Genomic DNA, 461,373 nt, shown 5'->3' with positions numbered 1-461,373 from the left:
TGGTGGTCGACCGGCTGGTGCGCGGGGTTTCCAGCGGCGGGCTCCGCATGCGCGAGGGCTGCACGCTGGACGAGGTGGCGGGGCTGGCACGCGGTATGACCATGAAGGAGGCGCTGCACTACAACCCGGACGGGAGGTATCTGCCGCTCGGCGGCGCCAAGGGCGGTATCGACTGCGACCCCCGGGATCCGCGGGCGTACGGCATCCTCGTCCGCTATCTGCGCGCGATGCGGCCGTACATCGAGTCGATGTGGACCACGGGTGAGGACCTGGGGCTGAGCCAGGACACCGTGGACCGGGCCATGGCGGAGGCGGGACTGGTCTCCTCGGTGCAGGCCGTGTACCCGCTGCTCGACGACGAGCGGGCGGCCCGGCGGCGGCTGGCCGACGCCTTCGCGGTGGAGGTCGACGGCATCGGGCTCGATGAACTCGCGGGCGGCTGCGGAGTGGCGGAATCGGTGCTGACCGCGCTGGACCGCGCGGGTGTCGCGCACGACGGAACCCGGGTCTCCGTGCAGGGGCTGGGCACGATGGGCGGGGCCACCGCGCGGTTCCTCGCCCGCGCCGGACTGCTGATCGTCGCCGTCGCCGACATCAAGGGCACCATCGCCAACCCGGCCGGCCTGGACATCGAGGCGCTGCTGCGGGCGCGCGACGCCCACGGCACCGTCGACCGCGGTGCGCTGCGGCCGGCGGATCTGGAGCTTCCGGACGACGCCTGGCTGTCGGCCGACGCGGAGGTGCTGATACCCGCGGCGGTGTCCTACGCCATCGACACCGGCAACGAGAGCCTGACACCGGCCCGCTGGATAGTCGAGGCGGCCAACATGCCGGTACTGCCCGAGGCCGAGGAACTTCTCGCCAGGCGCGGGGTGACGGTGCTGCCGGACGTGGTGGTGAACTCCGGCACCAACGCCTGGTGGTGGTGGACCCTCTTCGGTGACATCGGGGCCGACCCGGACGAGGCGTTCGCCCATATCCGGCGGTCCATGCGCGATCTGGTGGGCCGGATGCTCACGCGCGCGGAGACGGACGGCACCACCCCCAGGGCGGCGGCCCACGCGATCGTGGCCGACCGGCTGCCCGTGATGGCGGAACGCTTCGGCTGGTACGGCTGATCCCCGGGGCGATCCACCGCCGGCCCGCCGGCCCTTCCGGACGCACGCCGTGCCCGGACAGGTGCCCCGACGGCGCGCGGAGCGGTCCGGCGGTCCGGCCGGGGCCTCCGGTTCCATGGCGGGCCCCGGACAATCCCCCGCTCCGGCGCTCCCGTCACCGCCTTCAACGGCCCTGCCCCGGGCTGCGGACGGAGCCGGGCAGCGGCCCGGAGCGCGGCGCCGGACCGCCCCGGACGGGCGCCCGGCACGGCGGAAGAGGGCATCGCCGAACTTTGGTGCACTCGCCGGCCAGCGATCGGCGCACAGTACACACATCCCGGCCCGCCCCCAAGATCGGCTGTGTAGGGTGAGGCCGTGACCAGAGTCCGGTTGAGCGTGGCAGAGCGCCGTGAGGAACTCCTCGGGGCCGCAGTCGAGCAGATCGAGCTGCATGGTGTGGCGGCGTTCCGCATCGCCGATGTCGCCGCGGCGCTCGGAGTGAGCAACGCTCTGGTCCTCTACCACTTCTCGTCCAAGGAGCAGTTGGTCGGCGCGGCCTTCGCCCATGCCGCCGATGGCGATCTCACCCATCTCCGCAAGCTGCTGAGCCGGCGGACCTCCGCGCTGCGCCGGCTGCGGACCGCGGTGCGCTGGTACGCGCCGACCGGTGCGGCCAAGGGCTGGCGGCTGTGGATCGAGGGCTGGGCGGTCTCGCTGCGGGAGCCGGCGCTGCGCGAGGTGGCGCGCGACCTGGACCAGCAGTGGAAGGCAGCGCTGACGGAGGTCATAGCCGAGGGCGCGGCCCAGGGGGAGTTCCCGTGCGAGGATCCCGCGGGTGCCGCCTGGCGGCTCACCGCCTTCCTCGACGGGCTCGCGGTGCAGATGACGTCGTACGCGGGGTCCCTCTCCCGCGCCGCGATGCTGGAGTGGACCGATGACGCGCTCGCCCGGGAACTCGGCCTGGACCGGGAGAGCCTGCGGGCGGGACTGCGCTGAGGACCCGGCGGCCGGGCGGGGCGCCCCGGAGGCCATCGGCCCGGCGGCGGCCGGGCGGCGGTCGCACCGCGCCGTCCGTCCACGGCGACCGCGGCGGAACGGAGCGAACGGCGAATGACTTCCTCTCCCCTCGATGTGCTGGTCGTCGGCGGCAGTGGGGTGGACACGGTGGTGCGCGTCCCGGCGCTGCCGGTGCCGTCCGCCGACGCGCACCAGGTCGGTCCGATCCGTGAACAGCCCGGGCAGACCGGTGGAAATGTGGCCCTCGGCTGCCGGGCGCTCGGCCTCGATGTCGCCCTGCTCGACCACATCGGCGACGACTGGCCCGGGCGTCTGGTCCGCGAGCGGCTGGCGGCCGGTGGGGTGGCCCTCGAAGCGCTGGTCTCCCCCGCCGGAACCCGGCGGGCCGTCAATCTGGTCGACCCCTCGGGGCGCCGGATGTCCTTCTACGACGGCCGGGACCCGGCGGATCTCCGGATACCGCGCTCCTTCCATCTGCCCCGGCTGCGGCGGGCCCGGCACATCCACCTGTCGATCGTGAACTTCGCCCGCTTTCTCCTCGATGACATCGAGGAGCTGGGCATTCCCGTCTCGACCGATCTCCACGACTGGGACGGAGTGGCCGATCACCACCGGGAGTTCGCGCTCCGCTGCGATGTGGTCTTCCTCAGCGCGGCGGGCGCCGGCGACCGGGTCGCCGAGGTGATGCGGGACATCCTGCGCGAGGGCCGCGCCCGGATCGTGGTGGCGACCGCCGGGGAGGCCGGGTCGCTGCTTCTGACCCGGGACGGCGGCGGCCCGCTTCCCGTCCCCGCTGTCGTGCCGCCCGCCCCGGTGGTGGACTCCAACGGCGCGGGGGACGCGTATGTCTCGGCCTTTCTCCTCGGGCTGCTCACCGGCCACGGCCCCGAGCGGTGCGCACGGCTGGGCTCGGTGGCCGGCGCCCATGCCTGTACGGGTGAGGGGAACACGGCACTGATCGGCCGGGCGGAGCTGCTGGCGGCGGCCCCGTACTGACCCGGGTGGCGTCGCCGGTGCGGCCCGGTCGCACCGGACGGCACGGGCCGGCACCGCCCGCGCCGGGCCGTCAGGTCTGGCGCAGCGGTTCATACGCCTCCGGCCGGAGCCCGAAGGTCCAGGCCACTCCCTCCCTCGCGGTCGAGGTGGTGGGAGGCACCCGCAGCCAGTAGGTGCGGTGGGTGCCGTCCGGCTCCGGGGTGGAATTGACCACCTCGACCATCACCACGTCCTCGTCGTCGGCGAGTGCGATCCGCCAGAGGACACCGGTCTCGTCCTTGTGCACCGGATGCGCGCCGGATTCGGCGAGATAGCGGTCGTAGCCGTAGTACTCCAGCATGACGCGGCGGAGTTCGGCATTCTCCTCGGTGCGTATCCGGGTGGGGGTGAGCGTGGCGAGCCCGTCCAGGAACTCGGGGGGTACCGGCATGCCGCGCCAGGCGTGCAGGGTGAATCCGTCGGCGAAGGCGAGCGCCGGGCCCGATCCGCTGTCCAGTCGGCCGGCTTCGTCACGGTGGAGCTCGACCGGGCGCTCGCAGATCACCACCGCCTTCTCGAACGGCCACCACCAGCCCGCGTGGGCGGCGACCCGGGCGAGCCCCTCGAGCCGCTCGCTCCGTCCGTCGAAGGCGGCGAGCCAGGCCGCGTCGTGCTGGCCGAGCACGGCGTCGAGCAGGACGAGCCGGATCTCGGACCGCTCACCGCTGGGCGCGGGTCCCGGGGAGAGCCGGGGATTGCGCCGCCCCCCGCCGGCCCCCACCGCCGGGGCGGGTTCGGCGAACTCGGCGGTGATGCCGCTTCTGATCCGCTCGGCGAGCGCCCGGGTGTTGTCCCAGAGACGGGCACCGGTGAGACTCCAGAGCTCGGTCCACCCGGCCGGCCCCAATTCGTCGTGGAGGCGCCGCCGCTCCAGGGCCCATGGCCGGGTGCGCACCTCCTCGCGGACCGAGCGCCCCGCGTCCCTCAGGGCCCGGACCTCCGCGGCGCCCGCCCGGGGGGATTCCGCCCAGATGATCCGCTCCGGCTCCGCCAGCCCCGCGCTGCGGTAGGCGAGGCGTACGCCCTCCTCGGCCGCGGTCCGGTCCGCGGGCCCGGTCGCCGCGGCCACGGAACGCCACTTGTCCACCGTGTTCATTTGATTCCCCGTCCTTGGTCACCCGGCTGCGGGCCGGTGCCGCTCTGTTGTCTGTGAGATGTGTCCGAGCGCGGTGCGGGCCGCGCGGGTCAGTCCGCGACGACGCGCACCGCTCCCGGCAGGTACTCGCGCTGGCGCACCACGCGGTACCAGCCCTTGGGCAGGGCTATCGGGGCGTGTTCCTCGTGGACCACCCGGCCGCCCTCGGGCAGATGCAGGATCATCGGGCCGAACGGGCCGGGCTCGCGGACCAGCCGCCCCGGGCCGGTCACCGCGTGGGCGTGTCCGGTGACCTCGCCGAGCGCGAGCACCAACCGCCCCCGTCCGTCCCTCGGTTCGTCCGGCGCGCCGGCGATGTGCGACGGCACGGCCTCCTCCGCCACAGGCGCGATCAGCACGTCTCCCTGCCGGTACATGGCTCTCCCCTCGACCGCCCGGCGCCCACTGCGCCGAACTGGCAACGACGCTAACGGGAGGGTCTGACAACGCCGCCGGACCGCGTTCCGGGCGGACCCGTCACGGGTGTTGTCAGTGGCGCTTGGTACAACTTCTCCTCAACAGCCGATCAACCCTCGCCGGTGTCTGGAGCCCTCGTCATGACCTCGACCCATCTGCAGGAGCTGCACGGCCTGCCCGTGTTCGACTTCCTCGCCGCCGCGCCCGGGGCCGGGCTCCCGGCCGCCTCGTCCGTGGCCTGGCGCGTCGGGCTGGAGGATTCCGAGGGCGAGGAGCGGTGGTCGGATCTGTTCAGCCGCTTCCTCGCGACCGTGGACACCACCGAGGTGCGGGCCCTGGTCATCGGTCTGTGGAATGAGCCGTACGACGAGAGCTCCGAGGCGGTGATCGCCGCCCTGAGCACGGCCCGGGAGCTGTTCCCCCGGCTGCGGGCCGTCTTCCTCGGGGACATCACCTATGAGGAGTGCGAGATCTCCTGGATCATCCAGACGTCGGTCGCTCCGCTGCTGGGGGCCTTCCCCGGGCTGCTGGAATTCGGCGTGCGCGGCGGCACCGGCCTCGCTCTCCCCGCCCTGCGCCATGAGCGGCTGCGCTCCCTGACCATCGAGACGGGCGGCCTGGACAGGCAGGTGGTCCAGGGTGTCGCGGCGAGTGAGCTGCCCGAGCTGGAGCGTCTCGACATCTGGCTCGGCAGCTCGGGGTACGGCGGGGACACCGAGCTCGCCGACCTGGAGCCGATTCTGTCGGGCGGCAGGCTGCCGCGCCTGCTCCATCTGGCGCTGCACAACAGCGAGATCCAGGACGAGATCGCCGTCGCGCTGGCGGGCGCACCCGTGGTCGCGGGGCTGGAAACCCTCGATCTGTCGATGGGCACCCTCGGCGACGAGGGGGCCGAGGCGCTGCTCTCGGGGCAGCCCCTGGACCATCTCAAGCGGCTCGATCTCCACCACCACTTCATCAGCGGCACACTGGCGCACCGGCTGGCGAGCACCCTCGGGGCGGCCGGGGTGGAGGTCGATCTGTCACGGAGCCTGGCCGGCGGCGAGGAGTTCGGCGAGCCCGGCCACCGATACGTCGCCGTGGCGGAGTGATCCGGTGAAGGTGACACTCGCGCCCGGTCCGCGGATCGCCGTCGTCGGCAATCCGGCCAACCGCAGGGTGAGTCTGTTCCGGGAGGCCGCACGGGCCGCCGGGCAGCCGCCCGTGCGGGTGGTGGCATGGACGGATGTGCTGGGCGGACGGGCCCGGTTCCGTCCCGGGGAGTATGTCCGGATCGACTCGCCCGGCGAGGACGCCGAGGTGGAGCGGCTGCTGCGCGGGGTGGACGATCCCGCGCGGGTGGAGGGCACCGCGCGCTGGTACGGCAGGTTCACCGAGGCGGCGCGGGAGGTGGCCGCGGTGGCCGGCGCGGCCGGGGCCGTCATGGTGGACGATCCGGAGGATCTGGCGGTGCTCTTCGACAAGCGGCGCTGCCACGGTGTGCTGCGGGGCGCGGGGGTGGCGGTGGCGGATTCACCGACTTCGGGAGCGGGCGGCCCGGTGGTGGGCGGCTGGGCGGATGTCCGGGAGCTCCAGCGGGCGGGCCGGCTGGGCAGCCGGTTCTTCGTCAAGCTCGCGCACGGGTCCTCGGCCTCGGGTGTGCTGGCCGTGGAGACCGCGGGCGGCGGGAGGGTGCAGGCGACCACCTCGGTGGAGCGGGACACCGGGGGGCGGCTCTTCAATTCGCTGCGGGTGCGCTGTTACCGCACCGAGCGGGAGGTGGCCGAGGTGGTGGACGCGCTCGCTCCGGACGGGCTGCACATCGAGCGGTGGCTGCCGAAGGCCACCCAGGGCGGGCGGACCGCCGATCTGCGGGTGGTGGTGGTCGCCGGCCGGGCCACCCATGCGGTGGTCAGGACCGGCACCTCCCCGATGACCAATCTTCATCTCGGCGGCGCCCGGGGCGATCTGGCGGCGGCACGGTGCGCGGTGGAGGCCGCGGGCGGCAGCTGGGCGGGGATGCTGGGGCTCGCCGAGCGGGCCGCGGCCCGCTTCCCCGGATCGCTGCGGGTGGGGGTGGATCTGCTGCCCGCCACCGGCTGGCGGCGGTTCGCCGTCGGGGAGGTGAACGCCTTCGGGGATCTGCTGCCCGGGCTCACCGGTCTGCCGGGCGGCGGCGCCGAGGGTCGGGACACCTATGCGGCCCAGATCGCCGCGGTGCGGCGGCGCGCCGCCGGGGTCGGGGCCGAAGCCGCCGCGGCCGGCGCGGACCAGGGCGTCACCACCGCGCCCGCCGGCCCGCGCGCGGCGGGCCGGCCCGGTCCCGTCACGACGGCTGTCCCGGGCGCGTCCGCCGCCACCGGCGTCACGGCGGAGCCGGCCGGGGCGCCGGCCATGACGGGAGTGCCGGCATGAGCGCGGTCACGGGAGCGGGCACGGGCCCCGTCGCTCCGGCGGGGGCCGGCGCACCGGACATGAACGAGGTGGTGGGCCGGGACGATCTGCTGCTGGTCACCCTGGACACCCTCCGCCACGACGTCGCCGCCGAGCTGGCGGCGGCGGGCCGGATTCCCCGGCTGGCCGGCCGGCTGCCCGGGGGCGGCTGGGAGGAGCGGCATGCGCCGGGAAGCTTCACCTACGCCTCGCACCAGGCGATGTTCGCCGGCTTCCTGCCGACACCGGTCACCCCGGGGCCGCATCCCCGGCTCTTCGCCGCCCGGTTCGCCGGGAGTGAGACGACCGCGGGCGGTACCCATGTCTTCGACACCCCCGACCTGGTGTCGGGGCTGGCCGCGGCCGGATACCGCACGGTCTGCATCGGCGGGGTCGGATTCTTCAACAAACGGGGGCCGCTCGGCTCCGTGCTGCCGGGGATGTTCCAGGAGAGCCACTGGGAGCCGGAGTTCGGTGTCACCTCCCCCGTCTCCTTCGAGGCACAGGTGGACCGGGCCGAGCGGGTGATCGCCGCGCTGCCGCGGGAGCGGCGGCTCTTCCTCTTCGTCAATGTGGCGTCGCTGCACCAGCCCAATTGGTTCCATCTGCCCGGTGCGACCGGCGATGCCGGGGACACCCGGGAGACTCACGCCGCCGCGCTGGAGTACGTCGACCGGCACATCGAGCGGCTCTTCACCGCGATGCGCAGCCGGCGGCGGTGCTTCGCGATCGTCTGCTCGGACCACGGCACGGCGTACGGGGACGACGGTTACACCGGTCACCGCATCGGCCACCCGGCCGTGTGGACCGTGCCGTACGCGCAGTTCTTCCTCGATCCCGGCGAGCCCCGCACCCCGGAGACCGCACCGGACCCGGCGGGGGCCCCGGGCGGTCCCGATGCCCTTCCGCACCCCGAGCGCCATGAGACGGACAGATGAGCACGACAACAGACCAGCGGATCCGCCCGTATCAGAGCTATGTCTACGCCTATCCGCACAAGACGGCCTACCGCGCGCTGCCCGACCGGCCCGCGCTGAGCGGGCTCTGGGCCGCGGAGGGCCGCAAGGACGCGCTCTCGCTCTATGTCCACATTCCCTTCTGCGACATCCGCTGCGGCTTCTGCAATCTCTTCACCCGGATCGGCGCCCCGGACGAGCTGGCCACCCGCTATCTCGACGCGCTCGACCGGCAGGCCGCCCAGGTGCGCGAGGCGCTCGGGGACAGCGCACCGGTGCGCTTCACCACGGCGGCGTTCGGCGGGGGCACTCCGACCTTCCTCAGCCCCGGGGAGCTGGAACGGCTCGGTGACATCGCGGAGAAGCGGATGGGGGTGGATCTCACCGCGGTCCCGCTCTCGGTGGAGACCTCGCCGGCCACCGCCACCGAGGACCGGCTCGCCGTGCTGGCCGGCCGGGGGGCCACCCGGATCAGCATCGGGGTGCAGAGCTTCCTGGACGCGGAGGCACGGGCCGCCGCGCGCCCGCAGCGCCGGGCCGATGTGGAGGCGGCGCTCGCCCGGATCCGGGCCGCGCGGATTCCCGTCCTCAATATCGATCTGATCTACGGCATAGCCGGCCAGACCTCCGTGACCTGGCGTCACTCCCTGGATGCCGCGCTGGCCTGGGAGCCGGAGGAGCTCTATCTCTATCCGCTGTATGTCCGGCCCGGGACCGGTCTCGGCCGGCGCGAGCCGGTCGGGGAGCGGGAGTGGGACGCCCAGCGGCTGCGGCTCTACCGGGAGGGCAGGGACCATCTCCGCGCCCAGGGGTACGAGCAGGTCTCCATGCGGATGTTCCGGCGGGCCGGCGCCCCTCCCCGGGGGCCGGACGACTACGCCTGCCAGACCGACGGAATGATCGGTCTCGGCTGCGGTGCCCGCTCCTACACCGCCGATCTGCACTACTCCTTCGACTACGCCGTGGAGACGACCGCGGTCCGGGGCATCATCGACGAGTACATCGCCACCCGGGATTTCAGCCGCGCCGAGGTGGGCCATGCGATGGACGAGGATGAGCGGCGCCGCCGCCATCTGCTCCAGTCGCTGCTCCAGGCAGGGGGGATGGAGACCGCCGCGTACCGCGCCCGGTTCGGCGGCGATCCCGGGGAGGATTTCGGTGCCGAGCTGGAGCTGTTCGCCGCCCGGGGCTGGCTCGACCCGGCGGCGGGGCCGGGGCTGCTGAGGCTGAGCGAGGAGGGTCTGGCCCACTCGGACGCACTGGGCCCCGAGCTCTTCTCCGCCCGCGTCCGGGCGAAAATGGCCGAATACGAGTCGAAGTGAGCGGCCCGGCGGCCGGGCCCGGCGAGGGCGCACCGGAAGGCCCGCTGGAGCTGACGCTGCTCTACCGGGGTCCGCTGGCCTCCTGTGACCACGACTGCCCCTACTGTCCCTTCGCCAAGCGGCGGGATCCTCCGGCGGTGCTCCGTGCCGACCGGGCCGCGCTGGAGCGCTTCACCGGCTGGGTGGCCGAGCGGCCGGGCGACCGGCTCTCCGTGCTCTTCACCCCCTGGGGCGAGGGGCTGGTCCGCTCCTGGTATCGCCGGGCGATGGTGGAGCTGTCCCGGCTGCCGCAGGTGCGCCGGGTGGCGATCCAGACCAATCTCAGCTGCCGTACGGAGTGGCTGGCGGAGGCCGATCCGGAGACTCTGGCGCTCTGGTGCACCTACCACCCGGGCGAGACGCCGTACGAGCGCTTCCTCGGCAGCTGCCGCGAGCTGGCGGCCCGGGGCATCCGCTTCAGTGTCGGCGTGGTCGGACTGCCCGGCCATCTGGAACCGGCCCGCAGGCTCCGCGCCGATCTCCCCGAGGAGGTCTATCTCTGGGTGAACGCCGCGGAGGGGACGGGCTACACGGACGCCGAGGCCGCCGAGTGGACGGCGCTGGATCCGCTCTTCCCGTACAGCCGTGATCCGCACCGGTCGGCCGGGCTGCCCTGCCGGACCGGGCAGTCGGTGCTCTCGGTGGACGGGGACGGCACGGTCCGCCGCTGCCACTTCGTCCGGGAGGAGCTGGGGAATCTGTACGACGGCTCCTATCGGCGGGCACTGCGGCCCCGGGCCTGTCCGCTCGCGGTCTGCGACTGCCATATCGGCTATGTCCATCTGGAGTCGCTGCCGCTGTACGACGTCTTCGCGGGCGGGGTGCTGGAGCGCATACCGGCAGGGGGGCGGCCGGTTGGGCCGGTGGAGCTCACCCTGCTCCCGCCGGGCGGCGGAGGCGGCCGGCCCGGGCGGATGACACCGCCGGTGTGACTCCGCCGGCGGGCCGGAGCCGGGCGCCCGGCCCGGCGCGAGGCCGGCAGACACGAGGCCGGCCGGCGCGAGGCCCCGCACCCGGCCGGGCCCCGAGGGCCGGCCGTCGGCCGCTCCGCCGTGCCGCCGGTGGCGGTCCGGGCTCAGAGAGGCAGCAGGTCCGGGCGCTTGGCCGCGATGTGGTCGCCGGAGCTCTCACCGCGCAGCCGCCGGCCGATCCAGGGGACCAGATGTTCCCGCGCCCAGTGGATGTCGTCGCGCCGGCCCTCCAGCGTGCCGCGCGGCGGAAGCGGCGGCCACGGCTGGTCGGGGTCGGCCGGCACCTCCAGCCCCAGCACCTGTGCCGCGCGCAGCGCGACCCGGGTGTGACCCTCGGCCGAGAGATGGAGCCGGTCGCCGTCCCAGGCGCGGCGGTCCTGCACCGACTTGAGCGACCACAGGTCCAGTACGGGGCAGTCGTAGCGGTCCGCGATGGACCGCACATGTGCCGTGTACATCGCGATCTTGCCGCGCAGATGGCGCAGCACCGGCACGCCCCGGGTGTCGAAGCCGGTGGTCACCATCACCGTGCCGACGGCATTGGTGAGGTCCGCCACCGCGCGCTCGAAGCGCTCGGCCACATCGTCGGGGTCGCTGCCCGGCCGGATGATGTCATTGCCGCCGGCGCAGAACGACACCAGATCCGGGGCGAGTTCCCTCGCGCGCGGAACCTGCTCCGCGACGATCTGGTCGAGGAGCCGTCCGCGCACCGCGAGATTGGCGTACCGGAACGTGTGTTCCGGCCGGCGGTCGGCCAGCAGAACCGCGAAACGGTCCGCCCAGCCGACATGGGTTCCACCGGGTCCCGGGTCTCCCACGCCCTCGGTGAAGCTGTCACCGATAGCCGCGTACGACCCGATTCCGCCCTCTGTCTCTGTTCTCGAATCGTCTGCCACAAGAACTCATCTTGTCCTTACAGATGTGACCTACGCGACCGTAAGGAGGGGTTGACGGCGGGTGATCTATCCCACCGGTGATTTTCGGCCCACCCGGGAATACTCGTGGGTGAAGACCGATCCCCCCGTACCGGCGGGGGTACGGGGGGATCGGCGGAAGGCGCGGTGGACGCCCGTGGCGTCAGAGGGAGACGCCGTGCCCGCGGAGGTAGGCCAGCGGGTCGATGTCCGTGCCGTAGCCGGAGCCGGTGCGGATCTCGAAGTGCAGGTGCGGACCGCTGGAGTTGCCGGTGGAGCCGGCGAGACCGATCTCCTGGCCGCCGCTCACGCTCTGGCCGGCCGAGACGGCGAGGGAGGAGAGGTGGGCGTACTGCGAGTACTTGCCGTCGGTGTGCTGGATGACGACCTCGTTGCCGTACGCGCCGGACCAGCCGGCCGAGACCACGGTGCCGGGGCCGACGGACTTCACGCTGGTGCCGGTGGGCACGGCGAAGTCGATGCCGGTGTGGTAGCCGCTGGACCACATGGCGCCGGAGACGCGGTAGGAGGTGGTGACGCCGGCACCGGCGATCGGGGCGGTGTAACCGGAGGCGGGGGCGGCGGGCTCCGGCTCGGCCGGGGCCTCGGCGGCGGGCTCCGGAGCGGGAGCCTCCGTGACGGGGTCGGCGGCCGGGGCGGAGGTCTCCCGGGCGGCGGCGGGGGCGGCCGGGGCGGCGGGCTTCTCGTTGGCACCGGCGTTGCGAGAGGCGTCCCGCGAGCCGTCGCGCGAGGAGCGCTCCGCGTCCGGGGTGCCGGCCGCGGCGGCGGAGCCGATGCTCAGCTCGAGGCCGGGGTGGATCAGGGAGGGGTTCCCGCCGACGGCGGCACGGTTGTCCTGGTAGAGCTGCTTCCAGCCACCGGTGACGCCGTGGTCCTCGGCTATGCCCGAGAGATGGTCGCCGGCGACGACCCGGTAGGTGCCCGCCTCGGACTTCCCCGCCGGGGCGGCGGCCGGGGAGCGCTGCTCCGCGACGGCCGCGGCGGGGGCGGTGACAGCGGCCGGGGCGGCGGCCGGCTCGGCGGCCTGTGCGCCGGTCGCGCCGAGAAGCGGAAGCGCGATGGCGGCGCCGCCGGTGCTCGCGACGACGAGGCCGCGGGTGATGGTGCCGGCCTTGGGACGGCGGTGCTTACCCTTTGCGGGCATGGGGTTTTCCTCTCCGGCGCCTGCGAGGTGAGCTGTCGGGTTCGGGCTGGAGATGCCCGGCCGTGCGGCTGCACGACTTCACCCCGAGCCGTCCGGTTGCCCGGCCGACGTACTACCTGGGTCCCCCGCTCCTGCCACGCGTGGATGTCGGTTGGGAATCCGGGGCGGCGGCAGGATGAGGCGGTCCGCCCGGAATTTCCGTGACCGTAGACGAGCGGAGAGGACCGGAACAAGCCGCTCCGCTTCCACTTCCGCCTTCCCCATGATCACCGTGGGGCATCCGCGGTCACTCTCCGTCGAGACCGCGGCGCCAACTCCCCGACCGGCATCGCGATTGCCCCGCCCCGCGACACCCCGTCGCCGCCACACACCGTCACCACTATGATCCTGCTCACGAGCACCGCCCCAAACCCCTTGCAGATGGGGCGCGTTATGCGCAATCCACCAAAGCGCCCATAAATCACAAATGCCTCATTCAGGTGGTGCCGGATCCAGTGACGGGCGGCCCGGCCCGGCACGATCCGGAGGAGTGCGGGCAGAGCGCCGAGGAAGTACGGACTCCTGATCCCGCACCCACGCGCACGGCAGCGCGGCGCGCGCGTGAACGGCGGGGAGTGTGCCGCGAGTGCCGTCGCATGCGCCCCGGGTGTGCCATATCGCCGCAATGCTCCCGTGACACCACGGCAACGCTTCCTCACGCGAAAAGAAAATGATTGCCCGAGGAATCAATGTCGTATCGTCGAGAAAACGCCATGTCGGCGAGGAGCGCCGACGGCAGCGACCCTCAGGAGACTCCGTGACGCAGCAGCTGCCGCAGGTTCCGTCGACCGAGCCCGAGCTGGCCGGGGTCCGCAACTTCCGCGATGTGGGCGGGCTGCCGGCGGTGGACGGCCGGCAGGTGCGGTACGGACGGCTCTTCCGCAGCGGTCATCTGGCCCATGCGACGGAGAGTGACGCGTCGTTCCTGGGCACGCTGGGTCTCCACACCATCTTCGACTTCCGCAACTCCGCCGATCTGGTGCTGGAGGGGCCCGATGTCGAGCTGCCCGGCGTGCGCAATGTGAACATACCGCTGAGCGACCCGGCCGACGGCGCGGAGTTCTGGGAGCTGGTCCGGGCGGGGAATCTGGCGCAGCTGCGGGCGGTCCTGGCGGATGGCCAGGGCGCGGCGCGGATGACCGAGTCGTACCGGTCGATCATCGCCGAGCGGACCGCCGAGCACAGCCGGGTCCTGCACGCGCTCGCCGAGGACAGCGTCCCGGCGCTGATGCACTGCGCGGCGGGCAAGGACCGCGCGGGGCTCTCCATAGCCGTGTCCCTGCTCGCCGTCGGGGTGGAGCGGGACGCCATCGAGGCGGACTATCTGAAGTCGAACGACCCGCACCGCCGCTATCTGGTGCGCCGCACGGACAGCAGCCGTACGGGGATGTCGCCGGAGGTCATGGAGCTGCTCGGCCCGCTCTTCGACGCGCGGGCGGAGTATCTGCGGGCGGCGTTCGACATGATCGGGCAGACCTGGGGAACCACCGAGCGCTATCTGGCGCAGGGGCTCGGGATCAGCCCCGAGACGCGCGAGCGGCTGCGGGAGCGGCTGCTGGACGCCTCCGCCTGATCCCCGGCGCGCGGCGGGCCGGGGCGGCCGGGATCACTTGGCGCCGACCTCGAAGAGCAGATAGAGGAATCCCGCGAAGACATGGCCCGCGATCAGATAGGCGAAGAGCCGGATGATCGCGCCGCGGGGGAACTTCGACTCGTGGGTGTCGGGCTGCTGCCCGGCCGCGCCGGGGATGTTCTCGGGGACGGGGGCGGCGGCGGTGTTCTCGGTCATGACGGTCCTCGCTTCATTCCGGTCGTTCCGGGGTCCGGTTCAGGCGTGCGGATGGAGGTCGGGGCTCTGGAGCAGGGTGTGGACGAAGAGGAGCTCGGCGCCGTCCCGCCCGGCGGCGGCCATCCGGTGCGGGGTGAGGGAGTCGAAATGGGCGCTGTCGCCGGGGCCGAGTTCGTGCACGGACTCCCCCAGGGTGAGCCGCAGCCGGCCGTCGAGGACGTACATCCACTCCTCGCCGGGGTGCACCCGGACCAGATCTCCCTGGGCGCCGTACGGGACCGACAGCCGCAGGGCCTGCATGGCCCGGCCGGGGGCGCCGGCCTGCTGGTAGGTCCAGCCGTCGGCCGCCGCGGGTTCCCGGCCGGAGGCGCGGATGACGGGGTCGGGGGTGGGCGACGCCTCGCCCAGGACCTCGGCGATCGTCGTACCGTAGATTCTGGCGAGGGAGAGCAGCATCGGGAGCGACGGCTGCCGCCTGCCGGTCTCCAGCCGGGACAGATGCGCCGGTGAGAGCCCGGCGCGGCGGGCCGCCGCCTCCAGGGTGAGGGCGCGGCGGCGGCGCAGTTCGCGCAGCCGGGGCGCCACATCGGGCAGCTCGTCGGGGATCTCCCCGCCGAGCGGCCGAAGGTCCGGGGGATGGCCCCCGGGAGGACTCTGCATGTGTTCCATTGGGCCAGGAATCTGCCTCTGGGGCAAATTTCTTGCCCCAGAGGCAAAATTCCGTTGCCAATGGCGCCCCGGGCCGGGTCAGCGGTTGGCCATGGCCTGTCTGACCAGGGTTTTCCCGAAGTCCCACATCAGTCCGCCGCCCGCGTGGGCGTCGTCCATCACCGCGGTGAAGGCCGTGACGAACCGGTCCACCTCGGGTTCGCCGATGATCAGCGGCGGAATCAGTTTGATCACTTCGAGATGGTCGCCCGACACCTGGGTGAGAATGCGGTGCCTCGACAGCAGCGGCACCACGACCATCTGCGCGAAGAGCCCCTTGCGGGCCGCCTGGAGCATCGCCCAGCGGCTGCGGAGCTTGAGGGAGTCGGGGCGGCCGAACTCAATGCCGATCATGAGTCCGCGCCCGCGCACCTCGTGCAGGAACTCATAGCGGCCGGTGAGCGCGGCCAGCCGGGTGCGCAGCAGATCGCCGGTGGCGCGGGCCCGGGCGACCAGCCCCTCGTCCTCGATCACGGAGAGCACCGCGAGCCCGGCGGCCATCGCCTGGGCATTGGAGCCGAAGCTGGCGGAGTGGACCAGGACGCGGTCCATGGAGGAGAAGACCTTCTTGAAGATCCAGTCCTTGCCGAGGGTGGCCCCGACCGGGACATAGCCGCCGGAGAGCGCCTTGGCGGCGCAGACCAGGTCCGGCTCCACACCGTCCTCGTGCTGATACGCCCAGAAGTCGCCGGTGCGGCCGAGGCCGGTCTGCACCTCGTCGGCGATCAGCAGAGCGCGGTGGCGGTGCAGCAGTTCCCGGGCGGCGCGGAGGAAGCCGGGCGGGGGCTCGTGGACTCCCTTGCCCTGGATGGGCTCGACGATCAGGGCGGCCACATCGCCGCGCCGGAGTTCGCGCTCCAGTGCGGCGAGGTCGCCGAGCGGGATGGCGGTGTCGGGGAGCAGGGGCTCGAAGCCGTCGCGGAATCCGGCCTCGCCGTTGACGGAGAGGGAGCCGGTGGTGAGTCCGTGGAAGGCGTGGTCGCAGTGGAGGACCCGCGGTCTGCCGGTGGCGTACCGGGCGAATTTCAGCGCGGTCTCGACCGCCTCGGTGCCGCTGTTGCCGAAGAAGACCCGGTCCAGATGGGGGGTGTGGGCGAGCAGCCGTTCGGCGAGCAGTCCGGGCAGGGGCTGGCAGTCGAAGCGGGTCAGATCGGCGAGTGAGGCGTCGATGACGTCATGGAGGGCCCGGCGGACCACGGGGTGGTGGCGGCCGACGCCCATCACCCCGAAACCGGCCAGCATGTCGAGATGGTCGCGGCCGTCGCTGTCCCAGAAGTGGGCGCCCTCGGCCCGCTCGTAGACCTTGTCGAAGCCGATGGTGTGGAGCATGCGCGGCAGCTGGTGGTTGAGGTGGCGGGTGTGGAGCTCGTACCGCTCGGCGCCGCGTTCGGCGAGCAGGGCCGCGAGATCGAAGCCGCCGGGCGCGGGGGGCGGGGTGCCCGGCTTCCCGGGGTCCGGTGCGCCGGGGTACGGGTCCGGGTCCGGGTCCGGTGTCCCGGGGTACGGGGTGGGCGCGGCCGGAGCCGCCGGGGCGCCGGGCCGGCTCCCCGGGTCCGGTCCGGAATCCGGGAGTCCGCCGGCGGGCGCGGGGCCCGGCCCCGAGGACACCGGGTCGGTGAGGGCCCCGGAGGCGGTGCCGGGCACGATTCCGGGCGCGGGGCCCGTGCGCACCGGTGCCCCGGGGTGCGGCTCCGGTGTCCCGGACGGCCCGGCGGCGGGCGCCTCCCCGGTCCACGAGGCGTCCGGCAGGGGCTCGGTCATTCCTCGGCTCTCCCTCGACTGGTCCTTCGGCTGTGTCCGGCACGGGCCCAGCTCCCCGGCTCTTTCCGGCTGTGCCCGGCGCGGGCCCGGCTCCCCGGCGCGGATCCCGCGCCGGGCGGAGCTCCCTCCGGCGGATCCGGCGCGGCCCCGGCGAGATCCCCGCGAGGGGCCTCACCGGGGCGGCACGGCACTCTCCCCGGCCCGGGCCGGGGACGGCGGAGCCCGCCCCGGCGGGACCGGCCCGTCAGCCGCGGCCGACGGTTTCGCGGGCCGCCCGCAGGGACTCCTTGAGGGAGCCCATGGTGGCGAGCACGGCGGTCGGTTCATAGCCGCAGTGCGCCATGCAGTTGGCGCAGCGCGGATCCTTGCCGCGGCCGTACTTGTCCCAGTCCGTCTCCTCGATGAGCTGACGGTAGGTGGGCACATAGCCGTCGCTCATCAGATAGCAGGGCCGCTGCCAGCCGAAGAGCGAGTAATTGGGGATGGCCCACGCGGTGCACGGGAAATCGGCCTTGCCCTCCAGGAAATCGAGGAAGAGCGGCGAGTGGTTGAGCCGCCAGCGCCGCCGGTTGCCGCCGGCGAAAGACTTCCGGAAGAGCTCGCGTGTCTGCTCCACTCCCAGGAAATGCTCCTGGTCGGGTGCTTTCTCGTACGCGTACGCGGGCGAGATCATCATCTCGTCCACCTGGAGGTCGTCATTGAGGAAATTCATGACCTCGATGATCGTCTGCGGGGTGTCCGTGTTGAAGAAGGTCGAGTTGGTGGTGACCCGGAACCCGCGCTGCTTGGCGTCCTTGATGGCCGCCACGGCCTCGTCGAAGACACCTTCCTTGGCGACCGATTCGTCGTGCCGTTCCCGCAGGCCGTCGATGTGGACGGCGAAGGCGAAGTACGGCGAGGGGGTGAACTTCTCGATCTTCTTCCGCAGCAGCACGGCATTGGTGCAGAGGAAGACGTACTTCTTCTTCGCCACCAGCTGGCGGACGATTTCGTCGATCTGCGGATGCATGAGCGGTTCGCCGCCCGCGATGGAGACCATGGGGGCGCCGGACTCCAGTACGGCGCCGACCGCCTGGGCGACCGGCATCCGCTGCTTCAGCACGCCGGCCGGATGCTGGATCTTCCCGCACCCCTCGCACTTCAGATTGCAGGCAAAGAGGGGTTCCAGTTCCACAATCAGCGGGAATTTATCCCTCTTGCGGAGTTTCTGTTCAATGAGATAGGTCCCGACCCGGATGGTCTGGCGGAGCGGCATGGCCATCTAGCTCACCTCCTGGGGAGCAGCAAAGAACGGTGCCATTCATGAAATGCGGGAAGGACGGCACGGAGCACACGGAAGGCTGATATTCCTCCCCGTACCGTGCCAATACGGACCAGCTCATGCTCCGGAGCGTCCACGACCACCCGGACGGCCGCAACCGGGCGCGGACCGGCCCGGACCGCGGTGCGCAGGGTGGCCGCCGACTCCATGTCCACCGCGATGGCTCCGGTGGTGCGCAGCCGGGATCGCTCGGGGCCGCGTACGACATGGTCCGACCCGGTCAGCGGGCCGGTGTGGACCCGGCGGCCGGGCACCGCCCGGGAGACAGCGGCGGCCAGCAGCTCCGTCTCCGTGCAGACCGTGGAGCCGTCGTCGTGCCGGGTCTCGCCGGCGACCACCAGATCGCCGGGGCTCATCCCGGGGAGCAGCCCGGCGCAGAATCCCGAGGCGATCACCGCCGCGCTCCGCAGGTCGCTCCCGCCCAGTGCGGCGCCCACGGCGCGCTCCGCGTTCCGCGGGCCCATGCCGGTACGGAGAACGGTCACCCGCCCGCCGTCCGCGCCGCCGCTCCGGCCGCCCCGGCGCAGGGCCAGTGACTCGATGCCGAGCGCGCAGGCGATCAGGAGCGGGGGGACGGGGCCGGACGGGCCCGGGGAGTGGTCCATCAGCGCTCCCGGCGGTTGACGATGACGGGCTCCCCGTACACATAGCGGCCGAGAGCGGTCAGGGGGAAGACCTGGCGGTAGAGGTGATAGTTGATGGAGAAGTCCCAGGGGAATCCGGTGCCGGTGAAGTGGGGCTCGTCCCAGGAGCCGTCCGCCCGCTGGGTACGGGCCAGCCAGCCGACGCCCCGGCGGACCGCGGGGCTCTCCCGCTCGCCGGCCGCGAGCAGGGCCAGCAGGGCCCAGGCGGTCTGCGAGGCGGTGGAGGCGCCGTGCCCCACCCAGCTCTCCTCACGGTAGGAGCGCAGATCCTCGCCCCAGCCGCCGTCGTCGTTCTGGACGGATTCGAGCCACCGCACCGCACGGCGGATCGCGGGATGCGCCGGGGGGATGCCGGCCGCGGTCAGGGCCGGGACCACCGCCCCCGTGCCGTAGAGATGGTTCACGCCCCAGCGGCCGAACCAGGCGCCGTTGGACTCCTGTTCGGCGAGGAGCCAGGCGATGCCCCGGCGCGCGCTGGGGTGATCGGCCCCGCCCTCGTGGGCGAGCATCTCCACCACATGCGCGGTGACATCGGCGGAGGGCGGGTCCACCACCTCGCCGAAGTCGCAGAAGGGCAGCCGGTTGGGGAGCGGGCTGGTGTTGTCGGCGTCGAAGGCTCCCCAGGCGCCGTTGCGGGACTGCATCCCGACGGTCCAGCGGCCCGCGCGGGCCACCGCGGCGTCGATCCGGGCCGGGTCGGGGTGGCGCACCCGCCGGAGGGCGAGGATCACCTCGGCGGTGTCGTCGATGTCGGGGTAGTTGTCGTTGTGGAATTCGAACGCCCAGCCGCCGGGGGCGAGGCCGGGCTTGCGCACGGACCAGTCGCCGGGGCGGACGATCTCCTCGGCGAGCATCCAGTCGGCGGCCCTCACCAGTGCCGGGTGGTCGGCGGGGAGGCCCGCGTCGGCGAGGGCGACGGTGGCGAGACAGGTGTCCCAGACCGGCGACTGACAGGCTTCGACCATCCGGACCGGTTCGCCGTCCGGATCCTCCCGCCAGACGGCGAACCGGTCCAGTGACTCCAGCCCGGCGCGCATCACCGGGTGGCCGAGGTCGTAGCCGAGGAGGTGGAGCGCGATCAGGGAGTACACCGCGGGTGGCTGGATCCCGCCCCAGCAGCCGTCGTTCTCCTGGCGCTCGATGATCCACCGCTCGGCGGTGTGCAGCGCGGTGCGGCGCACCGCCCGGGGCGCGATCCGGCGGTACAGATGCAGCGCCCGGTCGGCGCGCTGGAAGAAGCCGTCCCAGCTCAGGGCGGGGGCGAGTTTCCTCGGCGGGCGGGCGGCGGGATCGCCGCGGAGCTCGTCGAGGGGGAAGGGGGCGGCCCGGACCGGGCGCAGTGCGGAGACCACGGTCAGCGGCACGATGGTCTGCCGCGCCCAGCAGCCGAAGTCGTAGATGTTCAGCGGGAACCAGGAGGGGAGGAAGATCACCTCCGGCGGCACCTCGGGCAGCTCGTCCCAGGGCCACCAGCCGAAGAGGGCCAGCCAGATTCTGGTGAAGACCCGGCTTCCGGCGATCCCGCCGTGATGACGGGTCCAGGCGGAGGCCCGGGCCATGTGCGGATCGTCGGGCGAGTCACCGGCGAGCCGGAGCGCGACATACGCCTCGACGGTGGCGGACAGATCGCCGGGACCGCCGTAGAAGGTGGCCCACGCCCCGTCCGCGCGCTGCTCGGCCCGGATGTGCCGGGCCGCCGCCGCGGTGATGCGGGCGTCCTGGATCCCGAGGAACTGACGGAGCAGCAGATCCTCGGCGTCCATCGTCACATTGGTTTCCAGATCGCCCTTCCACCAGCCCTGCGGGTCCTGTCTGCTCAGCAGATAGGCGGTGGAGAGCCCGGCGGCGCGGCGGGCCGCCGAGCGGACGCCGTCCGCGTCGTCGCCGGCGGCGGGATCCGTGCCCTCATCGGTGCCGGTGGCGGGGTATGCGCTCGCATCGGCGGGGTCCGTGCCGGGGCCGGGGGCGCGCTCGGTGCCGGGGCCCGGCGGGGCGGTGACGCCCGCACTCCCCGCGATCAGGACGGTGTCGCTCACGGCGGTCCGGGGAGCCGGCGGGACCGTGTCCGCGCCGGCGGCGTCCGTGCCCGGGACCGTCTCGGTGCCCGGGGCGGAGCCGACGGCGGTGTCCAGCGCCGCCAGGGGCCCGGCCGCGGGGGCGAGGCTCATGGGATTCACGGCGGTCCTGCGGGCGGGGGCGCCGGTGTGCGGCGCGGAGCCATGGCCCGGCACCGGGCCGGGGGGCGGGGAGGGCTCGGTCATCGGGGCCGCCGGACGGCCGGGCGCCGGGCCGGTGACGGCACCGGTGCCGGTACCGGTCGCCGTGCTGGCGGCCGGGCCGGTCAAGGCGGCGCCGTTCACGGCCGCCCGGCCCGCGCCGGGGCGCGGGTCCGCGGCCCCTCCGGCAGCGGCCCGGCGGGCCACCGGGGACCCGCCGTTTCCGTCGGTCGTCGCTGTCATGGCTTCCCCTCACGGTGCAGTGGTGCGTGATGCTCTGCCGGGGTATCCGTCGGCCGGCTCCCGGTTGCCCGGTCACCGGCCGTCGACTGCGATTCATATAGAAGATGTGGCGGACGGGAAAGACCGCGTGCTGGACCCTCCCTGGAGCGAAGTCACCTCTTCCGTGGTCATCGTGGCCATCATGCCCCGAACCGTGGTCATTTCTTGCGTACGACGACGAAATCCGCGAGTGCCACGAGCTGTTCCCTCAGCGCGGCGGGCATCTCGATGCCGTCCAGGGCGGCGATCGCCACGGCGTGCTGGCGCCGCGCCTCGGCCGCGGTCCACTCGCGCCCGCCCGCCTCCTCGATCAGCGCGGCCCGCGCGGCGAACTCCGCCTCGGAGAAGGTGTCGAACTCGGTGCTCTTGGCGTCCGCCGCGAGCAGCTCGCCCAGCCGCTCCGAGGCCGGCCCGCCCGCGGCGAGCGCGGCGACGACCGGCAGGGACTTCTTGCGCTGGCGCAGATCGCTCCAGGTCTGCTTGCCGGTGGAGACCGGGTCGCCCCAGATGCCGAGGAGGTCGTCGATGGCCTGGAAGGCCAGGCCGAGGTGGTAGCCGTACGCCTCCAGGGTGTCCGCGGTGCGGTCGTCCGCGCCGCCGAGCACCGCGCCGATGGAGACGGCGCAGGCGAGCAGGGCACCTGTCTTGTTGCCCTCCATCTCCAGGCACTCCTCGACGGTGACCCGCTCGCGGTGCTCGTACGAGATGTCCTGCGCCTGGCCGTCGATGAGCCGCCGGGTCGCGGCGGTCAGCCTGCGGGTGGCCCGGCCGGCCTCCACCGTGCCGAGCTCCAGGAGGATCTCATTGGCGAGCGCGAAGAGCGCGTCGCCGACGAGGATGGCCTGGGCGGGGCCGTGTACCTTCCACACGGTGTCGCGGTGGCGGCGCTGCTCGTCGCCGTCCATCAGATCGTCGTGCAGCAGCGAGAAATTGTGCACCAGCTCCACGGCGACGGCACCGGGGACACCCGCCTCCGGGCGGGCCCCCGCGACCTCGGCCGAGAGCAGCGCGAGCGCCGGGCGGACGGCCTTGCCGCCGTCGCCGTCGGCGGGCCTGCCCTGGGCGTCGATCCAGCCGAAGTGGTAGGCGGCCACGGTGTTCATCGGGGACGCCAGCCGGTCGACGGCGGCGCGCAGCACCGGTGTCGACAGGGTCCGTCCGCGCTCCAGCAGCGCTTCGATGTCCACTCCCGTCGGGGTGTGGTCAGCCGGGTTCGCCGAAGGCACAGTCGGCACGGTCTCTCCTCTTGTTCCGGTCATCTGACTCACGCTGCCTCCTTGAGCGGATGTTCATGGGGGCGGCCGAGAGCGGACAGCGCGGCGCCCGCGGCGGTGAAACCACTGCGTACGGCGCCCTCCATCGTCGCGGGCCAGCCGGTGGCGGTCCACGCGCCCGCGAGATACAGCCCCGGGGCACGAGTGCTCGCGCCGGGACGCAGCGCACCGACTCCGGGCGCGGGCGCGAAGGTCGCCGTGCGTTCCCTGGTGACGAAGAAATCGGTCACCCGGGCGTGCCGGGCCGGGGGCAGCAGCCGCTCCAGCTCGGGCAGATATGTCTCGCGCAGTTCGGCGACGGGCGCGTCGATCTCCGCCTCGGCGGCGGACTGCGACAGCGCCAGATACTGGCCGTCCTTCAGCCCGGACGCCTCCGTGCGGTCGAACACCCACTGGACGGGGGAGCCGAGCGCGGCGAAGAAGGGGCGGCGCAGCACGGGGCGGTCGTACAGCACATGCACATTGAGAATCGGTGCGGTGCCGATGTCGAGCAGCCGGCCGGGGTTGTCGAGAGCCCCCTGGGGCAGCAGGGCGTGGGCGTCGCGCTGGGCGACGGCGAGTACGACGATGTCGGCGTCGAGCCGCTCCCCGTCGGTCACCACCTGCCAGCGTCCGGGTCCCGTGCCGGTGACGGTGCGGACCCGGGCGGCGGTCTCGGTGCGCACCCCGGCGGCGGTGAGCGCCTTGCGGGCCAGGGTGTCGTGGATCTCGCCGAGCGGCACGCGGGCCCAGCCGATGTCGGCGGCGCCCGGCTCGGAGAGCAGTCCGGTCTTGAAGACCATCGCGGCGAGCTGGAGTGAGGCGTTGGGCGCGGTGGCGTTCAGGGTGGCCACCCCGACGAGGTCCCACAGGGCCTCGATGGTGCGCCGCGACTGGCCGTGGCGGCGCAGCCAGGTCGCGAAGTCGATGCCGTCGAGCGCCGGGTCGGCCGGGTCGAGCCGCCCCAGCGCCAGCGCCGCGCGCCCGACGCTCGCGCGTTCGGCGAGCGAGAGATGCGGATACGCGGCCAGTCCGGCGGCGAGGTGCAGCGGTACGGGCAGGGCGTTGCGGCGGATGCGTCCGAGCCGGCGGCCCTCGGGCCGGTCCAGGTCGACCACGGGCACGTCGAGCCGGTCCTGGACCGGGGCGAGCCGTTCGCCGCCGACGCGCTCCAGGAACCAGCGGTAGGCGGTGCAGCAGCGCAGATAAACGTGCTGGCCGTTGTCGACCGTGAGCCCGCCGCGCCGGAAGGAGAAGGCGAGGCCGCCGAGGCGGGGCCGGCTCTCCAGCAGGGTGACGCCGATTCCGGCGTCGGCGAGGCGGAGCGCGGCGGTCACTCCGGCGAGGCCGCCGCCGATCACCACCGCGCGCCGGGGCTCCGGTGTGCCGGTCGCCGTCATGCCGCCTCCCCTCGGATGGCTGTGGTGAGTGGTGTGCGGGCGCCGCCGGTCCGGCGCGCCGGGCTCCGGAAGGTCTCCCCGGGGAGCGTCATCAGGCGCGCCCCCCGAGCCGGCGGCGGGTGACGCCGCGGGTGTCCAGGCCGGAGAGGCCGCGGACCGCGACATACGCCTTCTCCCGGCCGGGGAGGGAGACCCGTCCGCGCAGCACCGCCTCCGGGTCCCGCTCGATGCGGTCCAGCAGGCGCCGATAGATTCCGGCCATCGCGGCGACACAGGCGCCGCTGCGGCGGTCGAGCATCGGCAGCAGCCGGTATCCCTCGGCGAAGAGGGCGCGGGCGCGGCGTACTTGGAAGTGGACGAGTCCGGCGAAGTCGGCGCCGGGCGGCGGGGTCACCGTGTGAAAGCCCGCGGAGCAGCCGAACTTGGCGAGGTCGTCCGCGGGCAGATAGGTGCGGCCGTTGGCGGCGTCCTCGCGCACGTCGCGCAGGATGTTGGTGAGTTGGAGGGCGAGTCCGAGGGTGTCGGCGTACTCGGCGGCGCGCTCGGTGCCGGGTACGCCCTCCTGGGTGCCGAAGACACCGAGCGAGAGCCGGCCGATGGCGCCGGCGACGCACCGGCAGTAGACCTTGAGGTCGTCCCAGGTCTCGTAGGTCTCGCCGCGCACGTCCATCAGGACGCCGTCGATCAGCTCGTCGAGCCCGCCGAGCGGGATCGGGAACCGCCGGGCGGTGTCCGCGAGGGCGACCGCGACCGGGTCGGTGTCGTCCTCGGCGACGGCGTCCCGGCGGATGCGGTCGAGCAGTTCGCGGGTGGCCTCCAGCCGCTCCCGCTTGGCCTCGGGCGGCAGGTCGCCGTCGCCGATGTCGTCCACCCGGCGGGAGAAGGCGTACAGGGCCGACATGGCCTGCCGCTTCTCGGCCGGGAGGAGCCGGATGCCGTACGCGAAGTTGCGCGCCTGCTGTCCGGTGACGGTCTCGCAGTAGCCGTGGGCGGCCTGTACCGGCGCCGACACGGGGATGTGATCCTCCATGGTCCGGGTCACCCCTCTCCTCGCGCGCTTCGCAGGACGGATCCCACTTCGCGCAGCAGTCGCGCCGCGGTGGGCTTGGGCGGTCCGGGCAGTACGTCGAATCCGGCGGCGGTGATCGCGCCCAGCGCGGCCCGGCCGCCGCCGGTGAAGCCGGCGAGCAGCAGCCGGAGCCTGCCGTGGACGCCGGCCACCAGGGGGGTGCCCTCGTCCAGCAGCCGGCGGGCGCGGTCGGTCTGCCAGGCGATCAGGGCGCGGACCGACGCGTTCGCGGTGGGGGCCGCGAGATCGGCCTCGGTGACGTGGAAGCGGCGCATGTCCTCGGCGGGGAGATAGATCCGGTCGCGGGCGAGATCCTCGGCCACGTCCTGGAGGTGTTCGGCGATCTGGAGCGCGGTGCAGACGGCGTCGGATCGGCGCAGCCGCTCGGGGGTCATGGTTCCGGTGACGCGGAGGACCAGATCGCCCACGGGGTTGGCGGAGAGCTCGCAGTACGCGAGGAGTTCGCCGTAGGTCTCGTACCGCCGGACGAGCTGGTCCTGGCGGTTGGCCCGGATCAGGCCGAGGAAGGGCTCGGGCGGCAGGGAGTGCCGGCGCACCACGGGCCGCAGGGCGCGCAGCAGGGGGTGCCGCGGCCCGCCGTCGTCCCCGGGGGCGTCCGTGTCACCGGGAGCGGCGGCGGGAGCGAACACGCGGCGGAGGTCGGCCTCGAAGGCGTCCAGGAGGGCGAGCCGGTCGTCGGGGCGGCCGGGATCGGCACCGAGGAGCCGGGCGTCGGCCCCGCCCGGGGCGAGGTCGCCGTCGCCGATGTCGTCGACGAGCCGGGCGTAGCCGTAGAGCGCCATGAGGTCGTCCCGCCAGGCGCGCGGCAGGAAGAAGGGGGCCACGGGGAAGTTCTCGCCGGCGGCCTTGGAGAGGGTCGCGTGCTCGATGGTGCCGGCCGTGCTCGGCTGCCGGATCGCGGTCATCGCGGACCGCCGGATGCGGGGACGGCGAAAGCCTCGCGGGGCTGGAGATTTTCGATCATTGCCGTCACATCTCCCGTTCTACACTGCCGATCCAATCCATCCTATTTCGGACACGCCGCTGGTCATCCCGACCGTGCGGGGTCCGTCCGCCGGACCGGGTGCCGATGGCGTATCGCCCCACTTGCCGTGATTCAGCACCGGTACAGCTTACGTTGTGGAACACCCGGTGATTCGTCCGGGCACCGCACTCGTCGCAGGAACGACGCACTCTCGGCCAACCTTCTCTCAGGGCCCCGGGCTTGCCCTCCGCTCGGCGATCCGGGGCCGACGCCAGGGGCGCGGCTGCTCCGCCGCCGTGGTTCGGCAATACGCGCCAAAGCCCCCGCCCGGATGTCACAGCGGGGGCCTCGGCCGGGCCCGGCCGCACACGGCCGGTCCCGTTTCGGTGACGCGGGTACAGCGATAACTCCGGTGCCGGGCATGCCGGGCGGGACCGCGCCCCCGGCGGGGCGCCGGTGCCCGGGATGACCGCGACGGCGTCGATGGCTCCGGTCCCTTCGGTGTGATCGTGCCCCGGCGGGCCGGGGCCGCCGGTGGTCCGGCGCGCACCGGCGACGGCCGGCGGCCGGCACGGGGCGTGTACGGGAATCGACGCCGTGGGCGCCGCCGCGGTTGCCCGGGCCGGGCTACTTGCCGGTTTCCTTCTCGTACGCCTTCAGCACTTCCTCGGTGGGGCCGTCCATCAGCAGCTCCCCCTTCTCCAGCCAGAGCACCCGGTCGCAGGTGTCCCTGATCGACTTGTTGCTGTGGCTGACGAGGAAGACCGTGCCGGCCTCCTTGCGGAGCTCGCGGATGCGCTGCTCGGAGCGGATCTGGAACTTCCGGTCACCGGTGGCGAGCGCCTCGTCGATCATCAGGACGTCGTGGTCCTTGGCCGCCGCGATGGAGAACCGCAGCCGGGCCCCCATGCCTGAGGAGTAGGTCCGCATCGGCAGGGTGATGAAGTCGCCCTTCTCGTTGATGCCGGAGAAGTCGACGATGGACTGGTAGCGTTCCCGGATCTGCTCCCGGGACATGCCCATGGCCAGTCCGCCGAGGATCACATTGCGCTCCCCGGTCAGATCGCCCATCAGCGCCGCGTTCACACCCAGCAGCGAGGGCTGCCCATTGGTGTAGACCCGGCCGCGCTCGGTGGGCAGCAGTCCGGCTATGGCCCGCAGCAGGGTCGATTTCCCGGAGCCGTTGGTGCCGATCAGGCCGATCGCCTCACCGCGGTAGGCGGTGAAGGAGACACCCCGTACGGCGTGGACCGTGCGGACTCCGCGCTGCTGCTCGCCGTTCTTCCGCCGCCGCAGGATACGGCTGAGGGCCGCGGTGGCGCTGCCCTTGCCGCCGCCCGTGCCGTGCACCCGGTAGACGATGTGGACATCGTCGGCGATGACGGTGGGGACTCTCTCGGTCATGTCGTGAGTGCTGTTGTCAGCGTTGTTGTCAGCCACGGCCGTACCGTTCTTCAGCCTTCCAGAAGTACACGAAACCGAGGACGCCGAAGAGCAGCGCCCAGCCGACCGCGAGCAGCCACACATGGGCGGGCAGGTTGTTCGCACCGTACCCGTCGATCAGCGCGAAGCGGATCAGATCCATGTAGACGGCGGCGGGGTTGGCCTGGAGCACATCGGCGATCCAGGACGGCTTGCCCTCCAGCATGATCGGGATGGAGAACATCACACCGGACGCGTACATCCAGGTCCGCATGATGAAGGGCATCAGCTGGGCCAGGTCGGGCGTCTTGCTGCCCATGCGGGCCATGATCAGCGCGAGGCCCATGTTGAAGAAGAACTGGAGCACCAGCGCCGGGATGACCAGCAGCCAGGAGAGGGAGGGGAAGCTCCCGAAGGCCATCACGATCACCAGCAGCACGATCATCGAGAACAGCAGCTGCTGGAGCTGCTGGAGCGCGAAGGAGATCGGCAGCGAGGCGCGCGGGAAGTGCAGCGCCCGGACCAGTCCGAGGTTGCCGGAGATCGCCCGGACCCCGGACATCACCGAGCTCTGGGTGAAGGTGAAGACGAAGACACCCGTCACCAGGAAGGGCACGAAGACATCGTTCGGGATGCCCTCCTTGGTGCCGAGGATGAGGCCGAAGACCAGGTAGTAGACGAGCGCGTTGAGCAGGGGGGTGACCACCTGCCACAGCTGGCCGAGCTTGGCCTTGCTGTACTGCGCCGTCAGCTTGGCCTGGGAGAAGGCGACGATGAAGTGGCGCCTCCCCCACAGCTGCCGGATGTACTCGGGAAGTCCCGGCCGGGCACCGCTGACCGAGAGACCGTACTTGGCGGCGAGCTGCGCCGGTGACAGACCGTTGTCGGCCGGTGGCCGCATGGTCACCGTGATCTCACCGTCATGGGTTGTATCACTCACAAGTGGAAACTTTCGTCTTCGAGATGCGCGGCAGTGGGGGCGCGGCCCGGGCGTCGCCGGTTGTCCGGAGCGCGCCCGCGGCTCTCAGGGCCCAAGCTTGTCAGATCACGGGAGGCCGACCCAGTCGGGTGAGCCGCCTCACAGTAAGCCGGAGAGTACGCCGGTTCCTGGGCCCGCGGCGGACCGGGCCCTCCGCACCGGGTCCGGCCGCGGTGGCCGCGGCCGGACCCGGTGCGGGGGCCGGGGTCACTTCAGCCTGCTGGAGGCCAGGATCGAGACCAGGTGGAGCAGGGTCTGGACCACGGCGATACCGGCGAGGATCGCGATGCCGAGGCGGGTGAAGAAGAGATCGCCCTGGATCATGTCGATCACGGCCGCGGCCAGGATGAAGAGGCTGGCCTCGATCCCGCCGACGAGCCGGTGGAACTTGAGGGCGGCGGCGGCGCGGCGGGCGAGCGCCAGTCCGGAGGAGCGGGGCACGGACGCCTCGTCCTTGACGGCGGGGAGCCCGCTGCGCTGGCGGGCGACGTCGACCAGATCGGTCTCGGCCTTGATAAGGATCGCGCCGAGCGCGGCCACGGTGCCGAGGAAGGCCCACAGCCACTCGGGGCGGCCGTCGCCGAAGGCGTCGGCGCCCCGGATGCCGAAGCCGACCAGCAGGGCGGCCTCGCAGATGTAGTGGCCGATCCGGTCGAGGTAGACACCGGTGATGGAGGTCTGGCCGCGCCAGCGGGCGACCTCGCCGTCCACGCAGTCGAGGAGGAGATAGATCTGGAAGAGCACCGCGGCGAGGATCGCGCCGGTCAGTCCGGGGATGAGCAGCGCGGCGCCGCCTATCACCCCGGTCACGATCATCAGATGCGTGAGCTGGTTCGGGGTGATGCGGGTGTTCACCAGGTACGGGTCGACATGGAGCGAGATCTCGCGCATGTACAGGCGTCCGGCCCAGTGCTCGCCGCTGCGCCGGTCCTTCACTCCCTCCGGGTGAACGACCGGGCGGAGTTCAGCTACTGATGGTCTTGGCATAGTCGGCGTACGCGTCCCTGATCTGATCGGTGGTGAGGTCAAGGTGCTCGAGGATGGTGAAGCGGCCCGGCCGGGTCTGCGGGGCGTACTCCACGGCCGAGACGAATTCATCGACGGAGAAGCCGATGTCGGCGGGGAGCACCGGCAGCGAGTGCCGGCGCAGCACCTGGGCGAGGAGTCCGGCCTGTTCGACCGCTCCGCGCAAGTGCATCGCGAAGGCGGCGCCGAGGCCGACCTGCTCGCCGTGGCTCGCCGCCCGCTGCGGGTACAGCAGGTCGAAGGCGTGGCTGATCTCGTGGCAGGCGCCGGACGACGGGCGGGTGTCCCCGCTGATCGACATGGCGATACCGGTGATGACCAGGGCCTCGGCCAGCACGGTGAGGAATTCGTCGTCGCCGATGGAGCCGGGGTGGCGCAGTACGGACTCCCCGGCCGTCCGGGCCATGGCGGCGGCGAGTCCGTCGACCGGCTCGCCCGTGACGCGGTGGGAGAGCTCCCAGTCCGCGATGGCGGAGAGGTTGGAGACGGTGTCGCCGATGCCGGAGCGGATGAAGCGGGCGGGGGCGTCCCTGATCACATCGAGGTCGATGACCATGGCGATGGGGGTGGGGACGCCGTAGGAGCCGCGGCCGTTGTCGTTGTCCAGGGTGGCGACCGGGGAGCAGATGCCGTCGTGGGCGAGGTTGGTGGCGACGGAGACCATCGGCAGGCCGACGCGGGCCGCCGCGTACTTCGTCACATCGATGATCTTGCCGCCGCCGAGGCCGACCAGGGCGTCGTACCGCCGGCCCTTGACGGCGTCGGCGAGCTTGACGGCGGAGTCGATGGTGCCGTCGGCGACCTCGTACCAGTCGGCGCCGGGCAGCGCCGGGGCCAGCTTCTCCCGCAGGGCCCGCCCGGAGCCGCCGCTGAGGGCGACCGCGAGCTTGCCCGAGGACGAGATCCGCTGGTCGGCGAGGAGACCGGCCAGGTCGTCCAGGGCGCCCGGCCGGATGTCGACGACGACCGGCGACGGAATCAGCCGGGTCAGTACTGGCACGCGATCTCACGGCCCTTCGCGAGGTCGTCGTGGTTGTCGATCTCCACCCAGGTGACCTCGCCGATGGGGGCCACGTCGATGGTGAAGCCGCGGTTGACGAGCTCCTGGTAGCCGTCCTCGTAGTAGAGGTCGGGGTCGCGCTCGAAGGTGGCCTTGAGCGCGTCGGCCAGCTCATCGGCGGCCTCGGGCTCGATGAGGGTGACACCGATGTACTCGCCGGTGGCGGTGGCCGGGTCCATCAGCTTGGTGATCCGGCGCACCCCGAGGCCGTCCTCGGTGATGACCTTCATCTCCTCGTCGGCGAGGCTCTTCGCGGTGTCGAGGGCGAGGATGATCTTCCTGCCCTCGCCGCGGGCGGCCAGCAGGGTCCGCTCGACGGAGACGGGGTGGACGGTGTCGCCGTTGGCGAGGATGACGCCCCGCTTCAGCACGTCACGGGCGCACCACAGGGAGTACGCGTTGTTCCACTCCTCGGCCTTGTCGTTCTCGACGAGGGTGATGGTGAGGCCGTAGGCGGCTTCCAGCTCGGCCTTGCGGGCCTCGACGGCCTCCTTGCGGTAGCCGACCACGATGGCCACCTCGGTGAGGCCGATCTCGGCGAAGTTGGCGAGGGTGAGGTCGAGGACGGTTCTGTCGCCGTCCACGGGCACGAGGGCCTTCGGGAGCGTGTCGGTGTAGGGGCGAAGTCGCCGTCCGGCACCGGCGGCCAGTACGAGGCCAATCATGCGGGTTCTCCTTCGTCATGTACGGCGGGGGCGCCGGAGGACACCCAGAAGCGGATGCTCTCCACCAGCACCACCAGGGCGATGACGGCGGCGATGGCCGTCAGCGCGATCGGGAAGTCCGAGGCGGTGACCAGGGCGGCGAGCAGGGCGATGACCAGAATGCGGCCCTCGTGCCCGCCGATCGCCCGCGTGAGCCACCGCGGAGGAGCACCCGTGCCCCCCCGGATGCGGTAGACCGTGTCGTAGTGATGGTAGGCGACCGCCGCGACCAGCCCGAATGCCGCGGGCAGCGCGCCCTCGGTGTCGGCGCGGGCGGCGAGCGCCAGGATCGCGCAGTACTCGGCGGCGCGGAAGACGGGCGGCAGCAGCCAGTCGAGCGCGCCGGTGAGCGGGCGGGCGACGGCGAGACCCGAGGTGAGGACGTAGACACCGGCGGCGATCAGCGGGACGAAGGAGCCGTGGCCGGACGTCAGCGAGGCGGCGACCAGTCCGGCGCCGCCGAGCAGGGCGATCACGGGCGGGGCCAGGGCCGGGAGCCGGCGGGCGAGGCCGCGCGTGCCGCGGGCGACAACCTCGGCGAGCGGTCCCGAGTCGGCGAGGTCGGCCAGGGCGCGGGCCGCCCGGTCGGTCCGGGTGGCCTTGCGGGTCAGCGAGCGCAGCAGCCGGCCGGCGGTGGTGTAGCAGGCGGCGAAGGCGCAGCCGATGATCAGCGCCCAGAAGACGATCCGGGGCGTGGTCACGGCCGTCAGCACGGCGATCATGGCCCAGCGCTCGCCGATCGGCAGCACGATCATGCGGCGCACCCAGACCGTCCAGCCGACGCTGTCGAGCCTGTCGGAGAGGGCGGCGGTGGGGCTGGTGTTGGAGACCGCGTCGTGGTTGGCCTCGTTGAAGGAGAAGTCCACGACATGGCGGCAGGTCTGGAGCACCATGGCGCCGAGCGCGAGCGCCCAGACGTCGTCACCGTCGGCGGCGGCCGCGCCGAGCGCCAGGCCGGCGTAGTAGGCGTACTCCTTGGCCCGGTCGAAGGTGGCGTCGAGCCAGGCGCCCATCGTGGAGTACTGGAGCGAGTAGCGGGCGAGCTGCCCGTCGGTGCAGTCCAGGACGAAGGAGAAGAGCAGCAGCGCGCCGGCGGCGGCGAAGCCGCCCCGGGTGCCGGTGGCGGCGCAGGCCGCGGCGATCAGCGCGGTGATCAGCGAGGCGGTGGTGACCTGGTTGGGGGTGTAGCCCCGGCGGGCGCACCAGCGGGCGATGTACCGCGAGTACGGGCTGATGCAGTACGTGGTGAAGAAGCCGTCGCGGGCCTTCACGGCGGAGCGCAGGCGCACCGCCTCCTCGTCCACGGCGGCGACGGCCTCCCTGGCCTCCTCGCGCGCGCGGGTGCCGGCGGGCACGGCGGCGACGAGCGAGCCCAGCTCGGGGCGGTGCACGGCGGTGCCGCCGGCCTCGATCTCCCCGGCGAGCCCGTCGGGGAGCACCTCCGTGAGGACGTCCCCGGCGGGCGGGGCCGCCGCGGCGGTCTCCAGGACACGTGTCAGCGCGCCCCGGGCCTCCGGCTGGGCGGTCAGCGCGCCGGAGACGGCGGCCACCGGGAAGCGGGGATCGGTCAGGGCGAGCCGGAGCGCGTGGACATGTCCGACGAACCGGGCGTCGACCACGGCGACGCGCTCGCCGGCGGGGACGGCGGCGAGGAGTGCGGCGGCCTCAGCGGTTCCCGCGGAGACGCGTACGTCGAAGCCCAGCGCCCGCAGATCGCCATCGAGGGAGGATCCGGGTACGGGCGGACCGGTGAGGATGGCGGTCGACAGACGGACTCACTCCTTGCGGCAGAGGGTGTGGACGCGCGGCGGCGCGGCCCGGTTGCGCGGGCGGCGGCACGTCGGCAGGGGCTTCGGCAGAGGCTATCCGATGCGATCGGGCAGGAGTTCACTGGCCGTTTGCGCTCCGACGGGCCCCGATCGGACCGGCGGAACCCGGTGACGGGCCCCGCCGTGGATCATCATTGTCGATCAACACCTCGCGCCACAAACCGCCCCCTCTCGGACCTGTGGCCTCCGCCCGCGGGCCGGACCAGGGGAAATGGCCCCGGGCCGCCCCGGGGAGGGGTGCACCGCGGCCCGCGCCCGGGGCCGGGCGCACCGGCGGCGGGGGAGAGTCAGCTTCGGGGGCGACGGGCGGACGGGGCCGGGACGGCACGACCTAAGGTGAGTGCCATGACTTGGCTGATCACAGGTGGAGCGGGGTATATCGGCGCGCATGTGGCGCGTGCGATGAATGATGCGGGCGAGAAAGTCGTCGTACTCGACGACATGTCGTCGGGGATCGTCAAGCGGCTCCCCGAGTCGGTTCCGCTTGTACGCGGGTCGGTACTGGACCGGGAGCTGCTGGATCACACCCTGGCCGGCCACGGGGTCACAGGGGTCATCCATCTCGCCGCGAAGAAGCAGGTCGGGGAGTCCGTTGAGCAGCCTCTGCGGTATTACGAGGAGAATGTGCACGGTCTGACCGTGCTGCTGGACGCGGTCGTCAAGGCCGGGATCCGGAAGTTCCTCTTCTCCTCTTCGGCGGCGGTGTACGGGGTTCCGGAGGCGGAGGTCATCCCGGAGTCGGCTCCCTGTCTGCCGATCAACCCCTACGGCGAGACCAAGCTGGCCGGGGAGTGGCTGGTCCGGGCGGCGGGCCGGGCGCACGGACTCTCCACGGCCTGTCTGCGCTACTTCAATGTGGCGGGCACGGCACGGCCCGAGCTGGCGGACACCGGGGTGTTCAACATCATTCCGATGTTCTTCGACCGGCTGACCCGCGGCGAGGCCCCGCGGATCTTCGGCGACGACTACCCCACGCCGGACGGGACCTGCATCCGGGACTACATCCATGTCGCCGATCTCGCCGACGCGCATCTGACGGTGGCCCGCAGGCTGGCCGTCCAGGACACCGCCGGGGATCTGACGGTGAACATCGGGCGCGGCGAGGGGGTCTCGGTGCGCGAGCTGGCGGATCTGGTGAACGAGGTCACCGGGCGCGGAGTGACGCCGGTGGTGGAGGCACGCCGCCCGGGGGACGCGGCGAAGGCGGTGGCGTCGGTGGAGCGGATCGGCCGGGAGCTGGGCTGGTCGGCCTCACGGGATGTGCGCGAGATGGTGGAGTCCGCCTGGGAGGGCTGGTGCCTGCGCCACCCGGAGGCCCGGGGGGCCTGACGGCGCGGGCGGGCCCCGGCGGACAGGGGGTCCGCCGGGGCCTCCGTCATTCGCCGGGCCCGCCGGCGGCGGCCGGGCCCCTGAAGGGCGGGGGCGGCGGCCGGGTCGCTCCGGAAGAACACTCTCCGTGACCGCTCCCCCGGACACCGGCACCTCCCCCGCGTCTCCCGCCCCGCCGCCCGGCGCCCTCCGGCCGCACCGGGCCCGGGCGGGCCGGGCACGCCGCGCGCCGGCCGCGCGCGCACCGTCCCGGCGGGCGGACCGACCGGTCGGAAGGTGATCGCCGACCAAGGGGCGGACAGGGGCCGGACGATCTCCCACCACTTCTGACCTGCGGATCATTTCCGCAGGTCAGGTGATATGACAACGGTGTTCAGTGCCGTGTTGCCCATACCCCCCACCCGTAGTTCACTGAGGTCTCGGACAGATCGATTCCGACGACTCTGGAGGCGCTCCCATGGGGGCTGGGCACGATCACGGGCATGTGCACGGAGGACCACCGCCGACCGGCACCGCCGCCGCGGCGTACAAGGGACGGCTGCGTATCGCACTGACCATCACACTGAGCGTGATGGTGCTGGAGATCGTCGGCGGCTTCGTCACCGGCTCGCTCGCCCTGGTCGCCGACGCGGCGCACATGGCGACCGACGGCATCGGTCTCGCCATGGCGCTGCTCGCCATCCACTTCGCCAACCGGCCGCCGAGCACCAACCGCACCTTCGGTTTCGCCCGCGCCGAGATACTCGCGGCCCTCGCCAACTGTCTGCTGCTGCTCGGCGTCGGCGGCTATGTGCTCTACGAGGCCGTACAGCGGTTCATCACCCCGACCGAGACCGAGGGCGGGCTGACGATCGTCTTCGCCCTGGTCGGCCTGGTCGCCAACATGGTCTCCCTCTCGCTGCTGATGCGCGGCCAGAAGGAGAGTCTCAATGTCCGCGGCGCCTATCTGGAGGTGCTGGCCGACGCGCTGGGCTCGGTCGCGGTGCTGATCTCGGCGATCGTCATCCTCACCACCGGCTGGCAGGCCGCCGACCCGATCGCCTCGCTGGTGATCGGCTTCATGATCGTGCCGCGCACCCTGAAGCTGCTCCGGGAGACCCTGAACGTCCTGCTGGAGGCCGCGCCCAAGGATGTCGACATGGCCGAGGTCCGGGCACATATCGTGGCCCTGCCCGGGGTCGAGGACGTCCACGATCTGCATGCCTGGACGATCACCTCGGGGATGCCGGTGCTCTCCGCCCATGTGGTGGTGAGCCAGGATGTGCTGAACTCGGTCGGGCACGAGAAGATGCTCCACGACCTCCAGGGATGCCTGGGCGATCATTTCGACGTCGAACACTGCACCTTCCAATTGGAGCCCGTCGGCCATGCCGAACACGAAGCCAGCCTCTGCCACTGACCACTCCGGGGACGCCCGGTGGCGCACCAGACCGGAGACCCCCGCGGATACCGGCGCGGTGCGCGCGGTGAATCTCGCGGCCTTCCCGACCCCCGGCGAGGCCGACCTGGTGGACGCCCTCCGCGAGGACACCGAGGCGTGGCTGCCCGGCCTGTCGTATGTGGCGGAGGCCGCCGACGGCTCGGTGGCGGCCCATGCGCTGATCACCCGCTGCTGGGTGGACAACGCCCCGGCCGCCGCGCTCGCGCCGGTCGCGGTGGTCCCCGGGCATCAGCGCACCGGGGCGGGCCAGGCGGTCGTACGGGCCGTTCTCGCGGCGGCCCGGGAGCGCGGTGAGGAGCTGATCCTGGTCCTCGGCCACCCGGAGTACTACCCGCGCTTCGGTTTCGTCCCGGCGTCGCGTTACGGCATCCGGACGGGTTTCGAGGTCCCGGACGAGGCGATCATGGCACTGGTGCCGGAGGGTTCCACCGGCGTTCCAGCGGGGACGATCCGCTATCCGGCCGCCTTCGGCGTGTGATCCGTCCCGTCCTCCCGGCACCCCGCCGGGAGGACGGAAACGGACATGCCCGGACTGCTGAAGTGACGACAAGACGCTTTTGTACGGCAGACTGGGCAGGCCCCCCAGGGCGAGGACTCACGCGAAGGATGGTTATGCCGACCTCACCAGCCACTGCCCCGAACAGTGCGCCGAACGGCGCCTCGAACGGCGCCTCACCAGCGATTCTGCTCGAACTGGTCGATGAGCACGGCACCACCATCGGCACCGCGGAGAAGCTCGCCGCGCATATCGCGCCGGGGCAGCTGCACCGGGCGTTCTCCGTCTTCCTCTTCGACGAGCGGGGCCGGCTGCTGCTCCAGCGCCGCGCGGCGGGGAAGTACCACTCCCCCGGCGTGTGGTCGAACACCTGCTGCGGGCACCCCTACCCCGGCGAGTCCCCCTTCACCGCCGCCGCCCGGCGCACCCATGAGGAGCTGGGCGTCTCGCCCACCCTGCTGGCCGAGGCGGGCACCGTCCGCTACAACCACCCGGATCCGGCCTCGGGCCTGGTGGAGCAGGAGTACAACCACCTCTTCGTCGGTCTGGTCCAGGCGGACCCGCGGCCGGACCCGGAGGAGGTCGGCGAGACGGTCTTCGTCTCCGCCGGCGAGCTGGCCGGGCGTCATGCGTCCGACCCCTTCTCGGCGTGGTTCATGACCGTGCTGGACGCGGCCCGCCCCGCGATCCGCGAGCTGACCGGGCCCGCCGGCGGCTGGTGACCCGGGAGTGAGGGGTGCCGCGCCCCGTGACGGGGCGCGGCACCCCTGTCCGTACCCATCCCCGCGGGTCACACGGGGGGCGGGTGCTCTCCCGGGCCGCTTCCCGGGCCGCTTCCCGTGCCGGGAGCCCGCCGGCCGGGACCGCTGAGTCCGCCCGGACCGCCCGGGTCGTCGACCATGCGGACGACGCCGCGCCCGCCGACGCCGATGGCGATCAGGCCGAGGCCGTCGAAGAGCAGCGCCAGGGAGAAGAACAGCCCCAGGACGTAACGGCTGCTCTCCGGCCAGTTGCCCAGTACCAGGATGCCCAGCAGCAGCCCCACGGTGCCCTGCACCAGGGTCCAGCCGAACTGCGGCCCGCGCACCACCAGACTGCCCACCAGGCGGAAGAGCCCGCCGGTGAGGAAGAGCAGCGCGGCGAAGAGGGTGAGGGCCTCGGCCGACCCCTCGGGGTGGCGGATGACCACCACACCGGCCGCGATGTTCAGCGCGGCCACCACGACCGCCAGCCAGAAGTAGTCGCCGCCGCGCGACTGGACGGCATGGACGAGGCCCACCACTCCGCCGAGCAGCAGCAGCCAGCCGAAGAGCAGCATCGAGGTGAGGGTGGCGAGCCCGGTGTAGACGAGTCCGATGATCCCGGCGATCACCAGGATCACCCCGAGCACGGCCAGCAGGCCGAAACTCCGCTTCAGTTTTCTGGACTCCCGTGTGGGACCGGACATCGTGTCCTCCTCGCCGCACCCCCGGTGGCCCCTCCTTGATCGTAGGTCCGCGCCGGGTGGATAGCATCCGGCGCATGGAGCAGCCGGAGCAGCAGCCGCCGCGGGTGACACACACCGTCGCGGACGGTGTCGCGACCGTGGTGATCAGCAACCCCGCCAAGCGCAACGCCATGACCCGGGCGATGTGGCGGGCCCTTCCCGTACTCCTGGAGCGGCTGGCGGCGGATCCGGGGGTACGGGCGCTGGTGCTCACCGGTGACGGCCCGGCGTTCTGCGCCGGGGCCGACATCTCGTCGCTGCGGGAGCCGGGCGAGGCGCCGCAGCGGCTGGCGGTGCGGGCCGAGGAGGCGCTCGCGGCCTTTCCGCGGCCGACGCTCGCGGCCGTGCGCGGCCACTGTGTGGGCGGCGGCTGCCAGCTCGCCGCCGCCTGCGATCTGCGGTTCGCCGAGGAGGGCGCGCTCTTCGGGGTGACCCCGGCGAAGCTCGGGGTCGTCTATCCGGCCTCCTCCACCCGCCGGCTGGTGGCGCTGACCGGCCCCTCGGCGGCGAAGTATCTGCTCTTCTCCGGCGAGTTGATCGACACGGCGCGGGCGCTGCGCACCGGTCTGGTCGACGAGGTGACGGCGCCGGGCGGGCTGGCGGGGCGGGTGGCGGATTTCACCCGGATCCTGACCTCCCGCTCCCCGCTGACCCAGGCGGCGGCGAAGGAGTTCGCGGCCGGCCGCACCGGCCGGGAGGAGTACTGGACGGAGGCGGCCCGTACCGGCGGCGAGACCGCGGAGGGGTCGCCGCCTTTCTGGAACGACGCCCTCCGCGGTTCGGCCCGCCGGTCTGAGACCGCCGCCCGGTGCGGGCGGCCGGTCCGGGGTCTCCGCCCGGGTGCGGGCGGCGGCGGTCACTCGACCTTGACGTCCCGGAGCCCGGCGACGACCCCGGCCGGGGCCTTCTCGGGCGATCCGGCGTCGTAGGGCGGCTGCGGGTCGTACTCGGTGAGCAGCTGGACGGTCTGGGCGAGCTCGTCCCCGCCGATCCGGCCCAGCAGATGAAGCGCCATGTCGATACCGGCGGAGACCCCGGCGGCGGTGACGTACTTGCCGTCGAAGACGACGCGCTCCCCGGTGGGCTCGGCGCCGAGGGCCGGCAGCTCCTTCAGGGTGAGCCAGTGCGAGGTGGCCCGGCGGCCGGTGAGCAGACCGGCGGCGGCGAGGACGAGGGAGCCGGTGCAGACGGAGGTGGTCCAGGTGCTGCCGGCGTCCGCCGCCCGCAGCCACTCCAGGATCGCCGGGTTCTCCATCGCCCGGCGGCTGCCGGGTCCGCCGGGCACCAGGATGATGTCGGGGCGGGGCACCTCGGCGATGGTCCGGTCGGCGACGATCGCGATGGAGCCCTGGTCGCCGCGGACCGGTCCGGTCTCCTCCGCGACGAAGACGGTCTCCGCCCCGGGGAGGCGGCCGAGGAGCTCATAGGGCCCCACCGCGTCCAGGCTGGTGAAGCGGTCGAAGAGCAGGATGGCTGTCTGCATGGATGGGTTCCTTCACTGGGTGGTGGCGGACGACGCCGCGTGCTCGCGCACGGGCGTACGGAAGCGGCGCCGGTACTCCGACGGCGGGGAACCGAGGCGTTTCACGAAGGCGCGGCGCATCGCCTCGGCGGTGCCGTATCCGGCGGCTCGGGCGATCTCCTCGATCCCCCGGGTGGTCTCCTCCAGCAGCCGCCGCGCGTGTTCGATCCGGATCCGGTCGACATAGCGGCCGGGGGTCGTCCCGGTCTCCTCCAGGAAGGCGCGGGCGAAATGACGCGGCGAGAGCCGGGCGCGGGCGGCCAGCGCGGTGACGGAGAGATCGCCCCCGGGGTGTTCGGTGATCCAGCTCTGCACCTCGCGGAGGGGTTCGCGGTGTGCGGTCTGGGCGGCGAGCTGGGCGCTGAACTGCGCCTGGTTGCCGGGCCGGCGGAGGAAGACCACCAGATGGCGGGCGATGCTCAGCGCGGCGTCGCGGCCGTGGTCCTCCTCGACCAGGGCGAGGGCCAGATCGATGCCCGCCGTGACCCCGGCGGAGGTGGCGATCCGGCCGTCCCGGACGAAGATGGGGTCGGGGTCGACCTCCACCGAGGGATGGTTCTCGGCCAGTTCGCGGCAGGACGCCCAGTGGGTGGTGGCGCGGCGGCCGTCGAGCAGCCCGGCCGCGGCCAGCAGCAGGGCGCCGGTGCAGACGGAGACGAGCCGCTCGGCGCGCGGGCCGTGCTCGCGGAGCCAGTCGGTCAGCGCGGGGTCGGGGTGCCGGGTGCCGGGTCCGCCGGGGACCAGCAGGGTGTGCGCCGGCGGCGCCCCGGCGAGCGTGGTGTCCGGTACGAGCACCAGTCCGCTGCTGGTGCGGACGGGCTTTCCGTCGAGGGAGGCGGTGGTCAGCCGGTAGGCGGCCGGGTCGCGGGTGAGGATGGCGGCGCCGGCGAAGACCTCGACGGGGCCGGTCACATCGAGGCTCTGGACGCCGTCGAAGAGTACGGCGAGTACGGGTCGCTCGGTCATGCGGCCATCCTTCGCCCGGGGCCGCGATGGCCGCAAGGACGAGGTTCCCACCTTCTCTGCCACGGGCGCGGCCGGCCTCGCCCTTCCGAACGTACCGACCGGTAAGTAACGTTCGGTGCGTGACCACCGCTTCGAGCACCTCACCGTCCTCCGTCCCGCCGGCCGACCGGACCCCGGAGTCCCCGGCACGGGCGGGCCGCCGCTGCCACCACGTCCTCAACCCGTACGCCTCGCTGGTGTACTTCTCGCCCGATCTGGGCACGGAGATGGCCGCGATCGGGATCACCGACCCGGGCGCCGCGTACTTCGCCTCCCGCGCCGCGGCGCTGGGACGGGTCGGCGCGGGTACGGTCTCCGCGACCTTCTACAGCTTCGGCCACGGGCTGATCGCCCGGTATCTCCCGGCGGTCTGGGAGACCGCGTCACCGGAGCGGGTGCTGGCGGCCCGGCTGCGGGCCGTGGACCGCACCCTGCGCCGGGAGCTGGGCGAGGAGACCATCGGCTCCCCCGAACTGGCCGAGGCGGCGCGGCTGGCCCTGCGGGCCGCCGAGGGCTGCGGCCGGCCCGGCCGGGCGCTGTACTCCGCACACGCGGATCTGCCGGTGCCGGCCGAACCGCATCTGGCGTACTGGCATGCGGCGACCCTGCTGCGTGAGCACCGCGGCGACAGCCATCTCGCGGCGCTGCTGACGATGGGGCTGGACCCGGTGGAGGCTCTGGTCAGCCATACCGCGACGGGCCGCGGCATGACCCCGCGCTGGGTCATCGCGAACCGGGGCCGGACGCGGGAGGAGTGGGACGCCGCCGCCGAGCGGCTGCGCGGGCGCGGGGTACTGGACGCGGACGGCGAGCTGACCGGGGCCGGGGTGCGCCTCCGGTCGGAACTGGAGGCACTGACCGACGAGATCGACCGCGGACCCTATGAACACCTGGGCGCGGAGGGTGTGGCGCGGCTGACCGAGCTGGGGCGGGGGCCGGTGGCGGAGCTGCTGGGGGCGTTCCCGGCGGAGGCGTTCGGCAAGGGCTGAGCGGCGGGGTCGCCGGTCCGTCCCGGGACCGGCCCTTCCAAAGCGGGCCGCCCGCTCCGGAAGGGCCGGACAGGCCCCCCGTACAGCTGTGCACCTGCCGGACCCCGCCCACATGCGACATCGCCGGCGGCGGCGCGGCACAATGCACTGTCAGGCACAGCCAGGTACGGGAAGGCGAGTCGGGGAACCGTGACGACGTCCATCGAAGGCAGGATCGCCGAGGAGCTCGGCGTACGGGAGCGGCAGGTCCGGGCGGCCGTCGAGCTGCTCGACGGCGGCTCCACCGTGCCGTTCATCGCGCGTTACCGCAAGGAAGCGACCGAGATGCTCGACGACGCGCAGCTGCGCACGCTCGAGGAACGGCTGCGCTATCTGCGGGAGCTGGAGGATCGGCGGGCCGCGATCCTGGACTCCGTGCGCGAGCAGGGGAAGCTGGACGACGCGCTGGAGGCGAGTATCCGGGGCGCCGACACCAAGGCGCGGCTGGAGGACATCTATCTGCCGTTCAAGCCCAAGCGCCGCACCAAGGCGCAGATCGCGCGGGAGGCCGGTCTCGAACCGCTCGCCGACGGGCTGCTGACGGATCCCTCGGTGGACCCGCTCGCCGCGGCGGCGGCCTTCGTGGACCCGGAGAAGGGGGTCGCGGACCCGGCCGCCGCGCTGGAGGGCGCGCGGGCCGTGCTCACCGAGCGGTTCTCGGAGGACGCCGATCTCATCGGCGAGCTGCGGGAGCGGATGTGGACCCGGGGCCGGCTCGCCGCCAGGGTGCGGGACGGCAGGGAGGAGGCGGGGGCGAAGTTCGCCGACTACTTCGACTTCGCCGAGCCCTTCACCGCGCTTCCCTCGCACCGGGTGCTGGCGATGCTCCGGGGCGAGAAGGAGGACGTCCTCGATCTGGTGCTGGATCCCCACGAGTCCGCCGAGGCGGCGGAGGCGCCCTCGCCGTACGAGGCCGCCGTGGCGCACCGGTTCGGGGTGGTCAACCGGGGCCGTCCCGGGGACAAGTGGCTCGGGGACACCGTCCGCTGGGCCTGGCGGACCCGGATCCTGGTCCATCTCGGGATCGATCTGCGGGTGCGGCTGCGCACCGCGGCGGAGGACGAGGCGGTCCGGGTCTTCGCGGCGAATCTGCGGGATCTGCTGCTCGCGGCGCCCGCCGGTACGCGGGCGACGCTCGGCCTCGACCCGGGGTTCCGCACGGGTGTGAAGGTCGCGGTCGTGGACGCCACCGGCAAGGTCGTGGCCACCGACACCATTTACCCCCATGTCCCGGCGAACAAGTGGGACGAGGCGCTGGCGAAGCTCGCCCGGCTGGCCGGGGAGCACTCCGTCGAGCTGGTCGCGATCGGCAACGGCACCGCCTCCCGGGAGACCGACCGGCTCGCCGCCGAGCTGATCTCCCGCAACCCCGCGCTCAATCTGACCAAGGTGATGGTCTCCGAGGCGGGTGCCTCGGTGTACTCGGCCTCCGCTTTCGCCTCCGCGGAGCTCCCCGGGCTCGATGTCTCGCTGCGCGGCGCCGTCTCCATCGCGCGCCGGCTCCAGGACCCGCTCGCCGAGCTGGTGAAGATCGACCCCAAGTCGATCGGAGTCGGCCAGTACCAGCACGATCTCTCCGAGGTGAAGCTGTCGCGCTCGCTCGACACGGTGGTCGAGGACTGTGTGAACGGCGTCGGGGTCGACGTCAACACCGCCTCGGCGCCGCTGCTCTCCCGGGTCTCCGGGATCGGGGCGGGTCTCGCCGAGAACATCGTGGCGCACCGCGACGCCCATGGGCCGTTCCGGTCCCGCAAGGCGCTGAAGGCCGTGGCCAGGCTCGGCCCGAAGGCGTACGAGCAGTGCGCGGGCTTCCTCCGGATCCGGGGCGGGGACGACCCGTTGGACGCCTCCAGTGTCCATCCGGAGGCGTACCCGGTGGTGCGGCGGATGGTGAAGGCGACGGGCGGCGAGGTCGCCTCGCTGATCGGGAACACCGGGGTGCTGCGGTCGCTGCGGCCGGCGGAGTTCGTGGACGACACCTTCGGGCTGCCGACCGTGTCGGACATCCTGCGGGAGCTGGAGAAGCCGGGCCGCGACCCGAGGCCGGCCTTCCGTACCGCGGCCTTCAAGGAGGGCGTCGAGAAGATCGGCGATCTGGCCGCCGGGATGGTGCTCGAAGGGGTGGTCACCAATGTGGCGGCCTTCGGGGCGTTCGTGGACATCGGTGTCCACCAGGACGGTCTGGTCCATGTCTCGGCGATGTCGAAGAACTTCGTCAAGGACCCGCGTGAGGTGGCCAAGCCCGGTGATGTGGTCCGGGTCAAGGTGCTCGATGTCGACATTCCGCGGAAGCGGATCGCGCTGACGCTCCGGCTGGACGACGAGGCGGCACCGGGCGGCGGCGGCCGGCCGCAGCGCGAGCGCGGGGAACGGCCCCGGCGCGAGGGCGGCGGGCGTCCGCAGCAGGGCGGCAACCGCACGGGCGGCGGCGGTCGCGGCGGCGAACGGCAGCAGTCGGGTGGTGCCGGCGGTCGCGGCGGCGCGGCCCAGGCGTCCGCCCCGGCGAACAGCGCGATGGCGGACGCACTGCGCCGCGCGGGCCTGACCGGCCCCGACCGGCGCCGCTGACCCGGGTACGCACCCCGCGACCGCGCCGGCCGCGGGGCCGTACGGATCGTGGGGGGGGCGTACAGGTCGCGGGGGGCGTACGGGCGTCCGCGAGCCGGGCACGGCCCCGGTGACCGTGCCGGTCGCGGCACGGGGCTCCGCCGCGGGGCCGTACCGGTCGCACGGGCGCGTACGGGTCCCGGAGCCGAGCCGGTCGCCGGGGCCGCCCCCGCCGCAGGACCGAGCCGGCCGGCCGCGGCAGTGCGTACAGGCCACCGGGCCGTACCAGCGGTACGGCCCGGTGAACGTGCCGGTTGCGGGGCGGAGCCACGTCGCGGGGGCGCGTACGGGTCCCCGAGCCGAGCCGGTCGCCGGGCCCTGCGGTTGCGGGGTCGGCGCAGCGGCGGGGCCGACCGGTCTCCCAAGCCGCACCCGTCGCCGGGACGGACCGCTCCCGCCCGCGGGACCGTGCGGGTCCCGGAGCCCGTAACGGCATGCGCGGGCCGGTGGTGGTTCCCGGGGTGCCCGGCCGGATGGTCCGGGAGGGCGCCGCCGGCGCACCGCACGGCGGCCGGAGCGGCGGGCCCGCCCCTCCGGCCCGCTCTCAGCTCTCGGTGATCTTTCCGTCCGCCACCGTGACGCGGCGGGTGGTGCGCACCGCGTCCAGCATGCGCCGGTCGTGCGTCACCAGGAGCAGCGTGCCCGTGTACGACTCCAGCGCCTGCTCGAGCTGCTCGATCGCGACCAGATCCAGATGGTTGGTCGGCTCGTCCAGCACCAGCAGATTGACGCCCCGGCCCTGGAGCAGGGCGAGCGCCGCGCGGGTCCGCTCGCCCGGGGAGAGGGTGTTAGCCGGGCGGAGCACATGGGCCGCCTTGAGGCCGAACTTGGCCAGCAGGGTGCGCACCTCGGCGGGCTCGGTGTCGGGAACCGCCGCGCAGAAGGCGTCGAGCAGCGCCTCCGTGCCATGGAACAGGGCGCGCGCCTGATCGACCTCGCCGACCACCACTCCGGAGCCCAGCGCGGCATGGCCCGCGTCCAGCGGAAGCCTGCCGAGCAGCGCCGCGAGCAGCGTGGACTTGCCGGAGCCATTGGCTCCGGTGATCACGACCCGGTCGGCCCAGTCGATCTGGAGCGAGGCGGGCCCGAAGTGGAAGCCGCCGCGCCGGACCTCGGCCCCGCGCAGCGTGGCCACCACGGATCCGGAGCGCGGCGCGGTGGCGATCTCCATCCGCAGCTCCCACTCCTTGCGGGGCTCTTCGACGGTGTCGAGCCGTTCGATCATGCGCTGGGTCTGCCGGGCCTTGGACGCCTGCTTCTCGCTCGCCTCGCTGCGGAACTTCCGGCCCGACTTGTCGTTGTCGGTGGCCTTGCGGCGGGCGTTCTTCACTCCCTTGTCCATCCAGGACCGCTGCATCCGGCCCCGCTCCTCCAGGGCGCCGCGCTTGTCCGCGTACTCGTCGTACTCCTCGCGGGCATGGCGCCGGGCGGTCTCCCGCTCCTCCAGATAGGCCGTGTAGCCGCCGCCGTAGAGGGTGATCTGCTGCTGGGCGAGATCGAGTTCGAGCACCTTGGTCACGGTGCGGGTGAGGAATTCCCGGTCGTGGCTGACGACGACGGTGCCCGGCCGCAGTCCGCGGACAAAGCTCTCCAGGCGTTCCAGACCCTCCAGGTCGAGATCGTTGGTGGGCTCGTCGAGGAGGAAGACGTCATAGCGGGAGAGCAGCAGGGAGGCGAGCCCGGCGCGGGCGGCCTGGCCGCCGGAGAGCGCGGTCATCGGCAGATCGAGACCGACGGTGAGACCGAGGTCGGCGGCGACCTCCTCGGCGCGTTCGTCCAGATCCGCGCCGCCGAGCGCGAGCCAGCGCTCCAGGGTGGTGGAGTACGCGTCGTCCGCGCCGGGCACCCCGTCGACCAGGCCCTGCGTCGCCTCGTCCATCGCGCTCTGCGCGGCGGCGACTCCGGTGCGGCGGGCGAGGAACTCGCGCACGGTCTCGCCGGGGCGGCGCTCCGGCTCCTGCGGGAGGTGGCCGATGGTGGCGGTGGGCGGCGAGAGCCGCAGCTCACCCTGTTCGGGCCGGTCGAGACCGGCGAGCAACCGCAGCAGTGTCGATTTTCCGGCACCGTTGACACCGACGAGCCCAATCACGTCGCCGGGGGCGACGACCAGATCGAGATCGGCGAAGAGCGAGCGGTCACCGTGTCCGGCGGCGAGATTCTTGGCGACGAGAGTGGCAGTCATCAGATGACCGATCCTATCGGCGCGCCGATCGGGCGGAGCCGGGGCCGCGCAGAGCGGCCGGGCCGCGGGCTCACCCGCCCCGGCGGGCCACCGCCGCCGTGAGCACGCCGCCCAGGGTCCGGGCCACCAGGAAGGACGCGCCGCGCACCGCGCGCCCGTCCAGCGCGATCCGGTGCTCACCCGGCTCCAGCGTCCCGGCGAAGACCGGCGTCTCCCGGGTGCGGTGGAACAGCGCCGCCCGGTACGCGGTGAGCCGCACCCGGCAGGCCGTGGCCACCGTCAGCAGGGCCGCTCCGTCCCCCGCCGTCAGCGCGGTGAGCGGACGGCGCGGGTCCGCCCGCCGGTCGTCCAGCGCCTGCTCGATCTGGGCGGCCAGCAGCGGAACCACCGGGGCGAGACCGCTGACGTACACCGGCTCGGCGCCCGCGTCCGCGAAGGCCGCGCGCACCGCGGCGCGCTCCGCCTCGCCGGCCGCGCGGCCGAAGGCCACCACGGCGTAGTCGCGCAGCTCCCCGGCCGGCGGCCGGGTGGGGTCCGGGGCGATGTCCGCACCGATGCCGCCGGCGTGCAGGGCGGCGCGCAGCGGTACGAGGACGGCGTCCCGGGCACCGGTCAGCACGACCCGGCGGCGGTCCCGTGACGCGGCCACGACGGCGCTCCCGGCGCCTTCAACGCTCTCCGTGCTGTCCGTGCTCTCCGTGCTCTCGGCGAGCAGGCGCTCCAGGGCGGCCCGGTAGCCGGCGGCGCGGAAACGGAACGGGCCGACGCCCGGGTAGCGGTCCCGCGCCGGATCGACGAGGGCGCTGGTCTGCCAGGCGAAGTCCCGCCAGCGGACGGCGTCCCCGTCGCGCTCGACGACCGCGGTGACCGCGCCGCACTCCAGGGACCGGCATTCGGGGCAGGCGTAGATGACACACCGCCCGCCGGCCAGCGGCGGCGGCGCGTCGAGGAGCAGGGCGCGCACCTCCCCGACCGGAACCACCGGGGGCACATCGGCGGCCAGCGGTGACACCGCGTCGAGCTCACTGAGCCGCAGGAGCAGCGGGCGGCCGTCGACGACGAAATCCGGGGAAGCCCGGTGCGTCCGATGGGCGCCGCCCGGCACCACTCCTCCGCCCCGTGTCACGGGTGCCAGCCCGAAGGTCGCGTACTCGGCAGACATGTCGCGAGTATCCCCTTCTGTCACCCCGTTCCGGCCGCACCGGGCGGGGTGGCGCCGATTCGCTACCGTCACCGCATGAGTACCGATGTGATCGTGGTGGGGAGCGGGGTCAGCGGGCTGACGACCGCCGTGGTGCTGGCGGAGCGCGGTCTGCGGGTGCGGGTCCGGACCAGGGAGGCGGCCGAACTGACCACCTCGTCGGTCGCGGGCGCGCTGTGGTGGCCGTACCGGATCGAGCCGAAGGAGCTGGTCGGGGAGTGGACGGTGCGGAGCCTGCGGGTGTACGAGGAGCTCGCCCGGCGCCCGGAGGCGACGGGGGTGCGGCTGGTCGCGGGGGTGCTGGCGGACACCCGGTTCGCGGAGCTGGGGCCGTGGGCGGCCGAGGTGGCGGGGCTGCGGGCGGCCCGGCCCGGGGAGCTCCCGGCCGGTCACACGGAGGGGGTGCGGGCCCGGGTGCCGCTGGTTGACATGCCGGTCCATCTGGCCTGGCTGCGGCAGCGGCTGGAGGCGGCCGGCGGGGTGGTGGAGACACGGCCGGTGGCCTCGCTCGACGCGGCGGCGGCCGAGGCGCGGGTGGTGGTGAACTGCTCCGGGATCGGTGCCCGGGAGCTGGTTCCGGATCCGTCGGTGGGGCCGGTGCGGGGGCAGCTGGTGCTGGTGGAGAATCCGGGCATCGAGGAGTGGCTCGTCCTCGCGGACGGTGCGTCGGCGCGGACGACCTATCTGCTGCCGCAGCCGGGACGGCTGGTGCTGGGCGGTACGGCCGAGGAGGGCGACGGGCGGCGGGAGCCGGATCCGGTCACGGCGGCGGGGATCGTGGAGCGGTGCGCGCGGATATATCCGGCCATCGCGGACGCCCGGGTACTGGGTCACCGGGTGGGCCTGCGCCCGGCCCGGGCGGGCGGGGTGCGGATCGAGGCGGAACGGCTGCCGGGCGGCGGGCTGGTGGTGCACAACTACGGGCACGGGGGTGCGGGGGTGACGGTGGCCTGGGGCTGCGCGCGGGCCGCGGCGGCACTGGTGCCCGGCGGGTGAGCCCGGCGCGGGCTCCGGGGAGCCGGCCGGGGCGCGGACCGGCCCGTACCGCACGGTCCCGGTCCTCGGCCGGTTCAGTGCGGGGTGGGCCCCCGGCGGGAGACGCCGTCCCGGGGATCGCGCCGCCGCGGCGCCCCGGGTTCGGCCTCGCGGAGCCCGTCGGAGAGATTCCAGATCCAGTAGCCGACCAGCGGGATCAGGATGAGGAGGACGAGCGCCAGGACCGGATGGATCAGGGCCGCGACGACGATCACGGCAACACAGGACGCGACGGCGATGAGCGCCTTGCGGAACAGGGACATGGGCGGTGTCCTTCCGGAAACGGCGTGACGGGTGTGCCCACTTCGACGCGTGAACGACGGCCCCGGTTGCACGGGCCCGGCGGGCGGACGGACGCCCCCGGCCGCACGGAGCCGCATCCGGATGCGCGGCAGCCGGAGGCGGCCCGGCCGGCGCCGCGTGGTGCGGCGCCGGCCGGATGGAGTGCGTACGGATGGAGTGCGTACGGGCGGACGCGGCCCCGGACGGCGGCCCGGCGGGCCCTATGACTCCTGCGAGGGCGGCGGCTCGGCCGGCTGCGGTCCCACCGGGTCGCGGCCGTCGCCGGGCCCGGTCCCCGGACCCGTGCCCGGGCCGATGCGGATCTCGAAGTCGCCGTCGTACTGCTCGTGTCCCGCGATCACCGCGGACTCGATGACCTCCGTGCCCATCTCCCCGCGCACGATCAGCGGATCGTGGCGCAGATCGCGCATCAGGGCGACACACATGCCGACCATCACGATCACAAAGGGCGCGGCCACCAGGATGGTCAGATTCTGGAGTCCGGCGAGCGCGTCGCCCTGTCCGTTCCCGATCAGCAGCATGATCGCGGCGACCGCGCCGGTGACCACACCCCAGAAGACGACGACGAACCGGGAGGGCTCGAAGGTGCCCTTCTGGGAGAGGGTGCCCATGACCACCGACGCGGCGTCCGCGCCGGAGACGAAGAAGATGCCGACCAGGATCATCACCAGCAGGCTCATCACGGTGGGGATCGGGAACTGCTGGAGGACGGCGAAGAGCTGCCCCTCGGGGGTGGCCTCGTCGCTGAGCTTCCCGCTCTCCTGGAGGTTCATCGCCGTGCCGCCGAAGACGGCGAACCAGACCAGGCTGACCGTGCTCGGCACCAGGATGACGCCGCCGACGAACTGACGGATCGTGCGCCCGCGGCTGATCCTGGCGATGAACATGCCGACGAAGGGCGTCCAGGAGATCCACCAGGCCCAGTAGAAGACGGTCCAGTTGCCCAGCCAGTCGGCGACGCCCTCGCCGCCGGAGACCTCGGTACGGCCCGCGAGCTGGGGCAGTTCACCGAAGTAGGAGGCGATCGAGGTGGGCAGCAGATCGAGGATCATGATGGTGGGACCCGCGACGAAGACGAAGAGGGCGAGCACCAGCGCCAGCACCATATTGGTGTTGGAGAGCCACTGAATGCCCTTCTCCACGCCGGAGACGGCGGAGACGACGAAGGCGACCGTCAGTACCGCGATGATGGCGACCAGCAGCCCCGTACCGGTCTTCTCCAGCCAGCCCAGCTCGCCGAAGCCGCTGCCGATCTGGAGCGCGCCGAGGCCGAGGGAGGCGGCCGAGCCGAAGAGGGTGGCGAAGATCGCCAGAATGTCGATGAACCGGCCCGGTCCGCCGTGGGCATGCCGTTCGCCGATCAGCGGTACGAAGACGGCGCTGATGGTCTGGCGCCTGCGGCGGCGGAAGGTGCTGTACGCGATGGCGAGGCCGACCACCGCGTAGATCGCCCAGGGGTGCAGGGTCCAGTGGAAGAGGGTGGTGGCCATGGCGATCTGCATGGCGTCGGCCGCGTCGCTGGGGTCGGTGCCGGGCGGCGGCGTGATGAAGTGGGCGAGCGGCTCGCTCACCCCGTAGAACATCAGCCCGATGCCCATGCCGGCGCTGAACATCATCGCGACCCAGGAGACCGTGCGGAATTCGGGGCCCTCGCCCTCGTCGCCGAGCGGGATCCTGCCGTATCTGCTGATGGCGAGCCAGAGGGCGAACACCACGAACCCGGACGCGCAGAGGACGAAGGCCCAGCCGCCGTTGTGGATGAGCCCGTTCAGCATGGAGCCGGAGATGTCCTCCAGGGCGTCGGTGGCGATCGAGCCCCAGACCACGAAGGCGAGGGTGAGAACGGCGGTGACCCCGAAGACCACCCGGTCGGTCGAGGGCCGCTTGGCCTCCTGGGGATGGTCCGGGAGGCCGGCGGTCAGCGGCCGGCCTCCCGGGTCGTCCTCTTGTTCTCGGTGGTCTCCGTGTTCTCCGTGCGACACAAGTGGAACCTTTCAGGGATTGTGCGGAAGGCACTGATTTGTGCTTCCGCTACCCCCTACCACAGGTTTCGCACCTGGCAGCGGTCAACAGGCGGTCATCGGTTGTCCTTTTGTGAGGTGATATGTCGCACGGGAATCCAGCAGCAGCGGAATCAGCTTCCGCTGGGACTGCCGCAGCGGGACGAGCGCGCCGTCCCCGTCGCGCCGGTGCGTCACTCCGTGCAGGGCGAGCTCGTCCCCCACCTCGGCGAGCTGGGCGGCGTCGAGCCGGTAGGCGCAGGGCGGGTCGGCGATGATCTCCTCCGGGCCCGCCGGGTCGTTGTCGGCCCCGCCGATGTACACCGGGCCCCGGTCGCGCAGGCCCGCCAGCCGGGCGGCGGTGGTGGCCGACTCGACCTTGCCCCGGCGGTCCGCGGTGAAGGTGAACAGTCCGTCGAGGGCGGCGAGCTGGCTGCCCACCCGGCGCCGGTTGTTGAGCGCCGGATCGGTCCGCTCCTCCACGGTCAGGGCGTCCACCCGGCTCTCGATGAGCAGGCCGAGGGAGTTCTTGACCCCGGAGGCGTTGCGCAGGATCCGCTCCTGGCCGTCGCCCGCGACCTGGCGGATCGGTTCGCCGGTCTCGGGATCGGTCCACAGGCCGTAGGTGCCGGTGGTGTATCCCTCCTTCCGCGCGGCGGGGCGGACATAGCGGCCGGAGAGGATGGTCGACTCCCGGTGGACCGCCGTGTCGGTGTTGAGGTTGCGCGGCCAGAGGTCGAAGAGCTCCCTGTCGTAGTAGGGCGGGGTCGCCCCGTACTCGTGCAGGTCGTAGACGACGTCCGGGCGGTGGTCGCGGATGACGGCGGCCAGCGCGCGGCCCTCGGCGGTCCGCAGCGCGAGATGGTCGCGGTTGATGTCGATGCCGTCGGAGTTGCCCCGGGTGTCGGCCGCCCGCCCGTCCGGGTTGGCGGTGGGCACGACCAGCACCCTGGTGCGGGAGAGCAGCTCGCGGGTTCTTCGGTCCCGGTCGTGGGCGAGGTCGCGGATGGTGGTGAGGCAGGCCTCCCGGCCGGAGGGCTCGTCGCCGTGCTGGGAACAGATCAGCAGCACCGTGTTGGGCGCCTCGCGGTTCCCGATCCGGGCCAGCCGGATCGGGCGCCCCTGCTTCGAGGTGCCGATCCGGCCGACCCGGACACGGTCGCTGCCCCGGTCGACATCGGCGAGGAAGGCCCGCTCCTCGGTCTGGGTGGTCCAGCGCACGCCCTTGCTGAGCTCGAAACCGGTTCGCGGCGGCGGGCTGTGGTGTTCCGCCTCGGCGGTGACGGTCAGCAGCGGCACGGCGAGCGCCACCGCGGTGACGGTGATGAAGAGGGTGCGGACGCGGGGTGTCATCGGCTGTCGCCTCCCGGGAGGGGGTGGATGGGACGCGGTCCGGCGACTCCGCGGAGCGGGCCGGTGACCGGTGCGGGCGGGTTCGCCCGGCCGGCGGACGGGGCCGGGGGCGCGGTGGCGCGGACGAAGGCGGCGGTGCCGCCGACGATGGGGAGCCGCGCCGAGGTGCGTGCCAGGTCGACCGTCAGTTCCGGGGTGGCCGCCGGGGGCTCGATCAGATTCCGCTCGGTGCCGGCGACGATCAGCGCCAGCCGGTGCCCGGCCGGGACGACATGGTCGGTGGCGTGCAGATCGAGGGTGATGGTGTGCGGCCGGCCGGGGGTCAGCGGGCGGCCCCGCGCGTCGGACGCGTGATTGCCGAGATCGGCCCAGCCCCGGCTGAGGACGGTGTGGTCGACGGTGGCGGCGTCCGCCTCCGTCTCCCGGTAGCAGGCGCTGTCGCCCGGGGTGCTCGCACCCCAGCAGGTGCGCTCGGGGCGGGTGACGATGCCCTCGCCCGGCCCGGTGAAGTCGCGGATGACAGCGGGCCCGAGATCGACCAGCACGGCGGTCAGATGGGCCGCGGTGGTGTTCGGGGTGACGGTGAGCTTCACCTCGGACGATCCGGAGAGCCGCAGCTCGCGGCCGAGCGGACGGGTGATGAAGCCGGCCTTGGCCGGGGTGGACTGGTCGATCCGGGCGGCCCAGTCGGACTCGTCCAGCGCCGGATCGTCGGTGAAGGTCTCGGCCGCGCCCGGGCGGGCGGGTACGAGGGAGAGGGTGCCGACACCGGGTACGGCTCCCGGGCCGGGCCGTACGGTGGTGACGGCGGTGCCCCGCGGCGGCCAGGCCCGGTCCGTGGACCACTGGTCGGGGGCGCGCTCCACATCGGCCACCGGTTCGCGTTCGATGCCGTTCTCGTAACCCAGCAGATAGTGGTCGAACCAGCGGTGGAGGGTCTTCACCCACTCGGCGCGCCGGAAGTCGAAGGGGTCGACATGGCCGGCCCGGGTCAGCCAGACCTTGCGCTCCACGCCTTCCTCGGCGAGGGCGTCCCACCACTGCCCGAAGTGCTTGGCGCGGACATTGAGGTCCTGTATGCCGTGGACGGCGAAGACGCTGGCCTTCACGGAGCCGGCGTCGGGCAGATAGTCGCGCTCCGCCCACAGCCGGGTGAGATCCCCGGTGCGCGGGGCCCCGTCGATCAGCCGCTGTTTGACCGCGCCGCAGCGCGCGCGGGCCCCGGGGCTCTCGATGCGCTCGGCGAGCCAGTCGGGTCCGGAATCGAAGAGCGGGGCGCCCTTGGCGAAGTAGTAGTCGTACCAGGAGGAGATGGCGCCGATGGGGACGATGGTCCGCAGCCCCTCCACCCCGGTGGCGGCCACGCCGTTGGCGATGGTTCCGTCGTAGCTCTTGCCGATCATCGCGGTGTCGCCGGTGGACCATCCCGCGCGGGCGCGCTCGGTGCCGGTACGGGTGGTGTAGCCGCGGGCCCGGCCGTTCAGCCAGTCGACGACGGCCTTGGCGGAGTGGATGTCGGAGCGTCCGCCGACATCCACACAGCCATCGGAGCGGCTGGTTCCGGCGAGATCGACGGCGGCGAAGGCATAGCCGCGCGGGACGAAGTAATTGTCATAATAAAGGGGGAACTGTACGGGTTTCCCCTGGGCGTCATAGGTCTTGCGCTGGGCTTCGTTGCCGCGTCCGCAACAGGCGTAGTAAGGGCTGGCGTCCATGATGACCGGTATCTTCCGGCCCTGCCGGGCCGGCTCCCGGGGCCGCACGATGTCGACGGCGACCCGGTCGGACCGTCCGTCGCCGTCCCCGTCGACCCGGATGTCGACCCAGACGGATTCCCGGATGGCGTTCTCATAGGAGTGGACGGGCATGCTCTCCCGGGGCGCCGGGGCGCCCTGCGCGCCGGCCGGGGAGAGGACCGCGGCCATCAGGGCGGCCGAGGCCGCCACCACAAGCGATCTGTACCTCAAGCGGGGGCCCCGCGCACCTATCGGCATGGGAGCGGACGGTACTCCTGACAACTGCCCCGCGACAGAGGGCAATCAGCGTATTACCGGGTCGGGAGTGGCGCGAGCCGGAACCTCGCCGCGAGCGCTCCCCGCCCGCGAGGTCCGCCCGCCGCGCGGAATGCACTTCCCGGCGGCCCGGCGCCGGCCGGGAGTTCGGGCGATGGCCGCAGTATGGCAAGAAACCGGGCACCTGGCCATTACCTGCAAGTAACTCAGCCTGATGTGATGGGTGTTGCCGTACTCCGCCCTCACCCATCCGGGAGTTCCCGTGCCGCCCTCGACGTCCCGCCGCCGCCATGCGGCTGTCATGACCCTGTCCACCGCCCTGGTCGCGGCGGCGCTCGCCCAGACCGCCTCCCCCGCCGCGGCCGCCCCCGAACCGGCGGCCACACCCCCGCTGCGGGTGCTGTCGTACAACGCGTTTCTCTTTTCCACATCGCTTTATCCCAACTGGGGCCAGAATCACCGGGCCTCGGCGATACCCGAGGCCGCGTTCTTCCGGGGCCACGATGTGGTGGTGCTCCAGGAGGCGTTCGACAACGCCTCCTCGGACGCGCTGCTGCGCCGGGCCGCCGCGCGGTACCCCCACCAGACGCCGGTGGCCGGCCGGAGCCGGAGCGGCTGGGACGCGACCGGCGGCTCCTACTCGGCGGCGACACCCGAGGACGGCGGGGTCACCGTGCTCAGCAAGTGGCCGGTCGTCCGGAAGGAGCAGTATGTCCACAAGGACGCCTGTGGCGCGGACTGGTGGTCGAACAAGGGCTTCGCCTATGTCGTGCTGAATGTCGGCGGCGCCCGGGTACATGTCGTGGGCACCCACGCCCAGTCGACCGACCCCGGCTGTGCCGCGGGCGAGGCGGCCCGGGTGCGCAGCCGTCAGTTCAAGGCGATGGACGCCTTCCTCGACGCCAAGCGGATACCCGCCGCGGAACAGGTCGTGGTAGCGGGCGATCTCAATGTCGACCGCCATTCGGCGGAGTACGCCGCGATGCTCGGCGACGCGGGCCTCGCCGGGGCGGACGCGCACACCGGGCACCCGTACTCCTTCGACACCGCCGAGAACTCGATCGCGGCGGAGCGCTATCCGGCCGACCCGCGCGAGGATCTGGACCATGTCCTCCACCGGTCCGGACACGCCCGGCCGGCCGGCTGGACCAGTGAGACCGTCAAGGAGACCACCGCGCCGTGGACGGTCTCCAGCTGGGGGAAGACCCATACCTACACCAATCTCTCCGACCACTACCCGGTGATCGCCTCGGCGCGCCGGGCCGGGTCCGGCGGGTAGCGGCGTCCGGTGCCGGGGGCCTGCCGCGCCGGAGGCCGCCGGGGAGATCGTCCTCGTACGGGAGACACCCGGCCGACTCGGACGGCGCCGGGGTCCCTGCCGGGGCGGGGTCCCTCCCGGGCCGGGGCGGAGTCCCGCCCGGGCCGGGGCGGGGGAAGAGTGCGCCCCGCCGGGTGTCGCGCGCGGCCCGGCCGCCGGGTGTCACCTCTCCGGCCGTACCCGCGGGAGCGGTACCGGCGCACTCGGATGGCGGCGGCTGATCGGCCGATCGGTCCGCCCGCGCCCTCCGGCCGGGCCGCGGCGGGCGGCCGGCACGGGCGGGGCGCGGGAGCGGTGTGCGGGCGGTCCCCGGCCCGGTACGGCGCCCGGCGCGGGCGGCCGGGGCCCGCCGGACCGCCCGCGCGTCCGGCGGGATGTGAGCGGTGGTCACCCGCAGGGGTGACCACCGCCCGTCCGGGCGGCACGGGAGCCCGGGGGCGGGGCGGGTCCGCGCGCACAAGACTGCTGCTGACGCAGTCCCCCCACGGAACACCGGCAATGAGGAGTACCCCCATGAGACGCACGCTCCGCGCGCGCACCTGTCTTGCCGCCCTGCTGACGGTGCCCGCCGTCGCGTTCGGCGCCCCCGCCGCATCGGCCGAGCCGGAACCCACACCCACCGCCGGCCTCCAGGCCGCCCCCGGCCAGTACGCGCTCAGCGGCAGGCTGGAGCGCTCCCTCGGCGACGAGAGGTCGGCCGGCTCCTATCTCGACCCGGCGACCGGCGAACTGATCGTCACGGTCACCGACGAGTCGACCGCCGAGCAGGTCCGCCGGGAGGGCGCCCGCGCCGAGGTGGTCGAGCGCAGCGGGGCGGAACTCCGGGCGGTGATGGCCGCCCTGGACGAGGGCGCCCGGATCACCGGCACCTCGTGGGGCGTCGACCCCTCGGCGAACCGGATCGCCGTGGAGGCCGACTCCTCGGTCTCCGAGGCCGCGCTGCGGCAGCTCTCGGCGGTGGCCGCGCCCTTCGGCGACGCCGTGAGCATCGAGCGGGTGCCCGGTGTCTTCACCCAGGAGCTGGCGGGCGGTGACGCGATCTACGCGGCGGGCAGCCGCTGCTCGGCCGCGTTCAACGTGGTGCGGGACGACGGGGTCCGCTTCTTCCTCACCGCCGGGCACTGCACCAATATCGCGCCGAGCTGGTCCACCTCGCCCGGCGGTCCCGAAGTGGGTCTGCGCGAGGGCACCAGCTTCCCCGAGAACGACTACGGCATCCTGCGGTACATGGACGGCTCGCAGCCCGAGGGCTCGGTCAACCTCTACAACGGAGGCTTCCAGGACATCGAGTCCGCCGCGAACGCGATCGTCGGACAGGCGATCCAGAAGAGCGGTTCGACGACCAGGCTCACCAGCGGCAGGGTCACCGCGGTCAATGTGACGGTGAACTACGGCAGCGGCCCGGTACGCCAGCTGGTCCGCACCACCGCCTGTTCGGCCGGCGGCGACAGCGGCGGCGCGCACTTCTCCGGCACGACCGCGCTCGGCATCCACTCGGGCAGCTCCGGCTGCAACGGCACCGCCGGCTCGGCACTGCACCAGCCGGTGACCGAGGCGCTCGATGTGTACGAGGTGGCCGTCTACTGACCTGCGGCCCGGGGGTGCCCGGGCGGACCGGGCACCCCGTCCCGCCGGGTGCGATGAACGCCTTTCACAGCGGCGGTGCGACAGCAATACTGTTGTACCGCGCGGCGACCGGCCGACGGGCGGAGAGGGCGGGGATGGCGGCGGAGACCGAAGGGGCGGCTCTCACCGTCGACGAACTGGCCGCGCGCGCCGGGGTGACGGTGCGCACCATCCGCTTCTACGCCACCCGGGGGCTGCTGCCGCCGCCGGAGATCGGCCCCCGCCGGGTCGGGCGGTACGGCCCCGGCCATCTCTCCCGGCTCGCGCTGATCGAGGAGCTCCAGCACCAGGGCATGACGCTCTCCGCCATCGAGCGCTATCTGGAACGGCTGCCGGCCGATCTCACCGCACAGGAACTCGCCATCCACCGGGCGCTCGTCGCCTCCTGGGCGCCGGACTCCGCCGAGGAGACGACCCGGGCCGAACTGGAGCGCCGGGCGGGCCGGGAGCTGGAGGAGGAGGACATCGACCGGCTGGCGGCGATGGGCGCGCTGCGGCGCGCGGGGGAGCCGGGGACGTACCGGATCGATCCGGGGCTGCTGCCCCTCGGGATACAGCTGCTGGACGTCCCCGTCAGCTGCGAGACGATCCTCGCCGCCCGCACCGTACTGGTGGAGCACACCCGCTCGGCGGCGTACGAGCTCACCCGGCTCTTCCGGGACGAGGTGTGGAATCCCTACCGGGAGCGGGAGCCGGACCCGGCGCGGGTGGCGGCGATGCGGGACCGGTCGGCGCCCATCCGGCCGATGGTGGTGCAGGCGCTGGTCACGGCCTTTCAGCGCTCGCTCAAGGAGGAGCTGCGGGCGGCGTTCGGCGAGCGGCGGGCGGAGGAGCCCGGCGGCACGGGGACCGGCTGACCCTTCCCCCGGAACCGGGGAGCCGGAACCCCGGAGCCGGGCTCCGGGAAGCCGGGGTCCGGGGCTCCGGGAAGCCGGGCCCGGCCCGCCGCCGTGCGGAGAGCCGGGCGGGCCCGGCCCGCCGCCGTGCGGAGAGCCGGGCGGGCCCGGATCGCCGCCGTGTGCCGCGCCGTCAGCCGTCGTCTCCGAACCGCTCCCCCCGCTCCGCCTTCTCCACCAGCAGGGCCGACGGCTCGAACCGCTCCCCGTAGGCGGCGGCCAGCTCCCGGGCGCGCGCGGTGAAGCCGGGCAGACCGCCCTCGTATCCATTGATGTACTGGAGCGCGCCGCCGGTCCAGGCCGGGAAGCCGATGCCGAGGATGGAGCCGACATTGGCGTCGGCGACCGAGGTGAGGACGCCCTCCTCCAGACAGCGCACGGTGTCCAGCGCCTCCGAGAAGAGCATCCGCTCCTTCAGGTCGGCGAAGGGGACATCGGCGTCCGCGCGGGTGAAGTGCTCCCGCAGCCCCGGCCAGAGCAGGCCCCGGGAGCCGTCGGCGTCATAGTCGTAGAAGCCCGCGCCGCCGCTGCGGCCGGTGCGGCCGAAGTCGTCCACCATCCGGTCGATGACCTCCTCGGCGGGGTGTCCCGTCCAGGTCCCGCCCGCGCTCTCGACCGCGCGCCGGGCCTCGTCGCGGATCCTGCGCGGCAGGGTGAGGGTGAGCTCGTCCATCAGCGCCAGCACCTTGGCGGGGTATCCGGCCTGGGCGGCGGCCTGTTCGACCGAGGCCGGCTCCACTCCCTCGCCGACCATCGCCACCCCCTCGTTGATGAACTGGCCGATGACCCGGGAGGTGAAGAAGCCGCGCGAGTCATTGACCACGATCGGCGTCTTGCCGATCTGCCGGACCAGGTCGAAGGCGCGCGCCAGCGCCTCCTCCCCGGTGGCCACCCCCTTGACGATCTCCACCAGGGGCATCTTGTCGACCGGCGAGAAGAAGTGGAGTCCGATGAAGTCGGCCGGGCGGTCCACTCCCTCGGCGAGCTGGGTGATGGGGAGGGTGGAGGTGTTGGAGCAGAGCAGGGCGTCCGGGTCCACGATGTCCCCGATCTCCCGGAACACCCGGTGCTTGAGGCCGGCGTCCTCGAAGACGGCCTCGATCACGGCGTCGCACCCGGCCAGCTCGGCCGGGTCCGCGGTCGGGGTGATCCGGGCGAGGAGGGCGTCCCGCTCCGCCCCGGTCGTGCGCCCCCGGGCCACCGCCTTGTCGAGCAGCAGCCGCGAGTACTCCTTGCCGCGCAGCGCCGCCTCGGCCGAGACGTCCTTGAGGACGACCTCGATTCCGGCGCGGGCACAGGAGTGGGCGATCCCGGCGCCCATCATCCCGGCGCCCAGCACGGCGACCCGGCGCACCGTGCGCGGTTCGAAGCCGCGGGGCCGGCCGGCGCCGGAGTTGACCGCCTGGAGGTCGAAGAAGAACGCCTGTGTCATGTTCTTGGAGATCCGGCCGGTCACCAGCTCGGTGAAGTACCGGGCCTCGATGATCTGCGCGGTCTCGAAGTCGACCTGGGAGCCCTCGACGGCGGCGGCCAGGATGTTGCGCGGGGCCGGATGGGGCGCGCCGGCCGTCTGCTTCTTCAGATTGGCCGGGAAGGCGGGCAGATCGGCGGCGAACCTCCGGTCCGCCGGGGTCCCGCCGGGGATCCGGTACCCCTTGACGTCCCAGGGCTGCCGGGATTCGGGGTGGGCGTCGATGAAGGCCCGGGCCCTGGCCGTCATCTCCTCGGCGGTCTCGGCCACCTCGTGGACCAGGCCGTTCTCCAGGGCCCGGCGCGGGGTGTGGCGGGTGCCCCGGAGCAGCACGTTGAGGAGCGCGTCCGTGATGCCGAGCAGCCGTACGGTGCGGGTGATCCCGCCGCCGCCGGGCAGCAGTCCGAGGGTGACCTCCGGGAGTCCGATACGGGAGCCGGGGGTGTCGAGGGCGATCCGGTGATGGCAGGCGAGGGCGATCTCGTAGCCGCCGCCGAGTGCCGTGCCGTTGATGGCGGCGACCACGGGTTTGCCGAGGGTCTCGATGCGGCGCAGGGCGTGTTTGACGGCCATTCCCGCGTCGAAGGCCCGCTGGGCGTCCCCGGGGCCGAGCCGGATCATGTCCTTGAGGTCGCCGCCGGCGAAGAAGGTCTTCTTGGCGGAGGTGACGACGATGCCGCGGATGGAATCCCGCTCGGCCTCGGCGCGGTCGGCGACGGCGGCGAGGGAGTCGCGGAACGCCTGGTTCATGGTGTTGGCGGACTGTGCGGGATCGTCGAGTACGAGGGTGACGACTCCGGTGTCGTCCTGTACCCAGCGGATGGCGCCGGCCAACTCGCCGGGGCTGTGGGTGTGCTCGGTCATCGTGTGCTCTCCAGGCAGTCGTGGGCGGCGGCGGGGTGTTCGGCGGGGCGGCGGATCACACCCGCTCGATCACGGTCGCGATCCCCATCCCGCCCCCGACGCAGAGGGTGACGAGCCCGTACCGCCGCTGCCGCCGCTCCAGTTCGTCGATGAGCGTGCCGAGGATCATCGCACCGGTCGCGCCGAGCGGATGTCCCATCGCGATGGCGCCGCCGTTCACATTGATCCGGTCCAGGGGGACGTCCAGATCGCGGGCGAACCGGAGCACCACCCCCGCGAACGCCTCGTTGATCTCGATCAGATCGATGTCGCCGATGGTCAGTCCCGCCCGGGCGAGCGCCTTGCGGGTGGCGGGCGCGGGGCCGGTGAGCATGATGGTGGGCTCGGAGCCGGAGACCGCGGCGGAGACGATCCGGGCGCGCGGGGTGAGCCCGTACCGCTCTCCGACGGCCCGCGATCCGACGGCGACCAGGGCCGCGCCGTCCACGATGCCGGAGGAGTTGCCCGCGTGGTGGACATGGTCGATCCGCTCGACCCAGTGGTACTTCTGGAGCGCCACGGCGTCGAAGCCGCCGAGGTCGCCGATGGCCGCGAAGGCGGGCGGGAGGGCGGCCAGGCTGTCGGCGGTGGTGCCGGGGCGCATGTGTTCGTCGTGGTCGAGGACGACCAGGCCGTTGCGGTCGCGGACGGGGACGACGGAGCGGTCGAACCGGCCGTCCTTCCAGGCCGCCGCCGCGCGTTCCTGGGAGAGGGCGGCGTAGGTGTCGACCTCGCGGCGGCCGAAGCCCTCGATGGTGGCGATGAGGTCGGCGCCGATGCCCTGGGGGACGAAGCCGACGGTGTGGTTGGTCATCGGGTCGGCGAACCAGGCGCCGCCGTCGGAGGCCATCGGCACCCGGGACATCGACTCCACTCCCCCGGCCAGCACCAGATCCTCCCAGCCGGACCGGATCTTCATCGCGGCCATGTTGACGGCTTCCAGGCCGGAGGCGCAGAAGCGGTTCTCCTGTACTCCGGCGACCGTGTCGGGAAGTCCGGCCGCGATGGCGGCGATCCGGGCGATGTCGGAGCCCTGGTCACCCACCGGGCCCACCACACCGAGGACGATGTCGTCGACGGCCGCGGGGTCGAGCCCGGGGAAGCGGGCCCGCAGTTCCCGGATGAGGCCGACGACGAGATCGATCGGCTTGGTGCCGTGCAGGGCGCCGTTCGCCTTGCCGCGCCCGCGCGGGGTGCGGATGGCGTCGTACACATACGCTTCGGTGCTCAAGACAACAGCCCTTCGGGGTGGGAGAGGCGGGAGCGGGGGTGCCGTGCGGGTGCCGCGGGACGGTGGGGTCCGGCGGGGATCGCGCGGGGCGGTGCCCGGGAGCCCGTACCGCCGTCATCGCGGTCATCCCTCTCCGGTGGTGCCCTCCGCGGGCAGGCCCCAGTCCCGCGCCACCGCCGCCGTGTCGGCCCCCGGCAGCGCGGGGCCGGTGCGCACCGAGGCGGGTGTGGCCGAGAAGCGCGGTGCGGGGGCGGGTTGGACGACTCCGGCGTGTTCGGTGAAGGTGCCGCGCGCGGCGAGATGCGGATGCCCGGGGGCCTCGCGCAGCGAGAGCACCGGTGCCACACAGGCGTCCGATCCCTCGAAGGCGGCGGTCCACTCGGCGCGCGTACGGGTCAGGAACCGCTCGGCGACCAGGGTGCGCAGCTCGCCCCAGCGGTCGAAGTCCCGGCGGGCCGGGGCCCGGTCGCCGATGCCCAGCACCCGGATGAACTCGTCGTAGAACCGCTTCTCCAGCGCGCCGACGGCCATGTACTCGCCGTCCGCGGTCTCGTAGCAGCCGTAGAAGGGGCAGCCGCCGTCGAGCAGATTCGATCCGCGCCGGTCCTGCCACCCCCCGGCCGCCGTCATGCCGTGGATCATCGTGGCGAGATGGGCCGCGCCGTCGACGACGGCCGCGTCCACGACCTGGCCGGTGCCGCCCTCGGTACGGGCGTGCCGGAGCGCCGCGAGCACGCCGATGACGAGATAGAGGGAGCCGCCGGCGTAGTCGCCGACGAGGTTGGCGGGGACGGCGGGCGGCTCGTCCGGCTTCCCGATCATGCCGAGGGTGCCGGTCACGGCGATGTACGCGATGTCGTGCCCGGCCCGGTCGGCGAGCGGGCCCCGCTGTCCCCAGCCGGTCATCCGTCCGTACACCAGCCGCGGGTTGCGGGCGAGGCACTCGTCGGGTCCGACGCCGAGGCGTTCGGCGACACCGGGCCGGTACCCCTCGATCAGGATGTCCGCGCGCTCGGCCAGTTCGAGGACCCGGGCGGATCCGCCGGGGGCCTTGAGGTCGATCAGTACGGAGCGCTTGTTCCGGTTGGTGAGGTCATGGGCCGGGTCGATGGCGAGCCCGGGGCCGCCGGGCCGGTCGACGCGGACGACATCGGCGCCGAGGTCGGCCAGGAGCATGGCGGCGAACGGTCCGGGGCCGATTCCGGCGAGCTCCACCACCCGTACGCCGGCGAGAGGTCCGGCGCCGGCCGGTGCCGCCGGTCCCGGATCCGCCGCCGCGGTCGTGGTCGGGTCCGGTGTGGAGGTCGCTGTCATGGGTCCCCAGCCTTGATGTGACACAAGTGATGTAACACCGGTGATGGTATGAACGCCCTTCGGCGCAGACAAGGCCCTCGCCCGAGCAAGCGCTTGGAATCACCCGGGCGATTCGGCGCGGCAACGGCGGGCCGGGATACGGCCACCGGTGTTACCGGCGGGAAACGCGTCTTTTCCCGGGTGCGCCGGCACGCTAGCCTCAGCCACCTGCCGGGCCCGCCGGAGCGGCACGGGCCGGGGGCGTTCCCCGGCTCTGTTCGTCGGCCGGCCGGGGGCTTCCCCGGCGGGTGGCTTGCCCCGGCGGGTGACATGTCCGGCGGGAGCACTCCCGGCCGGAGCACTCCCCGGCAGGGGGCTTTCCCCGGCAGGGGGCTTTCCCCGGCAGGGGGCTTTCCCCGGCAGGGGGCTTTCCCCGGCCGGCGGCAGACGGCGGACGCGGCACGAGCGGCGGAGGATCAGTGGACAGGCAGGACGGGACCGGTCGCGCTGAGCGCCCGTACGACATCGTGCTCTTCGGGGCCACCGGGTTCGTCGGCGAACTGACGGCCGCGTATCTGGCCGCGCACGCGCCGGACGGCTGCCGCTGGGCCCTCGCGGGCCGGAGCGGGCCGAGGCTGGAGCTGCTGCGGGAACGTCTCGCCGCCGCGCATCCGGCCTGTGCGGACCTCCCGCTGATCGAGGCGGCGGCGGACGACCCGGCCGCGATGCGCGAACTCGCCCGCTCCGCAGGGGTCGTGGCGACGACCGTCGGCCCCTATCTCTGGTACGGCGAACCACTGGTGGCCGCCTGCGCGGACGCCGGGACCGACTACATCGATCTGACCGGTGAGGCGGAGTTCGTCGATCTGGCGTACGTCCGCCATGAGGCCCGCGCCCGGGAGACCGGGGCCCGGCTGATCCACGCCTGCGGCTTCGACTCCGTACCGACCGATCTGGGCGTGTACTTCACCGTCCGCCGGCTGCCGCCGGACGTGCCGCTGCGGGTGGACGGGTTCGTCGGGTCCAACGGGACCTTCTCCGGCGGCACCTTCGCCTCGGCGCTGAACGCGATGGGCAGGGGACGGCACCTGCTCCGCGCCGGACGGCAACGGCGGCTGCACGAGCCCCGGCTGGTCGGCAGGCGGGCGCGGGCGCCGCTCGGCGGACCCCGGTTCAGCGCCGAGACCGATGCCTGGGCGCTGCCGCTGCCGACGATCGACAACCAGATCGTGACCCGTTCGGCGCGGGCGCTGCCGGAGTACGGCCCCGACTTCCGCTACCGGCACTACGCGTCGGTGAAGTCGCTGCCGATGGCGGTCGGCGGGATGGCGGCGGTGGGGGCGATGATCGGCCTCGCGCAGCTGCCGCCCGTCCGGCAGTGGTTCTCGGACCGCCGGAAGCCGGGGGACGGCCCCGACGCGGAGCGCAGGGCGAAGAGCTGGTTCTCGGTCCGCTTCGTGGGCGAGGGCGGCGGCCGGACCGTCTTCACGGAGGTGTCGGGCGGTGATCCGGGCTATGACGAGACGGCGAAGATCTTCGCGGAGTCGGCGCTCTGTCTGGCCTTCGACGAACTGCCCCGCACCGGCGGGCAGCTGACCCCCGCGGTGGCGATGGGGGACGCGCTGCTGGACCGGCTCCAAGAGGCGGGAATCCGCTTCCGGGTCGCGGCCCGGCGGTAGGCCGCGTCCGTACCGTCCGCCGGTGGGGTTCCCCGGGCGGCGGGCGGGTCAGGCCGGATCCGGAGCGTGCGCGGCGGCGGCCGTGAGGGCCTGCCGGCAGAGCCGGTCGGCGTGGCGGGTGGTCTCGGGGAGACGGTAGTCGGGGGCGAGGCTCAGCGTCTGCGCGACGGCGTTGTCGAGGGTGACCCGGTGACCGGCCGAGACATAGACCGGTTTCACCCCGTCCCGGGTGCGCAGGGCCCGCCCGACCACCTCGGCGGGGCCGGTCCGGTCGCCGCCGGCGAGCAGATCGGCCGTGTCGCCGCGGCGCGGGCCCAGTTCACCGTGGTGGAAGACGAAGGGATTCTTGGCGACCCCGATGGACGGCAGCCCGGTGAGCACCCCCAGATGGCTGGCCAGTCCGAAGCGCCGGGGGTGCGCGCGGCCGTATCCGTCGCAGACGACCAGACCGGGGTCCGATGCGAGGGATTCCAGTACCGCCAGCACGGCCGGGAGCTCGCGGAAGGCCAGCAGCCCGGGAATGTAGGGGAAGGCGATACGGCCGATCGCGGTGGCCTCCTCCACGACGGCGAGCGTGGCGGCGTCGAGCACCACGGCCGCCGCGGCGACGAGATCGCGGTCGTCGTCGTACGCCACGTCCACCCCGGTCACCAGCCCGGTGCCGGGCAGCGGGCCCGGCTCGTCCAGGTCCACCCGGGCGCGGAGTTCGTCCTGGACGGCGCGGGCGGCCTCTTCGCCGGCGGGCCAGCCGGCGGGCACTTCGATGATCGTCATGGTGGGCCCAGCGTAGGAGAGGTGTCCCCGCGGTGACACTCCGGCCCGGAAAACCGGGTGGAGGCGCGCGGTGCCGGCGGCCCATGATGACGGCATGATCGATTCCGTGATTCCCGTGACCGCCCTGATCGTTGTGGATGTGCAGTCCGCCTCCGTCTCCGGCGGGCGGGCGGTGCCCGAGGCGGCCCGGCTGCTGGACCGCACGGCCGCGCTGATCGACCGGGCCCGCGGGAGCGGGTCGCTGGTGGTGCATGTGCAGAACGACGGCCGCCCCGGAGCGGGCGACGAGCCCCACACCCCCGGCTGGGCGCTCCACCACCGCGTCGAGCCGGGCCCCGCGGAGACCGTGATCCGCAAGACCGAGGCCGACAGCTTCGCCGGGACACCGCTCGGGGGCCTGCTGACCGCCGCACGGGTGGAGTCGCTCGCCGTCTGCGGTGTGATGTCCGAGATCTGCGTCCAGGCGACGGCGCGCACCGCACTGGCGCTGGGCTACCGGGTCGTTCTGCCGTACGACGCCCACGCCACCCATGACATACCGGCGGCGCCCGGGGTCAGCGCGGTGGTCCCGGCGGCGGTGGCCTCCCGGGTCGCCGCGTGGGCCCTCGGCGGCGGGGCCGAGATCACCACCCGGGCCGGGGATGTCGTCTTCGCGGCCGTGCCCGCCCCGGGTCGCTGAGGCTCCCGGACGGGTCGGTTCACGGCACCGGGGGGACGCACCGCGCGGGCCTCCCCCTTGCCGTAGCCTGGCGATCATGTTCGTACTGGAGCTGACCTACACCGCCCCCGTGGAGCGCGCGGACGCGCTGATGGAGGCGCATCTGGAGTGGCTGAACGCGCATTACGAGTCGGGCGTGTTCATCGCCTCGGGCCGGAAGAACCCCCGGGACGGCGGGGTGATCCTCGCCGCCGGCCCCGACCGCGCGCGCATCGAGGAGATCGCGGCGTCCGACCCCTTCACGGTCAACGCCGTCTGCGCGTACCGGATCACCGAATTCCACGCGACGAGAACAGCCCCCGGCCTGGCCGAGTACCGCGAACAGCCCCCGCGCCCGTAACGCGCGGGCGACATCAGCCCCGCCGGCGGATGAGGCGCGGGGCCGGGACCTGCCCCGCAGAACCCCACACCTCACACACGCGGACGGGCACGAGCCAAATCCAGCCCCGCCGGCGATTGAGGCGCGGGGCCCGGGGCGGAGCCCCGCAAGCACCCGCGCCCCGCAAGCACCCGCGCCCCGCAAGCACCCGCGCCCCTCACGCCCGCCCCCCGCCAAAGGCCCCCGCTCAGCCGCGCCGCCACTCCAGCCTCGCCACGCCCCCCTTCTCACCCGACGCCCAGCACCCGCCATCCGCCGCGCAGTCCACCGTGTCGTACGACCCGGTGCCCACCGTCCGCCACGTACGCCCCGCGTCCAGCGTGAGATCCGTACCCGTCGGCCCGACCGCGAGCGCCGCGCGCGAGCTGTGCGGCAGCCAGGCGACCCCGGAGCGGTACGCGGGCGGCGGAGTCGCCGACGGACGCCAGCCGCGCCCCCCGTCCCGGCTGACGGCGGCCGCCCGCTCGGAGGGCTGCCCGGTCCGGTAGTCACCGCCGACGGCGATCCCGTGCAGCCGGTCGCGGAAGGCGAGGGCGAAGACACCGCGTGCCGGATCCCCGGCCGGGATCGGCGATTCGGCGACCGTCCAGTTCCGGCCGCGGTCGGCGGAGTGCAGCACCCGGGCCGTGGCCGCGCCCCCGGTCGCCAGCCAGACGTCCCTGCTGCCGGCGCTCACCAGGCACTGCCCGCTCGCGGCGAAGCCCGCCTCACCGGTCTGCGCCGCGGGCATCCCGGCGTCCGGCAGCACCCGCCAGGAGTGCCCGCCGTCCCGGGTGGAGAGGATGCGGAACTTCCCGTCCACCGGATCGCTCAGCGCCAGCCCGTTCCGGTTGTCGAAGAAGGTGAGGCAGTCGTAGAAGGCCCGGGGGTCGGGGTTGCGGAAGGACTCCGTCCAGGTGGCCCCGCCGTCACCGGTGCGGAAGATCCGGGACGCCTCGCCCTCGCCGATGGCGAGCACGACCGCACGTCTGCCGTCGAACGCCTCGATGTCGCGGAACTCCAGGCCGCTCGCGCCGGGCGGGGAGACGTCGTGCCAGGTGCGGCCGGAGTCCGCGGTGCGCAGTACCGTCCCCCGGGAGCCCGCCACCCAGGCGGTCGCGCGGCTGACGGCGGCCAGTCCCCGCAGCCGGACATCCGTGCCGGCCGGTTTCACACTCCACTCCGGTCCCCCGCCCCCGGCCTGGCCCGGGACGGCTGCTCGGGCCGGCGCCGCCAGCACGGCGCCCACCGCCAGCACGGAAAGGCACAGTGACACCACTCGTCTCGTCTTCCCCATGGAGGTCATGGCGGTGGAAGCTAGTCCAAGCGCCGGACCCCGTCCAGGGTGCGGTTCGCGCCGGCCCTTCCGGGCCACCGGGGGTACCGGAAGCCGTCCGCGCCCCGCCCCGGTGGTCGCTCTCCGCTGTCGGCCGGGTGCGCGGAGACCGCCGCTCCCCCGGTCGCCGGAGCCCGGCGCCGGGCGGGCCCGTCGGCTCGCACACACCCCCCGCCGGCGCCGGTGACACAACTCACGCCCGTTCCGGATGCACTCAACGACCGGTTTTGCCGTCTTTACCGGAGTCAGGGAGGCGCCAGCCGCCGCGCACGAAGGAGCAGGGTTTGTCCACCGTCATCGAGCAGCCCGTGCAGGCCAGACTGGTCGCTTCGGCACCCCGGATGGAGACCGTGCCGGCCACGCTCCGTTACGACTGTGCCGATCCCTTCGCCGTGCGGATGGAATTCCCCGGCCAGGCCACGCTGGAGGGCAGCGATGTGTCGTGGGCCTTCGGCCGGGAGCTGCTGGCCGCGGGCATCGACAAGCCCGCCGGTGCGGGCGATGTCCGCGTACGGCCGTACGGATATGGCCACACCGTGATGGAGTTCCATGCGATCGAAGGTGTGGCGGTCGTCCATGTCCCCACCCATGACCTGCGGTTGTTCCTTCAGCGGGCGCACAGCGCGGTGCCGTCGGGCCGGGAGCATCTGCACCTCGATCTCGACCGCGACCTGACCGAGCTGCTGCGCGACGCCCGCTGAGAGCGGCCCGCACCCGGGCCGGATCCGCACCGGCCCGAGCCGATCCGCGCCGGATTTAATGCGTTGACACCACCCGACGGGTGTTTCTACGGTGGTGCCCGTCCTGTTGTCGCCGATTGGAGAAGGACGTTGCTCGTCTGAGGTCTTGAGACACCATGCGTCACCGCCGTGTCAGGCGTGTGCGCAGAGCGTGCGACCTCGGCATTCGAGCCGTCCGTCCCGGCCGGGACCGATTCCCTCGGCATTCCTCCGCCACCGGCGGCCGTCGTCCGCATCCCGGTGTCTCCCGCTGTTGCCCTCCCTCCTCATCACGCAACCGGAGACCCTTTTGTCCACTCCCTCATCTCATGTTGTCTGCACCTCTCTGACCTTCACCTGGCCCGACGGCACCACGCCGTTCAAGGACTTCCGGATCGCGGTCGGCCCCGGCCGGACCGGGCTCATCGGCCTCAACGGCTCCGGGAAATCAACCCTGATGAAGCTGATCGCGGGAGAGCTGACCCCCGCCGAGGGCACCATCCGCACCACCGGCGGCATCGGCTACCTGCCGCAGAATCTGGTCCTCGACACCGCGCTGCGGGTGGACCAGGTCCTGGGCATCGCCGAGACCCGCGCCGCGCTCCACGCGATCGAGGGCGGTGATCCGAGCGAGAAGCACTTCACCGCCGTCGGCGACGACTGGGACGTGGAGGAGCGGGCGCGGGCCGCGCTCGATCAGCTCGGCCTCGGTCACATCGGGCTCGACCGCACCATCGGCGAGGTCTCCGGCGGCGAGGGCGTCCTGCTGCGGCTGGCCGCCCTGCTGCTCGAACGGCCGGAGATCCTGCTGCTCGACGAACCCACCAACAATCTCGACCTCTTCGCCCGCCGCCGGCTGTACGCCGCGGTGGCCTCCTGGCCAGGGGTGATGATCATCGTCAGCCACGATCGCAAGCTGCTGGACCTGGTCGACCAGATCGCCGATCTGCGGTCCGGCGAGGTCACCTGGTACGGCGGGAACTTCCACGCCTACGAGAAGGCGCTCGCCGTCGAACAGGAGGCCGCCGAGCGCATGGTGCGGGTGGCGGAGGCCGACGTACAGCGGCAGCGGCGCGAGCTGGCCGACACCCACGTCAAGCTGGCCCGCCGCAAGCGGTACGGCAAGAAGATGGAGGAGAACAAGCGGGTGCCGAAGGTCACCGCGAACGCTCTGAAACGCAGTGCCCAGGAGTCCGCCGGACGGCTCCGGATCCAGCACTCCGAGAAGCTCACCGAGGCCAGGGAACGCCTGACCGAGGCGGAGGACGCCGTCCGGGACGACGACGAGATCCGGATCGAGCTGCCGTTCACCCGGGTCCATCCCGGGCGCGGGGTGCTGCGGCTCACCGATCTGACCGTGCGGTACGGGGCCGAGCCGGTCGGCAGCCTCGAAGTGCGCGGCCCGGAGCGGATCGCCCTGGTGGGGCGGAACGGCGCGGGGAAGACCTCGCTGCTGAGGACGGTCACCGGTGAACTGCCACCGGTCTCGGGCGAAGCGGTGGCCGAGGTTCCGCTGCGCTTTCTGCCGCAGCGGCTCGATGTGCTGGACGACGGGCTGACCGTGGCGGAGAACGTCGCGCGGTTCGCGCCCGGCGCGACCGACAACCGGATCCGGGCACAGCTCGCGCGTCTGCTCTTCCGGGGTGCCCGGGCCGACCAGCCGGCCGGAACGCTCTCGGGCGGGGAGCGCTTCCGGGCGGCCCTCGCCGCCCAGCTGCTGTCCGAACCGGCTCCGCAGCTCGTGCTGCTCGACGAGCCGACCAACAATCTGGACATGGCGAGCGTGCGCGGACTGACCGCGGCGCTCGACGCCTACGAGGGCGCGCTCATCGTGGCCGGCCACGATGTGCCCTTCCTGGAGTCGATCGGCGTCACCCGCTGGCTGCTGCTGGACGGCGGGCTGCACGACATCACCGCCGAGGACGTACGGGAGGGGAGGCTGCGGCGCCCGGAGCCGCCGCGGGGGTAGCGACGGCGGCGCGGCGGACGCGGCGGGGCACAGACCCCGCCGCGTCCGCCGGGCCGTGAATCCCGACAGAAGGTGTCCGGATTCACGGTTAGCGTCGCCGGCATGGATCAGCACATCGTCGTGACAGGTGCCCGCGAGAACAACCTCCGGAATGTCTCCCTCACCATCCCCGGGAACCGGATCACGGTCTTCACCGGGGTCTCCGGCTCCGGGAAGTCCTCACTGGTCTTCGACACCATCGCCGTCGAGTCACAGCGCCAGCTGAACGAGACCTTCAGCTCGTTCGTCAGAAACCGGCTGCCCAAGTACGAGCGCCCGCTCGCCGACGAGATCGACCGGCTCTCGGTGGCGATCGTGGTCGACCAGAAGCCCATCGGCGGCAATGTCCGGTCGACGGTCGGCACGATGACCGACATCCACTCGGTGCTCCGGGTGCTCTTCTCCCGCCACGGCACACCGAGCGCGGGCACGGCGACGGCGTACTCCTTCAACGACCCGTCCGGCATGTGCCCGGCCTGCGACGGGGTGGGCAGGACGGTCCATCTGGACATCGACCGGGCGGTGGACTGGTCGAAGTCGCTCAACGAGGGGGCGCTGCTGCTGCCCGGCCTCTCGGTGGGCAGCTGGGAGTGGAAGCTCTGCGCCGAGTCCGGCCGGTTCGACCCCGATCAGCCGCTCGGTTCCCTCACCCCCGCCGAGCGGGAGCTGCTGCTGCACGGTTCGGACGAGACGGTCCGGGTGGAGGTCGCCTCGGGCTCGTTCGACATGCGGTTCGAGGGGATCGTCGGCAGGTTCACCCGGCTCTTCCTCAAGCGGGACACGGGTCAGCTGTCGGAGCGGCGCAGGGAGGCGTCGAACCGCTTTGTGACACAGCGCCCGTGCGAGGCGTGCGGCGGCGCCCGGCTGAACGAGGCCGCGCTGGCGACCCGGGTGGAGGGGATGAGCATCGCCGATTTCAGCCGGATGGAGGTCGGCGACCTGGTGGAGGTGCTCCGCCGGATCGACGATCCGGTGGCCGGCCCGATCGCCGCGGCGGCGCGGGAACGGCTGGAGCGGCTGGCGGGCATCGGGCTCGGCTATCTCTCCCTCGACCGGGAGACGACCACTCTCTCCGGCGGCGAGGGACAGCGGCTGAAGATGGTGCGCCATCTGGGCAGTTCGCTGACCGGGCTGACCTTTGTCCTCGACGAGCCGAGCGTGGGGCTGCATCCGCGCGATGTGAGCAGGCTCAATGATCTGCTGATCCGGCTCCGGGACCGGGGGAACACCGTCCTGGTGGTGGAGCACGACCCCGATGTGATCGCGATAGCGGACCATGTCGTGGACATGGGCCCGGGGGCGGGCGGCCACGGCGGCCGGATCGTCTACGAGGGCCCGGCGCGGCTGCTGCGGGACGCCGACACCGTCACCGGCCGCTGTCTGCGCCGGCGCACCGCCGTGAAGGAGTCCTTCCGCTCGCCGGCCGGCTGGCTTCCGGTGACCGGGGCCGCGCTGCACAACCTCAAGGGAATCGATGTGCGGTTCCCCACCGGTGTGCTGACGGTGGTCACCGGAGTGGCGGGTTCCGGCAAATCCACCCTGGTCTCGAAGGTGTTCACCGCCGCCCATCCGGAGGCGATCGTGATCGACCAGGGCGCCATCACCGCCTCCGGACGGTCCACCCCGGCCTCCTTCCTCGGGGTGATGGACACCATTCGCACGGTCTTCGCCCGGGAGAACGGGGTCTCCCCCTCGCTCTTCAGCTTCAACTCCGCCGGCGCCTGCGCCGCCTGCGGCGGCCGGGGGGTGATCCACACCGATCTCGCCTTCATGGATCCGGTGACGACCGTCTGCCGGGTGTGCGAGGGGCGGCGCTTCGACGACGGCGTACTGCGGCACCGGGTCCGGGGCAGGTCGATCGCGGACGTACTGGAGATGACGGCGACCCGGGCACTGGACTTCCTCGACACACCCGGCACGGCGCGGAAACTGCGCACGCTCCAGGAGGTCGGGCTCTCCTATCTGACCCTGGGGCAGCCGCTGACCACGCTGTCGGGCGGGGAGCGGCAGCGGCTGAAGCTGGCGACCCAGCTGCACCGGACGGGGAGTGTGTACGTACTCGACGAGCCGACCACCGGGCTGCACATGGCCGATGTGGAGACCCTGACCGGGCTGCTGGACCGGCTGGTGGACGCGGGCAATTCGGTGATCTGCGTCGAGCACAACATGGATGTCGTGAAGCGGGCGGACTGGATCATCGATCTCGGCCCGGACGGCGGCAAGCACGGTGGCGAGCTGGTCTTCGAGGGCACTCCGGCTCAGCTGGCGGCCGACCCGGTGTCGATCACGGCGGAGTATCTGCGGCGCGGGTGACACTCGCGAGTTCTCCGCCCGGCAGACCGGCTGTGTGACCTGTCTCTCCGCACCATCGGGCAAAAGCATAGATATCACCTCTGACCTCCCCATACACCCCCTCAATCCGCTCGATGATCTCCCCGCACAACTCAACGTAACGGGACATCTCACATGGGGGGCTTGGCCCGGTGCTTACGGCGCCCTTAACCTACGGTCTCGTAACCTACGAGTCCGTAGGTATGCAGCCTCTCCGTCCCCAGGAGCACCAGTGACGATCACCTCTCCCCACCTCGGCACGTCGGACGCGTGGACCGACGCCCGGCTGCTGTTCGCGCTGGAGGAGGTCGTGGAGAAGGAACTGAACCGGCACTTCAAGGTCGCCAAGGACTGGATGCCGCACGAGTACGTGCCCTTCGGCGACGGACGGAACTTCCCCGGTTTCTTCGAGGACGGCGAGGCGTGGGACCCGCAGCAGTCCAAGGTCACCGACATAGGGCGGATCGCGCTCGTGGTGAATCTGCTGACCGAGGACAATCTCCCCAGCTACCACCACGAGATCGCCAGCCTCTTCGGCCGTGACGGCGCCTGGGGCACCTGGGTGCACCGCTGGACCGCCGAGGAGGGCAGGCACGGCATCGTGATGCGCGATTACCTGCTCACCTCGCGCGCCGTGGACCCGGACAAGCTGGAGGAGTTCCGGATGTCCCACATGGCGGAGGGCTTCGAGTCCGACAACCGGCACTCCATGCTGCACTCGGTGGCCTATGTGGCCTTCCAGGAGCTCGCCACCCGGGTCTCGCACCGCAACACCGGCCACCAGTCCGGCGACCCCGTCTGCGACCGGATGCTCGCCCGGATCGCCACCGACGAGAACCTGCACATGGTCTTCTACCGGAATCTGCTGGGCGCGGCCTTCGAGCTCGCCCCGGATCTGACGATGGAGGCCGTGCGGGATGTCGTCGTCAACTTCCGGATGCCCGGCCACGGCATCCCCGGCTTCGAGCGGGCCGCGGCGCAGATGGCGATCGGCGAGATCTACAACATGCGCATCCACCACGACGACGTCCTCGCCCCGGTGCTGCGGTTCCTCAAGGTGATGGAGATCGGCGACCTCGGTCCCGAGGGCCTGCGCGCCCAGGAGGAACTGGGTCTCTACATGAACGGCCTGGACGCCGAGGCCGCGAAGTTCGACGAGCGGCTGGCCGCCCGCAAGGCCCGGATGGCGGCGCGCGCGGCCGGCTGACCGGCGTCCCGGCTCACCAGTCGGCCTCGCGGTAGTCCTTGAGGAAGACCCCGGCCACGGGAGACCCGGCCTCGCCGCGCACGATCGGGTCGTAGATCCGGGCGGCACCGTCCACCACGTCCAGTGGCGTACGGGTGCCGTGCGCCGCGATGCGGGCCTTGCGCGGCGCCGGGTTCTCATCGGTGATCCACCCGGTGTCGACGCTGCACATGTGCACACCCTGGCGGGCGAGAGCGCCCGCGCTCGTCCGCGTGAGCATATTGAGCGCCGCCTTCGCCATATTGGTGTGCGGATGGCGCTCCGTCTTGTTGCGCACCGCGAAGCGGCCCTCGACCGCGGACACATTGACGATGTACCGGCGCGGCCGGGGCGAGGCCAGCAGCAGCGGCAGCAGCCGGTCCGCGAGAAGCGCCGGCGCGAGGGCGTTGACCAGCTGGGCCTCCAGCAGCTCCGCGGGGTCGAGCCGCCCCAGCACCGCGGACCAGGAGTTCTCGGCGGCGAGGTCGGGCAGCAGGCCCGCCTCGTCGGTCCGGGCGGCGTACGCGTCCGCGTCCGGCATCGCGACCGCGCCGGCGTCCGGGGGCGCCGTGTCCGCGCGTACGGGGGAGAAGTCCAGACCGCCGCTCGCGATGGCGGCCATCGGGGCATAGCCGGGCGCGGCGATCACGCCCGGGCCCGGGGTCTCCCGCTCACCGGCCGCGAGCAGGGCGTACGCCCCGGGCGGCCGGCGGATGGTCTGCGCGGCGTTGTTCACCAGGATGTCCAGCGGCTCGGCCGCGGCGCGCAGCCGCTCGCAGAGACCGAGCACCTGGCGGGGGTCGCGCAGATCGATGGCGACGACCGTGAGCCGGCCGAACCACCGCTCACTCCCCTCGGCCGCCCGGAAGCGTTTCCTGGCGTCCTCCGGGAACCGGGTGGTGACCAGCACCTCGGCACCGTCGCGGAGCATCATCAGCGCGAGCTGGAAGCCGATCTTCACCCGGCCGCCGGTGAGCAGTACCCGGCGCCCCGTCAGATCGGTGCTCAGCGAGCGGCGCGCGGTGCCGTCGGCCGCGCAGCCGGGGCAGAGCCGGTGGTAGAAGCCGTCGGTGTGCCGGTAGTGCCTCTTGCAGACATAGCAGTGCCGGGGCCGGCTGAACACCCCGGCCCGCCCCGCGCCCTCGGCCAGCGGAGCGTCCTCGCGCCGGTCGAGCGCGCCGGTGGCGGTCCCGGCCGTGATCACCGCGTCGGCTTCGGCCAGCGCGCGCCGCGCGGCCTTGCGCCGCTTGTTCCGGCTCTCCCGGGCGAAGGAGGCCGCGGCCTCCTCACCGCGCCGGCGCGCGGGGTCGTCCAGCGGCAGCGCACGCAACCGCTGGACCATGCGCTCGAATGCGGCCAGCTCATCGCCGCCGACCTGATGGTCCATCATGCTCCACCCCCGAATACTTTCCGATGATCCTAACGATGGCCGGATACGTCAGCATTCGTTTATCGGGCCACCCGTTGGGGTTGCGCGAGCTGTCCGCCCGGGCCGCTCTTCTGCCAGGGTGACGCCCCATGGATCTTCGGGTGGACACCGACGAACTGGCCCGCTTCTCCGCCGCGCTGGAGCGCTCGCTGAGTTCCCTGGCCGAGGCGAGACAGGCCCTGGAGCACGTACGGGCCGACCAGCTCGGCACCGCGGAACTCGACGAGGCGTGCGACGGCTTCCAGGAACGCTGGCGGTACGGGGCGGATCTGCTGCGGGAACGCATCGGCTCCATCCACGACGGGGTGAAGCTGAGCCACCGCGAGTACGCCCGGGTGAACGCGGCGGTCGCGGCGGCGTTCCGGGCGGTGAACCCGGATGGCTGACCACCCCTACCCCCACCTCGGCCTCGACCCGGCCCCGGGCAGCCCTCCGGCGATCGCCGCGCTGCGGACCCGCCTCACCTCGTCCGCCGCGGCCCTCGCCACCGCGCACCGCCTCGTCTCCCGGCTGCTGGGCGAGAGCGCCCACTGGCACGGCGAGGCGGCGGAGGCGTTCCGTACCGCCCTCGACGGCGAGCTGCCGCGCGCCCTCCACGACGCGCACCGGTCGCTCACCAGGGCCGCGGCCGAACTGGGCACCTGGCACGACGACCTCCTGAGCCACCAGGAAACCGCCCGCCGCTACGAATCCCGCGCCGCCCTGGACACCGCGTCCCTCACCCGCGCCCGCACCCACGAGGCCACCCTCCGCACCGCCCCGGACACCCCGGAGCCGGCCCTGCGCGCGGCGGCCGAAGCGGTGGAGTCGGCCCGGGACTCCCTGGCATCGGTCCGCCGCCTGGCCCGCGAACTGGAGGAAACCCACCGCGCGGAGGCGTCCCGCATCGCCAAACGCCTCAACGAGGCGACGGATCGGCTGGCGCCGCGGGAGCCGGGGGTTCTGGACAAGGTTCTGGAGTGGGTGGAGGAGGATCTGGGCGACGTTCTGTCGGATGTATCGGCGATGGCAGGCTTCGCGGCCTTGGTCATCGGGCCGTTCTTCGGCCCGGTCGGTCTGGCTCTGCTCTTCGTCGCGGCAGGCGCGAGCGTCGGCGCACTGTCCTTGCATCTGACGGATTCACAGGTGCGGAAGTCGCTCCGGGACGGATTCACCAAGGGCGAGTTCGACTCCGACTTCTGGGACAGCACGGTCACCGTCACGGGTGATGCCCTCGGATCGGTACCCGGGCTGGCAGCCGTCGCCCAGGGCGCGAAGTCGGCAACGGTGGCGGTTCGGACCGCACAAGGCATGGCGGATTCGGGAGGTCTCGCCATGGCACACGCCGGCGCGCAGGGTTTCAGAAGCGGCGCGGTCAGCGCGATGGACGAGATGCGCCAGGTGGAGAATCCACTCACCACCTGGGCACTGCAGCGAACCTCCGACACGGTGCAGAAGTCGGTGAAGATCGCGTTCCCGGCAGCGGGCGCCGCGACGGCCGGCAGCAACTACGGCCCCTGGAGTGACAACGAGACGGTGAACGACGCGGGGACTGCCACCGATGGCGTGCGCGCGGTTCTCGACGATGCACCCGGTTCAGCCGCGAAGGCGGCGCATGTGTGGACAGCGATCGGCCGCTGAAACGAACTGCGAGGAACAGTGAAACCAACCTCCGTCCCACCGATCTGGTTCCGCCTTCCGCCCGGATACCACCCTCTCGATGCCCTTGAGTTCGACTCCATGGAGCTGTCGTCCTCGGAGGTCCTGAGGCACTTATCCGACGACACCAGTACCGTCGAATCAAATATTCGCACACTTCGTACGGCGATCAGCCTTCTCAGAGAACTCCGCAGTGCCGGCACAGTGCACAATGCCATCGGATTCCATTCCGATGACTCTCTCGGCGTGTCTGTTTCACTCTTCTCGCTGACCGTTGCCGCCACGCCGGCGCGGGCACCGGGGTTCGCAGCCGCTCAATGCGTGCTGGCGCAGACCGGCTCCCCGCTCTGGAGCAGCAACTCGGGCCGTCTGCTCACACATCCGAGCGGGGCTTCCATGACTCTCGTGTCAGGGACACTGGCGCCCCGGCCGCGCGCATCGCTCGCAACCGCGGGCATCACCTCAGCTCCCTGCGCCGTCTTCCAGGCCAGGCTCACCATGCCCAGCCCCACCCGGGAACACATCGCCGTGGCCGATCTCACCAGCGCGGCCACCGGGCACGCGGAGGCATACACATCCATCCTCGAAGGCATCGCACGGACCATGAGTTTCTCCGATCCGGAGAATTCACCGGAGCCTGTGCGGAGAACCTCTCGAATCCGGGAACTCTTCTCATGAATCCAGATCAGGAACCGCCTTCCACCGCGGCCCTCGCCCACCCTCCCACGTCGCTTGGCCACCGGAAACTGGTTCTGCGGCGGCGGGTGTTGTTCGCCGCGAATCTTGCCGCAGGTGTGGCCTTCGGGTATTGGGTAATGGGCCAGCCCTCGTCACGATGGGCCGGAGCTCTTCTCATTACTCTCACCTGCTACACACCTTGCCTCTTCGTCGCAGGTCTTGCCCTTTCCAGGACGAGACGGGTCGCGAGGATCCTCTCCGTCTATGAGTGGCGCGCCTACCCGGTTTCTCATCAGCAGCGCTCACCGGACAGCCCCCGAGTCATCACCGTGCGATTCGCCGAGGAGAGCACGCTCAATTTCCGTGTCACGCTGCACTCCGGAAATCTCGCACGGAAACAGAACACCACCCCCCACATGATCTGGTTCGCCGGAGACCCCCGGTACGGCGGTGTCGTATCCCCCGTGGGAGGACACTTCCCCGTCCGCGTCGTCCCGGAGTCACCCAGATCGGCCGTCCCCCGCGGAACACCCGAACAGGACGCTCTCGCCGAGCGGGCGGAACTCGTCCGGCGCGGGAAGGTCCGGACGACATGAACCCGCTCAGGCCCGCCCCCGCTTCATCCGGTCCCGCTCCTTCTCCGACGTACCGCCCCACACCCCGAACCGCTCGTCGTTCGTCAGCGCGTACTCCAGGCACTGCACCCGCCCCTCGCAGGCCCCGCACAGCTGCTTCGCCTCCCTGGTCGAGGAGCCGGGGGCCGGGAAGAAGAAGTCGGGGCCCGTCTGGGCGCAGAGGGCTGTCTCCCGCCAGGAGAGGTCGTCGTCGGTGGCCTTGGTGAGCGTGGTGTTCATCGGCATGGGGAAACTGTCTCTCCTGCCGATAAACACCACATCAATGAAGGATCAACAGCTTCTCCGCGCGCCCCGCGCTCAGCCGCTCCGCTGCGCGCCCTGCATCACCGCGAACCTCGCTCCGGCGGGGTCCGCCAGTTTCGCGAAGCGGCCCACGCCCTCCAGGTCGACCGGGTCCATGCGGACGGTGCCGCCGAGGTCGCGGGTCTTCGCGACGGTCGCGTCGCAGTCGGTGACCTCGAAGTAGGGCAGCCAGTACGCGGTGGTCTCCGACGGGTCCGTGCCCAGGGGGGCGATGCCGCCGAACATCGCGTCCACGCCCAGCTCCGCGGGGTGCGTCATCGTGTACTCGCCCGAGCCGTCCGGGAAGGGCATGGACGACGTGCCCCAGCCGAAGACCTTGGTGTAGAAGGCGAGGCTCGTGTCCTGGTCCGGGGTGCAGAGCTCCAGCCAGCAGAGCGAGCCGGGGTCGTTCACGATGTCCAGGCCCTTGGTGCGGCCCGGCTGCCAGGTGGAGAAGGCGATGCCCGAGGGGTCGGTGAAGACCGCCATGCGGCCGAGGTCGAAAACGTCCATCGGGTCGAAGAGGACCGTGCCGCCGCCCTGCCGCACCGCCTCGGCCGTGGCATCCGCGTCCGGGGACTGGAAGTAGATGTTCCAGGCGGGCGGGCCCTGGTCGGGGGGTACGGTCATGCCGCCGGCCGCTGTTCCGCCGTCCAGCTTGAACATTCCGTAGCCGCCGGCCTCGGGGCCCGCGGACTGGAAGGACCAGCCGAACAGACCGCCGTAGAACCGGTCCGCCGCTTCGATGTCGGGTGAGCCGAGGTCGAGCCAGTTCGGGGAACCTTTGACGAAACGGGTGGTGAGCATGGAACACCCCTCTGTGACATGTCATGACATTCCGCCACATTCTCGTTCCCGAGTCTGCTACCGAACCCCTGGGCCCGCATCCGATGCGGGCCCTGCCTGTTCGTGCAGGCGAAGCCGTACACCGAGTGGGGCGTACTGGATCTGCGGGCGCTGTAGCTCCCGGCGGGCGGTCAGCCGGTCCGGGCCCCCCGGCGCCGGTTCCTTCGCCGCGACCCGCACCGTCCGGCCGCGGCGAAGGGGCCGGACGGTGCGGGTCGCGGCCGGGGCCGCTTCCGAGGGGTGTTCAGTCCTTCCCGCCGGCGGTCCGGTCCGCCGGCGGGGAGGGCTCTCCGCCCCGGGGCTCCTCACGGGCCCGGCTCGGCTGGACGCGCTTGGGTTCGCCCGGCATCTTCGGGTGGTCCGGGGGATACGGCAGATCGCCGAGGCCGTGGTCCGCCTCGTCGCGGCGGGCCACCTCCAACAGGGTCTCCAGGCTGAAGCGCCGGTCGTCCATGTCCGCGTGGACATCGCCCAGCCGGGCGTAGCGGGCGGGCATGGTCCGGATGTCGAAGTCCTCCGGGACCGCGTCGTCGATCTCCTCCCACCGCAGGGGCGCGGAGACCGGGGCATGCGGCCGGGGGCGGACGGAGTAGGCGGAGGCGATGGTGCGGTCCCGGGCGGTCTGGTTGTAGTCGACGAAGATCCGCTCACCGCGCTCCTCCTTCCACCACTTGATGGTCACCCGGTCGGGCATCCGGCGCTCCAGCTGCCGCCCGCAGGCGATGGCCGCCCGGCGCACCTGGGTGAAGGTCCAGCGCGGTTCGATCGGGACGAAGACATGGATGCCCCGGCCGCCGGAGGTCTTGGGCCAGCCCCGGAGGCCGGCCTCCTCCAGGACGGCGCGCAGTTCGTGCGCGGCGCGGACCGCGTCCGCGTAGTCGGTGCCGGGCTGGGGGTCCAGGTCGATGCGGAGCTCGTCCGGATGGTCGGTGTCGTCCCGGCGCACCGGCCAGGGGTGGAAGGTGACGGCGCCGAGGTTGGCCGCCCAGACCACGGCGGCGGGTTCGGTCGGGCACATCTCGTCGGCGGACCGGCCGCTGGGGAAGGTGATGTGGGCGGTGGGGATCCAGTCGGGAAGGTACTTGGGCGCCCGCTTCTGGAAGAAGGACTCGCCGGTCACCCCGTCGGGGTAGCGCTCCAGGGTGGTGGGGCGGTCGCGCAGGGCGCGGGTGATGCCCTCGCCGACGGCGAGGTAGTAGCCGACCATGTCGAGCTTGGTGTAGCCGGGCCCCGGGAAGTAGATCTTGTCGGGATTGGAGACGCGCACGGTCCGCCCGCCCACTTCCAGTTCCACCGCTCCGGCCATGTGCGTCAGCGTATGCCGTGCCGACATTCACCGCATACCGGACAATCGCTCTATGGATCTGCCGGTGATGCCACCCGTGAAACCGATGCTCGCCAAATCCGTGAAGAAGATCCCGCCCGGCATGCAGTACGAGGCCAAGTGGGACGGCTTCCGGGCGATCGTGCACCGGGACGGCGCGGAGGTGGTGCTCGGATCCAGGACCGGCAAGCCGCTCACCAGGTACTTTCCGGAGCTGGTCACCGAACTGCGCGACGCGCTGCCCGAGCGGTGCGTGGTGGACGGGGAGATCGTCATCGCCCATGAGGGCCGGCTGGACTTCGACCGGCTGAGCGAGCGCATCCACCCGGCCGATTCCCGGGTACGGATGCTGGCGGAGCGGACCCCGGCCAGTTTCATCGCCTTCGATCTGCTGGCACTCGGGAACCGGTCACTGCTGGACGCCCCGCTGGCCGAACGGCGGTCGCTGCTGACCGGGGCCCTGAGGGAGGTCCGGCCGCCCGTGCATCTCGCCCCCGCCACCACCGATCCGGAGCTGGCCCGGGAGTGGTTCGAGCGGTACGAGGGCGCGGGGCTGGACGGGATCGTCGCCAAGCCGCTGGATCTGCCGTACCGGCCGGACGCCCGGCTGATGTTCAAGATCAAGCACGAGCGGACGGCGGATGTGGTGGTGGCCGGATACCGCTTCCACAAGAGCGGGCCGGTGCTCGGCTCGCTCCTGCTGGGGCTGTACGACGGTTCGGGCGCGCTCCAGCATGTCGGTGTCTGCGCGGCCTTTCCCATGAAGCGGCGCGAGGAGCTGATCGCGGAGCTGGAACCGCTGCGGATGGAGTCGGCCGAGGGCCACCCCTGGGCCTCTTGGGCGCGGGAGAGCGCGCACGAGGGGGCCCGGCTGCCCGGGGCGCCGAGCCGCTGGACGGGGAAGAAGGATCTTTCCTGGGTGGCGCTGCGCCCCGAGCGGGTGGCCGAGGTGGCGTACGACCACATGGAGGGCGACAGATTCCGGCACACCGCGCAGTTCCGCCGCTGGCGCCCCGACCGGGAACCGGCCGGGTGCACCTATGAACAGCTGGAGCGGCCGGTGCGGTTCGATCTGGCCGATGTGCTGCGCGCGCCCGGGCAGGGGTGAGCGGGGCCGCGGGCGGGTGGCGGTTCCGGGCCGGGTGGCGATTCCGGGGCGGCCGTCAGGAGACGGTCCGGACGTCGAAGGGGAACTGCGCCTCGCGCTCGCCGCCGAAGCAGTGGACGGCATGGCGGCGCATCCGGCGGCCGTAGACCGGATCGTCCGTCAGCGCCGAGTACACCTCGAAGTCGAGATCGAGGACGCCGGCGGTGTCCGCCGCGTAGACGTCGAAGCCCGGGTACATCAGGCCCACATAGGGGAGATCGTCGAAGTCGAGCGCCAGTACCGGGTATTCGCCCAGCTCGTCCGGCTCGGTGACGGCGAGGAGGCGGCGGGAGTCCGAGCCGCCCGGGAGCAGGAAGCACTCGGGGAACCGGTCCGCGAAGAGCGCGAACTCCCCGGCCCACATGTCGCCGTACTCGTCGCCCACCAGGTCGGGAAGGGAGCGCGGGGCGAAGTCGCCGTCCGGGGTGAACCAGTCGTGGCGGGCGAACAGGCTGGTGTCGAAGGCCAGCCAGGCCCGCAGGCTCGGTGACACCGGCCGGCCCGACGGGAACCGCGCCGCGGCCAGCCGCTCCCCGGGCATCGGCGCCGGTGTCCCGCCGGCGACCCAGGGCACCTGCCGGTACTCCAGCGCCGATGCGCCCGGGTCCCGCCGCACCCGCTCGATGACCCGCTCCGTCAGCGCCGTGCCGTGCGCGGCGGCGCCCTCCGCTCCGTCTGTCTGCATACGGCGCAATGTAGTGGCCGCCACTGACAGCGCGGCATGGGCCTCCGGTCTGCCCGGGGCCGCGAAGCGCCCGGCATCGGGGGCGACTTGGCCGGTTCGTCCCGTTGCCGACGGGGTGTGATCGCCGCCTCTGTATTCCCTCTTGCGCAGTTGAGTGATCGATTCGGGTGAGTGCGTGGCGTTCGCGTAAGGTATGTCGCCAGTGCTGCCGGAGGCCGGGGTGGAGCGAGCCGGGAAACCGGTGGAGCCGTCCGCGTCCGGCCGCCCCGCCGGGAAGCCCCGCAGCCGTACGCGGAGACATCTCCGCCGCGCGGGATGGCGCGGGCCCTGCCGGGTTCCGGCAGCCCGATAGAGCAGAAGAGAAGGACAGACGCCGTGACCACCTCCCCTCTCGTACCCGTACCGATCCCCGACCGAGTGGCCGTGCTGATCGGATCCTGCATGCCGGCACATGTGCTGCGCGCCGAGATCGAGGCGGAGTGCGCCGTGCGCGAGGTGTGGCGGTTCCGGGGGCCGCTCTGCCATGAGGACCGGGCGGACCGGGAGCATGCCCTCGCGGCGCTGGCGCGGGCGAACAAGGTGCTCGCGGCGTACCACCCGCGCCTGGTGATCGGGCCCGGCCGCACCTGCTGACGCCCGCCCGGGTCCCGGCCGCACCTGCTGACGCACCGCCCCGGGCCACCGGGTCCAGCCCCCGCCCCCGCCCGGACCGGCTCACTCGATGAAGGTGCCGTCCACATACACCCACGCGCCGGCGTCCCGGGCGAATCTGCTGTGCTCGTACAGCTCGCCCCGGTTGCCGTGATGGCGGTAGCGGGCCCGGAAGGTGACCGTCCCCGTGGTGTGGAAGGCCGTGCCGTCCACCGCGTCCACGATCTCCAGACCGCTCCAGCGGAGTCCCGGATCGAGCTCCAGCGACGGCGGCCTGGTCGAGGGGTGCCAGGTGCGCAGCAGATAGGGGGTGTCGTGGGTGACGAAGGCGCTGTAGCGGGAGCGCATCAGCAGTTCCGCGCTGGGTGCGGCCGCCTCACCCGTGTGGAAGCGCCCGCAGCAGGCGCCAAAGGCGGCGGGAAGCCCGCAGGGGCAGGGTGAGAGGGGGGTGAGGGCATCGGCGGAGGCGCGCCGGAGACGGGGAGTGCGTCGGGACATGACTCCATTTTCATTCATTTCCGGCCAGTGATCGCACGGGCTTCCCCGGCCGGGTCCGCAGCAGGATCGCGGCACAGGCCGGCAGGGCCCGTACGGCGACCCCGGCCGGCAGCAGCATCGCACCCCGGACGGCCGCCGCGTCGCCCGCCGTACCGCCCAGGGCGGCGCCGAGCAGGGCGCCGGTCACCGCCGCGCCGGTGCAGTGTGCGGGTGCCGCACTCCGGGGTGCCGGCCGCCGTCACAAAGGGTCTCGACCGACTCGTGGTTCCCCCGGAACCCGGCCTCGGCGTCGGCACCTGCTCCACATCGACGAAGTCAGCGCCCGGAACGGGGCAGTTCGCGTATCCGGCCGAAGAGGGCGCGTTTCCCGTCGTGCGGCGGATGGGTGGATGGCCGGGCCCGAGACCACCGCGCCGCAGGGCCCGCCGGTCGGCGGACCGGTCAGATCGCCGATCAGGACGGTGACCCGGCTGCCGGCCGTGAAGCGCGGAACCGCCTTGGCCGGCATGGCCGGCGAGTGGTCCACCAGGGTGAGCTCGGCGGACGGCACCGCCCGCGGCACGGCCGCGCCCAGCAGCCCGGCGCCCGCGCCGGGATCCAGCACCCGGCTGCCGGCCGTGTCGTTCTCCATGGCGGTGGCGGCCACGGTGTCGGGGGCGCTGCGGTACAGCAGATCGCGGGAAGGGATCAGCCGGCACGCGTGTCACCAGGAGAAACAGGCCCAGTCGGACAAATTTCGAGGGGTGTGCGGAGTGGACGGCGCCACCGCCGGAAACGCGCCAAGGGAGCTGAGCGCGGTTCAGCCGGTCCCCCCATTCCGGCGCGGGCCCGGCGGGCGTGTGAAGGAGACCCCCTCCGCGCTCCGCACCAGCTCCGGGTCGGAGCCCAGCGCGTGTTCGGCGACCCGGGAGACCACGGCGGCGGGGATGTCGTCCAGGCCGTAGGTGCCGTGGGCGTCGTGGGGCAGTACGACCTCCAGTCCGTACTCCAGCGCACCGAACACCGTGGCGCTCACACACATCTCGGAGAGGACGCCGGCGATCACCACCCGCCCGACGCCCCGGCCCGCGAGCAGTCCGCCCAGCGGTGTTCCGCTGAAGCCGTCGTCGTCGTTCTTGGGCACGATGAACTCCTCGGCGGATTCGGCCACCGGGAGATACAGCTCCCAGCCGGGGGTGCCGGGCTCGTCCGGGGCTCCCGGCTCGCCGTCGTTGCGCAGATGCGCCACCAGGGCGCCGGCCTCCCGCGCGGCGCCGAGCAGCAGGGCGATCCGGCCGGCGACGCGCTCCGCGTCCGGCACGGCGTCCGCGCCGGAGAGAAAAGCCGTCTGGGCGTCGACCACGATCAGCGCCTGCGCCGGGGCGCCGGCCGTCTCCCGCCGGGGTGCGGAGTGCCAGATCCCGTGCCGCACAAAGCCGGCCGTGCCGCCCTCTTCGGCGTCCTCCGCCGGGGGCGCCCCGGCCCCGTGCCCAGCGGCCACTTTCACACCTTTCCGCCCTGTCGCACCACGGCTACGCTCCGGGGCCATGACGTCTTCCGGTACAAGACCCAGAAGATTATCGCTGCTCACCACCGTGAGCGCACTGCTGGCCGGATCCCTGCTGGGCACCGCTCCCCTCGCCACCGCGGGGGAGGAGACCGGCCGGGCGGACGGGCCCGCCGGCGTCGTCGTCCCCGTGCAGACCACGGGACCCGCCGCCGCGCGCTTCAATCTGATCGTGCTGGGCGACGGCTACACCGCCGCCGAAATGCCGGATTTCCGGGCCGACATGGAACGTCATCTCCGGGTGCTCTGGTCCATCGAGCCGTTCGCCTCCTACCGTTCGTACATCAATGTGTGGGCGGTGGAGACCCCGTCACCCGAATCCGGTGTCGACTGCGATCCGGCGCTCGACTCGCCGCGCCGCGACACCCCTCTCGACATGGGCTTCTGGGGCCGCTGCACCCCCGGCTCCGTACAGCGGGCACTCCAGGCGGACACCGCGGCGGCGCGGTCGCTCGCCGCGCTGGTCCCCGGCGCGACCGGCGCCAATCAGCAGATCCTGGCGCTCGCCAACAGCGACACCTACGGCGGCACGGGCGGCGGCGTGGCGACCGCCTCCGGCAGCAACCCCGTCTCGCCGCTCATCACCCCGCACGAGCTGGGCCACACCCTCGGCGGTCTCCAGGACGAGTACGACTACTACGGGCGCGGCGTCCCCGGCGCCCCCTACACCGGGGCGGAGCCCGCCTCGGCCCATCACACCCTTCTCACCGGGGAGGAGATGGCGCACCGGCGCGTCAAGTGGTGGCGCTGGCTGGGCGAGCGCAGCGAGTCCGGCGGGGTGATCGGGCGGTACGAGGGCGGCCTCTACAGCGCGCGCGGGGTCTGGCGGCCCAGCAAGCACTCGATCATGAAGACGCTGGGGTATGCCTTCGACCAGGTCGGGCGCGAGGTGATGGTGCGGAGGATCGCCGAGCGGGTGAATCTCGTGCAGGGCCACACCCCCGACACCGTTCCGATCGGTGACGACCGCGATGTGTGGGTGGACACCCTCCATCCCGGCGGCGGCGAACTCTCCGTCGTCTGGCGGATCAACGGCCGCCCGGTGCGGCACCCGGCGGGCGCCCGCTTTCTGGATCCGCGCCGGCTGAAGCTGCCGCCCGGCCGGCACACCCTCACCGCGACCGTCAGCGACCCCACCCCCTTCGTCCGCGATCCGGCGATCCGCGGCAGCGCGGCCCTCACCCGCACGATCACCTGGACCGTCGATCCGTCCCTGCCCGGCGCGCCGCCCTCGCGGGAGGAGGCACCGGCCGTCTTCACCACCCATACGGACACCGCCGCCCCGGTGGGCCGGACTGCGGTGGTGTACGCGGACACCACCCATCCCGGTGCTCGCACCCCGGCCGTGCGCTGGGCCGTCGGCGGACGCCCGGTGGCCAACCCGGGCAATGACCGCGATCTCGATCTGCGCCGGCTGCGGCTCGGTCCCGGCACCCACCGGCTCACCGCCCGGATCGCGGGTACGGACACATCGCTGGCCTGGACCGTGGACGCGACCGCGCCGGTGGCCCGGCACGAGGTGTCGCCGCCGCTGCGGACGGTGCGGCGGCCCGGCCGCCCGGTGGAGTACGTCCACGACGGCCCGTTCACCATGCGGCTGACCGCCCGGGACGACCGGCCGGGCGGGGTGGTGACGGAATTCCGGGTCGACGGCGACGGCTGGCAGACGTACTACGGCTGGCCGACCGACGCGAACGCGCCCTACCTCTTCACTCCGGGCGGTACCGTCATCGACGGTCTGGTGTACGGAAAGCTCGGCACCCATCGCGCGGTGCCCTGGGACGACGCGACTCCCGATTTCGGCACCCACACCATCGAGTACCGGAGCGTGGACGCGGCGGGCAATGTCTCGCGGCCGCGTTCCTTCCTGGCCACTCTGGTGCCGCCCCGCCCCTTCGCGCGCTGATCGCGGCGCGGCGGGAGCGGGTCCGGCGCACGGCGCGGGCGTGCGGGGCCGGGGCACCGGCCGGGCCTCGCACGAGCCCTGGGCGGCCCCCTCGGGGAGCCCTCAGGTGAGGAGGAAGTCCGCCTGCCCGGACTTCGCTCCCTGGATGAACGCGGCGATCTCACTCGGTGTGTAGATGAGCGCGGGACCCCCCGGATCGGCCGACTGACGCACCGCCACCCGCCCGTCGGCGAGCTTCATGGTCTCGAAGCAGTTGCCGCCGTTCCCGCCGCTCCACGGCTTGTGCCAGCCGACATCACCGAGGTCGGTGGCGGGCATGCCGTTGTATATGTGGTCCATTCACAGCTCCTTGCGGAGACCCCGGAGGATCTCCTTCGTGCGTTGTGCAGTCGCGGCCTGGGCCGCCATGCGGTCCAGAACCTCCAGATGCGAGGCGACCTCGGGGCGCGCGTCGAGATAGACCGCGCCGGTCAGATACTCGCTGTAGACCATGTCCGGGAGCTCGGGGACAGCGAAACGGAACAGCACGAACGGCCCGTAGGTGCCGGGGTGGTGTCCGGACGCGAACTCCGCGATCTGGAGAGTGACATGAGGCAGCTCGGCGCCCTGGAGCAGCCGGTCGATCTGCCCCTTCATCACCGCGGGGCTGCCGACGGGTCTGCGGAACACCGTCTCGTCCATGATCACCCACAGCCGGGGCGAATCGGGCTGGGTGAGCAGCGCCTGGCGCTCCATCCGCAGCGCCACATGGCGCTCGATGTCCTCCGGGTCGGTCTGCCCGACGGCACCGCTGAGCATGATCGCTCGCGCGTACTCCTCCGTCTGGAGCAGACCGGGCACGAAGTGGGGCTCATAGGCGCGGATCAGGCTCGCCGCGCCCTCCAGGCTGACGTACATGCTGAACCAGCCCGGCAGGACATCGTGGAACCGCTGCCACCAGCCCGGTTTGTTCGCCTCCTCGGCCAGCTCGATGAAGCCGCGCGCCTCGTCGTCACTGATCCCGTACGCACCCAGGAGCAACTGGACATACGGGATCTTCAACGCGACCTCGGCGGTCTCCATTCGGCGAATGGTTCCCGCGGCCACGCGAAGTACCTTGGCGGCTTCCTCACGCTTGAGTCCGGCCCGCTCCCGCAGATCCTGCAGGCGCTTGCCGAGGACGACCTGCCCCACGGTGGGGGCGGACCGCGGTTCACTCACTTCGAGACCTCCCCACGTGCTGTTGCGAGCAGTCTGCCACGCGCCCGCAACGATGAATATGCCCACTCTGGAAATTTCAGAGTGGCCCTTGCCAAGTTGTCCATTTCAGGGCGACAGTGTTCGGGTGAACCGTGACGCGCTCCACGCCCCACTCCTGGACCCGTGCTCGGGTGTCGACCACCATCGGTACGGCTTCGAGCTACCGGCGCGCGTCGAATGTGTGTCAAGAGCACGGAAGCTTGCCCAAGACCGGCTCCTGTGCTGGGGCATCGGCGAGGACGTCACGGACACGGCACTGCTGATCGTCTCCGAACTGGTGACCAACGCCGTGGTGCACAGCGGCAGCCATCTGATCTTCTGTGAGCTGTGGAACGGCGTGGGGCAGTTGCGGATCAGCGTCCGGGACCAGGGCTGCGCGCCGACCGGACCGCATGTCTGCCAGACCAAGGCGGCGGCGGAGCGCGGCCGGGGGCTGCTGCTGGTGGAGGCGGTCTCCAGCGCCTGGGGGGCCCATGCCGTCCAGCGGGGTTCGGGGCGGATCGTCTGGGCGGAAGTGGCTCATACGGACGGTCCCTACGGGGCGCACTTCCCCGGAGTGGACTTCGTCCGGGACGGGTCGGCCGGCTTCACCGACCGGTCCGAGCACACGGACCCGGACCGGAGCGGGGAGTCCGCGGGCCGGTCCCGCCCGGACCGCCCGGCCGGGCCGGATCCCTCCCTGGCGCATGCGGGCCGGGGCGAACGGCCGCGTACCGAGGTCGTGCGCGTCGACCACTCGCGCCGGGTGGAGCGGCGATGGTGAGCCGGGTGGCACCACTGCTGCACTGGAGCGGCCGGCGCAACGACCGGGGCCGGCTGATCCGGTTGGAGCCGCCGCCCTCGATCGTCCCGGCGCTGGGCTGTGACGCGGTGGGCATGCCCGCACGCCACGGATTCCGGTTGCTGGCCGGGCTGCCGCGGAACGGCTGTGTCTTCGCGGACGCCGACTGGTGGTGGTGGATGGTACCGGCCGGTTCCGACCAGGAACTGACCTGGCCTCTGCCGAGTCACTACGCGGAAGGAGCGGATGTACCGGGGACCGAACCCCAGTTGATCCACTGGCCGGATGACCGTTGTCCTTACACACCACCAATTCCGCTTTATCTGCTGGCCTGCCAGCTGACCGGCACGGCTCCGCTGTGGACGGCCGGTGTCGGCCGGCATGCGGGGGCCTGATCCGCCATGACGGCGACGGCTGAGCGGACCATCCCGGCGACCGGCACCGGCGGTCCGGCGGAGCCCCGCACGGATAGTCTGCCGGGCATGTCGGAAGCCGATCAGGGCCCGGAGCGACCCGGGCTCACACCACGTCAGGCACGTCACATCCGTATCGCGCTCTCCGCGGTCATCATGATCGCGGTGGGACTGGCACTCGTCCTGAGACTCGACACCACCCACTCGGTACTGACGCTCGGCTTCTACGGCATCGCGCTGACCCTCTCCGGCAGCGCGCTGATCCTGAGCAAGCACGGGCGCACCAGGGTGGCGACGGCGGTCCTGGGGTCGTGTGTCGGGCTCGCGGTCGCCGCGGAGTGGGCAGTCGCGTCGCTTCGCTGACACGACTGCCGCGGTGGACACGAGCGGGGGGAACGGCGGGAGTCGGGGGACTCCGGCCCACGGGGGAATGGGGAGGGGGGAGAGATCGGAACCCGCGCGGGGGAAGCCGGGTAACGGTCTCGGACAGCCGGCCGGCGGCCGGTCACCGACGGGGGTGACCGCCGCCGGCCGCGCTGCGTCCGGGGGCGCGGACGGGGCTCGTCTCCCGCTGCGGGGCGGGTGGATCGCCCCTGGACCGGCGGGCCGGCCCCGCTCAGGTGTCCCGCCCTCCGGTCACGGAGCGGCGGGCCGAACCGGGAGGACAGGCTCCCCGGAGCCGCAGCGGGCGGCGGGTTCCCCGCACCCGGCCCGGCAGCGCCCGGCGGCGCGGGGGCACGCCCGGGACATGGCCGGGCAGCGGCGATGACGGGGGCTCCGCCCGAAACCCGCGCACACGCCCGCACTCCCCCGGCGGGGCATGCCCGCGGCCCGGCGCAGGGCGGGGTTTCCCCGGGCCGCGGCCGGACAGTGGCGGCTCCCCCGGGCCGGGCGGCGGCGCACCCGCGCGCCCGCGCGGAGGGAATTCCGGCGGTGGCGGGTGATGGTGTGCGAGGGCGTACGGACGGAGTGCGGGGGCGGCGGGTCGTCCGGGCCCGGGTCCGTCCCCGTCCCGGCCCCCCACGGGTCGGGACGGGGAACGAACCCGGGGCCCGCGGGCAACGGCCCCCCACGGCCGTGCCCGCGCCGCTCCGCGGCGTCAGCCGCTGGAGACGGCCCGCAGATGGGTCTTGCCGCGCCGGACGGTCGGCGGGTTCATGCCCAGGCCCTCCCGGAGGACCAGGGTCATCCGGGTGTACCCGTGGTCCTGAAGGGTCGCCGGTGTCTCGTCCACGATCCGGCACGACTTGCCCCACCGGGGGTCCGGATGGTGCAGCGGGCGGACCGCTCCGTCGTGGTGGACCGCCGCCGCGCCGGTGGCCCGCATCCAGTGCGGGAGCCCGCACCGGTAGGCGGCGTCCATGATCGGGTCGTCCGCGATGTCGCTGCGAATGGCCTGAAGCACACCGTCGTTCTCATAGCGCTCCAGCGCCGACTCCAGCTGGGCGAGGAGCGGCAGACACCAGCTGGTCTCACGGTCGCCGAGGACCGCCCCGGCATCCGGATGGAAGAGCACGAAGCGGAGGAAATTCTGGTCCGGCATCGCCGTCGGGTGGTCTCCCATGCCCCGGAAGAGCGTCTGGAAGGCCGGATTGACATGCGCCACGTCCCACCGGCGGTCGAAGAGGACCGACGGCAGCGGTACCGCGTCCATCATCGTGGCGTAGTCGCGGAGGTAGTCCCGGGTGCCGGGGTCCGGCGGACCCGGGGCGTCCGCGGCCACCGGCGCGGGCCGGGTGACCACGGGTGTGGTCACCGGCGCGTACGGACGGATCGGCCCGGACGGAAAGGCGGGCCCGGACGGCCGGGCCGGCCCCATGGGCGACACGGCACGCGCCGCCTGGCCGTTGAGCGGGCGCGACGGCTCCCGGTCGACGGCCAGCCGGAAGAGCCAGCCGCCCTGCTGGTCGGTCATCTCCAGCGCCTTGACCAGCGCGTGGAGTCGCTCCTCGGTCCACTCCTGGACCGGGGTGCGTTCCCAGGTGCCGTAGTCACCCGTACTGATGTCGAGCCGCGCGGCCACCTCGGCCACGCTCAGGCCCAGTTCTTCCCTGCGCCCGCGCAATATGTCGGTCAGCCTCCGCGACCGGTGTGTGCCCCGGTTGGTCCCCGCGCACTCCTGACGCCCGTGGACACCACGACGGCCGATACCCGCCTCATGTGTCATCGAGAACGCCACCCTTCTCGAAGTCCCGCTGCGGCAGCGCCCTTTGGATCTTCACCCCGCCCGGCGATCCTGCTACCGGAAGAGCCATCATGTCAACTATCGTGGCATTCCGCGCCGCCGAACGCGCAGATCGCGCCACAGCTGTGGCAAGAGCTGGTTGTACGTCCGCGAAACCGTTAATCTCCGGGCAGCCAACTGTGTGCGGAGCCATCTCGCGTGATCTAGGAGACCTACTGGTGACAGACGGCTTCTCGGTTCCGGGCCCGGCGGCCGCAGGCCCGCTGGCGGCTTCGGTTGCCCGCGTCTGTGAACTCGCCGGCAGACTGGGGCTCGGTCAGGGCGAGGTGTTCGACCTGCACGAGCTCTCCAACGCCTCCGGCGTGCCGGCCGATGTGGTCGGCGCCCTGCTGGAGGGCAGGCCCGCGGGTGAACCCGATCTCCAGGCACGCTTCCTCCAGCGCTTCGACCTGCTGCGCAGAACCCGGCTCAAGGCCAACGGCCGCCGCTGGACCCAGCAGGAGATCGCCGACGGGGCGGGCATGTCCCGCCAGCAGGCGGGCGCCCTCATCAACGGCGACCGGCGCCCCACCATGGAGCACTGCGACGCGATCCAGCGGTTCTTCAAGGTGCACGCGGGCTTTCTCACCGCCGAGGACACGGACGCGCTCAACGGCGCGCTCCAGCGCACCGAGCAGCGCCTGCTCCAGGATCTCCAGGAGTACGCGGGCGAGAGCGATCCGCTGGAACGCCTCCTCCAGGACCACGGTGTCCGCGGGATCGCCTGGCGGGCGGCGCAGCTGCCCACCGACAAACACCGGGACAAGGTCACCGAATGGCTGGACATGCTGCTGGAGAGCGTCAAGCCCGCCGAGGACACCGATGCGTCAAAGGCGACGGAAACTTGACTTCAGAAAAGACGTGATGTCAGGGCAGGGTTGAGGCCGCACGTGTGCACGCGGCCGCTGCGGGGGAGAGGAGAACGGTGAGCATTGGCAAGGAGATGCGTCGGCTCTGCGGCGAGCTGGTAGCCGGAATCGACCTGCCGGCCCCGGCGGAGCCCGCTGATCTCTATGCCGCCCTGTGCGGTCAGATGAGCAGACGCCGCGGCCGTCCGGTCCGGTACCGCATGGCCACCTTCCCCCCGGGGACCGCCAGCGGCCTCTGGCTGGACATGAAGGACCAGGATCTGATCGTCATCGAGGAGCGCACCGCCCCCGATCACCAGCTGGTCATCCTCGGGCACGAGCTCTGGCACATGAAGGCCGGCCACTGCTCGCACCATGTCGAGGGCGCGGCCGTCGCGGCCCGGCTCCTCTCGGACGAGGCGGACCTCCAGGCCACCGTGCTCAAGGTCGCCGCCAGGACCCGGTTCGACCAGAGCGAGGAGAGCGAGGCGGAGAGCTTCGGGCTCCTCCTGGGCAGCAAGTGCCGCTCCTGGCTGGCCGGCTCCACCGGGCGCGGGCCCCGGCGCCGGGACGGCCTCGCCGGGCGCATCGAGGCATCCCTGGGATACCGCGGGCCACAGGGCTGACACGTGGAGAGATCCCTGCGGGCACGGCCGGCCGTGCGGGATGCGCTGGAGCCCAAAGCCGGCCGGGACACGGTGCGCCGCCACAATCTGAGCCTGGTGCTGCGCGCCGTGCGGGAGTCCGGTGAGATCACCCGGGCCGGTGTCTCCGCGCGGGTCGGCCTGACCCGGGCCGCGATCTCCTCCCTGGTCGAACAGCTGCTGGACGGCGGATTCCTCTCCGAGTCGGGCAAGAGCTTCAGCGGCCAGGCGGGCCGCCCCGGCACCGTGCTGAAGGTGGCGCGCACCGGACTCGCCGGGCTGGGCGTCGAGATCAATGTCGACTATGTCGCGGTCTGTGTGGTGGATCTGGCCGGTACCGACCGGGTGCGGCTGGTGGAGTACCTCGACAACCGGGGCGCGCCGCCGGGCCGGGTGCTGCGCCGGGCGGCGCACATCGCCGCGCGGGCCATGTCCTCCGCGGCGGAGCAGGAGCTCTCCCCGGCGGGTGCGGCACTGGCCCTCCCCGGGCTGGTCTCCGCCGGGACCGTCCGGCAGGCCCCCAATCTGGGCTGGACCCGGACAGCCGCCGAGGAGCCGTTCGCCGCGGCGCTCGCCGCGCTCCGCCCCGGGCTGCCGGTGCTGCCGGTCCGATCGGAGAACGAGGCCAATCTGGCGGCGCTGGCCGAGCTGTGGTTCGGCGGGCTCGGCGGGATCCGCACCTTTCTCCAGCTGACCGGTGAGATCGGGATAGGCGGGGCGCTGGTGCTGAACGGCGAACTGCTCCGCGGGGCGCACGGTTTCGCGGGCGAGATCGGGCATGTGTCGGCGGTCCCGGACGGCCCCGGGTGCCGCTGCGGCGGGCGCGGCTGTCTGGAGCTGTACGCGGGCCAGTCGGCGCTGCTGCGGGCGGCGCGGATCGACGACCCGAACGGCGCGACGGCCGTCGCCGAGCTGGAGCGCCGGGCCAGGGCGGGCGACCGGCCGGCGCTGGCGGGGCTGGAGACCGCGGGAGTGATGCTGGGCCGGGTGCTGTCGGGCGCGGTCAATCTCTTCGACCCGGCGGCGGTGGTTCTCGGCGGGATCTACCGCCCGCTCGCGCCCTGGCTGATCCCGCCGGCCGCCGCCGTGCTGGGCACCGGTGTGGTCTCCGGGCTCTGGCCCGCCTCGGGCTCCCGGCTGCGGGCCTCCTCCCCGGCGGCGGACGCGGCGCGCGGCGCGGCGGCGCTGGTGGTCCAGGATGTGCTGGGCGACCCACTGGCGTACACGGCGCGCGCGGCGGCGGGCTGAGCGGCGCGGCCGCGCCATGAGGGCGCGGCCGTCACGGTGTCGCGCGCGCTGATGCCCGACGGCTCCGGCCCCGGCCCCGGCGGTCGCGGAGCGCCCGGAGCCGGTTCGGTTCCGGGTGGAGACCGTGCGCCGGCTCCCCGGCCGGCCGGTCACCGGTGCGGAGCGCGCGGTGAACTCCCGGCGGTCCGGCGGGATCCGCAGGCCCGGTAGCGGGTGCCGGAGGTCCGGTAGCGGGTGCCGGAGGCCCTGAAGGGTGTGATCCGGGACGGACGGGCCCGAGGGCCCGCTCCCGAAAGGGACGCCCCCGCACGGCGATAGCGACGTTTCCTGGCCACATGGCCGGGACCCGCCCCCGGACCGTTCTGATCCACTTCCGTAGACTGTCTGGTACACCTCAACCCACCGCACCGCTCACCCTCCCCCGGTGAGAGGACGACCCACGCCTCGGGAGGCGAGCATGGGAACCCGTCGCACCTCACTGCCCGGAGTCGGCATCCAATACGACTTCACCACCGAAGAGGGGCGCCACATTTCGGTGGTCGTCCACCACGACGGCCGGCGGTTCCTGGGCTTCTACGCCTCCGACGACCCCGACGCCTGTCAGCTCTCCGTGCCGCTCTCCTCGGCGGAGGCCACCGCGCTGGCGCATCTCATCGACCCCCTGCCGATCGACGCCGTGCGGACCGACGGCATCGACCTGGTCACCGAGCACATCCCGGTGGGCACCCGCTCCCCCTACGGCGGACGGCTGCTCGCCGAGACCCGGGCGCGCAGCCGTACCGGCGCGTCGATCGTCGCCGTGCTGCGGCGCACCAGCGCCCACCCGTCGCCGGGCCCGGACTTCCGGTTCGCCATCGGCGACACCCTGGTCGCGGTCGGCACCCGTGAGGGCGTCGACGCCCTCGCCGAGATCATCGCCGGAGGCTGATCGTGCACGAGACGACCGCACTGCTCATCGAACTGGGCGCGATCATCCTCGGACTGGGGCTGATAGGCCGTTTCGCCGGGCGTATCGGCCTCTCCCCCATCCCGCTCTATCTGCTGGTGGGCCTCGCCTTCGGCACCGGCGGGCTGCTGCCGATGAGCGCGAGTGAGGACTTCGTCGCCGTGGGCGCGGAGATCGGCGTCATTCTGCTGCTGCTCCTGCTCGGGCTGGAGTACAGCGCCTCCGAGCTGGTCGGCAGCCTGAAGACCCAGTATCCGTCGGGCGCCGTCGACTTCGTCCTGAACGCGCTGCCCGGCGCGGCGGCGGCCCTGCTGCTCGGCTGGGGCCCGGTGGCGGCGGTCGCGCTGGCCGGTGTCACCTGGATCTCGTCCTCCGGTGTGATCGCGAAGGTGCTCACCGACATGGGACGGCTCGGCAACCGCGAGACCCCGGTGATCCTCGGCATCCTCGTGATGGAGGATCTGGCGATGGCGGTCTATCTGCCGCTGCTCACCGCGCTGCTGGCGGGTGTGGGCCTGGCGGGCGGCAGCATCACCCTGCTGATCGCGCTCGGCACCGTCGGCATCGTCCTCTATGCGGCCCTGCGCCACGGCAGGCTGATCAGCCGTGCGGTCTCCTCGGACAACCCGGAGATGCTGCTGCTGGTGGTGCTCGGGCTGACCCTGCTGGTCGCCGGAGTCGCACAGGAGCTCCAGGTCTCGGCGGCGGTCGGCGCGTTCCTGGTCGGCATCGCCCTGTCGGGCGAGGTGGCCGAGGGCGCCCGGAGGCTGCTGACGCCGCTGCGGGATCTCTTCGCCGCCGTGTTCTTCGTCTTCTTCGGTCTGTCGACGGACCCGACCGAGATCCCGCCGGTGCTGCTGCCCGCGCTGCTGCTCGCCGTGGTCACCGCCTTCACCAAGATCCTCACCGGCTGGTACGCGGCACGGCGGGCCGGCATCGGCCCGCGCGGGAGTCTGCGGGCGGGCGGCGCGCTGGTGGCCCGGGGCGAGTTCTCCATCGTGATCGCGGGTCTGGCGGTCGCCACCGAACCGAGGATCGGCCCGATCGCCACCGCGTATGTGCTGATCCTGGTGATTCTGGGGCCGCTGGCCGCGCGCTGGACGGAACCGCTGGTCGCGAGGGTGGGCGAGTCGCGCAAGGTCGCCAAGCCGCTGGCGGAGTGCACCGACGGGGCCGCCGGCCCGGCGGCGGTCGCCGCGCCGGCGCCCGCGGCGGGCCACGGCGACACCCCCGCACCCGCACCCGCACCGGTCACGCCGAACGACCCGGAACCGGTACAGGGCGGCTGAGCCCCCGCGCTCGTACGGCGACGGCCACCGGGAGGTTCCCGGTGGCCGTCGCCGTATGCGGTGGGGGACACGGAACCCGCCCGCCGGACCGTCAGCGTCCGCCCGCGCCGGTCAGTTCCCGCAGGGCGACATTGAGTTCCAGCACATTGACCCGGGGCTCCCCGATGAAGCCGAGGATCCGGCCGTCGGTGTGCTGCCCGACCAGCTTCGCCACCTTCCCCGCGTCCAGGCCGTTCTTCTCGGCGACCCGGTTGACCTGGAGTTCTGCGTACTCGGGCGAGATGTGCGGGTCCAGACCGGAGCCGGAGGAGGTGACGGCGTCGGCCGGTACGTCCGAGCGGTCGACCGGCCGGCCGGCGGTGGAGTTGTCCTCGGCCACGGCCGTTTTCGCGTCCTTCACCCACTGGATCAGTTCGTCGTTGTCCCCCGAGCGGTTGGTGGCGCCGGAGAGGATCAGGGAGTACTGGGTGTTGACACTGTTGGTGCCCAGGCCGTTGGAGGGACGCGGCTGGAACCAGCGAAGGTCCGGCCGCACCGCCTCGCCGGCGTCGTCCGGGTCCTTCTTCGGCAGGTGGTAGCTCTGGCCGATGAGCGAGGAGCCGACGACCTTCCCGCCGGAGGTGATCTCCGAACCGTTGGCCTTGGCCGGGAAGAGACCCTGGGCGACCCCGGTCACGGCGAGCGGATAGAGGACACCGCAGACGACGGTGAGGACGAGCAGGGCGCGCAGGGCGGCGCCCAGCAGCCGGCCCGTGTTGCGTACGGAGGTGTTCATGGTCGTCACCCGATGCCAGGAATGAGGGAGATGAGCAGATCGATGAGTTTGATGCCGATGAACGGGGCGACGAGGCCGCCGAGTCCGTACACCGTGAGGTTGCGCCGGAGCATCCGGTCCGCGCTGCTGGGCCGGTAGCGGACGCCCTTCAGGGCGAGCGGCACCAGGGCGATGATGATCAGCGCGTTGAAGATGACGGCGGAGAGGATCGCGGAGTCCGGTGAGGAGAGCCGCATGATGTTCAGCTTGTCCAGGCCCGGATAGGCGGCGGCGAACATCGCGGGGATGATCGCGAAGTACTTCGCCACGTCATTGGCGATGGAGAAGGTGGTGAGCGCGCCCCGGGTGATGAGGAGCTGTTTGCCGATCTCGACTATCTCGATGAGTTTGGTCGGGTTGGAGTCGAGGTCGACCATGTTCCCGGCCTCCTTGGCGGCCGAGGTGCCGGTGTTCATCGCCACGCCGACGTCCGCCTGGGCGAGGGCGGGCGCGTCGTTGGTGCCGTCACCGGTCATGGCGACGAGCTTGCCGCCGGCCTGTTCCCGCTTGATGAGGGCCATCTTGTCCTCGGGGGTGGCCTCGGCGAGGAAGTCGTCGACGCCGGCCTCCTCGGCTATCGCCCGCGCGGTCAGCGGGTTGTCACCGGTGATCATCACGGTCTTGATGCCCATCCGGCGCAGTTCGTCGAAGCGTTCGCGCATCCCCTCCTTGACGACGTCCTTGAGGTGGATGACACCGAGCACCCGGGGACCGTCGGCGTCATCGACCGCGACCAGCAGCGGAGTGCCGCCGGCCTGGGATATCCGGTCGGTGACCCGGTCGGTGTCGTCCGAGAGGGTGCCGCCCTGCTCGCGCACCCAGGCGCTGATGGAGCCCGCCGCGCCCTTGCGGATCCGGCGGCCGTCGATGTCGACCCCGGACATCCGGGTCTGGGCGGTGAAGGCGATCCACTCGGCGCCCGGGAGTTCGCCCGGGGGCCGCTCGCGCATGCCGTACTCGTCCTTGGCGAGGACGACGATGGAGCGGCCCTCGGGGGTCTCGTCGGCGAGCGAGGAGAGATGGGCGGCGTCGGCGAGTTCCTCCCGGCTCGCGCCGGTGACGGGGACGAACTCGGCGGCCTGGCGGTTGCCGAGGGTGATGGTGCCGGTCTTGTCGAGGAGCAGGGTGGAGACATCGCCCGCCGCTTCCACGGCGCGGCCGGACATGGCGAGCACATTGCGCTGGACCAGCCGGTCCATTCCGGCGATGCCGATGGCGGAGAGCAGGGCGCCGATGGTGGTGGGGATGAGGCAGACCAGCAGTGCGGTCAGCACGATCAGCGAGGTCTCGTCGTCGGCGCCCGCGTAGACGGCGAACGGCTTGAGGGTGACCACGGCGAGCAGGAAGACGATCGTGAGCGAGGCCAGCAGGATGTTGAGGGCGATCTCATTGGGGGTCTTCTGCCGGGCCGCCCCCTCCACCAGGCTGATCATCCGGTCGATGAAGGTCTCGCCCGGCTTGGTGGTGATGGTGACGACGATCCGGTCGGAGAGGACCTTGGTGCCGCCGGTGACGGCGCTGCGGTCGCCGCCGGACTCCCGGATGACGGGAGCGGACTCGCCGGTGATGGCGGATTCGTCGACGGAGGCGACTCCCTCGGCCACATCGCCGTCACCGGGGATGATGTCGCCGGCCTCGCAGACCACCCGGTCGCCGATGCGCAGTTCGGTGCCGGGGACCCGCTCCTCGCCGTTCGGGCCGAGGCGGCGGGCCACGGTATCGGTCTTGGCCTTGCGCAGGGTGTCGGCCTGCGCCTTGCCGCGGCCCTCGGCGACGGCTTCGGCGAGGTTGGCGAAGACGGTGGTGAGCCAGAGCCAGGCGGTGATCGCCCAGCCGAAGCCGTTGCCCGGGTCGCTGATGGCCAGCGCGGTGGTGACGACGGAGCCGATGAGGACGACGAACATCACGGGGGACTTGACCATCACCCGGGGGTCGAGCTTGCGCAGCGCGTCGGGGAAGGACTTGACGAGCTGTCCGGCGTCGAAGAGTCCGCCGCCGACGCGCCCGCTCTCGGGCTTGTGCCCGGTGGGCACATCCGGGTGCGGTGCCCGGGTGGGAGTGATCGTGCTCATGACGCGAGCCCTTCGGCGAGCGGTCCCAGCGCGAGGGCGGGGAAGTAGGTCAGTCCGGTGATGATGAGGATGGTGCCGACCAGCAGGCCCGTGAAGAGCGGCTTCTCGGTCCGCAGGGTTCCGGAGGTGGCGGGAACCGGCTGCTGTTCGGCGAGCGATCCGGCGAGCGCGAGAACGAAGACCATCGGCAGGAAGCGGCCGAGGAGCATCGCCAGTCCGATGGTGGTGTTGAACCACTGGGTGTCGGCGTTCAGCCCGGCGAAGGCGGAGCCGTTGTTGTTGGCGCCCGAGGTGTAGGCGTACAGGATCTCGGAGAAGCCGTGGGCGCCCGAGTTGGTCATCGAGTTCCCGGGGGTGTCCAGGGCCATCGCCGCCGCCGTGAAGCCGAGTACCAGGGTCGGGGTGATCAGGATGTAGCAGGCGGCGAATTTGATCTCGCGGGTGCCGATCTTCTTGCCCAGGTACTCGGGGGTCCGGCCGACCATCAGACCGGCGATGAAGACCGCGATCACCGCCATGATCAGCATTCCGTAGAGGCCGGAGCCGACGCCGCCGGGCGCGATCTCGCCCAGCTGCATGCCGAGCATGGTGATTCCGCCGCCGAAGCCGGTGTAGGAGGAGTGGAAGCTGTTGACCGCTCCGGTGGAGGTGAGGGTGGTGGCCACGGCGAAGAGCGACGAGCCGGCGACCCCGAACCGGGTCTCCTTGCCCTCCATCGCGGCGCCGGCCTGCTGGAACGCCTCGCCGGGGTGGGCGAATTCGGTCCACATCATCAGCGCGGTGAACCCGATCCAGATCAGGGACATCGTGCCGAGGATCGCGTACCCCTGCTTCACGCTGCCGACCATGCGGCCGAAGGTGCGGGTGAGGGAGAAGGGGATCAGCAGGATGAGGAAGATCTCCAGCAGATTGGAGAGCGCGTTGGGGTTCTCGAAGGGGTGGGCGGAGTTGGCGTTGAAGTAGCCGCCGCCATTGGTGCCGAGTTCCTTGATGGCCTCCTGGGAGGCGACCGCGCCGCCGTTCCACTGCTGGGTGCCGCCGCCGAACTGCCCGACCTCGTGAATGCCGGAGAAGTTCTGGATGGCGCCGAGGGCGACCAGCAGGACCGCCGCGATCACGGAGATCGGGAGCAGGATCCGGACGGTGCCGCGGACCAGGTCGGCCCAGAAGTTGCCCAGCTCACCGGTGCGCGAGCGGGCGAAGCCGCGGACCAGGGCGACGGCGACGGCGATCCCGACGGCGGCGGAGACGAAGTTCTGCACCGCCAGTCCGGCGGTCTGCACGACATGGCCCATGGCCTGTTCGCCGTAGTAGGACTGCCAGTTGGTGTTGGCGACGAAGGAGGCGGCGGTGTTGAACGCCTGGTCCGGGTCTATCGACTGGAATCCGAGCGAGCCGGGCAGGGAGCCCTGGACCCGCTGGAGGAGATAGAGGAAGAGGACCCCGACCGCGGAGAAGGCGAGCACGCCGCGGAGGTAGGAGGGCCAGCGCATCTCGGTGTTCGGGTCGGCCCCGATGGCCTTGTAGATCCACTTCTCGGCACGGAGGTGGCGGTCCGAGGAGTAGACCCGGGCCATGTAATCGCCCAGCGGGCGGTATGCGAGGGCGAGTGCGGCGATCAGCGCCGTCAACTGGAGCACACCGGCAAGTACGGGACTCATATCCGGGCTAGAACCTCTCCGGGTACAGAAGGGCGAGGACGAGATAGCCCAGCAGGGCGACGGCCACGAGCAGGCCGACAATGGATTCGGCGGTCACAGCTTTGCCACCCCCTTGGCGATGAGAACCACCAGCGCGAAAACGGCGACGGTGGTGAGGACGAAGGCCGCGTCGGCCATCGTGAGCTCCTGTGGTGATTCGGATGCGGACCGCCGGGCACACACCGCCGGGTGCCGCGTGCGGCGGGCCGGGGGCCCGCCGGGCGGCACCGCCGGATGGGAACCGTCGGTGGGATGTCGTTCCGGCGCCGCGGCCGCGGCGCCGTCGTCCCCGCGCCCGCCGGACACGGGCCCGGGGGCTCGTGTCCGTGCCGGGCCCGGACGGACTGGTCTCCGTACCGGTGCCGGCCGGAGGAGGGGACTGATGTCCGTGTCCGGTCGGCCTGGTGTCCGGTGGATGTGTGTCCGCCGGTTGGGGACGGTTCGAGGAAACCCCTTTTCGGCCACTGCGCGGCTTTCGTTGACACGTCCCATACGGCGCCGGTGACGCTCTTGACGGATCCTGTACGGCTCCGGACCGGTACCGCTCACGGCGTGAGCACGGCCCGGGATCCCGTACCGCCGCCCGCCCGCCTCGGCCGCCCGCGGCCGTACCGCCGCCCGCCCTCCTCAGCCGCTCACGGCCGTACCGCCGCCCGCCCGCTTCGGCTGCCGGTCCCGGCCAGGCGGGTGACCATGGGCCGAGGAGGGCCGGCGGGTCCGGCCGAGGACCAGGAGCACGGACAGGGAGTGCCGCCCATGACCGGCAGGCGCGCATGACGGGCGCCCGGGCGCGATGAGCGCCGGGCGGGCCGGATGACGGGCACCCGCGCGGGCGCCTCTCCGCGCGCTCCCCGCGGGGAGCGGAAGGTGCGTGCCTGGCTGCTGGACGGCCTCAGCGAGACCGCGGCCCGCCACCCCGGGCCGCACGGCACCCCGCCCCCCGAACACCGGGGCAACCGCTGGTGGCGGGTGATGTGCCTGACCGGCGTGGACTACTTCTCCACCCTCGGCTACCAGCCCGGTATCGCGGCCCTGGCCGCCGGGCTGCTCTCGCCGCTGGCGACCCTGGTCCTGCTGGCGCTGACCCTCTTCGGGGCGCTGCCGGTCTACCGCCGGGTGGCCCGGGAGTCACCGCACGGCGAGGGGTCGATCGCGATGCTGGAACGGCTGCTCCCCTGGTGGCCGGGGAAGCTGCTCGTCCTGGTGCTGCTGGGCTTCGCGGCCACCGACTTCATCATCACCATCACCCTTTCGGCGGCCGACGCGGCGGCGCATGTGGTGGAGAACCCCTATGCGCCCTCCTGGCTGGACGGTGCCGCGCTCTGGATCACCCTGGGTCTGATCGGGCTGCTCGGCGCGGTCTTCCTCAAGGGCTTCCGGGAGGCCATCGGGGTCGCCGTGGTGCTGGTCGCGCTCTATCTGGCGCTCAATGTGGTGGTGCTCGCCTCGGCGGCGTGGCGGATCGCCGGCGCTCCGGTCGTGATCCCCGACTGGTGGGACGCGATGACCGCCGAGCACTCCTCCCCCTGGGTGATGGTCGGGGTGGCTCTGCTGGTCTTTCCCAAGCTGGCGCTCGGCATGTCCGGCTTCGAGACGGGTGTGGCGGTGATGCCGCAGATCAGAGGCGATGCCACGGACACCGAGGAGCGTCCGGCCGGGCGGATCCGGGACACCCGGAAGCTGCTCACCTCGGCCGCGCTCATCATGAGCGTCTTTCTGCTGCTGTCGAGCCTGGCGACCACGCTGCTGATCCCGCAGGACGACTTCAAGGCGGGCGGCCCGGCGAACGGCCGGGCGCTCGCCTATCTGGCCCACCGGTATCTGGGCGAGCAGTTCGGCACCGTGTACGACCTCTCCACCATCTGCATCCTGTGGTTCGCGGGCGCCTCGGCACTGGCCGGGCTGCTCAATCTGGTGCCGAGGTTTCTGCCCCGGTACGGCATGGCACCCGAATGGACCCGGGCGGTACGGCCGCTGGTACTGGTCTTCGTGGGGATCGCGGTGGCGATCACCGTGTACTTCGACGCGAATGTGGACCGGCAGAGCGGGGCGTACGCGACCGGTGTACTGGTCCTGATGCTGTCGGCGGCCTTCGCCTCCGCCGTCGCCGTGCACCGCGGGGGTCACCGGCGGGCCGCCGCGGGCTTCGGGATGATCACCGCGGTCTTCGCCTACACCCTGGTCGCGAATGTGATCGAGCGCCCCGACGGGCTGAAAATCGCCCTGCTCTTCATCGCCGCGATCGTGCTGACCTCCTTCGCCTCCCGGGTGCACCGCGCCTTCGAGCTGCGGGCGGGGAACATCGTCATCGACGCGACCGCGCTGCGGTTCATCGACGACGCGGCGCGGAAGGGCCCGGTGCGGATCATCGCCCACGAGCCCTCGGAGCACAGCACGGCCGAGTACCGGATGAAGGAGTACAGCCGGCGCCAGGAGGCACACATCCCCGGCGGCCGGCCGGTGCTCTTCCTGGAGGCGTTCGTGCGGGACTCGTCGGACTTCACCGCGGATCTGTCGGTGCGCGGCGACGAGAAGTACGGGGTGCGCAGACTGCGGGTGGAGGGTGCCACGGTGCCGAACGCGATCGCCGCGGTGCTGCTGTCGATCAGGGACCGTACGGGGCGGGTCCCGCATGCCTACTTCACCTGGACGGAGGGGGCTCCGTTCGGGCATCTGCTGCGCTTTCTGGTCTTCGGGGACGGGGAGACGGCCCCGGTGACCCGTGAGGTGCTGCGCCGGGCGGAACCGGATCCGGCGCGGCGGCCCCGGGTGCATGTGGGGTGAGAGCGCGTCGCACGCAATGGGCGGGCGGGCACACCCGAGGCGGGCTCCTCCGCTCCGGAGCCCGCCTCATGCCCCGGCTCCGGTGGGCCGTTCGCCCCGCCGCCCCGTCCCTGTGCCCCGTCCGGGCCTACCAGGCGATCACCACGAGCCCGGGATGTCCCTGCCCGCCCGGGCCGCCGCCCGCCGGGGTGCCTCCGGCGGCGGGGCCGGGGGCGCCGACACCGGCGGCCGAACCGCCGCCCCCGGATCCGCCGTGCGCCGCCGCGCCGCCGCTGCCGCCCCGCCCGGTGGCCTCAGCGGCGGTGTAGCGCGTACCGCCCGGCAGAACGACCGACGTCCACGCGGCCCTCCCTCCCGTGCCGCCCGCTCCGCCGGAGCCGCCCCCGCCCGCGGTGCGCACCGCGTCGGCCACCTGTCCGCCGGACCCTCCGGCGCCGCCCGGACCGCCGTCCAGGCCGGGCGCCTCGTCGTAGACGCCCCGGCAGATCCCGCCGTTCGCGCCCTCGCCGCCGCCGGCCGCCGCGGCCGGGCTGCCGCCGGTCGCGCCCCCGCCCGGGGTGGCACCTCCCCCGCCGCCGGCGCCGCCCGCTCCGCCGGCGCTTCCGCCGCCACCGCCGTCGGCCCGTACCAGGGTCACTGTCTCCTCTCCGGGGGCGCCGGCGGAGACGGTGGCGGGGAGGCCGTCCCCGCCGTCGGATCCGCCGCCGCCGTCGCCGCCCGGACCGCCGTCCTCACCGGGGAGGTCCCGCGCCGGTGCGCCACCCGTGCCGCCGTTCCCGCCCGGGCCCCCGGCTCGGGGCGTGCCGGGAAAGACACTGATCTCCCGGTCCGCGGGCAGTTCCGCCACCCGCAGGACACACCGCAGGAACATGCCCCCGCCCCCGGCGCCACCGCCTCCTCCCCCGGCACCGCCACCGCCGCCGGCCCCGTCGCGGTAACCGGCGAACTCACCACCGCCGCCCCCTCCCCCGCCGCCGGCGCCGCCACCGCCGCCCCCGGCACCCCAGGCGAACACGGTGAACTCCACCACTCCGGCCGGGGGCCGCCAGACACCGGGGGCCGTGTGGACCCGGTGTCCGTGCGCCTCCTCCGCCTCGTCGTCATCCGCCTCCGCCGCGAGGGGGGCGGCGCCCATCGCGCCGCACAGCACCCCCGTCACCACGGCACGGACCACCGCGCCCCGCACCAGTGAACGACCTGACGCCTTCATTGACCGACTCCTCCGACTCCTCCGGAAGGGCCGATGGGGACCACCGGCCCGGGTGCCGCCGGACGCGTACGCGGTGAACCGCCGCGCACCGGCCGGCGGCACCGCGGGGCCTCGTCCGGTGAGCACCCCGCGCGGGTCACCCCCGTCCCACCGGTCCGGGACGTGCCCACCGCCAGAGCACACCGCGCTCTCCCGCCGCCGGCCCGCGGCCACGCCGACAGCGCCGCGAGACCACCCTCGCGGGTGACCCTCCGGGCCCGGGGCAGGGCGGGGAGATGGCGCGAAAAAACCGGATGCGCCTTTTCGGCGGCGGGAGTTACGTTCCGGGAATGCATGATGACGACGGCCATTTCGGAGAAAAGATCGCCGCCGACTACGACTCGTCACTCGCGGAGATGTTCCGGCCGGAGGCGGTGGACCCGGCGGTCGCCCTGCTGGCGGAGCTCGCGGGTGACGGCCCGGCACTGGAATTCGGCACCGGCACCGGAAGAATCGCCCTCCCGCTGGCGGCTCGCGGGATTCCGGTGCACGGCATCGAGATGTCCCGGGCGATGACGGCCCGGCTGCGGGCCAAGCCGGGCGGTGACGCCATCGGGGTGACCATCGGCGACTTCGCGACCACCCGGGTGGCGGGTACCTTCACCGCCGTCTGCCTTGTCTTCAACACCATCAACAATCTGACCGCGCAGGACACCCAGGTGGCCTGCTTCCGCAACGCCGCGGCCCATCTCCGCCCGGGCGGCTGCTTCGTCGTCGAGGTGGGGGTGCCCGAGCTGCGTCTGCTGCCCCCGGGACAGCGAGCGGTGCCCTTCCACATCAGCGACTCGCGGTGGGCGTTCGACACCTACGACGTCGCCACCCAGGCGATGAGTTCGCACTACGTCACCGTCACCGACCGCGGGACCGAGCACTGGTCGATCCCCTTCCGCTATGTGTGGCCGTCCGAACTCGACCTGATGGCACGGCTGGCCGGGCTGCGGCTGCGCGACCGCTGGGAGGGGTGGACCAAGGAGCCCTTCACCGGCGAGAGCCGCGCCCATGTCTCGGTCTGGGAGAAGCCGGCCGGCTGAGGGGACCGCGCGGTGTGTTCCGGCGCGCTCAGGATGTCCGGGCGCGGAGGCGGCGCAGCATCCGGGGATCCTCGAATCCGACCGAGCGGGCGGCGGCGCCGATCGTCGCGCCGTGGCTGATGAAGTGCTGGGCGCGTTCGAGGCGGAGCGTCTGCTGGTAGCGCAGCGGGGTGAGGCCGGTGGCCCGGGTGAAGAGCCGGGTGAGGGTGCGTTCGCTCACCCCGACGGCCGAGGCCAGCGCGGGCAGCGGAAGCGGCTGGTCGAAGCGGTTGTCGATGATGTCCTGCGCGCGGTGCACGGTGTCGTCGAGATGTGACCGGTGCCGGAGCATGGCGCTGGCCTGCGGTTCATGGCCGTTGCGGCGGGTGTGGACGACCATGTCCCGGGCGACCCGGGCGGCGGTGGCCGGTCCGTGCCGGGCCGCGACGAGATGCAGGGCCAGATCGATGCCGCTGGCGACACCGGCCGAGGTGATCACGCGGTCGTCGGCGGTGAAGAGTACGTCGCGCACGACCACCGCTCTCGGATGGCGCCGGGCGAGCTCGTCCTGCACATCGTGGTGGGTGGTGCAGCGGCGGCCGTCGAGCAGACCGGCCCGGCCGAGCGCCTCGGCGCCGCCGCAGACCCCGGCCACCGTGCCGCCGCCGGTGTGATGGTCGCGCAGGGCCCGCAGGGCGGCGGAGCCGATGGCGGGCTCGCCGGCCGGCGAGCCGGTCCGCCAGCCGGGCACCACGATGAGGTCGCCGGGCCCGAGCCGGGGCCAGTCCTGCCCGGCGACCAGCGGCAGCCCCTGCGCGGTGGTGACCTGCGGCCGGTCGGCGACATAGGAGAGCGTGTACGGGTGCCCGAAGTCGGCCGCCGTGGAGAAGACCTGCGCGGGACCGGCGAGGTCGAGCAGATGGACCCCGGGCACCAGGAAGAAGACGATGTGGCTCACGATTCGGTCATCATGCGCGATGGTCCGCCGCGGCTTCCAGTTCGGCGACGGTCGCGATGGTGGCGAAGCGTCCGGCCAGTGCGTATTCGGTGCGCCGGATGATCTCGCCGGCGGGGAGCGTACGGGGGTCGGCGAGGAGTTCGGCGACGCTCGCGCCGGCCGGGGCGTCGCGGTGGGGAATGGGGTTGGTGGCGGTCGCGTCGATGACGAAGGTGACGTCATGGCCGAGGTCGCCGGCGACCCGGGCGGTGGTCTCCACGCACTGCTCGGTGCGCAGACCGCAGACGGCGAGTTCGCGGATGCCGCGTTCGGTGAGGAGTTGCTGGAGGTTGGTGGTGGTGAAGGCGTTGTGCGAGGTCTTGTGGATCAGGGGTTCGCCGTCCGCCCGCTCCAGTTCCTCCATCAGCCGGACATGGCCGAGTGCCGGATCGAAGACGTCTCCGGTGCCGGGCTCCGCGTGCAGTACCCACACGACCAGGTCACCGGTCCGGCGGAAGAGCCGGACCAGACGGTTCACCCGGTCGGCGATCCTCGGGTCGGAAATGGTCTCCCACAGCGGACGGGCACGGAAGGACTCCTGGACATCGATGACGATCAGCGCTCGGGTCATGTCCACCAGACTGGCCCGCGCGGGAGGGGCGGCGACAGGCAGCATCGGGTCCGGCAGCGGACGGATCCGGTCACCCGGGGCCGGCCGCTCCCCTCGTGTTCCGCCGGCGCGCATCCGGGCGGGCGGATCGCCGGTGTCCGGCGCCGGGCCGGGGTTCACGGTTCGAGCGCGGGCGCTCCGGGGCCCGGCAGCACTCCGTTCAGCAGGGTGCGGACGAGCGCGGTCGCGAACTCCTCCGCCGACTGCGGCGGAGGCATGCCCTCCGAGGTGTCGTGGACGAACGCCCGCTGGGAGCAGGCGCCCAGGAGCAGTGCCGCGGCCGCGTCCGGGTCGGCGTCGGGCCTCAGGGCTCCGCGGTCGCGCTCGGCGCGCAGATAGCGGGCCAGGGCCTCCAGGGGGATGTGCGGTCCCTGGCCGAGTTCCCTGACGCCCTGGAAGTGGCGCTTCCTGAGCGCGGGTTCGGCGAAGAGCGAGGCGACCAGCGGGACACTCTGCTCGTAGAAGCGGACGGCGTGTTCGGCGACGCGGACGAGGTTGTGCTCCACGCCGAGGTCTCCCGGGTCCTGCCCCAGCTCGTCCAGGAGGGGGTTGAGGCGGGGCAGCCGGTCCCGGAGGACGCGGACGAAGATCTCCTCCTTGCTGCGGTAGTGCTTGTAGAGCGCCGCCTCGGAGCACCCGGCCTCGCGGGCGATCTCCTTGGTCGTGGTGTGGGCGAGCCCGGCGGAGCGCAGCAGATGCTCGGCGGCGTCGATGATCCGCTCGCGGGTGGGGCGTGTTGACTTCGAGGTGGGCATTGACTCACCCTAGAGGTGAGTGAACACTCACCCACCCCCCCAGGAGAGGCGACCTATGCACTACACGGTCTTCGGGGCGACCGGCGGCACCGGCCGGCAGCTCGTCCAGCAGGCGCTCGGCGCCGGACACCGGGTCACGGCGGTCGTGCGCGACCCGGGCAGGCTGGCCGTCGGCGCGCACGAACGGCTGGAGATCGCCGTCGCCGACGTGACCGACGCGGAGGCGCTGCGCCCGGTGGTCGCGGGACGCGACGCGGTGCTCTCCGCGCTCGGCGCGCCGGCCAACAAGTCCGCGGGGATCGCCTCCGCCGGGACCCGGGCGATTCTGCGCGCCCTCGACGCCGAGGGGGTGCGGCGGCTCGTCTCGGTGAGCGCCTCCCCGCTCGGGCCGCCGGAGGGCGAGGGTTTGCTCTACCGGGTCGTGCTGTTGCCCCTGATACGGCGCGCCTTCCGGGACATCTACGCCGATCTGGCCGTGATGGAGAGCGAGATCCGGGCCGGCGGTGCGGACTGGACGGTGATCCGCCCGCCCCGGCTGACCGACGGCCCGCTGACGGGCACGTACCGGACCCGGTTCGGCGGGGCGGTGCCCCGCGGTCACACGGTGAGCCGCGCGGATGTGGCCCACGCGATGCTCGCGGCGGTCGGCGACCCGGCTTCCGTGGGGCGGGTGATGGGGGTCGCGGCCTGACCTCCCCGCCGGGGTCGGCGCCACCGCCCCGCGGCGGGCGTCGCGCCGGAGCCCGAAGTCGCCGACGGGACCCCGAAGTCACGGACCGTTCCTTCCGGGCCGCCGGCGCGGAGGCGGCGGAGAGCGCCCGTGAGCCGCTGCGCGGAGGGGCCGGGCCCCGGTGCCGAGTGGAGGCGGACCGCGCGTGCCGCCCGGCCGGGGTGTGTCCTCCCCCGCCGGGCGGCGCGATGACGCGACGACTCAGACGGTGCCCGCCCCGGCGGGCCGCTCCCCGCCCTGCGCGGATGCCGGTGCGGGGGTGGTGCGCAGGGTGAGCAGTGAGGCGAGCGCGCCGACGGCGGCGAGGGCCGCGGCGCCGAGGAAGGCGGCGGAGAAGCCGTTGGTGAGGGCTTCGGGGTCGCCGAGTTCACGGGCGCCGTACGCGGCGGAGACCGCCGTCATCGCGGCCAGTCCGAGGGCGGAGCCGACCTGGTAGCCGGTGTTGACGATGCCGGAGGCCAGGCCGCCCTCCTCGGGGCGGGCGCTGGAGAGCGCGGTGCCGAGGGAGGGGATGAACGCCAGTGACATGCCGGCCGCGGCCAGCAGGGAGGCGGGCAGGACGTCGACCCAGAAGGTGCCGTCCGCCCGGGCGAAAGAGAGCCACAGCATGCCGGCGGCGAGGGCCAGCAGGCCGGTGACGATCAGCGGCTTGGTCCCGAAGCGGGCCATCAGCCGGGGTGCCAGCACAATCATCATGATCATGATGGCGACCGTCATGGGCAGCAGGGCCGCGCCGGAGGCGAAGGCGCCCAGTCCGAGCACCTGCTGGAGATAGAGGTTGAGGAAGAACCACATCGGGATCCACGCGGCGGCCATCAGCAGCTGCGCGATGTTGGCTCCGGCCAGGTTGGGTGCCCGCCAGATGCCCAGCCGCATCAGCGGCTCACGGCGCCTGGACTGGATGGCGACGAAGGCGGCGAGCAGGGCCGCGCCGGCGGCCAGTACGAGCCAGGTCTCCGCCGAACCCCAGCCGGTCTCGGGGGCGCGGACGATGGCGTAGACGGCGGTGGCGAGCCCGAGGGTGACGGTGGCCGCTCCCGCGAGGTCGACGGAGCCGCGGCGGACCGGGACCGAGGGCATGACACCCGGGGTGAGCGCCAGCACGACCAGGGCGATCGGGATGTTGATGTAGAACACCCAGGGCCAGCTGGCCCACTCGGTGATGACGCCGCCGAGGAAGACACCGGCGGTGCCGCCCGCCGGTGCCGCGGCGCCGTACAGGGCCAGCGCCTTGGTCAGCTCCTTGGGCCGGGCGCCGAAGAGCATCATCAGCAGCGTCAGCGCGGACGGGGCGATCAGCGCGGCACCGACGCCTTGCAGGGCGCGGCCGGTCAGTTCGACCCAGACCGTGGAGGCGAGGCCGGCGACCAGGGAGCCCGCGGCCATCACGGACCAGCCGGCGACGAAGATCCGCTTGGCGCCGAAGAGGTCGGAGAGCCGCCCGCCGAGCAGCAGGAGCCCGCCGAAGGCGACGACATAGGCGTTGAACACCCAGGACAGGCCCTCCGGCGAGAAGCCCAGGTCAACCTGCATTTTGGGGAGGGCCACACCAATGATCGACGTGTCCATGATGACCGTGAACTGGGCCAGGGCTATGAGGACGAGCGCCGTCCAGCGGCGCGGGCTTGGAGGGGCGGCCGGGGTTGACATAACTGACTCCTATACCGGAGGGGGGTATGCGTTTCGGATCGCCAATATACCCCCCTCCGGTATCTTTGGCCGCCATGGCCCCCACATTCGCCACCCGGCCGGAGGATCCGGGCCGCTCCCCCGCCGCCCCGGGAGAAGCCGAGCACCCCCGGCGCGAGATCCGGTCTCTTCCGCGCCCGGGCGTTTAACCGGCGCCGGCCACCCTTCCGGGTGATCACCCCGGGACGGCCTCCCGCGGTGATCACGGCGGGGTGACCATGTCTCCGAACCTCCGTCAGCGCCACTGCCAGGGAAGGCGGGCACAGTCATGCCGGTTGAGAGCACCCCGGGGAACCCGTTCACGCCCAGTACCGATGAACTCGCCAGGCTGGAGGCGATCCGCGAGGCGCTGGTGAACCCGTCGCCGCGCGCCATCGGCCGCCTGGACCAATGGGGCCTGGCCGACACCTACGAGACGTACGCGCAGACCGCCGCGTACACCGAGGTCTCGATCACCATGTCGGACGGGACACTGATCGACGCGGCGCTGAGCGTGCCGCGCGATCTCGCGCCCGGCCAAACCTGTCCCGCGGTCGTCATGCCCGCCCCGCTGATCTCGATCGGCCGGCGGGCCTACCTCGGCATGTTCCCGCGCTGGGCCCTCGGCGGTTACGCCGTCCTCGCCTACAGCCAGCGCGGCCTGGCCGACTCCGGGGGCGAGATCCATGTCGCGGGACCGCAGGACGTGGCCGACGCCGTCGAGATCGTCGACTGGCTGATCGGCCACGAGGCCGTGGACCCGGAACGCATCGGCTGCTTCGGCTCCTCCTACGGCGCGGGGACGAGCCTGCTGCTGGCCGCGGAGGACCCCCGGGTCAGGGCCGTGGCCGGCACCAGCGCCTGGGGCGACCTGTTCACCTCGCTGTACCAGAACGGCACCCGCCACCTCAAGGCGTTCGAGACCCTCGTCCAGCTCTTCGGCGAGGACCGGTGCTCACCCGAATTCCGCGAGGTCATCCAGAAGATCCGCGCCGACGTCATCGACGAGCAGGTCATCGGCTTCGCCCGGGACCGGTCCCCCCGGCACCGGCTGCCGGCGTACAACGCCAACCGGACGCCGATCCTGCTGACCACCGCCTGGCACGAGACGATCTTCTCGGTACCCGCCGTCATCGACCTGTTCACCGGCCTGGAGGGCCCCAAGTCGCTCCTCGTCCAGGTGGGCGACCACGGCAACGGCGAGCTCGGCGGCCTGGCCGGGCTGCTCTCCAAGCCCACCGAGATGGCCTACCGCTGGCTGGACCATCACATCGGCGGCAGCGCCGGCGACGGACGCGAACCGCGGTTCGGCATCCGCTCCGAGTACATGCACAATCTGCTGTCGGACCTGCACCACCCCGACTGGGCGAGCTACGCCCTCCCCCGGAAGCGTTTCCACCTCGCCGGCGCGTCCGCCGGACAGCTCGACGCGGAGCTGACCGAGGACGGGCCGCAGCCGGGCTGGAGCCGCTCGGTCAAGGCCACCGGCGAGAGCACCGAGGCGGTCGTCGCCCCGAAGCTGGTCCAGACCGGCCTGGCCGAACGCATGGGCCTGCCCCATGTGTACCGGACCGCCGACATCGACCGCGGCCTCGCGGCGATCTGGACCGGCGCACCGCTGGCGCGGGCCATGCGTGTGCAGGGCGACCCGGAAGTGCGGGTCACCGTGAAGCCGCAGGAGAAGGACGCCACGATCGTGGCGTATCTGATGGACAGCGACCCGGCCACCGGCAAGGCGGCCATCATCACCCACGCCCCCTTCACCATCACCGGCGAACAGGCCGGCCGGGCCACCACCGTGGCCTTCACCCTCCAGCCCGCCCACTACGTCCTGGCCAGGGGCCGCCGGCTCCAGCTGATCATCGACACCCACGACCCGCTCTTCGCCGACGCCAACACCCCGCTGACCACCGTCGAGATCTCCTCCCCGCAGGGCGCCGAGTCCTGTATCGACATCCCGCTCGGCACCCTGGACTGACCGCGCGGGTACCTCGGCCGCCGGGGTCCCTCGCCCGCACACCCGCACCAACGAAAAAGAACTCCCGGCGCGGACGAATCCGTGCTGGGAGTTCCGTGAAGCCGACCAGGGTGTGCGCATGGAATACCCATGGCGTCCGAGGGGGACTTGAACTCTCCTCTCGGGCGCCAGCCCTCAAAGGCTCCGACCTGGGGAAACACCCTCCGGCAAGCCGGATTTCACCGGGCACTTGCCCCTTTCCCCCTGCTGCTTCCCGCCGTTCCGGGCCTCTGTTGGTCATGCGTCACCGAGCCGACCCCGCCCGTCGACCGGACCCTTCCCCGGACGAGGCCCGAACCGTTCCGCTCCGTCGAGCCGGACGCCCCACCCGCACGGCCGCGGGGCGGCGCACGGACGGGGCGTTTTGGATCTCGCCAGACGTGCTGGGGCACGTTCAGGGAGCGCAGCCCGGTCGGCCGACGCCGGTACAGCGGCCCGGCCACGTGGGCGGCGCGTGCCTCGCCGGGGGCGGACTGCTCGATCAGGTGATGGGCCACGGCCTTGAGGTGGGCCGACCACGCGAGCAAGCACGTGCCGTCGCGCGGTGCGCCCGCACTCCTGCGGCTGGTCCGACCAGGAGATTCGCTCGGCTGTTGGTTACGCCACTGCCGGAGAAACAGAAAGACCCCAGATCAACTGGGGTCTCTACTGGTGTCCGAGGGGGGACTTGAACCCCCACGCCCGATAAAGGGCACTAGCACCTCAAGCTAGCGCGTCTGCCATTCCGCCACCCGGACCAGGTGACCGCCCCGGTTTCCCGCGGCGACATGGACAACAATACCAGGGCTTCGGGGTGCCTTTCACCCACATATCCCGTGGTCAGTGCGGTGCGGCGACTCAAACGGGGGTGGCGGGCCACGCTGCGGAGTGTTGTCGCGGCGAGTACCCGCCTCTTCACCCTCGGTGACGCTACCTTCACCTGCGTGACTGATCGCAGCCATCGACGGCCCCGCCCGCTCTCGCCGCTGCGCGAGCATCTCCGCGACACCCTGTGGTTCGCTCCCACGGCCGGACTCGCCGGCGCCGTTCTGCTGTGGTGGGCGGCGGGTGCCCTGGACGACCGGATCGTGACGGTGCTTCGCGAGGAGGGCGCGTACGCGGAACTGCGGGCGCTGATCTCGATCGCCGAGGACGCCAAGACGATCGTGACCACGATCAGCTCGGCGATGATGACCTTCATCGGTGTCGTCTTCAGCATTTCGCTGGTGGCCGTGCAAATGGCGAGCGGACAGCTCACGCCCCGGGTGGTGCGGATCTTTGTGCGCAGCCGGATCAGCAAGGCGACGCTGACGGTGTTCCTGGCGACGTTTCTCTTCTCGCTGCTGGTGCTGACGTCGTACGAGAGCGAGACCGACGCGCGGCAGGTCACCTCCGTACCGGTGGTGCAGAGCCTGGCGACGATGGCGCTGGTGGGGCTCAGTCTGCTGCTCTTCATCGCCTACGTGTCGTCCACGCTGCGGCTGATGCAGGTGGGGCCGGTGGTCGACCGGATCACCCGGGAGTCGCTGCGGATGGCGGCGCGGCAGCCGGCGGGCGCCGGGGAGCCGGTGGCGCTCGCCGCGGAGATCGGCCGGATCCCTCACCGGGGGCGGGCCGGTGTACTGCGGGATGTGCATGTGGCCCGGCTGGTGCGACTGGCACGGCGGCGCGGAGTGGTGCTGCGGCTGCTGCCCCGGATCGGGGACTTCGTGGTCGCCGGCACTCCGGTACTGGCCGTCCACGCCGACGGGCCGGTACGGGTGAGAGTGCCGCCGTACACCGTGTCCGTGGGCACGGAGCGCACCTTCCACCAGGATCTCGGGCTCGGGCTGCGGCAGCTCTCGGACATCGCGCTGCGGGCGCTGTCACCGGCCGTCAATGATCCGACGACCGCCGTGCAGTGTCTGGACAGGATGGTCGAACTGCTCTCGGCGGTGGCGGGGGACGCGCTCGGCGCGGTCCATCACCGGGACCGCTCGGGCACCGTACGGCTCATCCAGCCGGTGCCCGCCTGGGAGCATCTGGTGGACCTGGGGCTCACCGAGATCCGCACGGCGGCGGCCGAACAGCCGCAGGTCACCCGCCGGCTGCTGGCGGCGATCGACGATCTGCTGCTGCTCGTGCCGCCGGAGCGGGGCGCCCCGCTGCTCAGGCACCGGGCGCTGCTGGTGCAGGCGGTGGTACGGGCCGTGCCCGAGGCGGCCGACCGGGAGTTCGCGCTCCGCCCGGACCGGCAGGGGATCGGCTGAGGATCCGGGATGCCGGGTGGGCGGGGACGCCGGCCCGGCGGCCGGCGGCCTCCGCGGAGGCGGTCCTCTCCGGAGCCCCGCGGAAGCGCGACCCGGCCGGGCTCCGCCGCCGGTCAGGACAGGAGCTCGACGCAGCCGTCGGTTCCGTGCAGGCGGATCCGCTGTCCGTCCCGGATCAGCCGGGTGGCGCGGTCCACGCCCACCACGGCGGGGAGGCCGTACTCCCGGGCGATCACGGCGCCGTGGGTCATCAGGCCGCCGACCTCCGTCACCAGGCCCGCGATCCCGACGAAGAGCGGCGACCAGCTGGGGTCGGTGAAGGTGGTGACCAGGATGTCGCCCGGTTCGAGATCGGCCTTCGCGATGTCGAGGACGACCCGGGCCCTTCCCTCGACGGTTCCGGCGGAGACCGGCAGGCCGGTCAGGGCACCGGCCGGCACGCCCTCGCGCCGGTACGCCCCGGTGACGGCCTCGCCGTCCGAGGTGAGCACCCGGGGCGGGGTGAGCGCGGCGTACGACCGGAACTCCGCCTCGCGCCGGCGGATCAGCCCGCCGTCCACCCGCCGCGTGCGCACGGCCTCCCGGAATTCCCCGAAGGTGAGGAAGAAGACGTCCTCCCGCCGGGTCAGCACGCCGGCCCGCACCAGGCGCCCGGCCTCCGCCAGCAGGGCGCGCCGGTAGACGAGCAGGCGGCTGACGATGTCGTACTTCGGGTACTCCCGGTAGCCGATGAAGGTCCGCACCCGGTCGATCATCCGCTTGGTCTCGCCGGCCCTGCGGTCCCCGTCCGGCAGGGCCCGCAGCCGTGACAGCACGTCGGCTTCCTTGGCCAGCGCCTTCCGCCGCCCTTCCTCGAAGCGCCGCCCGGCGGCGCCCGGAGGGAAGTTCCTGACATTGTCGAGGATCGCCGGAACGAGTGCGGCGGGCCGCTCGCACCAGCGCGGCCGGGTGATGTCGATCTCGCCGACGCAGCGCATGCCGTAGCGGCCGAGGTAGCCCTCCAGGGCCTCGCGCGCCCCGGCTCCGCCCGGCAGCTCCGCCAGCCCGTCCAGCCAGTCCGGCCCGTGCCGGTCTCCGACGGCCCGCAGGAATTCCACCACTTCCGGGTGCGGGCGGACGGCGTCCGCGACGTCGAGCAGCTCCAGTCCCATCTCGGAGGTGATGTTGCCGGGGGCGGACAGGGTGAGTGTGTCGGCCGCGTTCTTCTCGCCCAGCCACTCCCGGAGGCGGTCGTTGAGCCACCAGGTGGCTTCGATTCCCGCCATGATCGCCTGATGGCTCAGCGGATCGGCGAGCGCCCGCTTGTGCTCCTGGATCGCCTCCAGCAGGAAGTCGAACAGCGCCGGTCCGGTCTTCGTCCGGATATCGCGCTCCAGGGCCGCGACGGAGGCCCGGCCGCGTTCGATCAGCCCGGTGACGACGGCCGGATCGGTCGGGATCCGGGCGGGCGGCCCGCCCGGGTCCGAGTCCGGGCCGGGGGCCGGAGCCGGGTCGGGCAGCAGGGGGACGAAGTCGTCGCGGTCCAGCACGGTCTCCAGCGCGTCCCTGGTCAGCGGGTCCTCTCTGCCGATGAGGTCCAGGAGACCGGCGCGGCCCGCGGGTGAGGTCAGACGCCCGGTGGCGTCGACGAACAGCCGCCCGCCGGCCTCCCGCATCGGTGCCATGGCCAGCATCCGCCACACGGACAGGCCCAGGGGTTTCATGGGGTCGGTCATCATCTGCTGATGGCCGACCGAGACATAGACACGGTTCTCCGGGTCGCCGGGCTCGGCGGCGGGAACGGGGAACAGGGTGGTGACCGGCCGGCTCTGAACGATCCGGAAACCGTCCTCGGCCAGACACCACTCGATGTCCTGCGGGCGGCCGAAGTGCGCCTCGATCCGCCGCCCGAGCCGCACGAGCGCCACTGCCTGGGCATCGGTCAGCGCCGGCTGCCTCTGCCGCCGCGGGTCGACCGCCGCCTCCCGGGTGCCGCCGCCCGGCAGGGCGTGCACGGCCCGCTGTTTGGCGGCGATGGTCCTGGCGACGATCTCACCGTCCCGCACCGCGAAGACATCAGGGTTCACGAGACCGGAGACCAGCGCCTCCCCGAGGCCGAAGCCGGCGTCCACGGTGGCGACCTTCCGGTTGCCCGTGACGGGATCGGCCGTGAACAGGACGCCGGACGCGTCCGGGAACACCATCCGCTGCACGACCACGGCCATGTGGACCGTGCGGTGGTCGATGCCGTTCCGCCGCCGGTAGACCACGGCCCGTTCGGTGAACAGCGAGGCCCAGCAGCGGCTGATGTGCCGGAGCACCGATTCCGCTCCCACCACGTTCAGATAGGTGTCCTGCTGACCGGCGAAGGAGGCCGTCGGCAGATCCTCCGCGGTCGCGCTGGACCGCACGGCATAGGCGGCGGCCCCGTCGCCGTGCCGGGCGAGCGCGCCCGTGACCGCCGCCACGAGATCGTCCGGGACGGCGGTCCCCTCGACGGCCCGGCGGATCTCCGCGCCGAGCGTGCGGATCGCCTCCCCGTCGTCCGGGTCCACCCGCGACAACCGGTCGAGCCGGTCACCGATCGACGGGACATCCTCCATCACCCGCCGGAAGGCATCCGTCGTCACACAGAAACCGTCCGGCACACGGACACCGTCGATCCGCGACAGCCCGCCCAACTGCGCGCCCTTGCCGCCGACGACCGCTGTCCGCGTCTCGTCGACCTCCCGAAGATCCAGCACATACGTCTCCGCCATCGCTGCCGGCGCCTCCCACTCCGTCGAACCACCTGGTGGTGGCGTCGAGCGACGATTCTCCGGCGCGACCGGGGCCTTGTGGCAAGCCCCCCGGTGCGCTATAAGTTGAGCACGGCAAGGAGAGCGCTTTCTCCTTGCCTTTGCTTTTTCGGTCCGGCGGTGAGGGCGGGCCGGCCCGCGGGTACGGCTCACGGACGGGCGGCGTTCCACAGCGCGGGCAGCGGGCGCGCGGAGGCGTACGGGGCGGTGGGGCCGGTGCCGGGTCAGACCGGCGAGAACAGATGGTCGCTGATGAGGCGGGCCGCGCCGGTCACCCCGGCGATCCGGCCCAGCCCGCCGAGGACGATGGGGAGATTCCCGGTCGCCAGCGGCAGCGACCGGCGGTAGACCTGGGTCCGTATGCTCGCCAGCAGGGTGTGGCCGAGGCCGGTCACCCCGCCGCCGATCACCACCAAGCCGGGGTTGAAGAAGCTGACGAGTCCGGCGATGACCTGGCCGACCCGGTCGCCGCCCTCGCGGATGAGTTCGAGTGCGGCGGTGTCGCCCGCCGAGGCGGCCGCCGCCACATCGGCGGCGGTGAGCCGGCCGTTCGCGGCCAGCCGTTCGGCGAGCCGGGGCGAGCGGCCGGAGCGGGCCGCCTCCTCGGCGTCCCGGGCGAGTGCGGCACCGCTGAAGTGGGCCTCCAGACAGCCTCTGTTGCCACAGGGGCAGGGGCGTCCGCAGGGGTCGACCTGGATATGGCCTATGTCGCCGGCGCTGCCGGTCGCGCCCCGGTAGACCTCTCCCCCGACGACGATTCCGCAGCCGATGCCGGTGCCGATCTTGACGCAGAGGTAGTCGGCGGCGGACCGGGCGACGCCCGCGTGCTGTTCGCCCATCGCCATCAGATTCACATCGTTGTCGACCATGACCGGGCAGCCGAGATCCTGGCTGAGCGCCTGCCGGACGGGGAAACCGTCCCAGCCGGGCATGATCGGGGGCGCGACCGGTGTGCCCTCGGGGAAGCGGACCGGCCCGGGTACGCCGATACCGGCGCCGTCGAAGCCCTCGGCGAGGCCGGTCGCCTTCAGTTTCGCCGCCATGGACAGCACCTGCTCGAAGACCGCGACGGGCCCTTCCCGTACGTCCATGGGATGGCTGAGGTGGCCCAGTACTTCCAGTTCCGCGTTGGTGACCGCGACATTGACGGAGGTGGCGCCGATGTCGGCGGCGAGGAAGCGGAGGCGGGGGGCGAGGCGGATGTTGTGGGAGCGGCGCCCGCCGCGCGAGGCGGCGAGGCCGTCGGCGACGATCAGCCCGGTCCCCAGCAGCCGGTCGACCTCGACGGCCAGTCTGGAGCGGGAGAGGTCGACCAGATCACCGAGCCGGGCGCGGGAGTTGGGGCCGCCGTCGCGCAGCAGTCTCAGCAGTCGCGCCTGGTGTGCGTTGGCGGGCCGTGCGGTCAAGCGCCTCACTGCCCTCCCCTCCCCCGGCCTTCGGCATGGCAAATCCCATGGGGCGCTGGGTGATACGGCTTTCGAGGGGAAAGTAGCAGCGCCCTTTCCGAGTGGGAAGAAGTCGCGCGGGCTTCCGCGCCGGTTCCTCCCCACGCGGGACAAAGTCTCCAGGGCCGGTGCGTTCAGGGGAGGGCCGGGAAATCGGCCTCGCGCGGGACGGGTGTGGTCTCGTTGCTCCGGCTGCCGGGAAGCGGGCCGGTGCGCCGGTCGGGACGGCCGTGGAGGCCGCGGGTGTACCGGACGATCGCGCCCGTCGCCGGGTGGGCGGTGCCGGTCGACGCCCGGGCGGACGCGCGAGGGGCGATACGGCGGCCGAGGACGGCCGCCGTGCGCTCCGGAGCGCCGTACCGCCCCCGCCTGCGGGCATCCCGCCGGGCGACGGTGCGGGCGGGTGTCAGTCCCGGCGGGTGTCGAGCAGCTCCGCCAGCCGGTCGAGAAAGACCCGCTGACCCGCGACCAGCCGGGGACGCGCCTCCTCCAGCGGGAACCACCCGGCCCGGTCGATCTCCGGGAACTCGGCCCGGACCCCCGAGCGGGGCGGCCACTCCATGGTGAAGGTGCCCGGCACCACGAGGGCGGTGTCGAGTTCGCCCTCCAGCGCCCAGATGGTGACGATCTTGCCGTTGGGCTGCCGGGCCTCGCCCAGCGGCAGCCACTCCCCCGGCGGCGGCGCGAGACCGAGTTCCTCCTCGAATTCCCGGCGGGCCGCGGCGGCCGGCTCCTCATCCGAGGTGTACTGCCCCTTGGGCACGGACCACGCCTGCTCGTCGCGGTCCTCCCAGAAGGGCCCGCCCATGTGACCGATGAGAACCTCCAGGGTCCCCTCGCGGTCGCGGAACAGCATCAGTCCCGCACTTCTCACAGCGACCATGGCGCTCAGTCTGCCCCTCCGCGACCCTCCGCCGCCCGCGCCCGCGCGGGTCAGGGGCAGCGGATGATCTGGCCGGCGTACGAGAGATTGCCGCCGAAGCCGAAGAGCAGCACCGGGTCCCCGGAGGAGATCTCGCCGCGCTCGACCAGCTTGGCGAGGGCCAGCGGAATGGAGGCCGCCGAGGTGTTGCCGGACTCGATCACATCGCGGGCGATCACCGCGTTCACCGCGCCGATCTTCTGCGCCACCGGCTCGATGATCCGCAGATTGGCCTGGTGGAGCACGACGGCGGCCAGCTCCTCCGGGAGCACCCCGCCGCGCTCGCAGACCTTGCGGGCGATGGGCGGCAGCTGGGTGGTGGCCCACCGGTAGACGGCCTGCCCCTCCTGCGCGAACACGGGCGGGGTGCCCTCGATCCGCACGGCGTGGCCCATGGCCGGAACCGATCCCCACAGCACCGGGCCGATACCGGGCTCCTCGCCCTCCGGCGCCGCCTCGACGATCGCCGCCCCCGCGCCGTCGCCGACCAGGACACAGGTGGTGCGGTCGCTCCAGTCGGTGACGGCCGTCATCTTGTCCGCGCCGATCACCAGGACCCGGTCGGCGGATCCGGCCCGCACCGCGTGATCGGCGGTGGCCAGGGCGTGGGTGAAGCCGGCACAGACCACATTGAGGTCCATCACGGCGGGCGATTCCATGCCGAGCCGGGCGGCGACCCGGGCCGCCGTGTTCGGCGAGCGGTCGATCGCGGTGGAGGTGGCGACCAGCACCAGCCCGATGTCCTGCGGGGTCAGTCCGGCCGCCGCGAGCGCCTTGGCACCGGCATGGGCGGCCAGCTCGTCGACGGGTTCGTCGTCCGCGGCGCGGTGCCTGGTCCGGATACCGACCCGGGTGCGGATCCACTCGTCACTGGTGTCGACGAGCGCTGCCAGATCCTCATTGGTGAGCACGCCGGCGGGCTGGTAGTGCCCGAGCGCGGCGATACGTGAGCCGGTCATAAGGAGTCCCCTCCGTGCGGGCAGTGGAATGCCCCAGTCTTCGCTGCTACCAACCGGTACGACGGCAGGTGACCCGACAGGATTCGGCCCCCGGAATTTGGAGCTTCCCGAGGGTCCGCCGGGCCCCGCGCCTGCTCCGGGGGCCTTCGGAGCCGCCCGGCCGTGCTTCCCGGGCCGCCCCGGCGGGTGCCCCCGGAACCGCCCCGGCATGCGTGCCGGACCTCCTTCGTGTGCCTCCCGGACCATCCCGGTGCGCGTGCCGGACCGCCCCGGCCGGTGTAAGGGACAATGGGCCGGTCCAGGTCACCTCGCCGAATGGGAACCGATCGCCATGGGACGGGTCACCGAACGCCGCCGCACCATCCGTATCAGAGACGGTGTGGTCTCCGCCCGCCCCGACACCCTGGTGGCCGAGGAACCGCTGGAGATCCGGCTCAATGGCGAACCACTCGCCGTGACCATGCGCACACCCGGCGACGATTTCGCGCTCGCGGCCGGCTTCCTGGTGAGCGAGGGAGTGCTCGCGGCGGCGGACGAGGTGCGGTCGATCGTCTACTGCGCGGGCGCGACGGCGGACGGCGTGAACACCTACAACGTGGTGGATGTGAAACTCGCCCCCGGCGTACCCCTGCCGGACATCTCCCTGAAGCGCCATGTGTACACCACGTCCTCGTGCGGGCTCTGCGGCAAGGCGAGTCTGGACGCGGTGCGGACCACGGCACGGCTGCCGATCGCGGACATCCCCCGGCTCCGGATCGAGCCGGCGCTGCTCTCGGAGCTGCCGGACCGGCTGCGGGCGGCGCAGCGGGTCTTCGACCGGACCGGGGGGCTGCATGCGGCGGCGCTCTTCTCGGAGGAGGGCGACCTGCTCGATGTCCGCGAGGACGTCGGCCGGCACAACGCCGTCGACAAGCTGATCGGCCGGGCGCTCCAGGAGGGCTCGCTGCCGCTGTCCCGGGTGATTCTGCTGGTGTCCGGGCGGGCCTCGTTCGAACTCGCGCAGAAGGCGGTGATGGCGGGCGTGCCGGTGCTCGCCGCGGTCTCCGCCCCGTCGTCACTCGCGGTGGATCTGGCCGCCGGGTCGGGGCTGACCCTGGTCGGCTTCCTGCGGGGCGCGAACATGAATGTGTACGCGGGCGAGGAGCGCGTCGCGCTGCACCCCGAGGTGTGAGCCGGCCGCCGCCGCGGTCACCGGAACCGGTCGCGGATCCGGGCGAGCCGGCCCGGCCGGTTCCACTCCTGGAAGGCGGCGGACAGGCCGTCCCCGGCGCGTGCCAGCTCCGCCGTGACCTCGGCCATGCCCTCGGGCGGCAGCAGGCGGACGGCGGGCCGCAGCACCTCGGCGAGCAGCGCGGTACGGGTCTGTTCCCAGGCCGGGCTGGCGCCCGGCTCGCGGGTCCAGTCGATGAAGCGGGCGGCGATCCGGCCGGGCGGGGCATGCGGCCGGCCGCGGTCCAGGTCGCCGCGCGCGGCCGTCTCGTACCCCTGGAGCAGCACCGGATCGCCGGAGCGGGCCAGTTCCTCCAGCTCTCCGGGCGGCGGGGTGTCGGAGAGGAGGACTCGGGCGATCACGGCGGCGGCGCGCTCGGCGACGGCCGGTTCGAGCGGCAGGGCGGTACGGGCGAGGGTGCCCGCCTCCCGGATGAAACCCGGCCCCGCGGTGCCTCCGGTGATGTGCCCGGCGAGGGCGAGCAGCGAGAGGGCGCTCCGGGTGCGGGGGTCGAGGGCGTGGCCGGCATAGCGGAGCAGATCGGCGGCGAGGGCGGGCGCGTCGGGGTCCCCGGCGGGTGCGGTGAGGGCGGTACGGGTGAGTTCGGCGCCGATTCCGGAGCTCTGGAGCCACTCCTGGGCGAGTTCGTTGACGAGAAGGCCGGCCTCGGCGGGGGCGGGGGTGCGGCCGGGCCAGGCGAGGCGGAAGGCGGTGCGCTGGACGGCGGGGTCGGCGCGGTGGGCGGGCCCGGCGAGATCCAGCAGGGTGTGGAAGGTGCGTACCGGGTCGCCGGGAACATGCCGCAGGCCGGCGGCTTCGCCGAGGTGGAGGTGGGGGGTGGGGGCGAGGTCGGCGGCCGGCAGGGCGGCCCGCACGGCGGCGGCGACACGGGCGGGGCCCCCGGGCGCCTCCGCCGCGGCGCGGTCGAGTTCGGCGAGGACGGGTGCGCGGAGTTCGGGGCGGCGGTCGAGCACGGCGGCGATGGGCGCGGGCGGAGCGGGCTCCGGGCCGGCGGCCGCTTCGAGGAGGGCGGCGGTGACGCGGTCGGCGAGGAGTGGGTGGATGCCCATGGTCTCGACCGAGAGCGCGGCGGCCAGGTCGAGCAGGGCGAGGACGAGTGCGGGCGGGGCGGTGGCGACCGCCGCGAGGGCGGCGAGGAGTTCGTCGGCGAGTGCCCCGGCCGGGCCGGCGGCGATCCGGTCCGCGACGGCGGCGAGGGCGAGCCACTCCCCGGGGGACCGGGGGTCGCCGCCCTCGGCGAGTCCGGCCAGGAGCGGGGTCCAGAATTCGGCGCCTCTGCCGTGTCCGTGACGCCGTGCCCAGCGGGCCGCCGCGGCGCGCCCCGCGGAGTCGAGGGGGACCCCGGTGGTGGCCGCGAGGACGGCGAGCCGGGCGGGGTCATAGGGGTCGCGGGGCGGACGGGGTCCGGTGCCGGGGTCCGGATTCTCGTGTTCGCCGGGGAGCCGCCGGGCGGCGGAGAAGAGCCGGGGTTCCCCGGCGAGCCAGATCCGGGCGGCGACCCGGGCCCAGAGATCGTCCGCGGGGGCCGCGGGCGGCGGCCCCGCCGCGCCGTGGATCCGGTGCCGGCCGGTGCCGGTGCCCGCCGCCGTGTCGGGGAGGGTGCCGACGAGGTGGTGCGGTGCCCGGCCGGGGTGGCGGGTGTACGAGATGAAGGTGAGCCGCTCCGCGTCCTTGCGGGGCAGGGCGGCGGCGGCCAGGGCGATCCACTGGATGGTGTCGTGGGTGTCGCGTTCGGCGAGGATCAGCCGGGGTGCGGCCGGGTCGGTGAAGAGCGCGCGCACATCGGCGAGGAAGCCGGGGAGCAGTTCGGCGCGGGCGCCCGCGAAGGCGGTGAGACCGGCGCGGTTGATGCGGCGGCCGGGCACGGGCTCGGTGAGCGGATCGGGTGCGCGGTGTTGCGGGGTGCGGGCCGACCAGTGCGGTGAGCCCCAGAGTTCGACGGGCAGCAGACCGGCGGGTAAGGAGTCGTCGGCGGGGAGCCAGAGCGCGTGGGCGTGGAAGCCGTGCCCTTCGGTGTGAACGGTGTGGCAGAGCAGCCGGCTGCCGTCGGAGAGGGTGGCGTGGCCGAGGGCGGCGGGGAGTTCGCCGGGGGCGGGGCGGCCGGGGGTCTCCCGGGGCGGTTCGCAGCCGAGGAGTTCCCCGATCTCGGGGAGGAGACCGGCGGGTATGCGGGGGTCGACCGAGGTGAAGCGGGGTCCGGAGGCGTCGGAGACGTGGTGGAGCTGGGGAAGGCCCTCGGGCGGGCCGGCCGGGGAGTTCACGCGCGGCCTCCCCCGAGCTCACGGCGGGCGGGGCCGGCGCGTAACCCGGTGCGGGCAGCCGGACGGCGTCGCGGCCGGGAGCGGGCGGTCGCACGGGCGGGGCGGAGGGGGCGGGTCACGGTCGTCACGTCAGCGCGCCACCAATCGTTCGTGCGGGCGTTCTTCGGGCTGTGCGGTGTCGGGCCCGGGGCCGGGCGGAATGGCGCGGCGCCGGTACGGGGGCGGCGGACCCGTCGGGTGCCCGGGTGGCTGCCGCGTCAGTCGTCCCGCGCGTCACCATCGGTGTCCACATCTCAGCAGATCGCGATCACCGGCGGTAGGCATTCGCCACAAGGTGTGCGGAACGTCCCGTCGCGGCGGGCGGGTTGGGCGGCCCTCCCGGCCCGGCGACGGTACGCGTACGGCGGCGCCCGGTCCCGGTCCCGGCCGGCTCAGGGACGGTTGGCGGGTGCCGGAATGGTCTGGAGCTCCAGTGTGGCCGGGGGTTCGGCGACTCCGGGCCCGCCGGCGCGCACCCAGGCGAGGATGTCGTCCACGGCTCCGTCGTCGAGCACCCAGCCGATCCAGGCGGCGCGCGCACCCCGGCGACGGGCCTCCGCCGAGGGCTGGACCACGATCACATTGGCCTGACCGCAGGGGCCGAGGCAGTCGCTCTCGCGCACCTCCAGCCGTCCGCCGGAGGCCGCGGCGGCGGTGCGCAGCCGGGCCAACTGGCCCTCGTGGTCGGTGCCCGGGTGCTTGCGGGCACTGCCGCAGCAGCAGCCCCGGCAGACGACGAGGGTGCACGGGCGGGTGCGGAAGGAACGTATCGGCGGGGTGCTCATGGGGTGATCGTCTCAGCCGTCCCCGGCGTCGTTCCAGGTGGCGGCAGCGGTGCGGCGGGAAACCGGCCCCGGGCCGGCCGTGCGCGACACCCCGGGCGGCCCCGGGAGGCCGGGCCGCGGTGCCGGACACGGCCCGGCGCCATGCCTGCGCGATGACCAAAAGTCCGTAAAGCGGCGGTGTGCTCACCGTACGAATGGTGTGGAGATTCCACCCCGGCTCGCTTACTCCGCACGCAGAAATCTGTCCGGGACTTCCCCGTGTGACCGGATTTCTCCGTCTGACCGGTGGTGATGCCATTCGTCCACACCTTCCGCGACGCCCTGTCACCGGTCATTGGCGTGGGGTACCGTCGCGGCGCTGTGCGGAGCACCACAAGGAGCGGCCCCTTGCGCGAGTTCACCGTCCGTCCCCTCGACGCGGCGCCTCAGGTCGGCGGTCTGGCCGACACGGTCTTCGAACGCGCCGAGCGCGAACCGGGACGGATCGTCCTCGGCCGCAAGGACGGAGCGGGCCACTGGCGGGATGTGAGCGCCGCCCAGTTCTGTTCGGAAGTGCTCGCCCTGGCCAAGGGGCTGCTCGCGGGAGGCGTCCGGTTCGGCGACCGGGTGGCGCTGATGTGCCGTACGCGGTACGAGTGGACGCTCTTCGACTTCGCGATCTGGACGGTGGGCGCGCAGTCCGTTCCCGTCTATCCGACGTCGTCGGCCGAGCAGGTCCGCTGGATACTCCACGACTCGGGGGCCACCGCCTGTGTGGTGGAGCACGAGGACCAAGTGATGACGGTGGGTTCGGTGATCGGCCGGCTGCCGATGCTCAAGCGGCTGTGGCAGCTCGACGCGGGCGCGGTCGGCGAACTGACGGCGTCCGGTGCGCGGATGGACGACGAGGTGGTGCACCGGCACCGGCTGGCGGTGACCCCGGATTCGACCGCCACGGTGATCTACACCTCGGGCACCACGGGCCGCCCGCGCGGGTGCGTGATCACCCACGCCAATCTGATGTTCGAGACGGATACGCTCATGGGACGGTGGAAGTCGCTCTTCCGGGCCCGGCCCGGTGCTCCGCCCGCGACCCTGCTCTTTCTGCCGCTGGCCCATGTCCTCGGGCGGGTGGTCGAGGTGGCGGCGGTCCGCGGCGGGATGAGGTTCGGTCATCAGCCGGTGCTCCGGCCGGACACGCTCCTCCCCGATCTGGTGTCGTTCCGCCCGACCTTCTTCCTCGCCGTTCCCTGTGTCTTCGAGAAGATCTTCCAGGTGGCGCGGCGCCGCGCGGAGGCCGAGGGGCGCGGCGGCCCGTTCGAGCGGGCCGCGGAGGTGGCGGTCCGGTACGCGGAGGCGAAGGAGGAGCGGGCGTTCGGGCTCGGCCCCGGGCCGTCGGCGGGCCTGCGGATGCGGCACCGCTTCTTCGAGCAGGCCGTGTACGCGAAGCTGCGCGAGGCGCTGGGCGGGCGGGTGCGGTACGCGATGTCGGGCGGCTCCGGCATGGACCGGCGGCTGGCGCTCTTCTTCGAGGGCGCGGGGGTGCGGATCTTCGAGGGGTACGGGCTCACCGAGTCGACCGCGGCGGCGACCGCGAACCCGCCGGAGCGGCCCCGGTTCGGCACGGTCGGCCGGCCGCTGCCGGGGACCGCGGTGCACATCGCGGCGGACGGTGAGGTGTGGCTGCGCGGGCCGCATGTGTTCTCGGGGTATCTCAACGACCCGGGGGCCACCGAGGCCGTGCTCCATGACGGCTGGCTGGCGACCGGCGACCTCGGATCGCTCGACGACGAGGGCCATCTGACGATCACCGGCCGGAAGAAGGAGGTGCTGGTGACCTCGGCGGGCAAGAGTGTGTCGCCACTGGCGCTGGAGGAGCGGGTGCGGTCGCATCCGCTGGTGGCGCAGTGTCTCGTGGTCGGCGATGACCGCCCTTTCATCGCGGCGCTGGTCACCCTGGACCAGGAGGCCGTGGAGCACTGGCTGGCCATGCGGGACCGGCCGCCGCTCGCCGCCGCCGGGATGGTGCGGGATCCGGGCATCGAGGCCCAGATCCGCCGCGCGGTGATCACCGCGAACACTCTGGTGTCGCGGGCGGAGTCCATCCGTACCTTCCGGATCCTCGCGCATCCCTTCACGGAGGAGCAGGGGCTGCTCACCCCGTCGCTGAAGCCGAAGCGGGCGGCGATCGAGCGGGCGTACGCGGCGGAGATCGACGCGCTGTACCGGTGAGCGGGCCGGGGGCCCGCACTCAGCGGACGAGTTGGTGGCAGCGCAGATTGCCGAGGAGGAGATGGCAGTCGCGCAGGGAACCGGAAGTGTCCCCCAGCGATCGGTAGATGCCCCACTTGGGACGCACCCGGTCGGCGAGGAAGGTGGCGACACCCGTTCTCGACTCGTCGATCACGGTGCGGCCGGCCCGGCTGAGGATCCAGCGGACGGAGCCCGAGCTCCCGCTGCCGATCGCGATCCGGAAATCGACATCGACCCAGTGGCCGTGGAGGGGTTCGAGAGGGGTCCGGCCGACGAGGGTGTTGGAGGTGAAGACCTTGAGCTCGATGGTCTGGACGCCGTTCACCCGGCGCAGCGACTGGACGGCGATCGGGGGTGATCCGGTGCCCGGCTGCTTCATCTGCATGATGTGGGTGAAGGTGGTGGTGGCCCGCAGGGAGGCGGGGATGAGCATCGAGTAGGTGACCCGCCAGGTCTCCCCGGCCCGCCACCGGAGGAAGGAGTCGCCGTCGCGGCAGCCGGTGACCTCCTGGCGCTGGCGGTCGGTGGCGGTGTCGCGGTCGGCGGTGTGCAGGGAGAAGCGGAAGGCGTCGCCCTCGGGACGGATGTGCGGGGCGGCGGCGGGGTGGGATCCGGCCCGGTCGTCCTCCACGGTCTCGAAGGCGCGCAGTCCGTCCCGGGCCGGGGAGGGGGACCAGCGCAGCCGCCACTCGGGAGCCGGGGCGGGGGAGATTCCGGCGCGGTACGGGTGCATGGGCCGGCTCCTCGGGGACAGCGGCGGTGCGGGCGGAGTGCGGCGGGTGGGGCGCGGACGGTCACCGCCGGGGAAATCCTCGCAGGCCGGGCCCGGCGGGTGCGAACCGGGACGGGTACGAACCGGGGCGGCGGCCGGGGGGCGGCGGCCGGGCGGCGGGCCCGTTCGCACCCGTCCCGGTCCGCACGGGTGAGTCCGGCGGGACACCTGTTCATGTCCATGACTGATGTTCAGTCATGTGCCCTAGGGTTGCTTCTTGATGAAATGCGGCCTATGGGCCGTACCGATGACGGCAGCCGGTGCCCCGCCGAGTTCAGCGGCCGGGAATCCGTGTCCGGCGCCGATCACCGGGACAGACGGAGAAGACCCACCCCCGGACGACGTAAGGACTCCCCCCTCGTGAGCCAGGTTCCCTCCATCACCCTCAACAACGGCGTGGCCATGCCGCAGCTCGGCTTCGGCGTGTGGCAGGTGCCCGACGACGAGGCGGCGAAGGCGGTCGCCACCGCCCTGGACGCGGGCTACCGCAGCGTCGACACCGCGGCCGTCTACGGCAACGAGGCGGGGACCGGCCGTGCCGTCGCCGCTTCGGGCGTGCCCCGCGGCGATCTCTTCATCACCACCAAGCTCTGGAACAGCGATCAGGGATACGACCGCGCGCTGCGCGCCTTCGACGCCTCGCTCGGCCGGCTCGGTCTCGACTATGTCGATCTGTATCTGATCCACTGGCCGACACCGGCGCGGGACCTCGCCACCGACACCTACCGGGCCCTGGAGAAAATCCTGGCGGACGGCCGGGCGAAGGCGATCGGCGTGTCGAATTTCCTGCCGGAGCATCTGGACCGGCTGCTCGGGACCGCCTCCGTGGTCCCGGCGGTCAATCAGATCGAACTGCACCCGCAGTTCCAGCAGTCGCCGGCGCGCGAGTTCCACCGCCGGCACGGCATCACCACCGAGGCGTGGTCGCCGCTGGGCCAGGGCCGGGGCCTGCTGGAGGTCCCCGCGGTGGCGGCCATCGGCCACAAGCACGGTGCGACCCCGGCCCAGGTGGTACTGCGCTGGCATCTCCGGCTCGGCCATGTGGTGATCCCCAAGTCGGTCACCCCGTCCCGGATCCGGGAGAATCTCGATGTCTTCGGCTTCGAGCTGGACGCGGACGACCTGGCCGCGCTCGGCGCGCTCGACGAGGGGAGACGGCTGGGCCCCGACCCGGCGTCCTTCAACGAAGCCTGACCGGCGGGGGCCCGGCCCGGCGACGGCGGACGCGGTGATCACCTTTCTCGTACAATAGTTCGAAGCGGGTGCGGGGACCGGTCACCGGGCCGGGCCGCATGCCGGGTTTCACCGCCGAACGAGGAGCGAGAGTTGTGAGCGGGGCTTTCGAAGCGGGCCGCTATCTGGTGCGGAACGTCCGCAGTGGACTGCTCCTGGAGGTGTACGGCGGGGCGAAGGGCAGCGGGGCGGTCGTCCAGCAGGCGAAGGAGAGCGGAGCCCCGGCACAGCGGTGGCGGATCGAGCCCGTGCCCAACGGCAGCGGGCTCCACCACTTCGTGAGCGTCGCCAGTGGCAAACGCCTCGATGTCGCGAACGCCTCCACGGAGAACGGCGCCCGGGTGCAGCAGTGGCGCGCCAACAACTTCGGCGCGCAGGAGTGGATCATCGAGCGGCATCTGGACGCCCCCGGGGTCCACTCCATCGTCAGCTTCATCAGCGGACTGCCGCTGGAGGTCGCCGACGGCAGCACCGCGGAGGGCGCCCGGATCCAGCAGTGGGAGGACACCGACTCCCCGGCTCAGCAATGGCTCCTCGAACCCTGCGACTGAGCCGGGGCGGTCCCGGACCGCTCCCGGTGCGGTACGGCCCGGGGCCGGCGGGCCCGCGACGGCCACCGGTCAGACCGCCGTCCGGCCGCCCGCCCCGGGCCCGGCGCCGGGCCCTCAGGGACGGCGGGCGGTGTGCACCGTACGCGCCACCAGCAGATGGGTGTCCCCGCGCCGCAGCAGCCCCAGCGGGTCCTCGGGATCCAGCAGCCGGTCCAGCACGGCCAGATCGGCGGCGGAGATCTCGTCGCTCAGCTTGTCGTGGTGCCGTCCGAAGACATCGGCGAGATGTTCGCGCACGGTCATCGGCAGCGGGGCCGGCAGATCCAGCAGGAAGGTACGGCTCCCGCTCGGGACCAGCCCGGCGGCGGCGAGCAGCGCCCGCCAGTCCTCCACCTCAGCCTTCGCGTCCGGGAGCTCCGTCCGCATCCGGTTGAAGGCCCGGCTGTTGGCGACCTCCAGCCGGCTCTCCAGGCCGGGCTCGCCCAGGCCGATGTCCCGGGGCAGCGAGCGCAGCGGCAGCCCGCCCTCCACCAGGGCGATCACTCCGCCGGGACGCAGCAGCCCGGCGAAACCGGCCAGCGCGGCGCCCTGATCTCCGAGATGGTGCAGGGAATTGCCCGCCCAGATCAGATCCGCCTCGCCCAGTGTCTCCAGATCGCCCGGGAGTTCGGCGTGGATGGTCCGGAATCTGTCGCCCAGGCCCGCCCGGCCGGCCCGTGCCGCCGCCCGCTCCAGCAGTCGCGCGGACGCGTCCACCGCGGTCACCTCGGCATGCGGGAAGACCCCGGCGAAGAGGGGCGCCAGCACCCCCGGGCCGCTGCCGACGTCCAGGACCCGGCGGATCCCGGCCGGGGTGACCATGCCGGCGATCCAGTTCATGGCGCTGAGATACAGCGGGCTCTCGACCTCGGCGCCGCGCTCCAGGATCGGAGCGATCTCGTCCCAGTCGAACGCGGTCGGGGAATGGTCGTGGCGGCTCGTCGAATGATCGTGATGGCTCATGGTGACAGCCTCCACCGGCTCCCGGTTCATGGCGAGATTTGTTGCTGTTCCGGCAACCGCGGCGGATCCGGCGGGCCGCCGTTCCCGCCGCGGTGTTCCCGGGGGCTGATGCCGCGCACCCGCTTGAAGGCGGCGGAGAGCGCGAAGGAGCCGCTGTAGCCGACCTTTCTGGCCACCGCCTCGATGGTGGCGTCCGAGGAACGCAGCAGATCGGCCGCGAGATCGAGCCGGAGACCGGTGAGATGGGTCATCGGCGGCACCCCGACCAGCTCGTGGAAGCGGCGGGCGAACTGCGCCCGGGAGACCCCGCACCTCGCCGCCAGGGCGGCGACCGTCCACGGATGGGCGGGCTCCCGCTGCATCAGCCGGAGCGCGGCGCCGACCACCGGATCGCCCATGGCCCGGTACCAGCCGGGTGCCCGCGCCTCCGGCCGGGCGAGCCAGGAGCGCAGTGCCGAGACGAGGACCAGATCCAGCATCCGGTCCAGCATCACGCTCTGGCCGGGCTCGTCCCGCCGCAGCTCCTCGTCCAGAATCGGCAGCAGCGGGCACTCCAGGGCGTCGGCCGGCAGATGGATCAGCGGGGGCAGCGCGCCGAGCAGCCGCCCGCCGACCTCGCCGGACATCTGATAGGTGCCGATCTGCATCACGTCGGAGCCGTCGGGGTCGTTCCCCCAGCTCCGTACGCCCATCAGCATGGACCGCATCAGCGGTTGGCCGCGCAGGCTGTGACAGGTGCCGCCCGGTCCGGCGACCGCCTGCGGCTCGGTCTCCGGGCTGTCGGCGATGGTGTACGGGGCGGGGCCGCGCACGATCGCGAGATCACCGGCCCGCAGCGGCACGGGTTCGGCGCTGTCGGGAACGATCCACGCCGTGCCCTCGGTCATGCACATCAGGGCGAGCGGCGCCCGGTCCTCCACCCGTACCGACCAGGGTGGCTCCATCACCATCCGGAGAAGGAAGGCACCCCGGGCGCGCGGCCCGTCCAGCAGTCCGGCGAGAGCGTCCATGCGGCAAGCGTAGAGGCAGGAAGACTGGACGCATGCGCATGGTCATGAGCCTCTGGAGCATGGAGAGTCCAGAACCGTTGATCGAAGCTTTCCTCATGACAGCGAACACGAAGCGGGAAACAGTCCTGGTGACCTCGGCCACGGGGAAGACCGGGCGCCGGGTGGCGAAGCTCCTGGCGGAGCAGGGAACACGAGTACGGGCGGGCTCCCGCAAGGCGGCGGCCCCGGACACGGCCGGGGCAGGATCGGCCGGGGTCGTCGAGACCGTGCTGGACTGGGAGGACCCGTCGACCTGGGGTCCCGCACTGAACGGCGTGGACGCGGCCTTTGTGGCGTTCTATCCGGACCTGGCCGTCCCGGGGGCGGCGGACGCGATGCGGGAGTTCGGCCGCGCGGCCCGGGAGAACGGAGTGCGGCGGCTGGTACTGCTCTGCGGACGGGGCGAGCCCCAGGCGGAAGCGGCGGAGGACGCGCTGCGGGAGTGCGGGGTCGACCTGACACTCGTCCGGGCCGCGTTCTTCACCCAGAACTTCGACGAGGGGCTGCTCGCGGAGGGCGTGCGGCACGGTGCGATCCCGATGCCGGCGGGACAGACGACGGAGCCCTTCATCGACGCCGACGACATCGCCGAGGTGGCGGTGGCGGCGCTCACCCGGGACGGATACGCGGGGCGGACCCTGGAGCTGACCGGCCCCCGGCTGCTGACCTTCGGCGAAGTGGCGACGGAGCTGACCCGGGCGTCCGGCCGTGAGGTGCGGTACGTGAATCTCTCGGAGGCCGAGTTCCGGGAGATGCTGCCGACGGTCGGGCTCTCGGAGGAGGAGGCCGGGTGGCTGGCGGGGGTCTTCACGATGCTGCTGGACGGCCACAACTCCTTCACCACGGACACGGTCCGGGAGGTGCTGGGCCGGGAGCCGAAGGACTTCACGGAGTACGCCCGCGAGGCCGCGGCCACGGGGGTCTGGGCGGTGTGAGCCCGGGGCGGGGGGCCGGGGGCCGCCGGGCGGGGCGGCGGCCCCCTCGGCGCGCTCGCGGCAGGGCCCGCGCGGCGGGGCCGCGGGGTCAGCCGCCCTCCGCCAGGACCCGTTCGACGGTGTCGGCCTCCCCCGCCGCCTTGTCGGGCCGGTGGCGCACCACCCGGGCGAACCGGAGGGTGACCCCGGCCGGATAGCGCGGGGAACGCTGGAGTCCGTCGTGGGCGATCTCCACGACCAGTTCGGGACGGACCCGTACGGTGAAGCCGTCGTCCTCCACGGCCAGTTCCCGCAGCCGTACGGTCTGCTCCCGGAGCATCGCGTCGGTGAGGCCCTTGAAGGTCTTTCCCAGCATGACGAAGGTGCCGTCCGCCGCCCGGGCGCCGAGGTGGAGATTGGAGAGCAGTCCGGTGCGCCGGCCGTGGCCCCACTCGGCGGCGAGGATGACCAGATCGAGGGTGTGGACGGGTTTCACCTTCAGCCAGGAGCGGCCCCGGCGGCCGGCCGCGTAGGGCGCGTCGAGCGCCTTGACCAGGACGCCCTCATGGCCCCGGCGCAGGGTGGCGGCGAGGAACTCCTCCGCCGCGGCGAGCTGGGCGGGGTCCCCGGGGTCGGTGACCACCGTCCGGCGGACCCGCAGGGACTCGGGCACCAGCGCCGCGAGGACGGCGTGGCGCCGCGCGCCGGGGAGATCGAGGGTGCTCTCGCCGCCGGCGGCGAGCACATCGAACCAGACCGGGGAGACGGGCCGGGCGGCCCGGGCCGCGGCGACATCGGCGCGGGAGCCGGCGCGGGCGGCGGTGTCCTGGAACGGAACGGGCCGCCCGTCCGGGGTCAGGGCGATCAGCTCGCCGTCCAGGATGAAGTGAGTGTCCGGCAGGAGCCGGGCCGCCTCGGTCACTTCGGGGAGCCGGGCGGTGATGTCGTCGAGCGAGCGGGTGAAGACCCGCACGGCGTCGCCGTCGCGGTGGACCTGGACACGGATTCCGTCCAGTTTCTCCTCCACCGCGCAGGCCGCGGCCAGGGTGCGCACCGCCTCCGTGACCGATTTCGCGGTGTGCGCGAGCATGGGCTGGACGGGGGTGCCGATGGTCAGCCGGAATCGTCCGAGCGCGGCCGGGCCCTCGGCCAGCAGGGTTCTGGCGACGGGCGGCAGTGACCCCTTGAGCATGACCGCGCGGCGCACCGCGTCGGCGGGGGTGCCGGCGGCCCGGGCCACGGCCTCCAGGGCGATCGCGTCCAGCGCTCCCTGGCGCACCTCGCCGGTCAGCAGGCGGATGAGAAACCGCTGTTCCCCCTCGGTGGCGGCGGCCAGCAACTCGTCCAGCAGCCGTTTCCGCCCCGCCCTGGAGCCGGGGCCGGAGAGCCCGGCGAGTGCGGTGAGGGCCGCGTCCGTGGCGGTGACGGTGAGAGCGGGGACGGCGGCGGCGGGCGGCGGGTCGGCGAGCAGGCGGTGGCCGACTCCGATCCGGCCCTGCGGAAGGCGCCCGGCGAGATAGGAGATCACCAGCGCGGCCTCGTCCGGGTCGGCGCCGGTGAACACCTCGGCGAGGAGTTCGGTCTTCCGCGAGCGCGCGGAGGCGGCGGCGACCTCCCGGGACACCTCGGCGAGTCGGGCCAGCAGCATGCCGCCATCGTGCCCCGGGACGGCGGGGGCCGCACCCGCGGGACGGCCGGGCGGCGTCCGGTCATCGCACCCGCGCACGGCCGGGGCGGCGGCCGGGCGCGCGGTGGAGCCGGCGGCGTCCGGGCGTCCCGGGCCGGCCGGATCCGGACGACGGCGGCACCGGTCGGCGCACCCGCACACCGCACATGACGTCCCGTTTGCACATGGGTACAACATTTCGGGGGCATACGCACCCCCCTCAGGCTCTTTCATCCCCTGAGCCTGAGGCTGTTGGCGCCGTGCGGTGTTGGGAGACCGTCGTACACGGAGCACACGTGTACGAAGTACGGTTGCACGGGGGCACTCACCCGGGGCGCGATGTGCACGGAGGGTGATTGCAGGACGCGGGGTTCCACTGGCCCGGCGTCGGGGACGGGGCTCGAACGGGGTGGGGTGCTGTGTGCGTGAGAACCAGAGAAATGCGCCGATTGTGCGCTCATGTGGCCGGAAATCTGCGACTGCCCATTCCGAGTGAGCCGGACCGTCTGTTCACCGCTCTCGGGGCGGTGCTGACCGCACTCCGCGAGCGGGAAGTGCGGATTCTCTTCCTCCATTTCCCTCCGGGGACCGTGACCGGGCTCTGGGCGGACCGCGGCGATCATGATCTGATCGTGGTCGAGGAGTGCGCGCCGCCACAGCATCAGCTGGTGATCCTCGGACACGAGATCTGGCACATGCACGCCGGCCACCGGGGCGGACACGCGGCCGGCGCCGCCGCCGCCCGCGCATCGGTCCCCGGATCCCCCGCCCGGAACCCCCGCGGACGCCGGCGGGCCCTCGGACTCCTCCCGCCGGTGCCGCACACCCCCGCCGGCGCGGCGGCGACCCGTCCGCCGGACAACGATGCCGCCCTTGCCCCGCAGGGCCCCGGCGCACCGGGAACGGCCGCCGCCGCGCTGCGCGAGGTCCTCGCCGACACGGCCGCGCGGACGGGCTTCGCCGGGGCGGAGGAGAGCGCCGCCGAGCTGTTCGGCATCATGCTGGGCAGCGAACTCCGCCCCTGGCTGGAGGGGCTGCCCGGGGAAGCCGCCCCGCCCGCCGACGGTCTGGCCGGCCGGATCCGGGTGTCTCTCGGCCGCCCCGGGGCAGTGGGCTGAGAAAGGCCCGTCGAACACGCCGACCCGTCGGCGGCGGACCGAAGAACGAAGACCGGTGACACCTTGAACAACCCGAGCATGGTCCTTCCGGCCTGTCTGCTCTTCGGCGCCGTGCTGCTGAAACTGCCCGCCCTCGTCCGGAACCGCCAGGACATCCTGCTGTCGGCGGTGTGCGCGCTGCTGCTCAGCGCCGGGCTGGTCTTTCTGCTCGCGGCGGTGCCCACGATCGCCGCCGTCAACCGGGTCACCGGAGTGCCCAACTTCGCCGCGCCCCTGGTCTACAGCGCGCTCACCGGCTTCAGTGCCGCCTGTCTGATTCTGGTGGTTGTCTGGCGGGGCGGTGTGACCCGGCGGACCAAACGCGCCTCACTGCTCTGTGTGATCGTCTACGGCGTCGTGATCATCGCGCTGAATGTCCTCTTCACTCTCGGGGACGCCTCCGTCGAGCGGCTGCGCGACTTCGACACGTACTACGCCAACACCCCGTACATCCGCGAGATGATCGTGCTCTATTTGCTGGCGCACACGGCCGCCGCGGTGGTGATGGCGGTGCTGTGCCGGCGCTGGTCCCGGCGGGTGACCGGAGTGCTGCGGGCCGGTCTGCTGCTGATCGTCAGCGGCTACATCCTCAATCTCGGCTTCGATCTGGCCAAGCTCACGGCGGTCGCCGCGCGCTGGACCGGACGGGACTGGGACACCCTCAGCACCGATGTCGCACCGCCGCTCGCCGCCGCCGCCGCACCGCTGATCGGCGGCGGCTTCGTCCTTCCGCTGGTGACGCAGCGGGTCGCCATCGGCTGGCGCACCCTGGTGCGTCATCACCGGCTCCGGCCGCTCGCCCGGCTGCTGGCCGACACCGCCGCGCCGGGGGCGCCGGAGGTGTCGATCGGGCCGTGGGCACCGCTGGATCTTCGGCTGATCCAGCGGGAGGCGGCCATTCACGACGGGATCATCGCCCTCCGCCCCTGGTTCGACGAGGCCGTGCACATCGCCGTTCGCGACCGCGCGCTGGCGCAGGGGCACTCTCCCGAGCGGGCCGGGATTCTCGCGGACGCCGCGATGATCACGGCGGCGGACCGGGCCAGGAGGAACGATCCGGGCCGGACCGGGCTCGCCGACGAGGGCGCCCGCGCACAGCCGTCCACCCGCGCGGACGATCTCGTGGAGATCTCCCGGGCGCTGCGCGGCTCCGCACCGGCCCGGGAGTCCCGGTTGCCGACGGCGCTCCCGGACAGGTGAGCCCCGCTCCGGCTGCCCCGCCGAGACTCCCGCGGGGTGGCTCCCGACCGTCCGGAAAGGGTGCCGGAGCGTCATCGGGAGGCCGTTGCACGTCGGTATTCCGCCAAAGCTGCCGAGTACCTGCCCGAGAACGGACACCCTCCCGGACCGGAGTCCGGGAACCGTTCCGACATGACCATTACAGCGCCAACCGGCACGGTCTCCCGCCCGGGGGCATGGGTCCGCACCCCGCGTAGACCTCCGATCGACCCGGGCCGTGTCCTGAAAACTCGCAACCTCGGCGCCACGCCCGCGCCGCCTCCGCCAAGCATCGGTACGGTGTGGTGCCAGGCTGCGGCCGACGACCGACCGGGGGGAGTGAAGTGGGCACCAGGAGCGCCATGCGCCGGCTCCGCGATGATCTGGCGCGCGCGCTGGAGGAGGCCGAACCGGCCGAGCCCAAGGAGTTGTTCGCCGCCCTCTGCGCCCGGCTCAGCGAGCGGCGCGGCAGGCCGGTCGTCCTGCATCTGGTGGAATTCCCCCCGCAGACGGCGAGCGGTCTCTATCTGGACATGACCGACCGGGATGTCATCTGCGTCCAGGAGAACACCCATCCGCTCCATCAGCTGATCATCTTCGGTCACGAGGTCTGGCACATGATGGCCGGGCACAGCTCCCTCCACCACGAGGGCGGACCGGCCGTGGCCGCGCGGCTCGTCGCGGAGGGCGCCCACGGCACCGGCGGTGCGGACGGCGGGCCGGCGGGCGGCGGCGCGGACGGCGCGAGCGGTCCGCTGGAGAGCGCCGTCCAGCATCTCGCGGCACGCACGGACTTCCGGCAGGCGCAGGAGACCGAGGCGGAGACCTTCGGCCTGGAGCTGGCGGCCCATCTGCGCGGCTGGCTCGACCGGACCCCCGGCCCGGAACCGCTCAGCGAGGTCGCGGAACGCATCCAGGCGTCCCTCGGACACCGCCAGAGCTGACGACATGAGCAACGGGGACTACTACCTTCCGGCGATCGCGCTCGCCATCGCCTTCGCGGCGAAGCTGCCGGCGTTACGGCGCGGCTGGCGCGACCCGCTGATCCGTTCCGTGCTGTTCCTGCTCTTCACCGCGGCGCTCTGTTTCCTCTTCGCCGCCCCGCCCACCATCAGCGCGATCAACGGGCTCGTCGGCATCCGCAACTTCTCCGCCCCGCTGGTCTACTGCATCCTCTGCTCCTTCAGCTGTGCCTGCCTCGTACTCATCGTCAACTGGCGCGGCGGCCACCGGGATCGTGTCCGGCGCAGCTCCCGGCGGTGGATCTCGGCGTACGGGGCGGCCATCGTCGCCATCCCGGTGCTCTTCGCGCTCGGCGAGACGCCGGTGGAGCGGCTGCGCGATCTCGACACGTACTACGCCAACACCCCGTTCATCCGCGAGATGATCGTCACCTATCTGGCGGCGCACATCGTCGCCGCCGTGGTGACCACCGCGATGTGCCTGCGCTGGGCGCGGGCCGTGGCGCACTGGCTGCGGATCGGGCTGGTGGTGCTGGTGATCGGGCTGGTCTTCAACCTCCTCTTCGGGCTGGCCAAGCTGACCGCCCTGGTGGCCCGGTGGACGGGGCGGGACTGGGACGCGCTGAGCACCGCCGTGGCCCCGCCGATGGCCGCGATGGGCGGGATGATCATCACGGTGGGCTTTCTGCTGCCGCTGGTGGGGCCCCGGGTGAGCGCGGTACGGCGGGCCCTGCTCACCTATCTGCGGCTGGGCGCCCTGTGGCGCCGGCTCCGCCCGGTCCCCGGGGGGAATCCGCCGGTGCCGCGCATTCCCTGGTGGGCACCGCTGGAGCTGCGGCTCACCGTCCGCGAGACAGTGATCCACGACGAACTCCTGAGGCTCCAGCCGTATCTGGACGACCGGACGCGGCAGCGGGTGTACTCGGCGGCGGTCGCGGACCGGGCGCCGCGCGAGCAGGCCCGGCTGGTGGCCGTGGCGGGGATGGTGATCGGCGCGGCCCGGACGCGGGCGGCCGGGCGGCCCGAGCCGGACGAGACGGAGCACCAGGCCGCGGGCGCGGACGCGCTCACGGCGGCGCTCACACCGGGACGCGAGTGTCTGGTGCTGCTCTCCCGGGCGCTGCGTTCGCCCCTGCTGGAGACGGCGCTCTCGGCGGCGAGGGGTGCCCCGGCCGGCCCAGGGGCCTCGGGAGCCTCAGGGACCTCGGAGGAGCGGCCGGCTGCGGGCACCCGGATGGCCGAGGGGGCGGATGCGGACCCGGGGGCGCCCGTGGCACAGTCCGCACCTGTGGCACAAGCGAACTCGGTTCTCTCCGCGGGCTCGGCGCCCCCTCCCGGCCCGCCGGCCTCTCCCGACGGGGCTCCCCCGCCCGGCACTCCGGCCTCCCGGCCCTCGCCCGGCCCGTAGAAGCCCCGAGCACTCCGGCGCCCGGAACGCGTCCCGCGCCCGGTTGGACCCCAAAGCCGCCGTCCGCACCCGGACCGGTACCGGAGAACCGGGCGCTCTCGGAGACGGGACAGGGCACCACCACGCATGTCTCCCCGCGGACAACGGCGTCCGCGCGCACCCCCGCACGGCCTCTCCCCATCCGGCGCCCCCGGGCGCACACCGAGAACACGGAGACCAGTACGCGATGACGCGCCCCACCCCCAACGATTCGGCCGGCGCCCCCGGCAGACCCTCCGGCTCCCCCTCCCGCGCCCGGCGGGCCGTCGTCATCGGAGGCGGTGCGGCCGGAATGCTCGCCGCCGCCGCGCTGGACGGCATCGCCGAGGAGATCACGGTCGTGGAACGCGACCCGCTGCCGGACGGCCCGGAACCCCGCAAGTCGCTCCCCCAGGCCCGTCACACCCATCTGCTCTGGTCGGGCGGTGCCCGCGCCTTCGAGGAACTGCTGCCCGGAATCAACGACCGGTGGCTGGCGGCGGGGGCCCGGCGGATCCCGATGCCGACCGGTCTGGTGACCCTCTCGTCCCGGGGCTGGCTCCGGCGCTGGCCGGAGATGCAGCACATGATCGCGTGCAGCCGTGATCTGCTGGACTGGGTGGTACGGACCGAGCTGCTGCGGAGGCCGGCGGTCCGGATCCTCGAGGGACACACCGTGCGGTCGCTCCTGGGCTCCGCCGACCGGGTCACGGGGGTACGGCTCGACGCGCCGGACGGCACGGAGCTGACCCTCGGCGCCGATCTGGTGATCGACGCGGCGGGCCGGGGTTCGCGGGCGACGGCCTGGCTGCGGGAGCTCGGCATCGGCGCGATCGAGGAGGGGGAGGTCGATTCCGGTCTGGTGTACGCGACGCGGATCTACCGGGCGCCGGCGGGCAGCGAGGACTTCCCGGTGGTCAATGTCCAGTCCGACCCGGGCAATCCCGTGCCGGGGCGGACCGCGACGATAGTCCCGATCGAGAACGGGCGGTGGATGGTCACGCTCTCGGGCACCCGGGGCGGTGAACCCCCGGCGGATCCGGCGGAGTTCGAGCGCTTCGCCCGGACGGGACCCCGGCACCCGGTGGTCGGCGAGCTGATCTCGCTCACCACACCGCTCTCGCCGGAGGTGACGCTCTCCCGCAGCACGGTCAACCGGCGCCGCTACTTCGAGAGATCGGCCCGGTGGCCGGACGGCTTCATCGCCATGGGCGACTCGGTGGCCACCTACAACCCGGTCTACGGCCAGGGGATGAGCGTCGCCGCGCAGGGAGCGGTGGAGCTGCGCGACGCCCTGCGGACGCACCCGCTGGACGAACCGGGGCTCGCGCGCCGGGTGCAGCGCTCGATCGCGCGGCCGGTCGGTGTCGCCTGGGATCTGGCGACCTCGCTGGACATCCGCTACCCGGGTGCCCGGGGCGAACAGCCCCGGCCGGGCTCCGGGCTGATGAATCACTATGTGAACCGGCTGGCGTACGCGGCGACCGGCCGTGCCCGGCTGACCCGGGCCTTCATCGGGGTGATCACCCTCTCGGAACCGCTGTCGTCCTGGCTGCACCCCGATGTCGTGGTCGGCGCCCTGCGCGGACCGGGGCGGAGACCGCTGGGCGCTCCGCCGCTGACCGTCCGGGAACTGAAGGTCGCGGCGGGCGAAGGTACTTGACCACTGTCATCACTCTTGCATTAGTGTGATGTAAGTCACATTATCTAATGAGGCCGGTGCGCAGTGGGCATGGCTTCGGCTGCGTCGTAGTGCACGACGAATCGAATCACCACCCTCAGGAGCGGCCCGGTGTTCCCCACTGTCGAACAGTCGATCCCGGCCCATCTCATCAGCAACACACGGGACCCCGCTCCCGTGACGGTCTCCCTGACCTACGGCATCGACGATCCATTCGCCGTGCGCATGGTCTTCCCCGCCTCCGTCTCGCTCAATGGCACGAGCGTGACCTGGGTGTTCGCCCGCTCCCTGCTCGACTCCGGGCTGCACGGCCCGTCCGGCGGGGGCGATGTGCACATCTGGCCGTACGACCGGACCCGCACCATGGTCGAACTCCGGTCGGCGGCGGGGCTGGCCCTGCTCCGGTTCGCCACCGGGCCGCTGCGGCGCTTTCTGCTGCACACCTACGCGACGGTCCCGGCCGAGCTGGAGTCCGGCGCGCTCGACGTGGACGGCGCCCTGCGGGTGCTGCTGCGCGGCGCGAAGGACTGGCAGGACTGACGGCCGCACCCCGGGGAATCGCCGAGCCGTGCGGGCCTCGGGCGTACTACCGTCTCCGGTATGACGACTGTTCTCTCCGACACGGGTGTGGGCCCACTGCTGCGCGGCTGGCGGGAGCGGCGACGGGTGAGCCAGCTGGAGCTCGCGCTGCGCGCGGACTCCTCGGCGCGGCACATCAGTTTTGTCGAGACCGGTCGCTCCCGGCCGAGCGAGGAGATGGTGCTGCGGCTCGCGGAACATCTCGATGTGCCGGTCCGGGAGCGCAACTCCCTTCTCCTGGCGGCCGGTTACGCGCCCCGGTATTCGGAGACCGCGCTCGACGATCCGTCCATGGCGGCGCTGCGGGAGGGCATCGACCGGCTGCTCGTGGGCTATGAGCCCTATCCGGCCCTGGTCGTCGACGGCCTCTACAACGTCGTCGCGGCCAACCGCGGCATCACGATGCTCCTGGCGGATGTGGCCCCGCGGCTGCTGGTCCCGCCGCTGAACGCGATGCGGCTCACCCTCCATCCCGAGGGACTGGCGCCGCGCGTCCGCAACCTCCCGGAGTGGCGCGGCCACCTGCTCCACCAGATGGAGCGCCAGATCGCGCTGGCCCGCTCCGAGCCCCTGCGGGAGCTGTACGAGGAGGTCGCCGCCTACCCGGTGGCGGCGGGCACGAACGGCGTGGGCCGGGAGGACCCGCCGCCGCTCCATCCCGCCTTCGCCCTGCCGATGGTGGTCGAACACCAGGGGCGGACGCTGTCGTTCCTGTCGTCGATCTCCACCTTCAACACGCCGATGGACGTGACCGTCGCCGAGCTGGCCATCGAGACCTTCCTCCCGGCCGACCCGGCGACGGTCGACTATCTGCGGTCGGTGTGCGGTTAGGGTCACCCCTCCCCGGCCCGTCAGCCCCTGGCGCCGGCGCGCAGTGCCGACCACTGGAGGAGGGCGAACCCCGCCACGGTCGCGGCCTGGAGCGGGACCCAGACGGCACCCGCCGCGGAGGGGTCGAGCCAGAGCGCGAGGGATGCGATGCTGAGCGCCGCGTAGAGGAGATTGAGCTCGATGACCGCCTTCACCGCGAGCGGGGCGGGCGCCGGGCGGGCCGCGAGGGCGCCGACGGCGATCCCGTACAGCAGGATGAAGGCGCCGACGCCGAGCAGGAACTCCCGGTCCATGCCGAGCAGCCGCCCGAGCGGTCCGGAGGCGGCGAGATACGCCGCCCCGTTGACGCCCGTCACCACGGCGTCGAGGGCGAGGAAGCGGCGCAGCATGGTCCGCGGTTCGGTGGTGCGGGCGATGCCGGTGAGCAGGGTTGCGGACATGGCGGTTCAGCCTCCATGGGGATCGTCGGCCCGGTTGGGCCGGAGCTCGGACGGAGTGCGCCGCCCGAGTTCCGGTGGGAGAAGACTGCCGTTCAGGGCGGTTTCCGGTCGATTACCCATGGGGTAATGCGGACCGCCCCGGCCGCTTCGTGGCGGCCGGGGCGGTGGTGCGGCCGGGTTCGTTCAGGTCGCGGAGGTGTCGGCCCGGGGGCCGGCGGGCTCCTCGGCGGCCGGTGAGCGCGGCTCGGTCGCGGTCACGGTGTCGCGGTCGGGGCGGCCGGCGCCGGCGGGCTCCGCGGTACGGGTGGCCTCCGCGCGGAGCATGGCGTTGAGTGCGGCGAACGGGTCGATGGGCATGGCTGTGCACCTCGTCGGGGTTTGGTCGGGACTGACTGGCCGGTGGGAGCCGCGAGGCTCAGCAGCGCAGCACGACCCCGCGCACGACGGCCGCCCGGTCCCCCGCCGGGCCGACGGCCCGGCGGTACGGGGCGGTGTGTCCCCGCGGACACGGCCCGGCGTTCCCCGGCGTCACATCCCGGCCGTCCCGTGCGGGAGCCCCGGCCGAGAGCCGCGCGCGGCCCGAGGCGGACACATGGGTCTCGGTCTCCTCGGCCGGCTGCCCCGCCGGGTCCAGCGGCGCCGAGAGCGGCGCGCGGGCCTCTCCGGGGCCCGTGACCGGTGTCGCGGCCTCGGACCGGATGACCAGCAGCGCCGACAGCAGCACCAGCAGCACGAGGGAGGCGCTCCGCCCCACGAGGGTGCGGAGCGCGGCGGCGGCCGGAAGCGTTTTCATCGGGCGGACCTCCTGGACATGCGTCCCTTCCCCTCCGCACCGGCCGGTACGACCGGACCGCGGCGGAATCCACCCCGCCGGGGGAGGCGGGTTGAGCCGGATTCCGCAATGCCGCCGTCCCGACCGCCCGCAACGCCGGCGTCCCGACCGCCCGGAGCGGCGGCCGGGAAACGGGTGGACGGCGGCCGGGAAGCGGGGTGGACGGCGGCCGGGACGAACGGCTGTCGTGCCGTACGGGCCACGGCCCGTTCACGAGGGAAGTCCGCCTCCGCGAGCGGTGCGGCTCAGGGGAGGTCCGGCGGCGGATGCGAAGGACTCGGCCCGGGGTGTTCCCCCCGGCTCGACACGGCCGCCGGCACGCACCGGGGGCGTCGTGTCACAGCGCCCGCGGAGTCTCGCCCGGGCCGGGGCCGCGACTGGACCGGCACCGGATGTCCCCGGAGTCGGAGACGGAGACGGAGACGGAGACGAGGTCGCCGAGATGCCGGCCGCCGTCATCGGCCCGTACCGCGCGGAACCCCTCCACATCGATCGCGCGGTCGGCCCGCGGACGCTCCCCGTCCATGGTCACCTCACCGATTCCGGTGAGCGGCCGGGCCTGCGGGCAGCCGGTGACCCGCCGGATGCCGGCCGGCCTCCAGGGCTCGGGCCGCGGTGCCTCCGGGGCTGCGGCGGCGGGGGCAACTCCGCTTACTGCCGCTCGGCGAGGACCCGAGCCTGGCGGCATCGGCATCGGCATCGGCGTCCTCGCCGAGCGGCAGAGCGACCTCGAAGGCCATCGGCCCCCCGGGTCGGAGATCGGCTCCGATCCCGGGAGAGGCCGTTGCACCGCAGGCCGGGAGGGGTGTGCAAGCCGGCCGACGGCCCGGTGCGCGGGGCCGTCAGGCGGCGTCCACGTTGTCGTACGGTTCCATCCGCCCGGGCTGTGCGGCGCGCGCGGTCAGCGCGTCGGCCGGGATCAGCCGTGCGGCGACGGGTGCGGGGCGATCCGGGCGATCCCCGGCCGGGGCGGGCGGCTCCGCCGGCGCGGTGCTCGCGCCGACGACCTGGCCGAGGGGGATCTGCGGTCCCGCGCACTCCCGCAGCCAGCCCCGCAGCACCCGGTGCACCTGTTCGGCGCCGACGAGCTCCGCGCCGGGCCCCTCCACCGGCGGGGACATGTCGAGGGGCGAGAGCAGGAAGGGCTGCGACTGCTCCCCGCCCAGACCGCCGTGCGAGCCGACCTGCTGTTCGAAGGCATGCACCCGGCCGGTCCCGGGGTCGTACATGGAATTGACCATGATGTCGGCGACATGGGGGAAGGTGTCGGTGCGGCGCACGGCGTCCGCCGTGCCCTTGCCGAAGACGGCCAGCGGCCCGTCGTCGGTGAGCTCGGAGAGCGGTGTCTCGGTCCCGCCGGTGAGCACCACCGAGCCGTGCTCCTCGCTGCGCACCAGCAGGAAGCCGATGCCCGGATGCCCGGCGAGGGCGCCCAGCAGGCCGGGGTGACGCGCTTCGATCTGCTCCCGGCTCGCCCGTCCGGGCAGCTCGGGAAAGGAGATCAGCCCGAGATTCCCCGACGCCAGCACGATCGGGTCGGCCGGTGTGGACCCGGAGAGGCCGCACTCCGCCCGGACCAGCTCCTTGAGGCTGGTCCCGTACGCCTGCTCGAAAGTCTCTCCCGGGCTCTGGCCGTGATCGGAGAGCAGCACGATCCGGTAGGGGCGCGGGGCGTGTCCGGCGACCTTGGCGATCATCGCGAGGGAGCGGTCCAGCGATGCCAGAATCCGGGTCGCGTCGGGGCTGTGCGGGCCGGAGTGGTGGGCGACCTCGTCATAGGCCACGAGGTCGGCATAGACGGCGGTGCGCCCGGCGAGCATGTCCCCCATGACGGCGGAGACCACGACATCCCGCTCGATGACGGTGGCGAAGGCCCGGACGAAGGGATACACACCGCCGCGCGGGACTCTCGGCGCGTCGTCGCGCAACCGCGCCCGGGTGGCCTGGCGGATCTCCCGGGCCACCTCGGCGGCGAAGGACAGGGCGGTGCGGACCGCGTTGGCCGGGTCGGAGAAGTAGGTGAAGTACCCGGCGCGGGAGCGGTTGGACCGGCCGCGCCGGGTGGAGACGGAGAGGACCAGCGCGGCCTGGTCGGCGCCGCCGCTGAAGAGATTGCCCCGGCTGGCGCCGTCGAGGGAGAGGAGCCCGGCGTCGCCCGTCCGCTCGACGGCGCGCCGCTGGAGCTCCACCGCGCTGGCGGGCCGGTTGCTGACCATGAACCGGCCGCTGTCCTTCTCGTACCAGCGGAAGGCGGGCACATCGTGATTGCTGCCGTGCAGGATGCCGAGCTGGCTGGCGCCGGTCTGGCTGGACCAGTCGGTGCGCCAGGGGGTGAGCCGGTGGCTGCTGTTCATCCAGCAGGCGACCGTGGGCATCACGCCGTCCTTCGCGGCCCGCAGCAGCACCTCGTGCCCGACTCCGTCGAGCTGGAGGAAGAGCATGCCGGGGGTGGGGAAGCAGCCGTCGTCCGCGGTGCCCTCGCGGCGCCGGCGCCGGGTGGCGATCCGGTAGAGCCTGCACCGGTAGGCATCGTTGTCGCGCATGGCGTACGCGGTGGAGGTGGCGGAGGCGACGGCGGACATCACGGCCGCGACCACCACCGCTGTCTCGGGAGCGGCGTCCCCGCGCCCGTCGGGGATCAGCCGCAGGGCGAGCAGCAGCAGGGAGCCGTTGAGGAAGAAGACCAGCAGCCCGAGGACGAGGGCGGGCACGAGCAGCAGGGCGCGCACCACATAGGGCCAGACCAGGGCGGTGAGCAGACCGAAGACGCCGGCGCCCCAGGCCGCGGTGAGAGCGGTGCGGGTGACGCTCTCGCCGTCCGCCGACTGGAGCCGGAAGTCGGGCAGCAGCGCGGCGAGCGCGAGCATGGTGAGCGTGGAGGCCGCCCAGACCACGATCACCCGCAGCAGGGCACTGCCCACCCGGCGCCAACGTGACTCGTCCACTCCGTTCCACCTCACCTCTCGGATCAGACATCCAGCGTGGCACAGGGGCCGGGACAATCGGGCGGTCCGTCCCCGCTTTCCGGGTTGGATCAGGGTTCGCCGGAACCGGTGGCGGGGGCACCGGACCCGGACGGCGGGCGTCCGTGACAGCTGCCCCGTACACGGGCTGCCATCCCCCGCGGTGCGCGGACCGCCCCACCGGCCGTCGCGGCGGCCCGGGTCAGCAGCCGTCGTAGCCGGCGGTCGGCATGGAGAGCCTGCGGTGCACATCCGCCTTCATCGCCGCGTCGTAGACCGGTTCGTCGAGCCCGGCCGTCTCCAGGGCCACCCCGCGCCGCCCGCACTCGGCGATGAAGTCGCTCACCGAGCTGAGCGCCCTGCCCAGCACCCGTTCGTTGGGTGCGACGAAGAGATCCACCTGCCCCTCGTTCACATCGGACCAGAGTCCGCGGTCGTCGTGGCGCATTCCGCAGATGACGAGCTGCCGTGTGACGGTGTGTCCCCGGTCGGCCGCCCAGCGCGCGCACATCGCCTGCTGGCTGCGGGTGTCCACCAGGAAGGGGTCCTGGTCGAGCTCCTCAAGGGGGGTCAGGCTGGCAATCGCCGCCACACGTAAGCCGTTCATGATCGTTCACCCTGCTCTCGTCGTTCGCCGCAGACCCTACTCCGGATGGCGTCCCGCGCTCATCCGGGAAGCCGCCCCCGGGGCGCCGGCGCGAGCGGGCCTCAAGTGCCGGTCGAGCGGTGCTGGACAGGATCGGACCGGGCAGGTCGCGGGAACCTGGCACAGTTGAGTGAGGAAGCGGGCACGGCCGGCCGGGACCGCCGGGTCCGCCGTCGAGGAGTGAGGGGGTGCGCCGCGGTGGAGATCACGTGGTGGGGTCATGCCACCTGTACGGTCGAGGACTCCGGCGTCAGGGTCCTGACCGACCCCCTGTTCGCCCGCAGGCTGGCGCATCTGCGCCGGCGGCGCGGGGAGCTGCCGCCCGCCGAGGCGGCGGTGGCCGACGCGGTGATCGTCTCCCATCTCCACTCCGACCATCTCCATCTGCCCTCACTCGCCCGGCTGGCCCCGGGCACCCGGGTGATCGCACCGGTCGGAGCGACGCGTTCCGTACCGGGGCTGACCCGGATGGGACTCAGGGTCACCGAGGTCGCACCCGGAGACGAGACCAGGGTCGGGGACCTGACGGTACGAGCGGTCCCGGCACTGCACGACGGGCGCCGGCTGCCGGTCGGCCCGCACCGGTCGCCCGCCCTCGGCTTCGTGGTGAGCGGCGAGGCGCGGACCTACTTCGCGGGGGACACCGGGCTCTTCGACACGATGGCCGACGAGGTGGGCGAGGTGGATGTGGCGCTGCTGCCGGTCGGCGGCTGGGGCCCCTATCTGGGACACGGGCATCTGGACGCGGGCCGGGCGGCGCAGGCCCTCGCCGCGCTGGCGCCGCGCGCGGCGGTGCCGGTGCACTACGGCACCTACTGGCCGATCGGGATGGACGGGATCCGGCCGCATGAATTCCACTCCCCGGGGGAGGAGTTCGTGCGCAAGGCGGCCGGACTGGCCCCGGATGTCTCGGTGCACCGGTTGCTCCACGGTGAACGTTTCAGGCCGGAGGCGGCCCGGTGAGATCTCTGCTGACCTCGGATGTGCTCGGACAGCTGTCGGAGTCGGTGGCGGGCATCACCACGGAGTCGACCCAGCAGGCCGTGGGCTATCCCACGCTCTTTCTGCTGGTGGCCCTGGGGGCGCTGGTACCGGTGGTGCCCACGGGCGCGGTGGTGAGCTCGGCCGCGGTGGTCGCCTTTCACCAGACGGCGCCGCTCTCCCTGCTGTTCGTCTTTCTGGTGGCGTCCTCGGCGGCGTTCGCGGGCGATGTGACGCTGTACTGGCTCGGTCTGCGCGGTGTCCGCTCCAAGAACGGCTCCCGCCGGCTGCGGGAGCTGCGCGAGCACGCCTCGCCGGAACGGCTGGAGCAGGCCCGGGAGAAGCTGGCGGACCACGGGGTGACGGTGCTGGTGCTCTCCCGGCTGATACCCGCCGGGCGGATACCGGTGATGCTGGCCTGTCTGCTCTCCGGCATGCGGATGCGCACCTTCATCCGCGGGAATCTCCCGGCCTGTCTGGCGTGGGCGGTGACCTATCAGCTCATCGGGATTCTGGGCGGTTCGCTCTTCGACGAGGCGTGGAAGGGTGTGATGGTGGCGGTGGTGCTGACCGTGGTGCTGAGCTCCGCCCCGGCACTCTGGCGCCGGCTGCGGCGCCCGCGGCGGCATCCGGAGGCACCCGGCGAGGCGTGATTCCCCGGGCGGGGGCGCGACAGGGGCTCCGTGATCCGTACCCGCGCAGGCCCGTCACCCCGTCCGGTCCGCCGCCCCTCCCGGGCGAAGGGCGGAGCACGTCACATCACGTCAGATCGTCGAGGACGGTGCGCAGCCTCGCCAGGGCCCGCTCGACCCGGGGCGATTCCAGCGGCCGCGGTGCCTCCAGGGACTCCGCGCGCTCCCCGGGGGTCGCGCCCAGCAGCGGGGCGGTCGCCAGCCGGACCCGCAGTGCGCCCAGTTCGTCGTCGAAGCGGTGGCCGCCGGGCACGGCGCTCCCGAGCCGGGCGGTCAGATACTCCTCCAGATCCATCGAATCGCTCACCCCGCGCTCGCCGAGCGGCCCGCGCAACGGCCCCAGATCCGCGTAGAGATGACGGCCCGCCGCCGGCGGCCGGGCGAGTGCGCCCGCGGCGAGCACCGTGTGATGGGCGGCGGCGGCCACCGCGGCATGCAGCGCGTTCGCCCGGGCCGTCCGGGCGGCCACGGGCGGCGGCTCGTCGAGGGCATGCGCGGCGGCGGCCGCGAGGGGCTCGGCCACCAGGGCGCCGAGCGCGGTGAGGATGTCGAGCGTCCTCGCCCGCCGGGCCGCTCCCGCCGCGCCGGGCGGGAAGCGGGCGACGGCCACCGGCCAGGCGGCGGGCAGCAGCGCTCCCGCGAGGTCACTGATCAGGGTGACCTCCCCGGGACACATCTCGGCGGGGCTCAGCATGACGGTCCCGTCCGGCCGGTGCAGTGTGTCGCGCCAGGTCTCGTCGCTGATGATGTGCAGCCCCTCGCTCACGGCCGCCTCACACGCCTCCCGCACGGTCTCGGGCGGTGCGACGGTCGCCGTGGGGTCGTCGGCCACGGAGAGCAGCAGCAGCCGCGGCACGCCGCCCTCGGCCCGTACCCGGCGCACGGTCTCCAGCAGGGCGTACGGGTCGGGCACTCCGCCGCACTCGGCGGGCGTCGGCACATGGTAGGCGCGCCGGCCGAGCAGTCTGATCTGCGGTGTCCACCAGGCCGGGCAGGGGCGGGGCATCAGCACATCGCCGTCGTGCGCGGCGATGAGGGCCAGCAGCAGGGGCTGCGGTCCCGGGGCGGCGGCGATGTCCTCGGGGTGGCCGCGCAGGCCGCGCCGCCACCAGTAGCCCGCCGCCGCCTCCCGCAGCACCGGCCCGCCGCCGGGCGGCTCCCCCAGCGCGTGCGCGGCGGCCGCGGCGACCACGTCGGCGAGACCGGGGAGGACGGGCAGGCCCGTGTCGGGTGCGCCGGGCCCGTACCGGACGGGTCCGTGCCCTCCGGAATCCGTGTGCCGCATCGGACCACCACCTCACCGCCGTCACGAGCGCGGGCGCGTCACCAGTCCCCTGGTAGGAGGTTACGGAGGTTTGGACACCGGCGCCCGCGCGGGCGGCCGGCCCGTACTCCCGAACCCCGGGCGACACCGGCACTCCCGGTGGCCACACCGTCACACGGAGCGTTCGCGAGGGCGGGAGGAGCGGTACGGACCCGAATGGCGGCGGCCTGGCGTGCCGCCCCGCTTCCCGGGGTACCCGCGACCCATGTCCTCCCTCCCCGGTCTTCCGCTCCCCTTCCTCCGCGTCCCGCCCGTCTTCCTCCGCACCCCGCCCGACGCCCAGCGGCAGGCCGGCGTGCGCGCCCTGCTCGGCCAGTGGGACCGGGAGGCGTTCCGTGCCGTCGCCACCCGTTCCTGGCCGGGCGCCGAACCGGTACTGCCCAGACTGAGCCGGGCGGCCGATCACGGACTGCTCTGGTTCGGCGCGGCGGCCGGCATCGCCGTACTGGGGCGAAGCGCCCGGTCGCGGCGGGCGGCGGTGCGCGGGGTGGCGTCGCTCGCCCTCGCGTCCACGGTGATCAACACGGTCGGGAAGCGCTCGGTGCGCCGGGCCCGGCCGCTGCTGGACGCGGTTCCGGTGATGCGGCGGCTGAAGCGGCAGCCGTTCACCACCTCCTTCCCCTCCGGCCACTCGGCGTCGGCCGCGGCCTTCGCCGCCGGTGTCGCCCTGGAGTCCAGGGGGTGGGGCGCGGTGATCGCCCCGGTGGCGGTGTCGGTGGGCTTCTCCCGGATCTACACGGGGGCGCACTACCCGAGTGATGTGCTGGCGGGCGCGGCGCTGGGAGTGGGTGCGGCCTTCGTGGTGCGCGCGCTGGTGCCGACGCGCGCGCAGCTGCCGTCGCCGGGACGGCCGCAGGCGGGCGCGCCCGCGCTGCCGGGCGGCGAGGGGCTGGTGATCGTGGTGAACCAGCGCGCGGGAACGGCGGATTCGGCGGTGCGGGTGCGGGAGCTGCTGCCGCTCGCGGAGATCGTGGAGTGCGAGCCGGGCGAGCTGACCGAGGCGCTGGAGAAGGCGGCGCGGCGCGGCCGGGCGCTCGGGATCATCGGCGGCGACGGCACGATCAACAGTGCGGCGGTCGCGGCGGTGGAGGCGGGGGTGCCGCTGGCGGTATTCCCGGGCGGCACCCTGAACCATTTCGCGTACGACCTCGGTATCGAGACCGGCGACGACACCTGCCGGGCGCTGGAGAACGGGGAGGCGGTCCGGGTCGATCTGGGCAGGTTCACCCCGGTGCCGCCCGGCGGCGGGAAGCCGGCGGCCGATGAGCGGCCGGGGTACTTCCTCAACACCTTCAGCCTGGGCGTGTATCCGGAGCTGGTGAACATCCGGGAGCGCTGGTCGCCGCGGATCGGCGGCTGGCCGGCCGGGGTGCTCGCGGCGGCGCGGGTGCTGCGCCGGGGCCATCCGCTGCGGGCCGAGGTGGAGGGCAGGGAGCGGCCGATGTGGCTGCTCTTCGCGGGGAACGGGGTCTACCGGCGGGTGGGTCCCACCCCCGGCCACCGGGAGGATCTGGCGGACGGTCTGCTCGATGTGCGGGTGGTGCACGGGGGGAGGTGGCCGGGGCTGCGGCTGCTGGCGGCGGCGCTCGCGGGCCCGCTGAGCCGCTCCCCCGTACACGCCAACGAGCAGCGGCACACGCTGCGGGTCAGCGGTCTGGCACCGGGCACCCAGCTGGCCTTCGACGGGGAGGTGCGGGGTGCGCCGCCGGCGCTGGTTCTGGACAAGGCGGTCGGGGCGCTGACCGTGTACCGCCCGGAATCCCTTCTGTGATGTCCAGATAGCAAGACACTCTGTCTCATCATTTGGTTGGCATGTCACCCTTTCCGGGACCGGTGAAGTCCCGGAAAGGGAGGCACACATGCCGCAGGAGACCGCTGTCTACACGCACGGCCACCATGAGTCCGTGCTCCGCTCGCACACCTGGCGCACGGCCGCCAACTCGGCCGGATATCTCATCGGCGAGCTGACGCCCGCGATGAGCGTGCTGGACATCGGCTGCGGGCCCGGCACGATCACCGCCGATCTGGCCGGGCTGGTGCCGGAGGGCAGGGTGACCGGGGTGGACCGGGATCCGGGAATCGTGGCGCGGGCCCGGGAGGTGGCCGCCGGACGCGGGCTGGCCAACACGGAGTACGCGGTGGCGGATGTCAACGCGCTGGAGTATCCGGACGATTCCTTCGACGTCGTCCACGCGCATCAGGTGCTCCAGCATCTGGGGGACCCGGTGGGGGCGCTGCGCGAGATGCGGCGGGTGTGCCGCCCCGGCGGCATCGTCGCGGCGCGGGACTCCGACTACGGCGCCTTCACCTGGTTTCCCGGTTCACCGGTGCTGGACGAGTGGCTGGGTCTCTACCGGCAGGTGGCCCGCGCCAATGGCGGCGAGCCGGACGCCGGGCGGCGGCTGCTGTCCTGGGTCCGTGCCGCGGGCTTCACCGAGGTCACCTCCTCCGCCTCGGCCTGGTGCTTCGCCGCTCCGGACGAGCGGGAGTGGTGGAGCGGCCTCTGGGCGGACCGCACGGTCTCCTCGGGGTACGCGCGGATCGCGGTCGACGGCGGCCACGCCTCGGCGGAGCGGCTCGCCGGGATCGCGGAGGGCTGGCGGGAGTGGGGCGGCCGGGACGACGCCTGGTTCATGGTGCCGCACGGAGAGGTGCTCTGCCGGGTCTGACAACCGGCCCGCGGCACGGCGGCGGGCGGCGCGGGAGGCCCCGGCGGGCGGCCGGGGCGGACTCCTCCGCACGGGTTCCGCCAAGTGTTTTCGCCGCCCCGCGCCTCCCAACTAGGCTCTCCGCCATGGAGATCCTCGGAACCACGCTGCGCATCTGCGTCACCGACCTGGACGCGGCGGCGGCAGTCTACGAACGGCTCACCGGCAGCACCGCGCAGCGGTTCGAGCGCGGTGGCGTATCGGTCGCGGCGGTCGGCTGCTTTCTGCTGATGAGCGGACCCGAATCGGAGCTGGAAGTGCTCCGCAAGGTGACGGCGACCATCGCGGTCAGGGATGTGGACGAGGCCGGCGCGACCCTCTCCGAGGTCGGCGCGCGGGTCGTCGCGGGCCCGGTCGCCACCCCGGCGGGGCGGAATCTGATAGCCGTTCACCCCGATGGCTCGGTCTTCGAGTACGCCGACCGGAAGATCGGCGTCCAGAACCCCGGCCGGTGATGCGCGGGCCCCGGGTCTCCCTGTGAGCCCGGGGCCCCGGTGCGTCCGCGGCGCGGGGCGGGACCGGCACTGTCCGGGACCGGCTCGCGCCCCGGACACACCGGCTCACCCTCGCGCCGCCGGGGGACGCATCCGGTAGTCGTACGCCTCCGGCAGCGGGTCGTCGGTGAGCGCCGCCCAGGTCTCCCGGAGGGCCTCCGAGCCCTCCCGCAGATCCGCCACCTCGAACCCCGCGTCGAAGATGGCCCGGGCCTCCTCCCGGTGGCCCTCCGCGAGCAGCAGCCGGGCGTGGATCAGCCGGAACCTGCCGCGCCGCTGGACCTCGGGCCGCAGCCTGGCCCAGACGGAACGCGCGTCCGCCGCGCGGGCGGCCGAGAGCAGCGCCTCGATGGCCTCGCGCCCGAGGGACGCGGTCGCGGCCGTCCAGCTCTCGCCGCTGTCGCGGCGCTCCTGGCAGAGATCCTCGAACGCCTCCAGATAGCGCTCGGCGGCCCGCACCGAATGGCCGCCCTCCTGGTCCGCGACGGCGAGGCAGCGCAGCAGCGGCCAGCGGGAGGGGGCGAGCGCGAGCCCGCGCTCCCAGCTGCGCACGGCCTGCGCCAGATCGCCCGCATGCCACTGCGCGACGCCGAGGTGGTACTCGGTGAGCGGATCGGCCGGGGCGGTCTCCAGCATGTCCCGCCAGTGCGGGGCGACGAGGGAGGGGCCCGGCGGGGCGACCCTGCGGGGTTCGGGCAGCACACCGGTGGTCAGCAGCTCGTGCCAGGGTGCCTGCTCCTCCCCCAGCGTCGACTCCGGGAAGGGGGTGCCCGGAAGCTTGAGACCGGCGCGCAGCAGTTCGAGCGCGCCCCAGCCCGATCCGGTGGCGAGCATGCGCACCGGTTCGGTGTCGGCACACGGCAGCCATGCCTCGTACGCGGCGTCGACCGCCTCCGCCGGAAGGGCGTCGGCCAGCCGGGACCCGACCTCGTCGCGGGCCGCCGCCCAGTCGTCGCCGTGCACCGCGCCGGGGTCGGCGGTGAGCGGCCCGTACGACTCCAGCCAGCTGAACTCCGCCCCGCCCTCCAGGCGGACATGCTCCAACTGGGTACGGGCGAGACCCGCCTGGATCTCCGCGTATCCCGGTGTGCCGGGTTCGGTCAGCCAGCGCTGCCAGCGGCGCCCGCCGCGCCCGGAGCCCCACAGAAAGAGCTTCCGCCCGCGCAGCAGCGCGGTGGAGGTCTGGGCGAGGCCGCTGCCGTCCGCGCCGAGGGCCGCGATCCACTTCCGGGCCCCGGCGGGCACCTCGTAGAAGTAGTCGGCGGGATACTCGCTGCGCAGGGGATATGTCCGGTCCACTCCGTCGTGCTCCGGCACCGGCACCCGGGTCAGGGTGCGCTCGTAGTCGAAGTGCCAGGCGTCTTCGGCCGGGGCGACGACCCGGGTGCCGGGATGTTCCTCCACCGCGATGTTGGACCACCAGTAGACCGGCGCCGGCCGCTCGTGCGGATTGCGGACGCGGACCCCGACATGGAGGAAGTCCGAGTCGGCGGGGAGCCAGAGATCGATCTGGAACGGGAGGTCGCGCAGCCGCTCCCACTCCCAGAGCCGGACCATCTCGCCGCCGTCGGGGGCGGGCACGATCCCGGCGTGCAGCGGTGCGACGGAGAGGGCGGTGTGACCGGTGGCGCCGATGTTCCACTCGACGCCGCCCGAGTACCAGGCGCCGTTGAGGGCGAAGTCCGCAGGCTGGAAGACCGGGTTCCGGTAGAGCAGTTCCCGTCCGGTCGCCTTGTGGTGGAGGGAGTGGATCCGGCCGCCGAGGCCGGGGAGGACGGTGACGCGCAGCCGGTCGTTCTCGATGACGATCGCGTCGAGATCGGTGGGGGTGCGCTCGCGCCCGTAGCCGTCGAGGACCCGGACCGGGAGCAGGGTGCGCAGCGGCTCGTAGCCGATCTGCCGGGCCATCTCGCGGGGCAGCTCCCGCCGGTCCCGCTCCGCGACGGTGTGTGTCCCGTCGAGGGTCCGCAGCGCGGGCAGCGGATTCGCGGGCCCCACCGGAGCCGCGGGCAGAGTCAGTACGGTACGCCGCACGGTCGTGGCCAAGGCAACCTCGCTTCGCTCTCGGAAGGACTGCCGGATTCCGGGGGCAGCCCGATGACCATGGAACATCGTCATCGGGCCGGCGAACAGGGGTGCCGAGGGTCAGTCTTCAGCAAAGTCGGGGCCCGCGGTCCCGGTGCGGCCGGCCTCGAAGGCTGCGACGATCAGATCCGTGAGCAGGGCGCCCGCCCGGCCGTCCGGATCGAGGTCGGGGTCGTAGATGGTCACATTCATGCCGGTGCAGCGCGGGGAGCGCAGCAATCCGGCGAGCAGTACGGCGAGTTCGGCGGGGAGGAGTCCGCCGGGGTCGGGGCTGTCGACGGCCGGCATCACCTCGGGGTCGAGGACATCGGCGTCCAGATGGACCCAGAATCCGTCCAGCGCCGTGATCTCCAGGCTGCGGACCACGGCGGAGACCGTCTCGGCCGGGCCGAGGGCGCGCAGTTCGGAGATGGTCGCGCGGGGGATCCTCAGCTCCGCGAGCTCGGCGTTGTCCTCGGTGAACTCGTCGCGGAGGCCGAGATACCGGATGTCCTCGTCGCGCAGATAGGGCTTCAGCCCCTCCAGATCGGTCAGATCGTCCTGGCCCCGGCCGGTGCCGAGGGCGACCTCCTCACCCCCGGCCGCGCCGATACGGTCGGAATTGCCCGGGTGCCGGAAGTCGGCGGAGGCGTCGAGGACGGCGAGTCCGTACCGGCCGAGTCTGCGCAGCGCGAGGGAGGCGCCGAGCTGGATCGAGCAGTCGCCGCCGAGGACCAGCGGGAAGTCCCCGGCGCGCACATGGTGCTCGATCCGGTCGGCGAGGCGGGGGGTGTACGCGGCGATGGCGGCGGCGTTGAAGACTCCGTCGCCCACCTGCCAGTCGCCCCGGTCATAGCGGGGCGGGACGACGACTCCCCCGTCGAGGGCCCGCAGGCGCTGCACGATCCGCTGCTCGCGGAGAGCACCCGCGAGTTTGTGACAGCCGGGGACGGTGCCGGGGGCGGGGGGCCGCAGCCCCAGATTGGAGGGCGCTTCGATCACCACGATATTGCGCATGGCACACATCCTCGGCCCTGGGGCGGTAAGCGCTCAAGGGGGATTCGGAGACGCGGGAACCAGGGCGGGTACGGCGAGGTCAGGGGGCGGGAGCGGTGCCGGTGCCCGCGGGGCCGTCCTGCGGAACCATCTCGCTGGTGATCGCCCAGCGCTCGTGGTCGCGCCAGGCTCCGTCGATGAAGAGGAAATCGGGCGACATCCCCTCCAGCCGGAAGCCGGCGGCGCGGACCAGCCGCAGGGAGGCGCTGTTCCCGGGCTGGACATTGGCCTCCAGCCGGTGCAGCTCCATCGGGCCGAAGGCGTACCGGATCACCAGGGCGAGACCTTCCGCCATCAGCCCGCGCCCGGCGGCGTGCGCGAAGGATCCGTAGCCGAGCGCGCCACAGCGGAAGGCGCCGCCCACGATGTTGTTGATGTTGACGAATCCGGCGATCCGGCCGCCCGCGGCGCGCTCGCGGAGGAGGAATCCCGTCCGGGCGGGGTCCTCGGTCAGCCGGGCCGCCCAGTCGCGGTACTCCCGGACCGTCCGCGGCGGGAAGAGCCACGGCCGGTGGAGCGCGGCCGAGTCGCGGGCCGCCGCGGTGAACTCCTCCGCGTCGCCGTGCGCGTACGGCCCGATCGTCACCCGGGGGCCGCGGGCGAGGGGCGGCGGGCCGGCGGGGGCGGGGTGGTGGGCTGACATCGGCCCAGGCTACCGGCGGTCCGGACCGGACCCCGGATGCCCCGTCGATCCGCCGACCCGCCGACCCGTCCGTCCATCCGTCCATCCGCCGGCCCGCCGCCGTGTGCGCGGGCGGGCCGGTACGGGTTCAGCAGGGCTCCACCGCGCCTCGATCGGGGCGGTGTCTTCTGGCGTACGGAAGAAGGGCGACCGCAGCGGTGAGCCGTGGGGACGGCGAGCCACCGCGGCGGTCCACCCTCCGTCCGGCGGGTCGTGACGGCCGGCGGCGCGCGGACGGCACACGCGCCCCGGTGACCGGCGGCGGGTCCGGGCGGCGGGGGTGTGTCACCGCGCCCGGCGGCGGAAGAAGTAGCCGCCGCAGACCGCGCCGATGACGAACATCGCGAGCAGGGCCACATAGAGCGGCATGGTGACCACGGGGATCAGCAGCCGGATCTCGACGTCCTTGGTGTTCTCGAAGATGAAGACGACAGCCAGGATCGCGAGCACGCCGACCGCGACCCGCGTGGGGGTCAGCCGGTCCCGGAAACCGCTCCTCCCGACTCCGCCCTTCGGTGATCTCTCAGCGCTCATGGCACCAGAATGGGTGCGACACGGGCCCGCGGAGTGCTGGGGCGGGCCGTACGGGTGAGTCCGCGACCTGCGGGCCCATGGGCGAGTTCTTCAACTGCGGACCTCTCCTGTCTGACAAGCTCTCTCCGGGAAGCCCGTCGGACGGGATGTCGGCCGAGGAGGGGTCATGGCAGTCGCCAGACAGCAGCGCAGGCCGGTGGTCGTGCTCTACGAACGCATCGCGGACGCCATTCACGAGGGTGTCTATCCGCCCGGTTCCACCCTCCCGTCCGAGCCCCGGCTCGCGGCCGAACTGGGGGTGAGCAGGCCGGCGCTGCGCGAGGCGCTGCTGCTGCTCCAGGAGGACGGGCTGCTCTCGGTCCGCCGGGGGGTCGGCCGGACCGTGAACGACGCTCCGCCGCGCCGGGGCCACGAACAGCTCCAGCCCCTGGAGGAGCTGCTGTCCGCCGGAGCCCCGCTGCGGGTGCGCCCGCTGCTGCGCGCTGTGGAGGAGCCGACCGACTTCACCACCCAGCATCTGCACGCCCCGGCCGGGTCCGGGCTGCGGTTCTGGGAGTCGGTGCTGAGCGCGGAGTCCGCCGTGGCGCTCAGCCACGAGTGGGCGGCGCCCGACGGCGTACTGGAACGGGCCCACCCCGAGTTCGCGGCGGCGCTGGGCTCGCCCGGCGCGGACACCGGCTCCATGCTCGCCGTACTGGCGGCGGCCTCCCGGGCGGTGCCGCTGACCGGGCACAGCGGGGTGACCGCGACCCTGCTGGGGCAGCGCAGGGGCGAACAGCTCGGCCGCCCGGCCGAGACCCCCGCCGTCCTGGTCACCCAGGTGGTACGGGTCGGGGACACCCCGGTGCTCGCGGCCAAGCACATGCTGCCGACGGGGGCGCCCGCACTGCCCGTACTCCAGTCGAACTGACCCCCGGGGACGCGGGTCCCGCGCGGGTCCGGGCCCGCGCGACCGGCCGGCCGGACCCGTTCCGGGGCTCCGGGAGACCGGCGTCACGGCGGCGGTCACCGCCGTGCCGTACACTCCTCGGCCATGCACTTGTCTGACATCCTCAGCGCCCCCAAGGTAGTACTTCACGACCACCTCGACGGTGGTCTGCGCCCCGCCACGATCATCGAGCTGGCCCGGGAACACGGATACCGCGATCTTCCGACCGAGGACCCGGCGGAACTGGCGGTCTGGTTCCGCGACGCGGCGGACTCCGGTTCCCTGGAGCGTTATCTGGAGACCTTCGCCCACACCTGCGCGGTGATGCAGACCCGTGCGGCCCTGGAGCGCGTCGCGGCGGAGTGCGCGGAGGATCTGGCGGCGGACGGTGTCGTCCACGCCGAGGTGCGGTACGCCCCCGAGCAGCATCTGGAGCGCGGGCTGACCCTCGATGAGGTCGTCGACGCGGTGAACGCCGGATTCCGTGCGGGCGAGCAGCGCACGGGCGGCCGGATCACGGTGCGCGCGCTGCTCACCGGGATGCGCCACACGGACCGCTCCCTGGAGATAGCGGAGCTGACGGTGGCTCACCGCGAACACGGGGTGGCGGGCTTCGACATCGCGGGCGGCGAGATCGGCAACCCGCCGGCCCGTCATCTGCCCGCCTTCCAGCATCTGAAGCGGCACAACTGCCACTTCACGATTCACGCGGGCGAGGCCGTGGGCGCCGAGTCGATCCATGAGGCGGTGCAGGTCTGCGGCGCCGAGCGGATCGGGCACGGCGTGCGGATCACGGACGACATCACGGTCCACGAGGACGGCTCGGCGACCCTCGGCCATCTGGCGTCCTATGTCCGTGACAACCGGATCGCGCTGGAGGTCTGCCCCACCTCCAACCTCCAGACGGGTGCGGCGAAGGAGTACGCCACCCACCCCATCGACCTGCTGCGCCGACTCGGCTTCCGGGTCACCCTCAACACGGACAACCGGCTGGTCTCCGGCACCACCATGAGCCGGGAGTTCGCACACATGACGGAGGCGTTCGGCTACGGGCCCGAGGTCTTCGAGGAGTTCACCGTCGCGGCGGCCGAGTCGGCCTTCCTGCCGCTGCCGGAGCGCCGCCGGCTGATCGACGAGGTGATCCGCCCGGGCTACGCGGCCCTGCGCGGGCGGACCGCGTAATCCCCGAACCGCTCTGAACCGCCCCGGCCCCGGCCCGCCGGCCGGGGGCGCTCCGGTGGGTTCGGCCCACCGGAGCGCGATGAGGCGGTGAAGGCATTCCCTAGGGAGTGCAGAAGGCCGCCTCCACGGGGTCCGGGGCCGGGCCTCCCCAGTTTCCGTTGACATTGGTGACGAGGGAGCGCTTTCCGTCCGCGGTGATGAACGCCTCGGAACCGGATCCCGTCGTGCCGCCGGTGTGGCCCCAGACCTTGACTCCGCAGGAGAGGGTGCGGGGGTAGATCCCGAGAGCGTAGGCGCCGTCCTCCACCACGGCGGGGTCCGCCGCGACCGCGGTGGTCAGCTCCTTCTGCTGCGCGGGCGGCAGCAGCCGGCCGGTGATCAGGGCGCGCAGGAAGCGGCCGGTGTCGCCGGTGGTGGAGATCATGTCACCGGCGGCCCAGGTGAAGGTGGCGTTGAGCTCCGTGACGTCGTGGACCGGCCCCCCGGGCTCGAACATGGCGTAACCCCGGCCCGCGGGCCGGGGCATGGTGACGGTGGAGCGGGGAGTCACGGTGTTCCGCAGCCCGAGCGGGCGCAGCAGCCGGTGGTCGACCTCGTGCTCGAAGGAGTTGCCGGTGGCCTTCTCGATGATCATTCCGGCGAGCACATAGTTGGTGTTGGAGTAGTACCAGCTCGTGCCGGGGGCGAAGTCCGGGGCGTAACGCATCGCTATCCGGACGAGATCGGCGGGCCGGTAGTCGTCGTAGCGGTGCTTGAGGAACCCCGCGCCGAAGAAGTTGTGCAGGTGAGTGGGGTCGTCGGTGTAGGACTTGACGCCGCTGGTGTGGTTCAGAAGCTGCCGGACGGTGATCGCGCTTCCGTCGTGGCCGTTGCCGGTGACGACGCCGGGGAGCCACCGCTCCACCGTGTCGTCCAGATCGAGTACGCCCTCCGCTTCGAGCTGGAGGATCACGGTGGCCACATAGCTCTTGGTGATGGAGCCGATCCGGAAGTGGTCCCGGGCCTGCCGCTCCCGGCCGGTGCGCAGATCAGCCACGCCGGCCTCACCGGTCCAGCGGCTGCCCCGGTCGTCGAGAGTGGCGAGGACACCGGGGGTACCGGAGCGCGCGATGTCGTCGAGCGCCCGCTGGATCGCGGCACGGGCGGCGGCTCCGGGGCGAGTGCCGGCTCCGGTGGCGGTGGCGGCACGGGTGCCGGCTTCCGTGCCGGTGCCGGTGCCGGTGGCGGGAGCCGGAGCGGCGGGGGCGGCGGACGGGGTGAGCGGTGATCCGGGGCGGTGCGGCTGTGCGGCGGCGGGAGTGGCGAGGAGCGCTCCGGCGACGGCACTCGCCAGAAGGGCTCCGAGGACGGTGCGGGTTCTCGGCTCGGATGCTGACTGCATCGGGATGTTCCTCTCGGCGGGGGTGATCACCGGAGAGGACCCGCGAGTCCTCTCCGGCGTTGATCCACCGCTCACCGGTTGATCCCGATCCGGCCATTTCACTCCCCGTGCCCCGGTCCGCCCCTCCCGCAGGGCGGCGGAACGCCGGCGGGCGGGCGGAGCGGCCGGGGCACGGCGGGGTGTCAGAGCAGCGCGGGCTCCTCCAGGGTCAGCGTGCCCGCGTCCGCGTCGAGCACGGCCGGGACGCCCAGAGGCATCGTCAGATTGGTCTCCCCGTGGCCGAAGCCGAGCTCCTCCACGACCGGCACCCCGAGCCCGCCGAGCCGGTCCCGGAGCACCTCCCGGACCTCTTCATAAGGTCCGCACTCGGCCCAGGAGCCGAGTGCGACACCGGTGACACCCTCCAGCAGTCCGCTCCGGAGGAGCTGGGTGAGGATGCGGTCGAGGCGGTAGTCCTGTTCGCCCACGTCCTCCAGGAGGAGAAGCCCGCCCCGGGCGGAGACGCGTGCCGCCGGGCTGCTGAGATCGGCGGCGAGCATGCTCGCGCAGCCGCCGAGGGTGATGCCGCGCGCCCTGCCCGGGACCATGGCCCGGGCGGTCGCCGCCCCCAGGGTCAGCACCGATTCCGGTTCGAGCAGGGTCGCCCGCAGCGACTCACGGGTGGCGCCGTCCTTGAGGAAGGTCAGCGCGCCGATCATCGGGCCGTGCAGGGTGACCAGCCCCGCCCGGGCGGCGAACGCCTCGTGCAGGGCGGTGACATCGCTGTAGCCCACGAACACCTTGGGCCCGGCGGCCCGGATCGCCGTCCAGTCGAGCCGGTCGACCATTCGCTGTGCGCCATAGCCGCCCCGGGCACAGATCACGGCCGAAACCGATGGATCGCACCATGCCGCGGTCAGATCGCGGGCCCGGTCGCCGTCATGGGCCGCGAGATACCCGAACCGGGTGTGCCGTCCGCGCACATGCGGCATGACGACGGGATCGAGCTCCCAGGAGCGGAGGATCTCCAGGCCCTCGTCGAGCCGGTCGTCGGGGACCGGGCCGCTGGGGGCGACGATGGCGACCCTCGCCCCGGGCCGCAGCCGGCGGGGCCGGACCAGCGGGGCGAGCACGGCCCCTTCGTCTCGGGTCACTGCGTCACGGGTCACTGCGTCAGCTCCAGCGGCGGAATGTCGGGACGGTCGATTCCGAAGGTCCTCGCGTAGAGGGCCAGTTCGGACTCCAGCGCGCGGATCATGGTCTCCGCCTTGCGGAAGCCATGGCTCTCGCCCTCGAAGGAGATGTACGCATGCGGGATTCCGCGCCCCGCGATCCGGGCCAGGAACCGCTCGCTCTGCGCGGGCGGGCAGATCACGTCGTCCAGTCCCTGGAGCAGCAGGAAGGGCACGGAGATCCGGTCGCTGTGCTGGAGCGGGGAGCGGTCCCGGTAGCGGTGACGGACCTCGTCGAAGGGGCCGATGAGGGATTCGAGGTACTGCGACTCGAAGTCGTGTGTCTCGTCGGTGGCCCAGGCGAGCAGGTCCAGCACGGGGAAGAGGATGGTTCCGCAGGCGTAGACATCGGTGCCGGCGAGGGACGCGGCGGTGGTCCAGCCGCCGGCGCTGCCGCCGCGGATCGCCAGCCGGTCCGGGTCCGCGGTGCCCTCGGCGGCGAGGGCTCCGGCGACGGCGGCGCAGTCCTCCACATCGACCACCCCCCACTCCTCCCGGAGGCGCTCGCGGTACTCACGGCCGTACCCGGTGGAGCCGCCGTAATTGACCTCGACCACGCCGATTCCGCGCGAGGTGAAGTAGGCGATCTCCAGATCGAGGACGAGCGGTGCGTATCCGGTCGGCCCGCCGTGGGCCCACACCACGAAGGGCGGCAGTTCGCCGTCGGGCGCGCTCCGGCCGGGGTGGTGCGGCGGATGGACGTACGCATGGATCTCGCGGCCCCCGGGACCGGTGAAGGTGCGGGTCAGGGGCTGTGAGTAGTACGCGGGGTCCACCGGGTCGCGGTGGGGAGAGCCGATCACCCGGGTGTGGCCGGTGCGGGTGTCGAGCTCCACGATCTCGTACCCGCTGTGCGGCGACGCGGCGACACCGAACACCCGGTCCCCGTGGACGGCGAGGCCCGCCGCCCACTCGGTCCAGGGGCCGACGGCGTCGACCAGTTCACCGGTCTCGGGGTCGAGAATGCCGAGGGCGGTGGAGCCCTTGCCGTGGATGACGGCGATCAGGCCGTTCTCCAGCGGGTGGAACCACTGGAGTCCGATCTTCCAGAGCGGGCCGCCGAACTCCTCCTCGCGCCCCGGGCAGAGCGCGGTGCCGCCGGCGCGGTCCGGCTCCCCGGGGCCGCTCCGGTACAGCTCCCACCAGCCCGAGGTGTCGGAGGCGAAGAGCAGGGAGCCGTCCGGCGCCCAGTCGGCCTGGCAGATGGACTCCCCGGCGGAGCCGAGGACCGAGCGCACCCCGGTCAGCCTGCCGTCGCCGGTCACCTCGGCCAGCTTGACCACGGTGCCGTCCCACGGCATCTGCGGATGATCCCAGGCGATCCAGACGGCCTGCCGTCCGTCCGGGGAGAGCCGGGGTCCGGTGAGGAAGCGGTGCCGGTCGTCGGAGAGCTCCCGTACCGCGCTCCGGTCGTCGGCGGCCGAGCCGTCCAGCGGCACAGCGGCGATCACCCGGCGGACATCGGTGGGCGCCGGGCCGGTGAACTCCTCCAGGACGCACCAGACCTCGCCCCGGTCCGGATGGATCCGCAGATCCGCCCAGCGCAGGCCGTCGCCGACCGCCGAGAGAGGGGTGAGCGGGCGCGGCTCGGCGCCGGGGACGTCCGGCTCATGGGCGTACAGCCGCTGGTCGGGGTGGTGGACGAAGACGACGAGCGGGCCGGTGCCGTCGCGCACCGCCCCCGCCCAGGGGTGGCCGCCGTACTCGATGACACGGCTGCGCACATTCCAGGGGGCGGGCAGCACGGACTCCTCCGTGCCGTCGGCCCGCCCCCGGATGAGGGCTCGCCTGCCGCCCTCGGCGGGGCGGGGCGCTGTCCACCAGACCTCCGTGCCGACCAGGCCGGGGTACTCGGGCCGGCCGTCGTGGGAGGCGGCGAGTGCCGCGTCGATCGGAGACGGCCATGTGCCGTAGGGCGCCTGAGCTGCCATGTGCGGGTCCCCCTTCACGCCGAGCGCAGATAGTGGTCGAGCACCTGGACGCCGAAGTGGAGCGCTTCGACGGGAACCCGCTCGTCGACGCCGTGGAACATGGCGGCGTAGTCGTAGCCGACGGGCAGCTTCAGCGGCGAGAAGCCGTAGCCGGTGATCCCCAGGCGGGAGAACTGCTTGGCGTCGGTGCCGCCCGCCATGCAGTAGGGGACGACATGCCCCTCCGGTGCGAAGCGCTGGATCGCGGCGCTCAGTCTGGCGAAGGTGGGGGAATCCACGGGAGCCTGGAGCGGCACCTCGCGGTGGTGGAACTCCCACTCCACATCGGGTCCGGTGAGCCGGTCGAGGGTCTCGCGGAACTCGTCCTCGGCGCCGGGCAGCATCCGGCCGTCGATGAAGGCCGTGGCCTGTCCGGGGATGACATTGACCTTGTACCCGGCGTCGAGCATGGTCGGGTTGGCGCTGTTGCGCACGGTCGACTCGACCAGGGCGGCGGCCGGACCCAGCTTGGCGATGAGGGCGTCCGCGTCGAAATCGGGGGAGTGGACATCGGCATCGATGCCGTGCAGCCCGGCGAGTGCCGCGAGGGCGGCGCGGACGGTGGGGGTGAGCCGGACCGGCCACTCGTGGTCGCCGATCCTGGCGACGGCGGCGGCGAGTCTGCTGACCGCGTTCGACCGGTTGACCTTGGAGCCGTGACCGGCCCTGCCGTGGGCGGTGAGCTTGAGCCAGGCGGTGCCGCGCTCGCCCGCCGCGACCGGGTAAATGGTCATCCCGGGGCCTGCGTGGAAGGTGTAGGCGCCGGACTCGCTGATGCCCTCGGTGCAGCCGTCGAAGAGGCCGGGATGGCGCTCGGTCAGAAAGCCGGAGCCGTCGGCGGCGCTGTCCTCCTCATCGGCGGTGTAGGCGATGACGATGTCCCGCCGGGGCCGCACACCGGCCCGGGCCCAGCCGCGGACGACGGCGAGGATCATCGCGTCCATGTTCTTCATGTCGACGGCGCCGCGGCCCCAGACGACTCCGTCGCGGATCTCCCCGGAGAAGGGGGGCACGGTCCAGTCGGCCGCCTGGGCGGGGACGACGTCCAGATGTCCGTGGACGAGCAGGGCGTCGGCGGAGGGGTCGGTGCCGGGGATCCGGGCGACGACATTGGTGCGCCCGGCGGTGCGCTCCAGCATGACGGGGTCGAGTCCGGCATCGGCCAGCCGCTCCGCCGTGTACTCGGCGGCCGGGCGCTCCCGGCAGTCGCCGCCGCCCCGGTTGGTGGTGTCGATGCGGATCAGCTCGGAGGTGAAGGTGACCACCTCGTCGAGGGCGAGGGCGTCGATGGGCGGCTGCGCGCCCCCGGCCGGCGCCGGCCCGTCGTGATGTGCGGTCAGGTCAGCCATACTGCTCCTCCACGGCGGCGGAAACGATCGTGGTGACCGCCTTGAACGTACGAATGGCCCGGTACATGGTGTCGCTGGTGTAGGTGATCCGGCGCTCGCCGCTGCTCGCCACCCCGGGCACCACGGTCGCCGCGGCGGCCAGATGTTCCGCGTCGAACTCCATCTCCATCACATACGGCCCGCCGGGCGCCGGTTCGTACCGGGCGGCCAGGGCCGTCGCCTCCTTGGCTGCGGAGCGGATGTCGGCGGCGGTACGGGCGGGAGGCCGGCAGATCGCCGCATACCGTGACACATAGTCCTTGACGGCGACCTTTTTCGCCTCCGGCGCGTATCCCTCAGCGTCGACACAGGTGAGGTTGTCCCCCGTGATCAGGACGACCGGCACTCCGTACTCCGCGACCACATGGGCATTGAGCAGCCCCTCGCTCGCCCGGAGGCCGTTGAGCCAGACTCCGGTGAGCTGGTTGGCGAGGTAGGTGTGGGCCAGGACTCCCTCGGTGCCGGCGCCGGTGTGATAACCGATGAAGGCGATGCCGTCCACATCGCCGTGCTGGACGCCCTCGACCATGCTGAGCGCCTTGTGCCGGCCGGTGAGCATTTCGACCCGCTCGTCGAGCTGTTCGAGCAGCAGATTGCGCATGCTCCAGTGCGCCTCGTTGATGAGTACGTCATCCGCGCCGCCATCGAAGAAGCCGAGCACGGCCGCGTTCACATCCGAGGTGAACATGGAGCGGCAGCGCTCCCACTGCGGTGTGCCCGGCAGCACATCCGCCGGCCAGGTGACTCCGGTGGCGCCTTCCATGTCGGCGCTGATGAGGATCTTCATGCCAGGAACCGTACGCGTCGCCCGGCAAACCGACCACCCCTGTGGATAACTTCACAAAACCGGCCCCGACAACTATCCGTTTCGGCCCACGACCAGCCATTTCGATGGCAGCTCGATACGGGAACCGTCCGGTTCGTACTCCGCCGTGGTCAACGGAATATCCCCCTCCGCGAGGATCGGGAGTCCGGCCGCGGCAAAGAATCCGGCCATGTCCGCGTCGGGGACGGGGGTCGGGGTGACACCGTGCCGGAGTACCGGAAGGAGCTTGGGCGGCGGCCCCGCCGGCGCCTCGGCAAGCTGCCCGAGCCGCACCCCGGCGGATTCCGCGAGCTCCACCACGAAGGCCCGGCCGCGCTCGCCGACCAGGGCGGCGATCGTGTCGACAAGGGGCTGCCGGTCCTTGGGATCGGCTTGGTGGAGCACTTCGCGCATATAGACATTGCAGTCCCCCAGCTCCCGCCGGAGCGCACCGGTCTGCTCCGGGTCCACCGCGTCGAGCCGGCGGAACTCCGGCTCCGCTGCGGGGACTCTGCCCGGCGCCGGCCGCTTCCGGGCCCTGGCCAGCTCTATGGCGGCGGGCGCGAGATCCACACCCAGCACCCGGGGGAACCGGTCCGCGAGAAAACATGTCTGGGTGCCGTTTCCACAGCCGAGATCGACCAGCGGCAGCCGGTGGTCGTCGATGTGCGGTTCGTAGAGGGCCAGATGTCTGCCGACGGTGAGGGTGGGTTCCGCGTCCCAGAACACCTCACCGGGGCCACCGGAGATCTCGCCCCAGAAACCGTCCCAGGTCTCCAGATATCTCTTCGTCACGCTCATGACCAGCTCCCGAGGATGAGACAGAGTGTCAAGAGCGGTCTACCGTGCGCGTCTTCCAACCACAAGCGGGCGTCACCCGCGGCGGGTCGGCCGGAGCGCGGCCGCGCGGCGGACCTCCCCCGTACCGCCGGCTCCGCGCCCCCGGAAGCGCAGCCGAACCCGTCGCGGGAAGGGAAGGGGTACGGGAGGGACACGGGGACATGGGAAGGGGCCGACCGGGAGGGGAACGCGCCGTCAGCCGCTCATCGCGGGTCGGGGCGCGAACCGCGCAGCCGCAGGTCGCGAGGGCGGTCCCGGTGGAGCGCGGACCGTTCGGCGGTCCGGCGCATGCCCCAGTCGGGGGTGACCGGCACCCGGACGTACCGGCTGAACTCCAGGACCGGACAGCCGAGCTCCAGCACCCGGGAGACGATTCCGGCCGACGCCCCCGCGCTCATGCCCGGCAGACTCCCGGGCAGCCCGCGCACCAGCTCGCGGGCGGTGCGGAAGTCGGTGTGCGGAGCGAAACCGGGCGCTATCCGCCGGATCCGCTCATCCGTCCCGTCCCCGACACCGGAGGCGTCCGCGGCCAGGACGAGCAGCCGCTCGGCACCCGGTCCGGTCATGGGATAGGCCCACCACAGCACATCGATCCGGCCCCGGCCGGAATCGGAGAGCCGGGCGCGGCCCGCGGTCGGTGTGGAGGTGCGGCCGGCCGGCGGGGCGCCGGAGCCGCGGCCGGCGTCATGCCCGGCGTATCCGGCCTGCTCCGCGTACTCGGCCAGCGCACCGGAAACCGGGAGGAGATCGGCGGCCGGCTGCCCCACGGCCTCCTCGCGAGAGGGGCCGAACAGCCGGCGCGCACCCGCGGACCAGTGCGACACCCGGCCCGGCCCGTCCACGACCGCCACGGCGAGCGGAATCCGGCCGGCGCCGGCACACCACTGGGGGACCCGCTGCGGAACTCGCTGTGGCACTCGTCGCGGAACGCCACTGTCCATGGATGGAGGGCTCCTTCCCCGCCGCCGGGACGGGCGGCTTCGGCACCACGTTACGGCGCCGCGGAGTCAGCGCGCGGGGCAACCGGGGAATAGGTTGTGCGCCCGCGCGAAGCCGGGGCCGGACGGGATCCCGCGCGCCGGCCGAGCGCGCCGCCGCGCCCCCCGCCCTGGCCACACCGCCGCCCGGGGCCGGATGGCGGATGTCGCGGGGGTACGAACCCGTCGGCCGCCCGTACCCCGCCCGTCGTCCCGTCGTGACGACTACTTCTTCTCGGTCGCCGCCGCGAGATTGGCCAGCACGAGATCGTGAATGCGGTTGAGCCCCTTGGGCGCGAAGGTCCGTTCGAAGAATCCGCCGATGCCGGTCGCACCCTTCCACGACGCGGTGACCACGGCACGGCAACTGCCCTCACCGGCCGGGGTGACCGTCCAGGTGGTGACCATGGAGGAGTTGCGGTCCTTCTCGATCAGCTGTCCGTCGGTGGGCTCGGTGACCTCCAGCAGACAGTCGCGGACCCGCTTGCTGGTCGCCTGGAGCCGCCAGTGGACGAGGGTGCCCTCGCCGTCGCCGCCCTCACGGACCTCGTACTCGCTGAACTGCGGAGGCAGCAACGAAGCGCGAGCGTTCTCGTAGTCGGCCAGTGTGTCGAACACCGTCGCCGCGTCCGCCGCGATGATCCGTTCCGTCGTGGCCTCGACCTGCGCCATTGCTGTTCCTCCAGCACTCGTTTGTTCGGGGGTGCCGCTTGGCCCGGCTTAGCCAACCACCTCGGGTCCGGCCGCCCAAATCCGGGGCCCGTCGGATCCGGCCCCAAGCGATCATGGGAACACTTGTTCTATTCTGTGGCCAGAGCAACCGAGGAGGGCGAACCATGCGCTGGAACCATCTGGCCGAGAACCCCGCGTCCACCGGGGAAGCCGCACTCTTCGGTACGTCGGCGGTCACCACACGGACGTTCGACACCCCGGGATTCCGCGGCATCACCTTCCACGAGGTCCGGGCGCGTTCGATTCTGAACCGGGTGCCCGGAGCCTCCCGCATGCCGTTCGATTGGACGGTGAACCCTTACCGCGGCTGTTCGCATGCGTGTGCGCACTTCACTCTGTGACCCCATTGAGCCCGGGAGGGCCGATGCTCAGTACACCGAACGCGGACAAGGCTTGGAAAGGCATGACGAGGTCATTCCCGCCTCCGAAGGCGCCTGGCCGGCATGCCGCCCCCGACAGGGCGGAGAGGACGGCTTACACCGTGCTGCTGCGTGAACCGGCTGCGCGCTCGGACGACGCCGACGCGCGTCAGTGGCTGCTGCTGCGCGACCGCACAGCGAAGCGCCTGTAACGAAGCACCAGCAGGGGCCGCTTCAGAAACACGTCGGTCGCCCGAGAAGCCCGTCGAGGCAGTCCTGCACCGGCCCGTACGGGCTGCCGCGGAACCAGCCTGCGGACCATCCGCCCCGCCCGCCCGCCCGCCCGCCCGCCGGGCGGGCGGGCGGGCGGGGCGGTCGGGGGCTCGGGGGCGACCGTCCGCGTGTCCGGTCAGCCCTTGCCGAACGGCGTGGATCCGGCGGGAGGTTCGGCTTCGGCGGGGCCGGTGCCGGTGCCGTCGGAGGTCCCGGAGGCGTCGGAGGCGTTCAGGGCGGCGGTTTCGGCGGGGGCGGCCTCGGCGGCGAGAGGTTGGGCGGCGGCGACTTCGGCGGAAACTGTTCCGGCGGCTTCGGCGAGGACCGCCCCGCCGGCGGGCGCCCGGCGGGACATCCGGTGCCCGATCTCGGAGACCAGCAGGGCGATCGCGGCCAGCCCGGCCGCGATGAGCGGCAGCGAACCGGCCCCGGCCCAGCCGATGCCGACCGCGCCCACGGCCCCGGAGAGAGAGATCGCGAGATAGAGGATGGCCGCGTTCAGCGAGACCAGCACCGAGGCGGACCGCGGATCGAGCGTGATCAGCCGGTGCTGCTGGGGCGAGGTGATGGCGAAGGCCGCCGTGCCGTAGACGACGATCATCACCAGCGCGGACAGGAACGCGCTGGTGGCCAGCGGGAACAGCGCCAGGCTGACGGTCATCCACAGCAGCGCGACGGCGACCACACCGCGTCCGCCGATCCGGTCGGCGAGCCGTCCGGCGGCGAGGTTTCCGAGCGTGCCGACCACTCCGAGGGTGAACATGAGGACGGCCAGCCGGTCGCCGCTGCCGCCGGTGGCGGGTTCGAAGACGACGGCTATGTAGGTGTACGGCATGTAGACGGCGGTGAAGCCGATCAGGGTGGTCGCCAGAATCGCCAGCACCCGGCGGTCCTTGAGCGGCGCGACGCGTTCCTTGAGACTCTCCGCCGCCGGGGCCGAGATCCGGGCGGGCACCAGGAGCCGGAGGCCGATCAGCCCGAGCACGGCGAGCGCGGCGACGAACCACATCGTGGAGCGCCAGCCCAGGGAGCCGCCCAGGGCGGTGCCGATGGGCGCGCCGAGGGCGGTGGCGGCGGTGAATCCCGTGGTGACGGCGGCGATGGCGCGGCCCTGCCGGTCCGGCGGGACCAGCGCGGCGGCGGTGACGGCGGCGGTCGGCACGAAGAGTCCGGCGCCGGCGGCCGCGACCATCTGGGCGAGGAGCACGGTGGCGAAGGTCGGGGCGAGCGCGGTGGCGACATTGCCCGCCAGATAGACGGCAACAGCCAGGAGCAGGATCCCGCGCCGGGGCCGCCGGGCGGTGACGGTCGCCAGGATCGGCGCGAGCACCGCGCAGGTCAGCGCGAACACGGTCACCACCTGACCGGCGGTGGCGACGGAGACGCCGAGGTCCTCGCCGAGTTCGGGGAGGACTCCGGCGAGCACGAACTCGTCCGTGCCGATGGCGAAGGTGGCGAAGCCCAGCACGAGGACGCTGCCACGGGGAGCCCGACGCTCACCTCCACCCCCTGAAGTCGCGGATAACGCCGTGGATTCACCAGGGAAATCGCTCGTCATAACCATCCAGTCATGTGTTTCGCAGGTGTAGGGCGATATGCCGTCAAGGCCGGCGGAGGGGCGAGGGGTCCGGAGGGCCGGGCCGTACGGGAGTCGATCGCTCGGTACCGATCGGTACCATCGAGCTGGACAGTACCGATCGGTTCCGTTTCGCGTCAAGGTCGATTACGGTGACCGCATGGCCACACACGCTCGCGAGCGGCTCATCGAGGCAGCCAAGGAACTCTTCTTCGCGGAAGGCATCCGCGCGGTGGGCGTCGAACGCCTGCTGGCCGCCTCGGGCGTCGGGCGCGCCTCGTTCTACCGCCACTTCGCGAGCAAGGACGAGCTGGTCGTGGCGGTCCTCTCGGAGCGCGGAGAGCGTTGGCGACAGTGGCTGGAAAATGAGGTGACGGCCCGGGGCCGCGGGCCGCTGACCGTCTTCGACGCTCTCGAACAGGACTGTGAGCGGGGGAATTTCCGAGGCTGCGCCTTCATCAACGCGATGACGGAGTTCTCGGACGCCGAAGGTCCGGTCCGCCGGCTCGCGTCCGAGCACAAGCAGGCCGTCATCGCCTTCGTCGCCCGGCTGCTGACGGACGCCGGCCATCGCGACGGTACGGCGCTGGCCCGGAAGTTCGTCCTGCTGATGGACGGGGCGACCGTCACGGTCGCGCGCGAGCGCAGCGCGGAGCCGATCCGCTGCGCCAGGTCGATCGCGGCGGGGCTGCTGTCATGACCCGCGCACGGACGAGGACCCCGCGCCCGCCCCCGAGGGCCCGGCGCCGCACCGCACGACCGGCACGCACCCCGACCGCGACCCGCACCGCCCGCGCCCCTCGTACCGCACATCCCGTACGCACTCCTCGTACCGCGAGGTTCCGTACCGGCGGGCCCTCGGCCGGGCGGCCGGGGGCGCGGGGTCGCGGCGGTCGGGCGGCGGCACGAGAACGCGTACCTCCCACGGCTCTTGGAACTCGAACCCACGCTCGCCAAGGACACGCCATGACCAGATTCGCCCGTATCGCCTACACCGAGTCCGTCCAAGCGGCCCAGCGGGAGAACGGCAGCGCGCTCGCGGCCTCGCGGCAGCTGGCCGCCGGTGACGAGCCGGACCCGCTCGGGCCGAACGAGACGGAGTTCATCTCCTCACGCGACGGCTTCTACATGGCCAGCGTGGGCGACACCGGATGGCCCTATCTCCAGTACCGGGGCGGCCCGCCCGGCTTTCTCCACGTCCTCGACGCCCACACCCTCGCCTTCGCCGACGTACGCGGCAACCGCCAGTACATCAGCGCGGGCAATCTCCGCCGGAACGACCGGGTGGCGCTGTTCCTCATGGACTACGCCCGCCGCACCCGGCTCAAGATCCTCGGCCACGCCGCCGAGACGGCGCTCGACGAGTCCCCCGAGCTGACCGAGCGCCTCTCCGAGCCGCGTACCGACGGCCGGGTGGAGCGGCTGTTCGTCATCAAGGTGGAGGGGCTGAGCTGGAACTGCCCGCAGCACATCACCCCGCGCTTCAGCGAGGACGAGCTGAGCGACGCGCTGGCTCCCGTCCGTGACCACATCGCCCGGCTGGAAGCGGAGAACGAGGCCCTGCGGGCCCGTCCGGCGGCGCCGGAGGGCTGACACGCGCCGGGCGGCGGTCGCGAACTCCCGTACCCACCGAGGCTGTCGACGGCCTCGGGCGGTCAGGGGAGGGCGGGTCCGGGCCGCGGTTCCGGGGGCCGCGCTCCGCCGGCCGGCCGGATGCCGAAGGCCTCCTCGAAGCCGGACGAGGCGGTGGCCTCCAGAAGGATCCGCCGCCTGGACGGCGAAGGGCGAGCCGTCCAGGCGGCGGGCGAGCGCGAATCGCGGAGGCGAGGGCGCGCGCGGTGTCGTCGCTGATCTCGTCGACGAGCCCGGCCTCCAGGGCCCGCCGGCCGCTCACCCCGCCGTCGTGGAGCGCCAGCCGTCGTGCGCGCACCGCGCCGAGCTGGGCGGTCAGCCGGTGGACGACCATGCCGGGCCAGGGTTCGCCGGAGGCGGCGAGGGGCGCGAGCCGGAGATCGGGCGCGGCGACGCGGTAGTCGCAGGAGAGCAGCGCCTCCAGCGCCGTGCCGCCGCACCAGCCGCCGACGGCGGCGAAGACACCGGCGCCGGCCCGCTCGTGATCACCCGCCGCGCACAGCTCCCGGACGGCCGCGACCGCGCAGAACCACTCGCCCCGCTCGCTCGCCGCTCGGACCACGACCCTGCCCCGAGGGGTGCGAGTCGGTCTGTGTGGTCCCAAGCTGACCTGGCTGAGAGGGCTTTGGTTCTGGGCCAAACATTGGCCTAGATGGCCTCTAGGTTGCTGGCAGCAGACACTTTCGAAGGGACCCAGATGCCTGAGCCGACCACCACCAACGCCGCCCCGCAGGGCTACACGACCATCGCGCCCTGGGTGGTCACCGATGACACAGGAGGGTTCCTCGACTTCGTCACCCAGGTGTTCGGCGGGGAGGAACTGTCACGGGTGACGACCGAGGACGGCTTGATCGGGCACGCCGAGATCCGGGTCGGTGACACCGTGCTGATGGCCTTCGACCGGCACACCGACTGGCCCGCCATGCCGAGTCTGCTGAACGTGTTCGTGGCCGACGTGGACAAGACGCTCGCGCAGGCCCTCGAAGCCGGAGGCCGGCTCGTCACTTCCCCGGCCGATGACGCGTTCGGGCAGCGAGGCGGACGCGTCAAGGACCCCTTCGACAACATCTGGTGGATCACCAGCCACGTGGAGAACCTCTCGGAAAGTCAGATGTGGGAGCGGTTGCGGGATCCCGTGTACGCCGAGGCCATGCGCGCCGCCCAGCAGACGCTGGACGCCGAGCTCAGCGGCCGGCGCCGTGGACGCAGCAGCACCCCGGTGAAAGACGCTCGCTGACTTCCGCACTCTCCCACCCGGCTCTGCTTTGTTCTTTGGGCCTGAGGTCGAATGGAGCCTCGAACTGATCGGCTCACCTGGGTGTTCGCCGGACGTGGGGGCGGCCTTCGTCTTGATCGGTGCCCCTTGGTCGGAGCACGTGATCAGACGAAGGCCGTGTTCACGTCCCGGGAATCCCCGTACGGGTGTTCACGTTCGGAGCCGTTCGAGCCATCAAGTAGTCAGCCCTCGCCCCTTGGACACCTGGCGGACAGTGAACTGATACATGGTCAATCAGATCGCTGGGCGTATGGGCCGAGATCACGGCCGTCCAGAACCTCAATGTCGGTGATGGTCGTCCGGCATGGATCCAAGCTCAGCCAGATGACATCCATGCCGTCCCGTTCGAGTTGCATCATCGTGGAACCCGACGAGCCAAACGGCGCGGTCAGCAGGTTGATACACGTTGCGGTACAGGTACACGGTCCGTGATAGGGCAGGTCAGCGACCACCTCAGCCAGTGATTCGTCCTCGGCACGCAGCAGCTCAACGATCTCGGCTGCTTCGCCCGCAAGACCCACTCCTATCCGGACCTCGACACCGGCCTCGGCTTCGACTCCCAGATCGTGGTGAAGATCAACGCCCCGGAGCTGCTGCGGCGGCGGCTCGCCGATCCCGGCTGGGAGGGCGCGCACATCGCGATGGGCACGAATGTCGACTGATATCAGCGGGCGGAGGGACGGTACCGGCTGATGCCGGGGATCATCGACGCCCTGCGCGAGCGGGCCAATCCCTTCTCCATCCTCACCAAGGGCACGCTGATCCTGCGCGATCTGGATCTGCTGTGCCGGGCCGCCGAGATCACGGAGGTGGGCATCGCCGTATCGGTCGGATTCACCGACCGGGAGCTGTGGCGCACCATCGAGCCGGGGACCCTCTCCCCCGAGCGCCGCCTCGATGTGGTGCGCACCCTCACCCGGCACGGCATCGGCTGCGGGTGCTGATGGCCCCGGTCGTCCCCTTCCTCGGCGACCACCCCGACCAGCTGCGCGCGACGGTACGCGCTGTCGCCGCCTCCGGGGCCACCTCGGTGACACCGCTCGTCCTCCATCTGCGGCCCGGCGCGCGAATGGTTCATGGCCTGGCCGGCGGAGCACCATCCGCATCTCGTGCGGCGGTATGAACGGCTCTACGAGGAAGGGGCGTACGCGCCGACGTGGTACCAGCGGCGCATCACCCGCCGGGTTCACGAACTGGCGGCGGAGTACGGGATCGGCCCGGCCGACCGCGGTCTGCCCCGGCGGATCCGCCGGGCAGATCCGCCGGGCGGAATCGCCGCGCGGGACGGACACGGATCGGCCCCCGGCCGGGCCGGACCGGCCGACCCAGCTGACCCTGCTCTGAAGCGGGCGGCGGCCCCGGCCCCGGTGGCGCGGCTACCGGGACGGCACGGCGGAGGGCTCAGGAGCCGTGCCGAATCCGTCGCCCGCGGATTCCGTGCCGGTGCCGTCGGGGGTCGCGGGGCCGGCGGGGATCCAGCGCCGGGCGGTGGTGTCGTAGTCGAAGACCCGTCCCTCGCGGACACCACTCGTACGGAACGGCCGCCCGTTGTCATCGATCCGCACGGTCCCGGTCCGCCCCCCGGCACTCCACTCCAGCTCCAGATACCAATCGCAGTCGCAGGTCACCGTGCGGCCGGTGACCAGCAGGACCTCCGGCTCCTTCGCCGAGACCCAGTAGGGGAGGGAGACCGCGGGAATCTCCTCCCCCGCGTCATTGCCCGCCACGGAGCGGGCCACCGGACGTGATTTATCCAGATTCACCTTGAACATCCGGGGAGTGAGCGAGCCGCCGCAGCCGGCGTCCATCCGGAAGGCGTTCCGCTCCGGCGGGGTCCGTCTGGCGGCCACCCGGACATGGAGCGCCTGGAGGACGACCGCCTCGCTCTTTCTGCCCTGGGCGGTGATGCGCACCATCGTCTCCCCGCCGTGCACCGCGCCGAGGGAACGCGCCCAGGGCTCCGCGTCCGGCTCCCCCGGCGGCGGCGGGACCGCGTCGGGCTCACGGTTGACAAGATAGGTGTGGCCGCAGGCGTTCTCCCAGACATGCTGGTTGACGCTCCACGTGAACGGAACACCGGTCGCCGCGCCCGGTTTCACGCCGCCGGACGGCTTCCCGGAGGACACCGGGCCCGTCCTGGCACCGCCGCCGGGAGAAGCCTGCGGTTTCCCGGGCGGCGGGGTTCCCGCGGCACCGGGTGAGCGCGCCGGGCCGGGCGAGCCGGACGGCGTGCCGGCCGCCCCCTCCCGTACGGGCTCGGTGGCGAGCGCGCGCTGCCGGTCCGCCGGCGAGAGCGGGGAGAGCGGGGAGCGGTCGAAGGCCGGGAGAAGCACCAGGGTGAGCACGGTGGTGAGCACCGCGGCCGTGACATACGCGGCCCTGCGGCGCCCGGCGCCCGCACGGCCGGCGACACGGATGAGCCGGGTGAGACGGGTGACACGCGCCGCGGGCGGCGGCCCCTCCCCCGGAACGACGGTCACCTCCGGGCGGCCGGCCGGATCCGGCGTACTCACGGGAGGAGAGACCGGGGGTACGGGGTCCGGGGACAGGAGTACGTGCGCCGCGGCACGGTCATCGACGGCGGGCGAGCCGGGGCCGTCCGCGCCGGAATCCGCGGCCTCGGCGGAATCACCGGCCCCTGCGGAATCAGCAGCCCCGGCGGAATCGGTAACTCCACCGGCCCCGGCGGCCCCTTCCGGTCCACGCGCCGCGGCCCGGTTCGCGGAGCCGGCGGTCTCCTGCCGTCTGCGGCGGTCCGCGTCGGCGCGCACCCACAGCCGGTGCAGCCCCACGAGCTCCTCGCCCCGGCAGCCACAGAGCCGCGCCAGGCGTTCGACCGGCGCGAACTCCATCGGGACCGTGTGCCCCGAGCAGTACCGGTGGAGCGTCGAGGCGCTCACCCCCATCCGGCGCGACAGCGCGCCGTAACTGCGGCCCGACGCCTCGCGCAGCTCGCTCAGCCGCCGGGCGAACACCTCCGGGTCGGACTCTCGCGTACTCACCCTCGCAACTCCCCGTCCCCCGCCCGCCGTCCCGGGACGGCATTCCACCCCTGCCGAGTATTCCCACGTCAATGGGGGTGGAATGGTTCCACCCTTCCAGGGGTGCCCGGGATGCTTGCCGTCGGGCCGCGGGGTGCCGAAGCTGGTGATCGTTGAGCAGGACCACCAGCAGGGGGAAGCAATTCCATGAAGATGTTCCGCACCGCCGCCGTGACCGCCGTTGTCGTCGGTCTGACCGCCGGCTCGTTCTCCGCGGCCACCGCCGCGCCCGCTCCGAAGTTCCTCACCGCGAAGCAGCTGCCCGCCGCGCCCACTCCGTGGACGGCCGGCCCGGTCCAGGCGGGTACCGCGAAGGAGGACTTCTGCAACGCCAAGGTCGCGCCGAAGGCGTCGAGCAAGCACCGCGTCTTCCGTACCGAGGCCGACACGGGGGCACATCAGACGATCACCGTCCTGCCCACCGAGGCCAAGGCGAAGGCCCTCGTCACCAAGCTCCGCACCTCGGTCGCGGGCTGCCTGGCCCGGATCCAGCGGCAGTACCCGGACCTCGAGGGCACCACCCGCCACCACGGCAGGATCGACATCGAGGAAGGCGCCCACGTCTACAGCATCGACACCCATGACCCCGAGGTCGGGTCGACCGACATCTCGCTCTTCTCGATCGGCCGGGACGGCCGCACCGTGACGGTCGTCGGCTGGGGTCAGATGGGCGACCTCGTCCACGCGCCGCTGAAGGGCTTCCAGAAGACCACGCGCACCGCGGTCGCAAAGCTGTACTGACCGCGGCCGGGCACACCTTCGCCGGCAACGGCGGTCACATCGGGGGAGCCGCGGACTCCGGGGCGGCGCCGCCCCGGAGCCCGCGGCGGCTTGGGCGCGGAACGGTCTCAGCCCGGCGGGGCCGCCCGTGCCAGGGCGGCCTCCGCCGCCGCGGCGAGACGGGGATGGGTGCGCGCGGCGAGGAGCGCGTCGCGGGAGCGGGGATCCCCGAGCGCTCCCAGTCCCTCCACACAGGCCAGCGCCAGCCGCCAGTGCGGGTCGCCCGGCGCCAGGCGGCGGCGGAGGACGGTGATCAGGGCCGGTACGGACTCGGGGGCGCGCAGCCTGGCGAGCAGCCGGACCGGTACCAGGGCGTAGGTGACCCGGAGTTCATTGGTGGCGAGCGCGGCGGCGGCGCGTGCCGTACGGGGGTCGGCGAGCTCGACCAGGGCGTGGGCGGCGGAGACACAGCGTTCGGGATCGCGGTGGTTGAGCAGCAGCACCAGCGGCTCGAACGCTCTGCGGTCGCCCGCGCACCCCAGCCGGAAGGCCGCCGTCTCCCTTGCCCACAAGGGCTGTTCCGGTGCGGTGAGGACACTCGCCAGCTCCTCCCGGTCCTCCGTCGCGAGCAGGTGTTCATATGCGGCCGACCCGCCCGACTCGCGGCGCAGCCGGCGGCCCAGCGCCCACAGCTCGTCCTCCATGCGATCAGCCTAACGACGCATTCGCCGGGCGACAGGGCGCGATCCAGATCACACCCGCACGGGTCTGGCGCGCTCATTACCCGCGAGTTAACCTCAAGTGAGCGGGCAACCCCCGCATTTCTCACGGCGGCCTGGTGACGCAGCCGGCGTGAGTGCAGTCGGTTCGGCAATCATCGGCGCGCGCATGTCGGTCGCGCGCCGCGCACCCCTGTACGGCGACGACTCCGGGACAGAGTCCGCCGGTTCACACCGGGACCCGCCTCGCACCCCGGCGGGTTCCGCCCTCCCCAGCCGGTTCCGGCCCCTTTTCCGGCCCCCGTGCGGCCGTACTCGCCCGCCGTGCGCGCCCCGGGGATCCGGAGCCGCGGGCAGCCGATCGCGCTCCCGTGCCCGTACCTCCGTACGCCGCTCCGGCGCTCGCCGCGCGGCTCCCGGGCGCGTTCCGTCCCCAGCCGTCACTCACTCTGGAGTCCCGATGGACACCTCTCTCCGCACCATCGCCGTCGTCGGCCTCGGCACCATGGGCAGTCAGATCGCCGAGGTGCTCGCCCGGGCCGGCCGCGAGGTCATCGGCATCGACATCAGCGAGGAGGCCGCCGCCCGCGCCGTGGCCTCGCTGGAGGCCGCCACCGCCCGGTCGGTGGCCCTGTCCCGGATCACCGGGGCGGAACGGAGCGGGATCCTCGCCCGGTTCCGCACCCGCACCGGCCTCGCGTCCGCCGCCGGCGCCGATCTCGTGATCGAGGCCGTCCCCGAGTCCTACGAGGTCAAACAGCGGGTCCTGGCCGAACTCGACACCGTCGTCCGGCCGGACGCGCTGCTCGCCACCGGGACCAACGCACTGTCCGTGACCCGGCTGGCCGCGGGCTCGGCACACCCCGAGAGGGTGCTGGGGATGCACTTCTTCAACCCGGCCCCCGCGATGAAGCTGGTCGAGATCGTCTCCTCCGTCCTCACCTCCCCCGCCGCGGTCGCGGCCGTCACCGCGCTCGCCCGCGAACTCGGCAAGGAGCCCGTCCACGCCGGCGACCGGCCCGGATTCGTCGCGGACGGGCTGCTCTTCGGCTATCTCAACCGGGCCGCGGCGATGTACGAGTCCAAATACGCGTCCCGGGAGGACATCGACGCCGCGATGAGGCTCGGCTGCGGCCTCCCGATGGGGCCGCTGGCGCTGCTCGATCTGATCGGCATCGACACCGCCCGTACCGTACTGGAGGCGCTGTACGCCGAGTCCGGCGACCGGCTGCACGCCCCGGCGCCGATCCTCGGGCAGCTCGGCGGGGCCGGCCTCACCGGGCGGAAGGCCGGTCGCGGCTTCTACGCGTACGCGGCTCCCGGCAGCCCCGAGGTGCTGCCGGACGCGCTGACCCCGCGGCCGGCCGGGGCAGCGGCGGCCGGGCGCGAGGTGCGGTCCGTCGGGGTGGCCGGATCCGGGACCATGGCGAGCGGGATCGCGGAGGTCTTCGCGAGGAGCGGCCACGCCGTGGTGATCGCCGCGCGCTCCGCCGAGAAGGCACGGGTCGCCGGGGAGCGGGTCGCGGCCTCCCTGGACCGCTCGGTGGCGAAGGGCCGGATGACGGCCGAGGCCCGGCAGAGCGCTCTGGAACGCATCACTGCGGCCGGGTCCCCCGACGCCCTCTCCGGGGTGGATCTGGCCGTGGAGGCGGTCGCCGAGGATCTGGCGGTCAAGCGGCGGCTGTTCGCGGAGCTCGACCGGGTCTGCAAGCCGGGCGCGGTGCTGGCCACCACCACCTCGTCGCTGCCGGTGGTGGCCTGCGCACGCGCCACCTCCCGTCCCGGGGACGTCGTCGGGATGCACTTCTTCAACCCCGCGCCGGCGATGCGGCTGGTCGAGATCGTCCGTACGGTGCTGACCTCCGACGAGGCGCACGCCACGGTCACCGCGGTCACCGCGGCCATCGGAAAACACCCGGTGGACTGCGGCGACCGGGCCGGATTCATCGTCAACGCGCTGCTCTTCCCCTATCTGAACAACGCGATCAAGCTGGTCGGGGAGCACTACGCGTCGCCGGACGACATCGACGCCGCCATGAGGCTGGGCGGCGGCTATCCGATGGGCCCGTTCGAGCTGCTCGATGTCGTGGGGCTCGATGTGTCGCTGGCGATCGAACGGGGGCTGCACAGGGAGTTCCGCGACCCCGGGCTGGCGCCCGCGCCGCTGCTGGAACATCTGGTCGCGGCCGGCTGTCTCGGCCGGAAGACGGGGCGCGGCTTCCGCGAACATACCCGGCGGGGGTGATCGCGGCCGTCCCCCGGGGACGGCGCCCGGCGCGGCCGGCGGGCCGCCCGGGCGCCTTGCCGCTCCCCACCCGCAGGCGCGCTCTCCTGCGCGGATGCAGTACGTTCAGCTCATGTCCCAGCCCGCCAAGTCCCCCCGCCCGAGGAACACCGCCGGCGCGCCCGAGAGCGCCGCGGGCAGCCGTGCCGCCGCACAGCGCCTCAAGATGCGCCGCGAGCTGGCGACGGCGGCCATGGAACTTTTCTCCACCAAGGGGTACGAAGCGACGACCGTGGACGAGATCGCGGCCGCGGCCGGGGTGGCGCGGCGGACCTTCTTCCGGCATTTCCGCTCCAAGGAAGAGGCGATCTTCCCGGACCACGACGACACCCTGGTCCGGGCCGAGGCGGTGCTCAATGCCGCACCGGCCCATGAGCATCCGCTGGACACCGTGTGCCGGGGCATCAAAGAGGTCATGCGGATGTACGCGGCCTCCCCCGCCGTCTCCGTGGCCCGCTACCGGCTGACCCGCGAGGTGCCCACGCTCCGGGAGCGGGAGATCGCCTCGGTGGCCCGCTATGAGCGGCTCTTCACCCGCTATCTGCTGGGCCACTTCGACGAGCGCGACCACCACGACGGCAACGGCGATCCGCTGCTGGCGGAGGTGGCGGCGTCGGCCGTGGTCACCGCGCACAACCATGTGCTGCGGCGATGGCTGCGGGCGGGCGGCGAGGGCGATGTGGAGAGCCGGCTGGACCATGCCTTCGCGATCGTCCGGGAAACCTTCGGCACGGGCATCGGGGCGGGCCGTTCGCGCGGCCCGGAGAAGGTGCCGGAGGCGGCGGAGGCGCGGGTTTCGCCGGTCGCGGACGGCGGCGGGGACGGGGTGCTGGTCGCCGTGGCCCGCACGGACGCGCCCCTGGACGATGTGATGCGCACGATCGAGCGGGCGCTGCGGGAGCACCGGGGCTGACCCCGGGGACACGCCCCCCCGTCGACCCGTGCGCGCCGCCCGTACCCCCGGCGGCCCTTCGCGGGCCACCACGCCCGGCCCTCCAATGAAGACCCACCGAGGACCCACCGCCCTCGGTTGCTCATCCGTGCCACCGGGTCGACACTTGAGAGAAAGTTTTGGCACGCAGTGTCTTGTCACCTGACACGGAGTGCCATACGTTGAGGGCGTCCGGGCGGCCGGTGTGCATGGACCCTGCGCACACCGACTGTCCCCGTGAGCCATCGCGAGACCCCGGCTCACGCGCCCGGACGCCTGCGTCACAGGCCCCCGGCCGCGCCCACCCGCGCCGCCGGCACCGCTCCACCCCGCCGAACCGACGGCACACCTCCACAGCAGCAAGCACTGACCCTCACTTCCCTCGACGGATCCCCGCACCCCCGCCGGGCTCCCTCGACGCGCTTTGCCGGAGGCAACACCGTGAAGGACATCCTGGACGCGATCCAGTCGGCCGAGAGCACCTCCGCCGACTTCGCCGCGCTGCCCATCCCCGAGTCGTACCGTGCCGTCACCGTGCACAAGGACGAGACCGAGATGTTCGCCGGACAGGAGAGCCGGGACAAGGATCCCCGCAAGTCACTCCATCTCGACGACGTGGCGGTGCCCGAACTCGGCCCCGGCGAGGCGCTGGTGGCCGTCATGGCCAGTTCGGTGAATTACAACTCGGTCTGGACCTCGATCTTCGAGCCGCTCTCCACCTTCGGCTTCCTGGAGCGGTACGGAAAGGTCTCCGAGCTGACCCGGCGGCACGATCTGCCCTACCACGTCATCGGCTCCGACCTGGCGGGCGTGGTGCTGCGCACCGGCCCCGGGGTCAATGCCTGGCGGCCGGGCGACGAGGTCGTCGCCCACTGCCTCTCCGTCGAACTGGAGTCGTCCGACGGGCACAACGACACCATGCTCGACCCCGAACAGCGGATCTGGGGTTTCGAGACCAACTTCGGCGGCCTCGCCGAGCTCGCCCTCGTCAAGTCCAACCAGCTGATGCCCAAGCCGGACCATCTGAGCTGGGAGGAGGCGGCGGCGCCCGGACTGGTGAACTCCACCGCGTACCGCCAGCTCGTCTCCCGCAACGGCGCCGGGATGAAGCAGGGCGACAATGTGCTGATCTGGGGTGCGAGCGGCGGGCTCGGTTCCTACGCGACCCAGTTCGCGCTCGCCGGCGGGGCGAATCCCGTCTGTGTGGTCTCCAGCGAGCGCAAGGCGGAGCTCTGCCGGGCGATGGGCGCGCGGGCCGTCATCGACCGCAGCGCCGAGGGGTACCGGTTCTGGAAGGACGAGCGGACCCAGGACCCGCGCGAGTGGAAGCGGTTCGGCAAGCGGATCCGTGAGCTCACCGGCGGCGAGGACGTCGACATCGTCTTCGAGCACCCGGGCCGGGAGACCTTCGGCGCCTCCGTCTATGTCACCCGCAAGGGCGGCACCGTGGTCACCTGCGCCTCGACCACCGGCTACACCCATGAGTACGACAACCGCTATCTGTGGATGTCGCTCAAGCGGATCATCGGCTCGCACTTCGCCAACTACCGCGAGGCGTGGGAGGCCAACCGGCTGATCGCCAAGGGGAGGATCCATCCCACCCTCTCCCGGGTCTACTCCCTGGAGGAGACCGGCCAGGCCGCGTACGACGTGCACCGCAATCTCCACCAGGGGAAGGTCGGTGTGCTCGCGCTGGCCCCGCGGGAGGGGATGGGAGTCCGCGACGAGGAGATGCGCGCCCGGCATCTCGACGCCATCAACCGCTTCCGCGGCGTCTGAGCGGCCGGGCCGTGAACACGACCGAACGCCACAGGGACCGGCCGTGGCTGATGCGGACCTATGCCGGGCACTCCACCGCCGAGGCGTCCAATGAGCTCTACCGGCGCAATCTCGCCAAGGGGCAGACGGGTCTGTCGGTCGCCTTCGATCTGCCGACCCAGACCGGCTACGACCCCGATCACGTCCTCGCCCGGGGCGAGGTGGGGCGGGTCGGGGTCCCCGTCTCGCACCTGGGTGACATGCGCGGGCTCTTCCGGGACATCCCGCTGGAGCGGATGAACACCTCGATGACCATCAACGCCACCGCCATGTGGCTGCTGGCGCTCTATCAGGTGGTCGCGGAGGAACAGGGCGCGGATCTCACCCGGCTCCAGGGGACCACACAGAACGACATCGTGAAGGAGTATCTGTCCCGGGGCACCCATGTCTTCCCGCCCGGACCGTCGCTCCGGCTCACCACCGACATGATCACCCACACGGTGAACCACCTCCCCCGGTGGAATCCGATCAACATCTGCAGTTACCACCTCCAGGAGGCCGGGGCGACCCCGGTTCAGGAGATCTCGTACGCCATGTCCACCGCCATCGCGGTGCTGGACGCGGTCTTCGCCTCGGGGCGGATCCCCGACGAGCGCAGGGGCGAGGTGGTCGGCCGGATCTCCTTCTTCGTGAACGCGGGCGTCCGGTTCATCGAGGAGATGTGCAAGATGCGGGCGTTCGCCCGGATCTGGGAGCAGGTGACCCGGGAGCGGTACGGGGTCGACGACCCGAAGCAGCGGCGCTTCCGCTACGGGGTCCAGGTCAATTCCCTCGGACTGACCGAGGCCCAGCCGGAGAACAATGTCCAGCGGATCGTGCTGGAGATGCTCGCGGTCACCCTCTCCAAGGACGCGCGGGCCCGTGCCGTGCAGCTCCCGGCGTGGAATGAGGCGCTCGGGCTGCCCCGGCCCTGGGACCAGCAGTGGTCGCTGCGGATCCAGCAGGTGCTGGCGCACGAGTCGGATCTCCTGGAGTACGAGGACATCTTCGCCGGCTCCCGTGTGATCGAGGCCAAGGTGGCCGCCCTGACCGGCGAGGCACTGGCCGAGATGGAGCGGATCGCGGGGATGGGCGGCGCGATGGCGGCCGTCGAGTCCGGGTATCTGAAGTCGCGGCTGGTCGCCTCGCATGCGGAACGCCGGGCGCGGATCGAGGCCGGCGAGGAGAAGATCGTCGGGGTCAACGTCTTCGAGTCGACGGAGGAGAATCCGCTCACCGCCGACCTGGACGCCGCGATCATGACGGTGGATCCGGCGAACGAGGCCCGGGTGGTGGCGGAACTGCGCGCCTGGCGGGCCGGCCGGGACGGGGAGCGGGCGGCGGACACCCTGGCCGCGCTGAGGAAGGCGGCGGCCGGGACCGGGAATCTGATGGCGGCCACCGTGGAGTGCGCGCGGGCCGGGGTCACCACCGGCGAGTGGGCGGGGGCGCTGCGCGAGGTGTTCGGCGAGTTCCGGGCACCCACCGGGGTGTCGGGCGCCCCGGTCGCGGTCACCGAACGGGCCGGCGCCCCGATGGCGCGGGTGCGCCGGATGGCGGCCCTGACCGCCGCGGAGCTGGGCTGCGGGAGGCTGCGGCTGCTGGTCGGCAAGCCCGGTCTGGACGGTCACTCCAATGGCGCGGAGCAGATCGCGGTACGGGCCAGGGACGCCGGATTCGAGGTCGTCTACCAGGGCATCCGGCTCACGCCCGAGCAGATCGTGTCCGCCGCGCTCGCCGAGGACGTGCACTGCGTGGGGCTGTCGATCCTCTCGGGCTCCCACGCCGAACTGGTCCCCGATGTACTGGAACGGCTGCGCGCGGCCGGCGCCGGGGACCTTCCGGTGATCGTCGGCGGGATCATCCCCGGCGCCGACGCCCGCGCGCTGCGGGCGGCGGGTGTGGCCGCCGTCTTCACCCCGAAGGATTTCGGAATCACGGAGATCATCGGCCGTATCGTCGAGGAGATCCGCACAGCGAACGAGCTCGACCCTCTGGAGGTTTCCGCATGACCCAGCCCGGCGAGAACGAGTCCGGTGAGAACACGTCCGGTGCCGGCCGCTCGCGCGCCGCCGCCGGGGCTCCGTCCCGTACGGCGGCGGCCGGCGGGGACGGGGCCGCGCGCCGGCTGCGTCCGCGCCGCTCCTGTCTGGCGGTCCCCGGATCCAGCCCGCGCTTCCTGGAGAAGGCCCAGGGGCTCGCCTCCGACCAGGTGTTCCTGGATCTGGAGGACGCCTGTGCCCCGCTCGCCAAGCCGGACGCGCGGCACACCATCGTGAAGTTCCTCAATGAGGGCGACTGGGGCGACAGGATCCGCGCGGTGCGGGTCAATGACTGGACCACCGAGTGGACCTACCGCGATGTGATCACGGTGGTGGAGGGCGCGGGCCCGAATCTGGACTGCGTCATGCTGCCGAAGGTGCAGGACGCGCAGCAGATCGTGGCGCTCGATCTGCTGCTCACCCAGATCGAGCGGACGATGGGCCTGGAGGTCGGCCGGATCGGCATCGAGGCGCAGATCGAGAACGCCCGGGGCCTGGTGAATGTGGACGCGATCGCGGGCGCTTCGCCGCGTATCGAGACCATCATCTTCGGCCCGGCGGATTTCATGGCGTCCATCAATATGCGGACCCTGGTCGTGGGCGAGCAGCCGCCGGGCTATCCGGCGGACGCGTACCACTACATTCTGATGCGGATTCTGATGGCCGCCCGGACACACGGCCTCCAGGCGATCGACGGCCCCTATCTGCAAATCCGGAATGTGGACGGCTTCCGGGAGGTCGCGGGGCGGGCGGCGGCGCTGGGCTACGACGGCAAATGGGTGCTGCACCCGGGGCAGATCGAGGCCGCCAATGAGGTGTTCTCACCCGCGCAGGCCGACTTCGACCGCGCCGAGCTGATTCTGGACGCGTACGACCACTACACCTCCGAGGCCGGCGGGAGAAAGGGGTCGGCGATGCTCGGCGACGAGATGATCGACGAGGCGAGCCGGAAAATGGCGCTGGTGATCTCCGGCAAGGGCCGGGCGGCCGGAATGACACGCACCTCGTCCTTCGAGATCCCGGAGGGGTGAGGGAGCATGCAGTTCGGCCGCACCTATGAGGAGTTCACGGTCGGTGACGTCTACAAGCACTGGCCCGGGAAGACGGTCACGGAGTACGACGACCACCTCTTCTGCCTGCTCACGATGAACCACCATCCGCTCCATCTGGACGCCAACTACGCCGGCACGAGTACCGAATTCGGAAAGAATGTGGTCGTCGGCAACTACATCTACTCGCTGCTTCTGGGAATGTCCGTTCCCGATGTGTCGGGCAAGGCGATCGCCAATCTGGAGGTCGAGTCGCTGCGGCATGTGGCGCCGACCTTCCACGGCGACACGATTTACGGCGAGACGACGGTGCTCGGCAAATCGCCCTCACGGTCGAAGCCGGACCGGGGCATCGTGCACGTGGAGACCAGGGGCCACAAGCAGGACGGAACGCTGGTCTGTGTGTTCCGGCGCAGGGTGATGGTGCCGACGGAGAGTCATGTCGCCGAACGCGGCGGCGAGCAGCCCGGCCGCCCCGAGCCGAGGCCGTACGAGGCGAAGCGGCACCGGGCCGACCGGGACGAGACGAAGCCACAGGAGAAGTGACGCGATGAGCCGACTCGCCCAGACGCACGGGCTGACCGATGTCCAGCGGGAGATCCTGGCGACCGTCAGGGATTTCGTCGACAAGGAGATTCTGCCGGTCGCTACCGAACTGGAGCACCGCGACGAGTACCCGCAGGCGATCGTGGACGGCCTGCGGGAGCTCGGGCTCTTCGGGCTGATGATTCCGGAGGAGTACGGCGGGCTGGGCGAGTCACTGCTCACCTACGCCCTGTGTGTGGAGGAGATCGCCCGGGGCTGGATGTCGGTCTCGGGCATCATCAACACCCACTTCATCGTGGCGTACATGATCGATCGCCACGGCACCCGGGAGCAGCGGGAGACATTTCTGCCCCGGATGGCCCTCGGCGAGGTGCGCGGCGCCTTCTCGATGTCGGAGCCGGGACTGGGCTCGGATGTGTCGGCGATCACATCGAAGGCGGTGCGGGAAGGTGACGATCATCTCCTGACCGGCCAGAAGATGTGGCTGACGAACGGTGGCACGTCCTCGCTCGTCGCCGTTCTGGTGCGCAGTGACGAAGGACACCCCGCCGGCACTCCCCCGCACAAGTCGATGACCACCTTCCTGATCGAGAAGGAGCCCGGCTTCGGCGAGGTCAGGCCGGGGCTGACCATCCCCGGAAAGATCGACAAGATGGGATACAAGGGGGTGGACACCACCGAAATGATCATGGACGAGGTGCGCATTCCCGGCAATCGGGTCCTCGGCGGTGTCACCGGGCGCGGGTTTTACCAAATGATGGACGGCGTGGAGGTGGGGCGGGTCAATGTCGCGGCCCGTGGCTGCGGGGTCGCCCAGCGCGCCTTCGAGCTGGGTGTTTCCTATGCCCAGCAGCGCCATGCGTTCGGCCGGCCGATCGCCGGCCACCAGGCGATTCAGTTCAAGCTCGCCGAAATGGCCACCAAGGTCGAGGCGGCCCATGCAATGATGGTGAATGCGGCACGCAAAAAGGACTCCGGGGAACGAAACGACCTGGAGGCAGGGATGGCGAAGTACCTCGCCTCCGAGTACTGCAAGGAAGTCGTCGAGGACGCCTTCCGGATCCACGGCGGCTACGGCTTCTCCAAGGAGTACGAGATCGAGCGCCTCTACCGCGAGGCGCCGATGCTGTTGATCGGTGAAGGTACCGCCGAAATCCAGAAAATGATCATCGGCCGCCGACTGCTGGAGGAGTACCGACTCCAGGGTTGATTGTCGCTTTTGAGACGGTTGGACCGCGAAGAAGATCACACCCTGTCATCCCTTCCCGGCCGCCGACTCGGGTTCTGGCTTTCCCAGTTGCGCCTCCCACCGGATAGCATCGACGGAAAGCCGCCGTCCCCGCTACCAGCGCGGCACCGTCCGCCACGAAGGTCATCCATGCCCCACAGCCAAACCTCTGCACCTCGCGGCCGTGTCCGCCTCGCGCGCGGAGCATCGCCGTGGCTTCTGCCGACCGTCGCCACCGCAGCACTCAGCCTGGCCCGTGCGCGCCGTTCCCGGAGCGCCGCCGTCATCGCCGTGCCCACCACCGCGCTCGCGGCGGGCATGTTGTGGTTCTTCCGCGACCCCGAGCGCGAGATCACCCAGGGCAGGGTCATCTCGCCCGCCGACGGTGTGGTGCAGAGCATCATGCCGTGGAAGGACGGGCGCACCCGCGTCGCGATCTTCATGAGCCCGCTGAATGTCCATGTCAACCGAGCTCCCCTCGCGGGCACGGTGACCTCCGTGGAGCACATCCCCGGCGGCTTCGTACCGGCGTTCAACAAGGAGAGCGAGAACAACGAGCGCGTTGTCTGGCACTTCGACACCGAGCTCGGCGACATCGAGATGGTGCAGATCGCAGGTGCCGTCGCCCGCCGCATCGTGCCCTACCTGCCCCAGGGCACCAAGGTCGAGCAGGGCGATCGCATCGGTCTGATCCGCTTCGGCTCGCGCGTCGACATCTACCTTCCGGAAGGTGTCGAGGTCGCGGTCGAGGTCGGTCAGACCACGACCGCGGGGGTGACTCGCATTGACCGTGATTGATCCCGACACACAGACCGGCTGGGTCACCGAGACAGAGGCGGACGCCGAGGACGACGCGGAGGAAATGCCGCTCTCGCTCCGGCTGTCGATAGCGGACACGCTCACGCTCGGTAACGCGACCTGTGGATTCATGGCGGTGTACTTCACCACCACCGGAATCCTCATGCCACATGTCATGGGCAGCCCGGAGAGCGGTATGGCGCGGCACAGCGCCGCGACCGCGGTGATCCTGATGCTGCTCGCGGCGATCTTCGACCTCTTCGACGGGCTCGTGGCGCGCAAGCTGCGCAGCTCGCCGATGGGTGCGGAGCTGGACAATCTCTCCGATCTGATCAGCTTCGGACTCGCCCCGGCCTATTTCGTCCTGGTCTACGGGATGGTCGCGGAGGACGCGCACCCGCAGGTCTCGGCGGTGGCGGCGATCGTGGTGCTGCTGGCCGTGGTGCTGCGGCTCGCCAGATTCTCCTGTGTGACGATGAAGGACGGCATGTTCCAGGGCATGCCGAGCCCGTTCGGCGCTCTGACGGTGGTCTCCATCGTGCTGCTGGAGCTGCCGTTCATCCCGACCCTGCTGGCGATCATCGGCACGGCGTGGCTGATGGTGAGCCGGGTCGAGTACCCGAAGCCGCGCGGTGTCCTCGCGGTGGCGATGCTCGGCTGGATCGTCTCGGCGATGGGGCTGCTGGCCGCCTGGGCGTTCGACGCCCCCGGCGGGCATCTGCTGCTCCAGACCGGCTGTGCGCTCCAGGTGGTGCTGGGAGCGGTCATCCCGCTCTTCGCCACGGCACGGCGGGTCAACACCTTCCGGGGCAATCGGCGGGAGGCACGGGCGGCGCAGCTGCCCTGACCGCGACCGCCCCGCACGGGGTGCGCGGGACGACGTACGACAGATGACGCGAAGGGCCCGGGTGCGATGCGCACCCGGGCCCTTCGCCGTGCCCGCGCCGGACCGTACGGCCTCTCGTCAGGCGCCCGGAGTTCTGGGAGCATCAGCGGTCATGTCAGGGGGAACGCTGCATCAGCTGTTCGAGGACAGGGTACGGACCGCTCCGGACCGTACCGCCGTGATCACCGACCGCGCCCGGCTGAGCTATCGCGGGCTGGACGAACGGGCCAACCGGCTGGCCCGGCATCTGATCGAAACCGCCGGCCTGCCGCCCGGCGGCCTCGTCGCCATCCGCACCCTGCGCACACCCGATGTCCTGGTCGCCGTCCTGGGTGTGCTCAAGGCGGGCGGCGTGTACGGGATCATCGGCCCGTACGCGCCCGAGCCGCCGGGCCTCGCCGAGGCGCGGGCCGTGATCAGCCACCGGGTCCATCTGGGGCTGGTCGAGGGGGCGCGGGACCGGCCCGTCATCCTGCTGGACGGGGACGCCGCCGCCATCGACGCGCACTCCGCCGAACCGCTGCCCGCCGCGGGCGCCGGAGCCGCGGTTCTCTTCACCGCGGGCACCACGGGCCCGCGCCGGGCCGTGCCCGTCACCCACAACCGGCTGCGGGCCGCGTACGACTCCTGGTCGGGGGTCTTCGGCATCGAGCCCGAGGACCGGGTCCTGGTGACGGCCGCGCCCGATCTCACCGGCTTCACGGCCGGGTGGATACGGGCGCTCTGTTCCGGGGCGGCCCTGGTGCTCTCGGCGGGCGAGCGGTACACCGTCGCCGACACGGACCCGGAGACCGCCGTCTCGCTGCTGGACGGCGCCGGCGAACACCCGGGGCTGCGGCTGCTGGCGGTCGGCGGGGAGCCGCTGCCGCTGGACCGGCATGTGCTGCTGGAACGGCGGCTCACCCCCGGCGCGCGGCTCATCAGCGTCTACGGGCCCACCGAGGCCGCCGGCTGCGGCACCTGGTTCGAGACCGGCCGGCTCCGGCGCCCGGTCCGGAACCCGGTGGGCCGGGTCTGCCTCGGGGAACCCTTCCCCGGGTGCGCCGTACAGATCCGCAAGGGGCGGATCTGGCTGTCGCCGCCGGGTGGCGGCGGCTGGGTGCCCACCGGGGACCTGGGCCGCCGGGAGGGGACGGGACCGCTGGAGTTCCGGGGCCGGCTCGCGCACCGGGTGAGGGCCGGCGGCCGGACCGTCGACACCTTCCGGATCGAGTCGGCGCTCGCGTCGCACCCGCAGGTCCGGGAGAGCGCCGTCGGCGAGGACGGCGGCGAACTCATCGCCTATGTGGTCCCCGCCCCCGGGACGGCCGGACCCGGGGAGAACTCCGTACGGAGTCATCTGCGGGGCACCGTGCCCGACGCGGACCTCCCGGGGCGGGTCGTGCCGATCGCCTCCCTCCCCCGCAACAGTGCCGGGAGGGTGGACCGCGGCGCGCTGATCCGCCCGCCGGTCCGCCCGCCCGGGACACCGGGCGGCACCCGCCGGTACTCGGGCAAGGGCGGCGGATCACTCGCCCCGGGAGAGGCGGGCATCGGGCTGGGCGCCGCGATAGCGCTCCCCCTCGCGCTCGTGGCCTTCGTGATCACCGACGAGATCTGGCCGGGCTCGACCGATCTCTCGGCGGTGCCGAGCCCGTGGGCGGGGCTCTTCCGGGTGCTGTACGCCTTCGAGTGCCTGGCCCTGGGCGCGGGGCTCGCCTTCCTGGCCGGCGGCTGGTACCCGATGGCCAGACGGGGCGGGCCGCGCCCGCTGACCGCGGCGGCGTTCGCGGGCATCGGCTGGCTGCTGGTCTCCTGGTGGCCGCAGGACAATCTGTACCGGCTGGCCGCGAAGCAGGACTGGGAGCGGCAGGCCGCCCTCGTCTACGCCTTCAACATTCCGCTGATGATCGCGGCGGCGGTGGTGGCGGTATGGGCGGTCCGCACGGGCCCGGGTCCGTCCCCGGGCACGGGCGGGCGCGGCTGACCCGGCCGGGCGGGGTCGCCTGCGGCGGGCACGGGCGGGAGGACGGAGCGGCCTCGGCCGGTCGCACCTGACGCGTCCACCGGCGCGGGGTGGCCACCGGGCGACGGGCCCGGCCGACCCCACCGGTCCGGCACCCGTCGCGTCCACCGGCGCGGGGGCGCCGGTCGCCGCGTTCGGCCGGGCCGCGGGCGGGCCGGAGGCGGGGGTCGGTGCCCCGGTGCCCCGGAGCGGACGCGATGGAAGCGTCACGCGAAGAGGCCGCCGAGTCTTCGGCAGGCCAGCAGGACGACGGCCTCGGCCGCGTCCAGGCGTTCGGGGGTGCGGGCGGCGAGGATGACACCCAGATAGGGGTCGGGGTCGTAGGAGGCGGACGGGATGGAGGGGACGAGTACGGCGTCGATGCCGGCGCAGCCCGCCGTGAGGCGGTGGAGCAGTGCCATCAGTTCGGCGCCCGGCAGCCGGGCACCGAGTGGTACGCGGTCGACGGAGCGGACCAGGTGGTCCCCGCCGCGAATCTCGTCGAGCCGGTCCTTGACCATGAACGCGGCGGCGGGGCCGGTCAGCCGGAGATTGGTCTCGGTGGGGGCGAGGCGGCCGTCCGGGCCGGTCACGAAGTCCACGTCGTACCAGCCCCGGTAACCGGCCGCCGCGAGTTCCCGCCCCACGGCGCGGCCGAACCGGAGGGCGGGCCCGGCCGACTCGGGCGGTACGGCTCCGGGGCCCACCGTGGCGCCCCGGTAGGCGGTGCCGTCGATGGTCATGGCGGCCACCCCCACCGCGTGGACCGTGCCCCGGGCGTCGATCAGGCCGTCGTAGCTCGGGTGGGTGCCGTCGCCGGAGACGTACTCCTCCAGCAGCAGCGGCCCCCGGGGCAGGGCGCGGATCCGGGGCCGCCGGGTGAGGACCGACGTGCCGGAGCCGCCGGCTCCGTGCTCGGACTTGAGGACCGTGGCGGCGCCGGTACGGGCTCTGGCGGCGATGATCCGGGCGGCGGCACGGCGGGTGGCGGCGGGCCATCGGCCGGGTACGGCGATCTCCGGGTGGGCGGGGGCCAGCCGGCGGAAGAGCTCGTGGGAGACGGCCTTCGACTCGGGCAGCAGCGCGCCGGGCGGGAGGCGGTGCCCGGTGAGCCGCTGTGAGGCGGGGGTGTGCCCCCAGGGCAGCAGGGGCCCGGCCGACCGCAGCCGCCGGACCAGGGCGGGCCGGTCGAGCAGCTCCGACTCGGTGAGGCCGTCGTACACCTCCACCCGGGCCCAGCCGAGCCGGCGGGCGACCATGTCGATCCATCCGGCGGGCACGGCGGCGGGCAGCACGACCGCGGCGGGGTGCGGGCCCGCCAGGGCGGCCAGGCAGGAGTAGTGGGCGGCGGCGCGGCGGGTCGCGGGGCCCGCCGCGCCGCCGAACTGGGCCTGGAATTCGCCGGCGTTGCCGAGGTGGACGGAGCGGCGCCCGCCGGTCCACGCCTGTGCCCAGGGCGAGCGGGGACGGACGACCGCTTCCAGCCCGGCCGGGCCGGCGGGTGCGGGGCGGGCGCCCTGCGCCAGGTAGAAGGGCTCGGCGTGCGGATCGGGGTCGATGGTGAGCCGCCGGAACCCGAGCCCGCGGGCGGTGTCGAGGACATGGGCGTAGAGGGTCCGGCCGATCCCCCGGCGGATGACGGCCGGTTCGACGAAGAGGAGTCCCACCGCGCCGCGCGGCGGGGCGCCGTCGAGACAGACGACGCCCAGGAGTCCGGTGTCGTCCTCCGCGACGGTGACCCGGCGCGGGACGATCTCGTCCGGGCGCAGGGTCAGCGCCTCCGCGCCGGCGGCGAGGATGGCGGGTCCGTAGCCCCAGTGGGCCTTGGAGCGCAGGACGAGCCGGGTGATCTCCGGGGCCTCGGCGGGAAGGGCGGGGCGTAACCACACGGGGTGACCTCAGCGGGGTGGGAGGAGGTGGGGGCCGCCCGGCTTCAGCGGGGCGGGCCGAGGGCGAGGTCCCGGGCGATCTCCGCCGCCACCTCCTCCAGCAGCCGTCCCGCGCCGGACATGGAGCGGCGCGGGTCGGGTTCCCGCTCCAGGAGGGAGTAGGCGCGCAGGATGCCGAGGCCGCGCAGGGCCTCGGGCCCCAGGGCCAGCCGGCCGCAGACCGCGACCACCGGGACGCCGGCCGCCCGCGCGGCCCGCGCCACTCCGGCCGGGGCCTTGCCCTGGAGGGTCTGTTCGTCGAGTGAGCCCTCGCCGGTGATGACGAGACCGGCCCGGGAGAGCGCGGCGGGGAAGCCGAGCGTGTCGAGGACCAGCTCGATTCCGGGCCGGACGGCGGCGCCGAGCGCGGCCAGGGCGCCGAAGCCGAGGCCGCCCGCCGCTCCGGCGCCCGGGGTGTCGGCCGACGCGCCGGAGCCGGGGGCGAGCAGGGCGGCCCAGCGGGTGAGGGCGGCGTCCAGTACGGCCACTTCGGCGGGGCCCGCGCCCTTCTGCGGGCCGTAGACGGCCGCGGCGCCGAGTGGACCCGTCAGCGGGTTGGCGACATCGGTGGCGAGGGTCAGTTCGACCGTGCCGAGACGGGGGTCGAGTCCGGAGAGATCCACCCGCGCGAGATCGCGCAGCCCGCCGCCGCCGGGTCCGACCGGTCTGTCCCGGCCGTCGAGGAGGCGGGCGCCGAGGGCGGTGAGCATGCCCGCGCCGCCGTCGGTGGTGGCGCTGCCGCCCGCGCCCAGGATGATCTTCCGGGCGCCGGCGTCGAGCGCGGCGCGGATCAGTTCACCGGAGCCGCGGCTGGTCGCCGTCAGCGGTGCGAGGACCCCGGCGGGCAGCAGCCGGAGGCCGGACGCCTCCGCCGTCTCCACCACCGCGGTACGGTCGCGCAGGGCGTACGCCGCGGTCACCGGCGAGCCCAGCGGTCCGGTCACCCGTACCGTCCGGCGTTCGAATCCGGCGGCGGTCATGGCGGCGACCGTGCCGTCGCCGCCGTCCGCGACGGGCATCGCCTCGGTCGCCAGGCCGGGCACGGCGCTCCGCAGCCCGGCGGTGAGCCGGGCGGCGGCCTCCACGGCGGTGAGCGAGCCCTTGAACTTGTCCACCGCGATCAGCACGCGCGCGGGCCGCGCCGCCGCTCCGTCCGTCACATCATGCCCTTCGTTCCGCCCCGGCCGTCCCCGTTCTCCGTGCCGGGCCCTCCGGGAGGGTGTCCCGCGGTCCCGGCGGACGGGCGGTCACGCGATGTGGACCCTATCCGCCGTGTCGCGGGGGCTGCCACCCCCGCGGGGCGGGCCCGGGCTCATGGCGCCGGATCATCCGGAACCGGACGGCCGCCGGCCGCCGCGGCGCGGCCCGTCCGCGCCGCGCAAATCGTTCGCGGGGGCGGCGGGCGGCTGCGTACTCTCGCCGTATGACTCTCGTCGCGATCCTCAGCGGCGCCGGTGTGTCCACGGACTCCGGCATCCCCGACTATCGGGGCCCCCGGGGGCTGTGGCGGCGCGACCCGGAGGCCGAGAAGCTCGCGACCTACGCGTACTACATGGCCGATCCGGAGATCCGCCGCCGCGCCTGGCGGCTGCGGCGCGCCGGCGAGATCTGGAACGCCCGGCCGAACACGGCGCACCGCGCGGTCGCCGCGCTGGACAAGCGGCCCGGGTTCGCGGTGCGGGTGATCACTCAGAATGTCGACGGTCTGCATCAGCTGGCCGGCACCCCGGAGCGGAAGGTGCTGGAGCTCCACGGCACCGCCCGGACCGTGGTCTGCACCGGGTGCGGCGCCCGGACCCCGATGGCCGACGCGCTGGCCCGGGTGGAGGCGGGTGAGGCGGATCCCCCGTGCGAGACGTGCGGGGGCGTGCTCAAGTCCGCCACGGTGATGTTCGGTCAGCGGCTGGATCCGGGGGTGCTGGCGAAGGCCGTGGCCATCGCCAAGGCGAGTGAGGTCTTCATCGCCGTCGGTACGACCCTCCAGGTGCAGCCCGCCGCCTCCCTGGCGGGGCTGGCCGCGGAGCACGGCGCCCGGCTGATCGTGGTGAACGCGGAGCCGACCCCGTACGACGAACTGGCCGCGGAGATCATTCGCGAGCCCATCGGCACGGCGCTGCCGAAGCTGCTGGCCCGGCTGCGGTAGTGGACACCGTCCCGGCCGGGACCATTACCACCGGGCGGCTGGATCCGGTGCCGCTGCGCGCCGCGGACGCCGGGGAGATGTTCCCGGTCCTCTCCGATCCCGCCCCGCGCACCTTCACCGGCGGCACCCCGGACCCCCTGCCCGAGCCGCGGGCGCGGTACCTGCGGATGACCGCCGGCTCGCCCGACCCCGCCGTGACCTGGCTCAACTGGGTGATCCGGCTCCGGGCCGAGTCCCGCGCGGCCGGTACGGTCCAGGCCACCATCGGCCCGTCCGGCGACGGGCCGGCCGCCGAGATCGCCTGGGTGGTGGGAACCCCCTGGCAGCGGCGGGGGATCGCGACCGAGGCCGCCCGCGCGCTCGTCGACTGGCTCGGGCGGCACTCGGTGGCGGCCGTTGTCGCCCATGTCCATCCGGGACACCGGGCCTCCGCGGCCGTCGCCGCGGCGGCGGGGCTGCGGCCCACCGGCGAGTGGCACGACGGCGAGCTCCGCCGGCGCGGGCGGCTCCCGCGCACCGCTCCGGGCACGGGAGGCCCGGCGGTGTCCGCCGGACCGGGGCCGGCGGACGGCGCCCGGTCGGTGTCCTCTCCCCCGCCGCCTGCGTCGCGGGAGTGACCCCGGCGGACGGACGCGCCGGCAGCGCCTGGGAGGCGCCTTCATGCCCACCACGATCCCGCGACCCGGCAGGGCACTTCCGCCCGCTTCCGGAGCGGCCGGTGCGGCCGGTGTGCTTGAGCCGGTCGGTCTCACGGATGGCGCGCCGGGCAATCGGACCCTTCCGCGACACCTCTCAGAAGAGCGAGTCCGGCGCCGCGCCCGACTCGAAGGCGAGCAGCCGCTGCTTGCGGTCCAGCCCTCCCCCGTAGCCGATCAGCTTTCCGGACGAGCCGATGACCCGGTGGCAGGGCACGATGATCGACACCGGGTTCTTGCCGTTGGCGAGGCCGACGGCGCGGGAGGCGTTCGGATTGCCGAGCTCCTCGGCCAGTTCGCCGTAGGTGCGGGTCTCGCCGTAGGGGATCGCCAGCAGCCTCTCCCACACGGTGCGCTGGAAGGCGGTGCCCTCCAAGCGGAGGGGGAGGTCGAACGCGGTCAGCTCGCGGGCGAAGTACGCCTCCAGCTGGCGGATCGTCTCGCCGAAGGGGGCCGGGTCCGGGATGCCGAAGGTCTCCTCGTCGGGGCGGTGGCGCTGGTCGGTCATGTAGACGCCGCTCAGCACGGAGTCGGTGGCGACGAGGGTGAGCGCGCCATAGGGGCTGTCGACGACGGTGTGCTGCCTGGTCATGACCGGACTTCCTGTTCTGCGGGGAGGTGGTTGATCGGGTGGGTGTCGGTGGCCCACAGGTACTGGACCGCGTAGGCCCGCCAGGGCCGCCAGGCCGCCGCGTGCCCGGTGAGGGCGGCGGGGGTGGCGGGCAGGCCGAGCCCGGCCGCCGCGCGGCGGATGCCGAGGTCGGTGGGGAGGAAGGCGTCGGGGTCGCCGAGCGCGCGCATGGCGATGACCTCGACCGTCCAGGGGCCGAAGCCCGGCAGCGCGGCGAGCCGGGCGCGGGCCTCGACCCAGTCGCTGTCGATGCCCAGCCGCAGGGATCCGCCGGCGAGGGCGGCCACGAGGGTGGTCAGGGTGGTGCGGCGGCTGCGGGGCAGGGCGAGGGTCTCGGGGTCGAGGGCGGCGAGTGCCTCCGAGGACGGGAAGAGATGGGTGAGTCCGCCCTCCGGGTCCGTGACGGGCTCGCCGTGGGCGGTGACCAGCCGGGCGGCGTGGGTACGGGCGGCGGCGGTGGAGACCTGCTGGCCGAGCACGGCCCGTACGGCGAATTCGGCCGCGTCCACGGTGCGCGGCACCCGGCGGCCGGGGGCGGCGTCGACCAGTGGCCGCAGCAGGGGGTCGGTGCGCAGCAGACCGTCGACGGCGACCGGGTCGGCGTCGAGATCGAGCATCCAGCGGCACCGGCTGATCGCGATGGTGAGATCGCGCGCGTCGGTGAGGGAGAGCCGGCAGGCGATGTGGTCGGGCCGGGGCGCGAGGGCGGCGATGCCGTGTCCGTACGGGAGGCTCAGGGTGCGCCGGTACGCGCCGTCCCGCCACTCCTCGACCCCGGGTACCCCGGTCGCGGCGAGATGTCCGAAGAGATTGTCCGGGTTGAGCGGGGCGCGGTACGGCAGCCGCAGGGTGATGACGCCGGGGGTCCGTACGGGTGCGGCGGCGCCCCGGGCGGCGCGGGCGCGGAGTTCGACCGGGGTGAGGGCGAAGACCTCGCGGACGGTGTCGTTGAAGGTGCGGATGGCGGAGAATCCGGCCGCGAAGGCGATCTCGGCCATCGGGAGGGTGGTGGTCTCGATGAGGATGCGGGCGGTCTGGGCCCGCTGGGCGCGGGCGAGGGCGAGTGGTCCCGCGCCCAGTTCGGCGAGGAGCTGGCGCTCGATCTGGCGGGTGGAGTAGCCGAGGCGCGCGGCCAGGCCCGGCACTCCCTCGCGGTCGACGACGCCGTCGCCGATCAGCCGCATCGCCCGGGCCACGGTGTCGGCCCGGGCGTTCCACTCGGGTGAGCCGGGGCTGGTGTCGGGGCGGCACCGCTTGCAGGCCCGGAATCCGGCCTGCTGGCAGGCGGCGGCGCTGGGATAGAAGGTCATGTTCTCGGGCTTGGGGGGCACGACCGGGCAGCTGGGGCGGCAGTAGATCCGGGTGGTGAGGACGGCGGTGAAGAACCAGCCGTCGAATCGGGCGTCCTTGGACTGGACCGCTCGGACACAGCGCTCGGTTTCGGTGTGCATGGTTCAAGCATCCTGCACCGGTGCGGGGTGTCGCTGGCGGGAAAACGACATCAGCCTTCGACTGCCTGCCCTTCTCCGTGTCACCCAGGGCGGTGGTAACCCTGGGTCACGCGCCCGGCCGGCGCGGCTCAGCGGCTGTCCGCCTTCCGCAGCGAGCGCCACACCGCCTTGGCGGCATTGTGGCCGGACATGCCGTGCACCCCGGGGCCGGGCCAGGTGGCGGAGGAGCAGAGGAACACCGACGGGTGGCGGGTCGTGTAGGGGAAGAGGGAGATCTTCGGGCGGAGGAGGAGCTGGAGACCGGAGGCGGCGCCGCAGGCGATGTCCCCTCCGACGTAGTTGGCGTTGCGGGCGGCGAGCTGCGGGGGCCCGGCCGTCGCGCGGGCGAGGACCCGGTCGCGGAAGCCGGGGGCGAAGCGCTCGATCTGCCGCTCGACGGCGTCGGTGAGGTCGCCCTGCCAGGCGTGGGGGACATGGCCGTACGCCCAGAAAACGTGTTTGCCCTCGGGGGCCCGGGAGGGGTCGACCAGGCTCGGCTGGGCCGTGATGAGGAAGGGGGTCCGGGGGGCGGTGCCGCCGGTGGCCTGGTCGAGCGCGGCGCCGATCTCCCGGCTGGACGGGCCGATCTGGACGGTGCCCGCGACCCGCGGTTCCCGGGCCGTCCAGGGGACGGGGCCGTCGAGCGCGTAATCGATCTTGAAGGCGGCGGCGCCGTACCGGTACCCCTCGTAGGCGCGGCCCAGCCCGGCGATCCGGGCGAGCGCGGTGGGCGAGGTGTCGAAGACATAGGCGCGGGCGGGGGGCAGGTCGTCCAGCCGCTTGACCTCGAAATCGGTGTGGACGGTGCCGCCGAGGTCCCGGAGGTACGCGGTGAGGGCGTCCGAGATCGACTGGGATCCGCCGCGCGGCATCGGCCAGCCGTTCTCATGCGCGGCGAGCGCGAAGAGCAGCCCGACACCGCTGGTGGCGATGCCGTTGAGCGGGGCGATCACATGGGCGACGAGCCCGGCGAGCATGGCCCGCGCCCGGTCGTCGCGGAAGCGGCGCATCAGCCAGGTGTACGGGGGGAGGCCCACGCCGCCGAACCGGGCCAGCCCCACCGGGTCGCGCGGCAGGGCGGTGAGCGGCAGGGACATGAAGTCCCTGGCGAGGACGTCCCAGGTGCCGAGGTGCGGGGCGAGCAGCCGGCGGTAGGTGCCCGCGTCGCGCGGGCCGAGCGAGGCGGCCGTCTCGGCGACGGAACGCGCGAGCACCGCGGCGCTGCCGTCGTCGAAGGGGTGCGCCATGGGCAGTTCGGGGTGGAGCCACTCCAGCCCGTATCGCGCCAGGGGCATCCGGCCGAAGGCCGGGGAGCCGATGCCCAGCGGATGGACGGCCGAGCACGGGTCGTGGCGGAAGCCGGGGAGGGTCAGCTCCTCGGTCCGCGCGCCCCCGCCGACGGTGTCCCTCGCCTCGAAGACCTCGACGGAAAGACCTCTGCGGGCGAGTTCGACGGCGGCCGTCAGCCCGTTGGGACCCGCCCCCACCACCACGGCATCGAGCATCGATGGCACTCGCGGACTCCTTTGTCAGCCGACGGCCGGAGCACCCAGGATATTCCCGCGCACCGACAGCGCGGCGCCGGGTACTCTCCGGCGCGATGAGCGACATGAACACGAATTCCCCCGCCCCTTCCCGTACGGCCATGGCCGAGGCGGCGGTGGCGGCCATGGCGGAGCGGCTGGCGGCGGTCGGCGGAGTGCGCGCGGTGGCGCTGGGCGGCAGCCGGGCCCGCGGCACCCACCGGCCCGATTCGGACTGGGATCTGGGGGTCTACTACCGGGGCCGGCCGGACATCGGGGCGCTGGAGAGACTCGCCGCCGAGGTCACCGGGGCACGGGTGGAGGTCGCCGCGCCGGGCGGCTGGGGCCCCTGGGTGAACGGCGGGGCGTGGCTGCTGGTGGACGGTGTGCGGGTGGACTGGATCCTGCGGGATCTGGACCGGGTGGAGTCCGTCTGGGAGGAGTGCCTGGCGGGCCGGTACGAGGTGGGGATCCAGGCCGGGCATCCGCTCGGCTTCTGGTCGCCGGCGTACCCCGGCGAAGTGGCGCACTGCCGGGTGCTCGCCGATCCGGAGGGCGGGCTGACGGCGCTGCGGAAGGCGGCGGGCAGCTATCCCGAGGCCCTGCGCGAGGCGCTGATCGCTGCCTCGTGGGAGGCGGAGTTCTCGGTCGGCGCGGCGGCCAAGTCGGCGGGAGCCGGGCCGGCGGGCGCCGGGCGCGGCCGGGCGGCGGGTCCGGCGGGCGATCCGCTGCATGTGTCGCTCTGTCTGTCCCGGGCGTTCGGCGTACTGGCCCAGTCCCTGTACGCCCATCACCGGCGGTGGTGTGTGAACGAGAAGGGCGCGCTGGCGGCGGTCGCCGCGATGCCGGACACCCCGGAGGGGTTCGCGGCGAGGGTGGCCGCGGCCCTCCGGGGAGCGGACGCGGAGGCGGTGCGGTCGGCGCTGGAGGTGGTCCGGGAGGTGCGGAGCCTGTGGGAGTGACCCGGTGCGCGGAAATGTGCGGAGTCCGTGGGAGTGACCCGGTGCGCGGAGGGGGCTTTGAAGCACCCCTCCGCACGCCGCCGGTCAGCCCGCGGTGAGCAGCGCGCGCACCCTCTCCGCCGTGGCCGCCGACCTCGCCGCGGTGAAGGGCAGGGCGTTCCCGCCGGCCGTCCGGAACCTCTCGCCCGCCACGGTGAGCTGCGCACCGCCCGCCTCCTCCACCAGGAGCAGGCCCGCCGCGTGGTCCCAGGCGTTCTCCCAGGAGAAGGCCACGGCGTCCAGTTCGCCCCGGGCGACGGAGAGATACTCCAGCCCCGCCGAGCCGCAGGGGCGCGGCCGGACTCCGGGCACATCGAGGCCGAGCAGCGCCCGCTTCTGCTCGGGGGTCGTGTAGTCGGGGTGGGAGGTCGCGATCCGCAGATCGGCGCCGGGAGCGGGCGAGCCCGCCCGCAGCACCACACCGTCGAGCCGGGCGCCCCCGCCCCGTACCGCGGTGGCCATCTCGTCGAGCACGGGGGCGTAGGTCCAGGAGGCCAGCACCTCGCCGCGGTGGGCGAGCGCGACCAGGGTGCAGAATCCGACCTCGCCGCGGACGAACTGCCGGGTGCCGTCGACCGGATCGACGATCCAGACGGGGTCCGCGCCGCGCAGCGCCTCGTACACGGACGGATCCGCGTGCACCGCTTCCTCGCCCACCACCACCGAACCGGGCAGCAGGGCGGTCAGTGAGGCGGTGAGGTGTTCCTCGGCGAGCCGGTCGGCCGTCGTCACCAGGTCGTGCGGTCCGCTCTTCACCACGATCTCGTGTTCGGCGAGCTGCCGGTGGCGCGGCATGATCTCGGCGGCGGCCGCCTTGCGGATCGCCTCCTCCACAGTGGACAGGTCCCCGGCCAGAAAGTCATCGATCATATGACCAGCTAAGCACGCCCGTGCAACTCTCCGGCACCGAATTGTGGCCCGCCGGACGCCCGCGGGATGACAGTCGTGCGAACAGCGAACGGCCATGACCGATTCCCGCCCGCCGGGAAACGGCGAGAAGTCGGCCACGGCGGGCGGCCCGGGGCCCCGGAGTACGATTTGCCTGTTCACCGCAGGTGTGCGGGCGGCAGGTCGAACCGGAGGACTCAGGGATGCATGGCGAGTACAAGGTCCCGGGCGGCAAGCTCGTGGTCGTCGATCTCGATGTTCGGGACGGGGTGCTGCGCGATGTGCGGGTCGCCGGGGACTTCTTCCTGGAGCCGGACGAGGCGATCGCCGCGATCGACGGCGCGCTGGAGGGCGCCCCGGCCGACACGGACGCCTCGGGGCTGGCGGCCCGGATCGACGCCGCGCTGCCGCCGGGCACCGAGATGTTCGGCCTGACGTCGGAGGGTGTCGGAGTCGCCGTGCGCCGTGCGCTGGCCCATGCCACCGACTGGACGGACTACGACTGGCAGCTCGTGCACGAGGGCCCCCAGTCGCCCGCGCTCCACATGGCGCTCGACGAGGTCATCACGGCGGAGGTCGCCGCCGGGCACCGCCCGCCGACCCTGCGGGTGTGGGAGTGGGGCGCCCCGGCGGTGGTGATCGGCAGCTTCCAGTCGCTGCGCAATGAGGTGGACCCGGCCGCGGCCGAGCGGCACGGCATCGGCGTGGTCCGCCGGATCAGCGGCGGCGGGGCGATGTTCATCGAGCCGGGCAACACCATCACGTACTCGCTCTCCGTGCCCGACGCGCTGGTCTCGGGGCTGTCGTTCGCGGACAGTTACGCCTATCTGGACGACTGGGTCCTCGGCGCGCTCGGCGAGATGGGGGTCAAAGCCTGGTATCAGCCCCTCAACGACATCGCCACGGAGGCCGGGAAGATCGCCGGTGCCGCGCAGAAGCGGGTGGTGGGCAGCGGCGGGGGTGCCGTGCTCCACCATGTGACGATGGCGTACGACATCGACGCCGACAAAATGCTCGAAGTGCTGCGGATCGGGCGGGAGAAGCTCTCCGACAAGGGCACCAGGAGCGCGAAGAAGCGGGTGGATCCGCTGCGGCGGCAGACCGGGCTGGCGCGGGAGGCCGTGATCGAGCGCATGATCGACTCCTTCCGCGGCCGGTACGGACTGACGGACGGGAAGATCTCGGACCGGGAGCTGGCGCGGGCGCGGGAGCTGGCTGCGGTCAAGTTCGGCGCACCGGAGTGGACCGCGCGGGTGCCGTGACACGGGTGGTTCCGCCGGCTCCCCGCCCGTTCCGGCGCCGGGACCCGGCGGGCGGGCCGCCCGCCGGGCCGGCTGTTCAGCTGTTCAGCTGTTCAGCGCGGGGATGACCGCGGCGCCGTACGCGTCGATGAGGTCCTCCCTGGCGTCGTGCATGTTGTAGACGGCGAACTGATCGACACCCAGCTCGCGCAGTGCCGTCAGCTTCTCCACATGGGCCTCCACCGGACCCAGTACACAGAAGCGGTCGACGATCTCGTCCGGCACGAAGTCGGCGGAGGGGTTCCCGGCACGGCCGTGGTGGCTGTAGTCGTACCCCTCACGGGACGTGATGTACGAGGTGAGCGCCTCGGGCACCAGTGCGGAGTGCTCCCCGTAGCGCGCGACGAGGTCGGCGACATGGTTGCCGACCATGCCGCCGAACCAGCGGCACTGGTCCCGGGCGTGGACGAGATCGCCGCTCACATAGGCGGGGGCCGCGACACAGATGGTGACGGCGTCCGGGTCGCGCCCGGCGTCGGAGGCGGCCGTGCGCACCGCCTCGATCATGGACTTGACCAGATACGGGTCGGCGAGCTGGAGGATGAGCCCGTCGGCCGCGCGGCCCGCGAGCGCGAGTGCGCGGGGGCCGTAGGCGGCCATCCAGACCGGCAGTTTCCCGTCCCGTACCCAGGGCAGTCGCAGCGGCTGCCCGCCGACCACGGCCTCCCGGCCCTCCGCCAGGTCCCGGATGACTCCCATCGCCTCGCCCAGCCGGGCCAGGGTGTTGGGCTTGCGCCCGGCGACCCGCATCGCCGAGTCGCCGCGGCCGATGCCGCAGACCGTGCGGTTGCCGTACATGTCGTTGAGGGTGGCGAAGGTGGAGGCGGTCACCTCCCAGGTCCGGGTCCCCGGATTGGTCACCATCGGCCCGACGATCAGCCGTTCGGTGTGGTCCAGGATGCGGCTGTGGACGACGAACGGCTCCTGCCAGAGAACCGCCGAGTCGAAGGTCCAGCCGTAGCGGAAGCCCTGGCCCTCGGCACGCCGCATCAGTTCGACGACGGTGGAGGCGGGCGGGTCGGTCTGGAGGACGAGTCCGAAGTCCATGGGCCTGGCTTCTCCCTGTGCTGTTCAGTCGATGTACTGGCAGATGGAACGCGGGGTGTAGCGGCCGTGCCCGGCGCGGCCGGTGAATTCCCGCTGGTCGATGACGATCTCGCCGCGCGAGAGCACGGTCTCGACCTGTCCGGTGATCCGCCGGCCCTCATAGACGGAGTAGTCGACATTCATGTGGTGGGTCGCGGCCGAGATGGTCTGTTCGGCCCGCGGGTCGTAGATCACCACATCGGCGTCGGCGCCGGGGGCGATGGTGCCCTTCCTCGGATAGAGGCCGAACATCCGGGCCGGGCTGGCGCAGGCGATCTCGATCCAGCGGCGCCGGCTGATGTGCCCGTCCAGAACGGCCTGATGGAGGAGGTCCATCCGGTTCTCCACTCCCGGCAGGCCGTTGGGGATCGCGGAGAAGTCGCCCCGGCCCAGCTCCTTCTGGCCCTTGAAACAGAAGGGGCAGTGGTCGGTGGAGACGACCTGGAGGTCATTGGTCCGCAGTCCGCGCCAGAGCGCGGCCTGGTGTTCGCGGGGCCTCAGCGGGGTGCTGCACACATACTTCGCGCCCTCGAAATCCGGCTCGGCGAGATTGTCGGTGGAGAGGAACAGATACTGCGGACAGGTCTCGCCGAAGACGGGCAGCCCCTTGTCGCGGGCCGCTGCCAGTTCGGCGACCGACTCCTCGGCGGAGACATGGACGACATAGAGCGGGGCTCCCGCGACCCGGGCGAGCTGGATGGCGCGGTGGGTGGCCTCCGCCTCCAGCAGCACCTTGCGGACCTCGCCGTGGTGGCGCGGATCGGTGTGTCCTGCGGCGAGGGCCTGTTCCACCAGGACATCGATGGCGATCCCGTTCTCGGCGTGCATCATGATCAGCCCGCCGTTCCCCGCGCCGCGCTGCATGGCGCGCAGGATCTGCCCGTCGTCGCTGTAGAAGACACCGGGGTAGGCCATGAAGAGCTTGAAGGAGGTGATGCCCTCCTCCACCAGCCGGTCCATCTCCTTCAGCGACGACTGGTGCACATCGGAGAGGATCATGTGGAAGCCGTAGTCGACGGCGCAGTTGCCGTCGGCCTTGGCGTACCAGGCGTCCAGACCCTCCCGCAGCGAGCGCCCCACGGTCTGGACGGCGAAGTCGACGATGGTGGTGGTGCCGCCCCAGGCGGCGGCGCGGGTACCGGTCTCGAAGGTGTCGGAGGCGAAGGTGCCGCCGAAGGGCATCTCCATGTGGGTGTGGGCGTCGACGCCTCCCGGGATGACGTACTTCCCGGTGGCGTCGATGATCCGGTCGGCGGTCCAGGACGCGGCGACGTCGGATCCATGGGCGGCGAGTGCGGCGATCCGGCCGTCCTCGGCCAGCACATCGGCATGGATCTCGTCCGCCGCGGTGATGACCAGACCGCCGCGGATCAGTGTGCGGGTACCGCTCATTGCCGGTGACGCTCCCTTCTGTCGTGGCCCGCGCGGTCGCCGGTGGCACCGCCGTGCGCGGGCGGGCGGGGGGTGAGGAGCGCCGGGCCGGGCGAGCGGCCCCGCGCGTGACGGGCTACAGCTCGCGCAGGGCCCGTTCGAGGACGGCCGCGCCCTCCTCCGCCTCGGCGACGGTCAGGGTGAGCGGCGGGGCGATCCGCAGCACACTGGTGTTGTGCCCGCCGCCCTTGCCGATGAGCACTCCGCCCTCGCGGGCGGCCTCCAGGACCGCAGCGGCCTGCTCCGGGCGGGCCTCCCCGGTCTCCGGGTCGGCCAGTTCGATGCCGATCATCAGCCCCCGGCCGCGCACCTCGCGGACGAGCGGAACACCCGCGCCGATGGCCCGCAGCCGTTCGATCAGCAGTCCGCCGACCCGCCGGGCATTGCCCTGGAGGTCGTGTTCCAGCAGATGGGTGAGGTTGGCGAGACCGGCGGCCATGGTGATCGGCGAGCCGCCGAAGGTCGAGATGGAGTTGGCGTCCAGACCGTTCATGATCTCGGCCGGGGCGACCACCCCGCCGATGGACATGCCGTTGCCGATGCCCTTGGCGAAGGTGAGGATGTCCGGCGGGCCGTTCTCCGCGTGGGCCTGCCAGCCCCAGAAGTGGTCGCCGGTGCGGCCCCAGCCGGTCTGCACCTCGTCGGAGATCCAGAGGATGCCGTGCCGGGCGAGCACTTCCCGGAAGGCCGCGTACAGACCGTCCGGCGGGGCGGTGAAGCCGCCGACGCCCTGGACGGGTTCGGCGATCAGCGCGGCGACATCGCGGGTGTGGCCGAGCAGATCCTCCAGGTCGGCGACGCAGGCCCGGATGAACCGCTCGTCGGAGAGCTGGGCGTACGGGCCCCGGGTGCGGACCGCGCCGTGCACGTACAGCGTCTGGAGCGGTGACAGGCTCGTGGGTGACCAGGCTCTGTTGCCGGTGATCGAGACGGCCGAGAAGGACCGGCCGTGGTAGCTGTTGCGCATCGCCAGCACCTGGTTGGAGCGCCGGTGCGCGGTGGCGAGCAGCAGCGCGGTGTCATTGGCCTCGGTGCCCGATGTGGTGAAGAAGACCCGGGCGTCGGGGATGCCGGAGAGCGCGGCGATCCGCTCCGCCAGCTCGATCATCGGCCGGTTGAGATAGAGGGTGGAGGTGTGGATGATCCGCCCGGCCTGTTCGGCGACCGCCTTGGTGACCTCGGGCAGCGCGTGGGCGGTCATGGTGGTGAGGATGCCGCCGAAGAAGTCGAGATAGCGGTTGCCGTCGGCGTCCCACACATGGCGGCCCTCGCCGTGGGTGATCTCGATGGGCCGGCGGTAGTAGAGGGACACCCAGTCGGGGATGACGGCCCGGTGCCGGTCGTGAAGGCTGCTCACGGCCGCACCAGCCCCTCGTACGCGTCCGGCCTGCGGTCCCGGTAGAAGGCCCACTGCCGGCGCACCTCGTCGATGAGGCCGAAGTCGAGGTCGCGCACCAGGAGTTCCTCGGACTTGTCGTCGGCGACCTCGCCCACGAACTGGCCGCGCGGGTCGACGAAGTAGCTGGTGCCGTAGAAGTCGTTGTCGCCGTACTCCTCCCGGCCGACCCGGTTGATGGCGGCGACGAAGTACTCGTTGGCGACGGCCGCGGCGGGCTGTTCGAGCTGCCAGAGATGGGCGGAGAGACCGCGTGAGGTGGCGGAGGGGTTGTAGACGAGCTGGGCTCCGCCCAGGCCGAGTTGGCGCCAGCCCTCCGGGAAGTGGCGGTCGTAGCAGATGTAGACGCCGATCCGGCCGGCGGCGGTCTCGAAGACCGGCCAGCCGGCGTTCCCCGGCCTGAAGTAGTACTTCTCCCAGAAGCCCTTCACCTGCGGAATGTGGTGCTTGCGGTACTTGCCGAGATAGGAGCCGTCGGCGTCGATCACGGCGGCGGTGTTGTAGTAGAGGCCCGGGCCCTCGGTCTCGAAGACGGGGACGACGATGACGAGGCCGGTCTCCCGGGCGAGTTCCCGCATCCGGACGACGGTGGGACCGTCCGGCACCGGCTCGGCCCAGCGGTAGTGCTCGGGCTCCTGGACCTGGCAGAAGTAGGGCGCGTTGAAGACCTCTTGGAATCCGATCACCCGGGCGCCTCGGCGGGCCGCCTCGCGGGCGTGTTCCTCATGCTTGGAGATCATGGATTCGGTGTCGCCGGTCCAGGTCGCCTGGACGAGGGCGGCACGTACGACATGGGCCATGAACAGCTCCTTCGGCAGGGCGTCAGCGAGCCTCTACGCACGTAGACGCGGTGCGTAGAGGGAGAACGTAAGCCCCGTCACAGAGCGGTGCAAGACCATCGCCGTGAACCAGCGGAGTCGATCTTGATTCACCCGGGCGGTCGATACGGGTCAGCCGCGCAGATGCCCCGCCACCCTCAGCGCGTGCACCAGGTGCTGCTCGTGGTCGGCCGACTGGGACCGGGCGGCCTCCAGCAGGGGGGTCACCAGCCGGCGCGGATCCAGGGCGGCGATCCGGGCGGCGTCGGACGCCGAGTGGAGCTGTACGCAGGCGGCGAGCACCGCCTGTGCCTCCGTGCGCTGCCCCTGGTCCTCCAGGGCGAGCACCGCCTCGGCGATCTCCCGCGCGGGGCGGGCCACACACTGCCGCAGCAGTTGCGCGCTGTCCCGGTCGCGGCCCTCGGCGGCGAGGGCGCCGGCGATCGCGGCGACCCGGATCACCGGCTGGGTGGACGCCTCCCAGAGCAGGGTGGCCCAGTCGGCGTCGAGCCCGGCGCGCTCCAGTTCCCCGGCGAGCGCCGGCAGCCACTCGGCGGGCAGGGCGGCGGCCTCGCAGAGCACCGCGTACGCCTCGCCGCCGCGCTGGGCGGATCTCAGCCGGGCGAGATCCCCGGCGATCCGGCGGGCCGCGGACCCCGCGTCACCGGCGCCGGTACCGCTCCCACCGGCGCCGTCCGCTCCGCCGGGGAGCGGTTCGGAGGCTCCGTAGCGGGCACCCCTGGGCGCGTCCGGGGCATCGGACGAGGGGGGTACGGGATTCTCCGCACGGCTCTCCCCGAAGGGGTGGGCGTCCTCCCGGCCGGCCGGGGCCTCACCGGCGAAGCGCGCTCCCCCGGGGCGGCGTCCGCGCGAGGGATTCCCCTCACCGCCGGGCCAGGGGGAGGGATCCCGGTCCACCGGGGCTGGGGTGTCCGGCCGGCCGGCCGCGGCCCATTTACGGGTGCGCTGCGCGGGTCCCGCCGGGCGCTGTGCGGGGGTCTCGGCCCCGCTGCGGCCGGGCGCGGGGCGCGTCTGCCGGCTTCCGCCGGATTCCCCGGGGCCGGGTCCTCCGTCTCCGGGACGGAACCAGGCGGGTGCGGGGCCGCGCTCGGCGGTCCGTTCGCGGTCCGGTTCGCGGCCCTGCTCCGGGGCGTGTTCATGGGTGGTCTTCTCGGGACCCCCGCCGCCGGCCGGAGCGGGCGCCTCCGCGGCGGCCGCGTCCGCGGTCTCCGGGGCCGGTGACGCGGGGAGGGCCGCGAGCCGGGTGCGGAGCTCCGCCAGTCTCGCGGTCGCCCGCGCCTGGTCGTCGCGTATCCACTCCAGCTCGCCCGCCAGCCGCTCGGCCTCGGCCGAACCGGCCTCGCAGGCGTCTCGCTCGCGTATCAGCTCCTCGGCGCGGACGGTCGAGCGGATGAGCTCCTGGCGCATCAGCTCCACCCGGTCCGCCAGCACACCGCGCCCGCCCGGGCGCCGGTCGTAGGCGGCGGCCGACGACGCGTGGAGCCGCCGCGCGCGGAGCTCCTCATGCGCCGCGAACTGCGGTCCGTGCACCGCCGCGAGGTCCTGGAGCAGGGCCGCGACCACGTCCCAGGGCGGTACCTCGACCCCGTCCAGGCATTCCTGCATCCCGTCCGGGTCCCGCTGCCAGAAAACGGCGTACCAACCCCGTTTCCGGTCCAACAGCGCGGTCAATTCGACCATATACCGCGCGAATACGCCTGTTTCCACCGGTGATTGATGCACCGCCATCGCCGCCGCTCCTGTCCGGAAAATCCGTGGATCCGGTGGCATCGCACCTTAGCGGTGTTGGGCCCCAACCATGTGCGGTGTTACCGGGTCTTTTCCGAGAGAGTTACGGCAATCGCCGTATGCGGCCGCTTTCCGCGCCGCACCACGGTCGCGGGCACGTCGATGAGCCAGAACCGCCAGGAGTACTTGCGGACCAGCAGTTTGCGGACCCGGCCGGTGTCGTCGAGAAGCTCCGCGGTGCCCTCGGCGCGGAGCGCGTCCGGCGCGATGTTGCCGCGCATGTCGCAGACGGCGACCTCGACCCGGCTGTCGTTGCGCAGCCGCCGGACCTTCCACGAGTCGGAGCGGGTCCACACATGGAGCCGTCCGCCGTCCTCGGCGAACCAGACGGGTGTGGCGACCCCTGTTCCGTTCTTCCGGAAGGTGGTCAGGCTGATGTACTGGGCGGTGGCGAAATCCTCGGCTGTCACGCCGCGAGAGTACGCCTCACCGCCGCCGTCGGCACGCCCCGCGCGGGGCGGGGAGCTCAGGCGGGCGCCGGTACGCAGAGGGTGGCGAGCTCGTCCATGGAGAGCCCGAGGGCCCCGGCGAGGGCGGCCACGGTGAAGAAGGCGGGGGTCGGGGCGCGGCCGGTCTCGATCTTGCGCAGGGTCTCGGCGGAGATCCCGGCGACTCCGGCGATCTCCACCATGCTGCGTTCGCCGCGTGCGGTGCGGAGCAGCCGGCCCAGACGTTCGCCGCGCTCGCGCTCTTCGGGGGTGAGAGGGGTTCGGACCATGCCGTTATTCTAATGCCGCATCGACCGGTATGAGAATAACGGTGCGACCGGTATAGTAATTGGCATGATGGAGATCAAGACCGATACGGCGATCGAGGCGATGCGTGAAGCGGGCCGGGTCGTGGCACAGGCACTCACCGCCGCCCGGGAGGCCGCTTCCCCCGGGGTGAGCCTGCTGGACCTGGACCGCGCCGCCCGCGCGGTGCTCGACGGGGCCGGGGCGCGGTCCCCCTTTCTCGGCTACCGGCCCAGCTGGGCGCCGGTTCCCTTCCCGGCGGTGCTCTGCACCTCGGTCAATGACGCGATCGTGCACGGCATCCCCGACGCCGGCCGGCTGCGCGACGGCGATCTGGTGAGCCTGGACTGCGGGGCGGTGCTGGACGGCTGGGCGGGCGACGCCGCGGTCAGCTTCACCGTGGGCCGGGCCCGCCCGGAGAACACCCGGCTGATCGACACGGCGGAGCAGGCCCTGGCCGCCGGGATCGCCGCGGCGGTGGTGGGCAATCGCATCGGCGACATAGCCCATGCGATCGGGCGGGTCTGCCGCGAGGCGGGCACCGGGATCCCCGACGGATTCGGCGGCCACGGCATCGGCCGCGAGATGCACGAGGACCCGGGGGTGCCCAATGAGGGCCGGCCGGGGCGCGGGGTTCCGCTGCGGCACGGCATGGTGCTGGCCATCGAGCCGATGGTGATCGGGGGCGGCGGCGACGGCCACTGGACGGCGCGGGACGGCTGGACCATCCGCACCCTGGACGGCAGCCGCGCCGCGCACGCGGAGCACACGGTGGCGATCACCCGGGACGGCCCGCGCGTCCTCACGGCGCTCTGAGAGTCCGGCGGGCGGGAGTGCGGGGCCCTCCCGCGCCCCGCGCTCCGGGAAGGACCCGCACTCCGGGAGCGCCCCTCGCCCCGGGAGCGCCCCCTGGCATGGGGGAGGCCCCCTCGCCCCGGGAGGGCCCGGCGTTCCGGGAAGGCCCCGCGCTCAGTTCTCCCGGAGGAATTTCCGGGCCAGCCGCTCGCCGAGGGCGACCGCCGTCGCATGGCTCTCGATCGGTCTGACCCGGGAGTCGCGGAAGAGGATGTAGGTGACACCGGATGCCGCGCCCCCGGTTCTGGGGTCGGGGTCGATGCCCAGGGACTCGGCCATGGCGTACGACGCCTCACCGATCACCCCGGCGGGGCCGGTGTCGCCGACCACTCCGTACCGGACCCGGCCGCCGTGGACGACGGCGACCACTCCCCCGCCCCTGATGCCCGATTCGGGGTACCGCCAGATCCGGCTGGGGCTCGGCACCACGATGAAGGGCAGCTTCTCCGCCTTGAGCGGTCTCCCGTCGGACTGGGTGTACGCCGTGCTGGAGCCGAAGTACGGATCGGTGGCGGCATTGCACCGGATGCCCGGCCGGCCGTCGCAGTCGATGTCCAGATCGGCCTTCCAGAAGACCGCGCCGTTCTTCCCGCAGACGGGGACGTCGGCCTTCCGGTGCATGTCCCTGCGGTATCTCCCCCGGGAGATCTGCCGGCACTCCGTCACCTCGGCCAGCAGCTCGGCGGCCGAGACCGGTGCGGCCGGCTCCTCTGCCGTATCGGCGGGTTTCTTCCGGACACCGGCAGCCTTCCGCGGATCGGGGGGCGCGGCCGTCTCCGCCCGCCCGGCGGGCGGGGAGGGATCCGCGGCACCGAGCACGGCCGAGGGGATCTGCGGGCGGGAGAGCGGCGGGGGCGGTGGCGGGGGCACCACGACACGCGGAACGGTGTTCGCCTTGGCGGGCAGGGCCGCGGCGCTGAGCAGAGCGGCTCCGGAGACGGCGGCGATGACGAGGGTACGGGTGCGGACCATGGGACAAGTCACCTTTCCATGAGGAAAAGCGTACTTACCCACTAATAGCCACAACTGATACCTCTTCATGCACTCGTCAATCGCCGCCTCGCGCGCAACGCGCGCGGCCCGCCCGGCAGTTGCCTCCGGACGGGCCGCGCGGGCACAGGGCCGGACGGATGACCGTGCCCCGTGCCGGGTTCTACGGGGTGCCGCTCGGGTGGACGACCATGGCCGAGCCGCCGCCCCTGCGCACCTTCTCGGCCGCCGCGACCCAGCGCCCGTCGGGCAGCCGCTCCACACCGGTGGCCGCGCCGATCTCGGGGTTGAGGCGGAAGCCGTGCCCGATCCGCTCCAGTTCGGCCCGGAGCGGGCTGTTCCAGAGGGCCGGCTCCAGCTCGGTCGTCGCCTGGTTGCGCTGACTGGCGCGCGGCGCGGCGATCGCCTCCACCAGCGGCAGGCCCCGGTCCAGACGGCCCGTCAGGGTCTGGAGGACCGTGGTGATGATGGTCGCGCCGCCCGGTGAGCCGAGGGCGAGCCGGGGCCGTCCGTCGTCGAGCACGATCGTCGGTGAGATGGACGAGCGGGGCCGCTTGCCGGGCCCAGGCAGATTGGGGTCGTGGACCGCCGGATTCGCCGGGGCGAAGGAGAAGTCGGTGAGCTCGTTGTTGAGCAGGAAGCCGCGGCCGGGCACGGTGATCCCGCTGCCGCCGGTGGATTCGATGGTCAGGGTGTACGCGACGACATTGCCCCACTTGTCGGCGACGGTCAGATGGGTGGTGTGCTCGCCCTCATGGGTGGTCGGCGCGGCCGTGCCGCCCGCACCGCACGCCGCCGGCCTGCGCGGGTCGCCCGGCGTGAGCGGGCTGGTGAGCACCGCGTCGTCCCGGATCAGGCAGGCGCGCGAGTCGGCGTACCGCTGGGAGAGGAGTTCGCGCACCGGCACGTCCTCGAAGGCGGGGTCGCCGACCCAACGGCCCCGGTCGGCGAAGGCGATCCGGCTGGCCTCGATGAAGCGGTGCAGATAACGGGCCTGGGTCGCCTTGGACAGATCGGTGCGCTCCAGCATGTTGAGCGCCTGGCCCACGCTGGTGCCGCCCGACGAGGAGGGAGCCATTCCGTAGACGTCCAGGCCCCGGTAGGAAATCTTGGTGGGGGCGCGCCGGATCGTCTCGTACGCCCGCAGGTCCCGGGTGGTGAGATCGCCGGGGCGGACGGTGCGGGTGGCGCCCTCGCGCACCGGCGGGTTGCGGACGGTGCGGACGATGTCGCGCGCGATGTCGCCCCGGTAGAGGGCGCGGGTGCCCTCGCGGCCGAGTTCCCGATAGGTGCGGGCCAGATCGGGGTTCTTGAAGACGGAGCCGACGGCAGGCAGCTCCCCGCCGGGCAGGAAGAGTTCGGCCGTGTCGGGGAAGTCGGCGAACCGGGCGCGGTTGGCCTCGGTCTGCGCGCGGAAGGTGGCGTCCACCGTGAAGCCGCCGCGGGCCAGCCGTTCCGCCGGCCTCAGCAGCTTGGCGAGGGGTTTACTCCCCCAGGCGTCGAGCGCCGCCGCCCAGGTCGCCGGGGTGCCGGGGACACCCACACCGAGACCGCTGGTCTGTCCCTCCTCGAACGGAATCGGTCTGCCGTTCTCCACGAAGAGCCCCGGCCCGGCCGAGCGCGGGGCGGTCTCCCGGCCGTCGATGGTGCGGACGGCGCCCGTGCGGGCGTTGTAGTGGACGAAGAAGCCGCCGCCGCCGATGCCCGCGGAGTACGGCTCGGTGACGCCGAGGGCCGCGGCGGTCGCCACGGCCGCGTCGGCGGCGTTCCCGCCCTTGCGGAGCACCTCGATCCCGACGGCGGAGGCGTCCGCGTCGACACTCGCGACCGCTCCGCCGTATCCGACCGCGACCGGTGTCTTCGCGGGCGGCAGCGGGGCGCGGCCGGGCGGTGCCGCCGCGCCGATCGACGAGATCAGTGCCACGGCAACGGCCAGAACCGGGACGGTCCTTAAGGTGGTGCGACGCATCCGTACCTCCGAATGAGCGAGTGTCGGCGCACTCTAGCCGCCGGGGACACCGTCCGTCAGGACCGCGTCGAACGCGGTTGCGACCGCCCCCATACCATGCCCGGCCATGAACGACGATGTACGCAATATCGTGCTCGGTGTGATGGCGGCGGGCATCAGCGCCTCGCTCGGCTGGCTCACCCGCACCCATCTGTGGCGGCGCCGGCTCCGCCGCAAGCAGGCGTTCCTCGGACTGCCGGGGAACGCGGAGTCGCTGCTGGTCGTCAACCGCGAGGCGGGACGCGACGGCTCGGTGCACCGCTTCGACGTCTTCGCGCTGATAGAGCTCTCCGCGCTCATCAAGGAGTGCGGGGCGCACACGCAGATCCTCTGGCACGACACGGCGGGGCAGGGGTTCGGCGAACGCACCGAGTTCTGTCTCGGCGGGCCCTTCTCCAACCGGCGGATGGCGGCACATCTTCACTCACTCCTGCCGGGCGTCCGGGTGAACACCAGTCCGGAGCGGGGCCCGGATCAGGGGGCGTTCCGGATCGGGCCGGAGCGGTACCGGGTCGATCCGGGGGTGGCGGAGTACGTCCTGCTGGCGCGGCTGACGGCCGGGGAGGCCGGGCGGCCGGTCTTCCTCTTCTGCGGGCAGCGTGCCATCACCAATCAGGCGGCGACCCGGTATCTCGCCCGGCACCACGAGAAGCTGGCGCGCAAGTACCGCGGCGAATCGTTCGTCCTGCTGCTGAAGGTGGTCAATTCACAGGCGTACGGGCCGGATGTGGTCGAGCTGGTGGCGGATGTGACCCGTACGGCACGGGAGCCGCTGCCCGCTCCGGCTCCCGCCTCGCACCGGGCGACGGGCTGAGCGGGCTCCTCCGGTACGGCGGACGGGCCTCGGGGGCCCGGATGCCGTTGCCGTCACCGCCGCCGTACCAAGGAGAGCGGCACCCGCGTCGCCGGTTCTCTGCGACGCGGGCCCGCTCGGCCTCGGCAAGCCGGCCGGCAGCGCTCCGCGGCTCCGCCACGGCCGGACGTCCGGCCGGCCGTTCGCCGCCGGCCCGGAGCTCTTCTCCACCGCCTGTGACATCCCGGCAGGCCGGCGTCTCGCCATGGCTGTCGGCACTGTCGACCCGCTCTCCATCGGGCACGATCCGCTGGGCACACAGCTGACCTTCTCCTCGTTCGCGGCCGGCCCGTGCGCTCAGTCGGTCCGGTCACGCCAGAAGTGATCACCGGCTGCCGCCCGGTCCCGTCGGGGACCCGGTTCGCACCCCATGAGCCACTGCCCGGCCCGCTACGTCCTTCCGGGCGCGTTGGGTCCTTTGGGCAGCAGCGTCCCTGGTTCGGCCGGGGCGATCTCCGCGGCCTCGGTTTTCGGATTGCGGCGCTGCCTTCTGGCGATCCAGTTGGCGAACCAGGAGAGCAGCATGCACATCCCGATGTAGATCGGCGAGATGACCATCACCACGGGGATGAACGGCAGATCGTAGTCGAGGTTCGACGCGATCAGCTTTCCGGCGTGGAGGAATTCCTCATAGGTGATGAGATAGCCGAGCGAGGTGTCCTTCAGTGCCACCACGAGCTGGCTGATGATGGCGGGCAGCATGGCGCGCACCGCCTGCGGCGCCAGGACATGGGTCATGACCTGTGTTTTGCGCATGCCCAGCGCGTACGCGGCCTCGCGCTGGCCGCGGTCCACCGAATTGACCCCGGCACGGAACACCTCGGCGAGCACGGAGCCGTTGTAGAGGGTGAGTCCGGCGACCAGTGCGGGCAGTGGCTGCACTTTCAGCGCCACGAAGATGAAGAAGATCATCACCAGTACCGGCATGGCCCGGAAGAACTCCACGACCAGGGTGGCGACCCAGCGCACCGGCCGGTGGTCGGAGAGTCTGCCGCAGGCCAGGATCCCGCCGAGGACGAGGGAGAGCACGGCCGCGTAGGCGAATGCCTTGAGGGTGTTGCCGAGACCGCGCAGCAGCAGCTCCTGGATTCCCTTGTACTCGAAGGGGCTCCATTTCTCGGCGGTGAACTGACCGGTGTCGAAGAGGAGATACAGCACCCAGCCGATGAGCGCGAGGATCGCGACGGTGGAGATGACGCCGTAGATCCGGTGACGTCTGCGGGTTCTGGGACCGGGGATGTCATAGAGGGCGGTGGAATCGGTCATCGGGCGACTCCGTAGCGCTTCTCCAGCACGTTGAACAGCGCACTGATGGTGAGGGTGATGATCAGATATCCGACGGCGATCCAGACGAAGGTCCAGATGATGTTGTAGCCCAGTTCGCTGAGGGTCTTGTAGGTGCCGAGCAGTTCGGTGACGCTGAACGCCCCGGCGATGGCGGAGTTCTTGGCGAGGGCGATGAGCGTGGAGCCGACCGGGGAGATCACGGTGCGGAACGCCTGCGGCAGCACCACATTGTTCAGGGTCTGGCCGAAGGTCATGCCGAGGCTGCGCGCGGCCTCCCCCTGGCCCTTGGGGACCGTGTTGATGCCGGAGCGCAGGGCTTCGCAGATGAAGGCGGAGGTGTAGCAGCCCAGCGCGAGCACCGCGAAGACCTTGAAGGGCAGGACCAGCCCGAAGCGGGGCAGTCCGAGGAGCACGGCGAAGAAGAGCAGGGTCAGCGGGGTGTTGCGGAGCACGTTCACCCAGACCGCGCCGATCGTCCGCAGCGAGCCGACGGGAGCGACCCGGAAGGCGGCCATCAGGAAGCCGAGGGCCAGGGCGAGCAGCGAGGAGTAGACGGTCAGCTCGACGGTGCCGAGGAAGCCCTCGGCGTACAGGGAGAAGTTGTCGGTCAGTACCTTCATGCCGGCACCGTGTTTCCTCAGCTCGCCGGGTAGCGGTCGATCGGGGGCGGCTCGGGCGCCGGGACTCCGGAGAGACCGAGGGTGGCGTCGTAGGCCTTCTTCCAGTTGCCGTTCTTCTCATTGGCCTCCAGGGCGTCGTCGATGGCGAAACGCAGGGCGTTGTCGTCGCGCGGGACGCCGATGCCGTAGGGCTCCTCGGAGAAGGGCTTGCCGACGACCTTCAGTTCGTCGGGGGCCTTGGCGGCGTAGCCGATGAGGATGGCGTCGTCGGTGGTGACGGCGTCGACCTGGTAGGTGAGGAGGTTGTCGACGCAGATGGAGTAGGTGTCGTAGGCGACCAGCTCCGCCTTGGGGTAGTCCTGCTGGATGCGCTGGTAGGGGGTGGAGCCGGTGGCGGAGCAGACGCGTTTGCCGTCGAGGTCCCGCGGGCCCTTGATGTCGTCCTCGTCGGCCCGGACCAGAAGGGACTGTCCGGCGAGGTAGTAGGGGCCGGCGAAGCCGACGAGCTTCTTGCGGTTGTCGTTGATGGTGTAGGTGCCGACGTAGTAGTCGATCTGGCCGTTCTGGAGGGCGGTTTCGCGGTTGGCGGAGGCGATGGTGCGGAAGTCGATCCGCGCCGGGTCGAGACCGAGGGAGGCGGAGACCATGCGGGCGATCTCGATGTCGAAGCCCGAGTAGAGGCCGGTGGCGGGGTCCTTCTCGCCGAGGTACGGCTGGTCCTCCTTCACCCCGACATTGAAGTGACCGCGCTTCCTCGCCTTGCGCCAGGTCGGTGAATCGTTCAGCTCGAAGCCGGTGTTCACCGCGTACTGCGGCAGCTTCCCCGGTTCCGGTCCCTTGACCGGGGGGCTGCCCTCCTTGCCGCAGGCCGCCGCTGCGAGCAGCAGCACCAGCGCGAGCGCGGTGCGCAGCAGGGCGCCGCGGATCCGGCGCGCGGCCGGGCGGGGGTGTGGTGTGTGTGGCATCGGTCCGTGCACCCCCTCAGTGCTTGAGGATCTTGGAGAGGAAGTCCTTGGCCCGGTCGGTGCGCGGGTTGGTGAAGAACTCGTCCGGGGTGCGGTCCTCCAGACAGCGGCCGTCGGCCATGAACACCACACGGTTGGCGGCGGAGCGGGCGAAGCCCATCTCATGGGTGACGACGACCATGGTCATGCCGTCCCGGGCGAGCTGCTGCATCACCTCCAGGACCTCGTTGATCATCTCGGGGTCGAGGGCGGAGGTCGGCTCGTCGAAGAGCATGACCTTCGGGTCCATGGCGAGCGCGCGGGCGATGGCCACCCGCTGCTGCTGTCCGCCGGAGAGCTGGGCCGGGTACTTGTCCGCCTGGTCGGCGAGGCCCACCCGGTCGAGGAGTTCCCGGGAGCGCCGGTCGGCCTCGTCCTTCTTGCGGCCCCGGACCTTGACCTGGGCGAGCGAGACATTGGCGAGGACGGTTTTGTGGGCGAAGAGATTGAAGGACTGGAAGACCATCCCGACATCGGCCCGGAGCCGGGCGAGTCCTTTTCCCTCCGCCGGAAGCGGTTCGCCGTCGATGGTGATCGTGCCGGACTCGATGGTCTCCAGCCGGTTCATGGTCCGGCAGAGCGTCGACTTGCCGGAGCCGGACGGCCCGATGACCACCACCACCTCCCCGCGTCCGACGGCGAGATTGATGTCCTGGAGAACGTGCAACTGCCCGTAGTGTTTGTTGACGTCCCGCAGCTCGATCAACGGATCGACGACGGCCATACGCTGCCCTGCCCCACTCATCGCTTGTCGAGGTCAGCGCAAACTATCCAGCCCGATAAGGGACTTCACACACGACACGCATAAATAGGGCATAAGCCGTATTTATTGATGCGGCAGTTCGGAGGAGGTTCGGGCGTCCGTTCGGATCCGGGGCGGACCCCGGGCGGGTGCGGAACGGGTGCGGAACGGGTGAGGCGCGCGGCCGGGCGGGGCCGGTGAGACGGGTGCGGGGTACGGGGCCGGGCGGAGCTCGTACGGGTACGGGGCCGGGCGGGGCTCGTACGGGTCAGGCCTCGGCCGCCTCCGCGTAGACCTGCGACAGCTCGGGCGCCCCGTTGACGGCCCATTCCAGCCCCGCCTCGACCACACCGATCTCCCGGCCGGAGGCGAGCCGCACCACCGGATGACCGGCCGGCCAGATGTGCCAGCTCGCGCCCGGCACCGTACGGACGATGACCGTGCCCAGATAGAGCCCGGCGTCATTGCCCAGCCAGGGCAGCTCCTCCGGATCATCGCGCCAGCGCGGCGGAAGCTGGTCCAGCGCGGCCAGGGACTCCGGGGAGTCGTCCAGGACCAGACCCAGCCGCTCTGCTCGGACACGCAGCAGCTCGCACTCCGAGAGCAGCTCGGCGATGGCCGCCGCCCGCTCCGGGTCGGTGTCGGCGGCGGGATCACCGGTCCGCCGCTCGTCGCCGTGGCGCCTCAGCCAGTTGTCCAAGAAAGGGATGTTCATACCACTCAGCGTCGCATCCTCACGGCGGGGGGCACCACAGGGCGCGCGTCAACCGTTACCGGATGTCATCACCGCGCCCCGCCGGACGGGGGCGCGGCGGTACGGGCCGGGGAGTCAGACGGTCAGATCCACCACCACCGGGGCATGGTCGGACGCGCCCTTGCCCTTGCGCTCCTCGCGGTCGACATAGCCGTCCTTCACCGCCGCCGCGAAGGGGGCGTTGCCGTAGACCAGGTCGATGCGCATGCCCCGGTTCTTCGGAAAGGCGAGCTGGCGGTAGTCCCAGTAGGTGAAGGGATGGGTGTACTTGAGGGGGCGCGGCACCACATCGGAGAGGCCGGTCTCCCGCAGCGCGGCCAGCGCCGCCCGCTCGGGCTCGGTGACATGGGTGCTGCCCTCGAAGACGGAACGGTCCCAGACGTCGTCGTCGGCCGGGGCGATGTTGAAATCGCCGAGGACGGCGAAGGGCCGCTCCCCCGCCGCGTCCGCCGCCACGGCCTCCTTCAGCGCCCCGAGCCAGGCCAGCTTGTAGGTGTAGTGGTCATGGGTGACCTCCCGGCCATTGGGCACATAGACCGACCAGAGCCGGACCGGGCCACAGGTCGCCGAGATGGCCCGCGGCTCCTGCGCGGCTCCGTACTCCGGCCCGCCGGGCAGACCCTTGACCACATCGGTGAGCCCCACCCGGGAGACCAGCGCGACGCCGTTCCACCGGCCGTCGGCGTGGACCTCTGATTCGTACCCGATCTCCCGGAGCTGCTCGGCGGGGAACTGCTCCGCGGTGCACTTCGTCTCCTGGATACAGAGCACATCCGTACCGCTGGCCTCCAGCCAGGCCAGCAGCCGGGGCAGCCGGGCGGTGATCGAGTTGACGTTCCAGGTGGCGATTCGCATGGGGTGAAGCCTAGTACCGGGCTCTGACAGTCACAGGTCCACGCTGTCCCCCGGGGCGGGCATGGCATGCGGCGCGCCGCCGAGATTGCGCAGGTGGGCGTCGTAGAGCGGTCTGGCCAGATCGGTCAGCAGCGCGTCGTGGACATCGATGACCCGGCCCGGCCGCACCTCGCGCACATAGTCGATGACCTCGGAGATCTTGCTCCACGGCGCCTGGACCGGCAGGAGCAGGGTCTCGACCGGCCGGCCCGGCACGGTCAGCGCGTCGCCCGGGTGGAAGACGGAGCCGTCCACGAGGAAGCCCACATTGGTGACGCGCGGCAGATCCGGGTGGATCACGGCATGCAGTTCGCCGTGGACCTCGACGCCGAGGCCGGCCGCGGTGAAGGTGTCGCCGCCGCCCACGGTGTGCACCCGCCCGGGGAAGGCCGCCGACAACTCCGCGGCCACGCTCCGCGGCGCCCACACCTCGGCCCCGGCGGCGAGGGCCGCCCGCAGACGGCCCTCGTCGAAGTGGTCCGGATGCTCATGGGTGACCAGGATCGCGTCCGCGCCGGCGGCGGCGTCCTCCTCGCTGAAGGCGCCGGGGTCGATGACCAGCACCGCCCCGTCCTTCTCCAGCCGCACACAGGAATGCTTCCGCTTGATGAGCTTCATGGGCCCATGGTGCTATGCCTTGGGGGCCGTCTCCTCCCGGATGACCTCACGCGCCACCGCGAAGGCGGCGTTGGCCGCCGGAATTCCGCAGTACAGGGCGGTGTGGAGGAGGATTTCCCGGATCTCGTCGGGGGTGAGTCCGTTCCGCAGCGCGGCGCGGGTGTGGGTGGCCAGCTCCTCCCGGTGACCGCCGGCGATCAGCGCCGTCAGGGTGACGACACTGCGGGTGCGCCGGTCGAGCCCCTCGCGGGCCCACACCTCGCCCCACGCGTACCGGGTGACGAGCTCCTGGAAGTCGCCGGTGAATCCGTCCGCCGCCGTGACCCGGTCCACATGGGTGTTGCCCAGGACCTCCCGGCGGATCCGTGTCCCCGCCCCGAGGGGGTCGGGGCGGCCGGCCGCGGGCTCCTCGCCGGAGAGCTCGGCGGGGTCACCGGCCGGGACCGCGGGGGCGATCTCCGCCACGGGGGTCACCGGCGCGGAGACCACCGGCACCGGCTGCTGCACCGGGATGGCCGACAGGGTGTCCTGGGCGACGCCCGCGAAGTGGCGCACGAGCAGATCGGTGACCGCGCCGGGCTGTTCCACGGGCGCCAGATGGGAGGCGCCGGGCACCAGGGCGAGCCGGGCGTCCGGTATCCCGGCGACCAGGGTGCGCGCCTCCGCGGGGCCCGTGACCTGGTCCTCCGAGCCGACGAGTACGAGGGTGGGGACGCCGACCCGGCCCAGATCGGCCCGTGCGTCGAAGGCGGCCAGCGCCTCGCAGGCGGCGATGTAGCAGCCGGGGTCGGTGGTGCGCACCATCTGGACGGCCCAGTCGACGATGGCGGGCTGGGCGGCGGCGAAGCCGAGGGTGAACCAGTGCTCGGGAGCGCTGCGGGCGATGGGGTCGAGACCGTTGGTGCGGACCACCACGCCCTGACGGCGGAATTCGTCGGCGGTCCCGAACCGCGGTGACGCGGCCACCAGCGCGAGGGAGGCGATGCGATGGGGATGGCGCAGCGCCAGGTCGATGCCGATCGCCCCGCCGATCGAACAGCCCGCGTAGCCGAAGCGCTGGATGCCCAGCTCGTCGACGGTGGCGAGCAGCCGGTCGGCGAGGTCCGCGACGGCGATGGCCGGGTGGGCGGGGGCGCCGCCGTGCCCCGGCAGGTCGTAGCGGAGGACCCGCCACTCGCGGGAGAGGTCCGCGATCTGCCGGTCCCACATGTGCCATGTCGTGCCGAGAGAGGGGCCCAGGATCAGGACCGGCGCGTCCTCCGGCCCGTCAACGCGGTATTGCAGGGTCTTGGTCGTCGTCTCACTCACCCGCTCACGCTCCCATATCTCATCACGTCCCACGGGAGGGGGTCGGGACACTCGCAAGACCTCCCCAGTTGTCCGCCGCGGCGGGAGACCCGTCCGGGGTTCCGTATGCGGGCATGTGCGGATACCGCCTGCCGCGCGCGCCCCCGGGGCGGCGGAGTGCCGCTCAGCCGACGGCGGCGACGAAGAGCGTCGCCTTGCCCTCGGCCGTCACCGGGCCGTCCGCCGCGGAGAGGAAACACGATTCGCCGCGGGAGAGTCCGAGCTCGCCCTCGCCGTCCCGCAGCACCGCGGCACCCTCCACGCACAGCACGATCCTCGGCCCGCCGGCGAGGACCCCGACCGGGTCGCCGTCGATGCCGAACCGGTGCAGCCGGAACTCCGGTGCGGTGGAGTCGTACACGCTCACCGCGTCCGACCCGGGCAGCGGCCGCGGCAGCAGTACGGGCACCTCGACGGCCGGATCGACGACCCGGAGCAGTTCGGGGACGTCCAGATGTTTCGCGGTCAGCCCGGCGCGCAGCACATTGTCCGAATTGGCGAGGAGCTCCACTCCGACGCCCTTGATGTAGGCGTGCGGCCCCCCGGCGGGCATGAAGAGCGCCTCCCCCGGTTCCAGGACCATGTGGCGCAGGAGCAGCGAGGCCAGCAGGCCGATGTCGCCGGGATGGTCCGCCGACATCCGTACGAACGCGTCGTACGCTCCCCGGTGCGCGCCGCCCTCCGCGATCAGCCGCTCGCATGCGGACCCGGCGGCGCCGAGCAGCCGGGCCCGGTTGTGCGCGGGCCAGGTCAGCACCAGCCGCAGTGCCTCGGTCAGACGCTCCGGACCGCCGTCGGCGCGCAGTGCGCGGCTCACCGGGCGCAGCTCCGGCAGGCCCAGCGCGCCGAGCACCTCGGCCGCCTCGGCGGCCTCCCGGAAACCGGCCAGTACCTCGAAGGGTGTCAGCGCGCAGAGGATCTCCGGCTTCGGCCAGTCGTCCACATAGGTGCGGGCGCCCCTGTCCCCCCGCTCCGCGGCGAAACCGGCCTCGGCCTGTGCCCGGCCGGGGTGGACCTGGATGGAGAGCGCCTTCTCGGCGGCCAGGATCTTCAGCAGAAACGGCAGCCGGCCCCCGAAGCGGTCCCGGCACACGGCTCCCAGCTCGCGTACCGGATCGGCCGCCACCACGGCGTCCAGGGTTGTCTCCCGCCCGTCCCGCGTCACCCCGGACGGGGCCGAGGGGTGGGCCCCCATCCACAGTTCCGCCTCGGGGCCGGCGGACGGCACCGGGCGTCCCTGGAAGTCGGCGATCACATGCCGGGAGCCCCAGGCGTACGGCTGGAGGACTGGTCTGAGCAGATCCATCGGGTCAACGTACTGTCCGCGCGGCGGCCCTGTCAGCCGGGTGCCGGGGCACCCGTCAGGGGTTGGCCGTGGAGACGACGTACACCCTGGGACGGTCCGCGTCGGACAGGTCGACGGTGATGTCCTGGGAGGGGCGCGGGCGCTCCTTCTCCTTGCGCGTACTCGTCCAGGGCATTCCGTCGCGGAAGTCCCAGCCGACCGTGGCGGCGTCCCGGGGGGCGATGCCGACGCCCTCCTCCAAGGCCCCGCGGCTGGTGCCCACGCCGTCGAGGAAGCGGTCGAGACCGGCGGAGGTGGTGGTGAACTGGACGTACAGCCTGCTGGTCTTCCAGTTGCTGGTCTCGAAGTAGGCGACCTTGGTCGACTTGCGCGGGATGGGCACCTCGAAGATGCTGCGCTTCGTCTGGGAGGGCCAGCTGTCCCGCAGCCCGCTCGCGGACGCCTCGGCGGCCTTCTTCCGGCCGCTCTCGCGGCTCTGCTCGGCGGAGATCACCAGATATCCGGCCGGGATGCCCACGAGCAGGACGATGATGATCGCGGTCAGCCAGCGGCGGAGGATCATGTGCCGCCGCCCCTCGGGGGGACGGAAGCTCTGATCCGGGGAGGTGAGCTGGCGGGGCACGGTCATGACGAGGGCGTTCCTGAGATGCTGCGGCGGAGGCGGACGGGGTCGAGTCTACGGTCCGGCGGGCGGTGGACGGCGCGCGGCGTGATCGGCCGGCCGGGAGCGGGCCCGGCGGACGGGGCCGTACGGGCGACCTCGGGATGCCCGGCGGGCGGGGCGGGAGGGGCCGGTGGCGGGGCGCCGCGCGGCGGGAGGTCCGGAGGTGAGGGCTCCCGCGCCGGGCGGGCGGGGCCCGGGGTCAGGGCTCCTGTGCCGTGCGGGGCGAGGTCGAATTGCGCAGGGCCTGCGCGTACCGCTCGTACCGCTCGTGGCGTTCCACCCGCCGGCGGTTCGCGCGCCGGAATCGGCGGGCCACCAGCCGGGCCAGATCGGCCGCTCCGACCATGCCGGCCTCCGGGCCGAGCTGGGCCTTGGTGATCCGGGCCTCCGGGCGGTAGCCGCGGCCGGTGAGATGGCGGCGGAAGGCGTCCCGGGCCGGGCCGATGAGAAGGTCGTCGGCCGCGCTGACACCGCCGCCGATGACGAAGCAGGACGGGTCGAGCGCGGCGGCCAGATTGGCGATGCCGACGCCGAGCCACTGTCCGATGTCCTGGAAGAGCTCCACGCACATCGCGTCGCCCTCGCGGGCGAGCTCGGTGATCAGCGGGCCGGTGATGTCGCCGACATTGCCGCCGACCCGGTCGATCAGGCTGTGCGCCACGGGGGAATCGGCCGCCGCCAGCTCGCGGGCCTCGCGCACCAGCGCGTTGCCGGAGCTGTACTGCTCCCAGCAGCCCCGATTGCCGCACGGGCAGCGGTGGCCACCCGGCACGACCTGCATATGGCCGAATTCGCCGGCAACTCCGTACTTCCCCCGCTTGACCTGGCCGTCCTCCAGAATCGCGCCGCCGATCCCGGTGCCCAGGGTGATCATCACCAGATGGTCCTCGCCGCGGCCGGCGCCGAAACGCCACTCCGCCCAGGCGGCGGTGTTGGCGTCGTTGTCGACGAGTACGGGCACGGCGAGGCGGGCCGAGAGGGCGTCCCTGAGCGGTTCATTGCGCCAGGCCAGATGGGGTGCGAAGAGCACCTTCGAGCGGTCCGCGTCGACCCAGCCGGCCGCGCCGATGCCGACCGCGTGCACATCGTGGCGGTCGGAGAGATCGAGCACCAGCTCGCAGATGGTGTCCTCGACCACCTTGGGGCTCTTCGACTTGTCGGGGGTCTCGGTGCGGAGCTTCTCCAGGATGACCCCGTCGGCGTCCACGACGCCCGCCATCACCTTCGTACCGCCGATGTCGATGCCGACGGTGGGAACCCGGGGCGCGGTCAGATGCGAACGCCGCTCGCGGGTGCCGACGGTGCGCAGGACGGTGGCGCGGGCGGAGCCGCGGTGCGCGAAATCGCGATAGGTGCTCATGTCCCTGCGGGGTGTCGGGGGCGGGGGGCGTCCCATGGGTACGCGGGGTGCCCACGGGTGCCTGATTCTGCCATCCGGGGCGCCGGAGCGCGGCCCCCGGCCTTGCGGCGGACGGGAGGCCCGAGCCCCGCTCCGGCGCACCGGCGCGGGGCTTCGGCGGGCCGGTGCCGGCACCGGGTGCTCAGCCGTGGCCGCCCGGGTGGGCGGGGGGCGGGGCGCTCTCCAGCTCATGGCGGAGATCGTCCAGCTCGCTGCCGCCGGCCATCTGCCGGGTCAGTTCGTCCAGGGTGACGGAGTCCCTGGTGTGGCTCGCCGACATGGTGCCCCGCTTGAGCAGCACGAACCGGTTGCCCACCAGATAGGCGTGGTGCGGATTGTGGGTGATCAGCACGACCCCGAGACCGGCGTCCCGGGCCGCCGCCACATACTTCAGCACCACACCGGACTGCTTGACGCCGAGCGCGGCCGTCGGCTCGTCCAGCACCAGCACCTTCGCGCCGAAGTACACGGCCCGGGCGATGGCGACACACTGCCGCTCGCCGCCCGACAGGGTTCCGATGGGCTGGTCGACGTCGCGGAGGTCGATGCCCATCCGCAGCAGCTCGGACCTGGTCGTCTCGCGCATCGCGCGGACATCGAGGCGTTTGAAGGGGCCGGCGCCCTTCGTCGGTTCCGAGCCGAGGAAGAAATTCCGCCAGACCGGCATCAGCGGGACGACCGCCAGGTCCTGGTAGACGGTGGCGATGCCCCGGTCGAGGGCGTCGCGGGGGTTGGAGAGGCGGGTCTCCCCGCCCTCGATGCGGAAGGTGCCCGCGTCGTGGTGGTGCAGCCCGGCGATGATCTTGATGAGGGTGGACTTGCCGGCGCCGTTGTCGCCGAGGACACAGGTGATCTCGCCGGCGCGGACCTCCAGCGAGACGCCCTCCAGCGCGCGGATGTTGCCGTAGTACTTGCTGACCGATTCGAGCTCGATCAGGGCCGGCGCCCCGGCTGCCCCGCCGGATTCGCCGCCTTCACCGGTGCCGCCGGGTTCGTTCCCGGGCCGCTCCTGCCGCTCCGTCATCGTGTCGCCTCCGCCCGCTTGCGTACCCATGCGTTGAGCAGGGTGGCCAGAAGCAGCATCGCCCCGAGGAAGAACTTGAACCAGTCCGGGTTCCACTCCGCGTAGACGATGCCCTTGCTGGTCATGCCGAAGATGAAGGCGCCGACCGCCGAGCCGATCGCGGAGCCGTAGCCGCCGGTGATCAGACAGCCGCCGATGACGGCCGCGATGATGTAGATGAGCTCATTGCCCACGCCTTCGCCGGACTGGACCACGTCGAAGGAGAAGAGCAGATGCTGACCGGAGATCCAGGCGGCGAACGCGACACCCATGTAGAGGCCGATCCGGGTCCTGGTGACGGGCACACCGACAGCGCGGGCGGCATGCGGGCCGCCGCCCACCGCGAAGATCCAGTTGCCGAACCGGGTGCGCAGCAGAATCCAGGTGGCCACCGCGACCAGGGCGATCCACCAGAGGACGGTCACCTTGACGGTGACCTCGCCGAGGGTGAATTCGGAGGCGAAGACCGCCTTCGCCGAGTCGAAGCCCTCCATGTCGGCGATGGACTTGGTGGAGACCGTGCCGCTGATCAGCTTGGTGAAGCCGAGATTGAGCCCGGTCAGCATGAGGAAGGTGCCGAGGGTGATGATGAAACTCGGCAGATTGGTCCGGGTGAGCAGGACCCCGTTGAAGACCCCCACCGCCAGGGTGACCAGCAGCGAGACCAGCACACCGACCCAGACATTCGCCGTCATCTGGTAGCTGAACATCGACGAGATCAGCGCGGAGCTGGTGACCAGCACACCCGCCGAGAGATCGAACTCGCCGCCGATCATCAGCAGGGCGACGGGTACGGCCATGATCCCGATCGTGGAGGCCGCGTACATCACGGTGGAGAAGCTGGCCGCGCGCAGGAAGGAGTCCGCGACGACCGCGAAGAAGATGAAGACCGCCAGCGCGCCGACGACCGAGCCGAGCTCGGGGCGGCCCAGCAGTCTGCGCAGCGGGGAGGTGCGGAGCAGCCGCTCGTCGGGGGGCGCCGGGCGGCCGGTCCCGGCGGGTGGTGCGGTCGCGGTCATCGAGTCCCCCGCTTGGTGTAGTCCTCCAGCTCGCCGGCGTCGTCCCGGGTGATGATCTGGGGCCCGGTGAGCACGGGCTTCCCGCCGCCGAGCACATCGGCGTTGTACCGGTAAAGCCAGAGCAGGTCGACCGCCTCGTACCCCTGGAGGTAGGGCTGCTGGTCGACGGCGAAGCCGAGGGTGCCGTCCTTGAGGGAGGCCGCGACCTTGGCATTGAGGTCGAAGGTGTCGATCTCGGCCTTGCTGCCCGCGGCGCGCTTCGCCTTCACGGCGGTGTCGGCGAAGGGGGCGCCGAGGGTGACCACGGCGTCGATGGAGGGGTCGGTCTGGAGCTTGGCCTCGATGGTCGCCTGGACGTCGGGCATGTTGGTGCCGTCGACATAGAGATTGACCAGGTCGCCGCCGAAGGTCTTCTTCGCTCCGGCACAGCGCTGCTCATGGCCGACATTGCCCTGTTCGTGGAGTACGCACAGGGCCTTCTTCCGGCCGCGCTCGTCCAGCTCGTCGCCGACCGCCTCACCGGCGACGGTCTCGTCCTGGCCGATGTGGGTGAGTGCCCCGTACGCCTTGGACTGCGCGGATCCGGAGTTGACGGTGATCACGGGAATGCCCGCGGCCACCGCCTTCTCGACGGCGGCCTTCATCGCGTCCGGCTTGGCGAGGGTGACGATCAGCCCGTCGACCTTCTTGTCGACATATGTCTGAACCAGCTGGGCCTGCTGCTGGCCCTCGTCGCTCTTGGCGTAGAGGAAGTTGATGTTGTCCTTGGCCGCGGCCTCCTCGGCGCCCTTCTGGACGATGTCCCAGAAGGTGTCGCCGTCACCGGAGTGGGTGACCATGGCGAAGGTCCAGCGGGGCGTGTCGACCACGGCCTTCCCGGCCGCGGCGCTCGCCTTGCGGGCGTCCTCCGCCCGCTTGCCGCCGGTGCTGCTGCATCCCGCCAGGGAAAATCCGAGCACCGCCGCCAGCACCGCGCCGAGTGCGCGTACCCCTGTCCTTGCCCTTGCCACGACGCCGTGCCCTTCTTGCCGTACCACTTCTCCGTGCGACCGGGGGGCGAATTGTCGCGCCCCAGCCGCCCAAGTATGGGTCACGGCAGGTCGGAGGTTCGGCATCGGGTGCGCCGGGTCCGCCGCGGGGCGCCTGCCGGGGCGGGGCGGAGGGCCTGCCGGACGGCCTGCCGCATCCGGTCCGACGCGGGCTCGCGGGTGCGGCCGGCCGCTTCCTCCCGGGCCCGGGGCGGTGGTGGTCATCGGGTGCCGCCGGCCGTGAGCTTCTCCGGGGCGGGCCCGCCCTTCCCGGTGAGCGGGGTTGCTGCCGTGCGAGGGGTACGCATGGTGGGTCCGCCTTCTCTCCCGGCCGCCGGGTTGCGGCTGGGTGAGTTTTTACGGCGGCCGGGCGCCGAGGTCAAGATTTTGTCCGGACATTCTTACGCAGGGGACATTCCGGCGCGATCGATGACGTGGTGCGGCGGATCCGGGCGGGGCGGGCGCGGGCGGCGGGCGGGCAGTGGGCGCGGCAGGCGGGTGGCGGGCGGGGCGCGCCGCCTACGGGCGTGCGAGCAGCTGGAACTCGAAGGCGTACCGCGAGGCGCGGTAGATGTGCGAGCCGAATTCGACGGCCCGTCCGGTGTCGTCGAAGGTGGTGCGGGTCATCGTCAGCACCGGGCCGCCCCGCTCCTCGGTGAGCAGCTCGGCCTCCGGGGCCGTGGCCGCCCGCGCGCCGACCGACTGCCGGGCACTGTGCAGGGTGATCCCGGCGGCCCGCATCATCCGGTAGAGGCCGGTGGCCTCCAGCCGCTCGGTGTCACAGACCAGCAGCCCGGCCGGCAGATGGTTGGTGAGCAGGGCCATCGGCTCACCATGGGCGTAACGGAGTCGCCTGACCAGCCGCACCTCGCTGCCCTCGGCGATGCCCAGGGCTGCCGCGACCTGGGCATTCGCCGGTTCGGAGACATTGCCGAGCACCACGGTGGCGGGGCGGCGGCCGGCCGCCTCCAGATCGTCGTAGAGGCTGCTCAGCTCCAGCGGGCGCTTGACCTGACTGTGCACGACCTGGGTACCGACGCCCCGGCGGCGCACCAGGAGACCCTTGTCGACCAGGGACTGAATGGCCTGGCGCACGGTCGGGCGGGAGAGGCCGAGACGTCCGGCCAGATCTATCTCATTGCCGAGCAGGCTGCCGGGCGTGAGCACCCCTCGCTCGATGGCCGCTTCCAGCTGCTGAGCGAGCTGGAAGTAGAGCGGGACCGGGCTGGTGCGGTCCACGGCGAGCTGAAGAGACAGGGGTGGTTCCGTCGCATGTCTGGGCTGCTTGGGCACGCGTTGAGCCTAGTCGCCGCACATGTTGGCCGGGAAGTCATGAGGTCAGGTTGTCAGGACAAAGTCTTGACATCGTGACCGGCTCGGCACCATTTTTGGCCCATGCGCATCGGACTGATCGGGACGGGACGTATCGGCGCCTTCCACGCGGAGGCCCTCAGCCGTCATGCGGAGGTCACGTCGCTGGTCGTCGCGGACGCGGACCCGGCGCGGGCGGCCTCGGTGGCCGAGCGCACCGGGGCCACCGCGGTGCCCGGCACCGGGGAGATCTTCCGCACGGGGGTGGACGCGGTGGTGATCGCCTCGGCGACCGCCTCCCACTCCGGACTCATCGGCCGCGCGGCCCGGGCGGGGCTGCCGGCCTTCTGCGAGAAACCCGTCGCGGCCGATCTGGCCGGCACCCTCGCCGCGCTCCGGGAGGCCGAAGCGGCGGGCACCCCGCTCCAGATCGGATTCATGCGCCGGTTCGACGCCGGGTACACCGCCGCCCGTGCGCGGCTGCGCTCGGGACTCCTCGGACGGCTGCACACCGTACGGGCGATCACCGCGGACCCGGCGCCGCCGCCGGCGGAGTATCTGCCCCTTTCGGGGGGCCTCTTCCGCGACTGTCTGGTCCATGACTTCGACATGCTGCGGTGGGTGACCGGGCAGGAGATCGTGGAGGTGTACGCGACCGGCTCGGACGCGGGTCCCCCGATGTTCCGCGAGGCGGGTGATGTGGACACGGCCGCCGCGGTGCTCACCCTGGACGGCGGCGCGCTCGCGACGGCGACCGCGGCCCGGCTGAACGGCGCCGGATACGACGTCCGGATGGAGTTCGCGGGCGAGCTGGACCAGATCTCGGTGGGGCTGAGCGACCGCACACCGATCACCTCGACCGAACCGGACGGCCCGCCGCCCGCGCGGAGGCCGTGGCCGGGATTCCTGGAACGGTTCGCGCCCGCGTACGAGGCGGAGCTGGACGCCTTCATCCGGGTGGTGCGGGGGGAGGCGGAGAACCCCTGCGACGGGCGGGAGGCGCTGACCGCGCTGCGGATCGCGGAGGCGTGTGAGCTCTCCCGGCGCGAGCGCAGGCGGGTGTCGCTGGAGGAGATCCCCGCCGGATGAGGGCGAGGGCGCCCGAACTCCCCGGTGGTGGTGCGGCGGCTCCCCGGTGCGGATGCCCCCGCACCCGGGGTCTGCGCTCAGGTCTCCTCGTCCAGCAGGCCCGCGTCATGCGCCAGCAGGGCGATCTGCACACGGTTGTTCAGGCTCAGCTTGGCAAGGATGCGGGAGACATGGGTCTTCACGGTCGGCACGCTCATGTAGAGCGTCGCCGCGATCTCCGCATTGGACCTGCCCCGGCCCACGGCCAGCACCACCTCGCGCTCCCGCTCCGCCAGCTCCCCGAGCCGGGCCAGGGCGCGGCGGCGCCGCGGATCGGAGGCACGGTCATGGGCCGGATCGGCGACATGGGTCATCAACTGCCTGGTCACCACGGGTGAGAGCACCGGATCACCCGAGGCCACTCGGCGCACCGCCGCGACGATCTCGGCGGGTGGCGTGTCCTTCAGCACGAATCCGGCCGCACCGGCCCGCAGTGCCCGGAGCACCTGTTCATCGGCGTGGAAGGTGGTCAGGACGACGACCTCGGGGGCGCCCGGCCTGCTCCGCAGCTCCTCCGTGGCGGTGAGGCCGTCCACCGTCGGCATCCGGATGTCCATCAGCACCACATCGGGGGCCAGCCGGTCGACCAGGGAGGGCACTTCGGAACCGTCCGCCCCCTCCCCCACGATCTCCAGGTCCGCCGCACCGCCGAGCATGAAGGCCAGACCGGCGCGCACCAGGGGATCATCATCGACAACGAGCAACCGGATAGTCATGCCGCCCAAGGTAGCCAGGCCCGGACATGGAATCCGCCGCCACCCGTCCTTCCGTGCCGGAGGCTGCCGCCGGCGAGGGTCGCCCGCTCGGTGAGCCCTATCAGCCCCTGGCCGGAGCCCGGCACTTCGCCCGTCCTTCCCACCGGCGCCGGGTTGTCCACCTCCACGACGACACCGTCGCCCGGCCGGCCCCGCACCACCACGGTCACGGCCGCCCCGGGGGCATGCTTGCGGGCATTGGTCAGCGCCTCCTGCGCTATGCGGTAGACGGTCCTTCCGGTGGCGGCGGGCACGGCGGAGGGGGCGTCGATGCGATTGTCGAGCAGAACGCTCATACCGGCCTCCCGGGATTCGGTCACCAGTGCCTCCAGGGTGGCGAGGGTGGGCTGCGGCCGGTCCGCGCCGTCGCTCTCGCCGGGTGTGCGCAGTACGCCGATGATCTCCCGGAGGTCCTGAAGCGCCTCATGGGCGCTGTCACGGATCACCCCGGCGGCCCGGGCGACCTCGGCGGGCGGCGCGTCGGGCCGGAACTCCAGCGCACCGGCGTGGACACTCAGCAGCGTCAGCCGGTGGGCGAGGACATCGTGCATCTCACGGGCGATGGCCTCCCGCGCGAGGCGCTGCGCCTGCTCGGCCCGGAGCTCGGCCTCCGCCTCGGCCCGGTGGGCGCGCTCGCGCAGCACGACGACCAGTTGCCGGCGGGAGCGCACCAGCATGCCCCAGGCGATCACCAGGAGAGTGACGACGATTCCGCCCCAGATGGCCCCCGCCACGCTCAGGCTCGGGTCCCTGCGCACGAAGGGCTGGACACAGGCGACCAGCAGCCCCAGCCCGGTGAGCAGGGCGACCGGCCGGAAGGGCCGGTGCACGGCCACGCTGAAGAGACTGACGACAAAAGCGCCGGACGCTATCGGGGAGAGCACGGTCAGCACGGCCAGGATCACCACCAGCTTCACCGGCCCGCGCCGCCGCAGCCAGAGCGCGCAGCAGGCCGCGGCACCCATCAGCTGATCGAGGAAGACCACGGCCCCGGGGCCGTTCAGCTGCTCGCTCGACTCGGCGCCGAGCACGCCGACGACGGCGGCGAGCACGAAGGCGACGGTGTCCACGATCCAGTCCCGCACGGTCCGCCGGGCCCTGCCCCGGCCCGGGGCACCGGACCCGGCCCCGGACTCCGCCCCGGCCGATCCGGCACCGGGCAGCTCGGCGGCGGAGGGGTCCGCCATCGCGGAGGGCAGCAGCCAGCGGTATTCCGTACGCGTCATGGAGGCAAAACTACGCAGCCGTGACGGGTTCCGGTGGCCCGGGAACCCGGGAAGCTACCAAAGTTGGAGCACCGGAGACTTTCGGCTCCGCGGCATATCCCGAGGACCGATGTGCGGGCGGACGGCCGGGCCGGACGATCGGTGCATGACGAAGAGGACCCTTGAGGGATTTGGCGGGCTGCTGGTGTTCATCGGCGGCTGCGGAGTGCTCCGCGAGCTGACGGACGGCTGGTTCAGCTTTATGGGCTTCACCCGCTTCCTTACGGAGCAGGTGGATTTTCTCGCGGACAGGGCCCTGTTCACCTACATAGTCATGACCGTAGCGGGCTTCGGCACCGTGATGATCGCCAACCGGGGCCGGTAACGGGTGCGATGGGGCCGCGATCCCGGCGGGCCGTGCGGCCGTGGCTCAGTAACTGCCGAATTCGGGACGGCCCGCGGCCTCATAGGTGTGGATGGCGACGCCCGCCGCCGTGGTGCGCGCGGACTTGTGCCGGTAGGCGGCGGGCACGGCGCCGTCGGCGAAGAGGCGCAGACCGGTGCCGAGGACGACCGGGAAGACCAGGAGGTGAAGGGTGTCGACCAGATCGTGGGCCATGAGCGCGTGGGCCAGTCTGCCGCTGCCGTGCACCTGGAGCTCGCCGTCGGAGAGACCCTCCTTCACCTCGGCCACCTCCCGCGCGAGGTCACCCCCGATGACGGTGGTGCCCGCCCATTCGGGGTCCTTGAGCGTCCTGGAGGCGACGTATTTCGGGAGGGAGTTGAGCCGTGAGGCGATCGGATCGTCCGGGTCGGTCATCTTCGGCCAGTAACCGGCGAAAATGTCATACGTGCGGCGGCCGAGCAGAAAGGCACCCGCGCGGTCGAAGACCTCCGTCATGAACCGGCCGAAGTCCTCGTCCCCGTACGGGACCGACCAGCCGCCGAGGGCGAAGCCGCCGCTGGTGTCCTCCTCGGGTCCGCCGGGTGCCTGCATGACGCCGTCGAGCGTGACGAAAGTGGTGATGGAGAGCTGAGCCATGATCGTTCCCTGCTTCCCCTGAGATCAGCGGTATGGGTGCTGTGTCAGTGGTGCGAATGATGCCAATGATGGTGATGGTTCCGAAGTCGGACACGGGGTGTGTGGTGCCCGGGTGTCAACAGCTGAGACTCCGGGCGGGCGCGAAAGTCATCGGCCGGGGCGGATGACGTGTCCGGTTGCCGCCGGCACGGGGCTCCGGGCGCGGGTTTCCCCCGCTCATCAGCCGGATGACAGGGGGAGACAGACGGCCGGGACAGCTCCGCTGTCCGGTGACGGGCGGGGGATCAAGTCCGCGCCGGCGGGACCGGCCGAGGCACTGGCCCGCGAGGCGGCCCCGGGGCATCACCGTGAACCGGGTCCGCCCGGGCCCCGGTCGACACCGGCAGGCATCCGGCGGACAGTCCCCGGGCGGACGGTCTGCGGGCGAGGACGGCACGGGGGCGGTACGGAGGGACGGAGAAGCCGGAAGGACGGAGGAGATGGCATTCGCCGGTGGCGTGTCCGGCGGGGAGCGAGTCGGCGGAGGTGACGGGAGCGGAGCTCCGCGTGGACGGCGGCCACGCGGCGTGACGCGGGAACCGGCGGCGCCGTGACGCCTCAGCCGCCGGTCCTCACCCGGACCGCGTCGGTCCGCACCCGGTCCCGTCCCGCGCCGGGCGGTCCCGGCCGGCGCGGCACGGGACCGGCCGACATGGCACGAGGCGAGACGGCCGGCGCGGCACAGGACCGGCCGACGCGGCGCGAGGCGGGACGGCCGGCGCGGCGCGAGGCGGGACGGCCGGCGCGGGGCGGATCAGCGCGGCGGTTCGGTTGTGCCGCCGCCCAGTTCGCGGTAGCGGCTCCGCAGGCGGCGGGTGCCGTCGCCGGTCAGGGAGCCGAGGATTCGCAGCCGGGAGATGCCGCCGTCGGGGTGGATGTCGATCCGCGCCTCGCTGCCGGTGACGGGCTCCGCCAGGGTGAAGCGGTGGTTGGTGTCGGGCTGGAGCCGGGCCGTCGGGACGATCCGGTTCCAGCCGCCGCTCCCGCCGTCCCGGACGGAGACGGCGGCCCATCCGGCGCTGTTTCCCTTGAGGCAGGCGGTGTCGATCTCCACCGCGCGGATCAGGGAGCGTTCGGCCAGGCGGTACTGGATCCAGTCGTTGCCGGGGTCCCGGCGCCGGCGGGTCTCCCAGCCCTCGTCCATCCGCCGGGAGCGGCCGGGCCGGATGGTGTTCTCGGCCGGTGAGTAGAAGCGGTCGGAGGCGTCCGTCACCTGCCCGCCGTTCTCCAGCGCCACCAGGTCGAAGGTGCGCAGCACTTCGAGCCAGGCGGGGTCGGCGACCACCTCTCCGTGCACCCGGAGGCGGGCGATGCCGCCGTCGGGGTGCTGATTGAGCCGCAGATGGGTGAAGCGGCGCCGGACGCCGACCGGAAAGCCGTTGGCCGCGTGACCGCCGATGACCGCGAGGGGGACGAGTGCTGTCCAGACCACGCCGGCCGCGAGCAGTTCCTCCGGGGAGGGGGTCCCCGGCAGGGCGGTGGCCTCGATCGACACGGCCCGGGGGTGATTGCCCCGGAAGTGCGCGGTGTCGACGACGATGCCGTGGACCACACCGGGCGCCCCCAGCCGTATCAGCGCCCAGTCGTGGTCATCCTCGGCGGGGTGCGGACGGCCGGCCGAGACGCCTCGCCGCCGGCGGGTCTCCCAGCCGTCCATGATCTTTCCCTTGTGGCCGAAGTGCTCCGGGTCGAAGTGGGCGCGCCCGGGTTTCAGCAGATTCTCGCGTTCGGCGAAGAACTCGTCGTTCGCCGCGATGACCGCCCCGCCGAGCCCTCGGGCGGCGAGATCGGTGTGGTGGGTGAAGGGAAAGCCGGCGGTGCGGTAGTCGGCATAGGGGTCGCCGCCGGCATAGGGCCGGGCGGCACCGGTGAAGGAGGGAATGGACATGTTCAGTTGTCCCTTTCGAGCAGTCGGCCGATCGGTGCGGAGACGGTGCCGTTCACGGCGACACGGGTGCCGCGCAGCCAGGTCGAGCGGACCACTCCGTGCAGTGTCCGGCCCGCGTAGGCGGTGATCGGGTTGCGGTGGTGGAGCCGGGCCGGGTCGACGGTGAAACCGGCGCCGGGCGCGAGCACGGCGAAGTCGGCGTCGCGGCCCGGCTCGATCGCGCCCTTGCGATGGAGTCCGGCCAGCCGGGCGGGGGCCGTGGACATCCAGCGGGCCACGTCCGCCACGGTGTGGCCGCGCCGCCGGGCCTCGGTCCAGACGATGGGGAGGCCGAGCTGGAGCGAGGAGATGCCGCCCCAGGCGGAGTCGAAGTCGGCGGTCTTCAGATCGGCCGTGCAGGGTGAGTGGTCGGAGACCACGCAGTCGATGGTGCCGTCGGCGAGACCGGCCCAGAGCGCGTCCCGGTTGGCGGCCTCCCGGATGGGCGGGCAGCACTTGAACTCGGTCGCCCCGTCCGGAATCTCCTCGGCGGTGAGGGTGAGGAAGTGCGGACAGGTCTCGGCGGTGACGCGCACTCCGCCGGCCCTCGCCGCGGCGATCAGCGGCAGGGCGTCTCCGGAGGAGAGATGGAGGACATGGATCCGGGCGTTCAGCCGCCGGGCGCGCTCGATGAGCAGCGCGATCGCGGTGTTCTCGGAGTCGCGGGGCCGGGAGGCGAGGAAGTCGGCGTACCGGGGCCCGGGGCGCTGCGGGGTGAGCCGGCCCGGGTCTTCGGCGTGCACGATCAGCAGCGCCCCGGGGCCGGCCGCCGCACCGGCGGAACCGGAGCCGCCGGGTTCGCCGAATCCGGTGAGTTCCGTGAGCGCGCGGGTGAGTCGGTCCGCGTCGAGTTCCGGGAACTCCTCCACCCCGGAGGGCGACAGAAAGCATTTGAAGCCGAAGACACCGGCGTCGTGGAGCGGACGCAGATCCGGCAGGTTCCCCGGTATCGCCCCGCCCCAGAAGCCGGTGTCGACATGGACCCGGTCGCGGGCGGCCCGCTGTTTGGCCCGCAGGCCGGCAACGGTGGTGGTCGGCGGGAGCGAGTTGAGGGGCATGTCGAGCAGGGTGGTGACACCACCGGCCGCCGCGGCGCGGGTGGCGGCCGGGAATCCTTCCCAGGCGGTGCGGCCGGGGTCGTTCACATGGACATGGGTGTCGACGAGGCCGGGGAGTACGGCGTCGTCCCCCATGTCCTCCAGCCGCGCGGAGGACGGTATTCGGGTGTCGTACGGCAGCAGTGCCGCTATGCGCCCGTCCGCGACGGCGATCGTGGCGGCCCGGATCCCGTCCGGGGTGACCACCCGGGTGGAGCGCAGCATCAGACGCACCCCGTCTCCGGCCATTCGTTCTCCCTTCAGACATATATCCGAATTTCAACGAACTGTTGAAGGAGTGTTCATGGGCCCGCCCGGTCCGTCAAGGTCACCTCCGCCCGGCGGGCTCCGCGCGGAGGACGGGTGGCGGGGGCACCCGGGTAGGCTGCTGACCTGTTCCGCCCGCCCGAAAGGACCCGTCCCCCGTGCCGACGTCCAGCTCCAGCACCTCCGGCGCCGCCAGATCCGCGCAGAGCGGCGGTGTCCAGTCCCTGGAGCGCGCCTTCGATCTGCTGGAGAGAATGGCCGACGCGGGCGGCGAGGTCGGGCTGAGCGAGCTGGCGGCGAGCAGCGGGCTGCCGCTGCCGACCATTCACCGGCTGATGCGGACGCTGGTGGGATGCGGTTACGCGCGCCAGCAGCCCAACCGCCGGTACGCGCTCGGGCCGCGGCTGATCCGGCTCGGCGAATCGGCTTCGCGGCTGCTCGGCACCTGGGCCCGGCCCTCACTGGCCAAGCTGGTGGAGGCGACCGGCGAGACGGCGAACATGGCCCTGCTCGACGGCGACGAGATCGTCTATGTGGCGCAGGTGCCGTCGAAGCACTCGATGCGGATGTTCACCGAGGTGGGGCGGCGGGTGCTGCCCCATTCCACCGGCGTCGGCAAGGCCCTGCTGGCGAACACCCCGCCCCACGAGGTGCGGGCACTGCTGGCCAGGACGGGCATGCCAGCCGCCACCGAGAAGACGATCACCACCCCTGAGGAGTTTCTGCGCGCACTGGAGGAGGTGCGGCGCACGGGGTACGCGGTGGACGACAACGAGCAGGAGATCGGAGTCCGCTGTCTGGCCGTCCCGGTGCCCGATTCGCCCACGGCGGCGGCGATTTCGATCTCGGGACCGGCGGGCCGGGTGACGGACTCGGCCACCGAGCGCATCGTCCCGGTACTTCAGCAGGTAGCCCGCGAGCTCTCGGCCGCCCTGGCGGACAACGGCACAGCGGCGGGCTGACCGGCCGGCCCGCCCACGCGGGATCCACCGCCGCCGGGATCCACCGCCGGAGACCACCGTCCCGGAGCATGCCGGCGCCCGCGAAGGCCGGCCGGGAGGCCGGATCCACCCGGGACGGGCCACCCGCCACAGCCGGCCCGGAGAGGGTCACCGCCCCGGATGGCTAGCGCGGAACGCCCCCGAAGAGGTCCACCGCCTTCCGGACCTGCATCAGCGCGGGCACCAGTGCGCTCACCGAGCCGATCGCGCCCGCGATCAGCAGCAGTGACCGCCGCATCCTGGGCACCTCGATCGCCCCGCTCGCCGCCATCCCCGCGAGTACGGCCAGTTCGTCCTCCGCGATGCCACGGTCGGAGAACTTGCCCGGATGCCCGGCGAGTTCCCGGCGCAGCCGGGCCACCGCGTTTCCGAGCGCCGAAGCCCTCGGATCCTCTCCGCTGCCTGTCACCGGCGCCTGCCCCACGCTCCGCAACAAAGCTCTCCCCCCTCGCACACCCCTGGAGCCGGTTCCACGACGGTCAGTCGACAGTCAACCACCCAGAGTTGCGGGCAAGTTAACGCCATGAGGTACGGTACGCGCCACTCAACCGACCGAATTCAGAACGACGGCTGCAAGACTTCTCTCCTATTGCGCCAAACGGTCATCTCAAAAGTGACGATTCTGCGGTCCTCCCCAACCGCGAGAATTCACGGCGCCACCTGCCATTACGCTCGTAAAGCGGGGCAGAAGCAGAGAAACACCGCGCCCATTGGGCGCCATCACGCCGTGATCGCACGGATGAGCGGCATTCGTACAGTCGTTTTCAGGACATGACGCCCAACGGCCCCCACCACCCGTCATCACAGGGATTCCGGCCATTCCCGCGCCGACCGCATCCGCCCCCGCACCGACTGGGCCGGAGCCGGAGCAGCGGCCGACACCCCCGCGGGCACCGGTCACCGAGGGTGACAGGCACTCCCCCGCCGCGAACGTCATGAGCACGGTGGAATGGGATAGGGAATCCCCATGACATCTTCAGACCACGACCGGACGGCGGAACCGCGGGGCGCCGTCGCCGGTCTGCTGCTCGCGGCCGGCGGCGGGCGGCGGCTCGGCGGATTCCCGAAGGCGCTGCTGCGGCACCGGGGCCGGCCGCTTGTCGAACACGCCGTACGGGCCCTGCGCGCGGGCGGCTGCGACCCGGTCCACATCGTGCTGGGCGCCGAGGCGGAGAGAGTCCGCGCGGAGGCCGATCTCTCCGGCTGTGTGCTCATCGACAACCCGGAGTGGGCCCTGGGCATGGGCTCCTCCCTGCGCGCCGGGCTCCGGTCCCTCGGCCGGGCCGGCGATGCGGTGCTGGTCTGCCTGGTGGACCAGCCGGGCATCGGAGCCCCGGCCGTGGCGCGGGTGCGTGCCGCGTACACCTCCCGGAACTCCCTGGTCACAGCGGTCTACCGAGGCGAGCGGGGCCATCCCGTGCTCATTGGCGCGGACCGCTGGCCGGCGGTCGCCGAGAGCGCCGGCGGCGACCGGGGAGCCCGGGCCCATCTGGCGGCCCACGCGGCGTCGCTGGTCCTGGTGGAGTGCGGTGACATCGCCGACGCGTATGACATCGACACCCCGGACGACCTCGGCCGGCTGGAGGAATGACGGCGGGCCCACCCCACCGGCACGGCCTTGTTCTTCCACTATGAGGAATCTAAAATCCGCAGAACAGAAAGACAGCACAGAAGTACCGTCCCTGCCGGGTCCGCCGAAGGAAGTGAACGCTCATGTCCGCACCAGCGCCGTCCCCGTCGCCGCATCCCGTCGTGATCGACGCCGAGCCCCTGCCCCGGCAGGCGGAGGTACTCTCGGAAGCCGCCCTCGCCTTCGTGGCCGAGCTGCACCGCTGTTTCACCCCGCGCCGGGACGAGCTGCTCGCCCGGCGGGCCGTGCGCCGCGCCGGGATTGCCCGGAGCGGCACCCTGGACTTCCTTCCCGAGACCGCCGCCATCCGCGCGGACGGCTCCTGGCGGGTCGCCCCCGCGCCCGAGGCCCTGACCGACCGCCGGGTCGAGATCACCGGCCCCACCGACCGCAAGATGACCGTCAACGCCCTCAACTCCGGTGCCCGGGTCTGGCTCGCGGATTTCGAGGACGCCTCCGCCCCCACCTGGGAGAACGTCGTCCTGGGCCAGCTGAATCTGATGGACGCGTACGAGCGCCGGATCGACTTCACCGATGAGCGCACCGGAAAGCGGTACGCCCTGCGCCCCGCCGCCGAGCTGGCCACCGCCGTGGTGCGCCCGCGCGGCTGGCATCTGACGGAGCGCCATCTCAGGGCGGCCGACGGCAGCCGGATCCCCGGCGCGCTGGTCGACTTCGGCCTCTACTTCTTCCACAACGCCCGGCGCCTGCTCGATCTCGGCAAGGGGCCCTACTTCTATCTCCCGAAGACCGAGTCGCATCTGGAGGCCCGCCTCTGGAACGACATCTTCGTCTTCGCCCAGGACCGGCTCGGCATCCCCCGGGGCACCATCCGCGCCACGGTCCTGATCGAGACCATCACCGCCGCGTACGAGATGGACGAGATCCTGTACGAGCTGCGCGACCACGCGTCCGGGCTCAATGCCGGGCGCTGGGACTATCTCTTCTCGATCATCAAGAACTTCCGCGACGCGGGGCCCGCGTTCGTGCTCCCGGACCGCAACGCGGTCACCATGACGGCGCCCTTCATGCGCGCGTACACCGAACTCCTGGTGCGCACCTGCCACCGGCGCGGCGCGCATGCCATCGGCGGCATGGCGGCCTTCATCCCCTCGCGGCGCGACGCGGAGGTCAACCGGGTGGCCTTCGAGAAGGTGCGGGCGGACAAGGACCGGGAGGCCGCCGACGGCTTCGACGGCTCCTGGGTCGCGCACCCGGATCTGGTGCCGATCGCCATGGCCTCCTTCGACGCGGTCCTGGGCGCGAAGCCGAACCAGAAGGACCGGCTCCGCGAGGATGTCTCGGTCTCGGCCGGTGAGCTGATCGATCTCGGATCGCTGGAGGCGAAGCCGACATTCGCCGGTCTGCGCAACGCCGTTCAGGTGGGCATCCGCTATATCGAGGCATGGCTGCGGGGCACCGGCGCGGTCGCGATCCTGAACCTGATGGAGGACGCCGCCACCGCCGAGATCTCGCGCTCCCAGGTCTGGCAGTGGATCAACGCCGGTGTCGTCTTCGAGAACGGCGAGCGGGCCACCCCGGAGCTGGTCCGCTCCCTGGCCGCCGCCGAACTGGACTCCGTACGGAAGGAGTTGGGAGCGGATGCCTTCGGCGCGGGCCGGTGGCGGCAGGCGCACGACCTGTTCCTGAAGGTCGCGCTGGACGAGGAGTACGAGGAGTTTCTGACCCTGGGCGCCTATGAGGTGCTGGCCGGCTGATCGCGGCCGACACGCCCCCGTAAGGACGGCGCCCCGGACGGCGCGCGCTGCCATGATGCGTGCATGAGCAGAGTGCGCGTCGGCATCGTGGGCGGCAGCATCGGCGGCTGTGCGGCGGCTCTCGCCGCACACCGCGCGGGTCTCACCGACATCACCGTGTATGAACGCACTTCGGGCGATCTCGCCGACCGGGGTGTCGGGATCGCGGTCCACGAGGGGCGGTACGCCGAACTGGAGGCCGCCGGATATCTCGACTCGGCGATGGAGTGGTCCCGGCTGGCCGAACGGTGCTGGTACACCCGTGCGCCCGGGGGCGGCGGCGATCCGCTGGGCCGGCTCATCGGCTCGGACGCGTTTCCGTTCCGCTCGTACAACTGGGGCCCGCTGTGGCGCGAGTTGCGCTCCCGGCTGCCGGCGGAGGTGGCCTTCCGGACGTCTTCGGAGGTGACCGGAGTCGTCGGGACCCGGACGGGCGCGGAGCTCCGTACGGCGGCCGGCGCCGACCACTACGGCCTGGTGATCGGGGCGGACGGCTATCGCTCGGCCGTCCGGGCGGCGGTCTGTCCGGCGGTGCGCCCGGAGTACGCCGGATATCTGGCCTGGCGCGGCGCCTATCCGGAGCGGCGGCTGCCCGATCCGGGGCTCTGGGAGAAGACGACGGTCGCGTATGTGGTGTTCCGGGGCGGGCATGTGGTGATCTACCGCATTCCGGACGGCTCCGGCGGCCACCGGGTCAACTGGGTGCTCTACTCGGCCCCGCCGCCGGGGCTCGGCATCCCCCTCGCGACGCCGACGAGTCTGCCGCCCGGGACCCTCGGCGAAGCGCTCCACTCCCATCTGGCCCGGCTGACGGAAGAACACCTTCCGCCCTTCTGGGCCGAGCTGACCGGGCTGACGGCCCCCGGTGAGCTCCTCGTCCAGCCGATGTACGACTTCGCCGCGAGCCCCGGGGTCACCGCCCGGCTGGCCCTGGTGGGCGACGCGGCGGCGGTCGCCCGCCCGCACACCGGTGCCGGGGCGGTCAAGGCCCTCCAGGACGCGGCTCTGCTGGAATCCGCCCTGCGCACGGCCTCGGACACCGGCATTCCGGAAGCGCTGGCCGGATATGGCGCCGCGCGGGAGACCGCGGGACGCGCCATGGTGGAGCTCGGCCGGCGGCTGGGCAGCGGGCTGGTGGAGCACACCCCGCGGTGGTCGGCACTGGACCGCGGCGGTCTCGACGCCTGGTGGAAGCGGGCGGACGCGGCGGGAACCTTCGGGGGAAAACGGCTCGGACGGGAGTGACGGCGGCCCCCCGGCCGCCGGACCGGGCGGTCCGGCGGCGCGTCCAAACGACCGGGAGCCCGTTCGCACAGCCCGGGGGCCCTTCAAACGACCGGGAGTCCGTTCACACAGCCGGTCCCTTCCAATGACCGGGAGTCCGTTCAGACGACCGCGGTGATCCGGCCCGGGCCGCCGCCGAGACGGCGTTCCCGCTGGAGAGCGGCGATGTCCGACACCAGCCCGTCCCGGATGTCCTTGCCCGCCCGGCGCCAGCCGAAGAACTCGACCGCCTGCCGGATCAGCTCGTCCTGTGACATCCCCGGGCACTCCGCCGCCAGTTGGCACAGGGCGAGCCGGCGCTCGGCGGGGGCGATCTGGTGGATCTTCCGCACTCCGGCGTCGCCCTCCGGGCGGCGGGCCCTCAGCTCGGGCCGGCCGGCCAGATCGTAGAACTCGCCGTCATTGACCGCGACCCCCCTGCGGACCAGGCCCGCCGCGGCCGTGGCGACGTTCTCCCTGATCCGGGCTCCGGCGCGGCCCACGCCCCATGCCTCGCGGGCCCGGGTCACCAGGAGTTCCTCATGGATGGGGCCCTCGGCCGTGATGATCTCGGTGAGCACCCGCCGCAGCTCCGGGCGGGCCTCGGGGGTGTGGAGTTCGTACCCGGATTCGGCGACCGGGGCGGCGGAGCGGTACGGAGCGCTCCACTCCGGCGGGGCGGCGGTGTCGACCGGGACCCGCTCATAGGCGATCTCCGGCGTCTCGGCGGGCGCGGCGGGCTCCGCGGGACCGGCCGCGGAGCCGTTGAGCGGTCCGCGGGCGATGGCCCGGTCGACCGCCTCGCGCAGCCGGAGCTCGGCCGCCGCCCGGCCCCGGTACCAGTCGGTGCCCCAGATGCGGTGGAGCCGCCAGCCGAGGCCGTTCAGCACCTGTTCACGCAGCCGGTCGCGGTCCCGGGCGGTCTTGGACGAGTGGTACATGGCACCGTCGCACTCGATGCCGAGGGCATAGGAACCGGGCAGTTCGGGATGGCGCAGACCGAGGTCGATACGGTAACCGGCCACCCCGACCTGGGGCTGCACCTTGTGGCCCCAGCTCTCCAGGACGGCGAGCACGGACTCCTCGAAGGGGCTGTCCGGCTCCGCGTCGGACTGGATCACATCGCGGGCGAGCACGGCGGGGCCGTGCTCCGCGTACTCCAGATAGCGCTTCAGATACTGGATCGACTCATTGGGGCTGTCGGCGAGGCTCGCGCCGGAGAAGGAGGCGACGACCTCCATGCGGTGGCGGGCGCGGGTGACTGCGACATTGAGACGGCGCCAGCCGCCGCTCTTGTTGATGGGGCCGAAGTTCAGTCCGAGGACGCCGTGTTCATCGGGGCCGTAGCCGATGGACATGATCATCACATCGCGTTCATCACCCTGGACCGACTCCAGGTTCTTGACGAAGAAGCCGTCGAGACGGTCCTCGGTGAAGCGGTGTTCGAGGTCGGGGCGGTCGATCCGGGCCTGCTGGACGGCCTGGTCGATCGCGGACGCCTGCGCCTGGGAGAGGGCGACGACACCCAGGGTCATGCCCGGGCGGGTGTCGAAGTGGTGGATGACGCGCCGGGCGACGTACTCGGCCTCGGCGCGGTTGTCGCGGCGCCCGCCCTTGTCGTACACCCCGTCGGCCTTGAGGAAGGCCACCCCGACGTCATTCCCCTGGTCGAGTGCGCCGGGGAAGGTGATCATCGAGTTGCGGTAGAACTCGCGGTTGCTGAAGGTGATCAGGTCCTCGTGGCGGCTGCGGTAGTGCCAGCGGAGGGAGAGCTCCCGCATGGCGCCGGCCTTGCAGGCGTGGAGGAGCGATTCGAAGGAGTCGGGGACGTCCTCGTCGTACTCGTCGGAGGTGTCCTCGACGGAGGAGTCGAAGAACGAGGTGGGCGGGAGCTGCTTGTCGTCACCGGCGACGATCAGGCTGCCCGCCCGGTAGATGCAGTTGACGGCGTCGCCGGGGCGCACCTGGGACGCCTCGTCGAAGACGACCACGTCGAAGTGGTAGTCGGCGGGGAGGAACTGGCTCACGGTGAGCGGGCTCATCATGAAGCACGGCTTGATCGCCTGGACGATCTCCCGGGTCCGGCCGAGGAGTTCGCGCACCGGGAGGTGGCGGGTCTTCTTCTCGGCCTCCTTGGTGATCAGGGCGCCGCCGCCGCTGCCGAACCGGCGCGGGCGGCGCTGGTTGCAGGCTTCGATGACGGCCCCGCTCGCGGCGGCGACCAGTCGGCGGTCGGCCTCGCGGAAGTCGGTGACCCGGGCGTCGAGATCGTCGGAGCGGGTGTGGCGCAGCCGGGTGTCGGCGGCGAGGACGCCGTCGGCCCAGGAGCGGAGCACGGACTGTTCGACGACGTCGGCGAGGAGACGCGGGGCGATTCCGCGCTCGGCGGCGGTGGTGACCAGCTCGGCGGCGCCGTGGCGGGCGAGGACGGCGACGCCGTCGCGGTGGGTGCGCCATTCGTCGGGGCCGTGCGGGTCGGCGAGGAGGACGCCGATGGTCTCGCCCGCCTCGTCGAGGGGGCCGAGGAGGGCTGCGGAGAGCTGGGCCCGGCGCGGGGTGTCGAAGAGCCCGAGCAGGGCGTCGAGGGCGGCGGTCCAGCGCTCCGCGCGGCGGGTGGTGATCGCGCACCAGTCGCCGAGTGAGCGGCGGACGGTGTCGGCGAGGAGTCCGGGAAGGCTGTCGGTGTCGGTGGTGCCGTGGTCGGCGAGCTGGTCCGCCAGGGCCTCGGGCCGGGTGCTGTCCCGGCCCAGGACGGCTATCCGGTCGGCGGTGGCGAGGGCTTGGCGCAGCGGGGCGATGTCATCCGGGGTGCGCGGGGTCCAGCGGCCGAGCAGTCCGGTGTGCCGGTCTGCGAGCCGGGTGACCTCGGCGGCCGCGGTCTGCCAGGCGAGGGCCTCGGGCAGCCGGCCGGGGAGGGACTTGTCCCAGGCTCCGTTACGGGTGAGGGCGGTGACGGCGGCCCGGTCCGCCTTGAAGGCGGCGGAGAAGCGGGCCAGCATGCCGCGGTGCGGCCCGGCGAACCGCTCCGCGAGGCCGGGCAGATCGGCGGCGGTGAGGACCTGCTCGCCGAAGACGTCCCCGGCGGCGGCGCGGGCCGCGGTCTCGGTGTCGAGGGCGTGGCGGAGCTCCTGGGCGGCGAGCTGGGCCTGGCGGAGGGTGTCGGCGTCGAACCAGCCCGGCGGCGGGCGGTGGCCGGATGCGGTGAGATCGGCGAGTTCGCAGAGGGCGGAGGCCGCTTCGGGGGTGGCGGGGGCGGGGAGTCCGAAGAGGTCGGCGAGCCGGCCGAGGTGCGGGGTGACATCGTCGGGGAGCACGGCGTCGGGGGCGGTGGTGTGACCGGGGAGGGCGGCGCCGGCGGCGCGTACGGTCTGCTGGATCTCGCGGGCGGAGCGGGGCGCCGTGCCGTGGCCGGGGAAGGGGCGGCGGGCGGCGGCGGTGCGGAGGGCGTCCAGGGCTTCCCGGGCCTCGGCGGCGGCCTGGAGCGCGGCGGTTCCGGTGAGGCCGCGCCAGGGGAAGGAGTCGCCCTCGGCGGCGGGGCGCCAGGCCCGGCTGATGGCGCGGGCGGCGGCGTCGAGTTCCTGGAGGGCGCCCGCGCTGAGGGTGCGGACGGTGGCGGTGTGCGCGGCGGAGAGCGGAATGTGCGGGGTGCCGTCGAGATCCAGCCGGACCAGCCTGCCCAGGACGTCGTGAAGGGTGCGCTCGATCGGCTCCCGCACGGTGTTCATCGCGGCGGCGTACGCGGAGAGCTCCTCGCGGAGGGTGCGGGCGCGCTCCAGTTCGTGCTCGGCCGCTCCGGTGACCCTGGCCTCGGTGGTGAGGACCCGGGCGAGTTCGGTCGCGACGGCCTTCTTGCCGGTGGTACCGCTGTGCAGGGCGAGTACGGAGTCGCCGAGGCCGACGCCGCGGAGCCGGTTGCGCACGACATCGAGGGCCGCGGCCTTCTCGCTGACGAAGAGGACGCTGCGGCCCGCGTGCATCAGGGCGGCGATCATATTGGTGATGGTCTGGCTCTTGCCGGTGCCGGGCGGGCCGCTCATCACGAAGGAGCGCTTGTCGAGGGCGGCGGCGATGCACTGGCGCTGGGAGGCGTCGGCGTCCAGGACGAGCGGGGTGCGCTCGGGGAGCTGGAGTTCGTCGATGCGGTCCAGCTCCGGGGGTTCGAAGCCGATCAGGTCGTCGGGGAGCCCGGCGTCGGGGCCGAGGGCGACGGCGCGCACCAGGGGGTGGGCGAGGATGCGGTCCTCGTTCTGCTGGAGGTCCTGGTACATGGCCTCCCGGTGCGAGGCGAAGAGTCCGAGGACCACCCGGTCCTCGACGCGCCAGCCCTTCTGTTCGGCGGCGATGCGGCGGGCGGCGGCGAGCACGGCGGGCAGGTCGGTGACATCCGTGTCGGTGACCGGGGTCCAGTCGACTCCGAGGTGGTCCAGTCTGACGGCGAGTGCGGGATTGTGGGCGCGGTCCTGGCCGTCGGCGGGGTGCAGGCGGTAGCGGCGGTTCGCGTCCCGGCGCAGTTCCACGGGGACCAGCAGGAGCGGGGCCGAACTGCTCTCCTGGGCGCCGGGCTCGCGCCAGTCCACCATGCCGACACCGAGCCAGAGGGTCCACAGGCCGTAGTCGTTGAACATCAGGCCGGACTTCTGGCGGAGCTGGTGGAGGGAGCTGTCGAGCCCCGCCTGGCTGGTCTTCTGGGTGATCAGGCCGGGGGTGCCGGCGCGCCGGGAACGGGCGGTGGCGGGGCGGCCGGTGTCCCCGTCCCCCGGGTCATGGCCGGTGTCGGTGTCGGCCTCGGGGGCGACGGGGGCGAAGTCCCAGCCCCGGGTGAGGCCGGAGAGCAGGGCGGCGGCGTCCGGGGAGGTGACTTCGAGTGTGGCGGTTCTGGTGTGGCGGAAGTTCAGCAGCCGGTTCCGTCCCCCCAGGTCGAGCAGGGAGTTCCGCCAGCCGTCGAGGACGGTCCTGAGCCGGTCGAGACCGGGGTCGGCGGCGGGGGCGGGCACGGTGGGGTGCTGCTGGGCCATACGGGGGGTACCTCCTGGACAGGGCGCACAGGGGTATCCACATCGACAGGCCCCCGGGTGTCATCTGCTTATCAGCCCTGATGGCGCGACACGCCCGGGAAACCGGAGACGATATGCAGTTGTTGTGAATGTCGGACAAAAGAGTGCACGCGAGGTGCGCTCGGCGGCCTCCGGGACGCGTGCCGCGCCCGGTCACCCCCGGGGCATGGGCTCCTCATGCCCCGGGGCGCGCCGGACGGGTCAGCGGACCACCACCGTCCGCTGGGCCGAGAAGTCACCCCACTTCCCGTCGGGGAGCTTGGCCCGGAGCTTGATGCTGTAGCGGGTGCCCGGCGGGTCGGAGACCGTGAGCGTGTACGCGGCCTTGCCGTCGGCCGGGAGGGCGCCCCAGACGATGGTGGTGGCGAGCTTGCCGTTGAGATAGAGCTCATGGGACTCGATGGGCTCGTCGCTCTTCGGCGGCGTCCAGGTCAGATCGATGTTGCCCTTGCGCGCGGTGGCCCGCAGACCGGTGGGCGCGGTGCTGGGACCCTCCCCCGCGGCGGCGGGGGTGGTCAGATCCACGGCGTTGCTGTCGGCCGAGGAGTTCTCGGCCGCGTCCCGGGCGCGCACGGTGAAGGTGTAGACGGTGCCGGGGCGCAATCCGGTGACCCGGGCGGTCGTGCCCGTGCCGGGGACGCTGTGGATGCGGGAGTCCTCCTGGTAGATGTCGTAGGAGGTCACTCCGGTGTTGTCGGTGGCACCGCCCCAGCTCAGCTCCACGGCGTTGCCGTCCAGCTTGCCCCGCAGTTTGACCGGCGAGGTGGGGGGCTTCTCGTCGTCGGGCGTCGGCGCGGGGGTGGTGACCGCTATCTCGGGGCTCGGTTTCGACAGATTCCCGGCCGCGTCCCGGGCTCGTACGGTGAAGCTGTACGCGGTCTCGGGGCTGAGCTGGTTGATGTCGACCATGGATTTGCCGGCGGGCAGGGTCTTGACCTTCTTGCCCTTCTGGAAGACCTCGTAGCCGGTGACGGCCTCGTTGTCGGTCGCCTGTTGCCACATCACATGGACCGATGTGGCACTGCCCGCCTGCGCGGTGACATCGGACGGCGTGGTGGGGGCCTCGGTGTCCTTGTCGTCACCTGCTCCGCAGGCGGTGAGGGCGGTGAGCGCGGCCAGTACGGCCAACGCGGTGAGGGTGGGGGGACGTTGCACTGGCGGGACCTCCGCAAGCGGACGGGAATGGTCCAGACCTTTCTGGCACATGTGAGGCCGGACAGCAAGCCCCCACCTGCGATCGGAGCCCGGAACCGGAGGATTCGCCGGGCCGGACGGGCGGGTTCTCCCGGGATGGGCCGGACGATGACCTCACCCATGACGGCCGGCCGGATCCGCCGGGAACGGATCGGCACGGTCCGGCGGTACGGGGAGGGTCGACACGGTCCCGCCGTACGGCACGGGTTGACACGGTCCGCCGTACGGGGCGGGTGCCCCCGAACCGGCGGTACGGGGCGGGCCGGTCCGAGCGGACGGGCCCGCGGGCCACCGCCCAACCCGCCGGCCCTCCCGCGCATCCGGAAGAACTCCGGAATCATCCATCGCACGGGTATTCCATCTTCGAACCCCCACCTCCCCATTTATTACAGTCCCATGGCGCACGGAGGCGCGTAACTTCCGCGTTCGAATTTCTGATGGCTATCTTGCGGTACGGAAATCCGGGTAGCACCGGCGCATTCAAACCCGAGGAAACCCATGTCCGTAACCGATGAATACTTGACCAACAACGCCGCCTACGCGGCGGCCTTCGCCGGGCCGCTCGCCATGCCGCCCCATCGGCGACTCGCCATCGTCGCCTGCATGGACGCCCGGCTGAACGTCTACGCGATGCTGGGCCTTCAGGAAGGAGACGCGCACGTCATCCGCAATGCGGGCGGTGCGGTCACCGAGGACACCATCCGCTCCCTGGCGATCAGTCAGCGGCTGCTGGGCACCCGCCGGATCATGCTGATCCACCACACGGACTGCGGAATGCAGACCTTCACCGACGACGCCTTCAAGCGGCAGATCGAGGACGAGACCGGAATCCGCCCGCGATGGGCACCGGAAGCGTTCAAGAGTCTTCAGGACGACATCTGCCAGTCGATCCGACGCATCGAGGTCGATCCGTTCATCCCTCACAAGGAAGACATCCGCGGATTCATTTTCGATGTGGCCGAGGGCAGCCTCTCCGAAGTGCGGAAAGAGCACTTCGCGGCACGGTGACACCCGGCCGTCCGCACTCCGCACGGCCTCTCACCGGGGTACGGAGGAGTCGCCGGCCGGCCCATGACGGCATGCGCGCCGGCCGTACGGACCTGTAGCGGTGCCACTCCCCGGGCCCGCCCCCGCGCCGATACGGGGCGGGCCCGGGGCGTACCGAGCCGCTCAGGGCGCGCCGGCCGGTGCCGCCGCTTCCCCCGCACCCTCGGAGTCGAGAACTTCCCGCGCCCGTGCGCGGAGCCGCTCATCGGGGGATATCCCGCCGGGCGGGCCGAGCAGCGGCCTGGTCACCACCCGCAGATCGCTCTCGGCCAGGACGGCGAGGCGTCCGAGATGCTCCCGGGTCAGCACGCCCGGCCCGAGCCCCCGAAGGGCCTCCAGCGCGGTGATCGGATCCGCCTGGCACTCCGCCGACAGCAGCAGCAGACCGGCCGCGCGGGACGGATCGAGGGCCCGGCCGATGTCACGGAGGGCGAGGATCGCGGCCGGCGCGTGGTCGGGCCGATCCAGCAGGGACTCCAGTGCGGGGGCGAGCGGCCGGGCGGCGGGACCGATCCGGGCCGCCGCACGGACCGCACCGGCGATCGGGCCGTCGCGATATCTCCCCTCCGCCGCCTCGGCCAGGACACCCGCGAGCACCCGCACGGGCTCCTCGGCGTCGCCGGTCAGCCGCCAGAGGGCCAGCGCCGCGGCGGTGTCCGTCTCCATCACGGGATTGCTCCGCCAGGTGCCCGGCGGGGTCAGGGCGGCGCGCAGCGCCGGGACCAGCACCATGCCCCGGGGGCCGAGCTCGCCTGCGGCGGTGAGCATCTCCGGCTCCGTGTCCACCCGGTCCCGCAGTACGTCCTGAACCACACGCACCAGCGGGTCCGGCTCACCGGTGAGGGTGTGCAGCGCCCCGGCGGCGGCGAACCGGGCGGCCGGCTCACCCGATCCGGCGGCCCCGCGCAGCGCCCGTGCGATGTCCTCCCGGGACTCGGGCGGGCAGACCTCGGCAAGCACCCGGGCGACCTGGGCCGGGAAGCGGTGGAAGGCCGCGGTCAGTTCGGGCAGGGCGGCCGCCGCCCGGTGTCCCCACGCGGCGGGGAGCGCGGCCAGCCGGACGATCTCGGACGGATCGGCCTCCTCGGTGTGGACGATCTCGGTGAGCCGGATACGGATGGCGTTGAGCAGCTCCGGGGCGTACGGCACCGGGACGGCGGTGCCGGGGCGGCCCGGGAGGCGGGTCAGGGCGGCCAGGGCGCGGTCGCGGTCCGCCGGGTCGCGGGCGAGCAGGGGAATGAGCTGCTCGGGGGCGATCCGGGCGAGTGCCCCGAGCAGCCGGTCGGCGAAGTCCCCGCCCTGTGCCGCGAGACGGGCCAGCGCGGGAGCCGCCGGGAGGGCATGCGGTCCCAGCTCGTCGAGGAGCGGCAGCAGTGCCGCGTCGGGGGTGAAGGAGGGGTCGGCCAGCAGGGCGAGGACCGCGGGGGCCAGCCGGGCGGGGGCGCTGCGGGAGATGGTGCAGGCGTGCTCGGCCACCCAGAGCGCCTCACCGCGCGCTTCGGGGTCGGGGAGCCGCAGGGCGGCCTCCAGCAGCCGGTGGGCGGCCGTGCGGTCCTCGTCGGTGTCGCGCCACAGCAGCGCGTCGACCGCGTAGTGCAGCGGCTCGCTGCGGCGCATGCTGAAGCGGCCCGCCACCCGGGGAGCGGCCGGCAGCAGCTCCACCATGGTGTCGTGGTGGGCGGCGGACCAGGGCACCCGGGCGTCCAGCTGGGCCATGACCGCGATCAGGCGTACCTCGGGCGGCTCACCGGGGGCCATCGCCGCCGCCGCGATGCCGGTGGTGCCCGCCGGGTCGACATGAGTGAGGGCGGCGAGCAGTTCGGCCCGGACGCCCGGTGTCTCGGGCCGGTGGCCCCAGCGGCGGCGCAGCGCGGGCAGGGCGCCGGCCGCGCCGGTGCGCCCGGCCGCCCAGACCGCGGCTCTGCGCACCTCGGCCTCCCCCGCTCCGATCAGGGGCAGTATCAGCGGCAGTTGCTCCCGGACCGCGGCACGGCAGGCCCCGGGCACCGGCAGTTCGAACTCGTCGTCGCTCTCGGCGATTCCGCCGAGCAGCACCAGCATCTCGGCGGTGCGCACCCCGGCCGCGGCGATCCGGGCCAGGAACGGCACCGCCTCCGCCGTGGCCGTGTACACCGTGCCCTGGTGCAGGACGCTGCTCCACAATTCGTCCAGCGCCTCGCGCGCCTGGTCCTCGTCACCGGCGAGCGAACGCAGTATCCCGGGCAGGTCCTCGGCTTCGCCATAGGCATGTTCGACCTCGGCCCAGCGCACGCTGTCCAAGTCCACGAAAACCTGATCGAGTTCCATGTCGCAGAGCATGGCACGAGGGTCTGACAACGCCTCTGAGCTGCGGCTTCAACTCCTTGAGCGCAGAGCCGGACAGAGCCGGGAGCAGGGCCCGGAGGCGCTCAGCCGCGGGCCGCGAGCTCCGCCAGCCGCCGGGCCTCCCGGCGGGTGGAGCGGGCGACATCGTCCTCGTCGACCCGGGTCAGCCTGCCGTTCTCGACCACGGGCACGCCGCCGACCAGTGAGAGCGTCACGGGCGCGGGCGCGCCGAGGACCAGTGCCGCCACCGGATCGGCGATGGAGGCATGGGCGAGGGTGTCCATGCGCCAGAGCACCACATCGGCGAGTTTCCCCGGTTCCAGTGAGCCGGTGTCCGCCGCCCGGCCCAGCACCCGGGCCCCGCCGTGGGTGGCCAGCCGGAGGGCCCGGCGGGTGGTGAGCGCGGCTTCGCGGTGCGCGCCGAGACGATTGATGAGCAGGGCGTTGCGGAGTTCGGTGTGGAGTTCACCGGTCTCGTTGGAGGCGGTGCCGTCGACTCCGAGTCCGACCGGGACGCCCGCCTTCAGCAGGTCGGGAACGCGTGCGATACCGGCCGCGAGCCGGGCGTTGGACGACGGGCAGTGCGCCACTCCCGTGCCGGTGCGGGCGAAGGCGGCGATGTCCGTGTCGTTCATGTGGACGCAGTGCGCCATCCACACATCCGGGCCCAGCCAGCCGGTGGACGCGAAGTAGTCGGTCGGGCCCATGCCGAACAACTCCCTGCAGAAGCGTTCCTCCTCGGTGGTCTCCGAGCCGTGGGTGTGCAGCCGTACGCCCTTGCGGCGGGCCAGTTCGGCTCCCTGGGTGAGGAGTTGGGTGGAGACCGAGAAGGGCGAGCAGGGAGCCACCGCGATCTGTGTCATGGAGTCGGGCGACGGATCGTGGTGGCGGTCTATGGTCTCCTCGGTCGCGGCCAGCGCGCCCTCCAGGGTTTCGACGGCGAAGTCCGGCGGCAGACCGCCGTCCGACACGCCCCGGTCCATGGAGCCGCGGGCGAGGGTGAACCGCACGCCGGTCTCGCGCGCCGCTTCGATGATCGCCCCGGAGAGATCGCCGGCGCCCCGCGGATGGACGTAGTGGTGGTCCATGGCGGTGGTGACCCCGCCCCGCACCATCATGGCGAGTGAGCCGTGTGCCGCGGCACGGACCATCTCCTCGTCCAGCCGTGCCCAGGTCGGATACAGGGCGACCAGCCAGTCGAAGAGGTGGTGATCGGTCGCGAGCCCCCGGGTCAGCCACTGATAGAAATGGTGGTGGGTATTGATCAGCCCCGGGGTGGCGAGATGCCCGGTGGCGTCGATCCGCCGGGTGACATTCTCCACCCCCGCCGGCGCCGGTCCCGGGCCGACCGATTCGATCCGGTTGCCGGCGATGACGAGATGACCGGTGGGGTGTTCGGTGTCATGGGCGTCGACGGTCGCGACGGCACAGTTCTCGATGACGGTACGGGTGGTCACCATGGCTGATTCTCGATTCTCCGCTCGTGTCGCGCCCGGGTGGTTCTCGGAGGCTGGTCGGATCGACCGGCTCAGAGACTGGTCAGATCGACCGGAATCCCCGGCTCCGCGCCGGTGCGCAGAAGGGTCGCCTCGATGAGTCCGTAGGGGCGGTCCGCCGCGAAATAGACCTCGTTCTCATTGGGCTGCCCGAACGGCTCCAGATCCACCAGGAAATGGTGATTGTTCGGCAGTGAGAGGCGGATCTCGTCCACCGCCGGGTTGTTCTCGATGACGCGTGCGCCCATCCGGTGCAGGGTCTGTTGGAGCGAGAGCGAGTAGGTCTCGGCGAAAGCGCCGAGGATGTCCTCCCGGGCCTGCCGGTACGAGGTGTCCCAGTCGGGAGCCGGGGCCGTGTCGGAGCTCCAGTGGTACCGCCATCGTGCGGATATGTCGGTCGCGAGAACCCGGTCGTACGCCTCTTCGAGGGTGGTGTAGCGGTCCTTGATGTAGCCGTGGAACTCGGAGTCCGTGGAATTCAGCACGGACAGATCCCTGAGGCCGGATATGACCTGCCAGGACTCGCCGTCATAGGTGATCTGGCCGACCCGGGTCTCCTGTCCGGAGCGGACGAAGGAGTGTCCGCCCGGCCGGCCCCTGTCGATCCCGATCCGCTGCCAGGAGTGCTCCTCCACCCGGACGCGGGCCCGGTGGATGGTCTTCTGGGAGGTCACGAAATGGCGGGCCAGCTCGATTCCGAACGCCTCCGCCGATGCGATTCCGTACTCCTGGGCGAATGCGTACACCGTGTTCTTGGCGGTGTCGGTCGGCAGAACATGAGCGTTGGATCCGGAACGGTGCACTTCGTCCATGTCGCCGGAGAGCGCGATCGAGACGGTCAGATCCTTGATGTGATGCGTCGCGCCGTCCCTGGTGATTCTGACGACGCGATTCTCCGCCTTTCCGTACTGATTCTGGCCGAGCGTCACCGTATGGGCGGTGTCATGGGAAGCGGGGGTCATCGAAGGCTAACTCCCTCGGTATACGGAGTATCCGAATGGGCTGAGCAGCAGGGGCACATGGTGGTGCTCGCCCGGGGCGACGGAGAAGGTCACCGCCACTTCGGGGAAGAACGCGGCGCGGGGGGCGGGAGCGCCGGGCGCGCGGGACGCTTCCCCGGCCGGTTCGGGGACGGGACCCCCGGCCGGTTCCCGGGCCGCGTGATACGCCTCCGTGCCGAAGGCCAGCCGTACCCGGTCCGTGCCCTCGGGCAGCGCCGGGAGATCCGCGCACCGGCCGTCCCCGTCCGTCACGGAGCCGCCGAGCTCCGTCCATCCGCCGCCGTCCGGGCCGCGACGGACGGACAGGGTGACGGCGATTCCCCGGGCCGGGCTGCCGATGCCGGTGTCGAGGACATGCGTGGAGACCGAAGCGGAGGACGCCGATGGAGAGGACGCCGACGGGGAGAAGGCCGGTGCCGTGGAGGCCGGTGCGGTGGTTTCCGGCCGCTCATGCGCACTGCTCATGTGTTCGCCACCTCAGTAGGGGCCGTGGGGCAGGGGGTCGCGGTTCATCCGTCCGGTGAGTCCGTCACCAGCCGGGTGAGACGAATCCGATTGATCTTGCCCAGTTCCGTACGGACGGTCTCGCGCTCGATACCGGGCGGATTGCCGAGCCGGGCGCGTATCGCGTCCCGCAGCTGTCCGGCGGTGAGACCGGTGGCGCAGATCAGGAAGACCTGCCCGAACCGCTCCTGGTAGGCGAGGTTCAGTTCGAGCATCTCGGCCGCGAGGCGGGCGGGCGCGCCGGCCATTCCGCGCTGTTCCCGGGCGGACACCGGGTCCCCCGGAGGGGGGCGGCCGATCGGTGGATGAGCCCCGATCGCGGCGTCGAGCTCCGCCGCCGACAGCTCCGTCACGGCCGCGTCGCTCGCGGCGAGCAGTGCGGCGAGGGAGGCGTACGGGCGTCCGGCGAGCAGTGCGCGCCCCCAGGCGGACGAGGCGCACACCCGGTGGAGCGCGGCGGCGGTCCCGTGGTCGCCGGCGGTGTTGAAGCGGCGCAGACCGTCGTGGCCGGGACGCGCGCCGGGCGCTCCCGGCAGCGGGTACGGACTCGTCACAGGGCCTCCGCGAGGGTGCGCACGGCTTGGGGCGGGCTGCGGCCAGCTAACGCCCTCCCCGCCCCGAGCGTCAACACTTTGTTGAAATTCGGGGTGTCGAGCCCCGGCCGCGCCAACTCCGCGCCGGAGCACGGCGCATGGCCGGGGCCATTGCCGATGTCACCCCTCGCGGGAGGCGTTCTCCCTGTTCAGGTAGTTGTAGACGGTGAAGCGGCTGACCCCGAGCGCCGCGGCGACCGTCTCCACACCGTGGCGTACGGAGAAGGCGCCCCGGGCCTCCAGACCGCGGACCACCTCCTGTTTGGCCCTGCGGTCCAGTTCGGCGAGGGGCATGCCGTGCCGGCGCTCCAGTCCCGTGAGGATGTTGTCCAGCGAGTCGGCGAGGCGCGGCAGCCGGACGGCCACGATCTCGCGGCCCTCCCAGCTGAGGACGATGTCGTCGGGGGACGCCTCGGCCGGGTCCAGGAGCTCCGCGCCCATGGCCTCCACCAGGGGCAGGACGGCGCGGGCCAGCGGATGCCCGGGGTGGTCCGGGCGGCCGGGAGGTTGGCCGGCCGGAGCTTCCGGATGAGTCATCGGGCGGCCTCTCCGGCCGGTTCGTCAACCACATTGACCTGGAGGGTCACCCTGGTCGCCCCGGATTCCAGCGTACGCCGCAGCAGCGCGCCGACGGCGGCGATGACGGTCTCCGCGCCGCCTTCCGCCGTGTTGCCGAACGGGCCGACGTCCACCGCTTCGAGGCCGGCGGTCCGTATCACCTCACGGGCGACCACCGCATGGTCCGGTGTCTCGTCCAGGTCGAAGGGCTCGGTTGTGAACTCCACTCGCAATCGCACGCGCACAACCTAGCGCCGGACCGGAACGGCCGGCCACGCACCGGCCCTCTGGGGCGGAGCCCGCGCACAGTACCGGATCCGCGCCGCCCGCACCTCACTCACCGCCCTGATGGCACGGGCACATTCCGGATACGACAAGCTGATGTGCGGACAGGCCGGGGCGGGACACCGGGGAGGTCCGGGACACCCCGGCACTCCGGAGCACCGCTCCCGGTGGACGATGATGGGCTCAGGCCGGAACAGAGTGGGTGAGCGATGGCCGATTCCGTATCGGTGCGGTGTCCGTCCTGTCGGCGCGATCACCGTTTCACCTCTCCCGTCCACCCCTGTGTGTGCGGCGCGCCCGTGGCCCCGCCGCTGGTGCCCGCCGCCGCGCCCGAGCTGATCGTCCACCGGACCTGGGACGAGGAGTGGGTGGAGGTCCGCTGCCCGGAGTGCGGGATCCACAGCCACTGGCCGCAGCCCGAGCTGGGCTGCCCCTGCGGCACCCTGCTGCGGATTCCGGTGGTGCCGTCGGCCCCGGCCGGGCCGGGCGCGCCCGCCGAGCCGCCGGAACAGCCGCCGCGCGACCGGGCCGACTCGGCCGGCCGTGCCGATCCCCCCGTCCCGGCCCGGCCGTCCTTCCAGCCGGTCGCCATCCGCACCGCACGGGACGCCGTGGCCGCGGCGGAGCTGTATCTGGACTGGCTCGGGTTCCGCGATGTGCGCCGGGAGCCCCCGCCGGAGCGGGCACCGGCCGTGCCGGCCGCGGAGCTGTCCGGGCCCGGACTGATCGCGCGGGTCGACGCGTCGATGCTGCCCGCGACCGCGCGCGACATCGAGTGTGTCTGGCTCAAGGGACTGGTGTCGTCCGAGTCGGCCGTCTTCTTCTCACTGGCCGGGTACGCCGACGACGCCCGGCTCCGCGCGGACGAGCTGGGGATCCCGCTCTTCACCATGGATCTCGCGGGCAGCCCGCAGCCGGCCAACGACCGTGCCTCGCAGCTCGTCTCGGCCGGCGCGTGACCCGGCCCCCCGCCCCCGGCCGGCGGGGACGGACGGGGATAATCGCCGGATGACCGCCCAGATCATCCGCGAGGCCACCGCGGCCGAACTTCCCCTGCTCCAGGACATCGAACGCGCCGCCGGAGAACTGTTCCGCGCGCTCAGCATGCCGGAGATCGCCGATGACGAGCCGCCGGCGACGGAGGTCCTGGAGGGGTACCGCCGGGACGGCCGGGCATGGGTCTCGACGGACGGCGCGGACCGGCCGCTCGGATATCTGCTCCACGACGAGGTGGACGGCGCGGCCCATGTCGAACAGGTCTCGGTACACCCCTCCGCCGCCCACCGCGGTCTGGGCCGGGGCCTCATCGACCACCTGGCGGCGCGCGCCACCGCCCGCGGCCTGACCGCGCTGACCCTGACCACCTTCGCCGAGGTCCCGTGGAACGCCCCCTACTACACCCGGCTCGGCTTCCGGGTCCTCGCCGATGACGAGCTCACCGAGGGACTGCGGCACATCCGGAACCACGAGCGGGAGATCGGACTCGACCGCCGGTGCCGGGTCGCCATGCGCCGGGAGCTGTGAGCGCGCCGCGCGGGACAACAGAGCACTGACCGGTACGGCGGGGCACCGCCCGTGGCGACCGGCCGCCCGGTGCGCGGCACTCCCCGGCGCCGGCGACGCGCTCTCCGCCCGGACGATTCTGCGGGTCAGGGGCGACGGCGATGGGCTCGCTGGCGGCAGGTCGCGCCGCAGTAGCGGGCCGGGCGGCCAGTGGGCCGGGGCTCGATCCCGGCACCGCACTCCTCGCAGCGCGGTGCCGTGTGGAGTGCGCCGGGCGCGTCACGAAACCCCCGGACTTCCGTGACGGGTGCGGGACTCCGCAGGCTCTCCAGCGCCAGTCGGACCATGCGGGTGCCGCCGTCCGGGTCGCGGTGGGCGGAGCGCACCGCCGCGCAGCCGACCGTGAGCGCGGCGACATCGTCGGCGCCGATATCGGTGCGGACCCCGCCCGTCCGCTGGGCGGCGTCGAGCAGTTCACCGAGCGCCTGGTGGAACCGCCGCGCCGACGCGGTCAGGCTCGGGCGCGGCCAGTTGGCCTCCGCCGTCAGGGCGTCGCACACATGACGGCGGCCCTGGGACGTGTCGATCACTTCCAGCAGAAAGCCGAAGAACGCCGCGACCGGGTCGGTACGGGCCGCCCACCGCCGGGCGGCGTCCACCTGTTCGTCGACCCGCCGGGCGAGTACGGCCTCCAGCAGGATCTCCTTGCCGGGGAAGTGCCGGTACACGGTGCCGGCGCCCACCCCCGCCCGCCGGGCGACCGCACCGAGGGAGATGTCCGGGCCGTCCTCGTCGAACGCCCGCGAAGCCGCGGCGAGCACCTTCGCGCGGTTGCGGCGGGCGTCGGCCCGGCCGGTGTCGGCGGAAGCGCGGGCCATGTCCCCGGAGGCCCCACCGGTGCGCGGGGAGGTGCGGCCGGTGTCCCGGGGAGCTGCGGCCATGTCACGTAACCCCTTGTCCGTCGGACTCAACCGGGTGGAGCATTCCACATCACCCCGGGCCCAACCAGACCGAGCCCACCGACCATCCGGGGTGGAGGACGACATGACCACTGACCGAACGGTCGTCGTGACCGGTGCGACCGGCCGGCAGGGCGGCGCCACCGCCCGCCGGCTGCTGGCGGCAGGCAGGCCGGTGCGCGCGCTGGTACGGGACACGGCCGCGCCCGCCGCCGCAGCGCTTGAGCGCGCCGGGGCCGAGCTGGTGCGGGGCGACTTCGACGACCCGGCGAGTCTGCCGGCGGCGCTGGAGGGAGCGGCGGCACTCTTCGCCGTACCCCCGGTGGCGTTCGGGCCGGACGGTTTGGACACGGAGCGGGAACTCACCCGGGGACGGGCACTGGCCGATGCCGCGTCCGCCGCCGGAATCGGGCATGTCGTGTTCACGGGCGTCGCCTCCACACCGGGTCAACCGGGTGGCTCCGAGAGCAAGAGACGCATCGAGGAGCGTCTGCGCGAGCGGATCCGGTCGGTGACCGTGCTGCGCCCGGTGCGCTTCATGTCGAACTATCTCGGCTCGGCGCTCACCGGTCTCGACGGCATCGTCGACGGCGTGCACCGGCACATCTTCCCGGCGGACGAACCTGTCCAGATCATCGCGGTGGAGGACATCGCGGAGTTCGCCGCGCTCGCGCTCGACCGGTCGGACCTGTTCGCGGGGAGAAGTCTGGAGCTGGCCGGGGACGCCCTCACCCCGGCCGAGGCGGCTGCCGCGATCAGCGAGGCCACGGGTGTGCCGGTGCGCTATGAGCGGATCACCCGAGCCGGGGCCGCCGCGCTCCACCCCGAGATCGCCCGGGTCCGGGAGGACTGGGAGGCCGGATCCCGCTGGCATGCCGATATCGAGGTGCTGCGCGTCATCCACCCCGGGCTCCGTACCCTCGCGGACTGGCTCGCCGAATCCGGCACCGCCGCACTGCGCGAACGTCTCCGCGAATCCGGGCGCCGCACCGGCTGACGGCCCTGGCCCGGCCGGCCCGCGTGTACGGCGCGGATTCCGCCCTCGGCTGCCCCATCGCCCGGCGCTCCCGTTCTCCCGGGAGCGCCGGGCGATGGAAGCGGCCGGCGAGCGGGGAGCCGGCCGCGCGGCGCCGGGTGCCGCAGGCCTGCGGGCACGGCACGGGCTCCGGGCACAAGGAACAGCGGCCCGCCACCGGGCCCCGCGGCCGGGGGTGGGCCGGGGGCTCCGGGCCACCCCCGGCCGGGGGCCCGAAGTCCCCCGGCCGGTCAGCCCGTCGCCCCGTATCTCTCGCGCAGTTCCACCTTCCGCACCTTCCCGCTCACCGTCATCGGGAAGCCGTCCAGCACCCGCAGCCGGCGCGGGATCTTGTAGTGGGCGAGCCGGTCGCGGCAGAAGGCGGCGATGTCGTCCAGGGTCGGCGGGTCGGCGGGGTCGCGGGCGATGACGCAGGCCAGGATCTCCTCCCCGTAACGCTCGTCGGGGACTCCGACCACCTGGACATCGGAGACCTTGGGGTGGGTGTGGAGGAACTCCTCGATCTCACGGGGGTAGACATTCTCGCCACCCCTGATGATCATGTCTTTGATCCGGCCGACAATCTGGACATAGCCATCCTCGCGCATCAGTGCCAGATCGCCGGTGTGCATCCAGCGGCCGGGGTCGACCGCCTCGGCGGTGCGTTCCGGCTCGCCCCAGTAGCCGAGCATCACCCCGTATCCGCGGGTGCAGAGTTCACCGGCCCGGCCGCGCGGGAGGACCACGCCGGAGTCCGGGTCGACGACCTTCACCTCCACATGGGGCATCACCCGGCCCACCGTGCCGGTGCGGCGCTCCAGGTCGTCCTCGCGCCGGGTCTGGGTGGAGACCGGGGAGGTCTCCGTCATGCCGTAGCAGATCGACACCTCCGCCATGTGCATCTCGGTGACAACCCGTTTCATCACCTCCACCGGGCAGGGCGAGCCCGCCATGATGCCGGTGCGCAGCGAGGTCAGGTCGTACGAGGCGAAGTCCGGCAGCTCCAGTTCGGCGATGAACATCGTGGGCACCCCGTACAGCGAGGTGCACCGTTCGGCGGCGACCGCGCGCAGGGTGGCCGCCGGGTCGAAGGACGGTGCCGGGATCACCATGCAGGCGCCGTGCGAGGTGGCCGCGAGATTGCCCATCACCATGCCGAAGCAGTGGTAGAAGGGCACGGGTATGCATATCCGGTCGTGCTCGGTGTAGCCCAGTGTCCGGCCCACCGCGTAACCGTTGTTGAGGATGTTGTGGTGGGAGAGGGTGGCGCCCTTGGGGAAGCCGGTGGTGCCCGATGTGTACTGGATATTGATCGGGTCGTCACAGGTCAGAGCCGCTTCTCTGGCGGCCAGTTCGGCCGCGGTGACGGACTCGGCTGCGGTGTGCAGCACCTCCCAGCCCGGATCGCCGATGTAGTGGACCGAGCGGAGCCCCGGGCAGTCCGCCCGGACCTCCGCCACCAGGGCGCGGTAGTCGGCGGTCCTGTGCCCGGTGGAGGCGCAGAGCACCGAGACGCCGGCCTGATTGAGCACATAGGCCAGCTCGTGGGCGCGGTAGGCGGGGTTGATGTTGACCAGGATGGCGCCGATCCTGGCGGTGGCGTACTGCACCAGTACCCACTCCGCGCAGTTGACGGCCCAGATGCCGACCCGGTCGCCCCTGGCGACGCCGATGCCCATGAATCCGCGGGCCAGCCGGTCGACCTCGGCGCCGAACTCGGCATAGGTCCAGCGCGGGCCGCCGACGGCCACCAGGGCCTCGCGGCCGGGGTGTGCGGCTGTCGCGCGGTCCAGATTCCGTCCGATGGTGTCGCCGAGCAGCGGGGTGGTGCCGGTGCCATGGGCGTACGAGTCGGTCATCGGAAGTCTCCTTCGCCGTATTCACCGGCGGATCCGCCGGCCGTGCGCTCGCGCAGCTCGACCCGGCGGATCTTGCCGGAGACGGTTTTGGGCAGCTCCGCGAATTCCAGCCGGCGGATCCGCTTGTACGGGGCGAGCACGGACCGGGAGTGGTCGAAGAGGATCCTGGCCGTCTCGGGGCCCGGCTCCCAGCCGTCCGCCAGGGCGATGTACGCCTTGGGCACGGCGAGCCGCAGCGCGTCGGGGGCGGGGACCACGGCCGCCTCGGCGACCGCCGGGTGTTCCAGCAGGGCGCTCTCCAGCTCGAAGGGGGAGATCTTGTAGTCGGACGCCTTGAACACGTCGTCCGAGCGGCCGATGTAGGTGATGTAGCCGTCCGCGTCGCGGGAGCCGATGTCGCCGGTGCGGTACCAGCCGTCCGCCATCGCCTCCGCCGTGCGCCCGGGATCGCCGTGGTAGCCGGTCATCAGGCCGACCGGGCGGGCGCTGAGATCGAGGGCGATCTCCCCCTCGTCCCCGCCCGGTTCACCGCTGACGGGATCCAGCAGGGCGACCCGGTAGCCGGGGCTGGGGCGGCCCATCGACCCGGCCTTCACCAGCCGGCCGGGGGTGTTGGCGACCTGAACGGCGGTCTCCGTCTGGCCGAAACCGTCTCTCACGGTGACCCCCCACTCCCGGCGGACGGTCTCGATGACCTCGGGGTTGAGCGGTTCACCCGCGGCGACCACCTCGCGCGGCGGCAGGCGGAGCTGGGAGAGGTCCGACTGGATCAGCATCCGCCAGACGGTGGGCGGGGCACAGAAGGTGGTCACCCCCGCGCGGTCCATCTCCGCCATCAGCCGGGCCGCGTCGAACCGGCGGTAATGGTGGATGAAGACGGTCGCCTCGGCGTTCCAGGGGGCGAAGAGATTGGACCAGGCGTGCTTCGCCCAGCCGGGTGAGGAGATATTGAGGTGTACATCGCCGGGCTGGAGGCCGATCCAGTACATCGTGGCGAGATGACCGATGGGGTAAGAGGTGTGGGTGTGCTCGACAAGTTTGGGGCGATCGGTGGTTCCGGAGGTGAAGTAGAGCATCAGGGGGTCATCGGATCGGGTGATACCGCCGGGCCGGAAATCGGGGTCGGAACGTTCCGCCGCAGCGAACGGAAGCCACCCCTCCACCTCCTCGCCGACGGCGATCCGGGTGTAATCGCCGGGTACCCCGGTGAATTTTCCGGTGTCCGCCGAGCGCACCAGGACGTGTGAGACGCGGCCCCTCTCGACCCGGTCGCGCAGATCCGGCGGGCCCAGCAGCGGGGTCGCGGGGATCACCACGGCCCGCAGTTTCATCGCCGCGAGGGCGGTCTCCCAGAGTTCCCGCTGGTTACCGAGCATGACGAGCATCCGGTCCCCGGCCCGTACGCCCTGTTCGCGCAGCCAGTTGGCGAGCCGGTCGGAGCGGGTGGAAAGCTCCGCGAAGGAGAGCCGGACCTCCGATCCGTCCTCCTCCACAATGTGCAGAGCGGTGCGGTGGTTGCCGTCCGCGATGACATCGAACCAGTCCAGCGCCCAGTTGAACCGGTCGGGCCGGGGCCAGGCGAAACCGTCGTACGCACCCTGGTAATCCTCCCGGTGCCGCAGCAGGAAATCCCTGGCCGCCCGGAACTCCTCGGTCGTACCGCTCGACGCCATGCGCCCTCCTCAGTGCCTCGCCAGTCAGTAGCATCGTGTAATCAGTGACGTACGTCTCACCACCCCCGATCGGGGGGTGACCCCCCGGCGGGAGCACCGCGGCGGGAGAAGCGGAGGAGTGAAGCGGTGTCCGAGCCGGCCGAGGCGGTGGAGATGCGGGCTGCGCTGGTGCGGCTGCGCCGTGCGACGGGTATTCCGATCGCGTTCGGGGGAATGCTGCACGACGCCCAGCGGCTGCGTATCGCGCAGATCAGCGGAGCGCAGTCGAACGCCCTCCACGGACTGGCGATCTGTACGGGCAATGGCCTCGGCGGAAAGTCGATGGCGCTCTCCCGGCCGTGCGCGGTGACCGACTACCGCGAGGCCCGGCACATCAGTCATGAGTACGACGTACCGGTCATGGCGGAGGGGCTGCGCGCGGTCCTCGCGGTGCCGGTGGTGGTGCGGCGCAAGGTGCGGGGCGTGCTCTACGGGGCCCTGCGGCGACCGGTTCCGCTGGGGGACCGGACCTTCGACGCGGCGCTCGCGGCGGCGCGGGATCTGGAGCAGGCGCTGGTGGTCCGGGACGAGGTGCAGGGGCTGCTGGCCATCGCCCGGGAGCCGGTGGCCGGGCCCGGGGCGTGGGAGGAGGTGCGCGAGGTGCACGGCGCGCTGCGGGCGCTGGTGCCGCAGGTCTCCGATCCGCTGCTGCGGCAGCAGTTGCTGACGGTCTGCGGACGGCTGGCGGCGGCGGGCACCGAGTCGGCCGGCGGCTCCGGGCCGGATGCCCGGGCCGTGGCGCTGGCGCCGCGCGAGGTGGATGTACTGGCCTGTGTGGCGGCGGGGTCGACCAACGCGGTCGCGGCGGAGCGGCTGGGGCTGCGGCCGGAGACCGTGAAGGGGTATCTGCGGGACGCGATGCGGAAGCTGGGGGCGCACACCCGGCTGGAGGCCGTGGTGGCGGCGCGGCGGGCGGGGCTGCTGCCGTGAGGCCCCGGGCGGCCTCCGCCGCGACAGGGCGGCGTCAATAACCGGCCGCCCGCAGTCAGCGGCGCGTCAGGGGGGCGCCGGGCGGCGGGATCCGGGGCATAGCTTCGAGTGGCCGGCACCGAGACCGGCACCGCTCCCAGTGGAGGACACCACCATGAACACCCTCGCCCCCGAGGAAACGGACAGCGCGGACCCCGACGAACGCGGCCCGGCGGGCCCCCTTTACGTGCCGGTCCGGCTCGGGTCCGCCGGAGGGCATCAGCTCTGCTTCATGCGGACCCCGCTGGGGGTGCGCACCGCCGTGGGATTCACCACCCGGGGGCGGCTCGCCTCGGTGCTCGGCGCGCGGCAGCGGTGGATCCGGCTCGCCGAGCCGATGCTGCGGACCCTCGCCGAACCTCTCGGGGTGACGGCGGTGACGGTCGATCCGCGGTTCGCCGCCGCGCCGCCCGTCTCCGGCGGGGCGCGCGGCGGCCGGACGGGCGGCACGGCAGGGCCGCTGTGCGCGCGCCGTGCGCCGCTGGACGGCGACGGCGACGGCGCGTACACGGACACGCACACGGACGGTCTCCGCGTGCGGGCCTGATCCCCGGTCCGGGGCCGGTCGCGCTCACCGGGGCGGGGTGTCCGGGAGGCGGCCGAAGCGGATGTCGTACGAGCCGGCCGAGGACATCGCCGTGAGCATGCGTTCCCCTTCGTCCGCCACCGCGCTCCGCTCCGCCGCGGTCAGTTCGGCGAAGGGCTGCACGGTCAGCAGCGCGGTCCCCGCCGTCTCCTCGGTCAGCCGCCAGACGCCGGCGAGAAAGCCGTCGACGAGGAGTGTGGGGTGGGACTGGTTGCCCCGCCAGGTGAGGGCCCGGTACTCGTCACGCGGTACCACCCGGCCGCGATCCGCGTGGGAGAGCAGCACATTGTCGAACTCCGGCAGGAACCGCGGCGGCGCCGGGGTGTCCTGGTCGGGCCGGGGCGCGTCGGGGAGGTCGAAGAGCTCGGTGCCCTTCTCATCCCGGAAGAGGGCGAGCCGGGGCCGGAGCCGTTCGAAGACCTCGCGCATCCGGGTCAGTCCGGACCAGGTCTGCATGTCCTTCACCGAGGCGGGGCCGAAGGCGGCCAGATACCGCAGTACGGTGTCGTCGGCCCGGGCGGGGCCCTCCGCCGCGCGGCCGAACCAGTGCTCGGCCGTTGTGAGCACCACCTGGCCGCCGCTGCCCCAGAGCCCGCGCGGGGTGATCTGCACCAGCGGCAGTACGCAGCGGGCGGCGACAGAGAGAGCGCGGGGGTCGGCGTCCGGCCAGGGGACGAGCAGTGCCTCCCGGATCTCCTTCATGGTGCGCGGCCGTTCCTCCACCAGCTCACGGGTGAGCTCGCGGAGCCGGTCGGGATCGACTCCGGTGAGGCCGCGCCGGAACATCCTCAGCTCGCGGTCGGGGCCGCCGGACTGCATCAGCGCGCGGAGCGTGAGCGCGTCCTCCGCGGTGTGGGTGTGGATGGTGGAGCGCATGGTGACCAGCCGGGCGGCCTCCCGGGAGGCCATCAGGGCGGAGAGTTCGGCCGGGTCGAAGCCGTCGAGCCGGGCGGCGAGCGCGTAGTACGGCGGTTTGACGTTCTGCGCCTGAAGGCCGATCAGATGCCGGACGGCTCCGGCGACGGACATGGCGGACCGGGGTGCGCGGCTGAGCAGGAGCTGCCGTTCGAGGGTGGCCCGGTTGAGGGCGCGGGTGCCGAGTACGGGGTGCGCGGTTCTGGCCGCCTTGGTCGCCATGGATCACACGCTACTGAGACTTGCGGACAGTTTCTGTCCGCGAGGGGCGTGGAAGCGTTCCCCCTCACCTGTCCGATGGTGAGGGGGAACGTCTCTCCGTGGGGGGAGGTCGGTGCGCCGGGGAAGCCGGCGGGCCGCCGGACGGCGGTGGGGTCTTCGGCGCCGGGGGCGCGGGGCGGATATCGCGGGGTGATGGGCGGGGCGGAGTGTCCGGGCCGTCGCATGGCTGTCGCCGGCGCTCGCGCCGGCGGGCCGGACCCCGCGCTCGCACGATCATGAGTAGACACCTGTGCACGGGACGGGACAAGACCGATCGGTCACGTGCTGGGGAGTGTGGCCGAAAAGTCGAGACGCCGATGCGCCGGAGCCGGCCCCGGAGATCCGCGGCCGGTCGCCATGACACCACTCTGGCCTGCGCGGAAGCCGGGTGAGTGCCCCGGCAGGCGTCGGGGCACGGCCCGTCTCGGCCCGGCCGAATGGCCGGATTCTCGATGACGCGCCCGGAATCGGCCCGCCGGGCGGTGCGGTTCGGGAGAACGGCCGCGCTCCGGTGGGCGGCCTCCCGGGTGGGCAGCTCCCGGTGGGCGGCCTCCCTCCGGTGGACGGCCGGCTGCCGCTGGACGGCCTCCTTCCGCTGGACGGGCGGCTCCCGGTGAGCGGCCTCCCTCCGGTCAGCGGGCGGCTCCCGCCGAACGGCCGGCCCACTCAGCCGTTCGGCCCGGTCATCCCCCCGTACCGCCCGGCCGGCGGTTCCCGGCCGGTCCGGGCTCGAAGCCGTAACTCAGCGGCGGCAGCACAAGGGCGTCCAGCAGCCGGGGAAAGGCCCGGTGGTCGGCGAGGTCGCGGTGCGGGCGGCGGACCAGATCGCGCAGTGCCGCGGGGTCCGGCAGACCGGGGGTGTTCTCGATGGCCGTCAGCAGGACACGGTGGTCGAGCCGGGTGAAGTAGGCGGTGAAGAACGCCTCGGCCCGCTCCAGGGCTCTCGCCAGGGCCCGCTCGGGGCCGGCCGGCCAGGTCGCCGCTCTCGCCGCGGCCGGGGCGGGGATCGGCGGCGCGCCGGCCCGCGGAGCGACGGTGAGCCGGTCCCGTACCGCCGACGGCCCGGGCGCCGGACGGCGGACCGGGCTGCCCGTCAGCGTCCGGAGGAAGGTGCCCGTGGTGTACCGCTCCGGCTCGGCGAGTACGGCCGGGTCGAAGTCCCGGGCCAGCAGTTTCGCGGTGAGCGCGAGCTCGTCGACCCGGGCCATCGGTACCGCCCGGTCCATGGTGAAACGGCCGGCGGTGTCGAGCGCGGCCGGGACCAGATTCCGCGCGGGCAGCAGTTCGGCGGCCGGGCCGATGTCCGCGGCGAGTACGGGCACACCGTGCGCCAGGGCCTCGACCACCGCCCGGCCGAGGGATTCCCGGGAGGAGGTGCTCGGGAAGAGCAGCACGTCGATCTCGGCGAAGAACTCGGTGAGCCGGTCGCGTCCGAGCACCCCGGCCGGGCGGACGGCCGCCGGGTCGACCCCGGCCCCGGCCGCCTCCGCAGCTATCCGGCCGGGTTCCCAGCGCGGCCCGCCGGGCCCGCCGCCCGCGTACCGGAGTGTGGTGCGGCCACCGCTCTCCCGGTGGCAGCGGGCGAAGACGGAGAGCACCTGGTCGAAGTTCTCCGCCTCGTGGAGCGCGCCCAGATAGCCGATGCAGAGCGGCCGGTCCGGCGGGGGCACCCGCCGGGCGGGGCGGCGGGCCGGGAGGAGGTCGAGCATCGGGCGGGCGACGGCCGAGGTCTCCTCGGTCACGGAGGCGGGGAAGTGCCGCATGTAGAGCCGGCGGGCGTACTCGGTCGGGAAGAGCACCAGGTCACCGGGTTGGACCAGGGGGCCGCAGAGTTCCTCCTGGGCCCAGTGCCCGGACCAGAGGGCGGTGTTCACCTCGCGCACGATCCGGTAGCCGGCGCCGGCCCGGCGCCGCCACAGATGGTGGAGGTAGGCATACGGCCCGGCGCCCGCGTACACGGTGTCCCCCGGCCCGGCCCCGGCGACACCGGAGGGGCCCATGGCGAGGTCGTGCCAGACGACCGGCAGCCCCGATGCGGCCAGCAGGCCGGCCGCCTCCCGGTGCATCAGGGCCGGACCGTCGGCGCTGCCCCGGGCGGACGCGGTGCGGTGGTCATGCGCGTACAGACGCACCATCGGCCTCCTGCCCGGCTTCTCCCGGACAGGCGACCCGCCCGTTCTTCCGCAGGTGGCCCTCACCGGCGAACCGGGGGAGGACCTCCTTCGGTCGCGCCGGCCCGCGGAGCCGGCCGCCGGCGGTCCGGCGGGCCGCCGCAGCGACGGCTCCGGCCGGCTCGGCGGCGGCCGGCTCGGCGGCGGCCGGGCCGGGTGGTTCGGATGTCCCCGGGAGAGCGGCCGGTCCGGGCGGTGTGGACGGCGTGTGCCGGGCTGTGGGCCGTGGTGAGAAGGCCGTCTCACATGTGAACATGACTGACTCGTCTCCGTGGTGGGTGTGCGATGGCGGCTTGCCCTGGATTCAACCCGGGCCGGGGTGCCGGGACTGGATTCCGGCTGGATTCGGACTGGAGTCCGGCGGTCCCGGAGCTCCCGCTCCCCGGCTTCCCGGGACCGCCGGAACCTGTTTGCCGTGTTTCCGGTGGGTTCGGCGGGTCTGATGGGCCGTGTGCGAACGGAGAGGGATGAGGCACGGCGGAGGCGGCCCGGCGTCAGAGGGAGCGGTCCGCGGCGGCACCGAGGGCGCGGTGCACATCGGGCCCGCGGGCCGGGGAGAGCAGGGCGAGACGTTCCGGCGAGCGCGGTCCGGGACGGCCGCGTCCGAGAATGTCCCTGGCGATGTCCACCACGGCGGGCAGCGAGTGCGCCGGCAGTACGGGCATCAGCAGGGCCTCCTCGCCGGGACGGAGCTGTCCGGTCCGGTACGCCGCGCGCAGGAAGCCGGCCAGGGACCGGTGGCGTTCCGCGGGGTCGGCGGCGTATCCGGCGGCCTCCGCGAGCCGGGCGATGTCCAGCAGCCGGTCACCGGTGTGCAGTTCGTCGAAGCCGAGTACGGCGACGACGGTCCGCCGCCCGCCGGTGCCGGGAGCCGGAGCCGGCGGGGTGGGAGGCGGCACGGGATGAGCGGCGGCGGGCTGCCGGGGCGACCCGCGTCCGCGGCGGGCGCGGCGGGCGAGCCGGCTCCGGTCGTACGGGACCGGCGGGGGCGCGGCGGCCGGCCCGGGGACGGACGGGCCGGTCTCCAGGGTGCCGGAGGCGATGGTGCCCGTACTCCCGCCCGGGATGTACGGAGCGGCCCGGCCGGCCCCCGGTTCCGGGCCGGCGGCCGGAGCGAGCAGGAAGTGCCGGGCATGCAGATCGCTGTGGATCACGGACGGGTCGAGCAGGGCCGTACGGTTTCCGCGCAGCGTCTCGTGCGACAGGGGCCCTGCCGCGACCAGGGCGCGCAGGGCCGCCGCGGCCATCCGCGACCAGTCGTCGTCCGAGCTCTCCGCCGGCGGCGGCGGCCGGTGCCGCGCGTCGGTGAGGGCGGCCCGCCAGTTCTCCTCCTCCGGCGGCAGCGGCGGGTCGACCGAGGCGAGCCGGTCGCGCACCCCCGCGGGCAGGCTGTCCGGGGCATCGCGCAGCCGCAGTCCGCACGCGGCCACCGCCGCCGCCCGCGCGGGGTCGGCGGGGTCGGCGGGCTCTCCCCCGTACCAGGGACTCAGCTCGCAGAGCGCGCCGTCGCGCCGGACGGCGGTGGAGCCGTCGAGCGCGGGCAGTACGGCGGCGACCGGCACTCCGTGGCGCCGGCAGTGGGCGCCGATCTCCCCCCGGAGAAGGTGGAAGTACGGTGCGCGCAGGGACTCCTGGGACGGCCGCACCCTGAGGACCCGCGCCGTCCCGCCGTACTCCACCCGCCAGGACACCACGGCCCGGCCCGGCGGCGCGGCGCCGGGCGCCAGAAGGGCCGGACCGGTGCGGTCCGGCTCCATCCCCCAGCGCTCGGCGAGAACGGTGCGCGCCCAGGGCTCGCTTCCGGCCGGCGGGCGGTGGCCGTCCGCCCACCGCCCGGTACGGGAGCCGTCCGCGCCCGTACCCCCGAAGGGAACACCGGTCTCGTGCTGTGCGTCCTGGTGCATCGCATTCCCCGTCTGATTCCGGACAGACTGGCCCGGTCTCCTCACCGACTCAACGTCCCTGGTGACGGGGGGATTCAGTAGGGGCGCGCGGCCGGCGGCCACCAGCGGGGGCGGCGCGGACGGACCGGCGGGGCACCGCTCCGATCTCTGCGATCTCCCCGCTCTCTCCGCGAGGCGCACGCCGGGGCCGTGGTCATGGACGCGCGGGTCCCGGCCGGCGGCGCGGCGGAGGGCTCTGCCATCGGGGTCTGCCCCTTCGCGAGTACCCGGACGGACAATGACCGGCTCTCATCTGGTGGGCTGGCGCGGCTGCCGGGTATGCACATTCCACCGTCCCCGACCGGGGCCGGACAAGGGACCGGCGCCACGACTGTGAGGCACACCGTGCTAGTTCGTGCGGTTGTGAATCCGCACCGGTCCGATGTCTGCGAAGACGCTGATCCGTGCGCGCGCCGGCCTCGCCGGTTCAGCGGCGCGCCGGATCACCGGCGCGCGGACTGATGGACTCGTGGAGGAGAGATCGTGCCGCTCACGCCGAACTCCCGGCTCCGGCTGCTGCTCGCGGACGCGGGCTGGACCGGGACCCAGCTGGCGCAGGCGACCCGCCGGGTGGCCGGGGAGCACGGAAGGCAACTGGCCTGCGACCGCTCGTCGGTGTCGCGCTGGCTCGCCGGTGCCCAGCCCCGCCCGCCCGCGCCGGCGTATCTGCTGGAAGCGCTCTCCCGCAGGCTGGGCCGGCGGGTCACGGCACAGCAGGCCGGGCTGACCCGGGCACCGCTGCCCGCTCCGGCGCTCGACTGGGAGGGCGCCGCCCCGCTGACGGCGCTGACCCGGCTCACCGAGACCGAACTAGACCCCGCCAGAAGGGCGCTGCTCGGTGCGGAGCCCTTCAGTCCGCTGGCCTTCGCCGTACCGGAGCCGCTGCCCCGGCCGCGACCGCCCCGTACGGTCTCCGGCATGCCGGACGGTCCGGCGGAATCCGGCGACCGGCGGGCGGGTGAGCTGGACGCCGAGCGGATGGAGGCGATGGCCGGGGTATTCGCCGCGGCGGCCGATCGCTTCGGCGGCGGGCCGGTACGGGCCGCGCTGGCCGCGTATCTGGCCCGGGAGGTCACGGCCAGGCTCCACGCGCCCGCCCCGGAGCGGGTGCACGGGCGGCTGCTCGGCAAGACCGCGCAGCTGACCCTGCTCCTCGGCCGGATCTGCGCGGACGGCGGCGACGACGCGGTGGCCCAGCGCTATCACGGCATCGCCGTACGGCTGGCCGCCGACGCCGGGGACCACGCGACCATCGCGATAGCACTGCGGGCCATGGCCACCCACGCCCACGATCTGGGGCACACCGGTACCCGGGTGCTGCAACTCGCCGACCGGGCCTGCGATCACGCACGGTACGCGCCGCCCGTCGTCCAGACCTACGCCCAGGCACAGCTGGCGGTGACCCTGGCCCACCACGACCGGCGGGCGGCGCTCACCGCGCTGACACGGGCCGAGCGGCTGTACTCGGCGGCCGGCCCGGCCTCGGCCGGACCCTTCGGCACCTACTCGCTGGGCGCGCTCCACTACCAGCGGGCGCAGACCCTCGGGGCGCTCGGGGACCACGCGGGGAGCGTGGGCGCGCTGACCGCCTCCCTCCGGGCGCGCGGTCCCGGCGAGAGCCATGCCAGGGCGCTGACCCATGCCCGGCTCGCCGAGACCCGGCTGCGGCTCGGGCATCTCGACGCGGCCCTCCCCCACTGGCGGGCCTTCCTCGACGACTACGCGGCGCTCGACTCGGTCCGGGCCGCCCGGCGGCTGACCGCCATGCGCCGGGCCCTCCAGCCGCACCGTCACTATCCGGCGGCGGCTCCCCTGCTGATCCGGGCGGAGGCGGCCGGCTGAGCCCGGCCCCGGTGACACTTCGGCCGGCGGGCCGGCGGGGGCGGGCCTGGGACGGGCGGGCGGGGGTCCGGGGGGTCCTCGGGCGGTACGGGCTCCGGGCGCCGGGCGCACCGGTCGCACCGCACGGGGAAGACGAGCGCGTAGTGAAAGGGATCCTGCATGGACAGCAGAGTGCCGCGCGCCGGCCGCCCACCGCGAGACGCGCGGCCGGGGTGAGGGATCCCCGCGCACGCCCGGGTGACCGTGCCGGGGGGCCGGCCCATGCCGCACCCCCCGAGGGATCCCCGCGCACGCCCGGGTGACCGGCGGCCCCCCTCCGGGCGGCGGGCGGGAGCCGGCCGCGGCTCCGGTGCGGCGGCGGGCGGGGAACCCCGGCGCACACGCGGCGAGCGCCCCCGGACAACTGTCCGACAGACCGCCCGGGAACCAGCGCGGCGGTACCGCCGCGCTCCCGCGGCCATTCCCGTACGAGCGTTCCGTTGCCGGCGTCCTCCGTGCCGGGAAAGCGGTCCCCGGCTGTGCCGATCCGGGCCCGGTGGGGCGGCCGGGCCATTCCGCTCCGGCCTCCGGAACGGCTCCGGCGGCGCTCCCGGCGGGCCGATCGGACCTCCCACGGGCGCGACCGGCGTACGAGATGGCCTGAACTGAACATTGTCACAAGGGAGTTGGGGACTCCTCTTCCGCGTACCGGACATGCCCGCACCGGCCCGGCGGGGACCGGCCGGAGACCGCCGGTGCCGTACCGGACATCCGGTGAAGGCGCTGGACGGGGGAGGTCTCCCCGACGCGCCGGAGCGGACCGGCCGGCCGGGTCCGAGGCCGTGCGCCCCGCGCGCGGCCGGGTCGCCGGCGGCCCGCCCGGCGGCGGTTCGCGCGCCCTCCGGGAAGACCCGGCCACTGCCGGGTTTGGCCGGGAACATCCCGCCTGTATCGGCCATCCCGGGGAAGGAGTTCACCGGTCGGCGCGCCCGGGCGGTCCAGCGTGCCCGCGTCGGGCCGGCCCGCGATGGCTTGACGCGGGGTTCTCCATGGCCGTCAGGGGCGCACATTCTCCGGCTCCATGCGCTCTCACGCCCCTCTCGCGTCACTCGATCGCGGGTATTAGGCAGTTCGTCAGTGATACCCGGGGCGACTGCGGTGAACTGGTGACAGGTACACGCAGAACCCTCACGACGCACGGCCCATGGAGACAGCCCGTTGAGAAACCTTGTGGAGAAGGCTGAGGAGCAGACCATGACGACAGTTCTCTTGGTACATGCGGTGTCACTGTGGCGCGCCTCCCTGGCCTGCCTGCTCAGCAGGGACCAGGGGCTTCGCGTACAGACCACCGACAAGGGCGGGGTACGCGCGGCCATGCAGGAGTGTCCGGCCGACATACTTCTCACCGACCTCGACTGTCCGGACTCCGTGGAGGTCCTGACGCTGATGGAGTCGATGGCCGCGCCCGCCGACTGCGGCACATCGCTCGTCGTCCTCGCCCGCGGTGACCGGGCCGGGGATCTCCGCAGAGCCTCCGACGCGGGAGCCCGGGGATACATCGACAAATTCGGCCCCGTGGACAATGTCTGCGAAGTGGTGCGGAAGGTGGCGGACGGGGGCCGGCACATCGATCAGTCACTCGCCTTCGGTCTCTTACAGGCGAGCGAGGTTCCGCTGTCGCCGCGTGAATTACGGGTACTGGCGCTGGCGGCGGAGGGCGAGTCGGTGTCGTCGATAGCCAATGTGCTGCATCTGGCGAGCGGCACGGTGCGGAACTATCTGGCGGCGGCGATACGAAAGACCGGCGGCAGGAACCGGATGGACGCGATACGGCTGTCGAAGGAGTTCGGCTGGCTGTGAGCCGCCGCGCGGCACCCTCCGGGTGAGCGCGCCCGCGGCCGGGGCGCGCGGCGGAGGGCGGGCGGCCCCGGCCGGAGTCAGGGGGACGGCGGGGCGGCCGGGGACGCGGGCGACCAGTGGCCGGTCAGATCCCGGTAGAGCGCGGATTCGGCGAGCAGTTCGGCCGGGGTGCCGTACGCGGTCCGGGTGCCGTCCATCACCAGGACCCGCCCGGCGCGAGCCGCCGACGACAGCCGGTGGGCGATGACCACGAGCGTCCCGGCGCGGCCGGCCAGCGCGGCCTCGGCGCGCGCCTCCGCCCGCGGGTCCAGATGGCTGGTCGCCTCGTCCAGGATGAGCAGCGGCGCGGGGGTGAGATGAGCCCGTCCCAGGGCGATCAGCTGCCGGTCGCCCGGTGAGAGCCGGGCCGGGTCGAGCGGGGCGTCCAGCCCGCCGAGCCGCGCCAGCAGCGGTTCGAGACCGATCGCCGCCACGGTCTCCGCCATCTCCGGCTCCCCCGCGCCGGGCCGGAGATAGCGGAGGTTGTCGCGGAGCGTCCCGGTGAAGACATACGCCTGCTGGGGCAGCAGGGTGCGCACGGAGGTGGGTTCGAGCCCCGCCGCCGGGCGGCCCAGCCATCGCACCTCGCCGCCGGTGGGCGGTACGACGCCGGCGAGCACGGCGGCGAGGGTGGACTTCCCGCTGCCGCTCGGACCGACGACGGCGAGATGGTCACCGGGGCGCAGCAGCAGATCGAGCCGGTCGAGCACCGGACGGGCGGCCGGCCCGTACGCGAAGGTGACGGAGCGCAGTTCGGCGGTGGGCGGCGGCGCGGTGCTCCCGGCGGCCGGCTTCCGGTACGCCGGCGGCGCCGCCCGGTCCTCCGGGCCGGGCGGCAGGGGCGCCGGGCCGGTGAAGCGGTCGAGCACGACGATCAGCCGGCCCCCGGCGGTGCCGAGCATCGTCAGCAGGGAGTGCAGGGCGGGGGCCAGCGCCTGGGTCAGATAGACGAACGCCCCCATCAGCGCGCCGCTGGTGAGCCCGTGCCGCATCAGCCAGGGCGCGGCGAGGAGCAGCAGCAGCGGGGGGAGCCGGCCGCAGACGGCGAGGGCGATGATCCGCACCGCGGCCCAGCGGGCCAGTGAGCGCGCGGCGGCGGCCTGGGCTCCGGCGAGCCGCTCCGCCTCCGTCACGGTGCGGCCGGCGGCCCCGGCGGCGGCGATGTCCCGGAGCGCGCCGGCGGTCCGCCCCGCGTGGGCGGCGAAGTCCTCGTCCGCCCCGAGATAGGCGCGCTGACGGGCCGCCATCGGAATGAGGGTGGCGAGGAAGAGCCCGAACCCGAGCAGCAGGGGGGGCAGGACGACGAGCAGCAGCCGAGGCGAGAGCGCCGCCATCCCGGCGAGCGCGCCGGCCGCGGTGAAGACGAACGAGCGGAGGGAGAGCACGAGGCCGGCCCAGCCGTCGCGGGCGATCTCGCTCTGGTGGGTGACCTGGGAGACGGAGCGGGTGCCGGCGGCGGTGGGCGCGGTCAGCGCCGTGCCGATGGCCCTGGCGGCGGCGCGGCGCACCAGGCCGTCCCGGAGGGGTTCGACCAGGTCCGCCAGGCGGGCGAAGACACCGCGGGTGGCGAGCGCGGCGGGGAGGGTGACAACGGCGGCGACGGCCAGCCACAGCAGTCCGGTGCGGGGGGATCCGGCGAGAAACCCGGCGTCGAGGGCGCGGGCGATGGCGTATCCGCCGAGGAAGGTCTGCGCGAACTCCACCAGCGACCAGCCGCCCAGCCGCACGATCACCCCGGTGCGGGCCCGGAGATACGGCTTGCCCTCACGCAGGACCCGGCCGAACGAACCGGCCCCGGGGCGGCCGGGGGCGGCGGATCGCTTGCCGGCGGGGCGGGTCCTCGCCGCCGCCGGGGCGCCGTTCCCAGGCCATGCGCGGACCGCGCCCGCCGCCGGGCCCCGGCCCGGCGCGGGGGCGGCGGGCCGGCCGCCCGGCCCGGCGAATGCCGTCGCGGGGCCCGTGGCCGGACCGTCCGCGTCCCCGGCCGGGGCGACGGTGTCCGCCTGTGGGCGGAGCTCGGCGCCGTACGCGGGTACGGACACACCCGGCGCGGCGGTGCCGGCCTCGGCACTCCGCGCGGAGCCGGGACCGGGACCGGGACCGGACGGCGGGCGCGCGGGGGCCGGCGGGCGGGCGGGCGGTACGGGACCGTCCGCCGGCACCGGGGCGTCCATGGTCACGGGACCGTCCGCCGGCACCGGGGCGGCGCCGGGTGGCACGGTCGTGGTGTCCGGGCCGGGCCCGGGAGTCGCCGCCTCCGCCGCCCCCGCCGTGCCGCGGGAAGCGGCGGAGCCGAGACGCGGAACCGGTTCGCCGGTGGGGGGTGTGCCCCGGCGGGCAGGGGTCATCGGGGGGCCGCTCCGTCCTGTCGTGGCCGCCCGGGGGCCTTCGTGGCCGTGCCCGGCGGGTCGTCGGGGCCCGTGTGGAAGACCGCGCGGTACTCCGGGTCCGACCAGAGCGCGGAGTGCGGTCCGACCGCGCGGAGTTCGCCGTTCTCCAGCCAGGCGACCCGGTCGGCATCGGCCGCCGACGAGACGCGGTGGGCGACCACGATTCTGGTGCAGCTCCCCGCGCGGGCCGCCAGTGCGCGCTGCACCCGGCGTTCGGTGACGGTGTCCAGGCTGGAGGTCGCGTCGTCGAGGATCAGCAGCCGCCCGGCACGGGCGAACGCGCGGGCCAGGCCGAGCCGCTGGCATTCGCCGCCGGAGAGCGGGGCGCGGTCCAGCGGGGTCCGGTAGCCGTCCGGGAGCAGGCCGATGAATCCGTCGGCGGACGCCGCACGGGCCGCCGCGCGGATGGTCTCGTCCGCCGGCCGGTCGGCGCCGAAGCCGATGGTGTCCGCGACGGTGTCGCCGAGCAGCGCGGGCCGGGCGAAGGCGTACCCGACCTCGTCCCGCAGATGCTCCGGGTCGACGCCGTCCAGCGGGATGCCGTCCAGGGTGACCGATCCGGTGTCGGGGTCGGTGAGCCGGCCCGCCACGGCCGCCAGCAGGGACTTCCCGGAGCCCGAGCGGCCGACGACGGCGAGTGAGGTGCCGCCGGGGACCCTGAGGGTCAGCCCGCGCAGCAGCCGCTGCCCGTCCCGCACCACACCGACGTCGTGGAGCTCCAGGGTGCCCGGGCCGCCGGGCGGCAGGGTGCCGGAGCGGTGGGGCACGGGCTCCAGGGCCAGCAGCGGATCCAGCCGGCGGGCGGCGCTGCGGCCCCGGGCGATCGAGCCGAAGGCGCCGGTCAGCGCGCCCAGTCCGACGGCGAGTACGGCGTAGCGGGAGACGGCGAGGAGATCACCGACGCTGATGGCGCCCGCCGAGAGCCGCAGCCCGCCCACGGCCAGGACGAGGACGGTGAGCAGCGGCAGCAGTACCGCGCTGCCTCCGGTGGCCCGGCCGTGAATGTCCCAGGTGCGGCGGCCGTGCGTGGCGAGGGCGGCGAGCGGTGCGGTGATGCGGGCGTGCTCGCGCCGGGCGGTGTGGGCGGCGCGCACGGTGGCGATCCCGTCCAGCACCTCGGTGAGCCGGGTGGCGATCAGGGCCTGTTCGCGCTGGTAGTCGGCGGCGGCGTCGGCGGTGCGGCGGATGAGGGTGGTCAGCAGGACGATGAACGCGGGCGCGCCGATGAGCAGGGCGGCACCGGTCCAGGGGTCGATGAGGAAGAGCGCGGCGATCCCGCCGAGCGGGAGCAGCACCACGGCGGCGGCGGAGGCGGCGGTCACGGGGACGGCGGCGGCCTCGGCGGCGTTCGAGGTGAGCCGGGTGGTGAGGTCGCCCGGGGCGACGGTCCCGCCGCGGCGCGGTTCGGCACGCACCAGGCTGCTCGTGACCCTGGTCCGCAGCCTGGCGGTGAGGGCGGCCGTGGTGGTGCCGCCGAGGACGGCGACGGCCGCGTCCAGCAGGACTTCGACGGCGGTCAGTGCCGCGCACAGCGCGAGACCCCGCCAGGGGACGGCCCGCCGGGTGATCAGATCGTCGACGGTGAGGCCGAGGGCGAAGGGGAGTGCCAGGGCGGCCAGTGCCGCGCCGGTGGAGCAGATGACGAGCGCCGCGAGGGAGAGCCGTCCGGTGCCCGGTTCCCTGATGGCGGCCTGTGGAGCGGGGGCGCCGGCTGCCGCCGGGAGGGCCCCGGCCGCCGGGGGGCTGCTCGTCACGGTGTGGTGGTCCTTCCGGTCTCGGCCGGCCGGCGGATCGCGCACCCGGCCCGCCTGTTCACGGCCATTGGGCCGGGAAGGCGCCGACCGTGCGCTCGGCCGGTCCGTCCGCGCGGTCCACCCGTGTGCGAGCGCCGCCGGGGCGCGTCCACCCCGTACGCGGGCACGGCCGCCCCCTGCGAGAGGCCGCCCGCGCCCGCGCGGGTTCATGGGCACCGGCCGGCCCCGGGAGTGGGCCGGGGCCGACCGGCGCGCCGGGTGGCGGGCGGGGATGTCACCCGCCCGCGCCCCGGCGTGGTGTCACGGGGTGCAGAGAACGACGCTCAGGGAGCTGTACTCACACACGAGCAGGCTCACCTGGCTTCCGGTCTCCACATCGCCGAACGCCTCGTCCGCCGGGGTCTCCAGGGCCTGAAGGTCGAGAAGCGCCATGATGATTTCCTTTCGTGGGGACAGTGGTGCGATTCATTGGTGCACGGCCCCTGGCTGGGGCCGGGTCTCGGTCCGCCGGTTCGGCGGGAGGAAGGGCAGGGACACCCCGGGGGTGTGCACGCTGCCGAGGGCGAGCAGACAGCCGGCGGTGCCGGTGGCCAGGTCCATGGACCGGCGCATCATCTGCTCTCCGGGGAAGGCCAGTTCGCCCGCGTACGGCATGGCGGAACGGCCGAGGAGTTCGGTGTGCCGGCCGATGTACCGCCGACGGTCGGCGGGGTCGCCGAAGGGTGAGCGGGCGAGCTGGAGAATCAGCCCGGCCACGCCGCGGAAGAGTCCGGGCTGGATGTAGAAGGCGGAGCGGAGGCCGGGTTCGATGGCCTCGCGTGCGGAGTGGAGCGACTCGTCGGCGCGGTGGGCCAGGAACTCGTCCAGGACCAGGGCCACTCCGGCACTGCCCGCGCCCAGGTACGGCATGGCGCGTTTGCCCTCGATGACGAGGAGGGCGCCGTCGTTTCCGGTGCGGCATCGGGCCAGGTCCCGGCGGAGCGCGCCGGCGGCCAGATCGAGGAAGGCCGGGTTTCCGGTGGCCTCGTACCGCCGGACGAACAGGAGCGCGACGCCGGTCGCGCCGTGCAGCAGCCCGGTGCGGGCGGTCGGCGGGCCGGTGTTCAGGGCGCGGACCGCGAGGTCGGTGCAGTGGTCGGCGGCCCGCCGGAGCGCGCCGGCGTCGGCGCCGTCCGCGTCGGCGGCGAGATCGCCGAGGGCGAGTGCGATCCCCGCGTATCCGCTGTGCAGATCCGCCGTCATGCCCTCGATGGGCTCCCGGATGATCAGCTGGGCGAGTTCGGCGGCCTGTCCGGAGTGGCCCAGGCGGTTGAGGGTCCAGGCGATGCCGGCGAGTCCGTCGTAGAAGCCGAGCGGGGTGCCCGAGGCGGGCTGCTTGGCCCGGGCCAGGAGCCATTCGGCGGCCTCGGGGCAGGGGGGTGCGCCGGTTTCCCGGAGTGCGTAGAGGACTCCGGCGGCGCCGTGGGCGAGGGACTGGCCGCCGGCCGGGGAGGCGAATTGGGCGATGTCGCCCGGAAAACATCGGTCCTCGCGGTCGGGTGTGAAGGAGGCGAGGATGGCGCGGGCCATGGAGTCCCGGCTGAGCGGCCAGTCACCGGGCTCGGGGGCCGCCATGCCGGTGGGATCACCGGGTGTCCGGGGGGATCCGTCGCGCTGGGCGGGTATCCGGGTACCGCCGGACGCCGGGGCCGCGTCGCCGGTGTCCCGCAGGATCTCCGCCACGGCCGGGCGGAGTTCGTCCGCCGTGACCGGGAAGATCCGGGTGATGTCGCGGGCGAGCCGGTGCACCCGCCGCCGGTCGATGGTGAAGAGCGTGGTGAGCGGGAGCAGCAGGGCCAGGCGCAGACAGGCCAGGGCGTACCGGTCGATGTCCGTGCCGCGCCGGTCGGGCGGGGCGACGAAGGCGGGGTTGGCCACGATCTGCCGGTGTCCGTCCGCCGCCGCGGAGGCGGCCTCGAAGTCCAGCAGCACGACCCGTGACTCGTCCTCGGCGACCATGACATTGCTCATGTGCAGATCGCTGATGACGACGCCCCGGGAGTGCACCTCGTGCACGGCGCTCTCCACCAGGGTGTACATCCGGCGGGCCCACTCGGCGTGTTCGGCGAGCTGCCCGGCCGACGGCTCCGTGCGGGAGAGCGGGAAGCGGCGGGCGAAGACGGTGTTGAGGGTGGTCCCGGGCACATGCTCCAGGGCCAGGAAGTGGTGGTCGCCGACCTGGAAGCTCTCCAGCACCCGGGGGACACAGGGGAGTCCGGACAGCTTCTCCAGCGCGTTCCGCTCGCGTTCCAGCCGGGCGACCGCGTCGGCTCCGTCGGCGGCCAGTCCGGCGTACGGGCGGGCCTCCTTCAGCACGACGGTCTCGCCGCCGCGGGTGTCCCGGGCCTTGTAGACGCCGCCGCCGTTGGAGAAGTGCAGGGCGCCGAGGATGTCGTACGGCATCCCCTGCATCCCCACGGCCGCTCGGGCCTCCAGATGCGGGCCGAGGAAGTCCGGGGGTGTCACCCACTCGGGGATCTTCAGCGAGGGACCGCGCGGATCGGGTACGAGAGTCCCGGCGGGGTCGGCGATGGCGGGCACCAGCCGGCCGTCCGCGCCCCGGCAGAACCGCCCGGCGAAGGCGCCGTAGCGCACATGCACCGGGGTGTCGCCGCAGCGCAGATCGCTGAGGATGTACGGTCCCGGCTCGCCCTCCAGAAGGGCCATCAGATCCGTGGTGATCCCGGGGAAGCGGTCCTCGGACGGCGGATAGACGGTGATGAACTTGCCGCTGCCCGCCCGGTCCGCGTATTTGGCGTTCCGCAGCAGCAGCAGCGCCGGGCCGGGAATGAACTTGAAGGGCAGACGCCGCGTCACGCAGTACTCGGCGACCCGCTGAAGGATCGTTTCCGCGTTGCCGAGGGCGGCCGACACATGGATCTTCCACCCCTGCGGCGGGACCCGGAGCCCGGTGGGGCTGTACGAGAACCAGTCACCGCGCCGGGTGGTCTCCCAGCCCTCCGGGGCCTCGGCGCGGGCCAGGGGGTAGAGCGACTCCCCGGCGCCGGCACCGCGGGAAGAGCGGTGCGGCGCGTCGTAGAAATCACGGTCCGCCTGGCAGTACGCGGCGTACTCGGGATTCACTCGCCCTCCCTCGCTCGATTCCGGTGTGGTGCGACGTGACAGAAGCTGTCACACCGGCTCGAAGGCGTGACAGTCCTCGCTGTCACCACTCGGGCGTGCGGTGCGGAGTGCGAATCGCATGGAGGGTGTGGGTCACGCCCATGCGTTTGTCCTGGACTCTTTCATCTTCGGCGGCGGGGCGGCGGGGTGGGCACGCGTGCGGAACGCATCCGGCGGGGTGGGCACGCGTGCCGAACGCATCCGGCGGGAGGCGGGGGCGCGGGGCCGGGTGCGGTTGGCGAGAAGCGGATGCGCGGGGCCGGGTGCGGTTGGCGGGAGGCGGTACGGGTCCCCCCGTACGCCCGCCGCACCGGCCGGCCGCCGTACGGGGGGGGGCCACCCCGCCGGCGGCACCCTCGCGGGAGCGTGCGCCGCGGGAGACGGGCGGCGCCGACCGCGGGCGCCCGCCGGCGGCACGGGCGCGCCGCGAGTTCGCGGACGACGGCGATGCGTACGGACGCGTACGGCCCGCCGGGCCGGCGCCGGCGCCGAGGCGGTCCGCCGGGACTGGCCATCCGGCACGCGCCATGGCTCACCGAGGCCGTCGCCGCAGACGCGGATCGCACCCACCGGAAGGCCCCCGCCGGGCCGGAACGCGCTCACGAGACCGGCGCACAGACGGCCCCCCGGGTCTTCAGACCGGCGGGCGGGCGTGCGCGCGGATCACCTCGGCCCAGGCCCGCGACGCGCCCGTCCAGGTCTCGCGGAGGGAGGATTCCACCGCGCGCAGGCCGGCCACGGCGGCGGCGGGGTCGCCCCCGGCGCGGGCCACGGCCGGGCCGTCCGACTGAGCCCAGGCGGCGACTTCGGCGGCCAGGACCTCCGGGTGGAACTGAAGGCCCCAGGCCCGCTCGCCCACCCGGTACGCCTGGTGGGGGCAGTCGTCGCCGGTGAGGAGCGGGACGGCGCCCGGGGGGAGGGCGGTGATCTCGTCCCAGTGCCACTGCGCGGCCGGGGCGCCGTCCGGCACCGCGGCGAACACCGGGTCGCCGACCGCGTCCGGCAGCCGCCGCAGCGGGACCGCGCCGACCTCGGGGCCCCGGGGCCGGCGCTCCACCCGGCCGCCCAGCGCCGAGGCCATGATCTGGCCGCCGAGGCAGATGCCGAGCAGCGGGGTGCCGATCTCCACGGCCTCCCGTATGAGGGTGCGGACGGCCGGTATCCAGGGCGCCGCGGTCTCGTCGTCGCAGTTGGCCGCGCCGCCCAGGATCAGCAGCCCGGCGTATCCCGGCGGCGAGGCGAGGGACGCGGGCAGTTCGTCGCCCGCCCAGGGGTGGACGAGACGGAGGTCCAGGCCGGCGCGGGTCAGTTCCCCGCCGACCAGTCCGGGTCCGGTGCCGTCCTCGTGCTGGATCACCAGGATCCGGGGGGTTTCCGCAGACGCTGCCACAGCTGTTCCGCCTCCACGAACTCTCGGGGGAACACGGAGGGTGTTCCGGATCCGCCGAAGATGCCACAGCCGGAAACAGGGAGCGGGGGCGGGGCCCCGCCTCGGACGGATCGCGCCCGTCCCGGTGTTCGCGCTGGTGGGAGGGTGCGTGGCAGGTCACACGAACCCTCCGGCGTTCTTAGGTTAGGCTAAGCTAAGTTCCCGTCGGCAGGCAGGCGCTCACCGCGTGTCACCAGCGATCGAAAGAGAAGATTCCCGATGACCTTCGGTGTTGCTGTGGCAGGGGCCAGCGGGTATGCCGGGGGTGAGATTCTGCGGCTGCTGGCGGCCCATCCCGAGGCCCGGATCGGCACACTCACCGCGCACAGCAGCGCGGGCCGCCCGCTCGGCGAACTCCAGCCCCAACTGGGCTCGCTCCACGACCGGATACTCACCGAGACCTCGGCCGCCCGGCTCGCCGGACACGATGTGGTCTTTCTCGCCCTCCCGCACGGACAGTCCGCCGCGCTGGCCGCGGAGCTCGGGCCGGACACTCTCGTCGTGGACTGCGGCGCGGACTTCCGGCTCCGGGACCCGGCCGCCTGGACGGCCTTCTACGGCTCACCGCACGCCGGCAGCTGGCCCTACGGGCTGCCCGAACTCCCCGGCGCCCGCGCGGCGCTGCGCGGCACCCGCCGGATCGCGGTGCCCGGCTGCTATCCGACCGCCGTCACCCTCGCGCTCTTCCCCGGGTACGCGGCCGGGCTGCTGGAGCCGGAGGCCGTCGTCGTCGCCGCCAGCGGCACCTCGGGCGCGGGCCGGGCCGTCAAGGCGCAGTTGCTCGGCTCCGAGGTGATGGGCTCGATGAGCCCGTACGGCGTCGGCGGCGGCCACCGGCACACCCCCGAACTGGCGCAGAATCTCTCGGACGCGGCCGGTGAGCCGGTCACCGTCTCCTTCACCCCGACCCTGGCACCCATGTCCCGGGGCATCCTCGCGACCTGCTCAGCCCGGGTCGGGCAGGGGGTCACCGCGGAGGATGTGCGCGCCGCGTACGAGAAGGCCCTCGGCGACGAGCCGTTCGTCCGGCTGCTGCCGCCCGGCCGGTGGCCCGCCACGGCCGCCGTGCTCGGCTCCAACACCGCGCAGGTGCAGGTCGTACTGGACGAGACGGCGGGCCGGGTCGTCGCGGTGAGCGCGATCGACAACCTCACCAAAGGCACCGCGGGTGGTGCCGTGCAGAGCATGAACATCGCCCTGGGGCTGCCGGAGACCCTGGGACTGCCCATGAATGGAGTGGCTCCGTGAGTGTGACCGCTGCCCAGGGATTCCTCGCGAGCGGGGTCGCCGCCGGGATCAAGGAGTCCGGCGCGCCGGATCTGGCCCTGGTGGTGAACAGCGGGCCGTCCTTCGCGGCGGCCGGGGTGTTCACCTCCAACCGGGTGATGGCCGCTCCCGTACGGTGGTCGCGGCGGGTCGTCGGGGACGGCCGGATCGCCGCGGTGCTGCTCAACTCCGGCGGCGCCAACGCCTGTACGGGCCGCCCCGGGGACGAGGACACCCGGCTCAGCGCCGAGCGCGCCGCGCAGGCCCTGGGTCTGCCGGCCGACGAGATCGCCGTCTGCTCGACCGGTCTGATCGGGATCAGGCTGCCGATGGACCGGGTCTCCACCGGGGTCACCGAGGCGGTGACCCGGCTGTCGGACGACGGCGGCGCGGACGCGGCGGAGGCCATCCGCACCACCGACTCCGTCCGCAAGACCTCCGCCCTCTCGGCGGGGGAGCCGGGCGGCGGCTGGACCGTCGGCGGGATGGCCAAGGGGGCGGGCATGCTCGCCCCCGGCCTCGCGACGATGCTGGTGGTGCTCACCACGGACGCCGAGGTGCCCGCCGGTGAACTCGACCGCGTACTGCGGGAGTCGGTCCGCACCACCTTCGACCGGGTCGACTCGGACGGCTGCATGTCGACCAATGACACCGTGCTGCTGCTGGCCTCCGGCGCCTCGGGGGTCATCCCGCCCCCGGAGGAGTTCGCGCGGGCCGTGCACGCGGTCTGTCTGGATCTGGCCCGGCAGCTGACCGCCGACGCCGAGGGCGCATCGAAGGAGATCGAGGTCGAGGTGGTGGGCGCCGCGTCCGAGCGGGACGCCGTCACCGTGGGCCGCTCCATCGCCCGCAACAATCTGCTCAAGTGCGCGCTGCACGGCGAGGATCCGAACTGGGGGCGGGTGCTCTCCGCCATCGGCACCACGGACGCCGTCTTCGACCCGGACCGGCTCGATGTGGCCGTCAACGGCGTATGGGTGTGCCGGGACGGGGCGGCGGGCGAGGCCAGGGAGAAGACCGATCTCACCGGGCGCCGGATCACCATCACCGTCGATCTGCGGGCCGGTGACGAGTCGGCGGTGATCTGGACCAATGACCTGACCGCCGAGTACGTCCACGAGAACAGCGCGTACAGCTCATGAGCGGCACACTTCCGCTGCCGCCGGCGGATCCGGCCAAGCCCCGGTCGCGCGCGCCGGGCGCCAGGACCGGCGGCCGGGCCCGTACCGTCATCGAGGCACTGCCCTGGCTGGAGTCCTTCCGGGACCGGATCGTGGTCGTCAAATTCGGCGGCAACGCGATGGTCGACGAGGAGCTGAAGCGGGCCTTCGCACAGGATGTGGTCTCGCTGCGGTACGCGGGGCTCCGCCCGGTGGTGGTCCACGGCGGCGGCCCGCAGATCAGCTCGCTGCTCAACCGGCTCGATCTGGAGGTCCGGTTCGCGGCCGGGCTGCGGGTGACCACACCCGAGATCATGGATGTCGTACGGATGGTGCTGGCCGGGCAGGTGCAGCGCGACATCGTCGGGCTGATCAATGCCCATGGCCCGTTCGCGGTCGGGCTGACCGGCGAGGACGCGCACACCATGACGGCGACCCGGCGACCGGCGTGGGTGAACGGCGAACCGGTGGACATCGGGCTGGTCGGTGACATCACCCGGGTCAATCCGGAGACCCTGCGGGCCCTGCTGGACCGGGGCCGCATCCCGGTGGTCTCCCCCGTGGCGCGCGGCGACGACGGGCAGATCTACAACATCAACGCCGATCTGGCCGCGGCCGCGCTGGCGGGCGCCCTCGGCGCGGAGAAGCTGGTCGTGCTCACCGATGTCGAGGGGGTGTACGCGGACTGGCCCCGGAGCACCGAGGTCATCCGGCGGATGACGGCGAGCGAGCTGGAGAAGCTGCTTCCGGAGCTGGCCAGCGGGATGGTTCCGAAGATGGAGGGATGTCTGCGGGCCGTACGGGACGGGGTGCGCATGGCGCATGTGCTGGACGGACGGGTGCCGCACTCCCTCCTTCTGGAGGTCTTCACCGACGAGAACACCGGAACGACCGTGGTGCCGGACGCCCGGGGCGACGAAGGGGACGAGGCATGAGCACGGAGACGGTACCCGCGAAGACCACTCCGGCCCCGGCGGAGCTCACCGGCCGCTGGCGGTCGGTGATGATGGACACCTACGGCACTCCCCCGCTGGCCCTGGTCCGGGGCGCGGGACGCACCGTGTGGGACGCGGAGGGCAATGCCCTGCTCGACTTCACCGGCGGTATCGCGGTGAACTCCCTCGGCCACGCCCATCCGGCGGTGGTCCGCGCGGTGAGCGAACAGATCGCGACGCTGGGCCATGTCTCCAATCTCCATATCGCCGAACCGCCGGTCGCCCTGGCCGAACGGCTGCTGGGGCTGGCCGGCCGGGCGGGGCGGGTCTTCTTCGCCAACTCCGGTGCCGAGGCCAATGAGGCGGCGTTCAAGATCGCCCGGCGGACGGGGCGCGGCGGGGTCGTGGCCTGCGAGGGCGGATTCCACGGCCGCACCATGGGGGCGCTGGCGCTGACCGGACAGCCCGCCAAGCGGGCGCCGTTCCTGCCGCTGCCCGCCGGGGTGACCCATGTGCCGTTCGGTGACACGGAAGCCCTGCGGGCCGCCGTGACCGAGGAGACGGCGGCCGTCCTGATCGAGCCCGTACTGGGCGAGGCCGGGGTGGTGCCGGCGCCGGAGGGATATCTGCGGGCGGCCCGGGAGATCACCCGTGAGCGCGGCGCGCTGCTGATGCTGGACGAGGTGCAGACCGGGATCGGACGCACCGGCGACTGGTTCGCGCATCTGGCGGACCCGGGGATCGTCCCCGATGTGGTGACCCTGGCGAAGGGCCTGGGCGGCGGGCTGCCGATCGGGGCGGTGCTGGCCTTCGGCGCGGCGGGCGAGCTGCTGACCCCGGGTCAGCACGGGTCCACCTTCGGCGGCAATCCGGTGGCCTGCGCGGCCGGGCTCGCGGTGCTGGACACGATTGAGTCGGAGGGCCTACTGGAGCGGGTGCGGCGGCTCGGCGAGCGGCTGCGGCGGGGCATCGAGGGATCCGGGCACCCCCTGGTGGACCGGGTCCGGGGCACCGGGCTGCTGCTCGGGGTGGTCCTCACCGAGCCGGCGTCGCTCCGGGTCCAGGAGGCGGCCCTGCGGGCGGGTTTCCTGGTCAACGCGGTCAATCCGGAGACGGTACGGCTGGCGCCGCCGCTGACCCTGACGGAGGAGGAGGCGGACGCGCTGATCGCGGCGCTGCCGGCGATCCTGGGCTGACCGGCCCGGGCGCCGGACGCGGCGGCGCGCCCGCCGGGGCCGGGGCCGAGCACCCGCGCGCTCATGACCCGCATGAGGCGAAGGACCCGCGCACGCGGAGGACCCGCGATGGGCAAGGGCGCCCGGACGCACGGTGGTCCGGCGGGAGACCGCAGGGCGATCCGGCACGCGGCGACGGGGTGGGGACGGAGCCGGGCGCCGCCGGCATCCCCGCCACCACGAGTCATGGGACGTCACCCACACCCCCCGCACCACGCACATCACCCGAGTCACCGAATTCCGTCACCGAAGCCAGTCCTCGAAGTCAGTCACCGAAGTCAGTCACCGAAGTCACCACCCACCGAGTAAGGATGAGCATGTCGGCAGGGCACGCGAGCACCGCACCGTACGAGAGCAGCGGCACCCGGGATCTGGTGGGCATAGGCTTCGGCCCGGCCAATCTCGCCCTGGCCATCGCCATGGACGAGCACAATGGCCGCTGTGCCCCGGACGACCGGCTGAGCTCCGCCTTCGTGGAGCGCCAGGCCGATTTCGGCTGGCACCGGGGCATGCTGCTCGAAGGCGCCACCATGCAGGTGTCGTTCCTCAAGGATCTCGCCACCATGCGGGATCCCGGCAGCCGCTTCACCTTTCTGCGCTATCTCCACGACCGGGGCAGGCTCGCCGACTTCATCAACCAGAAGAGCTTCTTCCCCACCCGGCTCGAATTCCACGACTATCTGGGCTGGTGCGCCGAGGAGTTCCGGGACCGGGTCTCCTACGGGCGGGAGGCGGTGGCCGTCCGGCCGGTGCGCGGCACCGGCGACGGCACGGTGGACGGCTTCGAGGTCGTCACCCGGCCGGCCGGCGGCCCGGGGGCCGAGGAGGTGGTGCGGGCCCGCAACATCGTGCTGGGCACCGGCCTCACGCCACAGCTCCCGCCGGGTGTCTCCGCCGGTGAGCATGTGTGGCACAACCGGGACCTGCTCTTCCGGGCGCCCGCGCTGACGCACCGCCCGCACCGCCGCTTCGCGGTGGTCGGCGCCGGGCAGTCGGCCGCCGAGACGGCCGAGTATCTGTACCGCACCTTCCCGGACGCCGAGGTGTGCGCCGTCTTCACGCGGTACGGCTACAGCCCCGCCGACGACAGCCCCTTCGCCAACCGGATCTTCGACCCCTCCGCCGTGGACGACTTCTACGACGCGCCCGAGGACATCAAGCGGGCCATGCTCGATTACCACGGCAACACCAACTACTCGGTGGTGGACGGCGAGCTGATCGAGCAGCTCTACCGGACCGTCTACCAGGAGAAGGTGGCCGGCACCGAACGGCTGCGGATCCTGCGGATGTCCTCCCTGACCGGGATCGAGGAGCTGCCCGGCGGCGCGCGGGCCGTGGTGCGCCCGCTCACCGGCGGCGAGCTGTTCACCCTCGACTGCGACGCGGTGGTGCTGGCGACCGGCTACCGGCCGCAGGACCCCCGGGAGCTCCTCGGCCCCCTCGCCGACGAGTGCCTGACGGACCACCAGGGCCGGCTGCGCGTCGACCGGGACCACCGGCTGCGGATGACCGGCCGGGTGCGCGGCGGGGTCTATCTCCAGGGCGCGGGCACCGAGCACACCCATGGCATCACCTCGTCGCTGCTCTCCACCCTCGCGGTGCGCTCCGGTGAGATCCGGGACTCGCTGCTGCTGGGCCGGGCCGGGAACGGAGTGCTCGGCGCACCGGCCCCGGTCCCGGCGGGGGCCGCCGCACACGGCGGCTGAGGCCGTCCCCGTACCCACGAACCCCCCGCAGCAGGACCCGGAAGGCGAGATGTCAGACGCGACCCCCACCACGGCACCGCCCCCCGCTCCCGTCACGGGCGGGAGGGTGGAGCTGACGGCGGCACAGACCCAGGTGCTCGCCGCCCAGCGCGCCGCCCCCGCCAACGCCGCCTACAACGTGGGCCAGTACATCGAGCTCACCGGCCCGCTCGACACCGGCGCCCTGGAGGAGGCGGTGCGCCACACACTCGCCGAGGCGCCCTCGCTCCACTTCCGGCTGATCGAGGACGGCGGACGGCTCTGGCAGGAGCCGGTTCCGGCCGGTCACGACAGGGCCGTGGGCGGCGGGCTGCCCCGGCTGGACACCTCCGGCGCCGGCGATCCGACGGCGGCGGCCGTGGAGCTGGTACGGGAGCAGCTGGCCTGTCCGCCCCGGCTCGATCTGCAGCTCGGCCCGGAAGAGGGCCCGGGGCACGCGGTGCCGTCGCTCACCGGGGCCGTGCTGGTCCGGGTCGGCCCCGAGCGGCATCTGCTCTTCCAGTACTTCCACCATCTCGCCGTCGACGGCTACGGCGTGGCGCTGCTGACCCACCGGATAGCCGAGGTCTACACGGCCCTGCGGCGCGGCACTCCGCCGTCCGGTTCGCCGTTCGCCCCGGTGGGCGCCCTGGTGGCGGCCGAGCGCGAGTACACCGGCTCCGCGCGGTACGCCGCCGACCGCGCCCACTGGGCGGCCCGTTGCGCCGGCGCTCCCCCGGCGTGCTCCTTCGCCCGGGGGCCCGGCGCGGGCTCCGCCCCGCCGTCCGACACCGCGCTGCGCCACACCGTCCTCCTGGACCGGCATGCGGCGGCGGCCGTGCACCGGGCGGCCGGCACGGCCCGTACCACCTGGGCGGAGACCGTCACGGCGGCACTCGCCGTCCAGCTCCACCGGGAGACCGGCACCGAGGACGCGGTGCTCGCGATGTACGCCATGGCCCGGACCGCCCCGGGCACGCTGCGTGTCCCGGGCATGGCCGTGAACATCCTGCCGCTGCGGCTGCCGCTCACCGGCCGGGACACCTTCGCCGGGGTGCTGGCGCGCACCGCCGGGGAGTTCGCCTCGCTCCGGGCCCATCAGCGGTTCCGGGGCGAGGAGCTCGCCCGTGATCTCTGGCCGGGACGGGACGGCGCCCGGCTGCCGGGGCCGCTGCTCAATCTGCGCCCCTTCGACACCGAACTCGACTTCGCGGGCACCCCCGGCCATGTCGTCACGCTCGCGTCGGGTCCGGTGGACGATCTCTCGGTCTCCGCCGTCCGGTACGCGGACGGCCGCCTGCGGCTGGATTTCGACGCCAACCCGGCGCTGTACGACGAGGGGACGCTGACCGGGCTGGCCCGGCGCCACGCGGATCTGCTGGGCCGCCTCTGCGCGGAACCGGAACGGCGGCTCGGGGAGTTCGCGCTGCTGGACGCCGCCGGGGTGGCCGCAGCGGTGGCCCAGGTGCCGCCGCCGGGGCCGGCGGGCGGTCCGGCCTCCCCCGGCGCCTGTGCCGGTGAGGCCGGCGGGCTGCCGCCGCTGCCGTCGGCACACCGGCTGCGGGAGACCGGCGCGCCCGTGGACCGGCTCCACGACTCGGTGCTGCTCCAGGTGCCGCCGGGGCTCTCCGCCGGGCGGCTGCGCCGGGCACTGGCCCGGCTCGCCGACACCCATGGGGCGCTGCGGCTGCGGCTGCACCGGGTGGACGGGGTCTGGGCGCAGGAGATCCTGCCGTCCGCGACCGCTCCGGCGGTGGTCGATCCGGACACCCTGCGCAGGGTCGCCGTACGGGGCCACGAGATCCCGGAACCGGCCGCGCTGATCGCGGCCGAGGCCAGGTCGGCGGCGCACACCCTGGAACCGGAACGGGGCGCGGTGCTGCGCGCGGTCTGGTTCGACGCGGGCCCCTCGGAGCCGGGCAGGCTGCTGCTGGTGGCCCACCGGCTCTCCGTGGACGAGGAGTCATGGCCGGTTCTGGCCCACCGGCTGGCCGCGCTGTACGCGGCACCGGGAGACGGCCGGGAGGCCCCGCGCACGGCGCCGGAGCCGGCGGACGGCGGGCTGCGCGCATACGCCGCCGGGCTGGTCGCGGCGGCCCAGAGTCCGGAGCTGGTGGCGGAACTGCCGTACTGGCGGCAGCTTCTCGGGGCCTCGGCGGCGGATACGGGAGTGGTGCCCCCGGTGCCCCGACTGCACCCGGCCGCCCCGGGGACGGCCGGCGGGGGCCCCTGCCCGGAGACGGTCACCGAGATCGCCTGTCCGGGGCCGGGTATCGCCCCGCGCCGGGTCGACGGTGCCGTACTCGCCGCGCTGGCGCTGGCGGCGGCCGGCGAACCCCGGCTGCGGGGCGACGGTTCCGGTGCCGGACTCCTGGTGGCGGTGGAACTCCCGGATCCGGACCGGCCGGCGGGCGCCGTGGGAGCGCTGACACGGGTGTGTCCGGTACGCGTCGACCCGGCGGGCGCCGGTGCCGGTCCCGATGACGCCGCCGAGCGGGCATCGGCGGCTCTCGCGGCCGTGCCCGGCGGGGGCCGGGGCCATGAGCTGCTGCGCCATCTCAACCCGCAGACCGCGCCGGTGCTCGCCCGCGCGCCCGGTGCGATCGTCCGCTACCGCAGGCCGCGATCCGGCGGGGAGTGGTCCGGCGCACCCGGCTGGACCCGGGCGCCCGGGGACGAGCGGCGGGCGCTGCGGGAGGCCCTGGCCGGTTCCGCACCGCCCGTGACGGGTCCGCTGGAGGTGACGGCGCGGACCGGGCCCGGCGGCCTGGTGCTGCACTGGCGCTGGGCGGAGGGGCTGTTCACCGCGGCCGAGGCCCGGGAGCTCGCCTTCCGTGTCACCGCCACCGTCCGCACCCTGACCGGGCATTGACCGGACGCCGACCGGCACCGGCCGGACACTGACCGCCCGACCGGCCGCACAACCGTACGGCCGCACAACCGATCGGACTCCGCGCCGGAACCGGCGTGGAGCAATCCACAGAGGAGATGTCGACATGACCGCCACCAACCCCTTCGAGGACGCCGACGCGAGCTACCGCGTGCTGGTCAACGCGGAGAACCAGCACTCGCTCTGGCCCGCGTTCGCCGAGATCCCGGCGGGCTGGACCGTGGTGCACGGCGAGGACTCGCGCGAGGCCTGCCTGGAGTACGTGGAGACCCACTGGACCGACATGCGCCCGGCCAGTCTGATCGCCGCCTCCTGACCGTGCCGCGCTCCGATCGCCGCCTTCCGATCGGAGACGCGCCGAAGGGCCGGGCCGGATGAGGGTTCATCCGGCCCGGCCCTTCGGCGACCCCCGCGGGAGACTCGCCGTCAGCCGCCGAAACGCCCCCGGGACTCCTCGATGTGACCGAGATACCGGTGGGTCCAGTCGCACATTCCGTCCACCGTCCTCCGCAGGGCCCGGCCCGGCTCGGTGAGGGCGTACTCGACCCGTGGCGGCACGGTGGGGTACACGGTCCGGTCGACCAGACCATTGCGCTCCAGCATGCGCGGATTCCGGGTGAGCATCTTGTGGCTGATGCCCTCGACCTCCCTGCGCACCTCACCGAAGCGCAGGGTGTCGTCCCCCAGTGCCTCGATGATCAGAAGCGCCCACTTGTTGGCGATGTCCGCGAAGATCTCCCGCGCGAGGGAGTCGGCGCGGGTCGGATCCGCCCCGTCGGACGAGCCCTTGGACTCCTTGGTCACCACGAGGTTCCCCAGTCACCGAAAAGTGCGTTCTTCCCTGCCGGCCGACACTCTCCTACGGTCCTTCGGTAACCACAGGAGAGCGAGGACGCCTTGGCGCACGCGCGGCTCCCACGACAAGGAGGCGGGTGGCACGGCCATCGCCCCGCCGAGCCCCGAAGGACATCCCGGAATCGATGTCCGCCACCGGGTGCGGGCCGCGATCGGTTCCCGTCCGGTCCTCGCCGCCGGGCAGGTCTCCCGGGGCGCCGGCGGTGGGCGCTGAACTCGCCGGTCGGCGGGGGTGACCCGTCCACGCCGTGGACCGGACCCCCGGCGATCCGCCGCTGTTCCCGGAGGGGCCGCCCGTACCGCCGGGCGCCCCGGTGGACATCGGGGCGCTGAACACCCGTGGCCGCCGTCCCGTCGCGATCCAGGCCATGGCGGTCATCGGCTGACCGGTCGTTTCCGGCCATGTCCATGAGGCGACCGCCGCCGGAGACGGCCGCCCGCCCGGGCCGCCCCCGCAGCGCCGGTGACCGGCATCCGGCGGCGGTGGCCGGCATCCCGCGGCCCTCAGGAGCCGCCCGTGACCGTGCGCGCCAGCACGCGGGAGCCGCGCCGCGGATCGAGTGCGTTCACCCAGGCCGACGGGGCGAACCGGGGCTCGACCGGGGCGAATCCATGCCGCAGGAAGAGCTCTCCGCCGCCGCTGGTGGCGGTGAAGACCGATCGCAGGGAGCGGGCGGCGGCCTCCGCCAGCGCGGCGCGCAGCAGCGCCGAGCCGATGCCCTGGCCCTGGCGTCCGGGAGCGACACAGAAGTTGTAGAGAACACCTCCGGAGCCCCCCGCGCCCGCCTGCCCCGGGGGATGGACCCGCAGGGCCAGACAGCCCGCCAGAGCGCCCCCGGCGGATTCCGCCATGAGGAAGTCGGCGCTGTCCCGGGCGTAGAGGGCCGGGGGCCGCTCGCGCAGGGCCCCGGAGCGGAAGAAGAGCCGGGAGAGCCCGTGCAGGGCGAGGGCGTCCTCGGCCCGGGCGCGCCGGACCGATGTGTGCGTCATGGGGACAGCCGGACGCGGGGCGGCCGTGGTCAATGGGGGTACCTCTCCTCGGTCCCGCTGAACGCGGTGGCAGGCCCGGCGCATCGGCTCCGACAGACCCCACCACGACACTAAGGCAAGGCTTGCCTAAGTCGTGGCCAGATTACGACACGGGCCACCCGCGCCTCCACCAAGGGTCCCAGCAGCGGGAGTTGGCCGTCACGGCACCCCCGGCCCCCGCACACCCCGGCTTGACTTGCACCGATCGGGATAGTTAGGTGAGCCTTACCTAAACTCCGCTCCTGAATCGCGGAGTCCCGTTTCAGGGGAAGGATCACGGACGATGGCCGATACGGCCCATCAGGAATCACCCGTGCGGGACGCGTCACCCGACGCGTTCCCGCTGGAGCGGCTCACCCGCGATGTCGCCGGGATGCTGTACGTCGAGACCGGCGATGTCGACCCCGAGGAGAGCCTGCTCGACCAGGGCCTCGACTCGATCAGGCTGATGACGCTGGTCGAGACGTGGCGGGCCGACGGCGCCCGGATCAGCTTCGTCGACCTGGCGGAGCGGCCCACCCTCCGGGAGTGGGCCGAACTGCTGAACTCCCGGGCCTGACGGCCTCGGCCGTACCGGGAACCGGGCCCCGCACGCGGGGCCGGCACTCCTCTCTCCTCGAAGCCGCACCGCGGCCGGACCCGGACCCGGCCCCCGGCCGGACCCCCGAGCCGGACCCGCCGACACCCGGCAGCCGACCGCCGTCGCCCTCACCGCACGGCCGCGTCGCACCGGAGGCACGGCCTCCGCGCACGGCGGCCGGGCGCCCGCCCCGCGAGGCGCGGCCGGATCACCACCCACCCCGTATCAGGCACCGCTTCGGCGGTACCGCCCGCCCGGCGGCTCCCCACCCAGGGGCCCGGGCCATGACAGGAGCACCCCGTGCCAGCGCGTGACTTCCTCATCGACATCGGCCCCCTCAGGGCCAGCAAGGACTTCCGCTCGATCTTCATCGCGCGGGTCGTGTCGCTGTTCGGGCTCGGCATGGCCACCGTGGCGCTCTCCGCCCAGGTCTACGATCTGACCGATTCAACGCTCCAGGTCGCCGTGGTCAGCATGATCATGAGCATCACGGTGCTGCTCGGATCGCTGGCCGGCGGGGTGATGGCCGACCGGATGGACCGGCGGGGGCTCATCGTCTGCGCCCGGGGAGCGGCGGCACTCGCCTTCGCGGGGCTCGCCGCGAACGCCTTCTCCGACGATCCCTCGCTCTGGCTCATCCATCTCTGTGTGGCCTGGGACGGCCTCGCCACCGGTGTCAGCGTCACCGCGCTGATGGCGGTGGCCCCCACCCTGGTCCGTCCCGACCAGCTCCCCGCCGCCGGCGCGCTGATCTCCCTGACCGGCGACATCGGCTCGATCCTGGCCCCCTTCCTCGGCGGTGTACTGCTGGCGCTCGCGGGCCCGGGGCCGGTCTACGCCTTCGCGGCGGGCACCACGGCGATCACCACCCTGCTGATCTCCCGCATCCGCCGGCTGCCGCCCGTCGTGGACGAGGACGACGAGGAGGCGGAGGAGGACAACGGCTCCCTGCGGGTGGCCTTCACGTACGCCTGGCGGAACAAGGTCGTGGGCGGACTGCTGACCCTGGGCGGGGTGACCGCGCTCTTCACCATGCCGGTCGTCCTCTTCCCCGAGATGGTCGACAAGCAGTTCGGCGGCGGCGATGTGATGCTCGGCGTGCTCTACACCGCTCCGGCGGTCGGCGCGGTCGCGGTCTCCGCCACCAGCGGCTGGCTGGGCCGGGCGGCCCGGCCCGGAAAGCTGCTGCTGGCCGCCGCCTTCACCGGCGGCTGCGCCACCATCGGCTTCGGCCTCAGCGGCCATGTGGCCATCGCCTTCGTGATGCTGGCCATCGCCGGAGCGGCCGGGACGGTGTACGAGATCCTGGAGTACGCCCTGGTCCAGCACAACACGCCGGACCGGCTGCGCGGACGGATCGTCAGCGTGACGACCTCTCAGGACACCGCCGGCGACATCGCCGGTGACGCCGAGGCGGCGCTGATCGCCCGGTGGTTCAGCCCGGCCGGGGCCGCCGTGTTCAACGGCGCGATCTGCGCGCTGGCGGCGGTCGTGATCGCCCTCGCCGTGCCCGGACTGCGCAAGGCGACCCTTCCCCAGGGCTGGGACGACGACGATGACGATGACGACGACTCCTCCGGGGAGGCGGACGACACCGGCGCCGCCCCGGTGCCGGAGACCGCCGCGGGCGGCAAGAGCTGAACACCCCCTCACCCCTCACCCCCCGAACCTCAACCCCCGCTCCCTGAACGAGGAGAGGCCGCACCGCCGTGTTCCACACCCCTGAGGCCCCCGGTTCCGTCCCTCGCCCGCGAACCCCGGCGCTCCCCCTCCCCTGACCCCCGTACCCCGGCGGACTCCTGACCCGCCGGCGCGCGGACCGCGGTACTCACGGACACCGCGGTTCCGCCGGGTGCCGTCTCCCGACACCCCTCACCCGGGAGACGGCACCCCACCTCCCACCGGCCCACGGCTCCCGACGACGCGACCGTACCGCCGCTCCCACCGCCCAGCCGACCCACCGTTCCGTCGCGCCCGAACCCGTCGCGCCCGACCCCTGGAGCAAGATCCCATGACCGAGCGTGCTTCCCAGCGTCTTCCCCTCACCGGGGCCCAGACCGGCGTCTGGTACGGCCAGCGGCTCGACCCCGCCTCCCCGGTCTACAACGTCGGCCAGTACATCGAGATCGACGGCCCGCTGGACCCGGAGCTCCTGGGGCGGGCGGTGGAGCGGACCGTCGCCGAGACCGAGGCGCTCACCGCCCGGTTCACCGAGGACGCGAACGGCGAACCCCTCCAGATCACGGGCACGGGCACCCCGGGCGGCATCGCCGTCATCGACCACACCGCCGAAGCCGATCCGTGGGCCTCGGCCCTGGCGCACATGCACGCCGACATGAACCGGGCCGCCGACCCGGCGGCCGGGCCCCTCTTCCGCTTCGAGCTGCACCTCGTCGCCCCGGAGCGCACCCTCTGGTACCAGCGCGCCCACCACATCGCACTCGACGCCTACAGCTTCTCCCTCGTCTCCCGCCGCGCCGCCGAGATCTACACCGCCCTCGCCCTCGGCGACGAGCCCGCGCCCAGCCCCTTCGGATCGCTGGCCTCCGTCATCGCCGAGGAATCCGCCTACCGCGCGTCCGAGCGGTGCGCCGAGGACCGCGCCTACTGGCTGGACCGGCTCGCCGACCGGCCGGAGCCGGAACCGCTGAGCGGCGCCGCCTTCCCCGCCGCCGCGTCCTTCCTGCGCGACCGGGCCACACTCTCCCCCGAGACCACCACCGGCCTGCTCGCCATCGCCCGCGCCGCCCGCGCCAGTTGGGCCGATGTGGTGACCGCCGCCTTCGCCGCCTATCTCCACCGGTCCACCGGCAGCCGCGATGTCCTGCTGTCGCTGCCCGCGATGGCCCGCCTCGGCTCGGCCGCGCTGAAGGTTCCCGCGATGGTGGTCAACGTACTGCCGCTGCGGGTCGCGGTCGGACCCGACAGCTCCCTCGCCGATCTCGTCACCGAGGTCGCCGTACGGGTCCGCGAGCTCCGCCGCCACCAGCGCTACCGCGCCGAGGACATCCGCCGCGATCTCGGTCTGGTCGGCCGGGAGGCGGGGCTCCTCGGCCCCATGGTCAATGTCAAGGCGTTCGACAACTCCCTCGACTTCGCCGGAGCACCCGGTACCGTCCGCAATGTCGCCGCCGGACCGGTGGAGGATCTCACCCTCGGTCTCCACCACGACGCGGCGAGCGGCACCATCCGGTTCGAGTTCGACGGCAATCCGCAGGCGTACGACACGGAGACACTGGCCGCCCGCTGCGCCGAGTTCGCGCACTTCCTCACCCACGCGGCGGAGGCCGGACCACAGGCACCCGTCGGCCGGATCGAGCTGCTGCCCGCCGAGCTCCGCGACTCCGTGCTCCGGTCCGGGAACGCCACCGACCACGAGGTGACCGGCCGCAATGTGGTCGACGCCTTCGCCGCCCGGGCCTTCGCGCTCGGCGAGCTCCCGGCCGTCATCGCCGGGGACACCACTCTCTCGTACGCGGAACTCGACGCCCGCGCCAACCGGCTGGCCCGGCTGCTCGCCGACCGGGGTGTGGGCCCCGAGGGCATTGCCGGTCTCGCCCTGCCGCGCTCCGCCGATCTGCTCGTCGCGATGCTCGCCGTCCTCAAGGCGGGCGGTGCCTATCTGCCGCTCGATCTGGACTACCCGGCGGACCGGCTGGAGTTCATGGTCGAGGACGCCCGGCCGGTCTGCACCCTCACCTCCCTGGCCGCCGCCGCGACCGCGCCCGAGGTGCGCGGGGTGGAGACCATCGTCCTGGACGCGCCGGACACCCTCACCGCGCTGGCCGATCTTCCCCCCACAGCGCCGGCCGTCGTCATCGACGGCGCCAACCCCGCGTACGTCATCTACACCTCGGGCTCCACCGGCCGTCCCAAGGGGGTGGTGGTCCCGCATGCCGCGCTGGCCAACTTCCTCGACATGCAGGCCGCCGAGCTGGCCCTGAGCGCCGGTGACCGGCTGATCGCCGTCACCACGATCTCGTTCGACATCGCGGCCCTGGAGATCCACACCCCGCTGATCTGCGGTGCGACGGTGGTCCTCGCGGACCGTGACACGGTACGGGACCCGGCCGCGCTGGCGGCGCTGGTGGACACCCAGCGGCCCGCCGTCATGCAGGCCACCCCGTCGCTCTGGCATGCGCTGCTGGAGGACGGCCGCCCCCGCACCCTGGGCGGGGTACGGGTACTGGTCGGCGGCGAGGCGCTCCCCGCCGGCCTCGCCGAACGACTCGCCCGCACGGCCCGGTCGGTGACCAATGTGTACGGCCCGACCGAGGTCACCATCTGGGCCACCTCGATGACCCTGGACCCCGAGCACACCGGCACACCCGACATCGGCACCCCCTTCTGGAACACCCGGGCGTACATCCTCGACTCGGCACTCCGCCCCGCCCCCGCCGGCCGCCCCGGCGAGCTGTATCTCGCGGGCGCCCAGCTCGCCCGGGGCTATCTGGGCCGGTACGCGCTCACCTCGGAACGGTTCGTGGCCGATCCGTACGGGGAGCCCGGCACCCGGATGTACCGCACCGGCGACCTGGCGCGCCGCCGGGCCGACGGCCGGATCGACTTCCTCGGCCGCGCGGACGACCAGGTCAAGGTCCGCGGCTTCCGGATCGAACCGGGCGAGATCGAGAGCGCGCTGAGCGCCCATCCGGCCGTGGGCCGTGCGGTGGTGCTCGTACGCGAGGATCTGCCCGGGTCGCAGCAGCTGGTCGGCTATGTGGTGCCGCCGGCCGCACCGGACGCCCCCGCGCCGGACGCCGCCGTACTGCGCGCCGCCGTGGCCGAACGGCTGCCGGAGTACATGGTGCCGTCCGCCGTCGTCGTCCTGGACGCCTTCCCGCTCACCGCCAATGGCAAGATCAACCGCCGTGCGCTGCCCGCACCGGACCTCAGCGGTCTGACCACGGCCGGCGGCCGGGCCCCGCGCGGCGCCCGGGAGGAGATCCTCACCGGGATCTTCGCCGATGTGCTCGGTCTGCCGGGCGTCGGGCCGGAGGACGACTTCTTCTCGCTGGGCGGGCATTCGCTGCTCGCCGCCCGGGTGATCGCCCGGGTGCGCACCGCGCTGCGCACCGAGTGCACCATCCGCGATGTCTTCGAGGCCCGGACCGTGGCCGCGCTCGCCACCCGGATCGGGACCGGGGAGAACAGCGCCCCACCGGCCCGGCCGGTGCTGACCGCCGCCGGCGGGGACCGGCCGGAGCTGCTGCCGCTCTCCCACGCCCAGCAGCGGCTCTGGTTCCTGCACCAGCTGGAGGGGCCGAGCGCCACCTACAACATTCCCTTCGTGGCCCGGTTCTCCGGCGCGCTCGACACGGACGCGCTGGCCGCCGCGCTGGGCGATGTGGTCGCCCGGCACGAGACGCTGCGCACCGTCTTCACCGAGGTGGGCGGCGAGCCGTACCAGCGGGTGCTGGGCGCGGGCGCGGCGGCGGTACCGCTGCGAGTGCGGGAGACCCCGGCCTCCGAGTTCGACCGGGCCGCGGCGGAGGCGCTCGGCCATCTCTTCGACCTGTCGGCGGAGCCCCCGCTGCGGGTGACGGTGCTGCGGGACACGGTGACCGACGCGTACGCGCTGGTGGTGCTGGTGCATCACATCGCGAGCGACGAGTGGTCGATGGGGCCCTTCCTCGGCGGTCTGGAGCAGGCGTACACCGCCCGCCGCGCGGGCGAGGAGCCCGCGCTGGGCGACCTCCCGGTGCAGTACGCGGACTTCGCCGTCTGGCAGCGCGATCTGCTCGGCGATCCGCAGGACGGTGACTCCCTCGCGGCCCGCCAGGCGGACTTCTGGCGGACCGCGCTCGCCGGGCTGCCGGAGGAGCTGTCCCTGCCCACCGACCGGCCGCGCCCGGCGGTCGCGAGCAGCGCCGGCGGCATGGTCCACCGGGAGGTCCCGGCCGCATTGGCGGCCGGCATCCGGCGGCTGGCCCGGGAGAGCGGTGCCAGTGTCTTCATGGTGGTGCATGCCGCTGTCGCGGCCCTGCTGCACCGGCTCGGCGCGGGCGAGGACATCCCCCTCGGCAGCCCGGTGGCGGGCCGCGCGGACAGCGCGCTCGACGGGCTGGTCGGGTTCTTCGTCAATACGGTGGTGCTGCGGGCCGACCTCTCGGGCGACCCGAGCTTCACCGAGCTGCTGGAACGGGTCCGGGCCACGGACCTGGCGGCGCTGGACCACACGGATCTGCCGTTCGACGCCCTGGTGGAGGCGGTGAATCCGGAGCGCTCGCCGTCCCGGCACCCGCTCTTCCAGACCATGGTGTCGCACAGCACCGTGACCCAGGACATCCGTACGCTCTTCGGCCTGCCCGCCGAGATCGACCGGGTGGATCCGGGGGTCACCAAGTTCGACCTGGATGTCACCTTCTCGGACACCGTGCACAGCGACGATCTCGACCTTGAGGTGTTCTACGCGTCGGATCTCTTCGACCGGGTGTCGGTGGAGCGGTTCGCGGGCCGGCTGCTGCGGCTGCTGGAGCAGGCCGTGGCCGATCCGCAGCGTCCGGTCTCGGCGATCGAACTCCAGGACGCCGAAGAACGCGCCCAGCTCACCGCCTGGAATGACACCGACCGGCCGGTCCCGGCCGGAAACGTGATCGACATCCTCGCCCAGCAGATCACCGCCACCCCGGACGCCACGGCCGTGGTCGCCGGAGCCGACACGCTGACCTTCGCCGAACTCGACACACGCATCAACCGCCTCACCCGACTCCTCATCGACCGAGGCGTGGGCCCCGACAAGGTCGTCGCCCTCGCCATACCGAGGTCCGTCGATTCCATCGTCGCCACCCTGGCCGTGCTGAAGGCGGGCGGCGCCTACCTGCCTCTCGATCTGGACTATCCGGCCGAACGCCTCGAATACATGCTCCAGGACGCCCAGCCCATCTGCACCCTCACCACCGGCACCACACCCCCACTCCCCCACACCCATGTTCTGAATCTCGATGCCATCGCGCATGAGTTGGCGGGGCTGTCGGCGGAGCCGGTGGAGGGTGCTTCCCAGCCCGGTGACGCGGCGTATGTGATCTACACGTCCGGGTCGACGGGACGCCCGAAGGGTGTGGTGCTGCACCACGAAGGACTCACCAACCTCTACCGGGACCACGAGCGAGAGCTCTACCTTCCCGTCGCGGAACGCCTCGGCCGCCGGGTACGGGCCCTGCACACCGCCTCGTTCTCCTTCGACTCCTCCTGGGAACAGCTTCTCTGGCTCATCGCCGGACACGAACTCCACATCCTGGACGAATACGACCGCCGCGACGCCGAAGCCGTCGTGTCCTACGTCCGTGCACACCGGATCGACACCCTCGACGTCACCCCGTCGTATGGCCGCCAACTCCTCGACGCCGGACTGTTGACCGGCACCTGGAAGCCCCCGCTCCTCCTCCTCGGCGGCGAAGCCATACCCCCACAGCTCTGGGAAGAACTCCGCACCGTGACCGGTGTCGACGTCGTCAACTACTACGGGCCCACCGAATTCACCGTCGATGCTCTCACCGCACGCGTCACCGACTGCGACACGCCCGTCATCGGACACCCCCTCGACAACAGCCGCGCCCACATCCTCGACACCCGGCTCCGTCCCGTACCGCCCGGCGTCCCCGGTGAGCTCTACCTCTCCGGCACCCAGAACGCCCGCGGCTACCTCGGCCGACACGCCCTCACCGCCGAGCGGTTCGTGGCCGACCCCTACGGACCCCCCGGCACCCGCATGTACCGCACCGGCGACCTCGCCCGCCGACGCACCGACGGACCCATCGAATACCTCGGCCGCACCGACGACCAGATCAAAATCCGCGGCTTCCGCATCGAACTCGGCGAAATCGAAACCGCCCTCACCAGCCACGAAGGCGTCACCGCCGCAGCCGTCATCGTCCGCGACAACCAACTCCACGCCTACACCACCGGCACCGCCAACCCCACCCACCTCCGCACCACCCTCACCACCGAACTCCCCGACTACATGATCCCCACCACGATCATGAACCTCGACACCCTCCCCACCAACATCAACGGCAAACTCGACCGCACCCAACTCCCCACCCCCCGGACCACCGCGAGCGAGACCGCCCGCGAGCCCCGGGGCGAGGGCGAGTTCCTGCTGGCGCGAGTCTTCGCCGAGGTGCTCGGCCTGGATTCGGTGAGCGCCGATGACGACTTCTTCCGGCTCGGCGGGCACTCGCTGCTCGCCACCCGGGTGGTCGCGCGGGTCCGCGCGGCGGGTGGCGCGTGTTCGGTCCGGGATGTGTTCGAGGCGCGTACGGTCGCGGCACTCGCCGCCCGCCTCGCCGAACGCACCGCCGCCGACCGCCCCGCGCTCACCGCCACCCCCCACCGGCCCGAACACCTCCCCCTCTCCCACGCCCAGCGCCGGCTCTGGTTCCTGGATCAGCTGGACGGAGCGAGCAGTACTTACAATGTGCCGTTCGCGGTACGGCTCCGGGGCACACTGGACGTCCCCGCCCTCCGGGCCGCGCTGCACGATGTCGTCACCCGCCACGAGACCCTGCGCACCCTCTTCGCCGAACAGAACGGCGAACCCCACCAGCGCATACTCGACCCCGCCGACATCCAGGTGCCGTTCACCGTGGCCGAAGCGCCGGCGGACACGATCACCGAGCGGGTCGCCGCAGCGGCGGATGACGTCTTCGATCTGGCGGTGAATCTCCCCCTGCGGGTCACCCTCCTCAAGACCGCCGAGGACGACCACACCCTCGTCCTCCTCCTCCACCACATCGCCACCGACGAATGGTCCACCGGACCACTCCTCACCGACCTCGACCACGCCTACCGAGCCCGCACAGCCGGCAACACCCCCACCTACACCGACCTCCCCGTCCAGTACACCGACTTCGCCCTCTGGCAGCACCAACTCCTCGGCAACCCCCACGACAGCGACTCCCTCGCCACCCGCCAGGCCAACCACTGGCGCACCACCCTCACCAACCTCCCCGAAGAACTCACCCTCCCCACCGACCGACCCCGCCCCGCCACCCCCAGCCACAACGGCGACACAGTGGAAGTGGCGCTGCCCTCCGAGGTGGTTCCGCTCCTGGACCAGTTGGTGCGGGAGAGTGGCGCGACCATGTTCATGGTGGTGCACGCGGCCGTCGCGGCCCTGCTCCACCGGCTCGGCGCCGGCGAGGACATCCCCCTCGGCAGCCCCGTCTCCGGACGGGGCGATGAAGCGCTCGACGGGCTGGTCGGGTTCTTCGTCAATACGGTGGTGCTGCGGGCCGATCTCTCGGGCGACCCGAGCTTCACCGAGCTGCTGGAACGGGTCCGGGCCACGGACCTGGCGGCGCTGGACCACACGGATCTGCCGTTCGACGCCCTGGTGGAGGCGGTGAATCCGGAGCGCTCGCCGTCCCGGCACCCGCTCTTCCAGACCATGGTGGCGTACGAGGGCGGCGGGCCGGATCTCTCATCGCTGCTCGGCACCTCGGCCGAAGAACTGCCGATCCTCGCCGGTGCGGCCAAGTTCGATCTGGACATCCTCTTCCGGCGCACCCACACCACCGGGATGACCTGCGGTGTCCGGTATGCCACCGATCTCTTCGACCGGGTGTCGGTGGAGCGGTTCGCGGGCCGGCTGCTGCGGCTGCTGGAGCAGGCCGTGGCCGATCCGCAGCGTCCAGTCTCGGCGATCGAACTCCAGGACGCCGAAGAACGCGCCCAGCTCACCGCCTGGAATGACACCGACCGGCCGGTCCCGGCCGGAAACGTGATCGACATCCTCGCTCAGCAGATCACCGCCACCCCGGACGCCACGGCCGTGGTCGCCGGAGCCGACACGCTGACCTTCGCCGAACTCGACACACGCATCAACCGCCTCACCCGACTCCTCATCGACCGAGGCGTGGGCCCCGACAAGGTCGTCGCCCTCGCCATCCCCCGATCCATCGACGCGGTGATCGCCACCCTGGCCGTGCTGAAGGCGGGCGGCGCCTACCTGCCTCTCGATCTGGACTATCCGGCCGAACGCCTCGAATACATGCTCCAGGACGCCCAGCCCATCTGCACCCTCACCACCGGCACCACACCCCCACTCCCCCACACCCATGTCATCGTCCTGGACCAGGAGGAGGGCCTGGCGGAAACCTCCGCCGAACCGCTCTCCCTCCCGGGTATCCGGCCGGGTGATGCGGCGTATGTGATCTACACATCCGGGTCGACGGGCCGCCCGAAGGGTGTGGTGCTGCACCACGAAGGACTCAGCAACCTCTACCGGGACCACGAGCGAGAGCTCTACCTCCCCGTCGCGGAACGCCTCGGCCGCCGGGTCCGCGCCCTGCACACCGCCTCGTTCTCCTTCGACTCCTCCTGGGAACAGCTTCTCTGGCTCATCGCCGGACACGAACTCCACATCCTGGACGAATACGACCGCCGCGACGCCGAAGCCGTCGTGTCCTATGTCCGTGCACACCGGATCGACACCCTCGACGTCACCCCGTCGTACGGCCGCCAACTCCTCGACGCCGGACTGTTGACCGGCACCTGGAAGCCCCCGCTCCTCCTCCTCGGCGGCGAAGCCATACCCCCGCAATTGTGGGAAGAACTCCGCACCGTGACCGGTGTCGACGTCGTCAACTACTACGGGCCCACCGAATTCACCGTCGACGCTCTCACCGCACGCGTCACCGACTGCGACACGCCCGTCATCGGACACCCCCTCGACAACAGCCGCGCCCACATCCTCGACACCCGGCTCCGTCCCGTACCGCCCGGCGTCCCCGGCGAGCTCTACCTCTCCGGCACCCAGAACGCCCGCGGCTACCTCGGCCGACACGCCCTCACCGCCGAACGGTTCATCGCCGACCCCTACGGACCCCCCGGCACCCGCATGTACCGCACCGGCGACCTCGCCCGCCGACGCACCGACGGACCCATCGAATACCTCGGCCGCACCGACGACCAGATCAAAATCCGCGGCTTCCGCGTCGAACTCGGCGAAATCGAAACCGCCCTCACCACACAACCCGGAGTCACCGCGGCAGCCGTCATCGTCCGCGACAACCAACTCCACGCCTACACCACCGGCACCGCCAACCCCACCCACCTCCGCACCACCCTCACCACCGAACTCCCCGACTACATGATCCCCACCACGATCATGAACCTCGACACCCTCCCCACCAACATCAACGGCAAACTCGACCGCACCCAACTCCCCACCCCGCGAAACGAGGGGGCGGAATCGGCCCGAGGCCCGCGTGACGCCCGTGAGGAGATCATCGCCGGAGTCTTCGCCGAGACCCTTGGGCTCTCCTCGGCCGGTGTGGACGACGACTTCTTCCGGCTCGGCGGCCACTCACTGCTCGCCACCCGCGCGGTGAGCCGGATCCGTACCGCGCTGAAGGTCGAGTGCGGGGTCCGGGATGTGTTCGAGGCGCGTACGGTCGCGGCACTCGCCGCCCGCCTCGCCGAACGCACCGCCGCCGACCGCCCCGCCCTCACCGCCACCCCCCACCGGCCCGAACACCTCCCCCTCTCCCACGCCCAGCGCCGGCTCTGGCTGATCGACAGCGTGCGGGGGCCGGGGTCGACCTACAACGTGCCGCTGGCGATCCGCCTCCGGGGCACGCTCGACATCGCCGCCCTCCGGGCCGCGCTGCACGATGTCGTCACCCGCCACGAGACCCTGCGCACCCTCTTCGCCGAGCACGACGGCGAACCCCACCAGCGCATACTCGACCCCGCCGGCATCCAGGTGCCCTTCCTGGTACGGGAGACAACGGCAGACCGGGTGACGGCGGAGGCCATCGCGGCCAGTGACCGGGTCTTCGATCTGGCGGTGGATCTCCCCCTGCGGGTCACCCTCCTCAAGACCGCCGAGGACGACCACACCCTCGTCCTCCTCCTCCACCACATCGCCACCGACGAATGGTCCACCGGACCGCTGTTGGCCGACCTCGACCACGCCTACCGAGCCCGATCGGCCGGCAACACCCCCGCCTACACCGACCTCCCCGTCCAGTACACCGACTTCGCCCTCTGGCAGCACCAACTCCTCGGCAACCCCCACGACAGCGAATCCCTCGCCACCCGCCAGGCCAACCACTGGCGCACCACCCTCACCAACCTCCCCGAAGAACTCACCCTCCCCACCGACCGACCCCGCCCCGCCACCCCCAGCCACAACGGCGATGTGGTCACCTTCGAGGTATCCGACGCCACGGCCGAACGGCTGGGCCGGATCGCCCGGGAGAGCGGCGCGACCATGTTCATGGTGGTGCACGCGGCCGTCGCGGCCCTGCTCCACCGGCTCGGCGCCGGCGAGGACATCCCCCTCGGCAGCCCCGTCTCCGGACGGGAGGACGAGGCGCTCAACGACCTGGTCGGCTTCTTCCTGAACACCCTGGTGATACGGGCCGATCTCTCCGGCGACCCGGGCTTCACCGAGCTGGTGGGCCGGGTGCGGGATGCCTCGCTCACCGCCTTCTCCCACGCTGATCTGCCCCTGGAGCAGGTCGTGGAGGCGGTCGGCCCGGCCCGGTCCCCGTCGCGGAACCCGCTCTTCCAGACGATGGTGACGTACTACGCCACGGACGGCGGGGTACGGGAGCTGTTCGGCCTGGCCGCCGAGGAGGTGCCGGTCGAGATCGGGGGCGCCAAGGTCGACCTTGAGGTGGCCTTCGCCGCCGCCGAGCGCGGCGGCCGGATCTCCGGTGGTGTCCGGTACGCCACCGATCTCTTCGACCGGGTCACCGCCGAGGAGCTCACCGCCCGGCTGCTGCGGCTGCTCGACGCGGTGGCCGCCGACCCCGGGGCACCCGTCTCGGCCATCGAGGTCATGTCGGCCGCAGAGCGCGAACTGGTGCTGACCGGCTGGAACGACACCGGCCACGAGGCCGGCGGAGCCCGGACGCTCGCCGATCTGGTCGCCGCAGGAGCGGGTGAGCCCTCGGCGGACGCCCTGGTCAGCGATGGACGGGCGCTCTCCCGGGGTGAGTTCGACGCACGGGTCAACCGGCTCGCGCGGCTGCTGACCGGGCGCGGGGTCGGACCCGAGTCGATCGTGGCGGTGGCGCTGCCCCGCTCCTTCGACCTGCTGGTGGCCATTCACGCGGTGGTCCGGGCGGGCGGCGCCTATCTGCCGCTCGATCTGTCGCTGCCGGCCGACCGGCTGGCGTACATGACCGCGACGGCGAACCCCGTCTGTGTGCTCACCGACCGGGCGTCGCTGGACGCCCTGCCGCCCGCGACGGCCGCCGGGGCGGTGGTGCTCGACGACCCGGCGACCCGTACCGCGCTCGAAGCGCTCTCCGCCGCCGGGATCACCGACGCGGACCGGACGGCGCCGCTGCTCCCCCGCCACCCGGCGTATGTCATCTTCACCTCCGGCTCCACCGGCCGTCCCAAGGGGGTGCTGGTCGAGCATGCCGCCATCGTCAACCGGCTCCAGTGGATGCAGGGGGCGTACGGACTGACCGGCGCCGACCGGGTGCTGCACAAGACGCCGACCGGGTTCGACGTCTCCGTCTGGGAGCTGTTCTGGCCGCTCGCGCAGGGCGCGCCGCTGGTGATCGCGCGGCCCGACGGGCACAAGGAGCCGGAGTATCTGGCCGCGCTCATCCGCGAACAGCACATCAGCGTGCTGCACTTCGTGCCCTCCATGCTCCAGGCGTTCCTGGGCGAGGTGGAGCTCGCCTCCTGCCCCGGGCTGCGGCTGGTGGTGTGCAGCGGGGAGGCGCTGCCCGGGGAGCTGGTGGAGCGGTTCCACGCCTCCGCGCTCCCGGGTGCCCCGCCGGCGCTGGAGAATCTGTACGGGCCGACGGAGGCGGCGGTCGATGTGACCGCGGTCTCCTGCCCGCCCGGCCGGGCCGGGTCGGCGTCCATCGGCTCCCCCGTCTGGAACACCCGGGTGTATGTCCTGGACCGGGCGCTGCGGCCGGTGCCGGCCGGGGTGCCCGGGGAGCTGTATCTCGCCGGGGTCCAGCTCGCCCGGGGGTATGTGACCCAGCAGGGGCTGACCGCCGAGCGGTTCGTGGCCGACCCCTACGGCGGGCCGGGCGCGCGGATGTACCGGACCGGGGATGTGGCGCGATGGAGGACGGACGGCCGGCTGGATTATCTGGGCCGGGCCGACGACCAGGTGAAGCTGCGCGGCTTCCGGATCGAACTCGGCGAGATCGAGGCGGTGCTGGCCGCCGCGCCGGGGATCGAGCGGGCCGTGGTCGTCGTGCGCGAGGACGTGCCGGGGGTCCGGCGGCTGGTCGGGTACGCGGTCCCGGCGGCCGGGAGCGGTGTGGACCGGGACGCGCTGCGGCGGCTGGCGGCGGAGCAACTGCCGGAGTACATGGTTCCGTCGGTGATCCTGGAGCTGGATCGCGTACCGCTGTCGCCCAACGGCAAGCTGGACCGGCGCGCGCTGCCCGCGCCCGCCGGGGTCGTGGCCCCCGGTGAGCCGGCCGCGGTGCCGGCCGCGCCGCCGGCCGGGGAGAGCCCGGTCGGGACGCTGACCCGGCTGATGGGCGAGGTGCTCGGCCGTCCGTCCGTGGGCGCCGACGACAACTTCTTCGAGCTGGGCGGCGACAGCATCGTCTCCATCCGGCTGGTGAGTCTGGCCCGCAAGGCCGGGCTGACCGTCACGGCCCGGCAGATCTTCCAGCAGCCGACCCCGGCCGGGCTGGCCGAGGTCGCCAGGAGTGTGCGGCCGGACGGGGCGGCGGCGCGCCCGGCCGACGACGGGGTGGGGCCGCTGGCGCTGCCGCCGATCGCCCGGTGGCTGGCCGGGCGGGGCGGACCCTTCCGGCGGTTCAGCCAGGCCAGGCTGGTGCGGCTGCCCGCCGGGGTGCGGGAGGCCGAGCTGGCCGGCGCGCTCCAGGCGGTGCTCGACCGGCACGACGGGCTGCGGCAGCGGCTCACCGTGCACGCCCCGGGGGTGTGGACCGCCGAGGTCCGGCCGCGCGGCGCGGTCCGGGCGGCGGAGATTCTCACCACCGTCGAGGCCGCCGAGGGCGGGGAGACCGCGCTGCGGGAGCTGATCGCGGCGGAGTCGGACCGGGCCACCGGGCTGCTCGACCCGGTCGCCGGGCGGACCGTGCGGGCGGTGCGTTTCGACTCCGGGCCGGGCCGTCCGGGCAGGCTGCTGCTGGTCGCCCACCATCTGGTGGTCGACGAGGTGTCCTGGCAGATTCTGCTGCCGGATCTGCGGGCCGCCTGGGAGGCGCTGGCCGCCGGCCGCGCCCCGGAGCTCGACCCGGTCGCGACCTCGCTGCGCGCCTGGACCGGACATCTGCTGGCGGAGGCGCACTCCGAGCGGCGGGTGGCCGAGCTGGGCCGCTGGCGGGCGGCGGAGGCGGGTACCGGGAGCGGTGCGCTCGGCGCCCGCGCCCTCGATCCGGCGCGCGACACCGTGGCGACGGCGCGCGAGCTGACCGTACGCCTGTCCGCCGGCCGGACCGCGCCGCTGCTGGACTCCGTGCCCGCGGCCTTCCACGGCACGGTCAACGACACACTGCTGACCGCGCTGGCGCTGGCGATCGGCGCGCACACCGGTGACAGCGCGCCGGTGGTGGAGCTGGAGGGGCACGGCCGGGAGCAGGAGTTGCTGCCGGGTGCCGATCTGACCCGTACCGTCGGCTGGCTGACCAGCCTCTATCCGCTGCGGCTGGACACCGGCGGCTGCGATCCGGCGGCCGTGCTCACGGGCCGTGAGGATGCCGCAGGTGCGCTGAAGGCCGTGAAGGAGCTGGTGCGCGCGGTCCCGGACGGCGGGATCGGGGCGGGGCTGCTGCGGTACGCCAACGCCGGCACGGCCCGGCTCTTCGACGCCGCCGCGCGTCCGGAGATCCTCTGGAACTACCTCGGCCGCAACACCGCGGCGGCGGACGGGGCCGACTGGGGTCCGGCGGCCGAGGCGGACGCGCTGGAGGTGCGTCCGGACCCGGCGACCCCGCTCTCGCATCCGCTGGAGATCACGGCGGAGATCGAGAACGGACCGGACGGGCCCCGGCTCGTGGCCGGATTCATCTGGGCGGGCGAAGTCCTGTCCCGGGAGACGGTCGGCGCCATCGCCGACGGCTGGCGGACCGCCCTGGACGCCCTGGCGTCGTGGGCGGACGGCGGCACCACCACCGGGGGCCACACGCCCTCGGACCTCGACCTGGTCGACCTCGATCAGGACCAGATCAGCATGCTCGAATCAATGTGGAGGGATCAGCAGTGACGCAGGCTCGAATCGAGGACATGCTTCCGCTGTCACCACTCCAGCAGGGCATGCTGTTCCACTCGGTCTACGACCAGGCCGGGCCCGCCGGTGATGTGTACACGGTGCAGGTGTCGGTGGCGCTCTCCGGGCCGGTCGACGCGGAGCGTCTGGACCGGGCGGCGGCGGCGCTGCTGCGCCGGCATGCCAATCTGCGGGCCGGGTTCTGGCACGAGGGGGTGCCGCAGCCGGTGCAGTTCGTCCCGTCCGAGGTGAAGATCTCGGTGGGACGGCAGGAGCTGGCGGTACCGGCCGGGGAGGCCGCCGAGGCGCTGCGCCGGGTGGAGCGGGAGGAGCTGGGGCGGCGGTTCGAGCTGCACCGGCCGCCGCTGCTGCGGCTGCTGCTGGTGCGGCTGGGCGAGGAGGACCACCGGCTGGTGGTGACGGTGCACCACATCCTGGTGGACGGCTGGTCGATGCCGCTGCTGGTGGGGGATCTGCTGGCGCTGTACGGAAGCGACGGGGACGCCTCCGGGCTGCCGCCGGTCCGCCCGTACCGGGAGTATCTGAAGTGGCTGAAGCAGCAGGACGGGCCGGCGGCCGAGGCGGCCTGGCGCGAGGCGCTGGCCGGGGTGGAGGGGGCGTCGCTGGTCGCGCCGGCGGACCCCTCCCGTACCCCGGTGCGGCCGGGGCTGCTCGGTGTGGAGCTGTCGGCGGAGGCCACCGGCCGGCTCACCGCGACCGCGCGGCGGCTGGGCACCACTCCTTCCACGCTGATCCAGTGCGCGTGGGGGCTGGTGCTCGGCGGGCTGACCGGCAGCGATGATGTGATCTTCGGGCTGACGGTGTCGGGGCGGCCGGAGGAGATACCGGGCGTCGAGTCGATGGTGGGGCTCTTCATCACCACGGTGCCGGTCCGGGTCACGGTCCGGCCGGGCGAGAGCGTGGCGGAGCTGGTGCGCCGGTTCCGTGACGAGCAGAACGGACTGCTGGCCCACCACCATCTGGGGCTGCGGCTGATCCAGCGGCAGGCCGGCGGCGGGGAGCTCTTCGACTCGCTGGTGGTGATCGAGAACTATCCGGTGGACCCGGACGCGCGGCCGGTGCTGCCGGGCGGGCTGCGGGTGACGGAGGTGGAGGCGCGGGACGCCACCCACTACCCGCTCACCCTGGCGGTGTCGCTGGACGAGCGGGCCCATCTTCAGCTGGAGTACCGGCCGGATCTCTTCGACGACCGGCGGGCCGGGCTGATCGCGGACCGGCTGGCGGGGGTGCTCGACCAGATCGCGTCGGCCCCGGAGCGGGCGGTGGGCGCGCTGGAGCTGGTGACACCGGCCGAGCGGGCCCGGCTGCTGGCGGGCGGGCGCGGTACGGAGCGGGCGGTGCCGGCGGGCACGGTCGCGGACCGGTTCGCCGAGGCCGCTGTGCGGGAGCCGGCCGCGACCGCCGTGGTCTGCGGGGAGAACGCACTCTCCTTCGCCGAGGTGGCGGAGCGGGTGTCCCGGCTGGCGGCGCTGCTGGCGGCGCGCGGGGTGGGTCCGGAGTCGGTGGTGGCGCTGGCGGTGCCGCGTTCGGCCGACGCGGTGGTGGCGATTCTCGCCGTGCTGCGGGCGGGCGGCGCGTATCTGCCGCTCGATCTGGACCATCCGGCGGACCGGCTCGGCTGGATGATCGAGGACGCGGCGCCGGCCTGTGTGCTGACGACCTCGGCGGCGCTGCCGCTGCTGCCCGGTGACGGCGGTCCCGAGCGGATCGTGCTGGACAGCGCGTGGACGGCGGAGCGGCTGGCCGGCTACGACGGCGGGTTCGCCGCGCCGCCGGTGGATCCGGAGCATCCCGCGTATGTCATCTACACCTCGGGGTCGACGGGCCGTCCGAAGGGTGTGGTGCTGACCCACGGCGGGCTGTCGAGCCTGTACGCCAACCACATCGGCGAGGTCTTCGGGCCGGTGCTGGCCGCGACCGGCGGGCGCCGGCTGCGGGCGCTGCACACCGCGTCGTTCAGCTTCGACACCTCGTGGGAGCAGCTGTTCTGGCTGGTCGCCGGCCATGAGCTGCATGTGCTGGACGAGGTGGGCCGCCGGGACGCCGAGTTCGTCGTCGGCTATGTGCGCGAGCGGTCGGTCGACGCGATGGACGTCACTCCGACGTATGCGCAGCAGCTGGTGGAGTGGGGGCTGCTGGCGGCGGACGCGCACCGGCCGGCGCTGCTGCTGCTCGGCGGCGAGGCGGTGCCGGAGTCGCTCTGGTCCGAGGTGCGGGCCGCGAGCGGGGTGATGTCGGTGAATCTGTACGGGCCGACCGAGTACACGGTGGACGCGCTCGCCGCCGATCTGGCGGACAGCGCGACCCCGGTGGTGGGCCGTCCGATCGGGAACACCGCCGCGTATGTGCTGGACTCGGCGCTGCGCCCGGTCCCGGCCGGAACGACGGGTGAGCTGTATCTGTCCGGGCGCGGCAACGCCCGCGGTTATCTGGGGCGTTACGGGCTGACGGCGGAGCGGTTCGTGGCCGATCCGTACGGCCGGCCGGGGTCGCGGATGTACCGCACGGGGGATCTGGTGCGGCTGCGGGCCGATGGTGAGCTGGAGTATCTGGGTCGCGCCGACGACCAGGTGAAGATCCGGGGTTTCCGGATCGAGCTGGGTGAGATCGAGTCCGCGCTGTCGGCGGTGGCCGGGGTCGCGACGGCCGCCGTGGTGGTCCGGGAGGACACTCCGGGGGTGCGGCGGCTGGTCGCCTATGTGACGGGCGGCCCGGATGCCCCGGACGCCGCCGGGGTACGGGCGGAGCTCGCCGTCACGCTCCCGGAGTACATGGTCCCGGCGGCGGCGGTGGTCCTGGACGTGCTGCCGCTCAATGTGAACGGCAAGCTGGACCGGTCCGCGCTCCCGGTGCCGTCGCTGGGCGGCGGGGAGGCGTCCCGGGCCCCGGCGAACGCCCTGGAGGCGGCGGTGTGCGCGGTCTTCGCGGAGGTGCTGGGGCTGGAGTCGGCCGGGGTCGACGACGACTTCTTCGCGTTCGGCGGTGACAGCATCGTCTCCATCCAGCTCGTCACCCGGGCCCGGAGGGAGAAGCTGGTTCTCACCCCGCGCGATGTGTTCGAGCTGCGCACCCCGGCGAAGCTGGCGGTCCGCGCGGCCGAGGCGGCCGGCCGTGCCCCGGAGGGGGAGCCGGCCCGGGTCACGGGACCGCTGGTGGTCCTGGACGAGGGCGGACGGGCGCTGGTGGAGCGGGTCTTCCCGGACGCGGCGGAGGTGCTGCCGCTCTCGCCGCTCCAGGAGGGTCTGTACTTCCACGCGGTCTACGACGACCGCGCGCTCGATGTCTATCTGATGCAGAATTTCGTGGAGCTGCTGCATGCGGTCGATCCGGTGGCTCTGCGGTCCGCGTTCGGCGCACTGCTGGAGCGCCACCCCAATCTGCGTTCCGGTTTCTGGCACGACGGTCTCGACGGGCCGGTGCAGGTGGTGCCCGGCAGCTGGGAGCTCCCGTGGCGGGAGCTGGATCTCACGGGTCTGGACCGGGCGGCGCAGGACGCGGCGCTCCAGGAGTTCTCGCTGGCCGACGCGGAGACCCGGTTCGATCTCGCGGCGCCGCCGCTGATCCGGGTGACGCTGGTCAAGTTCGCCGCCGAGCGGTGGATGCTGGCGGTGACGCAGCATCACATCCTCACCGACGGCTGGTCGGAGTCGCTCTTCTTCGAGGAGCTGTTCCAGTTGTACGGGCGGGGCGGCGAGGTCGACGGCATGCCGCCGGTGACCCCGTACCGGGAGTATCTGCGCTGGCTGGCCGGTACGGACACGGAGGGCGCGGCGGCGGCCTGGCGGGATCATCTGTCGGGTCTGGACCAGGCGACCCTGGTGGCGCCGGCCGATCCGAACCGCCGTCCGGTGACGGCGGAGGTGGTGGAGATCGTGCTGGACGAGGCGGTCAGCGACCGGCTGCGGACCTTCGCCCGGGGCTGTGGTGTCACCCTCAACACGGTCTTCTCCGCCGCGTGGTCGCTGGCGCTGTCGGGGATGACCGGGCGGGACGACGTGGTGTTCGGGGCGACCGTCTCGGGGCGGCCCGCCGAGATCCCCGGGGTCGATCAGATGATCGGCATGTTCATGAACACACTGCCGTTCCGGGTGACGGTGCGGCCGGGCGAGCCGCTGCGCGAGCTGCTGGTGCGGGTGCAGCGCGAGCACGCGGCGCTGCTGCCGCACCACTGTGTGGGCCTCGGCCGGGTGCAGCAGCTGAGCGGGATCGGCCAGCTCTTCGACACGCTCTATGTCTTCCGGAACACCCCGCTGGACGACGCGGCGCGGGAGGAGGCGGTGGAGCGGCATCAGATCGGCTGGACGCACAGTGTGGACGGCACGCACTATCCGCTCACCCTCGCGATCAGTCCGGAGCGGGCGCTGGAGCTGAGTCTGGCGTACCGTCCCGATCTCTTCGACCGGGAGAGCGCCGAGGCGCTCGCCGGGAGGCTGCGGCTGCTGGTCGAGCAGTTGGCGGAGAGCGGATCGGTCCCGGTGGGGCGGCTGCGGACACAGACCGGCGGGGAGCGGGAGCGGCTGCTCGCCCTCGGTGACGACATGGGCCACGAGGTCCCGGACACCACGGTGGTGGAGCTGTTCGGGGCGCAGGCGCTGCGCACCCCGGAGGCGACGGCGCTCGTCTTCGACGGGGAGCGGCTGAGCTATGCGGAGCTGGACGAGCGGGCCAACCGGCTGGCGCGGGCGCTGATCGCCCGGGGCGCGGGCCCGGAGCGGGTGATCGCGCTGGGGCTGCCGCGTTCGGCGGAGTTCGTGGTGGCGCTCTTCGCGGTGCTGAAGACCGGGGCGGCCTATCTGCCGCTGGATCTGGACCATCCGGTGGACCGGCTGGCGATGATGACGGGGGACGCGGCGCCGCTGGCGCTGCTCACCTCCGCCGGGGTCGCGGACCGGGTGCCGGACGGGGTGGAGCGGCTGGTGCTGGACGCGCCGGAGACGGTCGCCGAGCTGGCGGGTCTGCCGGGCGGTCCGGTGGCCTGCGCGGAGCTGTCGGCGCCGCGGGACGGCCGCCACCCGGCGTATCTGATCTACACCTCGGGTTCGACCGGCCGCCCGAAGGGGGTGGTGGTGCCGTACTCGGGTCTGACGAACATGCTGCTCAACCACCGGGAGCGGATCTTCGCGCCGGCGGTGGAGCTGGCCGGCGGCCGGCGGCTGCGGGTCGCGCACACCGTGTCGTTCGCCTTCGACATGTCGTGGGAGGAGTTCTTCTGGCTGGTCGACGGGCATGAGGTGCATGTCATCGGCGAGGAGCTGCGGCTGGACCCGGCGGCGCTGACGGAGCATTACGACCGGGTCGGCATCGATGTGATCAATGTGACGCCGTCGTACGGGCAGCAGCTCGTGGACGCCGGGCTGCTCGACGCGGACCGGCACCGGCCGGTGCTGGTGCTGCTGGGCGGCGAGGCGGTGCCGGATTCGCTCTGGTCGCTGCTGCGGGCGGCCGAGGGCACCATGGCGTACAACCTGTACGGGCCGACCGAGTACACCATCAACGCCCTGGGCGCGGATGTGGCGGCGAGCCCCGGTTCGTGCGTCGGGCGGCCGATCTTCAACACCCGGGCGTATGTCCTGGACAGCGCGGTGCGACCGGTTCCGGCCGGGGTGCCGGGTGAGCTCTATCTGGCGGGCGCGGGGCTGGCGCGCGGCTACTCGGGCCGGCCGGGGCCGACGGCGGGGAGCTTTGTCGCCGATCCGTTCGGCGCCCCGGGGACGCTGATGTACCGCACGGGTGATCTGGTGCGGTGGCGGGCGGACGGCGGGATCGACTATCTGGGCCGCACCGACCACCAGGTGAAGATCCGGGGGTTCCGGATCGAGCTCGGGGAGATCGAGGCGGCGGTGTCGTCGGTTCCCGGGATCGCGGCGGCGGCCGTGGTCGTCCACACGAGCCCCGCCGGGGTGAAGCGGCTGGTGGCCCATACGGTGCCGGCGGCCTCGGGCGACCGGGTGGACCCGGTGCGGCTGCGGGCGCTGCTGTCGGCGGCGCTGCCCGAGTACATGGTGCCGTCGGCCTTCATGGAGCTCGCGGCGCTGCCGCTGACGGTGAACGGCAAGGTGGACCGGTCCGCCCTGCCCGCCCCGGACTTCGGCGACGCGGGCGGCGGCCGGGCGCCCGCCAACGCCCGCGAGGAGCTGCTCTGCGCGCTCTTCGCCGATGTGCTGGGCCTGGAGCGGGTCGGGGTCGAGGACAACTTCTTCGAGCTGGGCGGGCATTCGCTGCTGGCGATGCGGCTGGTCGGCCGGATCCGTGCCGAGCTGGGCATCCCGGTCCAGGTCGGTACGGTGATGGCGGCGCCGACGGTCGCCGATGTGGCGGCCCGGATCGGCACCGACGCCCGCCGGGACGCGCTGCGGGTGCTGATGCCGCTGCGCGAGCGCGGCACGCTGGCGCCGCTGTTCTGCTTCCATCCGGCATCCGGTTTCAGCTGGCAGTACGCGGGTCTGCTGCCGTATCTGGACCCGGAGCGGCCGGTGTACGGGCTCCAGTCGCCGGGCCTGGCGGGTGAGCTGCCCGAGGTCGCGGATGTGGCGGGTCTGGCCGAGCTGTATCTGGCGGAGATCCGGGCGGTGCAGCCCTCGGGGCCGTACCACTTCCTGGGGTACTCCTTCGGCGGCACGGTGGCCCAGACGCTGGCGGCGCTGCTGCGGGAGCGGGGCGAGGAGGTCGCCTTCCTGGGGCTGCTGGACGCGTATCCGCCGGAGCTGGACGACTGGTCGTACATCGACGCGCCGGACTGGCGGGAGCGGCTGGAGCGCGAGGAGAGCGGGTTCCTGCTCTCGGTCGCGGGGCTGGGCGCGGATGCCGGTGCCGGGGTGGCGGGCGAGGTGAGCCGCGCGGAGGCGATGGCGGCGATCCGGGACAGTCAGGGCCTGCTGGCGGGCTTCGACGACACCCTGCTCGCCGGAATCGTGGACACCAATGTGCACTGTGTCCGGCTGCTGTCGCGCAGTACCACCCCGCGCTACCGGGGCGATGTGCTGTTCTTCACGGCGGCCGGGAGCACCGAACCGGACGACGAGCCGGGGAAGGTGTGGCCGGCCTTCATCGAGGGGCGGCTGACCGAGCATGTCCTGGAGTGCACCCATGACGAGCTGATGGACACCGAGAGGCTCGCGGAGATCGGCCCCGTCCTGGACAAGGCCCTCTCCGCCACGCGCGCGACCTAGGGTCTTTCGTCCGGATCTTGCTGGGGTTCGCGTGCCCTGGTGCCGCGCCTCGCCGCGTTGTCGTCAATCACCAATGCTCCGCAGTGGCTCAATCCTCCGCCTTGCGATCCACGGCACCAGACCCCGCTCACTCACCCAGCCTGATCCGGACGAAAGACCCTCCCCACCGGGTCGCGCACAAGAGGGTGCGCGCCGGGCGTTGGGGGCCCCGCGCGCACCCGGAAGGGGCCGGCGGGGCGGGGATGTGCGCCCCGTCCCGCCGGAACCCGGTGAGTCCCCCGGGCCCGTTCGCCGGGCCCGGGGTCCTCGCATGTCCGAACCGGTCCGCCTCGTAACGGATTTGGCCCGTTTCGGGCGGTGCGGGCACCACCGGCCCCCCGCAACGTGGCGCACGCCACGCCAAGTGCCCCGCACACGCGGGCAGGGTGGGCCGACAGATCAAGTTAGGTTAGGCTCACCTAAGAATGAGGAGGATGAGGAGCTCATGCCCGATCACAGAGCGCCCGGCGGAGAATTCGCCGGGCGGGTGGTACTCGTCACCGGCGCCGGTCAAGGCATCGGCGCGGCGGTGGCCCGCGCCTTCGCCGCGCTCGGCGCGACCGTGGCCGCCACCGACCGGGCAGCGGACGCGGTCGCGGCCCGCGCGGCGGAGTTCACCCGGGAGTTCCGGGCGGACCCGGGGGCCGGACGGATCATCGCCCACCCCCTGGACGTCACCGACGCCGGAGCGGTCGAGGAGACCGTGGACCGGGTCGAGCGCGAACTGGGCCCGATCGGCGTCCTGGTGAATGTCGCCGGCATCCTGCGCACCGCTCCCGTGCTCGAACTCACCGACCGGGACTGGGCGGACACCTTCGCGGTGAACACCACCGGGGTCTTCCACCTCTCCCGCGCGGTGGTCGCCCGGATGACACCGCGCCGCACCGGCTCCGTGGTCACCGTCGCCTCCAACGCCGCGGGCATCCCCCGCCCCCGGATGGCCGCCTACGCCGCCTCCAAGGCCGCGGCGGTCATGTTCACCAAGTGCCTCGGCCTGGAGAGCGCCCGCTCCGGCATCCGCTGCAATGTCGTCGCCCCCGGATCCACCGACACCCCCATGCAACGCGCCCTGTGGACCGGTGAATCGGCGGTGTCACGTGTCATCGACGGCGACCCGGCACCCGACGCCTACCGCACCGGGATCCCCCTCGGCCGGATCGCCGACCCGGCCGACATCGCCGACGCCGTCGTCTTCCTCGCCTCCGACCGGGCCCGGCAGATCACCATGCAGGACCTCTATGTCGACGGCGGCGCCACCCTGCGCTGACCCCGGCCGGTCCGCACCGCGCACACCCCGCACCCGCGGTTCCGCACCACCCCTCACCCGCCCCTGCCCGTAACCCCCTCACACCTAACAGAGGAGTCACCGTGTCGACGGCTGCCCACCAAGTCGCCACGCACCGCCCGCTGACCGAGCCGGCCCACCCCGCCGTGGGAGCGGCCACCGCGCTGCTGGACACCTACAGCCCGGACGCCCGCTTCCTCGCCACCCCCACCCGGACCCTGCTCACCCGGGGCGAACTCCGGGCGGTACCGCAGGGCGACGCCCCCGTCGCCGAGCGGGTCACCGGAGCGCTGGCGGAGTCCGGGGGCTCCCTGGTCATCGGGGCGATCCCCTTCGACCAGCGGGCCGTACCCGCGCTCGTCATACCGGAGACCGTGCACACCGGGCCGCCGCTCGCCGCGGATCCGCTGATCGCCCTCCCCGCCGACCCCCCGCGGGCCGCGTCGTGGGACATCCGTCCCGACCCCGCCCCGGAGGTGTACGCCCAAGGGGTGGCCGCGGCCGTCGACCGGATGTGGCAGGGCGAGTTCAGCAAGGTCGTACTCGCCCGCACCCTCGTCCTGACCAGCGAGGACGAGCTCGACATCGCCGGAGTGCTCCAGCGGCTCGCCCGCCGCGACCCCTCCGGCTACACCTTCGCGATGCCCACCGCGCCCGGCCGCACCCTGCTCGGCGCCAGCCCCGAACTGCTCGTCTCCCGGCGCGGCAGTCTCCTGGTCGCCAATCCGCTCGCCGGATCCACCCCGCGCAGCGCCGACCTCGCCGAGGACGTCCGGCGCGCCGCCGCCCTGCTCCACTCCGCCAAGGACCTGCACGAACACGCCGTCGTGGTGGACGCCGTGCACCAGACCATGGCGCCGTACTGCTCCAAGATCGACGTACCGGTCCGGCCGACGCTGATCCGCACCGCCACCATGTGGCATCTCTCCACCACCGTCACCGGCGTGCTGAGCGGACCCGAGACCTCCGCGCTGGAGATCGCCTGCGCGATGCACCCGACACCGGCCGTCTGCGGCACCCCCACCGATCTCGCCCGGACGGTGATCCGCGAAACAGAACCCTTCGACCGGGGCTTCTTCACCGGCATGGTCGGCTGGGGCAACGCGGAGGGCGACGGCGAATGGGTCGTCACCATCCGCTGCGCGGAGGCCGCCGGGCGGAGCCTGCGGCTGTACGCGGGAGCCGGCGTCGTCGCGGCCTCGGACCCGGCGGCGGAGACCGCGGAGACCGGCGCGAAGTTCCGCACCTTCCTCAACGCCGTGGGAGCGGAGCTGTGACCCTCCTGTCCTCCGCCGGACCGGCCGTCGCCGACGCCCCGACCTGGCCGCGCGAGTTCGCCGAACGCTACCGCGCCGCCGGCCACTGGCGCGGCGAGACCTTCGGCCGGATGCTCCGCGACCGGGCGGCGGCCCACCCCGAGCGGATCGCGATCGTGGATCCGGCGGGCGGCCCGGGCGGCGCCCGCCGCACCTGGAGCTATGCCGAACTCGACCTCCGGGCCGACCGGCTGGCCGCCGGTTTCCTCGCCCGCGGCATCGGCCGGGGCGACCGGGTCGTGGTGCAGCTGCCGAACTGCGCCGAGTTCTTCGAAGTGATCTTCGCGCTCTTCCGGATCGGCGCGCTGCCGGTCTTCGCGCTGCCCGCCCACCGCAAGACCGAGATCGGCTACTTCTGCTCCTTCACCGAGGCCGTCGCCTATGTGATCCCCGGGGTGCACGAGGGTTTCGACCACCGGAGCCTGGCGGTCACCGCCCGCGCCCAGGCCCCCTCCCTGAAGCATGTCTTCGTGACCGGCGGCGACGCCGGATACTTCGAGGATCTGGCCGATGTGCCCGCCGAGCCGGTGCCGCTCACCGAGCCCGCCCCGGACGATCTCGCCTTCCTCCAGCTCTCCGGCGGCAGCACCGGCGTGCCCAAGCTCATCCCGCGCACCCATGACGACTACATCTACTCACTGCGCGGCTCCAACGAGCTCTGCGCGGTGGACGAGAACAGCGTCTATCTCTGTGTGCTCCCCGCCGCGCACAACTTCCCTCTCTCGTCGCCCGGTTCGCTGGGGACCCTGTACGCGGGCGGGCGGGTGGTGCTCTGCCCCAAGCCGGTCCCCGACACGGCCTTCCCGCTCATCGAGGCCGAAGGGGTCACCATCACCGGCCTCGTCCCGCCGCTGGCCCTGGTGTGGACCGAGGCGGCGACGCGTTCCGCGTACGACCTGAGCAGTCTGGAGGTGCTGCTGGTCGGCGGCGCCAAGTTCAGCGAGGAGGCGGCCCGGCGGGTGCGCCCGGCGCTGGGCTGCGCGCTCCAGCAGGTCTTCGGCATGGCGGAGGGGCTGGTCAACTACACCCGGCTGGACGATCCCCGGGAGACGGTGGTCACCACCCAGGGGCGCCCGATCTCCCCCGACGACGAGATCCGGGTGGTGGACGACGCCGACACGGAGGTGGCGCCCGGCGCCACCGGGCATCTGCTGACCCGGGGCCCGTACACCATCCGCGGCTACTGGCGGGCGCCCGAGCACAATGCCCGCTCCTTCACCGAGGACGGCTTCTACCGCACCGGGGATCTCGTACGGCTCACCGAGAGCGGCCACATCGTGGTGGAGGGCCGGGCCAAGGACCAGATCAACCGCGGCGGCGAGAAGATCGCCGCCGAGGAGGTGGAGAACCATCTCCTCGCCCACCCGTCCGTCCACGACGCCAATGTGGTCGCGGAACCGGATCCGTATCTGGGCGAGCGGACCTGTGCGTACATCGTGCTGCGCGCGGACGCGGAGCCGCTGCGGGTGCCCGCGGTGAAGAAGTTCGTACGAGAACGGGGACTCGCCGCCTACAAGGTGCCGGACCGGGTGGTCTTCGTGGCGGTCCTGCCCAAGACCGGGGTCGGCAAGGTGTCCAAGAAGGATCTCCGCGCGGGACCGGCCGCCTGACCCGGTTCGCCCCCTCTCCTCTCCCCTCCTCTGTCCGGCCCACCCTCGTCCTCCCCCGAACGGAACCATCATGGCCCTGCCCGCCATCACCCCCTATCCCATGCCCCGGCCGGACGAACTGCCCGCCAACCGGGTCGACTGGAGGGTCGACCCGGACCGCGCGGTACTCCTCGTCCACGATCTCCAGAACTACTTCCTCGCCGCCTTCGACCGGGGAGCCGAGCCGGTGACCACCCTGCTCCACCAGGTCGGCCGGCTCCGCAAGGAGGCGGAGCGGCTCGGTGTCCCGGTGCTCTACACCGCCCAGCCGGGCGGCCAGACCGCCGCCGAACGCGGCCTCCAGCAGGACTTCTGGGGCCCCGGACTGCCGGCCGACGCCGAGGCGGCGGCGATCCCGGAGACGGTGGCACCCGGCCCCGGGGACACCGTGCTCACCAAGTGGAAGTACAGCGGCTTCGTCCGCACCGATCTGCTGGAACGCCTGCGCGAGCAGGGCCGCGACCAGATCGTCGTCACCGGGATCTACGCCCATATCGGGGTGCTGATGACCGCCTGCGACGCCTGGATGCAGGACATCCAGGCCTTCGTGGTGGCCGACGCGGTCGCCGACTTCTCCGAGCGGGAGCACCGGATGGCGCTGGAGTGGGCGGCCGGCCGCTGTGCCCGGGTGATCACCGCGGACGAGGTGTTCTGAACCGGACGCGGCGGCGGGGCACCGGCGGGCGAGCAGTCCCGGGATCCCCGCGGACTCACCCCAACAGGTGACATCCGCGCACACCGGCACACCACACGGGTCCTCTCCGGCTATCAAAGGCCATGGCCGCCGCCCGAGAGGACACCCCCACCATGCCCCCCGAGCTCATCGGACGGGAGAACCCCGTCGACCGGCTGCGGTCACTGATGGCGCGCGCGTCGGTGAGTCACGGCGGGCTGGCGCTGATCACCGGCGAGGCCGGGATCGGCAAGACCGCCCTGGTCCGCCGGGCCGCCGACGACGCCCTGCGCCAGGGCATGCTCGTGCTGCGCGGCGCCTGCTGGGACGCGGACGGTGCTCCCGGCCACTGGCCCTGGACCCAGGCGGTGCGCAGTCTGCGGCGCGGCGCCGGAGCCGGGGAGTGGCGGGACGCGGCCGACGCGGCGGGCGAACTGCTGCCGGTGCTCACCGGCGAGGAGTCCGCGCCCGGCGGCCCCGGTGACACCGGTGGATTCCGGCTCTTCGACGCCGTGACCAGTCTGCTGATCACCGCCTCGCGGCACCGGCCGCTGCTGGTGGTGCTGGAGGATCTGCACCGTGCCGACCCCGCCTCGCTCCAGTTGCTGGAATTCGCCGCCCAGCACACCTGGTTCGAGCGGATCCTCATGGTCGGGACCTACCGCGACATCGAGACGCAGCGGCCGGACCACCCGCTGCACACCCTGCTCGGACCGCTGACCGAGAAGGCCGCCGTCCTCTCCCTGACCGGGCTGTCCCGGGACGGCACCGGGCGGCTGATCACCCGCACGGCGGGCCGGGAGCCCGGGGCGGCGGTCGTCGACGCCGTGCACGAACGCACCGGGGGCAACCCCTTCTTCGTGACGGAGACCGCCCGGCTCTGGGCGGACGGGCATCCGGTCACCGCCGTCTCCCCCGGCGTCCGGGCCGCGATCGGCACCCGGATCGCGCTGCTCGGCGCCCCGGCGGCCGAACTCCTCGGCGCCGCCGCCGTGCTGGGCCGGCGCTTCGGTCCGGCCGCCCTGGCGGCCACCGCCGGGGTCGGCGCGGTCCGTGCGGGAGAGCTGCTGTCGACGGCGGCCGACGCCCGGCTGATCCTCCCCGAGGGGGAGGCCGGCCACGGCGACGGGCACTTCGTCTTCGCCCACGATCTCGTCCGGGAGGCGCTGTACGACTGTCTCGGCGAGTCCCGGCGCCGCCGCCTCCACGCCGCCGCCGTACGGTCCCTGCTCGCCGCCGGACCGGTGGACGACCCGGCCCGCCCGGCCGAACTCGCCCGCCACGCCCGGCTCGCCGGGCCCGAGCTGGACCGCGACGAGGCCGTCGCCCTGATCACCGCGGCGGCCAGGTGCGCGGCCGGCCGGCTGGCGAGCGAGGAGGCGGTGGAGCAGTACCGGCGGGCTCTGGCACGGCTCGGCCCGGACGGACCGCCGCGCACCGGCGTGCTGATCACCCTGGACCTGGCCGCCGAACTCCAGCTGACCGGCGCGTACGAGCGCTCCTGGGCGGTTTTCGGGGACGCACTCGTCCGGGCCCGCGGCCTCGGCGACGCGCGGTTGCTGGGCCGGGTGGCGCTGGCACTGCACGGTGCGGACCGGCGGGGCGACACAGCCGATCTGCGCACCGCCGCGCTGGCGGAGGCGCACCGCGCCCTCACCGGCGCGCGCACCGGCACGGACACTCTGCCGGGTTCCGGGGCAAAGGGCCCGGACCGGGCCGTCGAGGTGGCCGGGCACGTCATCGGCGCCGCCCGGGCCGCCGGGGACGACGACGCCCTGCACACCGGTCTGTGGGCGCGCCTCCACGCGGTGTGGGAACCCGCGACGGCGGCCGAACGCGTCGGGCTGGCCGGTGAGCTGATGGCGGTCTCCCGGCGCCGCGCGGACCGGTGGATGGAGCAGCTCGCCGCCTCCATGCGCTGGGTGGCCCTGCTGGAACAGGACGACCCCGCCTTCCTCGACCAGTTCCACGCGCTGGTCCACGCCTCTCCCGGCGAGGACGCGCCCCGGCGGAACATGATCTCGGTCATCGACCGGAGTGTGGTGTACGCGTTCACGGGCCGCTTCGGGGAGGCCGCGGAACTCGTCGCCGAGGCGACCGCGCTGAGCGGTCGGCGCGCCAACTACTACCAGTTCTTCGTCCGCCACCACAGCTGGGCGATCACGGTGCTGCGGGGCGATTTCACCGGCGCGGCGGAGCTGCACTCCGCGCTGCGGGCGGAGGGCCATCCCACGGCGGAGCTGCTGGCCGCGATCACCGCGCTGGAGCGGGGCGAACGGCCGCCCGCCGCGGTGCCGCGCCCGCGTCCGGCCGGCCGGACCGCCGAACCGGCACCGTGCGGTGTCACCCCCCTCACCCCGCTCTGGCTCCGCTACCGGGCCCAGGCCGCCGCCGCCTCGGGCGATCCGGACCGGTGCGAGCGGGCGCGGGCCGATCTCCTCCCGTACGAGGGGCAGTGGCTGGTCTCGGCCTTCGGCTGGGACATCGGCGGGCCCGTCTCCCTGTGGTCGGGGGTGCTGGACGCCGCGCAGGAGCGCTGGGACGACGCCGTCGCCCGTTTCTCCCTGGCGCGTCGCTCCGCCGACCGGCTCGACGCCCGGCCGTGGTCGGTACGGGCCCGGCTGGAGCTGGCCCTCGCCCTGTCGGCGCGGGGCGGTCCGGGTGACGGTGAACGGGCCGCGGAGCTGCTGGCCGGGGTGGACGCGGACGCCCGGGAGCTGGGGATGGCGCGGGTACGGGAACGGGTGGCGGCGGGCCGGCCGGACCGGACCGCGGCCGGGCCGGGGCCTGCGGCGGCCGGGCCCGGTGGTGAGTTCTCCCGGCGGGGCGCGGTGTGGCGGCTGGTCTTCGCGGGCCGCACGGCGCATCTGCCGGACGCCAAGGGGCTGCGCGATCTGCATGCTCTGCTCGGGCAGCCGGGCCGGGAGATCCCGGCGGTGCGGCTGCTCAGCCCGGAGGGCGGCGAACTCGCTTCGGCGGCCGGGGCGTTCGGCGGTGATCCGGTCCTGGACGACGAGGCGAGGACCCGCTACCGGCGGCGGCTCGATCTGCTGGACGGCGAGATCGACCGCGCGGCGGCGGCGGGCGACGAGCGGAGGGCCGCCGCGTACGACCGGGAACGGCGGGAGCTGATCGCGGAGTTGCGCCGGGCGGCGGGGCTCGGGGGCCGGCCCCGGCGGCTCGGTGACGAGACACAGCGGGCCCGGAAGAATGTCACCGGCCGGATCAGGGACGCCCTGCGGCGCATGGCGGACCACCATCCGGAACTGGCCGCGCATCTGCGGTCCTCGGTGTCGACGGGGACGGCGTGCTGCTACCGGCCCGACGGTGAGATCCGGTGGCGGCTCTGACCCCGGCGGTACGGCTCCGTCCGCCTCCGGCCGGGCCCCGGCGCGCGAGACCATCGGCCGGCGCCCGTACCCCGCCGGTGTCCCGCCCGTGCCCGCCCGGCGGGAGGCGGCGCGGCCCCCGGCCGTGCCCCGGGTACGGGTTCCCGGGGCACGGGAACCCCCGGCTCAGTCGCCGCCCCCGCAGCCGCCGCCCCCGCACGAGTCCGTACCGGTGTCGTCGGCCCAGCCGTCCCCACCGGGACCCTGAGCGGCCCGCTTCTTCCGGGCCGGGCGGCGCTCACGCCGCGGGCGCGGCGGTTTCGGCCGGCGCGACCCCTTGGTGATCGCGATTCGGGTCCGGCCCGGAAGCCCCTCCAGCGCGGTGTCGGCCACCTGCCGGCAGCGCCGGTTGAAGCCCCACCATCGCCGGGTGTGCTCGTCCGGCCACGCGAGCGCGCAGAGCCAGAGCAGACCCCAGACGGGCCACAGCACCACGATCCACAGCGCCGGATCCCCGCCCAGGAATGGGGAGGCGCACCCCGGCGGCCAGACCGTGCGCGGTCATGCCGAGGGCGATGCCGCACGCGGCGAAGGCGGCGGCGACCCGGCCGGGCTCGGCGTACCGGCGCACCTCGGGGACACGCCGGCCGAGCCGGCTCCGGTAGGTCTCGAAGTCGCCGGATTCCAGGATTTCGTGGAGCCGTGTCCTTGGGGCTCCCCTGCGCCGGATGTCCTCCAGGAGCGCGGACAGGACCGGGTCGGCCGGTTCGCGGGCGCCGGGCACGGCCGTGACCACACCCGCCTTCGAGACCTCGACGGCCCCCCGCAGGACGAGGATGCCCACGGCCGTACACACGGCCCGCCGCTCCCCGTCCGCCTGCCACGCGGCCTCCACCGGCCCGATCCCCTCCCGCCCGACGCGCCGGATCGTCGCGCGGTCGGCCCGTCCCCGGATCAGGATCCGGCAGCCCAGCACTCCGTTGGCCGCCGCGAAACCCAGCAGCCACCAGAGCACGTGACGTCCCTCGTCGGTCATCCACCCCATGACTGCCCCCGGCTCTCGTCTGGCGGCCATATGCCCCGTACGGCTCCCTCCCAAGCCATCGGAGGGGTGCGGTGGTGCCCGGTGCGAGACGGGATCTCGCACCCGAACGGGGGAACGCGCCCGGGTGCCGGACCGGATCACGCGGGATGCTGGATCCGATCACGCGCCCATGGAGTGAGGGCCGTGCCCGGGCGGTGCCGTCACCGGTGCGCACGGGCGGCGGCCGACCCGGCAGGGGCATCGGCGGATCGGCGGCGCGGAGGGAGCTTCGGTGAGCGGGAGAGGGAGATGGGCGCGCGCCCTGGCGTCGGTGGCGACCGTGTTCGCCGTCGCGGCGGGCGGCCCGGGCGGGACGGATCCGGCGGGCGGCGGCGGTGACCCGCTCACCGTGCGCACGGACAAGGGCGAGGTGCGCGGGGCACTGTCGGGGCCCTCGGGTCACCGGCTCTTCCAGGGCATCCCGTACGCCGGGCCCCCGGTGGGTGAGCACCGCTGGGCGGGGCCCCGGCCGGCGGCGCCCTGGGAGGGGGTGCGCGACGCGAGCGCGCCGGGTCCGCTCTGTCCGCAGGTGGCCTCGGTGTACGCCCCGGTCTCCAGCGAGGAGGAGGACTGCCTGGTCCTCAATGTCACCGCCCCGGCCGGCGGCCGGGCGCGGGGGCCCGCTCCGGTGCTGGTGTGGATCCATGGCGACGGCGCGGTCGGCGGCGGGTCCTTCTTCGACGCCGGGCGCCTGGCGGACCGGGGTGTCCTGGTGGTGACGGTCAATTACCGGCTGGGGATCTTCGGGGGCTTCGCCCATGCCGGGCTGGAGGAGGCGGGCAGCTTCGCGCTCCGGGACCAGCAGGCGGCGCTGCGCTGGGTGCGGCGCAATGCGGCGGCCTTCGGCGGGGACCCGGGCCGGGTGACGCTCGCGGGCAGTTCCTTCGGGGCGTCGGCGATCACCGCCCATCTCACCTCGCCGGGCGCGCGCGGGCTCTTCCACCGGGCGGTGCTCTCCAGCGGCGAGGGCGTGATGGACATGCCGGCCGGCGCGATGGGGCCGGAGGTCCCCGGGTATCCGTGGTTCTCCTGGCGCACGGAGCGCGAGACACGCGACATCGGTACGGAGATGACGGCGCCGCTCGGCTGTGCCCGGCCGGATCCGGTGGAGACCGTGCGCTGCCTGCGGGCGCTGCCGGTGAAGCGGATTCTGGCGGTGCCGGACATCATGAACGCGTTCCAGGTGTTCGCGCACGGCAACGCGACCCTTCCGGAGCTGCCCCCGGACGCCCTGCGGGCGGGCCGGTTCCACCGGGTGCCGGTGCTGTCCGGGGCCACCCTGGACGAACACCGGATCTTCGTGGGGATCCGCTATGACGCGGTCGGCAGGGTCTTCTCGTCCGGGGATTACGACAAGGCGCTGACCACGGCCTTCGGCGGGGACGCCGATACGGTGCGGGCCGCGTACCCGGAGACGGACTTCGACTCGCCGGCCATCGCCTGGTCCACCGTGATCACCGACCGGATGTGGGCGCGCGGCACCCATGCGCAGCACACCCTGCTGGGGCGCCGGGTGCCGTTGTACGCCTATGAGTTCGCCGACCGGGACGCCCCGATGTATCTGCCGCTGCCGGGGAGTTTCGACTTCGGGGCCTATCACGCGGGCGACACCCCGTATGTGTTCGAGGACCCGGACGCCCAGGCACACTTCACCCCGGCCCAGGTGCGGCTGGCGGACACCATCACCGATTCCTGGTCCGCCTTCGCCCGTACGGGCACACCGGACGCGGCCGGGGCGGCCCGCTGGCCCCGGTACCGGCCCGCCGACCCCGTACCGCACACCCGGTCGCTGGCCCCGGAGCGGATCGGGCCGGTGGATTACGCGCGGGAGCACCGGCTGGAGTTCTGGGAGCGGCTCGCGGGGCCCGGGCCCGGCCTCTGACGGCGCCCGCCGTCCGATTGCTCCCGGTGCCGAGGGCTCCCCGCCGCGGCACCGGGCCGGTCACCGTCCCTGCCGGGTGGGCAGCCCCAGCGGCCCGGCGGGGACGGCGGACCACATCCCGCCGGCCGTCAGCGGAAGATCGCCATGGCCTGGACCTCCAGGACCGCGTCCGCCGCGTTCCAGTCCTGGACCTTGCCGAGGCAGCGGGCCGAGAAGGCACCCTGCGGCACCTCGGCGCGCAGCCCCTCGGTGGCGCAGACGACCCGGACGCGCGGCCCCCGGGAGGGATCCTCCGGGTCGCCGTAGGGGGCGAGCAGCACAATGGAGTCCGGGGATTCGGCGATCCGCCGGAACCGGCCCCGGATCAGCACGAAGTCCTCGATGTCGCGGAGCCGTACGGTGCCGGACGGCGCGGCGGACGGGCCCAGGGTCGCCAGCGCGTTGGCCAGCGCGGCGTTCCGCCGGATGGTGCCGTTGACGAGGTCGACATGGACGATGACGTCCTTGGCCTCCAGCACATCCATGATCAGTCCGATGACCGAGATCGGTTCGGCGACTTCGAGGTACTTGCTGACGATCTCGCTGTTGTCGCGCTTGCCGCCGCCCGCGCTCACCCCGAAGACCGTGGCCCGGATGGTGCCGTCCTTGCTGTCGCTGGTCCGCTGCTCGACCTCCTTACGGAGGGCGGCGGCGTAGCCGCGCATCTGATAGTGGTCCATGACCGAGCGGTCGTGGAGATAGAAACAGATACTGAAGGTGGGGTTGCGGCCCTGCGGGCGTCCGCGCCGGATGAGCCAGAGGACGGCGGGGACCGCCGCCAGCGTCACCAGTGCGAGCGCGGTCACCAGCCACAGCAACATCCAGGGCCACCACACGCCCCACCACTGTTCAGTCCACACAGCCACGAATCTCCTTGAATGCGGTGAGCAGGGGACGTGCGGTGGCGTCGACCACCCGGCCGCCGGTCGCCCGGGCCGCGCGGCCGAGTTCCGCGGTGTCCGCGTCGCCGTAGCGGATGGCGTAGGTGCGCACCGCGCGGACCTGGGGTGCGCGCTCCCGGTACCGGCGGATGAAGGTGTCCGGGCCGATACCCGCGTTGTTGCGGCCGTCGGTCATCAGCACGATGGAGAGCGGCCGTCCCGGCTGGTCGCCGGTGAGCTCGGCGAGCCGCCCGTAGGCGTGGTCGAGGCCGGACCAGATCGCGGTGGCGCCGTCGAAGTCGTCGCCGGCCACGAGCTCGCGCAGCCGCAGCAGATCCCGCGGCTCCCGGTAGGTCACGCTCCGTTCGTCGAGCACCCGGCCGCCGAAGCGGATCACGGTGAGCGTCTCGCCCCGGTGGAAGCGGGCGAATTTCCCGGACCGGGAGTCGTCGGCACCGCTGAGACCGGCGAGGGTGGCGCGCAGTTCGCGGATGCGCTCGCCCCGCATGGAGCCGGAGAAGTCGAGCAGCAGGACCACCCGGGCGGGCAGATCGCGCCCGGGGCGGCCGTAGTCGGAGAGCAGCCGGTCGATCACAGTCTGCCGGTCGGGGAAGTAGAGGGCGTTGCCGACGGGCCGGCGCACTTCCGCGATGCGGGGCAGGCCGGGGTCGACGGGGCGGCGCAGGGTGCGCTCCATGATCTGTTTCTGCACGGGCGCGCTGCGCAGCCACTCCACCAGCCGGTCGTACGCCTCCCGCTTCGCCGGGTCGAGCAGCAGGAGCGGATAGTCGGAGAGCATCATCCCGTCCTTGGGGTGGACGATCTCCAGACGCTCCCGGAGCCGACCGCTCCGGTTGAGTGTGAGCAGTTCCGACTCATGGGTGATGAGGGCGTCCAGACCGCCCTGGTGGTGGATGAAGCCGTCGGCGAGCCGGGCCGGGGACCGGTCGGTCAGCCGGTGGCCGCTGAAGAAGCCGCGCAGCCGGTCGCAGGAGACATCGCCGGGACGGAGCGCGCCCCCGGTGCCCGCGGCGGCGGTCGCGACGCCCACCAGCGCGGCGAGTCCGCTGTCGGTGTGCCGGGGGTCGGCCATCCCGAAGGCCAGGGTGCCCTCGGCGGCCGCGTCGGCGACATCGGCCCAGGAGATCTCCCCGCCGGGCGCCGAGGCCCGCAGCCGGGCGGCGGTGGCGGGCCGCAGGCCGATGGCGACCGGGGAGAGCATGGTGGCGGTGGAGAGCGGGCGCTCGGCGTTCCGCCCGGCGGCCCTGAGCTTCAGCCGGAAGGGCCGGTCGGAGGAGAGCCAGGCGAGATCGTGCCGGTAGCGGCCGAGCGCGAGATCGTCCGCCGCCTCCACGGTGCCCCGGTAGTCCAGCTCCAGCCGGATTCCGGTCTCCTCGCGCAGCCGGTCCAGGAGGGGTCGCATATCCGCGAGTTCGGGGGTGGCGAGCACCCGCAGGGTGAGCGCCTCGGAGCGGTCCCCGGTACAGGCGGCGCCCACTGCGGCGAGGAGCACCAGGGCCAGCCAGTACGAGAGCAGCCGGCGCGGGGACCGGCGCCCGCTCACCCGGACTCCGCGGGCGGGCAGTCCCCGACGATGGAGATCATCCGTTCCAGGAGCCGGAGCCGGGGAATTTCGGTGCGGGTGTCGCTGTGAACCGAGGGGACGGGGATATTCCGGTCCTTGAGGAATCGGGAGAGCTGATCACCCGCCACCTCGCCGGCCGGGTCGAGAATACGGAAGCCCAGTTCCATGGCGCGCTTGCGCAGTTCGGGATCCTCGGTGATCAGCTCCCCGAGGCGGTCGCCGTCCCGGTTGAGTGCGATGAACTGCGGCTGGGTGACGAATTGACTGTCCGGATAGAGAAGGACCCGGTCGGAGTCGAGTTTCCCCGCCTCGGCCTGGAACTGGGCCTGATAGGTGAGGTACTGATGTTCATATGCAACGACCACGGGGGCCACTCCCTTGCCCTCCGGGGAGATGTAGGTACGGAAGACATCGGCATGCGGAAGACCCTGCTCCATGAGCGGCTTGATCGCATGGGCGCGCTCCTCGGCCTCCCGTTCGGTATCGGGCACCGCCGGCCCGCCGCCGCGCCGGGTGAAGGCCACCAGGGCGAGATAGGTGCTCGCCGAGTTGGCGGTGCAGACATCGGGGCTCTGGGCCAGAATGCGGTTGGTATTGGTGATCCCGTGCCGCTGGATTCCGATATCGCTCCACTGGCGCCCGCCGGCCACGCTGTCGAGGAACTTCCGCATGTTCAGGACGTAGTAGAGCGGTTTCCCGGAACCCCCGCCGGAACCCGCCTCGGCGCCGGATCCGGAACCGGGCTGCACGGTCGCCATTCCGGCGTCCCGGAGCGTCTCGGCGTACTCCCGATAGGTCGCGAGAACGATCGGGCTGACGAACGGCCGGTGAATCTTGGCGTATTGATTGGCGGCGGCGCGTTCACTGGTGATCAAATCCCCGGCGGGCTGCCCGGAGGGGAAGACGAAGTCGAAGGAGGAGAGATCGCGGATCGCGACCTCACGCGATCCCGTGCTGGTGATGTGGATCCGGATGTGGTGCTTCAGCAGAATCCGCCGGACGTGCTCGTCCTCGAAGAAGTCCCGCTTGGAGGCCATCTTGCCCTCCAGGACCTCCACTTGCCGGAAGGGCAGCAGGGCGTTGCCGCTGACGGCGAGCACCGGCACTCCGACGAGCACGGTGGCCAGCGCGATCAGCGACAGCACGAGAAGCCCGCGCGGCCGGCCCGATGACGACTGCCGTCGCACGGCCAGCCGCGGCTCCTCGGTGACGGGTCTGACTGGGCTGGTCATGATCGCTCCCCCGGTTTCCCCGATACGGCAGGGCGAGAAGTACCCGGCTGGGCGGCCGGTCAGTCGCGCCCCGGCGGACCGGGCACGGGCGGAGAGCCGGCCGATCCGGCTCCGCCCCGCCTCCGGTCCGGCCCGCTCACGACTCCGGTTCGACCGCGTTCCGGCTTCTGCTCACGCACTGCCCGACTGCCGTTCCACTCCGGTTCGAGTCCCGCCGGACTCCAGCGGGACTCCAGCGGGATTTCGGTACGGCTACGGCGCGAGCCGGATCCGATTCCCGGCTCACCTCTCTTTCCGCACAGCCGACTTCATCCCGTGACGGCACCGGCCGTCATGGAGAGGAGTCCCATCAGGGCCGCCGCGGTTCCCGCTCCGGGCCGTCCGTGCGCACGGATTCCGGCCGGCGCGGACCAGGGGCCGCCGGACGGCGCGCGGAAGGCTTTCGCGCCCCCGCTCACCCCCGGCGGACGGGGCCGGTCAGAGCGCCCGCCCCACGGGGACGCGCTCGGCGACGCCCAGCCGGGCGGCCCACTCCAGCGCGGTGGGGAGCCTGGCCTCACGGGGCAGCGGGCTCGGCACCGAGGCGGAGTCCATCAGATCCTTGACCGCCGACTCATTGACCGTGCAGGCGGCCACCCGGGAGACGAAGCGCTCGGCGGCGGCCCGGTCCCGGTAGCCCGCGTCCGCGAAGCTGTCGTAGAGGGACTGGTCGTCGAAGATGCCGGCATAGCCGTCGCAGGACGCCACCAGCCCGTCGTCCTCGACATGGACGGGGTAGGGCGCCCGGTCCCAGCTGCCCTGCTCCCACCAGTAGAGATAGCCGAGCTCATAGCCGTCGTTCAGCTCCCGGAGCCGGTCGAGCGGGAGCCAGCCCGGCGCGTTGACCAGCAGATCGACGGGAGCCTCGCCCCGGTAGGTGGTGTCGCTGCAGTCGACGTCCTGCCCGTAGAACATCGCCCGCCCGTCGGGACGAAGAGCCAGGTTCCAGCCGCCATTGGAATGGAAACAGGACAACTCGCGGTCACCCAGCCGGAATATGGGCCTGGCCGTTCTCGTGACGGAGATCAGTACGAGGACGACTGCACGCTCCCACATCCGCTCGGGCCTGCCCAGCTGCGTGGGAATTACCGGCTCGTTGGTCATTTCCGTCCCTGCTGTCAACGCTACGTATTGCTGACCGAACATTCAGCGCCACCGAACCATACGGCCGGACGAAGCGGCGGCGCCAACGGCGCCCTTGGCGGCGGCTCCGGACCCTCTCCGCCGGACGGCCCCGCCGAACCCTCCCATCAGCGTGCGGAGTTGTGGGGATTCAGTGTCATGGATGGTCATGCGAAACACCAAAGGGTGATGATTCAACAAGTAATCGGGAAACACTTTCCCGTGCGACACCGGGCGGCGGTACGCCCCGGTCAACACCGCCGGGCGGCGGGACCCGGCGCCGCTTCCGGGCGGATCGCCGCCAGGGCCGCGCGCACCGGCGGCCGGAGAACGGCGGGGCACACGGGCGGCGGCCCGTGCCGAGGCGAGGAACCTCTGGTCGGACTCATGGGGGTGAACGTATCCGCAGTGCTCGACCCGGTGTTCGCATTTGCTTACCGTTTACCCGGCCTCCATCTTCCGCCTGGCCGGAATCCAACCGATCGGGACGAAGCGGAAGCTGTCTGTCCAGTAGGGGACACGGAGGTGCCGGGAGAGCCGCCGGCGGGAGCCGGGCGGAGGGGCGCGTCCCGCCGGGGAGCGGCGGTCCCGACCGGTCCGAACTGGATGATTTCTCTCCGGCGCCGTGCCGGCGCGGCGAGGACGGCCGCGGCGGGACCGCGCGGTGCGCTCCGCCTCCGCCGGATGCCGTTTCGCTCCGGCGCACGCCCGGCGCAACCGCGCGCCGCCGCATGCGCCGGGGTACAGAAAGGCCGGATTCCAGTGAACCCCGCTCCCGCGTTCACCCATCCGCGCAAGGGCCGCCGCCGTGCCCGGCCAGCATACGGATGCCCGGCGCGGAATCCCGGCGGCGCGCCGGGCGGCGGGCCCCGGCCCAGTAGGCTGGCGGACGATGTTCACCTCCTCGGGCCCCACCCTCCGCGAACTCGCCGTCCAGGCGCTCTCCTCCGTCGAGCACGGCTACGACCTGCTGGCTCCCCGGTTCAACGAGACCCCGTTCCGCACCCCGGACCGGCTGCTCGAACCGGTGCTGGGGGCGATGCGGCCGCTCGGTCCCTTCCGTTCCGGACTCGATCTGTGCTGCGGCACCGGAGCGGGTGCGGGGGTGCTGCGGGCCCTGTGCACCGAGCGGGTCACCGGGGTCGACTTCAGCGCCGGGATGCTCGGCCGGGCCCGGGCGGCCTTCACGGAGCCTCCCGGGGCGGAGGCCCCTGGGGTGGAGGGGCACGGGGCGGAGGGGCCCGCGCCGGAGCCGGCGCCCCGGATCGGCTGGGTGCGCGCCGACGCGCGCGCTCTGCCCTTCGTGTCGGCCTTCGATCTGGCCGTGAGCTTCGGGGCGTTCGGTCATTTCCTGCCCGCGGAACGCCCTGGCCTCTTCGCGGAGGTGCACCGGTCGCTGCGCCCCGGCGGCCGGTTCGTCTTCCCGCTGCCGGCCCCGCCGCCGGTGGGTTCCCGGCTCTACTGGGCGCTGTGGGGCTTCGACGCGGCGATGCGGGTGCGGAATCTGGTGTGGCACCCGAGCTTTGTCATGTACTACCGCACCTTCAAGCTGACCGGGGTCGTCGCGGAACTGCGGGCGGCCGGATTCTCGGTGGAGCTGCTCCCGGTGGAGGGGCTCGGCCGCCGGGCCGACGGCAGCCCGCGCTGCCGGCTGGTGGTGGCCGGGCGGGCGTGAGCCGCCCGCACGCACGGCAGCACACCCGGAGGCGCCGTGAAAGCACCGTGAAAGCACCCGGGAAGCGCCGGGGCGGCGCCCGGACGCACCGGATCCCGGACCGCCGCCGTGGCGGTCCGGGATCCGGTTCTGGTGCAGCCGTGGTGTGCCGTTACGCCGGGAGACCCGAGCGGGGTGCTTCAGAGCGCGGTGAGGCGCTCCAGCGGGAACGGCGGCTGGGCCAGCGGGCGCACTGCCAGCCTGGTCAGCGGCAGGGCGTTGTCATCGCCCGCCGTGCGGTTGGCGTGGAGCACATCGCAGCGGGTGCAGCGGTGCACGAGCACCCATTCCCCGTCGCCGCGCACCGAGATGGCGAGCGGCTCCATCCTGGCTCCGCAGTCGGCGGCCCGGTCGCCGGGGGTGTCGTCGAGATGACGGCTCCACAGGCAGTTGGGGCAGTGATTGCGGTGGCCGGTGCCGACCGCGGTCATGGGTACATCGAGACCGCAGTGGAGGCAGCGGAACGACTCGGCGCGCGCCTCGGTGCGGGCGCGCCGGGATCTGTTGCGTGACATGGTGGACACGACTCCTGAGGTGATGCGTGGGACGGACGGTCTGCGCCGAAAGCCGCCTCGCATCCGAGGAGTTCACACCGCTGGAGCGGAGGTCCTTCCTCGGAGGAGAGAACGGATCCGCGCGGCCCGGGCCATACAAGCACCACTTTCTGCAGTCGGTCGGGTGGGTCGACACTCCATGAGACCGCGCCGCCCGGCGGCGCGGCAACCGGTTTTCCCGCAGGCCCCGGCGGGCACCGGACCGGGCCGGTCCGGCCTCAGGCGACCGAGCCGACGGGTCCCTGCCCCTCGTGCCGGATCCGCCCCTCGTGACGTATCGGACCGTCGTGGTGGATGGGGGTGTGCGCACCGGTGAGCGGGACCCCGGTGCCGCCGCGGCGGGTGGCGACAATCTCCGCCGCGATGGAGAGCGCGGTCTCCTCCGGCGTACGGGCCCCGAGGTCGAGCCCGATGGGGCTGTGCAGGCGGGCGAGTGCGTCCTCCCCGGCGCCGGCCTCGCGCAGCCGCCGGAGCCGGTCCTCGTGGGTGCGCCGGGAGCCCATCGCCCCGATGTAGGCCACGGGCAGCCGCAGGGCCTCGATGAGCAGGGGGACATCGAACTTGGCGTCATGGGTGAGGACACAGAGCACGGTGCGGTGATCGGTTCCGGTGGCCGCGAGATAGCGGTGCGGCCACTCCACCACGATCTCGTCGGCGTCGGGGAATCGGCCGCGGGTGGCGAAGACCGGCCGGGCGTCGCAGACGGTGACGTGGTAGCCGAGGAATTTGCCCACCCGGGTGAGGGCGGCGGCGTGGTCGATCGCCCCGAAGACGATCATGCGGGGCGGCGGTACGCGTGACTCGACCAGCAGGGTCAGCTCCGGGGTTCCGCAGCGGGTGCCGTCGGCCCCGATGGTGACGGTCCCGGTGCGGCCCGCGTCCAGCAGCGCCCGTGCCTCGTCCGCGACCGCCCGGTCGAGCCGGTCGGCGCCCGGGACGGGCCACGGGATGACGGACCCGCCGCCGGACTCCCGGGGCGCCGGGCCGCCGGGCCGGGCCGTGAGGCTCCCCTCGTACGAGCCGTCGGGGCGTACGAGCAGGGCCCGTCCGAGCACTCCGGCGGGGCCGCCGGCGACCCTGGCGAGGGCGGCCGTCTCGCCCCTGGCCGCGGCGGTCACCGCGGCGGCGAGCACCTTCCCCGAGGCGGGCCCCTCCGGCACGACCGGCGTCACCAGGATGTCGATGAGGCCGCCGCACGACAGGCCCACCGCGAACGCGTCCTCGTCGCTGTACCCGAAGCGCTCCAGCACCGTCGCGCCGTCCGCGAGGGCCTGGCGGCACAGTTCGTACACCGCGCCCTCCACACAGCCGCCGGAGACCGAGCCGATCACCGTGCCCCCGCTGTCCACGGCCAGGGCGGCGCCGGGCTGCCGGGGCGCGCTGCCGGTGACCGCGACCACGGTGGCCACCGCGAAGGCCCGGCCCTGCCCGGCCCACCGCTCCAGCTCCTCGGCGATCTCCAGCATGTCGGCCTCCTCCGGCCTCTTCGACTCGGTGACGGGACAGGACGTGCTCTCAGCCGCCCGTCAGATGTTCCGGGCGGACCGGTGTCCGGTTCAGCTCCAGTCCGGTCGCGTCCCGGATCGCCGCGAGGACGGCCGGGGTGGCGGAGAGCGTGGGCGCCTCACCGACGCCGCGCAGCCCGTACGGGGCGTGATCGTCGGCGAGTTCGAGCACATCGACCGGGATGGCGGGGGTGTCCAGGATGGTGGGGATCAAATAGTCGGTGAAGGACGGATTGCGCACCCGCGCGGTCACCGGGTCCACCACGATCTCCTCCATCACCGCCATGCCGAGCCCCTGGGTGGTGCCGCCCTGGATCTGGCCGGCGACGGAGAGCGGATTGAGCGCCTTGCCGACATCCTGGGCGCAGGCCAGCTCCACGACCTTCACCAGACCGAGCTCGGTGTCCACCTCCACGACGGCGCGGTGGGCGGCGAAGGAGTACTGGACATGGCCGTTGCCCTGGCCGGTGTGCCGGTCGAACGGCTCGGTGGGGCGGTGGCGCCACTCCCGTACCTCCTCGACGGCCTCGTCGCCGAGGACATCGGCGAGGTCGGCCAGCGCCTCGCCGCCGTCGGTGACGACCCTGCCGCCCTCCAGGAGGAGCTCGGCTGTCGCCCAGGCCGGGTGGTACGCGCCGAATTTGCGCCGGCCCAGCTCCAGCACCCTGCTCCGGACCGCCTCGCAGGTGTGCTTGACAGCCCCGCCGGTGACATAGGTCTGCCGGGAGGCGGAGGTACCGCCCGCGGAGCCGATCCGGGTGTCGGCGGGCTGGATGGTGACCTGGGTGACGCCGAGTTCGGTGCGGGCGATCTGCGCGTGGACGGTGATGCCGCCCTGGCCGACCTCGGCCATCGCGGTGTGCACGGTGGCGACCGGCACACCGCCGATCACCTCCATCCGCACCCGGGCGGTGGAGTAGTCGTCGAAGCCCTCGGAGAAGCCGACGTTCTTGATCCCGACCGCGTAGCCGATGCCCCGGACGACTCCCTCGCCGTGGGTGGTGTTGGAGAGCCCGCCGGGCAGGGCGCGCACGTCCGGGGCGCCGCCCGCGGTCTCCCAGGGCCGCTCGGGGGGCAGCGGGCGGGCCTTGACCCGGCGCAGCAGCTCGGCGACCGGCGCCGGGGAGTCCACCCGCTGCCCGGTGGGCATCAGCGTGCCCTGCTCCATGGCGTTGATCCGGCGGAACTCCACCGGGTCCAGGCCCAGTTCCTTCGCGAGCCGGTCCATCTGCGCCTCGTAGGCGAAGCACGCCTGGACCGCGCCGAAGCCGCGCATGGCGCCGCAGGGCGGGTTGTTGGTGTAGAGGGCGAGGGCCTCGATCTCCACGTCCTCGACGGCGTACGGACCGACCGCGAGGGAGGCGGCGTTGCCGACGACGGCCGGGGAGGACGAGGCGTAGGCGCCGCCGTCCAGCACGATGCGGCACTTCACATGGGTGAGCCTGCCGTCCCGGGTCGCGCCGTGCTCGTAGTGGAGCTTCGCGGGGTGGCGGTGGACATGACCGAAGAATGATTCGAACCGGTTGTACACCATCTTGACCGGTTTGCCGGTGCGCAGGGCGAGCAGACAGGCGTGGATCTGCATGGAGAGGTCCTCGCGCCCGCCGAAGGCACCGCCGACGCCGGAGAGGGTCAGCCGGACCTTCTCCTCCGGGAGGCCGAGCACCGGGGCGATCTGGCTCCGGTCCGAGTGGAGCCACTGGGTGGCGACATGGAGATCGACCCCGCCGTCCTCGGCCGGGATGGCGAGCCCGGATTCGGGACCGAGGAATGCCTGGTCCTGCATGCCGAAGACGTACTCGCCGGTCACGACGGTGTCGGCACGGCGGGCGGCGGAGCGGACATCGCCCCGGATCACGGGCTGGCGGTGGAGGATGTTGGGGTGCGGGACCCGGTCGCTGTAGTGGTCGGCCCGGTGTTCGTGGACGAGGACCGCGCCGGGCGCGGTCGCGGACGCCTCGTCGGTGATCACCGGCAGTTCGGCGTAGTCGACCAGGATGCGGGCGGCGGCCCGCCGGGCGGTCTCCGGATGGTCCGCGGCCACGAGGGCGACGGGTTCGCCGTGGTGGCGGACCTTGCCGTGGGCGAGCACCGGTGTGTCGCCGATCTCCAGACCGTAGGTGGTGACATCGGCGGGGAGGTCGTCGTGGGTGAGTACGGCGTGGACCCCGGGGGTGGCGAGGGCGCCGGTGATGTCGATGGAACGGATGAGGGCGTGGGCGACGGTGGAGCGGAGGGTGTGGCCCCAGATCATGTCCTCGTGCCACATGTCGGAGGAGTAGGCGAACTCCCCGGTGACCTTGAGGATGCCGTCGGGCCGGAGGGTGGACTCGCCGATGCCGCCCCGGGTGACGGAGGACTGGGTCAGATCCCCGGGGATTCCGGTGGCGGTCATCGGCCCCGCCCCTCTTCCGGTACGGCGCCGGGCCCGGTGGCCCCCGGCCCGCCGGCGGGCGGTTCCCGACGGGCGGCGGCGAGCCGTACCGCGTCCAGGATCTTCTCGTAGCCGGTGCAGCGGCAGAGATTGCCGGAGAGCGCCTCGCGGATATCCGCGTCGGACGGCTGCGGAATGCGTTCCAGCAGCTCATCGGCGGTGACGAGAAGACCGGGGGTGCAGAAGCCGCACTGGACGGCACCGGCGTCGATGAAGGCCCGCTGGACGGGTGAGAGACCGCCCCGGGGGTCGTGGGCGCTCCACTGCCGCGCGTCCCGGTCCTCCTGGCCGGGGGATGCCGGCCCCGGCCCGGCGCACGGTTCCCCCGCCCGCTGCCGGGCGTGTCCGGCGAGCCCTTCCACGGTGAGGATCTCGCGTCCCTCCGCCTGCCCGGCGGCGACCAGACAGGCACAGACCGCGACTCCGTCGAGCCGGACCGTGCAGGAACCGCATTCGCCCTGCTCACAGGCGTTCTTCGAGCCCGGGAGGCCCATCCGCTCACGCAGTACCCAGAGCAGGCTCTCGCCTTCCCACACATCGTCGGCCTCGTGCCGGCGGCCATTGACCGTGAAACTCACGCGCATGGCGTGCTCCTTCCCCCGCGGTACGACTCCCAGGTCCAGGTCAGGGTGCGGCGGGCCATCACCCCGACGGCGTGGCGGCGGTAGCGGGCGGTGCCGCGCACATCGTCGATCGGCGCGCACCCCGCGGCGGCCAGCCGGCCGAATTCCTTGGCGATCGACGGCGTGATGATCTTCCCGTTCTCCCAGAAGCCGCCGTCGTCGAGGGCCGCGGTGAGGAATTCCTCGGCGGTGACGGCGCGGACCGGGGTGGGGGCCGCCGAGCCGATACCCGTGCGGACGGTCCGGGTGCGGGGGTGCAGCGCGAGGCCGAAGGCGCAGACCGCGATCACCATGGCGTTGCGGGTGCCGACCTTGGAGAACTGCTGCGGCCCGTCCGCCCGGCGGATGTGCACGGCCCTGATCAGCTCGTCGTCGGCGAGCGCGTTCCGCTTCACCCCGGTGTAGAAGGCGTCGATGGGGATGCGGCGGCTGCCGCGCGACGAGGCGACCTCGACCTCGGCGCCCGCGGCCAGCAGCGCGGGGTGGGCGTCCCCGGCCGGGGAGGCGGTGCCGAGATTGCCGCCGACCGAGCCCCGGTTGCGGATCTGCGGGGAGGCCACGGTGTGCGAGGCGAGGGCGAGGCCGGGCAGCTCGGCCCGCAGCCCCTCCATGATGCGGGTGTACGGGACGGAGGCGCCCAGCCGCACGGTGTCCTCGCCCACCTCCCACTCGTACAGATCGGTGATGCGGCTGAGGTCCATGAGGTAGCCGGGTCTGCGGTGGTCGAAATTGATCTCCACCATCACATCGGTACCGCCCGCGATGGGTACGGCGGCGGGGTGGGCCGCCTTGGCCGCGAGCGCGTCCTCCCAGCTCGCGGGCCGGAGGAAGTACATGGGCCCTCATCTCTGCCCGCCGGGTGACGGCGCGGGCGGTGGTCGTCCGGCGGTCGACCCGGTCCGGACCCCAGCCCCCCGGCTCGTGGTCCGGACCGGGGCCCCCCGCCCCGGTCCCGCAGCGGGTCCGGGGCCGGGCGTTCGGCGCCCCACCGGTGCTCTGCGTGCTCTGCGTGCTCTGCGTGCTCTGCGTGCTCTGCGTGCTCTGCGTGCTCGTGGCGTGCGTGCGGTTGTTCCGTCCGGCCATCCGGCGTGTCCGGCGTGTCCCCCGGTGTCCGGCGCGCGAGGGCCGGGCGCCGCCCCCATGCTGCTGGTGCGGTGCCGCTCAGTACACAAGGACACGCCCGTCCGGGTGCAGTCACTGAACCCATGAAGGAATTCGCTGGCCGATACGGTCATCTTGTAGATTCGAACGAAAAGCACGGCTCTGCAACCTCACTGTTTTCCGTCGGAAACGCAGTCGGGCGGCCACGGGGACAACGAGAGAGATCGGCGAGGACGAGATGCGCCTGCGCGCACTGCTGGAGAACGACGCGCTGGGGCTGCGGCTGCTCGGCGGCGAGGACGAGCTGGACCGCGGCGTACGCGGGGTGATGACGACGGATCTGAAGGATCCCAGTCGCTATCTCTCCGGCGGGGAGCTGGTCTTGACCGGTCTGGCCTGGCGCCGTTCGCCCGAGGACTCGGAGCCGTTCGTGCGGATCCTGGCCGGCGCGCAGGTCGCCGCGCTGGCCGCCGGCGAGGCGGAGCTGGGCGATGTGCCCGAGGATCTTGTGGCGGCGTGTTCCCGCCATCGGCTGCCGCTCTTCGCGGTCAATGAGTCCGTTGCGTTCGCGACGATCACCGAATACGTGGTGCGGCAGGTCTCCGGTGAGCGGGCCGGTGATCTCGCGGCGGTCGTGGACCGGCACCGCAGGCTGATGACGTCCGGTCCGGCGGGCGGCGGGCCGGACGCGGTGCTCGATCTGCTCGGCTCCGATCTGGATCTGCGCGCCTGGGTGCTCTCCCCCACCGGCCGGCCGATCGCGGGCGCCGGCCCGGCGCTCCCCGCCGAGGTGAGCACCGCACTGGCCGGCGAACATCTCTCCGCCGTGCGCACCGGGCGGCCCGGCCCCCACCGCGCGACGGTGCGCGGCACGGTCTACTCCCTCTTCCCCGTCCCCGCGCCGGGCGCCGCACCGGGTGATCCCCGGGAGGGTGTGCTCTCGCAGTGGCTCCTCGCGGTCGAGGCGGACGCGGGCGACTGGCCAGCCGAACGACTCGATCTGCTCCAGGGCGTGACCCAGCTGATCGCGGTCGAGCGCGACCGCCGCGAGTCCGCCCGCACGGTGCGCAGACGGCTCGCCCAGGAGGTCCTGGAGCTGATCCAGTCGGGCGCCGCGCCGGCCGAGATCGGTGCCCGGCTGCGGGTGGCCGCGCCGGTGCTGCTGCCGGTGCCGGACGCGGCTCCGCACTGGCAGGTGGTCGTGGCCCGGGTCGACTGGGGGCCGGACGGCACGGAGCTCGCGGCGGGCCCGGCGGCCCAGTCGCTGCTGGAGGAGATCCTGGTCGACCCCTCGGCGGCCGGACCGGACTCCGCCGACCGGATCGCGGTGGCGCACTCGGGCGGCGAGGCGATCGCCCTGGTGCCGCTGCCCGTGCTGCCGGACGCGGCCGGCGCATCGGACGCGGCGGCTCCTTCCGCCTCGGAGCAGGGGCTGCACGCGGACACCCTGCTCGAATCCGTACGGACGCCGCTGTCGGCCGGTCTCGGCGACGACGGCAGGCTGACCATCGGCGTGAGCGCGGCGGTCGCCTCGGCGGAGGGCCTGCGCGGCGCGCTGGAGGAGGCCCGTCACTCCCGCCGGGTGGCGGCGGCCCGGCCCGGCCGCGTCTGCGCGGCGGGCCACCATGAGCTGGCCTCGCATGTGCTGCTGCTGCCGTTCGTCCCCGATGATGTCCGGCGGGCGTTCACGGCGCGGCTGCTCGATCCGCTGCGGGAGTACGACGTCAAACACCGGGCGGAGCTGATCCCGACGCTGGAGGCGTTCCTGGCGAGCGACGGCTCGTGGACCCGGTGCGCGCAGCGGCTCCATCTGCATGTGAACACCCTGCGGTACCGGGTGGGCCGAATCGAACAGCTGACGGGCCGTGATCTGTCGCGGCTGGAGGACAAGCTGGACTTCTTCCTGGCTCTGCGGATGGGCTGACCGAAATCCGGCGGGCCCGGGGGCACCACTCTCCCGGGCGGCCGCCATCGGCCTCTCCGCGCCGGGGAATCGGGGGCCGGGGCGGAGTACGGCTCCGGCCCCGGCGGTACGCCGGGTGCGGCCATCCGCCACCCGGACACCGGGACGGCACGGCGGCACGGGCGGGCTGTGTCCGGCGCGGACGGGCTCCGTCCGGCCCGGCCGCCCGCCCGCACACGGCCCCGGCGCACCCCCGCCCGCCGGAACCGCCGCCCGCGCCGCGGCCGACGGCGGCCCGCCCGCCGGCCCCGGCGCACCCCGCCCCCGTACGCCGCGAGCCGGTGCACGGAACCGACACCGCTCTCATCATCACCCGGCGCGGTGATGGCGAGATCCATACGGTTGACGCCGCCGGTCCGGCCCTCGCGAGCGCGCTCGCGGTGTTCACACCCCCGTGCCGCCGCAACGGCGCGGCGATCTCCTCCGACGGCGTGGCCGATCTTCCCCCGTCGGCGGATGAGAGTTTGTGAAACAATTCACCAGAACCCTTGGCCTGCCGCCCTCATCCATGCTGAGATGCCGTTCTACTCAACAGCTCAATGGCGTGCTCGGGGAGGGCTAAGTGGCGCATACCGCCATGTCTGGTACCGGAACCACCGCAGGTGACGACCCCCTCCAGACCGCGGTATGGCGGCTGCGCTCGCGCGGCTGCTGGACGGATGCGGCGGCCCTGCTCACACCGCTCACCGGGCAGCCCCCGGCGGCGCTGGAGCGGGCCGGGCTCCTGGTCGAGCGATGTCTGTACACCGGTGACGGCTGGCCGGAGGCGGAGGACGCGCTCCGGACGGCGGAGGCCGTGGCGCGCGACGACGAGGAGCGGGGCGGGGCCGCGAGCGAGCGGGGAAGGCTGGCGTACGCCGCGACCCTGCTGGGCGTACGGGACCGGGCGGACGAGGCGCGTTCGGCCCTCGGCCGGGCCGCCGCGCTGCTCTCCCCCGGCTCTCCGGGGCGCCCGCTGCTGGACTTCCGCCGGGGGCTGGTCGCCGAGCACATCGCGGACTCGGCGCAGGCGGCCCGCGCGGCGTACCGGCGGGCCCATGACGGCGCCGCCTCGCACGGGGATCCGCTGCTGCTCTCCTTCACCTGGCTGCACCAGGCCGGACTCGCCCTGCGGGAGGGGGAGCTCACCGAGGCCCGGCACGGTTTCTCCGAAGCCCTGCGGATCCGGGTGGAGTTGGGCTATCTGATCGGTACCGCTCCGGCGCTCGCCTCGCTGGCCGGCTGCGAGCCGGAGCCCGAGGCCGGCAGGCTCCGCGCGGAGGCCGAGCGGCTCTTCCGGCTGCTGGGCGGTGTCCCGGCCTGGTACACGGCCCGCCCCCCGGGCCGCCTCCCGGCCGGCCGCGCCGGCTCCGTACCCGCTCAGGTCCGGCCGGCCGGAAGTCCCCCCGCCGAACCCGAGTCGGCCCACCCCGTCTCCTGACGACGGCCTCCCGGCCACCTGCGCGCGGGGGACGCCGGGTGGCTCACCCGGCGTCCCCCGCGCGTACGTCCCGGCCGCCCTACAGGTCCCCCCGGCGGGCCGTCAGCCGTCCGGGGAGCCGAAGTGGGCGCGGACCAGGCGGCGGACCATCGCGGAGTCGTCGGCGGCGAGGGCGTCGAGCAGTGCCAGGTGTTCGGCCGCGTCGGCCATCAGGTCGGCGCGGTGGACGGCCGGGGAGGCGGTGAGGGGCCACTGGGCGCGGCGGTGGAGATCGTCGGCCACGGTGACCAGCTGGTCGTTGCCGGAGAGGGCGAGGAGGGCCCGGTGGAAGGCGCGGTCGGCCTCCGCGTAGAGGACCCGGTCCCCGGCCGCCGCCGCAGCCATCGTGGCCTCGGCGGACGGGCGCAGTTCCCGCCAGCGGCCGGCGGGCACCGTACGGGCCAGCCGGAGCACGACGGGGGCCTCGATCAGGGCGCGGAGCTCGGCGAGTTCGGCGAGCTCGCGGGGGGTGCGGACGGTGACCCGGAAGCCCCGGTTGGGGACCACCTCCACCGCGCCCTCGGCCGCCAGTTGCTGCATCGCCTCGCGCACGGGGGTTGCGGAGACGCCGAAGCGGTCGCCGAGCGCGGGGGCGGAGTAGACCTCGCCGGGGATCAGGTCCCCGTCGATGAGGGCGGTGCGCAGGGCCTGGAGGATCTGTCCCCGGACCGAGTGCCGCTGGACCGTGCGCGGGCCGGCGCGGTGCGGGGCGCCGGGGCGGGGCGGGTTCGGGACGTCCGGGCGCCCGCCGCCGCGGGGGGATTCGGGGTGCGCGCCGTCCGCGCGCGGTGCCGCGCTCTCCCCGCGCGGACCGCCGGGCCGGGCGCCGCCCGCATACGGGATCGTGCTCTCTCGCGGGCCGCCGGCGCCACGCCCGGACGGCGGTTCGGCGCGGGTGTGCTCGGCCCTGGGATGATCGCCCCGCGACTGTTCCGGCAGGCGCGGCCGGACCCGGCCGGCGGGGCTGACCTGGGACTCCTGCGGCAACGGCTGCGGGGGCCGTGCCGCCGCGCGCGGTCGGGCGTGCTCCACTCGGGTCCTCCTCCGGCCGTACGGCGGGCGCCGGTCGGTGTGCGCCGTGCCCTGCGTGCACGATATGCGTACTGAACCGCAGTTCAAACCTCCATGAGGGTCGGGTAAGGTAAGGCTAACCTGGTAACGATCGCGATTCGGTGGTCCCCGGCAATGACTCTGCCCGTTCTTCTGCCCGGCCTGGCCTCACCCGTGCGGGACGCCTACGCGCGCCTGGCCGAGGCCTTCCCGGCGCTGACCGTGCGCGAGCTGGGATCCGGCGAGTGGGCCCCGTCCGGCGCCGGCTGGGTGCGCGCGGACGAACTGGCCGCCGGCGGCGCGGCGCTCGACGAGTTCCTCGCCTGGGACCGGGCCCAGGTGCTGCGGGACCACGGACAGCCGGGCCGGCCCGGAGTGGTGGCCGGTTTCGGGCTGCACCGCTATGTCTGGCCCGCGTGTCTGCTGATCACGGTCCCGTGGTTTCTGCACCGGCGGGTCCCGGCGCCGGGGCCCGGGGACGTCTCCTTCCAGCGGACGCTGGGGAGGATGGCGGTACGGGTGACGGAGTTCGCCTGCCTGCCGGGCGATCCGGCGGCCCGGCTGCCCGGCGCCCGCGTGGTGGCGGACGAGGAGGCGCTGCGCGGGGAGGTGCGCTCCGCCGTCGCGGCCCACCTCGAACCCCTGCTCCGGGGTTTCGCCCCGAGGATGCGGCGCGGCAACCGGGCTCTGTGGGGCATGGCGACCGACGATCTGGTCGAGGGCCTCTGGTACATCGGGAATCTCCTCGGCGAGGAGCAGCGGGCCATGTCGGAGCTGGAACTGCTGCTGCCCGGCACGCCCAAGCCGTACGTCGGGGCCCCGGGCTTCCGGATGCTGACCGGGCCTCAGGGCGAGCAGCTGCCGACCCGGACGAGGGCGACCTGCTGCTTCTTCTATACACTGCGCCCCGATGACACCTGCATCACCTGCCCTCGCACCTGTGACGAGGACCGAGTGGCGAGACTGCTCCCGGGCACCTGATCCACCGCCCTGGGGCAGTTGTGACGCTCCGGATGTCACGCCCCCCTTAAGGGTGATATAAATCGTACGCAACTCTCACTGCGCGTAATGCAGTTCGAGGGAAACCCACCTATCCGTATGCCGTATGGCCCCATTGGCGTTCTCTTGCCACGAAACCGCCTGGGATCGCCGGGACTTCGGTCACTATGGCGGCCGAAAAGCCCTACCGCGATGCAGATGCAAGGGAAACCAACATGAGAGACATATCGCTGACCTGGCTGCTCCCCGCCATTGTGATGGTCTTGGGAATCCTGGTCGCGGTCGCCGTGCTCGCACGCGGCAAGAAGGCCGCGGCCAAAGCGCAGCCGGACGACTCCTGGGAGCGCACCGAGGAGCGGCGCAGGCGCAAGGAAGCCATATACGGCACGGCGTCCTATGTTCTCCTCTTCTGCTGCGCCGGAGTGGCAGCCGCCCTTTCCTTCCATGGTCTGGTGGGCTTCGGACGACAGAATCTGAACCTCTCCGGGGGTTGGGAGTATCTGGTTCCGTTCGGTCTCGACGGTGCCGCCATGTTCTGTTCGGTCCTGGCCGTGCGCGAGGCGAGCCACGGTGACGCGGCCCTCGGTTCGCGTCTGCTGGTGTGGACGTTCGCGGGTGCGGCGGCCTGGTTCAACTGGGTGCACGCCCCGCGCGGTCTGGACCACGCGGGTGCGCCGCACTTCTTCGCCGGCATGTCGCTGTCGGCCGCGGTGCTCTTCGACCGCGCGCTCAAGCAGACCCGCCGGGCGGCCCTCCGCGAGCAGGGCCTGGTGCCCCGCCCGCTGCCGCAGATCCGGGTGGTCCGCTGGCTGCGGGCCCCTCGCGAGACCTTCAACGCCTGGTCGCTGATGCTCCTCGAAGGCGTCCGCACGCTGGACGAGGCGGTCGAGGAGGTCCGTGAGGACCGGCAGGCGAAGAAGGAGAGCCAGATGCGCTCCCGCGACCAGGCGAAGCTGGACCGGGCGCGGGTGAAGGCCCTCAACCGGCAGCACCGCGCCTGGGGCCGGGGCCGTGTCATGCGCGACCCGGCGCTGCCGGTGCTCGCTTCAGGTGCGAACCCCGGCGGAGGCTCGGGCGGATCCGGGGGGTCGGCACAGGCCCTCCCGGAAGGCTCCGCGCCCGTAGCGGAGCCTGCCATAGAGACGGGAAAATCGCCTCTTCGTACCCGTCACTCTCACCGGTCCCTCGACTCGGGCCTCGGAGTTGAGCCGATCACGGTCGATCTCACCGCCGAGGACGACACACAGGCGCTGCCGCGTCTGGACTCCCTGGAGCGCAAGCTGAAGGATCTGGAGCAGCAGTTCGGCTGAGGCCGGACGGAGAACCGCGATACGAGAGGCCGGCCCGGTCAGTTCACCGGGCCGGCCTTTCGCGTACCTCGAACCAGACCACTTTCCCGGAGTTCAGGGTCCGTACGCCCCAGGAGTCGGCGAGGCTCCGCACCAGCACCAGCCCTCTGCCGTGCACATCGAGAGGGTCCCGCCCCGCGGTGCCGGGCGGATCCGCCACCGGCAGGCCGGGCATGCCGTCCCTGACCTCCACCCGGAGTACGGAGGAGGCGACCGTCGCGGTGACCACCGCGCCGTGGTCGGTGTGGATGAGGGCGTTGGTGACCAGCTCGCTCGCGAGGAGCTGGGCCACGTCCGCCGCGTCGGAGCCCTGCCACTGCCGCAGCATCTCCCGGAGCATCCCGCGCACTTCCGGAACCGACTTCAGATCCGCGCACCCGAGCCGCCGGTACAGGCCCGCGCTCTCGGCGGGGGCGGTGCGCCGCCATCCGTCCTGCCCCGTGAGGCTCCCGGCCGCGGCCCCGAATCCCGCCGTGCCGCGGGCCGTCGGGCCGTTCGGGGTGATGGTGCGGGCCGGCTGGTCGCCCTGGCTCACCCCGTGGGTCATCGGGGCGGCCGGCGGGATGGTGTGCGCCGCCGGAGCGCCCGCCGCCGCGCCGCCGGCCGGGGCGCCCTGGACACCGGGCGGTCCCGGCGCGTTCGAGCCGGCCGGGGTGTTCTGGAGGCCCGGCGGCGCGCCGGCCGTCCGGTCCGTCGGCAATCGCTGGGCCCGCCGCCCGCCGCCGCCCTGGATCCCCGGCGGGCCGCCCGGCCGGCCGCCGCGGTCCCCGCGGTCTCTGTGGTCGCCGTATCCGCCGTATCCGCCGTGGTGGCCCCCGTGACCGCCGGTTCCGGCCCCGCCCTGACGCCCTGTCATCATCCCCGCCCGTACGTCGGATCTCCGTCACGACTGACAGGTGCCCCGGTTCCGTACGCCGGCTTCGCGCCGCGTACCGGTGCACCGCTTCCGTCCGCAGGCCCGCGCAGGGTCCGGATGCTGACCCACGCACTGACTCTGTGTGCCGAAAGCTTTCACGGAGAGCATTGCCCCCACGGAGGGGGAACCACTCCTGTCGACGGGTCAACCACGTACAAGGGCCAGTCATTTCCTCCGAAGACCGGACCCGCTCTACGCCCTTTGCCGGATACGATTGTCGTCTCCAGTACGGCGCTTCCGCTCAGGGCCTCGGCACATTGCGGAGGTTGGAGCGGGCCATCTGGACCATGCGGCCCACACCTCCGTCGAGCACGATCTTGCTCGCGGAGAGCGCGAACCCGGTGACCATCTCGGCGCTGATCCTCGGCGGAATCGAGAGGGCGTTCGGATCGGTGACGACATCCACCAGCGCGGGGCCCTTGTGGCGGAAGGCGTCCCGGAGCGCGCCCGCGAGCTGCCTCGGTTTCTCGACCCGCACCCCGTGGGCTCCCGCCGCACGCGCCACGGCCGCGAAATCCGGATTCACATTCGTGGTGCCGTAGGAGGGAAGTCCCGCGACCAGCATCTCCAGTTCAACCATTCCCAGCGAGGAATTGTTGAAAAGTACGACTTTCACCGGAAGGTCGTACTGGACGAGGGTGAGGAAGTCTCCCATCAGCATGGTGAAACCACCGTCACCCGAGACCGACACCACCTGCCGGCCCCGGTCGATGAATTGCGCGCCGATCGCCTGGGGCAGGGCGTTGGCCATCGAACCATGGCTGAAGGAACCGATGATCCGGCGGCGCCCGTTGGGTGACAGATAACGTGCCGCCCAGACATTGCACATACCGGTGTCGACGGTGAAGACCGCGTCGTCGGCGGCGATCTCGTCCAGGACGGAGGCGACATACTCCGGATGGATCGGCACATGCTTGTCGACCTTGCGGGTGTACGCCTTGATCACGCCCTCCAGCGCGTCGGCGTGCTTCTTCAGCATCTTGTCGAGGAACTTGCGGCGGGACTTGACCCGCACCCGGGGAATCAGACAGCGCAGGGTCTCGCGCACATCACCCCAGATCGCGAGATCGAGCTTGGAGCGGCGGCCGAGGTGCTCGGGCCGCACGTCCACCTGCACGATCTTCACATCGTCGGGGAGGAAGGCGTTGTACGGGAAGTCGGTGCCGAGCAGGATCAGCAGATCGCATTCATGGGTGGCCTCGTAGGCGGCGCCGTATCCGAGCAGTCCGCTCATGCCCACGTCATAGGGATTGTCGTACTCACCATACCAGCGTACGTAGCGCGCAGAGAAAACCCCCGGTCACGGCCTACGTCAGGCTCAACAACCGGGGGCTTGCGAGTGTGCAGGGCACGGGCCGACCTCTACCGCCCCGGCCCTGCACACCCCATCCGCCCGTCGGCCCTGCTAACCGAGCGAGCGGGCTTGTACCGCTCCAGGCGCATGGCGGGGGTGTCTCGCGCCCGGAGCGGCGATCAGTGAGGGAGGACTACTCCCACATGTGCACGCCGCCGATTTCGGCAATCTCGCCGGCGTGCGGCGCGAGGTGCCCGACGTGATCCACGCACCGGACGACGACGTCTGACAGATCGATTCCGCATGCGGATCCGATACTGATCACCAGTTCGTCAGGCAGCCTCCGCAGCGCTCCGCAATCGTCGTCACGGCACGCGTCGGCTATCGACTTTCGGACAGATTCCCCGATCTCAGGGGAGACGGCACGTAATCCGCCATCCGCCACCAGCGCGCTCACCGGATGTGTCCCGACGAGTGCCGGCGAATGCCGATCGCCAGGTCCACGGCGTGCGACGGGTCGTACGCGGGGCTCGTCCGATCCATGGCATGACGCCACAACTGCATTCGCACAGAGCAGCCATCACATCCCGGCACCGGATCCGGCGGTTCTATCTGTCCCGCGGCATCCAGCACGGCGGGCGTCATACGGGCGGACGCAGACGTCGGCATACCAGCTCCTCATCTCTGTCGAGATTCACCCGCTGTGTGCGGGCTGGCACTAGTAGTGTGTAACCGGCGGATCCGAAAATGCAAGTCGAACAACCAAACTGCAAATTTTCACTTTTCACGATCGCCGACTGTGGAAAGCTATGCGTGATGATCAGGGACAGGCAGGAGGGGACCGGTGAGCCATCCCACCGTGAGACGGCGTCGACTCGGGTATGAGCTACGGAGGCTGCGCGAGGCGGCCGGCCTCAAGTTGGAGGACGTACAGAGCCGGACGACGCTCAACGTCGCGAAAGTCTCCAGAATCGAGACGGCCCGATTTGGCGTCAAGGCGGCAGATCTCGAAATCCTGCTCGATCTGTACGACGTGGACGACCCGGGGAAGCGAACGCTTCTGCACACTCTTGCCAAAGACGGCGCCCGCCGCGGGTGGTGGCAGACCTATCGGGACATCATCTCTCCTGAATACGCGGAGCTGATCAGTCTCGAAGCGGATGCCTCCGGAATGCGCACGTATCAGACAACGTTGATACCGGGACTTCTTCAGACCTCCGCGTACGCCCGCGCGACTATCGGAGCCATCAACATCACGTCGACCCGGGAGACAGTGAACGCCCTGGTTGAAGTACGCATGGCCCGTCAAGCGGTTCTGACTCGCCCGAACCCCCTGGAGATGTGGGCGATCATCCACGAGTCGGCACTGCGGACACGCTTGCCCGACAAGCACGCGATGCGGGAGCAGCTTCAGAAACTGTTGGATCTCGCTGAGCTGTCGCACGTGTCGATACAGGTGCTTCCGCTGGACTCTCCGCCGCATCCGGGGTTGGCCGGTCCGTTCGCGGCAATCTCCTTCCCCGAGGCGGGCCCGGATCTGGACGTCGTTCTGTTGGAGCAGTCCACCAGCGCTCTGTATGTTGAGGACGCTCCAGAGGTGGCGATCTACGGCACGGTATTTGACCTCCTGCGGGCCGCCGCGCTGCCGTTCGATGCCTCTGCCGACCTCATTGCTACAACGAAGGACAAGCTGAAATGACCGATGCTCTCTCCCCCGAGCTGACCTGGACCAAGTCCAGCTACAGCGGAGGCACGAACGACTGCGTGGAGGTCGCTCACGGCGTTCCCGGCGCCATGCCCGTGCGTGACTCGAAGAACCCTGCCGGCCCCGCTCTCGTGTTCCCGGCGGGCGCCTGGAGCGCGTTCGTCAGCAACGTGAAGGCCGCTCCGGTCGCCTGATTGGGCGACGCTCCCGGAACGCAAAAGAGCCCCTACCCGAGTTGGGTAGGGGCTCTTCGGATGGTCAAATGCGGATCAGATCAGTGTAGTAGTCCGGTACTCGGCCTGTTCCGTCGCACGCGGAGCACTGTACGACGTCGGGACCCGCGCACAGCGGGCACGCGGGATCCACGTACTCATTCTGGACATGCCCCGTGCCGTGGCAGTCTCCGCACGTCGTCAGGGGCTCAGGCGATCGGCTCATGGAGAGCAGTATCCCGCGAGAGACCTGACGTCAGGGCGAAAACAGGTCATTCGTCCCGGTGCGCCTTCAGCAGCGCCGCCAGATCCCGCACACCTCGCGCACCCAGTGGGTACTCGATGCCCGCCTCCCGCAGCGCGTCGTTGACGGCGCCCAGCTCCAGGCGGAGGCGAGCGGCTTCGGACGTACCGGACTCCGCTTCGTCTGCCGCGCGATGCGCGGCGTCCGCCAGGCTCCGAGTGGTCTCCGGAGTGAACTCCATGCTCGTGAATCGATCATCGCTGATGAACCGCACAGAGGATCCGAATCTGTCGACGCTGATCCCCTCGCCGTGGACATCCTGAAATCTTGGCAACGCTGTCTCCTCACACACTCACAGGCCGGCGCGGCTGTTCGGCCCGGCACTGTTTCAGGTCGACGCGGACCGTCCCGCTCTTCGGACCCGGGTACTTCGTCACTTTCCCATTGTTGGCCCATCCACGGACGGTTTCCGGGGCAACGCCAAGTGCCGTGGCAGCCTCCGTGTAGGAGACGAGGACGGGCTCCTGAGTGCCCTTCACAGGCCCTTTCGGGGGACGCTTCGGCCTCGTCCCCCGGAGCGTCCATGAACGGCTCCTCAACGGGATCCTGCGGCGTTCCCGCCAGTGCCTTGCGCGGCTCGTCGGGGAGTCCCACGGGTGGGTTGCTGTGGAGGACGTGAGCGGTGTCTCAGCGAGTGCTTCACTCGGCTCGTCGGGCAACTCCACGGGCGGATCAATGTGGAGAACGTGGGCCGCGACGAGGGGCGGCACCGCAGACACCGCGACCACCACCCACAGCATTGACCCGTACGTCTCCGCCGTGATGACGTGCCATGTGATCTGAGCGGCCGTCGCAAGGGCCAGGGCGAGGAGCGCGCCGACGGACGCGTTGCGGCTGCGTCGCCGCGCTTCCTTCTCCACGGGAGTGCCTATCGCACGGCGCATGACGTCACGCTGTGCCTTGGATATTGACGCGCCTATGGCGGCGTACAGGCTCAGCACGGCGGGCATGAGCCACGCCACGGCCGGCTCCCATCCGACCATGCGGGCCAGGGCGTACTCCCCCGGCGCGGAGAGGGCGAGTGCGGCGTAGAGAACGGCGGACTGTCCGTATCTTCGGGCCGTCTGGGCGGCCCACGAGGACGGTGAGGTGGTCATTCTGGAGCTCCCTCAGTGCTGTGCGAGACTTCGAGGGAGCCCCCGCTATTACGAGTAGCGGGGGCTCGTTGTGTGGTGTTGATCAGGCGTTGGCCAGCGCGCGGTACGACTCCTGCGCAAGGCAGTTGCGGCACGTGAGGGCGCCCCGTGTGGCCATGTAGCGGGTGCCGCCCGAGTCCTGTCCGCCGGTACGGCACGCCGGCCACGCCTCGTCGGTCATGCCGCTGTACGGCCGGTTGGTGTGGACGGCGCCACCCCGGACCGACACGCACCGCTCGGGCTCGACGTCGGCCGGTGCCGGGTAGAACGCCTGGATCGCGTCCACCGCCTCCTCCAGGGTGGCGAAGAACCCGACGTGGCCGTTCCGATTGCCCGCCTTCAGCGACCACGCGGCGAACCCTCCGCGGCTCATACCGGCGGCCGACTCGTCCAGGACGACCCCCGCGTAGTCGCGGTTTCGCCACACGATGGTCTCGCTCGCCTTGTCCGGGTTGGGGAGGACGACGAACTCATCGTCGGCCGCGTCCTGGACCGCCTGCGGAAGGGGCTCTTCGTCATCAACGCTTGACGCGATGGGCTGGCGCTGCTCAACGCACCATGTGTGCGGGCACTCCTCTCCAATCTCCTTGGGGTGCCCGTGCTCGCATGTGTCGAAGGTGCCGGGTGCGTACCACTCCGCAGTCATTCGCCCGCTCCCCACACCGACCTCATCGGCGAAGTCGACAATCCGGCGCATGTAGTCGAGCGCCGACTCTTCGTTGCCCTGATGGCGCCCCTTGTCGACACCATTGACGTAGTAGCGCACGTACCCGTAATCGCTGCCCTTCACGGTCTTGAGCTTCCGCCCCTTGTACGTCGCGTGCTTCATGTCCGCCTCCTGCACTAGTCCCTTGCGATGGATCCAGTGTGACACAGTTGTGTCGTCCAACACAAGACACTCACGCTAGTCGCCTAGCGTGGCCCCTCCAGCTCCGGCGGGCTCCATTCCCCCGCAGGCACCGTGACCGTCAGATACACCCTCGTCCGCCCGGGATCCCTCCGGGACGGGTACAGCCGCGGAGACGGCCGGCCGGGCAGGGAGGCGCTGATCTGAGCGGCCAGGGCGGGGGCGAGGTGATCGGGTGCGATGATACGGATCTCCACGACGTCGGAGTCGTCAGGAGCGGTTCGGCGGGCGGGGAGACGGGTCATGAGGTTGCTCCTCGTGTGGGGTTCTCCGACGTCAGCGCGTCCATGAGTGCGTCAGCGACGGCAGTGGAGTACCCGTAGGCGATCAGGGCGTGACGGATGACCGGGCGGGCCGACGGAAGTACTGCTCCTCCGACGTCGACGGATCCGGTGAGTCGCCTCCAGGCGTCGCAGATGATGGCGCGGCATTCGGATGTGCAGGATTCAGTGCAGTGGTCTCGGACGCAGGGAGGGAGGGTCACGACGTCTTCTCCTTCGCGGACTTCAGTTCGTCTGCCCGGTCGGCGCCGGCCACGAGTGCAGCAGCGAGCGTGCGCGCGTCGGCGGGCGACAGTTCGTGAGGCTCGTACTCGTCGGGGTCCTCCAGGTACACCACTCCGTCCGTCCACGTCAGGCTCCCGCTCCAGTGCCCCCTACGGACGGCACGGGAGGCGACGAAGACCGTCAGCGTGCCTCCGATGTCGGACGCTACGACCTCCAGGCCGGGGATGTTCTCGAAGTCGGACATGGCTACTCCCTCTGTCGGATGTGTGTTGCGCTGAGTACCCCGGGTGGCCTGCGACGGCTGTACCGCTGAACGGTGCCGGTGCTACCAGTGACGATCGCCAACACGGTCCCACGCCTCTTCGAGCGTCAGCCGGCCGCGTTCGTCAAGGCGGGTACCGGTGGCATCGTGGATGACGTTCGGGGTGTCGCTGAACAGTCGTCCGAAGATCTCCTGTGCGGTGTCGGCGTCGCACTCCTGACACAGCCTGGAGGGGCGAAGACCGGATGACGTGAGTACAGCCTTCCGGGTGCAGTACTTCAGATCCTTCACCCAGTAGTTGTCACCAAATCCGAAGTTCCAGGGCTTCCGGCTGTAGTCGTAAATGATTCGCGCGTTCTCGCACAGTCCGCCGCGCCATCCTGCGTAGCCCATCGTTCCCCCCACGGTGTCGAACTGCTGAGTGCCCCGTCGCGGATTCGAGCCGCGCGCCCTGGCGCTGGGGGCGCCGGTGGGCTTGCCTATGCGGGGCGGGTGGATCAGGCACTGCGGACGAGTTCGCCGTTGCGGCGCCAACCCATCAGCGACCACGTCAGCCCCGCGTCGCGGCGGACGCTGCAAATTGGGTGGTGGCAGCGCTCTCCCGTGATGCTGTCGAACCCGGTGCACGACAGACACCAGTCGGAGACGGTCGAAGAAACCCGAGCTTCTTCGGAGTTGAGTGCGTCATCCCGCACCAGCGCGGCGCGCAGCGTGGCGGAGACCCCGCTGCCGTCACAGTTCCGACCGGCGTCGTATGTACCCATACTGTGCAGGGTCACGGTCTGCGCGTCCGTGATCTCCACGACCTTCAAGCACGCGCGACACCTGGTGAAGTACAGGCGATCCGCCGTGTCTCGGTCCCAATGACGCGACCATGCAATTTCGCCGACCTGCGGGGCTGACGCCGGGTCAAACGAGTCGTACTCTCCGACGGTGTCCGGAACGGCCCGCCAGTCGTGAACAAGGTCACCACCCTTCAGCGTCAGGCGCCAGACGCGCACGCGGTAGGGGGCGGCCTCGAACCAGAAGGTGCGTCCGTTGACGGTGCGCGCCCAGTTCGTCGCCTTGCCAACGCTGTTCAGGGGCCTCCGCGTTGAAATGTCCATCTCTCCTCCTAGTGGCCTGCCTCATCAGCGCGGGGAGGCCATGCCCCGCGGACGCCCCGGAGGGCGTTTCGGCTAGTAGATCTGCGTGAAGTACTGCTGTGGGTAGTCATACGCCGGGACGTAGCCGGTAGGCGCCTCTTCGTCGCAGATCCGGCAGTATCCGTCGCTGTGGTCGTCCGGCCGCTCCACGAAGGAACGCGCGCACTGCCGACAGGTGCTCACGAACTCTTGCCGGATCCGGACGCTCGTCGCAGGTACATGCGGGTTGGTGCTTCCCATGGCTTGGCTCCTATGCGCTTTCGTGAGTCCCTTGCGATGAATCCAGTGTGACACAGTTGTGTCGTCCAACACAAGACACTCACGCTAGTCGACTAGCGTGGCCCGCCGGCCCGACTATGCGGCGTCAGCGGCAGGGCGAAGCGCCGCCATCTCCGCGAGTGCCTTGTCAGCGTGCGAGGTCGCCCACCAGAAGCGCTTCCCCGACGCCGCAAGCTCACGGAAGTGGATGTATCGACACAGGGCCGACGTGTAGGGGTCGCCGGTAAGTTCTTCCGGTGTCTGCGTCCAGTCGACGCCCGACAGCTCCGACGTCGCAACCTCCCGGGCCCGACGCTTTGTCTTGAACACAGCACCCATGTGACCACCCTCCGGCTTCTCCTCCGTGGCGGACGAGAGAATGTACAGCGCCCATCCCTTGGCGCCAAACGCACGCAGATCCAGGCCCGGAAGAACCTCGTCGGCGGCGCGCGACACCCCCAGCGACTCCGCAGCCTCCGGCGTCATATAGGCGTCCGGGCCGACCTTGATCATGTAGTCCGGCACCTCACCTGTGAAGCGCGGCTTGGGGTGCGGTTTCTTGGCGGTGGCGTGGTCGGTATGTTCGGGCATACGCGTGGCGGCGCGGGCCTTCGTGGCCGCCAGCTCATCGTTGAACGTCTTCGACAGGTGCGCGGTGCGCATCGCGATCAGAGCCTCGCGGACGCCGGCAGTGTGGTCCTTCTCCATGCGCGCCACAGTGCTCGTGAGATCGGTCCGGATGATGTTTTCGACGCCGCCGACACGGATCAGGGTCTCTCGGTAGTTGTCCGACATGGCCACTCCCTTGACATTGAGCGAGCTGACCTCCACCGGAGCAGTCCCCGCCTTGCGAGTAGCGGGGACCGTCCGGTTTGGCGCTAGTCCCTTGCGATGAATCCAGTGTGACACAGTTGTGTCGTCCAACACAAGACACTCACGCTAGTCGACTAGCGTGGCGCCGTCTCGTCGTCCCCGCCGGCCAGGAAGTGGGCCATGGCGACTACGTCGGCGCCCGTGTGGTCGGTGCCGGTCAAGAGCTCTCGCGCGCGGGTGACGAGGGTTTCTCGGGAAGTGTCAGCGTTGGGCTCGATGTGTTCAACGCTGTGGACCCAATCGGCATGCGGTCGGCCGTGTATGCGCACTTCGAAGGGATACGCGCTGTCTTCGGGATCCAGGGCCACCACAGTTCCGGTCGCACCGTCAAGCTGCCCGGGGTCGTGCCTGTACTCGCGCTGGACGCGTACCCAGTCCCCCACCTTGATCCCGCTCACGCGTCCTCCCCCACCAGGAACCGGGCGACGGAGATGAGGCGAGCGATGTCATCGTCACCGACAAGATCCCGGGCCTTGCGGAGGGCGTCGAAGCGATTCAGGGGCGGAGGGGCGGCAGACCCGTCGACAGGCTCGCTCACCTTGGCGACTTCCTTGCACCACCAGGTGCCGTCAGCGGCTCCATGATCTCCGAGGCCGAACCGAACGAGGTACGGAAGCCCACGTCCGGGATCCTTCCGGGTGATCAGTCCTTCCCGTCCGATGAATCGCTCAGACAATGTGGGTGCGATCGGATCCGCAACGACCACCCGAACCCGGTCGCCCACTCGCGGCTCCTCCCCCGCCTCCGCCGGCGACTCGTCGGCCTTCACGCCGTCCGCCTCGTCACACAGGGCGAGGATGCGGCGGGCGAACCCGCGGGCGGTGGCGCGGCTCGCGTACACGTCGCTACCGTCAGCCGGCGGAATGAACTGAACGTCACCACCCATCGACGCCAGGACAGTCAAGGTGTCGTCGGGGTCGTGCTTGCACTGAATCCGGCAGGTCATGCTCTCTCCTCAGGTCTAATGTCGCGGGTTTCTGACGCGAGTCGACTAGCGTCACTCAGTCGAGAAGATCGGGACGGAACAGGTCATCCAGCTCCTCCACAGCGAGCCGAACATCGTCGGCCCACAGGGCCGCTTCGTCAGGGCGGACGCCCTGGAGGTCGTAGGCGTCGAGTGATGGGTAGGTCATGGTGGTTCTCCGATCGATGTGAGTGTTTTACGCAGCCAAACCGAGCGTGGAAGCTGCGGCACGGCAGTTCTGAACTCCGCGGTGACGGAGCTGACGGAGGCTGGCCAGGGAGATGCCCATCTCGGTCGCCGTCTGATGGTCGGGGGTCTGCATCATCCCGATTCCGTAGAACGCCCTGAGGGCGTACGCCTGACGGGCGGGGATCTCACTGAGCAGGCGTCGCGCAAGTGCCTTGCGGTCTGCCCGCTGCGTGTACGCGTGCTCCGGATCAGCAATCGTCTCCTCCACTGTCAGAGACTCCCCTGCGGTGGCCTGGAGGCTCACGGCGCTGGTCATCGCGTCCAGTGCTGCCGTGAATGACTCGCGTGAAACCCGGTGTGTGCGGGACGAATTCGTCTCCAGATCCTCCCGCGCCGACTCAACGTCGCCATCCCACGTTGCCAGCGCCCGCCGAACCTCGATCACCATGCCCGGGGGGATGGTGAAGGACGACTGCTCAGTGGCCCATCCCTCTGCCACCACCCGGCGCACGGCGCGGTAGATGAACGTGATCAGCGACGTCCCGGCGTCGGCGTCGTACCCGCGCAGGAGCTCCATCACAGCTATCCGTGCGTCCTGGATCAGATCCTCAGCCGCAGGCCCACGTGAGGCGACTCGCGTGACGTCGTAGACGATGGAGCGGATAGTGGACTCGCAGTGATCCAGCACGGCCATCATGGCGTCCTGGTCTCCACCCTGCGCAGCGGAGATGGCGACTTGAGTGATTTGCGTGATCTTGTGCATGTGTGCCCCCGGCGATCTGTGCTTGTGCTCGTGTTATGGGGTAATCGAGAGGTGATGTGACGCCAATACAGTGTGACCTGGGTCACATATCCACCCCACGCTAGTCGACTAGCGTTGAATGTGGTGGATCGTCAGGCCGGCGGCCAGCGCAATCGAGATGTCGGCGACCGCCAGTGGACAGGACTCCCACCCCGGGAGGACGTAGACGGCCGTCACTGCCGTCCAGTCCGCCTGATCGTCGGTGAACAGATGCGCTCCGAACAGGCCGACGCACTCCATGAGGGTGCCTACGTCGTCAGGGTCGGTCTGCGGCCCCGTCATCATGACCATGTGTTCCCCCTGGTTGTGATGGGTCCTCGCCCTCCCAGTGAGCGAGAGCGCGATCCATTGCGGCGTGAATGCCTCGTACGTACGCGATGGCGTACGGCAGTGTGGTGATTCCCGTATGAACTTCGGCTCGAAGGGCGGCACGGGCGTCGTCCAGCACCGTGCGCTCTGTGGGACGAGAGGGGCCCGCGGTCGCCCGCCGGCCAGTGCCGTCCGCGTCCACATCCGGCACTCTGCCCGGCATGAACACTGCGTCTTCACATGCGGAGGCCAGTCGGCGCAGCTCGGTCAGGTCACGCTGAAGCGTGTCCATCAGGCGGACTAGCTGCTTCCCCTCCGCAACGTGATCAGGACTGTAGGTCAATGAAGGCTCCTTGAGCAATCAACATGGTTCCGGATCGGTGGGGCGTAATGTCCCGTTACATGAGTGTTCGTGACGACGAGTTGTGAAGAAGGTGTGCCTAACCTGTGCGACCCGCACGCATTTTCACCTGCGGGTATGTCGTCCAACACAACTTGTGGTGCCGATCACAGCGTGATGCAACCGTGACCTAAGTAGGGGATTCCGGATCCGCCAACCACTTCGTCACATCCTGATCGCCCTTGGCTTGATTGCACGGGGCGCAACACGGCGCCAAGTTGGCCCACTCATGGCGGCCACCTCGGGCCGTCGGGATGATGTGGTCCATCTCTGCCGGTACGTCAGGGCCGAATGCCACCCCGCAGTACACGCAGGACCACCACTCCAGGTCCTCCCATCGCCGAAGGACCGCCCGTCGGGACAGCGGATCCGGCACACGAGGCCGGGCGGGGGCGGGGACGACGAGGAAGGGGCGGCTTACCCGCGTCACTCGAAGCCGCCCCTGAGGCAGACTTCGCCTCACGCCTGTCACTTGCGCGCCATCTCGGCCGCACGGGCGGCGTCGGGGTGAGCGGCGTACCACGGATCGTGCGCCATCATCGTCTCGGCGTCCTTCATGTACAGCGAGCCCCACGACGAGCCACCGACATCCGGATCAGTGCCCAGAGGGATCCCGCGAAGTGACATCGTCATCGCCTCACCGATCTCCCGGGCCACGTCTGATGCCTCGTTGTCAGTGGCGTCTGCGACGATTTCGTCATGCACCGGCAGGAGCACATGAGGCGTGAGACCACGGGCGTGGATTTCCAGCATGCCCTGAGCGAAGATGTCCCGGGCCGTCGACTGGATCTCTCCGTTGAACGAGGCATACGCGGCATCCCGGTCGAACACCAGCCGCCGGCCGGACGGTGTACGGAGGGTGTACCCGTCGCGTATCACCTGCCTCTGGAGGCTCCGGATGTACCGTGCGAGCTGCGGGTATGTTCGTTTGTAGCCGCGGACGGCCGCCTGTGCCTCTGCGAGGGTGAGACCGGTCTGAGACGCGATGGTCTTCGCGCCTCCCCCGTAGGCCACCCCGAGTTGAACGACTTTGGCCACCTTCCGCTGATTCGGCGTGAAGTCCGGTCCGTATACCGACTCGGCCGTCAGGTTGTGGAGGTCAGCGCCGCGGAGGATGGCGGCAGTCATTCGTTCGTCACCGCTGAGTGCCGCCATAACCCGCGGCTCCACCGACTTGTAGTCGACGGAGATCATCCGTCGCCCCTCATCAGCGACGACCGCACGACGCACTTCCCACTTTCCGGACGGGAGCTGCTGGAACGGCGGATCCGAGATCGACATCCGCGCCGTTCTGGCCGCGAGTGCACCGATCTTCGGGTGCACCCGGTCGTTCTCGTCAGCCGTCCGCAGCATCGCTTCCGCGTAACTGGTCCGCCACTTCGACGCACGCTTACTGCGGAGGATCGCCATAGCCAGCGGGTTAGGCATACGCGACCGGATCGGATCCCACTGCTTGTCGACGTCAGCGAGGCGCTTCAGCACAGTGCCGTTGACCTGAACCGCGCCGCCCTCAGTCCGCTCCGGAATCACCTCGCCCATACCAAGGAGCGCGGCCGAAACCTGACGTGTCGAGTTGATGTTCTCCACGCCGTACTTCCGTGCCTCTTCCGCCCATCGGGCCGACTCGTCCAGCAGCTCCGCGGAGAGCCGCGTTGTGTACGCGCGGTCGATGCGCATTCCGCGACGCTCAATGAGCGCGCAGACGTATCCCACTTCGTGCTCAAAGGGAATGAGGTTCGGATTGACCCCCAATTCTCGAAGCCGCGCCTGCACCTTCGGCAGAAGCCGCGACGTCAGGATCACGTCCCCGCCGGCATACGCGAGATACAGCGGGTTGTCGATGTCGATGTGCGGCCACCCTGTGTCTTTGGTGTAGCCGATCTTGTGGAACTCTTCGATCAAACCGCCCTGTGTGTCCGGGGCGGAGGGGTCGACATAGTGGGCCGAAGCGTCTTTGAGACCGTTCCCCGTCCCCCCCTGATCGCGCCGACGGGGATCGGCCAGGTGAAGGTGAATGTAGGTGTCGAGTGTCTTCGGTGCCAGATCCTCCAGACGCACACCGGGCAAGTGCCTGTCGCTGAGGAGCATGTCGAAGTTGCGGTTCTGCATCGACAGCTCCGGCAGCACACGCAGCGCCCATGCGGCCAGTCTCTGGAGATCCGGCCCCTTCTCCACCTGGAGGACCCATGCCTGATCCGGAGTGCCGAACTGCGCAGTGCGGAGCCGGAAGCCGGCAGAGAACGTGTCCAGCCCCGACCCTTCCGTGTCATACGCAACCCGCTCCCCGGCATTCGCGCGGCCGAGGATGTACTGCTGGAATGCCCGGAAGTCCTCCACGGTCTGAGGGACGTACACGGGTATTTGACGACCAAGCACAGGGAACGTATGCGTGATCATGCCGCGCTCGCTCCTTCCTTTGATTGCCCGAAGATGTCCGTCGGCCCGTCGGGCGCCGGATCCTGCGTTGTCGTCAGCGCTAGTCGACTAGCGTGAGCTTGCTCGTCGTCGGTCATGAGGCGGATACCGCGGAAACCCCATCGCCCGCCGGGGCGATCTTTCGGGAACCCACGGGACTCCAGCTCGACACCCAACGCCCATCCGCTGAGCACTTCCTTCCGGCTCAAGCCGGCGTCCTCAGCCCACTCCGCGTAGGCACGGCGAACGGCCATGGGCGCGACGCGGGCGCCGTCCTCCTGGACCAGGCGGGCCGCGATGAACTCGGCCAGCCGGTCCTCCGACTCCCGGTAGTCCTGCGTCGCGGACGACACACTGCGCGGCTCGTCCAGGCCCGACGCGTACCACTCAACGGCGCCGCGGACGGCCCATGCGAGGATCCCCTCCGCTTCCGCGCGCAGGGTGGAGGCGAGAGTGGGATCCACAGCAGCGCCGCGGAACTCCGCTTCGAACGGGATCAGCTTCACCCTTCTCCAGACACCCAAATCTTGGGAGAGAATGGCGGGCTTGTAGTTCCCCGCCACCATCAGAAGGAATGCGGGAACATACGTGAAGAGGTTGCTGTGGAGGAAACGGCAGGTGATCGGATCTCCGCCGGTCAGTTGCTTCACCAGTGCTTCCGCCAGACGGCTGTACTTCTCCGTCTCCGACGCCGTGACCAACCGTGCGCCGCGCAGCTCAGCGAGCTGAGGAGATGCCTGACCGGCCGTCGGGCGCTGTTCGAAGGTGCTGAATTCGGTGCTCTTCGTGACGCCACGGAGAACGAACTGGAGCGCATCCAGGAACGCCGACTTCCCGTTCGCTCCGCCCCCGTGGAGGAAGGCGAAACACTGCTCCGCCGTCGAGCCCGTGATCCCGTAGCCGACGAGGCGGCGCATGTAGGCCGGGAGCTCCGGATGGTTCGGGAAGATCTCGACAAGGAATCGGGCCCAACGAGGCGCTTCCGCGTCAGGGTGGAACGCAACCTCCAGTCGCCTCGTGATCATGTCGTCCGGAGTGTGAGGATGGAGAGTGCCCGTCCGGAGATTCACCGTCCCGTTCGCGACGGACAGCAGATCGGGCCGGGCGTCGAACTCCTCTGCCTTGGCTGGGACGCCGGGAACCGACGGCAGCTCCTTGATAGCGGCGTCGATGCTCCGGTTCGTCAGCGCCTTCAGTGCGAGCCGACGATCCGCGTCCTCACCGGTGGCCAAGAGCTCCGCGCCCATCAAGTGCAGTGCCTTGCGCACATGCCCATCACCCGGCACCCACACCGTGTTGTCCCACACAAGGAATCCGAGACCGCTCGCGTGCCGCACTCCCCCGCCCGTGCGCTCCATGAAGTCGCGTAGCCGGACCGCGATGCCGACGTCAGTGGAGTCGAACATCTGGCGCGCGCTTCCGCTCAGCGTCTCCAGCGAGCTCTCCGGCTCGTCGTCTTCCGACGTCGGGACGGGATCCGCGGGGATTCCGAACGTCACCACCTCAGATGCTCGCACCGCCCGGTGGAGCTCGTCGGCGAAGCTGTCCGGCGTTCTCTCCCTCCAGGCCGTGAGATCTTCCTTCGGGGTCGGAAAGCTCAGCCGGCGCACGGTCTGACCGTCCGCGATCAGGGCCTCAGCGAGCGTGTTCGTACCTCGCTGGCCCGCTGTGTCGGGATCAAAAGCGAGCACCACATCACGACCACGCAAACCGGCGACGATCTCAGCAAGCATCACCGCGTTGTTCACCAGTCCGGCCCCGCGAATGATGAGTGCGTCGTACCCAACACCTACACTCGTCAGCCCGTCCCCAGGGCCCTCAGTGACGAGGATGGTGTCGTATCCGGTACCGGCCGCGAGAATGCCGTACTTCGACCACGTCTTGCCGTCAGGGTTGGCGAGGGACACCCACCGTGCCGTGCACGTCCCGGAGATGTCGCGCCCCTGGAGACCGCGGATGACGCCGTCGAATCCGACGAGCGGGACGGTAATACGCGGGTGCCGGGTGAAGCCCCTCGTCAGCCACGGCTGTGGCCGGTCACCCGGCGCGCAGTAGCCGACGAGGAGATCTCGCGCAACATCGGCGGAGATGCCGAAGCGGTCCGCGAGATACGCCACGGCCTCCGGTGACGACGGGAGCTGCGCCGTGGTTTCATCCACGAACACGCGGAGGCCGGCGATCTCGGCGACGCCGATGGACTCCGGCGGCGTCGCGGAGATGGTGCGCGCTCCTCGGCCATCGACGTTGAACAGGTCGCTCGCTCGCATCTCCAGCTTCGACAGGATGTCGGGCTTGGCGCACCCGGTACGGCAGACGACGAGGAGCACCCCGTCTTCCTTCAGCGTGAGCTTCAGCGACGGGTGGGTCCGGTCGTGGTGCGCCGGGCAGAGCGCGAGATAGCCGTCATGGTCTTCCTCCACGCCCTTCAGTCGGGACAGGATTTCGGTCAGCCGCACGCAGGCGTCTCCCCTCTTGAGTTGTCGTACAGCGAAGGGGCGCCCCGGAGGACGCCCCTCAGCTATGTGGTTGCTTCAGACGCGCACTTGCCTCGCGCAGTAAAGTCCGCGCCTGAGGCAAGTGCGCTGGTCAGTCGGAGAAGAGCTCGTCCCACGCATCACGCGGCACCTCGCAGTAGTCGACAGCGGTTGCGCCGTGCATAGTGTGCCGCTCGAAAATCCTGAGCCGCCCGCGACCACGGTCGTAGGCAATGGCCATGTGCACGCCTCGCTTCGTCGTGTGGCCTCTCCACTCTTCGCGGCGCCGCGGGACGTAGCTGATGTACGGATCCATGAGGCTCCTACTCCTCCTCTTCGACGTCTTCATAGGTGACCGACGTCGGGCGGGAGTTGTACGCGGTGTAGTTTGACGCGTGCTTGTCGCCGCGCGCCAGGGCGTGGGCGATCCAGCCCGCGGCATCCTCGTTGGACATGTCGCCGCCCTCCCACTCGTCGCCGTCCTCCGTGACTTCGAGCCAGGCTGTGAACTCGATGCACGCGCGTCTCATGCTGCCTCCCGGTGCCTCTGTTCGAAGTCCGCGTAGACCGTCGGCGCAACGTCCCGGAGAAGTTCCTCCGCGTCCCGCAGCCTGTTCATCAGCCGCACGTCCGTCCGGAGGTCGCGCACAACGTAGGCGTCGGCCACGGTGGCATTCCTCTTCTTCACCACCGCGCACCCGAACGGCTGGCCGACGTTGACCGCCTCCCGGTTGGCCTGGCGGATGTAGCCGGGGAGGTCGATGCTCTTCTCCGCCTTCGCCTCCAGGGCGTGGAGGTAGTAGCCGGAGATATCGCCGATGTCCTCGGCGCCCATCTGGACGTTGCGGTGTGCGGCAGGGTTGTGATGCTCGCGGAGGTAAGGGACGACGGTGGACTCAAAGGCGGTGCCTTTGCGCTTACTGGGATTGGTCACTCCGCCACCTCATCTCTCAGCCGGCGGGCGGCATCGGCGAAGAGAGTAACCAGCCGCCCGTTCACCATCGCCTCGATCGGGTCGTCTGTCAGCTCCTCGGACACCTCGCACGCCATGCGACCGAAGACGTCAGCGAGGAGGATGCGGTGGTCAACGTGATCAGGTCGAAGCTCGGTGAGGGGTCCGAACTGCTGCCGCACGAACTCCGTAGTGTGCGTCTCCAGATATGAAGCGCTGGGCGTACCATCGTGCCACTCAACCAGTCGCATCTTCCCCGGCTCGAACTCCTCCCACACGTCGTGGCAGTCGTCCCGGAACCGTCGCGTCACGTTAGACATTGGCGATGTCCTCTCGCGCTACGGACGGGCCGCCCGCCACATGCTCCGGAACGGTGCCGTCAGCCTTGCGGAGGATGAGGATGTTGGATCCCACCTCACTGCGTCGCTGAGCACGGCGCCAGTTGGAAAGCGTGACCTCCATCATCGATCGCCCCGACGGTGCGAAGTAGACGAAGCCGAGCTTGAAAATACCGGACGACGTCGCGGCCGACAGCACGTAGTCACCCGCTCCGATGGGGACACCGAACGAGTCCGTCATGCCTCAGTCCTCCAGGGCAGATCCTCCGACGCTGTACCCGACTCCACCGTGTACAGCAGCGCCCAGCCGTCGGCCGTGCGCTCGTAGATCTCGCCCCCGCGGGCGCCGCCCCAGTCTCGGTACGCCACCGCGCTTTTCGCGCGTCCCAGCCCCGGGTGGTACTTCACCGCCGGGCGACGGTCGGGAACGATCGTCGCGTAGGGCGAGGATCGAAGTGCCCTGCGGAACATCTCGCACTGCTCGGACATGGTCACTCGTCCACCTCATCTCCGTCGTAGTCGCCGAACGACAGTCCCAGCGTGTCCCCGTGCGTGGCGTACGTGAGGTGACTCACCTCCACGGCATCGACGCCGAAGGTGCGCCACTCCGAGACCACGCGGCGGACCTCGTCGGGGTCTTCCTCCACACGCTGTGCGTAGGTCACCCATGTGTGGCCGTCGAACGAGTGCTTCATGCGGGATCGGATGCGGTACAGCTCACCGTCGAAGACACCCATCACTCCACCTCCGTCCACACAGCCAACGTGCGCTCGATGGTGAACGTGGTGTTCACGTGCCACGTCGTGCGCTGCTCCCGCGTCCTGGCCGCACGCGCGGCGCTCAGGACGGTGTAGGGGCCGGAGACGATTCGTCGGACGTTGCCTGTTGGCTCACCGTCGCGTATCTCCGGAATCGTCTCCACCACCCGGAAGAGCTCCACCTCGTCGTAGCCCATTCCGCGGCTCATGCGACGTCACTCCATTCGATCGATCCGGTCTGGATCCTGCCGCTGACTACGCCCTGGAGTAGTACGCCTCCGTAGCCCCGGGTGTGGCCCGTCAGTTGCCCTCTCGCTGCGGAAAGCGAGTTGTACGGCCCGTAGACGCTCGTGTACTCCGGGCCGTCGTACAGCGTGCGCTCACCACCCCGGCCCCTGTCCCAGTCCGGGTTCTCCCGCATCTGCCGCCTGACGACGATGACCCGGAACAGCTCTTCGTCATCGCCTACGTATCTCCGCGCCATCAGACGTTCTCCCATCCGGTCGGGCGGACTTCACGAAGGGGGCCGAAAAGAAGGTTCACCATCTCCGCGGCCTGTGCACGCCCCGCCCCGTCGTAGGAGTTCGGCTGTCCTTCGTACTCCGCGCAGTGCAGAAGTCCCGGCTTCCCGGTGATCCACAAATCGTTGTCGACGTCCCGGTAGTACTTCACAGCGCTGACTCCCTACTCATCACGAACACGAACGCGCCACGCTTCAGAGCCACGCCGGCCGCCTCCCAAAGCTTCGGGAAGTCGGGCCGGTCAGCAGCTTCCGGCTTGATGTACACACAGTCATCCGGGCCGGCGGTGCGGAGGTCGCCCAGTGCGGGGGCTTCCGCAGGGCCGATAATGTGGGTGGCGGTCACTGGTCTTCGCGGAGGGTGGACCCCGCCAGGCTGAGTACTTCCTGGAGTGTCATACCTGCACTCCATGACGACGATGTGGCCACGAGATACCCGTACCGCCCCCGCTTGAAGATCCAGAGGTCCCCATCCTCATCCCGGTATCGCACACCAGGCTTGTAGGTGATGCCGTCGATGGTCTCCCCGGGGTCCTCCGCGGGGGTCACAGGTGCCGGAGTATGCGGCATCTCCAGCGCCTCCAGGATTGACAGCAGCTCCGGCCGCGTCCTTGCCTCACCGATTGCATTCTGAAGTGCTTGGGCCTCGTCCAACGTGAGCGTCAGGACAGTTACGGGCTGTTCGACGGTTCGTGTGGTCCGCTCGGCGGATGCCATGTGTTCTCTCCTCGTATGTGTGTGGCTCGTCAGACGTACACGCCGCAGGTGCAGGAGCCGTACCAGGACCTGTCACGACGAACGGGACAGTCCTCCGGATGCTTCAGGGTGTCGAGTGCGCTCTCCGTCAAGCGCTCCAGCACGCGGGCGGCCGTGTCCTCCAGCGTGTCTGTCTCATAGTTGGGAAAGCTGTGTGCCTCGCTGACGAGGACGTTCAGCGCCTTGCGGATCTCCTCGCGCACGACGCGGCGTACGGTCTCCGATTCCACGGTGTCTCCTCTGTGTCTGTTCTCCTACGCACTCAGCCCCCGGGACCGAAGTCACCGGGGGCGAGGGTTGCGTCAGACCTGCGTCAAGGGACCGTAGTTGTCTACTGCGTAGGCCAGCCTCCAGCCGTCGATGGGGTTCGCGTCGCTGTACCGGCTATCGCTGTGACTCCCCCACATCTCCCCGTCCACGAGGGCGAAGCGCCAGATATCTCCGTCCCGGTCGCGGTAGTCGGTATCGGGGAGGTAGGTGACTCCGCCGTGGGTGAAGGAGCGCGACTCCACCTTCTCCACCTCAGCGCAGTGGACGACGTCTCCATCATCGAGCCTCACATCGAAGGGGTGACGGTCTCCACGCTCCGCGCGGAACTGCCCCTTCACAGAGGTCACGACACCCTCGTAACCGTGGCGGCTCTCAGCGTTCTTCGCACGCACGATGCGCACTCGATCACCAACCGCAATGGTCGGCGCCGTCTCCTCCGTGACGAACTCCAGCGGTCCGAGAGCGGCTGTCGACATCTCGTACCCTGCGTCGTCCTTGACGGCGTACCATGGTATGCCGACGCGTGCGGTGTAGGGACCTCCGATGACCTCGTACGTCTTGCCCGTGGAGTCTTTCAGCCTGTCGCCTACGGCGAACAGCGCGGCCGAAAGGTCCGTCTCCCTGTACAGGCGCTCTTCGTCACCGTCGACCTGTACCGCGTAGGCCGTGTAGAGGCTGAACGTGCTGCTCACCGGACCGTACGTCACGACGCCCCTGCGGGTCAGCGCCTGGACTCTGTCGCCCACCTTGAACCCCGTCATGCGCTCTCCCCCTTGGCTTCGCCGATAACCACCACGTGCTCAGTGCTGACGGTCCGGATGTCCATCGTCTGCCGCCGGTCGTGCCCGCTCTCGCGGCCCGTCGGACGCACCTTCAGCATGGGGATGATGCGGCCCCTGTACTCCTCGCGCCGCACCTCCAGGACGACCGCCTCAGTGTTCCGGACGCTGTTGCCCTGGCGGGTCGGGTAGGCAATGACGGAGCTCTCGCGAATCTCCGCGCCAGTGAAGTCAGTGATGCGGGATCGTCCCATTGTTTCTCTCCTCTGTGTCTGTCGTGTGAGCCATGAGCAGCCGAAACGCGGCGTACGCCTGGTGAGGCACCACCCCGTTCCCGATACGGCCGATCTGCTCTTTGTGTGTCAAGCCAGGGACTTCCGTCACCCATCCCGGCTCCAGCCCCATCAGCCACTCAGCGAATTTCGGGGCCAGCTTCAGTCCGCCACGGGGGCCGCGGACGAGGGGGACGGGCGCTGCTGTGCCGCGGATCGTCTCCCACCGGTAGACGGCCCTGGCGAACTCTCCCCACCACTCAGATGGGCTGTGCGGACCGTCGTCAGGGTGCTCCGCGTCGGGGTCGACGTTGAGAAGGAACACCACCTCGTCCTCCAGCGTCGGCCCGTGTCCGCCGGCCTTCCTCTTGTCCGGGTGCTGTGCGCTGCCGTTGTTGGCGAGGTTCGCCGTCGGGGTCTTGAACAGCTTTTCCGCCCGGTCCCGCGGAAACAGCCGGGCAAGTGCGGTCACGAGGTCGTCACCGCCGGAGTCCGCGCGACCCCGCTTCGCGAAGTCCGGACCGCGATAGCCGTCAGAGACTGTGGGTGTCGGAAGGTGTGGCCACGCAGAACCAGCGGTCGCGGTGGTGTGGGGCACCGATATCGCTAGCTCGAATAGTCGCCCACTTCGCGTCATACCCGATCTCGTGAAGCGAGGTGACGACTTCGCGGAGCCCCCGATTTCGGAGTGCGCTGACGTTCTCCAGGAACGCGTATCGGGGTCGAAGGACCCGAATGGCGTCTGCGATGTTGAACCAGATTCCGGACCGCGCACCTTTGATGCCCTCCCTCGGACCGGCGTTGGAAATGTCTTGACAAGGAAAACCGGCGGTGATGATGTCGATTTCCTCGTTCAGCAGTGCGCCCCAGTTCTGGTACCGCACGTCGCCGATGTTCGGAGCGTCGGGGAATCGATGGGACATGACTGCACAGGCGGCACCGTGAACCTCGGCCACCACCGTGACTTTGTCGCCCGTCAGGGCTTCGACCGCAATTCCCAATCCGCCGTATCCGGCGCAGAGTTCGAGGATGGGCATCGCTTCACCCGGCGTTGAAGGAGCCGAGGATAAGGCCCGGGGCTCCGTCAGCATCGACCGGCTCCACTGTGAGGTTCGACCCGTCCAGCCGGAATCCGCGGAACGTCGGCTCCTCGAACTGCCGCGAGAAATCCCACTCTTCTCGGTCACGGCTCGTGGCGATCGAAAGCGCCTCGTCGCCACTCGCGGCGCGCACCACAATCGCGTCGTACTCGTCGTAGTCGTGTCGGTCCGTCCGGCTCACCTTGTAGAGCCCCATCTCTCCTCCAGCGTGCGTGTAGGGTCGTGAAAAGCGCCCCCTTCTGAATTCCGGTCAGAAGGGGGCGCTACTGTGCGGTGTCGACGTCAGGCGGCCAGCGAGAGCTCAGGAGAATCGTCGGCCTCTACGTACGCACCGCGAACCGTAATCACCGGCTTGTTGTAGCGGACATCGCGGCCGGCCTTGGTCGTGTACTCCACTCGCTCGATTTCGAGCGTCGCCCGGACAGGGCCGTCGAACGCGTCGATTTCCGCGTAGAGCTCGTGGACGACGTCAACCAGCTTCCATGCGCCGGAGTTGAACCGGAAGAATCCGAGATCCGGCGCGGCAGCGAGCTTGAACGTCAGGTCGACGCTCGGCTTCGGGCCCTTGCCCGACTTTGCCCTGTCCTTTCGGGCCTGGAGATCCGGCGGGCATCCGCACGGCGTGCCGACGAGTGCCGCATCGTCATCCGTCAGATAGACGACGCCGTCACAGTGATGCTCCAGACCGGCGAACCCGAACTTCTTCATGCTGGCGTCTAGCGCGGCGGACGAGGCGATGATGATGTCAACGGATCGGGCATCGGAGAGGATTTCGAGATTGTCTTCCTTCTCCGTCTCCCACTCCGTCGGCGTGCCGCCCATCAGGTCGGCAATACGCGCCGCGACCTCCGGATCTCCGGTGGTCACCCGCCAGAAGTCGAGCGATTCCGGAGCCTTGCCGACGAGACGGCCAGAGCGGAATCGGCCAACGAAGTCGTCAGCGAAGCGTGCGCGTGGCTTGGGCTTGCTGTCGGGGTCGGTCTCCCAGATGCGAAGATTGACAGCCATGTAAGTCCTTAGCGTGGTTTGGTGTATGCGGAGGTGCGTTCCCCCTCACTAGAGTTATGGGGTAATCGGGGCCGGATGTGACGCTGCGGATCAAGATCTTTTCAAGTGACGCTAGTCGACTGGCGTCAGGCTACGACTCATCCTCCCTACGCTTCTCCGCGCGCCAATACCGCATGATGGCCTCGTCGTCGCCACACAGGCACGGGGCCGGCTGAGGGGTACTGTCGGGGATGATGTCGCACGCCGGACAGCAGCCCTCCAGCATCTCCGGATCCAGGCGCCGGCGTCGGTAGGGACGGTGGCGCTGCTCCGCACGCTCCAGCTCATCCAGAGCCTCATTCACGGGGCGGAGAGCGGCGTCGAGACGGGCGGACTCCTCGCTGCCGTCCTTGCACCGCCGACGCAGCGCATCCACCTCTTCGGCGAACTCGCGCAAACGCCCTACGTCGGCCCGTAGGCGGTCAATCTCCGCCCGGTAGTGGTCCAGGGCCTCCATGCCGTAGTTCGCCTCGTCAGCGGCCCTACGGCGCGCTGAGAGCCACGCAAGGCGGTAGCGGTCACGGGCATGAAGCGTCTGCCCCAACTCGTCGGCAAGGTCAGTTGCCTCAGCGTCCGTGGCGAGGAACGCCTTGCGGAGGGCGTCGGCCAGGGTGATTCGCCGGGAATTCGCGGTGGTCACTGCTCTCCTTCGGGCTGTGGTGGGATGCAGCAGCCGGAGCCGTAACCGCACTCGTCGGGCAGGTGGAAGTCACCACGGCATCCGCACGGACAGCCTCCCAGCCTCCAGGACGCACACAGCTTCCGCGCCTTCGCCATGAACAGCTTTTCCGGGATGTCCCGCTCCATCAGCGATTCCAGCACGGTGTGGACGTCCCACCTCATACGCCAGGACGAAGGACCAATGCTTGCAGTCCGACGTACGGCACAGAGGAACACCTCGTCGGGGATGTCCTTGCATTGCATGACGCCGGACGTCATCCCCGCCCTCCCTTCGGATCGTGGTCGCCAGCGAGCTGCGCCAGGGCCTCGAACTTGGCGACGCTCGCTGCCTCCTCCGCGATGCGCTCGTGTGCCCGGACACACGCCACAACCACGGCGTCGGTCATGTCGTCGTAACGCTCCTCCAGGACGTACGCATCGGATACACAGACTGAGCGGAACCACTTCTGCCTGCGGATCTCCACCCGGTATCCCGGAATCGACGTCCTGCACACCCGGTAGAACCACCCCTCCGGCAGCTCCGGGGCGCCGGCTGCGACGAGTTCGGCCATGCTCATGAGGTCTCCTCGCGCATCATCTTCGCCAGCAGCGGACCGTACAGAAGGACCCGACCTAGCATCCCTTCAGCGCACACGCGCTCCAGGAAGCGGTGTGCCATCTCGTCTGTGTGCCCTGCTCTCACAGCGAAGGCGACAGCACCCGTGTAGAACCCGTAGGGGTCGGCCACGCTCATCGGCCACCTCGCACGGAGTTCCGAACAATGTGGCACATCCACTGTCCGGCAACCCAGCGGGCGGTGACCGGAGACCAGCCGCGGGCCTCCAGGTCGAGCCGCATACCGTCGGCGGCGTCGAAGAGCGGTTCCCAGCCAGCACGTGCGGCCATCAGTTCGCGGATGAGGTCGGCAGATGTGGGGGTGTGGGTTTCGTCGTGCATCAGTTCTCCTCCAGTTTGACCTCAGCGCTGACGGCTCGGAACAGGGTGCTCAGCTCGTCCGGTGAGTGCTCATCGGCCCACGCCATGAGCGCCTGGTGTGCTCGGCCCACCATCCCCAGCAACCGCTCCGCCTCCCACTCCACGCGCGGGTACTCCGGACTGATCGCGGGATCCAGCATCCGGCCGACGGAGAGAATGGCGTACCCGTACGCGATCGACTGCTCCAGCGACGCCGTGATTGCGTAGACGTAGTAGTTGGAGGAGCCGTACGCCCCGTGCAACAGAGCACCGAAGGGGCCTTCGCCTGTGTAGGCTGCGGCGTCCTCCAGCACCTTGGAAACGGAAGGACCCTTGGGGTCCGCAGCCAGCTCAGCGAATGTGGTGACCATCAGTTCTCCTCCGTGTTCGGACAGTCCTCAGCGTGGTGCCCCTGGCGCATCGTCCTCGCGCGGAGCGGCGGATGGTGCTCGCACTCGTCCACAACGTCCTCCACAGCCACGAGGCCGCACGGAGCCTGCGGACAGGGGCAGGCATCTTCGATCTCGTGACCAGACCATGAGCGGCCGACGTGGTAGGGGATCACTCTTTGACCGCCTTCACGCGGTACGCTTCCGCGTCGTCCGGTTGGGTGGCGAGGAGCCATCGATAGGTGCGGAGACCAAGTGCCGTCCACCCCGCGGCAGCTTCGCTTCTCCGAATGCCACCCGCGCTGCATCGGCTGCTGAACGGCGCAGGTGTCCGGTGCTGAAACAGGTACGGATCATTGCCACCGCGCATGGTCAGTCCGGTGTAACCCTTACAGCGCGGACAGGTACCTCCGCGGGACATCAGCTCTCCCTCTTCGCGGGCCAGGTCTCGCGCTTCGGGACACGTCGGAACGGTCCGTTGCCGTAGCAGTTGCCGCGCCGCCACGGGTGCGGATCGTGGTCGCCAAGGGCGCCGCAGTTCTTCTCCTTCGGCCCCAGCTTGATCGGCTCGTACACGCGGAGGTCGCGAAGCATGTCCGTGACCTGTTCCGGTGTGTATGACCTTCTGCCATGGAGCCCCGACAGGTGCTCCCGCATCGCTTCGTAGGCGGGGCGGCTGTCTGCCAGGTTCAACCACTCGAAGTGCCCGCACCCGACGCCAACGCCCGGCGGGCCGGGAATGCCTTCCGGGCAGTGGACGAAGTGCCGCGTCACGACGACACCTCCGGGTCGATGAGGTCGGCCGCCGCCTCGAACGCGAGGTGGACGGGGCCCACCTTGCCCGGGTCGTAGTCGTGAGCCCGGATCCGCTCGGCAAGCTCGTGAGCAATGAGGCCGTACACCTTGTTCACCACGTCGTCCAGCTCCGATTCGATGTACCCGGCGGAGTAGGCCCAGCAGCGGAGCACCCTGCGCATGTCGTTCACGCAACCCACCTCCGCCGCGCCCTGCGAATCAGGCTTTCCACCTGGTCACGCGTGTGCATTCGGTAGCTCTTCCTCGACCACGCCCGCGCGGCCTGGGCGAACGCCGCGACGTCGCGGATGCGCTCCAGGTGCTCATCAGGGCTCTCCATCCCATCGAACGGTGAGAAGCACGAACATCCAGAGTCCGTGCTCCAGAACAGCGCCCCGTCCTCGTCGCGACGCCAGACCGCAAGCATGTCGAACTCGTATCCGCCGGCCGCTTCGACGTCGCCGACCATCGTCAGGCCGAAGTCCTCAGGGCTGTAGTACACGGTGCTCATCGCAGCGCCTGCGCCCCACGAACGAGCGCTTCCCACTCGTCCTCATCGAGCACCACAGTGGCGATGGTGTCGCCCGCGGGGTTCTTCACCTCCACGTCGTAGGTGGGGCTCAGCCGGCCCTTACTGAGCCGGATTCCGGCGTCGCGGAAGATGAGTGCGTGACCGTCGCCGGTGCGCAGTGAGAATTCCATCGGCTCTCCCCTGTCTCTGATCAGTTCTCGCGTGGCTCCGTTGCGGCGACGTGTCGTCAGCCCTTCGGAGCGCTGCCTCCTACGCACTCAGCCCCCGGGACCGAAGTCACCGGGGGCTGGTGTGTGCGCTAGGGGTTGGTGTCACGCTAGTCGACTAGCGTGACCTCATCGGGGCACGGCATACAGATCTGCCGATGCCGGTAGCAGTAGTACTTGTGGCGCTCTTCGCTCATGCTGCGGACTCCCACTTTGCGGCGTCGTTCGCGTCAAGGGTGACCTTGAAGACCTGTCGGGAGGCGCTGTGGTAGACGCAGACGCCCTCCGGGTTCATGAAGTTGGGGGCGGCTGAGCTGCCGTGCGTCTTCAGCAGCCGAAGCGTCCGCATGATCTCCGGCTCGCTGAGCGGGCCCCGGTAGAGGATAGGTACGGCCGCGATCTGCTCTGCGATGGCAGACAGCTCAGCCCGCGTCGACATGGAGTCGAGACCGTCAGCACCGGTCTCATACCAGCGCTCCACGTTGAAGACGCTGAAAACCCGCCTCTCCATCCCGTATCCGCGCTGGATCCCCTTCCCCCACCATTCGCCGAAGTGCACGCCGGGCCCGAGGATATGAATCAGCTCGGCAGCGTTCTCGTGAACCCAGCCAGCGAAGCCAAAGTTGTCATAGGAGCGTCCCGGAGTGATGAGCCGACGCCGGGACTGCGCAGCAATGGAGAAAGTCCCCGGAAGGTCTTTGTTCTCCTTGATGTGAATCGCAGCGTTGGTGCCGTCCAGCTTCTCCGTGACGACGACGTCCCGGAACAGTCGTGGCGTCTTCGGCCAGGGCGTGAACTCGAAGCCACGCAGAAGCTCCGCCTCTTCGAACATCGCAGCCTTCTCGTGCAATGACATGCTCTCTCCTCCGCGCATGAATATGTGCGGGACGTCGCTCAGGGCGTCCCGCGGCGTGAGTGGTTGGTGCTACTTGCGGAATCGCTTCGACATGGAGGCCACGCCGTTCCGTAGCCGACAGCGGGAACCGCAGGGGCCGGGCCGTGAAGCCCGCCCATGACGAGCATGAGGAGTCAGGCTTCCATGGGCGCCAGTGCGGTGACGATGACAAGCCATCCCGCGGCCATCAAACTTGCGTGGCGGACGCGGGCGTCGTCGGAGGTGGTCGTCACGGTGCCTCCCCCCTCAGCCGTGCGATCTCCAGCGCCTGGCTGACGATGGTGGCTCGCAGCTCGTCCACGCCGGGTATCTCTGTGTTGCCCACGACCGCGCGGATAGACAGAGGACGGAACAGGCTCTCGGCCTCCCCCTTCAGCCGTGCGATCTCGTCCACCATCCCGGCCAATTCTTCGGCATGCGCGTGGGCCGCCTTCTGCCACTTCTCGCGCTCCTGCAAAGCCCGGTCCACACCCGCCACAACCCGCAGCATGTTGCCGTGGGACCAGCGGTCTCCGCCGTGGTCGCCCAGGTCGACGTCAACGAGGCGTGCGGTGCGGGCCACGACATCGCGGGCGTATCCTCCCTCTGCGTTCTCCGCATACACCGCGTCGTAGGCCGCCTCCTTCAGGCTGTCCAGCACGTCATAAAAGTGCCTGTCGCCAGCGAAGTGCACATCCCCCCTGACGCACCGGAACGCAGCCTCCACCATCGTCAGCGATCCGCCCCGCACACTCATGCCGCCCGCCTCTCCGTGCCGGTCTCCGTGGCGCCGCCCCGTGCGATGGGACGGCCGATGACGCCGCGCTGCATCTCCGACTCCCAGTCGAAGACCTGTCGCAGCGCGAGGAACTTGCGGTACACGTCGGGACCGCATGCGACGGGGACGAGCTTCCAACCCTCCGGTCGGACGTGGAGAACGGCTCCGCCGGACAGCTCCGGCATGGGGATGCTGTCGCCGGTGGCGGCCAGGATGATGCGGTCGGCGTAGCGGTAGGCGCTGAGCTGGAGAGCGACCGACGCGTAGACGTCCTTCGATGTCTTCCAGTCGAGCACCACACGTTCGCCCCCGACAGTGGCGATGGCGTCGAACGAGCCGGCGTACTGGTTCTGGTCCGACCACACCGTCTCTTCGAGGTGGTGGAACACGGGCTGCACCTCGTCCAGGAACTCCATGAACCAGCGGAGGTGGTGTCGAACGTCAGCGTGGACGTAGCGGGGATTGATCGCCTCGCCCCTGGCGGCGCGCTCGAAGAGGTCGTGGGCCATGCTGCCGACGTTCGCGGCGTCGCTCGCCTGACGTCGGTGCACCGCCTTCAGGTAGTCGACAGCCGCCGGCGGATCCCGCCGGGCCAATGGAAGCCACACATCCTCGGTCTTCACGGCCGCTTCCGCGGTGACCTTGACCGCCCAGTACCGCAGGAAACCCTTCGGCAGCTGGTCCACGATGCCGGTCACTCCGGGAACCTTGATCCGGCCGTCGGAGGGGTCCACGTAGAATCGTGCCCCGCCCCGTTTGATCGTGCTAATGGCTCCTGTCATGCGTCCTCCGCCTCTGTGTCAGTCCGTCTGTCTCCCTCACCAGAGTTATGGGGTAATCGGGGCCGGATGTGACGCTGCGGATCAAGATCTTTTCAAGTGACGCTAGTCGACTGGCGTCAGGGGCCGTCGCCCCCGGTCAAACTGCCAAACTGGACCCCATTTTTCAAAGGCCCTTAAGAGGCTCTATAGGGTTTTGAAAAATAGGGTCTAATTTGACACTTTGACACAGGTACAGAGATCGGGGAGGACGAGGAGCCGCGCTGACGTGGGGCCGATCATGTCCCTGAGCTGCCTGTTTTCAGGTGACGGCGCAGCGCACGGAGAGCCTTCTCCGCTTCGGCCAGCTTGGCGTCCAGGGCTTTGCGCTGTCCGTCCGTCATGTGTTGGATGGCCACGTCTGCATCGATCTGTCCCAAGATGCTCGCAGCCACCGTGGCGAGACGGAGATGGTCAGCGGTCACCTTGCCAGCTCGGACGGGTGCGTCGGATGTCTTTCCTGAGCCTTTGCGGCCACGCTTCGTGGGGGTTTCCGAGGCCGCCTCGATCGACGCCGTAGCAGCCTGGACGAGTACGCGAGTGGTCTCCCGGGCGTCTCTTCCCCGTTCCACCGGGGCAGTGTCAAGCAGCCCATGTGAGCGCAACTGGCGCGCGGTGAGGACGCGCCGGATTAGGTTGTTCAGGTGGTAGCGGACCGTCGCCTTCATGCGGTCCAGATCCTCCGCCGGCATCTGGATGCCGGAGTACATCTCGGCTAGCAACGCCTTGTACGGGGAGCTGCGGCCCGGGATGTCATCCAGTCGGATGCGTGCTGCGAGTTGTACCGCAGCCAGATGCTTGAGCAGGAGCGTCGGGTGCCCGTAGATGCGGGCATACTCCGCAGCGTAGGCGCGTCCCGCGGCAGCCAGGTACTCGTCCGACTGCTGCACCAGGTGATCTACCTGAACGGCGGCGATTTCCTTGGACGGATCCAGCGCCTCCAGGCTCACCGGGTCTCGCCGGCCGATTTCGCTACCCATTGTGTACTCCTTGCATGGACGTGGGGGGACAGAGGTCTGCCAGAGCATTACTGTGGCAGACCGCTACCGGCTAGCGCTAGATGAAATCCGACTCGCACACACCGCATGTGATCGGTCCGGCGCTCGCTGTCGTCGGGGATGCACGGATGAGACGGGGCGGGGTGCAACGACACTGGAGGGAAATGCGGCCCTGTGGGCGCACCCGCGGAATCGGGGTGCGAGCAGTGGGCAGTGCCTCGTCGTCCATCGCCTCCAGCCGGCGCAGGATGTCGGCGTAGAGGTCGCGGGTGGACTTCGGCAGCGTCGGGGACAGGTACCCGACGTAGGCCGAACGGGGCTCCGGCGACGGTTCGAGCCCCACTTTTTCCGCAGCCCTGACGTACGCGAGATTGTGGTAGCGGCCGTGTCGAGCGGTGTCGGCCACGTCGCGGCGCCAGCACAGGACGTGCGCGGCATCGTGGAGGAGGTAGAGGAGTACGGCGTCAGGTCCGTCACGCAGGACAGACGTCGGCACGGTGAGGCCCTGAAGGACGCCGTCATCCAGGGACCATCGCTCAGGGCCGTGGTAGCCCGTGGGCTTGTCGGTTGTGATGGCGATCTGTGCCGGAGGCAGGGGTGGCACAGACTGCCGGATGCGCGCCCACAGATCGTCCAGGACATCCTGTGGGCCGGTAGAGGTCGGCATGCCGCAGACGATATAGGACGCGACGCTAGTCGACTCATGCGGATCCCAATTTTGGGCATGAAAAAAGCCCCCACCCTCCGGAGAGGATGGGGGCTAGAGGTCCTACTCGCCGGTAGGGTCGATCGGCGTCACGCGTCGTCGGGCACCCTCCCCCACCAGAATGGGGAGCGCGATGACGCCGATGGCCACGATGCGCTCAGCGAGCACAGGAGCGGCCAGCGCGGGGAAGGCGACTGCCAGGGCCAGTACGACTGACGTGAGTGCTGCGCGCAGACGGACCGGCTCCATCGCGGCGTACACCTGGAGTCGGACGTAGACGCGGATGCTGAGGTCGCGGAGATAGGTACGGAGTCGGGTCATAGGGTCCTCTCAGGAGTGGGAGCGGGCGTAGTGACGCCGGGACTCGTTGATGTAGATCAGATCCGTCACGCCCTCCACGAACGTCAGCAGCGTCGCGACGTCGGCGTCGTTGTGGATCACGTGGTGCGCGTCGTCGGCCGTCAGGGCGCTCTCGGACTCGTGGTCCAGGTGCGGAATGCCAGGGCGGTCGATGTAGATCAGATGGAACCCGCGGCCCCGGAGGGCGGCCACCTCGTTCGGGTACCTGACGTCGGTGATCACAGCGGGCACGCCGTTCTCGCTGGCCATCTGAACGCGCGCCAGTGCCTCGCGCAGCCAGATGTTCGGATCGACGGCGCGCATCGAGGCGCCCAGCTCCTGAAGGAAGCGGCGGACCTCCGGGTACTCGTCCTTGGAGCGCTCCCAGCCAATGTCCCGCACCACGTCAGACAGGGTTCTCGCTGTCACATCGTGGTCGTACTCGTCGCAGAAGCCGACGTAGGCGACGACGATCGGATTTACCCGCAGCGCCGCCTCCTTCAGCGGGTCTGCGAACGCCACTCGCCGGTATCCGCGGTGGTCCACGAGCCACCGGCCGGCGGTGTCCTTGCCGCTCCGTGCGCGCCCGATGATGCCGATGTTCCCCATGTGCTCTCCCCGGTGAGTAGGTTGTCTCACTGGGGTTATGGGGTAATCAGGCGAGGATGTGACGCTCTTGTCATCACAGCCTGATGACGAATCAATCGTCCTGCGAAGGTGGCTGATACGTCATCAGGAGATGCTCAGCGGCATGGCCGGCCTGCCACTCGCGGACGCGCGCCACAGACTCCCGGACGTCGTCAAGATCCTCTCTGACGTCATCAATCCTCGCGTGCATCGTCCGCCCGTGCTCCTCCAGCTTCTCCGCCAGGCTCTCCCGCGTGAGCGTGCCCTCCGCCTGGACGGCAGTCTGCGTCTGACGGAGAGCGCGGGCGCCGCGGGAGGTGACGACGGCCGCACAGATCACGGCTATGGCGCCGATAAGAGCCACGATGATCTCAGTGCCCACGTCACCCCTTCACCGTGAAGCCGCGCTTGTCGCCCAGCTTCTTCAGCGACGTCAGGCCCGGGATACCGTCGGCCGCGGAACCGGTGTAGCCGCATCGACGCTGCCACGCCTTGTAGGCCGCGACCGTGGTGGAGCCGAAGGATCCGTCGGCCGCGTAGGTGGCGGGGAGCAGCTTCTCCGCCTGGAGTGCCTTCTCCACAACCTTCACGTCAGCCGGGTGCGTGGTTCCGCCCTGCTTCAGACCAGGGTCCCGACGAGCTGCGGCGATCAAGTTGGAGAGGTCCACCACGGGCTGGGGCTTCGGCTTCTCAGGCTCAGGGGCCGGCTTGTCCTTCGGAGCTGCGGCAAAGAGAGCAGAACGGCTGATGCCGCCCGGGTCCCAGTGGTCGTTTCCGGGGACGTTGCAGTGGCCGTAGTGACCACCCTTCGTCGCCCACGTGGTTCGGGATCGAGAGACCTTCGCGCCGTACGACGTCGCGAGAACGCCGGCAGGGAAGACGTCAGGGACGCCCCACGAGCGGATGGCACGCATGAGGGAGCGGAAGTTCGGGCCCGGCGCCCAGTACCCCGTGAATGGCCTTGCGGCCCGCGCCAGGACTTCCACCTGAATGCAGACGCGGCCTGTGCGGTTCGTCCTCGTCAGCCCGTCATTCCGAAGTGCCCGCGCGGACTCATTCAGCGGGCCGAACTGTCCGAGCCTGTCCGTCGTCGGGTCGTAGAGGATGTGCGGCTCAGCGCCGATCTTGATCAGGTACGCGGCGACGTTCTTGAAACTCGCGTCCCCGTGCCCGCTTTCGGTGCTGTGCCACACCGCGCGGCCCGGGGTCTTCGGCGAGTCCATCGATCCGCCGATACTTCCGTCGCCCAGTCGCTCGGCTTCCTTGATCCAGATTTCGCCCATCGGCGTTCCCCTCCCGGGCATAGAAAAAGCCCCGACGAGGCGGGGCGAGATGATGTGGTGGAACGTCAGTCGATGCTGAACCGCACCTGATCCAGGTAGAGGAATTCGGACGTCGAGCCAGCGGGCATGAAGAAGGAACAGACGCCGGACGACTGAACGCTGATCCGCCCCGAGAATCGGGTGATGCCGCCGCTCGTCGTTGCGTTTCCGGCAGCGATGAACACCCGGCCATCTGGCGGGCGTGCCTCCGTTGGGAGCGTCAGGAACGTCGTTTCCGTCGTCACCGCGAGATCGCCACCCGATGAGCGGCGGAATGCACCGCGCAACTGAACCTCACCGTTGACGATGCGATATCCGGGACTTCCGCCAAACGCCGTATACCCCGATGCGAACGTGATGGGTTTCCACTGCCCCGGGGACATCGCGCGCCAAACGCCGTCACCGTCGAAACGGTCCCAGCGATCTTCGGCGATGAGGTAGGAAATCATTCCCCGAACAGGAGCCGATGCCCCAACGAGGGTAGCGGCGCGGTCGTTTGCGTTGTCGAAACGCATAACCGTCAGCGCAACGAGGCCGTTCACCACCGTTTGGAACGCCGTCTCCGCGTTGGGCGGATCAGCGAGGACGGGATATTGAACACCCTGCCCGTAGGCGTCGTTTGCAGGCATGCATGAGCTCCAATTGTTTACGGGGCAAGGGCTCCGACGACAACCCAATTGCCGTCAGGGTGATAGAGGACGATGACCTTCTCCGCGACGGCAGGCGACGCATACGACTTCAGCCGGCGCACACGCGCCACTGGTCCGCGGGCTGTCGTGATGTCGACGGTTCCGTCTCCATACGTGGCGCTCACAGTGGCTGTGAGCCATCCGGGGCTCTCCTGCGCCACTGTGGCGCTCACAGCCCGCTGGATGGCGTCTGCGAGCCTCTGACGTGCGTTCACGGGGATGGATCCTCCTTGCCTCCGCGCAGCGTCAGCGAGGATGAGCCCTCAGCCGTCAGCGGGATCGTCAGAGACTGGACGATGGCGAGTTCGCGCCGGTCGGCGTAGCGCACACGGACGCAGTCCCCCGCCTCCAGGGCCGGGTTCGGAATAGCGGAAATAGACGTCGTCACGTTCGGCGCGATGGCGTCGAATAGCGCGTAGTCTGCGGCTGTCTGGCATTGTCCGACTGTCGTCCAGAGCGACGAGGAAATGTGCTTCGGTGCTCGACCGAAAGGCCCGTCCCAACGGGTCGGACTGGATAGTTCATCGTCGTACGCAACAGCACTGACCGGCGCTGTGTTGGCTGCGGCATTCTGCCCGCTGGCCACAACGGCGTTGTAAACGGCGTTGCGAGACATTTGGCGAGAGGCAGTCATCAGTGTTCCGCCCTGCCCCTCCGCGATATCCCAGACAACGGAAGACGTCAGCGGCGTTGGAATGTCGGCAATCACGAAACGGTCCAGTGCATCGACGTAGATCTCCGCACCCATCGACAATGCGATCTGCTGAACGGCGTCCCAACGGTCCGCGCCAGTGTTCCACGTCGCAACGGCACAGGCGGGATTTCGAGCGCCGGCCGTTGCGTTGACTATGACGGCGGATGGAAGGGTTTGCCGGACGAGGTAAGTGATTGCGTCGACACACGTCGCGTATCCACGCGTTGAGGTCGGAACGAGGAACTTGTCATCGGCGATGTAGCATTCCGATGACTGCCCGGTCAGCGTCACCGGGCCGGTGAGCGTATCGCCCGTCGGCTCGTTAACACGGAACGTTCCGAGAGGGACGTCTTCAAACGCCCCTCCGGCGAATCGGATTCCGCGGCTGACGACGAGCTTCTGCCCGTACACCGCGAGCGGATCCGACGCGCTCCAAGGGAGGAGTTTCGGATCCGCCACCGTCATAGAAAGGGAACGGCGGACTTTGCTTCCCCGGTCCAGCGTGACACTTCCGTCTGTTACGGGGACGTCTGCCACAAGGACTGTAGAGCCGACCATGGCCGTCACCGTGACGCGGATGCTGTGTGACGTCGTCAAGGCCGTGAGGAATGCCGCGGATACCGAATGCATCAGTCGCTCACTCCCGTCAGGACGCTCAGCCACGTGGAGCCGGATTCCAGGACACTCAGCCACGTGTCGTGCTCTGTGGAAATGAGCTCCCACGTACGGCCGGAGGATCCAGTGGCGCCGCCGATAGGGCGGTCCACCTCCGTCAGCGGAAGCACCCACTGGCGATCCGAGTATCCGGCATGCTCCACGAACGGCGCCTCGCTGACGTCGCCGACGGAGACGTATACGTCGCGCTCATTGAACAGGGGAGGCCAGTGCAGTAAGAGGACTGAGCCCGGCTCCAAGAGCCACCAGAGTGCAGATATGTCCTCTGCCGTCTCCGTGATCAGCATGAGGGATCCCTCCCGGCTGGTCCTGACGTCGGAGATGACGACCGGCAACGAGCGCCCGCGGACCAGGTTGACGCTCTGCCGGGCCTTCCTCGTCCACGTCGGCATCCCGCCCTTGGCCACCACAGCAGTCATCTGACGCGCGGGAAGACCCGGGTCTTTCAGCACGATCTCTGTGTCTGGCGGCTGCTCGATGATCACGGAGTCCGATGATGTGGATCGGTAGACCGTCGGGGACGTGGAGACCTGGAGTGTGTAGGTCACGGGCACGCCTAGAGGTGCCTCGTGATCCTCCACCACCGCTAGATCACCGACGATGGTCTCCTGGACCAGATCTCCCGCCGGGCCGCGGACCGCTACACGGGTGCCGTCGGCCGCCATCCGCCACAGACCCCAGTAGGTGTAGCCGCCGGCCGTGAGACCGGAGATGGAGAGGGTGACGCCGTACTGGTGAGGAATGGGATCCGCGAGGATCGCCATGCCTCCCGGCTGAATGGTGACGTCATCGACATAGGCCAGCTCTGGCGTGAGTAGGTCAATCTCGATGCCCATCGTGGCCGACGCTGCCGGAGCTGCGGCGCTCACTGGGAGCGTGTACCACCCGCCCGCTGACGGATCGATAGTCCACCGGAGATCGAGGTATCGAATCTCCGTCCCGCCAGAGTTGAAGAACCTCAGCCGTGTGGTGACACGTCGCGCAACCGCACTGGCGTCCAAGCGGACACGGAACTGCGCGGTATACGCCTCACGTGGCGTCACCGGTACCGGCGTGGTGAGTCGCAGCCCGATGTACGGTGCCCCCACGTCCGGGGTCATTCGGCAACTGTTTGATGCCTCCCACGCATATGCGGTGGAGCGGGAGATGGTGCAGTTGATACCGGTCCACGACGCTGTGGCTCCCGATTCCATACTCTGCGCACGGTAGGAGAGCAGTGCGCCCGCCGGCTTAGGCGCAGGTCGGAGCGCGATTTGGTCGTACTCCCACACCTGGCCGCCGGAAACCACGGTGCTCGTGAGCGCCACGCGCGCGGTCACCGCTCCTGCCGGCGCGTACACGATGACGCTGCACCGCATCCAAGCGTCTGCGTTGGTGATCGTCCACGACTGGCTTGACGTCGAGATCACGGCGTTGCTGGCGTCGTACCACACGATGGCGACCACGTGTGCACCGCCGGCCGTGGGTGACTGCACCCACGAGTGTGCGGTGTACTCCAGTCCTGCGGTCACGGGGTACGCGGTTGCGCTCGTCACCTTCACCGTCGCGGGAGCTGCGGACGTCACGCCAAGGACATACCAGCCCTCATACGCGATCCCAGTTCCACCGGGCCGCGAGATGACGGCCGTACCGTCGCTCGTCCAGCCCGCTGTGGAAACCTCCAGGCCCTGATCGTTGTAGGACATGAGGTTGCCCGCAATGGCGGGTGTGGGGCCGAGGTCAATACTGTCCACCGCGACGCCAGTTCCAGCCGTCAGGCCGGTCACGGAGACCGTCACGGACGCCCACAGTGCGCCCGCGGGTGCCACGCCAATGAGGATGGGAGGCGGAACCGTCCACGTCGTGGCGGTCGCCATCGTCACGCCGGCTGAGGTGATGGAGCTGATCGGAGAGCCGCCGGAGACTGCTGTGTACCAGTCAACACGCACTGTCGCGACGCGTCCCGCAACTGCCGTGAGGTTGGCGAAGTAGGCGTACGAGGTGTACTCGACGCCCGCCACCACAGCCACACGAGCGGCCGTAGTGGCGGACACAGATCCGGCGGCTGTAGCCGTCAGACTGAGGCTGCGCGCCCCGCTGAAGTAACGGGTGGAGTGGGCGGCCGTCGTGTTGGCTCCGGCCACCCATCCTGACGCGTCAGTCTCGATCTCGCTGACGTTGGCCGCGAGGAGGTTGGTGGCGACGCTCACCCGCCACCGCCATCTCCGCCACCGTCCCCAGCGCCTCCGCCGTCACCCCCACCGTCGCCGGTGCCACCGTTGTTGCCGTCGTCGGCACCGGGGCGAGGCCCTTCAGTAGGCGGTGGCGCCTCAGTGGGCGGTGGAGCGGTGTAGATGGGACTCTCCACCGGGTGCTCAGGATCCGGAGCGGGGCTCGTCATCAGATGATCCGTCCTGTCTCAATAGCGGATGCGGTCTCGACGTCGCGGGCATCGATTTCGACGCGCACGATGTCGGTGATTTCACGGTCGCCGACGTACACCTTCACGTCGGCGTGGAGCTCAGTGGTGCCGGAGGTTTTCGCGGCCCGGATGTCATCCCACTGGGTGGAGGTGAACACCGGTTCCGGTTTTCCGGTTCCGTTCGCCACGACACTTAGGCCCGTCGGCAGATATCCGCCATCGTCGTACCAGTGCGGCGTCCGGCTCAACCACTTGGAGTAGGCCGCGGAAGGAGATCCGTAGTCCGGCCGGTCCTTGATGTATCTCAGGCCCCATTGGATCTGGGTAGCCGGGTTGCTCTGCCAGTCAGCGCCGGCCGTCGCCATCTTCGTGGCGGGGAGTGCCTGCGGGATTCCGTAGGCACCGGAGGACGGGTTCTTGGCATTCCAGCGCCACCCGGATTCACCATGCCACAGGCTCTTCAGCGGGCCCCATTCACGAGGACCCCATCCGAACGAGCCCAACATGTTCTGTGCGTACCGCTGAGCGGCTTCGACCGTCTTCCCGCCGGAGTTCATCGCCACGCCGGTCAGGTACGGCATCGGGTCTACGGCTCTTCCATTGCGCCGGGCCTCCAAGTGGAGGTGCGGGCCAGTGGAATTGCCGGTGCTGCCGACACTTCCGATTCGCTGTCCGCGTGATACCTCGTCGCCGACCTTCGTCAGCAAGCTCGACATGTGAGCGTAGAGGCTGGACAATCCGCCACCATGATTGATGGTGGCGTGGATTCCGTAAGGACCGCCACTGCGGGCAACGGCAACTCGGCCAGCGTCGACCGCCTTGATTGCCGTTCCGGATGCCGCGGGGAAGTCCAGACCGGTGTGACGCCCGGAGGACCACATAAGGCCGCGCTTACCGAAAGGCGTTCCGTATGGAGCATCGACCGGCTTACTCCAGGCGGCATTTCCTCCGCCCAGCCCCACCATGTCAATGGCGGCGTCCCGCAGGCCGGTCAGTACCGTGACGGGGATTTTGGCGATCTCCCGGGCCCAAGGGTTGGAGGCGATCTCCTTCATCTGGTCCCGGACGAAGCCGGTCGCGTCCTTGAAGATCTCGACAGGATTCAGGAAGTCAGCCGCACCGGAGAAGAAGTCGCCGACGGCGCTGCCCTTGCTCTGGAGCCATCCGACGATGCCTCCCGTCGCGTACCCGCCCTGGAATGGAGCAAGTGACTGGCCGCGCATTGCGGCCGAGTTGACTGCGAAGAGCCGGGCCTTTTCGTACGGGTCGCGCATGGCCTCCGAGACGTAGACACCCTCGCCACGTCGCATGGGGACGAGCTGATCGTCACCGCTTCGCCATGAGGACTGACCAGGCAGAACGCCACCTCGGGCGAATCCCTTGAGGTCGAGCGGCTTCAGCTTGTCGGCGCCAGTGATGCCCGCGACTTTATTCCACAGCGGGACGATGCCCCGGTTGTAGACGTGCTCCATGATGAAGCGGACGGGCTTTTTGGCGATCTCCTGTACCTGGTCCCACGCCTTCTTAATGGAGGATTTGCCCTCTTCGAAGGATTCAGCCACAGCAGCCATTGCCGTCTTGATACTATCGAAGGCGGGCTTGATCGCGTCCTCGTAAACCCAATCAGCCTTCTCAGCAATCCAATCGAAGATTGGCGATAGGATCTCGTTCCAAACCCACTCAGCACCCTCACCTACTGCTTCGAACGCCGAGACGATCCCATCGAAGGCCGGCTTGATGTAATCGTCGTACACCGATGCTGCAAGATCACCGATAGCCGTGAAAGCGGGCGACAGCATCTCATTCCACAGCCACATCGCCAGATCGCCAATAGCCTCAAAGGTGGGCTTAATGGCCTCGTCCCACAGCAATTTCGCGACGGCAGAGAGCGCCTGGAATGCCAAATAGGCGGGCAGGAGAAGGACAGTGAGGAGCGCGGTGAACAGGAGTTGCGCGGCCTCCGCAATGAACCCGAAAGCTGGTTTGATGGCGTTGTCCCACAGCCAAATCGCAGCGTCGGCGACGGCGGAGAACGCCGTTCCCAGCGCACTGAACACGGGCTTGAGGACGCTATTCCACAGCCAGGAGAAGGCCGTACCGAGTGCATCTACCGTCGTGTCTACGGCAGTTCGGAACCAATTCCAGTTATTGTATGCGTAGACGACGCCAGCCACGAGGAGTGCGATGACGATGACGATCGCCTGAATCAGCGGCACAATACCCGTCGCGGCCAGGGCGAAAGCCCAACCTGACGTCGCGATGGTGGCGACGATCATGACCGCTCGATAAAGGCCCATGGCGATGGCGAACGCTGCCATGCCGAGGGTGATTGCCTTCTGTGCGGCCCAAATTCCCCACAGGGCGATCACGGCCTCAGGCGCGTTCTCGGCTATCCAGGTGAGTCCGTCAATTACCGGTCCGAGCAGTTCCATCATCGCTTCGGAAAGGGGTGCCAAAGCCTTCGTCAGCTCCAGCGCCATCCCGAGGATTTTGCCGATGAACTCGGCAAGTCCAGGAGAGGTGTCCTTTACGTACGCCAGGAATTTCTCAAATTGTGGTGAGCCTTTGAGGCTTGAGCCCCAGCGGGCGAAACGACCGGTGATCCTGTCGGACCGTGTAGCGATGCCGTCCATCTTGGGGAGGAAGGCGTCGATGACTCCGGCAATGCCCTTGACGACATTTCCGAACGCGTTGCCGAAGCCCTCTACTGCGGGCTCCACACTGTCCGTCAAGTCGGCCTTGAAAGACATCCAAAACGGAGTTTTCAGCTGAGCCGATGCCTTGTCCCACAGCGTCTCGATACCGCTTGCGGCCCCGAGGACGAGTGGCGTCAGACCGGGCAGAGCGCTCTTCGCGCTCTCCACCCCGCGGGTGAACAGCGGGAGGACTTCCGGCTGAAGGGACTTCTGCCACTCGTCGTAGGCTTTCTTGATGCCCGTCGGGCCGGCGATGGAGTCGTACAGGTCACGCTGTTCCGGGGTGAGGGCCGCAAGTGCCTTGCGGTGCTCCTCAGCCTTCGACGTAACCTGTGTGAGGGCGGCCATACCCGACAGCCGGGCCGACTCCACACCTCGCTCCGCGGCCTCCACGGACTCCGCGGCCTCCACCTGAGTGGCTGCCGCGTTCTCCACTGCGTCAGCCACGCGACGCTGAGCGTCGGCGACGGATTCGGCAGCTTCTGCGGCAGCTCGGGCGGAGGCACGCTGTGCGTCGGCAACGGCTTTCGTCTGGTCTACGACGGTCTGCTGTGCGTCGGAGAGACGGTCAGCAGCGGACTTGACTGCGTCAGATCCTTCGACGCCGGCAGCCTTCTGAGCGGCGGCCGACTTCTGGAGGTCGGCGTAGTCGTCGCGCTGCTGTTTGGCGGCCAGACGCGCCTGATCCAGCGCAAGGAGCGCGGCCTCACGCTGGAGGTCTGTGGCACGGGGATCGGCCATGACTTCCTGAAGACGCTGCTGTGCCTCCGTGACGCGAAGAGCGGCCTCACGCTGGTCAAGCGCACCTTCCGCCAGGCGGTCATTCAGGTCCCGGAGCTGACGGGCCGCGTCGGCACGGGCTTCGGTGAGGTCTTCCTCGGCGCGCACCGCACTGCGCTTGGCGTCGGCCAGGGACCGCTCCGCACGCTCGACACTCTCCGCGGCCTGGCGGCGCTGGTCCGCGGCACGCTGCGCAGCCTGCGCCACGGCCCGTTCCGCGTCCTCCACCTGACGGCTCGCCTGAGCGATGGACTGTGCCGCGTTCCGGTGAGCGGTTTCCAGCGTCTGCTGTGCGCCGGCCATCTGAAGGGCACGCTGTGCGGACTGCCGGGTCGCTGATGCGGCACGCGTGGTTGCGTTCTCCGCGTCGTCCTCAGCGGCCGTCTTCGCCTGGAGAGCTTCAGTGACGCCCTTGATGGCGGGGATGGCAGCCAGGCCGAGAGCACCCACACCCGCCGTAGCGGCGAACGCCATGCTGACGACCGCTCCGAGACCGGCCGCCAGGACTGGTCCCAGAGGTATCGCCATCAGGATGGCCATCTGGATGCCGAGCGACACGAGTGCGCTGGTGGCGCCCGACGTGTCGATGTCGATGTTGAGATTCGGATCCGTCGCGTCCACAGCCGCTATATGCGCCTGCACCTCAGCTAGGGCGGCACGCGCGGTTGCCGTGTCCGCCCGCACGGAGATGTTCGGGTGCGACGCTCCTAGCCGGCGGAGTTCGGCGTCGATGGACTCGATCTCGCGCTGTGCGTCGGCCACGTCCACATCGATGCCGATGCGACGGCCAGCGATGCTCTCCATGCGGACACGGAGCGCCTGGAGGTCGGAGTCTGCGTCTGAGGTGTCCGCACCCACACGCAGGCGGGGCAGCGCGCGAAACGCTGCCGTCAGACGAGTCTGAAGGGCACGGGCGAAGGCACCGCCCGCCTCACCACCCTGACGCGCAGCCGCTCGTTGCGCCGCGGATCCGCCGAAGGATGCCGGAATGGCCGCCGATATCTGACGCGCAATGGCGTCACCCATCTGCTGCCCCAGAGCCTGACCGGCCTCCGTCCCCACGCGGTCGGCAATGGGGGTGATGGCATCGGACAGTTTCTGATGGAAGTTGGGGACAATGGGGACGACGTCGACAGCGACTGTACCGACGATATCCAGATCCGCCACGGTATTACTCCTTCGGCTGGTTTCTCAGCCGCGGATCCAGTGCGCGGCGGTCCTCTTCACTGAGCCTCTTTCGTCCGCCTGCGGCTGATGGAGGAATGCCGGGTCGGGGCGTCGGCTTGAATTCCGGCGGCTTCGCTCCTGCGGCTGCGACCGCGACAATCCGGTTCAATGCCAGCTCGTCAATCACACGCGCCAGCAGCATCTCAGTGCTGCTCCACGGAGCGAGGTCGGGACGGTGGTCCGTGGTGGCCCTCTCCAGGTCGCTCGGGTCAATCGCGTTGCGAATTGCGACTTTGGTCCGGGACTCCGGGGGAAGGGAATCGATTAGAATCCGCAGACGTCGAATCGACATCCTCCCCCGATAGAAGTCCAGAAGGTCCGCGCCATGGAAGTAGCGGAGGAGGTCAGCCTCTAGCGCTTCCGCGTGCTCTTCCGCGATGCGGAGGGCTTGCCAGACTTTCCCGGGGTCTCTCCCACAGCCTCAATGGCGGCCGAGGTGAACTCACCGATCTGCTCGAAAGTGGCATCCAGGTCAACGAATTTGGCAACGTCGTCCTCGTGCAATGCGCCGGCCGCCCAGGTGTCGAAATCCCCATTGCGCAGTGCGCGCATGTAGCTGGGGCGCCAGTGCTTCATGTCCTTGATGCGGAGAGGGGTACCGTCCAGCTCAGCGACGCCGTAGCCGTCGGTGGCCTCAAGTTCCTGAGCCTGTGCGGGGGTGATGTCAGACATGCGCGGGTCTCCTAAGAAGAGTGGGCGCGGGTCGGTGAAGCAAGGGGAATAGCAGAGCCCCGGACCCGCGCGGTACAGGGCTCTGCTGGTATGTGACTAAGGCCGGATCACGGGCCAGGGAAGTAGCCGGAAACATCGACGCCGCCAAAGTGGATCGAGCGCTTCACAGCCGCAGTTCCGCCGGTTCCCCTGAAGAACTTGAACGTCATCTGAAGTGGCATGACGTCCTGCGTCTGCGGCTGTTCGTCACCACGCTCCACTACAAGCCCATTGGGCATGTAGAGACGCATTCGCTTGTCCCCATCCTTCGTATCGAAGAGAAAGGCATAGCGGAGGTCCGCTGGCTTGTCCGGGAGGTCATACGTGACAACGCCAGTCGTCGGCTCCAAGGAAGCGAGCGGAACGTTGTCGTAAAGCGACCGAACTGCGGGGTTGATGCCCTCCAGGAACGTGACTTGGTTCGTCTTCGTGGACTTTGTCATCAGGGTGCGAATCGGCTCCAGCGACCCCGCCGCCTCGACATCCTTCTGTTCCTGCTCGGTCTTGAAAACACCGCCGTCCGTGGTGATCCATCCGAGACTGATCCACGGCGTCGCGGGATCAGCAAACGCCGCAGGCATCGCCGTATTCACGGCCGCCATGTGGACGAAGTAGTCAGTTGCGCCGAACGTCAGCTCGGCATCACGGTTTACCGCCATGAGCCCTCCAGGGCATGGGAGAAGCCCGAAAGCCGTCGGCATTCGGGGCTGAAAGTCAGGGGGTTATGCGGCCCGGAGGCTCACGGTGTACGTTGCTCCGCGACGATGGACCGCCGGGTTATGCCATGGCTGGCGGGACGGCCCCGAGTCACATCTCACGTCGCGGATGACGACGTTGCCGACGGGGCCGCGGAGGAACAGCAGGGCGGCACTGAGTCGGTTCGACAGTGTCCGCGCCTCGTCGGCTGTGGCCGCGAAAACGTCGACTGCCACGCGGGGGTGCAGGGAGAAGCGCGCGTCCGGGCCGCCGATGCGCTCCACTCGGACCATCGGGAGGCGCTTCTCCAGATCGGGTGGTGTCTCAGCGGCGCTGAAGACGTCGAGGATGGCCTCAATCCACGGAGGCAGCACCGCCTCCACCTCCGGAAACTCAGGTGTTGACACCGCCACTCACCGCCTTCAGCGCGTCAATGGCTCGCTGCATAGGGGCATAGCGTGGTACTCGTCCGTCTCCCCGCTCCACACGCCACGCGTGCCGCGCAGTGTTGAGGAGTCGAGCTCCGGGGCGCATCCGAGGACGGCCCTTGAAGGGCACGTTCTTGATGATCGGGACGACCGCGAAGCTTGCCTTGTAGAGGCCCGGATGGGAGTCCTCCACCGGGTCACCGACGGGTGAGAATCCCTCTGCGAGCACCTTCAACTTGTCTGCCGCGCTGTTACAGGGCGGCTGAAGCCACGGGCGCTGAAGCATCGCTCCGATACCGGTGTACCGGCCGTAGTACTTGGATCGCGTCGCCATCAGCCGGTCACCTCCTCCAGTGCGGCCTCCACGCGGGCCAGTGATGTGAGTGGGAAGACGAGGGGGCGGCCGATGACCTGCCACACCTCGGAGCCGCGAAGAATCTCGTCGTCCGCCCAGACGTCAGTTCCGAGAGGCGCGGCCAGGACGCGGCGCGTCGTCACGGCCGATGAGGCGTCGTGCGTCTCCGACGAGGATCCGACCGTCACTCCGTAGGGGCTCATCACCGCGCAGTTCTCCACGGTGATGAGCACGGGCGGGCCCGGGACGAGTGATCCGGTGGAGTCACGCACTCGTGGGCCGGGCCGGCGGAGGGTGATGGTCTCGGACATGAGCGCCGCGATCAGACTCACAGTGCCCGCCAGACCGTCACCGGCTGAGCGATGTCCGCCGGGGCGATGTTCAGCATCGACGCTCCGGAAGCCAGACCTACCGCACGCCGCAACCGACGTCGCTCGTCGTCAGAGAGGACCACGCCAGTCTGTGTGTCCGCGTAGCTGACCAGCATTCCGCCGGCCTGCTCGGAGCGGACACCGGTGGGGTTCGTCAGCACCCGCGCCGCTACCGCCAGGGCGACCGACTTCACGCCAGGCTGGAGGGGGTCCGTCAGCCGGTCCCCCACCTCCCCGCGGATCGCGTCCTCCGTCAGGTCGTGCGCCAGGGCGGCGCGCTCGTCAGAGGTGGGGCCGATCAGCGCACGCAGCTCAGCCGGACTGAACAGGGGCATCAGATGCTCCCGCCTTCCGGCGCGGAGCGCGCTTCGTCGCAGGTGGACGGCCTGCGGTGGTCTCACGCGAGTCGACTAGCGTGGGCGGATCGGACCACGCCTTGGGGTTGGTGATGAGTTCCTGCGCCCACTCCGGGACGTCGTCGGCGGGGCCGAAGACATGCGGCGACCCGTCGGAATCCATGATGTGGACGATGGACTGTAGCGATGCCACGCCAATGCCTCGCGCTCTCTGTCAGAGGACGTCTGCGACGAACGTAAGATCGGGGGCGCCCAGAACGGGAAGGACAATCGCAGTTGCGCGGGTCCACACAGTCTGGGGATCCTCGGACTTGTAGGCGCCCACGGCCACGCCCGCGGCGTCGCCCTGGAGGCCGTACCGGGAGTCGTTCGCCTCCACCGGGACACCCCACAGCGTCTTCCCCAGAGCGTCACCCTGAGCCGGGAGGAATGCGATCTTGTCCTCTGGGGTCACCCGGGTCGCGGTGCCTCCGACGGACACCTTCGCGTCGTAGATCACGACCGGCGGAATGTCGAAGTCGCCTAGGATGTTGTTCAGGTCGTCCTTAGTAAGGACGGTCGGAGCGGTCGATGCGCCACGGTAAGCGAGTTCACGTATCTGCTTGTTCCTGCGCAGGAAGTTGTACGCCTTCCGGGACATCAGCGTGTTGGCCGGGAGGTCGCCGTTGGTGTCGTTGTAGACGTCGAGCCACGCCATGAAGTAGTCGTAGGCCAGAGAGGTCTCCGTCGAGCTCCACGCGATGGCGGCCGTCACGGAATGCCCGGCCTTGCGGCCGAAGTCCACGCCGGCGGAGACGTTGTTCTCCGCGATGGTCACGGAGCCGTTGAAGATCGCGTCACCTCGGGCAAGCTCCGCGCGGGCCCCAATGGCGCTGACACCCTTGACGGCGTCGGCCTCCATGGCGTCGCGGATCTCGTCGGCCTGACTGTCGACGTTCCGCATCTTGATTTGGTCGTACTCGCTCAGCGGGTACTTCCGCGAGATCGGCGGCAGTTCGCCAGTCACTCGCGCGGCGCCGGACCGGCTGCCGATGTCCGACTCAGCGTCGAACGCACGGAAAACGGCTGCCTCCACGAGGCCACCACCTCCGCGGTTGAAGCGGTACACGAGATCGTTGATGGTGTCGTTGGGGAGCCATCGGTTGAGGGAGAACGTATTCTCCTCCCGGTCCCGCAGGGCCTCACGCGCGTAGCCGGTCAGCTCCGCCGGAGTCGCATACTCAGTGATGAGCTGCATGTATCAGTACCTCTCAGACGAAGATGACGCGGGCACCGAGATCGGTCTTCCCAGCGGCGTCGATGGTGACGGGGAGCTTCGCTTCACGGATGAAGCAGTGCAGGAGCATCGAGCCCACGACCTTCGTGGAGGTCACGCGGCGGGCATTGACGTCCTGAGCGGTGAAGAGGAACCCGACACAGGTCTGTCGTCCGTCGGATGCGGCGTCGTCGTACGGGCCGTAGAGGCTCGTCGCGGTCACCTTGCCGAGTGGAATGCCGGACTTGATGTACCCGTCCGGGTAGTGAGTGCCGGCAGTGAACTTGCTGACATCGAGCGATACGCTGACGGGCGCGTCAGTGCCATGTGCGGACCCCAGCCAATCGCGGCGGTCCTGAGTGAAGCTCTCAACCTTCAGGCTGAGGTCCATACGTCCTCCAGTGGAGTAGGTCAGTTCTTCGCGTGGCGCGCGCGATATCGCTCAGCGCCGGATGCGGTGGTTCGAGCGCCGCCCACGTCGGCACCACGAGGGCCACCGACACGGGCCGGTGGCGGGTTGGTGACAGGTGCGGCAGGAGCGAAGTCGTTCAGCAGTTCGTCGGCATCGGCCTCCAGTTCCTCCCGCGTGGAGCCCTGGAGCCGGCGGGCCTGAGCCGGGGTGAGCCCTTTCTCCGCGGCCACCGTGATGCGAAGCGCGGACGCAAGCGCCTCGTCCCGCTCACGCTCAGCGGTGATCCGAGCAGCGTCAGCGGCGTCCTTCTCCGCCTGGACGCGCTCCGTGTCGCTCAGTTCCGCAGCCTTGCGGGTGGCGAGTTCGGCGTCAGCGGCACGCAGCCGCTCCAGCTCTGTGGGGTCGACGCCCGCGTTAGCGCGCTGCTCGTGCTTGCGCGCGTGATGCTTCCAGTACGCCACCTGATGCTCCGGCGCCATGTCAGACGTCGGGGTGTTGTCCGGGTATCCGTGCTCATTGACGGCCGGAGGGGTCGGCGGAGTAGTGGGCTCAGGCATGGTGGTCTCCCCTGTCGGGATGGTCGTCAGCCCATGGCGGGCATGAAAAAGGGCCCATCGGTGTGATGGGCCCTACGGGTGTTGGGGTACGGAGGACTAGGAGATCTCGGCCGGCTCCATGCATGGGCCGTCGTCGCCGTACTCCATCATCAGCGGGTCGCGGTTGGTGATGACTACGCCTTCAGGTGCGCCGTCCTGTGACGGCTCGTCCGTCACGTACCGCACATCACCGCTCCGGATCTCGCCCGGCATGGTCACCTCAGCAGTCCTAGATCTTCGAAAAGGTCGTCCAGTGCGTCAGCTACCGGGGCAAAGTCATCCAGCTCCCACTGTCGCTGGTAGCCGATGGACGGACCAGATATCAGAGTGGAGTTCTGTCCAAGCCGAAGAATTCTGTCGAGCTGAGCCAGCAGCACAGGATCCCCGGATCGGAGCGCGATCCACTGAGCATACGCCCGGCCGAACAGCTCCCGCGGCTGGATGAAGTACGGTGCCTCCGACGGTTTGAAGTGGTACGTCGTCCCGTCCTTCTCGAACACCGCCCACACATCGTCCGTGCTCGCAGCCTGGTCACGCAGCGACGCGTACGCGCGGGTCTGCATCACAGCCCAGAACCATCCGGCAAGCGGATGCGTCGGCTGCATGTGTGCCGGGTTGAGTTCGTCAGAGAGCAGCCGAGTCATGCTGTCACCGAGCGCGCTCAGGTCCAGTAGATGCCCCAGCTCGTGCACCACCGTCAGCTCAGGCCACCCACCCCGTCCTGTTACACGGAGGGCCGTCGGCCCTGAGACGTCCCACTCCAGCGCGCCAAGCCGTCCGGGCTGCGCGCTGAGCAGCGGAATCGACGGCATCTCTCGGTCCATGCCGTGCACGCGTGCGATAGCCGCGATGGCGTGGTCGAGTGCCTGCCGTTCGCGCTCGCTCGGAGCGTCGTCGCCCGAGCCGTCGTATATGGATGACCCCAGTGGGCCCGGACCATCTGACGGTGGAGTCGGTACGGCCGGCGGGGAGGTTGGAGGCTCGTCGCCATGCCCATCGGATCCCATCGGGCCGATGTCTTCGGCACTCGTGAACTTGTGGTCCTTGTAGCTCAGTACCGGACCGATCTCACCGTGCTGCCGCGCAATGATGATCTTTCGGTAGTCAATCGCGCGGCCACCACGGTCCATGCGTCCTGTGGCGTCCTCCACCAGCTCGTGCACGCGCTCCAGCAGCGCCTCATCCACGATCTGTCCGGGATCCTCGTCGGCGCTGACCAGCTTCACCAGGCAGTCACAGCCGGGGTGGATCGGAGCGAGGTTCCTTTTCCGATAGCGCTGTGTCGACGCGATCATGCACAAGGCACAGTCGTACTCGCCTTGGAGGACACGCACGGTGTATTCGAAGCGCGGCATCGAGGCGCCCACCTCGCGCACGGTGTGTGTGCGGGCAAGCTGGAGATCCGTCTTCGTGATGGACGTGAGGCGTCGCTCGCCCCGCTCAATGGCGTCAGCGAGGGGCACGCCCTTCGACAGGGCTGCGCGCAGCTCCACGAAAGGGCGCTCGTACACCTCGTTCGGATCCACTCCGCGAAGGGCGGCACCGGTCACGGCGTCCAGGTCCAGGGCGACGCGGTCCGCGCCAGGGTCCAACTCCCGGTACGACTGTTCCAGGTAGGCGGCTGTCAGGGTCGCTATGTTGCGCTGACCGGCCAGGATGATCGGAAGCGCATCACGTCGGAAGCCACGCGCGTCGGCGTCCCGGTAGGCGTCAAGGCCACTCCAGATGCGTCCTACACGCCCGAGGACTGTCCCCCACACACGCTGAACTGCGGCCCCGTACCGACCATCAAGCGGCGATGGCGTCGTCATCCGCCACCCCGTCCCGGCCTATAGTCGTCCGGGTGTCGCGCTGTTCACGGGCGTCACGGATGTCAGTGATCGGGGCCGGCGGAGGCGTGGCGTTCATCGAGTCCGCGGCGCGGTCGATCTCCATACGCGCGATCTGCGTCGGCGTGTACCGCATGTCCTCCATGCGCTGACGCCACGGCACGTCGGCTGCCTTCTTCTTCACAGCAGCGTCGGCAAGTTCAGCAACAGAGCGGGACTCCGGGTCCTGCCAAAGGGTCTCCGCGTGCCAAGCACTCGCGCGAGCCTCGTCGCCAAGGACGCGGAATGCCAGACGCATGACCGCTTCCCAGCTCTCTCCGAAAGCCCGCTGACGGTCGCGGACCTTGGACACGAGGCCGGTTTCCGCGGCCGTCAGGGCGGAGCCGCTGACGTTGACGACCTGCCCAAGGAGGTAATGCGGAGGTGTGCGACTGATAGCCGCGAGATCTTGCACCGCAGAGCTCACAGCCGCAATGTACGGCCGGAGGTCGGTGGCGCTGAATTCCCCGAATCTGACTTCGGGGTCATCCACCGTCCACAGGCGTCGGATGTCGAGCTGGAAAGGCTGGATCTTCTCGCCCGTGAGCGGATCCTCATCCACCTGGAGGCCGGCGGCGTATCGCTGCCGGAAGGCGCCATACTTCATGGCCGCAATCAGGTTAATCAACGAAATGTTGATCCGCGTCTGAATGCTCAGAACGTCCTCGTGCTCCGCGAAGCCTTCAGGCCGGCGGGTGCGGCGGTTGATGAACGGAACGAGCGGCACCATGCCCAAAACATTGGCGCTGCTGTCGCTCTCAGAGTTCGGCACCGCCACGGCGTCCCAGCCGCGTAGGTCGCCGCGCGCGACACTGAACGACGGGTTCTCCGAAGCGGTTCTGAATTCCCGGATCTCCGTCGGAGTCCACAGCGTCGCCCGGGTCTCTCCGGTCCAGTCGTCTCGCCACAGTTTCAGCCCCGCGGCCAACTGTCTCCGGTTTCCCTGCGCGTGCTCCACTGCAACCTGACGAGGAGTCTCGTGCGTGAGCACGGGCCGTCCGTCGTCGCCACGCTCCACGAGAACGAAAGCCCGTCGCTGCGATAGCGCGCCGTAATGGACGAGATCCGCATCCGCGTCCATGCTGTTTTCCTGCCAGATGCGGTTGGCGTCGTCGTCCGCCTTCTGAGCGTCCTGGCTGGCAGCCTCGTCGGGCTCACCGAATCGAAAGCCGTCGACATGAATTCGTTCGGCCGATGAGTCCAGGACGAGAGAAGTGTAGTTGGTGCGGGCATCCCGCATCCAGTCTTTCGCCTCTCGCGGCTCGACGCCCAGTACGTGCGGGATAGGCGGGTTGCCCTCTGCGAAATTGCGCAAGGTGTCCAGGCCGGGGCGGACGTCACCCGTGGCGGGATCCGGAGAATCCGGCTGCTCGTCAAGGATGCGACGTCCAAGACGTCTCAGCCACCATCCGGGAGATTCGACTTCTGAGGCTTTTACAGCCACTTGCATACCTCCCTCAGAAGGCGACTAGACGGCCGGTGCGCTTCTTGCGCTTGGTAATGCCCGCGGCTACCGCGTCAGCGCGGCATTCGTAGGCGAGGACGGCCGACATGGCGGCGTCGATTTTCTTGGGGCTCTTCTTGTGCTCCTTGCCGATACCCATGTGGTTGCGGCCCATTGGGCGGCGACGAGCGTTGAGCACGTGACGCGTAAGCGTGGCTCCCCACGTCAGGTGTCGCAGCGCTGCGTCGGGATCCAGCGTCTCCGCGTGGCTGAGGCCCTTGTCCTCCACGGCCTCCATGAAGCGATCCAGGGCCGTCTCCATCACAGTCGGACGGTTCGTCCACCACTCCAGAGGCCGGGCCTGTGTCGCTCTGACCTGGAGTTTTTCACCGAAGTCAGCCGTCCACCGGTCTACGTAGTCCTGCCAGTGCGGCGGGTCGGCGTAGAAGCCGCAGACGTCAAAGCGGTCGAAAGCACGGGCCACGGCAGCGTCTACCGCCTCGCGGTCCACCTGCCATCCGTCGCCCTCAGGGCCTTCCGGCTTTTCCCAGCAGCCGAGGAGCATGAGATGTCCGTCGGATACTCGGCAGGCGGTGAGGGCGGTTGCATCGTCCCGAATAGAGCCGTCGAATCCCAAAGTGATCAAGTCGCCGTCGGCTATCTCTTCCGCGCGACGGCAGAGCGCCCAGGCATCCGGATCCATCCATGCATCGGAAGCGACAGTGCGGGAGTTGAGGAAGTAGCGCCGGCCGTCCGCGGAGTCGTTGCGGAGGTCGTAGAAATCATCGACAAGGGACTCCAGGTCCATCCACTCCATGGCGTCGCCATAGGCGTCGATGAGGGCGGCGCGAAGTTCTTCCTCGTCCTTCAGGTTCTTGCACTCGCCCCAGCGGTGGTCATACATAAGGCGCGCACGGCCGCGTTTCTTACGACCGTCGCGAATAGCTTCCGCTTCCTCGTACGTCCGCTCAGCAACCGAGTCCTGACCAGGCGCAAACATCGTCGTGGTTTCGAGAAACCACGTCTGCGCACCGCGCTTCCGCTTGCGAAGATTTCGCGTGACGGTCGCATACATCCGGCGGAGTTCGGGGGTGTTGTAGAGGTGGGTTTCGTCAAAGCACACCCACGTTTCCTTGCCTCCATCCTTCGAGGAGCTGGAGGCGGTGGACGGCATAATCTCTCCGCCGTCAGGGAGGATGATTCGAGTCAACCCAACGTCAACGTTGGGAACTTGTGATAGGGGCGACGCCTCGTCGGTCAAGTTGAAATGGATGGTGTCGAACACGTTCCCGGTCTGACCTTCCTCCGTCGCCATGATGCGGAGGTAGGGAACCTTGACCGGCCGGCCCATCGGCTCACCAGGCTCGTACACATACTCAAAGCCCAAGCCCCACGGATCCCGGTAGACCTCACCACCCTCCGCCCATCCGCCGAACCGGGCGGGGCCGAGAGCTTCGAAGAGACCGATGCGGGCGCCAAGGCCGCTCTTGTCACAGCCCTTGGGGCGGCTGAAGAAAGCCGAGTCGTACATGCGACGGCCCTCGTCGTCATCGGCTGCGTAGCAGTCCACGACGAAACCGGTGTACTCGTCACCATGACGTACCGGCTCACCCTGGACATCGCCAGGGCCGTGCACGACGAAGTACTCCATCCATGCGACCGATAGCCACCCGAGAGAGCGGGATCGGTCGTGACCGGGGGCGCGCACAATAGCGCGCGGCACACGGTCTCCTAACCAGTAAGGCGGGCTCTCCGCGAGGTGATGTCAGAGACATTCGCGGGGCGCTGTGCGGCCCTCTGAGCGGCGTTTGTTGGGTCGTCCACCTTCAGCTTCAGGCGGGCCCTGTCCTCCGGTGTAGCGCCGAATTTGGCGGCTCTGAGGCGCACTTCAGAAGCGAACTCCCATCGACCCTTCGCCCACATGGTGTGGTGCATCAAGGCGGTGTCGATGAGGAAGATCCAGTCAGTGGCAACGAAGGTTTGCGCCTGCGCGCTCGTACGCCAGGAATCCCACCAGAGCTGAGTCATCGGGTGCCATGGAAGGGCTTCCCCCGTCGCCTCGTCGGCACCTAGAACTCCCTCCGGCAGCTCCGGGCCGCGGAGTTCATCGTCAGGGACGATCGTCGTCAGGGACTCCACGGCGTTGCGCCGGCGGCGTCGTGATGGGTCCTTGGGTGCTGGTCCGTGTCCGGCCATGTCACCTCCTAAGCTCTGCTAGATTCGAAGCGCGCGTAAACGAGGCGGCACCTGACGGCCTTTCTCGTACTGTGCGCGCAGGCTTTGCCGTAAGACCTTTCGAGTCTCGTTCGAAACGCAGCGACGGATCAGTGATCCAACGCAACGAATCCCACGTCAGGGGGCGACCTCGATCTGACCAAACATGCACCAGTTCGCATGGGTCGGATCGAGCGTCCATGCCCGGTCCGACCCCACCCACAGAAGGGTTGAAGGACCGGATGGAACCCTACGAATGGATCGCTGGAGCCGTAGGCGTGGCGGGAGTCGCACTCGTCATCGTGTTCAGGCGCGCTCACGGCATTCTGCGCCAGGCTCGGACCACAGTTCGTCGCTACTACGACGTGCGGGTGGAGATGGAGAACTGTCGTCAGCGGGTGGCTAACGCCCGCTCGTCAGACGATTGATCACGCCCTGAAGGTTCGCAAGGCTGGACGGGGCGTTGCCATGTCGGCGTCCCGTCATTGCGATGTACCGGCCGGTGCCGTAGATCTCCACGGCCAGACCGCCAGGGCGCCGGATGCGGCGTCCCTGTCGGACGTCCGCGCGGCCCCAGATGTGCAGACCGTCGCCGGACGGGGACACCTCTACGTAGGTGGTGCCCGCGTCACGGACGATGTCCGCGGCCCACGGAGCAAGCGCTCCGGTGAGGCGGTTACGGCAGTGGTCAAGGTCGATACACACGATGTCGTCTTCATCGGAGAGGACGAAGCCCGTCCCAACGCCGGCCGTCGAAGCGAATGCGGCCTCGTGTGTGCTCCATGTCTGCGGATCCGTCGAAGAGGCCGCGGAGCCGTCCACCGTCAGCGGCACCTTCGTCGCCGAGCGGCGGATCCAGCGGCCGGCGGTGCGGAGGTCGGCAGGGATGGGGTCGGCTTTCGCGGCGCGATGAGCGGCCACTCGGCAGCGTCCAGAGCAGAACCGGGGTATCCGTCCAACGCCCGTGGCGGGCAGTTCGGCAAAGCATCCGTCTCGCTCGCAAGTCCGCATCGCCATACCCCCATAATACAGGGCGTGTAACGAAACGACGCTCTGACCTGCGTAAACACTGAGTCAAGGTGAGTCGAGCCGCTGCGTGCCCGTCTGCCGATTCCGGGGTCGCGACACTCCGGTAGGTAGCTCGCAGGCCGCGTGCCGGGCGCCTGCGGACGCCATGGCGGTATCCCCCAGACCCGTACAGACAGCGAGGACCAGCACCTCTTCGGTCTCCAGGCGGGCCCGCTGGGGATCACCCCCCTGGTCCCGGCTAGGTGAGCTTGGCTGTGAAGCCGGCGCGAGGCTGCGTGCGCTCCCCGTCAGCATGCTCACCGCGGATCTCCAGGCGGCTCGGGATGAGCGTCACGGTGACCGTGGTGACGTCGTCGTCTCGCACTCGCACACGGATCGAGCCGGCTGCAACCAGCCCAACGTCAGTGCCGTTCACGAGCACGCGTGTCACGCTCACACCTCGCTCTCCGGTGTCGTCATCCTCCAGGAGCACCACGTGTGCGCCACTCACGGGCGCCACCTATGCGGCCATGCCGTCATCGTCGTCCTCCAGTGCAGGATGAGTAGGTCTCGGACGAGCCACGCTTACGCGCGTACGTGCGGCTGCTGTGCCTCCCTCATGGCCGCTCTTGTGGCGGTGATGCCATGGGCACAGGAGCTGGAGGTTGGTATCTGAGTGGTCGTCGCCAGGCATGATGTGATCCACGTCAGTACCTGGTAGCTCACATCGTCGGCCGTCGCTGTACCGCGCCACGCAGACACCGCCATCACGGCGGATGATGCGTCGTCGGATGCGAGGCCAGTCCTTGGGGAGTCGCTGCCGGCGAGTACTTCCCTCCCACGCCATCAGCGCCACACCTTCGGCCACCGGCAGACGCCATACCCGCGGCCCACCAGGACGACGGATACACCGCACGCTCCTCGCCACGTCCCGCCGCCGACGGGCCCGACGCCCCATCTACGTCCGTTGGTCGGGCGGTACCTCAGGAAGTCCCATCCACTCATGCGGCCTGGCCTCCATTCCGGCCACATGGCCACGTATCAGTCACGCTGAAATCCCTTTGGATTCCCGCATGCGGGCATGCGCACGTGCCCTACGCTGAGCCCCATACAGGGCCCACAGAGGCCGTTCACGCATGGGGGAATCAATGAGGTCGTCGCGCAGGTTCGTCGTGTCCGCAGCCGCTCTGATCGCCGCATCCGGGATCGTCGGGTGCTCGACGGAGGAGAAGCCGAGTGAGCCGGCCAAGGAATCGTCAGTGGCGGCAGACAAGCCGAGCAAGCCGGCTGAGGAGCCGTCCTCCGCGCCACCCGCTCCGGTGCTGTCGGTCGGACAGTCGGGCACGTACACGGCAGTGGACAGCGCTGACGAGACCTTGACGACCAAGATGCAAGTCACCGTGAAGGGCGTGAAGTACGTAGATCCCGCAGGCGTCGGCACGTCGACCAAGGCGAAGGGCCAGTACGCCGTCCTCACGCTCACAGTGAAAAATGTGGGCAGCAAGGAAGGATCGTTCTCGTCCTACGGAATCATGAAGTGGCAGGACGCCTCCACGGCAGCGCAGAACGCGTCCACCCTGGAGACCACCGGGGAAGGACAGGAGCTCGACACCACGTACGCACCGGGGCAGTCAGCTACCGGAGATATCGTGCTGGACGTCGCACGCAAGGGCGGGAGCGTCAACTACGGGTTCGCCGACCCGCTGTTCACGGTCACGATGCCGAAGTAGCACCGTCCCGCGCGATCGCGGCGTTGGACCAGAACATGACCTCTTCGAGCCTCGTGACCGCTATTGACTTCTCCCGGCCCTCCGGTAGCACGCGGTTCAGCAGCTCTGCCAACTCGCGGCATGCGCTCCTGACATCGCTGTGCGCCTCAGCTTTGTCGTGACGGCTGGAGGCGTGGAACGCGAACCGGCGATCAAGGTCGTCAGGCGTCATCTCATCATCATCACGTAGGGAAGCCCCGGTGCGGAACCCTTCCGTCGCACCGGGGCGGAACCGTTCGAACTACGGCCGCCACTCCTTGCGATAGCACGCGTGGCCGGCGTACGGCTGCGCCATCAGGCGGAGGGTGACGCACGGATAGGAATCCGAGCACTGCCCACACTCCACGCGCTTCGGATCCTGCGCGTCAGTCCGCGGAAAGTGCACGTCAAGGATCCGCAACTTCATGTCACTTTCCCGGCCAACCCGCCGCGGATCGTGAAGAGCAATGTGCACGCCAGCATGGACGCCGTACTTTCCATGCACCGGGTCGAGCGCCGCAATGTAGGCCATCGCGGTACCCATGAATTCAACTACGGCCTGTCGAGTGATGTTTCCCGGCCCGTTCCAGACCATTGTGGGGCTGAAGACCCAATCGGTGCCGCCGGCGTCTCGGGCAAGGTTCCACTCGTCTTCGTAGCGGGCGCGTAAGAACTCAGCGATTTCACACACCAGTCCTCAGTCTCCTCGTCAATTCGCCTTGAGTCTGGGCTAATACGGGATTCTACGTGGCGCAGCCCCAGTGCGGGACCTTTCCGCCGCACTGAGGCTGGTCTGGTTGTTGGTCGGGGCGGCAGGATTCGAACCTGCGGCCTCCCGCTCCCAAAGCGGGCGCTCTAGTCACGCTGAGCCACGCCCCGTGGCGGATCAGTTTGGATAATGTACAAACTGATCCCTGGAGCCCCCGGCAGGATTCGAACCTGCGACCCGCGCCTTACGAGGGCGCTGCTCTTCCAACTGAGCTACGGGGGCATGACTTCGTGGAGGGATTCGAACCCTCGATGACACCGCCGGCTGAACCTCCCCGGCGCGCGTGTACTGCCTCACACCGCACGAAGTCTGCTCCCCGACAAGGATTCGAACCTCGTCCTCCGGTCCAGGGCCCGACGGTCTGCCGATTGAACTAGAGAAGACTAAGTGCCGCACCCGGGATCGAACCGGAGCCATGACCTGAGCCCGTAGCGCTCGTACGGCAGTGCGCTGTCCGGGTCCCGCCGTCGGACAGCCGCGCGCTCCTCGACGTCGCCCGACCCTCGATGAGATCCGTCGGCTTCGTCCGTCAGGGTGCGCTACTGCGGGCGCTCGCTGATCAGTCACGCACGGGACGCCCCTGGCACGGACGGGAGGGATCGAACCTCCGCGGGCGGTTTTGGAGACCGCTGCTCTACCACTGAGCTACGTCCATTCGTCGCCCCGGCATTGCCGGAGCGCGCGTGTTGCTGCCTTACCTCCGCAACTGTCACACGTCGCATCGGTCTGCCTCCCGGCCCGTGACGGCCGTTCAGCGCCCCGACCTCCGGAACGGAGGCGTCAGCCACGGGGCCGTGTACCGCACGAGGGATTTGAACCCCCAACCTCCCGGTGTTGAGCCGGGCGCCTCTGCCAGTTGGGCTACTGCGGCTTGGCGTCAGAGGCTCGCCAGGGATCCGGAGTCCGGCGGCATGACGCGTTGTGCAAGCGACTCAGTGGCCCGATGGGCGGGTGAGCCGTCGTGCGTGCTTCCGGGAGGACTCGAACCCCCGGCCTCCGGATCCGTAGTCCGGCGCTCTGTCCATCTGAGCTACAGAAGCTGATCCCCGGGCGCGGACTCACACCGCGCTCACCGCCCTGGTAGGGGCCCGTGCGACTACACCACCGGGGAAGACTGTGAACGGCCGGGGCGCTCTACCGCGCTCTACCCGGAGGAGAGTGCGGGGAGCACGGGAGCGCACCCGGGCCGTCGGAGAGGGTGAGGGGCCGCGCCATTCGCCGGCCCTCGTCGTTTTTCCCTCTACCTATGTTATGGGGTACGTGTTACGCGGGAGTGATCTTGGTTCGTCGCCCTCCGCGTCGCCCACGGTCAAACTGCCAAACTGGACCCCATTTTTCAAAGGCTCTATAGAGGCCCTATAGGGTTTTGAAAATAGGGGTCTAATTTGACACTTTGACACAGTAGAGAGAAGAAATAGCTACACAGGGTGTTTGAGCTGCCAATCACATGACTCACGGTAGCCAGCCGCCCCTCCCGGGGTGCTTCGGAAGGGGCGGAGGACGCATCCTGACGTCGTCGGGGACGCCAACTGGTGCGGCGCGCGGACCCCGCGAACGTTATCTGTTTGTTATCTCACAGCCCCGCCTGGTACTCCGCATCCGCCAGGGCGTCCGCCTCAGCGCTTTTGTCAGCGTCAGACATGATCTCGAATTTGAGCCGGCCGCGGACGTCTCTGGCGCCCCGGTATGTCTCCCCCACCGTGATGCGCACGTGCATGGACCGCAAGAGATCCCGCATTCCCTCCAGGTCGTTCGCAGCCTTCAACGCGTCCCACGTGTCGGCGTAGGTGTCTCCCGTGCGCACCTCTTCGACCCGAGCGGGCACCACGGGTTCCGCCTGAAGGCGCTCAAGCTTGTCCGATCGGCCCTGAATCTGCCGGGCCACTGCGTCAGCCGCGGGCCCCCGAAGTGTGCCGAGACGACCGGCCATGGTGTCGATGTCCGCCATCAACTCATCAATTTCCGGCCTGTGGTCGACACCCGGAATGGTGATCATCTCCACTACCTCAAACGCCCCCAACCGGCGCTTGAACTCCTCTTCGGCATAGGCGTCCACCGGGTCGGCCGTAACATAGGCCGGCTTGGCGCAGGCGCGCCCGTGAGCGCGGGCAGCACACCGGTACTGCCGTTTCGCAACTTTTCGATTCGGCCCCGGAGCCATCCAGCCCTGATACAGCTTTCCGTCACAGGATCCGCAGAAGAGAACTCCGAGGAGCGGATGGGCGTCGCTCTTGTTGCTTTCCTCGGATTGCTGACGGCTGTCCATTTCCGCCTGTAGACGTCGCCATGTGATGTCGTCCAAGATGGGCGGCCCGATCAGAACCGGCTCACCATTCGCGTCACGAACCACATCTCCGTCAAGGGTTTTCCAGCCTCGCAGCGAAACCTGACGGAAGAAACTGCTGACCATTGCGGGATTCCAGCGGGCAGCCTCATCAACGGGCTTGGGAGGATCCGCCAGTGCCCGACGGTGGTTTGCCGGAGTTCTGGCCGGATGCTTGTCGTTTATCCACGACGAGGTGAAGTGGTAGCTCTTCTTGTTCAGAAGCAACTCAGCCGTGAACTGAATGATTTCTGCGGTCTCGTCGTGAATACCGAGCCACCATCCCTCGTCCTCGTTGGGATGAGGAACCGGAATGCGGCCGAACGGAATACGTCCGCCGGCCCATCGGCCGACTGATCGCAGATACTCGCTGGCGCCCTGTGTGCGCTCCTGGATGGCCTGCACCTCCATCTGAGCCGCGAATGCCAGAATCATGAGGATCAGTTCCGACATGGGGGACGTCATGTCGAGTTCCAGGCGCCCCCCGCCCGGTCCTTCGGCGAAAATCAGCCGCTTTTTATGGTCCCGGGCCCATCCGGCAAGCCAGGCCATATCCCTCATGCTGCGTACGGCACGGTCCAGCCGCCACCACGCAATGGCGTCGAACTCGTCGGGGCGCTCCAGCCATAGCCCAAGCGCGGGACGGTCCTTCGGCGCCACCTTCGCGGCGCTGACGTCAGGGTCGTCGGCCCACCCGATCACCTCCCCGTTGACAGCCTGCGCGGCCGTCCGGATGGCGATCTCCTGACGGTCGAACGATGTTGAGTTGTCGGTCACCCTGCTCAGGCGCCGTGCACCCAGTACCCGTATCACCATGCCCCCACTGTACATACGTAGTTGCCCCATCTAGGGATTGTCGTACTGAATCCATTCCTTGCCGCGCAGCGCGTGTCCCACCGGGGATTTGATCCGCTCGGCGAACTCCATGACCTCGGCATGCGCCCCCGCCGTACCGCTTCCGCAGAAAAGCGTGATCCGTTCGGCGTCGTCGATCATTCGCACCAGGGCGTCGATTTCACTGTCGCCCGGACGCACCGACGGCCGGGTGGTCACCAGGGCATGCTCAATCGACTTGTCGGGGGCGGGCTGGGAGGCGATGTCCCCCGGCAGCGAGACCACGCTCACCCCGCTGCGGCCGATCGCATGCTGAATGGCGGTCTGGAGGAGCCTGGGCATCTGCTGCGGGCTGGAGATCAGCTCGCTGTAGTGCGAACACTCCTGGAAGAGCCGGTCCGGATGGGTCTCCTGGAAATAGCCGAGTCCGATCTCGCCGGAGGGGATCTGCGAGGCGAGGGCGAGTACCGGCGCCATGGATCGGTGCGCGTCGTAGAGGCCGTTGATGAGATGGAGATTGCCGGGGCCGCAGGAGCCCGCGCAGGCCGCGAGCTTCCCGGTGATCTGCGCCTCCGCGCCGGCCGCGAAGGCGGCGGTCTCCTCGTGTCTGACCTGGATCCAGTCGATCGCGGAATTGCGCCGGATGGCGTCGACGACCGGATTGAGGCTGTCACCGACGACCCCGTAGAGCCGCTGGACACCGGCTCGGACGAGAATGTCGACGAACTGCTCGGCCACATTCTGCTTGGCCATGGGTGAGCACCCCTCTCGGCTGGACGGCCCGCATGTCCATCAACCCATGGCCGGGGCCATTCCGCCTCTCATGCGCCCGCGCGAGGGGGGCCGCGCCGAGACGGGCCGGGGTGCCCCGGGCGGGGCACCCCGGTCACTGCTCCCAGACGGCCGCGGCGGTGCGGTCGTCGGCGTACCCCTTCACCCGGAGCTGGACGTCGGTGAGGAAGGCGGTCAGGCCGGGCGGTCCGCCGGGGGCGGCCCAGCGGGCGGCCAGTTCCTCCCCGAGCGCCGGTTCGGAGCGCATCGGGTCGGCGAAGCCGGGGCCGCAGAGCAGCAGGGTGTCCCCCGGCCGGGCGATGGAGGCACGGAAGCGGAACGGCTCGGCGGGCGGTGGGGAGGCGTCGGCGGCGGGCGGGGCCGGGAGCCGCGGATCGTTTGTGGGGCGGTCCGCGGCCGGGGTGTCCGCCGGGGCCGTGCCGGGCGGCGAGCCATAGCCGACGACGGGGTCGCCCACGAGGGTGGCGGGGTCGGGCAGCGACGGCTCGATGTCGTGCCAGGCGCCGTCCCTGAGCCGGAAGAGGCCGCCGGGTCCGGCCCCGAAGAACACCCGGGTGCGGCAGGCGGGATCGGCGGAGAGCAGCAGACAGCGCAGGGACGGCGGCTGCTCGCCGGGGTCGGCGGATCCGGCGCCGGCGGTCCGGAGCCTGCCGAGGGTGCGGTCGGTGAGCCGGTGCAGCCCCGACTTCAGTTCACCCCGGCGGCCCGCCCTGATGTCCTCGGAGAGCCGGGGATGGCTGCGCGCCACCGCCTGCCCGATCCACTGGCAGGCATCGGCGGCGGCCCGGTGCGCCTCCTCCGCCCCCCGGTTGCCCGCGGCCACGGCGACGAGGACGAGCGCGGCGCGCCCGGTCCCGAAGCGGGCGGTGAGCAGGGCATCGCGCCGGGGCTCGCCCCGGTACCGGGCGGAGTCGCCGCGCACGGAGGCGGCCCGCAGCAGATATCCGCCGTACCGGGCCCCGTCGAGCACGGTGTCGGCGACGAGGCCGCCGAGATTCTCCGGCGTGGCGGAGACCAGGGCGGTCGGTTCGGGGTCGTAGGTGGGCGGGCGGTCACCGATATGGGTGACCGGCGGGCTCCGCCGCGGCTCCGGTCCGGGACCGGGCGGCGGCCCCGGCGGAGCGGCCGGCGGCGGCTGGAGCAGGGGTGCGTACGCGGGCGGCGGCTGCGGGGGCGCCAGCGGCGGCTCCCACGGCGCGCGGGGCCGGGGGGCGGCGGCCGGCTCCGGCGGCACGGGTGCGGCCGGAGCCGTGACGGCGGGTGCGGCCGGGGCGGTTCGGGGCCGGGTGACCGGGGGACGCGGGGGCACCGGCTCGGCGGGGCGCGGTGGCGGCGGTGCCTCCGCGCCCGCCGCCGGGTCCTCCAACTCGGCGAGGACATCGGCCACATCCCGCGCGGCCGGAGCCTTCGGCTCCGGCCCTGCCTCCGGCCGGTCCGCGGAAGCCGCCGTGTCCTCCCGGGGATCCGGCACGGCGGGCGTCACCGCACCCGAGGCCGAATCGAAACGGGTGTCCAGGGTGTCGGTGTCACCCGCTGTCCGTGTCGGACCCGTGTCCGGGGCGGACGCGTCGTACAACCGGTCCCACCAGTCGTCGTCGACCTGCTGGCTCATACCCCCGATTGTTCACCACGGGGGCGGCGGGAAACCGGAGCTTCCGCGAAACTCGTCGGCGCCCGCCGGGACCACTCCTCCGAACGGGGGAAACGGGGCGGGCCGCCCGTACGAGGGAGGCGGTGCGCCACGCGGCGGACGGCGCATCCGCCCCGGGCGCCCGCGCGGTTCGCCGGGCTGCCCGTTCATCCCGCGCCGCGCGGCCCGTGCCGCCCGCGCACGGACGCGCGCCGGTGCCGCGGTGCGCACCCGGCCGGGGCACGGGCGGACACGAGCGGGGCCGCCGCTCCCCCCACCGGCGAACTGCCCGGTTCGGAACGGGCGACGAGGGCGGGAACGGCGCCGCGCGGGCGACGGGTGCCGCCACCGGATGGGCCTCCCCCGCGGCAATCCCCCGGCGGGGGCCCGGGAACGCCACCGCGCCGTGCGCCCGGGCCCTCTCCCCCGTACCGGCGAAACCCCCGGCACGGAAGCCGCGCCCGGGGCCGGGCGGGGCGGGAAGCCCTCGGCGGGAGCCGGCTCCGCGGCGGTGCATGATGTGCGCAGTGTGAAGGGGAGGAACCGGTGCTGGGAGCTATTGGTCTCGACGCGAGACAGGAGTCCGCGTATCGCGCGCTGGTCGCGCTCGGGGCGGCGGAGGTCGCCGACCTCGCCCATCGGCTGGCGCTGCCGGAGCCGGACACCGAACGCACCCTGCGGAGGCTGGAACAGCGCGGGCTGGCGGCCCGGTCGACGGCCGGCCGGGGGAGGTGGGTCGCCGCACCGCCCGGAGTGGCGCTGGAGGCACTGCTCACCCGGCAGCGGGCCGAGCTGGAGCGGGCCGAGCTGGCGGCGGCGAGTCTGGCCCGCGAGTACCGGGCCGATGCCGCCGAACCGGCCGTGCACGATCTCCTGGAGGTGGTGACGGGCGCGAGCGCGGTGGCGCACCGGGCCGCTCAGCTGCGGCTCGGTGCGGTCGCGGAGATCTCGGTACTGGCCGCCGGCGCCGGGACGGAGGCGGACCCGGTGGCGCCCGGCGTCGTCCACCGGGTGGTGGTCGAGCGGGAGACCCTCGCCGGTCCCGTCCGGCTGGCCGTGCTGACGGCCGCGCTGGAGCGCGGTGAGCGGGTGCGGGTCACCGGCCGGGTGCCGGGCGGACTGCTGGTGGCCGATCGCAGCCTGGCGATGATCCCGCTGACGGCGGCGTACGGGGCGGAACCTGCCGCCCTCGTGGTGCACGGCTGCGGTCTGCTGGACTCGCTGGTGGCGCTCTTCGAGGCGGTCTGGCGGGAAGCGCTGCCGCTGCGTCTGACGCCGGGCGGGTACGAGGAGTCCGTGCCGGGGCCCGACGCGACCGATCTGGAGATCCTGTCGCTGCTGCTGGCCGGGATGACCGACGCGAGGGTGGCGAAACAGCTGGATCTGGGGCTGCGCACGGTGCAGCGCAGGGTGAAGGGGCTGATGGAGCTGACCGGTGTCACCACCCGGCTCCAGCTGGGCTGGCATGCGTACGCCAAGGGCTGGGTGGCCCGCGACCCGCACGAGTGACCGGCGGGGCCCGGCACCGCAACCCTCCTGTGCATATGTGCGAACTGCGCGAAACGCCCTGATCCTGCACCCTTGGCAGATGGGCGTGTGGCAGCTCGTGCTGGTCGGCCTGGTGATGGTGCTGGGTCTTGTCGGGGTGGTCGTCCCGGGTGTGCCGGGGCGGTGGCTGGTCTGGGCGGCGATGCTCTGGTGGTCGCTGCACGAGCAGACGGGCCTCGCATGGGTGCTGCTGGTCGCGGCCACCGCCGTGTTCCTGGTCGATCAGGTGGTGGTGTGGCTGCTGCCCACCCGGCGGATCCGGGGCGTGGGCATCACCCGGCGGATGGCGGTGTTCGCGGGGACCGGGGCGGTCGCCGGGTTCGTACTGATCCCGGTGGTGGGGGCGATCCCGGGATTCATCGGCGGCATCTACGGCTCCGAGCGCCTCCGGCTCGGCAGCCACGGCCGAGCCGCGGCCTCCACGCGCACGGTGATGCGGGCGGCGGGGACGAGTGTGCTGGTGGAGCTGTTCGCCTGTCTGCTGGTGGTGGGGGCCTGGCTCGGCGCGGTGATCGTGGGCTGACCGCCCGGCGCTCCGGCCGGGCGGGCGGCTGCGGGAGCGGGGCGCGGCGTGTGAGGCTGCGTCCATGACCGAATTCACCGAGGCCGAGCGCGACTATCTGGCGTCCCAGCGACTGGGACGGCTGGCGACCGTCGATCCCGGGGGGCAGCCGCAGGCGAACCCGGTTGGCTTCTTCCCGCAGGACGACGGAACGATTCTGATCGGGGGCCATGCGCTGGCCACGACGAAGAAGTGGCGGAATCTCCGGGCCAACCCGAAGGTCGCCCTGGTGGTGGACGACGTGGTGAGCGTACGGCCGTGGCGGGTGCGCGGGGTGGAGATCAGGGGTGCGGCGGAGCTGCTGACGGGCCCGCACGAACTCGGCGCGCACTTCAGCGAGGAGCTGATCAGAATCCATCCGAGGAAAATCCACAGCTGGGGTCTGGAGGGGTGAGCGAGCCGCGCGGCGGACAGGGAGATCCCCGTCCGCCGCGCGGGCCGTCAGCGCAGCCTGCCGCGCTTGGCCTCCGCCGAGGCACGCCCCTCGGCGTGCTTGCGCCGCCAGTCCCGGCGGATCTCGGCGCGGACCCGGGCATCGGTCTTGGCCACGATCCGCTGGTTCTCCCGGAGCAGTTTCCGGTAGCTCTCCAGGCGGCGCTCCGGCAGTGCGCCGTCGTCGACCGCCGCCCGTACGGCACAGCCGGGCTCGGACTCATGGGCGCAGTCCTGGAAGCGGCACTCCGCGGCGATCTCCTCGATCTCGGCGAAGACCTGTCCGACGCCGCTCCCGGCGTCCCACAGCCCCACGCCGCGCAGGCCCGGGGTGTCGATCAGCACCCCGCCGCCGGGCAGGGTGAGCAGATTGCGGGTGGTGGTGGTGTGCCGGCCCTTGCCGTCGACCTCCCGGGACTCCTGAACGGCCATCACATCGGCGCCGACCAGGGCATTGGCGAGGGTGGACTTGCCGGCGCCGGAGACGCCGAGCAGCACACTCGTACCGCCGGAGACCATCGCGGCGATCCCGGCCATGCCGTCCCCGGTCATGGAACTGACCGCGAGGACCGGGACACCGGGTGCGGTGATCCGCACATCGTGGAGGAGATGGCCGAGCCCCGCCTCGTCGGGCACCAGATCGGCCTTGGTGAGGACGACCACCGGCTGGGCGCCGCTCTCCCACGCCAGGGCGAGAAAGCGCTCGATCCGGCCGAGGTCCAGCTCGACGGCGAGGGAGACCGCGATGATCGCGTTGTCGACATTGGCGGCGAGGATCTGCCCCTCGGACCGCTTGGAGGAGGTGGAACGGACGAACGCGGTGCGGCGCGGCAGACAGGTCCGTACGAAACGGGGGTCGCCGTCCGGGTCGACGGCGGCCCAGTCACCGGTGCAGACGACGCGGAGCGGGTCGTGCGGGGTGACGAAGGCGGTGTCGGCCCGGATGGTGCCGCCGGCGGTCAGCACATCGCAGTGCCCGCGGTCGACCCGCACCACCCGGCCGGGCACCAGGCCCTGAGCGGCGTACGGGGCGAACTGGGCGGCCCAGGCGTCGTCCCAGCCGTGGGCGGCCAGAACATCCGGGGCGGAGACGGCGGGCACGGACGAAGTGGGGACAGCGGAGAAAGACGTGTCGGATGAAGCGTGGAACAAGGGGGACCCTTCGGAGGGCGGCCCCGGCCGCGCGCTCTGCGCGCGAGGTGTACAGATGTCAGCCGGAGGCCACGGGGGTGGGAACGATGAACTCCTGAATGCGGGCAGCGCCCGTCACCGTGACAGTCATCAATGTCCTCACCTCTTTGTCCTCAATGAACCGACGAACCGGTGAACCGGCCCGGACGCGGCGCACGGCCTCGTCCCGGCGGAACGGGATGAAGAGTAATCCCGCCCCGCGGCCCGGTGCCAGCCATTATTCGGCGGGGGTCCCGAGGGCCGGGATCAGCCGGCGCGCCACGGGCCGCGGGGCTTCCCGCTCAGGGGCGTACGACCAGCTTTCCCGGGCGCCGGCCCTCCTCCATGTCGCGGTGGGCGTCCCTGATCCGGTCCAGGGAGTAGACATGGACGGGGCCGGCGGAGAACTCCCCGCCGGCGATCCGGTCCAGGTAGCGCTGGAACACCTCGGCCGACAGATCGGCCGTCCCTCCCCCGTAGGCGGAGAGCCGCACCCCGCGCGGCAGATACTCGATCGGGTAGAAGTCGTGGACGATCCACTGGTTGGAGAGCATCCCGGTGAAACAGACGGTGCCGTGGACCCGGGTGGCGGCCAGGGTGTCGGGGAGGGTGGGGGTGCCCACCAGTTCGAGCGCGGCGTCGACCCCTTCCGGGACGATCTCGCGCGCCAGTGGGGCCACCTCGCCGCGGTCGACCAGCGGGTGGTCGATGCCGTGGTCGGCCAGGGCCCGTACCCGGTCCGGATTTCGGGTGGTGGCGAGGACGGTCGCCCCGATGTCCTTGGCGAGCGCCGCCGCCGCCAGGCCGAGGGCCGAGGTGCCGCCGCGGATCAGCAGGGTCTGGCCCGCCCGCAGATCCAGGCCGGTGGTGAGCGATCCATGGGCGGTCTGGAGGGTCTCGGGGAGCGCGCCCACCGTCTCCCAGGGGAGGTCGGAGGAGAAGGGGATCACCTGGGAGCGGGGGACGACCGTGTACTCGGCATAACCGCCGTCGAAGGTGCGGCCCATGCCGCCCATCATGGTGATGACCTGCTGCCCCTTCGGCAGCACGCCGTCCGGGTCGGCGTCCACGGTTCCGGCCGCCTCGATGCCGAGCACCCGGGGGAAGGTCACCCCCTCGGCGAGGCCGAGCCGGGTGTGCAGTTCGGAGCGGTTGAGGCCGAACGCCTCCACCCTGATCCTGACCCAGCCCGCCGGCGGCTCCGGAATGGGGAGTTCCGTCAGCTTCAGGTGGTCCACCGGCCCCGGTTCCTCCAGGACGACGGCGCGCATGGTCTTTCCCACCGGGGCCTCCTCGTGATCGGCTTCCGGGTCATCGTGGCGCAGCGCCGGGCGTGCCGGCGGGAGCGGCGTCACGGGCCGGCCGGACACGGCACCAATGGCCGCACCCGGCCGGTGCGGGGAGCGCCCGCCGTCACACCACCGGGCCGGGCAGTGCCTTCAGCCACCGTACGAGCAGGGCGTTGACCTCGTCGGGGTGTTCCTGCTGCATCCAGTGGCCGCAGTCGGCCAGCAGGTGGGTCTCCGCGCGCGGCAGGGTGTGCGGGAACGCCTCGATCGACTGCCGCAGCCAGATGCCCGGACCGTCCTTGTCGCCGCCGATGTAGATGGCGGGGTGATCGATCACGGCGCCCGTCCAGGCGCCGGTGAGCCGCCAGTCCGTGTCCATGTTCCGGTAGCGGTTGAGTCCCCCGGTCAGGGAGGGCCCGATCTCGGCGGCGCACCGGTCCAGGACCTCGTCCGTGAGCCAGGCCGGGTTCGCCGCGGGGAATCCGTCGCGCATCCGGGCGCCCGCGGGGATGATCAGCGCCCCCGGGTCGATGGTCTCGGCGGAGTTGGCGGCGTAGAACCCGCGCAGCCAGTCGCGTACGTCCGGCTCGATCTCCGCCTCCGCCCGGCCGGCCCGCTGGAAGTAGGTGATGTAGAACTCGGTGCCCTCGGGTGCGAGGGAGGCGAAGACCTCGGTGGGCACCAGGCCGTTCCGCGGGGTGTAGGGGACGCTCAGGAGTCCCACGGCGCGCACGGCGCCGGGCCGGAGCAGGGCGGTGTGGGCGGCGACGACGGAGCCCCAGTCATGGCCGATGACCACGGCCGGTTCCCCGTCGCCGAGGGCGCTGACGACTCCCACGACATCCGACACCAGATGGAGCACGGTGTACTCGTCCGGGGAGTCGGGCTTCGAGGAACGGCCGTAGCCCCGGACGTCGATGGCGGCGACCCGGTATCCGGCGGCGGCCAGGGCGGGTATCTGATGGCGCCAGGAGTACGAGGTCTCGGGGAAGCCGTGGATCAGCACGACGAGCGGGCCCTCGCCGTGCACGACGGCGTGGATCCGTCCGCCGGGGACGTCGACGAGGCGGGACTCGTACGCGGTGGTGCTCATGGTGTGGCCTCCGGTTGCGTTACGGGTGGGGCAGGAGAGGGCGGTGTGGTCACACCCGGGGCGCGGTCCGTGCGTCGCGGGTGATTCCGGCGATGTCCGAACGGTGCAGTGCGGCGGAGAGTTCGGCCAGATCGGGAAGGTCGGTGTGCGGGTGCGGCTGGGATCCGGCGGTGCTCAGATAGCGGCCCGACTCCAGGACGGCGCGGCGGGCCGCCGCCTCCGCCTCCTTCTCCGGGGCGGGGGCATCGCGGGTCGTCGCGTCGGCGAGGGCCTTCGCCAGCGCCTCCCGGTAGAAGGAGCCGCTCTCGGCGGCGACGGCGACCATGGCCGCCACCGACTCCAGCTCCGCCCGGGGTCCGGGGACGGCGGCCCGCTCCCGTACCGCCTCCCGGACGCCGGGATCCATGAAGGGGCGCAGTTCGAGCATCGCGTCGTGGATGGCGACCTCGCGCTGGGTCATCCGCATCTCGGGGGCCCAGCCGGAGAAGGGGGGCGACACCTTCGCCCCGGCGGAGCGGGCCACCACCAGGCGGGCCAGCGGGGCGAGCCGGCGCCAGCGCCGGTAGGCGGCGGCCGAGGCGCGCAGCCGCTGGCCGACGAAGGGCAGGATGAATCCCGTCACGACCAGCACCGTCGCGAACAGGGCCATGGCGGGGGCCGCGACGGTGCTGAGGGCGTCCCAGTTCCACCCGGCCCAGCGGGCGCCCACGGCGGCGCTCTTGGCGATGTCGTAGCCGACGTTCAGTCCGTAGCCGGCCACCAGCAGCCGCAGTCCGATCCGGAGCAGACCGTCGACGGCCAGGGCCCATCGCCGGCAGAGCACCACCATCGCCCCGGCGGCGAAGCCGTGGGCGAGCAGATAGAGAACGATCATCTCCCGGATGTACGGGGTGTTCGCGTAGTGGGTGTCGAAGTCGCGCACCCGCTCGTCCGGGGTCTCGCCGAGCACGAAGAGGGTGACGATGGCGACGATGATCCCGGCGTACGCCAGCAGACAGCGGCGCGGGGTCAGCCGCGACCCCCCGGGCGGTGCTCCCCGCCACACCAGGATGAGGACCACGCCCACCGCGGAGTACGCCGACAGCACCCCGTACACCAGGGGCGCGGAGAAGTTGGTGATCCCGGTCCAGCGGTTGAACCGGACGATGTTGTCGGGCGCGGCCAGCACCAGGACCAGGGAGCCGACCAGCAGCAGCGCGCAGACCGCGGCCGGCAGCCGCCACTGGCCGCAGCGGCGCGCGCGGATCAGTGCGGGCACCTTCAGCAGACCGGCCAGGGCCAGCAGCAGGGCGGCGGCGAAGAAAGGCGTGTTGATCATCGGTACTCCGCCGGGAAGCGGCTGCGGGGCGGGTACATCCGGTGTCTCCTGTGAGCTGGACGGCCGGCCCCGGGCACCCGTGGGGCGGGTGCGGCACGGCGGGCGCGGGCGGGTTGGCGCGGATCGGGCCGGGGGCGGCGGGCGCGGCCCGGCCGGTCAGTGCGGAGGAGCGGCATTCATCCGCGGGCCGTTCATCCGCGGGCCCCTCTCTCCCCGGGCGCTCTTTCCCGGGGGTCTCTTTCCCGGGGGTCTCTCCCACGGGCCTCGCACCCGGGGGCCCGCCTCCGGGGGGCCGGACGTCCGCGGGGACACGCCGGGGGCCGGGGGGACCCGGGGCCGGGGTGCTGCCGCGGCGGGCCGTGGGCGCAGAGACCTGATGTGTGCGTCCGTGTCACTGAGTTCAGGGCGTGTCTCCGCCACCCTTGCCCCCTTCTGTCCACTCCGGAAATGAACTCCCGGCAGCGGTGAGGTTATCCGCAGGCGAAGTCCGCGACCAGTCCGGCCGGCCATGCGTCCGGGCGGTCCCGGGCGGTCCCGCCCGGGACGCGGGCCGCCCCCGGGCGGGCGCCCGCGCCGAACGCGGGTCAGCTGTAGAAGTTGCGCTGCCAGCGGTGCCCGGCGAGTACGGCGAGCTGCTCGGCGGTGAGCGGGTTTCCGTCGCTCACGGCGGTGTTGCGCTCCACATTGCGCACACTGCGCATGCCGGGAATGACGGTGGAGACGGCCGGCGCGCTGAGCACATAGCGGAGCGCGGTCTCGGCGATCTCGTCGGGGGCGATGTCCAGCGCGGCGGTGATGGCGTTCACCCGCCGCTCGACCTGGGCCGGGCGGTCGCCGCGGAAGTAGCGGCTGCGGAAGTCGTCCTCGGGGAAGGTGGTGTCCGAGGTGATACGCCCCGTCAGACCGCCCTCGTCGAGGGCGACTCGGACGATCACGCCGACACCGTGCTCCTGGCAGGCGGGGAAGAGTTCATCCGTCGGGGACTGGTCGAAGATGTTGTGGATCACCTGCACGGTGTCCACCACTCCGCTGCGGACCAGGTCGAGGACGCTGCCGGGCTGATGATCGTTGACGGAGACGCCGAAGAGCCGGATCTTGCCCTGCCGCTTCAGCTCGGCGACGGTCTCCAGCCAGTCGCCGCGGCCGACCCACTCATCGCTCCAGACATGGAACTGGAACACATCGAAGTGGTCCAGGCCGGCGGCGAGCAGGCTGGTCTCCAGGCTCTCGCGGATGTGCGAGCCGGGGAACGCCTCGGCGGGGTCCAGCCCGCCGGGCGCGGGCCAGACGCGGTTCCTCGGCGGGACCTTGGTCGCCACCCGGATCTCGTCCGCGGCCCGCTCGCGGACCACCCGGCCCACGATCCGCTCGCTCTCGCCGTATCCGCGGGCGGTGTCGATGAAGTTCACGCCCAGATCGATCGCGCGGTGGAGGGCTCGTACGGATTCGTCCTCCGTGGCACCGATCCAGCCGGACGCTCCGATGCCCCAGGCCCCGTAGCCGATCTCGGACACCGTCAGTCCACTGCGTCCCAGTTCGCGGTAGCGCACAGCCGTCCTCCACGTCATCGTCTTCACCGTCGTCCCGGCGAAGTGGATCACTCCGCCGGGGATGACGATAGGCGATCGGGGAGGGGGACGGCCGGTGGAATCGGCGCGGACCGCCGGTGGCGGGAGTCGGCAGGCCCTGCCCTGGGTTCATGCAGAGCCAAGCATATGGATAGCCCGAGGAGAGGCTCCCGTCGATATGGTTTTCATGCATGAGCAATCATGAACGGGATCATAGTGGCCGTTCGCGACGGGTCGGGCACGGGTCCGGGCGCGGGCCGGGCGCGGCGCCAAGGGGAGGCACGCTCCGGCCGGAGAGTCGTATTCAGGCCGAAGTGCGCAGCGACTGAACCGTGCTCGCGAGCAGCGGGTCCGCACCCGCCGTGTTCAGCGCCGAACTGAGCACTTCGGCATAGGTGGCGCGGGCCTCGGCGAACCGCTCCCGGCCGTCCTCGGTGATCACGGCATAGACGCCGCGCTTGTCGGCGGGGCAGAGGTCCTTCAGCGCGTATCCCGCCGCGCTCAACCTTCCCACCAGGCGACTCACCGAACTCTGGCTGAGTCCGATCCGGTCCGCCAGCTCCTGCATGCGCAACTCTCCGTCGACCGTGCGCGAGAGATCCTCCAGGGCGCGGTACTCGGACAACCCGATGCCGTGGCGCCGTTGCAGGGTCTGCGAGAGCCTGCGCTCGACATAGGCGTGCAGGGCGAGAACCCGGCCCCAGACGACTTGGTCGGACGAGGCGAGAGACGAGTATTTCGCGTCGGACATGAATCGGCCTCCTCTGGTGTGGCGTTGACAACAAGGTACATGTCCATGCAAGCTTTTGCCTCACCGCGAACTCGAATTTTCGGGAGCAGCAGCACCCAAGTTACATGCACGCACAAGCAAACGAACCTTCAGCGAAACTCCAGCGATCTTCATCGGAGGGCTTCTGTGTCCAGCAAGGCAACGCATCCGAACCCCGCTTCCAAGGGCTGGACCTGGCTACTGGTCTCGTCCTTCTTCGAGATCATCTTCGCGCTGAGCACCGGCGCCACCGACGGCTTCACCAGGCTCTGGCCCTCCGTGCTGACGATCGTCACCGCGGCCATCGGCATCGTCACGCTCTCCATGGCGCTCAAGACCATTGACGTGGGCGTCGGTTACACGGTCTGGGCCGGCTTCGGCGGTGTCGGCACGGTCGTCTTCGGCACCTTCATCTACGACGAGGCCATGACGGTGTGGAAGGTGCTCGCCTTCATCCTCATCATCGGCGGAGTGCTCGGCCTGCGGATCTCGGACAGCGTCGCGCAGAAGAAGGCGGCAGCCGCGGAGGCCGAGGCCGTGACGGTGCCGACTCCGGCCCCGGCTCCGGCACCGACCCGGGCGACGGCGTCGGCGCCCGAGCCCGCCCGTGTCCCGCAGCCGCTCGGCTGACCTCCCGCAACTCCCCCGTTTCCGCGGGCACTCGCTCCGGTACGCCGACGGCCCGCGTCACTCACCCGACACCGCACATCGAGAAAGGTTCACCGACATGACCTGGGTCTACCTGGGAATCGCGATCGTCTTCGAGATCGCCTTCGCTCTCGGCACCAACGCCACCAAGGGGTTCACCCGCCTGTGGCCGTCCGTACTCACCATCACGGCCGCGATCGTCGGCGTCTACAGCCTCTCGCTGGCCCTGCGCGAGCTGGATGTGAGCGTCGGCTACACCATCTGGACCGGCCTCGGCGCGGTCGGCACCGTGGCGTTCGGTGTCATCTTCTTCAAGGAGAAGATCACCACCGCCCGGGTGCTCTCCTTCGCCTCCATCATCGGCGGGGCGGTCCTGCTCAAGCTCACCGCCGCGTGAGACCGGGGGCGCACGGCCGCCGCCCGGGAGACGCGACGGCGCGCGGTCCCGGGGCGCGGCAGCCCGTACACCGGAGGACGGCGGGCGGGCCGGGAGACGCCGGGCGGGGCGGAAGGCAGCGGGCGGGGCCGGGAAATCCGGGAGCCGCCCGCCGGGAAGGGACCGGCGAGGCCCGCGCGAGGGCGGGCGCCCGGCCGTTTCCCTCGGGACCCTCATCCGGACCGGAGCTCATTCGGACCGGAGCTCATCGGGACCGGCGCTCCGGACCGAACCGGATCGGACCGGGCAGCCCCGGACCGGATCCCGACCGCCCCGGCCTCCGGGAGAAACCGCGCCACCCCCGCCGGGCCCTGGCCGCCCCCGCCCGGTCCGGACCCCGATCCGGACACCCGGCCCCGCATCTTCGCCAACACTCGTGACCGGCCACCGCGGTTGAGTACCCACTCACCCCGGGCGACGCCGGTCACACCGCTGTGACGGAAGCCGTACAGCCCCCGCCCGGCCCGCGTCCGAGCCCGGCAGCGCACCCCGCCTCCGTACCCCACCCGGCGGCGGATGACCGGTATGTCAAGGTTGATGCGTGATAGACGACATCGACCGGCGCATCATGCGGGCCCTGACCCGCGACGGGCGGACGCCCTACACGGTGCTCGCCCGCGAGCTCGGCGTCTCCGAGGCCACCGTGCGGCAGCGGGTCGGCCGGCTCCAGGAGAGCGGTGTGCTGCGGATCGTGGCGCTCTGCGATCCGCTGGCGCTGGGGCATCAGTCCGTACGGCTGATGATCCGGGTCCGCGACCTCACCCCCCGGGCGGTCGCGAAAACCCTCTCCGGGATGCCGATGATCAACCATGTGGCGCTCTGCGCGGGCAGCCAGGACATCTTCCTGGAGGGGACCTGCCGCGACCAGGCGCAACTCGTGCAGTTGCTGGACGACATCAGGATGCTGCCCGGGGTCTCCCGGGTGCAGGTGCTCCTGCTGCTGGAGCTCTTCAAGGACTACACCTGGAGCGGGCTCGCCAGCGCGGTCGGCCAGGACATCGCCCAGGAGCGCTGAGCCGCACCCCCCGGCCCGCCGTCACCCGCTCCTCCGCGACCCGGTGACGCCGCCGCGGAGCCATGGGCGCCGACGCCGCAGGACCGGTGGACCGAGAGCGTCCGCACCCCGGCTTCCCTTCTGCTTGTCCGACCAGGTATCTTGCATCGCATGGAACCAGGTGATTCGACCAAGCAGGCCCGGGCCGCCGCCCAGCTGCGCAAGGGGGTCCTGGAGTACTGCGTACTCGCCCTGATGCGGGACCGCCCCCGCTACGGCGTCGAGCTCCTCCACGCCCTGGAGGACTCCGGCGCCCTGGCCACCAGCCAGGGCACGGTCTACCCGCTGCTCTCCCGGCTCCGCCGTGACGACCTGGTCACCACCACCTGGCAGGAGTCCGCCTCCGGGCCGCCCCGCCGCTACTACGAGCTCACCGACAGCGGCCGGGCCGCGCTCGATGAGTTCACCCGCGTCTGGCCCGGCTTCCGCAACGCCGTCGACGCCTTCCTGACCACCCCGCACCCCGCCACCGGAGACCTCGCATGAAGAGCCCCGCCGACCCCGTACGCGACTATCTCTCCGCCGTCGAGCGCGAGGCCTCCGCACTTCCCGCCGACCGCCGCCAGGAACTCCTCGGCGACCTCGCCGAACACATCGAGGTGACACGCGCCGAGCGCCCCGACGCCCCGATCGGCGCGGTCCTGACGGAGCTGGGGGACCCCCGCACCATCGCGGCGACCGCGCTGGCCGAGGCGGGTGGCCCGGCCGCCGCGGCCCCGGCCGGGAGCGGTGCCGGCGCGGGCGCACCCGCCCGGCGCGGCAAGGTGCACCCCCTGGTCCCGCTGCTGATGCTCACCCTCCCGTTCGCCGTCGCGGCGGCGCTCACCTCGATACCCGTCGCGCAGTTCTCCAGCACCCTGTTCCGCGTCATCGGCGCGGTGCTGCTGTGCACCTCGGTGCACTGGACATCCGGCCAGAAGATCATCGGCGTACTGCTCACCGCCGTGCTGCCGACCACCGCCATCACCATCTGGGCCATGTCCAGCGCCGACTCGCTGGGCGACACCACGGCCGATGTGGCCAACCTGGCCACGATCGCCCTGCTGGCCGCCACGGCCACCTGGCTCTGGCGGGTCCGCCGGGCCTGAGGGCGAACCAGCGCACCCGGCCGGCCGGCTGACCCCCTGCCGGCCGGCCGGTCAGCCGGTCAGCCGGTCAGCCGGTCAGCCGGTCAGCCGGGGATGATCCGCTCCCCGGGGCGCACCGGCACCTCCCGGAAGCCCGCCCACAGATACGAGTCCTTGAGCACCTCCAGCACGGTCAGCGCCTCCGCGTGCGCGACGCCGTTCACCCGGCGCACCCGTTCGGTCAGCAGTTCCGCGAGATGGGCGAGATCGCGGCAGCGCACATCCGCGATCAGTTCATAGGGCCCGACGCAGGAGGCCACGTACCGCACCTCCGGCATCCGGGAGAGCTCCCGGGCGACCAGCGAGACCGGGATGTGGTCCACCCGCACCGCGAGATGGACCTCCATCTCGCCCATCCTGACCGCGTCGGTCATCCCGACCACCTGGAGCACGCCCTTGCGCTGCAACCGCTGGTAGCGGGCGCGCACCGACGCCTCGGAGAGCCCGACCGTGCGGCCGATCTCCGCGAAGGAGCGGCGCCCGTCCACCCGCAGCTGGTCGATGATCTGCCGGTCCAGGTCGTCGATCACCGGAAACCTCCGAGAAACGGGCATCCGCCGGAATCACGCGGAAATGGGTGTTACCACCACCCATCATCACCCGGACGTCAAGGCTCCGGGCCCGCCGGGGCCCGTGGAGAACATCGGTGCTCACCGACTGATCCCCTTGTCAAGCACGGCCGCCGACTTCGAGATGCGCGGAAATAGCTGCCGGTTTCCACGGGATTCGTTCCTTGCACACCTTTCGGCCAATGGCTGGTTGGCCCACGCTGTCTCCAACCCCGAACCCGTTCCGGAGAAGGAGCCCAGCCATGCACACCGCCCCGCCCCCCGACCGGACCGGCCGGATCCCCCGGTGACGGTCACCACCGCGGCGCCGCCCGCACCGGCCGGCCCGGCCGCGAGGGCCCCCCGGGCCCGGCGCGCCGCCGTGACCGCCGCACTGCTGGCGCCGGCCGGGCTCACGGTGGCGGGGCTGGTCCTGGTCCCGCTGCTGCTGGTGGTGCGCAACAGCTTCGCCTCCGCCGACTCCTACGGCGGCATCCAGGGCGGCTACACCCTCGCCAACTACCGGGAACTGCTCGACCCGGTCTATCTCAAGGTCTTCGGCTACAGCCTCGGCATGGCCTCGCTGAACACGGCCGTCTGTCTGCTCCTCGGCTATGTCGTCTCGTACTACCTGGCCGGACGGCCCCCGCAGCGGCAGTTGCTGCTGCTCCTGCTGATCATCGTGCCGTTCTGGACCGACTTCCTCGTCCGCACCTTCGCCTGGATCAATCTGCTCAGCCCGGGCGGCCCGGTGAACAGCCTGACCGACGCGATCGGGCTGACCGACGGCGCGACCCAGTGGATACCCAGCCAGGGCGCCTCCTTCATCGGCCTGGTCTATGCCTTCCTGCCGACCGCGATCTTCCCCGTCTACGCGTCCCTGCGCGGCGTGGACACCTCGCTCGGCGAGGCGGCCCGCGATCTGGGCTGCGGCTGGTGGCGGGTGCACACCCGGGTGCTGCTGCCCATCGCCCGGCCCGGAATGCTCGCGGCGGCGCTGCTCACCTTCATCCCGACCCTGGGCGTCTTCGTCATCCCCGTGCTCCTCGGCGGCGGACGGGACCAACTGGTCGGCAATCTGATCGTGACCCTCTACACCGAGTTCCGCAATCAGCCCATGGGCGCCGCGGCCTCCGTGGTTCTGCTGCTGCTGATGGTGGCCTCGCTGGCCGTGTTCGGGCTCGCCGCGCGGCGGCTCAGGAGGAGGGCGGCATGAAGCACGCGCTGGACACCCTCACCTCCTGGCTGGCCCGGGGTGTGATCGCCTTCCTCTACATCCCGATCGCCGTCGTGGTGGTGCTCTCCTTCAACGACTCGGAGATCACCTACAAGTGGGCCGGATTCTCCACCCGCTGGTACGGGACGCTCGCCGGCAACACCGAACTGCTGGCCGCGCTCCGGGTGAGCGCCGAGGTCGCGCTGATCTCGGCGACCCTCGCCACCGCCTGCGGGCTGCTCGCCGCCATGGGCATGGCCCGGCTGCGCGCCAAGGGCCGGGCGGCCTTCTCCGGCGGGCTCTTTCTGCCGCTGATCATCCCCGAGATCGTGCTGGGGGTGGCGCTGCTCTCGGTCTTCGGCGCGATGAGCGCCGATCTCGGAATGACCACCCTGATCCTCGGCCATCTGGTGGTGACCCTGCCGTACGCCGCGCTGATCGTGCTCGGCGCCCACAACGCGCTGGACTCCTCGCTGGCGGAGGCCGCCACCGACCTCGGGTGCAATGCCTGGCAGGCGTTCCGGCGGGTGACGCTGCCGCTGCTGCGCCAGCCGCTGCTGGCCGCCTGGCTGCTCTGCTTCACCATCTCCTTCGGCAACATCGTGATGTCGACCTTCACCAACGGTGTCGGCAGCACCACCCTTCCCCTGCGGGTGTATTCGATGCTCAAGGGCGGTCTGACGCCCGAGATCAACGCACTGGGCACGCTGCTGGTGCTCTTCACCCTCCTGATCATCCTCGGAGTGGGACTGCGCCAGATGCGGCGCGTACTGCTCGGCGGCGGACGCTCCTGACACTCCGCTCCCGCCCGGACCCGCCCGCCCCACCTCTCCGCCCGCACTCCGCGCTTCCCGGAAAGGCACCACCAAGATGACCGACATATCAGTATTCCGACGCACGTCTCTCCGCAGAACCGTCCTGGCCGCCTCCATCGCCGGTGTCACCGCCCTGGCCGCCGCCGGCTGTTCGGGCTCCGGCACCGGCTCGGCCGGCGGAGGCGGGGGCAAGCAGCTCAACATCTACGCCTGGGCCGGGGAGATCCCCGGCACCGTGGTGGAGCGGTTCGAGAAGGAGACCGGCATCAAGGTCACTCTCGACACCTTCGACAGCAACGAGACGATGACCGCGAAGCTGAGCTCCGGCTCGGCGGCGTACGACCTGATCGAGCCCAGCCAGTACACCGTGCAGCAGCTGATCGGACAGCAGCTCATCCAGCCGCTGGACCACTCCCGGATCAAGGGCCTGGACAATCTGGCGGAGAAGTTCCGCGACCCGTCGTACGACAAGGGCAACAAGTACAGCGTCCCGTGGATCTGGGGCACCACCGGCTTCGCCTACAACGACAAGTGCGTGAAGTCGGCGACGAGCTGGAAGACCCTCTTCGACAAGAAGTACCGGGGCAAGATCTACATGCTGGACAACATGCTCGCCGCCTACATCGCCGGTCTCCAGGTCACCGGCTCGCGCGCCACCAGCACCGACGAGGGCGAGATCAGAGCCGCGACCGAGGCCCTCGAGGAACAGAAGAAGATCCTGGCGGGGTACAACTCGACCAACTACCCGCAACTGCTCTCCAGCGGGCAGGCATGCGCGGCCGAGGCGTGGAGCGGTACGGCGATGGCGAAGGTGGTCGCCGCCAACCCGAATGTCCACTACGTCATCCCGGAGGAGGGCGGCTCCATCTGGACCGACGGGCTCTCCATCCCCAAGGGGGCGAAGAACACCGACGCCGCCTATCGGTTCATCAACTTCACGCTCCGCCCCGAGATCGCCGCCCTGGCCACCGACGACGGCGGCAGCGCCAGCACCAACGCCAAGGCGCGCGACTTCATCAAGGACAAGAAGGCGCTGGAGAACCCGGCCGTCTACGCGTCCGACGAGGCCATCGCCAACGCCGACTTCCTGCTCGACCCGGGCCGCGCGATGAGCCACTTCCAGCAGGGCTGGACCAAGGTCAAGGCGTCCTGACATGACAGCACCCGCAGAGACATCCACGACCGCCGCGGCGACCGCCGGCGACGGCACTCCCGCGGTGCGGCTGACCGGGGTCGGCAAGACCTTCGGCCGCACCCCCGCCGTCCAGGATGTGACGCTGGACATCCGGCGCAATGAGTTCTTCTCCATCCTGGGGCCGTCCGGCTGCGGCAAGACCACCCTGATGCGCATGATCACCGGCTTCGAGGTGCCGACGGAAGGCACCGTGGAGCTGGGCGGAGTGCTCGCCACCGGGGTCCCCCCGCACCGGCGCGACCTCAATATGCTCTTCCAGAGCTATGCCCTCTTCCCGCATCTGAACGTCCACGACAATGTGGCCTTCGAATTGAAGGTCCGTAAGAGCCGGCCGAGGGCGGAGATCGGGCCCGCCGTCCGCGAGGCGCTGGCGCTGGTACGGCTGGAGGGATACGGCGAGCGCTCGATCGGGCAGCTCTCCGGCGGCCAGCGGCAGCGGGTCGCCATCGCCCGGGCGCTGATCGGACGGCCGTCGCTGCTGCTGCTCGACGAGCCGCTGGGGGCGCTCGACCAGAAGCTGCGCGCGGAGATGCAGCTGGAGCTGAAGAAGATCCAGCGCGAGGTCGGCGTCACCTTTGTGACGGTGACCCACGATCAGGAGGAAGCCCTCACCATGTCCGACCGCATCGCGGTCATGGACGGCGGCCGGGTGCTCCAGGTCGACTCGCCGGAGGCGATCTACGAACGGCCCGCCACCCGGTTCGTCGCCGACTTCATCGGCACCTCCAACTTCATCGGCGGAACCCTGCGCGGCGGCCGGGTGGGCGCACCGGGGCTCGGCAATGTGGCGGCGCCGGAGGGGCACGGAGTACCGGACGGCACCGAGGTGCACCTGGCCGTGCGGCCGGAGAACGTCCGGCTGGCCCGCCCGGGGAAGTCCGTGAGCGGCGCGGACGGTCCGGACGGCTGTGCGGTGGTCTTCACCGGAACGCTGGACCAGATCGTCTATCTGGGCAGCGCCACCCGCTACCACCTGACCCTGCCGGACGGCTCCGGCCTGATCGCCGAGGCCCGCGGGGCGGACGGCGGCGCGGGCGGCGGATTCGCCGTCGGCGAGCCGGTACTGGCCGGCTGGGACCCCCGCCACTCACGGGTCCTGGACCGGTGAGCGGCCCCGCGCCGGGCGGGGGTGCGGGGGTCCGTCTCCCCCGCACCCCCCGGTCCCGAGCCGTCCTCGCCCGTACGTCCCCGCCCCCCGCCATCCGCCCCCGCGTGTTCCCCGACACCGAGACCACCGAGGAGACACGGCCGTGAAGGTCGCCGCAGCACAGTTCGCCCCCACCGCAGACGCGGCGGCCAATCTCGCGGTCATCGAGGAGATGACCCGCGACGCCGCCGCGGCCGGGGCGGAGCTGATCGTCTTCCCCGAGGAGGCGATGGTTCCGTCCGATGCCTCCGCCACTCCCCTGCGGGAGCTCGCCGAACAGCACTGGCCCCGCTTCCTGGAGACGCTGGCCCGGATCGCGCGGGAGCACTCGATCGCCGTGATCGCCGCCGGATACGAGGACAGCGGCACGGCACTCCCGTACAACACCATCGCCGCGGTCGACGCGGAGGGTGAGGTGCTCGGGCTCTACCGCAAGATGCATCTCTACGACGCCTTCGACTACCGGGAGTCGCAGCGGGTGCAGCGCGGTGACACCGGGCCGGTCGTGGTCCGGATCGGGGACTTCAATGTCGGCCTGGTCAACTGCTACGACGTCCGGTTCCCGGAATTCACCCGCTCCCTCGTGGAGATGGGCGCCGATCTGCTGTCGGTGTCGGCGGCCTGGGTGCGCGGTCCGCTCAAGGAGGACCACTGGAGCACCCTGCTGCGGACCCGGGCGATCGAGAACACCTGCTGGGTGGTGGCCTCCTCGCTCACCACGCCCGACTGCATCGGAATGAGCATGGCCGTCGACCCGCTGGGGGTGGTGCGCTCCGCGCTCGGCGAGGAGGAGCGGGCGATGTTCGTGGTCGACGCCGACAAGGAGCGCATCGACCGGGCCCGCACCGTGCTCCCCGTACTCCGCAACCGCCGCATCATCATCGGACCGAGGTGACCTCCGCCATGCCGCTCGACCTTCGTGAACTGCCCGCCCCGCACTCGCCGGAACTTCTGGAGAAACTGCGGAAGGTGGACTTCCCCACCCTCGGCCACTATCTGGAGGAGGGCTTCTGCGAGCCCGGGCTCCAGCGCGTGGCGGGCACCGGGAAGCTGGTGGGCCGTGCCGTGACGGTACGCGTCACCGCCACCGACTCCACTCTGCTGCACCACGCCGCGGGCATCGTCCGGCCGGGCGATGTGGTGGTGGTCGACACCGGCGGGGACCGCCGGCACGCCCCGCTCGGCGAGGTGGTCGCCAACGCGCTGGCCGCCCGGGGCGCGGCCGGTGCCGTGGTCGACGGGCTCTGCACCGACATCGAGGCCCTGCGGGCGGTGGGCCTGCCGGTGTACGCCCGCGGGCGCACCGCGCTCACCACCAAGCTGCACGGCATCGCGGACGGCGCGCTCGGCGCGCCGGTCTGCTGCGGCGGAGTGCCGGTGCACGCCGGGGACATCGTGCTCGGTGACGCCAACGGCCTGATCATCGCCCCGGCCGGGCGGCTGGCCGCCGTGGTCGACGAGGCGCTGGCCGATGACGCGGAGGAGCCCGCGCTGGTCGCGCGCCTGTGGGAGGGGGAGCCGCTGGGCACCCTGACCGGTGCGACCGGGCTGCTCGCGCCCTCGTCCTCCTGACCGCCCCGCCGGCCGCCGGCACCCCTTTTCCCCCACCGGGCCCCGCCCGGATCCACGCTCCCGAGAGGACCGTTGTGTTTCTGAAAGCCGCCGTCAATGGCGGGCGCTCGAAGGACGAGTGCCCCGCGACCCCCCTGACCCCCGGGGAGATCGCCGCGGACACGGCCGCCGTGCTCGCCGCCGGTGCCGATGTCGTCCACTTCCATGTGCGCGAGGCGGACGGCGGGCAGACCATCCGGCCCGGCGCCCTGGCCGAGGTGCTGGGCGCGATCCGGGCGGTGGCGCCGGACGCGGTGGTCGGCACCACCACAGGACTGTGGACCTGCTCGGGGCCCGAGGAGCGGTATGCCCTGGTCAAGGCATGGGAGGTGCTGCCCGACTTCGCGTCGGTGGCCTTCGGCGAGGAAGGCGCGGCCGAGACCGCGGCGCTGGTGGTGGAGCGGGGCATGGTGCTGGAGAGCGCCGTGTGGACGATGGACGACGTACCGGCGCTGCTCGCCTCGGCGACGCTCCACGACAATGTGCGGATCCTGATCGAGCCGGTGGAGGAGGATCCGGCGGAGGCGGTGGCGGCGGCCCAGGCGATGGCCGCGCGCATCCGGGCGGCCGGGGTGACCTGCCCGATCCTCTACCACGGGGACGGCCCCACGGTCTGGCCCCTGGTGCGGGCGGCGCTGGCGGACGGTCACCAGACCCGTATCGGCTTCGAGGACGGTACGGAGCTGCCCGGCGGCGGCCCGGCGGCGGACAACGCAGAGCTGGTCCGGGCGGTCCGGGCGCTGGCCGCCGGGGCCTGACCGGCGGGCCCATCCGTCGTCCGGGCGGCGCCGGGCCGGCCCGGCCGGTCCCCCGGACGACGGATGTCTTGTATCCATCCGCTCACTCCGTGTGGCGAGAGCCCGGGAACGCCCATAGCGTCGCCTCATGACTGAACGACAGAAGCCATATAAAAGACAGATCGGATGCGTGGTCGGCGTCGCCGTCGCCATGGTCTCCGGGCTGGGCGTCACCGCCGCCCCCTCCTCCGCCGTCGCGGAAGGGCACACCGTGCGCCCCGGCGAGTCGATCCAGGCGGCCGTGGACGCCGCCCGGCCGGGTGACACCATCGTGATCCGCCCCGGGGTCTACCAGGAGAGCGTACTGATCACCACGCCGGACCTGACCCTGCGCGGGTCGGGGCCCGACACGGTGCTCACCCCCGGCCCGGCGCCGGCCGCCGCGCGCGCCGAGCACAGCTGCGCGCGGGCCGGGAACGGCATCTGTGTGACCGGTACGGCGGACTCCGTCACCGACCGGGTCGACATCCGCTCGCTCACCCTGCGCGGCTTCCGCCAGAACGGTCTCTGGGCCTCCCACACCGACCGGCTCACCGTCCGCGGGGTGACCGCCGAGGAGAACGGTGTCTGGGGCCTCTCCCAGGAGCACTCCACCCGGGCCGTGCTGCGCTCCAACACCGCGCGGGACAACGGCGACGCGGGGATCTTCCTCGCCAACACCGTCGGCGAGGAGGGCGGCGCCACCGACACCGGGGGCGCGCTGATCTCGGAGAACACCCTGACCGGGAACCGGGTCGGCATCAACCTCAAGCGGGTCAGGAATCTGACCGCCCGCAACAACAGCATCTCCGGGAACTGCGCCGGGATCTTCATCGTCAGCGACGAGTCCAAGCCGGCCGCCGGGGCGCTGTCCCTCACCGGCAACACCATCCTGGAGAACAACAAGCTCTGTCCGGCCAGCCCCCGGCTGCCCGCGATCCAGGGCTCGGGGATCGTGCTCACCGGCTCCGACTCGGCCGTGATCCGGGGCAACACCGTGCGCGGCAATGTGGGCACCGCCCCGATGTCCGGCGGCATCGTGCTCTTCGAGAGCTTCGTGGGAGCCACCAACTCCGGGAACGTCATCGAGCACAACGAGGTGTCGGGCAACTCCAGGGCGGATCTGATCCACCGGGAGAAGGGCGGCACGGAGAACACCTTCCGGGGCAACACCTGTGAGTCGTCCGAGCCCGCCGGGCTCTGCTGACGGGCCGCCGGCCCACGGGCCCACCTCGCCACCGGCTCGGGCGAGGCCGCCCGGCCGCCCGCTCCCCCGATTCCGGCAGTCCGCCCGGCCGCCCGCTCCCCCGATTCGGGTGAGTCCGCCCCGCCCGCCGCGCCACCGGTTCCGGCGAGGCAGCCCCGCCCACCCCGTATCCGCGCTCCCTTCGCCCCCTCGGACCGTGTCCCGGCACCGGCGGGGTGCCTCTCCCCGACCCGTCCGGCCCCCACAGCCGCCAGGAGATTCGAGGCCGTATGACCACCGTCAGCACCAAGCCCACCCCCGCCGGACCCGCCGGCGCCTCCCCTCCCCCGGCCATGCGGCTGCGGGAACTCGTCTTCGGAGCCGCGGGCGCGGCGGCCGTGCGGGCCGCGGCGCGGCTCGGGGTCGCCGACGCGCTCGGCGAGGTGCCCGCCACCGCGGAGCAGCTCGCCACCGCCGTGAACGCCGCGCCGCTGCCGCTGCGCAGGCTGCTGCGCGCGCTCTCCTGTTACGGAGTCTTCGAGGAGCGGCCGGACGGGACCTTCGGGCACACCGAGATGTCCCGGATGCTCCGCGAGGACGATCCGCACACCCTGCGCAATATCGCCCTCTGGTGCACCGAGCCCTGGACCTGGGCGGCCTGGCCGCTGCTGGACGGCGCGGTGCGCTCCGGGGGCGATGTCTTCCAGGAGCTCTACGGCAAGGGCTTCTTCGAGTATCTGCACCAGGACGCGCACGACTCGGCGCAGGTGTTCAACCGTGCCATGACCGCCTCCAGCAAGCAGTCCGCCGAGGATGTCGCCGAACTCCTCGATCTGACCGGGATCGGCTCGGTCGCGGACATCGGCGGCGGCCAGGGGCATGTACTCGCCCGGCTCCTGGAGAAGCACCCCGCGCTCCGGGGCACCCTCCTCGATCTGCCCGATGTGGTCGCCAAGGCGGACCCCCGGCTGCGGAAGGGCGGCGCGCTGGCCGGGCGGGCCGAGATCGTCCCCGGTGACTGCCGCCGGGAGATCCCGGTCGACGCCGATCTCTACATCATCAAGAACATCCTGGAGTGGGACGACGAGAGCACCCGCGCCACGCTGGGCAATGTGGTCGCGGCGGCCCGGCCCGGGGCCAGGGTCGTGGTGATCGAGAATCTGGTGGACGACACACCGTCCATGAAGTTCACCACCTCGATGGATCTGCTGCTGCTGCTCAATGTCGGCGGGGCCAAGCACACCCGGCGGAGCATGGTGGAGCGGATGACCGACGCGGGGCTGCCGCCCGGGGAGATCCGGCCGGTCAACCCCTATCTGCATGCGTTCGAAGCGGTGGTGCCGGGCTGAGCCGGGACGGCCGGCGCCCCGGGTCCTCCGGTCGGGAGGTGCCCGGGGCGCCGGCGGTCGGTCAGCGGTCGCGCTCCCAGCGGTAGAAGCTGCGGGCCATCGCGTCCTGGGGGCCGCGCCAGGTGGCCGGGTCGTAGGGACTGATGTACGCCGTCAGCCGGTCGCAGAGGTCGCGGAACCGCGGATGGCCGTTCACCTTCTCGATCTCCGGTCCCGGCGGCCGGTCGGCCTCGATGAGGTGCAGATACACATCGCCGCCGAACTGGAACAGGGTGCGCCGTCTGACGCCGACGAGATGGGGCAGTTCGCCCGCGTCGGAGTCGGCGAAGAGCTCCGCGATGCCGTCGGCGGACCCGGGGTTCATCCGGGCCACGATCAGCGACAGATGCGGGGCGGGGACGCCCGCCGGCCCGGAGCGGGCGGCGGAGTGGGAGACATCGGTCATGGCCGCTGCCCTCCCGTCAGCCGGCCGCGGGGGCGGCGGCGCGGCGCTCCCGGTCGCGCTGCTCGATCTTGTCCCGGATCAGGGCGAGCTGGACCTTGGAGTTGCGGTTGATGTTGTCGGTCATCCACGCGTCGTCGACCGGGGCGTCCGGCTTCATCGCGAAATCCTGCCGCCAGTGCATCCGGGTCCCGCCCGGGACCTCCGTGTACTCCCAGTGAATGTTCATATGGGCGAACGGCCCGGTCTCGACGCGGCGGGCGCGCACCGTCCGGCTCTCCTTGTCCGGAGTGCGCTCCGAGACCCAGCTCCACACCTTGCCGTTGTCGTCGGGGTGCATGGTGAGCCGGAAGGTGGTGGTGTCCCCCTGGCGGTCCAGCACCTCGACCGAGGCGTACTCGCTGAAGAGCTGCGGCCAGTTCTCCAGGTCGTTGGTGATGTCCCAGACCAGGTCCAGGGGTGCTTTGACGGTGATCTCGTTCTCGGTGTGTCCGGGCACTTTCAGGCTCCGCTCTTCTTGGGCAGGGAGGTGTTCACCAGGTCGAGGAATTCGCGCGGGGTACGGCACTTCTCCGCGTCCGGCGGCATCGATCCGCCGTGCCGGTTCTCCAGCGAGGCGACGATGCCGAGCAGGCCGAGGGAGTCGAGTCCGTACTCCTCGAAGGGGGTGTCGGCGCGGGCGGCGAGATCGGCGGGCTCGACCTGGATTCCGGCGTTCTGCCGCATCAGGGCGGCGAGATCGTCCGAGGTCACGGTGTTGGGCATGGGTGCTCTCCTTGTGAGGTGAGGGAACCGGGGGAAGCCGCCGCGGGGGCGGGGGATGTGTCCCCCGCGGCGCGGCGGGGCGGGGTGCGCGCCGCCGGGCCCGCCCTGGTTCTCCGGCCGGGGCACCGGGGCGCCGGATCCGGCACGGAGCGGGGCGGCCTCATTGCCCGGCCTCCGCCGTGCGGACGACCAGCGCCGCGTTCGACCCCATCAGCCCCCTGCTGAGCACCAGGGCGGTGCGCAGGGACGCCCGGCGGGCCGCGCCGGTCACCAGGTCGATGTCATGGCAGATGTCGAAGACATTGGGGGTCGGCGGGACGAGCCCGTGCTCCATCGCCAGCACCGCGGCGGCCACATCGAGCACCGGCCCGCCGCAGTACGCCCGTCCGATCCCGGTCTTCGGCGCGGTGACCGGCACGCTCCGCCCGTGCCGCCCGAGGGCGTCGCCGATCGCCAGGGCCTCCGCGCGGTCCGCCGCCGGCACTCCGAGGGCGTCCGCGAAGACCACGTCGATCTCCTCCGGCGCGCACCCGGCCGCCGCCAGCGCGCCGGTGATGGCGCGGGCCAGCCCCTGGCGGGACTCCGGCCAGCGGGACGGACCGGTGAAGGTGGCGCCGTGGCCGGCGATCAGCGCACGCGGCCGGGCGCCGCGCCGCAGGGCGGCGTTCTCCTCCTCCACCACCAGCATCGCGCCGCCCTCGGCGGGCACGAAGCCGCGCGCGTCGGAGGTGAAGGGCCGGTAGGCGCGGGCCGGGTCGTCGCAGGTGCTCAGATCCTCGTAGCCGAGCTGGCAGACCACCGAGTACGGCGCGAGCGGCGCCTCGGCGGAGCCGACGACCACGGCGTCGGTGCCGCGGCCGATGGCCCCGGCGGCGTGGGCGAAGGCGTCGAGCCCGCCGGCCTCGTCGCTGCACACCACCCCGCAGGGGCCCTTGAAGCCGCCGCGGATGGAGATCTGGCCGGTGCTGGCCGCGTAGAACCAGGCGATCGACTGGTACGGGCCGACGAAGCGGGGGCTCTTGCCCCACAGCGCCTGGAGTTCGCGCTGCCCGAACTCGCCGCCGCCGGAGCCGGCCGCGGTCACCACCCCGACCTCGAAGGGGGAGCCCTCGTAGTCGGCGCGGCCGAGCCGGGCGTCGGCGAGGGCGAGATCGGCCGCCGCCATGGCGAAGTGGGTGAAGCGGTCGGTCTGCACCAGGAACCGCTGCTCCACCAGGGAGGACGGTTCCAGGTCGCGCACCTCGCCGCCGACCTTGAGCGGCAGCTTCTCGCACCCCTCGCGGGTGATCCGGTCCAGGACGCTGATGCCTTCCTGGGTGGCCTTCCAGAAGACGTCCGCGCCGACTCCGTTGGGGGCGATGACCCCCAGTCCGGTGACGACGGTGCGCCGGGTCCGGGCGGGCCGGGAGCCGCTCATCTTGTCCTCCCAAAGGGCCGGGTCAGCACGACCGCGGACTGGAATCCGCCGAACCCGCTGCCGACGGAGAGCACATGGCGCAGCTTCCGGGCGCGGGCGGTGCGCGGCACATAGTCCAGATCGCACTCGGGGTCGGGGGTCTCGTAGTTGGCCGTCGGCGGGACGGCCTGCCGGTCCATGGCGAGGACACAGGCGACGAGTTCGATGGCGCCGATCGCGCCCAGTGAGTGGCCCACCATGGATTTGATGGAGCTCATCGGGGTGTCGAAGGCATGGGATCCGAGGGAGCGCTTGACGGCCGCGGTCTCGTGGCGGTCGTTCTGCTTGGTTCCGGAGCCGTGCGCGTTGACATAGTCGATCCGCGAGCTGTCGAGCCGGGCGTGGGCGAGGGCGGTGTCGATGGCGCGGGCCATCTCCAGGCCGTCGGTGGTCAGTCCGGTCATGTGGTAGGCGTTGCCGAAGGTGGCGTACCCGCCGATCTCGCAGTGGACGGTGGCGCCGCGGGCCCGGGCGTGCTCCAGCTCCTCCAGTACGAGGACGGCGCCGCCCTCGCCCATCACGAAGCCGTCGCGGTTGGCGTCGAAGGGGCGGGAGGCGTGCTCGGGGTCGTCGTTGTTGGGCGAGGTGGCCTTGATGGCGTCGAAGCAGGCCACGGTGATGGGGGAGATCGGGGAGTCGGACGCGCCCGCGATCACGACGTCGGCCCGGCCCTCCTCGATGGCGTGGAAGGCGTATCCGACGGCGTCCAGTCCCGAGGTGCAGCCGGTGGAGACGGTCTGCACCGGTCCGTGCGCGCCGATCTGCTCGGCGATGGCGGAGGCGAGGGTGCTCGGGGAGAAGGCCCGGTGGAGATGGTCCCCGGCGGGCCGGTGGTCGACGTCCCAGCGGCTGCCGGCGGAGGAGACGGCGACATAGTCGTGCTCCAGGCGGGTGGTACCGCCGACCGCGGTGCCGAGCGAGACGCCGATCCGCCAGGGGTCCTCGGCGGCGGGGTCGAGACCCGCGTCGCGTATCGCCTCCCGGGCGGCGACCAGCGCGAACTGTATGTACCGGTCCGATCGGGCCACCTCTTCGGGGGTGAGGCCCCGCTCGTACGGGTCGAAGTCGACCTCGGCCGCGATCCGGGAGCGGAAGCCCTCCGGGTCGAAGAGGGTGATGCCCCGGGTCGCGGTGCGCCCGTCGGCGAGCAGGTCCCAGAAGGCCCGGGTGCCGACTCCGCCGGGAGCGACGACGCCGATCCCGGTGACCGCCACCCGCCGGTTCACGAAACGACCCCAGTCCGTTCCGGGGGTGTCTTCGCGGCCGGGGCGGTCTCCTCGGTGTCGACATGGCCGAGTTCGGGCCGGGGGGCGAGCGGGCCGAGATGGAAGACCATCCGGGCCTCGGTGTCGCCGACATTGCGGAAGCGGTGCCGGGTGTTCACCGGGATCAGCAGTCCCTGGTCGGGGCGGAGCGGATGCGGCTCGCCGTCCAGGTCGACCTCCAGGCGGCCGCTGACCACATAGATGAACTCCTCGGAGTACGGGTGGTAGTGCTCACCGATGCGCTCGCCGGGCTGCACGATCGCCAGGCCCATGAAGCCGCTGGTGGCGCCGACGGCGGTCGGGGTGAGCAGGGCGCGGAGATCGCCTCCGCGCCGGGTGTTGGGCTGGGTCTCGCTGAGGTCCACGATGAGTGGGCGGGGCGTGGTCATGCTGGGTTCCTCTTCTCCCGGTGATGCGGTGGTGCGGGCCGGCGGCTCGACCGGCGCCCGGCGGGGGGTCAGGACTCCGGCGGAGCCGTCCGGTCGGTGATGAGCTGCATGTCGGCGCCGGTCAGATGACGGGCGAGGGCCGCCTCGGTGCCCCGCGCCAGGCTCTCGCCGTCGGCCAGCAGCCGGGCGAGTACCGCGGCCTTGCGCCGCCCCTGTACTCCGAGGGCGAGGGACGGGTGGTCGTCGAGCGGGCCACTGACGTCGATGAGGCGCACCACGATGTCGTCGCGGTGGAAGACGGTGCTGCTCACGATGGGGCCGGCCGGATTCTCGGCGGCCGCCTCGTCCTGCCGGGAGAGCAGCCGCGCCACGGCGAGACCGCAATCCGGCTTCGCCCGGTAGAAGAGCGCATGCCGGTTGACCTCGTCGTCGGCCGGTCCGTCGGCGGAGACATGGTGTACGGCGGGCAGGGCCGCGCGGGTGAAGAAGAGCCGGGCGGAGTTGGAGTCGTCCAGGTCCCGGTCCTGCTCCAGATAGGGGTTGATGGCCTCCTCGACCGCGCGCACCTCGGGCTGCCGGGCGACATGGCGCAGGGCGGCCATCAGATCGCCCTGCACCTCGATGGCCCGGACGATCCGGTTGCCCTGCATGAACAGGGAGGTGCGGCGGAGCCTGGTGTGGTCGTCCACCCGGGCGGCCGGGGAGGTGTATCCGGCGAGGATCTTGGCGACCGTCTTCTCGCTGCCGGGCCTGACGGTGAAGGTGAGCGCGTGGCGCACGACCCCGTCGCCGACCCGGGGCGATGCCTGGAGTCCGCCCTTGAGCAGGGCCTGCGGGGCGGCGCTGAACGCCTGCCCGGTCTCCCGCAGCACGCTGAAGCGCAGCGAGCGGGTGTCCCGTACACAGTGGTGCAGCGGCTGCACGGTCTCCACATGTGCCTCGCTGTTCACCCAGGCGAGGAAGGGCGGCGCGCTCTCCCACTCGCTGGTGATCAGCCACTGGGAGGGGTTCTCGATGGACTGGCAGAGCTGGTCACTGATGTGACCGGGCACCGAGGCGACATGGTTGCGCATGTGCTCATACGCCTCCAGGAACTGCTTCTGAGCGCCGTCGTAGAGGTCCAGCAGCAGGACGACCCGAAGCCTGGAGCCGTCGAAGGCGGACTGCGATATCCGTTCCGACACGGTAGTCATCTGTCGTTCTCACTCCTTCGCGACCGCGCCGCCGCCACAGACATGGCCCGTCGTCAGTCATCAGGTGGGATCCGCTCCCGGCGGGGGTCGGCCGCCCTGCGGATGCGCACGGTCGCCCCCGAATGGCCCGGGGCGCTCCCGTGAATCGATCGTGGTCCCGTACCACGTGTGGCGCGAGAGATGGGCACCAAGCGGGTGAATGGGCGGGGCAACGGCCGCTCCGGCGGGCACAGAGAACGCATGGAAGGGACCGAAAGAAACGCAGCCCCCCGTGTCATCCGCGTACCGATCCTGATCGTGGGCGGATCCCTGGTGGGGCTCTCCACCTCGATGTTCCTGAGCCGGCACGGCATCGGGCATCTGCTGGTCGAGAAGCACGCGGGCACCTCGACGCATCCGCGCGGGCGGGGCATCAACATCCGTTCGATGGAGCTGTTCCGCCGGGCGGGAGTCGAGTCGGAGATCCGGGAGGCGGCGGCCGTCCTCGCCGGCAACCACGGGATCCTTCAGGCCGGCTCGCTGACCGGCGACGACCAGCGCTGGCTGTTCCGGGAGATCGACCCGGCCGGCTCGGCCGAGCGGATCAGCCCGTCGGCCTGGTGCCTGTGCAGCCAGAACGACATCGAGCCGGTGCTCGCCGCGCGCACCCGGGAGCTGGGGGCGGAGCTGCGCTTCTCCACCGAACTGCTCTCCTTCGAGCAGGACGACTCGGGGGTGACGGCGCTGATCGCCGACCGGGAGACCGGGGAGCACACCACCGTACGGGCCGACTACCTGGTGGCGGCGGACGGACCGCGCAGTCCGGTACGGGAACGGCTCGGCATCGGCCAGAGCGGTGACGGCGAGCTGTTCCACAATGTGAGCCTGACCTTCACCTCGCGGGGACTGGGCGCCATCGTGGGGGACCGCCGCTTCATCGTCTGCTATCTGGTGCGGCCGGGGGCGGACGGGGCGCTGCTGCCGGTCGACAACGGCGAGCACTGGGTCTTCCACGCGCCCTGGCATCCGGAGCTGGGCGAGACGCTGGAGGACTTCACCGACGAGCGCTGCCGGGACCACATCCGGCGGGCGGTCGGGGCGCCGGATCTGGATGTGGAGATCACCGGGAAGGCTCCGTGGCATGCGGCCGAACGGGTGGCGCGCCGGTACTCGTCGGGCCGGGTCTTCCTGGCCGGTGACTCGGCCCATGAGATGTCCCCGACCGGGGCGTTCGGCTCCAACACCGGTATCCAGGACGCGCACAACCTGGCGTGGAAGCTGGCGGCGGTGGTACGCGGCTGGGCGGGCCCGGGGCTGCTGGAGACCTATGGCGAGGAGCGGCTGCCGGTGGCCCGGGCGACCGGTGAGCGGGCCTCCGCCCGTTCGGCCGAACACGCCCATCCCGGTTACGCGCCGCCGGTCCTGCCGGGCGGCGGGCGGGGCGCGAGGCAGGCCGGGATGCTCACGGTGGCCATGGGCTACCGCTATCCGCGGGGCGCGGTCACCGGTGCCGACCCGGAGCTGCCGGTGGTGCCGGAGAGCCTCGGTCTGCTGGGCGAGCCGGGGACGAGGGCACCGCATCTGCGGGTCATCGACCGGACGGGGGAGCGGATCTCCACCCTCGATCTGTACGAGCGGGTGCCCGTGGTGCTGTGCGGGGCGGGCGCCGCGTGGCGGGACGCGGCGGTCAAGGCGGCGGCGCGGCTCTCCGTACCGCTGGCGGTGTACGCGATCGGCGAGGGCCCGCTCGCCGATCTGGTGCCCGAGGAGGGCGCGGACTGGACGGCCGTGCACGGGACCACGGGTGAGGGGGCGCTGCTGATCCGGCCGGACGGCTTCGTGGCCTGGCGGTCGGCGGGTGCGGTGCTCGACCCGGAGCGGGCCGTGGAGGAGGCGCTGACGCGGGTGCTGCGGCTGGAGTGACGGGCCGTCGGCCGGTGCGCGGGGCCGGCCCGGCCGGCGGAGGGGGAATCGGCGCGGAATCGGCGCCCGGAGCATCATCCGCACCACGGGATTCCCGCAAACGCGTCGCACGGATGACCAGCGCGTTCTACCGTGCGCGGATAGCCCACCGGCTGCGGGAGGTGTAGAAAGAGGACATGGCCGCACGTAACGGTCGCCCAGGTTCGGTTCTCAGGATGCGGACCGTCGCGGGCCAGGTCTTTCTCCTCCAGGTGACGATCGTGCTGTTGCTGGTGACGGCCGGGATCGCCGCGCTCGTGGTCCAGTCGCACAATTCCAGTGAGCGCGAGGCCGCCAACCGCTCGGTCGCGGTGGCGGAGACCTATGCCGGCTCGCCGGGTATCGAGGCGGCGCTGCGCAGCCCAGATCCGGGCGCGGTCCTCCAGCCCAGCACGGAGAACGTCCGCAAGCGGGCCCATGTCGACTTCCTCGTGGTCATGGACGTCAACGGCCTGCGCTACACCCATCCGCTGCCCGAACTGGTGGGGAATCAGTTCCAGGGCGATGTGGAAGCGGCCCGCGACGGCGAGGTCGTCACCGAGGAGGTGTCGAGCAGCATCGGCCGGCTCGTCCAGTCCGTGGTGCCGGTCTTCGGCTCCGACGGGACGGTCATCGGCCTGGTCGCCGCCGGGGTCACCCTGGAGCGGGTCGACAATGTCGTCGAGGACCGGTTCCCGCTGCTCTTCGGGGCCGCGGCGGGTGTGCTGCTGCTCAGCACCGGCGGCACCGCGCTGATCACCCGGCGGCTGCGGCGGCAGACCCGGGGCCTCGGCCCCGCCGAGATGACCCGGATGTACGAGCACCACGACGCCGTTCTGCACGCCGTGCGGGAGGGTGTGGTCATCGTCGGCGACGACGGGCGGCTGCTGCTCGCCAACGACGAGGCCAGACGGCTGCTGAACCTGCCGCCCAAGGTCGAGGGCCGGCAGGTGAGCGAGCTGGGGCTCGACACGGTCACCGCGCATCTGCTGGAGTCGGGCCGGATCGCCAACGACGAGGTGCACCAGATCGGCGACCGGCTGCTCGCCGTCAACCAGCGCACCACCGACGCCGACGGCGGGCCGCCCGGCAGCGTGGCCACCTTCCGGGACACCACCGAACTCCGCGCGCTCAGCGGCCGGGCCGACGTCGCCCAGGGGCGGCTCAAACTGCTCTACGAGGCCGGGACCGAGATCGGCACCACCCTCGATGTGGTCCGCACCTGCGAGGAGCTGGTCGGCTTCGCCGCCGGGCGGTTCGCCGACTTCGCCACCGTCGATCTCACCGAGACCGTGCTGCGCGGCGAGGAACCCCAGGCCAGCGGTACCGGGGTCGAGATGCGCCGGGTGGCCGCCGGCGGGCTCTGGCACCAGTCGGCGCACTTCCCCCTCGGCACCCGCATCCGCTACAAGGAGACCACCCGCATGGGCTCGGGCCTCGGCAAGGGCGAGGCCATCCTCGAACGCGAGCTCGGTGCCTACAGCGGCTGGGAACAGCAGTCACCCGAACGGGCCAGACTGCTGGTGGAGTCCGGATTCCACTCGATGATCGCGGTACCGCTGCGGGCCCGGGGGGCGATTCTCGGCGTGGCCCTCTTCTGGCGCTCGGAGAACCCCGAGGCGTTCGAGGAGGAGGACCGCTCCCTCGCCGAGGAACTGGTCGCCCGCGCGGCCGTCAGCGTGGACAACGCGCGCCGCTACACCCGGGAGCACACCACCGCGGTGACCCTCCAGCGCAGTCTGCTGCCGAGCGGGCTGCCCGACCAGAACGCCCTCGACGTCTCCTACCGCTACCGCCCCGCCCAGGCCGGGCTCGGCGGCCTCGGCGGGGTGGGCGGCGACTGGTTCGACATCATTCCGCTGCCCGGCGCCCGGGTGGCCCTCGTGGTGGGCGATGTCGTCGGCCACGGTGTCCACGCCGCCGCCACCATGGGGCTGCTGCGCACGGCCGTGCACAACTTCTCCACCCTCGACCTGCCGCCCGACGAGCTCCTGTGGCACCTCGACGAACTCGTCGCCCGGATCGACCAGGACGAGGCGGTGGGCGGCCGGGCCCAGGTCATCGGCGCCACCTGCCTCTACGCCATCTACGACCCGGCCACCGGCCGCTGCACCGTGGCGCGCGCCGGCCACCTCCAGCCGCTGGTCCTCCACCCCGACGGCACCGCCTTCTTCCCCGAGGTCCCCGGCGGTCCGCCGCTCGGCCTCAGCGGGCTGCCCTTCGAGACCCTCGAACTCGACCTCCCCGAGGACAGCACGCTGGTGCTGTACACCGACGGCCTCGTCGAGGACCGCGAACGGGACATCGACGAGGGTCTCGAACTGCTCCGCACCACCGTGGCGGGCCGGCGGGAGCGCACCCCCGACGAGATCTGCGAGGCGATCCTGGACGCGCTCCTCCCGGAGCGCCCCCGCGACGACATCGCCCTCCTGGTCGGACGCACCCGGGTGCTCGACGCCACCCGGGTGGCCGAATGGGAGGTCCCCTCCGACCCGTCCGCCGTCGGCGAGGTGCGCGCCGCCGTCACCCGCACCCTCACCGAGTGGAATCTGGAGGAGGAGGCGTTCACCACCGAGCTGATCCTGAGCGAGCTGGTCACCAACGCGATCCGGTACGCGATCGGCCCCATCCGGGTCCGCCTCATCCGGGACCGCGCGCTGATCTGCGAGGTGTCGGACCACAGCAGCACCTCCCCGCATCTGCGCCAGGCCGCGAGCACCGACGAGGGCGGCCGGGGACTCTTCCTGGTGGCCCAGTTCGCCCAGCGCTGGGGCACCCGCTACACCCCGGACGGCAAGGTGATCTGGACGGAACAGGCGATCACCTGACGGCCTGGCTGCGGCGCTTGACCAGCCAGATGATCACGCCGATCACGACGACGGCCACGCCTCCGAGGACGATCAGGAGCACCGTGCCGCCCTTGCCGTCGCTGTCGCTGTCACCGGACTTGGGCTTCGGCTTGGCCGCCGCCTGGGTGTCCACCTGCCCGTCGGCCCCCGGTGTCGCGGACGCCGGCGCCCCCGGTGTCGCGGACGGGGCCGGAGTCCCCTGGCTCTCCGAGGTCACCGGCGACTCGGTGGCCGGCGCCACCCCGCTCTTCGGGGTGGACCCCGGGGTCGGGCTCTTGAGCTTCAGCACCGGCGCCGGATTCTCCAGCTTCGCCCCGCCCCGGGGCTCCTCGATCCAGCGCGCGATCTTGCCGTCGCCGTAGGTCTCCACGGTCTTGAAGACCAGCGACTTCGCGTCCGGCAACTGCTTGACCACAATGCTGTAGACCGCGTCCACACCCACCGCGAGCGGCTTCCCGCCGAGGATGTATCCGCCCTGGGCCTGCGCGAACTTCCAGCCCTTGGGCGCCTTCCCCAGGCTCACCTCCCCCACCGATATGCCCGCCGGCAGCGCCACTTGGAGCTTGGCGATCCCCGCGGTGTCCGACTCGGCCTCCGAGTGGAAGGTGATCGTGACGTTCTTCGCCAGCGCGCGGGGGTTGGAAGCGGACACTCCGGCGTGTGCCGCGGCCGGTCCCGCGCCGATGACAACCGCACCGATGGCGGCGGCGCCGGCGAGGGCGGTACCGACGAGACGGGTGCGGCGGACTGTGGGGTTGCTCATGGTTCTCCTCGAACGAACAGATCATGGGAACGCCCACCGGTCCCGGCACGCGCCCGGGCGCGTGCCGGGACCGGCATCCGCGACGACACTGGCAACGGTGTGTTCGGTTCCCCATACATGGCGGCCCCATCATTCCCGACGGAGCCCGCCCGGGTCAGCGGTATCTCCCTAACGGTCGGGTGCGGATGCGGTGTTCTTCCGTGGCTCGGCCCCGGACCCGGGCGCGGCTGCCTCCGGCGGGGCGGAATCTTGTGCGCCCTCGCCCGTGGTGCGGGTCCCTTTCCGGGGCTCCGCCCCGGCCCCGGCGCGGCTGCCTCCGGCGGGGCTGAATTTTGTTGCCCTCGTTCGCGGGTGCGGGTCGGTGTGGGGGCGGTGTCGCGTCCGCCTTGTGCTGTCCGGGGTCCCGGGGTGCGGGTGTTTTCCCGGGGCTCCGCCCCGGACCCGGCGCCTCAATCGCCGGCGAGGCTGAATTTGCTTGCCCTCGTTCACGGGTGCGGGCGGGTGCGTGGGCGGTGTCGCGTCCCCGCCCGCGTCGTTCGGGGTCCCGGGTGCGGGGCTCTTCTTGTGCGCCTCGTGCCCTGTGTTGTTCGGGTTGTCCGGGGTGCGGGCCTTCAGACGCCTTCGGCGCCTTGCGGTGCCTCGGGGTCTTGTTCCGTTCACTCCCCTCCGGGGCGCGGGTACGGGGCGGGAGTGCTTGTGTCATGGCGGCCTGGGGGTCCTCCGGGCTCGACTCCTCAGAGCCGGCGGAAACCGGCCCACTTGTCCTGCGTACCCCGGTCTTACCGCCGGCTCTTCCGGGGACGACCCTGCACACCCCCTCCACGAGCGTCGCCCGATAAGCGGCCCCCCACCACCCCCGGGCTTGTTCTCGTGCGGGAGCGCCCGCCCAGAAGCACCCGCCCACTCTGACGCCCGTCACCCACTCACCCACGGGTGACGTTCCGGAGCGGGGTTCCCCGCCTTGTGAAACCGTCCCGGGACGCACGGACGGACAGACCACTGTCATCACGCACTGGGCTTACTCGCGGAAAGGGGGACGCGCAGGAGCGGTACTGGGGCATCAAGCGTGATTTGTGGCGCAAACCCGGGCGAACAGAACAAGACCGGGAGACCGCGCCGTAAATCATGCAGCCCCAGTACCGAACCGGAGCGGCACCCAACCCGCACACACAAGAACCCCACCCGGGGAAACAGGCAACCCGCACCAACAACAGCCCCGCCGAAGGCAGCCGCGCCGGACCCGGGGCCGAGCCCCGGAAACGCCACCCCAGCTACAGCCCCCACCCCACCCGCGCATTCCACCGCGCACCCCGCCCCGTCAGCTCCACCCCCCTCAGCGGCGCCACATCGAGCCGCCAGAAGACCTCCGTCCCCGCCCCGAGCGCGTGGACCAGGGCGGCGCGGATCACCGCGGCGTCGGCGACCGCCACAACCCGGCCGGAGTCCGGCGGCAGGGACTCCAGCCACGCGCCCACCCGCGCGCAGAGCTCCCGCAGGGTCTCCCCGCCGTGCGGCGCGGCCGACGGGTCGGTGAGCCACGCGGAGACCGCGTCGGGTTCGGCCCCGCTCACCTCGGCGAGGGTGCGGCCGTGCCAGCGGCCGAGCCGCCACTCCGTGAGCCCGGGCTCGACCCGCGCCGTGAGCCCCAACTCCGCGGCGGTCTCGCGGCACCGCAGCGAGGGCCCGCTCAGGGCATGGCCGGCGGCCGGCAGGGACCCGGCTGCGGCCCGCGCCGCCCGCGCCGCCCGCACGGCCCGCAGCCCCGCCGCGTCGAGCGGGGCATCCGCCTCGAACCGCGCCTCCCGCAGCGCCGCCGTCATCGCGGGTGAGACCAGCGTCAGCCGGATCGTCACCGCCACCTCCCGCTCATTCATTTTCGGCCACCACGCACCGTAGCGGACCGCCTCCGCAAGCGATACGGTCACGTGTACATGACGAAGGTCGGCGGAAGTCCGGTGGAAATCCGGCACGGTCGCGCCACTGTGTTCCCGTCCCGCGCCCGCGGGGCGGAGAGTCAGACCCGCCGCCCTCGCATCACGCACAAGGCACCACGACCGGGACGCGTGTTCCCTCAGGAGGTTCTGCCATGGCTCAGTCCGCTGTGCCCCCCAACGCCGGCGCCGCACCGGCCATCGCCCCGATATCGCTGAAGGCGATAGCTCCCTGGGCGGTCTTCTTCGGCATTCTGATGCTGGTCCTGCTCTACTTCGTCGGGGCGGAGCAGGGCGCGGTCTCGCTGGTCGCCGGTGAGACCGTGCACGAGTGGGTCCATGACGGGCGTCATCTTCTCGGCTTCCCCTGCCACTGAGGCGCGCGCTGATCCATGAACTCCATATCTGTGAGAGCCCTGCTGGTCCGCGGCATGCTCGCGGGCCTGATCGCGGGCGCGGCGGCCATGCTGGTCGCGTACTTCCTCGGTGAGGGTCCGGTCGACTCGGCCATCGCCTTCGAGGAGAGCAACAGTCATGAGCACGGCGGCGAGGAACTGGTCAGCCGGGTCATGCAGTCGACGGCCGGACTCGCCACCGGCGTGCTGGTCTTCGGTGTCGCCATCGGCGGCATCGCGGCCCTCGCCTACTGTGTGGCGCTCGGCCGGGTCGGGCGGTTCGGCCCGCGGGCCACGGCCGCGCTGGTGGCGCTCGGCGCGCTGGTGACGGTGTATGTGGTGCCGTACTTCAAGTATCCGCCGAATCCGCCGGCGGTCGGCGATCCGGACACCATCGGCCAGCGCACCGGGCTGTACTTCCTGATGATCGTGCTGAGTGTGCTGCTCGCGGTGGCCGCGGTGATTCTCGGGAAACGGCTGGTGCCCCGGCTGGGCACCTGGTGGGCGACGGTCGCCGCGGCGGCCGGCTTCGTCGTGGCGGTGGGGCTCGCCTATGCGTTCCTGCCGTCGTTCGACGAGGTGCCGAAGGGCTTCCCGGCCGCGGTGGTCTGGGAGTTCCGGCTGGCGACACTCGCCATCCAGGTGACCCTGTGGACGGTGTTCGGCCTGGTCTTCGGCCAGTTGGCGGAGCGGCTGCTCACGCCGGGGGCACGGGTGCCGGAGGCGGAGAGCGCGAGCCGGGCCGCGGCGAACTGAGCGGAAACGGATCGCGGCCCCGCGGCGAGGGGCCGCGATCCTCCCCGGGCGGCCCCGCCCGGGGCATGCCCGCGCCACGCACGCCCGCGCCGCACACGCCCGCGCCGCACACGCCCGCGCCACGCACGTCCGATTCGTTCAAGACCGGGCGCCCGGTCCCGTTCTACCGTGGCGCCATGACTCCACGTTTCGACTCCATCAGCCTCGTCGCGTCCGACATGGCCGCCTCGCTCGCCTTCTACCGCCGGCTCGGCCTCGACATCCCGCCCGGTGCGGAGACCGCCCCTCATGTCGAGGTGACCCTTCCCGGCGGCGTACGGCTGCTGTGGGACACCGAGGACGTCATCCGCTCCTTCGACCCCGGGTGGACCCCGCCGAGCGGTGGCGACCGCTCCGGGCTCGCCTTCCGCTGCGCGGACGCCGGGGAGGTGGACGCGGTGTACGCGGAGCTCACGGCGGCCGGGTACACCGGGCATCTCGCGCCGTGGGACGCGGTCTGGGGACAGCGTTACGCGGTGATCCTGGACCCGGACGGGACCGGGGTCTCGCTCTTCGCGGACACCGCGCCCGAGAAGGACACCGCCCCCGGGAAGGACACCGCGCCCGGGAAGGCGGCCGTGTAGGCGGTCAGCGTCGTACCGGCCAGCTCGCGCATCTCCCGGGCGAGATGCGCCTGGTCGGCGCAGCCCGCCGCCGGCGCGGCGGCGGCGTACGGCACACCGTCCCGGATCAGCGCCAGCGCCCGCTGGAGGCGGAGTACGCGGGCGAGGGTCTTGGGCCCGTAGCCGAAGGCGTCGAGCGAGCGGCGGTGGAGCTGCCGGGCGCCGAGGCCGACGGCCCGCGCGGTGTCGGCGACGGTACGCCCCTCGCGGAGCCGGCGCACGACCTCGGCCAGGGCCGGGTCCGGGGGCGAGGGAGCGCGGGCGGCCCGGTCCAGGGCGATGCGCTCCAGCTCGGCCGCCGGGTCGGCGGCGGCGTCGACCCGCTCGGTGAGCCGGCGCGCCTCGGCGGCGTTCCAGAGCCCGTCGAGCGCGACCCGCCGGTCGCGGAGCTCTCGGGCGCGGACCCCGAGCAGCGCCGGTGCGGTGCCGGGGGCGAGCCTGATGCCGGCGAAGCGGGTGCCCGGCGGGGCGGTGGGGGCCTGCGCGCGGGTGTCGGGTCCGGCCACGAGCAGCCGGCCGGGGGTCCAGAGCAGGTCCATACAGCCGTCGGGAAGGACCGGGCGGGCGCCGGAGTGCGGCTGTTCCCAGACGACGGCGCCCCGGAGCGCGGAGGGCCGTTCCCGGTACCCGGTCCCGGAGGGCCGGGAGGAGCCGCTCACTCCCCCGGGCCCGGCGGCGCGGGCGGCGGCTTCTGGTGGTGGTTGCCGTGCAGCCGGGAGCGGACATCGTCCGGGGGCAGAAAGCGCGACCAGCGTTCCGGGAATTCCGAGGGCATGTCCCCGGAGCCCCCGCCGTCGTCGTCCTCGTCGTCGTCCTCGTCCTCGTCGTAGGCGGCGAAGATGTGCGCGGCCCGCGCCCGGGCCAGTACCTCCGCCGCCTGTGCGGCGCGCACCCGCTCATTGGCGGCACGGGCCGCCGCGGTCGCGGCGGCCGGCCACACCCGGTCGATCGCGGCGTTGACGGCGGCGCCGACGAGGACCGCGAAGGCGGAGATGCCGATCCACAGCAGTACCGCGATCGGCGCGGCCAGCGAGCCGTAGATGGTCGGGCCCTCGACCGTGCTGGTGAGGTAGATCCGGAGCAGGAAGCTGCCGAAGACCCACATCGCGAGGGCCACGAGCGCACCCGGCACATCCTCGATCCAGGGCGAGCGCACGGGTACGGAGACGTGGTAGAGCGTGGTCAGGAAGGCGATCGAGAGCAGGCTCACCACCGGCCAGTACATGACCGTGACGACCGTGGTGCCCCAGGGGATCCACTCCACCACCCGGTCGGGGCCGGCCACCGCGAGCGGCAGCACCACCGCGCCGATCAGCAGGGCGATGATGTAGAGCAGGAACGCCAGCAGCCGGGTGGCGACGATGCCCCGGTGGCCGTCGAGTCCGTACATCACGGTGATGGTGTCGATGAAGACATTGACCGCCCGCGAGCCGGACCAGAGCGCGATGGCGAAGCCGATCGAGATGAGGTCGGGCCGGCCGCCGTGGGTGACGTCGGCCAGGAGCGGTTTGGCGATGTCGTTGACGCCGCGTTCGGACAGCACGGTGCCGACCGCGTTGAGGATGTTCGCCTCGATCGACGCGACCGTGGTGGTGTTGGTCCAGTCGTCGATGTAGCCGAGCAGTCCGAGCAGCCCCAGCATGAGGGGCGGCAGGGACAGAAGAGTGAAGAACGCCGCCTCGGCGGCGAGCCCGAGGATCCGGTACTCGATGCACGAATTGACGGTGTCCTTCAGAAGCAGCCAGGTCATCTTCCGCTTGGAGACGTTGCGGTAGAGGACTCGGGCCCGGTGGAGTCTGCCCGGTGGCCGCTCGGGTGTTTCATTTGCTGCCTGCACCTCCTTACCGTATCGGCATGGCAGCGAGCACCCACACAGTGACCAACCAGGCTCCGCCCCTGGTCGGGTACGACGTGTACCGCGCGGACCGGGCTCTGGCCGAGGCCGTGGAGCGGCATGTCGGGCCGGAGCTCATCGAGACGGTACGGGCGGAACTCAGCGCGCTGGGCCGGGAGGCCGGTTCGGCGCGGACGCGGGAGCGGGGGGTGCGGGCCAATGAGCACTCGCCCGTGCTCCGCACCCATGACCGGTACGGGAACCGGATCGACGAGGTGGAGTTCGATCCGGCGTGGCACCAACTTCTCGGCCGGGCGGTCGGGGCCGGGCTGACCAATGCCTGGGGAAGACCGTCGGGGCATGTCCGGCGCGCCGCGGGGTTCCTGGTGTGGACACAGACCGAGTCGGGGCAGGGCTGTCCGCTGTCGATGACCCATGCGGCGGTGCCCGCGCTGCGGACCGATCCGGGGCTGGCCGCCGCGTGGGAGCCCCGGCTGACCTCGCAGGTGTACACGGAGGGGCTGCTGCCGCCCGCGTCCAAGGCCGGGAATCTCCTCGGCATGGGGATGACGGAGAAGCAGGGCGGCAGCGATGTCCGCACCAACACGACGGAGGCGCGGCCGCTGGACGCGGCCGGCGAGTACGTCCTGACGGGGCACAAGTGGTTCTGCTCCGCGCCGATGTCGGACGGTTTTCTGGTGCTGGCGCAGGCGCCGGGCGGGCTGACGTGTTTTCTGGTGCCCCGGGTGCTGGAGGACGGGACCCGGAACGTCTTCCGGATCCAGCGGCTCAAGGACAAGCTGGGCAACCGGTCGAACGCCTCGGCCGAGGTCGAGTTCGACGGGACCTGGGCGCGCCGGGTCGGGGACGAGGGCCGGGGGGTGCGGACCATCATCGAGATGGTGGCGGCGACCCGGCTGGACTGTGTCGTCGGCTCGGCGGCGCTGATGCGCCAGGCGGTGGCCCAGGCGATCCACCACAGCGCGTACCGGAGCGCCTTCGGCGGACCGCTGATCGACAAGCCGCTGATGCGCAATGTGCTGGCCGATCTGGCGCTGGAGTCGGAGGCGGCGACGGTGCTGGGGCTGCGGCTGGCGGCGGCGTACGACGCGGACACCGAGGCGGAGCGGGCGTTTCTCCGGCTGGCGGTGCCGGCGGCGAAGTACTGGGTGACCAAGCGGTGCACGCCGGTGGTGGGCGAGGCGCTGGAGTGTCTGGGCGGCAATGGCTATGTGGAGGAGTCGGGGCTGCCCCGGCTGCTGCGGGAGGCGCCGCTGAATTCGATCTGGGAGGGATCGGGGAATGTGCAGGCGCTCGATGTGCTGCGGGCGCTCCAGCGGGAGCCGCTGGCGCTGAACGCCTTCCTGGAGGAGGTGGGGGCGGCGCGCGGCGCCGATCACCGGCTGGACGGCGCGATCAAGGCGCTGCTGACGGAGCTGGCCGATCTGGCGGGCGCGGAGGCGCGGGCGCGGCGGCTGGTGGAGCGGATGGCGCTGGTGCTCCAGGGCTCGCTGCTGGTGCGCTGGGCTCCGCCGGAGGTGGCGGACGCGTTCTGCGCCTCGCGGCTGGGCGGTGACTGGGGGTCGGCGTTCGGGACCCTGCCGCACACCCTGGGACTCGGGGCGGTGGTGGAGCGGGCCCGGGCGGTGGTGTGACACCCGCGCGTAGTGGATGATCATGCTCGGGGTGGTGCTGCGCCGACACGGCACCACCCCTCGCGCTGCTCACCCTCGTACATGCGCGCGCACGTCCGCGAGGGTTGCAGGGGGTTGCAGCCATATGCCGTACGGGCCGGAGCGTATCGGCTCCTACGGCGGATGGCGGACGACCCGTACGCGGTCCCCGGCCGTGTCCCTTATCGGCCCCGCACAGTTTCGCCGCGCAGGAGGACCCGCGTGCAGACCCGACCGATCGATCTGGCCACTCTCGCCGCCATGGACGCCTCGGAGGCGATCCGTCTGCTGAAGGGGGTGCGGGAGGCGGCGCTCAGCGGGCGCCGGCCGCCGGTGGGGCCGCGCGCGGACATCGCGGACTCCTGGCGGCGGCTGCTGCGCGACGGGGTGGATCCGGAGCGGATCCGTCCGGTTGGGCTGCTCCCGCTTCAGGAGATCGAGCGGCGGCGGTACGACTCGGCGCTGCGGGAGGTGCTGCCGGTGCTGCGGGACGGGCTGGTGTCGATCGCGGAGGCGGCCCAGCACGTGATGATCGTCGCCGATGCCGAGGGGCGGCTGCTGTGGCGCGAGGGGAAGACCGCCGTGCTGCGGAAGGCGGACGCGCACGGCTTCGTCCTCGGCGCCGATCTCAGCGAGGAATTCATGGGCACCAATGCCGTGGGGACCTCACTGGTGACGCGGCGGCCGATCCAGGTGCACGCGGCCGAGCACTTCGTCGCCGCGCATCACTCGTGGACCTGTGCCGGGGTACCGGTCACCGACCCCCGGGACGGCAGGCTGCTCGGGGTGATCACCGCCTGCGGGCCGCTGTCCACCCTGCATCCGACCACACTCGCCCTGGTGACCTCGGTGACCCGGCTCGCCGAGGCCGAGTTGCGGACCGCGCATCTCGCGGCGCTGGACCGGCTGCGCGGGGTCGCGGCCCCGCTGCTGGGCCGGCTGGCCGGCCGGGCCGTGGCGGTGGACCCCAATGGCTGGCCGGCCGCCGTGGTGGGGATGCCGCCGCCGGGCCGGCTCACCCTGCCGAGGGCGCCGGCGGACGGGCGCTGCTGGCTGCCGTCGCTCGGGATGTGCACGATGGAGCCGCTGCCGGGCGGCTGGCTGGTGCGGGTGGAGGAGTACGACCCGGCGGCGGACGCGGCGACCCGGGTGGTGCTGGATCTGAGCAGACCCCGGCGGGCGTCGGTGACGGTGTCGTGCGCCACGGGGAGCTGGACCCAGGAGCTGAGCCCGCGCCATGCCGAGCTGCTGCGGGCGCTGGCCCTCCACCGGGAGGGCCGGAGCGCGGCGGAGCTGGCCGGCGATCTCTTCGGTGATCCGTCACGTACGGTCACGGTACGGGCGGAGATGTCGCGGTTGCGGCGGCATCTGGCCCAGGTCCTGGCGAGCCGCCCGTACCGGTTCGCGGAGGGAGTGCGGGTCGAGGTGGTGCCCCGGCTTCGTCCCGAACGGCCCGGCGTGCTTCCCTGACCTGTATGAACACCGTAGTGACCACCTGGTATCTGGAGCAGACCGACGCCGCGGCGCAGCGCCCGTCCGCCGCACCCCCGGAAGAGGTGCGCATCGTCCGCGCGGAGGTGCCCTCGCCCGAGTTCAGCCGTTTTCTCTACGCTTCGGTGGGTGGGGACATCCAGTGGACGGACCGGCTGGGGCTCACCTACGCGGAGTGGGAGGAGGCGCTCGGCAGGCCGGGCACCGAGACCTGGGTGGCGTACGACCGTGGCACCCCGGCCGGATACGCGGAGATCGCGGCCCGGGACGACGGCTCGGTGGAGATCGTCTACTTCGGGCTGATCCCGGCCTTCCGGGGGCGGCGGATCGGCGGCCATCTCCTGTCGTGCGCCGTGGCGCGGGCCTGGGATCTGGCGGACCGGTGGCCGGATCTGGCGCCGACGAAGCGGGTCTGGCTGCACACCTGCTCGCTGGACGGGCCGCACGCGATGGACAACTACCTGCGCCGCGGATTCGTCCTCTGCGACACCAAGACGGCCGAGGAGCCGGAGCGGCCCAACCCCGGCCCCTGGCCCGGTTCCCACCCCGAGCACCCCTGACCCCGCCGCCGCGAGCGGCTCCGGCCGTCCGCGCACCCCGCTGACCAGCCGCCGGGCGGTCGCGGGCGCTCCCCCGCCGGGCGCCCGGCGGCGCCGGGTCATCACGCGGCAATCACCGGGTCAATTCCGCACCATCGCCCGATCCGGCGCCGCGGCGGCGCCGGATCCCCCGACCGGCCCGGCGTCCCGCCATGCGGACAGCCCTTCAGCGCTCCGACCGGCCCGTCGTCCCGCCGACCGGGACGGCGAAAACGCGCCACGACCTGAGCGAACCGGGCGAAGCCGGGCGCGCGGCCAAGTGACCGACCGAACAGTGTCTCGTCAGGCGAGACGATGCTGTCCACTATGCGGATAACGGTGGACTGTCGTCCGATCGCCGTGACAGGCTTCCGCCATGTCTGGAACTGGAATTGCCTTGGTGAGTCGGCGGCACGTCGATCTCGGCCGCATGTCCAGCGCCATCTGTCCCGCCTGCTGACAGGCCGGCACGGCTGGGGCGTCATTCCCCGTGTCCGCCCGGTCGCCGCACCGCCGCGACGACCGCGCCACACCGCCGCGTTCCGCGCTCCACGCCCGCACCACGCTTCCGCAGCTCTCCTGCCCTCGGACCTCCCCGGCTGAGCACCCCTGAGATCACCGGTCACCCCCTGCGCACCGCCGCGCCACCCGCGAGTGTGCAGTTCAGAGCCGCCCTCCCGCAGTCTCGAAGGACAAACCGCCATGGCCGCCACCCCTGAAAAGCCCACCCCCGCCGCCCCCCGGCGCAGAGCCGGACGCCATCGCGGCGAGGGCCAGTGGGCCGTTGGCCACATGACGCCGCTGAACGCCAATGAGCAGGCCAAGAGAGACGACGACGGTCTCAATGTGCGGACACGCATTGAGACGATCTACTCCAAGCGCGGCTTCGACTCCATCGACGGCGCCGATCTGCGCGGCCGGATGCGCTGGTGGGGTCTGTACACCCAGCGCAAGCCCGGGATCGACGGCGGCAAGACCGCGATCCTGGAGCCGGAGGAGCTGGACGACGAGTACTTCATGATGCGCGTCCGCATCGACGGCGGACGGCTCACCACACAGCAGCTGAAGGTCATCGGCGAGATCTCCCAGGAGTTCGCCCGCGGCACCGCCGACATCACCGACCGGCAGAACGTCCAGTACCACTGGATCCGCATCGAGGACGTGCCGGAGATCTGGCGCCGGCTCGAAGCGGTCGGGCTCTCCAGCACCGAGGCATGCGGCGACACCCCCCGGGTCATCCTCGGCTCGCCCGTCGCGGGCATCGCCGAGGACGAGATCATCGACGGCACCCCCGCCATCGACGAGATCTACCGCCGGATCGTCGGCAACAAGGACTTCTCCAACCTGCCCCGCAAGTTCAAGTCCGCGATCTCCGGTTCACCCCAGCTCGATGTGGCCCACGAGATCAACGACATCGCCTTCGTCGGCGTCGACCACCCCGAACTGGGCCCCGGTTTCGACGTCTGGGTCGGCGGCGGCCTCTCCACCAACCCCAAGATCGGTGTCCGGCTCGGCACCTGGGTCTCGCTGGACGAGGTCCCCGATGTGTACGAGGGCGTCATCTCGATCTTCCGGGACTACGGCTACCGCCGGCTGCGCACCCGCGCCCGGCTGAAGTTCCTGGTCGCCGACTGGGGTCCGGAGAAGTTCCGCCAGGTCCTGGAGGAGCAGTACCTCCTCCGCAAGCTCGCCGACGGGCCCGCGCCCGACCAGCCGGTGGAGCAGTGGCGCGACCACGTGGGTGTGCACCGGCAGCGGGACGGACGGTTCTACGTGGGGTTCGCGCCCCGGGTCGGCCGGGTCGACGGCACCATCCTCACCAAGGTCGCCCAGCTGGCCGAGGACCACGGCTCCGGCCGGATCCGCACCACCGCCGAGCAGAAGATGATCGTGCTCGACATCGAGGAGGACCGCGTCGAATCGGTCGTCGCCGGCCTGGAGGCACTCGATCTGCGGGTCACCCCCTCCCCCTTCCGGCGCGGCACCATGGCCTGCACCGGCATCGAGTTCTGCAAGCTGGCGATCGTCGAGACCAAGGGCCGCGCCGCCTCGCTCATCGATGAGCTGGAGCGCCGGCTGCCCGACTTCGACCAGCCCCTCACCATCAATGTCAACGGCTGCCCGAACGCCTGCGCCCGTATCCAGGTGGCGGACATCGGTCTCAAGGGCCAGCTGATGCTGGACGCCGACGGCAACCAGGTGGAGGGCTACCAGGTCCACCTCGGCGGAGCGCTCGGCCTGGAGCCAGGCTTCGGCCGCAAGGTCCGCGGTCTCAAGGTCTCCTCGGCCGAACTCACCGACTACGTCGAGCGGGTGGTCCTGCGCTTCCAGGCGGAGCGCGAGGACGGCGAGCGCTTCGCCACCTGGGCCGCCCGCGCCTCCGAGGAGGCGCTGTCATGAGCGAGCGCGCGGCACCCTTCTACTGCCCCTACTGCGGTGACGAGGATCTGCGGCCGAGCGAACAGGGCCACGGCGCCTGGGAGTGCGCGGCCTGCAACCGGGCCTTTCAGCTGAAGTATCTCGGTCTGCTGAGCCGCGGCTTCCAGCGCGCCCCGGGAACGGACGACGGGGGTGAGCGAATATGACGGCGGTGAGCACCACCGGACTCCGCGAGCTGGCCGAGCGGGCGGGGCGCGACCTGGAGGACGCCTCCGCGCTCACCATTCTCGAATGGGCCGCCGAAACGTTTGGTCCCCGCTTCTGTGTCACCTCCTCGATGGAGGACGCGGTCGTGGCCCATCTCGCCTCCCGCGCCCTTCCCGGTGTCGATGTCGTCTTCCTCGACACCGGCTACCACTTCCCCGAGACCATCGGGACCCGGGACGCCGTCGAGGCGGTGATGGACGTACGGCTGATCACCCTCACCCCCCGGCAGAGCGTGGCCGAGCAGGACGCCGAGCACGGCCCGCGGCTGCACGACCGCGACCCCGATCTCTGCTGCGCCCTGCGCAAGGTCAAGCCGCTGGAGGAGGGCCTGGCCGGATACGACGCCTGGGCCACCGGGCTGCGCCGCGACGAGTCCCCGACCCGGGCGAACACCCCGGTCATCGGCTGGGACGAGCGGCGGCGGAAGGTCAAGGTCTCCCCGATCGCCCGCTGGACCCAGGACGATGTGGACGGCTATGTCGCCGAACACGGCGTCCTCACCAACCCGCTGCTGATGGACGGTTACGCCTCCGTCGGCTGCGAGCCCTGCACCCGCCGGGTGCTGGAGGGCGAGGACGCACGGGCCGGCCGCTGGGCCGGACGGGGAAAGACGGAATGCGGGCTGCACGGCTGATGACAACGCTGGGAGAGAACGACGTGACTGGAGCCACCGTCTGGCTCACCGGGCTGCCGAGCGCCGGCAAGACCACCATCGCCTACGCGCTGGCGGAGCGGCTGCGCGCGGAGGGACGCCGGACCGAAGTCCTCGACGGGGACGAGATCCGCGAATTCCTCTCGGCGGGCCTCGGCTTCAGCCGCGAGGACCGGCACACCAATGTGCAGCGGATCGGCTTCGTCGCCGAACTGCTCGCCTCCCACGGGGTGACCGTGCTGGTGCCCGTGATCGCACCGTACCGGGACAGCAGGGACGCGGTCCGCAAGCGCCACGCGGCCGAGTCCACCCCCTATGTCGAGGTCCATGTCTCGACCCCGGTCGAGGTCTGCTCCGAGCGCGATGTGAAGGGTCTGTACGCCAAGCAGGCGGCCGGCGAGATCAGCGGACTCACCGGGGTGGACGACCCCTATGAGGCGCCCGAGTCGCCCGATCTGCGGATCGAGTCCCAGCACCAGACGGTCCAGGAGTCGGCGGCGGCGCTCCACGCGCTGCTGACCGAGCGGGGCGTTCTGTGACGGGATCGCACCGCGGCTCCCCGCACGGCAAGGGCGCGTATGGCTACGGCGCACGCGCCGGGGGTACGTTCCCGCGCAGGACCGGCCCGTACCGGCCGCATCAGACCATGACCACCGCAGCCCCGGCGCACCCGGCCGGAGCACCGAACAGAGGGGACGCAGCATGACGACGGTCACCGACAGTCCATATGCGCTCAGCCACCTCGACGCGCTCGAATCCGAGGCGGTGCACATCTTCCGTGAGGTGGCGGGTGAGTTCGAGCGGCCGGTGATTCTCTTCTCCGGCGGCAAGGACTCCATCGTCATGCTCCATCTGGCGC

Annotated in this window: 402 protein-coding genes, 6 tRNA genes, 1 other RNA gene, 10 pseudogenes and 2 riboswitches (1 of these 421 only partly in view); of the genes and pseudogenes, 161 read left to right on the top strand and 258 right to left on the bottom strand. The window is 71.9% G+C overall.

What is annotated here, in order from left to right; genetic code table 11:
* From AAFN69_RS12680 to AAFN69_RS12670, 3 genes are all read left to right on the top strand, one after another.
* Positions 1–1,118, top strand: partial view of a Glu/Leu/Phe/Val dehydrogenase dimerization domain-containing protein gene (locus AAFN69_RS12680; RefSeq protein ID WP_347728505.1) — the 3' portion only. 61 nt of this gene lie to the left of the window's left edge; the window shows 1,118 of its 1,179 coding nt (coding positions 62–1,179); its start codon lies beyond the left edge, outside the window; it ends in the stop codon at positions 1,116–1,118.
* 354 nt (positions 1,119–1,472) lie between these two features.
* Positions 1,473–2,093, top strand: coding sequence for a TetR/AcrR family transcriptional regulator (locus AAFN69_RS12675; RefSeq protein WP_347728504.1), 621 nt, complete (start codon positions 1,473–1,475; stop codon positions 2,091–2,093).
* A gap of 114 nt (positions 2,094–2,207) precedes the next feature.
* Positions 2,208–3,110, top strand: coding sequence for a carbohydrate kinase family protein (locus AAFN69_RS12670; RefSeq protein ID WP_347728503.1), 903 nt, complete (start codon positions 2,208–2,210; stop codon positions 3,108–3,110).
* Between the two features lie 70 nt (positions 3,111–3,180).
* Here AAFN69_RS12670 and AAFN69_RS12665 read toward each other — a convergent pair whose 3' ends face one another.
* Both AAFN69_RS12665 and AAFN69_RS12660 read right to left on the bottom strand, forming a co-directional pair.
* Positions 3,181–4,245: a DUF6745 domain-containing protein gene (locus AAFN69_RS12665; protein WP_347728502.1), complete on the bottom strand. Its 1,065-nt coding sequence runs from the start codon at positions 4,243–4,245 to the stop codon at positions 3,181–3,183.
* An 89-nt stretch (positions 4,246–4,334) separates the two neighbouring features.
* Complete coding sequence (locus AAFN69_RS12660) at positions 4,335–4,661, bottom strand: hypothetical protein (RefSeq protein ID WP_347728501.1); 327 nt, start codon at positions 4,659–4,661, stop codon at positions 4,335–4,337.
* 180 nt (positions 4,662–4,841) lie between these two features.
* Between AAFN69_RS12660 and AAFN69_RS12655 the strand changes: the two genes are divergently transcribed.
* From AAFN69_RS12655 to AAFN69_RS12635, 5 genes are read left to right on the top strand one after another with little or no spacing between them, the layout of a single operon-like run.
* Positions 4,842–5,792 carry an STM4015 family protein gene (locus AAFN69_RS12655; RefSeq protein WP_347728500.1) on the top strand — a complete coding sequence of 317 codons (951 nt, stop codon included), beginning with the start codon at positions 4,842–4,844 and terminating at the stop codon, positions 5,790–5,792.
* Positions 5,793–5,796: 4 nt separating this feature from the next.
* Entirely contained in the window at positions 5,797–7,095 is a 1,299-nt protein-coding gene (locus AAFN69_RS12650; protein ID WP_347728499.1) for an STM4014 family protein, read from the top strand.
* Between the two features lie 59 nt (positions 7,096–7,154).
* Positions 7,155–8,051, top strand: a complete 897-nt coding sequence (locus AAFN69_RS12645; protein ID WP_347728544.1) for an STM4013/SEN3800 family hydrolase — start codon at positions 7,155–7,157, stop codon at positions 8,049–8,051.
* Positions 8,048–9,391 carry an STM4012 family radical SAM protein gene (locus AAFN69_RS12640; protein ID WP_347728498.1) on the top strand — a complete coding sequence of 448 codons (1,344 nt, stop codon included), beginning with the start codon at positions 8,048–8,050 and terminating at the stop codon, positions 9,389–9,391. The genes AAFN69_RS12645 and AAFN69_RS12640 overlap by 4 nt, the downstream gene beginning before the upstream one ends.
* A 44-nt stretch (positions 9,392–9,435) precedes the next feature.
* On the top strand, positions 9,436–10,362 hold the full coding sequence (locus tag AAFN69_RS12635) for an STM4011 family radical SAM protein (RefSeq protein WP_347728543.1): 927 nt from the start codon (positions 9,436–9,438) through the stop codon (positions 10,360–10,362).
* 143 nt (positions 10,363–10,505) lie between these two features.
* Here AAFN69_RS12635 and AAFN69_RS12630 read toward each other — a convergent pair whose 3' ends face one another.
* Both AAFN69_RS12630 and AAFN69_RS12625 read right to left on the bottom strand, forming a co-directional pair.
* Positions 10,506–11,297: an SGNH/GDSL hydrolase family protein gene (locus tag AAFN69_RS12630; RefSeq protein ID WP_347728497.1), complete on the bottom strand. Its 792-nt coding sequence runs from the start codon at positions 11,295–11,297 to the stop codon at positions 10,506–10,508.
* A 181-nt stretch (positions 11,298–11,478) separates the two neighbouring features.
* Positions 11,479–12,480 (bottom strand): LysM peptidoglycan-binding domain-containing M23 family metallopeptidase, encoded by a 1,002-nt coding sequence (locus AAFN69_RS12625; protein ID WP_347728495.1) that lies wholly within the window; start codon positions 12,478–12,480, stop codon positions 11,479–11,481.
* A gap of 4 nt (positions 12,481–12,484) precedes the next feature.
* Positions 12,485–12,640: riboswitch (cyclic di-AMP (ydaO/yuaA leader) on the bottom strand.
* Positions 12,641–13,276: 636 nt separating this feature from the next.
* On the opposite strand from AAFN69_RS12625, the gene AAFN69_RS12620 reads away from it, so the two are divergent.
* Positions 13,277–14,092, top strand: a complete 816-nt coding sequence (locus tag AAFN69_RS12620) for a tyrosine-protein phosphatase (RefSeq protein ID WP_347728494.1) — start codon at positions 13,277–13,279, stop codon at positions 14,090–14,092.
* 33 nt (positions 14,093–14,125) lie between these two features.
* Here AAFN69_RS12620 and AAFN69_RS12615 read toward each other — a convergent pair whose 3' ends face one another.
* The 16 genes from AAFN69_RS12615 to AAFN69_RS12540 all read right to left on the bottom strand — a co-directional run bounded on the left by AAFN69_RS12615 (position 14,126) and on the right by AAFN69_RS12540 (position 32,907).
* Entirely contained in the window at positions 14,126–14,308 is a 183-nt protein-coding gene (locus AAFN69_RS12615) for a DUF6126 family protein (RefSeq protein WP_347728493.1), read from the bottom strand.
* A 39-nt stretch (positions 14,309–14,347) separates the two neighbouring features.
* On the bottom strand, positions 14,348–14,968 hold the full coding sequence (locus AAFN69_RS12610; RefSeq protein WP_347728492.1) for an XRE family transcriptional regulator: 621 nt from the start codon (positions 14,966–14,968) through the stop codon (positions 14,348–14,350).
* An 87-nt stretch (positions 14,969–15,055) separates the two neighbouring features.
* Positions 15,056–16,777 (bottom strand): aminotransferase class III-fold pyridoxal phosphate-dependent enzyme, encoded by a 1,722-nt coding sequence (locus tag AAFN69_RS12605; protein ID WP_347728491.1) that lies wholly within the window; start codon positions 16,775–16,777, stop codon positions 15,056–15,058.
* Positions 16,778–17,021: 244 nt separating this feature from the next.
* On the bottom strand, positions 17,022–18,038 hold the full coding sequence (hpnH, locus tag AAFN69_RS12600; RefSeq protein ID WP_347728490.1) for an adenosyl-hopene transferase HpnH: 1,017 nt from the start codon (positions 18,036–18,038) through the stop codon (positions 17,022–17,024).
* Between the two features lie 5 nt (positions 18,039–18,043).
* Positions 18,044–18,703 (bottom strand): 1-hydroxy-2-methyl-2-butenyl 4-diphosphate reductase, encoded by a 660-nt coding sequence (locus AAFN69_RS12595; protein WP_347728488.1) that lies wholly within the window; start codon positions 18,701–18,703, stop codon positions 18,044–18,046.
* Positions 18,703–21,201 (bottom strand): squalene--hopene cyclase, encoded by a 2,499-nt coding sequence (gene shc / locus AAFN69_RS12590; RefSeq protein WP_347728487.1) that lies wholly within the window; start codon positions 21,199–21,201, stop codon positions 18,703–18,705. Before shc ends, AAFN69_RS12595 begins: the two co-directional genes overlap by 1 nt.
* Before the next feature lie 197 nt (positions 21,202–21,398).
* Positions 21,399–22,499, bottom strand: coding sequence for a polyprenyl synthetase family protein (locus tag AAFN69_RS12585; RefSeq protein ID WP_347728542.1), 1,101 nt, complete (start codon positions 22,497–22,499; stop codon positions 21,399–21,401).
* A gap of 5 nt (positions 22,500–22,504) precedes the next feature.
* Entirely contained in the window at positions 22,505–23,893 is a 1,389-nt protein-coding gene (gene hpnE / locus AAFN69_RS12580) for a hydroxysqualene dehydroxylase HpnE (RefSeq protein WP_347728486.1), read from the bottom strand.
* 91 nt (positions 23,894–23,984) lie between these two features.
* Complete coding sequence (gene hpnD, locus AAFN69_RS12575; protein ID WP_347728541.1) at positions 23,985–24,923, bottom strand: presqualene diphosphate synthase HpnD; 939 nt, start codon at positions 24,921–24,923, stop codon at positions 23,985–23,987.
* A gap of 8 nt (positions 24,924–24,931) precedes the next feature.
* Complete coding sequence (hpnC, locus tag AAFN69_RS12570) at positions 24,932–25,888, bottom strand: squalene synthase HpnC (RefSeq protein ID WP_347728485.1); 957 nt, start codon at positions 25,886–25,888, stop codon at positions 24,932–24,934.
* 686 nt (positions 25,889–26,574) lie between these two features.
* Positions 26,575–27,351 (bottom strand): ABC transporter ATP-binding protein, encoded by a 777-nt coding sequence (locus AAFN69_RS12565; protein ID WP_347728484.1) that lies wholly within the window; start codon positions 27,349–27,351, stop codon positions 26,575–26,577.
* 28 nt (positions 27,352–27,379) lie between these two features.
* Positions 27,380–28,309 (bottom strand): ABC transporter permease, encoded by a 930-nt coding sequence (locus AAFN69_RS12560; RefSeq protein ID WP_347728483.1) that lies wholly within the window; start codon positions 28,307–28,309, stop codon positions 27,380–27,382.
* A 246-nt stretch (positions 28,310–28,555) separates the two neighbouring features.
* Complete coding sequence (locus tag AAFN69_RS12555; protein WP_347728482.1) at positions 28,556–29,335, bottom strand: CDP-alcohol phosphatidyltransferase family protein; 780 nt, start codon at positions 29,333–29,335, stop codon at positions 28,556–28,558.
* Positions 29,313–30,374 (bottom strand): iron-containing alcohol dehydrogenase family protein, encoded by a 1,062-nt coding sequence (locus AAFN69_RS12550; RefSeq protein ID WP_347728481.1) that lies wholly within the window; start codon positions 30,372–30,374, stop codon positions 29,313–29,315. The genes AAFN69_RS12555 and AAFN69_RS12550 overlap by 23 nt, the downstream gene beginning before the upstream one ends.
* Entirely contained in the window at positions 30,362–31,099 is a 738-nt protein-coding gene (locus AAFN69_RS12545) for a phosphocholine cytidylyltransferase family protein (protein ID WP_347728480.1), read from the bottom strand. The genes AAFN69_RS12550 and AAFN69_RS12545 overlap by 13 nt, the downstream gene beginning before the upstream one ends.
* Positions 31,096–32,907: a DUF5941 domain-containing protein gene (locus tag AAFN69_RS12540; RefSeq protein WP_347728540.1), complete on the bottom strand. Its 1,812-nt coding sequence runs from the start codon at positions 32,905–32,907 to the stop codon at positions 31,096–31,098. Before AAFN69_RS12540 ends, AAFN69_RS12545 begins: the two co-directional genes overlap by 4 nt.
* Before the next feature lie 405 nt (positions 32,908–33,312).
* On the opposite strand from AAFN69_RS12540, the gene galE reads away from it, so the two are divergent.
* From galE to idi, 4 genes and pseudogenes are all read left to right on the top strand, one after another.
* The gene (gene galE, locus AAFN69_RS12535; protein WP_347728479.1) at positions 33,313–34,296 is read left to right on the top strand and encodes a UDP-glucose 4-epimerase GalE; all 984 of its coding nucleotides are present in this window, start codon (positions 33,313–33,315) and stop codon (positions 34,294–34,296) included.
* Positions 34,297–34,753: 457 nt separating this feature from the next.
* Positions 34,754–35,695, top strand: coding sequence for a cation diffusion facilitator family transporter (locus AAFN69_RS12530; RefSeq protein WP_347728478.1), 942 nt, complete (start codon positions 34,754–34,756; stop codon positions 35,693–35,695).
* Between the two features lie 10 nt (positions 35,696–35,705).
* A pseudogene (locus tag AAFN69_RS12525) lies at positions 35,706–36,215 on the top strand (N-acetyltransferase); the annotation flags it as partial.
* Positions 36,216–36,349: 134 nt separating this feature from the next.
* The gene (gene idi / locus AAFN69_RS12520; protein WP_347728477.1) at positions 36,350–36,955 is read left to right on the top strand and encodes an isopentenyl-diphosphate Delta-isomerase; all 606 of its coding nucleotides are present in this window, start codon (positions 36,350–36,352) and stop codon (positions 36,953–36,955) included.
* A gap of 68 nt (positions 36,956–37,023) precedes the next feature.
* Here idi and AAFN69_RS12515 read toward each other — a convergent pair whose 3' ends face one another.
* Positions 37,024–37,680, bottom strand: coding sequence for a DUF308 domain-containing protein (locus tag AAFN69_RS12515; RefSeq protein ID WP_347728476.1), 657 nt, complete (start codon positions 37,678–37,680; stop codon positions 37,024–37,026).
* A gap of 74 nt (positions 37,681–37,754) precedes the next feature.
* Here AAFN69_RS12515 and AAFN69_RS12510 point away from each other — a divergent pair.
* Positions 37,755–38,515: pseudogene (locus AAFN69_RS12510) on the top strand (enoyl-CoA hydratase/isomerase family protein).
* Between the two features lie 60 nt (positions 38,516–38,575).
* Here AAFN69_RS12510 and AAFN69_RS12505 read toward each other — a convergent pair.
* The gene (locus tag AAFN69_RS12505; RefSeq protein ID WP_347728475.1) at positions 38,576–39,202 is read right to left on the bottom strand and encodes a DJ-1/PfpI family protein; all 627 of its coding nucleotides are present in this window, start codon (positions 39,200–39,202) and stop codon (positions 38,576–38,578) included.
* A gap of 12 nt (positions 39,203–39,214) precedes the next feature.
* Positions 39,215–40,207, bottom strand: a complete 993-nt coding sequence (locus AAFN69_RS12500; RefSeq protein ID WP_347728474.1) for a GlxA family transcriptional regulator — start codon at positions 40,205–40,207, stop codon at positions 39,215–39,217.
* A gap of 119 nt (positions 40,208–40,326) precedes the next feature.
* On the opposite strand from AAFN69_RS12500, the gene AAFN69_RS12495 reads away from it, so the two are divergent.
* Positions 40,327–41,235, top strand: coding sequence for a hypothetical protein (locus tag AAFN69_RS12495; protein WP_347728473.1), 909 nt, complete (start codon positions 40,327–40,329; stop codon positions 41,233–41,235).
* A gap of 189 nt (positions 41,236–41,424) precedes the next feature.
* Positions 41,425–43,842: a Tex family protein gene (locus tag AAFN69_RS12490; RefSeq protein ID WP_347728472.1), complete on the top strand. Its 2,418-nt coding sequence runs from the start codon at positions 41,425–41,427 to the stop codon at positions 43,840–43,842.
* A 583-nt stretch (positions 43,843–44,425) separates the two neighbouring features.
* Here AAFN69_RS12490 and AAFN69_RS12485 read toward each other — a convergent pair.
* Together AAFN69_RS12485 and AAFN69_RS12480 are read right to left on the bottom strand one after the other, a co-directional pair.
* Positions 44,426–46,063 carry an ABC-F family ATP-binding cassette domain-containing protein gene (locus AAFN69_RS12485; RefSeq protein ID WP_347728471.1) on the bottom strand — a complete coding sequence of 546 codons (1,638 nt, stop codon included), beginning with the start codon at positions 46,061–46,063 and terminating at the stop codon, positions 44,426–44,428.
* Positions 46,064–46,133: 70 nt separating this feature from the next.
* Positions 46,134–47,225, bottom strand: a complete 1,092-nt coding sequence (locus AAFN69_RS12480) for an oxidoreductase (RefSeq protein ID WP_347728470.1) — start codon at positions 47,223–47,225, stop codon at positions 46,134–46,136.
* 75 nt (positions 47,226–47,300) lie between these two features.
* Here AAFN69_RS12480 and AAFN69_RS12475 point away from each other — a divergent pair, with 75 nt between their 5' ends.
* A complete protein-coding gene (locus tag AAFN69_RS12475) occupies positions 47,301–48,260 on the top strand; it encodes an FAD-dependent oxidoreductase (RefSeq protein ID WP_347728469.1) in 960 nt (319 codons plus the stop codon).
* Positions 48,261–48,334: 74 nt separating this feature from the next.
* Here AAFN69_RS12475 and AAFN69_RS12470 read toward each other — a convergent pair whose 3' ends face one another.
* The 4 genes from AAFN69_RS12470 to AAFN69_RS12455 all read right to left on the bottom strand — a co-directional run bounded on the left by AAFN69_RS12470 (position 48,335) and on the right by AAFN69_RS12455 (position 53,949).
* Positions 48,335–48,562 carry a hypothetical protein gene (locus AAFN69_RS12470; RefSeq protein ID WP_347728468.1) on the bottom strand — a complete coding sequence of 76 codons (228 nt, stop codon included), beginning with the start codon at positions 48,560–48,562 and terminating at the stop codon, positions 48,335–48,337.
* A 240-nt stretch (positions 48,563–48,802) separates the two neighbouring features.
* Complete coding sequence (locus tag AAFN69_RS12465; RefSeq protein WP_347728539.1) at positions 48,803–50,524, bottom strand: BCCT family transporter; 1,722 nt, start codon at positions 50,522–50,524, stop codon at positions 48,803–48,805.
* A gap of 144 nt (positions 50,525–50,668) precedes the next feature.
* The gene (locus AAFN69_RS12460) at positions 50,669–51,955 is read right to left on the bottom strand and encodes a M14 family metallocarboxypeptidase (RefSeq protein WP_347728467.1); all 1,287 of its coding nucleotides are present in this window, start codon (positions 51,953–51,955) and stop codon (positions 50,669–50,671) included.
* Positions 51,952–53,949, bottom strand: a complete 1,998-nt coding sequence (locus tag AAFN69_RS12455; RefSeq protein ID WP_347728466.1) for a Xaa-Pro dipeptidyl-peptidase — start codon at positions 53,947–53,949, stop codon at positions 51,952–51,954. Before AAFN69_RS12455 ends, AAFN69_RS12460 begins: the two co-directional genes overlap by 4 nt.
* A gap of 319 nt (positions 53,950–54,268) precedes the next feature.
* On the opposite strand from AAFN69_RS12455, the gene sph reads away from it, so the two are divergent.
* The 3 genes from sph to AAFN69_RS12440 all read left to right on the top strand — a co-directional run bounded on the left by sph (position 54,269) and on the right by AAFN69_RS12440 (position 57,768).
* A complete protein-coding gene (gene sph, locus AAFN69_RS12450) occupies positions 54,269–55,246 on the top strand; it encodes a sphingomyelin phosphodiesterase (protein WP_347728465.1) in 978 nt (325 codons plus the stop codon).
* Positions 55,247–55,798: 552 nt separating this feature from the next.
* The gene (locus tag AAFN69_RS12445) at positions 55,799–56,872 is read left to right on the top strand and encodes a S1 family peptidase (protein WP_347728464.1); all 1,074 of its coding nucleotides are present in this window, start codon (positions 55,799–55,801) and stop codon (positions 56,870–56,872) included.
* Between the two features lie 134 nt (positions 56,873–57,006).
* Positions 57,007–57,768, top strand: a complete 762-nt coding sequence (locus AAFN69_RS12440; RefSeq protein WP_347728463.1) for a MerR family transcriptional regulator — start codon at positions 57,007–57,009, stop codon at positions 57,766–57,768.
* Between the two features lie 172 nt (positions 57,769–57,940).
* On the opposite strand, the gene AAFN69_RS12435 is transcribed toward AAFN69_RS12440, so the two are convergent.
* The 3 genes from AAFN69_RS12435 to AAFN69_RS12425 all read right to left on the bottom strand — a co-directional run bounded on the left by AAFN69_RS12435 (position 57,941) and on the right by AAFN69_RS12425 (position 62,627).
* Positions 57,941–60,142 (bottom strand): 3-hydroxyacyl-CoA dehydrogenase NAD-binding domain-containing protein, encoded by a 2,202-nt coding sequence (locus AAFN69_RS12435; protein ID WP_347728461.1) that lies wholly within the window; start codon positions 60,140–60,142, stop codon positions 57,941–57,943.
* A 55-nt stretch (positions 60,143–60,197) separates the two neighbouring features.
* Positions 60,198–61,412 carry an acetyl-CoA C-acetyltransferase gene (locus AAFN69_RS12430; RefSeq protein WP_347728460.1) on the bottom strand — a complete coding sequence of 405 codons (1,215 nt, stop codon included), beginning with the start codon at positions 61,410–61,412 and terminating at the stop codon, positions 60,198–60,200.
* 123 nt (positions 61,413–61,535) lie between these two features.
* The gene (locus tag AAFN69_RS12425; RefSeq protein WP_347728538.1) at positions 61,536–62,627 is read right to left on the bottom strand and encodes a CaiB/BaiF CoA-transferase family protein; all 1,092 of its coding nucleotides are present in this window, start codon (positions 62,625–62,627) and stop codon (positions 61,536–61,538) included.
* A 557-nt stretch (positions 62,628–63,184) separates the two neighbouring features.
* Between AAFN69_RS12425 and AAFN69_RS12420 the strand changes: the two genes are divergently transcribed.
* Complete coding sequence (locus tag AAFN69_RS12420) at positions 63,185–64,384, top strand: saccharopine dehydrogenase NADP-binding domain-containing protein (protein ID WP_347728458.1); 1,200 nt, start codon at positions 63,185–63,187, stop codon at positions 64,382–64,384.
* Positions 64,385–64,432: 48 nt separating this feature from the next.
* Here the strand turns inward: AAFN69_RS12420 and AAFN69_RS12415 are convergent, their stop codons facing one another.
* Positions 64,433–65,158, bottom strand: coding sequence for an endonuclease V (locus AAFN69_RS12415; RefSeq protein WP_347728457.1), 726 nt, complete (start codon positions 65,156–65,158; stop codon positions 64,433–64,435).
* 94 nt (positions 65,159–65,252) lie between these two features.
* Here AAFN69_RS12415 and AAFN69_RS12410 point away from each other — a divergent pair, with 94 nt between their 5' ends.
* A complete protein-coding gene (locus AAFN69_RS12410; RefSeq protein ID WP_347728456.1) occupies positions 65,253–65,837 on the top strand; it encodes an isochorismatase family protein in 585 nt (194 codons plus the stop codon).
* A 76-nt stretch (positions 65,838–65,913) separates the two neighbouring features.
* Positions 65,914–66,216: a YciI family protein gene (locus AAFN69_RS12405; RefSeq protein WP_347728455.1), complete on the top strand. Its 303-nt coding sequence runs from the start codon at positions 65,914–65,916 to the stop codon at positions 66,214–66,216.
* 226 nt (positions 66,217–66,442) lie between these two features.
* Here the strand turns inward: AAFN69_RS12405 and AAFN69_RS12400 are convergent, their stop codons facing one another.
* Positions 66,443–67,540 carry an oxidoreductase gene (locus tag AAFN69_RS12400; protein ID WP_347728454.1) on the bottom strand — a complete coding sequence of 366 codons (1,098 nt, stop codon included), beginning with the start codon at positions 67,538–67,540 and terminating at the stop codon, positions 66,443–66,445.
* A gap of 314 nt (positions 67,541–67,854) precedes the next feature.
* Here AAFN69_RS12400 and AAFN69_RS12395 point away from each other — a divergent pair, with 314 nt between their 5' ends.
* From AAFN69_RS12395 to AAFN69_RS12380, 4 genes are all read left to right on the top strand, one after another.
* Positions 67,855–68,271 carry an SsgA family sporulation/cell division regulator gene (locus tag AAFN69_RS12395; protein ID WP_347728453.1) on the top strand — a complete coding sequence of 139 codons (417 nt, stop codon included), beginning with the start codon at positions 67,855–67,857 and terminating at the stop codon, positions 68,269–68,271.
* Positions 68,272–68,599: 328 nt separating this feature from the next.
* The gene (locus AAFN69_RS12390) at positions 68,600–70,258 is read left to right on the top strand and encodes an ABC-F family ATP-binding cassette domain-containing protein (protein ID WP_347728452.1); all 1,659 of its coding nucleotides are present in this window, start codon (positions 68,600–68,602) and stop codon (positions 70,256–70,258) included.
* 102 nt (positions 70,259–70,360) lie between these two features.
* Positions 70,361–72,610, top strand: a complete 2,250-nt coding sequence (locus AAFN69_RS12385) for an excinuclease ABC subunit UvrA (RefSeq protein ID WP_347728451.1) — start codon at positions 70,361–70,363, stop codon at positions 72,608–72,610.
* A 250-nt stretch (positions 72,611–72,860) separates the two neighbouring features.
* Positions 72,861–73,835: an acyl-ACP desaturase gene (locus tag AAFN69_RS12380; protein WP_347728450.1), complete on the top strand. Its 975-nt coding sequence runs from the start codon at positions 72,861–72,863 to the stop codon at positions 73,833–73,835.
* A gap of 13 nt (positions 73,836–73,848) precedes the next feature.
* Here AAFN69_RS12380 and AAFN69_RS12375 read toward each other — a convergent pair whose 3' ends face one another.
* Positions 73,849–75,240, bottom strand: coding sequence for an SDR family NAD(P)-dependent oxidoreductase (locus tag AAFN69_RS12375; protein ID WP_347728537.1), 1,392 nt, complete (start codon positions 75,238–75,240; stop codon positions 73,849–73,851).
* A 131-nt stretch (positions 75,241–75,371) separates the two neighbouring features.
* On the opposite strand from AAFN69_RS12375, the gene AAFN69_RS12370 reads away from it, so the two are divergent.
* The 4 genes from AAFN69_RS12370 to AAFN69_RS12355 all read left to right on the top strand — a co-directional run bounded on the left by AAFN69_RS12370 (position 75,372) and on the right by AAFN69_RS12355 (position 78,194).
* The gene (locus AAFN69_RS12370; protein ID WP_347728449.1) at positions 75,372–75,668 is read left to right on the top strand and encodes a hypothetical protein; all 297 of its coding nucleotides are present in this window, start codon (positions 75,372–75,374) and stop codon (positions 75,666–75,668) included.
* Positions 75,661–76,902, top strand: coding sequence for a hypothetical protein (locus tag AAFN69_RS12365; RefSeq protein ID WP_347728448.1), 1,242 nt, complete (start codon positions 75,661–75,663; stop codon positions 76,900–76,902). Before AAFN69_RS12370 ends, AAFN69_RS12365 begins: the two co-directional genes overlap by 8 nt.
* 99 nt (positions 76,903–77,001) lie before the next feature.
* Positions 77,002–77,598, top strand: a complete 597-nt coding sequence (locus AAFN69_RS12360) for a hypothetical protein (protein WP_347728446.1) — start codon at positions 77,002–77,004, stop codon at positions 77,596–77,598.
* Positions 77,595–78,194, top strand: coding sequence for a hypothetical protein (locus tag AAFN69_RS12355; protein ID WP_347728445.1), 600 nt, complete (start codon positions 77,595–77,597; stop codon positions 78,192–78,194). Before AAFN69_RS12360 ends, AAFN69_RS12355 begins: the two co-directional genes overlap by 4 nt.
* 6 nt (positions 78,195–78,200) lie before the next feature.
* On the opposite strand, the gene AAFN69_RS12350 is transcribed toward AAFN69_RS12355, so the two are convergent.
* From AAFN69_RS12350 to ligD, 3 genes are all read right to left on the bottom strand, one after another.
* On the bottom strand, positions 78,201–78,458 hold the full coding sequence (locus AAFN69_RS12350) for a WhiB family transcriptional regulator (protein WP_347728444.1): 258 nt from the start codon (positions 78,456–78,458) through the stop codon (positions 78,201–78,203).
* A gap of 72 nt (positions 78,459–78,530) precedes the next feature.
* On the bottom strand, positions 78,531–79,322 hold the full coding sequence (locus AAFN69_RS12345) for a VOC family protein (RefSeq protein ID WP_347728443.1): 792 nt from the start codon (positions 79,320–79,322) through the stop codon (positions 78,531–78,533).
* Between the two features lie 283 nt (positions 79,323–79,605).
* Positions 79,606–80,667, bottom strand: coding sequence for a non-homologous end-joining DNA ligase (ligD, locus tag AAFN69_RS12340; RefSeq protein WP_347728442.1), 1,062 nt, complete (start codon positions 80,665–80,667; stop codon positions 79,606–79,608).
* Between the two features lie 52 nt (positions 80,668–80,719).
* Here ligD and AAFN69_RS12335 point away from each other — a divergent pair, with 52 nt between their 5' ends.
* Positions 80,720–81,793: an ATP-dependent DNA ligase gene (locus AAFN69_RS12335; protein ID WP_347728441.1), complete on the top strand. Its 1,074-nt coding sequence runs from the start codon at positions 80,720–80,722 to the stop codon at positions 81,791–81,793.
* 55 nt (positions 81,794–81,848) lie between these two features.
* Here AAFN69_RS12335 and AAFN69_RS12330 read toward each other — a convergent pair whose 3' ends face one another.
* On the bottom strand, positions 81,849–82,517 hold the full coding sequence (locus AAFN69_RS12330; RefSeq protein WP_347728440.1) for a hypothetical protein: 669 nt from the start codon (positions 82,515–82,517) through the stop codon (positions 81,849–81,851).
* 375 nt (positions 82,518–82,892) lie between these two features.
* On the opposite strand from AAFN69_RS12330, the gene AAFN69_RS12325 reads away from it, so the two are divergent.
* Positions 82,893–83,150, top strand: a complete 258-nt coding sequence (locus AAFN69_RS12325) for a hypothetical protein (protein ID WP_347728439.1) — start codon at positions 82,893–82,895, stop codon at positions 83,148–83,150.
* Between the two features lie 81 nt (positions 83,151–83,231).
* On the opposite strand, the gene AAFN69_RS12320 is transcribed toward AAFN69_RS12325, so the two are convergent.
* The 3 genes from AAFN69_RS12320 to AAFN69_RS12310 all read right to left on the bottom strand — a co-directional run bounded on the left by AAFN69_RS12320 (position 83,232) and on the right by AAFN69_RS12310 (position 85,146).
* Positions 83,232–83,666 carry a YchJ family metal-binding protein gene (locus AAFN69_RS12320; protein WP_347728438.1) on the bottom strand — a complete coding sequence of 145 codons (435 nt, stop codon included), beginning with the start codon at positions 83,664–83,666 and terminating at the stop codon, positions 83,232–83,234.
* A 10-nt stretch (positions 83,667–83,676) separates the two neighbouring features.
* On the bottom strand, positions 83,677–83,853 hold the full coding sequence (locus AAFN69_RS12315; RefSeq protein ID WP_347728437.1) for a hypothetical protein: 177 nt from the start codon (positions 83,851–83,853) through the stop codon (positions 83,677–83,679).
* Between the two features lie 612 nt (positions 83,854–84,465).
* Positions 84,466–85,146 carry an isochorismatase family protein gene (locus AAFN69_RS12310; protein WP_347728436.1) on the bottom strand — a complete coding sequence of 227 codons (681 nt, stop codon included), beginning with the start codon at positions 85,144–85,146 and terminating at the stop codon, positions 84,466–84,468.
* 46 nt (positions 85,147–85,192) lie between these two features.
* Here AAFN69_RS12310 and AAFN69_RS12305 point away from each other — a divergent pair, with 46 nt between their 5' ends.
* The gene (locus tag AAFN69_RS12305; protein WP_347728435.1) at positions 85,193–87,118 is read left to right on the top strand and encodes a M64 family metallopeptidase; all 1,926 of its coding nucleotides are present in this window, start codon (positions 85,193–85,195) and stop codon (positions 87,116–87,118) included.
* Between the two features lie 102 nt (positions 87,119–87,220).
* On the opposite strand, the gene AAFN69_RS12300 is transcribed toward AAFN69_RS12305, so the two are convergent.
* Together AAFN69_RS12300 and AAFN69_RS12295 are read right to left on the bottom strand one after the other, a co-directional pair.
* Positions 87,221–87,457, bottom strand: a complete 237-nt coding sequence (locus tag AAFN69_RS12300; RefSeq protein WP_347728434.1) for a DUF397 domain-containing protein — start codon at positions 87,455–87,457, stop codon at positions 87,221–87,223.
* Positions 87,458–88,318: a helix-turn-helix transcriptional regulator gene (locus AAFN69_RS12295; protein WP_347728433.1), complete on the bottom strand. Its 861-nt coding sequence runs from the start codon at positions 88,316–88,318 to the stop codon at positions 87,458–87,460.
* A 52-nt stretch (positions 88,319–88,370) separates the two neighbouring features.
* On the opposite strand from AAFN69_RS12295, the gene AAFN69_RS12290 reads away from it, so the two are divergent.
* The 3 genes from AAFN69_RS12290 (at position 88,371) to AAFN69_RS12280 (ending at position 89,914) form a co-directional block, all read left to right on the top strand.
* Positions 88,371–89,120: an ATP-binding protein gene (locus AAFN69_RS12290; RefSeq protein ID WP_347728536.1), complete on the top strand. Its 750-nt coding sequence runs from the start codon at positions 88,371–88,373 to the stop codon at positions 89,118–89,120.
* Positions 89,114–89,533, top strand: a complete 420-nt coding sequence (locus AAFN69_RS12285) for a hypothetical protein (RefSeq protein ID WP_347728432.1) — start codon at positions 89,114–89,116, stop codon at positions 89,531–89,533. The genes AAFN69_RS12290 and AAFN69_RS12285 overlap by 7 nt, the downstream gene beginning before the upstream one ends.
* An 87-nt stretch (positions 89,534–89,620) precedes the next feature.
* A complete protein-coding gene (locus tag AAFN69_RS12280; RefSeq protein WP_347728431.1) occupies positions 89,621–89,914 on the top strand; it encodes a hypothetical protein in 294 nt (97 codons plus the stop codon).
* 736 nt (positions 89,915–90,650) lie between these two features.
* On the opposite strand, the gene AAFN69_RS12275 is transcribed toward AAFN69_RS12280, so the two are convergent.
* The gene (locus AAFN69_RS12275; protein WP_347728430.1) at positions 90,651–91,718 is read right to left on the bottom strand and encodes a transcriptional regulator; all 1,068 of its coding nucleotides are present in this window, start codon (positions 91,716–91,718) and stop codon (positions 90,651–90,653) included.
* Positions 91,719–91,954: 236 nt separating this feature from the next.
* Between AAFN69_RS12275 and AAFN69_RS12270 the strand changes: the two genes are divergently transcribed.
* The 5 genes from AAFN69_RS12270 (at position 91,955) to AAFN69_RS12250 (ending at position 96,750) form a co-directional block, all read left to right on the top strand.
* Entirely contained in the window at positions 91,955–92,623 is a 669-nt protein-coding gene (locus tag AAFN69_RS12270) for a helix-turn-helix transcriptional regulator (RefSeq protein WP_347728429.1), read from the top strand.
* A gap of 95 nt (positions 92,624–92,718) precedes the next feature.
* Entirely contained in the window at positions 92,719–93,249 is a 531-nt protein-coding gene (locus AAFN69_RS12265; RefSeq protein WP_347728535.1) for a toxin-antitoxin system, toxin component, read from the top strand.
* Positions 93,250–93,252: 3 nt separating this feature from the next.
* Complete coding sequence (locus AAFN69_RS12260; protein WP_347728428.1) at positions 93,253–94,515, top strand: ROK family protein; 1,263 nt, start codon at positions 93,253–93,255, stop codon at positions 94,513–94,515.
* A gap of 457 nt (positions 94,516–94,972) precedes the next feature.
* Positions 94,973–95,443: a TrkA C-terminal domain-containing protein gene (locus AAFN69_RS12255; protein ID WP_347728427.1), complete on the top strand. Its 471-nt coding sequence runs from the start codon at positions 94,973–94,975 to the stop codon at positions 95,441–95,443.
* 2 nt (positions 95,444–95,445) lie between these two features.
* Complete coding sequence (locus tag AAFN69_RS12250) at positions 95,446–96,750, top strand: cation:proton antiporter (RefSeq protein WP_347728426.1); 1,305 nt, start codon at positions 95,446–95,448, stop codon at positions 96,748–96,750.
* A 91-nt stretch (positions 96,751–96,841) separates the two neighbouring features.
* Here the strand turns inward: AAFN69_RS12250 and AAFN69_RS12245 are convergent, their stop codons facing one another.
* Genes AAFN69_RS12245 through kdpF form a run of 4 tightly spaced genes read right to left on the bottom strand, consistent with a single transcriptional unit; the run spans position 96,842 to position 101,394 of the window.
* A complete protein-coding gene (locus AAFN69_RS12245) occupies positions 96,842–97,525 on the bottom strand; it encodes a potassium-transporting ATPase subunit C (protein WP_347728425.1) in 684 nt (227 codons plus the stop codon).
* 5 nt (positions 97,526–97,530) lie between these two features.
* A complete protein-coding gene (kdpB, locus tag AAFN69_RS12240) occupies positions 97,531–99,636 on the bottom strand; it encodes a potassium-transporting ATPase subunit KdpB (protein WP_347728424.1) in 2,106 nt (701 codons plus the stop codon).
* A complete protein-coding gene (gene kdpA, locus AAFN69_RS12235; RefSeq protein ID WP_347728423.1) occupies positions 99,633–101,297 on the bottom strand; it encodes a potassium-transporting ATPase subunit KdpA in 1,665 nt (554 codons plus the stop codon). Before kdpA ends, kdpB begins: the two co-directional genes overlap by 4 nt.
* A 7-nt stretch (positions 101,298–101,304) precedes the next feature.
* Entirely contained in the window at positions 101,305–101,394 is a 90-nt protein-coding gene (gene kdpF / locus AAFN69_RS12230) for a K(+)-transporting ATPase subunit F (RefSeq protein WP_347728422.1), read from the bottom strand.
* A gap of 755 nt (positions 101,395–102,149) precedes the next feature.
* Between kdpF and AAFN69_RS12225 the strand changes: the two genes are divergently transcribed.
* Positions 102,150–104,120: an amino acid transporter gene (locus AAFN69_RS12225; RefSeq protein ID WP_347728421.1), complete on the top strand. Its 1,971-nt coding sequence runs from the start codon at positions 102,150–102,152 to the stop codon at positions 104,118–104,120.
* 127 nt (positions 104,121–104,247) lie between these two features.
* On the opposite strand, the gene AAFN69_RS12220 is transcribed toward AAFN69_RS12225, so the two are convergent.
* Complete coding sequence (locus AAFN69_RS12220; RefSeq protein WP_347728420.1) at positions 104,248–105,330, bottom strand: hypothetical protein; 1,083 nt, start codon at positions 105,328–105,330, stop codon at positions 104,248–104,250.
* 329 nt (positions 105,331–105,659) lie between these two features.
* On the opposite strand from AAFN69_RS12220, the gene AAFN69_RS12215 reads away from it, so the two are divergent.
* Positions 105,660–106,400 (top strand): class I SAM-dependent methyltransferase, encoded by a 741-nt coding sequence (locus AAFN69_RS12215; RefSeq protein WP_347728419.1) that lies wholly within the window; start codon positions 105,660–105,662, stop codon positions 106,398–106,400.
* 28 nt (positions 106,401–106,428) lie between these two features.
* Here the strand turns inward: AAFN69_RS12215 and AAFN69_RS12210 are convergent, their stop codons facing one another.
* The 3 genes from AAFN69_RS12210 to AAFN69_RS12200 all read right to left on the bottom strand — a co-directional run bounded on the left by AAFN69_RS12210 (position 106,429) and on the right by AAFN69_RS12200 (position 108,741).
* Positions 106,429–107,337, bottom strand: a complete 909-nt coding sequence (locus AAFN69_RS12210) for a DJ-1/PfpI family protein (protein WP_347728418.1) — start codon at positions 107,335–107,337, stop codon at positions 106,429–106,431.
* A gap of 10 nt (positions 107,338–107,347) precedes the next feature.
* On the bottom strand, positions 107,348–107,947 hold the full coding sequence (locus tag AAFN69_RS12205; RefSeq protein WP_347728417.1) for an isochorismatase family protein: 600 nt from the start codon (positions 107,945–107,947) through the stop codon (positions 107,348–107,350).
* Between the two features lie 155 nt (positions 107,948–108,102).
* Positions 108,103–108,741 (bottom strand): TetR/AcrR family transcriptional regulator, encoded by a 639-nt coding sequence (locus AAFN69_RS12200; protein WP_347728416.1) that lies wholly within the window; start codon positions 108,739–108,741, stop codon positions 108,103–108,105.
* 55 nt (positions 108,742–108,796) lie between these two features.
* Between AAFN69_RS12200 and AAFN69_RS12195 the strand changes: the two genes are divergently transcribed.
* Positions 108,797–109,432, top strand: a complete 636-nt coding sequence (locus AAFN69_RS12195; RefSeq protein ID WP_347728415.1) for an NAD(P)H-binding protein — start codon at positions 108,797–108,799, stop codon at positions 109,430–109,432.
* Between the two features lie 240 nt (positions 109,433–109,672).
* Here the strand turns inward: AAFN69_RS12195 and AAFN69_RS12190 are convergent, their stop codons facing one another.
* A complete protein-coding gene (locus AAFN69_RS12190; protein WP_347728414.1) occupies positions 109,673–111,121 on the bottom strand; it encodes an MFS transporter in 1,449 nt (482 codons plus the stop codon).
* Between the two features lie 307 nt (positions 111,122–111,428).
* On the opposite strand from AAFN69_RS12190, the gene AAFN69_RS12185 reads away from it, so the two are divergent.
* Positions 111,429–113,117 (top strand): alpha/beta fold hydrolase, encoded by a 1,689-nt coding sequence (locus AAFN69_RS12185; protein WP_347728413.1) that lies wholly within the window; start codon positions 111,429–111,431, stop codon positions 113,115–113,117.
* 688 nt (positions 113,118–113,805) lie between these two features.
* On the opposite strand, the gene AAFN69_RS12180 is transcribed toward AAFN69_RS12185, so the two are convergent.
* Positions 113,806–113,893: transfer RNA gene (locus AAFN69_RS12180), tRNA-Leu, on the bottom strand.
* Positions 113,894–114,079: 186 nt separating this feature from the next.
* On the opposite strand from AAFN69_RS12180, the gene AAFN69_RS12175 reads away from it, so the two are divergent.
* Entirely contained in the window at positions 114,080–115,384 is a 1,305-nt protein-coding gene (locus tag AAFN69_RS12175) for a DUF2254 domain-containing protein (protein WP_347728412.1), read from the top strand.
* Between the two features lie 113 nt (positions 115,385–115,497).
* Here AAFN69_RS12175 and rph read toward each other — a convergent pair whose 3' ends face one another.
* The 4 genes from rph to AAFN69_RS12155 all read right to left on the bottom strand — a co-directional run bounded on the left by rph (position 115,498) and on the right by AAFN69_RS12155 (position 121,487).
* Positions 115,498–118,122, bottom strand: coding sequence for a rifamycin-inactivating phosphotransferase (rph, locus tag AAFN69_RS12170; RefSeq protein WP_347728411.1), 2,625 nt, complete (start codon positions 118,120–118,122; stop codon positions 115,498–115,500).
* A 263-nt stretch (positions 118,123–118,385) separates the two neighbouring features.
* Positions 118,386–119,567: an ROK family protein gene (locus tag AAFN69_RS12165; RefSeq protein ID WP_347728410.1), complete on the bottom strand. Its 1,182-nt coding sequence runs from the start codon at positions 119,565–119,567 to the stop codon at positions 118,386–118,388.
* A gap of 445 nt (positions 119,568–120,012) precedes the next feature.
* Positions 120,013–120,489, bottom strand: a complete 477-nt coding sequence (locus AAFN69_RS12160) for an NUDIX domain-containing protein (protein ID WP_347728409.1) — start codon at positions 120,487–120,489, stop codon at positions 120,013–120,015.
* 50 nt (positions 120,490–120,539) lie between these two features.
* Complete coding sequence (locus AAFN69_RS12155) at positions 120,540–121,487, bottom strand: beta-ketoacyl-ACP synthase III (protein ID WP_347728408.1); 948 nt, start codon at positions 121,485–121,487, stop codon at positions 120,540–120,542.
* 331 nt (positions 121,488–121,818) lie between these two features.
* Between AAFN69_RS12155 and fdhD the strand changes: the two genes are divergently transcribed.
* Positions 121,819–122,658, top strand: coding sequence for a formate dehydrogenase accessory sulfurtransferase FdhD (fdhD, locus tag AAFN69_RS12150; RefSeq protein ID WP_347728407.1), 840 nt, complete (start codon positions 121,819–121,821; stop codon positions 122,656–122,658).
* Positions 122,659–122,675: 17 nt separating this feature from the next.
* On the opposite strand, the gene AAFN69_RS12145 is transcribed toward fdhD, so the two are convergent.
* Positions 122,676–124,979: a GTPase-associated protein 1-related protein gene (locus AAFN69_RS12145; protein WP_347728406.1), complete on the bottom strand. Its 2,304-nt coding sequence runs from the start codon at positions 124,977–124,979 to the stop codon at positions 122,676–122,678.
* Positions 124,980–125,410: 431 nt separating this feature from the next.
* Positions 125,411–125,803, bottom strand: coding sequence for a (2Fe-2S) ferredoxin domain-containing protein (locus AAFN69_RS12140; protein WP_347728405.1), 393 nt, complete (start codon positions 125,801–125,803; stop codon positions 125,411–125,413).
* Positions 125,804–126,190: 387 nt separating this feature from the next.
* Between AAFN69_RS12140 and AAFN69_RS12135 the strand changes: the two genes are divergently transcribed.
* On the top strand, positions 126,191–128,014 hold the full coding sequence (locus AAFN69_RS12135; protein ID WP_347728404.1) for a long-chain fatty acid--CoA ligase: 1,824 nt from the start codon (positions 126,191–126,193) through the stop codon (positions 128,012–128,014).
* 19 nt (positions 128,015–128,033) lie between these two features.
* Here AAFN69_RS12135 and AAFN69_RS12130 read toward each other — a convergent pair whose 3' ends face one another.
* Complete coding sequence (locus tag AAFN69_RS12130) at positions 128,034–128,768, bottom strand: heparin lyase I family protein (RefSeq protein WP_347728403.1); 735 nt, start codon at positions 128,766–128,768, stop codon at positions 128,034–128,036.
* 399 nt (positions 128,769–129,167) lie between these two features.
* Here AAFN69_RS12130 and AAFN69_RS12125 point away from each other — a divergent pair, with 399 nt between their 5' ends.
* The gene (locus tag AAFN69_RS12125) at positions 129,168–130,001 is read left to right on the top strand and encodes an aldo/keto reductase (RefSeq protein ID WP_347728402.1); all 834 of its coding nucleotides are present in this window, start codon (positions 129,168–129,170) and stop codon (positions 129,999–130,001) included.
* Between the two features lie 134 nt (positions 130,002–130,135).
* Positions 130,136–130,591: an RICIN domain-containing protein gene (locus AAFN69_RS12120; protein ID WP_347728401.1), complete on the top strand. Its 456-nt coding sequence runs from the start codon at positions 130,136–130,138 to the stop codon at positions 130,589–130,591.
* A 114-nt stretch (positions 130,592–130,705) separates the two neighbouring features.
* Here AAFN69_RS12120 and AAFN69_RS12115 read toward each other — a convergent pair whose 3' ends face one another.
* Positions 130,706–131,593, bottom strand: a complete 888-nt coding sequence (locus AAFN69_RS12115) for a class I SAM-dependent methyltransferase (protein WP_347728400.1) — start codon at positions 131,591–131,593, stop codon at positions 130,706–130,708.
* A gap of 26 nt (positions 131,594–131,619) precedes the next feature.
* A complete protein-coding gene (locus AAFN69_RS12110; protein WP_347728399.1) occupies positions 131,620–132,603 on the bottom strand; it encodes an AraC family transcriptional regulator in 984 nt (327 codons plus the stop codon).
* A gap of 95 nt (positions 132,604–132,698) precedes the next feature.
* Here AAFN69_RS12110 and AAFN69_RS12105 point away from each other — a divergent pair, with 95 nt between their 5' ends.
* Positions 132,699–133,577 carry an NAD(P)H-binding protein gene (locus tag AAFN69_RS12105; protein ID WP_347728398.1) on the top strand — a complete coding sequence of 293 codons (879 nt, stop codon included), beginning with the start codon at positions 132,699–132,701 and terminating at the stop codon, positions 133,575–133,577.
* A gap of 88 nt (positions 133,578–133,665) precedes the next feature.
* Here the strand turns inward: AAFN69_RS12105 and AAFN69_RS12100 are convergent, their stop codons facing one another.
* Entirely contained in the window at positions 133,666–135,204 is a 1,539-nt protein-coding gene (locus tag AAFN69_RS12100; protein WP_347728397.1) for an ATP-dependent DNA ligase, read from the bottom strand.
* Positions 135,205–135,647: 443 nt separating this feature from the next.
* Between AAFN69_RS12100 and AAFN69_RS12095 the strand changes: the two genes are divergently transcribed.
* From AAFN69_RS12095 to AAFN69_RS12065, 7 genes are all read left to right on the top strand, one after another.
* Positions 135,648–136,340 carry a hypothetical protein gene (locus AAFN69_RS12095; protein WP_347728396.1) on the top strand — a complete coding sequence of 231 codons (693 nt, stop codon included), beginning with the start codon at positions 135,648–135,650 and terminating at the stop codon, positions 136,338–136,340.
* A 63-nt stretch (positions 136,341–136,403) separates the two neighbouring features.
* Positions 136,404–137,579 (top strand): MAB_1171c family putative transporter, encoded by a 1,176-nt coding sequence (locus AAFN69_RS12090; RefSeq protein WP_347728395.1) that lies wholly within the window; start codon positions 136,404–136,406, stop codon positions 137,577–137,579.
* 380 nt (positions 137,580–137,959) lie between these two features.
* Positions 137,960–138,541, top strand: a complete 582-nt coding sequence (locus tag AAFN69_RS12085; RefSeq protein ID WP_347728534.1) for a hypothetical protein — start codon at positions 137,960–137,962, stop codon at positions 138,539–138,541.
* Positions 138,542–138,545: 4 nt separating this feature from the next.
* Positions 138,546–139,967 carry an MAB_1171c family putative transporter gene (locus tag AAFN69_RS12080; RefSeq protein WP_347728394.1) on the top strand — a complete coding sequence of 474 codons (1,422 nt, stop codon included), beginning with the start codon at positions 138,546–138,548 and terminating at the stop codon, positions 139,965–139,967.
* A 226-nt stretch (positions 139,968–140,193) separates the two neighbouring features.
* Positions 140,194–141,648 carry an FAD-dependent monooxygenase gene (locus tag AAFN69_RS12075; protein WP_347728393.1) on the top strand — a complete coding sequence of 485 codons (1,455 nt, stop codon included), beginning with the start codon at positions 140,194–140,196 and terminating at the stop codon, positions 141,646–141,648.
* Positions 141,649–141,777: 129 nt separating this feature from the next.
* Positions 141,778–142,206, top strand: a complete 429-nt coding sequence (locus AAFN69_RS12070; RefSeq protein WP_347728392.1) for an SsgA family sporulation/cell division regulator — start codon at positions 141,778–141,780, stop codon at positions 142,204–142,206.
* Between the two features lie 60 nt (positions 142,207–142,266).
* Positions 142,267–143,076 (top strand): helix-turn-helix transcriptional regulator, encoded by an 810-nt coding sequence (locus AAFN69_RS12065; protein WP_347728391.1) that lies wholly within the window; start codon positions 142,267–142,269, stop codon positions 143,074–143,076.
* A 20-nt stretch (positions 143,077–143,096) separates the two neighbouring features.
* Here the strand turns inward: AAFN69_RS12065 and AAFN69_RS12060 are convergent, their stop codons facing one another.
* From AAFN69_RS12060 to AAFN69_RS12035, 6 genes are all read right to left on the bottom strand, one after another.
* Positions 143,097–143,516 (bottom strand): hypothetical protein, encoded by a 420-nt coding sequence (locus AAFN69_RS12060; protein WP_347728390.1) that lies wholly within the window; start codon positions 143,514–143,516, stop codon positions 143,097–143,099.
* A 183-nt stretch (positions 143,517–143,699) separates the two neighbouring features.
* Positions 143,700–143,873, bottom strand: coding sequence for a hypothetical protein (locus AAFN69_RS12055; protein WP_347728389.1), 174 nt, complete (start codon positions 143,871–143,873; stop codon positions 143,700–143,702).
* 58 nt (positions 143,874–143,931) lie between these two features.
* Positions 143,932–144,309 (bottom strand): hypothetical protein, encoded by a 378-nt coding sequence (locus tag AAFN69_RS12050; protein WP_347728388.1) that lies wholly within the window; start codon positions 144,307–144,309, stop codon positions 143,932–143,934.
* A gap of 376 nt (positions 144,310–144,685) precedes the next feature.
* The gene (locus tag AAFN69_RS12045; RefSeq protein ID WP_347728387.1) at positions 144,686–144,874 is read right to left on the bottom strand and encodes a hypothetical protein; all 189 of its coding nucleotides are present in this window, start codon (positions 144,872–144,874) and stop codon (positions 144,686–144,688) included.
* A gap of 316 nt (positions 144,875–145,190) precedes the next feature.
* Positions 145,191–147,293 (bottom strand): phage holin family protein, encoded by a 2,103-nt coding sequence (locus AAFN69_RS12040; RefSeq protein WP_347728386.1) that lies wholly within the window; start codon positions 147,291–147,293, stop codon positions 145,191–145,193.
* A gap of 220 nt (positions 147,294–147,513) precedes the next feature.
* Complete coding sequence (locus AAFN69_RS12035; protein ID WP_347728385.1) at positions 147,514–147,918, bottom strand: hypothetical protein; 405 nt, start codon at positions 147,916–147,918, stop codon at positions 147,514–147,516.
* Positions 147,919–148,155: 237 nt separating this feature from the next.
* Here AAFN69_RS12035 and AAFN69_RS12030 point away from each other — a divergent pair, with 237 nt between their 5' ends.
* Both AAFN69_RS12030 and AAFN69_RS12025 read left to right on the top strand, forming a co-directional pair.
* Positions 148,156–148,920: an MBL fold metallo-hydrolase gene (locus tag AAFN69_RS12030; RefSeq protein WP_347728384.1), complete on the top strand. Its 765-nt coding sequence runs from the start codon at positions 148,156–148,158 to the stop codon at positions 148,918–148,920.
* A 5-nt stretch (positions 148,921–148,925) separates the two neighbouring features.
* Positions 148,926–149,591, top strand: coding sequence for a VTT domain-containing protein (locus AAFN69_RS12025; RefSeq protein WP_347728533.1), 666 nt, complete (start codon positions 148,926–148,928; stop codon positions 149,589–149,591).
* 106 nt (positions 149,592–149,697) lie between these two features.
* Here AAFN69_RS12025 and AAFN69_RS12020 read toward each other — a convergent pair whose 3' ends face one another.
* Positions 149,698–150,915, bottom strand: a complete 1,218-nt coding sequence (locus AAFN69_RS12020) for an aminotransferase class I/II-fold pyridoxal phosphate-dependent enzyme (protein WP_347728383.1) — start codon at positions 150,913–150,915, stop codon at positions 149,698–149,700.
* A gap of 244 nt (positions 150,916–151,159) precedes the next feature.
* Between AAFN69_RS12020 and AAFN69_RS12015 the strand changes: the two genes are divergently transcribed.
* From AAFN69_RS12015 to AAFN69_RS12005, 3 genes are all read left to right on the top strand, one after another.
* A complete protein-coding gene (locus tag AAFN69_RS12015; protein WP_347728382.1) occupies positions 151,160–152,725 on the top strand; it encodes a phosphatase PAP2 family protein in 1,566 nt (521 codons plus the stop codon).
* 88 nt (positions 152,726–152,813) lie between these two features.
* Positions 152,814–153,623, top strand: a complete 810-nt coding sequence (locus AAFN69_RS12010; protein WP_347728381.1) for a methyltransferase domain-containing protein — start codon at positions 152,814–152,816, stop codon at positions 153,621–153,623.
* A 125-nt stretch (positions 153,624–153,748) separates the two neighbouring features.
* Positions 153,749–154,117: a VOC family protein gene (locus tag AAFN69_RS12005; protein ID WP_347728380.1), complete on the top strand. Its 369-nt coding sequence runs from the start codon at positions 153,749–153,751 to the stop codon at positions 154,115–154,117.
* A 105-nt stretch (positions 154,118–154,222) separates the two neighbouring features.
* On the opposite strand, the gene AAFN69_RS12000 is transcribed toward AAFN69_RS12005, so the two are convergent.
* From AAFN69_RS12000 to AAFN69_RS11985, 4 genes are all read right to left on the bottom strand, one after another.
* A complete protein-coding gene (locus AAFN69_RS12000) occupies positions 154,223–156,202 on the bottom strand; it encodes a DUF5107 domain-containing protein (RefSeq protein ID WP_347728379.1) in 1,980 nt (659 codons plus the stop codon).
* Between the two features lie 99 nt (positions 156,203–156,301).
* Positions 156,302–157,237, bottom strand: a complete 936-nt coding sequence (locus tag AAFN69_RS11995; protein ID WP_347728378.1) for an arginase family protein — start codon at positions 157,235–157,237, stop codon at positions 156,302–156,304.
* A 79-nt stretch (positions 157,238–157,316) separates the two neighbouring features.
* The gene (locus tag AAFN69_RS11990) at positions 157,317–157,919 is read right to left on the bottom strand and encodes a GNAT family protein (RefSeq protein ID WP_347728377.1); all 603 of its coding nucleotides are present in this window, start codon (positions 157,917–157,919) and stop codon (positions 157,317–157,319) included.
* A gap of 324 nt (positions 157,920–158,243) precedes the next feature.
* Positions 158,244–158,492: a LapA family protein gene (locus AAFN69_RS11985; RefSeq protein WP_347728376.1), complete on the bottom strand. Its 249-nt coding sequence runs from the start codon at positions 158,490–158,492 to the stop codon at positions 158,244–158,246.
* A 166-nt stretch (positions 158,493–158,658) separates the two neighbouring features.
* Between AAFN69_RS11985 and AAFN69_RS11980 the strand changes: the two genes are divergently transcribed.
* Positions 158,659–159,402 carry a GntR family transcriptional regulator gene (locus AAFN69_RS11980; RefSeq protein WP_347728375.1) on the top strand — a complete coding sequence of 248 codons (744 nt, stop codon included), beginning with the start codon at positions 158,659–158,661 and terminating at the stop codon, positions 159,400–159,402.
* A gap of 123 nt (positions 159,403–159,525) precedes the next feature.
* Positions 159,526–160,602 (top strand): adenosine deaminase, encoded by a 1,077-nt coding sequence (locus AAFN69_RS11975; RefSeq protein ID WP_347728374.1) that lies wholly within the window; start codon positions 159,526–159,528, stop codon positions 160,600–160,602.
* A 100-nt stretch (positions 160,603–160,702) separates the two neighbouring features.
* On the opposite strand, the gene AAFN69_RS11970 is transcribed toward AAFN69_RS11975, so the two are convergent.
* The 8 genes and pseudogenes from AAFN69_RS11970 to AAFN69_RS11935 form a co-directional block, all read right to left on the bottom strand.
* A complete protein-coding gene (locus tag AAFN69_RS11970) occupies positions 160,703–161,983 on the bottom strand; it encodes a serine hydrolase domain-containing protein (RefSeq protein WP_347728373.1) in 1,281 nt (426 codons plus the stop codon).
* A 182-nt stretch (positions 161,984–162,165) separates the two neighbouring features.
* The gene (locus tag AAFN69_RS11965; protein WP_347728372.1) at positions 162,166–163,131 is read right to left on the bottom strand and encodes an LD-carboxypeptidase; all 966 of its coding nucleotides are present in this window, start codon (positions 163,129–163,131) and stop codon (positions 162,166–162,168) included.
* On the bottom strand, positions 163,128–165,125 hold the full coding sequence (locus AAFN69_RS11960; RefSeq protein WP_347728371.1) for a prolyl oligopeptidase family serine peptidase: 1,998 nt from the start codon (positions 165,123–165,125) through the stop codon (positions 163,128–163,130). The genes AAFN69_RS11965 and AAFN69_RS11960 overlap by 4 nt, the downstream gene beginning before the upstream one ends.
* A gap of 14 nt (positions 165,126–165,139) precedes the next feature.
* On the bottom strand, positions 165,140–166,513 hold the full coding sequence (locus AAFN69_RS11955; protein WP_347728370.1) for a M20/M25/M40 family metallo-hydrolase: 1,374 nt from the start codon (positions 166,511–166,513) through the stop codon (positions 165,140–165,142).
* Positions 166,506–167,339 (bottom strand): M55 family metallopeptidase, encoded by an 834-nt coding sequence (locus AAFN69_RS11950; RefSeq protein WP_347728369.1) that lies wholly within the window; start codon positions 167,337–167,339, stop codon positions 166,506–166,508. The genes AAFN69_RS11955 and AAFN69_RS11950 overlap by 8 nt, the downstream gene beginning before the upstream one ends.
* Before the next feature lie 72 nt (positions 167,340–167,411).
* Entirely contained in the window at positions 167,412–168,158 is a 747-nt protein-coding gene (locus AAFN69_RS11945; protein ID WP_347728368.1) for a class I SAM-dependent methyltransferase, read from the bottom strand.
* 302 nt (positions 168,159–168,460) lie between these two features.
* Positions 168,461–169,138 (bottom strand): annotated as a pseudogene (locus AAFN69_RS11940) (PAS domain-containing protein); the annotation flags it as partial.
* 261 nt (positions 169,139–169,399) lie between these two features.
* Positions 169,400–169,846, bottom strand: coding sequence for an SRPBCC family protein (locus tag AAFN69_RS11935; RefSeq protein ID WP_347728367.1), 447 nt, complete (start codon positions 169,844–169,846; stop codon positions 169,400–169,402).
* Between the two features lie 164 nt (positions 169,847–170,010).
* Between AAFN69_RS11935 and AAFN69_RS11930 the strand changes: the two are divergent.
* Positions 170,011–170,229, top strand: a pseudogene (locus AAFN69_RS11930) (radical SAM protein); the annotation flags it as partial.
* A gap of 445 nt (positions 170,230–170,674) precedes the next feature.
* Here AAFN69_RS11930 and AAFN69_RS11925 read toward each other — a convergent pair.
* Positions 170,675–172,006, bottom strand: coding sequence for an MFS transporter (locus AAFN69_RS11925; RefSeq protein WP_347728366.1), 1,332 nt, complete (start codon positions 172,004–172,006; stop codon positions 170,675–170,677).
* A 268-nt stretch (positions 172,007–172,274) separates the two neighbouring features.
* Here AAFN69_RS11925 and AAFN69_RS11920 point away from each other — a divergent pair, with 268 nt between their 5' ends.
* From AAFN69_RS11920 to AAFN69_RS11910, 3 genes are all read left to right on the top strand, one after another.
* Positions 172,275–172,814: a helix-turn-helix domain-containing protein gene (locus tag AAFN69_RS11920; RefSeq protein ID WP_347728365.1), complete on the top strand. Its 540-nt coding sequence runs from the start codon at positions 172,275–172,277 to the stop codon at positions 172,812–172,814.
* A gap of 266 nt (positions 172,815–173,080) precedes the next feature.
* A complete protein-coding gene (locus tag AAFN69_RS11915) occupies positions 173,081–173,707 on the top strand; it encodes a pyridoxamine 5'-phosphate oxidase family protein (protein WP_347728364.1) in 627 nt (208 codons plus the stop codon).
* Positions 173,708–174,443: 736 nt separating this feature from the next.
* Positions 174,444–174,983 (top strand): VOC family protein, encoded by a 540-nt coding sequence (locus AAFN69_RS11910; RefSeq protein WP_347728363.1) that lies wholly within the window; start codon positions 174,444–174,446, stop codon positions 174,981–174,983.
* Between the two features lie 269 nt (positions 174,984–175,252).
* On the opposite strand, the gene AAFN69_RS11905 is transcribed toward AAFN69_RS11910, so the two are convergent.
* Complete coding sequence (locus AAFN69_RS11905; RefSeq protein WP_347728546.1) at positions 175,253–175,543, bottom strand: hypothetical protein; 291 nt, start codon at positions 175,541–175,543, stop codon at positions 175,253–175,255.
* Here AAFN69_RS11905 and AAFN69_RS11900 point away from each other — a divergent pair.
* A pseudogene (locus AAFN69_RS11900) lies at positions 175,523–176,272 on the top strand (radical SAM protein); the annotation flags it as partial. The gene AAFN69_RS11905 and the pseudogene AAFN69_RS11900 overlap by 21 nt on opposite strands.
* A gap of 126 nt (positions 176,273–176,398) precedes the next feature.
* Here AAFN69_RS11900 and AAFN69_RS11895 read toward each other — a convergent pair.
* Entirely contained in the window at positions 176,399–178,024 is a 1,626-nt protein-coding gene (locus AAFN69_RS11895) for a helix-turn-helix domain-containing protein (protein ID WP_347728362.1), read from the bottom strand.
* Positions 178,025–178,210: 186 nt separating this feature from the next.
* Here AAFN69_RS11895 and AAFN69_RS11890 point away from each other — a divergent pair, with 186 nt between their 5' ends.
* Entirely contained in the window at positions 178,211–178,804 is a 594-nt protein-coding gene (locus tag AAFN69_RS11890; RefSeq protein WP_347728361.1) for a hypothetical protein, read from the top strand.
* Between the two features lie 107 nt (positions 178,805–178,911).
* On the opposite strand, the gene AAFN69_RS11885 is transcribed toward AAFN69_RS11890, so the two are convergent.
* Entirely contained in the window at positions 178,912–179,487 is a 576-nt protein-coding gene (locus AAFN69_RS11885; protein ID WP_347728360.1) for a HEAT repeat domain-containing protein, read from the bottom strand.
* 475 nt (positions 179,488–179,962) lie between these two features.
* Between AAFN69_RS11885 and AAFN69_RS11880 the strand changes: the two genes are divergently transcribed.
* The 10 genes from AAFN69_RS11880 to AAFN69_RS11835 all read left to right on the top strand — a co-directional run bounded on the left by AAFN69_RS11880 (position 179,963) and on the right by AAFN69_RS11835 (position 193,029).
* Entirely contained in the window at positions 179,963–181,747 is a 1,785-nt protein-coding gene (locus AAFN69_RS11880) for a 3-hydroxyacyl-CoA dehydrogenase NAD-binding domain-containing protein (RefSeq protein WP_347728359.1), read from the top strand.
* Between the two features lie 94 nt (positions 181,748–181,841).
* Entirely contained in the window at positions 181,842–182,699 is an 858-nt protein-coding gene (locus AAFN69_RS11875; protein WP_347728358.1) for a TetR family transcriptional regulator, read from the top strand.
* A 459-nt stretch (positions 182,700–183,158) separates the two neighbouring features.
* Positions 183,159–184,496, top strand: coding sequence for a crotonyl-CoA carboxylase/reductase (gene ccrA, locus AAFN69_RS11870; protein WP_347728357.1), 1,338 nt, complete (start codon positions 183,159–183,161; stop codon positions 184,494–184,496).
* 11 nt (positions 184,497–184,507) lie between these two features.
* The gene (locus AAFN69_RS11865; protein ID WP_347728356.1) at positions 184,508–186,526 is read left to right on the top strand and encodes a protein meaA; all 2,019 of its coding nucleotides are present in this window, start codon (positions 184,508–184,510) and stop codon (positions 186,524–186,526) included.
* Positions 186,523–187,587 carry a CoA ester lyase gene (locus AAFN69_RS11860; protein WP_347728355.1) on the top strand — a complete coding sequence of 355 codons (1,065 nt, stop codon included), beginning with the start codon at positions 186,523–186,525 and terminating at the stop codon, positions 187,585–187,587. The genes AAFN69_RS11865 and AAFN69_RS11860 overlap by 4 nt, the downstream gene beginning before the upstream one ends.
* 6 nt (positions 187,588–187,593) lie before the next feature.
* Positions 187,594–188,151: a MaoC family dehydratase gene (locus AAFN69_RS11855; RefSeq protein ID WP_347728354.1), complete on the top strand. Its 558-nt coding sequence runs from the start codon at positions 187,594–187,596 to the stop codon at positions 188,149–188,151.
* A 4-nt stretch (positions 188,152–188,155) separates the two neighbouring features.
* Positions 188,156–189,361 (top strand): acyl-CoA dehydrogenase family protein, encoded by a 1,206-nt coding sequence (locus AAFN69_RS11850; RefSeq protein WP_347728353.1) that lies wholly within the window; start codon positions 188,156–188,158, stop codon positions 189,359–189,361.
* 168 nt (positions 189,362–189,529) lie between these two features.
* Positions 189,530–190,177 (top strand): phosphatidylserine decarboxylase, encoded by a 648-nt coding sequence (locus AAFN69_RS11845; RefSeq protein ID WP_347728352.1) that lies wholly within the window; start codon positions 189,530–189,532, stop codon positions 190,175–190,177.
* On the top strand, positions 190,170–191,024 hold the full coding sequence (pssA, locus tag AAFN69_RS11840; protein WP_347728532.1) for a CDP-diacylglycerol--serine O-phosphatidyltransferase: 855 nt from the start codon (positions 190,170–190,172) through the stop codon (positions 191,022–191,024). Before AAFN69_RS11845 ends, pssA begins: the two co-directional genes overlap by 8 nt.
* A 151-nt stretch (positions 191,025–191,175) precedes the next feature.
* Positions 191,176–193,029, top strand: a complete 1,854-nt coding sequence (locus tag AAFN69_RS11835) for an AMP-binding protein (RefSeq protein ID WP_347728351.1) — start codon at positions 191,176–191,178, stop codon at positions 193,027–193,029.
* Positions 193,030–193,274: 245 nt separating this feature from the next.
* Here the strand turns inward: AAFN69_RS11835 and AAFN69_RS11830 are convergent, their stop codons facing one another.
* The gene (locus AAFN69_RS11830) at positions 193,275–194,936 is read right to left on the bottom strand and encodes a GNAT family N-acetyltransferase (protein ID WP_347728350.1); all 1,662 of its coding nucleotides are present in this window, start codon (positions 194,934–194,936) and stop codon (positions 193,275–193,277) included.
* Positions 194,937–194,980: 44 nt separating this feature from the next.
* Positions 194,981–196,135, bottom strand: coding sequence for a glycerate kinase (locus tag AAFN69_RS11825; protein ID WP_347728349.1), 1,155 nt, complete (start codon positions 196,133–196,135; stop codon positions 194,981–194,983).
* A 263-nt stretch (positions 196,136–196,398) separates the two neighbouring features.
* Here AAFN69_RS11825 and AAFN69_RS11820 point away from each other — a divergent pair, with 263 nt between their 5' ends.
* Positions 196,399–197,118: a Sir2 family NAD-dependent protein deacetylase gene (locus AAFN69_RS11820; protein WP_347728348.1), complete on the top strand. Its 720-nt coding sequence runs from the start codon at positions 196,399–196,401 to the stop codon at positions 197,116–197,118.
* On the top strand, positions 197,118–197,735 hold the full coding sequence (locus AAFN69_RS11815) for a GNAT family N-acetyltransferase (protein WP_347728347.1): 618 nt from the start codon (positions 197,118–197,120) through the stop codon (positions 197,733–197,735). The genes AAFN69_RS11820 and AAFN69_RS11815 overlap by 1 nt, the downstream gene beginning before the upstream one ends.
* A gap of 175 nt (positions 197,736–197,910) precedes the next feature.
* On the opposite strand, the gene AAFN69_RS11810 is transcribed toward AAFN69_RS11815, so the two are convergent.
* The 3 genes from AAFN69_RS11810 to AAFN69_RS11800 all read right to left on the bottom strand — a co-directional run bounded on the left by AAFN69_RS11810 (position 197,911) and on the right by AAFN69_RS11800 (position 201,448).
* Positions 197,911–198,405 carry a methylated-DNA--[protein]-cysteine S-methyltransferase gene (locus tag AAFN69_RS11810; protein WP_347728346.1) on the bottom strand — a complete coding sequence of 165 codons (495 nt, stop codon included), beginning with the start codon at positions 198,403–198,405 and terminating at the stop codon, positions 197,911–197,913.
* Complete coding sequence (locus AAFN69_RS11805) at positions 198,402–199,895, bottom strand: AlkA N-terminal domain-containing protein (protein WP_347728345.1); 1,494 nt, start codon at positions 199,893–199,895, stop codon at positions 198,402–198,404. Before AAFN69_RS11805 ends, AAFN69_RS11810 begins: the two co-directional genes overlap by 4 nt.
* A 128-nt stretch (positions 199,896–200,023) precedes the next feature.
* Positions 200,024–201,448: an NAD(P)/FAD-dependent oxidoreductase gene (locus AAFN69_RS11800; protein ID WP_347728344.1), complete on the bottom strand. Its 1,425-nt coding sequence runs from the start codon at positions 201,446–201,448 to the stop codon at positions 200,024–200,026.
* 95 nt (positions 201,449–201,543) lie between these two features.
* Between AAFN69_RS11800 and AAFN69_RS11795 the strand changes: the two genes are divergently transcribed.
* A complete protein-coding gene (locus tag AAFN69_RS11795; protein WP_347728531.1) occupies positions 201,544–202,419 on the top strand; it encodes a nucleotidyltransferase domain-containing protein in 876 nt (291 codons plus the stop codon).
* 84 nt (positions 202,420–202,503) lie between these two features.
* Here AAFN69_RS11795 and AAFN69_RS11790 read toward each other — a convergent pair whose 3' ends face one another.
* The gene (locus AAFN69_RS11790) at positions 202,504–203,328 is read right to left on the bottom strand and encodes an inositol monophosphatase family protein (protein ID WP_347728343.1); all 825 of its coding nucleotides are present in this window, start codon (positions 203,326–203,328) and stop codon (positions 202,504–202,506) included.
* 221 nt (positions 203,329–203,549) lie between these two features.
* Here AAFN69_RS11790 and AAFN69_RS11785 point away from each other — a divergent pair, with 221 nt between their 5' ends.
* On the top strand, positions 203,550–204,608 hold the full coding sequence (locus tag AAFN69_RS11785) for a lipoate--protein ligase family protein (RefSeq protein WP_347728342.1): 1,059 nt from the start codon (positions 203,550–203,552) through the stop codon (positions 204,606–204,608).
* An 84-nt stretch (positions 204,609–204,692) separates the two neighbouring features.
* On the opposite strand, the gene AAFN69_RS11780 is transcribed toward AAFN69_RS11785, so the two are convergent.
* The 7 genes from AAFN69_RS11780 to AAFN69_RS11750 all read right to left on the bottom strand — a co-directional run bounded on the left by AAFN69_RS11780 (position 204,693) and on the right by AAFN69_RS11750 (position 211,905).
* Positions 204,693–205,694, bottom strand: coding sequence for a TIGR03842 family LLM class F420-dependent oxidoreductase (locus AAFN69_RS11780; RefSeq protein ID WP_347728341.1), 1,002 nt, complete (start codon positions 205,692–205,694; stop codon positions 204,693–204,695).
* 24 nt (positions 205,695–205,718) lie between these two features.
* On the bottom strand, positions 205,719–207,125 hold the full coding sequence (gene hydA, locus AAFN69_RS11775) for a dihydropyrimidinase (protein ID WP_347728340.1): 1,407 nt from the start codon (positions 207,123–207,125) through the stop codon (positions 205,719–205,721).
* Positions 207,126–207,240: 115 nt separating this feature from the next.
* Positions 207,241–208,521, bottom strand: coding sequence for an aspartate aminotransferase family protein (locus tag AAFN69_RS11770; protein ID WP_347728339.1), 1,281 nt, complete (start codon positions 208,519–208,521; stop codon positions 207,241–207,243).
* Positions 208,518–209,360: a nitrilase-related carbon-nitrogen hydrolase gene (locus tag AAFN69_RS11765; RefSeq protein WP_347728338.1), complete on the bottom strand. Its 843-nt coding sequence runs from the start codon at positions 209,358–209,360 to the stop codon at positions 208,518–208,520. The genes AAFN69_RS11770 and AAFN69_RS11765 overlap by 4 nt, the downstream gene beginning before the upstream one ends.
* 150 nt (positions 209,361–209,510) lie before the next feature.
* Positions 209,511–211,079, bottom strand: coding sequence for a hypothetical protein (locus tag AAFN69_RS11760; RefSeq protein ID WP_347728337.1), 1,569 nt, complete (start codon positions 211,077–211,079; stop codon positions 209,511–209,513).
* Between the two features lie 128 nt (positions 211,080–211,207).
* Positions 211,208–211,597, bottom strand: a complete 390-nt coding sequence (locus tag AAFN69_RS11755) for a PPOX class F420-dependent oxidoreductase (protein WP_347728336.1) — start codon at positions 211,595–211,597, stop codon at positions 211,208–211,210.
* 56 nt (positions 211,598–211,653) lie between these two features.
* Positions 211,654–211,905 (bottom strand): helix-turn-helix transcriptional regulator, encoded by a 252-nt coding sequence (locus AAFN69_RS11750; protein ID WP_347728335.1) that lies wholly within the window; start codon positions 211,903–211,905, stop codon positions 211,654–211,656.
* A gap of 64 nt (positions 211,906–211,969) precedes the next feature.
* Here AAFN69_RS11750 and map point away from each other — a divergent pair, with 64 nt between their 5' ends.
* Positions 211,970–212,737 carry a type I methionyl aminopeptidase gene (map, locus tag AAFN69_RS11745; protein ID WP_347728334.1) on the top strand — a complete coding sequence of 256 codons (768 nt, stop codon included), beginning with the start codon at positions 211,970–211,972 and terminating at the stop codon, positions 212,735–212,737.
* Between the two features lie 153 nt (positions 212,738–212,890).
* Here map and AAFN69_RS11740 read toward each other — a convergent pair whose 3' ends face one another.
* Positions 212,891–213,748 (bottom strand): glycoside hydrolase family 75 protein, encoded by an 858-nt coding sequence (locus AAFN69_RS11740; protein ID WP_347728333.1) that lies wholly within the window; start codon positions 213,746–213,748, stop codon positions 212,891–212,893.
* Positions 213,749–213,929: 181 nt separating this feature from the next.
* Entirely contained in the window at positions 213,930–215,735 is a 1,806-nt protein-coding gene (ggt, locus tag AAFN69_RS11735; RefSeq protein ID WP_347728332.1) for a gamma-glutamyltransferase, read from the bottom strand.
* Positions 215,736–215,841: 106 nt separating this feature from the next.
* Between ggt and AAFN69_RS11730 the strand changes: the two genes are divergently transcribed.
* Together AAFN69_RS11730 and AAFN69_RS11725 are read left to right on the top strand one after the other, a co-directional pair.
* Positions 215,842–216,588: a hypothetical protein gene (locus AAFN69_RS11730; RefSeq protein ID WP_347728331.1), complete on the top strand. Its 747-nt coding sequence runs from the start codon at positions 215,842–215,844 to the stop codon at positions 216,586–216,588.
* 66 nt (positions 216,589–216,654) lie between these two features.
* Positions 216,655–216,952, top strand: a pseudogene (locus AAFN69_RS11725) (acyl esterase); the annotation flags it as partial.
* A gap of 65 nt (positions 216,953–217,017) precedes the next feature.
* Here AAFN69_RS11725 and AAFN69_RS11720 read toward each other — a convergent pair.
* The 15 genes from AAFN69_RS11720 to AAFN69_RS11650 form a co-directional block, all read right to left on the bottom strand.
* Entirely contained in the window at positions 217,018–217,893 is an 876-nt protein-coding gene (locus tag AAFN69_RS11720; RefSeq protein WP_347728330.1) for an amino acid ABC transporter permease, read from the bottom strand.
* Complete coding sequence (locus AAFN69_RS11715) at positions 217,890–218,534, bottom strand: amino acid ABC transporter permease (protein ID WP_347728329.1); 645 nt, start codon at positions 218,532–218,534, stop codon at positions 217,890–217,892. Before AAFN69_RS11715 ends, AAFN69_RS11720 begins: the two co-directional genes overlap by 4 nt.
* Positions 218,535–218,551: 17 nt before the next feature.
* Positions 218,552–219,499 (bottom strand): glutamate ABC transporter substrate-binding protein, encoded by a 948-nt coding sequence (locus AAFN69_RS11710; protein WP_347728328.1) that lies wholly within the window; start codon positions 219,497–219,499, stop codon positions 218,552–218,554.
* 16 nt (positions 219,500–219,515) lie between these two features.
* Positions 219,516–220,262, bottom strand: coding sequence for an amino acid ABC transporter ATP-binding protein (locus AAFN69_RS11705; protein ID WP_347728327.1), 747 nt, complete (start codon positions 220,260–220,262; stop codon positions 219,516–219,518).
* Positions 220,263–220,548: 286 nt separating this feature from the next.
* On the bottom strand, positions 220,549–220,995 hold the full coding sequence (locus tag AAFN69_RS11700; RefSeq protein WP_347728326.1) for a DUF6278 family protein: 447 nt from the start codon (positions 220,993–220,995) through the stop codon (positions 220,549–220,551).
* 114 nt (positions 220,996–221,109) lie between these two features.
* On the bottom strand, positions 221,110–221,889 hold the full coding sequence (locus AAFN69_RS11695) for an exodeoxyribonuclease III (protein ID WP_347728325.1): 780 nt from the start codon (positions 221,887–221,889) through the stop codon (positions 221,110–221,112).
* A gap of 30 nt (positions 221,890–221,919) precedes the next feature.
* Positions 221,920–222,546, bottom strand: coding sequence for an MBL fold metallo-hydrolase (locus tag AAFN69_RS11690; RefSeq protein ID WP_347728324.1), 627 nt, complete (start codon positions 222,544–222,546; stop codon positions 221,920–221,922).
* 12 nt (positions 222,547–222,558) lie between these two features.
* Positions 222,559–223,854, bottom strand: a complete 1,296-nt coding sequence (locus tag AAFN69_RS11685; RefSeq protein WP_347728323.1) for an alpha/beta fold hydrolase — start codon at positions 223,852–223,854, stop codon at positions 222,559–222,561.
* A gap of 163 nt (positions 223,855–224,017) precedes the next feature.
* On the bottom strand, positions 224,018–225,199 hold the full coding sequence (gene manA / locus AAFN69_RS11680) for a mannose-6-phosphate isomerase, class I (protein WP_347728322.1): 1,182 nt from the start codon (positions 225,197–225,199) through the stop codon (positions 224,018–224,020).
* A gap of 55 nt (positions 225,200–225,254) precedes the next feature.
* Positions 225,255–225,827, bottom strand: a complete 573-nt coding sequence (locus AAFN69_RS11675) for a hypothetical protein (RefSeq protein ID WP_347728321.1) — start codon at positions 225,825–225,827, stop codon at positions 225,255–225,257.
* 235 nt (positions 225,828–226,062) lie between these two features.
* Entirely contained in the window at positions 226,063–227,223 is a 1,161-nt protein-coding gene (locus tag AAFN69_RS11670; RefSeq protein ID WP_347728320.1) for an ROK family glucokinase, read from the bottom strand.
* Positions 227,224–227,404: 181 nt separating this feature from the next.
* Positions 227,405–228,286, bottom strand: coding sequence for an ATP-binding cassette domain-containing protein (locus AAFN69_RS11665; RefSeq protein WP_347728319.1), 882 nt, complete (start codon positions 228,284–228,286; stop codon positions 227,405–227,407).
* Positions 228,283–229,344, bottom strand: coding sequence for an ABC transporter permease (locus AAFN69_RS11660; RefSeq protein ID WP_347728318.1), 1,062 nt, complete (start codon positions 229,342–229,344; stop codon positions 228,283–228,285). Before AAFN69_RS11660 ends, AAFN69_RS11665 begins: the two co-directional genes overlap by 4 nt.
* Positions 229,341–230,354: a sugar ABC transporter substrate-binding protein gene (locus AAFN69_RS11655; RefSeq protein ID WP_347728317.1), complete on the bottom strand. Its 1,014-nt coding sequence runs from the start codon at positions 230,352–230,354 to the stop codon at positions 229,341–229,343. Before AAFN69_RS11655 ends, AAFN69_RS11660 begins: the two co-directional genes overlap by 4 nt.
* A 537-nt stretch (positions 230,355–230,891) precedes the next feature.
* On the bottom strand, positions 230,892–231,611 hold the full coding sequence (locus AAFN69_RS11650) for a GntR family transcriptional regulator (RefSeq protein ID WP_347728530.1): 720 nt from the start codon (positions 231,609–231,611) through the stop codon (positions 230,892–230,894).
* Positions 231,612–231,767: 156 nt separating this feature from the next.
* On the opposite strand from AAFN69_RS11650, the gene AAFN69_RS11645 reads away from it, so the two are divergent.
* On the top strand, positions 231,768–232,772 hold the full coding sequence (locus AAFN69_RS11645) for a Gfo/Idh/MocA family oxidoreductase (protein ID WP_347728316.1): 1,005 nt from the start codon (positions 231,768–231,770) through the stop codon (positions 232,770–232,772).
* Between the two features lie 77 nt (positions 232,773–232,849).
* Here the strand turns inward: AAFN69_RS11645 and AAFN69_RS11640 are convergent, their stop codons facing one another.
* Both AAFN69_RS11640 and AAFN69_RS11635 read right to left on the bottom strand, forming a co-directional pair.
* Entirely contained in the window at positions 232,850–233,527 is a 678-nt protein-coding gene (locus AAFN69_RS11640) for a response regulator transcription factor (protein WP_347728315.1), read from the bottom strand.
* Entirely contained in the window at positions 233,524–234,792 is a 1,269-nt protein-coding gene (locus AAFN69_RS11635; RefSeq protein WP_347728314.1) for a histidine kinase, read from the bottom strand. Before AAFN69_RS11635 ends, AAFN69_RS11640 begins: the two co-directional genes overlap by 4 nt.
* A gap of 145 nt (positions 234,793–234,937) precedes the next feature.
* Here AAFN69_RS11635 and AAFN69_RS11630 point away from each other — a divergent pair, with 145 nt between their 5' ends.
* A complete protein-coding gene (locus tag AAFN69_RS11630) occupies positions 234,938–235,156 on the top strand; it encodes a hypothetical protein (RefSeq protein ID WP_347728313.1) in 219 nt (72 codons plus the stop codon).
* Positions 235,157–235,201: 45 nt separating this feature from the next.
* Here the strand turns inward: AAFN69_RS11630 and AAFN69_RS11625 are convergent, their stop codons facing one another.
* The 3 genes from AAFN69_RS11625 to allB form a co-directional block, all read right to left on the bottom strand.
* The gene (locus AAFN69_RS11625; protein WP_347728312.1) at positions 235,202–235,813 is read right to left on the bottom strand and encodes a dihydrofolate reductase family protein; all 612 of its coding nucleotides are present in this window, start codon (positions 235,811–235,813) and stop codon (positions 235,202–235,204) included.
* A 793-nt stretch (positions 235,814–236,606) separates the two neighbouring features.
* Positions 236,607–237,740: an allantoicase gene (alc, locus tag AAFN69_RS11620; protein ID WP_347728311.1), complete on the bottom strand. Its 1,134-nt coding sequence runs from the start codon at positions 237,738–237,740 to the stop codon at positions 236,607–236,609.
* Between the two features lie 2 nt (positions 237,741–237,742).
* The gene (allB, locus tag AAFN69_RS11615; RefSeq protein WP_347728310.1) at positions 237,743–239,125 is read right to left on the bottom strand and encodes an allantoinase AllB; all 1,383 of its coding nucleotides are present in this window, start codon (positions 239,123–239,125) and stop codon (positions 237,743–237,745) included.
* A 176-nt stretch (positions 239,126–239,301) separates the two neighbouring features.
* Here allB and AAFN69_RS11610 point away from each other — a divergent pair, with 176 nt between their 5' ends.
* Positions 239,302–240,105, top strand: a complete 804-nt coding sequence (locus AAFN69_RS11610) for an IclR family transcriptional regulator (RefSeq protein WP_347728309.1) — start codon at positions 239,302–239,304, stop codon at positions 240,103–240,105.
* Between the two features lie 163 nt (positions 240,106–240,268).
* Here AAFN69_RS11610 and AAFN69_RS11605 read toward each other — a convergent pair whose 3' ends face one another.
* The gene (locus tag AAFN69_RS11605) at positions 240,269–240,580 is read right to left on the bottom strand and encodes a DUF5955 family protein (RefSeq protein ID WP_347728308.1); all 312 of its coding nucleotides are present in this window, start codon (positions 240,578–240,580) and stop codon (positions 240,269–240,271) included.
* 531 nt (positions 240,581–241,111) lie between these two features.
* Here AAFN69_RS11605 and AAFN69_RS11600 point away from each other — a divergent pair.
* From AAFN69_RS11600 to AAFN69_RS11590, 3 genes are all read left to right on the top strand, one after another.
* A complete protein-coding gene (locus AAFN69_RS11600) occupies positions 241,112–241,735 on the top strand; it encodes a nucleotidyltransferase family protein (RefSeq protein WP_347728307.1) in 624 nt (207 codons plus the stop codon).
* A gap of 122 nt (positions 241,736–241,857) precedes the next feature.
* A complete protein-coding gene (gene aceB / locus AAFN69_RS11595; protein ID WP_347728306.1) occupies positions 241,858–243,492 on the top strand; it encodes a malate synthase A in 1,635 nt (544 codons plus the stop codon).
* 63 nt (positions 243,493–243,555) lie between these two features.
* Positions 243,556–244,776: an FAD-dependent monooxygenase gene (locus tag AAFN69_RS11590; protein ID WP_347728305.1), complete on the top strand. Its 1,221-nt coding sequence runs from the start codon at positions 243,556–243,558 to the stop codon at positions 244,774–244,776.
* Positions 244,777–244,916: 140 nt separating this feature from the next.
* On the opposite strand, the gene AAFN69_RS11585 is transcribed toward AAFN69_RS11590, so the two are convergent.
* Positions 244,917–249,809: a DUF3320 domain-containing protein gene (locus AAFN69_RS11585; protein ID WP_347728304.1), complete on the bottom strand. Its 4,893-nt coding sequence runs from the start codon at positions 249,807–249,809 to the stop codon at positions 244,917–244,919.
* A 240-nt stretch (positions 249,810–250,049) separates the two neighbouring features.
* The gene (locus tag AAFN69_RS11580) at positions 250,050–251,003 is read right to left on the bottom strand and encodes a fibronectin type III domain-containing protein (protein WP_347728303.1); all 954 of its coding nucleotides are present in this window, start codon (positions 251,001–251,003) and stop codon (positions 250,050–250,052) included.
* A 537-nt stretch (positions 251,004–251,540) separates the two neighbouring features.
* Between AAFN69_RS11580 and AAFN69_RS11575 the strand changes: the two genes are divergently transcribed.
* Positions 251,541–252,050 carry a carbonic anhydrase gene (locus AAFN69_RS11575; RefSeq protein ID WP_347728302.1) on the top strand — a complete coding sequence of 170 codons (510 nt, stop codon included), beginning with the start codon at positions 251,541–251,543 and terminating at the stop codon, positions 252,048–252,050.
* Between the two features lie 162 nt (positions 252,051–252,212).
* On the opposite strand, the gene AAFN69_RS11570 is transcribed toward AAFN69_RS11575, so the two are convergent.
* The 7 genes from AAFN69_RS11570 to AAFN69_RS11540 all read right to left on the bottom strand — a co-directional run bounded on the left by AAFN69_RS11570 (position 252,213) and on the right by AAFN69_RS11540 (position 258,805).
* A complete protein-coding gene (locus AAFN69_RS11570) occupies positions 252,213–254,396 on the bottom strand; it encodes a hypothetical protein (protein WP_347728301.1) in 2,184 nt (727 codons plus the stop codon).
* Positions 254,397–254,497: 101 nt separating this feature from the next.
* A complete protein-coding gene (locus AAFN69_RS11565) occupies positions 254,498–255,874 on the bottom strand; it encodes an 8-oxoguanine deaminase (RefSeq protein ID WP_347728300.1) in 1,377 nt (458 codons plus the stop codon).
* 68 nt (positions 255,875–255,942) lie between these two features.
* Entirely contained in the window at positions 255,943–256,872 is a 930-nt protein-coding gene (gene pucL, locus AAFN69_RS11560) for a factor-independent urate hydroxylase (protein WP_347728299.1), read from the bottom strand.
* Positions 256,873–256,878: 6 nt separating this feature from the next.
* Positions 256,879–257,376 carry a hydroxyisourate hydrolase gene (gene uraH, locus AAFN69_RS11555; protein ID WP_347728298.1) on the bottom strand — a complete coding sequence of 166 codons (498 nt, stop codon included), beginning with the start codon at positions 257,374–257,376 and terminating at the stop codon, positions 256,879–256,881.
* Between the two features lie 44 nt (positions 257,377–257,420).
* A complete protein-coding gene (uraD, locus tag AAFN69_RS11550; RefSeq protein ID WP_347728529.1) occupies positions 257,421–257,912 on the bottom strand; it encodes a 2-oxo-4-hydroxy-4-carboxy-5-ureidoimidazoline decarboxylase in 492 nt (163 codons plus the stop codon).
* Positions 257,913–258,128: 216 nt separating this feature from the next.
* Positions 258,129–258,449: a helix-turn-helix domain-containing protein gene (locus AAFN69_RS11545; protein WP_347728528.1), complete on the bottom strand. Its 321-nt coding sequence runs from the start codon at positions 258,447–258,449 to the stop codon at positions 258,129–258,131.
* 92 nt (positions 258,450–258,541) lie between these two features.
* A complete protein-coding gene (locus AAFN69_RS11540) occupies positions 258,542–258,805 on the bottom strand; it encodes a hypothetical protein (protein ID WP_347728297.1) in 264 nt (87 codons plus the stop codon).
* Between the two features lie 255 nt (positions 258,806–259,060).
* Here AAFN69_RS11540 and AAFN69_RS11535 point away from each other — a divergent pair, with 255 nt between their 5' ends.
* Complete coding sequence (locus AAFN69_RS11535) at positions 259,061–259,810, top strand: hypothetical protein (RefSeq protein ID WP_347728296.1); 750 nt, start codon at positions 259,061–259,063, stop codon at positions 259,808–259,810.
* Between the two features lie 49 nt (positions 259,811–259,859).
* The gene (locus AAFN69_RS11530) at positions 259,860–260,375 is read left to right on the top strand and encodes a GNAT family N-acetyltransferase (protein ID WP_347728295.1); all 516 of its coding nucleotides are present in this window, start codon (positions 259,860–259,862) and stop codon (positions 260,373–260,375) included.
* 125 nt (positions 260,376–260,500) lie between these two features.
* Here the strand turns inward: AAFN69_RS11530 and AAFN69_RS11525 are convergent, their stop codons facing one another.
* Entirely contained in the window at positions 260,501–261,295 is a 795-nt protein-coding gene (locus tag AAFN69_RS11525; RefSeq protein ID WP_347728294.1) for a helix-turn-helix domain-containing protein, read from the bottom strand.
* Between the two features lie 103 nt (positions 261,296–261,398).
* Here AAFN69_RS11525 and AAFN69_RS11520 point away from each other — a divergent pair, with 103 nt between their 5' ends.
* The gene (locus tag AAFN69_RS11520) at positions 261,399–262,310 is read left to right on the top strand and encodes an NmrA family NAD(P)-binding protein (protein ID WP_347728293.1); all 912 of its coding nucleotides are present in this window, start codon (positions 261,399–261,401) and stop codon (positions 262,308–262,310) included.
* A 269-nt stretch (positions 262,311–262,579) separates the two neighbouring features.
* Here AAFN69_RS11520 and AAFN69_RS11515 read toward each other — a convergent pair whose 3' ends face one another.
* A complete protein-coding gene (locus tag AAFN69_RS11515) occupies positions 262,580–264,187 on the bottom strand; it encodes an AMP-binding protein (protein WP_347728292.1) in 1,608 nt (535 codons plus the stop codon).
* Positions 264,184–265,860, bottom strand: a complete 1,677-nt coding sequence (locus AAFN69_RS11510) for an AMP-binding protein (RefSeq protein WP_347728291.1) — start codon at positions 265,858–265,860, stop codon at positions 264,184–264,186. Before AAFN69_RS11510 ends, AAFN69_RS11515 begins: the two co-directional genes overlap by 4 nt.
* A gap of 126 nt (positions 265,861–265,986) precedes the next feature.
* Between AAFN69_RS11510 and AAFN69_RS11505 the strand changes: the two genes are divergently transcribed.
* On the top strand, positions 265,987–266,829 hold the full coding sequence (locus AAFN69_RS11505; protein ID WP_347728290.1) for a LuxR C-terminal-related transcriptional regulator: 843 nt from the start codon (positions 265,987–265,989) through the stop codon (positions 266,827–266,829).
* 154 nt (positions 266,830–266,983) lie between these two features.
* Entirely contained in the window at positions 266,984–267,415 is a 432-nt protein-coding gene (locus AAFN69_RS11500; RefSeq protein ID WP_347728289.1) for an SAV_915 family protein, read from the top strand.
* A 24-nt stretch (positions 267,416–267,439) separates the two neighbouring features.
* Here the strand turns inward: AAFN69_RS11500 and AAFN69_RS11495 are convergent, their stop codons facing one another.
* The 3 genes from AAFN69_RS11495 to AAFN69_RS11485 form a co-directional block, all read right to left on the bottom strand.
* A complete protein-coding gene (locus AAFN69_RS11495) occupies positions 267,440–268,591 on the bottom strand; it encodes a winged helix DNA-binding domain-containing protein (protein WP_347728288.1) in 1,152 nt (383 codons plus the stop codon).
* Positions 268,592–269,313: 722 nt separating this feature from the next.
* Positions 269,314–270,765 carry a glycosyltransferase gene (locus AAFN69_RS11490; RefSeq protein WP_347728287.1) on the bottom strand — a complete coding sequence of 484 codons (1,452 nt, stop codon included), beginning with the start codon at positions 270,763–270,765 and terminating at the stop codon, positions 269,314–269,316.
* 530 nt (positions 270,766–271,295) lie between these two features.
* Positions 271,296–272,705 carry a phosphotransferase gene (locus AAFN69_RS11485; protein WP_347728286.1) on the bottom strand — a complete coding sequence of 470 codons (1,410 nt, stop codon included), beginning with the start codon at positions 272,703–272,705 and terminating at the stop codon, positions 271,296–271,298.
* A 522-nt stretch (positions 272,706–273,227) separates the two neighbouring features.
* Between AAFN69_RS11485 and AAFN69_RS11480 the strand changes: the two genes are divergently transcribed.
* Positions 273,228–274,586 (top strand): hypothetical protein, encoded by a 1,359-nt coding sequence (locus AAFN69_RS11480; RefSeq protein WP_347728285.1) that lies wholly within the window; start codon positions 273,228–273,230, stop codon positions 274,584–274,586.
* 1,233 nt (positions 274,587–275,819) lie between these two features.
* Positions 275,820–276,425, top strand: coding sequence for a response regulator transcription factor (locus AAFN69_RS11475; protein ID WP_347728284.1), 606 nt, complete (start codon positions 275,820–275,822; stop codon positions 276,423–276,425).
* Positions 276,426–276,502: 77 nt separating this feature from the next.
* Here the strand turns inward: AAFN69_RS11475 and AAFN69_RS11470 are convergent, their stop codons facing one another.
* The 5 genes and pseudogenes from AAFN69_RS11470 to AAFN69_RS11450 all read right to left on the bottom strand — a co-directional run bounded on the left by AAFN69_RS11470 (position 276,503) and on the right by AAFN69_RS11450 (position 285,160).
* The gene (locus AAFN69_RS11470; protein WP_347728527.1) at positions 276,503–278,236 is read right to left on the bottom strand and encodes an ABC transporter ATP-binding protein; all 1,734 of its coding nucleotides are present in this window, start codon (positions 278,234–278,236) and stop codon (positions 276,503–276,505) included.
* A gap of 572 nt (positions 278,237–278,808) precedes the next feature.
* A complete protein-coding gene (locus AAFN69_RS11465) occupies positions 278,809–280,539 on the bottom strand; it encodes an ABC transporter ATP-binding protein (protein ID WP_347728526.1) in 1,731 nt (576 codons plus the stop codon).
* A gap of 369 nt (positions 280,540–280,908) precedes the next feature.
* Positions 280,909–281,040 (bottom strand): SapB/AmfS family lanthipeptide, encoded by a 132-nt coding sequence (locus tag AAFN69_RS11460; RefSeq protein WP_347728283.1) that lies wholly within the window; start codon positions 281,038–281,040, stop codon positions 280,909–280,911.
* A 120-nt stretch (positions 281,041–281,160) separates the two neighbouring features.
* Positions 281,161–283,731 (bottom strand): annotated as a pseudogene (gene lanKC, locus AAFN69_RS11455) (class III lanthionine synthetase LanKC); the annotation flags it as partial.
* 673 nt (positions 283,732–284,404) lie between these two features.
* Positions 284,405–285,160: a type 1 glutamine amidotransferase gene (locus AAFN69_RS11450; protein WP_347728282.1), complete on the bottom strand. Its 756-nt coding sequence runs from the start codon at positions 285,158–285,160 to the stop codon at positions 284,405–284,407.
* A 258-nt stretch (positions 285,161–285,418) separates the two neighbouring features.
* On the opposite strand from AAFN69_RS11450, the gene argC reads away from it, so the two are divergent.
* The 7 genes from argC (at position 285,419) to AAFN69_RS11415 (ending at position 294,725) form a co-directional block, all read left to right on the top strand.
* Positions 285,419–286,447, top strand: coding sequence for an N-acetyl-gamma-glutamyl-phosphate reductase (argC, locus tag AAFN69_RS11445; protein ID WP_347728281.1), 1,029 nt, complete (start codon positions 285,419–285,421; stop codon positions 286,445–286,447).
* A complete protein-coding gene (argJ, locus tag AAFN69_RS11440) occupies positions 286,444–287,607 on the top strand; it encodes a bifunctional glutamate N-acetyltransferase/amino-acid acetyltransferase ArgJ (protein WP_347728280.1) in 1,164 nt (387 codons plus the stop codon). Before argC ends, argJ begins: the two co-directional genes overlap by 4 nt.
* The gene (gene argB / locus AAFN69_RS11435) at positions 287,604–288,560 is read left to right on the top strand and encodes an acetylglutamate kinase (RefSeq protein WP_347728279.1); all 957 of its coding nucleotides are present in this window, start codon (positions 287,604–287,606) and stop codon (positions 288,558–288,560) included. The genes argJ and argB overlap by 4 nt, the downstream gene beginning before the upstream one ends.
* Positions 288,557–289,756, top strand: coding sequence for an acetylornithine transaminase (locus AAFN69_RS11430; protein ID WP_347728278.1), 1,200 nt, complete (start codon positions 288,557–288,559; stop codon positions 289,754–289,756). Before argB ends, AAFN69_RS11430 begins: the two co-directional genes overlap by 4 nt.
* Before the next feature lie 356 nt (positions 289,757–290,112).
* Entirely contained in the window at positions 290,113–291,501 is a 1,389-nt protein-coding gene (locus AAFN69_RS11425; RefSeq protein WP_347728277.1) for a lysine N(6)-hydroxylase/L-ornithine N(5)-oxygenase family protein, read from the top strand.
* 49 nt (positions 291,502–291,550) lie between these two features.
* On the top strand, positions 291,551–294,391 hold the full coding sequence (locus AAFN69_RS11420; RefSeq protein WP_347728276.1) for a condensation domain-containing protein: 2,841 nt from the start codon (positions 291,551–291,553) through the stop codon (positions 294,389–294,391).
* Between the two features lie 124 nt (positions 294,392–294,515).
* Positions 294,516–294,725: an MbtH family protein gene (locus AAFN69_RS11415; RefSeq protein ID WP_347728275.1), complete on the top strand. Its 210-nt coding sequence runs from the start codon at positions 294,516–294,518 to the stop codon at positions 294,723–294,725.
* A gap of 110 nt (positions 294,726–294,835) precedes the next feature.
* Here AAFN69_RS11415 and AAFN69_RS11410 read toward each other — a convergent pair whose 3' ends face one another.
* Positions 294,836–295,216 (bottom strand): helix-turn-helix domain-containing protein, encoded by a 381-nt coding sequence (locus tag AAFN69_RS11410; RefSeq protein ID WP_347728274.1) that lies wholly within the window; start codon positions 295,214–295,216, stop codon positions 294,836–294,838.
* A gap of 296 nt (positions 295,217–295,512) precedes the next feature.
* Here AAFN69_RS11410 and AAFN69_RS11405 point away from each other — a divergent pair, with 296 nt between their 5' ends.
* Entirely contained in the window at positions 295,513–295,650 is a 138-nt protein-coding gene (locus AAFN69_RS11405) for a hypothetical protein (RefSeq protein WP_347728273.1), read from the top strand.
* 118 nt (positions 295,651–295,768) lie between these two features.
* Here the strand turns inward: AAFN69_RS11405 and AAFN69_RS11400 are convergent, their stop codons facing one another.
* On the bottom strand, positions 295,769–296,254 hold the full coding sequence (locus tag AAFN69_RS11400) for a GNAT family N-acetyltransferase (RefSeq protein ID WP_347728272.1): 486 nt from the start codon (positions 296,252–296,254) through the stop codon (positions 295,769–295,771).
* Positions 296,255–296,576: 322 nt separating this feature from the next.
* Between AAFN69_RS11400 and AAFN69_RS11395 the strand changes: the two genes are divergently transcribed.
* From AAFN69_RS11395 to AAFN69_RS11355, 9 genes are all read left to right on the top strand, one after another.
* Positions 296,577–296,852: a phosphopantetheine-binding protein gene (locus tag AAFN69_RS11395; protein ID WP_347728271.1), complete on the top strand. Its 276-nt coding sequence runs from the start codon at positions 296,577–296,579 to the stop codon at positions 296,850–296,852.
* Between the two features lie 321 nt (positions 296,853–297,173).
* Positions 297,174–298,514 carry an enterobactin transporter EntS gene (gene entS / locus AAFN69_RS11390; protein ID WP_347728270.1) on the top strand — a complete coding sequence of 447 codons (1,341 nt, stop codon included), beginning with the start codon at positions 297,174–297,176 and terminating at the stop codon, positions 298,512–298,514.
* A 370-nt stretch (positions 298,515–298,884) separates the two neighbouring features.
* On the top strand, positions 298,885–313,044 hold the full coding sequence (locus tag AAFN69_RS11385; RefSeq protein ID WP_347728269.1) for an amino acid adenylation domain-containing protein: 14,160 nt from the start codon (positions 298,885–298,887) through the stop codon (positions 313,042–313,044).
* On the top strand, positions 313,041–320,237 hold the full coding sequence (locus AAFN69_RS11380; protein WP_347728268.1) for an amino acid adenylation domain-containing protein: 7,197 nt from the start codon (positions 313,041–313,043) through the stop codon (positions 320,235–320,237). Before AAFN69_RS11385 ends, AAFN69_RS11380 begins: the two co-directional genes overlap by 4 nt.
* Positions 320,238–320,721: 484 nt before the next feature.
* On the top strand, positions 320,722–321,543 hold the full coding sequence (locus AAFN69_RS11375; RefSeq protein ID WP_347728267.1) for a 2,3-dihydro-2,3-dihydroxybenzoate dehydrogenase: 822 nt from the start codon (positions 320,722–320,724) through the stop codon (positions 321,541–321,543).
* Positions 321,544–321,644: 101 nt separating this feature from the next.
* The gene (locus AAFN69_RS11370) at positions 321,645–322,838 is read left to right on the top strand and encodes an isochorismate synthase (protein ID WP_347728266.1); all 1,194 of its coding nucleotides are present in this window, start codon (positions 321,645–321,647) and stop codon (positions 322,836–322,838) included.
* Positions 322,835–324,487 (top strand): (2,3-dihydroxybenzoyl)adenylate synthase, encoded by a 1,653-nt coding sequence (locus AAFN69_RS11365; protein WP_347728265.1) that lies wholly within the window; start codon positions 322,835–322,837, stop codon positions 324,485–324,487. The genes AAFN69_RS11370 and AAFN69_RS11365 overlap by 4 nt, the downstream gene beginning before the upstream one ends.
* 70 nt (positions 324,488–324,557) lie before the next feature.
* A complete protein-coding gene (locus AAFN69_RS11360) occupies positions 324,558–325,181 on the top strand; it encodes an isochorismatase family protein (protein WP_347728264.1) in 624 nt (207 codons plus the stop codon).
* 122 nt (positions 325,182–325,303) lie between these two features.
* Entirely contained in the window at positions 325,304–328,549 is a 3,246-nt protein-coding gene (locus AAFN69_RS11355; RefSeq protein WP_347728263.1) for an AAA family ATPase, read from the top strand.
* A gap of 277 nt (positions 328,550–328,826) precedes the next feature.
* Here the strand turns inward: AAFN69_RS11355 and AAFN69_RS11350 are convergent, their stop codons facing one another.
* Entirely contained in the window at positions 328,827–329,603 is a 777-nt protein-coding gene (locus tag AAFN69_RS11350; protein WP_347728262.1) for a hypothetical protein, read from the bottom strand.
* 241 nt (positions 329,604–329,844) lie between these two features.
* Between AAFN69_RS11350 and AAFN69_RS11345 the strand changes: the two genes are divergently transcribed.
* Positions 329,845–331,494 (top strand): carboxylesterase family protein, encoded by a 1,650-nt coding sequence (locus AAFN69_RS11345; RefSeq protein WP_347728261.1) that lies wholly within the window; start codon positions 329,845–329,847, stop codon positions 331,492–331,494.
* Positions 331,495–331,622: 128 nt separating this feature from the next.
* On the opposite strand, the gene AAFN69_RS11340 is transcribed toward AAFN69_RS11345, so the two are convergent.
* The 4 genes from AAFN69_RS11340 to AAFN69_RS11325 all read right to left on the bottom strand — a co-directional run bounded on the left by AAFN69_RS11340 (position 331,623) and on the right by AAFN69_RS11325 (position 336,374).
* Positions 331,623–332,399 carry a hypothetical protein gene (locus AAFN69_RS11340; RefSeq protein WP_347728260.1) on the bottom strand — a complete coding sequence of 259 codons (777 nt, stop codon included), beginning with the start codon at positions 332,397–332,399 and terminating at the stop codon, positions 331,623–331,625.
* Positions 332,383–333,978 (bottom strand): VWA domain-containing protein, encoded by a 1,596-nt coding sequence (locus AAFN69_RS11335; RefSeq protein ID WP_347728259.1) that lies wholly within the window; start codon positions 333,976–333,978, stop codon positions 332,383–332,385. Before AAFN69_RS11335 ends, AAFN69_RS11340 begins: the two co-directional genes overlap by 17 nt.
* Positions 333,975–335,231, bottom strand: a complete 1,257-nt coding sequence (locus AAFN69_RS11330) for a hypothetical protein (protein WP_347728258.1) — start codon at positions 335,229–335,231, stop codon at positions 333,975–333,977. Before AAFN69_RS11330 ends, AAFN69_RS11335 begins: the two co-directional genes overlap by 4 nt.
* Positions 335,232–335,708: 477 nt before the next feature.
* Positions 335,709–336,374 carry a hypothetical protein gene (locus AAFN69_RS11325; protein WP_347728257.1) on the bottom strand — a complete coding sequence of 222 codons (666 nt, stop codon included), beginning with the start codon at positions 336,372–336,374 and terminating at the stop codon, positions 335,709–335,711.
* Between the two features lie 910 nt (positions 336,375–337,284).
* Between AAFN69_RS11325 and AAFN69_RS11320 the strand changes: the two genes are divergently transcribed.
* Entirely contained in the window at positions 337,285–338,067 is a 783-nt protein-coding gene (locus AAFN69_RS11320; RefSeq protein WP_347728256.1) for a class I SAM-dependent methyltransferase, read from the top strand.
* 179 nt (positions 338,068–338,246) lie between these two features.
* On the opposite strand, the gene AAFN69_RS11315 is transcribed toward AAFN69_RS11320, so the two are convergent.
* The 5 genes from AAFN69_RS11315 to AAFN69_RS11295 form a co-directional block, all read right to left on the bottom strand.
* Positions 338,247–338,621, bottom strand: a complete 375-nt coding sequence (locus AAFN69_RS11315; protein ID WP_347728255.1) for an RNHCP domain-containing protein — start codon at positions 338,619–338,621, stop codon at positions 338,247–338,249.
* A 257-nt stretch (positions 338,622–338,878) separates the two neighbouring features.
* Positions 338,879–340,126, bottom strand: a complete 1,248-nt coding sequence (locus AAFN69_RS11310) for an XdhC/CoxI family protein (protein WP_347728254.1) — start codon at positions 340,124–340,126, stop codon at positions 338,879–338,881.
* 49 nt (positions 340,127–340,175) lie between these two features.
* The gene (locus tag AAFN69_RS11305) at positions 340,176–342,560 is read right to left on the bottom strand and encodes a molybdopterin cofactor-binding domain-containing protein (RefSeq protein ID WP_347728253.1); all 2,385 of its coding nucleotides are present in this window, start codon (positions 342,558–342,560) and stop codon (positions 340,176–340,178) included.
* Positions 342,557–343,183 carry a (2Fe-2S)-binding protein gene (locus AAFN69_RS11300; protein WP_347728252.1) on the bottom strand — a complete coding sequence of 209 codons (627 nt, stop codon included), beginning with the start codon at positions 343,181–343,183 and terminating at the stop codon, positions 342,557–342,559. Before AAFN69_RS11300 ends, AAFN69_RS11305 begins: the two co-directional genes overlap by 4 nt.
* Entirely contained in the window at positions 343,174–344,058 is an 885-nt protein-coding gene (locus tag AAFN69_RS11295) for an FAD binding domain-containing protein (RefSeq protein ID WP_347728251.1), read from the bottom strand. The genes AAFN69_RS11300 and AAFN69_RS11295 overlap by 10 nt, the downstream gene beginning before the upstream one ends.
* A 503-nt stretch (positions 344,059–344,561) precedes the next feature.
* Here AAFN69_RS11295 and AAFN69_RS11290 point away from each other — a divergent pair.
* The 3 genes from AAFN69_RS11290 to AAFN69_RS11280 all read left to right on the top strand — a co-directional run bounded on the left by AAFN69_RS11290 (position 344,562) and on the right by AAFN69_RS11280 (position 347,706).
* On the top strand, positions 344,562–346,247 hold the full coding sequence (locus AAFN69_RS11290) for a PucR family transcriptional regulator ligand-binding domain-containing protein (RefSeq protein ID WP_347728250.1): 1,686 nt from the start codon (positions 344,562–344,564) through the stop codon (positions 346,245–346,247).
* Between the two features lie 320 nt (positions 346,248–346,567).
* Entirely contained in the window at positions 346,568–346,756 is a 189-nt protein-coding gene (locus AAFN69_RS11285) for a hypothetical protein (RefSeq protein WP_347728249.1), read from the top strand.
* Between the two features lie 92 nt (positions 346,757–346,848).
* Positions 346,849–347,706, top strand: a complete 858-nt coding sequence (locus tag AAFN69_RS11280) for a hypothetical protein (RefSeq protein ID WP_347728248.1) — start codon at positions 346,849–346,851, stop codon at positions 347,704–347,706.
* Positions 347,707–347,808: 102 nt separating this feature from the next.
* Here the strand turns inward: AAFN69_RS11280 and AAFN69_RS11275 are convergent, their stop codons facing one another.
* Positions 347,809–348,777: a GntR family transcriptional regulator gene (locus AAFN69_RS11275; protein WP_347728247.1), complete on the bottom strand. Its 969-nt coding sequence runs from the start codon at positions 348,775–348,777 to the stop codon at positions 347,809–347,811.
* Positions 348,778–348,930: 153 nt separating this feature from the next.
* Here AAFN69_RS11275 and AAFN69_RS11270 point away from each other — a divergent pair, with 153 nt between their 5' ends.
* On the top strand, positions 348,931–349,776 hold the full coding sequence (locus AAFN69_RS11270) for a (2Fe-2S)-binding protein (RefSeq protein ID WP_347728246.1): 846 nt from the start codon (positions 348,931–348,933) through the stop codon (positions 349,774–349,776).
* Between the two features lie 233 nt (positions 349,777–350,009).
* Positions 350,010–351,104, top strand: a complete 1,095-nt coding sequence (locus tag AAFN69_RS11265; protein ID WP_347728245.1) for a DUF2637 domain-containing protein — start codon at positions 350,010–350,012, stop codon at positions 351,102–351,104.
* A 43-nt stretch (positions 351,105–351,147) separates the two neighbouring features.
* Here the strand turns inward: AAFN69_RS11265 and AAFN69_RS11260 are convergent, their stop codons facing one another.
* The 3 genes and pseudogenes from AAFN69_RS11260 to AAFN69_RS11250 form a co-directional block, all read right to left on the bottom strand.
* Positions 351,148–351,999 carry an ATP-binding protein gene (locus AAFN69_RS11260; protein WP_347728244.1) on the bottom strand — a complete coding sequence of 284 codons (852 nt, stop codon included), beginning with the start codon at positions 351,997–351,999 and terminating at the stop codon, positions 351,148–351,150.
* A 301-nt stretch (positions 352,000–352,300) separates the two neighbouring features.
* Positions 352,301–353,320, bottom strand: a pseudogene (locus AAFN69_RS11255) (thiamine pyrophosphate-dependent enzyme); the annotation flags it as partial.
* 226 nt (positions 353,321–353,546) lie between these two features.
* A complete protein-coding gene (locus AAFN69_RS11250) occupies positions 353,547–353,810 on the bottom strand; it encodes a hypothetical protein (protein WP_347728243.1) in 264 nt (87 codons plus the stop codon).
* Between the two features lie 387 nt (positions 353,811–354,197).
* Between AAFN69_RS11250 and AAFN69_RS11245 the strand changes: the two genes are divergently transcribed.
* Positions 354,198–355,052 carry a helix-turn-helix transcriptional regulator gene (locus AAFN69_RS11245; RefSeq protein WP_347728242.1) on the top strand — a complete coding sequence of 285 codons (855 nt, stop codon included), beginning with the start codon at positions 354,198–354,200 and terminating at the stop codon, positions 355,050–355,052.
* A complete protein-coding gene (locus AAFN69_RS11240) occupies positions 355,049–355,252 on the top strand; it encodes a DUF397 domain-containing protein (protein ID WP_347728241.1) in 204 nt (67 codons plus the stop codon). The genes AAFN69_RS11245 and AAFN69_RS11240 overlap by 4 nt, the downstream gene beginning before the upstream one ends.
* Before the next feature lie 290 nt (positions 355,253–355,542).
* On the opposite strand, the gene AAFN69_RS11235 is transcribed toward AAFN69_RS11240, so the two are convergent.
* From AAFN69_RS11235 to AAFN69_RS10890, 70 genes are all read right to left on the bottom strand, one after another.
* The gene (locus tag AAFN69_RS11235) at positions 355,543–355,755 is read right to left on the bottom strand and encodes a hypothetical protein (RefSeq protein ID WP_347728240.1); all 213 of its coding nucleotides are present in this window, start codon (positions 355,753–355,755) and stop codon (positions 355,543–355,545) included.
* 103 nt (positions 355,756–355,858) lie between these two features.
* Positions 355,859–356,671, bottom strand: a complete 813-nt coding sequence (locus tag AAFN69_RS11230; protein ID WP_347728239.1) for a hypothetical protein — start codon at positions 356,669–356,671, stop codon at positions 355,859–355,861.
* A gap of 82 nt (positions 356,672–356,753) precedes the next feature.
* Positions 356,754–357,539: a hypothetical protein gene (locus AAFN69_RS11225; RefSeq protein WP_347728238.1), complete on the bottom strand. Its 786-nt coding sequence runs from the start codon at positions 357,537–357,539 to the stop codon at positions 356,754–356,756.
* A 558-nt stretch (positions 357,540–358,097) separates the two neighbouring features.
* Complete coding sequence (locus AAFN69_RS11220) at positions 358,098–358,367, bottom strand: hypothetical protein (RefSeq protein WP_347728237.1); 270 nt, start codon at positions 358,365–358,367, stop codon at positions 358,098–358,100.
* Between the two features lie 81 nt (positions 358,368–358,448).
* Complete coding sequence (locus tag AAFN69_RS11215) at positions 358,449–358,778, bottom strand: hypothetical protein (protein WP_347728236.1); 330 nt, start codon at positions 358,776–358,778, stop codon at positions 358,449–358,451.
* A gap of 104 nt (positions 358,779–358,882) precedes the next feature.
* Entirely contained in the window at positions 358,883–359,491 is a 609-nt protein-coding gene (locus AAFN69_RS11210) for a hypothetical protein (protein ID WP_347728235.1), read from the bottom strand.
* A gap of 10 nt (positions 359,492–359,501) precedes the next feature.
* Positions 359,502–359,565, bottom strand: an RNA gene (locus AAFN69_RS11205) — hammerhead ribozyme type II.
* The gene (locus AAFN69_RS11200) at positions 359,564–359,713 is read right to left on the bottom strand and encodes a hypothetical protein (RefSeq protein ID WP_347728234.1); all 150 of its coding nucleotides are present in this window, start codon (positions 359,711–359,713) and stop codon (positions 359,564–359,566) included. Before AAFN69_RS11200 ends, AAFN69_RS11205 begins: the two co-directional genes overlap by 2 nt.
* Positions 359,714–359,884: 171 nt before the next feature.
* A complete protein-coding gene (locus AAFN69_RS11195; protein ID WP_347728233.1) occupies positions 359,885–360,583 on the bottom strand; it encodes a hypothetical protein in 699 nt (232 codons plus the stop codon).
* Between the two features lie 152 nt (positions 360,584–360,735).
* Entirely contained in the window at positions 360,736–361,059 is a 324-nt protein-coding gene (locus AAFN69_RS11190) for a hypothetical protein (protein WP_347728232.1), read from the bottom strand.
* On the bottom strand, positions 361,056–361,607 hold the full coding sequence (locus AAFN69_RS11185; RefSeq protein WP_347728231.1) for a hypothetical protein: 552 nt from the start codon (positions 361,605–361,607) through the stop codon (positions 361,056–361,058). Before AAFN69_RS11185 ends, AAFN69_RS11190 begins: the two co-directional genes overlap by 4 nt.
* A gap of 55 nt (positions 361,608–361,662) precedes the next feature.
* On the bottom strand, positions 361,663–361,794 hold the full coding sequence (locus tag AAFN69_RS11180; RefSeq protein ID WP_347728230.1) for a hypothetical protein: 132 nt from the start codon (positions 361,792–361,794) through the stop codon (positions 361,663–361,665).
* Between the two features lie 27 nt (positions 361,795–361,821).
* Positions 361,822–362,577: a sigma-70 family RNA polymerase sigma factor gene (locus AAFN69_RS11175; protein ID WP_347728229.1), complete on the bottom strand. Its 756-nt coding sequence runs from the start codon at positions 362,575–362,577 to the stop codon at positions 361,822–361,824.
* Positions 362,578–362,685: 108 nt separating this feature from the next.
* Positions 362,686–362,907, bottom strand: a complete 222-nt coding sequence (locus AAFN69_RS11170; protein WP_347728228.1) for a hypothetical protein — start codon at positions 362,905–362,907, stop codon at positions 362,686–362,688.
* 886 nt (positions 362,908–363,793) lie between these two features.
* Entirely contained in the window at positions 363,794–365,722 is a 1,929-nt protein-coding gene (locus tag AAFN69_RS11165) for a DNA polymerase (RefSeq protein ID WP_347728227.1), read from the bottom strand.
* A complete protein-coding gene (locus AAFN69_RS11160; protein WP_347728226.1) occupies positions 365,719–368,196 on the bottom strand; it encodes a phage/plasmid primase, P4 family in 2,478 nt (825 codons plus the stop codon). Before AAFN69_RS11160 ends, AAFN69_RS11165 begins: the two co-directional genes overlap by 4 nt.
* Before the next feature lie 130 nt (positions 368,197–368,326).
* A complete protein-coding gene (locus tag AAFN69_RS11155; RefSeq protein WP_347728225.1) occupies positions 368,327–368,530 on the bottom strand; it encodes a hypothetical protein in 204 nt (67 codons plus the stop codon).
* A gap of 7 nt (positions 368,531–368,537) precedes the next feature.
* Positions 368,538–368,744, bottom strand: a complete 207-nt coding sequence (locus AAFN69_RS11150; RefSeq protein WP_347728224.1) for a hypothetical protein — start codon at positions 368,742–368,744, stop codon at positions 368,538–368,540.
* On the bottom strand, positions 368,741–369,148 hold the full coding sequence (locus tag AAFN69_RS11145; protein ID WP_347728223.1) for a hypothetical protein: 408 nt from the start codon (positions 369,146–369,148) through the stop codon (positions 368,741–368,743). Before AAFN69_RS11145 ends, AAFN69_RS11150 begins: the two co-directional genes overlap by 4 nt.
* Positions 369,145–369,486: a hypothetical protein gene (locus AAFN69_RS11140; RefSeq protein ID WP_347728222.1), complete on the bottom strand. Its 342-nt coding sequence runs from the start codon at positions 369,484–369,486 to the stop codon at positions 369,145–369,147. The genes AAFN69_RS11145 and AAFN69_RS11140 overlap by 4 nt, the downstream gene beginning before the upstream one ends.
* The gene (locus tag AAFN69_RS11135) at positions 369,479–369,745 is read right to left on the bottom strand and encodes a hypothetical protein (RefSeq protein ID WP_347728221.1); all 267 of its coding nucleotides are present in this window, start codon (positions 369,743–369,745) and stop codon (positions 369,479–369,481) included. Before AAFN69_RS11135 ends, AAFN69_RS11140 begins: the two co-directional genes overlap by 8 nt.
* Entirely contained in the window at positions 369,742–369,999 is a 258-nt protein-coding gene (locus AAFN69_RS11130) for a hypothetical protein (protein WP_347728220.1), read from the bottom strand. The genes AAFN69_RS11135 and AAFN69_RS11130 overlap by 4 nt, the downstream gene beginning before the upstream one ends.
* A complete protein-coding gene (locus AAFN69_RS11125; protein ID WP_347728219.1) occupies positions 369,996–370,259 on the bottom strand; it encodes a hypothetical protein in 264 nt (87 codons plus the stop codon). The genes AAFN69_RS11130 and AAFN69_RS11125 overlap by 4 nt, the downstream gene beginning before the upstream one ends.
* On the bottom strand, positions 370,241–370,459 hold the full coding sequence (locus AAFN69_RS11120; RefSeq protein WP_347728218.1) for a hypothetical protein: 219 nt from the start codon (positions 370,457–370,459) through the stop codon (positions 370,241–370,243). The genes AAFN69_RS11125 and AAFN69_RS11120 overlap by 19 nt, the downstream gene beginning before the upstream one ends.
* Positions 370,460–370,467: 8 nt before the next feature.
* Positions 370,468–370,746: a hypothetical protein gene (locus tag AAFN69_RS11115; protein ID WP_347728217.1), complete on the bottom strand. Its 279-nt coding sequence runs from the start codon at positions 370,744–370,746 to the stop codon at positions 370,468–370,470.
* Positions 370,746–370,934 (bottom strand): hypothetical protein, encoded by a 189-nt coding sequence (locus AAFN69_RS11110; RefSeq protein WP_347728216.1) that lies wholly within the window; start codon positions 370,932–370,934, stop codon positions 370,746–370,748. Before AAFN69_RS11110 ends, AAFN69_RS11115 begins: the two co-directional genes overlap by 1 nt.
* 190 nt (positions 370,935–371,124) lie before the next feature.
* A complete protein-coding gene (locus AAFN69_RS11105) occupies positions 371,125–371,499 on the bottom strand; it encodes a hypothetical protein (RefSeq protein WP_347728215.1) in 375 nt (124 codons plus the stop codon).
* 29 nt (positions 371,500–371,528) lie between these two features.
* A complete protein-coding gene (locus AAFN69_RS11100; RefSeq protein ID WP_347728214.1) occupies positions 371,529–371,768 on the bottom strand; it encodes a hypothetical protein in 240 nt (79 codons plus the stop codon).
* A 72-nt stretch (positions 371,769–371,840) separates the two neighbouring features.
* Positions 371,841–372,569 (bottom strand): phiSA1p31-related protein, encoded by a 729-nt coding sequence (locus AAFN69_RS11095; RefSeq protein WP_347728213.1) that lies wholly within the window; start codon positions 372,567–372,569, stop codon positions 371,841–371,843.
* Positions 372,566–372,841: a hypothetical protein gene (locus AAFN69_RS11090; protein WP_347728212.1), complete on the bottom strand. Its 276-nt coding sequence runs from the start codon at positions 372,839–372,841 to the stop codon at positions 372,566–372,568. The genes AAFN69_RS11095 and AAFN69_RS11090 overlap by 4 nt, the downstream gene beginning before the upstream one ends.
* Positions 372,819–373,331, bottom strand: coding sequence for a DNA (cytosine-5-)-methyltransferase (locus AAFN69_RS11085; protein WP_347728211.1), 513 nt, complete (start codon positions 373,329–373,331; stop codon positions 372,819–372,821). Before AAFN69_RS11085 ends, AAFN69_RS11090 begins: the two co-directional genes overlap by 23 nt.
* Before the next feature lie 61 nt (positions 373,332–373,392).
* Positions 373,393–373,896: a DNA cytosine methyltransferase gene (locus AAFN69_RS11080; protein ID WP_347728210.1), complete on the bottom strand. Its 504-nt coding sequence runs from the start codon at positions 373,894–373,896 to the stop codon at positions 373,393–373,395.
* Positions 373,897–373,900: 4 nt separating this feature from the next.
* The gene (locus AAFN69_RS11075; RefSeq protein ID WP_347728209.1) at positions 373,901–374,155 is read right to left on the bottom strand and encodes a hypothetical protein; all 255 of its coding nucleotides are present in this window, start codon (positions 374,153–374,155) and stop codon (positions 373,901–373,903) included.
* Positions 374,156–374,241: 86 nt separating this feature from the next.
* Complete coding sequence (locus AAFN69_RS11070; RefSeq protein ID WP_347728208.1) at positions 374,242–374,967, bottom strand: hypothetical protein; 726 nt, start codon at positions 374,965–374,967, stop codon at positions 374,242–374,244.
* Positions 374,968–375,097: 130 nt separating this feature from the next.
* The gene (locus AAFN69_RS11065; protein ID WP_347728207.1) at positions 375,098–375,646 is read right to left on the bottom strand and encodes a hypothetical protein; all 549 of its coding nucleotides are present in this window, start codon (positions 375,644–375,646) and stop codon (positions 375,098–375,100) included.
* Between the two features lie 295 nt (positions 375,647–375,941).
* The gene (locus tag AAFN69_RS11060) at positions 375,942–376,238 is read right to left on the bottom strand and encodes a hypothetical protein (protein WP_347728206.1); all 297 of its coding nucleotides are present in this window, start codon (positions 376,236–376,238) and stop codon (positions 375,942–375,944) included.
* Between the two features lie 178 nt (positions 376,239–376,416).
* A complete protein-coding gene (locus AAFN69_RS11055) occupies positions 376,417–376,623 on the bottom strand; it encodes a hypothetical protein (protein ID WP_347728205.1) in 207 nt (68 codons plus the stop codon).
* Positions 376,623–377,012, bottom strand: coding sequence for a hypothetical protein (locus AAFN69_RS11050; RefSeq protein WP_347728204.1), 390 nt, complete (start codon positions 377,010–377,012; stop codon positions 376,623–376,625). The genes AAFN69_RS11055 and AAFN69_RS11050 overlap by 1 nt, the downstream gene beginning before the upstream one ends.
* A 438-nt stretch (positions 377,013–377,450) precedes the next feature.
* Positions 377,451–377,804 (bottom strand): hypothetical protein, encoded by a 354-nt coding sequence (locus tag AAFN69_RS11045; protein ID WP_347728203.1) that lies wholly within the window; start codon positions 377,802–377,804, stop codon positions 377,451–377,453.
* Positions 377,801–378,016, bottom strand: a complete 216-nt coding sequence (locus AAFN69_RS11040) for a hypothetical protein (protein ID WP_347728202.1) — start codon at positions 378,014–378,016, stop codon at positions 377,801–377,803. Before AAFN69_RS11040 ends, AAFN69_RS11045 begins: the two co-directional genes overlap by 4 nt.
* A complete protein-coding gene (locus AAFN69_RS11035) occupies positions 378,013–378,336 on the bottom strand; it encodes a hypothetical protein (protein WP_347728201.1) in 324 nt (107 codons plus the stop codon). The genes AAFN69_RS11040 and AAFN69_RS11035 overlap by 4 nt, the downstream gene beginning before the upstream one ends.
* Positions 378,333–378,527: a hypothetical protein gene (locus tag AAFN69_RS11030; RefSeq protein ID WP_347728200.1), complete on the bottom strand. Its 195-nt coding sequence runs from the start codon at positions 378,525–378,527 to the stop codon at positions 378,333–378,335. The genes AAFN69_RS11035 and AAFN69_RS11030 overlap by 4 nt, the downstream gene beginning before the upstream one ends.
* A 229-nt stretch (positions 378,528–378,756) precedes the next feature.
* A complete protein-coding gene (locus AAFN69_RS11025) occupies positions 378,757–379,419 on the bottom strand; it encodes an RNA ligase family protein (protein ID WP_347728199.1) in 663 nt (220 codons plus the stop codon).
* 268 nt (positions 379,420–379,687) lie between these two features.
* Positions 379,688–380,098, bottom strand: coding sequence for a hypothetical protein (locus AAFN69_RS11020; RefSeq protein WP_347728198.1), 411 nt, complete (start codon positions 380,096–380,098; stop codon positions 379,688–379,690).
* Between the two features lie 92 nt (positions 380,099–380,190).
* Entirely contained in the window at positions 380,191–380,997 is an 807-nt protein-coding gene (locus AAFN69_RS11015; protein ID WP_347728197.1) for a hypothetical protein, read from the bottom strand.
* 275 nt (positions 380,998–381,272) lie between these two features.
* On the bottom strand, positions 381,273–382,013 hold the full coding sequence (locus tag AAFN69_RS11010; RefSeq protein WP_347728196.1) for a hypothetical protein: 741 nt from the start codon (positions 382,011–382,013) through the stop codon (positions 381,273–381,275).
* 76 nt (positions 382,014–382,089) lie between these two features.
* The gene (locus AAFN69_RS11005) at positions 382,090–382,698 is read right to left on the bottom strand and encodes a hypothetical protein (RefSeq protein ID WP_347728195.1); all 609 of its coding nucleotides are present in this window, start codon (positions 382,696–382,698) and stop codon (positions 382,090–382,092) included.
* Positions 382,699–382,800: 102 nt separating this feature from the next.
* Positions 382,801–383,058: a hypothetical protein gene (locus tag AAFN69_RS11000; protein WP_347728194.1), complete on the bottom strand. Its 258-nt coding sequence runs from the start codon at positions 383,056–383,058 to the stop codon at positions 382,801–382,803.
* Between the two features lie 9 nt (positions 383,059–383,067).
* A complete protein-coding gene (locus tag AAFN69_RS10995; protein ID WP_347728193.1) occupies positions 383,068–383,685 on the bottom strand; it encodes a hypothetical protein in 618 nt (205 codons plus the stop codon).
* A 91-nt stretch (positions 383,686–383,776) separates the two neighbouring features.
* The gene (locus AAFN69_RS10990; protein ID WP_347728192.1) at positions 383,777–384,085 is read right to left on the bottom strand and encodes a hypothetical protein; all 309 of its coding nucleotides are present in this window, start codon (positions 384,083–384,085) and stop codon (positions 383,777–383,779) included.
* Between the two features lies 1 nt (position 384,086).
* Positions 384,087–384,986 (bottom strand): peptidoglycan-binding protein LysM, encoded by a 900-nt coding sequence (locus AAFN69_RS10985; RefSeq protein WP_347728191.1) that lies wholly within the window; start codon positions 384,984–384,986, stop codon positions 384,087–384,089.
* 65 nt (positions 384,987–385,051) lie between these two features.
* Complete coding sequence (locus AAFN69_RS10980; protein ID WP_347728190.1) at positions 385,052–385,654, bottom strand: hypothetical protein; 603 nt, start codon at positions 385,652–385,654, stop codon at positions 385,052–385,054.
* A gap of 271 nt (positions 385,655–385,925) precedes the next feature.
* Positions 385,926–387,038, bottom strand: a complete 1,113-nt coding sequence (locus AAFN69_RS10975; RefSeq protein WP_347728189.1) for a DUF5047 domain-containing protein — start codon at positions 387,036–387,038, stop codon at positions 385,926–385,928.
* A complete protein-coding gene (locus AAFN69_RS10970) occupies positions 387,038–389,272 on the bottom strand; it encodes a hypothetical protein (protein WP_347728188.1) in 2,235 nt (744 codons plus the stop codon). Before AAFN69_RS10970 ends, AAFN69_RS10975 begins: the two co-directional genes overlap by 1 nt.
* Positions 389,273–389,462: 190 nt before the next feature.
* Positions 389,463–394,127, bottom strand: coding sequence for a peptidoglycan DD-metalloendopeptidase family protein (locus AAFN69_RS10965; protein WP_347728187.1), 4,665 nt, complete (start codon positions 394,125–394,127; stop codon positions 389,463–389,465).
* A gap of 411 nt (positions 394,128–394,538) precedes the next feature.
* On the bottom strand, positions 394,539–394,859 hold the full coding sequence (locus AAFN69_RS10960; protein ID WP_347728186.1) for a hypothetical protein: 321 nt from the start codon (positions 394,857–394,859) through the stop codon (positions 394,539–394,541).
* A 107-nt stretch (positions 394,860–394,966) separates the two neighbouring features.
* Complete coding sequence (locus AAFN69_RS10955; protein ID WP_347728185.1) at positions 394,967–395,557, bottom strand: phage tail protein; 591 nt, start codon at positions 395,555–395,557, stop codon at positions 394,967–394,969.
* Between the two features lie 63 nt (positions 395,558–395,620).
* Positions 395,621–395,977: a hypothetical protein gene (locus AAFN69_RS10950; RefSeq protein ID WP_347728184.1), complete on the bottom strand. Its 357-nt coding sequence runs from the start codon at positions 395,975–395,977 to the stop codon at positions 395,621–395,623.
* A 10-nt stretch (positions 395,978–395,987) separates the two neighbouring features.
* Positions 395,988–396,356 (bottom strand): hypothetical protein, encoded by a 369-nt coding sequence (locus AAFN69_RS10945; RefSeq protein WP_347728183.1) that lies wholly within the window; start codon positions 396,354–396,356, stop codon positions 395,988–395,990.
* Positions 396,356–396,688: a hypothetical protein gene (locus AAFN69_RS10940; RefSeq protein ID WP_347728182.1), complete on the bottom strand. Its 333-nt coding sequence runs from the start codon at positions 396,686–396,688 to the stop codon at positions 396,356–396,358. The genes AAFN69_RS10945 and AAFN69_RS10940 overlap by 1 nt, the downstream gene beginning before the upstream one ends.
* Before the next feature lie 17 nt (positions 396,689–396,705).
* Positions 396,706–397,083 carry a hypothetical protein gene (locus AAFN69_RS10935; protein ID WP_347728181.1) on the bottom strand — a complete coding sequence of 126 codons (378 nt, stop codon included), beginning with the start codon at positions 397,081–397,083 and terminating at the stop codon, positions 396,706–396,708.
* A gap of 235 nt (positions 397,084–397,318) precedes the next feature.
* Positions 397,319–398,341 carry a major capsid protein gene (locus AAFN69_RS10930; protein ID WP_347728180.1) on the bottom strand — a complete coding sequence of 341 codons (1,023 nt, stop codon included), beginning with the start codon at positions 398,339–398,341 and terminating at the stop codon, positions 397,319–397,321.
* A gap of 13 nt (positions 398,342–398,354) precedes the next feature.
* Positions 398,355–398,750 carry a head decoration protein gene (locus AAFN69_RS10925; protein WP_347728179.1) on the bottom strand — a complete coding sequence of 132 codons (396 nt, stop codon included), beginning with the start codon at positions 398,748–398,750 and terminating at the stop codon, positions 398,355–398,357.
* A gap of 20 nt (positions 398,751–398,770) precedes the next feature.
* Positions 398,771–399,328 carry a hypothetical protein gene (locus AAFN69_RS10920; RefSeq protein WP_347728178.1) on the bottom strand — a complete coding sequence of 186 codons (558 nt, stop codon included), beginning with the start codon at positions 399,326–399,328 and terminating at the stop codon, positions 398,771–398,773.
* A 96-nt stretch (positions 399,329–399,424) separates the two neighbouring features.
* Complete coding sequence (locus AAFN69_RS10915) at positions 399,425–399,586, bottom strand: hypothetical protein (protein ID WP_347728177.1); 162 nt, start codon at positions 399,584–399,586, stop codon at positions 399,425–399,427.
* Positions 399,583–401,178, bottom strand: a complete 1,596-nt coding sequence (locus AAFN69_RS10910; protein ID WP_347728176.1) for a hypothetical protein — start codon at positions 401,176–401,178, stop codon at positions 399,583–399,585. The genes AAFN69_RS10915 and AAFN69_RS10910 overlap by 4 nt, the downstream gene beginning before the upstream one ends.
* On the bottom strand, positions 401,156–402,685 hold the full coding sequence (locus AAFN69_RS10905) for a phage portal protein (protein ID WP_347728175.1): 1,530 nt from the start codon (positions 402,683–402,685) through the stop codon (positions 401,156–401,158). Before AAFN69_RS10905 ends, AAFN69_RS10910 begins: the two co-directional genes overlap by 23 nt.
* 7 nt (positions 402,686–402,692) lie before the next feature.
* Complete coding sequence (locus AAFN69_RS10900; protein WP_347728174.1) at positions 402,693–404,330, bottom strand: terminase; 1,638 nt, start codon at positions 404,328–404,330, stop codon at positions 402,693–402,695.
* A 965-nt stretch (positions 404,331–405,295) separates the two neighbouring features.
* Positions 405,296–405,910, bottom strand: coding sequence for a bifunctional DNA primase/polymerase (locus AAFN69_RS10895; RefSeq protein ID WP_347728173.1), 615 nt, complete (start codon positions 405,908–405,910; stop codon positions 405,296–405,298).
* Between the two features lie 250 nt (positions 405,911–406,160).
* Entirely contained in the window at positions 406,161–406,352 is a 192-nt protein-coding gene (locus AAFN69_RS10890) for a hypothetical protein (RefSeq protein WP_347728172.1), read from the bottom strand.
* Positions 406,353–407,073: 721 nt separating this feature from the next.
* Here AAFN69_RS10890 and AAFN69_RS10885 point away from each other — a divergent pair.
* Positions 407,074–407,631, top strand: a complete 558-nt coding sequence (locus AAFN69_RS10885; protein WP_347728171.1) for a DUF4352 domain-containing protein — start codon at positions 407,074–407,076, stop codon at positions 407,629–407,631.
* Here AAFN69_RS10885 and AAFN69_RS10880 read toward each other — a convergent pair.
* The 10 genes and pseudogenes from AAFN69_RS10880 to AAFN69_RS10835 all read right to left on the bottom strand — a co-directional run bounded on the left by AAFN69_RS10880 (position 407,615) and on the right by AAFN69_RS10835 (position 413,979).
* Positions 407,615–407,842: a hypothetical protein gene (locus tag AAFN69_RS10880; RefSeq protein WP_347728170.1), complete on the bottom strand. Its 228-nt coding sequence runs from the start codon at positions 407,840–407,842 to the stop codon at positions 407,615–407,617. The genes AAFN69_RS10885 and AAFN69_RS10880 overlap by 17 nt on opposite strands.
* Positions 407,843–407,911: 69 nt before the next feature.
* Positions 407,912–408,340 carry a DUF6221 family protein gene (locus tag AAFN69_RS10875; RefSeq protein ID WP_347728169.1) on the bottom strand — a complete coding sequence of 143 codons (429 nt, stop codon included), beginning with the start codon at positions 408,338–408,340 and terminating at the stop codon, positions 407,912–407,914.
* Between the two features lie 110 nt (positions 408,341–408,450).
* A tRNA-Pro gene (locus tag AAFN69_RS10870) sits at positions 408,451–408,528 on the bottom strand.
* A 36-nt stretch (positions 408,529–408,564) separates the two neighbouring features.
* Positions 408,565–408,640 (bottom strand) — tRNA-Thr (locus AAFN69_RS10865).
* 359 nt (positions 408,641–408,999) lie between these two features.
* A tRNA-Trp gene (locus tag AAFN69_RS10860) sits at positions 409,000–409,073 on the bottom strand.
* A 142-nt stretch (positions 409,074–409,215) separates the two neighbouring features.
* Positions 409,216–409,289, bottom strand: a tRNA-Leu gene (locus AAFN69_RS10855).
* A 95-nt stretch (positions 409,290–409,384) separates the two neighbouring features.
* Positions 409,385–409,458: transfer RNA gene (locus AAFN69_RS10850), tRNA-Arg, on the bottom strand.
* A gap of 533 nt (positions 409,459–409,991) precedes the next feature.
* Positions 409,992–411,557, bottom strand: a complete 1,566-nt coding sequence (locus tag AAFN69_RS10845; protein WP_347728168.1) for a recombinase family protein — start codon at positions 411,555–411,557, stop codon at positions 409,992–409,994.
* A 33-nt stretch (positions 411,558–411,590) separates the two neighbouring features.
* Positions 411,591–412,328, bottom strand: a pseudogene (locus AAFN69_RS10840) (thiamine pyrophosphate-binding protein); the annotation flags it as partial.
* 133 nt (positions 412,329–412,461) lie between these two features.
* Complete coding sequence (locus AAFN69_RS10835; RefSeq protein WP_347728167.1) at positions 412,462–413,979, bottom strand: protein phosphatase 2C domain-containing protein; 1,518 nt, start codon at positions 413,977–413,979, stop codon at positions 412,462–412,464.
* Positions 413,980–414,543: 564 nt separating this feature from the next.
* On the opposite strand from AAFN69_RS10835, the gene AAFN69_RS10830 reads away from it, so the two are divergent.
* From AAFN69_RS10830 to AAFN69_RS10820, 3 genes are all read left to right on the top strand, one after another.
* Positions 414,544–415,506, top strand: coding sequence for a helix-turn-helix domain-containing protein (locus AAFN69_RS10830; protein WP_347728166.1), 963 nt, complete (start codon positions 414,544–414,546; stop codon positions 415,504–415,506).
* Between the two features lie 79 nt (positions 415,507–415,585).
* Complete coding sequence (locus tag AAFN69_RS10825; protein WP_347728525.1) at positions 415,586–416,068, top strand: DUF456 domain-containing protein; 483 nt, start codon at positions 415,586–415,588, stop codon at positions 416,066–416,068.
* 64 nt (positions 416,069–416,132) lie between these two features.
* Complete coding sequence (locus tag AAFN69_RS10820; protein ID WP_347728165.1) at positions 416,133–416,501, top strand: PPOX class F420-dependent oxidoreductase; 369 nt, start codon at positions 416,133–416,135, stop codon at positions 416,499–416,501.
* A 47-nt stretch (positions 416,502–416,548) separates the two neighbouring features.
* Here AAFN69_RS10820 and rsgA read toward each other — a convergent pair whose 3' ends face one another.
* The 6 genes from rsgA to AAFN69_RS10790 form a co-directional block, all read right to left on the bottom strand.
* Complete coding sequence (rsgA, locus tag AAFN69_RS10815) at positions 416,549–417,640, bottom strand: ribosome small subunit-dependent GTPase A (RefSeq protein WP_347728164.1); 1,092 nt, start codon at positions 417,638–417,640, stop codon at positions 416,549–416,551.
* 371 nt (positions 417,641–418,011) lie between these two features.
* Complete coding sequence (locus tag AAFN69_RS10810; RefSeq protein ID WP_347728524.1) at positions 418,012–418,980, bottom strand: zinc-binding dehydrogenase; 969 nt, start codon at positions 418,978–418,980, stop codon at positions 418,012–418,014.
* 142 nt (positions 418,981–419,122) lie between these two features.
* Positions 419,123–420,091: an alpha/beta hydrolase gene (locus AAFN69_RS10805; RefSeq protein ID WP_347728163.1), complete on the bottom strand. Its 969-nt coding sequence runs from the start codon at positions 420,089–420,091 to the stop codon at positions 419,123–419,125.
* Positions 420,092–420,140: 49 nt separating this feature from the next.
* Positions 420,141–421,409, bottom strand: coding sequence for an MAB_1171c family putative transporter (locus tag AAFN69_RS10800; RefSeq protein ID WP_347728162.1), 1,269 nt, complete (start codon positions 421,407–421,409; stop codon positions 420,141–420,143).
* Positions 421,410–421,993: 584 nt separating this feature from the next.
* On the bottom strand, positions 421,994–422,959 hold the full coding sequence (locus AAFN69_RS10795) for an aldo/keto reductase (protein WP_347728523.1): 966 nt from the start codon (positions 422,957–422,959) through the stop codon (positions 421,994–421,996).
* Positions 422,960–423,281: 322 nt separating this feature from the next.
* Entirely contained in the window at positions 423,282–423,728 is a 447-nt protein-coding gene (locus AAFN69_RS10790; RefSeq protein WP_347728161.1) for a MarR family transcriptional regulator, read from the bottom strand.
* A 165-nt stretch (positions 423,729–423,893) separates the two neighbouring features.
* On the opposite strand from AAFN69_RS10790, the gene AAFN69_RS10785 reads away from it, so the two are divergent.
* The 5 genes from AAFN69_RS10785 to AAFN69_RS10765 all read left to right on the top strand — a co-directional run bounded on the left by AAFN69_RS10785 (position 423,894) and on the right by AAFN69_RS10765 (position 426,972).
* The gene (locus AAFN69_RS10785) at positions 423,894–424,376 is read left to right on the top strand and encodes a multidrug efflux SMR transporter (RefSeq protein ID WP_347728160.1); all 483 of its coding nucleotides are present in this window, start codon (positions 423,894–423,896) and stop codon (positions 424,374–424,376) included.
* Positions 424,377–424,473: 97 nt separating this feature from the next.
* Entirely contained in the window at positions 424,474–424,791 is a 318-nt protein-coding gene (locus AAFN69_RS10780; RefSeq protein ID WP_347728159.1) for a multidrug efflux SMR transporter, read from the top strand.
* A gap of 580 nt (positions 424,792–425,371) precedes the next feature.
* Complete coding sequence (locus AAFN69_RS10775) at positions 425,372–425,845, top strand: Lrp/AsnC family transcriptional regulator (protein ID WP_347728158.1); 474 nt, start codon at positions 425,372–425,374, stop codon at positions 425,843–425,845.
* 150 nt (positions 425,846–425,995) lie between these two features.
* Positions 425,996–426,370 carry a PadR family transcriptional regulator gene (locus AAFN69_RS10770; RefSeq protein WP_347728157.1) on the top strand — a complete coding sequence of 125 codons (375 nt, stop codon included), beginning with the start codon at positions 425,996–425,998 and terminating at the stop codon, positions 426,368–426,370.
* A complete protein-coding gene (locus tag AAFN69_RS10765; RefSeq protein WP_347728156.1) occupies positions 426,367–426,972 on the top strand; it encodes a hypothetical protein in 606 nt (201 codons plus the stop codon). Before AAFN69_RS10770 ends, AAFN69_RS10765 begins: the two co-directional genes overlap by 4 nt.
* Before the next feature lie 83 nt (positions 426,973–427,055).
* On the opposite strand, the gene AAFN69_RS10760 is transcribed toward AAFN69_RS10765, so the two are convergent.
* A complete protein-coding gene (locus AAFN69_RS10760) occupies positions 427,056–427,541 on the bottom strand; it encodes an Lrp/AsnC family transcriptional regulator (protein WP_347728155.1) in 486 nt (161 codons plus the stop codon).
* Between the two features lie 325 nt (positions 427,542–427,866).
* Between AAFN69_RS10760 and AAFN69_RS10755 the strand changes: the two genes are divergently transcribed.
* The 9 genes from AAFN69_RS10755 (at position 427,867) to AAFN69_RS10715 (ending at position 436,854) form a co-directional block, all read left to right on the top strand.
* Complete coding sequence (locus AAFN69_RS10755; RefSeq protein WP_347728154.1) at positions 427,867–428,775, top strand: ABC transporter permease; 909 nt, start codon at positions 427,867–427,869, stop codon at positions 428,773–428,775.
* Positions 428,772–429,569 carry an ABC transporter permease gene (locus tag AAFN69_RS10750; protein WP_347728153.1) on the top strand — a complete coding sequence of 266 codons (798 nt, stop codon included), beginning with the start codon at positions 428,772–428,774 and terminating at the stop codon, positions 429,567–429,569. The genes AAFN69_RS10755 and AAFN69_RS10750 overlap by 4 nt, the downstream gene beginning before the upstream one ends.
* A gap of 76 nt (positions 429,570–429,645) precedes the next feature.
* Entirely contained in the window at positions 429,646–430,743 is a 1,098-nt protein-coding gene (locus tag AAFN69_RS10745) for a spermidine/putrescine ABC transporter substrate-binding protein (RefSeq protein WP_347728152.1), read from the top strand.
* A 1-nt stretch (position 430,744) separates the two neighbouring features.
* On the top strand, positions 430,745–431,893 hold the full coding sequence (locus tag AAFN69_RS10740) for an ABC transporter ATP-binding protein (protein ID WP_347728151.1): 1,149 nt from the start codon (positions 430,745–430,747) through the stop codon (positions 431,891–431,893).
* 142 nt (positions 431,894–432,035) lie between these two features.
* On the top strand, positions 432,036–432,827 hold the full coding sequence (locus AAFN69_RS10735) for a carbon-nitrogen hydrolase family protein (RefSeq protein ID WP_347728150.1): 792 nt from the start codon (positions 432,036–432,038) through the stop codon (positions 432,825–432,827).
* An 8-nt stretch (positions 432,828–432,835) separates the two neighbouring features.
* On the top strand, positions 432,836–433,504 hold the full coding sequence (locus tag AAFN69_RS10730) for an RraA family protein (RefSeq protein WP_347728149.1): 669 nt from the start codon (positions 432,836–432,838) through the stop codon (positions 433,502–433,504).
* Positions 433,505–433,578: 74 nt separating this feature from the next.
* Entirely contained in the window at positions 433,579–434,301 is a 723-nt protein-coding gene (locus tag AAFN69_RS10725) for a 3-keto-5-aminohexanoate cleavage protein (RefSeq protein ID WP_347728148.1), read from the top strand.
* 127 nt (positions 434,302–434,428) lie between these two features.
* Entirely contained in the window at positions 434,429–435,526 is a 1,098-nt protein-coding gene (locus tag AAFN69_RS10720) for a right-handed parallel beta-helix repeat-containing protein (RefSeq protein ID WP_347728147.1), read from the top strand.
* Between the two features lie 269 nt (positions 435,527–435,795).
* Positions 435,796–436,854, top strand: coding sequence for a methyltransferase (locus AAFN69_RS10715; protein ID WP_347728146.1), 1,059 nt, complete (start codon positions 435,796–435,798; stop codon positions 436,852–436,854).
* A gap of 61 nt (positions 436,855–436,915) precedes the next feature.
* On the opposite strand, the gene AAFN69_RS10710 is transcribed toward AAFN69_RS10715, so the two are convergent.
* From AAFN69_RS10710 to AAFN69_RS10680, 7 genes are all read right to left on the bottom strand, one after another.
* Entirely contained in the window at positions 436,916–437,299 is a 384-nt protein-coding gene (locus AAFN69_RS10710) for a TcmI family type II polyketide cyclase (RefSeq protein ID WP_347728145.1), read from the bottom strand.
* Positions 437,300–437,315: 16 nt separating this feature from the next.
* A complete protein-coding gene (locus AAFN69_RS10705; RefSeq protein ID WP_347728144.1) occupies positions 437,316–437,795 on the bottom strand; it encodes an SRPBCC family protein in 480 nt (159 codons plus the stop codon).
* A gap of 2 nt (positions 437,796–437,797) precedes the next feature.
* A complete protein-coding gene (locus AAFN69_RS10700; RefSeq protein WP_347728143.1) occupies positions 437,798–438,061 on the bottom strand; it encodes an acyl carrier protein in 264 nt (87 codons plus the stop codon).
* Positions 438,062–438,221: 160 nt separating this feature from the next.
* Positions 438,222–439,478 carry a ketosynthase chain-length factor gene (locus AAFN69_RS10695; RefSeq protein WP_347728142.1) on the bottom strand — a complete coding sequence of 419 codons (1,257 nt, stop codon included), beginning with the start codon at positions 439,476–439,478 and terminating at the stop codon, positions 438,222–438,224.
* Entirely contained in the window at positions 439,475–440,743 is a 1,269-nt protein-coding gene (locus AAFN69_RS10690) for a beta-ketoacyl-[acyl-carrier-protein] synthase family protein (RefSeq protein ID WP_347728141.1), read from the bottom strand. The genes AAFN69_RS10695 and AAFN69_RS10690 overlap by 4 nt, the downstream gene beginning before the upstream one ends.
* Positions 440,740–441,171 carry a cupin domain-containing protein gene (locus AAFN69_RS10685; protein WP_347728140.1) on the bottom strand — a complete coding sequence of 144 codons (432 nt, stop codon included), beginning with the start codon at positions 441,169–441,171 and terminating at the stop codon, positions 440,740–440,742. The genes AAFN69_RS10690 and AAFN69_RS10685 overlap by 4 nt, the downstream gene beginning before the upstream one ends.
* 68 nt (positions 441,172–441,239) lie before the next feature.
* Complete coding sequence (locus tag AAFN69_RS10680; protein WP_347728139.1) at positions 441,240–442,364, bottom strand: SchA/CurD-like domain-containing protein; 1,125 nt, start codon at positions 442,362–442,364, stop codon at positions 441,240–441,242.
* 240 nt (positions 442,365–442,604) lie between these two features.
* Here AAFN69_RS10680 and AAFN69_RS10675 point away from each other — a divergent pair, with 240 nt between their 5' ends.
* Both AAFN69_RS10675 and AAFN69_RS10670 read left to right on the top strand, forming a co-directional pair.
* A complete protein-coding gene (locus AAFN69_RS10675) occupies positions 442,605–444,266 on the top strand; it encodes an FAD-dependent monooxygenase (RefSeq protein ID WP_347728138.1) in 1,662 nt (553 codons plus the stop codon).
* 176 nt (positions 444,267–444,442) lie between these two features.
* Positions 444,443–447,112 carry a SpoIIE family protein phosphatase gene (locus AAFN69_RS10670; protein WP_347728137.1) on the top strand — a complete coding sequence of 890 codons (2,670 nt, stop codon included), beginning with the start codon at positions 444,443–444,445 and terminating at the stop codon, positions 447,110–447,112.
* Here AAFN69_RS10670 and AAFN69_RS10665 read toward each other — a convergent pair.
* Positions 447,105–447,896, bottom strand: a complete 792-nt coding sequence (locus AAFN69_RS10665; RefSeq protein ID WP_347728136.1) for a DUF1775 domain-containing protein — start codon at positions 447,894–447,896, stop codon at positions 447,105–447,107. The genes AAFN69_RS10670 and AAFN69_RS10665 overlap by 8 nt on opposite strands.
* A gap of 1,271 nt (positions 447,897–449,167) precedes the next feature.
* On the bottom strand, positions 449,168–449,749 hold the full coding sequence (locus tag AAFN69_RS10660; protein ID WP_347728522.1) for a histidine phosphatase family protein: 582 nt from the start codon (positions 449,747–449,749) through the stop codon (positions 449,168–449,170).
* 48 nt (positions 449,750–449,797) lie between these two features.
* Positions 449,798–449,939: riboswitch (cobalamin riboswitch) on the top strand.
* A 43-nt stretch (positions 449,940–449,982) separates the two neighbouring features.
* Between AAFN69_RS10660 and AAFN69_RS10655 the strand changes: the two genes are divergently transcribed.
* The 3 genes from AAFN69_RS10655 (at position 449,983) to AAFN69_RS10645 (ending at position 451,601) form a co-directional block, all read left to right on the top strand.
* Positions 449,983–450,204, top strand: coding sequence for a CbtB-domain containing protein (locus tag AAFN69_RS10655; RefSeq protein WP_347728135.1), 222 nt, complete (start codon positions 449,983–449,985; stop codon positions 450,202–450,204).
* 15 nt (positions 450,205–450,219) lie between these two features.
* Entirely contained in the window at positions 450,220–450,978 is a 759-nt protein-coding gene (locus AAFN69_RS10650; protein ID WP_347728134.1) for a CbtA family protein, read from the top strand.
* A 176-nt stretch (positions 450,979–451,154) separates the two neighbouring features.
* Positions 451,155–451,601 carry a VOC family protein gene (locus AAFN69_RS10645; RefSeq protein ID WP_347728133.1) on the top strand — a complete coding sequence of 149 codons (447 nt, stop codon included), beginning with the start codon at positions 451,155–451,157 and terminating at the stop codon, positions 451,599–451,601.
* Here the strand turns inward: AAFN69_RS10645 and AAFN69_RS10640 are convergent.
* Both AAFN69_RS10640 and AAFN69_RS10635 read right to left on the bottom strand, forming a co-directional pair.
* On the bottom strand, positions 451,487–452,299 hold the full coding sequence (locus AAFN69_RS10640) for a helix-turn-helix domain-containing protein (protein WP_347728132.1): 813 nt from the start codon (positions 452,297–452,299) through the stop codon (positions 451,487–451,489). The two genes, AAFN69_RS10645 and AAFN69_RS10640, sit on opposite strands and share 115 nt — an antisense overlap.
* The gene (locus AAFN69_RS10635) at positions 452,296–453,477 is read right to left on the bottom strand and encodes a YihY/virulence factor BrkB family protein (RefSeq protein ID WP_347728131.1); all 1,182 of its coding nucleotides are present in this window, start codon (positions 453,475–453,477) and stop codon (positions 452,296–452,298) included. Before AAFN69_RS10635 ends, AAFN69_RS10640 begins: the two co-directional genes overlap by 4 nt.
* Positions 453,478–453,494: 17 nt before the next feature.
* Here AAFN69_RS10635 and AAFN69_RS10630 point away from each other — a divergent pair, with 17 nt between their 5' ends.
* The 9 genes and pseudogenes from AAFN69_RS10630 to AAFN69_RS10590 all read left to right on the top strand — a co-directional run.
* Entirely contained in the window at positions 453,495–455,129 is a 1,635-nt protein-coding gene (locus AAFN69_RS10630) for an acyl-CoA dehydrogenase family protein (RefSeq protein WP_347728130.1), read from the top strand.
* Between the two features lie 240 nt (positions 455,130–455,369).
* Positions 455,370–456,617, top strand: coding sequence for a GAF domain-containing protein (locus AAFN69_RS10625; RefSeq protein WP_347728129.1), 1,248 nt, complete (start codon positions 455,370–455,372; stop codon positions 456,615–456,617).
* Positions 456,618–456,622: 5 nt separating this feature from the next.
* Positions 456,623–457,198: a GNAT family N-acetyltransferase gene (locus AAFN69_RS10620; protein WP_347728128.1), complete on the top strand. Its 576-nt coding sequence runs from the start codon at positions 456,623–456,625 to the stop codon at positions 457,196–457,198.
* A gap of 394 nt (positions 457,199–457,592) precedes the next feature.
* Positions 457,593–457,676: a putative leader peptide gene (locus AAFN69_RS10615; protein ID WP_313904670.1), complete on the top strand. Its 84-nt coding sequence runs from the start codon at positions 457,593–457,595 to the stop codon at positions 457,674–457,676.
* Between the two features lie 242 nt (positions 457,677–457,918).
* Entirely contained in the window at positions 457,919–459,616 is a 1,698-nt protein-coding gene (locus tag AAFN69_RS10610) for a nitrite/sulfite reductase (RefSeq protein WP_347728127.1), read from the top strand.
* The gene (locus AAFN69_RS10605; protein ID WP_347728126.1) at positions 459,613–459,801 is read left to right on the top strand and encodes a hypothetical protein; all 189 of its coding nucleotides are present in this window, start codon (positions 459,613–459,615) and stop codon (positions 459,799–459,801) included. The genes AAFN69_RS10610 and AAFN69_RS10605 overlap by 4 nt, the downstream gene beginning before the upstream one ends.
* Positions 459,798–460,496: a phosphoadenylyl-sulfate reductase gene (locus tag AAFN69_RS10600; protein ID WP_347728125.1), complete on the top strand. Its 699-nt coding sequence runs from the start codon at positions 459,798–459,800 to the stop codon at positions 460,494–460,496. The genes AAFN69_RS10605 and AAFN69_RS10600 overlap by 4 nt, the downstream gene beginning before the upstream one ends.
* Positions 460,478–461,053 carry an adenylyl-sulfate kinase gene (gene cysC / locus AAFN69_RS10595; protein ID WP_347728124.1) on the top strand — a complete coding sequence of 192 codons (576 nt, stop codon included), beginning with the start codon at positions 460,478–460,480 and terminating at the stop codon, positions 461,051–461,053. Before AAFN69_RS10600 ends, cysC begins: the two co-directional genes overlap by 19 nt.
* Positions 461,054–461,216: 163 nt before the next feature.
* Positions 461,217–461,373, top strand: a pseudogene (locus AAFN69_RS10590) (sulfate adenylyltransferase small subunit); the annotation flags it as partial.

This window comes from Streptomyces sp. CAU 1734 (genome assembly GCF_039888735.1).
Lineage (GTDB): Bacteria > Actinomycetota > Actinomycetes > Streptomycetales > Streptomycetaceae > Streptomyces.
The sequence above is the reverse complement of the archived record's forward strand: the minus strand, read 5'-3'. Positions and strand labels throughout refer to the sequence as shown.

Coding starts and splice junctions, on each gene's coding strand:
- AAFN69_RS12670 (WP_347728503.1), top strand. CDS start 2,208: ATGACTTCCTCTCCCCTCGATGTGCTGGTCGTCGGCGGCAGTGGGGTG.
- AAFN69_RS12665 (WP_347728502.1), bottom strand. CDS start 4,245: ATGAACACGGTGGACAAGTGGCGTTCCGTGGCCGCGGCGACCGGGCCC.
- AAFN69_RS12660 (WP_347728501.1), bottom strand. CDS start 4,661: ATGTACCGGCAGGGAGACGTGCTGATCGCGCCTGTGGCGGAGGAGGCC.
- AAFN69_RS12655 (WP_347728500.1), top strand. CDS start 4,842: ATGACCTCGACCCATCTGCAGGAGCTGCACGGCCTGCCCGTGTTCGAC.
- AAFN69_RS12645 (WP_347728544.1), top strand. CDS start 7,155: ATGAACGAGGTGGTGGGCCGGGACGATCTGCTGCTGGTCACCCTGGAC.
- AAFN69_RS12640 (WP_347728498.1), top strand. CDS start 8,048: ATGAGCACGACAACAGACCAGCGGATCCGCCCGTATCAGAGCTATGTC.
- AAFN69_RS12625 (WP_347728495.1), bottom strand. CDS start 12,480: ATGCCCGCAAAGGGTAAGCACCGCCGTCCCAAGGCCGGCACCATCACC.
- AAFN69_RS12615 (WP_347728493.1), bottom strand. CDS start 14,308: ATGACCGAGAACACCGCCGCCGCCCCCGTCCCCGAGAACATCCCCGGC.
- AAFN69_RS12610 (WP_347728492.1), bottom strand. CDS start 14,968: ATGCAGAGTCCTCCCGGGGGCCATCCCCCGGACCTTCGGCCGCTCGGC.
- AAFN69_RS12605 (WP_347728491.1), bottom strand. CDS start 16,777: ATGACCGAGCCCCTGCCGGACGCCTCGTGGACCGGGGAGGCGCCCGCC.
- hpnH (WP_347728490.1), bottom strand. CDS start 18,038: ATGGCCATGCCGCTCCGCCAGACCATCCGGGTCGGGACCTATCTCATT.
- AAFN69_RS12595 (WP_347728488.1), bottom strand. CDS start 18,703: ATGGACCACTCCCCGGGCCCGTCCGGCCCCGTCCCCCCGCTCCTGATC.
- shc (WP_347728487.1), bottom strand. CDS start 21,201: ATGACAGCGACGACCGACGGAAACGGCGGGTCCCCGGTGGCCCGCCGG.
- AAFN69_RS12585 (WP_347728542.1), bottom strand. CDS start 22,499: ATGACCGGAACAAGAGGAGAGACCGTGCCGACTGTGCCTTCGGCGAAC.
- hpnE (WP_347728486.1), bottom strand. CDS start 23,893: ATGACGGCGACCGGCACACCGGAGCCCCGGCGCGCGGTGGTGATCGGC.
- hpnD (WP_347728541.1), bottom strand. CDS start 24,923: ATGGAGGATCACATCCCCGTGTCGGCGCCGGTACAGGCCGCCCACGGC.
- hpnC (WP_347728485.1), bottom strand. CDS start 25,888: ATGACCGCGATCCGGCAGCCGAGCACGGCCGGCACCATCGAGCACGCG.
- AAFN69_RS12565 (WP_347728484.1), bottom strand. CDS start 27,351: ATGACCGAGAGAGTCCCCACCGTCATCGCCGACGATGTCCACATCGTC.
- AAFN69_RS12555 (WP_347728482.1), bottom strand. CDS start 29,335: ATGCCAAGACCATCAGTAGCTGAACTCCGCCCGGTCGTTCACCCGGAG.
- AAFN69_RS12545 (WP_347728480.1), bottom strand. CDS start 31,099: ATGATTGGCCTCGTACTGGCCGCCGGTGCCGGACGGCGACTTCGCCCC.
- galE (WP_347728479.1), top strand. CDS start 33,313: ATGACTTGGCTGATCACAGGTGGAGCGGGGTATATCGGCGCGCATGTG.
- AAFN69_RS12530 (WP_347728478.1), top strand. CDS start 34,754: ATGGGGGCTGGGCACGATCACGGGCATGTGCACGGAGGACCACCGCCG.
- idi (WP_347728477.1), top strand. CDS start 36,350: ATGCCGACCTCACCAGCCACTGCCCCGAACAGTGCGCCGAACGGCGCC.
- AAFN69_RS12515 (WP_347728476.1), bottom strand. CDS start 37,680: ATGTCCGGTCCCACACGGGAGTCCAGAAAACTGAAGCGGAGTTTCGGC.
- AAFN69_RS12505 (WP_347728475.1), bottom strand. CDS start 39,202: ATGCAGACAGCCATCCTGCTCTTCGACCGCTTCACCAGCCTGGACGCG.
- AAFN69_RS12500 (WP_347728474.1), bottom strand. CDS start 40,207: ATGACCGAGCGACCCGTACTCGCCGTACTCTTCGACGGCGTCCAGAGC.
- AAFN69_RS12485 (WP_347728471.1), bottom strand. CDS start 46,063: ATGACTGCCACTCTCGTCGCCAAGAATCTCGCCGCCGGACACGGTGAC.
- AAFN69_RS12480 (WP_347728470.1), bottom strand. CDS start 47,225: ATGTCTGCCGAGTACGCGACCTTCGGGCTGGCACCCGTGACACGGGGC.
- AAFN69_RS12475 (WP_347728469.1), top strand. CDS start 47,301: ATGAGTACCGATGTGATCGTGGTGGGGAGCGGGGTCAGCGGGCTGACG.
- AAFN69_RS12470 (WP_347728468.1), bottom strand. CDS start 48,562: ATGTCCCTGTTCCGCAAGGCGCTCATCGCCGTCGCGTCCTGTGTTGCC.
- AAFN69_RS12460 (WP_347728467.1), bottom strand. CDS start 51,955: ATGACACCCCGCGTCCGCACCCTCTTCATCACCGTCACCGCGGTGGCG.
- AAFN69_RS12455 (WP_347728466.1), bottom strand. CDS start 53,949: ATGCCGATAGGTGCGCGGGGCCCCCGCTTGAGGTACAGATCGCTTGTG.
- sph (WP_347728465.1), top strand. CDS start 54,269: ATGACCCTGTCCACCGCCCTGGTCGCGGCGGCGCTCGCCCAGACCGCC.
- AAFN69_RS12445 (WP_347728464.1), top strand. CDS start 55,799: ATGAGACGCACGCTCCGCGCGCGCACCTGTCTTGCCGCCCTGCTGACG.
- AAFN69_RS12440 (WP_347728463.1), top strand. CDS start 57,007: ATGGCGGCGGAGACCGAAGGGGCGGCTCTCACCGTCGACGAACTGGCC.
- AAFN69_RS12435 (WP_347728461.1), bottom strand. CDS start 60,142: ATGACCGAGCACACCCACAGCCCCGGCGAGTTGGCCGGCGCCATCCGC.
- AAFN69_RS12415 (WP_347728457.1), bottom strand. CDS start 65,158: ATGACGATCATCGAAGTGCCCGCCGGCTGGCCCGCCGGCGAAGAGGCC.
- AAFN69_RS12410 (WP_347728456.1), top strand. CDS start 65,253: ATGATCGATTCCGTGATTCCCGTGACCGCCCTGATCGTTGTGGATGTG.
- AAFN69_RS12405 (WP_347728455.1), top strand. CDS start 65,914: ATGTTCGTACTGGAGCTGACCTACACCGCCCCCGTGGAGCGCGCGGAC.
- AAFN69_RS12400 (WP_347728454.1), bottom strand. CDS start 67,540: ATGACCTCCATGGGGAAGACGAGACGAGTGGTGTCACTGTGCCTTTCC.
- AAFN69_RS12385 (WP_347728451.1), top strand. CDS start 70,361: ATGGATCAGCACATCGTCGTGACAGGTGCCCGCGAGAACAACCTCCGG.
- AAFN69_RS12375 (WP_347728537.1), bottom strand. CDS start 75,240: ATGGACCATCAGGTCGGCGGCGATGAGCTGGCCGCATTCGAGCGCATG.
- AAFN69_RS12370 (WP_347728449.1), top strand. CDS start 75,372: ATGGATCTTCGGGTGGACACCGACGAACTGGCCCGCTTCTCCGCCGCG.
- AAFN69_RS12365 (WP_347728448.1), top strand. CDS start 75,661: ATGGCTGACCACCCCTACCCCCACCTCGGCCTCGACCCGGCCCCGGGC.
- AAFN69_RS12360 (WP_347728446.1), top strand. CDS start 77,002: ATGGAGCTGTCGTCCTCGGAGGTCCTGAGGCACTTATCCGACGACACC.
- AAFN69_RS12355 (WP_347728445.1), top strand. CDS start 77,595: ATGAATCCAGATCAGGAACCGCCTTCCACCGCGGCCCTCGCCCACCCT.
- AAFN69_RS12350 (WP_347728444.1), bottom strand. CDS start 78,458: ATGCCGATGAACACCACGCTCACCAAGGCCACCGACGACGACCTCTCC.
- AAFN69_RS12345 (WP_347728443.1), bottom strand. CDS start 79,322: ATGCTCACCACCCGTTTCGTCAAAGGTTCCCCGAACTGGCTCGACCTC.
- ligD (WP_347728442.1), bottom strand. CDS start 80,667: ATGGCCGGAGCGGTGGAACTGGAAGTGGGCGGGCGGACCGTGCGCGTC.
- AAFN69_RS12335 (WP_347728441.1), top strand. CDS start 80,720: ATGGATCTGCCGGTGATGCCACCCGTGAAACCGATGCTCGCCAAATCC.
- AAFN69_RS12330 (WP_347728440.1), bottom strand. CDS start 82,517: ATGCAGACAGACGGAGCGGAGGGCGCCGCCGCGCACGGCACGGCGCTG.
- AAFN69_RS12320 (WP_347728438.1), bottom strand. CDS start 83,666: ATGTCCCGACGCACTCCCCGTCTCCGGCGCGCCTCCGCCGATGCCCTC.
- AAFN69_RS12305 (WP_347728435.1), top strand. CDS start 85,193: ATGACGTCTTCCGGTACAAGACCCAGAAGATTATCGCTGCTCACCACC.
- AAFN69_RS12300 (WP_347728434.1), bottom strand. CDS start 87,457: ATGGACCACATATACAACGGCATGCCCGCCACCGACCTCGGTGATGTC.
- AAFN69_RS12290 (WP_347728536.1), top strand. CDS start 88,371: ATGAATATGCCCACTCTGGAAATTTCAGAGTGGCCCTTGCCAAGTTGT.
- AAFN69_RS12285 (WP_347728432.1), top strand. CDS start 89,114: ATGGTGAGCCGGGTGGCACCACTGCTGCACTGGAGCGGCCGGCGCAAC.
- AAFN69_RS12280 (WP_347728431.1), top strand. CDS start 89,621: ATGTCGGAAGCCGATCAGGGCCCGGAGCGACCCGGGCTCACACCACGT.
- AAFN69_RS12275 (WP_347728430.1), bottom strand. CDS start 91,718: ATGACACATGAGGCGGGTATCGGCCGTCGTGGTGTCCACGGGCGTCAG.
- AAFN69_RS12265 (WP_347728535.1), top strand. CDS start 92,719: ATGCGTCGGCTCTGCGGCGAGCTGGTAGCCGGAATCGACCTGCCGGCC.
- AAFN69_RS12255 (WP_347728427.1), top strand. CDS start 94,973: ATGGGAACCCGTCGCACCTCACTGCCCGGAGTCGGCATCCAATACGAC.
- AAFN69_RS12245 (WP_347728425.1), bottom strand. CDS start 97,525: ATGAACACCTCCGTACGCAACACGGGCCGGCTGCTGGGCGCCGCCCTG.
- kdpB (WP_347728424.1), bottom strand. CDS start 99,636: ATGAGCACGATCACTCCCACCCGGGCACCGCACCCGGATGTGCCCACC.
- kdpA (WP_347728423.1), bottom strand. CDS start 101,297: ATGAGTCCCGTACTTGCCGGTGTGCTCCAGTTGACGGCGCTGATCGCC.
- AAFN69_RS12225 (WP_347728421.1), top strand. CDS start 102,150: ATGACGGGCACCCGCGCGGGCGCCTCTCCGCGCGCTCCCCGCGGGGAG.
- AAFN69_RS12220 (WP_347728420.1), bottom strand. CDS start 105,330: ATGAAGGCGTCAGGTCGTTCACTGGTGCGGGGCGCGGTGGTCCGTGCC.
- AAFN69_RS12215 (WP_347728419.1), top strand. CDS start 105,660: ATGCATGATGACGACGGCCATTTCGGAGAAAAGATCGCCGCCGACTAC.
- AAFN69_RS12205 (WP_347728417.1), bottom strand. CDS start 107,947: ATGACCCGAGCGCTGATCGTCATCGATGTCCAGGAGTCCTTCCGTGCC.
- AAFN69_RS12200 (WP_347728416.1), bottom strand. CDS start 108,741: ATGCCCACCTCGAAGTCAACACGCCCCACCCGCGAGCGGATCATCGAC.
- AAFN69_RS12195 (WP_347728415.1), top strand. CDS start 108,797: ATGCACTACACGGTCTTCGGGGCGACCGGCGGCACCGGCCGGCAGCTC.
- AAFN69_RS12190 (WP_347728414.1), bottom strand. CDS start 111,121: ATGTCAACCCCGGCCGCCCCTCCAAGCCCGCGCCGCTGGACGGCGCTC.
- AAFN69_RS12185 (WP_347728413.1), top strand. CDS start 111,429: ATGCCGGTTGAGAGCACCCCGGGGAACCCGTTCACGCCCAGTACCGAT.
- rph (WP_347728411.1), bottom strand. CDS start 118,122: ATGGCGGAGACGTATGTGCTGGATCTTCGGGAGGTCGACGAGACGCGG.
- AAFN69_RS12160 (WP_347728409.1), bottom strand. CDS start 120,489: ATGGTCGCTGTGAGAAGTGCGGGACTGATGCTGTTCCGCGACCGCGAG.
- AAFN69_RS12155 (WP_347728408.1), bottom strand. CDS start 121,487: ATGACCGGCTCACGTATCGCCGCGCTCGGGCACTACCAGCCCGCCGGC.
- fdhD (WP_347728407.1), top strand. CDS start 121,819: ATGGGACGGGTCACCGAACGCCGCCGCACCATCCGTATCAGAGACGGT.
- AAFN69_RS12140 (WP_347728405.1), bottom strand. CDS start 125,803: ATGAGCACCCCGCCGATACGTTCCTTCCGCACCCGCCCGTGCACCCTC.
- AAFN69_RS12130 (WP_347728403.1), bottom strand. CDS start 128,768: ATGCACCCGTACCGCGCCGGAATCTCCCCCGCCCCGGCTCCCGAGTGG.
- AAFN69_RS12115 (WP_347728400.1), bottom strand. CDS start 131,593: ATGAGCCATCACGATCATTCGACGAGCCGCCACGACCATTCCCCGACC.
- AAFN69_RS12110 (WP_347728399.1), bottom strand. CDS start 132,603: ATGGACGCTCTCGCCGGACTGCTGGACGGGCCGCGCGCCCGGGGTGCC.
- AAFN69_RS12105 (WP_347728398.1), top strand. CDS start 132,699: ATGACAGCGAACACGAAGCGGGAAACAGTCCTGGTGACCTCGGCCACG.
- AAFN69_RS12100 (WP_347728397.1), bottom strand. CDS start 135,204: ATGCTGCTGGCCCGACTCGCCGAGGTGTCCCGGGAGGTCGCCGCCGCC.
- AAFN69_RS12085 (WP_347728534.1), top strand. CDS start 137,960: ATGCGCCGGCTCCGCGATGATCTGGCGCGCGCGCTGGAGGAGGCCGAA.
- AAFN69_RS12080 (WP_347728394.1), top strand. CDS start 138,546: ATGAGCAACGGGGACTACTACCTTCCGGCGATCGCGCTCGCCATCGCC.
- AAFN69_RS12075 (WP_347728393.1), top strand. CDS start 140,194: ATGACGCGCCCCACCCCCAACGATTCGGCCGGCGCCCCCGGCAGACCC.
- AAFN69_RS12065 (WP_347728391.1), top strand. CDS start 142,267: ATGACGACTGTTCTCTCCGACACGGGTGTGGGCCCACTGCTGCGCGGC.
- AAFN69_RS12060 (WP_347728390.1), bottom strand. CDS start 143,516: ATGTCCGCAACCCTGCTCACCGGCATCGCCCGCACCACCGAACCGCGG.
- AAFN69_RS12055 (WP_347728389.1), bottom strand. CDS start 143,873: ATGCCCATCGACCCGTTCGCCGCACTCAACGCCATGCTCCGCGCGGAG.
- AAFN69_RS12050 (WP_347728388.1), bottom strand. CDS start 144,309: ATGAAAACGCTTCCGGCCGCCGCCGCGCTCCGCACCCTCGTGGGGCGG.
- AAFN69_RS12045 (WP_347728387.1), bottom strand. CDS start 144,874: ATGGACGGGGAGCGTCCGCGGGCCGACCGCGCGATCGATGTGGAGGGG.
- AAFN69_RS12035 (WP_347728385.1), bottom strand. CDS start 147,918: ATGAACGGCTTACGTGTGGCGGCGATTGCCAGCCTGACCCCCCTTGAG.
- AAFN69_RS12020 (WP_347728383.1), bottom strand. CDS start 150,915: ATGCGGCACACGGATTCCGGAGGGCACGGACCCGTCCGGTACGGGCCC.
- AAFN69_RS12015 (WP_347728382.1), top strand. CDS start 151,160: ATGTCCTCCCTCCCCGGTCTTCCGCTCCCCTTCCTCCGCGTCCCGCCC.
- AAFN69_RS12010 (WP_347728381.1), top strand. CDS start 152,814: ATGCCGCAGGAGACCGCTGTCTACACGCACGGCCACCATGAGTCCGTG.
- AAFN69_RS12005 (WP_347728380.1), top strand. CDS start 153,749: ATGGAGATCCTCGGAACCACGCTGCGCATCTGCGTCACCGACCTGGAC.
- AAFN69_RS11995 (WP_347728378.1), bottom strand. CDS start 157,237: ATGCGCAATATCGTGGTGATCGAAGCGCCCTCCAATCTGGGGCTGCGG.
- AAFN69_RS11990 (WP_347728377.1), bottom strand. CDS start 157,919: ATGTCAGCCCACCACCCCGCCCCCGCCGGCCCGCCGCCCCTCGCCCGC.
- AAFN69_RS11985 (WP_347728376.1), bottom strand. CDS start 158,492: ATGAGCGCTGAGAGATCACCGAAGGGCGGAGTCGGGAGGAGCGGTTTC.
- AAFN69_RS11980 (WP_347728375.1), top strand. CDS start 158,659: ATGGCAGTCGCCAGACAGCAGCGCAGGCCGGTGGTCGTGCTCTACGAA.
- AAFN69_RS11975 (WP_347728374.1), top strand. CDS start 159,526: ATGCACTTGTCTGACATCCTCAGCGCCCCCAAGGTAGTACTTCACGAC.
- AAFN69_RS11970 (WP_347728373.1), bottom strand. CDS start 161,983: ATGCAGTCAGCATCCGAGCCGAGAACCCGCACCGTCCTCGGAGCCCTT.
- AAFN69_RS11960 (WP_347728371.1), bottom strand. CDS start 165,125: ATGGCAGCTCAGGCGCCCTACGGCACATGGCCGTCTCCGATCGACGCG.
- AAFN69_RS11955 (WP_347728370.1), bottom strand. CDS start 166,513: ATGGCTGACCTGACCGCACATCACGACGGGCCGGCGCCGGCCGGGGGC.
- AAFN69_RS11950 (WP_347728369.1), bottom strand. CDS start 167,339: ATGAAGATCCTCATCAGCGCCGACATGGAAGGCGCCACCGGAGTCACC.
- AAFN69_RS11945 (WP_347728368.1), bottom strand. CDS start 168,158: ATGAGCGTGACGAAGAGATATCTGGAGACCTGGGACGGTTTCTGGGGC.
- AAFN69_RS11935 (WP_347728367.1), bottom strand. CDS start 169,846: ATGGCGCAGGTCGAGGCCACGACGGAACGGATCATCGCGGCGGACGCG.
- AAFN69_RS11920 (WP_347728365.1), top strand. CDS start 172,275: ATGGCCACACACGCTCGCGAGCGGCTCATCGAGGCAGCCAAGGAACTC.
- AAFN69_RS11915 (WP_347728364.1), top strand. CDS start 173,081: ATGACCAGATTCGCCCGTATCGCCTACACCGAGTCCGTCCAAGCGGCC.
- AAFN69_RS11910 (WP_347728363.1), top strand. CDS start 174,444: ATGCCTGAGCCGACCACCACCAACGCCGCCCCGCAGGGCTACACGACC.
- AAFN69_RS11890 (WP_347728361.1), top strand. CDS start 178,211: ATGAAGATGTTCCGCACCGCCGCCGTGACCGCCGTTGTCGTCGGTCTG.
- AAFN69_RS11885 (WP_347728360.1), bottom strand. CDS start 179,487: ATGGAGGACGAGCTGTGGGCGCTGGGCCGCCGGCTGCGCCGCGAGTCG.
- AAFN69_RS11880 (WP_347728359.1), top strand. CDS start 179,963: ATGGACACCTCTCTCCGCACCATCGCCGTCGTCGGCCTCGGCACCATG.
- AAFN69_RS11875 (WP_347728358.1), top strand. CDS start 181,842: ATGCAGTACGTTCAGCTCATGTCCCAGCCCGCCAAGTCCCCCCGCCCG.
- AAFN69_RS11860 (WP_347728355.1), top strand. CDS start 186,523: ATGACCCAGCCCGGCGAGAACGAGTCCGGTGAGAACACGTCCGGTGCC.
- AAFN69_RS11855 (WP_347728354.1), top strand. CDS start 187,594: ATGCAGTTCGGCCGCACCTATGAGGAGTTCACGGTCGGTGACGTCTAC.
- AAFN69_RS11850 (WP_347728353.1), top strand. CDS start 188,156: ATGAGCCGACTCGCCCAGACGCACGGGCTGACCGATGTCCAGCGGGAG.
- AAFN69_RS11845 (WP_347728352.1), top strand. CDS start 189,530: ATGCCCCACAGCCAAACCTCTGCACCTCGCGGCCGTGTCCGCCTCGCG.
- AAFN69_RS11835 (WP_347728351.1), top strand. CDS start 191,176: ATGTCAGGGGGAACGCTGCATCAGCTGTTCGAGGACAGGGTACGGACC.
- AAFN69_RS11820 (WP_347728348.1), top strand. CDS start 196,399: ATGACTCTCGTCGCGATCCTCAGCGGCGCCGGTGTGTCCACGGACTCC.
- AAFN69_RS11810 (WP_347728346.1), bottom strand. CDS start 198,405: ATGACCAGGCAGCACACCGTCGTCGACAGCCCCTATGGCGCGCTCACC.
- AAFN69_RS11805 (WP_347728345.1), bottom strand. CDS start 199,895: ATGCACACCGAAACCGAGCGCTGTGTCCGAGCGGTCCAGTCCAAGGAC.
- AAFN69_RS11795 (WP_347728531.1), top strand. CDS start 201,544: ATGAACACGAATTCCCCCGCCCCTTCCCGTACGGCCATGGCCGAGGCG.
- AAFN69_RS11790 (WP_347728343.1), bottom strand. CDS start 203,328: ATGATCGATGACTTTCTGGCCGGGGACCTGTCCACTGTGGAGGAGGCG.
- AAFN69_RS11785 (WP_347728342.1), top strand. CDS start 203,550: ATGCATGGCGAGTACAAGGTCCCGGGCGGCAAGCTCGTGGTCGTCGAT.
- AAFN69_RS11780 (WP_347728341.1), bottom strand. CDS start 205,694: ATGGACTTCGGACTCGTCCTCCAGACCGACCCGCCCGCCTCCACCGTC.
- hydA (WP_347728340.1), bottom strand. CDS start 207,125: ATGAGCGGTACCCGCACACTGATCCGCGGCGGTCTGGTCATCACCGCG.
- AAFN69_RS11765 (WP_347728338.1), bottom strand. CDS start 209,360: ATGGCCCATGTCGTACGTGCCGCCCTCGTCCAGGCGACCTGGACCGGC.
- AAFN69_RS11760 (WP_347728337.1), bottom strand. CDS start 211,079: ATGGTCGAATTGACCGCGCTGTTGGACCGGAAACGGGGTTGGTACGCC.
- AAFN69_RS11750 (WP_347728335.1), bottom strand. CDS start 211,905: ATGGTCCGAACCCCTCTCACCCCCGAAGAGCGCGAGCGCGGCGAACGT.
- map (WP_347728334.1), top strand. CDS start 211,970: ATGATGGAGATCAAGACCGATACGGCGATCGAGGCGATGCGTGAAGCG.
- AAFN69_RS11740 (WP_347728333.1), bottom strand. CDS start 213,748: ATGGTCCGCACCCGTACCCTCGTCATCGCCGCCGTCTCCGGAGCCGCT.
- ggt (WP_347728332.1), bottom strand. CDS start 215,735: ATGCGTCGCACCACCTTAAGGACCGTCCCGGTTCTGGCCGTTGCCGTG.
- AAFN69_RS11730 (WP_347728331.1), top strand. CDS start 215,842: ATGAACGACGATGTACGCAATATCGTGCTCGGTGTGATGGCGGCGGGC.
- AAFN69_RS11720 (WP_347728330.1), bottom strand. CDS start 217,893: ATGACCGATTCCACCGCCCTCTATGACATCCCCGGTCCCAGAACCCGC.
- AAFN69_RS11715 (WP_347728329.1), bottom strand. CDS start 218,534: ATGAAGGTACTGACCGACAACTTCTCCCTGTACGCCGAGGGCTTCCTC.
- AAFN69_RS11710 (WP_347728328.1), bottom strand. CDS start 219,499: ATGCCACACACACCACACCCCCGCCCGGCCGCGCGCCGGATCCGCGGC.
- AAFN69_RS11705 (WP_347728327.1), bottom strand. CDS start 220,262: ATGGCCGTCGTCGATCCGTTGATCGAGCTGCGGGACGTCAACAAACAC.
- AAFN69_RS11700 (WP_347728326.1), bottom strand. CDS start 220,995: ATGAACATCCCTTTCTTGGACAACTGGCTGAGGCGCCACGGCGACGAG.
- AAFN69_RS11695 (WP_347728325.1), bottom strand. CDS start 221,889: ATGCGAATCGCCACCTGGAACGTCAACTCGATCACCGCCCGGCTGCCC.
- AAFN69_RS11690 (WP_347728324.1), bottom strand. CDS start 222,546: ATGAAGCTCATCAAGCGGAAGCATTCCTGTGTGCGGCTGGAGAAGGAC.
- manA (WP_347728322.1), bottom strand. CDS start 225,199: ATGGATCTGCTCAGACCAGTCCTCCAGCCGTACGCCTGGGGCTCCCGG.
- AAFN69_RS11675 (WP_347728321.1), bottom strand. CDS start 225,827: ATGACCGTGCCCCGCCAGCTCACCTCCCCGGATCAGAGCTTCCGTCCC.
- AAFN69_RS11670 (WP_347728320.1), bottom strand. CDS start 227,223: ATGAGCACCTATCGCGATTTCGCGCACCGCGGCTCCGCCCGCGCCACC.
- AAFN69_RS11665 (WP_347728319.1), bottom strand. CDS start 228,286: ATGACGGAGCGGCAGGAGCGGCCCGGGAACGAACCCGGCGGCACCGGT.
- AAFN69_RS11660 (WP_347728318.1), bottom strand. CDS start 229,344: ATGACCGCGACCGCACCACCCGCCGGGACCGGCCGCCCGGCGCCCCCC.
- AAFN69_RS11645 (WP_347728316.1), top strand. CDS start 231,768: ATGCGCATCGGACTGATCGGGACGGGACGTATCGGCGCCTTCCACGCG.
- AAFN69_RS11640 (WP_347728315.1), bottom strand. CDS start 233,527: ATGACTATCCGGTTGCTCGTTGTCGATGATGATCCCCTGGTGCGCGCC.
- AAFN69_RS11635 (WP_347728314.1), bottom strand. CDS start 234,792: ATGACGCGTACGGAATACCGCTGGCTGCTGCCCTCCGCGATGGCGGAC.
- AAFN69_RS11630 (WP_347728313.1), top strand. CDS start 234,938: ATGACGAAGAGGACCCTTGAGGGATTTGGCGGGCTGCTGGTGTTCATC.
- AAFN69_RS11625 (WP_347728312.1), bottom strand. CDS start 235,813: ATGGCTCAGCTCTCCATCACCACTTTCGTCACGCTCGACGGCGTCATG.
- alc (WP_347728311.1), bottom strand. CDS start 237,740: ATGTCCATTCCCTCCTTCACCGGTGCCGCCCGGCCCTATGCCGGCGGC.
- allB (WP_347728310.1), bottom strand. CDS start 239,125: ATGGCCGGAGACGGGGTGCGTCTGATGCTGCGCTCCACCCGGGTGGTC.
- AAFN69_RS11600 (WP_347728307.1), top strand. CDS start 241,112: ATGACATCTTCAGACCACGACCGGACGGCGGAACCGCGGGGCGCCGTC.
- aceB (WP_347728306.1), top strand. CDS start 241,858: ATGTCCGCACCAGCGCCGTCCCCGTCGCCGCATCCCGTCGTGATCGAC.
- AAFN69_RS11590 (WP_347728305.1), top strand. CDS start 243,556: ATGAGCAGAGTGCGCGTCGGCATCGTGGGCGGCAGCATCGGCGGCTGT.
- AAFN69_RS11585 (WP_347728304.1), bottom strand. CDS start 249,809: ATGGCCCAGCAGCACCCCACCGTGCCCGCCCCCGCCGCCGACCCCGGT.
- AAFN69_RS11575 (WP_347728302.1), top strand. CDS start 251,541: ATGTCCGTAACCGATGAATACTTGACCAACAACGCCGCCTACGCGGCG.
- AAFN69_RS11570 (WP_347728301.1), bottom strand. CDS start 254,396: ATGGAACTCGATCAGGTTTTCGTGGACTTGGACAGCGTGCGCTGGGCC.
- AAFN69_RS11565 (WP_347728300.1), bottom strand. CDS start 255,874: ATGGTGACCACCCGTACCGTCATCGAGAACTGTGCCGTCGCGACCGTC.
- pucL (WP_347728299.1), bottom strand. CDS start 256,872: ATGACCCCCGCTTCCCATGACACCGCCCATACGGTGACGCTCGGCCAG.
- uraH (WP_347728298.1), bottom strand. CDS start 257,376: ATGAGCAGTGCGCATGAGCGGCCGGAAACCACCGCACCGGCCTCCACG.
- AAFN69_RS11545 (WP_347728528.1), bottom strand. CDS start 258,449: ATGGGCGCGGAGCTCCTGGACCCGGCCGAGGCGTCCCCCGACGACATC.
- AAFN69_RS11535 (WP_347728296.1), top strand. CDS start 259,061: ATGGCCGATTCCGTATCGGTGCGGTGTCCGTCCTGTCGGCGCGATCAC.
- AAFN69_RS11530 (WP_347728295.1), top strand. CDS start 259,860: ATGACCGCCCAGATCATCCGCGAGGCCACCGCGGCCGAACTTCCCCTG.
- AAFN69_RS11525 (WP_347728294.1), bottom strand. CDS start 261,295: ATGGCCGCAGCTCCCCGGGACACCGGCCGCACCTCCCCGCGCACCGGT.
- AAFN69_RS11520 (WP_347728293.1), top strand. CDS start 261,399: ATGACCACTGACCGAACGGTCGTCGTGACCGGTGCGACCGGCCGGCAG.
- AAFN69_RS11515 (WP_347728292.1), bottom strand. CDS start 264,187: ATGACCGACTCGTACGCCCATGGCACCGGCACCACCCCGCTGCTCGGC.
- AAFN69_RS11510 (WP_347728291.1), bottom strand. CDS start 265,860: ATGGCGTCGAGCGGTACGACCGAGGAGTTCCGGGCGGCCAGGGATTTC.
- AAFN69_RS11500 (WP_347728289.1), top strand. CDS start 266,984: ATGAACACCCTCGCCCCCGAGGAAACGGACAGCGCGGACCCCGACGAA.
- AAFN69_RS11495 (WP_347728288.1), bottom strand. CDS start 268,591: ATGGCGACCAAGGCGGCCAGAACCGCGCACCCCGTACTCGGCACCCGC.
- AAFN69_RS11490 (WP_347728287.1), bottom strand. CDS start 270,765: ATGGTGCGTCTGTACGCGCATGACCACCGCACCGCGTCCGCCCGGGGC.
- AAFN69_RS11485 (WP_347728286.1), bottom strand. CDS start 272,705: ATGCACCAGGACGCACAGCACGAGACCGGTGTTCCCTTCGGGGGTACG.
- AAFN69_RS11475 (WP_347728284.1), top strand. CDS start 275,820: ATGACGACAGTTCTCTTGGTACATGCGGTGTCACTGTGGCGCGCCTCC.
- AAFN69_RS11460 (WP_347728283.1), bottom strand. CDS start 281,040: ATGGCGCTTCTCGACCTTCAGGCCCTGGAGACCCCGGCGGACGAGGCG.
- argC (WP_347728281.1), top strand. CDS start 285,419: ATGACCTTCGGTGTTGCTGTGGCAGGGGCCAGCGGGTATGCCGGGGGT.
- argB (WP_347728279.1), top strand. CDS start 287,604: ATGAGCGGCACACTTCCGCTGCCGCCGGCGGATCCGGCCAAGCCCCGG.
- AAFN69_RS11430 (WP_347728278.1), top strand. CDS start 288,557: ATGAGCACGGAGACGGTACCCGCGAAGACCACTCCGGCCCCGGCGGAG.
- AAFN69_RS11425 (WP_347728277.1), top strand. CDS start 290,113: ATGTCGGCAGGGCACGCGAGCACCGCACCGTACGAGAGCAGCGGCACC.
- AAFN69_RS11420 (WP_347728276.1), top strand. CDS start 291,551: ATGTCAGACGCGACCCCCACCACGGCACCGCCCCCCGCTCCCGTCACG.
- AAFN69_RS11415 (WP_347728275.1), top strand. CDS start 294,516: ATGACCGCCACCAACCCCTTCGAGGACGCCGACGCGAGCTACCGCGTG.
- AAFN69_RS11400 (WP_347728272.1), bottom strand. CDS start 296,254: ATGACGCACACATCGGTCCGGCGCGCCCGGGCCGAGGACGCCCTCGCC.
- AAFN69_RS11395 (WP_347728271.1), top strand. CDS start 296,577: ATGGCCGATACGGCCCATCAGGAATCACCCGTGCGGGACGCGTCACCC.
- AAFN69_RS11385 (WP_347728269.1), top strand. CDS start 298,885: ATGACCGAGCGTGCTTCCCAGCGTCTTCCCCTCACCGGGGCCCAGACC.
- AAFN69_RS11375 (WP_347728267.1), top strand. CDS start 320,722: ATGCCCGATCACAGAGCGCCCGGCGGAGAATTCGCCGGGCGGGTGGTA.
- AAFN69_RS11360 (WP_347728264.1), top strand. CDS start 324,558: ATGGCCCTGCCCGCCATCACCCCCTATCCCATGCCCCGGCCGGACGAA.
- AAFN69_RS11355 (WP_347728263.1), top strand. CDS start 325,304: ATGGCCGCCGCCCGAGAGGACACCCCCACCATGCCCCCCGAGCTCATC.
- AAFN69_RS11350 (WP_347728262.1), bottom strand. CDS start 329,603: ATGGCCGCCAGACGAGAGCCGGGGGCAGTCATGGGGTGGATGACCGAC.
- AAFN69_RS11330 (WP_347728258.1), bottom strand. CDS start 335,231: ATGACCAGCCCAGTCAGACCCGTCACCGAGGAGCCGCGGCTGGCCGTG.
- AAFN69_RS11325 (WP_347728257.1), bottom strand. CDS start 336,374: ATGACCAACGAGCCGGTAATTCCCACGCAGCTGGGCAGGCCCGAGCGG.
- AAFN69_RS11320 (WP_347728256.1), top strand. CDS start 337,285: ATGTTCACCTCCTCGGGCCCCACCCTCCGCGAACTCGCCGTCCAGGCG.
- AAFN69_RS11315 (WP_347728255.1), bottom strand. CDS start 338,621: ATGTCACGCAACAGATCCCGGCGCGCCCGCACCGAGGCGCGCGCCGAG.
- AAFN69_RS11310 (WP_347728254.1), bottom strand. CDS start 340,126: ATGCTGGAGATCGCCGAGGAGCTGGAGCGGTGGGCCGGGCAGGGCCGG.
- AAFN69_RS11305 (WP_347728253.1), bottom strand. CDS start 342,560: ATGACCGCCACCGGAATCCCCGGGGATCTGACCCAGTCCTCCGTCACC.
- AAFN69_RS11300 (WP_347728252.1), bottom strand. CDS start 343,183: ATGCGCGTGAGTTTCACGGTCAATGGCCGCCGGCACGAGGCCGACGAT.
- AAFN69_RS11295 (WP_347728251.1), bottom strand. CDS start 344,058: ATGTACTTCCTCCGGCCCGCGAGCTGGGAGGACGCGCTCGCGGCCAAG.
- AAFN69_RS11290 (WP_347728250.1), top strand. CDS start 344,562: ATGCGCCTGCGCGCACTGCTGGAGAACGACGCGCTGGGGCTGCGGCTG.
- AAFN69_RS11270 (WP_347728246.1), top strand. CDS start 348,931: ATGACTCTGCCCGTTCTTCTGCCCGGCCTGGCCTCACCCGTGCGGGAC.
- AAFN69_RS11265 (WP_347728245.1), top strand. CDS start 350,010: ATGAGAGACATATCGCTGACCTGGCTGCTCCCCGCCATTGTGATGGTC.
- AAFN69_RS11260 (WP_347728244.1), bottom strand. CDS start 351,999: ATGACAGGGCGTCAGGGCGGGGCCGGAACCGGCGGTCACGGGGGCCAC.
- AAFN69_RS11240 (WP_347728241.1), top strand. CDS start 355,049: ATGACCGATGCTCTCTCCCCCGAGCTGACCTGGACCAAGTCCAGCTAC.
- AAFN69_RS11235 (WP_347728240.1), bottom strand. CDS start 355,755: ATGGAGTTCACTCCGGAGACCACTCGGAGCCTGGCGGACGCCGCGCAT.
- AAFN69_RS11230 (WP_347728239.1), bottom strand. CDS start 356,671: ATGACCACCTCACCGTCCTCGTGGGCCGCCCAGACGGCCCGAAGATAC.
- AAFN69_RS11225 (WP_347728238.1), bottom strand. CDS start 357,539: ATGAAGCACGCGACGTACAAGGGGCGGAAGCTCAAGACCGTGAAGGGC.
- AAFN69_RS11220 (WP_347728237.1), bottom strand. CDS start 358,367: ATGTCCGACTTCGAGAACATCCCCGGCCTGGAGGTCGTAGCGTCCGAC.
- AAFN69_RS11215 (WP_347728236.1), bottom strand. CDS start 358,778: ATGGGCTACGCAGGATGGCGCGGCGGACTGTGCGAGAACGCGCGAATC.
- AAFN69_RS11210 (WP_347728235.1), bottom strand. CDS start 359,491: ATGGACATTTCAACGCGGAGGCCCCTGAACAGCGTTGGCAAGGCGACG.
- AAFN69_RS11195 (WP_347728233.1), bottom strand. CDS start 360,583: ATGTCGGACAACTACCGAGAGACCCTGATCCGTGTCGGCGGCGTCGAA.
- AAFN69_RS11185 (WP_347728231.1), bottom strand. CDS start 361,607: ATGACCTGCCGGATTCAGTGCAAGCACGACCCCGACGACACCTTGACT.
- AAFN69_RS11180 (WP_347728230.1), bottom strand. CDS start 361,794: ATGACCTACCCATCACTCGACGCCTACGACCTCCAGGGCGTCCGCCCT.
- AAFN69_RS11175 (WP_347728229.1), bottom strand. CDS start 362,577: ATGCACAAGATCACGCAAATCACTCAAGTCGCCATCTCCGCTGCGCAG.
- AAFN69_RS11170 (WP_347728228.1), bottom strand. CDS start 362,907: ATGGTCATGATGACGGGGCCGCAGACCGACCCTGACGACGTAGGCACC.
- AAFN69_RS11165 (WP_347728227.1), bottom strand. CDS start 365,722: ATGATCACGCATACGTTCCCTGTGCTTGGTCGTCAAATACCCGTGTAC.
- AAFN69_RS11155 (WP_347728225.1), bottom strand. CDS start 368,530: ATGGATCCGTACATCAGCTACGTCCCGCGGCGCCGCGAAGAGTGGAGA.
- AAFN69_RS11150 (WP_347728224.1), bottom strand. CDS start 368,744: ATGAGACGCGCGTGCATCGAGTTCACAGCCTGGCTCGAAGTCACGGAG.
- AAFN69_RS11140 (WP_347728222.1), bottom strand. CDS start 369,486: ATGTCTAACGTGACGCGACGGTTCCGGGACGACTGCCACGACGTGTGG.
- AAFN69_RS11135 (WP_347728221.1), bottom strand. CDS start 369,745: ATGACGGACTCGTTCGGTGTCCCCATCGGAGCGGGTGACTACGTGCTG.
- AAFN69_RS11120 (WP_347728218.1), bottom strand. CDS start 370,459: ATGGGCTACGACGAGGTGGAGCTCTTCCGGGTGGTGGAGACGATTCCG.
- AAFN69_RS11115 (WP_347728217.1), bottom strand. CDS start 370,746: ATGGCGCGGAGATACGTAGGCGATGACGAAGAGCTGTTCCGGGTCATC.
- AAFN69_RS11105 (WP_347728215.1), bottom strand. CDS start 371,499: ATGGCATCCGCCGAGCGGACCACACGAACCGTCGAACAGCCCGTAACT.
- AAFN69_RS11095 (WP_347728213.1), bottom strand. CDS start 372,569: ATGACGGGGTTCAAGGTGGGCGACAGAGTCCAGGCGCTGACCCGCAGG.
- AAFN69_RS11090 (WP_347728212.1), bottom strand. CDS start 372,841: ATGGGACGATCCCGCATCACTGACTTCACTGGCGCGGAGATTCGCGAG.
- AAFN69_RS11080 (WP_347728210.1), bottom strand. CDS start 373,896: ATGCCCATCCTCGAACTCTGCGCCGGATACGGCGGATTGGGAATTGCG.
- AAFN69_RS11075 (WP_347728209.1), bottom strand. CDS start 374,155: ATGGGGCTCTACAAGGTGAGCCGGACGGACCGACACGACTACGACGAG.
- AAFN69_RS11070 (WP_347728208.1), bottom strand. CDS start 374,967: ATGGCTGTCAATCTTCGCATCTGGGAGACCGACCCCGACAGCAAGCCC.
- AAFN69_RS11060 (WP_347728206.1), bottom strand. CDS start 376,238: ATGGCCGAACTCGTCGCAGCCGGCGCCCCGGAGCTGCCGGAGGGGTGG.
- AAFN69_RS11055 (WP_347728205.1), bottom strand. CDS start 376,623: ATGCACGACGAAACCCACACCCCCACATCTGCCGACCTCATCCGCGAA.
- AAFN69_RS11050 (WP_347728204.1), bottom strand. CDS start 377,012: ATGGTCACCACATTCGCTGAGCTGGCTGCGGACCCCAAGGGTCCTTCC.
- AAFN69_RS11035 (WP_347728201.1), bottom strand. CDS start 378,336: ATGAGCACCGTGTACTACAGCCCTGAGGACTTCGGCCTGACGATGGTC.
- AAFN69_RS11030 (WP_347728200.1), bottom strand. CDS start 378,527: ATGGAATTCTCACTGCGCACCGGCGACGGTCACGCACTCATCTTCCGC.
- AAFN69_RS11025 (WP_347728199.1), bottom strand. CDS start 379,419: ATGTCATTGCACGAGAAGGCTGCGATGTTCGAAGAGGCGGAGCTTCTG.
- AAFN69_RS11015 (WP_347728197.1), bottom strand. CDS start 380,997: ATGACAGGAGCCATTAGCACGATCAAACGGGGCGGGGCACGATTCTAC.
- AAFN69_RS11010 (WP_347728196.1), bottom strand. CDS start 382,013: ATGGGTAGCGAAATCGGCCGGCGAGACCCGGTGAGCCTGGAGGCGCTG.
- AAFN69_RS11005 (WP_347728195.1), bottom strand. CDS start 382,698: ATGCCGACCTCTACCGGCCCACAGGATGTCCTGGACGATCTGTGGGCG.
- AAFN69_RS11000 (WP_347728194.1), bottom strand. CDS start 383,058: ATGACCCGACTCCGTACCTATCTCCGCGACCTCAGCATCCGCGTCTAC.
- AAFN69_RS10995 (WP_347728193.1), bottom strand. CDS start 383,685: ATGGGGAACATCGGCATCATCGGGCGCGCACGGAGCGGCAAGGACACC.
- AAFN69_RS10985 (WP_347728191.1), bottom strand. CDS start 384,986: ATGGGCGAAATCTGGATCAAGGAAGCCGAGCGACTGGGCGACGGAAGT.
- AAFN69_RS10980 (WP_347728190.1), bottom strand. CDS start 385,654: ATGCCTGCAAACGACGCCTACGGGCAGGGTGTTCAATATCCCGTCCTC.
- AAFN69_RS10975 (WP_347728189.1), bottom strand. CDS start 387,038: ATGCATTCGGTATCCGCGGCATTCCTCACGGCCTTGACGACGTCACAC.
- AAFN69_RS10960 (WP_347728186.1), bottom strand. CDS start 394,859: ATGTCTGACATCACCCCCGCACAGGCTCAGGAACTTGAGGCCACCGAC.
- AAFN69_RS10955 (WP_347728185.1), bottom strand. CDS start 395,557: ATGGCGGTAAACCGTGATGCCGAGCTGACGTTCGGCGCAACTGACTAC.
- AAFN69_RS10945 (WP_347728183.1), bottom strand. CDS start 396,356: ATGGCGACGCGATCCAAGTACTACGGCCGGTACACCGGTATCGGAGCG.
- AAFN69_RS10940 (WP_347728182.1), bottom strand. CDS start 396,688: ATGTCCGAGACCATCACCCTCCGCCGGCCCGGCCCACGAGTGCGTGAC.
- AAFN69_RS10935 (WP_347728181.1), bottom strand. CDS start 397,083: ATGCCCCTGTTCAGTCCGGCTGAGCTGCGTGCGCTGATCGGCCCCACC.
- AAFN69_RS10930 (WP_347728180.1), bottom strand. CDS start 398,341: ATGCAGCTCATCACTGAGTATGCGACTCCGGCGGAGCTGACCGGCTAC.
- AAFN69_RS10925 (WP_347728179.1), bottom strand. CDS start 398,750: ATGGACCTCAGCCTGAAGGTTGAGAGCTTCACTCAGGACCGCCGCGAT.
- AAFN69_RS10920 (WP_347728178.1), bottom strand. CDS start 399,328: ATGCCTGAGCCCACTACTCCGCCGACCCCTCCGGCCGTCAATGAGCAC.
- AAFN69_RS10910 (WP_347728176.1), bottom strand. CDS start 401,178: ATGACGACGCCATCGCCGCTTGATGGTCGGTACGGGGCCGCAGTTCAG.
- AAFN69_RS10905 (WP_347728175.1), bottom strand. CDS start 402,685: ATGCAAGTGGCTGTAAAAGCCTCAGAAGTCGAATCTCCCGGATGGTGG.
- AAFN69_RS10900 (WP_347728174.1), bottom strand. CDS start 404,330: ATGGAGTACTTCGTCGTGCACGGCCCTGGCGATGTCCAGGGTGAGCCG.
- AAFN69_RS10895 (WP_347728173.1), bottom strand. CDS start 405,910: ATGGCGATGCGGACTTGCGAGCGAGACGGATGCTTTGCCGAACTGCCC.
- AAFN69_RS10880 (WP_347728170.1), bottom strand. CDS start 407,842: ATGACGCCTGACGACCTTGATCGCCGGTTCGCGTTCCACGCCTCCAGC.
- AAFN69_RS10845 (WP_347728168.1), bottom strand. CDS start 411,557: ATGGTGATACGGGTACTGGGTGCACGGCGCCTGAGCAGGGTGACCGAC.
- AAFN69_RS10835 (WP_347728167.1), bottom strand. CDS start 413,979: ATGAGCCAGCAGGTCGACGACGACTGGTGGGACCGGTTGTACGACGCG.
- AAFN69_RS10825 (WP_347728525.1), top strand. CDS start 415,586: ATGGGCGTGTGGCAGCTCGTGCTGGTCGGCCTGGTGATGGTGCTGGGT.
- AAFN69_RS10820 (WP_347728165.1), top strand. CDS start 416,133: ATGACCGAATTCACCGAGGCCGAGCGCGACTATCTGGCGTCCCAGCGA.
- AAFN69_RS10810 (WP_347728524.1), bottom strand. CDS start 418,980: ATGCGCGCCGTCGTCCTGGAGGAACCGGGGCCGGTGGACCACCTGAAG.
- AAFN69_RS10805 (WP_347728163.1), bottom strand. CDS start 420,091: ATGAGCACCACCGCGTACGAGTCCCGCCTCGTCGACGTCCCCGGCGGA.
- AAFN69_RS10800 (WP_347728162.1), bottom strand. CDS start 421,409: ATGATCAACACGCCTTTCTTCGCCGCCGCCCTGCTGCTGGCCCTGGCC.
- AAFN69_RS10790 (WP_347728161.1), bottom strand. CDS start 423,728: ATGTCCGACGCGAAATACTCGTCTCTCGCCTCGTCCGACCAAGTCGTC.
- AAFN69_RS10780 (WP_347728159.1), top strand. CDS start 424,474: ATGACCTGGGTCTACCTGGGAATCGCGATCGTCTTCGAGATCGCCTTC.
- AAFN69_RS10770 (WP_347728157.1), top strand. CDS start 425,996: ATGGAACCAGGTGATTCGACCAAGCAGGCCCGGGCCGCCGCCCAGCTG.
- AAFN69_RS10765 (WP_347728156.1), top strand. CDS start 426,367: ATGAAGAGCCCCGCCGACCCCGTACGCGACTATCTCTCCGCCGTCGAG.
- AAFN69_RS10750 (WP_347728153.1), top strand. CDS start 428,772: ATGAAGCACGCGCTGGACACCCTCACCTCCTGGCTGGCCCGGGGTGTG.
- AAFN69_RS10745 (WP_347728152.1), top strand. CDS start 429,646: ATGACCGACATATCAGTATTCCGACGCACGTCTCTCCGCAGAACCGTC.
- AAFN69_RS10740 (WP_347728151.1), top strand. CDS start 430,745: ATGACAGCACCCGCAGAGACATCCACGACCGCCGCGGCGACCGCCGGC.
- AAFN69_RS10730 (WP_347728149.1), top strand. CDS start 432,836: ATGCCGCTCGACCTTCGTGAACTGCCCGCCCCGCACTCGCCGGAACTT.
- AAFN69_RS10720 (WP_347728147.1), top strand. CDS start 434,429: ATGACTGAACGACAGAAGCCATATAAAAGACAGATCGGATGCGTGGTC.
- AAFN69_RS10715 (WP_347728146.1), top strand. CDS start 435,796: ATGACCACCGTCAGCACCAAGCCCACCCCCGCCGGACCCGCCGGCGCC.
- AAFN69_RS10710 (WP_347728145.1), bottom strand. CDS start 437,299: ATGACCGATGTCTCCCACTCCGCCGCCCGCTCCGGGCCGGCGGGCGTC.
- AAFN69_RS10700 (WP_347728143.1), bottom strand. CDS start 438,061: ATGCCCAACACCGTGACCTCGGACGATCTCGCCGCCCTGATGCGGCAG.
- AAFN69_RS10695 (WP_347728142.1), bottom strand. CDS start 439,478: ATGAGCGGCTCCCGGCCCGCCCGGACCCGGCGCACCGTCGTCACCGGA.
- AAFN69_RS10685 (WP_347728140.1), bottom strand. CDS start 441,171: ATGACCACGCCCCGCCCACTCATCGTGGACCTCAGCGAGACCCAGCCC.
- AAFN69_RS10680 (WP_347728139.1), bottom strand. CDS start 442,364: ATGACTACCGTGTCGGAACGGATATCGCAGTCCGCCTTCGACGGCTCC.
- AAFN69_RS10675 (WP_347728138.1), top strand. CDS start 442,605: ATGGAAGGGACCGAAAGAAACGCAGCCCCCCGTGTCATCCGCGTACCG.
- AAFN69_RS10670 (WP_347728137.1), top strand. CDS start 444,443: ATGGCCGCACGTAACGGTCGCCCAGGTTCGGTTCTCAGGATGCGGACC.
- AAFN69_RS10665 (WP_347728136.1), bottom strand. CDS start 447,896: ATGAGCAACCCCACAGTCCGCCGCACCCGTCTCGTCGGTACCGCCCTC.
- AAFN69_RS10655 (WP_347728135.1), top strand. CDS start 449,983: ATGGCTCAGTCCGCTGTGCCCCCCAACGCCGGCGCCGCACCGGCCATC.
- AAFN69_RS10650 (WP_347728134.1), top strand. CDS start 450,220: ATGAACTCCATATCTGTGAGAGCCCTGCTGGTCCGCGGCATGCTCGCG.
- AAFN69_RS10645 (WP_347728133.1), top strand. CDS start 451,155: ATGACTCCACGTTTCGACTCCATCAGCCTCGTCGCGTCCGACATGGCC.
- AAFN69_RS10630 (WP_347728130.1), top strand. CDS start 453,495: ATGGCAGCGAGCACCCACACAGTGACCAACCAGGCTCCGCCCCTGGTC.
- AAFN69_RS10620 (WP_347728128.1), top strand. CDS start 456,623: ATGAACACCGTAGTGACCACCTGGTATCTGGAGCAGACCGACGCCGCG.
- AAFN69_RS10615 (WP_313904670.1), top strand. CDS start 457,593: ATGTCTGGAACTGGAATTGCCTTGGTGAGTCGGCGGCACGTCGATCTC.
- AAFN69_RS10610 (WP_347728127.1), top strand. CDS start 457,919: ATGGCCGCCACCCCTGAAAAGCCCACCCCCGCCGCCCCCCGGCGCAGA.
- AAFN69_RS10605 (WP_347728126.1), top strand. CDS start 459,613: ATGAGCGAGCGCGCGGCACCCTTCTACTGCCCCTACTGCGGTGACGAG.
- AAFN69_RS10600 (WP_347728125.1), top strand. CDS start 459,798: ATGACGGCGGTGAGCACCACCGGACTCCGCGAGCTGGCCGAGCGGGCG.
- cysC (WP_347728124.1), top strand. CDS start 460,478: ATGCGGGCTGCACGGCTGATGACAACGCTGGGAGAGAACGACGTGACT.